Origin of the sequence: Belnapia sp. F-4-1, from assembly GCF_000802185.1 — a bacterium.
Taxonomy (GTDB): domain Bacteria; phylum Pseudomonadota; class Alphaproteobacteria; order Acetobacterales; family Acetobacteraceae; genus Belnapia.
The window spans coordinates 1845769-2292741 of the sequence record NZ_KN676113.1 but is presented as its reverse complement, the minus strand read 5'-3'; the positions used below and the strand labels follow the sequence as shown (position 1 = coordinate 2292741).

Below are 446973 nucleotides of genomic sequence, written 5' to 3'. Positions count from 1 at the left end.
GCCCGGCGTGCATATAAGAGAAATTCGATCCCTGGGCCGGCAGCCCGGCACTGACGACGCTGCCGCCTCGGGCGGTGACCGCATAGGCGAGTTCCATCGCACGGATGTTGCCGGCAGTCTCAATGACCGTTTCGACGCCGCCATCAGTCACTGCCTTGATCCGTTCGACGCAATCCGCATCGGTGGCAAGGAAGGTGTCGGTCGCGCCCCAGTGTCGGGCGAGACCGAGCTTCTCGGCGCTGGTATCGATGGCGATGATACGCTCCGCACCACCGGCGACCGCCGCGAACAACGCATTCATGCCGACGCCGCCGAGGCCCACCACCGCGATCGTATCGCCGGCCTGCATACCCGCCGTGTTTAGCACGGCACCGGCGCCAGTCATCACCGCACAGCCAAAGATCGCCGCGTCGTCCAGCGGAATCGCCGGGTCAACCTTCACCATCGCCCGCCGAGCCACAACCGCGTACTGGGCAAACAGTGACAGCCCGCTGCCATGGTTGATCGCCTCTCCATTGAGGCGCCGGATGCGCTTCGCCCCGGACATCAGCGTGCCGGCCGCCCGCGCTGCCGAACCGCTTGGGCAGATATTCGGACGGCCGCGGATGCAGAACCGGCATGCCCCACATGACGAGACGAAAACGGTGACGACATGATCTCCCGGCTTGAGATCGGTGATGCCCTCGCCGCATTCACGCACAATTCCCGCACCTTCATGCCCGATTACGACCGGCAGCGGCCTGGGGCGGATGCCTTCGATCGCTGATAGGTCGGAATGGCAGAGGCCGGCAGCGGCGATCTCGATCAGCACCTCGCCCGGACCTGGACCCTCCAATTCCACATCCTCGATCACCAGCGGCGTGCTGCTTGCATAGGGACGCGGCAACCCCTGCTGATACATGATGGCGGCCTGCATGCGCATGTCGAAGCGTCCTGTTCGATAGGGCTGTTGGCAGTATTGCGAGGCTATTGGCCTCGCTCACGAATGAAGCGGCTGGGCCAGCCTCGTGACAATGACATCAGAGGCTAACACCTCTTCAAGATACCGCTCTACGCCTGTGCGCTCCAGCGTAGCCGGCACCTGCCACAGAAGCAGCGGCTTCAGCCAGGAAGCCCGGTCGCGACGTGGCAGCACCAGCAGCCGCAGGCAGAGAGCATGTAAGCCTTTGGGAGATGATCTCCGCGCAGAGCGAATTCTGCTCTAGCACTTCCGCACAGACCTGAACCCTGCCTCGGCAAGGTCCATTGCCCAGAACTTTCATGCTCACGGTCAGCATAGGATTTCCTCCCGCGAGCCCGGATGCAACCGGGCCGGGCCAAACCCCACAGGGTTGCATGCTCCCTTGCCGGTCGGGATGGTGCAGCTTGTTGCCATGGGCACCCTTGGGCGTCCTCACCCTTTAGCCGCTCGCCACGGGCCGTGGTGGCCATCCGGCTGACGAAGGTGGGCACGATGATCAACAGCCGGCTGGTAGCCCTGAACTCGCGGCGGATGGGGGCGCGGTGCTTGTCATCTCGATCGAACGGTCGAGATTGGCATTGGCATGCCCAGGCAAAGCGATGGTGCACGGAGGTTAGGGGCGCCGGCAGCATGACCCCAGTAGCCACTTGAGCCAGGTCGGCGGCACGAGTGGAAACCGGCGTCGCCAGCCGGTTATGCGGTTGAGCACCTCGACAGCCACGGCGGCTTCGCTTTGCTGGGTAGGCAAGAGGCGTGCGCATAGCTTGGGGGCGATGATCGCCTTGTATCTGTCGACCGCGGCCTCGGCAGATTGCGCCGTCTGTATCTCGTCGCCCTCTGCCAGGTCCCCGTCCCCTCTTTGCGATGAGCCGGATGCCGGTGCTGTCGATCGGCAGAGGCATCGGGCCGCATGGGATGACCTTGGACTACCACCCGGCAAACTTGCGGCCGCGACGGCTGAGCCTTGTGCGATCGGGCACCCGCAGTTCCTGCCCAAGCAGCCGGAGCACGCTCGTGGTGAAGCCTTCCACTTGGCGCAAGGCGATCTGCAAGGCGAGCTACAGCATCAGCTCGATCGCCATGTCCGAGTATCGGGCCTAGCCACCGGCGTGATCCGCCGCGGCGCCTGCCACCCGTTCAGGACAGCCGCATCGAACCAGAGCGTCAGGTCGCCACGCCGCGTCAAGCCGGCTCATAGGCTGGCCAGTTATGGACCCGGTATCGGCTTTGCGTATGTGGTGGCGGCGAGCGACGTTGTGCTTTAATAACATGCCGAAGCGCGTAACGGCTCAACCACGGCCGGGATACTATTCGGATCCAGCGGCTCGTCGCACCGACGCTCGCAGGTTGACAATTCTAGATTAGAATGCTATTAGAACATCACTATCAAAAAATGCACATTCTGAAAAGTCAAGGTTGAATAACTTCCGCTCAAAAAAATCATAAGCCAGCAAGCCGATAGCAGGACCAAAAATACAGCAGTAAGTTGTGTTGCTTCCCGTATTCCCAAAAATTTCAGATTCATCATGCTTCAGTTGGTTCTGGTAATCGGATTTGATTTTTTGCAAGAATTCCCTGGCTTTTCGCTAACTCGGTTTTTCTTTAGTTTATATACTTGAAATAAAATTAGTGAACTAACTTTTTTTAAGACGAAAAATCGTAAGATAATATTATGCGGATAGATTATGTTGAGAATGAAAAATATCCTCTGGGAGCGTATCTGAGTACGCTGGTTTTCGAGTTAGTCGCTTTGGAATCTATCAAAGTGCGGGGCAATAATCAGCGCTGCCGGCTGCAGCTTGGCCCCTGCATGTCATGGATCAGGGCAGCACAACCGGCTTCCAGCCGGCTTTTGCCAATCAGCTTCCAAACCAGGACCGATGTCCACCCCGCAACCTTGTCAAGCAAGATGGACTGGTCATGACCAGCATGAGCCGCGATCCGGCCCCGCGATGCCGGACGGGAGAGGCTAAGAACGTGATAAGGAGTTCGCTGTGAGCCTCAGCACGCCCGCCGCCTTCGGCGACACCGCTCGGAGCCCAGGCACCCGTGCTTTTCCATGGACGAAAGCGGGCCTCGTTCTGGTGATGGCGGCGGTCCTGCTCATTGCCGCGGCGTTGAACCGCAGCACGGAGTACGACGAGAACTATTCCGTGTTCATCACGGGCGGAACCGCCAGGCCGGACTGGCCGAGCGTCGTGTTCACGCCGGAGAGCCAGGCGGGCCTCTTCACCCATCGGGCCGACGCCGCCACGGCCAATCAGCTGATGCGCACGACCGATGTCCATCCGCCGCTGTACTTCATCGCCCTCAGCCTTTGGCGGGCGGTGGTGGGCAACGATCTGGTCGCGCTTCGCGCCTTCAGCGTGATCCTGGCGCTCGGTGCCGTGCTGGTCTGGATGCGGGTGGCCTGGCTGGCTGGCCTGCCTCCCATCATCCTCGGGCTGGTGCTAGCCCTGTCCTACGGCTTCGAGATCATGGCGCATGTAGTGAGAGGCTACGTTCTCGCTCAACTGCTCATGGGTTTGACCGTATGGTGCGCGCTGGCAGCCCAGCGCCCTGGTTCGGGTAGGCCGCTGCTGCTGGCTTGCTTAGCCGGGCTGGCGGGTGGCCTTGCCACCTGCACCCACTATTTTTCCGCCTTCCCGGTGGTGGCCACCCTGGGATGGATGGTGCTGGCGACACCCGGTTGGGGGATGCGCCTCCGTCTGGGCGCGACCGCCGCAGTCCCAAGCCTTCTGCTCGTCGGCGTCGCCGCAGAATTCTGGCTGGCCCAGCGGGCCGTCTCGCTCGGGCAGTCGGTCGCCCAATTCCCCGTGCTCCCGTTCCCGGCGGCGTTGTCGCGGCTAGCGCAATACAATGCCGCCGGCCTGCTGGGTGGATTGCCTCTCTATGTGCCAGCCGGCCTCGCGCGGATCCTGGTCGGCGGCACGCTGGTGCTTCTGCTGGCCGGTCTCGCATTGGCCATCCTGTTGCAGTGGCGCCATCTTGGCCGCCCCCGCTGGCTTTGGCTGCTCGGCGCACTTGTTCCCTCGCTGGCCCTGTTGCCGATGGGAGCATTGTTCGGCGCCATGCCGATCGAGCTTCGCTATCTCGTCCTGGCTGCCCCCTTCGTCGCCGCCCTGGTGACCGCAGCCTTCCAGGCATGGTCACGTAAAGCTCCGCAACTCAGTCTCCTTGCGCTGGGCCTGTTGTTGACCATCCAGGCGACGAGCAGCCTCGGCCTGATCCTGCATCCGGCAACGCAGCAGCCCTTCCGCAGCGCCGCCACGGCCCTAGCAGCCGCCATCAGCCCCACGACCTTGGTGGTCCTGCCCTTCGGCCAGGACGGCGTCGGTATCGTTGGCAGCATGCTACGCGAATTACCCTTCAATCAACCCATACTCCTTCTGCGGAGCACGGATGCCAGCGAGGTCGTGCGCCGAATCCCGCCACAGGTCTGTCAGCTCGTGCTGCTCAACTTCGGCGACCGCGATGCCGCCAGCGCGATCCAGTACCAAGCCGCCCGAAAAGCACTGGATGCGGGGTCGGGCTGGACCAGCGGCGCACTCCTTTGGCAGGAGCAGCGAGGCGGCTCCGCCACGCTCTACACCTCACATGCCGCAGGATGCTGATGCGACATGGTTTATTTAGGGGACTCATTCAGATCAACTCGGTGACGGCGGCGATGGGGACAAGCGGCAGAACAGGCGCTCATCCGGTTTCGAAGCCAGTCGACGTGCCGGCCGATCGGATAATGAGGGCGGATTGCGGCGGACGGAATGTAGGTCACAGCTGTAAAGCTTCATCGCCAGTGGCGTCTCAGCATTCTCCGCGCATGACGAAGTATGATCAAACAACCGCCGGCTCAACGGCTTAGACCATCCAACGAGCGATTGCAGCTACCGCCGCGTCGGAATGAGGTTGGCCTAAAGCTGGACGCCCATAGGCATGCCGCCAATAGCCGTCATTGGTGAGGTGACTACGGGCGCGTCTAGCGCAGAGCTCGGCGTGTTGTAGACTGCATCGCCCGTCGGGCCCTTCGCCAGCGGCTGACCCGATTCATCTGGCGTCCAGAACGGCGCCACGCCGGGCGAGGCAGACGCGATGACGGCATCCACGAGCGGCGCGAGCGCCGCATGCCGTGCGCGGATCTCCTCGCGCTGGATTGTCGCGTTTCGGGAAATTGCCTTCATAGGCCTTGCAGCCCATCTGGGTCGGCATGTCCCGCGTCTCGAGCAAGTCCTTGATGCCGAGCGGCATGCCATCGATGAGGGGCAGTTGCCGCCCGGCCTTCCAGCGCGCCGTGCTGGCATCGGCCGCCTCGCGTGCGCCGGTTTCGTTCATTACGACCCAAGCCTGCACCACAGGCTCCCGCTGAGCAATGGTCTCCAGGCAACGCTCCAAATAAGCGCGCGGCGTGTCCGTGCCGCCTGCAAAGGCTGGCGTGGCGTCGTGCCAGGTCAGCGCACGAAAATCCTTCGGCGAGTAGTTCTGCATATCGAAGCATCCTCCCGTTGGCCACAACGAACGGCGCGCTGGCCCCGGCGGGCCCTCTTGCATGTCCTGCCCTGGTGACGGAGCATCCCCGCGAAACCTCGAATGGGAAGCGGCCATGGCGGCGAATCCTGACGCGGAGTTGGATGAGATCGACGCCGCCGCACAGCGGCACCTCGCCCGGCATGAATCCGTCAGCGATCCGAAATGGCCAGGCGAGGCACGAGTAGCGGTGAATTTCACCGCCGATTTCGATGCCATGCTGCTGCGCCGGCTGATGAATGAGCCGTCCATGCAGCTTGCCAAGGGCGAGTTTGGCGGGCGGGTCGGCATCTGGCGGTTGATCGAGTTGTTCGACAGCCATGACGTTCAGGCTACGATATTCACGCCGGGTCGCATCTGTGAGCTCTACCCGCGAGCCGTCGCCGCGGCAGCGAAGAGCGGCCATGAGGTCACCGACCATATGTGGGAGCACCGCGTTCCCAAGGAGCCGGAGCTGGAACGCGACCATCTCACCCGCTCCACCGAAGCCCTGGAAAAGCTGACCGGGAAGCGCGGCGTCGGGACGCGCAGCGGCCATAGCCATGGCTTGCTACGGGAGCTTGGCTATATCTATCGCTCCAACGGATCGGCCAGCCACCGACCGCATTACCTGCGCGACCCCGACGGCAGCAATGTCCTGATCAACTTGCCGTTCCACTATTCCATCGACGACGCGATGTTTTACTCCTTTGCATGGATGGGTACGCCAGTCGCCGCGCAACGCATCAGCGACCCTGAGCGCGTGATGGAGTTTTGGTGGGAGGCCTTCCTACAGCAGCATGCCCAGGGGGGCGGCTACCTCAACATCTGCTTGCATCCCTTCGTCTCGGGCCGGGCGCAGCGCATCCTGATGCTTGATCGGCTGATCCGGCGGATGAAGGAGAAGGGCGAGGTCTGGTTCCCTAGTTGCGAGGCAGTGGCGCGGCACTGCATCGCGGTGCAGCCGCCCGCTGGCGGCTGGAACTGAGGGGAACGCCATGCCCTGGAAAGACCGCTACACAATCTCGAACGAGCGCAGCATCGAGGATGCCGACCTTCGCTGGCCCGAGGAAAGGCGCTGCGCCGTGAGCATCACGGTGGATCTCAGCCTCGCGTCCGGCGGCGACGGCATCCGCGCAGCGGAGCTGTCGACTCCGGTCGCGCGCTTCGCCATCGAGGAAGGGCTCGACAACCTGCTTGGCGTGTTGCGCCGGCATAAACTGCGCGCCACTTTCGCAACGCCTGCGGTCATGGTGAAAGTCTATGGCCAAAAGTTGAAGGACATCCTTGCCGAAGGTCATGAAATTGCCGCCGAGGCCTTACGCCACGAGGATGTTTCCGGACTTTCGCGCGAGGAAGAGAAAGCCCGGCTCGACCGCACCACGACCATCCTCGCCGATGCCATCGGCAGGCCGCCGGCTGGATGGTTCATGCTGTCGCGCCAGATGGACAACTTCGCCGGCGGCACCATCAGCCCAAACACGATCGACCTGCTGATCGAAGCGGGCTACCGCTATTACGGCAACGGCCAAGCCGATGACGTGCCGCATTGGTGGGTAGCGGATTTCGCCAGCCGGCGCGCGCTGCCCGCAATGCCCTACTACTACCATTTCGACGACCAGTATTTCTGCATGTTCCCGACCAAAGGCACTGGCCTCGAAAGTCCCGACATGCTGCTGCGCAACTGGCGCACGGAATTCGAGGCGCAGCACGGGCGAGGTCGCCACTTCCACATGACGCTGCATCCGCAGCATATGGGCTGGCTGCATCGACTGAAGATGCTGGAGGATTTCCTGGACTGGATGGGCGGCCATGCGGCGCTGTGGAACCCGACGGCCGAGGCATGCATCGCGCATTGGACGTCGACCTATCCAGCGGAGACCCATCTCGACCTGGAGCCGAGCATCTGGACGGATTACCCGGGTAGCCTTAGCTAGAAGTCAGACTCAACTCCGGCGATCCCCACAAAAATCTGCCATCGACCGGCAGACCAACGCCGGTGACGTCGGATGCGGCGTCCGAGCAGAAGAAGTCAATCACCGCCGCCACCTCATGCGCCTTCCCAAAACGCCCGGTCGAGACGTCGCGCAGCATGCCTGCCTTGTACTCGGCCAAGAGCGCCATCCCGCACTCCGCAAAACCGGAGAACGCCCAGTTCAAGCCCCAGGCTCAGGCACCAACAGGACCTAAGATCCCCCTCATGTGAATTTCTCTCAGCCATAACTGAAATCTTCTGGTTTGACCGCTTGGCCCATCTGCTCCGACCGTGAGCCCCGGCGTGAGGGCGATGGGCCCCCGCCTCATCGCGGGAGGCCCCCTATGTCCGAGAGCAACGCTCCTGGCACCGACATCCCCGTCGTCGATCTCGGCCCCTACTTCGCCGGCGAAGAGGGCGCGCTCAAGCGGATCGCCGCCCAGCTCCGCGAGAACTGCGAGACAGTCGGCTTTCTCTACATCAGCAATCACGGCGTTCCGCAGGAACTGATCGACCGCACTTTCGCCGCCGCCGCCGCCTTCCACGCCCAGCCGCTTGAGAAGAAGATGGAGCTGAAGGTGGACAACGCGATGCAGGGCTACTTGCCGATGCGCGGCAGCACCACGCGCACCTCCACCATCAACGCCAACAACAAGCCCAACGAGAACGAGGCTTTCTTCGTGAAGGGGGAGGGCCAGCCGGGTGTGACCAACCGCTGGCCGGACGTGCCTGGCTTCAAGGAAACAACGCAGGCCTACTACGCGGCGCTGGAGGCGCTGGCGCAGCGCATGCTGCCGCTCTACGCCTGCGCACTGGACCTGCCGGCGGAATATTTCGACACGAAGTGCGACCATCCCTTCAGCTCCCTCCGCCTCAGCCACTACCCACCGGTAAAGGAGTACGCAGAGAACCAGTTCGGCATCGCGCCGCACACTGACTCCACCTTCATCACCCTGCTCGCCCAGAACAAGGTGCCGGGGCTGCAGATCCGCCGGCGGGACGGCGTATGGATCGACGCGCCGGTGATCGAAGGGACCTTCATCGTCAATACCGGGGACACGCTACACCGCTGGACGAACGGGCGGTTTCTCTCCACGCCGCATCGCGCCTTCAACATCTCCGACCAACCGCGCTACGCGATCCCCTACTTCTTCCATCCTAACGCCGAGACGTTGGTAGAATGCCTGTCCACCTGCCGGGTGGAGGGCGAGGAGCCGCTCTTTCCCCCCATGACGATGGGGGATTACATGGCTTGGTTTCGCCGCAAGAACTATGATCATCTCCGCAAGGCGGAGCCGGCCGCAGCCGCCGAATAGGGTGATCGCTCACACGCGCGAACTGCTCTGCACATACCAGGCCAGGGCATCCATCCTGGCCGGATGAAGCCCTGGACGCGGTCGAGACGAGGTGGGCGCAGCGGTGCGTCTAGGAGCGCTGCACACGGCAGACAAAGGAAGAACGCGTTCAATGGAAAGGCTCGCCATGAATCTGCGCTGGATGGCCCGTGTACTCGCCCTTGCACTGCTTGCCCTGTCAGCCGCGCTCCACAACGCGCAAGCCGAGGAGCGCACCCTGCGTGTCTCCTTGAACACCGAACTGCAGGTGCTAGACCCGATCGTCACCACGATCAACGCGACTCGCGTCTTCTCCTACCTTGTTTATGACATGCTCTTCGCCATAGACGAGCAGGGGAATTACAAGCCCCAGATGGTCGACCGCTACGAGGTGAGCGACGACCGCCTGACCTACACCTTCCATCTGCGCGACGGGCTGGAATGGAGCGACGGCAAGCCTGTGACGGCCGAGGACGCCGTGGCCTCGATCCGCCGTTGGGCCCAGCGTGAGGCGCTGGGCGTGCAGATCATGCGCGTGGCGGAAGGGCTGCGGGTCGTGGACCCGCGGAGCTTTGAGCTGAAGCTGCGCGAACCCTATGCCTATGTGATCGAGGCGTTGGGCAAGCCCGGCAACGTCATCCCAGTAATGATGCCCGCGCGGCTTGCCAACCTGCCTGCGAACGCCGCCGTGCCGGAGGTCGTCGGCTCCGGCCCCTTCCTGTTTGACCGCAACAGCTGGCGGCCAGGCGAGCGCGCCACCTTCCGCCGCAATCCCCGCTACCGCCCGCGCGCCGAGCCGGCTTCTGGTCTTGCTGGCGGCAAGGTCGTGCATTTCGACCGCGTGGACCTTATCAGCATGCCGGACCAGGCGACGCGCGTCGCAGCCCTTCAAGCGGGCGAGGTGGACTATCTTGAGATCATCCCGGCGGACTTCATCGGACCGATGCGGCGGAACCGCAACATCACCATCGCCAACCCACGCGGCGCGGGGCAGATCATGTCGATTATCAGCCTCAACCACGCGCAGCCACCCTTCGACAATCCCAAGGTCCGCCGCGCCGCGCAGCTAGCGGTGAACCAGGCCGACATAATGGCGAGCCTCGGCCTGCCGGAGGATCTCTACCTCCGCGAGTGTCACGCGCTCTACATGTGCAACACGGCGGGCGAGTCGAGTGCGGGGACAGAGATCTTCCGCAACGCCGGCGCTGAGCGGGCCCGCGTCCTGCTGCGCGAGGCCGGCTACAAGAACGAGCCCGTGGTCTTCCTGCACTCCGAGAGCTCGGCCCTGCTTAACTCGATGGGCCTCGTCATGGTCGATCAGATGCGCAAGGCCGGCTTCAACGTGCAGCTGGCGACTTCGGATTATGCGACGGTGGCGCAGCGCCGGCTGAACCGCGGGCCGACGACCAACGGCGGCTGGAGCATGGTCAACATCATCTGGAATGGCATCGACCTGGTGAACCCCCTCGCCAATCCGGGCGTCGCCTATAACTGCGCCGAGCACTACTCGGGCTGGTACTGCGATCCGCGCCAGACGGATCTCCTCCGCCGGGCCGCTACGGCGCGGAGCGAGGAGGAGCGCGCGCGCCTTGCCGGGGAGCTGCAGACTGCCTTCCATGACAACGCGAACTACATCCTTGGCGGGCAGTTCTCGGCACCCGCGGCATACCGCTCCGACCTTCGGGGCGTAATCGAATTCCCGATCCCGGTTTTTTGGAGCATGTCCCGGCGCTGAGGCGCTGCGCTGGGGTTCAGTGCTCGCGCTGCGCCTCGGCAACCAGCCAGTCGCGCAGCAGCGCGCTCGCCCGACTTCGCTCCGGCGCGGGCGTGGCATAGAGGAGCCAGTCCGGCTCATCCGTCAGCGCCAGATCGAACAACATGATCAGGCGCCCAGCGCGGAGATCCTCCGCGATCAGGTTGGCGAAGAACAGCATCACGCCCATACCGGAGATGGTCGCGATATAGGCCAGGTTCATGTCCTCGAACTTGATGCCCTGGCTCGGGTCGATACCCGGCACCTTCGCAAGCCGCAGCCAGCGTCGCCAGTCCCCCTTGCGCTTGCGCGAGTGGATCATGCTGAGCGGATCAAGCTGCGCGGGATGCGTGATCGGGGCGCGGCCGGCGAGGTAGCGGGGACTGCACACCGGCACCAGCCGCCCGTCGAATAGCCGCGTCGGCTCGGTCTTCGCCAAGGGCGCCGGGCCATGGGTGACCGCCACGTCGAAGCGCCGGGGCTCCAGCGAAGGGGGTGGGCCGATCTCGGAGCTGAGCTCCAGGGTGATCGACGGGTGGCGCTCGATGAAGCGCGGCAGGCGCGGCACCAGCCAGCGCATCGCAAGGTTCGTTGAGGCATAGACGCGAACACTCGCCGGATCGTTCGCGGAGAAGAGCACACGCGTGTCGTCCTCGATCCGGCGGAACGCCTCCCCAATCGAGCGCAGATAGGCCTTGCCCTGAGGCGTCAGCACCACCTCGCGGTGCTGACGGTCGAACAGGCGCGCACCGAGGAATTCTTCCAGGTGGCGGATCTGGTGGCTGATCGCGCCGGGGGTCACCCCGAGTTCTTCGGCAGCGGCGGTGAAGCTCTGGCGACGCCCGGCGGCCTCGAAGGCGCGGAGGCTACGGAGTGGGGGCAGGCGTGTGACGATCGGCGCGATCCTGCTGGGACGGGGTGCTGGGAGACTAGCAGAAGCCGCATCGAATTCAGAAGCCGCGCGCCGCCCCACATCCGTAAGAAGGTGCATGATCTCGGCGTCACCGAAGCCGAGAGCTGATGAGGCTCCTATTGTGGTCAAGTGGCCGCTGGAGCTGTGAGGTGACACGGCGAAAATGGGCCGGCTCTGGTGTTAATTTCTCGGCGGATTCCTCATGCTGAATATGGAGATTGGCTATGAAACGGCGATTTCTCGTGGAGAAACTTGTGGCGGTGTTGAAGCAGCCCGACTTGGGCCTGCCGATGGCCGGGTCGTGTCCCGTATGGTGATGTAGGAGCGGCCGGGGCTCCTGGGTGGCGTTGAGCCGCGGTCAGGCCACCACGGCGGACAGACTGGCAGTTGGAGCATCGTTGATGAGGACCAACGTCAAGGCTTATGTAGCGGTGCTGGACGGTTCACCCGCCGTTCTGTTCCAGTAGGCTAACAGCCCGTTCAGCCGATGCTCGGCAAAGCGGCGGCGCCACTCGCCCACCGTGTTCGCGTCCGCGTCGACCCCGGCGCAGATTGCCTTGTTCTCCGGCCCCGCCGCCGCTGCCAGCACGATCCGGGCCCGCCGTACCATTGCCCGGCCCGTCTTGTGAGCCCGCGCCAGCGACTCCAGCTCGCACCGCTCAGCCGCGCTCAACGCAATCGACACCGCAGGCTTGCCCACCGCCGCTTCCTGCGATCAGCTATGTGATCGTAGGAACTTCGCGGTCAGGACACTTGGCGGGGTGCCGGCGCGGCGCGGCATCTCCTCCCTGCCCCGCTCGCCACGCTCCTGGCCGCTGGGGCGGCGGCGCAGGGGGCCACCCGCCCGGCCATCCAGCCCAATCGCTGGCAGGAGGACTGGTCGGCTCTGCCGATTCTGCCTTGCGGACGGAACCTCTCGGCGGGCTGAAATACATTCAGCTCTCGCGCCTCGAGCCGCAGCGCTACTCCTATATCACCACACGAGACGTGACCGCCTGGGCTGGCGCTGGCGGATCCGGTAGACTGAGGCCGGCGGCACATTGGCAAGGGTGCCGCCGACGCGCATCGCCTTCAGGCCAAGACGATCCAGCAGCGTGCGCGGGATGGGGCAGGTCGGTCCGTAAGTGAACTGGTAGAAGGCGCCGCCCGGTCGCATCTTTGCAAAGGAGCCTTCCAGGATGCCCATCACCTTGCGGATCGGCGTCGAAAGGACGGGTAGGCCGCTGACGACAGCGCCGGCCGGACGGCCGCCGAAAAGTTGCACCGCATGGAGGCGGGAAGCGTCCATCCAGATGGTGTGAGCGCGGGGATAGCGGAGCTGCAGCGACGACGCGAACTCCGAGCCGAACTCGATGAGGGCGAGGTCATCCTCCCGGACGCCACGCCGGATGAGTGCACGGGTGAAGGAGCCGGTCCCCGGACCGAGCTCGATAACGGGGCCGGTGTCAGCGGAAATTTCGGCCGTAATGGCCTGAGCCAGAGCCCGACCGGAGGGCACAATGGCGGCGACACGCAAGGGATCGCCAAGCCAGGCGCGGAAGAAATCGTAGGTGTCACTGATGGTGGCAAAGCTCATGATGCTTGGTCTTTCAGGAATGGATGGAGGTTTGGCCCGGTGCCGTGTTGCGTAGGCGCCGCCAAGCGAGGACTGCGAGCGCCTCAACGGCGATCAGGCCTGTCAGGAGCTTGAGAGCGAGGGTGGAGGCGTTGACCTCGGGCGTGGCTTGGGCAGCCAGGAAGCCGAGTCCGATGAAGAGAGTGTTCCAGACAGCGATCCCCGCGGCGCTGGCGAGGAGGAAGATCCGCGGCTTGGTCCGCAGCAGCCCGGCAACAGCGGGTGTCAGCAGCCGAGCCGTCGGCACGAGTTGCAAGCCGAAAGCGATCGGCGCCTGGTGCTGGCGGCAGGCGTCCACCCAACGGGCAAAGCGGTTGGGCGGAAAGCCGAGGAGACGGGCGGACCCGTGGAGGAACCGGTGCGAGCGGGCCTCGCCGAGCGTGGTGACCAGAGCGTAGCAGGCCAGGCAGGCGGCCGTGCTGCCGGACGTGACCGCGAGGATGGCGAGCGGTGCCGGCCAAAGGCTATCCGAGGCGCCGATCCCGATCGCGACGAGCAGCCCGTAGGATGGCAGCACCGGGACGACCCGCTCCATCGCGCCAATTGCAAACAGACCCGCGATGCCGACCGGCGCGGCCCATTCGATGAAGCTTCCGAGTGGATCCATGATCAGGCCGGCCGGAAGCAGTTAGAGGGACAGCCGCCGTCATGACGCGGGACCTTCGCTCCGGTCGCCCGAGCGCCATGCTTACCGGCGGTTGCCTGACAATCGCTGGAGGGAAGACGGGCGAGGCGTGCGGCGCACCACTCCGGCCAGAGCGCGGGCATGTCGCCCCGGATGTGAGGTCCCGGAGCAAGCGGGGTGGACAAGCTAGGTTCGTAAGACCGGATTGGATCAGCGTATGGGGAAGCGTGCGACACGGCAGGGCTCCGGATTTGTTGGAGCGACCCTAGGAGCGTCATGCATCCCGATGATGAGCGTTCTTTTGCCGAGCCGATACCTTGTGTCCAAGCGGAAACAAACGGCTCGAATTACAGTCATAATCCCGCGGGCTCGAGGTGATAGGGAGGGCCATGACGCCGATGCCGCATATCCTGATTGTGGATGACGACGAGGACATCCTGACGCTCCTCACCCAGTTCCTTCAGAACCATGGCTGCAGGGTTTCGGTCGCGCGGGACGGAACGGAGATGTTCACCATTCTGGAGGAGCGAGCCGTGGATGTGGTCGTCCTTGACGTGATGCTGCCGGATGAGAGCGGTTTCGACCTTTGCCGCCGGCTGCGCACGAGCTCTTCCGTGCCGGTGATCATGCTCACGGCGGTAAGCGACCATATGGAACGGGTCATCGGCCTGGAGATCGGAGCTGACGACTACATCACAAAGCCCTTCAATGCCCGCGAGCTTCTGGCCCGGACCAAGGCCGTGCTTCGTCGCGGTGACGGCAGTGCCGTTTCCAGACCCAAGGAGACGCGGCCCATGCTGTCCTTCGGGCGATGGCGTCTCGATATCGCCCGGCGGGAGCTGCGATCGGAAGACAACACCCTCGTGCCGTTATCGAGCGGCGAGTTCGATCTCCTCCTTGCCTTCGCCGAACACCCGCAGCGCGTGCTGACGCGGGACATGCTGATGGACCTCGCGCGTGGCGAGAGCCATGCAGCCTTCGACCGCAGCATCGACGTGCAGGTCAGCCGCCTCCGGCGGAAGCTCGAAGATTCACCCAGGAGCCCGGAGTTGATCCGAACTGTCCGCAACGGCGGCTACATCCTGACGGCTGCGGTGTCCCGGTCATGAGCCCGCGACGCTGGATGCACGACACCATTGCGAACCGGTTCGGCCTCACCATTCTGCTGGCCATTCTTGCAACGCTTTTGATGAACGGGATCTTCGTCGGCGTGTCAGGAGTGTGGGGCCGGCCGTCCTTCGAAAAGAGCGGAATGCTCGATGCAGCGGCAGCGACGGTGCGGATCATCGAGGCACAGCCGCCGGAGATCCGGGAGACCCTTGCAGCCTCGGCGGGTACGCCCGCCTATGATGTCGCCTGGTACGCGGCCTCCCCGGTGGAACCGAGCGAGCGCCTTCAAACGACCTACAAGACTGGCAGCGCAGCTTTCAGAAGGGTACTCGACGATCCGGCCAGGACCGTCCTCTTCTTCCGCGACGACATGCCAGAGGTGAAATCATCACCTCGCGTAGACGAGCTCCTGCGCGATGGGAGCCGGTATTTCATGAGCGTGCGGCTGAGTGACGGCACTTGGCTGACCTTTGCCGCCGCTGAACGAAGTTGGGGCATTTCCATGCCCTACCGCTGGATTCTGATCGGACTCTTCGCCGTGCTGTCGTGCATCGTTCTCGCGACAACTGCAGCCTGCACCATGGCATCGCCAGTCGAGAGGCTCGCGGCGGGCGTGCGGCGGTTCGGTGCGGACCCGCGGGCGCCGGCCATTCCCTTGCAAGGTCCGAAGGAACTGCGCGAGACGATCAGCGCCTTCAACGCCATGCAGGCGCAGATCCGCCGCTTCGTCGAGGACCGCACCACAATGCTGGCTGCCATATCGCACGACCTGCGCACGCCGCTGACCCGGATGCGGCTTCGGGCCGAGCTGATGGGAGATTCCCTGCAGCAGCGGAAGTTGTTCCAGGACGTGGACGAGATGCAGAGCATGGTGGAGTCCGCGCTGGCCTTCTTCCGCGACGACGCAGGACACGAGCATGCGACAAGCTTCGATCTGGCGGAGCTGCTGAAAACCATCGCGGACGACTACGGCGACCAGGGCGTCGAGATTGCTTATGTCGGACCGGATCACGCGAGATGGACCGGGCGTCCTCACGCGCTGCGCCGAGTCTTCGTGAACCTGGTGGAAAATGCCATCAGGCACGCTACGTGTCCGAGCGTTGCTCTTCGCATGACAGAGCAGGGTGCAGAGGTGACAGTCTGCGATCGTGGACCCGGCATCGATGATGACAAGCTGGAGCAGGTTTTCCTGCCCTTCCGTCGCCTCAGCAAGGCCCGTCAGCCAAGCACCGGAGGCATGGGGCTGGGCCTCACCTCGGCACGCAGCATCGTACGCGCCCATGGTGGGGACCTCACGCTGCAGAACCATGCCGACGGCGGGTTGCAGGCTCTGGTCGTGCTTCCTCCAGCAGCGGCATGAACCGGCCTTCCGGGACCACCAGCGAGCGCCGCACGCGTAGCGGTTTGCCCGGTCCTTGAGCCACCCGCGCGCCCCCCTCAACAGGCAAGAATGAGGAAAGATGGACGATGCTCAGAAAGTGGACCAGCCGAGATATTCCGTCTCAGCACAGCCGCACGGCTGTTGTGACCGGCACCGGCGGTCTCGGTTTCGAAACTGCGTTGGCGTTCGCACGCGCTGGGGGCGACGTGATCATCGCCGGGCGTAACCCTGCCCGGGGTGCCGAGGCCGTGGAACGAATCAAGGAGAGTGTGCCAAGCGCCACGGTGGCCTTTGAGGCCCTTGATCTGGGAGACCTCGCCTCGGTCGTCGCCTGCGGCGATCGGCTCAATGCCGGACGGAGGAGTATCGACGTCCTGATCAACAATGCGGGCGTGATGACGCCGCCGCGCCGTGAGGCTACGGCTGATGGCTTCGAGCTGCAGATGGGCACCAACTACCTCGGCCACTTTGCTCTGACAGCCTATCTTCTGCCGCTACTTGGACGCGGCAAGGACCCGCGGGTCGTGACGCTCTCCAGCATCGCTGCCCGCTCAGGTGCCATCGATTTCGATGACCTGCAGTCCGAGCGCGGCTACAGACCCATGCGAGCCTACAGTCAGTCCAAGCTCGCCTGCCTGATGTTCGCCTTCGAACTCCAGCGCCGCAGCGACGCCGCTGGCTGGGGCGTCACAAGCATCGCCACGCATCCCGGCATCTCGCGAACCGCCCTTCTGCACAACGCACCGGGCCGGTTCAGCGTCCAGGGCCTGGCGCGCTCGCTGCTGTGGTTCCTGTTTCAGCCGGCTGCGCAAGGGGCGCTAACCACGTTGTTTGCGGCAACGTCGCCCAACGCGCAGAAGGCCGGTTACTATGGCCCGGATAGGATGAGCGAGACACGCGGCTATCCAGCGGACGCGAAGCCTCCGCCGCGGTCGCTGGATTTGAAAGCCGCAAGCCGGCTCTGGGAGGAGTCCAGCACGCTGACAGGCGTGAACTTCGGCCAATGCGGAATTCCGCCAACCGCCACGCGCCTGTTCTCGACGGGAGCCAATGGCGGGATCTGACGCTGGAACCCGCGTTTTAGTCTCGCATACACAACAGGTTGCTTCGTGGCGCGCACTTTCAACGAACAGGCTGCACGGTTCGATGGTGCAGGCACGCTGAGGACGACCTTGTTCCGGGGTTACGCAATGCCCACGTATTCTGGATACCCCATGTTAAGTATGAACTTCAGCAGGTCCCAGTGATCACCACCTCGCCTGCCTGCCGCTTTATGGTTCGGAAGCGTAGGCCATCACCGACGCTCCGCTTCAATAGTGCAATGCCTAATTCCACCAGAGCGTGCCAATCGTACCCCCGACGCCCGCTGCCAGCCAATGCGGCCGCGCTTGGCGATGAACCGCTGATGGCGGTCTCTCGGTATCGGGCCGGTCTCTGCGGCTGCGCACGGCACCGTGCTTGCGCGCGACGGCACGACTACAGCCCCCTTGAGATGGCGCGCCGCGGCTTCGGCGTAGACGTTCTTCCGATCGTAGGCGCCATCTTCAATGAAAGACGCCACGGGACTAACGACCGGGTTGAGCAGAGGGCCGTCGTCGGGGTCCTTACCGGTGCGCAACTCAACCGTCCTGGCTGCGGCCGCCTCCAGCGTGCACCACAGGGTCAAGCTGCCATGGGCGCGTAGGCTCGCATTGTCCTCGGTCCAGTTCGTCACGCGGCTTCGCTGCTTCGGGATGTGGCGGCGCCGAGCGACGTTTGCCTGGAACGGTGTCCCGGGTGCCTTCGCAGGGTGGATGGGAGGCGCTTCGACCTCACTCCACTCGACGCCAACCAGCGGGCGACAGTCGTAACAAGGTCTCGGAAGCAAGCAGTGCCTTGCGACAATTCTTCAACAAGGCATTGTCAGTCGTTAATTAACCAGATGAGAGGATAGAGATTTGAAGGCCATTATCTTATGTGCCGGCCAAGGTCGACGCTTGCTCCCGCTGACAGAACGGGTTCCGAAATGCCTTCTTCCGGTCGCCGGACGTTCCATCCTGGAGTGGCAGATCCGTGGGCTAGCTGCCGTTGGCATCAAGGACATCACGCTTGTCACGGGATTTGAGGCCGAGGCTGTAGAGCATTTGGTTCACAGCATCACCCCGGCTCACACCACGGTCCGCACGGTCTTCAACCCTTTCTTCGGTGTGGCTGAGAATATCGGCAGCTGCTTTCTCGTTCGTGATCTGCTGCAGACCGCTGAAACCGTTCTGCTGAACGGTGACACGCTGTTCGAGACCTCGGTGCTACGGCATTTGCTCGCAGCACCGGAGCATCCAATCACAGTCACAATCGACCGCAAGCCCACCTACGATGCCGACGATATGAAGGTCTCACTGGATGGAACGCGGCTGACGGCTATCGGTAAGACGCTGCCGGTTGGCAGCATCCATGGCGAATCAATCGGCATGCTGAAGTTTCGCCAGGATGGAGGAGAAATGTTCGCGGCTGGGCTTGAAGCGGCGCTGCGGCAGCCGGACGGGCTCGGCCGTTGGTACCTGTCGGTCATCCACGCCTTGGCACAGACTGGCGTCGTGCAGGCGAGATCGATCGAAGGTCATGCCTGGGGCGAGATCGACTATGCAGAGGATCTTGCTTCCGCCGAACTGCTAGTGCGTGCCTGGAGCGACCCCGCGGTTGCCGCCATCGCGGGGGGAAATTGAATGAGTCTCTCGCTGCTTCCGACCTTGAACGTCTGCCCTCAGCGGCTCGGCAACTTTGCGACCTTGCCAGAGGCTCTGGATTACGCCGCAGGGGGCATCACCGGGTTTAATTTCCACGACGGCCGTGGCGTGGTCACGCAGGTTCTGCCCTATCGGCTGCTGCGCCAGAACGCTCTCGCTATAGCGCGCCGCCTGTTGCACGCTGGACTTCGGCGCGGCGATCGGGTTGCGATCGTTGCCGAAACCCATCCTGATGTGATTACGGCGTTCTTCGGCTGCCAATACGCAGGCTTGGTCCCAGCGCTGGTGCCGTTGCCCGCGGCATTCGGTGGCCGCGAGGTTTATGTCGAGCACATCCGTCGCTTGGTCCTTGCCTGCCATGCATCGGCTCTCTTCGTACCGGAAACCATGAGGGACTGGCTGGCGCCCCTCGCGCAAGAGGCCGGGCTGAAGGCCTTCGGCAGCATCGCCGCGCTGCCGGACGGTCCTGACGACGGCCGGGTCTTGAGGTCCATACAGGCAGACGAGACTGCCTATCTGCAATTCTCCTCCGGCAGCACCCGTTTCCCCGCAGGCATCGCGGTCACTCAGCGGGCGCTGATGGCCAATATCGGGGCGATTCTGCGGCATGGCCTGCGCGTGGTGCCGGAAGACCGCGCGGTCTCCTGGCTGCCGCTCTATCACGACATGGGGCTGGTGGGCTTCATGCTGGCGCCGCTTGCCGGCCAGGTAACGGTCGATTTCCTTTCCTCCCATGAATTCGCGCGACGGCCGCATGTCTGGCTGCGCTTGTTGTCCGCCAATCGCGGCACGCTCTCCTACAGCCCAAGCTTCGGCTACGAACTTTGCGTCCGCCGGGCGCGGCTCGGCATGGCGAAGGGCCCGCCGCTTGACCTCTCCGCCTGGCGCGTCGCTGGTATCGGTGGCGACATGATCCGCGCCCCCGTGCTCGCCCGCTTTGCGGAAAGCTTCGCCGCCGAAGGCTTCCGCGCGAAGGCCTTCGTGCCGAGCTATGGCATGGCGGAGGCGACATTGGCGGTCAGCTTCGCACCGCTCGAGACCGGTGTCGCCACCGATACCGTGGATCTCGACCAGCTCGAGCGCGAGGGCATCGCCAAGCCGGCCACAACCGGCAGCCAGCGCACGCGCGCCTTCGCCCTATGTGGGCTGCCAGTGCCGGGGACGGAGGTGGAGATACGGCAGGCCGGCGGCTTCCCCTGGCCCGAGCGATCGCTGCCTGAGCGCGAGGTGGGGCGGATACTGGTCCGCGGGCCAGGACTGATGAGTGACTATGATCGGCAGCCGGAGGAAAGCGCAGCCGCCCTCACATCCGATGGTTGGCTTGACACGGGCGACCTCGGCTATCTCCTGAACGGCCAGCTGGTAATTACCGGGCGCGCCAAGGATCTGATCATCGTGAACGGCCGAAATGTCTGGCCGCAGGACCTGGAATGGTCGGTCGAGCAAGCCGTGGCCTCTGTCCGCACCGGCGACGCCGCTGCATTCGCCGTTGAAGAAGACGGAATGGAGCAGGTCGTGATGCTGATCGAAGCACGTGGCTTGTCCGACACCGACGCGCGCGCGAAGCTGGTGGCCGATGCCGCAGGCACGCTACGCGCGCGGCATGGGCTGGAGGCTCGCATCGTTCTGGCCCCTCCCGGCAGCCTGCCGCACACCTCCTCAGGCAAGCTCAGTCGCGTGGCGGCGCGCGCACGCTATCTGGCAGGTGCTTTCACCACGCCCGCACCCGTCCTGGAGCCGGCTGCTCAATGACGGAAGCTCCGCTGGTTGCGGTCACCGGCGCGACCGGATTCCTGGGGCGCCATGTGCTCGACACACTGACGGACAAAGGCTGGCGGCTACGCGTCCTGGTCCGGGGCGGTGCCGCGCCACTTCCGCCGGCCCGATCCGTGGAGTTGGTGCGCGGCGACCTTGCGGATGGGGAAGCGCTGCAGCGTCTGGTTCGGGGGGCGACGGCGGTCGTGCATCTTGCCGGCCTCACCAAAGCCAGGCGGCGGGCGGATTTCCTTGAGGTGAACCGCGATGGCAGCGCCCGGCTGGCCGCCGCAACCTCCGCGTCCGCACCTGGGGCGCGCCTGGTACTGATCTCCTCCCTTGCGGCGCGAGAGCCGCATCTGTCGGCCTATGCCGAAAGCAAGCAGGCCGGCGAGGCGGCGGCGATTGCCGCCCTTGGCGAGAAGGCCAGCTGGGTGGTGCTGCGGCCCGGTGTCATCTACGGACCCGGCGACCGCGAAGGCCTTGCGCTCCGTCGACTGGTCTCTGCCCCGATCATACCGGTACCCCGCGCTCCGGAGCCGCACATCAGCTTCGTCCATGCGCAGGACGTCGCCACGGCCATCGCCGGCGTTTGCCTTGCCGGGCCTTCGAGGGCGGTCTTCGAGGTCGCGGACGAGCATGTAGGCGGATACGGCTGGCGCGAGATCCTGTGCCGGCTCTGCGCAATGCTGCAGCGTGAGCCACGTTTCGTGCCGGTGCCCGATGCGATGTTGCTGGCGAGCGGAGCAGCGGCCGATGCCTGGTCGTCGATAACCGGGCGACCCAGCCTGTTCGGGCGCGACAAGGCGCGCGAACTCCTGCACCGGAACTGGGGGTCGAGTGCCGAGCGGCAGTTGCCCAGCCTGGTTTGGGCGCCCCGCATTTCGCTGCAGGCGGGTCTACGCGATATGCTGGGCTGGTGGGCGAGCCTCGGCCTGGTCAAGGCCGCGGCTCCCGCATGAAAGCCGGTGCCAGCTGTTCAGGCGCTACCGGCGAGTTGCCTCATACCGAAACCCGCAGGTCCCACGCGTCCTCCCCAGCACCATCAGGTCCGGCACGTCCGATGCGGTCAGGTGGTCGCCCTGGATCCGCCCGACGGCGGAGCGGGCCGCTCCAACCGAGCGCAGTGCCATCTCTCCATCCGGAGAAACCGTGCCGGCAAGCATCGGCTTCGAGGCCGCCAGGCCTCGGTGCCGTGACGAGCGCATCTCGACCAAGCCGCCCTCGACCCGGAACCAGACCTTTTGCGACCTGCCGGAACAGGTGGAATCCGCGCCGCCCGGCACCCGCTGCCCCTCATACCAGATTACGGAAGGCGCAGACGTGGCGGAAGCAGCCTCGCCGCCCCCTGCCCGGTCCGGCATCCTTTGGTGGGATACCAGCCCCGCCTCTGCGCAACTGGCCAGGAAGCCCAGAACCACCAGGCCGAGCCTGCTGAGCGAGGGCAGCCGCACCAGCTTCCGCCCGCCGCAAACGAGGTCTGGAGTAACATTCGATCGTGCCTGTTGACACGGACGCAACGGGCGCATCGCTTTTCGCAATCCTTGTTTTTGCAAATCTCGCCATGCCGGATGCAGGGAGCACTCATCATCACCGGCTTCCATATGTGTCCGGTCGCGCCGTAACGGGAGGCGAAAGACAGGTACGGGCCTGCCGCGTGGCATTGTTGCCATACCGGTCGTCCCGCCCTGCGCTGGCCGCAAGTCCCTCATGTCCTCCTCCAGAAGACGTTGGGGTTACACCTCAATGACCCATCTAATACATTCGATCGGGAAACCGAGGTGTGCCAGGGAGACCGAGGTATGTCGGATGAGCAACTAGTGCTGCGCGAGATCACGGGCGCGTTGGAGGAGCTGGGCAAGCGGACGGTACCCATAACCTTGGAGACAAGTCTCCTGCATGACTTGAGCCTCGATTCAGTCACTGCCCTCGACTTCATCATGCAGCTTGAGACGCGACTGGACACCATTATCCCGATGGATGGTATGGCGGAGATCGAGACCATCGGCGATCTTGTCGGCGTGCTGACCCGTAGCACCAGCAAGGCCGCCTGACCGATGCTGGCCAGATTCCGCGCCCTGCGCTCCGACCTTGCGACGGTCACCGCCGCTGGGCGGGATCCCTTCGGCGTCGCCTTCGATGCCATCTTGTCGGCGACGGAGGCAATCCTCGACGGGAAGCGCGTCCTGCTGCTGGGCACCAATAACTATCTCGGCCTGACCTTCGATCAGGACTGCATCGACAGCGCGGTCGCGGCGACCATGGCGCAGGGCACCGGCACCACCGGCTCGCGCATCGCCAACGGCACCTATGGCGGCCACGCGGCGCTGGAGCAGCGGCTGGCACGCTTTCTCGGCCGACGGCATGCAATGGTCTTCACCACCGGCTACCAGGCCAATCTCGGCACGCTTTCCGCGCTGGCCGGGCGCGGCGACCACCTGCTGCTGGATGCCGACAGCCATGCGAGCATCTATGATGGCGCGAAGCTCGGCAATGCGCAGGTCACCAGGTTCCGTCACAATGACCCGGACGACCTTCGGCGCCGCCTGCGCCTGCTCGCCGACCAGCCGGGCGAGAAGCTGATCGTCCTCGAAGGTATCTACAGCATGCTCGGCGACACCGCGCCGCTGCGCGAGATGGTCGAGGTGAAGCGCGAGGCCGGTGCGTGGCTGCTGGTGGATGAGGCGCATTCCCTTGGCGTGCTCGGCGCCCATGGCCGCGGCCTCGCCGAGGCGGAAGGCGTGGAGGCAGACATCGATTTCGTCGTCGGCACCTTCAGCAAGAGCCTGGGCGCGATCGGCGGCTTCTGCGCCTTCGACCTCGACGATTTCGGCGCGCTGCGGGTTGCGGCCCGGGCCTACATGTTCACCGCCTCCCTGCCGCCTTCGATCGTCGCCTCGGTATCCCAGGCCATTGAGGCGATGGAAGCCCAGCCGCAGCTGCGCAATATCCTGCGGCGGAACGGCCAGCGTCTGCACGCAGGGCTGGCCGCCGCCGGCTTCGCGCTTGGCGCCATGCCGAGCCCGATCGTGTCCCTGCCGATGCCGGATCGGGAGACGGCGATCCGCTTCTGGAACCAGCTGCTGGACGCGGGCGTCTATACGAACCTGGCGCTCGGGCCGGCAACCCCGGGTGGCAAGCCGCTGTTGCGCATGAGCGTCAGCGCCGCCCTGACCCCGGACCAGATCGACACCGCCATCGCCGCATTCACCCAGACCGGGCAGCGGCTGGGGCTGATCGCTGCTGGGATGGCGGCGGCGGAGTAGCTAGGCGGGAGGCTGTCCGGCATCTGTCAGCGCACCGCCCCGTCCCGCCGTAGCCGCCACAGCAGGATCGGCGCCGCCAGCACGGGATGGCGGCGCTGCCAGCCGGTCAGCTCGATCGTAACCCCTGCATGGCGGGCAATCTTGCTCGTCAAGTAGTCCGGGCCGCCGTCGAAGGTGAATGCGGCCTTGACCAGGCGCATCACGTTCAGCGTCTTGCCGCAAGCACGCCGAACCGCCCAGGAAAATGCGAAATCTCCGACTTGGCCGGGCCGCAGCCGTCCTTCGGCATCCGCGGCGGTGGCCAGGCCGAGCCGCGTCAGGGCCAGGATCAGGGCCGGGCCGTACCAGCCGGGTGAGGCAGCCAGCAGCCGCTCCGATCGGTTGCCGCGCTCGACGCGGAGTTCGGCGCCGTAGGTACGAGCCAGGAGGCCGCGCCAATACTCCACCGGCGTCGCGGCCGGTGGACCGAGCCGCACCGCCCAGAGCCCGGCTGTCGTCAGGGCCTGCGCCACGGCCTGTTCCACCCTGTGCCGCGCAGCGGCATCGCGCGCATGGATCAGGGTTGATGGCTGGCAGAAGCGGGCCCAGATCGTCGTGTCCAGTGATGCCGGCCGCAGCCGCCGCTCGAACTGGCGAAGCGTCAACACCGCCACCTTGGCACGGATCGGGCCGGCGAGGCCGTCGCTGCGCCAATGCAGGACCGTCGGCGGCAGCAGGGCATTGAACAGCGCCGGCAGCCAACGACGATGGAATGCCCGGTGGCCGCTGGTCAGCACGTAAAGGTCGAGCAGCCCGGTCGGATCGTCGTCGAGCCGGCAGGCGCCGTAGAACAGCACCGCCTCCACCCCGACGCGATGCCGGGCCAGGATATCCTCGGCAAGCTGCCGGGCGGCCAGCATGGCGGCACCCGGTTCGGCAGGTGCCGCAAGTTCGGCGGCGACCAGCGCCTCGAGCCTGGCGGGGCCTGCGGGCGTCACGGCGTCACGAAGGCGACCCGGCCCGGGGCGGAGAGCACCAGCCCCTCCGGTCCTGGCTCGAACACCTCCCCATCCAGCACGAAGGGCACGCCGAGCCGGATGGCGAGCCGGCTCGCATTGCCGCTGCGATAGCCGGCCGCCGGCATCCAGGACCGCGGTCGCCCCTGGACGCTGGCCCAGAGTGCTGCCGCAAGCCGCTGCGGCGGCGCCGCGACATCGAGCCACCTCACTGGCCCCGGGCCTTCTCCCCAGAAGGGCCATAGCCCCAGCATCAGCTGGTCGAGCGGCGTCGCCAGAACCAGGAAGCGATGCCCTTCCCGCGGCAACAGATCATCCGGCGCCAGTTCCATGGGGGCGCCGGTCCGCAGCGAAGCGTCGCGCCCCCACACACTCCGCAATGCCACGCCGGCCAGGGCCAAGAGCACCGTCAGCCGGTCATGAATATCGCGCCGGTGCAACGCCCGGTCCGCCAGCAGCTTCGCCTCGGTGAAGGCGCCGGCACCGAACAGCAGGCCGTTCAATGGCGGGGCGTCGTGCAGCCCAGGCCGGGCGACCTCCAGCACCGGCAGCAGCCGGCGGCGCAGCGTGCCGCGCCCGGCCGCCTGCAGCAGCCGCGCCAGCGCCGCCTCCCCCGGGCCGGCGCTGCCCAGCACCTGGGCGGCCAAGTTGGTCTTCCCCGTCGCCAGCAGGGCGACGTCGGGCGGATGGTCGCCGAAAGCAGCCGGCAGCGCGGTGAGGACCTCACGCAACGTGCCGTCCCCGCCCTGCACGGCCAGCAGGTCCACCCCCTGCGCCGCGAAGCCGGCCAGGGCGGTGCGGAGTTCCGCCGGGGTGGTGGGCGCAGCCCGCGGCAGCCCAGTTGCCTGGGCACCGAGCCCGCCCCGCCCCTTGCGCAGCATCCGGCTCAGCGGATTGCTGATGATGCCGATGCGCCGGGCGCTGCCGGCCCCGCTCATTGCTCGAGCCAGGAGCGCAGCGGCGCCCGGCGTCGTGCCAAGCCCGCCTGCACCGTCACCACCACCTGCTCGATGCAGCCGAAGACGGTCCAGGCGGCCACCGCCAGCATGCCGATGTCCGGCCGCCCGATCAGCGTGCCCAGGGTGAGCAGCACCAGGTTCGGGTTGCGACGCGCGATCACCAGCCGGAAGAGGCTGTCGAAACGCCGCCAGACATGGATCTCCATGCCGAACAGGGCGAGGAACAGCCCCTCCTGCAGCCGCTGGAGCACGTAGCCACCGAAGACAATCACCGCCACCGTGACGGGTTGCGCGAGCGGCATGCCCGCCGCCTGCAACCCCAGAATCCAGGCCAGCCACCAGAAGGGTGGATGGATCAGGTCGATCGCATGGTCGAAGACATTGCCGAAGGGCGTCGAGGTCAGCGTCACCCGCGCCAGCTTGCCGTCCACGGTGTCGAGAAAGGTCATCACCCAGGCCGCCAGCAACCCGGCCAGGAAGGCCCCTTCGGCGAAGAGCCAGAGCGCGAGGAAGACCAGCACGAGGCTGACCAGCGTCACTTGGTTCGGGGTGATGCCCAGCGCGGCGCAGGCGCGCACCACGTGGAAGGCCGGGCGGGGCCAGACATGCTTGGTGATGGCATCGGTAACGCCCTTGTAGGAGCCGCCGAACATCTCCCATTCCACGGCCCTGCGGGTCTCGAGGCCGAGGCGCAGCAGGTAGGGATTGCCCCGCTTGCGCAGCGCACGGTTGTAGCTGTCCGTCAGCGCGGCAGGCGCCACGGGACGCAACCCGGCAAAGGCAGCATCCCCGGGCGCGCGTCCGGCCTCCAGCGCCTCGGCGACCGGGCCCGCGGCGGTCCCCGCCGGCAGATGCGCAGCGACCGGGCGGCCATCCTCCGGCCGGCAGAGCAGCACGCCAGGGCTGCGTGCCAGGCCAACGACCAGGGCGGCATCGTAGACATGATCGGCCCGCAGCAGGAGAAGCCCGCCATGCGTCGGCGTCCCGTCCCAGGCGGCGATGTCGCCGACTCCCGCCCGGGCCAGCGCGCGGCCGAGCAGGGCGGAGCCGGGCATGCTCCAGACCGGCACGGGCGATTCGCCCAGCAGCCGGGCCGCTGGCGTCGATGCGCCAGCCGGGCGAGACTTGGGCGATCCATGTCCTTCACCCTTGCGCACCTGTCCGATCTTCACCTGCCTGTTCCCCCTGGGGCCTTGCATCCGCTTGGGCAACTCGCGGGCAAGCGTTTGCTGGCCTATCTCGCCCTTCGGCGCAAGCGCCGGCGGCGCCTGCCCGCCGATGCCCTGCTGGCCGATATCGCAGCCGCCGAACCGGACCACCTGGTGGTCACGGGCGATTTGACCAACCTTGCCCTGCCCGGCGAATTCGCCTCGTCACGAGCCTGGCTGGAGCGGCTGGGCCCGCCTGATCGAGTGACAATCATTCCGGGCAATCATGATGCGACCGTTGCCGTGCCATGGGAGTCCGGGATCGGGAGCTGGCAGCCATGGATGGCGGATGACATGGCTGAACCAAACGCGGCGCCCTTCCCGTTCCTGCATCGGCGCGGGCCCATGGCCCTGATCGGGCTCTCCTCGGCAGTTCCGACCATGCCCGGCTCGGCCGAGGGACGACTGGGCACGGCACAGCTCGCCCGGCTTCCGGCGCTGCTCGACGCGACCGGGCGTGAGAGGCTGTTCCGGGCGGTGCTGGTGCATCATCCGCCCGTGCCCGGGCCGGGCGGATGGCGCAAGGCGCTGCGCGACCGTGCCGCCTTGTGCGTCCTCCTGGCCCGCCATGGCGCGGAGCTGGTGCTGCATGGGCATCATCATGTTCCGTTGCAGGCCACGCTGCCCGGAGCGGTGCGTCCCGTCCCTGTCCTCGGCGCACCGCAGGCGCTGGCGGCGGGACAGCACTGGCCCGGATGGCTGCTGCACCGAATCACGCGCACCGGAAACGGGTGGCGACGCCAGACGACCCTGCGCCTGCAGGACCCGGCGACCGCCGAGTTCCGCAGCCTGGCAATGGATTGAACCCCCGCCCGCCGACTTGTCGAGCTTCAGTAACGCAGCCGGATCGTCATCTGCAATCCGCCTGCCGGCACCGCGAAGCGCACAGCCTCAAAGCTTGGCACGCCGGCCAGTGTCGGAGCGTCGTTGGAGAAGCCATAGCCCTCGGCGGGCATCCCGATCAGCGTGCGGTTGAAGTCGTGGTCGTTGTTCTCGTCATGATAGACGGCGATGGCATAAACGCCGGCTTCGGAAAGGACGAAGCAGGCCTCTGCCGCCGGGCCTTGCAGCAGGATGCGCTGGCGCGCCAAGCGACCGCCGCGCGCCAGGAAATCCTCTGGCCGCGGGCCATAGACCGTGATGGTGATGTTGCCCGCCACCTTGCGTGCCCCGGTGACCGTGACCCGCAGCTGCGGCCCGGCCGGCGCCTCCGCTGCGGCACAGGCGGTCGCGCGGGCCCCGGCCGCGAGCGCGGCACCTCCGGGCAGGGCCGCGGCCAGCAGCCAGGCGGCCAGCCATGCGCCCGTCGCCGAACGGTCGGGCCGCCTCCGGAACTGGCGACCCCGCAGACGGGCACCTATAGTCCAGCCGGGACGGTTCAAGGCTGCGTCGCAGCCAGGGACCGCACGGCCTTCCCTTGAACCGCTCGTGCGAGATTTCGGATGCCAGCTGCCACGCTTGCCAAGTTCGGTTATCCCGCAACGTTGATCGGCGAGACCGAGCATTGGCTCGTGTTGCTGCGGCCGCAGCAGGTCACGCTCGGCTCGCTGGTGCTGGTCTGTCGCCAACCGGTCACCCGCTTCGGCGATGCCAGCCCTGCAGCCTTTGCCGGAATGCACGACGCCATCCATCGTATCGAGACTATCCTGCGTGAATTTGTTCGGTACGAGAAGATCAACTATCTCATGTTGATGATGGTCGACCCGGACGTCCATTTCCACGTCATCCCGCGCTACGCCGGCGAGCGCGTGCATCTCGGTCGCAGCTTTCCCGATGCCGGCTGGCCGGGACCGCCGGCGCTCGGCCAGGCTGTGGAACCAGAGGCTGCAGTGCGAGACGACATGCTGGCTCGCCTCCGCTCCGGCTGGGAGGCGGCCGGGGCGTGACTGAGGGGCGCACCACCGCATTCGGGTGGCGGCCGTCAAGGGCAGGCATCGGACGAGGGCCACCGTCGAGGAGCGGGGTGGTGGACCGCTACATGCTGCGCCAGCTGGCCAGGCCGCTGGCCGCCACCCTGCTGCTGGTGCTGCCGGCGCTGCTGATGGAGCGGCTGCTGCGGTTGTTCGACTTCCTGGCCGGTACCGGCGGATCGGCCTCCTCGGTCATCCGCCTGTTGCTCTACCTGGTGCCGCATTATCTCGGCCTGGCCTTTCCGGCAGCCCTGTTCCTGGCGGTCTATGTGGTCCTCGCGCGGTTGAGCCAGGACCACGAGTTCGACGGGCTGCAGGCCGCGGGCTTCTCGCTGACCCGCCTCAGCCGGCCCTTCCTCGCGGTCGGGCTGGGCTGCGGCCTGCTCGCCCTCGGGCTCTACGGCTATGTCCAGCCCCTCAGCCGCTACGCCTATCGCGCAGCCTTCCATGCCCTGACCAATGCGGGCTGGAACGCCACCCTGGTGCCCGGGGAATTCCTGCAGATCGGTCGTCGGCTGACGGTCCATGTCGACCGGCGGGACCCGGAGGACGGGACGCTGCACGGCATTTTCCTGCAGCAGCGGGACGAGGATGGGCGCGAAGTGCTGACCACTGCCGCGACCGGCCGGCTGACGCTCAGCGACGACGGGACAGAGCTGCTGCTCGAAATGAACGAAGGCCAGCAGATCACGCTCCTGCCCGACGGCCAGGCGTCGACGCTGCGCTTCGCCGGGTCGGACCTGTCACGGCCTTTCACGCAGCGCCTGCCTCTCTTCCGCCTGCGCGGCACCGATGAGCGGGAGATGACCATCGCGGAGCTTTGGGCTGGGCGGCAGTCTCCGGACCCGCCGCTGAGCCGCACGCGGCTCGATGGTGAGCTGCACGGAAGGCTGGTGCGCTCGGCTTCGATGCTCGTCCTGCCGCTGCTGGCAATGCCCTTGGGCCTGGCGGCGAAGCGGTCGCGGCGCTCGGTCGGCATCCTGGTCGGGACGGTGATCCTGATGGTCTACCAGCAGGTGCTGCAACTCATCGAATCGCTCGGCGATGTCGGCCGGATCGACCCGCGCCTGGGGCTTTGGGCCGCTCTTCTCCTCCTCGCCAGCTTCGCCATCCTGGTGTTCCGTCACAGCGATCGCCATCCGGAGGAAGGTGCCTTCGACGGCATGATCGCCTGGCTCGACCGGGCGGTGGCGACCATCGCCGGCCGGCTGCGATGGCGCCGGGGACCGGCCTTATGATCCTGCCGCGCTACCTGAGCAGGATCTTCCTGGGCTTGACGGCCGCGGTGCTTCTGGGGCTGGTTGCGCTGCTGCAACTGCTGGACCTGCTCGACAAGGCGAGCGAGCTGCTCCAGCGCGGCGGCCTGACGGATGTCGGCCGCTATGCCTTGCTGCGCCTGCCGACCATGCTTGGGCAGCTCGTCTCGCTGGCGGTGCTGGTCGGGGCGATCCTGACCTTCCGGCGCCTGGCCGGAACGCTGGAGATCACGGCATTGCGGACCCTGGGGCTCGGCGCCTGGCGCATCTTGGGGGCCGTGTTGCCGGCTTGCGTGCTGGCGGTTGCGCTGCAGGCGGCGCTGCTGCTCGCCATCGCGCCGCGGACCGAGCGAACACTGGCCGATTGGTGGGACGGCAGGGGCGCGGCGGAGGGCCAGCCCATGGCGCTGGCGCAGCGGCTTTGGCTGCGCAACGGCACCGAGATCGTGTCGGTGGAGTCGGCTTCTCTGGACGGCCGGTCGCTCGCGGGCATCCTGCTCGTCCGCCGCGATGCGGAAGGGCAGGCGCTCGAGCGCATCGATGCGCGCCGCGCGATCCATGGGCCGGAGGGCTGGCGGCTGCTGCAACTGCGCCTGGTCCGGCCGGGCGAAAGCCGGCCGCAGGTCCTGGCGGAGCTGGCCTGGGCTGAGGGGCCCTCGCCGGAGGCGATACGCGATCTCGCGCGCCCGACCGCGGCGCAACCGCTCGACCGGCTGCTGGCGGGGCAAAGGGGCGAGGGCGCCGTGACGCGCGGGCCTGCCTTCTATGCGACACGACTGCAGGCCGTCGCGGCAACCATGATTGCACCCTTCGTCATGGTGCTGCTTGCCGCGCCCTCGGCCTTCGGCCTGCCGCGGCAGGCGGACGGCTACCGGCGTGGCGGAATTGGACTGGCCCTCGGGCTCGGCTATCTCGTCGTCAATGGCCTGCTCAACGCGATGGGCGAGGCCGGCGGGCTCGAGCCCCATCTGGCCGCCTGGACCGCGCCGCTGGCCTTTGCCCTCGTAGGCCTGCTGCGGCTGTGGCACGAGGAGGTCTGATCGGCGTGGCGATGGAGGGGGAGGGACGATGCATGGTCGCTGGTGAGGCGGGCGGTGCCCCGGTTTCGGGCGGATGAGGTTGCGGAAGCCGCTGCGCGCCCGTGCCACGCATCGGGGCCATGGCGAGGCCGTGGGGTTTTCCTGGGTCGCGTCCCTGAGCACCGGTGCCCCTTACGATCCTTCGCGCGGGTCGGGCGATGCGCCGTGGCATCGGAAAGATCGAGCCTTCTTGGGACTGGCATGAGCGGTTCCACCGTCGAGGTCGTCCCGGTTTCCGGCCGCGCGGATCTGGAGCGCTTCATCCGCCTGCCGCATGCGCTGTCGCGCACCGATCCCGCCTGGGTGCCGCCCCTGCTCATGGAGCGCCGGGCGGCGCTGTCGGCGAAGCACAATCCCTGGTTCCGCCATGGCGAGGCCGCCTTCTGGATCGCCCGGCGCGACGGCCGGGATCTCGGGCGCATCAGCGCGCAGGATGACCGGCTGGTGCGCGATCCCGACGGCACCCGTCCCGCGCATTTCGGCCTGCTGGCGGCGGCGGATGACCACGAGGTCTTCGCGGCGCTGCTGGCCACGGCGGAGAGCTGGGGCAAATCACGTGGGCTCAACCGCCTGCGGGGACCCTTCAGCCTGTCCATCAACGACCAGACCGGCCTGCTGGTCTCGGGCTTCGAGACGCCGCCGATGCTGATGATGCCGCACGACCCGCCCTATGCCGGGCCGCGGCTGGAGGCGCTCGGCTATCGCAAGGCCCGCGACATGTTGGCCTATCTTTCCGACCTTTCGCTGCCGATGCCGGACGCGGCGGCCCGGATCGTGGCACGGCCGCTGCCGGATGGCGTCGTGCTGCGGCCGTTGCGCCGGCGTGCCCTGCGGGAGGAGATCGCCACGATGCTGGGCATCTTCAACGATGCTTGGTCCGGCAACTGGGGCTTCGTGCCCTTCACCGCCGAGGAAGTGGCGCACCTGGCCGCGGAGTTGCGTCCGCTGCTGAACGAGCGGCTGGTCTGGTTCGCCGAGCTGGCCGGCAGGCCGGTCGCCTTCGCCGTCTGCCTGCCCAACCTGAACGAGGCGATCCGCGACCTGTCCGGTCGGCTGCTGCCCTTCGGCTGGGCGCGCCTGCTCTGGCGGCTGAAGGTGGCAGGCGTGGCGACGGCCCGGGTGCCGCTTATGGGTGTCAGGCGCGATATCGGCGCGGGGCTTCTCGGCCGCGTGCTGCCGCTCTTCCTGGTGGAGGCGCTGCGGCGGGAGGCGCTGGCCTTGGGTATCCGCCAGATCGAGATGTCCTGGGTGCTGGAGGACAACCTGCCGATGCGGCATCTGGCGGAGACGCTCGGCGCCAAGTCCTACAAGACGTACCGCGTCTATGAGAAAGACCTGGCGAAGTGAATCCACCCGGTGTCAGGGCTGGCGTGACCGCGTTGGTGCTGGCGGGCCAGCGCGGCGGGACGGATCCGCTGGCAGCCGCCAGGGGCGTGTCGCACAAGGCGCTGTTGCCAGTGGCAGGCGTGCCGATGCTGCTGCGGGTCGTCGCGGCGCTACGGGCGGCCCCGGCCATCGGCCGCATCGTGGTGTCAATCGAGCGGCCGGAGACGACGCTTGCCGCGCTGGACGGTCTCTCGGGTGTCATCCTGCGCCCGGCCGAGGCCAGTCCGGCGCGCAGTGCCGCGGCCATGCTGGAGGAATTCGGCACCCCCCTGCTGGTCACCACCGCCGACCATGCCCTGTTGAGTGCGGCGATGGTGACGCATCTGCTGAACGCCGCGCCGCCGGAGGCCGCCGCCCTTGCCGCCCTTGCCCGGCGCGAAACCGTCCTGCTGGAATTCCCGGAAACGCAGCGCAGCTGGTTGCGGCTCCGCGACGGTGCCTTCAGCGGCTGCAACCTGTTCCTTCTGGCGCGTCCTGAAGCGGCACGGGTGGTTGGCTTCTGGCGGGAGCTGGAACAGCATCGGAAGCGGCCGCTGACCATGGCGTGGACGCTGGGCCTGCTGCCGCTGCTGCGCTATGCGTTTGGAATGATGACGTTGCAGGGCGTGGCCTGGGCGCTCGAACGGCGCTGCGCCGTGCGGCTCGGCTTCGTCGAATTGCCCTTCGGTGCCGCCGCGGTGGATGTGGACAAGCCTTCGGACCTTGTCCTGGTGGAGGCGGCGCTGCGCCCCGTTGGCCGGAGCCCTGGATGAGCCGACGATGGGCGGTGCCACTCGGCGGCCAGAATGCCCAGGCGGACAGCGCGTTCCGCCATGCGCTGGAAAACGCCGTCTGGCTGTTCGGCGGCAAGGGTGCGGGTGCGCTGCTGAGCTTGGTCTATCTGGCGATCGTGGCGCAGACGCTCGGCGTGGCGACCTTCGGCGTTTTCGCCCTGATCCTGGCCTTCGGCCAGGTGATCGGAACCGTCGTCGGCTTCCAGTCCTGGCAGACGGTCATCCGCTATGGTGCCCGCCACCTGGCCGATGGCAAGGTCGGCCCTCTTCGCTTCGTGCTTGGTTTCACGACGGCCCTCGACCTCTGCGCTGGCGCTTTCGCCACGGTCCTGGCTAGCCTGGGCGCCCTGGCGGCCGGACGCACGCTGGGATGGTCAGATCAGGAAACGCAGTTGGCGGCCTGGTTCGGCCTGTCCCTGCTGTTCGGGCAGCGCGGGACGCCGACCGGAATCCTGCGGCTCTTCGCGCGCTTCGACCTGGCCGCCTGGAGCGAGTTCACCCTGCCCGTCACGCGGCTGCTTGGCACCTGCGCGGCCTGGGCAGCCGACGGTAGCCTGGCCGGTTACCTGATCGCCTGGGGCGTGGCGGAGCTGGCGACGACCGTGGTGATGTGGGCGACAGCCGCTTCGCAACTGCGTGCCCAAGGCGTTCCGGCCGGCCTGCCCCGGATACGGGGAGTGGCCGACGAAAACCCGGGGATCCTGCGCTTCGCGGTGCTGACCAACCTCACGTCCTCCATCGGCCCCATCTGGCAGCAGGTTCCGATCCTGGCGGTCGGCTGGATCGTCGGGCCCGCCAGCGCCGGTGGCTATCGCATTGCCATGCAACTCGGGACGGCGCTGACCAAGCCGGTCACCTCCCTCGCTCGGGCGCTCTATCCGGAGATGGCGAAGCTGACCGCGACGAGGGATGCCGCCGCGGTCCGGCTTGTCCTGGTCCGCGCCGCGCTGCTGACGACAGCCATCGGCCTCCTGGCGATCCTCCTTGTCGCCGTGGCGGGCGAGTTGCTCCTGTCGCTGATCGGTGGACCGGACTATGTCTTCGTTTACCCGATTTTCCTGGTGCTCACGATCGCGTCCGCCGTGAACCTGTCCGGTTTCGGGCTTGAGCCGGCGCTGGTCGCTTTGGGACGACCCGACAAGGCCCTGGTCGCCCGCAGCCTGGCAAGCATCTGCTACCTTGTCTTCCTCGGCGTCCTCCTGACCATGATGGGGCCGATCGGCGCGGCGTGGGCGACGCTGGCGGCGAACGCCTGCTCGGTGATGCTGTTGCACACCTCTTTCCGAAGGCTGGAGGCCCGGCTGGCATGAGCGCGCCGGATGCCGGCATGGCACCGCTGAAGGTCTGCTTCTTCCTCAATGCGCAGACCCACATGCTGATGCATACCGTGCCGATCGCAATCAGCCTCTCGCATGACCGGCGGTTCGAGACCCATGTGATGGCGGCGACCGCCGCCCATATCGAGCACGCGCGCGCCATGGCCTTGAAGGGTGGCGCGGGCCCGATCGGGTTCGAGCAGGTAGGCGGCAGATGGCTGGAGCGTGCGGCCCGCTTCACAGGCGCCTCCATTCCCCCGAAGCTGTTGAGCCTGGCCGTGGCCAGCCGGCGCCTGATGAGCTTCGACGCCGTCGTCCTGCCGGAACGGACCTCCTTGCTGCTGCGCCGAATGGGCTGCAGCCATCTTCGCTTCGTGCACACCACGCATGGAGCCGGGGACCGGGCCATCGGCTTCGATCCGCGTATCCGCCAATTCGACTTCGTGCTGCTGGCCGGCGAGAAGCAGCGCCGGCGCATGCTGGCCAAGGGGCTCATCCGCGAGGGCCGCTATGCGGTGGTCGGCTATCCCAAATTCGATGCTGTCGCGCTGTGCCGTCCGAAGGTGCCGACGCTGTTTCGCGACGAACGGCCCGTGGTACTCTACAACCCGCATTCCAGCCGGGCGCTCTCCTCCTGGGAAAGGATGGGCGAGGCGATCTTGCGGCAGGCCGCTGCCGAGCCGCGCTACAACCTCATCGTCGCGCCCCATATCAAGCTGTTCGACCGGCACGTCGACCGCCTTCGCGCCGAGCGACTGCTCGCCCCCTATAGATCCTGCGCCAACATCCATATCGATCTCGGCAGCAGCCGCTGCATCGACATGACCTACACCACCATGGCCGACATCTACCTGGGAGATGTCAGCAGCCAGGTCTACGAGTTCATCGCCAGGCCACGGCCCTGCCTCTTCCTCAATGCGCATGGCGTGGCCTGGCAGAGCGACGAGAACTACGCCCATTGGCGCTACGGCAGGGTTCACGACAGCGCGGACCGGATCCTGGATGCCCTGGATTCCGCGCGCGATGACCACGGCACCTATCTGGCGGCGCAGCAAAAGGGTCTTCAGGATACGTTCGACATGGGCCAGGAGCCACCTTCGGCACGGGCGGCACAGGCCATGGCGAAGTTCCTGCTGCGCCCGGCCGCCAAGGCGTCGGGTGGGTTCCATGCCTGACGCGCCCGGCCGTCTCTGGCTGGTCACCAGGGTTTACGCACCCGACGAAGGCGGGGTGCAGACCTATGCCGAAGAGGTGGCGCGCGCCTATGTCGCGCTTGGTTGGCAGGTAACGCTGTTTGCGAAATCCTCGGTCGGTCCCCGGCGTGAGACGAACGGTAAGCTCAGGCTGATCGACGTGGGGCCGGGTTCCAAGCTGCAGGTTCTTGTACGCCTTCACCGCGCCATGGCGGCAGCCTGGCGGGATGGCGAGCGTCCGGAAGCGATCCATGCCTGCACCTGGCGCGCGGCCATTCCGGCGCTGTTCTTCCGCCGGCGGCTGATTGTCACCGTCCATGGCCGGGAGATCGGCCGTCCGCGCGGCTTGGCCTTCCGGCTCATGCGCCTAGTGCTCGCCAGATCGGAACGCGTTGTCGCTGTCAGCGAGACGACACGCGACTTGCTCCTCCGGCGCCTCCCGCAGTTTGGGGCCCGTTGCATCGTTGCATGGAACGGTGTTTCCACCACGGCGATCCCTGCGTCGGGCGCTTCGCCCACCGGCCAAGGCGAGCCGCGCATCCTGACCCTTTGCCGGCTGGTGCCGCGCAAGAACGTCGCCACGGCGGTCAGGGCCGCTGCAGCATGCCACGATCGGGGCCTTCGCTACCACTATCGCATTGCCGGTCGCGGTCCCCAGTCGGCCGAGATCCAGCACGCCATCGATGCAAGCGCTGCCGGTAGCCGGATCGCGCTCCTGGGCTATGTCGACGACAGGCAGCGCGAGGTTGAGTTCCGGCAGGCGGATATCTTCCTTCATCCGCAGCTCGCGCTGGAAGCCGGGGATGAGATCGAGGGTTTCGGCATCAGCGTCGCCGATGCCATGGCGCATGGCCTTGTCTGCATCGTCGGAGCCGAAGGTGGGCCCGCCGAGCTGATTCAGCACGGCGTGACAGGCTTCGTCGTCGATGCAAGGTCCGAGGCTGCGATCACGGCGCTGCTCGAGCGGCTGATACTTGATCCCAAGCTACGCAGTCGCATAGGGGAAGCCGCGCGCCGCTGGGTTAAGGAGCACCTTTCCTGGCACCACCATTGTCGCCTTTGCCTTGATTGTCGGTCGGTATCGCGGGCTGGACACAGGTTATAGGAACGGCACGCATGGTCTTATAGTGGTCAAGTGGCGTTTGGCAGACGGCATTGGGGCGACGGCAGAGGCATCCGCAAATCTCGCGTGCCACGAAGCGCTTGAGGCAGCGGATGATCTCCTGCTTGCTCTTCCCCACGGCGTGGCGCTGGACGTGGGGACAGCGCTGACGGGCCACATCGCTGACGAGCGGCTGGAAAATGACAACGCCCGGTCGAGCGAGCGATGTCCGCAGCCTGGCCGCGCATGTAGTCCACGAGTTCGAGACGCCCCTGGCCGCGACCCACGGCGCCACCGAACTTCTAGCCGAGCACGGCAACATCATGTCGGAAGAGGAGCACACCGGCTTCGCCGAGGCGATCGAGGATGGGGCCATGCGGCTGGACCGCTTGGTTCGTGGCGTGCTCGACCTGGCGCGGGCAGATGTAACCATGGCCGGTGAGCGGACATCGCTACATCCGGCAGACGAGGCGGCGAGATCCGTGCAGGTTGCGGCAACGGTGTTCGACAACTTAATAAGCAATGAGCTGGCCCAGGCAGCCTCGTCACGGTCGGCGGTTGGCAAGGAATGCCAAGAGACCGTAGCCGATGAAAGGCTCGGCTTCTTGCCGGTGAATGCGGCGCGGGCCTTCGATCCATTCCTGACGACGGCACGGAGCGTGGCGGGAGCGGGCTTGGCCTCGTCCGCATTGACAACCGCTAATCCGGCGCGGTGTCTAGGCCCTCACCATCAGCTAAGATCTGCTGTTCCTCGACCTGCAACGCCGCCTCTTCGGCTGCCGCCAACCCGAAGCGCTGCGCCACGTCCGGTGCGTAGCGGAGCAGATCCAGGCGCAGGCGAATCAGCGCCAGGTCCTTGACCTTGGCTTCCAGCATCACATCAAAGTCGAGCCCTTCCGCGACGCGCATGAAGGTGGCAAATTCGAATGGGTTACAGAAGTCCGCATGTCCCGTGTTCACCGGTGGTACCAAAACTGTCTTGACCTTCCGCGTCCCCTTCTCCTTCCGCTTCAGCTCCCGCATCTCGGTGCGCGGCGACGAGAAGTGAACCTTGGGACGCTGACCGTCAGGCCAGGTTCGGAGTACTCGTTCGAGGGCATCGCGCATATCGAGCCGGTCCGGATTGAGGCACCAAAAGTGTTGATGGTCGAAGATCAGACGGACACCGGTCTGCTCGTGAATCCACAATATGTCCGATGCGGAGAACCGCAGGTCATCGTGCTCCAACACAAGCCGACGCTTCACATGCGCCGATAATTTGTTGTTCCATGTTTCCGCCCAACGGGCATTGGCCGTGGCGCGATCTCCGTAAGTTCCACCCACATGGATGACCATGACGGCTTCAGGCCCAAGCTCCATGCGGTCGAGCATCTCCGCCTGGGAGTTCAAGTCCGAGATGCTCTTGTCCACCAACGTCGGGTCGGGACTGTTCAGCACCACAAACTGCGAGGGATGGAAGCTCAGCCGAATGCCGAGCGATTTGGCCTTAGCGCCAAAGGCCCGCAGCTCGGCATCGCTATCGCGCACCATGGAATGGAACTGAGGCATGTCGGGATGCGTGGCATAGGGTGCCAAGTCGGAGGACAGCCGGTACATGCGGATGTCATGGCGGTCGAGGTAGTCCAAGGCTTTGTCCATGTACTCCAGAGACACCTTCAGGTGCGGGCTCTGTTGCCAGCGCCGGGTGTCGTTGCTCTTGATGTCCGGCGCCCCCATCAGCTTTACCGGAACACCCAGGCGGAGAGGTGCGGAGTTTGACCCAGCGGCATTCTGTAGTGAATTCCGATGGCGCGGGCTCATTCGGGCACCTGCTCATCCGCACCAAAGCCAAGACTGGCTACGAACTGGTTCCAAGCCGCGGGTTGCAATGCTCCGCCTGAAGCTTGGGCATGGCCATTTCCGTAGTTGATGGGATCGGCTCCTTCCGGCTTATGATCGCGAAAAAACTCGATAAGATCAGTGCCCTGACCAGTACGTGCAGCGAAATGCACCCAACCCGGGCGATACCCAGTGTTGGCTGCAATGACGATTTTGTCTTTGAGACGCCCCTTCCACTGCTGCGCGATGAGCGGATGAATCTGGCAGGCGGTGTGCAAGCGAATCAAAGCTATGTTGTTGCGGATGTGCGGAGCCGCACGGCGGCCTTCGGCCAGAGCGTCCTGCACCTCGGCCTTGGCCGCTTGCAGCAGCGCGGTTTCCGGGAAGTGGCCGGACAGCACGGCTTTGGGTCCATCTGCCTTGAGCAATAGAGCCAGCGCCGGGCCAGCGTCCCCACCGCTGGCCCGCCGTGGGGCATTCAGGAGGGAAACAGCGTTGCGGAGCGCAGTGATGCCCCAGCGCTCGCGCGCGGCAGCAAGCTCAGGAAAGCCGGACGCTTCTTCCATGTCGCCAATGATGCCGATAGCAGCGAGCCAAAGGAGATCGTCAACCTTCGTCATGGCGCCAGCACACCACCAAGCCAAGAGGGAGGTGGTAGGCGTTGGATGCAAGCCGTGACCGCTGACGAGAAGCGCCTCTTCCGGAGCTCCAGTGGGCACGTGGTGGTCGATGAGCACCGTAGCCATGCCAGGAAGCGGTGGCTCGGCACGGGTGCCCAAGTCAGCAACGATCAAGCCACCGATGTCCTGCGCGCGCAACTCAGACGCCATCTCTGGCGACCAAGCATTCTCCCCTCGACCAAGCAGCCTGACCTGGACTTGCCGGTCGCTACGCTGGAATGCGCGAGCCAAGATGGCTGCCGACGAAAGCCCATCCGCATCGTGATGACTGAGAACCAAAATCGGCTTTGCAGGGACGAAGGCCTCGAGGGCCTTACGAAATTCTCCGCGGCGTGCGGCTACCCAAGCTTCGGTAGGTTGATCATTCTCGAAGCTCTCATTGGACATAGTCCAACCACTCCCAACAATGCACGGTCGCAATATGCTGCTACGCCGTAGACAAGAATGGCTTCGGCCTTCGTGAGTTTCAGACGAGGGCGCCAGCAAGGATTACGAGGCGCGGCCGCCTATCCGCAACATGTGTCATATGAGAGGCTTGGCAGGATGCGGGCGTCTGGGCAGCTGTAAGCAGTGGCTGACGGCACCGTTACCGCACGCCACATGGTACAATATGTTCAGGTTCGGGTGGCTCCGCTGGAAATTCGAATACGGCCAGATAGATCGACCTCCCCTCGACCCAGTGCCAAGCCACTTCCCGGTAGCCTACAGCCGCGAGTTCACAGGACAGCAGGGCGCGGGGGGTGCCATGCGACAGCACAGGACCGTCCACATCCAGTATCGCCACCCGCCCGCCGGGCCGCATCGCCGGGACTAGGTTGGCAAGGAGGCCATAGGGCTGCGCGACCTCATGATACATATGGACCAGCAGGGCGAGGTCGACCGAACGCGGCGCCAGGCGCGGGTCATGCGGCGCGCCGAGAACGAGGGACACATTGCCGAGCCGCTCCCGCGAGACGCGTCGCCCGAGGCGATCGAGGGTACGACGCTCGATGTCCTCCGCGATCACCCGGCCCTCGGGACCAACCTGGTGCGCCAGCCGACTGACATAGTAGCCGGCACCGGCACCGATATCGGCCACCGTCACGCCAGGACGGATGCCGAGCAGATCGATAACCCGGCTAGCCTCCCCAGCCCGCTCACGGCTGTCCTCGCTCGCCCATTGGTCGGAGACAATACCGGCCACCGGACGTTGCGGCTTCGGAAACCGCTCGGCGGCGAAGCCGGACGGTCCCGAAGCCGACATCATCGCCTCGGGTGCGGCGGCGGAGCAAGCCGAGATGGCGAGCGCCATTGCGATGCACGCCAGCGCAGCCAAGACCGGCATCCAGATGACGCGCCCAACGCAACTAGCTCTCATTACCTTCACCCTTGCGCCCGATCACGGCCCAGAGGGGATCCCTGCCCCATTGTTCCGGTGGCACCAACTCGAGCGCCTCTACGCTCGGGAAGCCGGCACGCTGCAGATAGAGCGACACCAACCCGCACTGGTCCTCACCATCAAGGCCCTGCCAAATGGCCACCGCCTTGGTAGGAAAACAGCGATTGGAGAAGGTGATCGCCACGACGCCTCCTGGCCGCAGCACGCGCGCCACTTCGCGCAACACCTCGACTGGCCGTTGGAGGTACTGGATCGAGACGCAAATGCCGACCGCGTTCACGCTCGCGTCTCCGAGCGGCAGCCTGACATCCTTGTTCAAGTCCTGAACGAACCAACGGTCAAGCCGCTGGTTTGCGGCCAGCTCTGCCGCATTCATGCCGTGCCCGATGACTTCGGCGTAGGCAACCTTCTCCGGCAGGTGACTGACCCAACTTGACATCAAATCGAGCACCGTGCCGCCGGCCGGGAAGAGCGCGCGGTACAGTTCGGTCACGGCTGCGATGGCACTGTCGTCGATATGAGTGACGAAGCGAGGTTCGGCGTAGAAAATCGTGTCCGCCGAGGAATCAGCTTTGGCAAAGGCGCGTGGCGGCAGCTCGGGCAAACCGTCCTCGGTCATGACGGCCGAACTCCTCTGAGTGGCACCTCCCGGAAATAGGATAGCTCCTGGTGTTGCCAACCCGACAAGGAACAACTCGCTTAAGCAAATCGACCTCGCCAACCCGGGCATTCACCACTGCGGCAGAAGGCTTGGTCCAGCGCTGCCTAGCAACGAAGCCGAGCGTATTGCTGCGCGATCCGCCGCTGTACCCGCGCGGTCAGTCTCACCCTATCGAGCCTTGTTCAACGTCTGATGCCGGCTACGATGTTCGGATCAGGCTCACCACCTTGCTTCGCGCCGATGCGGTGCAGGCGGCTAAGGACGGCAGCCGGAACATTCATCCCGCTGGTTCCAGCAACATCCGAGCTCGGCAAACCATGTGCATTCGCAAACCCTGAAGCATACGCCTCCGGCGTCAGCGGCCCGGCCAGTCCTGTTCGCCCAAGTCCCAGAACAGGCCGGCCGCGATCGCCAGCCCTTCCCGCATCAGCGGCAGCAGCGCGTGCTCGTTCGGCGCGTGCTGGGAGCATCCGCTGTAGGAATGCGGGATGTAGATGGTCGGCAGGCCGAGGGTGACGGCGAAGCTGTCATTCGGTAGGGAGCCACCGGCATTGGGGATGACCATCGGGTCCTTCGCCGTACTGCGGCGGACCGACTCCGCGACCAGCAACGGCCAGGGCCCTTCCGGGTCCATCCGCGTCGCCGCCCATTCGGCGCCGCCCTTAACCTCCTCGACGCTCACATCGTCGAAACCCTGCTCCGCCAGGTGGCGGCGGATGGCGGGGATGAAGCTCTCCACCGGCCGGTCCACGGTGTAGCGGATCTGGCAGCGGGCGAAGGCCTCGGGCGGCACGGCGTTGACCGGCGCGGCGGGGTGGCCGGTGCTGAAGGCCAGGACCTCGAAGGTGTTCCAGCTGAAGACCTTCTCGGCGGAGGACAGGCCCGGCTCACCCCACCACTCGTCGATCCTCGGGCCGGTCGGTCCGCCGTCCACCCGGCACTTGGCCAGCGCTCGGCGGATGCTGTCCGGGATGCGCTCCGGCACGAGGTCGCGCACCAGCACGCGGCCGTTGCGGTCGATGATGCTGGCCAGGGCATGGGCCAGCCGCACGCCGGGATTGGCCAGCAGCCCGCCCCAATTGCCGGAATGGTGCCCGCCCTCGCGGTAGCGCACGCGGAGATCCAGGCTGATGGCGCCGCGGGTGCCGAGCGTCAGGGTCGGCACCTCCGGCACCAGGCGCGGCCCGTCGGAGGCGATCAGCACATCGGCTGCCAGCTCCTCCCGATGGGCGCGGCAGAAGGCGTCGATGCCGGGCGAGCCGACCTCCTCGCTCATCTCCAGCAGCACCGCGACGTTGAAGCCGAGGCGGCCACGGATGCGGCGCACGGCGTCCAGCGCGGCGAGGTTGGCGGTGAACTGGCCCTTGTTGTCCACGATGCCGCGGCCGTAGAGCCGCTCGCCGCGCTGGGTCAGCACCCAGGGGGAGAGGCCCGCCTCCCAGCCAGCATCCAGCCCCAGCACGGTGTCGCCATGCCCGTAGGTCAGCAGCGTCGGCAGGGCCGGGTCCTCGATCCGCCGGCCGATCAGGAAGGGGCCGCCGCGCGGGTCGGGGTTGGGGTGGATGGAGCAGGTGAAGCCCATGCGCTCCAGGTCGGGGGCGATCTCGCGCTCCAGATAGGCGTGGAGATGCGGGCCGCTCTCCGGGTCCTGGCTGGCGGTGGGGAAGGCCACGCGGCGGGCCAGGCAATCCAGCAGCGTGCCGTCGTCCAGCAGGCCCGTGGCGGCGGCGATGGCGGCGTCTCGCGTCATGCGTCTTCCTCCTCGCGGCGCAGCACCAGCGCGCCGTTCGCCTCCATCTCCACCGACCAGCCGGGCGGCACAAGGGTGGTGGCGTCGAGCTGGGTGACGATGGCGGGGCCGGCGAGGCGGTCGCCGGCGCCCATCGTCCCGCGGTCGTAGAGCGCTGCGTCCCGGCTGCCGCCGGCGAAATGCACGCGGTGGTGGCCGATGGGCGCGGCACCCACCCCGGGCGGGCAGGGGGCGGTGATGGTGCCGGCCAGGGCGCCGGTCGCCTCGAGCCGCAGGGTGACCATTTCCACCGCGGTGCCGGGCAGCTCGAAGCCGTAGAGGGCGCGGTGGGCGGCGCCGAACGCGGCCGGGGCGTTCGCGGCGCCGGACCAGGGCACCGCCAGCTCGGAGCCCTGCCCGGCATAACGCATCAGCACCACGCGGCGGGTGCGGCGCGCGGCGGGGGGCACCGCCTCCTCGGCGAACCAGGCTGTCGCCTCGGCCTCGAGCGCGGCGAAGGCGGCCTCCACGGCGGCGTCGCCCGCCTCCCCGGCATGGAGGCTGCGGCTGAACTCGGCCTTCAGGTCGGCGGCCAGCAGTCCCTGGGCGCAGAGCACGCCCGGCGAAGGCGGCACCAGCACGGTGCGGATGCCGAGCAGGTCGGCCAGGGCGCAGCCATGCAGCGGCCCGGCCCCGCCGAAGGGCACCAGGGCGAAGTCGCGCGGATCGTGCCCGCGCTCGACCGAGACCACGCGCACGGCGCCCACCATGTTGCTGTCGGCGATGGCGAGGATGCCGCGCGCGGCCTCGTGCAGGCCCATGCCCAGCGGCTCCGCCACGCAGCGGCGCACGGCCGCCTCCGCCGCCTCGACGTCGAGCGCCATGCGGCCACCGAGCAGGCGGGGCGGCAGGTGGCCGAGCACGACATGGGCGTCCGTCACTGTCGCCTGGGTGCCGCCGCGGCCGTAGCAGGCGGGGCCGGGCATGGCGCCCGCGCTCTCCGGCCCGACCGCGAGCGCCCCCGCGGCCGTCACGCGGGCGAGCGAGCCGCCGCCGGCGCCGATCGTCACCATGTCCACCATGGGCAGGGGCAGCGGCCAGTCGCCCACGCGGCCGCGCTGGGTGAGGGCGACTTCGCCGCCCTTCATCAGGCAGATATCCGCGGAGGTGCCGCCAATATCGACGGTGATGATGTCGGGGAAGCCTGCCGCCTCCGCCATGGCGCGCGCGCCGACCACGCCGGCGGCCGGGCCGGAGAGTGCGGTGACGGCCGGCGCCCGGCGGATGGCCGCGGCGCCGGCGACGCCGCCGTTGGACTTCATCAGCAGCAAGGGGGCGTCGATGGCGGCTGCGGCCAGCCGCCGCTCCAGCCGGCCGACATAGGTGGAGACGGCGGGCATCACCTGGGCGTTCAGGATGGTGGCGAGGCTGCGCTCGTACTCCCGGACCACCGGTAGCACCTCGGAGGAGGCGGTGACGGCCAGATCCGGCAGGGCCTCGCGCAGTGCCGCGGCCACCCGGCGCTCATGCGCGGGGTTGGTGAAGGCGTGCAGCAGGCAGACGGCGACGGCCTGCACACCCATCGCGCGGCAGGCCGCCACGGCATCTGCGAGGCTCGCCTCATCGAGCGGGGTGAGGACGGAGCCGTCGGCGGCGATGCGCTCCACCACCTCCACCACGCGCTCCGGCGGCACGGGGCGGGCGGGCTTGACCCAGGTGTAGAGGTTGGCGGCGCGCGGGATGTCCTGCCGTCCGATCTCCAGCACATGGCGGAAGCCGGCGGTGGTGACGAGGGCGGTGCAGGCCCCCTTCCCTTCCAGGATCAGGTTGGTCGCCACCGTGGTGCCGTGCAGCACCCGCCCAATGCCCTCGGCCGGGCGCCCGGCCGCCTCCAGCGCCAGGGCCACGCCGGTGAGGAAGGCCTCCGACGGGTCGGCGGGCGTGCTCGGGGTCTTCGCCGTCCAGGCCCGGCCGGTGTCGGCGTCTTGCAGGGTGATGTCGGTGAAGGTGCCGCCGATATCGACGGCGACCAACAGGTCGCGGGCGGGCATCTCAATCGAGGACATCGGCGTAGCTCCCGCGGTGGAAGGCCATGGCGGCGGGGCGGTCGGCGCGCAGCGCGGCAGTGGCGGGCGCATCGATCGCGCCGTCGTGGATGACGACGCCGTAGTGAAGGCGCGCCGCCTCCGGGCTGACCATTCCGCCCAGCACGTCGGCGAGGACGGCGGCCTCGGGCCGGTCATGCGGATGGCCGCGCCCTCCCCCACCGCCGGTCTCGATGCGCAGCACGTCGCCGCGCCGGAAGCGGTTGCCGTCGGAGAGCGGGCGGAGGGTGCGCTCGCCGGGCGCGCCGGGGTTCAGCACGACCCGGCCCGGGCCGCCGGAAAGGCCGCCATCGGCGCCCCAGGGCGGGTTCTCCACACCGTCGATGCGGACGGAGAGCACCGCCTCCTCCGCCATCACCTCGTATTCGCGCACCACGCCGCAGCCGCCGCGCCAGCGCCCCGGCCCGCCGCTGTCGCGGTTCAGGCCGTAATGGCGCATCCGAACGGGGTATTCGAGTTCGAGGAATTCGAGGGGGAAATTCTCCTGCGCGACGAAGTAGACGGCGTCGATCCCATCCGCGTCGTGGCGCGCGCCGTAGCCGACGCCGATGCCGTCGCTCAGCAGGAAGGGCGCGCCCGCCGCCATGCCGCGCAGCAGGATGATGACATAGGCCGCATGCGCCGCCGGTGCCCGGCCGCCCGCTACCGAGACCAGCCCGTTCAGCGCCGCCAGCACGCGCATCATCGTCAGCCCACGCATGCCGAGCGGCGCGGGGAAGCGCGGCTGCAGCAGCGAGCCCTCCCGCAGCCGCACCTCGTCGATGGCGCGCGGGCAGCCGGCATTCACCACCTGGGTCGGGTCGCCGCCGAGGAAGAGGAGGCCGAGCGCCATGCCCGGCACGTCGCGGTTCATCAGGAAGTTCACCGGCCCCGGCGACTGGTCGTCGGTCGCCGTGGCGTCGATGATGAAGCGGTCCTCCGGCGTGCGGGTCAGGGAGAGGCGGATGCGGAAGGGGCCGTTGCCGTGGCCGTCGCTGTCGATGCGGTCGGTGAAGCTGTGGGTGCCAACGGCGAAGGTCTCGCGCAGCCGGGCGCGCACCGTCGCCTCGGTGCGGGCGAGGAGCTGGGCCAGCGCATCGGCCAGCCGGTCGGGGCCGAAGCGCGCGGCCACCTCCCGCATCCGGGCCACGCCGAGCTCGACGCTGGCCATCAGCGCCCGCGCATCGCCCTGGACGAGGCCCGGGTAGCGGGAGTTGCGGTAGAAGATCTGCAAGGCGGCCTCGTTCACCTCGCCGTCGCGGATCAGCCGCATCGGCGGGATGATGATGCCCTCCTGGAAGATGTCGGTGGCGTCGGGGCTGATGGAGCCGGCGCGCAGCCCGCCGATATCGGCGAAATGCGCCCAGCCCATCACGAAGGCGACGCGCCGGCCCTCGAGGAAGACCGGCGCCAAGAAGACCTGGTCGTTGGAGTGGCTGACCGCGCCGCCGCTCTCGTAGCAGTCGTTGTACCAGTAGAGGTCGCCCTCGCGCATCGTCCCGACGGGAAAGCGCCGGAAGACGGGGCCGGTGATGTCGCCGAAGACCGGCACGTTGGAGCCGACGGCCATGACGCCCTCCGCGTCGAAGAGCGCGGTGTAGAAGTCCTTCTTCTCGCGGATGAAGGCGGACATGGCGGTGCGCTCCACCAGCGCCTCCATCTCCGCCTGGGCGGCGCGGATGGCGCCGCGCACGATCTCGAGGGTCACGGCGTCGCAGCGCGCGGGCGGGGCGTAGTCCATGGTGTGTCCTCGCTGATTGGTCAGGCGGGCTGCATCGCGGGGTCGTCGGCGCCGGCGATCTCGCGCCAGCGCAGGCAGGCATTCTCGCCGCGGCCGTCCTGTTCCAGCGCCGGGTCCACCTCGCGGCAGCGCGGCTGGGCATGGGGGCAGCGGGGCGAGAAGGCGCAGCCCGGCGGCAGGCGTGCGGCGCTGGGCGGCTCGCCCGGCGGCACGGGCGCGCGTGGCCGGGTCTCCGACGCGAGGCTCGGCGAGGCCGCGAGCAGCGCGCGGGTATAGGGATGGCGCGGCTGGGCGAAGACCTCGGTCGCCGAGGCCAGCTCCACCACCCGGCCGAGATACATGATCGCCACCCGGTCGCAGAAGCGCCGCACGACGGAGAGGTCGTGGGAGATGAAGACGTAGGTCAGGCCGTAGCGCCGCCGCAGCTCCGCGAGCAGGTTCAGCACCATGGCCTGGACGGACATGTCGAGGCCGGAGGTGGGCTCGTCGAGGATCACCACACGCGGCCGCAGCGCCAGGATGCGGGCCAAGGCCACGCGCCTGAGTTGGCCGCCGGAGAATTCATGCGGGTAGCGGGGCCGCGCGCTGGCATCCAGGCCGACCGCGGCCAGCACCTCGTCGATCCGGGCGCGGCGCTCGGCCGCGTCGCGCAGGCCCTGCACGACGAGCGCCTCCTCCAGCGTGCGGCCGATGCTCCACCAGGGGTCGAGCGATGCGGCGGCATCCTGGTGGACATAGTGGACGGCGTTGCGCGCGCGCCGGGCGGCGCGCGGGTCGAGCCCGCTCACCACCGTGCCGTCCAGGCGGATCTCGCCGCGGCTCTCGCGTTGCAGGCCGAGGATGGTCCGGCCTAGCGTCGTCTTGCCGCAGCCGGACTCGCCGACCACGCCGAGGATCTCGCCCTCCGCCAGGTCGAGGCTGACGCCGCGCACGGCCTGCACCGGCGGGACGGAGGGACGCAGCCAGCGCCTGCGGCCGCCGAGGCTCACCGCCACGTCGCGCAGCGCGAGGATCGGCGTCACGGCACGGCCTCCACGGGCACGGGATCGTAGAGGATGCAGTCCACCGCCCGCCCCGGCGCGGCGGCGCGCGGATGCGACGTGCGGGCGGGGCAAGCCTGCCGTGCCTCCGGGCAGCGCGGCGCGAATCGGCAGCCGGGCGGGGCGCGCAGCGGCAAGGGCACCGCGCCCGGGATGCCGGTGAAGCCCTCGGAGCGGTCGGGATGGCAGGCCAGCAGCGCGCGGGTGTAGGGATGCATCGGACTGTTCAGCACCGCGCGCGCCGGGCCCGTCTCCACGGATTGCCCGGCATAGATGACGCAGAGATCGTCGCAGAGCTCGGCCACCACGCCGAGATCGTGGGTGACGAAGAGCATGGAGACGCCCGTCTCCTCGACCAGCTCGCGCAGCAGCAGCAGGATCTGCTGCTGCGTCGTGACATCGAGCGCCGTGGTTGGCTCGTCCGCCACCACCAGGCGCGGCGCGCAGGCCAGGGCGGCGGCGATCAGCAGGCGCTGCCGCTGGCCGCCGGAGAATTGGTGGGGATAACGATCGAGCGCCGCTTCGGCATCCGGCAGTTGCACGCGGCGCAGCAGGCGCACCAGCTCCGCGCGGTGGTCCTGCCGCGTGCCGGGGCGATGCCGGCGCATCGTCTCCAGCAGCTGCGCGCCGACGGTGAAGACCGGGTTGAGCGCGAGATAGGGGTCCTGCGGGATGAAGCTGATGCGGCTGCCGCGGACCTGCCGGTTCAGCTCGGCCTCGGAGAAGGCGAGCAGGTCCTCGCCCTCGAACATCACCCGCCCGCCGCCGATCTGCGCGCCGCGCGGCAGGATGCCGAGGATGGCGCGGATCAGCGTAGACTTGCCGCAGCCGGATTCGCCGACGACGCCAAGGATGCGCCCTGTCTCCAGCCGGAAGGCGACGTGGTCGAGGATGCGCGCCAGCCCCTCGTCGCCACGGATGGCGACGCGCAAGGCCTGCACCTCCAGCACCGGAGCCGCCATCAGCGGGACCGCCGCAGGCGCGGGTCGACGAGGTCGCGCAGCCCGTCGCCCAGCAGGTTGAAGCCGAGCACGGCGACCAGGATGGCGAGGCCGGGGAAGGTGGCGAACCACCAGGCATTGGGCAGGTAGCCGCGGCTCTGCGCCACGGCCAGGCCCCAGTCCGGGTCGGGCGGCGTGGCGCCCATGCCGAGGAAGCCGAGCACGGCGGCGACGAGGATGGTGAAGCCGAGGCCGATGGTGGCGCGCACGATGATGGGCGAGAGGATGTTGGGCAGGATGTGCAGGAAGAGGATGCGCGGCGTCGAGGCGCCGATGCCCTGCAAGGCGTCGACGAAGAGCGCGTTGCGCAGCCGCTGCGTCTCGGTATGGACGATGCGGGTGAAGAAGGGCCAGTAGGTCAGCGCCAGCGCCAGCATCGCGCTCTCGACCGAGGGGCCCATCAGCTGCGCCAGGGCCAGGGCGAGGATCAGCTGCGGCAGGGCGAGGAAGACATCCGTCACCCGCATGATCGCCTCGGAGAGGATGCCCCGCCCGTAGCCCGCGACCAGGCCGAGCGGCACGCCGATCGCCATGGCCGCGCCGACCACCGCCAGCGACACCTTCAATGCCCCGCGCGCGCCGAGGATGACGCGCGAGAAGATGTCGCGCCCGAGATTGTCGGTGCCGAAGGGGAAGGCGGCGCTGGGCGGCCGCAGCCGGCGCAGCAGGTGGGAGGCCGAGGCATCCTCCGGATAGGGCGCGATCCAGGGGCCGAAGATCGCCAGCAGAACGACGCCGAGCACGATCACGGCGCCGAGGACGGCGGGGATGTCGCGCAGGAACTTGCGGAGGACGAGCATCAGGCGCGGTCCCGCAGCCGCGGGTCGATCAGGGCGTGCGCCACATCGGTCAGGATGTTGACCACCGCATAAATCAGGCCGACCAGCAGCGTGACGGCTAGCATCACCTTGGAGTCGGCCGTCAGGATGGCCTGCACGGTGTAGCTGCCGATGCCGGGCCAGTCGTAGATCGACTCGACCACCACCGCCCCCGCGATCAGCCCGCCGAAGAGCAGCCCGATCTGCGTGACGGTGGCCGCCACGGAATTGCGCAGCACGTAGATCCAGACCAGCCGCCGCGGCGCATAGCCCGAGGCGCGCTCGTAGAAGACGAAGTCCTTCTGCAAGGTGTCGAGAACGCCGGCACGGGTGAAACGCGTGATCGTCGCCAGCCCGCCGAGGGAGAGGGTGACGGCCGGCAGCACCAGATGCCGCAACGCGTCCGCGAGAAGGTCGAAGCGGCCGGCGAGGAGGCTGTCGAGCAGCAGGAAGCCGGTCGGGCCCGGGGGTGGCGTCAGCCCGGCGCTGAGCTGCCCGCGGAGCGGCAGCCAGCCGAGCTGCATGGCGAAGACGATCTGCAGCATGATCGCCAGCCAGAAGGCTGCGACGGCGACCCCGGCCACAGAGACCACGCGCAGCACGAAATCCGGCCAGCGATTGTGGTTCACCGCGGCCAGCACGCCGAGCGGCACGCCGAGGCCGACCGAGATCAGCAGCGCCGCCATGGTCAGCTCCAGCGTCGCTGGCAGGCGCTGCGCGATATCCTCCGCCACCGGCCGGCTGGAGAACTGGCTCTGCCCGAAATCCAGCCGCGCCACGCCTTCGAGGTAGCGCAGGAACTGCACATGGATGGGCTGGTCCAGCCCGTAGCTGCGGCGGATCGCCTCGATCTGCGCCGGGGTCGCGTTGTCGCCGGCGAGCGCCACGGCTGGGTCGGCCGGGACCATGCGGATCAGCAGGAAGCAGACCACGAGCAGGCCGAGCAGCGAGGGCAGCACCAGCAGCGCCCGCCGCAGGATGAAACCCGCCATGTCAGCCCTTCAGCTGGAGCCAGCGCAGCTCCGATCCGCCGCCGGCGGGGCAGAAGCGATAGCCGGAAAGGCGGTTGGAGACGCCGCGCAGCTCCACCGTGTTGTAGACCCAGATGTCGGCGCAATCCGCCATGACGCGGCGCGTCGCCTCCTCGTAGAGCGGCGCCCGCTCCTCCTGCTTCACCAACCCGCGGGCGCGGCCGAGCAACGCGTCCACCTCCGGGTTCTTGTACCAGGATGAGGCTTTCCACGTGCCGTGGAACTGGCTGTCATACATCTGGCCAACCCAGTTCTCGGGATCGACGAAATAGGTGCTGACCCAGTGGATCCACATGTCCGGCGAGGTCTCGGCCGAGCCGGTGGAGGTGACGATGTTGGCCCAGGTATCGGCCACGATGCGCAGGTTCACGCCGATCGACTGCAAGTCGCTCTGGAAGAGCTGCGCCGCCTGGTTGGTCTGCTCGAGCTGCGACTGGATGTGGATGCGGACCGGCTGGCGGATGTTGACGCCCTCGGCCTGCGCGGCGCGGAGGAAATTGCGCGCCTTGCCCAGGTCGTAATCAAAGCCCGCCGCATCCTTCGGCACACCCCAGAGCGGGTTGGGCATGGGGCCGGCATTGCGGTCGGCATAGCCCTTGAGGATTTCCTTGATGAAACCGTCATAGTTGAAGGCATGCGCCATCGCCTTGCGGAAGTTCAGGTTGTTGAACGGCGCCCGCGCATTGTTCATGCGGATCACGAAGGTCCGCAACGAGGAGTGGCGTTCCACCCGCGCCACGCGGCTCGACTGGATCTGCTCCACCTGGTCCGTCGGCAGGTAGCTGTCGGTCCAGTCGATCGATCCGTTCATCAGGCCGAGCACGCCGGTGGATGTTTCCCGCGCCGTACGCATCGCCACGCGGGCGACGGGCGAGGGGTTGTCGGACCAGCCTTTGAAGTGGCCCTCGAAACGCTGCATGTCGAGCCGCTCGTTCGGCGTCAGCGTGCCCGGCACGAAGGAATAGGCACCGGAGCCCGCCTCGTTGCCGGCCAGCCACGCGGCGCCGTTGTCCCCGCCCTTCTCGTTGGCCTGCACCAGCTTGGCGTTGACGATGGCGACGATCGGGATGGCCGCGAGGAAAGGGCCATAGGGCCGGTCCAGCCGGAAGCGCACGGTGAGCGGGTCTGGCGCCGTGATGTTGTCGCGCTTCAGGATGGGCAGGAAGGCGCTGGCCGGTGCCTTGCCGAGCGCCAGCACGCGGCGGAAGCTGTAGACCACGTCGGCCGAGGTCAGCGGGCTGCCGTCATGGAAGGTGACGCCGGAGCGCAGCTTGAACTCCCAGTCCAGCCCGTCCTCCGAGGCGGTGTGGCCCGTCGCCAGCCAAGGCTCCAAAATGGGCGGGTTGTTTTGGTAGCGGTAGAGCCCGTCATAGGTATTGAGGGCGTAGCCCATCATCGGCACGTCGAAGACCTGATGCGGGTCGAGGTTCTGGGGCTGCCCGTCCGAGCGCACCATCAACCCCGGGGTCGCCGCTTGGACGGGGAGCGAGGCGCCGGCCAGAGTGGCCAGAGGCAGCACCATGCAGCCCCGTCTGGTCAGATTCAGCACCATTCGCCTCCCACCATGTCGCGGTCGGATCGAGCCCGTCGCTCCCACCGGAGCTTGCCCTCGTCCCGCGGCGTCCGGCAAATTCCAAGCAAAGCCCGGGCCAGCCGGACCGCGCATTGGCCCGGGCGGTGGCATGCGTTTCGCTAACCTTCCGGCTGGCGCATCATGCGCAGGGTCGCAGCGCATGTCGGAAGGGGGGCCATATGGGCCAGCAGCGCCAGATGCATCTCGGGGTATTCGTCCTAGGCACCGGCAACCATGTGGCTGGCTGGCGCAGGCCCGGTGCTGCGGACAGCTTCCAAAGCCTATCCGTCATCCAGCAGATCGCCCGCACCGCAGAGCGCGGGTTGTTCGATCTGCTGTTCCTGGGCGACGGCCTGAGCGCCGACCCCAATGCCCATCCATCCTTCACGGCACGGTTCGAGCCGATCACCATGCTCGCGGCCCTGGCCGCGACCACCACCCATATCGGGCTCGGCGCGACCGCCTCCACGACCTATGCCGATCCCTACACCGTGGCGCGGTGGTTCGCCTCCCTCGATCATCTCAGCGGCGGGCGCGCCGCCTGGAATGCGGTCACCACCTCCGGCGACAAGGCCGCGACGAATTTCGGGCGCCAGCACCCGCCGCATGCCCAGCGCTACGAAGTTGCCGAGGAGTTCATCGATGTCGTCCGCGGGTTGTGGGATTGCTGGGAGGACGACGCCATCCTCGCCGACCGCGCCACCGGCCAGTACATCGACCCGGCGAAGGTCCATAAACTGCACCACAAGGGCCGGTTCTTCGAGGTCGAGGGGCCGCTCAACATCGGCCGCTGCCCGCAGGGGCAACCGGTGATCCTGCAGGCCGGCGCCTCGGAGCCGGGGCAGGAGATGGCGGCGCGCAGCGCCGATGTCGTCTTCTCCGTCGTGCAGGACCTGCAGGAGGCGCGCGCCGCCTATGCTGCCCTGAAGGAGAGGCTTCCGCGCCATGGCCGCCGGCCAGAGGAGGTGGCGGTGCTGCCCGGCGTCATGCCCGTGCTCGGCCGAACGCAGGATGAAGCCTTGGAGACACTGGATCACCTGCAGAGCTTCGTGACCTCCACCAACTCGATGGCCATGCTCTCCAATCGTCTTGGCCAGGACATGTCGGCTTATCCGATGGACGGTCCAGTGCCAGACTTGCCTCTGCCCGACACCTCCCACGGCTTTGCACGCACCATGCTGGCCAAGGCGCGACGGGAAGGCATGACCCTTCGGGACCTGTACAACCTCACCGCCGCGGCGCGCGGCCATTGGGTAATTTGCGGAACCGCAGCCAGCATCGCTGACACGCTGGAGGAATGGTTCCTGAGCGGCGCCGCAGACGGCTTCAACATCCTGCCTCCCTTCTTTCCTGCCGGCTTTGACGATTTCGTCGACGGTGTCGTGCCCGAGCTACAGCGCCGTGGGGTATACCGCCGAGCCTATCGTGGGCGCACGCTGCGGGATCATCTGGGATTATCCCGCCCTCCACGGCGGTTCTGGACGACGTCCTGAACTCAGGAAGCTCCGAAGCGGAAGATGCTTGCCGGCTCATCGGTGAAGAGCCGCGGCCGGCGCAACCGACCGGCCATCTGTTCCACATAGGGAGCGGCGGCGCACAGCAGTTCGAACTGCCGTTCATTCAGGCGGAGGCCGGCACGGCGGGCGACAACCGCTATCCGATCGCGCTCGGCCGGGCCGATCTCGGCCGGGGTCGGGTCCGGCACCGTAGGCAGGGGCGGCGGCATGGCGCCGGGGGTGAGGGCAGGACGGCGCGCGCGCCAGGACGTCGCCTGCTCATAGGCATGGCCGATGCGCAGCACGGTGGCGTCGTCGAAGGGCCGGCCGACCACCTGCATGGACAGCGGCAGCCCCTCCGGCATGAAGCCGATGCACTGCGCCAGGGCCGGGCCGCCGCTGACGTTGAACGGGGTGGTCAGCGAGCCCTTCTGCCAGAAATGGATGGTGCGCCAGCTCTCGAATCGTGGGGCGGGCCCGGGGCCGGCCGTCACCAGCGCATCGTAGCGACGGTAGAGCGGCGCAAACTCCGCCAGCATGACGCGGCGCTCGCGCTGCGCCTGGATGGTGTCCTCGGCGCGGATCAGGATGGCGGCAAGCGAGCGGCCGAGGAAGTCCTCGCCGAACTTGCCCGGCCGCTCGCGCAAGCCCTGCTCATGCACGGCGTAGAGTTCGGCCTCGGCCGTCAGCACCTTCACGGCATAGTAGTCGGCGGCAGGGCGGATGGTGACATCCTCCAGCATGGCGCCGAGGCCGCGCAGCACCTGGAGCGCCGCTTCCATCGCCTCCCGGACGACGGCGGGGACGGGCACGTCGCACTCGTAAAGGTCGCGGAGGACGCCGATGCGGAGGCCGCGGATATCGCCGGCCAACGCCGCCTGGTAGTCGGGCACGGGGCGATCGGCGCTGGCGGGGTCGAGCGGGTCATGGCCAGCGAGCACGCCGAGCATCAGCGCGCAATCCTCGACGGTCCAGGCCATGGGGCCGGCATGGTCGTAGCTGAAGGAGTTGGTCCAGACGCCGCGGCGGCTGAGCAGCCCATAGGTCGGCTTGAGGCCGGCGATGCCGCAGAGCGCCGCCGGGTTGCGGATGGAGCCGCCGGTATCCGAGCCCATCGCCCCGAGGGCGAGCCCGGCCGCGACGGCGGCTCCGGAGCCGGAGGAGGAGCCGCCGGTGACATGTGCCGTATTCCAAGGATTGCGCGCAGGCGGCCAAGGCAGGTCGAAGCTCGGCCCGCCATGAGCGAATTCATGCGTCGCCAGCTTGCCGAGCAGCACGCTGCCGGCGTCCTGGAGCCGGGCGACGGTATGCGCGTCCTCGGCCGGGACATGGTCGATCGCAGTGCGGGAATGGCCGGTTGTCGGGATGCCGGCGGTCGAGAAGATGTCCTTCAGCGCGATGGGAATGCCGTGCATGGGGCCGCGACGGCGGCCGGCGGCGATCTCCGCCTCCGCCGCGCGGGCCTGGCGCAGGGCGAGGTCGGGGGTTGTGCGGATATAGGCGTGGAGTTGCGAGTCAAGGGCCTCGATCCGGGCCAGCATCGCCCGGGTCAGCTCGACCGGGGAGAGGTCGCGCGCGGCGATGCGGCGCGCGGCCTCGGCAATGGTCAGCGGGAGCATCGCGCTCACTCCAGGACGGTGCTGTTGGCCGGCTCGGCGCCGAAGGGCAGGTCGCGCGGCAGGGTGGCGATCATGGCATCGAGATGCGGCATGGCCTCGGCGAGCTGGGCAGCCTGCGCCGCATCGGGGGCGATGCTGGCCCGCGCGGCGAGCGCCGCGATGACGGCGGCCCAGTCGGGCTCGGGACGGGGGGCGGCCTGGCTCACCGGATGCTCCGGCGGCGCCTCGGCCGGGATGGCGGGGCGGCGGGCCCGCCAAGGCGTCGCTGCCTCGTAGGCCTGGCCGATCCGCAGCAGCAGCGCCTCGGCGAAGGGCCGCGTGGCGAATTGCAGCGAGAGTGGCAGCCCGCCCGGCCCGAAGCCGCAGCAGAGGGCGAGGCAGGGCAGCTGCGCCACGTTCCAGGGGTTGGTGAGCGGCGGGGCGGCGAAATTGGCCTCGGCCCGCATCTCCGCCATGACCGGCGCCTCGCCCCAGGTGGTGGCGGTGAGCAGGGCATCGACCTCGCCGAGCACAGCCCGCATCTCCGCGGCAAGGATACGCTGGAAGCGCTGGGCCTGGACGTAGTCCGGGCCGGTGACGAGGGCGCCGGGCAGGATGCGGTAGCGGAAGACCTCGCCGTAATCCCCCGGGCGGCTGCGCAGCCAGTCGGCATGGATGGCGAAGCTCTCGGCGGCGCCGATGACGCGCATGGTGGCCTGGTAGGCGGCGAGGGGGTGAAGCGTCACCTCCCGCACCTCGGCGCCGAGCCCATGCAGCACTTCCACCGCCGCATCCATGGCGGCGATGGTGGGGTCGCTGGCGCGACGGTCGGCCTCGTACCAGTGGCGAACGAGGCCGATCCGCATTCCCTTGATGCCGGCATGGAGTTCGGCGCGGTAATCCGACACCGGGACATTGGCGCTGGCCGGGTCGCGCGGGTCATGCCCGGCGATGGCTTGCAGCAGGATGGCGCAGTCCTCCACCGTCCAGGCCAGCGGCCCGGCATTGTCGAGGGTGTAGGAGAGCGGCAGCACGCCGCGCTTGCTGACGCGGCCAAAGCTCGGCTTGCGTCCGGCGGTGCCGCAGAAGGCGGCGGGCAGGCGGATGGAGCCGCCGGTATCGGAGCCCATGGCGCCGGGAACGAGGCCGGCAGCGACGGCCACGCCGGAGCCGGAGGAGGAGCCGCCAGGGAAGCGCGTCAGGTCCCAGGGGTTGCGGGCGGGCGGAAAAGGCAGGTCCCAGGATGGGCCGCCCGTGGCGAATTCATGCGTCGCCAGCTTGCCGAGCGGGACGGCGCCGGCCGCCTTCAGCCGTGCCGTCGCCTCCGCATCCTCGGCGGCGACGTTGTCGAGGCAGCGGGCCGAATGCCCGGTGGTCGGCAGGCCGGCGCTGTCAAAGATGTCCTTCAGCGCGAAGGGAATGCCGTGCAGCGGGCCGCGCGGGCCGCCCACCATGATTTCCGCCTCGGCTTGGCGCGCGGCGGCGAGCGCCGCCTCCGGCGTGACGCGGACAAAGCTCCGCAGCACGCCGTCCTGCGCGGCGATGCGCGCCAGATAGGCCTCGGTCAGCTCCACGGGCGAGAGGTCGCGCGCGGCGATGCCCCGGGCGGCCTCGGCAATGGTGAGGAAGCAGAGGTCCTCGCTCACGCATAAGCCTCCGGCGGTCGGCGCGTGTGCCATTCCGTCGCCTGCTCGAAAGCATGGCCGATGCGCAGCACCTCGGCCTCGGCGAAGGCGCGGCCGGCGATCTGCAGGGAGAGCGGCAGCCCGTTCGCCGCGATGCCGGCCGGCAGGCAGAGCGCCGGGTGGCCGGTGACGTTGAAAGCCGCGGTGATCGGCTGGGCGCGGCGCCAGGGGCCGTCATCCGATTCAGCGGCAAGAGGCGCGGCGCCATGGGCCGGGGCTGAAAGGATTGCATCCACCTCGCCGAACAGCGCGTCCACCTCCCGCGTCAGGGCGTGGCGCAAGCGCTGGGCCTGGACGTAGTGCGGGCCGGTGACGAAGGCGCCGAGCATGATGCGCTCCCGCGTGGTGCGGCCATAGGCCTCGGGGCGGGTGCGGAGATCCTGCTGGTGGATGGCGAAGCTTTCGGCATGGATGATGGTCCAGGCCGCGGCCTCGAAGCGGCGGAGCGGCGGCAGCGCCACCTCGACCACCTCGGCGCCGAGGCCGCGCAGCACCTCGACCGCCGCATCGGTCGCCGCCTGCATCTCGGCGTCGATGCCGCCCTCGATGCCATAGGCCCGGGCATAGCCGAGGCGCAGGCCGCGCACGCCGTCGCGGAGATGGGTGAGGTAGTCGCCGACCGGGACATCGGCGGAACCCGGATCGGCCGGGTCGTGGCCCGCGAGCACCTGCAGGGCGAGCGCGCAATCCTCGACGGTGCGGGTCAGCGGCCCGGTATGGTCCATGCCGAAGGAAAGCGGCACGACGCCGCGGCGGCTGAGCCGGCCATAGGTCGGCTTCAGCCCGACGCAGCCGGAGAAGGCGGCCGGCAGGCGGATGGAGCCGCCGGTATCGGACCCCATGGCCAGCGCCATCATCCCCGAGGCGACGCCGGCGCCGGAGCCGGAGGAGGAGCCGCCAGCGAAATGGGCGGGGTTCCACGGGTTCTTGGCGCGCGGGAAAGGCAGGTCATCGTCACGCACGCCGCCGCGGGCGAATTCATGCGTCGCCACCTTGCCGAGCAGCACCATGCCGGCGGCTTCCAGCCTTGCTGCGGCATCGCTGTCCTCGACCGGCGCGTTGCGGCCGACCAGCACGCGGGAATGCGCCGTCGTCGGCAGCCCGGCGACGTCGTAGATGTCCTTCAGCGCATAGGGGATGCCGTGCAGCGGGCCGCGGCGGCGGCCGGCCTTGATCTCAGCCTCCGCCTGCGCCGCGGCGGCGCGGGCGCGGTCGGCCGTCAGGGTGATGAAGACGTCGAGCGCCGGGTCGATCGCGGCGATGCGGGCCAGGGCCTGCTCGCAGAGCGCGACCGGCGAGAGGGTGCCGGCGGCGATGGCGGTGGAGGCCTCGGCGAGGCTCGGGACGGGCGGCGGCGTCATCGGCGCGGGCTCGCGGCCAGGCGCGGCGCGGCGGCGGGCTCCTCGGCATAGGGCATCGGCTCGTCGAGGATGGCGACGAGGGCGCGGTAGGAGCGATAGGCGTCGAGCATGATGGCGGTGCGGTCCTCCGGCACCGTGATGCCGGCGACGCGCAGCGCCGACTGGAAGTCGAGCTCCAGATCCTCGGGCATGATGGCTCTCCCTTACTGCAGGCTGATGGAGGTAAGGTCCTGCGACCAGTTGCGCGCCTGGACGAAGTTCTTCACCCGGCGGCTCATGGCACGCGGATTGAGGTCATGCGCGACGAAGAGGAACAGCGCCTCGTCCACCACCCGGGTGTGGATTCGGGCGACGATCCTGTCCTGCTCCGCCGGATCCATGGTGGCGAAGGCGGCCTGGAACAGCGGCTCCAGCACCGGGTTGTTGAGGTTGCCCCAGTTGCCGCCCAGGGGCGCCGCCATGTCGGCCTTCATCACGCGCATGAAGCCAGTGAAGGGATCGCCCGCGCCGTAGGAGACGTTGATCGCGGTGATGCCGCGCTGCGCCGCCTTCGCCGCGCCCTCGCGCCGGATGACGAGGAGGGCGTTCCACTCCAGCACCTTGTAATCGACCTCGATGCCGACATCCTTGAGGTTCTGTTGCAGCACCTCGTTCATTGCCAGCGGCTGCATCTGGCCCGAGCCGCCGGCCGAGATGGCGACCTTGGTCCGCAGCGGGTTGCGCGGCCCGTAGCCGGCCTCGGCAAGCAGGGCGCGCGCCTTGTCGGGCGCGTATTCGAGCCGGAAGGCGGGCGTGCCGTACCAGGGGCTGTCCGGCGTGACGATGCCGGCGCCTTCCAGCATGGTGCCGCCGAGCATCGCCTTCATCCCCGCCCGGTCGATGGCGAGGTTGGCCGCGCGGCGGATGCGCAGGTCGCGCCAGGGCGAGCCCTCCAGCATGGAGAAGTGCCAGGTCCAGTTGTGTGGATACTCGTTCACCACCGTCTGGAAGCCGGCGGCGCGGAGCGAGGCCATGGCATCCGGCGGCGGCGCCTCGATGAAGTCCACCTGCCCGCTGCGCAGCGCCGCGACGCGGGTGTTGGCGTCCGGCAGCGGCAACAGCACCAGGCGTTCGCAGCGCGGGATGCGCGACGCCTCCCAATGATCCGCATTGCGGACCAGCACGGCGCGCTCGCGAATGGCGAAGCTCTCGAGCTTCCAGGGGCCCGTGCCGACGGCGCGGTTCAGGAAGGCGTCCCAGGACTTCCCCGCCGCCTCCCAGGCACCCTTGTGGGTGACGCCGATATAGCCGACGCCATAGGGCACGGTGCTGTCGGGGTAGATGGTCTCGAGCCAGAAGCGGTCCGGCCCTTCCACGCCCCAATCGGCGATGGTCGGCAGCCGGAGCTGCACCTGCGCATTGGCGCGCGGGTCGAACCAGGGCGCGTCGCGGCGGAAGGCGCGATCGAAGCTGAAGGCGACGTCCTCCGCCGTCAGGATCTTGCCGTCATGGAAGCGCACGCCCGGGCGGATCTCGAACCACCAGCGCTTCGGGTTCGCCGGATCGGCCTGCCATGCTGTGGCCAGGCCGGGCTTCAGCGGTGTCGGCCGATCGCCGCGCGAAAGATCCCACTCGACCAGGAAATTGTAGAGCGTGATGCCCATGAAGCGCTGGCCTTCGCCGCCCTGATCGGGACAACCGTTCGACAGCGGGATCGCGGCCAGCGTCATGCCGACGCGAAGCGTGCCGCCAGGGGACTGGGCAAGTGCCGGATCCCAGGTGGGCAGGGTGAGCGCAGCCCCAAGCAGGGTGCGGCGCGTGAGCGTGGTGTTGCGCATGCCGAGGCCTCCATCAGGCCGTGCGGCGTGTTTTCTCCCGAGTGCGGGGATCGTGACAGCGGCCTTGCCGTGGCGTCAACCCGAGGAGGGATGATGTTGCAGCCAGGCAAGAGTCGCCGGATTCATTCCGCGGTAGCCGCAGAAACCACGTTTGGCATTGCCAACTTGTTGGACGGGAGCGCAGCGCCTCAGCTTAGCGTCTGACCGAAAACATGTTGAGCGACGTCGATGGTATCTCCTTCTTGGCAAGGCTTTCAAACTGGCCCGGGTAAAAGCGGCGGCTGGCACCTCGAAATAAGCCTTCAGGTTCGACGATACGATCCCGGATGAACATCTAAGGAGATAGGCAATTGCACTCCGTAGCGCCTCTCATCCAGCAACCGCTGTCTGCCAGCCGTAGATCATGCCAGTTCAGCGGCCGTGCTGAGTGAGTGACCAAATGCAGGGCACGTTTCACCAGGAGATCTGTGCGCGGGTAGCGCTCGAGGCACTGTATGGCTGGGTACATGAGTCTCGAAGCTGTGGATCGCCTTGCCATGTCCTGGCCAATCCGGCGACGCATAAGGTTCTCCTCGGCGAGCGCTTTGGGCACCCTACCCTGACCATCAGGGCCAATTTCAGCAGTTGGCAAGCGATTTAACTACTGCTGCAGCGTTTCCTTTACGCGTTAAAGATTGACACAAACTTGCCTTATGGTTGAGTAAGCTGATGCTTACCAGAAGAAGCAGTAGTGTGTTGCTCAAGCCCGGCATCGATGCGTTGATTGACAGCCAGGTCGCGTCAGGTCGGTTCCGCAGCGCTAGCGAGGTGGCCCGCGTCGCCCTTCGGCTCTCAGAGGACGAGCGCAAACGGCAGGAAGGCATGCGGAACCGTAAGCGGGACTGCCGCACCTATGCTGGTGAGTGATAAGAGCGTGCCGGTTACCGACGCACCAGACTTCCTCCTTGGCGGCGGCGATATGGGCGCACGCATGCGCGCCCACGACTGGTCGGCCTCGCCGCTCGGGCCGTTGGAGAAATGGCCGCAGCCACTCAAGACGTTGGTGGCCGTGATGCTTACGTCGAACCAGCCGATGTTCATCGCCTGGGGCAGCAGGCGCACCATGCTCTACAACGACGGCTATGCAGAGATCCTGGCGCTGAAGCATCCCGAGGCACTCGGGCAGCCCTTCGACCAGGTGTGGTCCGAGATCTGGCACAGCCTCGAGCCGATCATGACCCGCTGCTACCTCGGCGAGCCGATCCAGATGGACGACATCGCCCTGGTCATGGACCGGCACGGCTACCCGGAGGAGACGCACTTCGCCTTTTCCTACACACCGGTCCGAGACGAGGCAGGCCGGGTCGCCGGCGTGTTCTGCCCCTGCATGGAAATCACGGCCAGGGTCATGGCGGACCGCCGGCAAATCTTCCGGCTCAAGCTTGAGGAAGGCCTGCGCGACTTATCCGAACCAAAGGCGGTCATGGCGGCTGCGGCCAAGGCCCTCGGACGCTACCTGGACGTCGCGCAGGTCGGTTACGCGGAAATCGACGCCGACGGATATGCCATCACCGGGGGGGAGTTCCACGACGGGCGCATTCCGGGCTTCCCTGCCGGGCGGTATCACCTGGAGAACTACGGTCCGACCATGGCGGCCGACATGGCGGCTGGTCAGGCCGTTATCGTGTGTGATGTTCGGGAAGACGCACGGACCTCGTCCTGGGATGTGCTTGCCGCCTACGCCGCAATCTCCCTCCGCGCTTTTGTTGTGATCCCGCTCGCGAAGGATGGACGGCTTACGGCCTACCTTTACCTGGCCCACCCGGAGCCCAGGCGATGGTCTGCTGACGACCTGGCAGTGACGCGCGAGGTAGCCGAACGAACCTGGGCCGCCGTCGGGCGTGCACGCGCTGAAGCCGCGCTGCGGGAGAGCGAGGCGCGGTTCCGGCTGATGGCCAACGCTGTGCCGCAGATCCTCTGGATTATCGATGACAAGGGACGCAATGAGTTCTTCAACGAACAGTGGTTCAACTACACTGGTGGTGCCCGCCAGCCAACGACCGCGTCCGAAGTTGCAGAGGGCTTCGTCCACCCGGACGACCGGGACAGCACGATGGCTGCGTTCGACGAGGCACAGCAGACTGGTCAGACCTTCCTCGTCGAGCACCGCATTCGCTCGAAGGACGGCACCTATCGCTGGTTCCTGGTTCGCGGTGAACCCGTCCGCGATCCGTGCACCGGCGCAATCACCCAGTGGTTCGGGGCCTCCGTCGACATCCACGACCGCAAGCAGGCCGAGGAGGCCAATGCCCGCCTCGCTACCATCGTCGCCTCGACCACGGACGCGATCATCGCATTTGCCGCCGAGGACGGGCACATCCTGGCCTGGAACAGGGGCGCCGAGGAGCTGTTCGGCTACGCGGAAGCAGAGGCGCTCGGCGGGCCAGTGGGCCTGCTGGTCCCACCGGACCTGTCCAAGGGGGACGCAACCGGAGTGTTCCGCCGCGCCATGGACGGGGTGCGCGTCCACGAGCACGAGACCGTGCGCGTGACAAAGTCGGGCGAGCGCATTCCGGTCGCCGTCACTGCGTCACGGATGCTCGCACCAGACGGACGCGTCATCGGCGTTGCGGGGATCTTCCGCGACCTGCGGGAGCGGAAGGCGATCGAGGAGCGCCAGGCTTTGCTGGCGCGGGAAGTGGACCACCGCTCCAAAAACGCACTCGCTGTGGTGCAAGCGATGCTGCGGCTGACGCGGGCTAACGACGTGCCCACCTTCGCGCGGGCGGTGGAGGGCCGCGTTGCGGCGCTGGCCCGGACGCAGACATTGCTGGCCGAGGCGCGTTGGGATGGCGCCGCCTTGTATGCAATGCTGCGGGGCGAACTCGCACCCTTCCTGGCGGGCCAATGTGCGGACCTGGACGGCCCGCCGGTGGTGCTGCCGCCCGGCACGGCGCAGCCCCTGGCGATGGCGGTGCACGAGCTGGCGACAAACGCAGCCAAGCACGGCGCCTTGTCCATTCCCGATGGACGTGTCTCGGTATCCTGGCGCGTCGAGGACGGCACGCTGCGACTGTGCTGGGCAGAGGCGGGCGGGCCGCCGCTCGCTGGACCGCCGTCGCGGCGCGGCTTCGGCTCTCGGGTGCTGGAAAGCACGGTACGCGGGCAACTCGGCGGCGCCCTGTCGCTCACCTGGGCACGGACTGGGCTCGTTTGCCAGATTGAGGTGCCGTTCCAGCGCAGTCCGGCTGGGATGGCAGCGGCGGGCACTGACGCGGTGGGCGGGGACCAGCAAGACGCATAGACCTGGTCCGCGGCAAAGGGCCTCCGCGCCATTCAAAGTCGGCCAGCCCTTTGCTGCGCGTCGCTTTCGGCATGCCGAAGATCGGACGAATTGACGACCAAGGGCACAGCCTGGAGGTGTCCTTTCCTGCGGACGCCCCCGGACCGGCCGAGGCGATCCGCCGGGGGCTTCGTTGACCTGCACCGCGCCACACACGGCCACGCGCGGGAGGCGCCGGTGCGCCTCGTCTCGCTGCGCGCCGTGCTGCGGCTGTGGAGCAAGCCGCTGGCCCTCCAGCCCGTCGCGGCCCCGGGCGCCCGCCCGCACGGCGCGCGAGGCGGTGCTGGAGGCCGTGGCGCAGGCCGTCTCGGTGGTGCCGCGCGGCGCGCTCGCGCCATGATCGCTCCGGATTCGAACTAATTTGTTTCCTCGAACGCAACCCGCGCCGCCTCCCTGCCGTTCCTTCGCACAGGAGGACACGGCATGCGCATCCACCACCTCGATTGCGGCCCGGCCCGCCCCCTGGGCGGCGCCCTCATGGACGGGATCAGCCCGGGCGCCATCGGCCGGCTGAGCTGCCATTGCCTCGCCATCGAGACCGACCGGCACGGGCTGGTGCTGGTCGATACCGGCCTCGGCCTGCGTGACATGGCGCGGCCCTGGCTGCGGCTGCCCGCCGTGAACGCCGCGCTGCTGCGCTTCCGCCTCGACCCGGACCGCACCATGCTGCGCCACCTGCGCCGCCTCGGCCATTCGCCGCATGACGTGCGCCATATCGTCATGACGCATCTCGACTTCGACCATGCCGGCGGGCTGATCGACTTCCCCAATGCCGCCGTGCATGTCATGGCGCCGGAAGCCAAGGCCGCCCGCGCCCGCCGCAGCTGGCTCGACCGGATCCGCTACCGCCCGGCGCAATGGGGCGACACCGCCCGCTGGCGCCTCTACTCCGACCGTACAACGGAGCGCTGGTTCGGCTTCGATGCGGTGGCCGAGCTGGAGGGCCTGCCGCCCGAGATCCTGATGGTGCCGTTGCCCGGCCACAGCGCGGGCCATGCCGGCGTGGCCATCGAGGGCCCGCGCGGCTGGATGCTGCATGCGGGCGATGCCTATTTCAGCCGCCGCGAGGTGCATGAGCGCCTGCCCGGCTGCCCCGCCGGCACCGCCGCCTATGAACGCTTCATGGCCTGGGACTCGCGCCTCGCCCGCGCCAACCAAGCCCGGCTGCGTGGTCTTCTCGTCGAACCGGACGCCTCGCTTGCGGTGTTCTGCACGCATGATCCGGTGGAGTACGTCGCCATGGCCGTCTGGCAGGGCAATGCCCCCGCCGAGCCGCGGCGGGTGGCGAGCGCGGCCTGACCGGGTTAGCCTCCCGAGACAACAACGAGGGAGGACGCGCATGGCCCGCCATGTCGTCGCCGCGGTGGGCGAGATTCCGCCGGGCGGCCGCAAGCTGGTGGAGGTGCGCGGGCGGCGCATCGCGCTCTTCCATGTGGCGGGCGAGTATTTCGCCCTCACCGACCGCTGCCCGCATGAGGGGGGCAGCCTCTGTGCCGGACGGCTGACGGGGCTCGTGCGCTCGTCCGAGCCGGGGCGGTACGAGTATTCGCGGCCGCAGGAGATGCTCGCCTGCTCCTGGCATGGCTGGGAGTTCGACATCCGCACCGGCCAGAGCTATTGCGACCCGGAGAGCATCCGCGCCCGCACCTATGCCGTCAGCGTCGAGCCGGGCGAGGCGCTGGCGAAAGGTCCCTTCGTCGCCGAGACCTTCCCCGTCTCGGTCGACGGACAATACATCCTGGTGGAGGTCTGAACGCCCATGGCCGAATGGCACCGCGTCGCCGAGGAAGGCGACCTGGCCGAGAACATGCCGCTGCCGGTGCGCATCGGCGATACCTGCATCGCCGTGGTGCGGCTGGAGGACGGCATCTTCGCGGTCAACGACATCTGCACGCATGAATATGCGCTGTTGTCGGACGGCTATTGCGAGGACGGCAAGCTGGAATGCCCGCTGCACCAGGCCTGCTTCGACATCCGCACCGGCGCCGCGCTGAACGAGCCGGCGGAGGTGCCGGTCGCCACCTACAAGGTGAAGCTCGAGGGCGGCGGCGTCTTCGTGGAATTGTGAAGCCGGGCCCGAACTGATGCCGTGGAGCCGCGCAGAACCGCACGGCCGCTGAGCATCACCTTGCGGATCGGTGCCGCCGGGGTCCGCAGCCGCTCGAAGAGCAGCGCCATCGCCTGGCGGCCGATCGCCTCGAGCGGCTGCTCGATCACCGTGACGCCGGGTTCGACCAGCCCGGTCCAGGGCTCGTTGTCGAAGCCGGCGAGCGCCAGGTCCGTGGGGATTCGAAGGCCGGCGCCACGGGCCGCGCGCAGCAGGCCCATCAGCAGGAGCGAATTGCTGGCGATCATCGCCTCCGGCTGCCCCTCCTGGCAAAGCGCGGCGAAGCCGGTCTCCGCCGCCTCCGCCTGCGGCAGGACGAAGCGCAGCGCCGGTGCCAGCCCGTGCCGGGCCATGGCCGCGCGGTAGCCCTCGGCCCGCTCCACCCCGGTGCCGCTGGTCTGGCCGAACAGCCCGGCGATGCGGCGGTAGCCCTGCGCCACCAGGTGGTCGACCAGCGCGGCGCTCGCCCCCGCATTGTCCAGCAGGACGGAATCGAAGAGGCCGGGCGGGCCGGGGCGGTCGATCAGCACCACCGGCATGGCGGGCGGCGCTTCCGCCAGCCCCTCGGCGGTGATGCGGGTGGGGGCGAGGATCAGGCCGGCCACCCGCTCCTCCTGCATCAGGGCAAGGTAGGCGGCCTCGCGCGCCGGGTCCTCGTCGGTGTTGCAGAGCAGGACGCGGAGGCCGGCCTCATAGGCGGCAGCCTCCACGGCGCGGGCGACGCCGGTGAAGAAGGGGTTGCCGATATCGGCGAGGACCAGCCCGATCGTCCCGCTCTCCTGCGAGCGGAGGCGGCGGGCGGCGAGGTTGGGGCGGTAGCCTGTGGCGCGCACCGCCTCCAGCACCTGGGCTCGGAGCGCCTCGCTCACCGGCCCCTTGCCCAGGGCGCGCGAAACCGTGGCGGGCGAGACGCCGGCGGCGCGGGCGACATCCTTGATGCTGGTGGTCATGCGCTGCAATCGGTTTCAACAAAGTCGCTGCAGCTTGCCCTCCAGACATCGGAGCCGCAACCTGGAACCGCGTAAAAGCCGCCGATTTTCTTTGACAAGCCGACTGAGAACGATTTCATTCATGTCCAACGACGCAAGGCAGGAACGTCCCCCATGGCCACAGCCGCGCCTCCCATGTCGATCAGCCGTGACCTGGTGCGCCTCGACGCACGGCCGGCGGGCAAGGCCGCTGCCATCGCCGAGGCCGCCCAGCTTCTCGCCGGCGCCGGTTGCGTCGAGCCCAGCTATGCCGAAAGCATGGCGCAGCGCGAGGGGACGGCGAACACCTTTCTCGGCCATGGCGTTGCCATCCCGCACGGCATGGGGGCGGACCGCGGCCTGGTGCGGCGGAACGGCCTGGCCATCCTGCAGGTGCGGGAGGGCGTCGAGTGGAATCCCGGCCAGGTGGCGTACCTCGTCATCGGCATCGCCGCCGCCTCGGACGAGCACATCGCCATCCTCCGGCGTCTGACGCGGCTGCTGAACGAGCCGGCGCGGCTCCAGGCCCTGTTCGCCACGGATGACGCGGAGGCGATCATCGCCGCCCTTTCCGCCGAGCCGGGTGCCGCCGCGCCGGGAGCGCCGGCCGCCGACCTCGCCGAGCGCTGGGACTGGGTGGTGGACTACCCGGCCGGCCTGCATGCCCGCCCGGCGACGCGCTGGGTCGAGGCGGCCCGTGGCGCGGGCGGCCGCGTGCAGGTGAGGCATGGCGAGCAGGCAGCCGATGCCACGGCGCTGGTCGGGCTGCTGCAACTGGGGCTGAAGGCTGGGGACAGCGTCACCGTCTCGGCCGGGACGCCGGCGGCGCTGGCGCGGATGCGGGCGGCCATCACCGGGCTCAGCGCGCAGGAGAAGGCCGATGCGGCGCAGGCGGCGCGGCGCGCCGCGGCGCCGGCGCGTGGCTGGGAACCGGCCGGGTCGCCCATCTCGCTCGCCGGCATCGGCGCCAGCCCGGGGCTTGCCATCGGCCGCATCCATGTCCTCGCCGACGCCGAGGCCGCCATCCCGGATACGCCGCTGCCGCTCGCCGAGGGCGGGGCACGGCTGGAGGAGGCGATCTGCGCGACGCGCGCCCGGCTCAAGGCGCTGGAGGACGACACGGCCCGCCGCCTCGGCCCCGGCGAGGCCGCCATCTTCCGCGCCCATGCCGGGCTGCTGGAGGACCCGGACCTCATCACCACCACCTGCCAGCTGATGGTGGAGGGTCATGGCCTTGCCTGGTCCTGGCACCAGGCGGTGGAGCGGGTGGCGGCTGGCCTCGCCGCCCTCGGCAACCCGGTGCTGCCCGGGCGGGCGGCCGACCTGCGCGATGTCGGGCGGCGGGTGCTCGGGCAGATCGACCCGGCACTCGCCGGTGGCTCGCTGCACGACCTGCCGGAAGGGCCGGTGATCCTGGTCGCCGAGGACCTTGCCCCCTCCGATACGGCGGGGCTCGACCCCAGCCGCGTGATCGGGCTGGCGACGGCAACCGGCGGGCCGACCTCGCATACCGCGATCCTCGCCCGCACCCTCGGCCTGCCGGCGCTGGTCGCGGGCGGGCCCGGCCTGCTGGAGCTTGAGCCGGGGACGGAGGCGGTGCTGGACGGCGCCACCGGCCGGCTGCACCTCTCGCCCGGCGAAGCCGACCTCGCCTCCGCCCGCGCCTTCCTCGCCGCCCAGCAGGAGCAGCGGGTGCGCGAGGCCGCGCAACGGGCGGAGCCGGCGGCGACGCGGGACGGCCACCGCATCGAGGTCGCGGCCAACATCAACCTGCCCGACCAGGCCGCCTTCGCCCTCGCCCAGGGAGCCGAGGGGGTGGGGCTGATGCGCACCGAATTCCTCTTTCTCGAACGCGGCGACACGCCGGGGGAGGAGGACCAGTACGCCACCTACCGTGCCATGCTGGAGGCCTTGGGCGGCCGGCGCCTCATCGTCCGTGCCCTCGATATCGGCGGCGACAAGCAGGTGCCGCATCTCCGCCTGCCGGTGGAGGCCAACCCCTTCCTCGGCGTCCGCGGCGCGCGGCTGCTGCTGCGCCGGCCGGACCTGATGGAGCCGCAGCTCCGTGCCCTCTACCGTGCCGCCGCCGCGGGCGGGCCGCTTTCCATCATGTTCCCGATGGTGACCTCGGTGCCGGAGGTGGTGGCGCTGCGCGCGGCCTGCGAGCGCATCCGGGCCGAGGTCGAGGCGCCGGAGGTACCTGTCGGCATCATGGTCGAGGTGCCGGCGGCCGCGGTGCAGGCCGATGCGCTGGCCCGGCATGTCGACTTCTTCTCGGTCGGGACGAATGACCTCACCCAGTACGTGCTGGCGATCGACCGGCAGAACCCGGAACTGGCGGCGGAGGCGGACAGTCTCCACCCGGCGGTGCTGCGGTTGATCGCGCAGACGGTGGAGGCGGCGGCACGGCATGGGCGCTGGGTCGGCGTCTGCGGCGGGCTGGCGGGCGAGGCTTTCGGCGCGGCGCTGCTCACGGGGCTTGGCGTCGCGGAACTCTCGATGACGCCGCGCGACATCCCAGGGGTGAAGGCGGTGCTGCGCGGCGCCACCCTGCCGGCGCTGCGGGCGCTGGCCGCGCGCGCCATCGCCTGCGGCACGGCAGCGGAGGTGCGGGAATTGGAAGCGGAACTCGATGCGATGGCGCGGCCGGCGCCGCAGGCGGCCGCCTGATGGCCGTACCCTTCGTCACCCTCGCGCTGAACCCGGCGATCGACCAGACGGTCGAGCTGGAGGCGCTCCGGCCCGGCGCGGTCAACCTGGCGCGCGGCGCCACGCGGCACCCGGCGGGCAAGGGGGTTAATGTCGCGGCCTGCCTCGCCGACTGGGGCGTGCCCGTCACGGCGACGGGGCTGCTGGGGGCGGCGAATGACGCGCCCTACCGCGCCCTCTTCGCCGAGCGGGGCATCAAGGATTGCTGCGTGCGCATCCCGGGCGAGACGCGGACCAACGTCAAGCTGCTGGACCGGGCGACGGGGGCGACGACCGACATCAACCTCCCCGGCACGGAGCCCGAGCCGGCGGCGCTGGAGGAGGCGCTGGCGGCGCTGCATGTGGCGGTCGGCAAGGGGACGGTCGCGGTGCTGGCGGGCAGCCTGCCGCCGGGGCTGGTGCCCGAGACCTATGCCGACCTCGTCGGGCTGCTGACCGAGCAGGGGGCGCGGGTGGTGGTCGATGCCAGCGGGCCGGCGCTCGCCGCCGTGCTGGATGCGCCGGTGCTGCCGCATGCCATCAAGCCGAACCGGCATGAGCTGGAAGGCTGGGCCGGGCGCAAGCTGGCGGACCGGACGGCGCTGCTGGAGGCGGCGCGCGGGCTGGTGGCGCGCGGGGTGCGGCTGGCGGTGGTCTCGCTCGGGGCGGAGGGCGCGCTCTTCGTCACCGCGGGCGAGGCGCTGATGGTCCGGGCGCCGGCCCTTCGCATCGCTGCAAGCAGCGTCGGCGCGGGCGATGCGATGGTGGCCGGCATCGCCACCGGCCTTGCCGATGGGCTGGGGCTGGCAGCGCTGGCCTGCCGGGCCACCGGCTTCGCCGCGGCGAAATTGCAGCAGCCGGGGGCGCAATTGCCCGGAAGGGCGGCGGTGGAGGCGATCACCGCCACGCTCGCCGCCGAGCCGGTGGCGTAGGGGACGGAGAGGAAGCCATGTCCGGGACGATCGCGGTGGTGGAGGCGGGGGACAGCCCCGTCCAGGCCATGCTGGCCGCCGAGGCGCTGCGCCAAGTGGCGCGCAAGGTCGGGCGGAACCTCACCGTCGAGGTGCGGACGGAGCGCGGCATTATCTCCCCCCTTCCCGCCTTTCCCGAGGCCGACGGGCTGCTGCTGGTCGGCGAAGCGGCGGCGCCTGAAGGTTTGTCCGGCCTGCAGGCCATCCGCGCCGGCATCACCGAGGTGCTGGCCGACCCGGCCGCGGTGCTGGCGCGGCTCGAGGGCGGCACGGCGCCGGCCGGGGCGAAGGGCCAGAAGATCGCCGCCATCACCTCCTGCCCGACCGGCATCGCCCATACCTTCATGGCGGCCGAGGGGCTGGAAGGGGCGGCCAAGGCCCTCGGCCATGCGATCCGCGTCGAAACCCAGGGCTCGGTGGGTGCGCAGAACGCGCTGACGCCGGCTGAGATCGCGGAGGCCGACCTGGTTCTGATCGCGGCCGACACGCAGGTGGACCTTTCCCGCTTCGGCGGCAAGCGGGTCTTCCTCAGCGGGACCAAGGCAGCGATCAATGATGGGCCGGCGCTGGTCCGCCGCGCCTTCGCCGAGGCCGAGGTCCGGGGAGAGGCCAATGCGCAACAGGCGTCGGCGGCAAGCAGGACGTCGCTCAGCGGGCCCTACAAGCACCTGATGACGGGCGTTTCCTTCATGCTGCCCTTCACCGTGGCGGGCGGCCTGCTGATCGCGCTCGCCTTCGCGCTGGGCGGCATCTATGCCTTCGACGAGGCGCACCGGGATACGCTGGCGGGCGCGCTGTTCCAGATCGGCGGCAAGGCGGCCCTTGCCCTGATGGTGCCGGCGCTCGGGGGCTACATCGCCTATTCCATCGCCGACCGGCCGGGGATCGCGCCCGGGATGATCGGCGGGATGATCGCGGGGCAGCTCAACGCCGGTTTCCTCGGCGGGATCGTGGCAGGGTTCGTCGCAGGTTATTCGGTCGCCTGGCTCAACCGGGCGCTGTGGCTGCCGCGGACGCTGGAGGGGCTGAAGCCGGTGCTCATCCTTCCGGTGCTTGGGGCGCTGATCACGGGCCTGGCGCTGATCTATGTGGCCGGCGGGCCGGTGGCGGCGGCGCTCGCCTGGCTGACCGAGTTCCTCCGCGGGATGCAGGGGAGTCAGGCGGTCGTGCTCGGCCTCGTCATCGGCGGGATGATGGCTTTCGACATGGGCGGTCCCGTGAACAAGGCAGCCTATGCCTTCTCGACCGGGCTGCTGGCGAGCCAGGTCTACAGCCCGATGGCGGCCGCCATGGTCGCCGGGATGGTGCCGCCGCTCGGGCTGGCGCTGGCAGCCCTGCTGTTCCGCAACCGCTTCACCCCGGAAGAGCGGGAGGCGGCGCCGGCGGCCGGGGTGCTGGGCCTCGCCTTCATCTCCGAGGGTGCCATCCCCTTCGCAGCGAAGGACCCGCTCAGGGTGATCCCGGCGCTGGTCGCGGGCTCGGCGGTGGCAGGGGCGATCTCCATGGCCGTTGGGGCGGAGCTCAAGGTGCCGCATGGCGGCGTCTTCGTGCTGCCGATCCCGAATGCGGTCTCGCATCTCGGCGGCTATGTGGCCGCGCTGCTGGCCGGAACGGTGGTGACGGCGCTGGCGCTGCGGCTGGTCAAGCGGCCGGCCGTGGTGGCCGCCTAGCGCGAGGGAGTGGTACCTGAGGCCGGACTTGAACCGGCGACCCCGGCATTATGAGTGCCGTGCTCTAACCAGCTGAGCTACCCAGGCGCGGCGGGGGATATGACGAGTTTCGGGCCGGGATGCAAGCCCGATGGCGCCCCGATCAAGAGGAGTCTATAGCCCCATCATGCTGGACCGAGCGGCCATTGCCGAAACCACCTATCTTTTTGATGCCCGTGTTCCGCGTCGTCGTGCGACGGCGCTGGGGGACATTGCGACGGGGGTTCGGCGGTGGCGTTTGTCGATGGCGCTGGCCTCGCTCGACATCCGCAACCGCTACCGCGGCTCGGTGCTGGGGCCGTTCTGGCTGACGCTGTCGAACGCCTTCATGGTGGTGGGGCTCGGGCTGCTCTACTCCTCGCTGTTCAAGATGAGCCTGGCGGACTACCTGCCCTTCATTGCCGTCAGCCTGATCACCTGGAACACCATCAGCACCATCGTCACCGATGCCTGCACCAGCCTGACCAGCGCCGAGGGCATCATCCGGCAGCTGCCGCTGCCCTATACCGTCCACATCCTCCGCTGCGTCTGGCGCAACGCCGTCATCGCCGCCCACAGCCTGCCCATCATCCTCGCCGTCTTCCTCTTCACTGGCGTTTGGCCGGGCTGGGAGGCGCTCTGGGCGCTGCCGGGGCTCGTGCTGCTCGGCGTCAACGCCTGCGCGCTCGCCCTCTTCCTCGGCATGCTGTGTGCCCGCTTCCGCGACATCCCCCCGATCGTCGGCAGCGTCATGCAGCTCGCCTTCTTCCTGTCGCCGGTGCTGTGGAAGCCCGAGCTGCTCGGGCCCGGCAAGGCGGACTGGCTGGTGCTCAACCCCTTCTACGTCGTGATGGAGACGGTGCGCGGGCCGCTGGTCGAGGGCGGCGCCTCGCCCGGCGTCTGGGCCGCGGCCTGCCTCTTCACCGCCGCCATGGCCGCGCTCGCGCTCGGCTTCTTTATCCGCTTCCGCGGCCGCATCGCCTTCTGGGTCTGAGCATGCCCCACATCCATGCCGAGGCGGTGACCATCGAGTTCCCGCTCTACCACCTGGGTGCGCGCTCGCTGAAGAAGCGCATCCTCGCCAACTCGCCGCTCCGGCTGCGCCAGGACGAGGCCAGCCGCGTCGTGGTCTCGGCGCTGCGCGAGCTGAGCTTCCGCATCGGCCCCGGCGAGCGGGTGGCGCTCATCGGCCACAACGGCGCCGGCAAGACCACCCTGCTCAGGACGCTGGCCGGGGTCTACGAGCCGGTCGGCGGCCGGCTCGAGGTGGCGGGCAGCATCGGCGCGCTGATCGACCCGGCGGCGGGGATGGACCCGCATGCGACGGGGCGGGAGAACATCGTGCTCCGCGGCCTGTTCCGCGGCCTGGGCGAGGCGGAAAGCACGGCCCTGGCCGAGGAGGTCGGCGCCTTCTCGGGCCTCGCCGAGTTTCTCGACGTGCCGGTGCGCACCTACTCGGCCGGGATGTCGGTCCGGCTGTCCTTCGCCATGGCCACCGTGATGGACCCCGAGGTGCTGCTGATGGACGAGTGGTTCCTCGCCGGCGACGCCGACTTCATGCAGCGCGCGCGGGCCAAGCTCGAGGACCTCATCACCAAGGCCGAGATCCTGGTCCTCGCCTCCCACGACATGAACATCGTCCGCGAGTGGTGCACCCGCGTCATCCGCCTCGACGCAGGACGCATCGCCCAGGACGGAACCGTCACCGACCTCCTCGGACCAACGTAACGCGTGCGGCGGGCGCTCTTCCTCGACCGGGACGGCATCGTCAACATCGACCATGGCTATGTGCACCGGCCGGACCAGGTGGCGTTCGTCCCCGGCATCTTCGTGCTCTGCCGGCAGGCGGCGGCGCGGGGGCTGCTGCTGGTGGTTGTCACCAACCAGTCGGGCATCGGGCGGGGGCTCTACACCGAGGACGACTTCCACGCGCTGATGCGCTGGATGGGCGAGCGCTTCGCCCATGAGGGCGTGCCGCTCCACGCCGTGGAATACTGCCCCGACCATCCGCAGCACGGCATCGGTCGCTACAGGCGCGAGACGCCTCGGCGGAAGCCGGGGCCGGGCATGCTGCTGGACGCGGCGACGGCGCATGGCATCGCGCTCGGCGCCTCGCTCATGCTGGGCGACAAGGCGAGCGACATGCAGGCGGCGCTCGCCGCCGGCATCGGGACGCGCATCCTGGCGAGCGAGGATGCCGCCGAGGTGGCGAAGGTGCCGGCCGGCACGCTGGTGCTGCCCTCGGTTGCCGCCGTCGCCGCCTGGTTCGCCGGCACGGCCTGACCGGCGATGCCGGCGCCCCCGGAACCCGGGGCGGCCGTCGCCCCTTTCGTGCCACGGCCGTAGCGGCCGCACGAACGAGGGTTCCCGATGACGGATCAAGGAGACGAGACATTGTTCCCCGCCCGGCACCAGGCGGACCACCGGCAATTGCAGCAGCTCGTCACCGCACTGACCGAAGGCGTCATCCTCATCGAACCGGACCAGACCATCGCCTGGGCCAACCCGCGCAGCCTCGAGATGCACGGCATCAACCGCATCGAGGATCTCGGCCGCACGGTCTCGGAGTACCGGACGCGCTTCGAGCTGCGCTACCGGAACCAGCACCGCCTGCCTGAAGGGGCCTATCCGATGGAGCGCATCCTGTCCGGCGAGGCCTTCGACGAGGTGGTCGTGCAGGTCGCGCCGGCGGGCAGCGCGGAGCCGCTCCGGACGCACCGCATCCGCAGCCTGGCCCTTACCGATGCCGATGGCCGTCCCGACTGCCTCGCGCTCATCCTCAGCGACGAGACGGAGCGGTACGATGCCGAGGAACGCTTCGAGCGTACCTTTGGCGCGAACCCCGCGCCGGCAACGATCCTGCGCCTCGCCGACCTCCGCTATGTGAAGGTGAATGCCGGCTTCCTCGAACTCACCGGCTACACCCGCGAGGACGTCATCGGCCGCCCGCTCTACGAGCTCGACGTGCTCGACGGCGCGGACCGGCGCGAACTCGCGGTCGAGCGGCTGCGCGAGGGCCGGACGGTCCCGCAGATGGAGGCCTCGCTGCGCCTCGCCGATGGCAGCGCCAAGCTCGTCATCGTCGCTGGCCAGCCGATCGACGTGGGCGATGCGGCCTGCATGCTCTTCACCTTCGCCGATCTCGAGCCGCGGCGACGGGCGGAGACGCTGCTGCGCCAGAGCGAGGAGCGCTTCGCCAAGGCGTTCCGCCTCGCGCCTGTGCCCATGGCGATCACCGAGGCCGAGGATGACGGGTTGCGTTTCGTGCTGGTCAACGACGCCTTCCGGCAGGCCTTCGGCCATGCCGAGGCCGAGATGCTCGGCCGCGTCGCGGCGGAGCTGCGCCTATGGGAAGACCAGTCGGCACAGCAGGAATTCGAGCGCCTGCTCGCCGAAACCGGCACGGTCCAGGCCTTCGCCGCACGGCTCCGTCCGCGGGAGGGCGAGGCGATGGATTGCCTGGTCTCGGCCGAAACCGTCGGCATCCAGGACCGGCCGCATGCCCTGCTGGCCTTCCTCGACATCACCGAGCAGCGGCGCACCGAGGCGGATGTCGTCGCCGCCCTCGAAGCGGTCATGCAGGACACGTCTTGGTTCCACTACACCATGCTGCAGGCCCTTGCGCGCCTGCGCCAGTCGGGCCGTCCCGGCACGAAGTCCGGTGGCGACATCGCCGACATCTCTGGGCGCCGCCGCGAGGTGCTCGGGCTGGTCTGCGAAGGGCTCGACAACCACGCCATCGCCCGGCGCCTTGGCCTGTCCCTGGCCACCGTGCGCAACCACGTCAATGCGCTCTATGCCCGAACCGATGTGCATAGCCGGGCCGCCCTCGTCGTCTGGGCGCGGGAGCAGGGGGTTACCGGAGCCACGCCCCAACCCGGCCGCGGAAAACAGCCGAAATAGTGCAGATGCCCTAATCGATTGATGCATCTGCTTCCGTTGTCGCTGCGCTTCGGCACCCAAAATCGTGCGGTGCCAAACGGAACCTCGCCGGTTCGATCAGGTTATGGACCGGCCCCGGGCAGAATAGCCGCCTCGGGTCAAGGTGCCGTCTGGGCACGAACAACAGGGAGGGTTCACATGGACAAGGATCGTATTGCCGGCACCGCGAAGCAGGTGAAGGGCTCGGTGAAGGAAGCGATCGGCAAGGTCACCGGCGACGCTGCCACCCAGGCCGAGGGTGTCGCCGAGAAGGTCGAGGGCAAGGTGCAGAGCGGCGCCGGCAAGGCGAAGGACACCGTCCGCGACGTCACGCGGTAGGGCCCGCGGGGCGGCGCTGGAGCCCGCGGCGCGGTTGCCGCCGCCTCCCCGCCGCCCGACCGCTCGGGCAGGCGCAGTTTCGATCGGAGTTCCCTGCATGTCATTCAGCAGTTCCGGCCAGGCGGCCGGACCGCGTGGTCTTGCGCGCCCCGTTGCCGCGGAGGGAGGGACGCTCCTCCCTCGCCGCGTTTCCTGGGGTGCCGTGCTCGCCGGCGTCGTCGTCGCGCTCGCCATCGGGTTGACGCTCAACCTCCTCGGCCTCGGGATCGGCGCCACGACCATCGACGCTACTGCGCGCTCGACGCCCGATGCATCCAGCCTCGGCATCGGCGCGGCGGTCTGGATCCTGGTCGCCAACCTGATGGCGCTCGGCATCGGCGGCTATGTCGCGGCACGCCTCTCCGGCACCGCCGACGTCACGGACGGAACCTTGCACGGAATGGCGGTGTGGGGCGCCTGCGCGCTGCTCTCCGTCGCCCTGCTGGGCAATGCCGCTGTCGGCCTGGCCTCCTCCGCGGCGCGCGGGGCTTCCGGCCTCGCCGGCGGGCTGGCCAGCGGCGTCGGCTCGGCGGCCTCGGCCGCAGGGCGCGAGGTGTCTGACCGGACCGATACCGGCGTCCTGCAATCGGCGGCTCAGTCTGTCCTGCGGCGGGCCCAGGATGCGCTGAACACCGGCGGCGACCCGGCGCAGCTGACCTCCGACCAGCGCAAGGCCGAGATGGGCCGGCTCGTCACCCGCCGCGTCACCGGGGGCCAGCTTGCCCCGGCGGACCGCGAGCGACTGACCCGGCTCGCCGCGGCGGAGTTCGGCATCAGCCAGCAGGAGGCTGAGACGCGCGTCCAGCAGGTCGAGCAGCAGGCGACCGAGGCGCTGAAGGAAGCCGAGGAAGATGCCCGGAAGGCCGCCGATGCCTCGGCCCGCGGGGCATCGCTCGCTGCCTTCACCGGCTTCCTCGCCCTGCTGCTGGGGGCGGCGGCGGCCGTGGCCGGCGCACGGCGGGGCACGCGGCCGGCGCTGGCCGCCTGATCCATCCATCATTCCATCCCAACACGAAGGATTCGAACCATGAACAGCGACAATCTCGAAGGCGCCGCCCGCGGCGTGGTCGGCAAGGCCCAGGAAGCGTTCGGTGAGGTCACCGGCAGCGGCAGCCAGCGCGCCGAGGGCATCGCCCGCCAGGTGGCCGGGCAGGCGCAGGAGGTCTACGGCGATATGCGCAAGGGCGCCGAAGCCGCGGCGAGTCAGGTCGGGCATGTGGTGAAGGAGCAGCCGGCGATCGCGCTGCTCGTCGCCGGCGTCATCGGCTACGCGCTCGGCGTGCTGACCGCCGGCTCCCTCGGCGGCCATGGTCGGCGGCACTGGTGGTGAGGCAATGGGGGAGGCGAGGCTTCGCCTCCCCCGACTTCGAGGGCGCCATCCTGATCTGTCGTCGGCGGAGTAGCGGAAGGGCCCGCGCGCGGCGAGGATGGGCACCCGCAGTCCCGCCGCAGCCGGTCGAACGGGACAAAGGTCTCCGGCGCCGCTGCTGAGGCCTGCGGCGGGCCGTTTCCTGCCGGACGAGCCAAGGGCGGCCCATCATCGGGTCGTTCGGCTTCTGCAATTCATCGTGAGCGACCCACGGTGCTGGATGCAACGTCCGGCATGCCAAGCCGCCGAGACGCAGCCGAAACGGCAGTGCGGGGGCCGACGGGAACTCCCAGAGGCCGGCCGGAGGCGCCGCGGGGTCCGGCAGGGCATCGCTTGGCCCTCGGCTGCGATTCGTGCGAGACGGCGCCGTCCTGGCATCCGGACCGAGTCCGACCAGGACCCACCCTTCCCTCCCGCCGGACCAGCCCTTCTGCCATGTCCTTCGAGCCCTATCGGCTGACCGCGCTCACCGAGCAGCCGCCCGGACTGCGCCGCGCCATCCATGGCTACAGCACCGCCGGCACCTGGAGTCGCCTGGCGCGGCGGGTGCTCGAGGTAGGGCTGGAGGTGGGCCGCAGCCTGCCTCGGGATGCCTGGCGCCGGATGAACCCCGGCCCGTCGCCCCTGCTGCGGCTGGAGCCGGGCGAGGATGCCCGGCCCGGGGCACGTAGCGTCGCACTCTATGTTCATTACGCCGCCTCCGGCCGCATCTCGGAGATGGTGCGGCGGCAGGTGGCGGCTCTGGCGGCTGAGGGCTTCGCCGTCGTGTTCATCACCATGGCGGCGGCGGTGCCGGAGGAAGACTGGCAGGCGATGCGCGTCCATGCGGCGCTGCTGGCGCAGCGGCGGAATTTCGGCCTCGACTTCGGCGCCTGGCGGGACCTGGCGCCGGAGGCGGCGCGGCGCTGGCCGGAGGCTGCGGAACTCATGCTCGCCAATGACAGCGTACTCGGCCCCATCCGCCCGATGCGGCCGGTGATTGAGGCGCTGCGCGGTGGCGGGGAGGGGCTCTTCGGCATGACGGAGAGCATCCAGGGCGGGCCGCATCTGCAAAGCTACCTGCTGCTCGCGCGCGGCGCGGCGGCGGTGGGCGACCTGCATCGCTTCCTGGCCGCGATGCGGATCAGCCATTCCAAATGGCTCGTCGTGCAGCGGGGCGAGCTGCGCTTCGCCCGCTGGATGCGCGGGCGCGGGCACCGGGTCGCGGCGCTGTTCGGCTATGGACGACTGGCCGGGGCGGTGCTGGCGGACCCCGTGGAGCGGGCGCTGCTCGCCGCCTCGCACCCTCTGCTGCGGGGGCTCGAGGCGATGGCGCCGGAGGCGCGGGCGGCCCTGCTGGCGGAGCAGCCGCTCAACCCGACGCATCACCTCTGGGCGGCGCTGGTCCGCCGCCTCGGCTTCCCCTTCCTGAAGACGGAGTTGGTGCGGCGCAACCCGGGCCGGCTGCCGGGGGTGGAGGAATGGGCGGACCTGGTACCGGCGGAGGCGCCTTGCACACCCGTGGTGATCCGCGACCATCTGCGCGGGCTGGTATCCTGAGAGGCGAGAACCGGTTTCGTTACTTACCTGTTGCGATTTACTGGACATTGCTCGGTAATCAGAGCAAGTTGAAGGCACGCCACACGCGAAGGTTGTGGACCCCCTGGCCCACGAGCCGCCTTCCCGTCATGCTTCCGGAGCCCCATGCTCGATTGCCTCGCCGCGCCCGATGAGAATGCTTTGCCGTTGCACTGCACCGGCCCGGCCGGTCTCGGCCTGCTGCTGGAACGGCTGCCGGCAACGGCAGGCGACTTCCTCCGGGCCATCGGCTTCGCCGGGCGGCCGCAGGAATTGGCACTGCTGCCGGGCGAGGGAGGGCTGGCCGGCGCGGTCCTGGGCCTCGGCGAGGGCGCGGTAACACCCTGGTCCTTCGCCGCCCTGGCGCAGGCCCTGCCCGCCGGCAGCGCTTGGCGGCTCGCCGAGCCGGCGCCGCATGGCGAGGCGGCGGCGCTTGGCTGGTGCCTCGGGGCCTATCGCTTCACCCGGTTCAAGGCGCCGAAGCAGGCTCCGGCACGGCTGGTGCCGCCACCGGGCAGCGAGATGGCCATCGCCACGGCCGAGGCGACCTACCGGGTCCGGAACCTCATCAACATGCCCGCCAACCTGCTCGGCCCGGCCGAGCTGGCGGCGGAGGTGCAGTCTCTGGCCGAGGCGCATGGCGCCACCTGCCGCGTCATCGAAGGCGAGGCGCTGGCGGATGGCTTTCCGGCCCTGGCCACGGTGGGCCTTGGCAGCCCGCGGACGCCGCGGGTCGCCATGCTGGAATGGGGCGAGCCCGGAGCGCCGCTGGTCGCGCTCTGCGGCAAGGGCGTCTGCTTCGACACCGGCGGGCTCGACCTCAAGCCGCCCTCCGGCATGCTGCGGATGAAGAAGGACATGGGCGGCGCCGCGACCGTGCTCGGCCTCGCCGAATTGGTGATGCGGCAGCGCCTGCCGGTGCGGCTGCTGGTGCTGGTCGGCGCCGTCGAGAATGCCGTCTCCGGCCAGGCCTTCCGTCCGATGGACGTGCTCCGCACCCGGGCCGGCCTCAACGTCGAGATCGGCAATACCGATGCCGAGGGGCGACTCGTGCTCTGCGACCTGCTGGCCTATGCGGCGGAGCGGGAGCCGGCGCTGGTGATCGACTGCGCGACGCTGACCGGCGCCGCGCGGGTTGCATTGGGGCCGGATTTACCCGCGCTTTTCACCCCCGACGATGCGCTCGCGGAAACGCTACTGGCCGCGGGGCGGGCGACCCATGATCCAGTATGGCGCTTGCCTTTGCATGACGTTTACGATTCCTGGCTGGATAGTACGGTAGCGGACATGAACAACGTCTCGTCTCGACCGATGGCTGGGGCGATCGTTGCTGCATTGTTTCTGCGGCGTTTCGTGCCCAAAGGCGTCCGCTGGGCGCATCTCGACCTTTACGCCTGGAACGACGCCAACCGTCCTGGACGGCCAGAGGGCGGGGAAGCGCAGGCTTTGCGAGCCCTGGCGCAGGGTTTCGCCGATCTGTTCGGGGCGGCAAGAGGGCCGGCCCGGTAACGAAAACGAGATGGTGCGGAAACTTTTCAGGTCTAGCCGCTCTGATACATGAGCGGGAAAGCGTTATCCAAGACTGCAGTGACTGCGTTGTCGATGCCGGCCGGCAGGCCAGAGCCTGGGCGCCGGATTGTTCAAAGGCCCATAATGGGCGAGGGGATTGGAGCTATGGCGGTACAGAGCAACCCCGACCAGCTGGTCGGCATTCTGCGTGACACGGTAGTCGCCCTCGTCCGGCGCGATGGACCCGACCTTTCGGCGCGCCAGCTCGGCGTGTTTCTCACGGTCTACTTGACCGATGGCCCGCATACGGTGCGCGGGCTGGCAGCCGAGCTGAACGTTTCCAAGCCGGCGATTACCCGGGCGCTCGACCGGCTCGGCGAGCTCGATCTCGCGCGCCGCAAGGTGGACCCAATGGACCGCCGCAGCGTCATCGTGCAGCGCACGCTGAAGGGTACCGCCTTCCTGCGCGACATGCGCCAGATCATGTCCGAGGCCGAGACCACGACGCATGAGATGCCGGCGGTCGCCAACGAGCCCGCCAATGCCGACACGGCCCGCGAGAACCGCAAGGCCGGCTGAGCCGCGCCCATTCGGGGCACCCGCAAAACTGCACGGCGGTTTTGCGGGGAGGTGTCAGTAGCCGGCGGCGAGGTCGACCAGGTTCAGGGGTGCGAGTCCCGCCCGCGCCCGGTGGATGTTCTCCACGACCTGAGGCGCCGCGCTGCGAGGGATGGTGATGCTGGCGGCGTGGGGCGTCAGCACGACCTTGGGATGCGTCCAGAAGGGATGCTCCGGTGGCAGCGGCTCCGGCTCGAAAACATCGAGCGCGGCTCCGGCGAGGCGGCCGCTATCGAGCGCGGCCAGCACATCTGCCGCGACCATATGGCCGCCGCGGGCGGAGTTCAGCAGATAGGCGCCTGCGGGCAGCAGGGCGAGCCGCGCCGCGTCGAGCAGGCCGCGCGTCTCCGGCGTCAGCGGCAACAGGCAGACCAGGATGTCGCTGCGGCCGAGGATGGCGGCGAGGCCGTCATCGCCATGGAAGCTTTCCACGCCCGGCAGGGATTTCGGCCGGCGCGACCAGCCCATCACCGGGAAGCCAAGCGCCAGCAGCGCCCGGGCCGCGTCGCCGCCAAGCGCGCCGAGGCCGAGGATGCCGATGCGTCGCCGCGCGGTGTCCGGCGCCGGCAACTCATGCCAGAGCCTGGCGGATTGCTGGGCACGATACTCCGGGTCCTGGCGGTGGAAGCGCAGCACGTTGAGCAGCACCCATTCGGTCATGCCCTGGGTCAGCCGCTCATCGACGAGGCGCGCCACCGGAACGCCGGGCGGCGGGCCCGGCGGGCGTAGCAGGTGGTCCACCCCGGCGCCCATGGAGACCAGCAGCCGGAGGTTCGGGTAGCGACGCAGCTCTCCCAGGTCATGCGCCGTCCAGCAGACCGCGGCCTCAATGTCCGAGGGATCGCCGGCCTCAGGGAAAAGACGGATCTCGAGGCTTGGGTCCACCTCCAGCAGGGCATCGCGCCAGTCCTCCATGGTGGAGGCCTTGGTCGAGAGCAGCACGGCCATCCTATTTCCCCTTCGGCTCGAGTATCTGCAGCCCCTCGGGCAAGGCGCGCACCCAGTCCCGCCAGTTCTGCCGGGAGGTCGCCGCTCGCTCGTCGCCATCCGCCAGGCGGGCGTAGAGGCTGAGGACGCCTTGCGACCACCAGAAATCGAATTGCTTCTCGTCGGAGAGGACGAGGGCGGCGGTGCGGTCGAAAACGCCGTCCTTCACCCTCGGCAGCTGCTTCGCCAGCCACCACCAGCAGCCGGCCGCCAGCACCACCGCGCCGAGATAGAAATGCACCAGCACGGTGCTGCCAAAGGACAGCGCGAGGATAGCGGCCGCCGGCGCCACGTTCTCCATGGTGCGGTAGACCGGGCTGCCCGGCGAATTCATCCGGCGGATATGCACGCCGAGCTTCACCTGCCCCGCCGCCATCAGGGTGCGCAGCCGCTCCAATTCCGTCATGCCCCTGCCTCGGTCCGCAACCCGGTCGTGCCGGAGGCGCGCAAATCGGTCGTGCCGGAGGCGCGCGGGTCGGCCGTGCCGGAGGCGCGCAGATCGAATGCCGCCGCCATCAGCGCGCGGGTATAGGGCTCGCGTGGCGCGGTGGCGAGTTGTTCCGCTTCACCCTCCTCCACCACGCGTCCGTCCTTCAGCACAAGGATGCGGTGGGCCAGCGCGCGGACCACGCGAAGGTCGTGGCTGATGAAGAGATAGGCCAGCCGGTGCCGGGCCTGGAGCGCCCGCAGGAGCTCCACTACCTGGGCCTGGACGGTGACGTCGAGCGCGCTGGTCGGCTCGTCCAGCACCAGCAGGCGCGGCTTCAGGACAAGCGCGCGGGCGATGGCGATGCGCTGGCGCTGGCCGCCGCTGAACTCGTGCGGGTAGCGGCCCGCCATGGCGGGATCGAGGCCGACCTCCTCCAGCGCGACGGCGACGGCTGCGTCGCGCGCGGCGCGGGGCAGGCCGGGCTCATGCACCTCCAGCCCCTCGCCGATGATCTCGCCGGCGGAGAGGCGGGGCGAGAGCGAGCCGTAGGGGTCCTGAAAGACGATCTGCATCCGCCGGCGCAGCGGGCGGAGGGCGCGGCGGGAGAGCGGCTGGACGTCCTGGCCCTCGAAGCGGATGGCGCCCTCGCTGCCCTCCAGCCGCAGCAGGGCGAGGCCGAGTGTGGTCTTGCCGCTGCCGCTCTCGCCGACGAGGCCGAGGGTTTCGCCTTCCCGCACCGCCAGCGAGACGCCATCGACGGCCTTCACCGCGCCGACCTGGCGGCGGAGCAACCCGCGGCGGATGGGGAAGTGGACGCGCACGGCCTCCGCCTCCATCACCAGCGGGGCAGCGCCGGCGATCGGGGCCGGGCGGCCGTGGGGCTGGGTGGCGAGCAGCATCCGCGTGTAGGGATGTTGCGGGGCGTCGAAGAGGGCGGCGGCGGTGTTCTGCTCCACGGCCTCGCCGTCGCGCATGACGACGACGCGGTCGGCGTGGCGGCGAACGATGGCGAGGTCATGGGTGATGAGCAGCATCGCCATGCCGAGCCGGGACTTGAGGTCGGCCAGGAGTTCGAGGATCTGGGCCTGGATGGTGACGTCGAGGGCGGTGGTGGGCTCGTCGGCGATCAGCAGCTTCGGGTCGTTGGCCAGCGCGGCGGCGATCATCACCCGCTGGCGCTGGCCGCCGGAGAGCTGGTGGGGATAGGCGCCCATCCGCTCCTCGGCGCGGGGCAGGCCGGCCCGGCGCAGCAGCTCCAGCACGCGGGCGCGGAGCGCGGCGCCGGTGAGCGGCCGGTGGAGCGTCACCGCCTCGCCCACCTGGCGGCCGATGCCGTGTAGCGGGTTGAGCGAGGTCATCGGCTCCTGGAAGACCATGCCCGCGACGCCGCCGCGCAGGCGCTGCAGGGCGCGGTCGTCGGCGGCGAGGACATCGGTGCCGTCGAGGATGACGCGGCCGGAGAGGATGCGGGCAGCGGGCGGCAGCAGGCGGAGCGTGGAGAGGGCGGAGAGCGACTTGCCGCTGCCGCTCTCGCCGACCAGCGCCAGGGTCTCGCCGGGATGGAGGGCGAAGGAGAGGTTGCGCACCACCGGGCGCGGGCCGAAGGCGATGGTCAGGTCCTCGACCTGGAGCAGCGGCGCCGTCATCGGCCGCCGCCCGGAAGCTTGCGCGGGTCGAGCGCGTCGCGCACCGCCTCGCCGACGAAGATCAGCAGGGTCAGCACGCCGCCGAGGACGATGAAGCCGGTGAAGGCGAGCCAGGGCGCCTGGAGGTTGTTCTTGCCCTGGCTCAGCAACTCGCCGAGCGAGGGCGACCCGGGCGGCAGGCCGAAGCCGAGGAAGTCGAGCGAGGCGAGGATGGTGACGCTGCCCGAAAGGGTGAAGGGCAGGAAGGTGAGCGTCGCCACCATCGCGTTCGGCAGGATGTGGCGGGCCATGAGGCGGGTGTCGGAGACGCCGAGGGCGCGGGCGGCGCGGACATAGTCGAGGTTGCGGCCGCGGAGGAATTCGGCGCGTACCACGCCGGTCAGCGCCATCCAGGAGAAGGCGAGGAGGAAGGCAAGCAGGATCCAGAAGCTCGGCTGGATGATGCTGGCGAGGATGATCAGCAGGAAGAGCTGCGGCATGCCCGACCAGATCTCGATGAAGCGCTGGAAGAGCAGGTCGGTGAGGCCGCCGTAGAAGCCCTGCACCGCGCCGGCGGCGATGCCGATGGCCGAGCCGAGGATGGTCAGCGTGAAGCCGAACAGCACCGAGATGCGGAAGCCGTAGATGACGCGCGCCAGAACGTCGCGCGCCTGGTCGTCGGTGCCGAGCCAGTTGCGGGCGGAGGGCGGCGAGGGCGCCGGGCGGCCGAGGTCGCGCACCACCGTCGCGTAGGAATAGGGGATGGCGGGCCAGAGCATCCAGCCGCCGCGGCGGGCGATGTCCTCGACCAGGGCCGAGTCGTGCCAATCGGCCTCGGTGGGGAGCCCGTCGGGGAGGATGTCGCTCTCGGCATAGTCGGCGAGGACGGGGACGAACCAGCGGCCATCAACCTGCGCGACCAGCGGCCGGTCGTTGGCGATGAATTCGGCGAAGAGGGTGACGAGGAAGAGCGCGGCGAAGATCCAGAGGGACCACCAGCCGCGCCGGTTCGCGCGGAAATTCGCCAGCCGTCGCGCATTCAGCGGGCTCATCGGCTGGTCGGGCGCCTGTCCAGGATCATCCCCCCTGCTTAAGCATGGGGGGACGCCCTGGGACAAGCGGGGCGGAGGCTACTTGCCCCGGCCTGTCTTGGCCTGCAGCTCGTCGATGCGGCGCGAGGCGTCGGCCTTGGTCAGCTCCGGATCGAATTCCTCGCCGGCTTCCTCGCTGAGGGTCTTGAGGTAGCTGGCCTGGGCGCCGGTCATCTTCTCGTCGCCGGTGGTCCAGTCATCCGGGTCCTTGATGGTGTTCGAGCCGGGCTCGGCGTCGGTCTTCGGGTTCTCGGTCATGGAAAGCTCCTTGATCGTGTTCCCTTAACGTTCATGACCGCTTGGCGTTGCAGCCTGGAATGCGAGGATACGAAAGCCCATGTTGCAGTGCAGCGAAACCCGGGCCGTACCGATACGCTAGGGTCGCATGAGACGCGGGCCATTCCGCACCACCGCCCGAAAGGATCAGCCTTTGAACCAGATGCGCAGCCGCCTGTCCGACTTGGTTCGCCAGTCGCAGGCCAGGATGAGCGCCGCGGCCGGCGCCGCGACGGATGAAGGCGACCTCGTCGAACTGGCCGGCTTCGGGCCCGATCCGGGGTCGGTCCGCATGCTGGCCTATCTGCCGGAGGGCCTGCCGCAGGGCGCGCCGCTGGTGGTCGCGCTGCATGGCTGCACCCAGACGGCGGCGGGCTATGCCGTAGGCACCGGCTGGACGGCGCTCGCCGAGGCCGGGGGCTTCGCCCTGCTGCTGCCGGAGCAGCGGCAGGCGAACAACGCCAATCGCTGCTTCAACTGGTTCGAGGCGGGCGATGCCACGCGCGGCCAGGGCGAGGTCGCCTCCATCCATTCCGCCATCCAGCACATGGTGGCGACGCGGGGGATCGACCCGAAACGGGTCTTCGTCACCGGGCTCTCGGCCGGCGGGGCGATGGCGGCCAACCTGCTCGCCACCTATCCGGAGGATTTCGCCGCCGGCGCCATCATCGCCGGCCTGCCTTACGGCGCGGCGACCAGCATGCCGGAGGCCTTCGAGGCGATGGCCAGCGGCAGGCCGCGCGCGGCGGCGGACTGGGCGGCCCTGGTGCGGGCGGCCTCGCCGCATCGGGGGCCCTGGCCGCGCGTCTCCATCTGGCAGGGCGATGCAGATACGACTGTGCGGCCGGTGAATGGCGAGCAGCTGGCGCGGCAATGGGCGGCGCTGCATGGCACCACCGGGGCGCCGGTCGAGTCCGGCAACGGGGCGCACCGGGCGCTGGCTTGGCAGGATGCCGGGGGGCGGGTGGTGCTGGAGCACCATATCATTGCCGGCATGGCGCATGGCGTGCCACTGGATAGCAGCGGCATCGGCCAGGCGGGGCCCTTCTTCCTCCAGGCCGGGATCGGCTCCACCGCCGCCATCGCCGAGTTCTTTGGCTTGCCGGTGACGCAGCCGGTGGAGCGGCCGAAGGGCCAGGCGCGTTCGGCCAATGGGTCCACGCCCCGCACGGTCATCGACCAAGAGGGGAACCGGGCGGAGCAGCCGGCGGCGGAGGAGGATTTCAGCCTGGGCGGGATCAAGCTTACCTCGATCGACCCGAATGGGGTGATCCGCAAGGCGCTGACGGCGGCCGGGTTGATGAAGGGCTGACATCGCCGGGGGGCGACCCCATGCTCCTCCTCGCATAAGGGGAGACAGGGCATGGAAGAGCGCAGCCTGGGGCGGTCCGGCATCAAGGTGCCGCCGCTGATGTTCGGCGGCAATGTCTTCGGCTGGACCATCGACACGGCCCAGTCGCACCGCATCCTCGACCGGCTGGTGGATGCCGGGCTTTATGCCATCGACACGGCGGACGTGTACTCCGCCTGGGCGCCGGGCCATCAGGGCGGCGAGAGCGAGACCATCATCGGCGAGTGGCTGAAGGCGAGCGGCAAGCGCAGCCAGGTCGTCATCGCCACCAAGGTCGGGATGAAGATGGGCTCTGGCGACCAGGGCCTGTCGCGCGACTGGATCGTGAAGGAGGTAGAGGCGAGCCTCCGCCGGCTGCAGACCGATGTCATCGATCTCTACCAGGCGCACAAGGATGACGAGACGGTGCCGCTGGAGGAGACGCTCGGCGCCTTCGCCGACCTCATCAAGGCGGGCAAGGTGCGGGCGATCGGCGCCTCCAACTACAGCGCGCCGCGGCTGAAGGAGGCGCTGGAGGTGAGCGCCAAGAACGGCCTGCCGCGCTACGAGACCTTGCAGCCGCTCTACAACCTGATGGACCGCAAGGTCTTCGAAGAGGCGCTGGAGCCGCTCTGCCGGGCGGAGGGCATCGGCGTCATCAACTATTATGCGCTGGCCTCGGGCTTCCTCAGCGGCAAGTACCGGTCGGAGGCGGATTTCGGCAAGAGCAAGCGCGGCGGCAACATGGGCAAGTACCTGACGCCGCGCGGGCTGAAGGTGCTGGCGGCGCTCGATGCCGTGGCCGGCGAGGTGGCGGCGACGCCGGCGCAGGTGGCCATCGCCTGGCTGCTGGCGAAGCCCACGGTGACGGCGCCGATCGCCAGCGCCACCAGCTTCGACCAGCTGGAGGATCTGCTGGGGGCGACGGCGCTCGGGCTCAGCCCGGCGCAGGTGGCGGCGCTGGACGAGGCAAGCGCGGAGTAGAACTCAGCCCTTCCCCGTCATCTTCGCAAAGACGGCACGGTCCCGGTTCTCCTGCATCAGCATGCGGAAGCCGGGGATCGTGTCGAGGCCGAGGCCGAGCGGAATGCCGGTCTCCTCGTCCGCAGTGACCTTCGCGTAGCTCTCCCCGGTGAATTTCTCCCATTTTCCGGCGGGCTTCTTCACCTCGATATGCACGACGGTCGCCTTCATCACCATCCGCACGATGGCTTCCTTCGGCGAGGAGGGCTTGGTGAGGCTGGGATTGCCGGCGATCATCACCCAGCCATTGGACATGGCCCAGGCGATCAACTCATCCTTCGTCATGGCGAGACTCCTTTTGCGCCTGCTGCGATAGGCCGAATTCGTACATTGCGCGTTGGGACTTCACGGAACACGGAAGATCGAGGCTCGTTGCCCGCTTCGGCACGAACCCCTGCCGGTGCCACCGGTTCGGTCAGGACAACCCGGCCTGGAGGTCCACATGTTCTATACCGACGGCAAGCTGCAATACCCGGTTCGCGTCGAGCGCCCCAACCCGGTCTTTGCCCGCGCCCTGCAACAGGCGATCGGCGGCGTCGAGGGCGAGATCCGCGTGATGATGCAGTATCTTTTCCAGGGCTGGGGCAGCCGCGGCCCGCAGAAGTACCGCGACATGCTGATCAACACCGGCACCGAGGAGATCGGCCACATCGAGATGCTCTCGACCGCCGTGGCGCTGAACCTCGAGGGCGCGCCACTCTCCTTCCAGGAGGAGGTCGCGGCCGATCCGGTGGCGGGCGCGGTGCTGTCGGGCATCAACATGCGCCACATCCTCTCGACCGGCCTCGCGGCGACGCCCGAAAACAGCAACGGCGTGCCGTTCAACGCGAGCCATGTCTATGCCAGCGGCAACATCGCCGCCGACATGTACGCCAACGTTGCCGCCGAGGCGACCGGGCGCGTGCTGGCCACGCGGCTCTACAACATGACCGAGGACGCGGGGATGAAGGACATGCTCTCCTTCCTCATCGCCCGCGACACCATGCACCAGCAGCAATGGCTGGCGGTGATCGAGGAGCTGGGCGGATCGACGGCGAACCTCCCGGTGCCGAACAGCTTCCCGCAGGAGCAGGAGGCGACGCAGTTCTCCTACGCCTATTTCGGCCATCGCATCGACGGGCAGGTGCCGGCCGGGCGCTGGACCGAGGGCACCTCGATCGACGGCAAGGGGCAGTTCAGCCCGATGAAGTCGGAGCCGCTCGGCGGGGTACCGAGCCTGGCGCCGCCGCGCCCCGACAGCGGCGCGCAGTCCGACCAGATCAGCGCCTCGCCGCTCGCGGCCAACGACCCGCTGGCCGGCGGCACGCCGAGCGTCGCCTGACTGTCACGGATCCGGGGTGGGCAGAGCCTTCCCCGGATCTTTTCTGTCCTGCTACAGCGGGACATGACCTTCCCCTCCTTCTCCGATGCGCTCCGCGTCTGGCTGCGCATCGGCTTCCTTTCCTTCGGCGGACCCGCCGGCCAGATCGCCCTGATGCACCGCGAGGTGGTCGAGCAGCGGCGCTGGGTGTCCGACGCACGCTTCCTGCATGCGCTGAATTTCTGCACGCTGCTGCCGGGGCCGGAGGCGCAGCAGCTCGCCACCTATCTCGGCTGGCTGATGCATGGCGTGCGTGGCGGCGTCGCGGCGGGGCTGCTCTTCATCCTGCCCGGCGCGGCGGTGATGCTGGTGCTCTCGGCCATCTACGCCGCCTTCGGCGAGGTGCCGCTGGTGGCGGCGCTGTTCTTCGGCCTGAAATGCGCCGTGCTGGTGCTGGTGGTGGAGGCGCTGCTGCGCGTCGCCCGGCGGGCGCTGAAGGGTACGGTGCCCTGGCTGCTGGCCGGGGCGGCCTTCCTTGCGCTCTTCCTCTTCGGCCTGCCGTTTCCGGTGGTGGTGCTGGCCGCGGCCCTGGCGGGGCTGGCGATGCCGGATGCCTTCGCCGGTGGCGGGCACGGCCGGGCGCAGGACGGTCCCCCTGCCCTGCTCGACGCGCTGATCGCGGCGGAGCCAGGGCGCATCCCGCGCATGGCGGGCGCGGCGCGGCGGGCGGGGCTGGTGGCGCTGGCGCTCTGGCTCTGGCCGGTCGTGCTGCTGATGCAGTCGGGCGGCCTCCTTGGCGACCTTGCCTGGTTCTTTTCGAAGATGGCCGTCGTCACCTTTGGCGGCGCTTATGCGGTGCTCGCCTATGTCGCGCAGGAAGCGGTGGAGGGCTATCGCTGGCTCTCGGCCGACCAGATGCTGGCCGGGCTGGGGCTTGCCGAGACGACGCCGGGGCCGCTGATCCTCGTGCTGCAATTCGTCGGCTACATGGCGGGCGGAACGCTCGGGTCGCTGGTGGTGCTGTGGGTGACGTTCCTGCCATGCTTCGCCTGGATCTTCCTCGGCGCCCCCTATGTGGAGCGGCTGCACGACATGCCGCGGCTGCGCGGGGCACTGGCCGGGGTGACGGCGGCGGCGGTCGGCGTCATCGCCAACCTGGCGCTGTGGTTCGGGCTGCGGGTGCTGTTCCGCGTCATCCGCGAGGTCCCGCTCGGGCCGATGCGGCTGGAGGTGCCGGTCGTCAGCAGCCTCGACTCGCTGGCGCTGCTGCTGGCGGCGCTGGCGGGGGTGGCGCTGTTCCGGATGAAGCTCGGCGTGGTGCGGACGCTGGGGCTGACGGCGCTCGCGGGGCTGGTGCTGAAGCCGGCGGCGGACTGGCTGCTGGCGGGGTTTGGTTGACCGGATCGCCCTTCGGCAACCCGATCACACCGCCTCGCCGGCGACCCAGCCGCTGCTCCAGGCCCATTGGAAATTATAGCCGCCGAGCCAGCCGGTGACGTCCACCGCCTCGCCGATGACGAAGAGGCCGGGGACGGACTTGGCCTCCATCGTGCGGGAGGACAGCGCGGCGGTATCGACGCCGCCGAGCGTCACCTCGGCCTTGGCATAGCCCTCCGTACCGGCGGGCCGCAGCTCCCACCGCTTCAGCATTCCGGCAAGCGCATCGAGCGTCCGATCCGGCAGCTCCGCCATGGGCTTCGCCGGCAGATGCGTCTCGGCCATGGCGGCGGCGAGGCGCGCGGGCAGCAGCTCGCCAAGCACCGTCTTCGGCTCGGCCCTGGGCCGGGCGCGCTTGCGCTCGCGCAGCAGGGTCGCGGCGTCGAGCTGCGGCAGCAGGTCGAGGGCGATGGCTTCGCCCTCCCGCCAGAAGGAGGAGATCTGCAGGATCGCCGGGCCCGAGAGGCCGCGATGCGTGAACAGCATCGCCTCCGGGAAGGCGCGCTTGCCGCAGCGGGCGATGGAAGGCAGGGCGAGGCCGGAGAGCGGGCGCATCAGCGCCAGCGCCTCGCCCTCGAAGGTCAGCGGCACCAGGCCGGGCCGCGGCGCAACAAGGGGCAAGCCGAAGCGGCGGGCGATGTCATGGGCAAGGCCGGTCGCGCCCATCTTCGGGATGGAAAGGCCGCCCGCCGCCAGCACCAGGGCCGGCGCCGAAACATCGCCACGCTCGGTGGCGACGCGGAAGCCGTCTGCCTTCTCCACGCCGGTGACGCGCTGGCCGAGCCGCAGCTCCACGCCGGCCGCGGCGCATTCCGCCAGCAGCATCGCTACCACCGCCCGCGCCGAGCCGTCGCAGAAGAGCTGCCCGAGCGTCTTCTCGTGGAAGGCGATGCCGTGCCGCCGCACCAGCGCGATGAAGTCGTGCTGGGTGTAGCGCGCGAGCGCCGAGCGGGCGAAATGCGGGTTGGTGGAGAGGAAGCGGTCCGGCGCGCAATGGAGGTTGGTGAAGTTGCAGCGCCCGCCGCCGGAAATGAGGATCTTCCGCCCGGCCTCCGGCGCGTGGTCGAGCACCAGGACCCGCCGGCCGCGCCGCCCGGCGCTGACGGCCGCCATCAGCCCGGCGGCGCCGGCGCCGAGGATGATGGCGTCGTAGGGCATCAGGCGAGGATGAAGGCTTGGTGGACCGCGAACCGCACCGCACCGCCGCCGGCGACGTGGCTCCGGTCGCCGAGCGCCGTCCGGCGGCCGGGCAGGCCGGCGACGGCGGCCCGCAGGTGGCGGTAATGCATGGTGAGCCCTCCTGCGGCAGAACGGCCACCAGCATAGCCGCGCCGCGTCACGTCCGAAATCGCCCTCCGTACCGTCGGACCCGGAGCGGCCTCCGGCTTTGTCCTAGTCGCGTCCGGCAAGTGCCAGCGCCACCCGGCGGAAGCCCACCCATTGCTGGCGAAGCCAGCCGCCGGTCGCCATCGCCTCGTCCATGCCGGGCGCTCCGGTGCGGGGAAAGGCACCCCGGTTCCAGTCGGCGGTGCCGAAGATCCAGTCCCAAACCGGCAGCAGCACGGCGAAATTCTTGCCTGTCGCCCCGGCCGATAGCTCGCCATGGTGCAGCCGGTGGAAGCGGGGCGAGACGATCAGCCGCTCCCCCAGCCGGCCATAGCTGAGGCGGACATTGGCGTGGCTCATGCTCTCGGCAAGGCGCAGCACCAGCAGGATGAGGGGGAACTGCCCCGGCGGCACGCCGATCAGCAACGCGATGCCGCCGAACCAGAGCGCCGCCAGCACATCGTCGAGGATGTGGTTGCGGTCGTCGGTCCAGAAGGTCATCTGCCGCTGGGCGTGGTGGATGGCGTGCAGCGCCCACCACCAGCGGAAGCCGTGCTGCGCGCGGTGGCGCCAGTACTCGCCGAAATCCAGCACCACGACATAGACGAGGAAGGCGAGCAGCGGCGAGGCGCGGAGCGGGGGGAACAGCTCCTCCAGCGTCGGCGGCAGCAGCCCCGCCTCGGTCAGCCAGCCCTCCCAGCGGGATTGCAGCGAGGCCAGCAGCACGAAGGCGACCAGCGGCAGCACGCCGAGCCGGGCGAGAAAGGTATAGACCATGTCGGTGCGGACGGCGCGGCGGTCGGCCACCGGCTCGACCGGCCGCCAGGCCTCGAGCGGCCGGCAGACCAGATAGACCACGGCGATGGTCAGCAGCCCGTAGAGGCCGAAATCCAGCCAGTCATAGGCATCCTCCGCCCAGTCCATCAGGCCGAGGGCGTAGAAGGCGGGCTGCACGAGCGTCTCGAAGAGCCAGCCGGTGACGGCGGCCCAGGCGGTGTTGAAAGCATCCATGGTTTCAGGCCTTGCCTTGCGGCGGCAGGGTGGCGAAGCACAGGCCGCGCGCCTGGAGGCCGGCGATCACCTCCTCCAGCACATGGGCGAAGGGGTCCTGGCGGCTGCGGATGCCCCAGTGCAGCACCACCACCTCGCCGTCGCGGGTGGACTCGATGGCGCGGCGGGCCAGCGTCGCATTGGGATGGGCGGCGCTGTCCAGGTCGTCGCCCCAGAAGCCACGCGCGGTCCAGCCCTGGTGGCGGAGGCCGCAGGCGGCGGCAAGCGCAACGGCATTCGGCGTCGTCCGCCCGCCGGGCGCGCGCCAGAGCGGCAGGATGCGGGCCTCGGGCGCCATCTGGCGCAGGCGGGCGATGGGGCGTTCCAGCTCGGCGCAAAGGGCGCGCTGATCGAGCACCTCGCTCCCCGGGCCGGTGCGGTTGGCGTAGCGGACCTGGCCCGGCGCCGGGTCGCCGCGGAAGTACCAGTGGCGCCAGGTGTGGCTGGCGAAGGCGTGGCCCTCGGCCGCGCGGGCGCGCCAGAAGGGTGCCCAGCTATCGTCCAGGGTGCGGTCGCCACGGAAGGTCGGCTCGTCGGCGAGGAAGAGCGTGGCGCGGACGTCGCGGCGGCGGAGGATGGCGGCGATCTCCTCCGCCTCGCGGCTCCAGCCGGTGTCGATGGTGAGGTAGACGGTGCCGCGGCAGGCCGGTTGCTGGGCGGCCGCGGCAAATGGCAGCCCGCCGAGGCCGCCGAGCAGCGCGCGCCGCCTCACCGGCGCAGCCATTGCCGCCACCAGGATGCGGCCTCGGCAGGCGCGGCGGGCGGCGGCGTGACGGCGGCGGGGACGGGGGACGGCGCGACCGGCGTCGCGCTCACCGGCTGGACCGCGCCTTCGGCCTGGAGATCCTCCGGCTCGCTCGCGGCGGTGGCGGGGCGGGGGGCGGGCAGGCCGGCGCTCGGCACGGGGGCCATCGGCTCGCGCCGCGGCTGGACGAAGATGCCGTGCGGCGAGCGGCCGACGGGGATGGTCTCGGCTTGGCCCGTCGCCGTGTCCACCACCGCGACCTTGGCGATCCAGCGCAGCGTCACCCACATCCTGCCCTCGGGGTCGAAGGCAATGCAGTCCGGCCCGCCGGGGATGTCCCAGCGCGCCTTCGGCTCCAGCGTCTGCGGGTCGAGCACGGTGATGCGGCTGTCGACGCGGCTGGTGACGTAGAGCGCACGGCCATCGGGCGCGGGGAAGATGGTATGGGCGCCGCGGCCGATGAAGACGGTGCGCTCAAGCTTCGCCTCGACCGGATTGACGACGGCCACGTAGTCGGAACCCATGATGCCGACCAGCAGCCGACCGTTGTTCCAGATGACGCCCGCCGGCTGCGAGCCGACCTCGACGGACCAGGCGGGCTTCCGCTCGGCGAGGTCGATGGCCATCAGCCGCCGCGCGCCCTGGAGGGTGACATAGGCGAATTTGCTGTCGGGCGAGAAGGCGAGGTGGCTCGGCTTGTCCGGCACCTTGAGCCGGGCGAGCAGGGTGCGGCTGCCGGCCTCGTAGATGTCGACCTGGTCGCGGCGCAGGCTGGTGACCACCAGGTACCGCCCGTCCGGGCTGTGCTCCATGTGGTAGGGGTTGCTGAAACGCTCGCGCCGGGTCACCTCGGCCGTGGCGGGATCGAGGAAGAGCAGCTCGTTGCCGCCCGAATCGCCGATCATCAGTTCACGCCGGTCGGGGGTGAGGATGAGGTGATGCACCTCCCGCAGCACGGGGATGCGCCGCACCTCTTCCCGGCTGATGCTGTCCACCACGCTGATGGAGGCATCGGCCGAGTTGAGGACATAGATCAGGTTGGCCTGGGCGAGGCCCGGCAGGGCAAGGGCCAGGGCGAGAGCCATGGGCCAGAGCGGCCGCGGCCGGGGCCCGCACGGCCGGGCCCGCTCTGGCCTGTTGTCTGGTCGCATTTTCCGGGTTGTCCGGCGCTTCGCGCCGGACTTGAAAATGCTCGGGAGCCGCATTCTGGGTGCCTTAGGACTGGGTCGCCCAGGAATTCAGCGCGGCTCGGTAAATGGCAAGTTGATAGTCGTTCAACCCCCGGCCGAAACGGGTTCGAAGCGCAGCGAGACGCCGTTCATGCAGTAGCGGAGGCCGGTCGGCGCCGGCCCGTCCGGGAAGACATGGCCGAGATGGCCGCCGCACTTCGCGCAATGCACCTCCGTCCGGGTCATGAAGAAGCTGCGGTCGGTGGTGGTGCCGACATTGCCCTCGATCGGGGCGAAGAAGCTCGGCCAGCCGGTGCCGCTCTCGAATTTGGTGCCGGATTCGAAGAGCGGCGTGCCGCAGCCGGCGCAGGCGAAGGTGCCGGGGCGCTTCTCCGCATTCAGCGGGCTGGTGCCGGGGCGCTCCGTGCCGTGCTCGCGCAGCACGCGATAGGCCTCGGGCGAGAGGCTGGCGCGCCATTCGGCGGCGCTTTTCTGCACCGGGTAGTCGGCCTCGGGGGCGGGTTCCTTGCGGAAGAGGGACATGGCTCGTTCTCCTTACGCCGCCGGGCGCTTCAGCCGGTCGGCATAGACCTTGCGGAATTTGGCGACCTTCGGCGCGATGACGACGCGGCAGTAGCCGCTCCAGGGGGTGCGAGCGAAATAGTCCTGATGCTCCGCTTCGCCGGGCCAGAACCGGTCGAGCGGCTGCACCTCGGTCACCAGCGGGGCGTCCCAGATGTTGCTCGCGCCGATTTCCGCCATCACCTCGGCGGCGACCTTCGCCTGCTCCGGCGAATGGGTCAGGATGACGGAGCGGTATTGCGGCCCCACATCGGCGCCCTGCCGGTCCTTGGTGGTCGGGTCATGGATGGTGAAGAAGACCCGCAGCAGATCGGCATAGGAGACCTGGGCTGGGTCGAAAGTGACCTGCACCACCTCGGCATGGCCGGTCTTCTTGCCGCAGACCTCCTCATAGGACGGGTTCTCGGTGTGGCCACCGGCATAACCGGAGACGACCCGCGAGACGCCGCGCAGGTCGCGGTAGACCGCGTCGAGGCACCAGAAGCATCCGCCGCCCAGGGTCGCAGTTTCGGTTGCCAGTTCCGTGCCGCTCATCGCGCGCCTCCTTATCTCAGCTTGCGCCCGATATAGGGAGCCGGGGGCCGGGATGCAGCGGGGCGCCGGCCTGCCCTGGCTTGGTCGCAATTCGCCAATATGTCCCCGGCAGACTGCGTGCCTTCCAACCGGGGTAGACCATGACCGCCGCCACCGATGCCTGCGACTGGAGCATCGTCCTGTTCACCCGGGGCGAGGCCGCGCGCCTGGCCCGCTGCCTCGCCGCCATCCGCCGGGCCGCCGAGGGCCGCGACGCGCGGGTGACCGTGCTGCTGCGCGGCAGCGAGCGGGAGGCGGCGGCGCTGGCCGGACGGCTGGGCGGCGCGGCGCCGGGCCTCCGCCTCTATGCCCTGCCGCAGGGCGACCGGGCGAATGCCTGGAACCAGTATGTCCATGCGCTGCGGCCGCAGGCGTCGATGCATGTCTTCCTCGAGGACCATGCCGAAATCGGGCCGGAGGCGCTGCAATCCCTGGCTGCCGCGCTCGCGGTGGAGCCGAGGGCCGAGGCGGCGACCGCCCTCCCCTCGGAAGGCCGGGATGCGGCGGCGCGGCGGACCCGACTGCGACGCGGCGGCCAATTGCATGGCACGCTGCACGCACTGCGCGGCCGCTGGGTCGAGGCGCTGGCGGCCGAGGGGATGCGGCTGCCGGTCGGGCTGGAGCGCATCCACCCTGTCCTCGCCCGCCGGCTCGGCGACCGCATCACCGTGGCCGAGGAGGCGAGCTGGCAGCCCCTGCCGCAGCGCCTCGGCGAAGGCTGGCGCCGCCGGCTGCGCGCCGCGCGGGCGCGGATCGAGGAGGCCGCCCTGGCCGGGCGGGAAACCTTGCCTGAATTCGCGCAGCCCCTGCTGCGCGACTGGCTGGCGCGGCAGGCAGGACCGGGCGAAGGGTTCTTCGACTGGCTCGCCCGGCGACGGCTGGCGCTGGAGGCCATCCCCTCGCCCGAGGCGCTGCGGCCGCGCCCGGTCCTGGTATGAGCGCCGTCACCATGCGGGCCCGATGACGGCCGCGGATAATTTCGAGATCTTTCTCGCCACCGCGCCGGGGCTGGAGCCGGTGCTCTGTGCCGAGGTGCAGGGCAAGGGGTTCCGCCAGCCGAGGCCGGTGCCGGGCGGCGTCGTCCTCCGCGGCGGCTGGCCGGAGGTCTGGCGGGCCAATCTCTGGATCCGCGGCGCCGGGCGGGTGCTAGCGCGGCTCGACGCCTTCCCCGTGACGCATCTCGCCCAGCTCGATGCCCGCGCCCGCCGCGTCGCCTGGGGCAGCGTGCTGCGGCCGGACGTGCCCTTCCGGGTGGAGGCCTCCTGCGCCGGGTCGCGCATCTACCACAGCGGCGCCGCGGCCGAGCGGATCGCCACCGCCATCCGCGAGACGCTCGGCGCCCCGGAGGCAGCGGAGGGCGGGGTGCTGGTGCGGGCGCGGATCGAGCGCGACATCTGCACCCTGAGCGTCGACACCTCCGGCGAGCCGCTGCACAAGCGTGGCTACAAGGAGGCGGTCAACCCGGCGCCGATGCGGGAAACGATGGCCTCGCTCTTCCTCCGGCAATGCGGCTTCGACGGCACCGAGCCGTTGCTCGACCCGATGTGTGGCTCCGGCACCTTCGTCATCGAGGGGGCGGAGATCGCGGCAAGGCTCAACCCTGGCCGCGCCCGGCACTTCGCCTTCGAGCAACTCGCCACCTTCGATGCGGAGGCCTGGGCGCGCATGCGGGCGGTGCGGAGCGAGCGGGCGCCCGCCGCCCATTGCCACGGCAGCGACCGCGATGCCGGCGCCGTCGCCATGAGCCAGGCGAATGCCGCCCGCGCCGGCGTCACCGGCATCGCCGATTTCCGTCAGGCGACGATCAGCGAGATCGCTCCGCCCGAGGGCAAACCGGGGCTCGTGGTGATCAACCCCCCCTATGGCAGCCGCATCGGCGAGCGGCAGGCGCTGCTCCCGCTCTACCGCGCGATGGGGCAGGTGCTGCGGAGCCGCTTCGCCGGCTGGCGCGTCGGGCTGGTTGCCAGCGAGCCGAGGCTCGCCCATGCCACCGGCCTGCCCTTCCTTCCGCCCGGCTCGCCGGTGCCGCATGGCGGGCTGCGGGTCACGCTCTACCGCACCGCGCCGCTGCCCTGAGCGCGCGCGCCGTGCTTTCATGCGCGCGCAACGGGCAGGGCCAGGGCATGGCAGCAGGGGAGATCATCGCCGCGGCGCGGGCGCTGGACGCGCTCGGCTTCATGCCGAGCAAGTCGGGCAACCTCTCGGTCCGCACGGCGCGCGGCTGCCTCATCACCCCGGCGGGCCTGCCCTATGCGGAGACGGCACCGGTGGACCTGGTCGAAGTCGCCCTCGACGGCCGCATCCTCGCCGGCCATCGCCGTCCCTCCTCCGAATGGCGGCTGCATGCGGCGATCTATGCGGCGCGGCCGGAGGCGGGGGCGGTGGTGCATACCCACAGCCCCTTCGCCACCGCCCTCTCCTGCGCGCGGCAACCCATCCCGCCCTTCCACTACATGATCGCCCTCGGCGGCGGCGCCGATATCCGCTGCTCGGCCTATGCCACCTTCGGCACGGCGGCACTGGCCGAGGCCTGCGTCGCGGCGCTGGAGGGCAGGCGGGCCGCGCTGCTGGCCAATCACGGCGCCGTCGCGCTCGGGCGGACGCTCGCCGGCGCACGGACGCTGGCGATGGAGGTGGAGAACCTGGCGCGGCAATACCTCGCCCTCCGCGCCGCCGGCCTGCCGCCCGCGCTGCTGACCGAGGCCGAGTTGGGCGAGGTCTTCGCGCAGTTCGGCGACTACGGGCGGCTCACCTGACGTTCAGCCCGCGCACTGGGCAGTCTCGACGCCGCGCCGCTCCAGTGCCCGGCCACCGGCATGGACCACGCGGATATCGGGCGTGCGGCCTCGCCGGAGGGCGGGCTGACCGGTATGCACCCCCGGCGACGGCAGGCGGTCGCCGAGCCCATCCGCAGTACGACGGACAGGTTCTGGTGCAATTTCGCAACAAGCGCCGGCTGCGGCGCCCGTGCCACGGGGCGATACCGCCGCGCGGCAATCTGTTCTAGCCTCGGCGCCGATGCAGTTCCCCGGTCCCCCGTCCCGGCTCGCCCTCCTGGCCGCCGCGCTTCTCTCCGCCTGTGCCGCCAGCGGCCCGCGCAGCGGCTCCGGCCCGTCCGGCCAGCCCGATTTCGGCGCCTACCTCACCGGCCGCTTCGCCGCCGCCGAGACCGATACCAAGACCGCCGCCGACCGCCTGCTCGAGGCGCTGAAGGCCGACCCGGACCAACCGGAGGTGCTGAACCGCGCCTTCCTCGCCGCCCTGCTCGACGGCCGCTCGGACGCCAACCGCCTCGCCCGCCGCCTGCCGGACAATCCGGCCGCCAACCTGCTGCTTGCCGGCGGCGATGTGCAGGGCGGCCGCTGGGACCGGGCGGAGCAGCGCCTGCGCACCCTCAACCGCAGCGGGCCCGTACAGGTGCTCCAGCCGGTGATGCTGGCCTGGGTGCAGTTCGGCCGTGGCCAGGTGGAGCAGGCGCAGGCGACCCTCCGCCCGCTGGTCGAGTCCAACCGGCTGCGCGCGCTGAACGCGCTGCACGCCGCCCTCATCGCCGATCTCGCCGGCAAGCCGCGCGAGGCGGAACGGCTGGCCCGCCTCGCCGTCGCCGACCAGCCGCAGCCGCCCTGGCGCCTCGCCGTGCTCGCCGCCGGGGTGCTGAGCCGCGCCGGCCGCGCCGACGAGGCGAACCGGCTGATGGACGAGGTGATGGCGAGCGGCGAGGATGCGGCCCTCGCCGCTGCCCCGGCCAACCGGCGGCTGGCGCTGGCCGCCCGCGGCGTCGCCTCGCCGGCGGATGGCATTGCCGAGGCCTATACCGCACTTGCCAGCGCCCTGCGCGGCCAGGGCTCCAACGACTTCGCGCTGATCCTGGCGCAGCTCGCCCTCCGGCTGCGGCCCGGCTTCGCCCCGGCGCTGGTGCTGGTTTCCGACACGCTGGCCGACCAGAACCACCCGGAGGCAGCGCTCGCGGCGCTTGGCCAGGTCGCCGGCGACGATCCGCTGGCGCCGGTGATCGCGCTTCGCCGCGCCTCCCTGCTCGACAAGATGACCCGGACGGAGGAGGCGGTGGCGCTGCTCCGCGGCCTCGCCGGGGCCAATCCGGCCCTGCCGCAGCCCCCGGCCCGGCTTGGTGACCTGCTGCGGCGGCACGAGCGCTTCGCCGAGGCAGCCGAGGCCTATGACCAGGCGTTGCGCCGCAGCGGGCCGGTCGATGCGGCGGACTGGCCGCTCTTCTACGCCCGCGGCATCGCCCGCGAGCGTTCCGGCCAGGCGGCGGCGGCCGAGGCCGATCTGCTCCGCGCGCTCGAGCTCTCGCCCAATCAGCCCTATGTGCTGAATTATCTCGGCTACAGCTGGGCCGAGCAGGGGAAGAATCTCGACCGCGCCAAGGCCATGCTGCTGCAGGCGACGGAGCTGCGCCCGCAGGACGGCAACATCGCCGACAGCCTCGGCTGGGTGCTGTTCCGTCTCGGCAACCTGCCGGAGGCGGTGACTTGGCTGGAGAAGTCGGTCGAGCTGGAGCCGCGCAGCAGCGTCATCAACGACCATCTGGGCGATGCCTACTGGGCCTCGGGCCGGCAGCGGGAGGCGCAGTTCCAGTGGCGCCGGGCGCTCGCCCTCGACCCCGAGACGGCCGAGGTGCCGAAGATCCAGCAGAAGCTGCGCGAGGGCCTGCCCGGCTACCCCGCCTCCACCGCGCAGCGTTGATGCCCGCCGAATCCGCGCCCGCGAAGGTCAACCTCCACCTGCACGTCACCGGCCGGCGGGCGGATGGCTACCACCTGCTCGACAGCCTCGCCGTCTTCGGCCCGGCGGCGGATGAGGTGGCGGCCGCGCCGGCCGAGGGGCTGTCGCTCGCCCTCGATGGCCCCTTCGGCGCGGGGCTGGCAGCGGAGGCGGACAACCTCGTGCTGCGCGCGGCCCGGGCGCTGGCGGAGACCGCCGGCCTCTCCCCCGGCGCGGCGCTGCGGCTCACGAAGCGGCTGCCCATCGCCTCCGGCATCGGTGGCGGCTCGGCCGATGCGGCGGCGGCGCTGCGGCTGCTCGACCGGCTCTGGGGTCTCGGCCTCGGCGAAGCGCGGCTGGCGGAGATCGGCGCGCGGCTCGGGGCGGATGTGCCGGTCTGCCTCGCCTCCCGCCCGATGCGGATGCAGGGCGTGGGGGAGCTGCTCTCCCCGGCCCCTGCCCTGCCGCCCTGCGGGCTGCTGCTGGTCAATCCCGGCCTCGCCCTGGCAACGCCGGCGGTGTTCCGGGCGCGGGAAGGCGGCTTCACCCCGCCCGCCACCCTGCCTGCCGCCTGGGACGATGCGGCGGCCATGGCGCGCGACCTGGCGGCGCTGCGCAACGACCTGGAGGCGCCGGCGATTCGTCTCTGCCCGCCCATCGCGGAGGTCCTGGCCGCGCTCCGCGCCCTGCCCGGCTGCTTGCTGGCACGGATGAGCGGCAGCGGCGCGACCTGCTTCGGCCTTTTCGCCACGCCGGCCGCGGCGGAGGCGGCGGCGCCCACCCTGCCGGGCGGCTGGTGGCGCGCGGCGGGGCCGTTGCATCGCGCCGCATAAGGCACGCTTGGGGCTTTACGCGACGAAGCCCCGGCCCTATCCAGTGCGCCGCCGCTGGGGCGTAGCCAAGCGGTAAGGCAGCGGTTTTTGGTACCGCCATTCCCAGGTTCGAATCCTGGCGCCCCAACCATCCCTCGCCGGTCGAGCCCTGCAGGCCGGCGCGCAGCGGATCGGCCCGGTCAGCTTTCCGCCCCGCTCGGTGCCGCCTGCCGCCGCACCTCCTCGACCACGCTCGCGGTGTCCCAGCCATCGTCGGTGGCGAGGCGGCCGCGGGCTTGGTCGCGCTCCAGCACGCCGACCAGTTGCTCGGAGGCTTCGCGCACCGCCACGCGGTAGCGCCCGTCGTCGTCGCGCAGCGCCCCCAGCCGGTGCAGCGTGCGCAGGTCGTGCCGGCGGAACAGCCGTCCGGCCCGCTCCGCCTCATAGGCCGGCAGGCCGAGCCGGCGCAGCGCCTCGATGCCCAGCTCGAGCGCGGAGCTGAAGGTTTCGCGCACCATTGCATGGGCGCCGGCCTCGATCACCGCATAGGCATGGCTGCGGTCGGCGGCGCGGGCAAGGATCTGCGCCTGGGGAAAGTGCCGCCGCACCGTGCCGATGATGGAGAGCGTCGTCTCCGGCGCATCGGTCGCCACCACCACCAGCGCCGCCTCCGCCGCGCCCGCCGCCTGCAACAGGTCGAGCCGCGAGGCATCGCCGTAGAAGACGCGGAAGCCAAAGCGCCGCAGCGCCTCGATCGTCTCCATGTCGTGGTCGAGCACGGTGACGGGATGGCCCTGCGCCATCAGCAACCGCCCGACGATTTGCCCGAAGCGCCCGAAGCCGGCGATGACGACGCTGCCCTGCGGCTCGATCGCATCCGGCTCCGGCGCAAGGTCGGTATCGGCCAGCCGGTCGGCGAGGCGGCCATAGGCCATCATCAGCAGCGGCGTCACCGTCATGGAGAGCGCGACGACCGAAACCAGCAGGCTCGCCTCCGCCGCCGGAAGCACGCCGTTCTGCGTGGCGAAGGCGAGCAGCACGAAGGCGAACTCGCCGCCCTGGGAGAGCACCAGCGCGGTCAGCAGCACCTCCGTCCGCGGCCGCCGCGAGGCCAGCCCCAGCCCGGCCAGCACCGCCGCCTTCACCAGCACCAGCAGCACGACCAGCCCGGCGACCGTCAGCGGCGCCGCCGCGACCTGAGCGAAGTCGATCCCCGCTCCGACCGACAGGAAGAAGAGGCCGAGCAGCAGTCCTTTGAAGGGCTCGATATCGCCCTCCAGCTCGTGCCGGAACTCGCTGTCGGCCAGCACCACGCCGCCGAGGAAGGCGCCGAGCGCGGGCGAGAGGCCGACGGATTCCATCAGCAGCGCGATGCCGACGACGAGCAGCAGCGCCGAGGCGGTGAAGATCTCGCGCAGCCGCGTCTCGGCGATGAGGCGGAAGACCGGCCGCGTCAGCAGCCGCCCGCCCAGCACCACCGCGGCGACGGCACCGAGCACGGCCAACGCCTGGCTCCAGGGCGGCAGCGTCGCAATCCAGCCATCATCGTGATGCGCCGCCCCGCCGGTCGCCGCCGTGAAGGCGAGCAGCGGCAGCACGGTGAGGATCGGGATGACCGAGACATCCTGGAAGAGCAGCACGGCGAAGGTCGTCTCGCCGCCGCCGGTCTTCAGCAAGCCGCGCTCAGCGAGGATCTGCAGGGCGATGGCGGTCGAGGACATGGCCAGGATGAGGCCCGCCGCCAGCGCCATCCGCCAGTCGTAGCCGAAGGCGAGGCCGATGGCGCCTACCGCCAGCGCGGTCAGCCCGACCTGCAGCCCGCCCGCCCCGAGCACCGGCCCGCGCATCGCCCACAGCCGCGCCGGGCGCAGTTCCAGCCCGACGAGGAAGAGCATCATTACCACGCCGAATTCGGCGAAATGCATCACCTCGCCCGCATCGCCCGCGAGGTGCAGGCCGAAGGGCCCGATCGCCACCCCCGCCAGCAGGTAGCCGAGCACCGAGCCGAGGCCGAGCCGCTTGGCGATCGGCACCGTGGCCACCGCGGCGAGCAGGTAGACGAAGGCCTGCCCCAGGAAACTCTCGCCCATCGTTCAGGCCTCCACCGCGTCGCGCAGGTTCCGTAGCAGCGCGGCATACTCCGCCGCGTGCCGCTCCAGCGCCGGTTGTTCCAGCAGATACGTGCCATGCAGGATGAAGGGCGGCAGCCAGCGCATCCGGCAGAGCCGCGCCGTCGCCTCAAAGGGGCGGAGGAATTCCTCGAGGGAATGACGGTTCATCCCCTCCGGCCCATAGGCCGTCTCGGCACCGCCCGCGGTGACGGCCGAGAGCATCGCCTTGCCGGCCAGCGCCGTGCCCTCACGCCCGAAGGCGAAGCCGTGTTCCAGCACCAGGTCCTGCCATTCCTTCAGGATGGCGGGCGAGGAGTACCAGTAGACCGGATGCTGGAAGACGATGACGTCGTGCTCGAGCAGCAGCGCCTGCTCCGCCTCCACGTCGATCAGGAAGTCGGGATAGGCCTCGTAGAGATCATGCAGCCGGACGCCCTCCACCTGCCGGGCGGCGGCGGTGAGCGCGGCATTGGCGCGGGACCGCCGGCGCACGGGATGGGCAAGCAGCACGAGGATGCGCTGGGGCATGAGGGGTCCTGTCCTGGGGAGGGACAAACTCGGTTCTGTCCCTCCCCCCGGTCAAGCCACCCGTTCGGCGAGGAAGCCCCTCAACGCACCGTGGTCACGGCGCGGCGGTTCTGCGCCCAGGCCTGCTGGTCGGAGCCGAGGGCTGCCGGCCGGTCCTTGCCGAAGCTGATCGTCGTGATCCGCGTCCCGGCGACGCCCTGCGAGACCAGCACGTCACGCGCCGCATTCGCCCGCCGCTGGCCGAGGGCGAGGTTGTACTCGCGGGTGCCGCGCTCATCCGCATGGCCTTCAACCATGACGGTCACCTGGCGGTACTGCTGCAGCCAGGCCGCCTGGCGCTCCAGCACCGGGCGCTGGTCGGCGCCCACGGTCGAGCTGTCGGTCACGAAGTAGACGCGGTCGCCGACATTCGCGGCCAGATCCTCCTGGCTGCCGGGCCGCGCATTCGCGCCGCCGCGCCCGCCCCCTGGCCCGCCGAGCCCGCCCTGATTGGCCGCGCCGAGGCTAGAGCCTCCGCCCTGCCCGGTCGCCGCGGCGTTCTGGTCCGAATCGGAGGAGCAGCCAGCGAGCAGCGCCATGGCGGCCAAGGCAGCGAAAGTCCTGATGAGCATGCGATCCTGATCCCTGAAACCGGCCGGATATGGCAGCAGGTCCTGACTGGTTTATGAGTGTCGCCCCGGCCGGGTCCCCGCGACACCGGGCCGGTCATAGGGCCATGGAGGGATGATGGCGACCACCGGCCTGATGGTGCTTCACGTTATGCTCGCGGCGCTGGTGACCATGCACGTCCTGCTCCGCAAGCGCGACGTCGGCACCTCGATCGGCTGGATCGGCCTGACCTGGCTTTCGCCCTTCCTCGGCGCCGGGCTCTACTGGCTCCTCGGCATCAACCGCGTCGCCAACCGCGCCCGGGCGCTGCGGCGCCCCCCCGGCCGGCACCTCGCCGATGCGGACGAGCCCTTCCCGTGCCGGCTGCCGCCGGGTTTCATCGCCCTCGACCGCACTGCGCGCCGCCTCTCCGGGCACGCCGCCCTGCCGGGCAACCGGATCACGCCCTTGCAGAATGGCGATGCCGCCTATCCGCGCATGCTGGAGGCCATCGAGGCGGCCGGGCACTCCGTCCTGCTCTCCAGCTACATCCTGCGCGACGACGCGGCCGGCCGACCGATCCTCGACGCGCTGATCCGCGCGCATGGGCGCGGCGTCGCGGTCCGCGTGCTGGTGGATGGCATCGGCGGCGGCTATTTCCTTTCGCCCGCCTGGCGCCGGCTGCGGCGGCATGGCGTGCCCGCGGCGCGCTTCATGCACACCTCCCTGCCCTGGCGCATGCCCTTCCTCAACCTGCGATCGCACAAAAAGGTCCTCATCCTCGACGGGCGCTTCGCCTTCACGGGCGGGCTGAACATCGGCCGCGAGAACCTGCTCGCCAGCCATCCCGCCCACCCGGTGCGCGACATCCATTTCGCCATCGAGGGGCCGGTGACGGCGCAGCTCGTCGAGGCCTTCGCCCGCGACTGGCACTGGGCGGCTGGCGACGGCGACCCGTTGCCGCCGCCCGCCGCCGCGCCGCCGCCTGCGGGCGAGGTGACAGCCCGAATCGTCACCTCCGGCCCGGACCAGGACCTCGAGAAGATCGAGACGCTCACCCTCCAGGCCATCGCCTGCGCGCAGCACTCGATTCTGGTGCTGACGCCCTACTTCCTGCCCGACAGCCGGGTGATCACCGCTCTCGGCCTGGCCGCCCTGCGCGGCGTCGCGGTCGACATCGTCGTGCCGCAGCGGAGCGATCACCCCTTCGTCGACTGGGGCATGCGGGCGCATATCGAACCGATCCTCAGGGCCGGTTGCCACATCTGGTACAACCCGCCGCCCTTCGACCATTCGAAGCTGATGGTGGTCGACGAGGGCTGGAGCTTGATCGGCAGCTCCAACTGGGACACGCGCAGCTTCCGCCTGAATTTCGAGCTGGATGTCGAGATCTACGACACCGCCATGGCCGCCGCCCTGGCCGATGTGGTCCGGCACCGGCGCGGCCGGCGGCTGCTGGCCGCGGAACTGGCCCAGCGGTCCCTGCCCGTGCGGCTGCGCGACGCGGCGATGCGCCTGGCGCTGCCCTATATCTGATCGGCCTATCTGATCAGCGGCGCTCGGGCCCGACCCGGCAGGGTGAGGAAGCCGGCGCCCTGGCATAGCTGCACACGACATAGCCCGGCAGGTCGAGGCCGTCCTCGATGCGGGCGAAGCCGGTATCCTCGCCGGGCCGCAGAAGCCCGGTTTCCTGCGAGAGCAACTTCGACCGGTCGGTGGCGAAAAGCACCTTCACCGGGAAGTCGCAGCGGTTGGTGAAGCGCACCGCCCGCTGCTTCGGCTCGCCCTCGCCGCCGCGCCGCAGGTCGCGGGCCGCGCAGGCCGGCGTGACCAGCGGCGCCACTGGCTCCGGCGCGGGGGCAGCCTCGGGAACGGGGTCCGCCACGAGCGGCTCCGTGGCCGCCTGCGGCGCCTCCGGCTCCGGCTGCCGGACCGCGGCCAGCGCCTCGGCCAGGATGGGCCGTCGCTCGTCGCACTCCTCGCCGCGCCGCGCCAGCTCCCGCCGCATCTGGCCGCCGCTGACCGGGTTGTCGCGCCAGGTGCAGAGCTGCGCCGTCGGCACCTGCTGCATGCGTTCGCCGCCGATCCGGTCGAGGGCTGCGCAGGCGCCGAGCGGCAGGGCGAGCCCCAGCAGGACAGCGGCATGGGACCGGCGCAAAGGCATGGGAGGCGGGTTTCCTGAACGGGATGGGGGCGTGCCATCCAAGCGCCGCAGCGGCGCAACGGTTCAGCCAGGCAGGAGGTCGATGCGGCGGCGCACCGCGCGGCCAAAGGAGGTTTGGGGGGTTGCCGCGCAACGCGGCTTTCGGCACAGCCTTCTCCTGCCCAAAACAACAGTTCCCCGAATGCCCGAGACTCCCGAATCCCTGCTGGCGCGCCTTGCCGCGCTCGGCATCGAGACCACCACCACCGCGCATGCCCCGGTTTTCACCGTGGCGGAAAGCCAGGCCCTGCGCCGCAGCCTGCCGCAGGGCGAGGCAGGCGGCCACAGCAAGAACCTGTTCCTACGCCCCGCGAAGTTCGGCCCCGGCCCGCATCTGCTGGCGGTGCTGGAGGAGGATCGCAAGGTCTCGGTCAATGCCCTCGCCCGCGCCGTCGGCGCCGGCCGGGTGGAAATGGCGCCCGCCGAGGATCTCCGCCGCCTGCTCGGCGTCGAGCCCGGCTCCGTCACCCCCTTCGGCATGGTGAACGCGCCGCCCGGCACCGTGCGGGTCCTGCTCGACGCAGGGTTGCTGCGGGATCACGAGGTCGTCCACTTCCACCCGCTGGTGAACGGCATGACCACCGCCATCCGTCCGGCCGACCTGCTGCGCTTCCTTGAGCATCTCGGCCACCGGCCGGAGCTGGTGGAGCTGCCGTCCGCCGGATGAAATATTGAAACGGCCCCCGGACGCCCACCATCTGCGCCCTGCCCATTGCCCTTACGCCATACCGGCGCATCTATGACCGCATATGAGGAACCCTGACATGGACGTCATCTTCGACCCGAACCGCCAGGCCCCCCCCGCCGGGGCCCCGGCCGGCGGCGCCGACCTGATCGTGGAGGGCGACCAGAAGACCTTCATGCAGGATGTGGTCGAGGCCAGCCGCCAAGTCCCCGTCCTCGTCGATTTCTGGGCGACCTGGTGCGGCCCGTGCAAGACGCTGACGCCGGCGATCGAGAAGGTGGTGCGCGCCGCCGGCGGACGGGTGAAGCTGGTCAAGATCGACATCGACAAGAACCGGGCGCTCGTCCAGCAGCTGACGCAGCTCGGCCTGCCGCTGCAAAGCGTGCCGACCGTCGCCGCCTTCTGGCAGGGCCAGATCGCCGACCTGTTCCAGGGCGCGCTGCCCGAGGGCGAGATCAAGCGCTTCGTCGAGGGGCTGCTGAAGCTCGCCGGCGGGCAGATGCCCTCCGCCGACCTGCTCGCCGAGGCCAAGGCCGCCGCCGAGGAGGGTGATCACCAGACCGCCCTCCAGATCTACGGCGCCCTGGTGCAGGAGGAGCCGGAGAACCCGGAGGCCTTCGCCGGCGTCGCCCGCAGCCTGATGGAACTCGGCCAGGAAGAGCAGGCGCTCCAGGTCCTCGACAACCTCCCGCCCAAGATCGCCGACCACGCTGCCATCGCCTCGGTCCGCAGCACGCTGGAACTGGCCGCCGAGGGCCGCCTCGCCCGCGAGAAGACCTCCGAGTTCGAGGCGCGCCTCGCCGCCGACCCGAACGACCATGAGGCGCGGATCGAGCTCGCCGTCGCCCTCAACGCCGCCGGGGACCGGGCCGGCGCCGCCGAGGCGCTGCTCGAGGCCTTCCGCCGCGATCCCGCCTGGAACGAGGAGGCGGCACGCAAGCAGCTGCTGAAATTCTTCGAGGCCTGGGGCTTCTCCGACCCGGCGACGGTGGCAGGGCGGCGCAAGCTGTCCTCGCTGCTGTTCCGCTAGCGCCGCCACGGTGGCAGCCCCCCGCGCCGAGCCACTTGCGCTGCCGGCCGAGATCGCGGTCTTCCCGCTGTCCGGGGCCTTGCTGCTGCCCGAGGGGCGGCTGCCGCTGAACATCTTCGAGCCGCGCTACCTGGCGATGACGGAGGACAGCCTGGCTGCCGGCCGGATGTTCGGCATGGTCCAGCCGGACCCGGCCGCGCCGCGGGGCGAGACAGGCCCCGGGCTCTACCGCATCGGCTGCCTCGGGCGGCTGACCTCCTTCGCCGAGACGGAAGACGGGCGCTTCCTCATCACCCTGACCGGCGTGACCCGCTTCCGCATCGCCGAGGAGCTGGCGTTGCGCCGCGGCTACCGCCGGGTGCGGGCCGATTACGCCGCCTTCCACGCCGACCTCGCCCCCGCCGCGCCGACCGCGCTCGACCGTGCGGCGCTGCTCGCGGCGCTGCGCCCCTTTTTCAAGGTGCGCGGGATCGACGCGAATTGGGAGGCGGTGGAGCAGACCGCCGATGGCGAGCTGGTGACGACGCTCGCCATGATCTGCCCCTTCGAGGTGCCGGAAAAGCAGGCCCTGCTGGAGGCGGCGACGCCGGCCGAGCGCGCCGCCATGCTGATCGCCTTGCTCCAGATGGGCGCCCATGGCACCCCATCCGGCGACGCGCCGCCCCGCGGGCGGCTGAGCTAGAGGACCACGCCATGAGCCACGCCACCACCGACGCCCCGCCCCCCGAGGTGGACCCCGCCCTGCTGGAGATCCTGGTCTGTCCGCTGACCAAGGGCCCGCTGCGCTACGACCGCGCCGCCGGCGAACTGATCAGCGACCAGGCCCGGCTCGCCTATCCGATCCGCGACGGCATCCCGATCATGCTGCCGGACGAGGCCCGCCGCCTCGACGATTGAGCGGCCCATGCCGACCCCGACCGAGATCCGCCTGATCCGGGCCGAGCGCCTGCTGGAGGTTGCCTTCGACGATGGCAGCCGCTTCCGCCTGCCAGCCGAGTACCTGCGCGTCGAGAGCCCCTCGGCCGAGGTGCAGGGGCATGGGCCGGGGCAGAAGGTGCTGGTCGCCGGGCGGCGCGAGGTCGGCATGCTGCGGCTGGAGCCGGTCGGCCACTACGCCATCCGCATCGCCTTCGACGACCTGCATGACAGCGGGATCTACAGCTGGGACTACCTGCACCGGCTGGGGGTGGAGCAGGCGGAGCGCTGGGCCGCCTATGAGGCGGCGCTGGCGGAGAAGGGGCTGAGCCGCGACCCGCCGCCGCGGCGGAAAGGCTAGCCTACCCCGCCTTCATCAAGCCCTGTCCCGCCAGAAGCCCCGTCACCCCCGGGCCGAGCCCCATCGCCTGCCGGGCGAAGGCCCGCTTCAGCCCCGGCATCCGATCGACCGCCGCGATGCCAAGGCGCCGCGCGATCCGGACCGGCGCGAAGTCGTTGCCGAAGAGCCGCTCCAGCGCGTGCATGCCCGTGAGCATCAGCAGCGTGTCAGGCCGCCGCCGCGCCTGATAACGCGCCAGAACCTGCGCTGCGCCGGGATCGGCCCCGGCATTCCAGGCGGCGATCACCTCCTCGGCCAGTGCCGCCACGTCGCGGAAGCCGAGGTTGAGCCCCTGCCCCGCGATCGGATGCACCCCATGCGCCGCATCGCCGATGAGGGCGAGGCGCGTATCCGTCCAGCGATCCACCAAGAGGGCCGAGAGCGGGTAGGACCAGCGCCGCCCGATCGGCTTCACCGCACCCAGATGCGGCCCGAGCCGGCGCCCCAGCTCCCGCCCGAAACCCGCGTCGTCGAGCGCCAGCATCCGCCGGGCAATCGGCGTCCGGTCGGCCCAGACAAAGGCGGAGGCATGGGGGTAGGCGGCCGTGCCGAAGCGGTCCGGCCCCGCCAGCGGCAGCTGCGCGAAGGGCCCGTTCGGCAGGAATTGCTCGAGCGCCACACCCTCATGCGGCAGCTCATGGGCGAAGGCGCCGACCATGCCGATCTGGTGGTAGTCGAGTGTCGTCGCGCGGATGCCGGCCTGGCGGCGGAGCGGACTGTTGCGCCCCTCGGCGGCGACCACCAGCCGCGCCTGCAGCACCTCCCCGGTCGAGAGGCGCACTGTCGCACCATCGGCCCGCCGCTCCACCTCGGCCGTCGCCGGGGCGAAGACACGGAGACTGGGCATCTCCGGCATCGCCGCGTTCAGCGCCATCCGCAGGCTTCGCGCCTCGACCATGTAGCCGAAGGGCTCCTCCGAGACCTCGGCCGCCTCGAACATCAGCGAGAGCGGCGAGGCCGGCTCGCCCGGACGCCCGTCGGCGACGCGGATGCGGCGGATGCCGCAGGGCTCGGCCGGCAGCCGCTCCCATACCCCCGAGGCCGCCAGCAGCCGCTTCGAGGTAAGGGCGATGGCATAGGCCCGCCCGTCGAAATCCGGCAGCGCCATGGGCGGCAGCGGCGCGCTGTCCACCACGGCTACGGGCAAGCCGGCGGCGGCCAGCGTCGCGGCGAGGGTGGCGCCGACCGGCCCGGCGCCGATCACGCAGACGGCCAACTCGGTGTTCGATGTCATGACTGGCTCATCCCATGGCTGCGACCTGGGGTCCACCTGCCCAAGCCCTGCCCGCTCCGCCCAAAAAATAGGCAGGCTTGCAAACAATCGCGACGCTTTCCCCGGCCGGTCCTGGCCCCGGCCCATGGCACGGATTTTGTAATCGAAGCCCAGCCGGGACCATCAGGAGGATACTGGGCAGATGAAGCTGGTGATGGCGTTCATCAAGCCCTTCAAGCTGGACGAGGTGCGCGAAGCGCTCACCCCGCTCGGAGTGCAGGGGCTGACGGTGACCGAAGTGAAGGGCTTCGGCCGCCAGAAGGGGCAGACGGAAATCTACCGCGGTGCCGAGTACCAGGTCAGTTTCCTGCCGAAGATCAAGATCGAGGTCGTCGTGCCGGACGAGCTGGTGGAGGCGGTGATGGAAGCCGTCGCCAAGGCCGCCCGCACCGACAAGATCGGCGACGGCAAGATCTTCGTGCTCGACGTAGAGCGGGCGCTGCGCATCCGCACCGGCGAGACCGACACCTCGGCGCTCTGACGCTGCGTGAAGCTCAATAGGGATACAGGGGAACACATGATGAGGATGCCCGCACGCGCGCTGGCGCCGCTGGCTGCCGCGCTGCTCGCCGCGACGCCGGCCCTGGCGCAGGACGGCCCGAAGATCGACACCGGCGACACCGCCTGGATGCTCACCAGCACCGCCCTCGTGCTGATGATGACCATCCCCGGCCTCGCCCTCTTCTATGCCGGCATGGTCCGCAAGAAGAACGTGCTTGCCACCATGATGCAGAGCTTCACCATCGCCGCGCTGACGACGGTGGTCTGGATGGTCGCCGGCTACAGCCTGGCCTTCGGCGAGGGTGGCCCCTGGATCGGCGACCTTTCCAAGCTGTTCCTCTCCGGCCTCGCCGAGAACTGGGACAAGCCCTTCACCCTCGGCAGCGGCGACGGCGCGGTGGCCTTCACCATCCCCGAGACGGTCTTCCTGATGTTCCAGATGACCTTCGCCATCATCACGCCCGCGCTCATCACCGGCGCCTTCGCCGACCGGATGAAGTTCAGCGCCATGGTGCTGTTCACCATCCTCTGGTCGCTGCTGGTCTATGCGCCGGTCGCCCACTGGGTCTGGCATCCGAATGGCTGGATCTTCGCCCTCGGCGCGCTCGACTTCGCCGGCGGCACGGTGGTCCACATCAATGCGGGCGTGGCCGGCCTGGTCGCCGCCCTCGTGCTCGGCAAGCGCCTCGGCCTCGGGCATGACAACATGGCGCCCTACAACCTGGCGCTCGCCGTCATCGGCGCCGGCATGCTCTGGGTGGGCTGGTTCGGCTTCAACGCGGGCTCGGCCGCTGGTGCAGGCGCGCGCGCGGGCATGGCGATGCTGGTGACGCAGATCGCGGCCGGCGTCGCGGCGCTCGCCTGGGTCTTCGCCGAATGGGCGACCAAGGGCAAGCCGAGCGTTCTCGGCGCCATCTCCGGCGCAGTCGCGGGCCTCGTCGCCATCACGCCGGCCAGCGGCTTCGTGCTGCCGGTGCCGGCGCTGATCATCGGCGTGGTCGCCGGCCTCGGCGGCTTCTGGGGTGCGACCGGCCTCAAGCATCTCTGCGGCTATGACGACAGCCTCGATGCCTTCGGCGTGCATGGCGTCTGCGGCATCATCGGCAGCCTGCTGACCGGCGTCTTCGCCTATGGCGCCCTCTCGGCGACCACGGCGGTGCCGGCCGGCTTCGGCGGCTCCTTCGAGCAGTTCATCATCCAGGCCGAGGCGACCGGCGCGGTCATCGCCTACACCGCGATCGCCAGCTTCATCCTGCTGAAGGTCACCGACGTGATCGTCGGCCTCCGCGTCGCGGAGGAGGAGGAGCGCGAGGGCCTCGACGTCACCCAGCACGGCGAGCGCATCGCCTGAGACAGCGGCCGGCGGGGGCTTGGTCGCCCCCTCCGGCCCTTTTTTTGCCCGCTCACGTTACGACATCAAAACCTGGGGGTTACCGAAGCATGAGAACCAAGTCCGGCCTCCTCGCCGCGCTCCGCCACGCCTGGGTCGCCGCCGCCGCCCTGCTGCTGCCGGCCATGCCCGCCGCGGCGCAGACCGCCATCCCGTCCCTCGGCCTCACCGTCACGCTGACGCCGGTGATCGCGAACGACTACCTGTTCCGCGGCATCAGCCAGACGCGCAACAACTGGGCCTTCCAGGGCACGGTCGATGTCCAGCACGACAGCGGCTTCTATATCGGCGCCTTCCTCACCAACGCGAAATTCGTCGCCAGCCCCTGGAACGACACGCGGCAGGAACTCGACCTGCTGGCCGGCTACCGCTTCGAGCTGGGAGGCGTCGCACTCGATGTCGGCTACATCGCCTATCTCTATCCGGGCCAGGACAAGGCGCCGGGCACGCAGCTGAACGAGTACCACGAGGTCGCCCTCAAGGCCTCCTACACCATCGACATCGTCAAGCTGATGGGCGCCTTCAACTACTCGCCGAACTTCTTCGGCCGCTCGGGCGACGGCTTCTACGTCGAGGGCGGCGCGGACGTGACGCTGCCTTACGGCTTCACCGCTTCGGGCCGCCTCGGCCACCAGTGGATCCAGCGCAACCCGCTCTTCGGCACGCCGGACTACCTCTGGTACTCGATTGGCGTGTCGCGCGAGATCTATGCCGGCGTGACCGCCTCGGTCGCCTGGTACGGCACGGATATCAGCAAGCGCGACTGCATCCCCGTCGCCGACCGGGCGAGCGGCGGCCAGCGCGCCTGCGACGGCCGCGTGCTCTTCACCTTGAGCAAGGTCTTCTGATCCGAGCCCTCTCGCGGAGCTGACAAGGGCGCCGGCCGCAAGGTCGGCGCCCCTTTTCATGGATTCCGTGGCCGGGCAAGGATTTGCGCGCTATCCTTGGGGCCTGTTCTGAAAACCGGACCCCGCGACCTATGCCCGCGCCCCGCATCTCCGCCGCCGACCGCCCCGCCCCTTCCGCCCGCCTCCGCCGCTTCGCCTCGCCGGCGGTGAAGGCGGCGATGCGCCGACGCCTCTTCGAGCTGCTGGCCCTAGTCGCCGCCCTGACGGGGCTCGGCCTGTTGGTGGCGCTGGCCAGCTACGACCCGGCCGACCCCTCGCTCTCGACCGCCACCGCGCGGGCTCCGACCAACCTCGCCGGCCCGGCGGGCGCCACGCTGTCGGACCTGCTGATGCAGGGCTTCGGCTGGGCCGGGGCGCTGCCGGGCCTCGCCCTGCTCGGCTGGGCCTGGCGGCTCGGCAGCCATCGCGGCCTCGGCCTTTTCCCGGCGCGGCTTGCGGCCCTGCTCGCCGCCATGCCGCTGCTCGCGGCGCTGCTGACCCTGGCGCCCCTCCCCGCCGGCATCCCGGTCGAGGCCGGGGCCGGCGGCGCAGCCGGCCTCGTGGTCCATGGCGCCGTTGCCCACCAGGCAGCAGCCCTGTTCGGGCCCTTCGGCACGGTGATCGGCGATGTCGCGCTTGTCGCCCTGGCGCTCGCCCTCTCCGCCGCCGCCCTTGGCCTTTCGCCGAGCGAATGGGTCGGCCTCGGGCGGGCCGCGCGGACGGGCGCGGGTGGCGTTGCCCGATTCGGCGCGGCCGGCCTCTCGCGCGCAGGCGGCGCCGGGGCGCGGCAGGCGTGGGGCTTGCTCGGCCGCATCGGCGGCGGCATCGCCAGCCTCTTTCGCTTTCGCCGACGCCGCCCGGCCGGCCCGCCGCCGGATGATTTGGCGAGCGTGCTCCGAGCCGCCGATGCCGCGGCCGAGGCGCCGCGCGTCCCTCGCGCGCCCCGCCGCGAGCCGCGCCTGGCCGAGGACCGCGCCGAGCCCATGGCCGGCCCGCCTCCCGTCGTCAGCAAGCCGCCCAAGGTTGCCGCCCCGCCCATGCCGCAGAAGCGCAGCGAGACGGTGCGCCAGCCCCAGCTCGACCTGCAGGACAGCCCCTGGCAGCTGCCGCCGCTCTCCCTGCTGCAGGAGCCGCCCGCCAAGCGCACCGGCCGCCCCTCGGAGGAAGCCCTGCAGGCCAATGCCCGGCTGCTGGAGCAGGTGCTGGAGGATTACGGCGTGCGCGGACGCATCGCCGCCATCAATCCCGGCCCGGTCGTGACCCTCTACGAGCTGGAGCCAGCGCCAGGCACCAAGTCCGCCCGCGTCATCGGCCTCGCCGACGACATCGCCCGCAACATGCATGTCACGGCCGTGCGCATCGCCACCGTCCCCGGCCGCAACGTCATCGGCATCGAGCTGCCGAACGCCAAGCGCGAGACGGTCTATTTCAGCGAGTCGATGGCCGCCGAGGAATGGGTGCGCCACCCTGGCCGCCTGCCGCTGGCCCTCGGCAAGGATATCGGCGGCAACCCGGTGATCGCCGACCTCGCCCGCATGCCGCACCTGCTGATCGCCGGCACCACCGGCTCGGGCAAGTCGGTCGCGATCAACACGATGATCCTGTCGCTGCTCTGGCGCTTCAGCCCGGAGGAGTGCCGCTTCATCATGATCGACCCGAAGATGCTGGAATTGTCGGTCTATGACCGCATCCCGCACCTGCTGGCGCCGGTGGTGACGGAGCCGCCCAAGGCGATCGGCGCGCTGAAGTGGACGGTGCGCGAGATGGAGAAGCGCTACCGCGCCATGTCCCAGCTCGGCGTCCGCAATATCGGCGGCTACAACGAGAAGGTCGTCGAGGCCCGCCGGCGCGGCGAGGTGCTGACCCGCAAGGTGCAGACCGGCTTCGACCCGGAAACCGGCAAGCCCGTCTTCGAGGAACAGCCGCTCGCCCTCTCGCCCCTGCCGATGATCGTCGTCGTCATCGACGAGATGGCCGACCTGATGATCGTCGCCGGCAAGGAGATCGAGGCTGCGGTGCAGCGCCTCGCGCAGATGGCCCGCGCCGCCGGCATCCATGTCATCATGGCGACGCAGCGGCCCTCGGTGGATGTCATCACCGGCACCATCAAGGCGAACTTCCCGACCCGCATCTCCTTCCAAGTGACCAGCAAGATCGACAGCCGCACCATCCTCGGCGAGCAGGGCGCGGAGCAGCTGCTCGGCCAGGGCGACATGCTCCACATGGCGGGCGGCGGCCGCGTCGCCCGCGTCCACGGCCCCTTCGTTTCCGATACCGAGGTCGAGAAGGTGGTGGAATTCCTGCGCGAGCAGGGCGAGCCTGCCTATGTCGAGGAAGTGACCGAGAGCGACGAGGAGCTCGACGGCGGCGAGGGCCTGTCGTTATCCGGCATCGCCGCAGGCAGCGACAGCGAGAAGGGCCTGTTCGACCAGGCTGTCGCACTCGTGAGCCGCGAGGGGAAGGCCAGCACGTCGTTCATTCAGCGGCACCTCAACATCGGCTACAACCGCGCCGCCAAGCTCATCGAACAGATGGAAAAAGAGGGCGTCGTCGGTCCCGCCAATCACGTTGGCAAGCGGGAGGTGCTGACACGCCGTACCGAGGAGGATTGATGCGTAGCTTCCCGATTGCGGCGGTGGTCGCCACTCTCGCCGTGGCTCCGGCCATGGCGCAGGAGCGCCCGCCGCTGATGCCGACCCGCGATGTCAGCGTCACCTACCGAGTCGCCGGCGGCCAGGCCGGGCAGGAGATGCGCATGGCCTGGCGCGTCGCCGACCAGAAGCTCCGCGTCGACATGCCGGGCGGCATGGGCTGGTCGGTGATGGACCAGCGCGCGAAGACCATGTTCGTCGTCATGGAGCAGCAGCGCATGATCATGCAGATGCCGCTCAACAACGGCCCGGGCGGCGTCAGCATCCCGACCCAGCCGCCGGAGACGGCGAAATTCACCCGCGGCGGCACGGCGACCGTCGCCGGGCAGAGCTGCACCCTCTGGCGCTACGAGAACCAGGGCGCCACCGGCGAGTCCTGCATGACCACCGACGGCGTCATGCTCCGCAGCACCGGCACGGTCAACGGCCAGACGGCGTCCATGGAAGCCACCGAGGTCAACTACGGCCCGCAGGATGCCGCCCGCTTCACCGCGCCCTCCGGCTATCAGCAGATGCAGATGCCGACTGGCGCCCCCGGCGGCCAGCCCACCCGCTGACCCGGCGGGCCCGCGTCAGGGAAAGGACGCGGGCCCCTCCCCCAGCCCGGGCGCGGCGAGGCGCAGCACCCGACAGGCCGACCACGCCGCGCCCGCGAAGCCCTCCGCCGCCTCCAGGCTGGAGAAGCGCAGCCCGGCGACGCCGCCCCCGCCCGCCGCCTCGGCACCGAGAAAGAGCAGCTCCGCCCGCCCCCGCAGCAGCAGGGGCCGCACCCGGTCGAGCCAGGCGGCCTGGCCGCCCGGCGCCCACTCGCAGAGCACCAGGGCCGCCATGGCGGCTCAGCCGTTGCGGTAGGTGTAGCTGTAGCCGTTGAGCGCCGGCGCGCCGCCAAGATGCGCGTAGAGCACCTTCGATCCGGCCGGGAAGAAGCCCCGCTTCACCAGGTCCATCATCCCCTGCATCGACTTCCCCTCATAGACCGGGTCGGTGATCATCGCCTCGGTCCGGGCGGCGAAGCGGATCGCCTCGTTGGTCTCGGCGCTGGGGACGCCATAGGCCGGATAAGCGTAATCGTTGAGGATGACGATCTCCTCCTCGCGCACCGGCCGGCCGAGCTCCACCAGCTCCGCGGTGCTGTCGACGATCTGGCGCACCTGCGCCCGCGTCGCCTCCGGCGTGCCCGAGGCATCGATGCCAATGACCCTCTCCCCCCGCCCATCCGCCGCGAAGCCGACGATCATGCCCGCCTGGGTGGAGCCGGTGACGACGCAGACGATGATGTAGTCGAAGCGGAAGCCGAGCTCCGCCTCCTGCGCCCGGACCTCCTCGGCGAAGCCGACATAGCCGAGCCCGCCATACTTGTGGACCGAGGCGCCGGCCGGGATGCCGTAGGGCTTGCCGCCGGCATCCTTCACCGATTGGATCGCCTCCTCCCAGCTGCGGCGGATGCCGATGTCGAAGCCGTCCTCCACGATGCGGCTGTCGGCGCCCATCAGCCGGGTCAGCAGGATGTTGCCGACGCGGTCATAGACCGCATCCTCGTGCGGCACCCAGCTCTCCTGCACGACGACGCATTTCATGCCGAGCTTGGCCGCCGTCGCCGCCACCATGCGCGTGTGGTTGGACTGCACGCCGCCGATCGAGACCAGCGTGTCGGCATTGGAGGCGATGGCGTCGGGGACGATGTATTCCAGCTTGCGCAGCTTGTTGCCGCCCATGGCGAGGCCGGAATTGCAGTCGTCGCGCTTGGCCCAGATTTCGACCCCGCCGCCCAGCGCCTGCGTCATGCGCGGCAGGAACTCGATCGGGGTAGGACCGAAGGTCAGCTTGTACTTCTCGAACTTGTCCAGGCGCAGCATCGCACTTTCCTCGTCCTTGCCGGAGCGGGATGCTTAGCAGGGCCGGCATGAACGGGGTGTTCTAACTCGGCCTGCGAATGGCATGCTTCCGCCGCACACAGCCCTCCTGTTGAACGGATCGGACAGCAATGGCCAACAGGATGAAAGCTTCTTCCAGCAGCCCCGAGCTCGACCGGATCGACCGCCGCATCCTCCAGCAGCTCCAGCGCGACGGAAGGATGACCAATGCCGACCTCGCGCAATCCGTCCATGTCAGCGCCGCGACCTGCTACCGCCGCACCCAGCGCCTGTTCGAGGAGGGCTACATCCGCGGCGTTCGCGCCGAGATCGCGCCGGCCCGCGTCGGCCGCGGGGCGCTGGTGATGGTCGGCGTGGTGCTCGACCGCTCCACGCCCGACAGCTTCGCCGCCTTCGAGGCCGCGATCCGCAAGCTGCCCGTGGTGCTCGACTGCCACCTGGTCGCCGGCGACTTCGACTACTTCCTGAAGATCCGGGTGCGCGACATGGCCGATTTCAACAAGCTGCATGGCGAGCAGCTGATCGCCCTGCCCGGCGTCCGGCAAACGCGGACCTTCTTCGTCATGAAGGAAGTGGTGGACAACGGCCCCCTGTCCTTCTGACCAGCCGCAGCCAGCCGAGCAGCAGCCGGGCGCGGCGATGCTCGGCGGCCAGCGCCCCGGGCCGCAGCGGGGCGTGGGCGAGGCGCGGGCTCGCCGCCTCCACCGCCGCCCAGGCCGCGCCGAAATGCCGCGGCCGCAGGCAGGCCGCGAGCGTCCCGGCGGGCAGGCCGAGCCGCGCGGCGAGGCGCCGCAGCGCCGCATCCTCCGGCCGCACCGTGCCGATCCCATCCTCCCAGAGCTGCCGCAGCGCGGCGCGCGCCTGCACCCGCCGGCGGAAGGCTCCCAGCCGCTCCAGCCGCGGCGGCGGCGGCGCGCCGGCGACCATGGCGCCGGGCATCAGCCGGACCTTTGCATCCCGCCGCCGCAGCCCGGCCAGCAGGGCGAGCGGCCCATCCGCCTCAACCCCGTCCAGCAGCCTCGCCCGCAGCGAAAGGTTGCCGGTGACCTCGGCGTCGAGTCCCAACCAGCCCGGCCCCTCCCCGGGGTCGAGCCGTGCCGCGATCTCGGCCAGCAGCATGGCGTGGTTTCGCTCCGCCGGCCCAGGCCCGATGGGCCGAAGCCGTCCCGCCACCGCTTCCGCCCCGGCCGAAAGACCGGCGGCATGGGCCGCGAGCCAGCCCGGCTGCGGCAGCGCCGCCGCGTCGGCCAGCAGGACCGCGCCCTCCGGCCCAACCCACGCTGCCGCATGGCCCAGCCCTTGGCGCCACAGGCCGCCCTCCGCCTGGCGCAGCGCGAAGGCGGGCGCGTCCGGCACCTCCCCTCGCGTCAGGGGCCGGTCGCACGGCAGCAGCATGACGCCGACGCCGCCGTCCGCCGGCCGCATCCCTTCCGCCAGCCGCTGCGCGTCGAGCAGCCGCAGCCAGGCCGGCATGGCAGCGGCCGTACCGGTCAGCAGGATGGCAAGCCGCGGCCGGGCAAGGCATGGGCGGGCCGGGGCATGCAGGGTGTCGAACATAGTGGGGACCGAAGCGCCAGAACCCCGGCATTGTGGCCTGCCGGCGCTCGACCCGGACATCACGCTATCGATACGGACTGTCACGGTCCGGTGGGGCTTTTCCCGCCGGCGTATCCGGTCCACATGCCGGGGATGGATCGCCGCACCCTGCTCGCCCTGCCCCTGGCCTTGTCGTCCGCTTGGGCCGCCGCCCCGGCCTGGGCCCAGTCCCCGGGCCTCACCGACCGCGACCGCGCGGATGTCGCCCGCGTCGAGGCCTGGCTCGGCGCGCTGCGGACGATGAAGGCGCGCTTCCTGCAGATCGCGCAGAACGGCGCCGCCGCCGAGGGCACCGCCTGGATCCAGCGTCCCGGTCGCATGCGCTTCGAGTACGACCCGCCCGAGCCGCTGCTGCTGGTCGCCAGCTATGGTCAGTTCTTCTACTTCGATCGCCAGCTCAAGCAGGCGACGACGCTGCCGCTCTCCTCGACGCCGCTCGGCATCCTGCTGCGCGACGAGGTGCGCCTCTCGGGCGATGTCACGGTCGGGCGCGTCGAACGCGGTGGCGGGCTGCTGCGCGTCACCGTCTTCCGCACCGGCCGCGCCGCCGAGGGCCGCATCACGCTCGTCTTCAACGACAACCCGGTGGAGCTGCGGCAATGGGCCGTGGTGGATGCCCAGGCCCAGGAGACGCGGGTGACGCTCTCCCAGGCGGAGTACGGCGGCCGCTTCCCGGCCATCCTCTTCGACTTCAACGATCCGCGCTTCCGCGATGAACTCGGCATCCCGCAATGACGAATTTGAGTCCATTCGCGCAATCGTCGTCTTGATCCGGACGCATTCGCGCGCGATTTTGCAGGGGTGATGAAACCCCTCATCGGAATCTCCTGTTGCGTGAAGGCGTTCGGCATCTTCGCCACGCCCAACCACGCCGCCTCCGACAGCTATGTCCGCGTGACGCTCGGCCCCGTCGGTGGCATCCCTGTCCTGCTCCCCGCCGCCGGCGAGGCCCTGGTGCCGGAGATCCTGCCTCGGCTCGACGGGCTGATCCTCACGGGCAGCCGCTCCAATGTTTGCCCCGACTTCTACGAGGGTCCGCCCCATGCCGAGGGCACGCCGGAAGACATCGCCCGCGACTCGACGACCCTGCCGCTGATCCGCGCCGCCATCGCCGCCGGCCTGCCGGTGCTCGCCATCTGCCGCGGCTTCCAGGAGCTGAACGTCGCGCTCGGCGGCAGCCTCGACCAGCGCATCCAGGACCTGCCCGGCCGCATCGACCATTCGACGCCGTCGGACCAGAAATACGGCCGCATCCGCACGGCCAAGGCCCATAACGTCCGCCTTACGCCGGGCAGCCTGCTCGCCGAGGTGTGCGGCGGCACCGAGATTCCGGTGAACTCCCTGCACAACCAGGGCATCGACCGCCTCGCCCCGCGCCTGGTCGCCGAGGGCTGGGCGCCGGATGGCACTGTCGAGGCCGTCCGCGTCCGCGATGCCATCGGCTTCGCTTATGGCGTCCAATGGCACCCTGAATACGATTGGGAGACGGATGCGGTCAGCTACGGTCTTCTCGAAAAGTTTGGCATGGCGGCGGAAGCCTGGGCGGCCCGGCGGCGTTGGCCTCAGGCTGCGGAGTAGAGCGCTATCACGCCTGCGTGATACCAGCCCCGCGGGACAGTCGCATGGCTGGCTCGCGTAAACGCCTTTTGCGTATGGCTCCGTCTTTCGCTAATCTCTCCAGGCTGGCTGCCTAAAAAGGCCAGCGGTGAAGTCCGGTTTTCCCCTACCGGCTCGCCCGACCATTCCGATCGGAACTAGCGTACCGGCGCCCGGACACCCCCCTGTCCGGGCGCCATTTTTATTGCCTTTATCAACTTACAGGCGATTTCTTTCCGGGTCCATGAGGATCGTCACGCAAGCGGCGGCTTCCTGGGCCCGGCCTGCGCTGCTATGCCGCCGGGGAAGGATTGTCGATCCGAGGAGGCTTCCAGGGCATGTCCGACTACGTCATCACGCCGCCGGTGGTGGCCGCCGTCCCGATCCGGGGCAGCAGCCAGATGTTCCCGGTCCGCCGCATCTTTTGCGTCGGCCGCAATTACGCCGAGCACGCCATCGAGATGGGCAGCGACCCGACCCGCGAGCCGCCCTTCTACTTCGCCAAGCCGGCCGATGCCCTGGTGGTGAACGAGGCCGACATGCCCTACCCGCCGATGACGAAGCAGCTGCACCACGAGATGGAGCTGGTGGTCGCCATCGGCTCCGCCGGCGCCGATATCGGCGTCGAGGACGCGCTGAAGCATGTCTGGGGCTATTGCGCGGGCCTCGACATGACCCGCCGCGACCTCCAGAACGAGGCGAAGAAGACCGGCCGCCCCTGGGACATGGGCAAGGGCTTCGACAACTCCGCCCCAATGGGCGCGCTGGTGCCGGCCAAGGGCGTCGATGTCTCCCGCGGCAAGATCGAGCTGAAGGTGAACGGCAAGGTTACCCAGACCTCCGACCTGTCGAAGCTGATCTGGTCGGTGCCGGAGGTGATCTCGAACCTCTCCCACCTCGTGCGCCTCGCCCCTGGCGACCTCATCATGACCGGCACGCCGGAAGGCGTAGCCGCCGTGCAGCGGGGCGACCTGCTGGAGGGCTTCGTCGAGGGCGTCGGCGAGGTGCGGACGCGCATCGTCTAGTATTCCCCACGAAGCCGCTGGGCGGCTCCATGGGGGCCCCGGCCGGCGTTTCCTCCAGGGCGTTCCGGCACGCCTTCCGCAGTAAAGCTGCGGAAGGTCACCAGGCAGGGGCCGCGCTATTGTGGCCCCCGCCCCGCCCGTCTATCCCTCGGCGATGCCGAACGCAGCATCGGGCCGGACCCTCCGCATCGCCACCTGGAACATCAATTCCGTCCGACTGCGGCGCCCGTTGCTGGCCGGGCTGATTGCGGCGCTCGACCCGGATGTGCTCTGCCTCCAGGAGACCAAGTGCCCGGACGAGTTCTTCCCGCTGGAGGAGTTGCGGGCGGTCGGCTTCCCGCACATCGCCCATCGCGGAATGAAGGGCTACAACGGCGTCGCCGTGCTGTCCCGCATCCCCTTCGAGGTCCGTGCCGACGACCCGGACTGGTGCGCGAAGGGCGATTGCCGGCATCTCGGCGTCGCCCTCGATGTCCCGGGCGGCCCGGTCGAGCTGCATGATTTCTACGTCCCCGCCGGCGGCGACACGCCCGACCGCGGGGCCAACCCGAAATTCGCCCACAAGCTCGACTTCGTCGCCGAGGCCACGGCCTGGACCCGGGCACGCGGCCCCGCCAGCCGCAGCGTCCTCGTCGGCGACCTCAACATCGCCCCGCTCGAGCATGACGTCTGGAGCCACAAGCAGATGCTCGGCGTCGTCTCCCACACGCCCGTCGAGGTCGAGGCGCTGACCGGCTGGCAGCAGGCCGGCGATTGGCATGATGCCCTCCGCCACTTCGTCCCGCCGGAGCAGAAGCTCTACACGTGGTGGTCCTACAGGGCGCGCGACTGGGAGGCGTCCGACCGCGGCCGCCGGCTCGACCATGTCTGGGTCAGCCAGGACCTGGCCGGCTCGCTCACCCGCCATCAGGTGCTGAAGCCCGCCCGCGGCTGGACCCAGGCGAGCGACCATGTGCCGGTGATGGTCGAACTCGCGCTCTGACATGGCGCTGATCCTCGCCCTCGACGCCGCGCTGGCCGGCTGCTCCGCCGCCCTGGTCGAAGGCGACCAGGTGCTCGCGGCCCGCGCCGCCCAGGGCGACCGCGGCCATGCCGCCCTGCTTCCGCCCATGGTCGAGGCGGTGCTGCGCGAGGCGGGGGTTGCCGCGACGGCGCTCGATGCCGTCGCGGCCGTGGTCGGGCCGGGGGGGTTCACCGGCATCCGGGCCGCCCTCGCGCTGGCCGAGGGGCTGGCGCTCGGGGCCGGGCGGCCGGCCATCGGCGTCACCACGGGCGAGGCGCTGGCGGCGGCCCTGCCGCTTGGGCCTCGTGCCATCTGGGCGGTGATCGACAACCGGCGCGGCCGGGTGATGCTGGAGCGCTTCCCGCCCGGTAGCCTGCGGACCGAGGGGGTACCTGAGGTGGTCGCCGAGGCGGAGTTGCCCCGCCCTGGCGGGCCGGTGGCGGTGGTGGGCGATGCCGCGCCAACCGTTGCTGCCCGCCTCGCCGCGCGCGGCGCCGATGCGTTGCTGGGCGAGGCGCGTTTGCCCTCCGCCGTTGCGGCGGCGCGGGTCGCGGCCCTTCGCCTGGATGGCGCCTTGCCGCCGCTTGCCGCCCGGCCGCTCTATGTCGAGCCCCCCGCCGTGCGGCGGCCGGGGTGAGCCCGGCCCGGCCGGAGGATGCGCCGGCGCTGGCCGCGCTGCATGCCCTGGCCTTCCCCCCCGCCGAGGCCTGGGGGCCGGATGCGATGCGGCTGATGCTGGAGATGCCCGGCGCCTTCGGCCTTTGGTACCCGGCGGAGGGGCTGGTGCTCGCCCGCGCCGCCGCTGGCGAAGCGGAGATCCTGACCCTCGCCGTCGCCCCCGCTGCCCGCTGCCGCGGCCTCGGCGCCGCCCTGCTCGGCGCTGCCCTGCAGGGGGCGGTCCTCCGCGGTGCCGCCGAGATGTTCCTCGAAGTCGCTGCGGGCAATGAAGCGGCGCTTGCCCTCTATGCCGCCGCTGGCTTCGCCGGGGTCGGCCGCCGCCGCCGTTACTATGCGAATGGCGAGGATGCGCTGGTGCTGCGCCGCAGCCTCAGCCCTTCCTGAGCAGCAGCAGCACCGTCCCGTCGCCGGTTTCTGCCTCGGCCAGCACCGCATGGCCCTGCTCCGAGGCGGTTTTCGGGATGTTGCGGCGCGGTTCCTCGCCACGCAGCCGCACCAGCAGGGTTTCGCCCGATGCCATCCTGTCCAGCGCCAACCGCGTGCGAACGAAGGTCATCGGGCAAGTCTCCGCTGTGATGTCGATCTGACGGTCACCAGTCAGTTCTTTCGCGCTTACAAAACTCAAGGTTTCTTGCCCTTCAATCATCCGAAACGGATTGCGAAACGGCCTCGACAGGTACTATAGGGCGGAGACTTCAAACAGGAAGACGTGCCAGATGGCTGAAGATTCCCCCTCGACCGAACTGCTTGGACTGACCGCCGAAATCGTTGCGGCGCATGTATCCAACAATCCGGTCGCCTTGGCTGATCTGCCGAACCTGATTCAGGAAGTATACAAGACGCTGGCTTCGGTCGGTCAGCCGATGGTGAAGCCGCAACCCGATCGTCCGCAGCCGGCCGTTCCCGTGAAGAAGTCGATCACCCCCGAATACCTGATCTGCCTCGAGGACGGTAAGAAGCTCAAGATGCTGAAGCGGCATCTGCAGACCTCCTACAATCTCACGCCGGAGCAATACCGGGAGCGTTGGGGGCTCGGTTCGGATTATCCGATGGTGGCGCCGAATTACGCCAAGCATCGCTCCTCACTCGCCAAGAAGATCGGCCTCGGCACCAAGCCGCGCGGCCGTCCGCCACGGGCCGGCCGACGCGAGGCCACCCCCGCCACAGCCGCCAAGACGGCCTAAGGCCCCGGGAGAAGGAGTGGCCTGGAAGTAGCCTGGACGTAGCCTCCGGGGCTCGCGGGCCAGGGGGAGCACCAAGGGCTGCCTCCGCCATGGTCGCGGACGCGGCATCGGTCTATGGTCGCCCTTCCGATCCCAGCGACCCCAGAGGAAGGGCAACTCGCCAGCCGCATGGATACGCCCGCTTCCGCCGACCGTGAGGGCATCTCCCGCATCGAGAGGATGTGCATCGAGCGCGGCCTCAAGATGACCGGGCAGCGCCGGCTCATCGCCCGCGTGCTCTCGGAGAGCGAGGACCACCCCGATGTCGAGGAGCTGTACCGCCGCGCCGTGGCGCAGGACAGCCGCATCTCCATCGCCACCGTCTACCGCACCGTCCGCCTGCTGGAGGAGAAGGGCATCCTCGAGCGGCGCGATTTCGGCGGCGGCCGCGCCCGCTACGACCAGGCGGATCGCGGCCAGCACTACCACCTGATCGATGTCGATACCGGCAAGGTGATCGAATTCGCCGACCCCCGGCACCTCGAGATCGTCCAGGAGATCGCCGCGCGGCTAGGCTTCGCGTTGGTGGACCACCGGCTGGAGCTGTTCGGCCGGCGCTTCCCCGAGGATCAGGCGCCTGCCGGCCGCCCGGCCAAGCCGCGGGACGAGGTATGAGGGCCGAACCCCTCGCGGCGGCGCCCGCGCCGCCCGCCGGTACCGGCTTCGGCGAGCTGCGCGCCGGCAACCTCGGCGTCCGCATCGCCGAGACGGCGGAGGAGGTGGATGCCGCCCAGGCGCTGCGCTTCCGCGTCTTCTACGAGGAGATGGGCGCCCATCCCGATGCCGAGACGCTGGCCACCGCCCGTGACCGCGACGCATTCGACGCCGTCGCCGACCATCTGCTGGTTATCGACCACGACCTCGGCGAGGGCCCGGCCTCGGTCGTCGGCACCTACCGGCTGATCCGGCGCGAGGCGGCGCGGGCCGTGGGCGGTTTCTACTCGGCGGCGGAGTACGACATCGCCCCGCTGGTCGCCCTGCCCGGTCCGATCCTCGAACTCGGCCGGTCCTGCGTCGGTGCCAACCATCGCACGCGGGGTACGCTGCAACTGCTGTGGCGCGGCATCGCGGCCTATGTCTTCCGCCACCGGATCGACGTGATGTTCGGCTGCGCCAGCCTGCCGGGGACGGATCTCGATGCCCTGGCCCCGGCGCTGACCTATCTCCATTCCCATCATCTGGCGCCGCCGGCGCTCCGCCCCCGGGCGCTTCCCGAGCGCTACGTGCCGATGGACCGGCTGCCCCCGTCCGGGCTCGATACCCGCGCGGTGCAGAACGACCTGCCGCCGCTCATCAAGGGCTATCTCCGCCTCGGCGGCTTCGTCGGCGACGGCGCGGTGCTCGACCCGCAGTTCAACACCACCGATGTCTGCATCGTAGTGAAGACCGAGCTCATCACCGACAAGTACTCGAAGCATTACGAGCGGAAGCTCGGCCCCGGCGTGTTCGAGTAAGGGGACGGGCGCAACCCCGCCCCACCCGCTCAGCCGCTCCGGTAGTGCCGCTTCGCCCGGCGCTCCGCCTCGCGCGCCGCGGCCTCGGGCGTCGCCTGTCCGGAAGCGACGGAGGCGCACATCTGGATCAGCACGTAATCCGCCGCGACGGCGCCGGAAGCGAGGCTGATCGGGCCGCGATAGCCGCTCCAGAAAGGCATGTTCATCGTGTCGGCGAAGACGGCGAGCTTCGGGTCGGAGGTCCAGACCGCGCTCTGCTTGTAGGCGTTCAGCGGATGCGCCCAGTAGCCGAGGCAGCCGAGCAGCCACGGGTCGTACTGCTCAGCCTCCATCATGAAGGCGAGGAAGGTCTTGGCGGCGTTCGGGTAGCGCGTGTGCCGGAAGATCATCGCGTTCATCACCGTCGCCGAGTGCGGCGGCGCGCTGGCGAGGCCGCGCGGCATCAGCGCATGGTTCATGTCCTCGGCGATGGGGCGCGTGTTCGGGTCGTTCTTGACGGCGAAGTAGAGCGAGACGCCGTTGGCCGTCAGCCAGATTTCCTGCGCCGAGAAGGCCCGGTTGTTGGAGGTGTCGGACCAGGAGAGCGTGCCGTTGACGAAGGTCGGGTAGAGCTCCTTCAGGTAGGTCAGCGCATTGACGGTCTCGCGGCTGTTGATGGCGATCTTGCCGTCCTCATCGACCAGCATGGCGCCATGCGACCAGAGCAGCCAGTTGGCGAAGCCGTTGCCGTCGCCGACCGCGTTGCCGAGGGCGAAGCCCGCCGGCTTGCCGGCCTGGCGCAGCGCCTGGCAGAGCTTGAGGAAGCCCGCATGGTCCTGCGGGACGGCGTCGAACCCGGCCTGCTTCAGCGCGGAGATGCGGTAATTGGCCGGGCCGATATTCCCGCCGATCGGCAGGCCGAGCCACGTCTGGGAGCGGTCCTTCTTGCCGTATTTCTCGGCGAGGAACATCCAGCCGCCATAGCGCTGGCCGAGATACTCGGCGATGTCGGAGACCTCGATGACCTTGTCCTGGTAGATATGCGGGTCGTCGGCCCAGCCGATGACGATGTCCGGCCCGCTGCCGGTATTGGCGACGACCGCGGTCTGCGGGCGGATATCCTCCCAGCCGACGAAGTCGATGCGGACGGGGATATTGTAGCGGTCCTGGAAGGCCTGGGCGTTGCGGCGGAAGATCACCTCGTCCGGCTCGACGAAGCGCGAGGGGCGGATGATGCGGAGGCTCGCCCCCTGCTCCGGCGGCAGGCGCGGCGGCGTGACGTCGCGGCGAGGGATGGCGGATTGACCGAGTGCCGGGCCGGCGAGCGCGGCGGCGCCGAGGGCAAGCGTCGCCCTGCGGGTCAGGTTGTGCATGCTTTGTTCCTCCCAAGCGAAGCCTTGGCCGCGGCGACGCCCGGGGCGCCGCCCGGCACGGGGAGGATGCGTCATGCCGGGAGCGGAAAGCGAGGAAAAGCGGCGGCGATGCTCAGGCGGGGTTGTCGACGAAGCCGCGATAGACGGCGAGCACGGTGTCGTCGACCAGCAGGCCGCGGTCGAGGAAGCGGTGCAGGATCTTGGCATCGACCTTGCGGCCGCTCGACTTCATCTGCGCGGCGAGGTCGTGGATGCTGAGGCCGTGCCGGGCGACATAGGCCTGCAGGTCGGATTTCACCTGCTCGCGCTCGGTGGGGGTCATGGCTTGGTTCCTCCCGTGTGGGAGGAGTGAACGCCTGCGGCTGAGGCCGTGTCCAGGGCGCTTACCGGCGCAGCTCCATCTGGATCGGGCCCTCGCGCTCGCCATTGGCGAACTGGTCGACCATCGCATTGCCGCTATGACCGAGATTGCCGGCCGGGCCGGTCCAGACGATGCGGCCCTTGTGGATCATCGCGGCCGTCTCGCCGATGCGCCGCGCGCTGGCCATGTCGTGGGTGATGGAGACCGCCGTCGCGCCGAGGCGCTTCACGCAGTCGACGATCAGCCCGTCGATGACGGCGCCCATGATCGGGTCGAGCCCCGTGGTCGGCTCGTCGAAGAAGATGATGTCCGGCTGCGCGGCGATGGCCCGCGCCAGCGCCACGCGCTTCTGCATGCCGCCCGAGAGCTCCGCCGGCGAGAGGTCGCCGACCGTCTCGGCCAGCCCCACCTGGGCCAGAACCTCCACCGCCCGGTCGCGCGCCTTGGCGCGGGTGATGCGGTTCTGCGCCAGCAGCTTGAAGCAGACGTTTTCCCAGACCGGCAGGCTGTCGAAGAGCGCGCCGTTCTGGAACAGCATGCCGATGCGGTCGCCAAGCGCCTCGCGCTCCCGCCGCGGCAGCCGCAGCACGTCGACGCCGTCGATCTCGATCACGCCCTCGTCCGGCGTGATCAGCCCGAGGATGCATTTGATGGTCACCGACTTGCCGGAGCCGGAGCCGCCGAGGATGACGACCCCCTGCCCCGCCGCCACGTCGAGATCGACGCCGTCCAGCACGCGCTTCGGCCCGAAGGCCTTCCTCACGCCGCGCATGCGGATTTTCGGAGTGCTGGTCAGGGCGGACCGGTTCAGGCCCGCGGTGCCCGGCCCCGCCTGCGCCATGCGGTCATCGGATCCGTTGCTCATTGCGCGAAGAAGATCTCGGTCAGCACGTAGTCCAGCGCCAGAATGAGGATGGAGGAGGCAACCACCGCCGCCGTCGTCGCCCCGCCCACGCCCTGCGCGCCGCCCTTGCTGCGGTAGCCGCACCAGGTCCCCATCAGCGCGATGATGAAGCCGAAGGCGGCCGCCTTGACGAGCCCCGAGATCACGTCCCCGGTCTGGAGGAAGTCGAAGGTCGATTTCAGGTAGGCGGCCGAGACGAAGCCGAGCTTCAGCGTGCCGATCAGCCAGCCGCCCATCACCCCAAGCACGTCGGCGACGAGCACCAGCAACGGCAGTGCCAGCGTCGCCGCCAGCAGCCGCGGCGCCACCAGGTATTTCATCGGATTGGTCGAGAGCGTGGTCAGCGCGTCGATCTGGTCGGTGACGCGCATGGTGCCGATCTCGGCGGCGAAGCTGGCGCCGATGCGCCCGGCGACCATCAGCGCCGCCAGCACCGGCCCGAGTTCGCGCACCAGCGAGATGACGACGACGCTGGCGATGGCGCTCTGCGCGTTGAAGCGGGCGAAGCCGGTATAGCTTTGCAGGGCGAGGACCATGCCGGTGAAGACCGCGGTCAGCGCCACGACCGGCAGCGAGAACCAGGCAACCTCGAGGAAGGCCCGCCAGAACAACCGCCCGTAGAAGGGCGGCCGCACCAGATGGCTCACCCCTTCGAGTGCGAAGAGGGCGACATCGCCGACCGCCCGGCAAGCGCCGAGCGTCGCGCGGCCAATGGCCGCCAGCGGATCGAGCAGGATAGCCGCCATCAGGCGCCGGTATAGTCACGGCGGTAGCGGGCGCCGAGCGAGGTCAGGATCTCGTAGCCGATGGTGCCGGCCGCCGCCGCCAGGTCATCTGGCGTCTGGCCAGGGCCGATCAGCCCGATCCGGTCGCCCGGCGCAGGCAGCGGCACATCCGTCACATCGAAGGTAATCAGATCCATGGACACCCGGCCAACCAGGGGCACGGACCGGCCGGCAAGGATGCCGGTGGCCCGCCCTGAGAGGGCGCGAAGGTAGCCATCCGCATAGCCGGCGGCAACCGTGGCAATCCGCGAGGGGCGCGACGCCACCCAGCTCGCCCCATAACCCACCGCCGCCCCGGCCGGAATCTCCCGCACCTGCAGGATCGGCGCCTCCAGCCTGGCGGCCTGCCGCATCGGGTTGGGCCGCCCCGGGGTCGGGTTGATGCCGTAGAGGGCGCAGCCCGGCCGGCCGAGGTCGCTGGCGAAATCCGGCCCGAGGAAGAGCCCGGAGGAGTTGGCGAAGCTCCGCGGCACCGCCGGCAGCCGCGCGCAGGCTGCCCCGAAGCGCCGGGCCTGCTCCGCGTTCAGCCGATGCGCCGGCGCATCGGCGCAGGCCAGATGCGTCATCACATACAGGAGGTCGAGGCCGGCCAGCAGCCCGTGATCCTCCGCCACCCGCTCCAGCTCCCCGGCATCGAGGCCGAGCCGCGCCATCCCCGTATCGACATGCAGAAGGGCGGGCAGCGCCCGCCCGGCCTGCCGCGCGGCCGCCGTCCAGGCCGCGACATCCGGCAGCCCGTTCAGCACCGGCACCAGCCCCTCGGCGCCCGCGATCCCGGGCGGGAAGCCGTTCAGCACGGCGACCATCGGCCCCGGCCCGACCGCCTCCCGCACCGCCACGCCCTCGGACAGGTGGGCGACGAAGAAATGCCGGCACCCGGCGGCGAGCAGCGCGCGGGCCACCGGCACGGCGCCGAGGCCGTAGCCATCCGCCTTCACCGCCGCGCCGACAGCCCCTGGCGCCGCCGCGGCAAGCTGCCGCCAATTCGCCGCCACTGCGCCGAGGTCGATGACGAGGACGCCCTCAGTGCCCGTCATGGCCGATATGCGCCTGGTCCAGGTCGCCGAAGCGGGTGAACTCCGCCTCGAAGAAGAGCGGAATGGTACCGGTCGGGCCGTGGCGCTGCTTGGCGATGATGAGGTCGGCGCGGTTGTGGACGCGCTCCATCTCCTGCTGCCACTTCGCGGTGGCCTCGCCGAAGTCGTCCGCCTTCTCGAAGCCGACATCCTTCGGCTGGCGCTGCTGCAGGTAGTATTCGTCGCGGTAGACGAACATGACCATGTCGGCGTCCTGCTCGATCGAGCCGGATTCGCGGAGGTCGGAGAGCTGCGGCCGCTTGTCCTCGCGCTGCTCGACGGCGCGGGAAAGCTGGGACAGCGCCATCACCGGGACGGACAACTCCTTGGCGATGGCCTTGAGCCCTTGAGTGATCATGGAGATCTCCAGCACCCGGCTCTCGGGCCGCGTGCCCGCCGCGGGGCGCATCAGCTGGAGGTAGTCGACGACGATGAACTCGAGCCCCCGCGTCCGCTTCAGCCGGCGGCAGCGGGTGCGGAGCGCCGAGATGGTGATGGCCGGCGTGTCGTCGATGACCAGCGGCAGGGTGGCCAGCTCGCGGCTCACCTCGACGAAGCGGTCGAAGTCGCGCTGGGAGATGTCGCCGCGGCGGATCTTGTCGCCCGAGATGCGCGAGGCCTCCGACAGCAGGCGAGTCGCCAGCTGATCGGCGCTCATTTCCAGCGAGAAGATGGCGACGGTGCCGCGCGGCTGGACGTCGGGGCCCTTCTCCCGTGCTTCCCGCACCAGGGCCTGGGCGGCGCCGAAGGCGACCTTGGTGGCGAGCGCCGTCTTGCCCATGCCCGGCCGCCCGGCGAGGATCAGCAAATCCGAGCCATGCAGACCGCCGGTCTTCGAGTCGAGGTCGCGCAGGCCGGAGGACAGGCCGGAGACGCCGCCGGGCGTCGAGAAGGCCCGCTCGGCGGCCAGCACCGCGTCCGTCAGCGCCCGCTCGAAGGTGACGAATCCGCCCTCGGAGCCGCCATCCTTGGCAAGGTCGAAGAGGCGCTGCTCGGCCGCCTCGAGCTGCGCCTTGGCATCGAGCTCCGCCTCGGCGCCATAGGCGCGGTTCACCACTTCCTCGCCCACATCCACCAGCTGGCGGCGCAGCCAGGCGTCGTGGATCATCCGGCCGTATTCGCCGGCGTTGATGATCCCGATCATGGCCGAAAGGAGCTGGGCGAGGTAGGCCGGGCCGCCGACCTCGTCGAGCAGGCCGGAATGCTCGAATTCCGGCCTGAGGGTCACGACATCGGCGAGCTGGCCCGCCTCGATCCGCCGCTGGATGGCGCGGAAGATGCGGCCATGGACCGCATCGGCGAAATGCTCCGGAGCGAGGAATTCGGAAACCCGTTCATAGGCCTTGTTGTTGGCCAGCAGGGCGCCGAGCAGCGCTTGTTCCGCCTGGAGGTTGGAGGGCGGCAGCCTCTGCGAGAGGCCCAGCATGCCGCCATCGAGGCCGGCGAATGGGGCGGACGGGTCCATGGTGTTCATGACGCCAGTCTAGCCCAGTCAGCCGCCTGTGGATCATGGGGATGGCTGTGGATAACGGGGGCAACCTCGGCGATTGCCCCCAGCGTGGCTTCCCGGTTGCCTGCTCAGCCGATCCAGGTGTCGGTGTAGCTGACCTCGTAGACCGTGAGCGAGGTGTTGGGGTTGTTGTTCAGCATGCCGAAGACGGCATCCACGCCACCATGCTCGAAGTCCTTGCCGACATTCTTGGTGATGGTGCCATAGGTATGGCCATCGACCTTGAAGACGAGCTTGTTCGGCGTCCAGTCGAGCGAGTACTTGTGCGGCTTGCTCTCGTCGAGGCCGTCATAGGTCACGGTGCGGTAGCCGTCGCCGCCGGTGGCGGTCTTGTGGTGCGCGGTGCCGTAGGCCCGGCCGTTGTGGATCTCGGCGAGGTCCATCTCGGTGCCCGGCCACTTGTCGTTGCCCGGCCAGAGCATGACGGCGGAGCCCGCCTGGTTGCCCTTCAGCGCCGCGACGACCTCGTAATGCCCGTAGCCGTTGCCGGCGCTCGCGCCCGTCGGCCACTGCATTATGCCCGCATTGCCGGTGAGCGTGACCTGTCCGGCAACGCTGGTATCGATCTTGCCCCAGGCATGATTGAGCTTGCCGACGCCATTGGAAAAGGTTTCGTAAAAGTTAGCCAAAACTCCGACCCTCCGTCACTTCAATGAGACAATTCAAACGAGTCCGTGAACACGAAAAGGTGTTACGGCGTATTTCACTGGAAGGTCAACCAAAACAATGCTGCTGACACGGCAAGTCATTGTTGATCGGGATCATTGTGCAACCCGTGCTCATTCGCAACGGCAGGACGGGGCTTCCCCGTCTGGTCTTGCCTGGATCAGGCGGAAACCCGCCCTCCGGCCGCTGCGCGCTCGCCATCGACCATGTAGTCCCGCGTCAGCGGTACAGTCCCCCACGCTCGGCGAGAGCTGTAGCTGCCAGTTCATGTAGTCCGAGCGGCGGAAGGCCAGCTCCGCCCCGCCAAGTAGAACTCGAACATCCAGTAGAAGCGCTCGTCATGGGGCGAAAGGATCGCGTCCCGACTCGCCGCGAAGCGCCGCCGCCAATGCCGGATCGTCTCGGCATAGTGCAGCCGCAGGATTTCGATATCCGTCATCCAAAGGCCGGAGCGCTCGACCGCCGGCAGCACGGGGGAATAGCCGCCGGGGAAGATGTACTTCGCCAGCCAGGGGTTGGTCGCCCCGGCCCGCTCGACCGTCCGATGGCATGGACCAGCGCCACCCCGTCCGGCTTCAGCACCTGCTTCACGCTGCGGAAGAATCCGTGGAAATGATCGATCCCCACATGCTCGAACATGCCGACGAAGACCACCCGGTCGACCGGTCGGCCAAGGAATCCCGGCAGCCTCCGGTAGTCCAGAAGCTCGAACCGCACCCGGTCCGCCAACCCAGCCTCTTGGGCCCGCTGCCACGCGACGCCGAGTTGCTCCTCGCTCAGCGTGATGCTGGTGACGCGCGCCCCCAATCCCGCGCCAGCGTCAGCGCCCACGGTGAGGGTGCCGCTCTCGATGACGTGGTCGAGGATGGTGTGCACCAGCATGGAATGCCGCACTCCGTCGTAAGCCGGACCACTGGGCAGTCTGTCCCCCGCCCGCGATCGCCGTCCAACGGCGGCGGCGGTTCAGCCCGGCCGCCGCCGCAGCACGGCGCGCAGCCGCATCGCCACGGGCAGGGCGATGGCGCAGAGGCCGGCCATGGCCCAGAATCCGCCGCCTCCGAAGGTGGCGTAGAGCGGCCCGCACAGGTAGGTGAGCACTCCCATCGCCAGCCCGGTGCCGAGCGAGGCATGCAGCGTCTGCGCCGTCGCCGCCTGCCCGGGCGGCAGGCCGCCCAGCACCCGCATGGCGCCGAGATGCATCGCCCCGAAGGTCAGCGCATGCAGCAGCTGCACCGCAACCAGCGCCGGCAGCCAGCTCGTGTACGCCGTTACGCTCCAGCGCAGCACCCCAGCGGAGGCCGCCAGCAAGGCCATCCCGCCGGGCCCCAGCCGCTCCACCAGCCGCCTCCCCCAGAGGAAGAGCAGCACCTCCACCACCACACCTTCGCCCCAGAGCAGGCCGATGATGCCGGAGGAAAGCCCCGCCGCCTGCCAGTGCAGCGTGGCGAAGCCGTAGTAGAGTGCGTGGCTTCCCTGGATCAGCGCCGAGAGCGGCAGCAGCCAGCGGAAGGCCGGGTCGCGGAAGGGCGCCGCGAAGCCGCTGCGCCCGGCGCCTGCCGCCTCCAGCCGCGGCAGCCCCCGCGCCGCCAGCGTCGTCAGCAGGTAGCAGAGCGAGGCGATCCAGATCACCGCCTCTGCCCCCACCGCCTGCACGGCGAAGCCCGCTAGCACCGCCGCCGCGATGTAGCTGGCCGACCCCGCCGACCTGGCCCGCCCATAGTCGAAGCCCATCCGCCGCGCCGCCCCGAGGCAGAGCGCATCCGAGAGCGGCACCACCGGCGCGCTCACCAGCGCATGCAGCATGGCGACGGCGACGAGGGCCCCGAAGCCCGGCGCCCAGGCGAAGCCCGTGACCATGCAGGCGGCGAGCCCCGCCGCCAGGACGAGGATGCTCTGCGCATCGCCGAGGCCGTCCGCCCCCCGCCCCACCGCCGGTGCCGCCAGCAGCCGCACGGCCGAGGCCAGCGCCAGCACGGCGGCGATCTGCCCGGGCGTCAGCCCATGCCCGGCCAGCACCGCGGGCAGGAAGGGCTGCAACGCACCCACGGTTGCGAATTGCGCGGCATAGAGCAGCGCGAACCGCAGCGGTGCGCTCATGGGAGGCGGTGAATCGGCAGGGAAGACAGCACGGTGCGGAGTAGCCCGGCCTTGCATGAGGTTGCAATCCGCCGCCATCCGGCCCATGCATTGCGCCGCATGTCGGATACCCATCCCCCAATGTTCGAAGCCAGGGTCCGTGCGGTGCTTGGCCCGACCAACACCGGCAAGACGCATCTGGCGATCACCCGCCTGCTGGCGCACAGCAGCGGCATCATCGGCTTCCCGCTGCGCCTGCTGGCGCGCGAGAATTATGACCGCATGGTCGCCGCCAAGGGGGAGCGATACGTCGCGCTCATCACCGGCGAGGAGAAGATCGTCCCGCCCGAGGCGAAATGGTTCGCCTGCACGGTGGAGGCGATGCCGCTCGACCGCCGTGTGGAGTTCCTCGCCGTCGACGAGATCCAGCTCTGCGCCGACCCGGACCGCGGGCATGTCTTCACCGACCGGCTGCTGAACGCCCGCGGCATGGTCGAGACCATGTTCCTCGGCGCCGAAACCATCCGCCCGCTGCTCCAGCGGCTGATTCCGCAGGCCGAGATCGAGACGCGCCCGCGCCTTTCCCAGCTCACCCATGCCGGCCCGCAGAAGCTGACCCGCCTGCCGCCGCGCAGCGCCGTCGTCGCCTTCTCCGCCGGCGAGGTTTATGCAATCGCGGAGGCCATCCGCCGCCGCCGCGGCGGCTGCGCCGTGGTCATGGGCCGGCTCTCGCCCCGCACCCGCAACGCCCAGGTGGCGCTCTACCAGAACCGTGAGGTCGATTTCCTGGTGGCGACGGATGCCATCGGCATGGGCCTCAACATGGATGTGGACCATGTGGCCTTCGCTTCCCTGCAGAAATTCGACGGCCACAAGCCGCGCCAGCTCACCGCGCAGGAGGCCGCGCAGATTGCGGGCCGCGCCGGCCGCGGCATGCGCGACGGCACCTTCGGCGTGACCGGCGACTGCCCGCCCCTGCCGGACGAGATCGTCCACAAGATCGAGACCCATAATTTCGAGCCGCTGCAGACGCTGGCCTGGCGCAACAGCGACCTCGACTTCACCAGCATCGATGCCCTGCTCGACAGCCTCGCCGCCCCGGCGCCGCAGCCCGGCCTCGCCAAGGGCAACGACGCGACGGACCACATCACCCTCTCCATGCTGGCGCGGGAGGACGAGGTGCGGGCGCTGGCCACCAGCCGCGCCCGGGTGCGGCTGCTCTGGGAAGCCTGCCAGATCCCCGACTTCCGCAAGCTTTCCGACGACAGCCACGCGGCGCTGTGCAGCCGCGTCTTCCGCCACCTGGCCGAGGACGGCGTGCTGCCCGACGAGTGGGCGCTCGGCCAGATCGCCCAGTGCAGCAGCATCGAGGGCGACCTCGACACGCTGATGGCCCGCCTCGCCAGCATCCGCGTCTGGTCCTATGTCGCCGCCCGCGCCGACTGGCTGAAGGATGCCGCGACCATCCAGGCCGAGGCGCGCAAGGCGGAGGATGCCGTTTCCGACGCGCTGCACGAGCGCCTCACCGCCCGCTTCGTCGACCGCCGCGCCGCCCATCTGATCCGCCGCCTCGACGACACCGAGGAGGAGCTGCTCTCCGCCGTCACCCGCAGCGGCGAAGTGGTGGTCGAGGGCCATCCGGTCGGCAAGGTCGAGGGCTTCCTCTTCCACCCCGAGGCCGAGGCGGAGACGGAGGAGCAGCGCAAGCTCATCCTCCGCGCCGCCCGCCGCGCCCTGAAGGAGGAGATGCCGCGCCGCGTCGCCGCCCTCGAAGTGGCGAAGGACGACGCCTTCGCCCTCACGCCGGCCCACCGCATCACCTGGAACAACGGCGCCGGCATCGCCGAGGTCGCCCGCCTCCGCCCCGGCTCAGAGCCTTCGAAGCCGCTGGTCGAGCCGCTGCCGAGCGAGTTCCTCGACGGCGCCCAGCGCGAGCGCGTCCGCGCCCGCCTCGCCAAATTCGTGGAAGGCCTGGTCGCCAAGGAGCTCGGCATCCTGGCGACGATCGAGACCAAGGCCGAGGCGGAGGGCGCGCTGCGCGGCCCGGCCTTCCTGCTGCGCGAGCAGCTGGGCCTCGCCCTCGGCGGCACCGAGGGGAACATCAATCCGGACCTGCGGCAGAAGCTGAAGGCGATCGGCGTCCGCGCCGGCCGCTTCGCCCTCTTCGTGCCGGAGGCGCTGAAGCCGCGCGCCATGGCGCTGCGCGCCCAGCTCTGGGCCATGTCGCGCAACATCGACACGCCGGGCCTGCCGGCGCCGGGCCTCGTCGCCTTGCAGAAGCCGGAGCCGGGGATGGCGACGCCACCGCTCTGGGCCGACTGGCCGCAGGGCTTCGCGGCGACCATCGGCTGGATCGAGGCGGGGCCGGTGCTGCTTCGCCTCGACGTGGCCGAGCGCATCGCCGCCGAGCTCGGCTACCTGACGCGCCGCGCCCCTACCCCGCCGCCGCCCGACCTCGCCAGCCGGCTCGGGGTGAAGGCGGATACGCTCGGCGTGACGCTGACCGCGCTCGGCTTCCGCCTGATGGAGCCGCAGGCGCTGGAGGAGGGGCAGTACGGCCCGCCGACGCCGCTCCGCATCGCCCAGCCGCGGCCGCAGCACCATGCCCGCGGCGGCGACCGCCGGCCCCAGCCCCAGGGCCAGCCCCATCATCAGGGCCAACGCGACCGCCGCCCGCCGCAACAGGCCCGGCCGCAGCCGTCCGCCCTGCCGGAGGGGATGTTCGGCCCGCCGGTGCCGGCCGAGCTGCTGCGCGGCCCGCGGCCGCAGCATCACGGCAAGCCGCATCACCACCAGGGTCGGCCGCCGCATCAGGGCAAGGGCCCGCCGCAGCATCGCGGGCCACGGCCCGAGGGCAGGCCCGAGGGGCGACCAGAGGGACGGTCCGAGGGCAGGCCCGAGGGGCGGCCGCAATACCGTCAGGAAGGGCGCGGCGAGGGCCGGCCCGACCAGCAGCGCGACCAGCAGCGGCCGCGTCACGACGGCCCGCCGCGTGGCCCGCGCCCATCGCAGCCGCCGCGCAAGCCCGAGCCGCGGATCAACCCCGACTCGCCCTTCGCCATCCTGGCGCAGCTCAAGCTGCGTTAGGCCGTGGCGGAGGCTGAGGACCAGGACTGGCAGCGGCTCGACAAATGGCTCTGGTGCGCGCGGGTGGCGAAGTCCCGCGCCGCCTGCGCCCGCATCGTCGAGACCGGGGGCGTCCGGGTGAACCGCCAGCCGACTGACAAGCCGCATTACAAGCTCCGCCCGGGCGACGTGCTGACCTTCGCCCTCGGCAGCGCCGAGCGCGGCGTGGTGCGGATCTGGCGCGTGCTGGCGCTGGGCGACCGGCGCGGGCCGGCGAGCGAGGCGCGGCTGCTCTTCGAAGACATGTCAGGCGACTCTTCGGCCTGACGGCTTGCCAGCCGGGCCGTGCCGGTCCATGTCTCCGCCTCGCCGCATGGACTGCGCCAGGGCGTGCTCCGCGATCACTGGATCGCCGAGCAAACCCCGGCTTAATGTTGTGTCGCATGATTCACGCCTCCGGCCGTTCCAGCCTCTGGCGATCATGCTCTTGGGGACCGATCCGCCGTGACTTATGTCGTCATCGAAAATTGCATCAAGTGCAAGTTCATGGACTGCGTGGAGGTTTGCCCGGTCGACTGCTTCTATGTCGGCGAGAACATGCTGGTCATCCATCCTGATGAGTGCATCGACTGCGGCGTCTGCGAGCCGGAGTGCCCGGCCGAGGCCATCGTCCCCGACAGCGACGACCGCGCCGCCCCCTATGCCGAGCTGAACCGCAGCTATGCCGCGGAGTGGCCGAACATCACCCGCAAGGGCGAGCCGCCGGCCGATGCCGACGAGTGGAAGGACAAGCCCGGCAAGCGGGAGCTGTTCAGCGCCAATCCCGGCAAGCCCTGAGGGCTGGCGCGTCTCACGATTGCGACGGCGCTCTCTGGCTGGACACCTGGGTGACATCCCAGGGAAATAATGCTATGCTTTCGGGATGATGGCGAAACCGTCCCGGTTCGTCCGAGCCTCGCAGGTGCCCAGGATGGCCCTGTCCGCAGCGCTTCGGCCCGGCCGATGAATCGGGCGGTCCGTAGCCGATGACAAGTCCTTGCGATAGCCCCATCTGTGCGCCCTTCTCCGGCGCCGCGAGGCGTCGCCGGTGACGCAGGAGAGTTACCCGGAATGAAGCAACCCGCCCGCGCCAAGCCATCGGCCCCGAAGGCCGAGACGGGCCGTCCCTCGGGCTCCGCGGCGCGTCAGGACGAGACGAAGCCCGCCCGCGCGGTCGCCGCCTCGGTGGCCAAGTCGCCCGCCAAGCATGCCTCCGACAAGCCCGCCCCCGGCAAGCCCGAAACCGAGGCCCCGCAGGGCACGGCCGAGGCCCAGGCCGCCGCCCCGTTGCCCCCGCCCCTGCCGACCTATTCGAGCGGGGCGCCGCCCAGCGGCCCGGTGCCGATGCGCCGCGACACCCACCCCTCCATCCCACCCCGGCAGCCCTCGAAGCCCGTGGAATTCAAGGCCGGCGACCATGTCGTCTACCCGACCCACGGGGTCGGCACCGTCCAGGGCATCGAGGCGATGTCGGCCGCCGGGCTGACGCTCCAGGTCATCGTCGTCACCTTCGACGAGAACCGGATGACGCTGCGCGTGCCGGTCAACAAGGCTGCCTCCTCCGGCCTCCGCAAGCTGGCCGCGCCGGACTCGATGCAGGAGGCGCTGGACACGCTCAAGGGCCGCGCGCGCATCAAGCGCACCATGTGGTCCCGCCGCGCCCAGGAATACGAGGCGAAGATCAATAGCGGCGATCCGGTGGCCATCGCCGAGGTGGTGCGCGATCTGCACCGCAACGCCGGCCAGCCGGACCAGTCCTTCTCGGAGCGGCAGATCTACGAGCAGGCGATGGACCGCTTGGCCGCCGAGCTGGCCGCCATCGACCGCACCGACAAGGCGGCGGCGACGACCAAACTGCTGGACCATCTGAAGGCCGGCTGATGCGCATCCTCTGCCTCGGCGCCGGCGCCCTCGGCGGCTATTTCGGTGGCCGCCTGGCCCAGGCCGGGGCGGATGTCACCTTCCTCGTCCGCCCCGCCCGCCAGGCGCGGCTGGCGGCGGAGGGCCTCGTCATCGAGAGCCCCTTCGGCAATGCCCGCCTGCCCGTCCGCACGGTGACATCGGCCGAGCCCGCCTTCGACCTCGTCCTGCTCACCTGCAAGGCCTATGACCTCGATGCCGCCATCGAGGCCATTCGCCCCGCCATGGGCCCGGCGACGGCGGTGCTGCCCGTGCTCAACGGCCTTTCCCACATCGCCCGCCTGCAACGGGAATTCGGCGAAGGCCGGGTCCTCGGCGGCCTCGCCAAGATCCAGGCGACGCTGACCCCGGGCGGCGTGGTGAAGCAGCTCAGCGACTGGCGCTGGCTCACCTTCGGCGAGCTGGACGGCAGCGCCTCCGAGCGGACGCGGGCGCTGGCCGCGCTCGCCGCGCCGGCCGAGGGGATGGTCGCCGAGGCAGTGCCCGACATCATGGCGCGCATGTGGGAAAAGCTGGTCCATCTCGGGACCACCGCGCTCGGCACCGTGCTAATGCGCGCCAATACCGGCGAGATCGCCCGCGCGCCGGGCGGCGCGGCGCTGATGCATCGCGTGCTGGAGCGCAATGCGGCCATCGCTGAGGCCAATGGCTTCCCCGTGCGGCCGGGCTTCATCGACGACTTCCGCCGCCTCTTCGCCGATCCGACCGGGGCCTATGCGGCCTCCATGCTGCGCGACCTCGAAGCCGGCGGGCGGATCGAGGCGGACCACATCCTCGGCTTCCTGCTGGAGGCGGCGCAGGCGGCCGGCATTCCGCACGAGCTGCACGAGGCGGCCTACATCCACGCCAAGGCCTTCGAGCAGCGCCGCGACGCCGGCCGTCTACCGGCGCGCCAGGCGTAGCCCCAGCGCCAGGATCGCCACCGCCGCAACCGCCAGGGCCGGCGCCACGCCGGCCCCTGCCATCGCCAGCCCCATCACCACCGGCCCCAGCGACTGTCCGGCGAAGAAGTGGAAGGCGTGCAGCGCGACCGCCGAGCCCCGCGCCTCCGGCGCCAGCTCCGTCACCCGCGTCTGGATGCTGTTGTGGATCATGTAGAAGCCCGTCCCCAGCGCCAGCCCCGCGGCGATGAAGGCCGCCACCGCCGGCGCCAGGGCGAAGCCGACCAGCGCCAGCGCCGCCAGCCCCGCCCCCAGCATCACCATCCGCCTTTGGCCGAGCCGCACCAGCAGCGGCCTCGCCACCATCGCATAGACGACGCCGCCCAGGCCGAAGGCGGCGACGGTCATCCCTGCTTCGGCCGTCGCCCCGAGCGAGCCGCCGAGCCCCCGCCCCTCCAGCATCGGCGCGAAATAGGGGAAGGTGCCGAAGACCAGCACCCCCTCGATCGCCACCGCGGCGTAGAGTAGCCGCGCCTGCGGCAGCGCCAGGATTCCCCTGTACCGCCGGATCGCCCGCGCCGCGTCGAAGCGCGCCCGCGGCTCCGGCACCCGGCTGAGCGGGATGGTCAGCATCACCAACGCCGCCGCCGCCGCCAGCCCGGCGCAGAGCAGCATCACCCCGCGCCAGCCGATCACCTCGCCCAGCGCGCCGGCCACAGCCCCGCCGGCGATCTGCCCGACGATCGAGAAGACCAGCAGCCGGCTCAGCGCCACCTGCCGCCCCTCGATCGGCACCGCATCGCCGACCGCGGCGAGCGTCAACGGCATGATCCCGCCCGCCGCCGCCCCGGCCAGAGCGCGCAGCGCCAGCAGCACGCCGAGGCTCGGCGCCAGCGGCGCCAGCAGGCAGAACAGGGTCAGGCAGCAGAGCCCCACCTGGATGATCCGCCGCTTCCCCACCGCATCCCCGACCGGGCCCAGGATCGGCTGGATCAGCGCGAAGGGCAGCGCATAGGCCGAGGCGAGCAGCGCCGCCTCCCGCACCGGCGCCCCGAACTCGCTGGCAAGCGTCGTGACGAAGGGGTCGAGCACCCGCCCGCCGAAGGCCCCGGCGAAGCAGGAAATGCCGAGCAGCAGGATCAGCCGCCGCACATCGGTTCTGGGCTCGGCGGCGGGCGGGATCTGATCGAAGGCCATTCGCCCAAGTGTGCGCTGCACCGCAGCATCGGGCAACAGCTTGTCAGGCGGTGAGGCGCGCCGCCACCCGCTGCACCAGCGCCTCGCGCTCCGCCCGCATCCCTGCCCCGCGGGTCCGCGCCGCTTCCAGCACCGAGGCTGGCGCCGTCTCCGGCCGCCCGGCGTTGAACGGCGGTGCCGGCGCATATTCGATCTGCAGCTGGATCGCCTGCGCCGCCTCCGGCCCGGCGATCTCGGCGGCGATGGTCAGCGCGAAGTCCACCCCCGCCGTCACGCCGCCGCCGGTGACGAGGTTGCCGTCCTGCACCACCCGCGCCTCCACCGGCACGGCGCCGAAGGCGGCAAGGAAGTCATGGCTTGCCCAATGCGTCGTCGCCCGGCGGCCGCGCAGCAGCCCCGCCGCCCCCAGCACCAACGCCCCGGTGCAGACCGAGGTGAGGTAGCGGAGTCCCGGCGCCTGTGCCCGCAGGAAGCCGAGCACCGCATCGTCCTCCATCAGCCCCGCCACCCCCGGTCCGCCGGGGACGCAGAGGATGTCGAGCTGCGGGCACTCCGCCATGGCGGTATCCGCCATCATCGTCAGCCCGGTATCGGCGCGGACCGGCCCCGCCTCCTTCCAGATCAGCCGGACCTCGGCGCCCGGCAGCCGGCTCATCACCTCGTAGGGCCCTGTGAAGTCGAGCTGCGTGAGCTTCGGGAACAACAGGAAGCCGATGGAAAGCGATGCGGTCATGGCTGATCCTCCCACCCGCATCCTGCCATGCTCCCGCTTCGGGAAAAGCCCTTCCTGCCGGGGCGCCTCGGGGTCACCGTCCCAGCTCCCGCAGATCGGCCGCATGGTCCACATCGCGCAGCCGGCGCAGCAGGGCCACCCGGTGGCGGGGGAAGTTGGCCAGCGTATCCGCCAGCGCATGCTCGGTGGACCAGCGCACCCGGGCGAAGGGATGCTCCGGCCGCCGCGGCCCGAAGCCGACCAGCCAGTAGCCGCCATCCTCCGAGGGGCCGAAGACGGCATGCGCCCGCCCCAGCGCCCGGAAGGCGGCGGCGATATCGGCCGGGCCGATCGCCGGAATGTCGCTGCCGATCAGCACCGCCCGCCGGTGCCGCCCGAGCGCGCGGGCCATCCGCTCCCCGAGATCGCCGCCGCCCTGGCGTTGCAGCGCCACCCCCGCCCGCCAGCGTGCCCGGTCCGGCGTCGCCGCCAGCAGGAAGCGCCAGCGCCGGTCATGCCCGAGCCGCCGGACCAGCCGCGCCACCTGGCCACGGTGGAAGCGAAGCGCCGCCAGGTCGCCCGCCTCCCGCGCCAGCCGCCGCTTCACGGTGCCGAGCCGCGGCGCGCGGGCGAACAGGATCAGCGCATCGCCCTTCATCCGTAGAGCCTTCGGATCGCCCCCGGCGGCACGCCGAGGAACCAGAGAGAGAGGCAGAGCAGGTTGCGGGCCGAGCGGCGCCGCCACCCCTCCCGCCGCCAGCGCGCCGCCGAGGTCAGCGCCTCGGCCGCCATCGGCGCCAGCCGCCGCCGCCCGAGCCGCCGCACCAGGTCCACATCCTCCATCAGCGGGATCGGCCGGAAGCCGCCGACCTGCCCGTAGAGCGCCCGGTGGATCAGCAGCCCCTGGTCGCCATAGGGCAGGGCGAGCACCCGGCAACGCCAGGCGACCCCCCGCTCCAGCCGCCGCGCCTCGGGCGAGGGATCGTCGAGGGCGAAGCGGAAGTAATGCGCCCGCGCCGGGTCCTGCATCGCCGCCCCCACCGCCTCGCTCCAGCCGGGGCCGGGCCTGGTATCGGCGTGGAGGAAGAGCATCCACGCCCCGGTGGCTGCCGCCGCCCCGGCCGCGAGCTGCCCTCCCCGCCCGCGCGGCGCGGCGATCACCCGAGCTCCGGCCGCCCGTGCAATCGCGGCCGTCCCGTCTGTGCTGCCGCCATCCACCACCACCGCCGGCAGCCCGGCGCAGGCCGACAGCACCGCGCCGAGGCTGGCCGCCGCGTTCAGTGCCGGGATGATGACGGTCAGGCTTTGTTCCAAGAGCACTTTAACCAAGCGTTCCCACGATGTTCTTGACAGTTCCCTTTGGGCTTGGCAGTTTTCTGCAGAACAGAGAAGGAACGGTCGCCATGCCGGACGGATCGTCTGTTTCCGCCCTCCTGCCGGGCGCGCGCAAGGGCCGCGGCGCCCTCTCCAACCCGCCCGTCCGCTTCGAGAGCACGGCGCGGGAGGCCTTCGACGATGGCTGGGACAGCCTGGCCGACCTCGCGGAGCTGCCGCCGCTGCCGACCACGCTGCTGCGCGAGCGGTCGCGGAGTGCGCTGACCTACAACGACAGCCCCGATATCGGCTTCGACCGTTCCATCAACAGCTACCGCGGCTGCGAGCATGGCTGCGTCTACTGCTATGTCCGGCCGAGCCACGCCCATATCGGCTACTCCCCCGGCCTCGACTTCGAAACGCGGCTGCTCTTCAAGCCCGATCTGCCGGCGCTGCTCGAGAAGGAGCTGCGCCGCCCCGGCTATGTCCCGAAGCCGGTCGCGCTCGGCGCCAACACCGACCCCTACCAGCCGGTCGAGCGGACCCTGCTGCTGACCCGCCAGGTGCTGGAGGTGCTGGAGCGCTTTTCCCACCCCGTCACCATCGTCACCAAGTCGGCCGGCGTGCTGCGCGACCTCGACATCCTCGGGCGCATGGCGCAGCGCAACCTCGTCCATGTCTGCCTTTCGGTGACGACGCTCGACCCGGCCCTCGCCCGGCGGATGGAGCCGCGCGCCGCCGCGCCGTTGCGGCGCCTTCAGGCCATCCAGGCCCTGGCCCAGGCGGGCATCCCGGCCGGCGTGCTGGCCGCGCCGATGATCCCCGGCCTCAACGATGCGGAGCTGGAGCGCATTTTGTCCGAAAGCTGCAAGGCCGGCGCCACCCGCGCGGGCTATGTGCTGCTGCGCCTGCCGCTCGAGATCCGGGCGATGTTCGAGGATTGGGTGCGCAGCCACTTCCCCGACCGTGCCGCCCGCATCCTCGCCCTGATCCGCGAGACGCGGGCGGGGGCGATGTACGACAGCCGCTTCGGCACCCGTCAGACCGGCACCGGCCCCTATGCCGACATGCTGGCAAACCGCTTTCACCTGGCAGCGCGCAAGCTCGGCTTCGGCAATAGCCGCGTCGTCTCCCAGGCCCTGGACTGCAGCCAGTTCGCCCCGCCGCCGGAGACCCCCGCTCCGGCGCGGCAGTTGGAGCTGCTGTAGAGGGTGGCCGGGCCAGCTTCCCCCGGCCCGGCCACCCGCCCCCTACTCGTCGGCCGTGAAGAATTTCTGCCCGGCGGCGAAGACATTCGGCCTGAGGAAGATGCCGAGGATCAGCGCCCCCTCCGGCCCCGCCCAGGCGACATGGGTGTTGCCCTGTGGCCGCCAGACGAACTGGCCCGGCAGGCACTCGCCTTCCTCGTCGATGAAGCGGCCTTCGAGCACATAGGTCTGCTCGATCGCCGTGTGCTCGTGCAGCGGCACCTCGGCGCCCGGCTCGAGCTTCAGCAGCAGCGTGCACATGCCCGACGGGTCGCTGTAGAGCGTCTTGGAGCGGATGCCGGGGAAGGCGCTCTCCTCCCAGGGCATGCTGGCCGGGTCGAGGAAAACCGAGGGCGGCGAGGGCTCGGGCGCGAGCAGGCGTTGGCGCATGGGGACGCTCCCTTGTCGGCTGGTGGAAAGCCTATGCTCCCGGGTGGCCCTTCGCTAGCATCCGTGCGTCTGGGGAAGGAACGGACGGATGCGCTCTCGTAGGGGATTCATGGGCTGCGCCCTGTGCGCGGCGGTCGGGCTGGTGGCGACCAGGGCCGAGGCACAGACCGGTGGCGTCAGCCGCAAGATGCTCGGCACCATCGACTATCCGGGCGACGGCAAGGTCTCCATCCTCATGACGATCGAGATCGCGCCGGATGCCGTCATCGCCCGGCATACCCATCCGGGCGTCGAATCCTCGGTCGTCATGGAGGGCGAGGTGATGCTCGAGATCGAGGGCCAGCCGGCCCGCACCTACAAGGTGGGCGAGGGCTTCCAGGTGCCGCCCGGCGTGCCGCATGGCGGCAGGAACGGTCCGGCAGCTTCGAAGATCGCCGCCACCTTCATCGTCGAGAAGGACAAGCCCCTCGCCTTCCCGGCCTGATTTCACGCTGGAGGCGGCGGCGTGCGGCCGCGTCGCCGGCATCGACGAGGCCGGGCGCGGCCCGCTGGCCGGGCCGGTGCTGGCCGCCGCCGTGGTCTTCCCGCGCGGCGTGCCGCCGGCGCTGGCCGCGCTGCTCGACGACAGCAAGCGCCTCACCGCCGCCGCGCGCACGGCCGCCTTCGCGGCGCTGCGTGAGGCCGCGGCGCGCGGCGAGGCGGAGTGCGCCATCGGCGCCGCCTCCGCCGCCGAGATCGGCCGGCTGAACATCCTGCGCGCCACGCATCTGGCCATGGCCCGCGCGGTGGGCCGGCTCGCCGCCGCGCCCGACCTCGCCCTGGTTGACGGCAACCAGGCACCGCCGCTGCCCTGCCCGGTGCGTTGCGTCATCGGTGGCGACGGGCTCAGCGTCTCCATCGCCGCCGCCTCCATCCTCGCCAAGGTGGTGCGCGACCGTGCCATGGCCCGGCTCGACCCGCGCTGGCCGGCCTATGGCTTCGCCCGCCATGCCGGCTACCCGACGGAGCGCCATCGCGCCGCCCTCGCAGAGCATGGGCCCTCGCCGCATCACCGCCGGGGATTCGCGCCCGTCGACCAGGCGGCGCTTCGCTTCGGTTGACCCGGGGAGTCCGCCCGGCGATTGTGGTCGCTCGCCGATTCGGTGCGGGAAGGGTTGTGGGCCCAGTCTTGGGGGAGGCTATCTTGGGGACCGGGCTCGATCTTGCCCTCGACCAGATCCTGGTCGGGGATTGCATCGAACAGATGCAGATGCTGCCGCCAGCTTCAGTGCACGCGATTTTTGCCGATCCGCCCTACAACCTTCAGTTGAGAGGCGACCTGCGCCGGCCCGATGACAGCCTGGTCGATGGCGTCGATGACGAGTGGGACCGCTTCGCCGACCTCGCCACCTACGATGCCTTCACCCGCGCCTGGCTCAAGGAGGCGCGGCGCGTGCTGCGGAAGGATGGCACGATCTGGGTGATCGGCAGCTACCACAACATCTTCCGCCTCGGCGTCGCGCTGCAGGATCTCGGCTTCTGGGTGCTGAACGACGTCATCTGGCGCAAGGCGAACCCGATGCCCAACTTTCGCGGCCGGCGCTTCACCAATGCGCATGAGACGCTGATCTGGGCGGCGCGCGGCGAGGAAAGCCGATACCGCTTCAACTATGCCTCCATGAAGTCGCTCAACGAGGATGTGCAGATGCGGAGCGACTGGTTCATCCCGCTCTGCACCGGGCAGGAGCGGCTGCGGGACGAGAAGGGCGCCAAGCTCCACCCGACGCAGAAGCCGGAGGCGCTGCTGCACCGGGTCATCCTTTCCTGCACCAATCCGGGCGAGGTGATCCTCGACCCATTCCTCGGCACCGGGACAACGGCCGCCGTCGCCCGCCGCCTCGGCCGGCACTATGTCGGCATCGAGCGCGACGCCGGCTATGCCGCCGCCGCCCGCGCCCGGATCGGGGCCGTCGAGCCCCTGTCGGAAACCGCCGCCCTGACCATGGCCGGCAAGCGCGAGCAGCCGCGCATCCCCTTCGGCACGCTGGTGGAGCGCGGCCTGGTGCCGGCCGGCTCGCTGCTGGTGGACAGGACGCGGCGCTGGCAGGCGACGGTGACGGCGGACGGCGCCATCCGCTGCGGCCGGGCGCATGGCTCCATCCATCAGGTGGGGGCGGCGGTGCAGGAGGCGCCGAGCTGCAACGGCTGGGCCTTCTGGCATCTGGAGATGCCGGGCGGGCGGCTCCGGCTGCTCGACGAGATCAGGGCCGAGGTGCTCGGCCGGCAGGGCTGAGCCCCGCCGTCCTTCAGGCCGCCCGTACCGAGGCCAGGAAGCCGTCCACCGTCCGCCGCAGCTCCGCCGCCTGGCGGGTCAGGCCGCCCGAGGCCTGCCGCAGTTCCGCCGTCGCGCTGCCGGCGCGGTCCGCCCCGTCCAGCACGCCAAGCGTCTGGCGGCTGACCTCCTCGGTCCCGGCCGCCGCCTCGGCGACCGCGCGGCCGATCTCCTGCGTGGCCGCCGCCTGCTGCTCGGCCGCCGCCGCCACCTGACCGGCGATGCCGTTCAGCGCGTCGATGGTGCCGGCGATGCCGCGGATCGCCTCGACCGCCCGCGCGGTCTCCGCCTGCATGGCGGCGATCTGCGGGCCGATCGCCTCGGTTGCCTTCGCGGTCTGGGCCGCCAGCGCCTTCACCTCCCCGGCGACGACGGCGAAGCCCTTGCCGGCCTCCCCGGCCCGCGCCGCCTCGATCGTGGCGTTCAGCGCCAGCAGGTTGGTTTGCCCGGCGATGGAGCCGATCAGCCCCACCACCTCGCCGATCCGCTGCGCCGTGTCCGAAAGACCCGTCACCGCGGCATCGGTCGCCGCCGCATCTGCCGCGGCCCGCCCCGCTGCCCGGGCGTTGTCCGCCACCTGGCGCGCCACCTCGGCGATGCTGGCCGACAACTCCTCGGCCGAGGCAGCCACGGTCTGCACATTCGCCGCCGCGCTGCCGGCCGCGCCCGACATCGCCGCGGCCTGGCCGCGGGAGGTATCCGCCGCCGCGGCCAGGGCATCGGCCGTCGCCTCCAGCGGTGCCGCCGCGGCGCTGAAGCGCTCCAGCCCGACCGCCATCTCCGTCTCGAAGCGCCGCAGCGCGGCCTCGAGCTGCTCCGCCCGGGCAGCCTTCGCCGCCTGCTCGGCCGCCATCGCGGCGGCCAGCCGCGCCGCCTCGACCGCGCCGATGCGCAGCACCTCCACGGCCGTCGCCATGGCGCCGATCTCGTCACGCCGCGCCCGGTGGGGCACCGGCGTCTCGCAGGCGCCCGCGGCCAGGTGCTGCACCGTGCCGGTCAGGGCGACAACCGGCGCCACCACCTGCCGGGCCAGCAGCCAGGACAACCCGCCCAGCAGGGCCAGGAAGCCGAACAGCCCGGCCAGCGTCGTCAGGAACCAGGCCGTGGCCCTCTCGGCCGTCGCGGTCGCGCGCGCCACCGCTTCCTCCAGCGCCGCGTCGCGCACCAGCAGCAGGGTTTGCATGGAAGGGGTGGCGAAGGCGGTGAACTCCGCCTGCGTCATCGGATAGGTGCCGCCGGCCCGCCCTGCGGCGATCAGCGCCTGCATCTTCGCCGCCGCCTCCTCGAAATAAAGGCGCTGGACCGAGGCCGCGGCATTGGCCAGGCGCGACGGGCTGCCCGCCACGGCGATCATCTCCCGTATCGAGCGCCAGCTCGCCTCCAGCAGGGCGGAGGCGACCGCGATGGACTCCAGCTCGGCCTGGGTCAGGGCGCGTCCGGCGGTCATGGCGATGCTGATCGGCACCACACGGCGGCTGGCGGCGTCGCGCAGGTCCCAGCTGCTGCGGGCGATGCGCAGCAAGGCATCGAGCTCCGGCGCCGTCGCCGCGACGGCGCGGTGCGCGGCATCCATCGCCGCCCCGGCCCTGGCGATCATCGCGCTCATCTCCCGGCCCGGCCGGGCCTGGATCTCGGCGGAGCGCTGCGCCGCGGGACGCTGGATCTCGACCATCACGTCCCGGCGCAGGGCGGCGAGCTGAGCCGTGATCTCCTCGATCGGCGCCGCCTGCGCGAGCAGCCCGGGGTCCTGGCTGCCGCGCAGGGCCGCCTGAGCCCTGGACAGGGCCGCATCGGTTTCACGCTGGAGGGCTCCCAGCCGGGCGATCATGGCGGCGTCGGCGGCCTCCGCGCCGCTGACGCGGATGACGTAGTTGCCCCGCTCGATCACCAGCCGCTCGATCAGCCGCAGCGACGCCTCGGCCGCGGCAGCCTGGCCGACCGAGGCCCGCGCCGCCCCTCCCTGCTTCCACTCGCCGTAGGCGATGTTGCCGCCGACCGCGATGCCGACCAGGGCAATGACCGCCATGGCGCCGCCGAACAGGGTTCTGATTCGCATCACCGACGTCTCCGGAGTTCCCGCCGCAGCTTGCGCAGTCGACCGTGCAGAAAGCATGAATCCGCCGGGCCGCTTGACCGGCCCGGCCGGCGGCGGGAAGAGACGGGCATGAGCCAGACCGCCGCATCCGCCGCCATCGCCGCCATCCTTGCCGATTCGCGCTTCCAGGCCGCCGTCGCGGTGATGGAGCGGGAGCATGACCGCACCGTCGAGGACATCATCCGCCTGACCGAGATTCCCGCGCCGCCCTTCAAGGAGGAGCGGCGGGCCGCCGCCTATCTCGGGATGCTCCACGAGCATGGGCTGGAGGAGGTGGAGCAGGATGCGGTCGGCAACGTCATGGGCCGCAGGCGGGGCACGGGCAACGGCACCACCGTGGTCGTCGCCGCGCATCTCGACACCGTCTTCCCCGAAGGGACGGATGTGCGGGTGAGGCGCGAGGGGACGAAGCTCTTCGCCCCCGGCGTCGGCGACGACACGCGGAGCCTCGCCGTCAACCTCGCCTTCCTCCGCGCCATGGATGCGGCGGGGATCAGGACCCGGGCGGACATCCTCTTCCTTGGCGACGTCGGGGAGGAAGGGCTCGGCGACCTGCGGGGCGTCCGGCATTTCTTCACCGAAGGGCGGCACCGCGACCGGGTCGGCGCCTTTTTCACCGTCGACAGCCCTGAGGTCGACCGCATCGTGACGGGGGGCATCGGCAGCAAGCGCTACCGCATCGCCTTCCGCGGCCCCGGCGGGCACAGCTTCGCCGCTTTCGGGCTGGTGAACCCGGCCTACGCGATGGCGCGGGCCTCGCTGACGCTGGCGGACCTCACCGCGCCGCATGATCCGCAGACGACGCATTGCGTCAGCGTGCTCGGTGGCGGCACCTCGGTGAACGCCATCCCGAACGAGGTGTGGATGGAGGTCGATCTACGCTCGCAATCCGCTCCCGAGCTGGCGCGGCTGGAGCAGGAGTTCCTCGCCGGAGTCGAAGAGGCCGTCGCGGCGGAGAACGCGGCGCGCTCGACGCGGGAGGGGCCCGTCGTGGCGGAGGTGACGCCGATCGGCGACAGGCCGGCCGGGCATACCGCGCCGGGGGCGGAGATCGTGCAGCTTGCCGTCGCCGCCGTCGCCGCGCATGGCTATGCGCCGCGGCAGGAGTACTCCTCGACGGATGCGAACATCCCGATGAGCCTCGGCATCCCGGCGGTGAAGATCGGCTCCGGGGGGCGCGGCGGGCGGGCGCATTCGCTGGAGGAGTGGATCGACGTGGAGCCGGGCGAAAGCCTGCGCGGCATGTCGGCGAGCCTGGCGGCGATCCTGGCGGTGGCGGGGATGGAGCCGGGCTGAAGGGCCGTCAGCCGGCGAGGGCCAGCAAGCGGCGCATGACCGTCGGCAAGGCGGCTTCCGCGTCTTTCAGGTCGCGGGCCTCCATGCCTTCCGGCGGGTCGAGGCGGGGGATGGTGGCGGCGTAGAGCTGCATCTCCAGCTCGAAATGGGTGAAGCCGTGGCGCGCGATGCCGGGCAGGCGGCGCCAGGCGAGGCCGGGGATGGGGGCATGGGGCAGTGCCTCGGCCTCGGTCCAGGCTTCGTCGCGCCAGGGCGTGCCGGGGAGTTCCAGCATGCCGCCGAGCAGGCCGCGCGGCGGGCGGCGGCGGAGCAGGAGGCGGCCGGCGGCATCGGCCAGGAGGAAATGCACGCCGTGGCGGAGCTGGCGGGCGCGTTTCGGCGCCTTGCGGGGGAGGTCGGCCTGGATGCCGCGCTGCTGGGCCAGGCACTCGCCGCGCCACGGGCACAACGCACAAGCCGGGGCCTTCGGCGTGCAGATGGTGGCGCCGAGGTCGAAGAGGGCCTGGGCGAAGTCGCCAGGACGGGCGCGCGCGGCCTCGTCGGCCATGAAGCCCTGGGCGGCGGCCGAGAGGCGGGGCTTGGCGGCGGGGAGCGGCGTCTCCTCGGCCAGCAGGCGGGCGACCACGCGTTCCACATTGCCATCGGCCGGCACCACAGGCTCGTCGAAGGCGATGGCGGCGACGGCGGCGGCAGTATAGGCGCCGATGCCGGGCAGGTCGCGCAGCGCCTCGGCGGTGCGGGGGAAGCCGCTCATCGCTGAGACGGCCCTGGCGCAGGCATGCAGGTTGCGGGCGCGGGCGTAGTAGCCGAGGCCCGCCCACTCCTCCATTACCGCGGCCTCGGGCGCGGCGGCCAGGGCCTCGATGCTGGGGAAGCGGGCTAGGAATCGTTCGAATCGGGGGCCGACGGCGGCCACCGTCGTCTGTTGCAGCATGACCTCGGAGAGCCAGACGCGGTAGGGATCGGGACGGCCGCCATCGCTGCGGCGGAAGGGCAGGGTCCGGCGGTGGCGGTCGTACCAGGCGAGCAGCGCGGAGGCGGGGGGCAAGGGCATATGGCCAAGGATAGCGAAGATCGGCGATTCGTCTGGGGGCCGCGGCCGCTCGGGACGCTCATTCCGCACCTGACCCGTCCGGTCTTCCGCAAGAAGAGCCCGGCTGGTGCCCTGCTGATGGCGGACTGGGCGGAGATCGTCGGGCCGAGCCTCGCCGCCGTCACCAGCCCGAAGCGGGTGACGGCGGGGACGCTGACCATCGGCTGCGTCGGGCCGGTGGCGATGGAGCTCAGCCACCTGGCGCCGCAGCTCATCGAGCGGATCAATGCCCAGCTCGGCAAGCCCGTCGTGGAGCGGCTGCGCTTCGTCCAGCAGGCGGCCAGCGCGGCGCCGGCGCGGCCCCGGCCTAAGCCGGAGGCGCCGCTGCCGGAGCGGGTGGAGGCGGGGCTCGGTAACCTTCCGGCAGGGGAATTGCGCGAGGCGCTGGCAAAGCTCGCCCGGGGCGTCTATCGGAACCGAGGATGACACTGCCTGGAGGCCGCATGCCCCTCTCCCGCCGCCTGATGCTGGCGATGCCGGCCCTTGCCGCCGCGCCTGCCCTCGCCCAGCCCGCCGATCCGCGGCTGGCCGATCGCGGTGTCGGCCGGACGGATGCGCCGGTGACGGTGACCGAGTTCTACTCGCTTACCTGCTCCCATTGCGCTGCCTTCCACCGCAACACTTTCCCCGAGGTGAAGCGCGACCTGATCGAGACCGGCACGCTGCGGCTGGTCTGGGTGGATTTCCCGCTCGACCAGCTGGCGCTGGCCGGCGCCTGCGTCGCCCGCAGCCTGCCGCCGGAGCGCTACGAGGGCTTCATCGGCGCGTTGCTCGCCAACCAGGACCGCTGGGCCTTCACCCGCGGCGATCCGCGCGAGGAGCTGGCGAAGATGGCCGCGCTCGCCGGGATGAGCCGCGGCAAGTATGACGAGGTGCTGGCGGATGACGGGCTGAAGCGCGCCATCCTGACGCAGCGGCAGCAGGCCGAGCAGCAGTACAACGTCTCGGCGACGCCAAGCTTCTCCTTCCGAGGCCGCAAGACGGTCAACCAGTCGGGTGACATGAGCTTCGACCGGTTCAAGACGCTGGTCGAGGAAGCGAGGCGCGGTTGAGCGAGGCGACGCCCGAGGAGACCCAGGCCCCGGAGGAGCCGCGGCGCGACGCGCCGCGGGCGACGCTTGCGCGGCTGCGCATCGCCGGCTTCAAGAGCTTCGCCGAGGCGACGCTGGTCGAGGTGCTGCCTGGGCTGACGGGCATCGTCGGGCCGAATGGCTGCGGCAAGTCCAACGTCGTGGAAGCCTTGCGGTGGGCCATGGGCGAAACTTCCGCCCGCTCCATGCGCGGCGGCGAGATGGAGGATGTGATCTTCGCCGGCACGGCGACCCGGCCGGGGCGGAACCTGGCCGAGGTGTCGCTGTATCTGGAGGAGGCGGCGGGCCTCGCCCCGCCACCCAATGCCGACGCGCCGGACCTTGAGATCATCCGCCGCATCGCGCGCGGCGACGGCTCCTCCTTCCGCATCAACGGGCGCGAGGTGCGGGCGCGCGACGTGCAGACCATGTTCGCCGATATCGGCTCGGGCGCGCGGGCCTCAGCCATGGTGAGCCAGGGGCGCGTCTCCGCCATGATCGGCGCCAAGCCGGAGGAGCGGCGGCAGGTGCTGGAGGAGGCGGCCGGCATCAGCGGCCTCCGCGCCCGGCGGCACGAGGCGGAGCTGAAGCTGCGCCAGGCGGAGACGAACCTGGGCCGGGCGGAGGACCTGCTCGGCCAGCTGGAGACGCAGCGGCAGTCCTTGCAGCGCCAGGCGCGGCAGGCCAACCGCTACCGCAACATCTCGGGGCTCGTGCGGGGGGCGGAGGCGGAGTGGCTCGCCCTGCTGCGGGCGCGGGCGCAGGCGGCGCTGGCGCTGGCCTCGGCGGAATTCGCCCGCGCCTCGGCGGCGACCAAGGCGGCCGAGGCCGAGGCCGAGGCGGCGGCGATCCGCAGCTTTGCGGCGGAGCGGGGCATCCCGGCGCCGCGCGAGGCGGAAGCCACGGCGCGCACCGCGCTGGAGCGGCGGCGCGTCGAGGCCGAGGGGCTGGATGCCGAGGAACGCCGGGCGCGCGAGGCGCTGGCGGCGGCCGAGGCGCGCTTCGCGCAGATCACCCGCGACCTTGCCCATGCCGAGGCGGTGGAGGGCGATGCGCTGGCGGCCGAGAGGCGGCTGGCGCGCGAGGATGCGGCGCTGGCCGAGGCCGAGGCGAGCCTGCCCGCCCGGCTGGAAGCGGCGGCCGCGGCGCTTGCCGAGGCGACGGAGGCGGCACGGGCCGCCGAGCGCGCGGCCAATGCGGCGACGGAGGATGCCGCCGCCATCGCCGCCCGCGTCAACTCGGCCGGGATGGAACTCGCGGCCAGCACGGAGCGGGCGCGGCGGCTCGGCGTGCAGCGGGATGCGCTGGCGGCGGAGCATCGCGCTGCCCTGGCCGCCTGCATCCCACCGGAGCGGCTGGCGGCGGCTGAGGCGGAGGCTGGCGAGGCTGCCGGCCGGCTGGAGGCGGCGCGCACCACTCTCGCAGAGGCGGAGGCGGCCCGCGCGGCGGCGCAGGATGCCCATGCGGTGGCCCGGCGCGAGACGGTGGCGGCCGAGGCGGAAGCCGCCCGCGCCCGCACGGCGCTTGCCGAGGCGGAGCAGCGGGCGGGGCGCATCGTCGCCCAGCATGCCCGGCTCTCGGCCGATCATGGCGCGGCGCTCGCCCAGCGCATCGCCCCCGGGCGGCTGGCCGAGGGCGAGGCTGCCATCGCCGCCGCCGAGGCCGCGCTGAGCGAGGCCCGGACACGGCTGGATGCGGCCGAGGCGGCCCGCGTCGCCGCGCAGGAGGCCCATGCCACGTCCCGGCGCCGCATGGCGGAGGCGCGCAGCGGCCGCGACCGGGCGCAGGCCGAACAGGCCTCGGCGGCGCAGCGCGCGGCTCAGGCGCGGGCCCAGCATGGCCGGCTGCTGGCCGAGCGGGATGCCGCCCGCGCCGCCGCCGTCCCGCCCGAGACGCTGGCCGCGGCACAATCGGCGGCGGCTGAGGCCGAGGCGGCGCTGGCCGCCGCCTTGGCCGCGGTCGGCGAGGCCGAGGCGGGGCGCGCCGCAGCCGCCGGCCAGCAGGCCGAGGCCCGCAGCGGCGCCGCGGCAGCCGAGGCGGATCGCGCCCGCGCCGCGGCCGAGGTCGAGGCACTGAGCGAGACGCTGGCTGCCGGCGAGACCGGGGGCAGCGGAGCGCCGCCCGTGCTCGATGCCATCACCGTTCCGTCGGGGCTGGAAGCGGCGCTTGGCGCCGCGCTCGGCGAGGCGCTGGACAGCCCGGCCGATCCGCAGGCGGCGCGGCACTGGCGAGCCCTGCCGCCGCTCGGCGCCGCGCCCTCCCTGCCGGCGGGGCTCACCCCGCTCTCGACCCTGGTCGAGGCGCCAGCGGTCCTGGCGCGGGCGCTGTCGCAGATCGGCCTGCTGCCCGAGGGAGCGGATGGCTCCACGGTGCAGGCCGGCCTTGCCCCCGGCCAGGCCATGGTGGCGCGGAATGGCGCGGCCTGGCGCTGGGACGGCCATACGGCGCGGGCCGATGCGCCGAACCCCGGCGCGGTGCGGCTGCAACAGCGGAACCGCCTCGCCGCCGCCAGGGCGCGGCTGGCGGAGGCGACGGAGGCAGCGGCGGCGGCGGCCGGGGCGAGAGCAGAAGCGGAGGCCGCGGAGGCGACCGCCGCCCGGGCCGAGGCCGGGGCGCGCGAGGCCCGGCGGCTGGCCGAGGCGCGTCTTGCGACGGCCAGGGCGGAGGCCAGCCGGCTCGCCGCCGCTGCGGCCGAGGCGGAGAGCCGGCTCGGCGCGCTGGAACCGCAGCTCGCCCGCCTCGCCGAGGCGCTGGCCGAGGCGGAGACGGCGGCGGCAACGGCGGCTGATGCGCTCGCCGCCCTGCCGGCCCCGGAACAGGCGGCGGCGGAAGTCCAGGCTGCGGCGCGGGCCGAGGGCGAGGCCGGCGCCGCCGAGGCTGCGGCACGGCGCCAGCGGGCCGAAGCGGAGACGGGGTTGCAGCGCGCACGCAGTGGCTCGGCGCAGCTGGCCGCCGCAGCGACGCAGGCGGAGAGCCGCATCGGCGCGCTGGCGCCGCAGCTCGAACGCCTCGGGGCGGAGCGGGCGGAGGCCGAGGCGGCGCTGGCCGCACTGCGCGAGGCGCAGGCCGGGCTACCCGATCTCGATGGGCTGCGGCGCGCGGCGGAGGCGGCGCGGCAGGGCGAGGCGGCGGCGGTCGCGGCCGAGGCGGCGGCGCGCGAGGCGCGCGGAAAGGCCGAGGCGGCAGTGCAATCGGCGCGGGATGAGGCGGCCCGCCTGGCCGCCGCCGCTGCCCAGGCCGAGAGCCAGGCCACCGCCCTTGCCCCGCAGCTGGAGCGCATCGCCGCGGATGCCGGCGAGGCGGAGGCGGTGCTGGACCGGGCGCGGGCAGCGCAGGCGGCGCTGCCGGACCTCGCCGGCATCCGCCAGGGCGTGGATACGGCGCGCGGTGCGCTGTCGGCGGCACGCGGCGAGGAAGGCGCGGCGCTCGAGGCCCAGGCCGGGCTGCGGGCGGAGCGAGAGCGGTTGGCGACGCGCCGGGCCGCCATCGCCGCCGAGGCCGCCGACTGGGCCGGGCGGCGGGCCGATGCCGCTGGCCGGCTGGAGGAGTTGCGGCAGCGCACCGCCGAGGCGCGGGCGGCGCGGGACGATCTCGCCGAATTGCCGGAAGCCGCGGCGGCACGGCGGCGCCAAGCCGGCGCCGTGCTGGCAGAGGCCGAGGCGGCGCATGCCACGGCCGCCGCCGCCTTCGCCGCGGCCGAGGCGGAGCGGCAGGCGGCCGGCGAGGCGCGGCGCGGCGCCGACGCCGCCTTCGCCGCCGCCCGCGAGGCCCAGCTCCGCGCCGAGGGCGCCGCCAGCCAGGCCGAGGCCGCGGCGGCGGCGGTCGAGGAGCGCGTCGCCGAACGCTTGGGCGAGGGTGCCGGACTGCCGGTGCCGGAGGAGCTCTCCGATGCTGCCGAGGACCGCGCCCGGCGCAAGCTGGAGCGCCTGGCACGCGAGCGGGAGGAGATGGGCCCGGTCAACCTCCGCGCCGATGTGGAGATGGAGGAGATCGAGGCGCGCATCGCCACCATCACCCGCGAGCGGGAGGAAATCGGCACCGCCATCGCCAAGCTGCGCGGCTCCATCGGCGCGCTGAACCGCGAGGGGCGGGAGCGGCTGCGGACGATCTTCGACCGGGTGAACACCGAGTTCCAGAGCCTGTTCGGCCGCCTCTTCGGCGGCGGGCGGGCGCATCTGGCGCTGGTCGGCTCAGAGGATGCGCTGGAGGCGGGGCTCGAGATCTATGCGGAGCCGCCGGGGAAGAAGCTCTCGGCCCTGTCCCTGCTGAGCGGCGGGGAGCAGGCGCTGACCGCGCTCTCGCTCATCTTCGCCGTCTTCCGCTGCCAGCCCGCGCCCGTCTGCGTACTGGACGAGGTGGATGCGCCGCTCGACGATGCCAATGTCGAGCGGCTCTGCGACCTCCTGGAGGCGATGGCGGCCGAGAGCGGCACGCGCTTCCTCATCGTCACCCACCATCCGCTGACCATGGCGCGGATGCACCGGCTCTATGGTGTGACGATGCAGGAACGCGGGGTGAGCCGGCTGCTCAGCGTCGATCTCGGCCGGGCGGTGGAGATGGTCGAGGGGCAGCAGGCGGCGGAATAGGCCGTCAGCCCCGGCCCCCGGCCGCCGCGGCCGGGAAGCGCAGCTCGACATGGGTGCCGGCGCCGCCAGGTCCCGGGCCGCGGTTGAAGCTGCCGCGAAGCTGCGCCGCCATGCCGCGCAGCAGACGCGTCCCGAGGCCCGTGCCGAGCGGCCGGGCGCGGTTGCCGTTCGTCTGTTCCTCCGGCGAGGTGCCGGTGCCGTCATCCTCGATGGTGAGATGGAATTCGCCGTCGATCCAGCTGAAGCGCACCTGCACGCGGCCGGGGCGGTCGTCGGGGAAGGCGTATTTCAGGGCGTTGGTGACGCATTCGTTCAGCACCAGCCCGACCAGGATCGCGCGCTCCGAATCGAGCGGGTGGGGCTCCGCCTCGGCGGTGAGGACGATGGGGCGCAGGCCTTCGGTCGCATGGGTGCGGGCCAACTCCATCGCCAGCCCCTCGACGAAGGCGCGGCTGTCGACCACGGTCGGGTCGTCCTCGTGAATCGCCTCCTGCGCCAGCAGGGTATGGACGCGGGCGAGCGCCCGGGCATGCTCGGCCGCCTCGCGCAGCCCATCCTGGGCGGCGGAGGAAGGGGCGGCACGGGCGCGCAGCAGCAGCAGGGCGACCAGGGATTGCAGGTCGTTCCGGCTTCGGTGGCGGAATTCCTGCAGCAGCAGCCGGCGCTGGGAGTCGGTGCGGGCCAGCGCTGCGTGGGCGTCCCGCAACCGCAGCAGCGTTGTCTGGAAGCCGCCGATCACCAGGCTGATGAAGCCGCTGATGATGACGAAGAGACTGAGCCCCCAGAACTGGCGAGGGTCGCCCACCTGAAAGCTCTCCAGTGGCGGCAGGTAGGCCCAGCAGAGCCAGAGCGACGAGAGCAGCGTGGCCAGGAGCCCGGCCGCGGCGCCGAACAGCGTGGCGCTGACCACCACGCCGAGGATCGGCATCAGGAAGACATTCGTGGTGGGCAGCAGCGCATCCATTGCCTGCCGGGCGGCGAAGCCCAAGGCGACGGTAACGGCGGTCAGCAGGAAGCGCAGCCAGGCCGGCAGGGATTGCGCCCGGCCGCTGGTACCCATGAAAGCCGAAAAAGAGATCATTGCGTCAGCAACGGTCTCAGGCACTGGGAGACGCCTCACCACGCGGTTTCGTGAAGCCCGAGCGGCGCTGGCCGCTCCGCGGCTTGACCTCGAGCGCCTGCGGGCGCGTTGTGGCCGCATGCCCTTCCGCTTCTTCGAGCGTCTGGTCGACCCGGTCGCGCCCCCCGGCTCACCCGCCGCGCGGATCCTCGGCACCACGGTGCCCGAGGGGCCGCCGCCCCGCAGCCTCACCGGCTTCTACTGGCATTTCATCGGCCAGGCGCGGGCCCTCTTCGCTGCCCTGTTCCTGGCCGGGCTGCTGGTGGCGCTGATGGATGCGGCGATCCCGGCGATCATCGGCCGGCTGGTGGCGCTGCTGACCAGCCATGCGCCGGACCGGCTCTGGGCGGAGGCCTGGCCCACGCTGCTTGGCATGGCGGCGCTGGTGCTCGTCGGGCGGCCCTGTGCGGTGCTGTTGCAGAATCTCATCACCCAGCAGGGCATCAACGGCAATTTCACCTCGCTGGTGCGCTGGCAGAGCCATTGGGGGGTGGTGCGCCAGGGGTTGCCCTTCTTCCAGGAGGATTTCTCGGGCCGCATCTCCAACCGGGTGATGCAGGCGGGGCCGGCGCTGCGCGAGAGCGTGGTGCAGGTGGTGAATGCCGTCTGGTACATCCTGGTCTATGGCACGGCGGCGCTCGGCCTGCTCGGCGATGCGGACTGGCGGCTGGCCCTGCCGATCGCGGTCTGGTTCTGCGCCTATGCCGCGCTGCTGCGCTTTCTGGTGCCCAGGATGCGAGACCGGTCGCGCGAGGCGAGCGCGCAGCGCAGCCAGCTCACCGGCCGGATCGTTGACAGCTATACGAATATCCAGACGGTGAAGCTCTTCGCCCGGGCGGAGCAGGAGGATGCCTTCGTCCGCGAGGGGCTGCTCGGGCTGAACGCGGCCTTCCAGCGGCAGATGCGGCTCGTGACCCTGAACGGCTTCCTGCTCGGGACGCTGAACGCCTGCATGCTGACGGCGACGGCGGCGACGGGCATCTGGCTCTGGAGCCACGGGCAGATCGGCCTCGCCGCGGTGGCGACGGCGCTGCCGATGGCCTGGCAGATCGCCAATATCTCCGGCTGGGTGGCCTTCAACGTCACCGCCATCTTCGAGAACCTGGGCGTGGTGCAGGAGGCGATGAACTCCATCGCGGTCCCCCCCACCGCGCCGGACCCGCCGGGCGCGGTGCCGCTGCGGGTGCCACGCGGCGAGATCCGCTTCGAGGGGGTGCATTTCGCCTATGGACGGGAGGTCGGGGTGATCCAGGGCCTAGACCTCGCCATCAAGCCCGGGGAAAGGGTGGGGCTGGTTGGGCATTCGGGGGCGGGGAAGTCGACCCTCGTGAACCTCATGCTCGGCTTCTTCCGCCCCGAAAGCGGGCGCATCCTGATCGACGGGCAGGACATTGCGGCGGTTACGCAAGAAAGCCTGCGCGCTGCCATCGGCGTCGTCACCCAGGACACCGCCCTGCTGCACCGCTCCATCCGGGAAAACATCCGCTACGGCCGGCCGGAGGCTGGGATGGCGGAGGTCGAGGCCGCCGCCGCCCGAGCCGCGGCGGCCGGCTTCATCGAGGGGCTGCAGGATTGGCGGGGGCGGGCCGGCTACGATGCCCATGTGGGCGAACGGGGGGTGAAGCTTTCCGGCGGGCAGCGGCAGCGCATCGCCATCGCGCGCGTGCTGCTGAAGGATGCGCCGATCCTGGTGCTGGACGAGGCGACGAGCGCCCTCGACTCCGAGGTGGAGGCGGCGATCCAGGACCAGCTGGCCGAGCTGATGGCGGGGAAGACGGTGATCGCCATCGCCCATCGTCTGTCCACCATCGCCCGGATGGACCGGCTGGTGGTGCTGGAGCACGGGCGGATCGCCGAGGAGGGGACGCATGAGGCGCTGCTGCGGCGCGGCGGGGTCTATGCCCGGCTGTGGCGGCAGCAGAGCGGGGCCTTCGAGGCGGTATGATCCGCATGGACGACACATGAATCGGCTGAAAAACGCCCGCCGCTGCCGATAGCGGCGCGCGGTGGATTGACACTCCGCGGGGGGGGCCTTACGAGCCCGGTGCCTTCCGCCGGGGTCCGACGGAGGAGCGAGGGTTGAACGAGCGCGACGACTTCGAGCGGCGACTTCGGGAGGCACGGACCCGCCAGGGTCTCGACAAGCCGACCGAGGATGCCAAGGGGGGTCTTCCGCCCGGTCCGATGGGGATCGGGTTCCGCGTCGGCGTCGAACTGGTCTCGGCCCTGGTGGTCGGGGTCGGGATCGGCCTGCTGCTGGACCGATGGCTCGGGACGAAGCCCTGGCTTTTCCTGCTGTTCTTCGTGGCGGGCGCCGCTGCCGGAATCATGAACATCTACAGGCTGTTCAACCCGCGCAGTGGCCGGAAGATCTGACGCGACGGGAGAGGCAGCAGTGGCCGCTGAAGGCAAAGCTATCGACGCGCTGAGCCAGTTCGAGCTGGTGCCCTTCATGGGCGCCCTCGGCGAGTCCGTGCGCTTCAGCCAGTCCAACGCGCATATGCTGCTGGCCTTCGGCCTCATCACGGCGCTGATGATGTGGGGCACGGCGAAGCGCTCCATCGTCCCCGGCCGGCTCCAGGCGCTGGCCGAGAGCGGCTACGAGTTCGTCCATGGCATCGTGACCGGGCAGGTGGGCGACCAGGGCAAGCGCTACTTTCCCTTTGTCTTCTCGATCTTCATGTTCGTCCTGTTCGGCAACATGATCGGCCTGCTGCCCTACGCCTTCACCTTCACCAGCCATATCGCGGTGACCTTCGCCCTCGCCGCGCTGGTCTTCGTGGTGGTGACGGTGGTGGCGCTGGCCATCCACGGCACGCATTTCTTCAGCTACTTCTTCCCGGAGGGGGCGCCCAAGGCGCTCGCCCCGCTGATCATCCCGATCGAGATCATCTCCTATCTCTCGCGGCCGATCAGCCTCTCCGTCCGTCTCTTCGCCAACATGGTCGCCGGCCACGTCATGCTGAAGGTGTTCGCCACCTTCGTCGTGATGATCGGCTCGGCGGCCGGCGTGCTGGGCCTCATCGGCGCGGTGCTGCCCATGGCGATGAACGTCGCCCTGGTCGGGTTCGAGATCCTGGTCGCATTCCTGCAGGCCTATGTCTTCGCCATCCTGACCAGCATCTACCTGCACGACGCGGTGCACCTGCACTAAGCCCCGCCGTCGTTCGGACCCTCCAACCACACCACCCCTGAAGGGACACTCACATGGAAGTCGCTGCCGCCAAGGCCCTCGGGGCCGGTATCGCCGTTATCGCGCTGTTCGGCGTCGGTCTCGGGATCGGCAACATCTTCTCCTCGCTGATCACCAGCGTGGCCCGCAACCCGGCCGCCCGCGACGCCGTCTTCCCGATCGGCATCCTGGGCTTCGCCCTGACGGAAGCGGTGGCGCTCTTCGCCCTGCTGATCGCCTTCCTCATCCTCTTCACCTGAGCATCGCTGAGAGGGGTGGCCGCCGGCCGCCCTTCTTCCGGCATGCAAGGGAGACGAGCATGAAGAAGACCATCCGGATCGCGACCCTGCTCTCGCTCGCCACCCTGCCCGCCATGGCGCAGGTGGCGTCCGAGCATCCGGGCGCGACCAGCAGCGCCGGCATGCCGCAGCTCGACTTCGGCAATCCCTGGACGATCGCCCAGGTCGTCTGGATGCTGATCATCTTCGGCGCCCTCTACTACGTGATGGCGCGCTATGCGCTGCCGCAGGTGGAGAGCGTGCTGGAGGCGCGGCGGGCGCGGATCGAGGGCGACCTCGAGAGCGCGCAGGCGGCGAAGCAGCGGGCCGATGCGGCAATGGCCGAGCATCAGGCCGCGACCGCCAAGGCACGGGCCGAGGCTCAGGCTGCAGTCGGCGCCGCCACGCAGAAGGCGCAGGCCGAGGCCGCGGCACGGGCCGAGGCGCTCAACGCCAAGCTTGCCTCGCAGATCGAGGCGGCCGAGCGGCAGATCGCTTCGGCGCGGGACAATGCCATGGGCGCGCTGCGCCAGGTGGCGACGGATACCGCGGATGCGCTGGTCACCCGGCTCATCGGCCGGAGCGACAGCGCCGCGGTCGCCGCGGCGGTCGAGCGTGAACTCGCGGCGCGGGGGCGGGCCTGATGGAGCATCACTACGAACACTTCTGGCTCGACCCGAAATTCTGGGTCGCGGTTTCCTTCGTCATCTTCTTCCTGCTCGTCGGGCGGATGGCCTGGGCGCGCATCACCGGGATGCTGGATGCGAAGGCGGACCGCGTGCGGGCCGAACTCGCCGAAGCTTCCCGCCTGCGGGTCGAGGCGGAGGCGCTGCTGAAGCAGGCTGAGGCCGACCGCGCCTCGGCGCTGAAGGAGGCGCAGGACCTGCTGGCCCGCGCCCAGGCCGAGGCGCAACGCGTCGGCGAGGCGTCGGCGGCGGAGGCCGAGGCCTCCGCCAAGCGGCGCGAGCGGATGGCGCTCGACCGCATCGCCGCGGCGGAAGCCGGGGCGGTGGCCGAGGTGCGCGGCGCGGCGACGGATATTGCCGTGGCGGCGGCGCGCAACGTCATCGCCGAGCGGATCGACGCCAAGGCGGATGCGGCGCTGATCGACGACGCGGTCGCGGGGCTGCCGGCGCGGCTGCGCGCCTGACGCTGCGTCACCTCCTGTGATTGTTGCGGACGGAGGCCGAAAGGCCTCCGTTCTGCTTTTCGGGCACCGCGCTCCGGGCTAGGCTCCCGCCGTCGATCTCGCTGGGAGACCAAGCAACAATGCGTCGTTTCGCCCTGGCTGCCGCCCTGCTCTGCGGCACCGCCCTCTGCGCCCAGGCCCAGACCTTCCGCTGGGCCAATGACGGCGACGTCAACTCGATGGACCCCTACACCAGGCAGGAAACCTTCCTGCTGTCCTTCGGCTCCAATTTCTACGAGCCGCTGGTGCGGCGGAACCAGCAGATGCAGCCCGAGCCGGCGCTGGCCGAGCGCTGGGAGCAGCCTTCGCCGACCGTCTGGCGCTTCCACCTCCGCCAGGGCGTGAAGTTCAGCGACGGCACGCCCTTCACCGCCGACGACGTGGTCTTCAGCGCCCAGCGCGCCCGTGCCCCCGGCTCCAACGTCCAGTCCGTGCTGGCCTCGGTGAAGGAGATCCGCAAGGTCGACGACCACACGGTGGAGTTCGAGACGCACCAGCCGAACCCCATTCTGATCCAGGAGATCACCAACTGGGGCATGTTCTCCCGCGCCTGGTCCGAGAAGAACAACGCAACGCGCCCGGCCGACCTCACCTCGCGCGAGGAGAATTTCGCCACCCGCAACGCCATGGGCACCGGCCCCTTCCTGCTGGTGAGCCGCGAGCCCGACCGCCGCACCGTGCTGCAGCCCAACCCGAACTGGTGGGACAAGCCGGTCCACAACCTCCAGCGCGTCGAGCTGAACATCATCGCCAACGACGCGACGCGTGTCGCGGCGCTGCTCTCGAACGAGGTGGACTTCCTCTACACCGTGCCGCCACAGGACGTGACGCGCATCTCCAACACCCAGGGCGTGCGCATCATCCAGGGGCCGGAGCTGCGCACCGTCTTTCTGGGCCTGGACCAGATGCGGCCGCAGCTGCTGAAGTCCGACGTGCAGGGCAAGAACCCCTTCCAGGATGTGCGGGTACGCCGCGCCATGCTGCTGGCGATCGACATGAACGCCATCCAGCGCACCGTCATGCGCGGCCAGTCGCGGCCCTCGAACCTGCTCTACGGGCCGGGCGTGAACGGCTTCGTCGAGGCGGATGACGTGCGACCGGCGGTCAATGTCAACGAGGCGAAGCGGCTGCTGACCGAGGCCGGCTATCCGAACGGCTTCGGCGTGACGCTGGACTGCCCGAACGACCGCTACGTCAATGACGAGGCGATCTGCACCGCCGCCGTCTCCATGCTCGCCCGCATCGGCATCCGGGTGACGTTGAACGCCCAGACCCGCGCCCGCTTCTTCGCCGAGGTGAACGCGCCGCGCTACAACACCAGCTTCTACATGCTGGGCTGGACGCCCACGACCTCGGATGCGCACAACTCGCTCTACAGCTTGGCGGGCTCGCGCAACGGCACGCGCGGCGTGTTCAACAACGGCGGCTACTCCAATGCCCAGTTCGACACGCTGGTCGATCAAATCGCGGTGGAGACGGACCCGGCCAAGCGCCAGGCAATGATCAGCCAGGCGAGCAAGATCCTGCAGGACGACGTCGCCTATATCCCGCTGCACCAGCAGCAGATCGTCTGGGCGGCGCGGCAGGGCGTCGAGGTGCCGCAGACGGCGGACAACTACATCCAGCTCCGCTTCGTGCGGATGCCGGCGCGATAAGGCGAAGCCAGGGCCCGGGGAGCTTTCTCCCCGGGCATCCTCCTTCAGCTGCGCTCGGCGATGGCGAGGAAATTGGCGCTGCTGTCCTCCGCCACGCGGAACCAGCCCTGCACGTCGCGGCGGAAGCGGTCCCAATGCGCGTGCACGCGCTTGAAGCGCGGGTTGCGGTCGCCGATCTCGGCATAAGTGTCCTGCGTCGCCTTGTGGCAGGCGGCCAGCACCTCGCGCGGGTAGGCGCGGAGCTGGGTGCCGCCGGCGATGAGCCGACGCAGCGCCTGCATGTTCAGCATGTCGTAGCGCGACAGGCTCCAGACGGTGGTCTCGCCCGTCACCACCTCGAGCACCTGCTGGTACTGCTTCGGCAGCGCCTCCCAGGCGCGGGTGTTGACCATCAGCTCGCTCTGCGAGCAGGCCTCCCACCAGCCGGGGTAGTAGTAGTAGGGCGCGACGCGGGCTAGGCCGAGTTTCTCGTCGTCATGCGGGCCGACCCATTCGGCGCCATCCACCACGCCGCGCTCGAGGGCCGGATAGATATCCGCCGCGCCGAGCTGCTGCGCGACGACGCCGAGCTTGGTCAGCACCGTCCCGGCGATGCCGGCAATGCGGAATTTCAGGCCGTTGAGGTCCTGCACGGTGCGGATTTCCTTGCGCAGCCAGCCGCCCATCTGAGCGCCGGTGTTGCTGCAGGGAAGGGCCACGACGCCCTGGTCGCGGTAGACCTCCTGCATGATCTCGGCGCCGCCGCCGTGATGGATCCAGGCGAGGTGCTGGCGGGCATTCAGGCCGAAGGGCATCACCGTGCCGAAGCCGAGCGTCGGGTCCTTGCCGATATAGTAGTAGGCGGCGGTGTAGCCGCATTCCACCGTGCCGCCGCCGACGGCATCCATCACCTGCAAGGCCGGCACCAGCTCGCCAGGGGCGAAGGGACGGATCTGGAAGGCGCCGCCGGTCAGCTCGGCGACGCGGCGGGAGATCATCTCCTGCACGCCCCAGAGCACATCCGTCGATTTCGGGAAGCTCCCGGCCGAGCGCCACAGCACCTGCGGCTGGGCGGAGGCAAGGTTCGGGGCTGCGAGCACCGGCGCGGCGGCGCCCGCGGCCAGAAGGCCACGGCGATTCATGGTGGAGGTTTCCCTAGCGGTTCTTGCCGGCCGCTTTCGAAAGGGCGGCCTACGGCAAGTCTAGCCAGGGAAAGCGGGACCGGCGACGGCCAATTTGGCGAAGGCGGCGTCCCGGCCGGGCAGGCTCGCCCGGCCGGAGCCTGCTTCAGCGTTGCGCGGTCGCGGCGGCGAGGAAGTTGCCGAGCGAGTCCTCGGCGACGCGCAGCCACTGGGTCTGCTCCAGCCGGAAGGCATCCCACTTCTCGTGGATGCGCTTGAACCGCGGGTTCGTCGCGCCGATCTCGGCGTAGAGCTCCTGGCTCGCCTTGTAGCAGGCGGTCAGCACCTCGCGCGGGAAGCCGCGGAGCTGCGTACCGGAGGCGATGAGGCGGCGGAGCGCCGCCGGGTTCAGCACGTCGTAGCGCGCCGACATCCAGTGCCAGCCCTCGGTGCAGGCGGCGTTCAGCACGGCCTTGTACTGCGCCGGCAGCTCGTCATAGGCGCGAGCATTGACCATCATGTCGATGGAGGGCGAGTACTCCCACCAGCCGGGGTAATAGTAGTACTGCGCGACGCGGTTGAAGCCGAGCTTCTCGTCGTCATAGGGCGCAACCCATTCGGCGCCGTCGATCACGCCGCGCTCGAGCGCCGGGTAGATGTCCGGCCCGCCGATCTGCTGCGTGACCACGCCGAGCTTGCCAAGCACGTTGCCGCCATAGCCGGCGATGCGGAATTTCAGGCCCTTGAGGTCCTCGACCGACTTGATCTCCTTCCTGAACCAGCCGCCCATCTGCGCCGCGGTGTTGCCGGCCGGGATGCCGACGACGCCCTGGTCGCGATAGACCTCGGCATAAAGCTCGCGCCCGCCGCCATGGGTCAGCCAGGACCAATGCTGGCGCGTGGAGAGGCCGAAGGGGATGCAGGTGACCAGCGCCAGCGACGGGTCCTTGCCGAGGTAGTAGTAGCCGCTCGTGTAGCCGCACTCGACATTGCCGTTGCCGACCGCGTCGAGCACCTGCAGCGCGGGCACCAGCTCGCCGGGGCCGAAGACCTGGATCTGGAAGGCGCCGTCCGTCATCTCCGAGACGCGTCGCGCGATGAATTCCTGCGTACCGTAGAGCGTGTCGAGGGATTTGGGGAAGCTGCCCGGGCAGCGCCAGCGGATGCGCGGCTGGGCGGAGGCGAGGTTCGGCGTGGCCAGCACAGCGGCGCCGGCCGTGCCGGCGGCACCCGTCGCAATGAAGCGGCGGCGATTCATGCAGGAAGACTCCCTTGGTTCGATTTCCTGGCGCCAGATTGCGCGGATTGCGTCCGCAGCGCAACGACCGGGTGGCTTCCGCGCGGCGTGCCGGGATGCCAGTCTGCGCGCCTGACTGGAGGGACGCATGGGCGACAGGATCGGGTTCATCGGGCTTGGTCGGATGGGGCGGGGCATGGCCTCCAGCATCCGCCGCAAGCAGCACCCGCTGACGGTGCACGACATCGCGCCGGGGCCGGTGGCGGCGCTGGAGGAGCTGGGCGCCGCCTCGGCCGGCAGCGCGGCCGCCGTGGCGCAGGCGAGCGACGTGGTGCTGACCATGCTGCCGGGGCCGCGCGAGGTTCAGGCCTCGATCCTCGGGGCGGATGGCATCCTCGCCAACATCAAGCCAGGCGGGCTGGTGATGGACATGTCGACAGTCGATCCGGAGACGACGGATGCACTGGCCGCGGCCTGCGCGGCGCGCGGCATCGGCTTCGTCGACGCGCCGGTCGGGCGCCTGGCCTGGCATGCGGACCGGGGCGAATCGCTCTTCATGGTGGGCGCGAGCGATGCCGACTTTGAGCGCGTCAAGCCGCTGCTGGAGGCGATGGGCAGCACCATCCACCATTGCGGCGGGCCCGGCGCGGGCACGCGGACCAAGCTGGTGAACAACTACCTCGCCATCATCCTTTGCCAGCTGAATGCGGAAGCGCTGTCGCTCTCGGCCGCCTTCGGCCTCGACCTCGAGAAGACGCTCGAGGTGCTGCACGGGACGACGGCGACGAATGGCCAGCTCAAGGTGAACTGGCCGAACAAGGCGCTGGCGGGCGACACGGAGCCGGGCTTCGCCATCGACCTGGCGCACAAGGACCTGTCGCTGATCGTGCAGGCGGCGAATGCGGCGAAGGTGACGCTGCCGGTCGCCGCCATCGCGCGTGAGGCCTTCAGCAGCGCCCGTGGCCGCGGCTGGGGGCAGAAGGACTTCTCGGCGATGCTCGACGCGCAGTGCGAGCTGGCGGGGATCAAGCCGCCAAGGTTGAAGGCCGGCTCGTGAGGTGAGGCCGGAGGTGGAGGACCGGCGAGGAATTCTGCGTCCTGGGCAGGAGGGCGGCGCAGCCTATGCTGGTTGCATTGGCAAGCCGTCCGACGCACCCGGGGCGGAAAAGACCCGTCGGGCCGACCCGACCGGCCCTACCTCACAAGCCTAATCATCCCGCCCGCCCGGTGTGCTGTCGGTGACGCCAGGCGGGTCGGGGTAGAGGTCGGAGGGCACCTTCGCCTTCGGGTTGGTCGTGGTGCCGCCCTGCTGGACCTTCTCGGCCGTCGTCTTGGAGGCCGGGTCGGCGGAGTTCATCGTCTCCGAGGCGCCGGTCGGGGTCTTGTCCGTCATCAGCCGAAATCCTTGCAGGTGAGGCGGTCGCCCGGCGCCAGCAGGCCGGGCATGCCGGCGAGCAGCGCCGTGCGCGCGGCGGCATCGCCGAGCAGCGAGGCGCGGAGGAAGGCGGTGGCGAGGCCGGCGGTGCGGGCATGATAGGTTGGGTCGGCCCAGCGCGGGCCGGCGGCGCGCTCATCGGCGAAGGCGGCGTGGGTGGCACCCGCCAGTACCGCCAGCGCCCCGGGCGGGCCGCTGATGGAATGAAAGGGCAGCTCCCGGTCCTCGGCCGTGGCGCCGTCGATGAAGCCGGAATCGAGCGTGCCCGTGACGTGCAGCATCGGCCGGGCGATGCGGCCGAAGGCGTAGCGGGGCGACAGGCCGCGCGGCGGGATGGGCGAGAGGGCGATGCCGGCCTTCAGCCGCGCATCCGGCAGGGCAAGGCCGTGGTCGCCGCCGGGCAGGCGCTGGCCCAGCAGGTGCTGCACCAGCCAGGCGCCGTAGGAATGGCCGGCGACGGCGAGGCGGGAGGCATCCACCCGCTCCCGCAGGCCGGGGCGGCGGGTCAGCTCGCCCAAGGCGAAGATGCCGTCCTGCAAGCGGGCGAAGGCCTGGCCGGCATCGAGCGCGGCGGCGGCCATGGTGGCGGAGATGTCGGCCCTGCCCTGCCAGATGCCCGCATCGGTGCCGGGGTGCTGGATGTGGAGGACGAGGAAGCCGGCCTCGGCCAGCGCCTGGCCGAGATAGGCGAGACCCTCGCGCGAGCCGCCGAGGCCGTGGGAGACCAACACCGCGGGCGCCGGCGCCTCGGCATCGGGCAGGCGGATCAGCACCGGCAGGCGGCGGTTGCGGGCCGGGTCGGTCCAGTCCTCGCGGATCATGGGCATGGGCGCGGCGGCCAAGGGGCCGGGGATCGTGGCGAGGCCCGCGAGGGCGAGGAGGCGGCGGCGCTGCATCGGGTCCGGATCGGGTTCACCCGGCCGGAACGCCGCGTGCCGCGGGTGGTTCAGGCGCCGGTGCGGCCGGCCTCGCGCAGGGCGAGCAGGAGGCTGCCGACATGGTTGGCGTTGCCGATCAGCCCCTCGGCCAGGCCGGCGAGAACGGTGGCAAGGGGCAGCAATTCCACGGCGATCTCCTCGCCATGGTCGAGTCGCTGGGCGGCGGTGGGGACGGCACCCTCGGCGAGGACGACATGGACGCGGTTGCCGGCATGGGCCGGGTCGTTGCGCAGGCTGGCGACCAGACGGAAGGATGGGGCGTCGTAGCCCGTCTCCTCTGTGAATTCGCGGCGGGCGGCTTCGGCCGGGTCGGCCTCCTCCGCCTCGACCATGCCGCCTGGGAGTTCCAGCGCGATGGCGCCGAGGCCGGGGCGGAACTGGCGCACCAGCACCAGCCGGCTATCCGGCGTCAGCGCCACCACGTTTACCCAGTCCGCCCAGTCGAGCATGTACCAGGGGTCGAGGACCGCGCCGTCCCCGGTCTCCCAGGATTCGGCGCGGAGATGGACCCAGCGGTCGCGGTGGACGGTGCGGTTGCCCGTCCGCCGCCAGGACCGCACCATCACTCGGCGGCCTGGAGGTGCATCCGCTCCGCATAGGCTTCGAGCGGGGCGCAGGTGCAGACCAGGTTGCGGTCGCCATGGACGTTGTCCACGCGCTTCACCGGCGGCCAGTACTTGTGGGCGCGGACGAAGTGCAGCGGGAAGGCCGCCTCCTCCCGGCTGTAGGGATGCGTCCACTCCTCCGCCATGACCTCGGCGGCGGTGTGGGGGGCGTTCTTCAAGGGGTTGTCGGCGCGGTCGCTGCGGCCCTGCTCCACCGCGCGGATCTCGGCGCGGATGGCGATCATGGCGTCGCAGAAGCGGTCCAGCTCCTCCTTCGGCTCGCTCTCGGTGGGCTCCACCATCAGCGTGCCGGAGACGGGCCAGGACATGGTCGGCGCGTGGTAGCCGTAGTCCTGCAGGCGCTTGGCGATGTCCTCGACGAGGACGCCGCCGCCCTGCTGGAAGCCGCGGCAGTCGAGGATGCATTCATGCGCCACCATGCCGCGCAGGCCGCGGTAGAGCACGGGGAAGTGCCCCTCCAGCCGGCGGGCGATGTAGTTGGCGGAGAGGATGGCGACCTGCGTTGCCCGCGTCAGCCCCTCGGCGCCCATCATGCGGATATAGGCGTAGGAGATGGGCAGGATGGCGGCGCTGCCGAAGGGCGCCGAGGAGACGGGGCCGTAGCCCGTCGCCGGGCCGGCGCCGCGATGGAAGGGGTGGTTCGGCAGGTGCGGCGCTAGGTGGGCGGCGACGCCGATCGGGCCGACGCCCGGACCGCCGCCGCCATGCGGGATGCAGAAAGTCTTGTGCAGGTTCAGGTGGCAGACATCGGCGCCGATGGCGGCCGGCGAGGTCAGGCCGACCTGGGCGTTCATGTTGGCGCCGTCCATGTAGACCTGCCCGCCATGGCGGTGGATCAGGGCGCAGATTTCGCGGATCTGCTCCTCGAAGACGCCATGCGTGCTGGGGTAGGTGACCATCAGCGCGGCGAGCCTGTCGGCATGCTGCGCGGCCTTGGCCTCCAGATCCTTCAGGTCCACGTTGCCGTCGCGGTCGCAGCCGACGACGACGACCTTCATCCCTGCCATCACCGCCGAGGCCGGGTTGGTGCCGTGGGCGCTGGAGGGGATCAGGCAGACATCGCGCTGCGCATTGCCCTGGGCCCGGTGCCAGGCACGGATGGCGAGCAGGCCGGCATATTCGCCCTGGCTGCCGGCATTCGGCTGGAGCGAGACGGCAGCGAAGCCGGTGACGGCGCAGAGCCAGGACTCCAGCCGCTTGATCATGGCGAAGTAGCCCTCGGCCTGATCCTCGGGCGCGAAGGGATGGATGTTGGCGAAGCCCGGAAAGGTGACCGGGATCATCTCCGCCGTCGCGTTCAGCTTCATCGTGCAGGAGCCGAGCGGGATCATGCTGCGGTTCAGCGCGACGTCCTTGTCCTCGAGCCGCTTGAGGTAGCGCAGCATCGCATGCTCGGAGTGGTGGCTCCGGAAGACCTCGGCGGTGAGGTAGGGGCTGCGGCGGGCGAGGGCCTCCGGCAGGCTGGCCTCGGGGCTGAGGGCGTCGAGCGCGCCGCCGCCGAGCAGCTCGGCCAGCGCGGCGAGTTCGTCCCGCGTCACCGTCTCGTCCAGGGCGATGGAGACGCAGCCGGCATCGACACGCCAGAGGTTGAAGCCGCGCTCGCGTGCGCCCTGCATCAGTGCGTCAGCGCGGTCGCCCGCCTCGATGGCGATGGTGTCGAAGAAGGCGCCGTGGCGCAGGGTGAGGCCACCGCGGCGGGCGGCATCGGCCAGCAGCCGGGCCTGGAGGTTCACGCGGCGAGCGATGCGGGCCAGCCCCTCCGGCCCGTGCCAGACGGCGTACATGCCGGCAATGACAGCGAGCAGCACCTGGGCGGTGCAGATGTTGGAGGTCGCCTTCTCGCGGCGGATATGCTGCTCGCGGGTCTGCAGGGCGAGGCGCATGGCCGGGTTACCGGCGGCATCGACCGAGACGCCGACGAGGCGGCCGGGCAGCAGGCGCTTCAGCGGATCCTTCACCGCCATGTAGGCGGCATGCGGACCGCCATAGCCGAGCGGGACGCCGAAGCGCTGGGTGCTGCCGATGACAACATCGGCGCCCATCTCGCCGGGCGGCGTCAGCAGGCAGAGCGAGAGCGGATCGGCGGCGACGATGGCGAGGCCGCCCGCCGCCTGGACCGCGGCGATCTCGGGGGCGAGGTCACGCACCTCGCCGGTGGTGCCGGGGTACTGCAGCAGCAGGGCGAAGGGCTTTTCCGCAGCGGCCGCCTCGGCGATGTCGGCGGGCGGCGCGACGACCAGCTTGATGCCGACCGGCTCGGCGCGGGTGCGGATGACGGCCAGCGTCTGCGGATGCAGGTCGGCGGCGACCAGCAGCGTGGCCGACTTGCCCTTGTGCGCGGCATGGGCGAGCGCCACCGCCTCGGCGGCCGCCGTGCCCTCGTCGAGGAGGGAGGCGTTGGCGACGGGCAGGCCGGTGAGGTCGGCGACCATCGTCTGGAAATTGACCAGCGCCTCCAGCCGGCCCTGGGCGATCTCCGCCTGGTAGGGCGTGTAGGCGGTGTACCAGCCGGGGTTCTCCAGCACGTTGCGGAGGATCACCGGCGGGGTGTGGGTGCCGTGGTAGCCGAGGCCGATCAGCGACTTCACCCGGCTATTGCGCTCGGAGAGGGCGCGCAGCTCGGCGATGGCCTCGGCCTCGGTCGCCGGGGGCGGCAGGGCCGAGAGGTCGGCGCCGGCGATGGCGGCGGGGACGGTGCGGGCGGCCATCTCCTCGAGGCTGGCGGCGCCGACGACGCCCAGCATCTCGGTGATGTCGTCCGGCCCCGGGCCGATATGGCGTCGGGCGAATTCGGTGCCTTCCTCGAGGGCCGCCAGCTCGGCGAGAGCGCTCATGCCTGGCTGTCCACGAAGGCGGCGTAGGCCGACTCATCCATCAGCGCGGCGACGGCGCCGGCATCGGCCGGCTCGATCTTGAAGAACCAGCCCTCGCCGGTCGGCTCGCGGTTGATGAGGCCGGGGTCGTCGGTCAGCGCCGAGTTCACTTCGACGATGCGGCCGGCGATCGGGGCATAGACGTCGGAGGCGGCCTTCACGCTCTCGACGACGGCGATCGCCTCGCCGGCCGCGACCTCGCGCCCGACCTCGGGCAGGTCGACGAAGACCACGTCGCCGAGGGCGTTCTGGGCATGGTCGGTGATGCCGATGGTGGCGGCGTCGCCGTCGGCCCGCACCCACTCATGGTCCTGGGTGTATTTCAGCTCTGGCATGGGTCGGTGTCCTCAGCGGGCGTAGCGGTGGGGAACGAAGGGCATGGGCGCGATGCGGGCCGCGAGGGGCTTGCTGCGCACGATCAACTCGATGGGGGTGCCGTCCGTCGCATGGGAGCGGGCGACGTAGCCCATGGCCATCGGCCCGCCGAGCGAGGGGCCGAAGCCGCCGGAGGTGATGCTGCCGATGGTCTCGCCGCCGGGGGCATGGATCATCGTCTCGCCACGGGCGGGCTGGCGGCCCTCAGGACGAAGGCCGACGCGGACACGCGCCGTGCCGTTGGCCAGTTCCTCCCGCACGCGCTCGGCGCCGGGGAAGTCCCAGGCCATGCGGCGGCGCTTGCCGATGGACCAGGTGAGCGCGGCCTCGACCGGGCTGGTCGCCTCGTCGATGTCGGTGCCGTAGAGGCAGAGCCCGGCCTCCAGCCGCAGCGAATCGCGGGCGCCGAGGCCGGCGGGCTGCACGCCGGGCAGGGCGAGCAGGATCCTGGCCAAGCGCTCGGCCTCCCCGGCGGGGGCGCTGATCTCCCAGCCATCCTCGCCGGTATAGCCGCTGCGGCTGGCGATGACGGGGATGCCCTCGATCTCCGTCTCGGCCACGCCCATGAAGGAAAGGGCGATAAGCGCGGGAGCGAGCGGGCCGATGGCCGCGGCGGCGCCCGGCCCCTGGAGGGCGAGCAGGGCGCGGTCCGGCAGGCGGCGGAGGGTGACGCCCGCAGGCAGCACCGATTCGATCAGGGCGAAGTCGTCATGCTTGCGGCTGGCATTGACGACGAGCAGGAGCCGGTCGCCACGATTCGCCACCATGAAGTCGTCGAAGATGCCGCCCTCGGGCGTCATCAGCAGGCCGTAGCGCTGGCGGCCGGGCTTCAACGCCTGGATATCGGCGGGCGTTACCCGCTCCAGCGCCGCAGCCGCGCCCTCGCCGAGCAATTCCGCCTGGCCCATATGAGAGACGTCGAAGAGGCCGGCGGCGCTGCGGACATGCAGGTGCTCCGCCATGATCCCGGCCGGGTATTGCACCGGCATGGCATAGCCGGCGAAGGCAACCATACGCCCCCCCAGGGCGCGGTGCAGGCCGGCGAGCGGCGTCTCGAGCAGCGATTCGGTCTCAGCCACGGGTCCCCCGGCCGCATCTGCGGCGTGAGTTGAAGTCCGTGGCCCCCCTCTGTCCGGGAACCTGAGAGATTCGGCGACGGCCTTGGGCCGGGCCTTACTCCTTCGGTGCCGGTGCCTTGCGGCACCAGGCTTTCCAGAGGTCCCTTCTCCGCGCGGCCCTTCTGCCTGAGCGTTTCCGGGGGCCGGTTGCGCCTTCGGCGGGGGCGCCCGGTTGGCCGGGCCTCCCCTCTCTCCCGCGCGGCATCTGCGGGTGCGCCTGTCTAGCCCGGCCGGGGCCGGCGGCGCAATGCCGCGCTGCCGGTCAGCGTGGCCCGCGACGGCGGTTCAGCGCCAGGTCCTGCTCGGTGAGTTGGAAGGAGACGAGGATGCGGTAGTCCCCCGCCTGCCGACTCGCCCCGACCGGCAAGCTGATGGAAACCGGCGCGCTGTCGACCGTGCTGCGCGTCTCGTTGCGGCCGAAGGCCACCCGGTCGGTGAAATTCTGGCGGCTGAGGATGGTGTCGGTCTGCCGGTCGAGCACCGCGACGAACCAGGGCAGGTCGACGCTTCGTCCCTCGGAGGCCGGCCCGCGCTCCACGCTGAAGCCGGCGGTCATCTGCACCTGGATGCTCCGCTCGCCCCGCCCGGCCTTGCAGGTGCCGTTGATGCTCACCAGCCTGGCATCGAAATCGAGGCCGGTGAGGTCCTGCGCCGCGCCCGGGCGGTAGCGGGTGAGGTCAGCCCCCTCTCCCAGCAGGCCAGGGCTGGGGCAGGCGATCGGCAATTGGGTGCCGGTGCCGGCGCCACACCCGGCCAGAAGCAGCGCCAACAGGACAACTCTCCACCGCATCACCATATCCCCCTTGAGCCCGGACGGCGGGCCGCTAGTGTGCGCCCCGCCCACTGTGCCCGCCGGCCCTTCGGCACGGCAAATAGCGCCAGCGAGCGAGAGGCACCATGGACCTGCACCCCCACGCGCCCGAGCGCAACCTGCCCCGGCTGAATGTCCTTCTTGCCGGCCCCCGCGGCTTCTGCGCCGGCGTGGACCGCGCGATCAAGATCGTGGAGGAGGCGATTCGCCGCTACGGCGCCCCCGTCTATGTCCGGCACGAGATCGTCCACAACCGCTTCGTGGTCGAGAGCCTGGAGCGGCAGGGCGCCATCTTCGTCGAGGAGCTGGACGAGGTGCCGGACGATGCGCCGGTCGTCTTCTCCGCCCATGGCGTACCAAAAGCGGTCCCGGCCGAGGCCAGCCGCCGCAAGCTCTTCTTCCTGGACGCGACCTGCCCGCTGGTCAGCAAGGTCCATCGCGAGGCGGAGCAGCATTTCAGCCGCGGCCGGCACATCCTGCTGATCGGCCATGCCGGGCATCCGGAGGTGGTCGGCACCATGGGCCAGCTGCCCGAGGGCACCGTCACCCTGATCGAGGATGCCGAGCGGGCCCGCACCACCCCAGTGCCGGGGGACCGGCCGCTCGCCTTCATCACCCAGACCACGCTCTCGGTCGACGACACCACCGACATCGTGGCGGCGCTGCGCGAGCGCTTCCCCGGCATCCACGCGCCGGCGAAGGAGGACATCTGCTACGCCACCACCAACCGCCAGGCGGCGGTGAAGGCGATCGCCGACCGGGCGGAGCTGATGGTGGTGGTGGGGGCGCCCAACTCCTCCAACTCGTTGCGCCTCGTCGAGGTCGCGGAACGCGCCGGCTGTCCGAAGGCGGTGATGGTACAGCGCGGGCGGGACCTCGACCTGTCGCTGGCCGGGGGGCTCCGCACCATCGGCATCACCGCCGGCGCCAGCGCGCCGGAGGTGCTGGTGGAGGAGGTGCTGGCCCGGCTGCGCGAGCGGTTCGAGCTTGCCATCGAGGAGGTGGTGGTGGCGGAGGAGACCATCACCTTCAAGCTGCCCAGCGCGCTGCAGACCGAGGGCGCGCGCTGACGCGACCATGGCCGTCTACACCGAAGTCACCGACGAGGCGCTGCGGGCCTTCCTCGCCGCCTACCCGCTCGGCGGGCTGCTCGCCTTCCGCGGCATCGCCGAGGGGGTGGAGAATTCCAACTACGCGCTGAAGACCGAGGCGGGCGACTTCATCCTCACCCTCTACGAGAAGCGCGTCGATCCGGCGGAGCTGCCCTGGTTCCTCGGGCTGATGGAGCACCTCGCGGCGCACGGGCTGCGCTGCCCGCAGCCGGTGCAGGCGCGCGACGGGGTGGCGCTGCGCCAGCTCGCCGGGCGGCCGGCGGCGATCTGCACCTTCCTGCCCGGCGTCTGGCCGCGGCGCGTCCGCCCCGAACATGGGGCGCCGCTCGGCGAGGCGCTGGCGCGGCTGCACGCAGCGGGTGCCGACTTCACCGCCAGACGACCGAACGGGCTCGGCCCGGTGAGCTGGGGACCGCTGCTCGATCGCTGCCGGTCGGGGGGCGATGCGGTGCAGCCGGGCCTGATCGCCGAGCTGGACAGGCGGCTGGCGGCGATCCTCGCTGCTTGGCCGACGCCGGGGCTGTTGCCGGTCGGACAGATCCACGCCGACCTGTTCCCGGACAATGTCTTCTTCCTGCCAGGCGCGGACGGGAAGCCCGAGGTGTCCGGGCTGATCGACTTCTACTTCGCCTGCACCGACCTGCTCGCCTACGACATCGCCGTCTGCCTCAATGCCTGGTGCTTCGATGCCGACGGCGCCTACAACGTGACGCGGGCGCATGCGGTGCTCGCCGCCTACCAGCGCATCCGCCCGCTCGCCGCGGAGGAGCGGGCGGCGCTGCCCGTGCTCTGCCGCGGCGCGGCAATTCGCTTTTTGCTCACGCGCCTCTACGACTGGACGGCGACGCCGGCCGGCGCGCTGGTGACGCGGAAGGACCCGCTGGAATACCTGGCGAAGCTCCGCTTCTTCGCCGCTGCCGAAGGACCAGGCGCCCTTGGCCTCTGACGAGACGCAGCCGCCGGTCGAGATCTGGACCGATGGCGGATGCAAGCCCAATCCCGGCCCTGGCGGCTGGGCGGCCATCCTCCGCTATGGCGAAACGGAGCGGGAATTCTCCGGCGGCGATCCGGCGACAACCAACAACCGCATGGAGCTGATGGCGGCGATCAGCGCGCTCGAGGCGCTGAAGCGCCCCTGCCGCGTGGTGGTGCACACCGACAGCGAGTATGTCCGCAATGGCATCAGCCGTTGGATCAACGGCTGGGTGCGGAACAACTGGCGCAACTCAGCCAAGGAACCGGTCGCCAACATGGCGCTGTGGCAGCGGCTGCTGGCGGCAGCCAAGCCGCACCAGGTGGAATGGCGCTGGGTGCGCGGCCATGCCGGCGACCCGATGAACGAGCGGGCGGACCGGCTGGCGACGGAGGCGCGGTTGCGGCTGGGCTGAGGCGCAACCCCCGGCACCGTCAGGCGGCCTGGGGAATGCGCGCGATGACCTTGATCTCGAAGTCGAAGCCCGCGAGCCAGGTCACCCCGACCGCGGTCCAATTCGGATAGGGCGGCGCGCCGATGGCCTTGTCGCGGACGGCCATCACCGTCTCGAACTGCGCCTCTGGGTCGGTGTGGAAGGTGGTCACGTCCACCACATCGTCGAAGCTGCAGCCCGCCGCCTTCAATACGGCGTCGAGCCGCTGAAAGGCCAGTTCGACCTGCTTTGCAAAGTCCGGCTCGGCCGAGCCGTCCTCGCGGCTGCCGACCTGGCCGGAGACGAAAAGCAGGTCGCCCGACCGGATCGCCGCGGAGTAGCGGTGCTTCTCGTAAAGCGCTTCCCGTCCGGGCGGGAAGATCGCGTCGCGCTTGGCCATGGCTGGACTCCTCTTGTTGGCGCCGGGATTCCTTCCCCAGCGGCGAGGCGAGGTTCATATACGCCTCGTATGCGAAGACTTGGCCGCATACGCCACGTATGTCAACCAACATACGTGGCGTACATGAAAATTCGGAGGGGCCGATGGCGGTGGGACAGCGCACGCGGATGATGGAGGAGACCCGAGCCAAGCTCATCCGGGCCGCGCGGTCGGCCTTCGCGGAACAGGGCTACGCGGCGGCATCGATGGACGAGCTGACCGCTGCGGCCGGGCTGACACGGGGCGCGCTCTACCACAATTTCGGCGACAAGAAGGGCCTGCTGCGCGCCGTGATCGCACAGCTCGACGCGGAGATGGTGGCGAAGGCGCGCGCCGCGCGCGACCGGGCGGAAACCCCCTGGCTTGGCTTCCTGGAAGAGGGAGTGGCCTATATCGAGCTGGCGCTGGAGCCCGAGATCCAGCGGATCATGCTGCTGGACGGCCCGGCGGTGCTCGGTGACCCCTCGCAGTGGCCGGGCCAGAATGCCTGCCTCCAGGAGACCACCATGACGATCGAGGCGCTGATCGCATCCGGCACGGTGCGGCCCATGGATGCCGAGGCCGCGGCCCGGCTGGTCAACGGGGCCGCGCTCAATGCTGCGCTCTGGGTCGCCGCCTCGGACGACCCGCCCGCTGTCCTCGCCAAGGCCGTCGAAGCCTTCCGCTGCCTCGCCTCGGGCTTGCTGAAATCCAGGGAATGAGCGCGTTCGGCCGTCCACTTTCGGGAAGGGCGGCTCGAGCGGCCGGATGAAGCCGCCGGTCGCATCCATTGGTTGAAGGGACGGCGCTTTTTTCGGGATGGCTTGCCGGGAGACTGAGGACGCAACACCGCGAAGGTCAAGCGTCAGCTTATCCCCAAGACCGTGGAGAAGGCTGGGGATAAGCCTCGGGACAGCTTGCATGGCTGGTGGTGCCGACACGCCAGCGAACGGCGTTCTCGGGCCGTTCGACTCGGCCGTCATGCAGGCCGCGAAGCGGGCGCCGTGGCATCTCGGCCACATCGCCGCTGCCGGAGGGCTGCGACTGTTCGGCAAAAGACTGGTAAACCGCACCAACTAGAAGGAGAGGCGGCTTCCGACGGAGCCTGCCGACGAGGAGTGTCCGCCGTTGCAGCTCATGGTCCCGCAAGGCCGGCCCACTGTTCTTCCCCCGGTGCCGCTGGAGGTGCTGCGGCAGCAGGTCGGGTTCGTGCCGGAGCGGCCGGGCTTCAGCCATATGATGCGGCTCACGGCGCTGGGGCTCGGGCTGACGCTGATCCCCTTCCTCGGCTGGGCGACCATGACGAGGATGGAGCAGGCGGTGCCGGCGGCGGGCCAGCTCGTCCCGGAGGGCCGGCGGAAGACGGTGAACCTGATGGAGCCCGGCATCCTGCGCCGGATCATGGTGCAGGAGGGGAGCGTCGTGCAGGCCGGGCAGCCGCTGCTCCAGCTCGACGTCACCCAGGCCGAGGCGGATGCCATTCGCGCCCGCGCCGCCTATTGGAGCGGACGGGCCCGCGCTGCCCGGCTCGCCGCCGAGCAGGCCGGGGAGCGGCGGCTTGCCTTCCCGCCCGAGGTGGCGACGGAGGGCCGGGCGGACCCTGCCATCGCCGTTTTCCTCCAGGCCGAGCAGGCGCTGTTCGCCGCCCGCTGGGCCGCCTTCGACGGCCAGGCGGCGATGCAGGAACGCGCGATCTCCCAGTTGCGCGAACGGGTGGCCGGCGCCCGGGCGCAACGCGAGGGCGCGCAGCGCCAGATGCTCGCCGTGCGGGAGCAGATCGCCGGCTACAACCGGCTGGTGACCGAGGGCTTCGCCTCGCGCTTCCTCATCCTGAACCTGCAGCAGCAGGAGGCGAGCTTCGTCGCCGCCTTCAGCCAGGCGGAGGCGCGGGAGGCGCAGCTGCGCGAGGGCATCCTCCAAGCGCAGCGGCAGCTGGAAGGCATCCGCCTGCAGCGCCTTGCGGAGATCGCCACCGACATCCAGACCACCGAGGCAGCCATCGCCGCCGCACAGCAGCAGCTCCGCGCTGCGGAGGACGTGCTCGCCCGGCGCGAAGTCCTCGCCCCCGAGGCCGGCCGGGTGACCAACATCCAGGCCTTCACCCCCGGCGCCACCATCCTGCCGGGGCAGCCGGTCCTCGACCTCGTCCCCCTCCGCGACCGGCTGGTGATCGAGGGCCGGGTCCAGCAGGAGGGAAACGAGCGGGTCGCCATCGGCCAAGCGGTGAACATCCGGCTCACGCCCTACAAGATGCGCAGCGTGCCGATGGTGCATGGCCATGTCAGCAACGTCGGCGCCGATGCGATGGTCCCGGCCGGCGGCGGCACCCCTTATTTTCCGGTGCGCGTCGAGTTCGACCCCCGCACCATGGAGCTGGCGCCGGAAGTGCAGCTGGTCCCCGGCATGCCGGCGGAGCTCTACATCATCGGCACGCCGCGGACGCCGATCAGCATGGCGCTGGCGCCGCTCCGCAGCTTCCTCCGGCGGTCCTTCCGCGACTGAGCTTACCCTGCCGGCGGCACGCGGAAGTCGGCCATGCGGGTGAAATCGTCCGTATCCGCGATGCGGCCGCGCGCCTCGGCCCAGATCCGGGCGGCAGCGGCGCTGAGCGGCAAGGAACAGCCGGCCTCCTCGGCAAGGGCGATGGCGAGGCCGACATCCTTCCGCATCAGCCCGGCCGAGAAGCCGCTGTCGAAGCTGCCCGGCAGGACCCAGCGCGGGACCATCGCCTCGCTCACCGCGCTGCGGCCGGTCGCGGCATTCACAACGGGCAACACCGCCTCGGCCGGCAGCCCGGCAGCCTCGGCAAGGCGAAGCGCCTCCCCCGTCGTCACCAGATGCGCGGCGACCAGCATGTTGTTGACGAGCTTGGCGATGTTCCCGGCGCCGGAGGGGCCGACATGCACCACCGTGCCGGACATGGCGGCGAGGACGGGGCGGGCGAGGTCCAGATCCGCCTCGCTGCCACCGATCATCATGGTGAGCGTGCCCGCCACCGCGCCGGAGGGGCCGCCGCTCACCGGCGCGTCGAGCAGGCCATGCCCGGCCTCGGCCAGGCGGGCGGCCAGGCGGCGGGAGGTGCCGGGGTCCGAGGTGGAGGTGTCGATCACCACCACCTTGCGGTCGCGCCGCTCCAGCAGCCCGCCGGCGGCGGTGACGACCGCCTCCACGTCACGCGCATAGGGCAGGGAGAAGACCAGCGCATCGGCCGCGCCCAGCAGCCCGGCGAGGCCGGCCCGGAAGCGGATGCCGGCCGCCTCGGCCGCGCCCTGCCGGGCCGGGTTGATGTCATGCCCCTCCACGGCGAATCCGGCGCGGGCGAGGCTGGACGCCATGCCAAGGCCCATATTGCCGAGGCCGACCACGCCGACGGTGCGGATCTCCATGTCGATTATCCTATGGCTGAAGGCGGCCGGCGGGCAGGCCTCGCGCACCGCCCCTCATGCGCGATGCGCTCGGCGACCATGGGCGCATCCTCCCGGCGAAATCTTATGCCGGAGTCTTGGCAACCCTCATGCCGGCTGGCAACCGGGTTTCAGGAGCAGTTCTGCTCCCGCACCCGCTCCACCGGCAGGGTCACCTGCGCCGTGGTCCCCTGCCCCGGCGCACTCTGGAGGGAAAGATTCCCGCCATGCGCCTCCGCCAGCCCCTTGGCGATCGGCAGGCCGAGGCCGATGCCGCCGGCCTTGCGCGCCACGCTGCCATCGAGCTGCTGGAAGGGCTCCAGCGCGCGGGGAATATCCTCGGGCCGCATGCCGATGCCATGGTCCCGCACGGTGAAGACGGCGCTGCCCGCGTCCCCCCGGGTGACCGAAAGCTCCACCGCGCTTCCGGCCGGGGTGAATTTCAGCGCATTGCCGAGCAGGTTCTGCAGCACCTGCCGGAACCGCAGCGGATCGACAAAGACCGCGACGGGCTCCTCCGCGGGCAGGATCTCCACCGCCACGTCCCGCGTCCGCGCCAGCCCGGCGACCAGGCTCGCCGTTTCCGCCAGCACCGCCTGGGCCGGCACCCATTGCGGCGAGAGCCGCGGCAGCGCCTGCTCCAGGCTAGAATAGTCGAGGATGCCGTCGATCAGCGCGAGCAGGTGCTTGCCGCCATCCTGGATGTGGCTCGCGTAACGCTCGACATTCGACTGCGTCAGGCTGTAGCGCGAGCCGGGGAGCATCATCTCGGAGAAGCCGATGATGGCGGTCAGCGGCGTCCGCAGCTCATGGGTAAGGGTGGCGAGGAAGCGGGCGCGCGCCTCGCTCGCCCGTTCGGCCGCGGCCTTGGCGGCCCGTAATTCCGTTTCCGCGCGCTTGCGCAGCAGCACGTCGATATAGACCGAGAGCGCGCCCTCGATCAGCTCCTGGTCGCCCGGCTCGTAGGGCCGGCTGACATTGCTTTCGGAGCGGTTGCCGAGGATCAGCGCATGGCCGGTCGAGCGGTCATAGGCCCAGAGGACATAGGGCAGGCCGAGGATGCTGGTCAGCGCATAGGCCTGCGGCTCCAGCACGCTGCGGGCGGTGGTGAAGAAGAAGCCGGGCGGCATCGCCAGGCGGACGGTCGGCGTGGCGATCGGGCCGATGGCATGGACGACGCGGAAGCTTCCCTCGTCCACCGGGTCCTGCAGCAGCAAGGCGGCGCCGTCGCAGAGCGCGTTCTCGACGATCACCTCGAGCAGCGAGGCGCCGATCTCCTCCGCCGTCATGTGCATGTCGGCCAAGCGGTAGGCCTCGCGGATCAGCTTCGCCACGGTGCGGCTGCGCCGCGCCTCGCGGAAGGCCTGGCTCTGCTCCTCCTGCAGGCGCAGCAGGCGGGCGCCGAGGTCGTTGCATTCGCGCCGGTAGTAGGCCAGCTCGCGTTCAATCTGGCCGAGCGAGGCGAGCGGTGCGCTGGTAGCCATCAGGAACGCCTCCGCAGGACCGCCAGGACGCCGGTCCAGTCGAGCGGGCGGCTCGGGTGGTTGGCGAAGGGGGCGATCTCCACGCCCGAGTAGAAGCCGAGGAACGGCACCCTGGGATCGAGCCCGTGCCGGATGACCTCCGCCTCCTCGATCGACGCGCCGCTGCGGGCGCTGGCCCGGCCGGCGCAGTCGATATAAAGGGCGAGCAGGCTGTCCGGCCCGACCAGGCGCCGGTTGGCATCGGCCACGCCGTGCTCCACGGAATCGAGCATCAGCCGGTTGTCGCGGCTCATGATCTGCACCCGGTCGCCTTCGGCGAAATCCGGCTCGAACAGCGTCACCGAGCCGGTCGCCGGGTTGGCACGAAGGATAAGGCGGTTGACATAGGCATTCTCGTCATGCGGGGCGAAGGGGTCGCCCTGTTTCTGGCCGAGCGTCGCCACCAAGGAGAGCTCCTGCCCGCGCGAGCCGCCGAGCGGCAGGCCGAGCATCGCCTCGATCACCTGGAGCGCCGGCCTGCCGTCGAGCTCATAAACCTCGGCGCCCTGGATGCGGGTGATCTCCATGAAGGCGCTGACCGGGCGGCAGCCATGCATGATGACCGTTTCGGCCGCGATGGCGGGCGGGAAGACCAGGGCGATCGCGGCATGCTTGGCAATGCCGGCGCCGTCGAAGACCCAGCCGTCGGAAAGGTTCATGTCGGTCAGCAGGCCGCCACCGAACAGGCAGACGGGCTTGTTCCGCGCGCCGAGATGGAACCCCTCCACGATGCGGCTGGCATGGTGCAGCCGCGGCGGGGAGCCGCTGGCGACGCTGTCGAACAGCAGCAGCACCGCGGCGCCGTCCGTCGCCAGGGCGGCGACGGCCTGGCCCAGCTCCTCGCCGGCGGCGCGCGCGTCGGCGAGAAGGCTGCGCGTCACCACCGCCTGCGGCACCAGCGCCGGGTCCTCCAGGGCGATCAGGCCGATCTCGAAGCCGCCATAGCCGAAGCCATCGCGCCCGATCACCCCGGCGGCGGAGCCGCCATAGACCGGCACCGGGCCGAATTCGTCGCGCAGAGCCGCTTGCACCGCCTGCGGCTCGTGGCGCCCGCCGCAGAAGGCCAGCATCATGGCCGGCCGCGTGGCCCCCATGGCGGCAACGCATTGGCGGATGGCGATACGCGGGTCGGCATGCCGACCATAGCCCAGGCGAATCGTGCCGGAGGCTTGCGCAGGCGTCGCCGCATGGGCATCAAACATGCGGCGACGCCTCACTCAGTCCGTGATGGATCGGCATCGCGAGACACTCCCAGCCACGATCAGGAGAGCGGTTGTAGCGAGGGACGCTGCCGCCCCGTCAGATTGCATTGCCCCTTAAGGCATACATCATCAGTAGAGATTGTTCACAATTTCGTCGCCGCTTCTCTCGACCACCTCACGACCTCGTCAACGTTACGGCCGGGCGGTCGTCCTGCTGCCGCTGGTCGAGAGCATAAAGGACGGCAGCAACCAAATCGTCTGGATTGAAGGGCTTAAGGAAGACCCGTTCCGTCGGCGGCGGTGGCCGGACGCGAAGACGCTCGGGGCTTCCCGTGACATAGAAGATGGCGAGGCCCGGCACCTGCTGCCGCGCCTCGGCGGCGAGGGTCAGGCCGTCCTCCCCCGGACCGAGGTTGATGTCGGTCACCAGCACCACGATGCCCTCCGCCGGATTCATCAGGATGGTACGGGCCGATGGCGTGCTTTCGGCTTCGCGCAACTCGCATCCGGCAGCCTCAAGGAAATCCGCGAGGGTGGAGCGGACAATCGCATCGTCCTCGACCAGCAACACAGTCATGGGACGTTTCCCGAGTGGTGCGAACGTAGCCATGAGGTGAGCAAAGCGGATCACAGGCCCGGAGGTCGAGAGACAAGGGCGGCTCCCACAGACAGTTTACCCGTATAGGTTGTACCTTCGGCAGGAGCACAACCTGGCCCATCCTTACCTGACGGCAGTATGCGCCGGATTGGATCGTCAGCCGCCCTGGCCCGGCGGCAGCAGCGCCTGACGCAGGGCCAGGTCCAGCGCGTCGAGCTCGAAGGGCTTCCGCAGCGTCGGCCAGGCGGTGCTGTAATGCGTCGCATAGCCCGTGACGAAGATCACCTTCAGCGACGGCCGCAGCACCAGGGCCCGCTCGGCCAGTGCCGGGCCGTCCAGCCCCGGCATCCGCACATCGGTCACCAGCACCTCGATCTCCGGGTGCCGCTCGATCTCGCGCAGGGCCGGCTCGCCATCGGGCGCCTCGTAGACGGTGAGGCCGAGCGAGGCGCAATGCTCGACCAGGATCTCGAGGATCATCGGCTCGTCATCGACGACGAGAACACGGCGGCCGGCGAGGGAGGGCCCGCCGGGCGGCCGGGCGGGCTGGATGTCCGGCCTCTCGCCCGCGCCGGGATGCGACAGGCCGTCCCCGCCCGTCACCGGGCCGGCATTGGAGGTGAAGAGGCGAAGGGCTCTGCGGGCAGCCATGCTCATACCCTAGGGAGAGACGGGGCCAAGGACCAAGGTGGAACGGCGCTCATGCAACGCGCTCACCGGACGGCAGGACTTCGGCACTGGCGAAGGTGGCGCGCGGCAGCCAGAGCGTCACCTGCGTCCCTTCGCCGGGACGGCTGGCGAGCTGCGCCGTGCCCCCCGATTGCCGGGCGAAGCCGTAGACCTGGGACAGGCCGAGGCCGGAGCCCTGGCCGACCGGCTTGGTGGTGAAGAACGGCTCGAAGGCGCGGGCGAGCACCTCCTCGCCCATCCCCGCGCCGCTATCGGTCAGGGTGAGGGCGACATAGTCCCCCGGCAGCAACCCGCTGCGGAGCCGCTCCGGCAGCTCGGCCATCGGCACATTGGCGGCGGCGATGGCAAGCCGGCCGCCCCCCGGCATGGCGTCGCGTGCGTTGATGGCGATGTTCAGCAGCGCCACCCCCAGCTCCGACTGGTCCGCGAGCACGGGCCAGAGCCCCTCCTGCAGCCGCGTCTCGACATGCACCTGCCCACCGAGCGTGCGGGCCAGCATGTTCTCGGCGATATCCGGCAGCAGCTCGGCCAGCGCCACCGGCTCCGGCTTCAGCGCCTGCTCGCGGGCGAAGGCCAGCAGGCGTCCGGTGATGTCGGCGCCGCGCCGCACCGCCCCGGCGGCACCGCGCGCCAGGCGCAGCAGCGTCTCATCCGTCGTGCGCCGCATGAGGAGCTGGAGATTGCCGGAGACGACCATCAACAGGTTGTTGAAGTCATGTGCCACGCCGCCGGTGAGCTGGCCCATCGCCTCCAGCCGCTGCGCCCGGCGCAGGACCTGCTCCGCCTGCACCCGGGCGGTCACGTCCTGCAGGGTGGCGATGGCAAGCCTTTCCTGCCCGGCCCCATCCGGCATCGGGGCGAGGCTCAGTTCGAGATGCAGGGTCGTGCCATCCGGGCAGCGATGGGCGATGGGCATGCGCTCCACCGCCTCGCCACGCCGGAGGGTGGTGGCGAGCGCGTCGCCGGTCCGGCCCAGCGCCTCGAGCATCGCCGCATCCAGCCGGAGGCCGAGGATGCGCTCCGCTTCCGGATTGGCGAGGATGATGCGTCCCGAGCCGATCCCGGTGACCAGGACGCCCACGGGCATGCGGTCGAGCACGCCCCGCAGGCGCTCCTCGCTATGGCGCAGCGCCTCGGCCTCGCGCAGTGCCAGCGCCTCGATGCGGCGATCGACCATGGCGGCGATCAGCGCCAGGGTCAGAAGCAGCAGGGTGCAGGTGGCGATGCCGATGGCGAGCGCCTCGGCCGGAATCTCGGCCGGCCGGGCGGGCGGGCCGGGCTCCGGCAGGAAGCTGACGGCCGCCATGCCGGTGTAGTGCATCCCGGCGATCGCCAGGCCGAGGGCCAGGGCGCCGAGCGCCCGGGCGGGCGTGGAACGCTCGTCGAGGGCCAGCACCAGGGCCAGCGCCGAGGCGCCGATGGCCACCGCCGCGGAGGCCGTCACCAGCAGCGGGTCGTAGGTCGGCATCGCCGCCAGGCGCATCGCCTCCATGCCGACATAATGCATGAGGCAGATGCCGAGCCCCATGGCCAGGGCGGCGGCGGCGATGCGTCCGCGCCCCGGCACCTCGCTCCGCCCGGCCGCCAGCGCGAAGCCGAGCCCGGTCGCACCGATCGCCAGCACCAGCGAGAGGACGGTCAGCCGCACCTCGTAGCGGACCGGGGTGCCGAGGTCGTAGGCCAGCATGGCGACGAAATGCATCGACCAGATGGACCCACCGGTCGCCGCCGCCGCCCCGGCCAGCCACCAGAGCCGGATGGCGCCGGCATTCGCCCGCACGCGGTGGAACAGGTCGAGCGCGGTCCAGGACCCGAGCACGGCGATGAGGACCGAGAGTGCGACGAGGACGGGCTCATGCGCGCTGTGCAGGTGATGCATCGGCAGGGGCCAAGCCTTTCGGTTGAAGCGCCTCTCTGTCCTTTCATCACAAGCCAAGGCATGGACGCAACCCGCCCCCCCTCATTCCTGCGCCAGCAGCCTGGCGCGCAGCCGCCTCACGGCAGCGTCGGCGACGCTCCGCACCCGAACCGCGGACATGGATCGGCAGCCGGCGCTTCCCCGAATTCGGCCGGCGTCCCTTGCGGCCGGCTGATGGACCGCAGGTTGATGCCCTCCTCGAGGGGCTTCGCGCCCGGTGGAGGAAGAGGCTGCGCCTGCGGGCCGGGCGGCAGGGGTGCCGGCGCGGCTGGCGGCGGGCGGGCTAACGCCGGTGCCGGCGGCTGCCGGGGCAGCCTGGCATGACGGGGCCGTTTCACCCCCAGCGCAGCGGCAGCGCGGCCTCGCGGCGGACGATCCGTCGCGGCGTGACCCGCCACAGGCGCTCGGCGCCCTCGAAGGCATCGAGCTCGGGCCCCTCCGGCAGCAGCCCCGCAGCGCCGGTGAGTTGCAGCAGGGTGCCGGTCGCGCCATCGACGAAGAGCAGCCCGGCCCGCCGTGTCATCAGGATGTTGCCGAGGGTGTTGAAGAACATGTTGCCGGCATAGTCGGGGATGGTGAGCGCCCCATCGGCCTCCACCCGGATGAAGCCCCGAGGGCCGCCGCGATGCGAGACATCGACCTGCCGCTCCGGCCCGGCCTCCCCCACATAGCTGGCGACGAAGGCGGTATCGGCGCGCCGGATCATCGCCAGGGCGGCAGAGTCGAGGCCTGGCAGGGCCGTGGCTCCCTCCGGAGCCGGCTCGGCCGGGTCGCGGGCGAAGCCGACGCCGTGGGGGGTGATGTAGCGCGGGCAGTTGCCGAAGCTCTGCTCGACCGTGACGGCGAAGCCCTCCTCACCGGGCGTGCGGCGGATATGCCCGTTCAGCCGGTTGCGCCGCCGCGTCGGCAACTCGATGCCGAGCAGGCCGACGGCATCACCCGCCTCCATGCCCCGCCCGGCCGGATCGGCGGCGTCGCGCCCGGCGGCGACGCGCAGCGTCCCGGCATCCGGCACGGACAGGAAGCCGGGGTGGCCGGCGAGGATGGTGGCCCAGGGGTCGCCCTCGGGGTCGACCGCGCCGAGGATCAGGAAGGGAAGCTGTGGGTAGAACAGCTGGTGCTGCTCGATCAGGTGGTCACGCAGGACATGCTGGCCGACCACGGCCATGCGCTCCGCCATCCCGAGCGAGGATTGCAGGGCGACTTCTCCGGCATGCCACGGTGTAAGCCGGTCGCGGGCTGGCTGGGAGGTCATGGTGAGGGGTTCCGGTGCGGGCGGCGCAGGCATTGCGCCCCGCCTCGTCCCGGAAGTTATTGGCACCCGCCGATGCACTGAAGCCGTTTGCTGAGGAAGGCACTGTTCCACTGCAGGGAATAATGTCTGGCCCCGATGGACCAGCTTGCCCAGCGCCGCCTCGGGGGCGAGGACGGAGACGCTGCAACAGGCAGTGGCATAGCCAGCGGCCCCGCCAAGGCAGCCGGAGGCGCTGGATGCCCATTTGAGAATGCGGGATTGTGGTGCCTTGGGCTGAGGCACAGCCCAGATGGGCGGGTGTGGACGAGGGAGCACCGTGCGCGGCGCCGCCGCTGAGGGCGAAGCTGTTCAGCTTGGCTCCGCGTCCTGAAAAATCCCCAGCATAGATTTCAAACGAAACATCAAATACGAATTTAGAAGCTGATATGTATCACACATCTTTCAGACAGAATTAGCCTGACGCAGCGTCAAGCAATATGAGAGAGAAAAATTCGAATGAATACGTCAGCGAATATGCTGCCAACAATCCCTGGCGCTGGCAGTGAATGGGTGCAGGTCACGCCCGGTGAGCGATTCAGGATCCGTACCTCCGCCATAGAGACAGAAGGCATCTACACAATGCTTGAGGTAATCGCCGATCCTCGCAACGGTGTGCCCATGCATATTCATGCCAACGAGGAGGAACATTTTGTGGTTCTCGAAGGCAGCGTTCATCTCACTACTGGTGACCAGGGGTCAGACCTGGCAGCAGGCGATGCGGCGACAGTCAGAAGGGGAACTCCGCACGCGTGGTGCAATCTGTCGGATGGCATCGTCCGGATGCTGATTATTTTCTCGCCCGGGCACCTTGAGAAGGTATTCAGACTTATCGGCTCATTGAAAGACGACGATTTTGCAGCCATTGCAGAGTCAAACGAAAATGCTGGCTCCATGATTGTTGGCCCTCCACCTTTCGATAACATTTACTCTGTGTTGTCGCCCAGGCCGAAATATTAGAGACTGTTTGAAAACGGCTTTGCCCACGAACTTGGCTCGGTCGCAGCCCGCGTCGGTGAACAGGTGTTCCAGAGCGGGTTCCGTCCGCACCGGCTCGCGGAACCCGCTCTAGCCCGTTGTTTTGGCCAACAAATTACTCCGATCGGATGATTCCGCCTGTTCGGAGTTTGCTCTAACCACGGCCACCCATTCCGAACGGCCGCCAAGATCGTGCGCGCGCCTGCGCTGTCCGGGACGTCGGCCGTGGCTAGATTCAGCAATAGCGGCTGCCCATAGGTGTTCACGACGACGCGGCGCTTGTGCCCGAGGATCCACTCACTCCCGTCACGGCCCCGAACCTCGACGAAGGACCGGCACGCCGCCTGCTGTCCGGCAATAAGGGCGACATCGTGGGCGGTCCCGAAGGAGACGTCGGACGAAGCGTCGGAACCACCAAGGGATCATCTGCCACGGCTCGAGGCGGATCGACAGCGTGCGCCAGCCGCCCCCGGGCGCGCGAGGGTGCAGATGACGTTCTGCACCCCTGGGGGTCACCAAGGGCTTGCGGCCTCGACGGCTCGACCTATGCCCGCTCCGTCCGCGGCGCGCTGGACGGCTTGCCTTGGCCGGAAACATCGGCTCACCCGCGGCAAAAGGCGGAGCCGAAGGTCGGATTGGCTTCCTTCCGCAATGGATCGACGGGGGCGCCGCCGGCCGCGCTTGATCCGGCGCGGGGATGTCGGCAGATGGGTGCCATGCTGTCGCGCCGCCCCCTCATCGCCGCCCTGCTCGTCTCCGGCGGCACCCTCGCGCCAGCGCAGGCATGGGCCACCGCCGCCTGGCGCATCGCCACGGAATATCCGGCGAGCGCCATGCCGGGCGAGGGCATCGCGCATTTCGCCGAGGCCGCCGGCCGGCTCGCCAACGGGGCGCTGACGGTGGAGCCGCGCTTCAATGCGCCGGACGGGTTGCGTTCCGCCGCCATGCCGCGCGCCGTGGCCGAGGGCAGACTGGAGGCGGCGGATGCCTTCACCGGGGCCCTGACCGGCGAGGCACCCATCTTTGAGCTGTCCGCCTTGCCCTTCCTCACCGCCTCGGCGGCGCAGACCGGGCGCCTACTACGCGCCGCCCGGCCGGCCTATGAGCGCGCGCTCGGCGCCAGCGGCTTGGTGCTGCTCTACGCCACGCCCTGGCCGCCGAGTGGCCTCTGGTCGCGCCAGCCGCTTCCGGGACCCGAGGCGCTGCGGGGCCTGCGCATTCGCACCTATGACGCCGCCAGCACCGCCGTCCTGCGCGGCGCCGGGGCCGATGCGGTGCAGATCTCCTTCGCCGATGCGCTGCCACGGCTGCGGGCGGGCGCGCTGGATGCGGTGCTCTCCTCCGGCGATGGCGGCGCCGGAGCCAGGTTGTGGGAGGTCCTGCCGCATTTCACCGTGCTCGACTACGCCTCGCCGCTCAGCCTCGCCTTCTGCCAGGCCGCGGCCCTGGCCGCCCTGCCGGCCCCGGTGCGGGAGGCGGTCGTCGAGGCAGGCCGGCTGACCGAGGCGCGGCAGTTCGAGGCCATGACGACGCGCGGGGCCGAGAACGCGGCGCGGATGCAGGCGAATGGCGTCGCCATTGCCCGGACGTCAGGCCTTCGGGTGGCCCTCGCCGAGGCCGCCGCGCCCGTCATCGCCGGGTGGTCGGCGCGCATGGGGCCGGAGGGCGAGGCCATCCTCGCCGCCTATCGCCGCGGCGAGGATGGCCGGTAACCACTCCGGCAGGTCGGCGCATTGCTGTTTCATTTTTCGTCCTGCTTTGCCATCCTGTGTCCTTGGTCGAATGCCACGGGACGCCGGCTGATGCTTTTGGCAACAGGCCGCCTTGATGCGGGGAGATCCGGATGACAACCCAATGGGACGGGATTCCCTCGCAGCCCGAGCGCAGCAGCTGGCACTGGGTCGAGGACGCCTCCGGCCTCCGGCCACTGCTCTGGCGCGGTGATGACTGGCCCGACGCCTTGGACCGGCGGGAATGGGAGGACGGCGTCGTGGTCTGCGCGCCGGAGGACATGCGGGAGGCGATCTATTTCGGGCCGGTGGCGATGCCTCCCGCCGTGGCCCGCCGCTTTGCCTCCACACGCCTGGCGCTCGCCGCGGCGCAACCACCCCATTTCTGGGAAGCATGGCGCGGCGTGTCCTGACAAGCCTGCCTCGCGCCAGCAATGGCGGCGACGCTGAATGTTGCGGCGCGTCACGTCAAGTGAAGCGTAACAGTTGCTGAAGCATGTGGCTTGAAGCGCGCTATAGCTCTCCGGTGGTTTCGGAGTGCTCGAGATGACCTTTGTCAGGCCTAGTGTTTCTGCGGATCAGCTTCTCGCCTCGAAGACGGATGACATCAATCCAAGGGCTGCCATGGCCGCCCGAATTCACCCCCTGGCGCAACCCTTCCTGACTTGGCTGACGGCGCGGCCAGCCCCGGGCGAAGCCGCGGTGGAGCGGCCGGGCGAAGCCTTCGTCGCCATCGCCCTGCTCTGGACCTTCGGCGGCGTCGCCCTGTCCGCCGCGCCCTTCCTGCTCGCCGCGGCGCCGCTCGCCCTCTGGCTGCTGCTGCCGGCCGGGCTGCTGGCGACGAGTTGCGGCCTCGGCCTGTTCCAGGTGGTGATCTTCCACCATTGCTCGCACGGCACCGTCTTCCGCAGCCGGGCCCGCAACCGCCAGGCCGGCCGCCTCGTCTCGGCGCTCCTGCTGTTCAAGCGCTTCGACGACTACCAGCATGAGCACATGCTGCACCACAGCCCGAAGAAGCTGCTGACCGAGGAGGATGAGTTCGCCGACTTCGTCCTCGGCCTCTGCGGGCTGGAGCCGGGCCTGCCGAAGCGGGAGCTTTGGCGGCGGGTCTGCGTCAGCCTGGTCTCGCCGGCCTTCCATGCGCGCTTCCTGCAGCGGCGGATCGGGGCCAGCCTCTTCACCGGCGATGCGGCGCATGACCGGGTCGGGCGCATCGCCTGGACGGGCGCGTTCCTTGGCGCCGCGGCGGGCGGCGTGCTGCCGGCCTTCCTCGTCGCCTGGGTGCTGCCGGTGACGGTGCTGCTGCAGGCCGCGACCGTGTTGCGCATCCTCTGCGAGCACCGCTTCCCGGAGCCGGAGCTCATCGCCATGCGCAACCGCGAATTCGTCTGCCATGCGACGGCGGGCGTCTTCCCCGGACGGGAGCCGCCGACTGCGAATGCGACTACCCTGCAAGGCCTGGCGCTGTGGGCCGGGTGGTGGCTGGAGATGCTGACCGTGCATCTGTTCGTCCGGCTCTTCGTGCTGGTCGGCGATGCGCCCTGCCACGACTTCCACCATCGCCGCCCGGCGACGCGGCGCTGGACCGACTACATCCATGCGCGCCAGCAGGATCTGGATGCCGGCTCGCCCGGCTTTCCGTCCGGCTATATCGAGAATTGGGGGCTGATCAGCGCCATCGACGCCAACCTGGCCAGCCTGGCGGCGACCCGGCCGGAGACGATCGGCCGGGCGCCCTGACCGCCTGCAGACGATGCGCGGGGGCGGGCCGGCCCGCCCCCCCTGCCGTCAGGCGCGGGCTGGCCCTCGCCCCTGCATCAGCAGGGCGGCCAGCGCCAGCGCGGCACCGAAGGCAGACACCGCGCCCCAGCCGCCGAGCCGCCAAGCCGCCATCGCCCCGCCCGAGCCGGCCGCGCCGCCGAGGAACATCCCCGTCATAAAGACGGTGTTGACGCGGCTGCGCGCCTCCGCCGCCAGCGCATAGATGACGTGCTGGTTGGAGACGAGCGCGCTCTGCACCCCGAAGTCGAGCAGGACGACGCCGACCACCAGCCCGGCGAGGCTCGCCCAGAGGCCGAACACCGCCCAGGCCAGCAGGGCGAGCGCGGCCCCGAGGCCGATCACCAGCTCCGGCCCGCGCCGGTCGGCCAGGCGGCCGGCCAGCGGCGCCGCCGCGATCCCCACCGCGCCGACGATGCCGAAGAGGCCCGCCACCTCGGCCCCGAGCCCGAAGGGCGGCCCCTCCAGCCGCAGGGCGAGGATGGTCCAGAAGGCGGAAAAGGCGCCGAACAGCGCCGCCTGCATCCGCGTCGCCCGCCGCAGCGCCGGCTGGCCGCGCCAGAGATGCAGCAACGAGCGGATCGCCTCGCCATAGCCCATCGCGGCTGCCACGGGCCGGCGCGGCAGCCGCGCCGCCATCACCGCCGCGGCGCCGAGCGCCATCGGCACCGCCAGCCAGAACATCGCCCGCCAGCCGGCATGGGCGGCGACGAAGCCGCCGAGGGTCCGGCTCAGCAGGATGCCGGCCAGCACCCCGCCGGTGACGATGCCGACGGTCGCCCCCCGCTGCTCCGGTCGGGCGAGATGGGCGGCGAAAGGCACGATCTGCTGCGCCACCGTCGCCGCCATGCCGACGAGGAAGGAGGCAGCCACCAGCACCATGGCGCTCGGCGACAGCGCCGCCAGGGCCAGGGCGACGGCGAGCACCACGAATTGCACGACGATCAGCCGCCGCTGGTCCAGCAGGTCGCCGAGCGGCAGCAGCAGGAAGAGGCTCGCCGCATAGCCAAGCTGGGTGGCGGTCGGGATCAGCGCGGTCGCATGGGTGCCGGCGAAATCCTGCTCGATGATCCCGAGCATGGGCTGGTTGTAGTAGATGTTCGCCACTGCGATGCCGGCGGCGGCGGCCATGGCGAAGGTCGGGGCGGCGCCGGGCGGGGCCGGATGGCCGTGCGCATCCTCCCGGCCGGGGGCGGCCTGCAGGGGGGCATCGAGCATGGGGTCGGGTCCTTGGGCGGGCCGGTTCGGGAAGGGAAAGCTGAGGGGGCCCGTCGTCTTCCCTGCGCATATAGGACGGGCGCGGCCGGTTGCGGCAGCCCGGCCCCGCACCCGGAACGGCCCCACCGCTCGCTTCGCGAAACAGATACGCCACATGCCTAGCCGGATGGGCTATCGAGACGACCCGTCCTTGCGCCGAAGCCCGGGACACAGCGTCGTGCGTGGCGCTGTTCCGCCACATTCCACGCTCGGTACCGGCCTATTATTCGCGGCCGAACGAGAAAGATCCCCGTCAATGCCCCTCGCACGCGATCCCTTTGCCGGCCCGGGGGAGATGGCGGAGCGCATGCGGCACACCGACTGGGCCGCCACATCGGTCGGCCCGGTCGAGCGCTGGCCGCAGGGCCTCCGCGCCACCGTCCGCACGCTGCTCGGCTCGCGCTACCCCATGGTGCTGCTCTGGGGCGAGGACGACCTGATCCAGATCTACAACGACGCCTATACCGGCCTCATCGGCGCCAAGCACCCCTACGCCCTCGGCCGCTCCATCAAGGAGACCCAGGCGGAATCCTGGGACATCATCGGCCCCATGATCCGCGAGGTGATGGCGACGGGCACGCCCAACTGGGTCCCGGCCCAATGCCTTGCCGTCAACCGCGCGGGCTATGACGAGGAGGCCTATTTCTCCCTGTCCTACAGCGCGGTCGAGGACGACGAGGGCCGCATCCGCGGCATGCTCTGCGTCTGCAGCGAGGTCACGGCGCAGATTCTGGTCGAGCGGCGGCTGAAGCTCCAGCGCGACATTGCCGCCCGCGTGGGCGAGGCGCGCGACGCCGGGGCGATCTGCCGGGAGATCGGCGAGGCCATCGCCGGCTGCCCCTCCGACATCCCCTTCGCCCTGCTCTACCTGCGCGAGGCGAGGGGCTTCCGCCTCGCCGCCGCGGCGGGGCTGCCGCCGGGGCATTCCGGCACGGCGGAGGCAGCCTGGCCGCTCGGCCGCGCCGCCGCAGGCGAGGCCGTCCTCCTCGAGGATGCCGCCGCCCGCATCGGCCCGTTGATTGGCGGGCCCTTCGGCCAGCCGGTGCGGGCCGCCCTCGCCTTGCCGCTGGCCGGCAGCGGCGGCGCGGAGGCGCTCGGCGTGCTGGTCTGCGGCATCAACCCGGCCCGGGCGCTGGATGAGGGCTATCGCGGCTTCCACGACCTGCTGGCCGGGCAGGTCGCCGCCATCATCCGCAACGCGCAGGCCTATGCGGATGAGCGCCGCCGCGCCCAGGCGCTGGCCGAGCTGGACCGGGCGAAGACGCGCTTCTTCGCCAATGTCTCGCACGAGTTCCGCACGCCGCTGACCCTGATGCTCGGGCCGGTGGAGGACCTGCTCGCCCGTCCCGGCCTCGGGCCGGAGCTGCGGGAGGAACTGGCCATGGTTCGCCGCAATGCGTTGCGGCTGCTGCGCCTGGTCAACTCCCTGCTCGACTTCGCCCGCGTCGAGGCCGGCCGCGCCGAGGCCTGCTTCGTGCCGGTGGAGCTCGGCCAGGCCACCGCCGACCTCGCCGGCGCCTTCCGCTCCGCCATCGAGCGGGCCGGGCTACGGCTCGAGGTCGATTGCCCGCCGCTCGCCCAGCCGGCCCATGTCGACCCCGACCTCTGGGAGAAGGTCGTCCTCAACCTGTTCTCCAACGCTCTCAAGCACACCTTCGAGGGACGGATCGCGGTGCGCCTGCGCCAGGAAGGCACGGCGATCCGCCTCACCGTGGCGGATACCGGCATCGGCATCCCGGCGGACCAGCGCGACCGCGTCTTCGAGCGCTTCCACCGGGTGGAGGGTGCCCGCAGCCGGACGCATGAGGGCTCCGGCATCGGCCTCTCCCTGGTGCGGGAGCTGGTCGGGCTGCATGGCGGCCAGGTTTCGGTGGACAGCGAGCCGGGGCGAGGCGCCACCTTCACCGTCGAGATTCCGGCCGGGCATGCGCATCTGCCGCCGGAGCGCATCGGCGCCGCGCCGCGCCTGCCCTCCACCGCCCTCGGCGCCGAGCCTTTCGTCGCCGAGGCCATGCGCTGGTTCGCGGATGCGCCGCCGGCCGACCCCAAGGTGGTGCCGATGCCGCCGCGGCGGGAGGCGCCGGCCCGTCGCGCGCGCCTGATGCTGGCCGACGACAATGCGGACATGCGCGCCTATGTCGCCCGGCTGCTCGCGCCGGAGCATGAGGTGGTCGCCGTGCCGGATGGCGCGGCGGCGCTGGCCGCGCTGCGCGCCGCCCCGGCCGAGCTGCTGCTGACCGATGTGATGATGCCGGGCATGGACGGCCTCGCCCTGCTGCGGGCGGTGCGGGCGGACCCGGCGCTGCGCACCCTGCCGGTGGTCGTGCTTTCCGCCCGTGCCGGCGAGGAGGCAAGTAGCGAGGGGTTGGAGGCCGGCGCCGACGACTACCTCGCCAAGCCCTTCTCCGCCCGCGAGCTGCGCGCCCGCATCCGCACCCATCTGGACCTCGCCCGGCTGCGGCGCGAGGCGGAGGAGCAGGCGCACCAGGCGCGCAAGATGGAGGCGGTCGGCCAGCTCACCGGCGGCGTGGCGCATGACTTCAACAACCTGCTCGCCGCCATCCTCGGCTCGCTCGACCTGGCGGAGCGGCGTGTGGACGATGAGCGGGTGCTGCGGCTGCTGCGCAACGCCATGCAGGCTGCCCGTCGCGGCGCCGGGCTGACGGCGCAGCTCCTTGCCTTCGCCCGGCGGCAGCGGCTGGAGGCGCGGCCGACCGACCTAAACGGGGTGCTGTCCGGCATGGGCGACCTGCTGCACCGCACGCTCGGCGGCCGCATCGGCGTCTCGCTCCACCTCGCCAAGGAGCTGTGGCCCGCCATGGCGGATGCCGGGCAGCTGGAACTCGCCGTGCTCAACCTCGCCATCAACGCCCGCGACGCCATGCCGGAGGGCGGCGAGCTGTCGATCGAGACGCGCAACGTGCCGGGCGCGGCGGGCCGCGGCGACCGGGTTTCGGTCGAAGTGCGGGATACCGGCACGGGCATGCCGCCCGAGGTGCTGAAGCGGGTCTTCGAGCCCTTCTTCACCACCAAGGGTATCGGCAAGGGCACCGGGCTCGGCCTCGCCCAGGTGCATGGGACGATCGGCCAGCTCGGCGGCGAGGTCGCGGTCGAGAGCCGGGTCGGCGAGGGCACGCTGGTGCGGCTGGTGCTGCCGCGGGCGCACGGCCGCCCCGCGCTGGAGCCGGCGCCCGATCCGGGTGCCGGGGAGGAGGGAACCGGGTCCGGCGGCCGGACGGTGCTGCTGGTGGATGACGACCCGCAGGTGCGCACCTCCATCGCCGCCATGCTGCGCGAACTCGGCCATCACGTCGTCGATGCGGAAAGCGGCCGGGAGGCGCTGCACCTGCTGCGCGGCGATGCGCGCTTCGACCTTCTGCTGAGCGACCATGCCATGCCAGGGATGGCCGGCGGCGAGCTGGCATTGCGGGCGCGCGCCCTGCATCCCGGCCTGCGCGTGCTGATCATGACCGGCTATGCGGGGACGGATGCGCGGCCGGCCGACGAAGGCATACTGCTGCGCAAGCCCTTCGACCTGGCCGAGTTGCGCGCCGCCCTTCGCCTCGCCCTGGAGGGCCAGGCACCGCGCGGCGGCGCCCTGCCCCGGCAGGCGGGCTAAAAACCAGGGAGCGCGGTCACCGGATCGCGGTGCTTGGTCTAGCCTGTTGCCTGGTCGCGTGATTGGCGCCTTCGGTCGTGCCAACCTCCGGCGATCACGCTCTAGCTTTCCTTGTAGCGGTAGCCGATGCCGTAGAGCGTCTCGATCTGGGCAAAGTCGTCGTCGGCCTGGCGGAACTTCTTCCGTACCCGCTTCACATGGCTGTCGATGGTGCGGTCGTCGACATAGATGTTCTCGCCATAGGCGGCGTCGATCAGCTGGTCACGGTTCTTCACCATGCCGGGGCGCAGCGCCAGGGCCTTCACCAGCAGGAATTCGGTGACGGTGAGCTGGATGTCGGTGCCCTTCCAGTGGCAGGTGTGCTTGGTCTCGTCGAGCACCAGGTCGCCGCGGACGATGACGCCGCCGGCCGGCGTGCCGCTGCCCTCCGCCCGGCTCGCCTCGTTGCGGCGGAGCAGGGCGCGGATGCGCTCCAGCAGCAGGCGCTGGCTGAAGGGCTTGGTGATGTAGTCGTCCGCGCCGAGGCGGAGCCCCATCAGCTCGTCCACCTCCTCGTCCTTGGAGGTGAGGAAGACCACCGGCATGGCGCTGCGCTGGCGGAGGCGCTGGAGCAGTTCCATCCCGTCCATGCGCGGCATCTTGATGTCGAGCACCGCGAGGTCCGCCGGACGGGCGAGCAGGCCCTGCAGGGCGCTCTCCCCATCCGTATAGGTGCGCACGGTGAAGCCCTCCTGCTCCAGGGTCATGGAGACGGAGGTGAGGATGTTGCGGTCGTCGTCCACCAGGGCGATCGTGGCTGGCATGGTCGGGTCTCCGCCGGCTCGTCCGTAGGGTCAGACGCTCCATATAGGGTGGCATTGTGGCACAACCCGGACGGGATCGCGTGATGGGGACGGAAAACCTGGGCTTCGAGGCCCGCTGCCTGCTTCGCGCCGCCGCGGCGGCCACCCTGGCGACGGCGGCCGAGGGCCAGCCTTTCGCCAGCCTGGTGACACCGGGGACGGCGCCGGACGGGGCGCCGCTGCTGCTGCTCTCCTCCCTCTCCGAGCATACCCGCCAGCTCCGGGCGGAACCGCGCTGCGCCCTGCTGGTCAGCGGCACGCCGGAGAGCGCGAACCCGCAGACCGCGCCGCGGGTGACGCTGACCGGCCTCGCAGAGCCGGTGCCGGAGCCAGAAGTGCCCGCGCTCAAGGCCCGCTGGCTGGCGAAGCACCCCTATGCGGCGATGTATGCCGATTTCGGCGACTTCGCCCTTTGGCGCATCCGGCCGGGCGGGGCGCTGCTGGTCGGCGGCTTCGCCCGCGCCCATCGCATCCGCCTGGCCGACCTGATGCCTGCGCCCGGGGCGGTGGCGGCGATCGAGGCCGCGGCGGCGGACATCATCGTCCATGTGAATGCCGACCACGCCGATGCCATCGCGGCCATCGCCACTGGCCTGCTTGGAGGCGCGCCCGGCGAGTGGCGCATGGCTGCGGTCGATGTGGACGGCGCCGACCTTGCCGCCGGCGAGGAGGTCCGCCGCCTCGCCTTCGGCGCCCCGGTGGCCGATCCGGGTGGCGTGCGGGCAGAACTGGTGCGCGCGGCGCGCGAGGGCCGCTCGCGCACAGGTTAGGAAAACTGGCGCCAATGTGCGGCGGATCGCGTTGACCGGACCTGTCATCGCGCCTTAATTTAAGCAAAGACACGGCGGATAGAGGCCCCATGGCGGTGCCTCGTCCCGAAGGGGCCCGGCTGCCCCTCGCCAGTAACGAACCGGAGAAGACACTGCATGTCAGCGCCCGAGACCGCCCTTGCCGGGACCGGTGTGGCCAGCGCCGCCACTGTCCATGCCAACCTCACCGCCGCCGGCCTCTACGCGCATGCGCTGCGGCGGGGCGAGGGCCGGCTTTCCGCCGAGGGCGCCTTCATGGCGGTGACCGGCGTGCATACCGGCCGCTCCGTGCAGGACAAGTTCGTCGTCGACGACCCGGAAGTCCATGACCAGATCTGGTGGGGCAAGATCAACCAGCCGATGGCGCCGGAGAAGTTCCAGGGCCTCGCCGCCAAGGTCCGCACCTGGCTCGGCGCCCGGCCGGAGCTCTTCACCGAAGACCTCTATGCCGGCGCCGACCCGGCGCACCGCATCAAGGTGCGGCTGGTGACGACCAATGCCTGGCACGCGCTTTTCGCCCGCAACATGTTCATCCGCCCGGAGCGGGCGGAGCTGGAGGGCTTCACGCCCGACTTCACCATCCTGCACGCGCCAGAATACGAGGCGAATCCGGCTGAGGATGGCTGCCGCACGAGCACTTGCATCGCCCTCTCCTTCGCGGCGAAGACCATCCTGATCGCCGGCACCTCCTATGCCGGCGAGATCAAGAAATCGATCTTCACCGTGATGAACTGGCTGCTGCCCGAGAAGGGCGTGCTGCCGATGCACTGCAGCGCCAATCTCGGCAAGGGCGGTGACACGGCGCTGTTCTTCGGCCTCTCCGGCACTGGCAAGACGACGCTCTCCTCCGATCCGGAGCGCAGCCTGATCGGCGATGACGAGCATGGCTGGTCCGATAGCGGCGTCTTCAACTTCGAGGGCGGCTGCTACGCCAAGGTCATCCGCCTCTCGCGCGAGGCGGAGCCGCAGATTTGGGACGCCTCGCACCGCTTCGGCGCCGTGCTCGAGAACGTGGTCGGCGACGACCGCGGCAACCTCGACCTGAACGACGGCTCGCTCACCGAGAATACCCGCTCCTGCTACCCGCTCGACTTCATCCCGAACACGGTGAAGGGCGGCAAGGCCGGGCTGCCGAAGAACGTCGTCATGCTGACGGCGGATGCCTTCGGCGTGCTGCCGCCGATCTCGAAGCTCTCGGCGGCGCAGGCGATGTACCACTTCCTTTCCGGCTATACGGCGCGCGTTGCCGGCACGGAGAAGGGCCTCGGCAAGGAGCCGCAGGCGACCTTCTCCACCTGCTTCGGCGCGCCCTTCCTGCCGCGGCACCCGGAGGTTTACGGCAAGCTGCTCGAGGACCTCATCAAGCGGCATGGCGCGGATTGCTGGCTGGTCAACACCGGCTGGTCGGGCGGCGCCTACGGCACCGGCAAGCGCATGTCGATCCAGCACACGCGGGCGCTGCTGCGCGCGGCGCTCGACGGCTCGCTGGCGCAGGTCGAATACGTCACCGACCCGTTCTTCGGCCTGCAGATCCCGAAGTCGGTCCCCGGCATCCCCGCCGAGGTGCTGAACCCGCGGGAGGCCTGGGCCGACAAGGCGGCCTATGACCGCACGGCGAAGGAGCTCGTCTCCCGCTTCGAGGCGAATTTCGAGACCTTCTCGGGCGGCGTCAGCGAGGCGGTGCTCGCCGCCGCCATCCGCGCGGCGGCCTGACGCAACGGGCGCCGCAGCAGGGGCTGCGGCGCCCACATTCTCCTGACCAGATCGCGTCTTGCCGCGCCGCCATCGCCGACGGTTAAACCGTCCGGCCGATGAGGAGCGCGAGCCCATTGCCCCAGCCAGGACACGCAACCGCCGCAAGTCGCGCCGACCGGATGCCGGCCTGGCTGCAGGTGATCTTGGCGGCGCTCTTCGGCCTGGCCCATGGCACGGTGCTGCTGCGCCTCGGCCTGGCAACGGCGGGCGACGCCTTCTGGCAGCGGCCGCCCGGCGACCTGGCGATGGCCACGATCGGCGCCGAGGCGTTGCTGCGCGACGTTTGGCGCTTCCCGCTCTCGGCGACCGCGCTGCTCTCGGCCGGCGAACCCTTGCCCATCGTCTACACCGACAGCATGCCCTGGCTGGTGGTGGTGCTGAAGGCACTCGGCCTCTCCGCGGACACGGTCGCGCCGATGGGCCTCTGCATCCTGCTCGGCTTCGTGCTGCAGCCGGTCGCGGCGCTGGCCCTGCTGCGGGCCGCAGGCATCCGGCGCTGGGAAGTGCTGCTGGCGGGCATCGCCTTCGCCTCATTCCTGCCGGCCTGGATCCTGCGCCTGCACATGCACCACCTGGCGCTGGCCTCGCACTGGACCTTGCTGGTGGCCCTGGCGCTGGCCGTGCAGGCGGTGCGGCGTGGGGTCTCCGTGGCGGTCATTGCCGGCTTCGCGGCGCTCGGCTTCCTGGTGATCGGGCTGCATGCCTATCTCTGGGCCATGGTGGCGGCACTCGCGCTCGGCGGCCTCCTCGCCGATGCCGCGCGGCGGCCTGCCCTCGGCTCCCTCCTGCGCGGCGGACTCGGCTTCGGCGCCTTCCTGGCGAGTTCCGTGCTCGCGGCCTGGCTGCTCGGCTACCGGACGGAGAACGGGGCGCCGACCGGCTTCGGCTACTTCTCGATGAACCTGCTGAGCCCGGTCGTGCCGCAGCTCTCCGGCCTGTTCGGCACATGGCCGGCGGGGCCGGTGGCGAATGGCATCCTCGATGCCACGGGCGGCCAGTATGAGGGCTTCAACTATCTTGGCCTCGGCATCCTGCTGCTGCTGGCCGCCGCGGCGCTGCACCTGGCGCGCCATCGGATGCAGGCGCCGCCCGGCCTTGGGCGTGCGGCCCTGCCGCTCGGCCTGGTGCTGCTCGGCTGCCTGCTCTTCGCGCTGAGCACCCGCGTCTTCGTCGGTGGTACCGCGCTGCCCGCCATCCCCCTGCCCCGCGGCCTGGATAATCTGGTGAGCCAGCTCCGGGCCTCCGGGCGCTTCTTCTGGCCGCTGGCCTATCTGCTGCCGGTGCTGGCGCTGGCGGCACTCGCGCGGGCCCGGCACCGGCAGGCGGTGGGCGCGATGCTGGCGGGCCTTGTCGTCCTGCAGGCGGCCGATTTGGCGCAGCTGGACCGGATGCTGCGAACGACCTTCCACGCGCCGATGCCGGCGGCTTTCGACCCGGCGCCGCTGCGGCATCCCGCGCTGAAAGGCCGCACCGCGACGCTGCATCCGCCGCTGGCCTGCACGCGCCCGGGCGCCTGGCCCCTCGACTTCTCGCAATTCGCCATGGCAGCGATGCGGGCCGGGATGCGCGTCGAGGGCGGGCCGATCACGCGGCTGACCGGCGGACGGAGCTGCGAGGCCGCCCGTCGGGACGCGCTGGCGGGGCTGCGGGACCGCGACGGGCTGCATGTCTTCCTTGCCGGCCAATGGCCGGAGGCCCTGCTGCTGCGCGCGGCCGCTGAGGCCTCCTGCCGTGGCTTCGAGATGGGGCTGGCCTGCGGAGACCCTGCCCTCATCGCCGGCTTCATCCAGCCCCCGCCGGCCCCTCCCCCGCCCTTGCAGCCGGGGGTGGAGCGGTCCTTCGCCGCGGGCGAGGACGGCATCCGGCTACTCGGCACGGGCTGGTCGATGCCGGAGCGCTGGGGCGTCCGCTTTACCGCCAACGAGGCCGAGCTGGTCCTGCCCATGCCCGCGGATCGTGAAGAGACGGCGAGCCTGACCCTGCAGCTGCGCGGGCCGGCGGCGCCAGGCCGGACGGTGATCGTCGCGGCGGGCAAACGCGAGCTTGCCCGGAAGGCGGTCACCGCGAGCGAGGGCATCACCGTCGCCGTGCCGCCGGAAGCCGTGGAGGACGGCCTCCTCACCCTGCGCCTCGTGGTGCCGCAGGCAGATGGCGGCGCGATCGATGACCACCAGCGCGGCCTGGGCCTGGAAGCCATCAGGCTGGAGCCGCACTGAGGCGCCCCGGCGTCACGCCCAAGCTTGTGGACGGCGCCCGGCGATCCGGCGCAGAGTCGCCGCCCCGGCGCCAGGGGCCGGGCAATCACAACGCGTTGCAGGGAGAGTCGTCGATGCCGGATGGCGGAATGGGGCCAGGACGCTGGCCACCCAAGGGCCAGCCCTCCTCCACCAATGTGCTGGGCGGGCCGCTGCTGCCCTGCTCGGTCGCGCCGCTGACCGGCTTCTACCGCGACGGCTGCTGCAACACCGGCGTCGAGGATCGCGGCCTGCACACCGTCTGCGTCGAGGTGACGGCGGCCTTCCTCGCCTTCTCCCGGACCTGCGGCAACGACCTCTCGACGCCGGTGCCGCAATACGGCTTCCCCGGGCTGAAGCCGGGCGACCGCTGGTGCCTTTGCGCCGCGCGCTGGGAACAGGCGCGGCAAGCGGGCGTCGCGCCGCGCGTGCTGCTGGAGGCGACGCATGTGGCGACGCTCGAACTCTGCGCGCTGGAGGACCTGAAGGCGCACGCCGTATCGGACTGACCTACAGCCCGAGATAGACCTGCCGCACCAGGTCGTTGTCGTGCAGCGCCGCGGCGCTCTCGCCTTCGAATGCGATATGGCCGTGGACGATGACGTAGCCGCGGTCGGCGATGCGGACGGCCTGATGGAAATTCTGCTCCGCCATCAGCACGGTGAGGCCGAGCCGCGCCTTCATCTCGGAGATCATCTCCATGGTCCGCGCCACCAGGATCGGCGCGAGGCCGACCGAAGGCTCGTCCACCAGCAGGATGCGCGGCGCCGACATCAGCGCCCGCCCGAGCGCCACCATCTGCTGCTCGCCCCCGCTCATGCTGCCGACGAGCTGCGCGCGGCGCTCAGCCAGGCGGGGAAAAAGCTCGTAGCAGAGGGCGAGGTTCTCCCCCATCGCCGCCCGCGCCGTCGCCCGGTAGGCGCCGAGGCGGAGGTTCTGCTCGACGGTGAGCCGGGGGAAGAGCCGCCGCCCCTCCGGCACCAGCACGATGCCGAGTTCCACCACCTGCTCGGGCGAGAGGCCGACGAGCTCCGTTTGCCGCCCCTCGATGCTGGCGCGGATGCGGCCCGCCGTCGCGCGGATCTGGCCCATGATGCTGCGCATCAGGGTCGTCTTGCCGTTGCCGTTGGTGCCGAGCAGCACCACCGTCTGCCCCGCCGGCACGCTGAGCGAGACGCCCTGCAGCACCCGCACCGCGCCGTAGCCGGCATCGAGGCCGGCGATCTCGAGGCTATTGCCGGCCAAGATAGGCGTCCTCCACCTCCTGCAGGGCCAGCACCTCGCGCGGTGTGCCATCGGCGATCTTGCGGCCGGCGACGAAGACGACCAGCCGCTCGGCGAAGGCCGTCACCGCCCGCATGATGTGCTCGATCATGATGATCGCCGTACCCGCCGCGTTCAGCCGGAACAGCAGGGCGAGGATCTGGTCGACCTCGGCATTGGAAAGCCCGGCCATCGCCTCGTCGGCGATCAGCAGCTTGGGCTCGAGCGCGATGGCGCGCGCCAGCTCCAGCCGGCGCAACTCCACCTGGGTCAGCTCGCGCGGCAGGCAATCCGCCTTGCCGGCCATCTCGACCTGCTCCAGGCACTGCATCGCCCGCGCGGTCGCCGAGCCCGCCTGCCCGGCGAAGAGCACCGGCACCCGCACGTTCTCCAGCACGGAGAGGCTGCCGAAGGGCTGCGGCAGCTGGAAGGTGCGCGCCAGGCCGAGCCGCGCCCGGCGATGCGGCTTCAGCCCGTCGAGCGCCTGGCCGCCGAGGCTCACCCGCCCGTCATGGGCAGCGAAGTCGCCCGAGATGCAGTTGACGAAGGTGGACTTGCCGGAGCCGTTCGGCCCGATCAGCCCCAGCCGCTCGCCCGCGCGCAATTCGAGATCAACCGCATGCAACGCGGTGAAGCCGCCGAAGCGCTTGCCGACGCCCTCGGCCCTGAGCAAGGCCTCGCTCATCGCCGCCGCCGGAACCAGCCGAGGATGCCGCGCGGCGCCACCGCGACGAAGATCACCAGCATCCAGCCGACGATGAAGAGGTTGAGCGCCGAGGAGATCGTCACCGTGGCCGCCTGCTGCAGGGAGCCGAGCAGCACCGCTCCGATCACCGGCCCGGCCCAGGTGCCTGCCCCGCCGATCAGCGGCATGGCGATGGCGTTGACCGCATAAGCCAGGCTGAAGGCGCCCTCTGGGTTGAGGTAGCCGCTGTAATAGGGCAGCGGCGCGCCGGCGACCGCCATCAGCGCGCCGCAGAGCGCCGTGGCGATCAGCTTGAGCCGCAGGGTCGGCACGCCCACCGCCTCCGCCGCGCGCTCGTTGTCGCGGATGGCCTGGAGGCCGCGCCCGAGCCGCGTCACCTCCACCGTGCGGGCGATGCCGACCGCCAGCACCGCCAGCACCAGCATGACAAGGAAGAGGTACTCGCCGTAGCTGGTGAAGGGCGCCACCTCCCTCGGCCGGACGATATAGGCGCCGCGCGAGCCGCCGACATAGTCCCAGTTCACCACCAGGGTTTGCAGCACCACAGCGAGGCAGAGCGTGGCGATGGAGAAGTAGACGCCGCGCAGCCGCAGCGTTAGGTAGCCCGTCCCCAACCCGAGCAGCGCCCCAACCGTGGCCGCCGCCGCAATGCCCGGCAGCAGGTCGAGCCCCGTCGCCTTGCGCAGCGCGATCGCCGTATAGGCGCCTGCCGCCATGAAGCCGGCCGCGCCGAAATTCACGTAGCCCGCATAGCCGCCGAGGATGTTCCAGGCCGTCGCCAGCACGACATATTGCAGGATGAAGTAGCCGGCGAAGTAGCCGTAGTCGTTGCCGATCGCCCGAAGCGCGACGAAGAGCAGGACAGCGACGCCGACCGCGCCGAGCCAGAAGGGCAGGTGCCGCCGCCCGCTCGCGGCCATCGCCGGAGCCGGGGCGAGGGGCAGCGAGGCGCCGCTCATGCCAGCTTCCCGAACAGGCCCTGCGGGCGCACCGCCAGCACCAGCAGCAGCCAGCCGAAGGCAACCGCCGGGGACCAAGACGGGCCATAGAAGCTCGCCGTCACGTTCTCGACCACGCCGAAGAGGAAGGCGGCAAGGATGCAGCCCGGCAAGCTCCCCATCCCGCCCATGATGCAGACGGCAAAGACGCGGCCGATGAAGACCTGGCCGGAGGAGGGCTCCACCGGCTGCACGACGACCAGCGCCCCGCCGGCGATGGCCGCCAGCCCGACCGAGAGGCCAAAGGCCAGCCGCTTGATCCGCACCGGGTCCACCGCCATCAGGCGGAGCGCCTCGGCATCCTGGGCGACGGCGGAGATGGCGAGGCCGGTGAAGCTGCGGCGTAGGAACAGCCACAGCGCCCCGATCGCCGCCATCGCCAGCAGCGCCGGCGCCAGCATGCGCAGCGGGATGTCGATCTCGCCGATGCGCCAGGTGATGAAGGCATAGGGCGGGTCGAGGAAGCGCTGCTCCGGCCCGAAACCCATCACCAGCCCGACCTCGATGATGAACATCACGCCGAAGAAGAAGGCGAGACCCTGCAACGCCTCGTCGCCGCGCCGCTCGAAGAAGTGGTGGTAGAAGGTGTAGATGGCGACGCCCAGAAAATAGAAGGGCACCGCCAGCAGCAGGGCGGCCAGCAGCGGGTCGAGCCCGAGCGCGGTGCCGATCAGCACGACGAGGAAGCCGCCCGCCACCATCAGCGCCGGATGCGCGATGTTGACGATGTCGAGCATGCCGAAGGACACGGCGAGCCCCGCCGCTGCCGCGGCATAGAGCCCGCCCAGCAGCAGGCCGGAGACGATGCCGTTCAGCAGCAGGACGAGGTCGCCGTCCATGGCGGCGTCAGGCCGGGACGCCGTAGGGGATGCGGAGCTCGCCGGACTTCAGGTTCTCCGGGAAGAGGATGACCTTGGCGCCGGGCTTCTTGTACTTCTCGAGGTCGCCGTCGCGGATGCCCTGGAACTGCACCAGCAGGTTGCGCGGTTCCGCCCATTCGCCGTGGATGCCGAAGCGGATGTCGCCGACGACGGTGTTGAAGGTGCTGGCGTGCATGTCCTTGGCCAGTGCCGCCTGGTCCAGCTTGCCGACGCGGTTCAGCGCCTGCTCCACCACCTGCATCTGCGCATAGGCATAGGGCTGCAGGTAATTGCCGAGCACGTCCACCTGCTCCTGCACGGCGCGCGCCCGGTATTTCTCCTGGAAGGCTCGGATGCCGGGAAAGTCCATCGTCGGCTCCGGCGAGTAGATGTCCCAGGTCACCAGGTTGTTCAGGATGGGGCCGAGCTGCGCCTGCACCGCCGCGATCTGCGGCCCGATCATGCCGCCGCCGAACATCTGCGCGGTGATCCGCAACTCGCTGGCCGCGCGCAGGATGCCGTTGGAATCCGGCGGGTAGGAGCCGATGAAGATCAGGTCCGGCCGCGCCGACTGGATGGAGCGCAGGGTCGGCGTGAAGTCGACCGTCGTCGGCGGGTAGGAGCGGTCATACACGATGCGCAGCCCGCGCTGCTTCGACAGGTAGCGCGCGCTCTCGGCCGCCTTCTGGGCGAATTCGTTGTCCACGGCGAGGATGGCGATGCTTCGCGGCGGCGTCGGCAGCCTGGCGGCGACGTCGAGGAAGCCCTTGGCGTAATTGGCGCGGATGTCGTCGCCCGTGACGTTCATGTTGAAGTAGCGGTCGTACTTAAACGCCTCGTTCACCCCGGCCCCGAGCAGCGTGACGTAGCACATGTTGCGCTGCATCACGACGGGCATGGAGGGCGCGATCATCACCGTCGCATAGGAGGAGGTGACCATGTCGACCCGGTCGACATCGAGCAGCTTCGTGTAGAGGCCAGGGACATTCGCCGGGCTGCTCTGGTCGTCGTAATAGACCAGCTCGACGGGGCGGCCGAGGATGCCGCCGCGGGCATTCACATCCTCCTGCCAGATCCTGTGCGCGAGGAGGGAGGAGCGGCCGTTCGGCGCCAGCCCGCCCGAGAGCGACATGGAATAGCCGATGCGGAGCGGGTTGGAGCCCTGGGCGAAGGAGAGGCCCGGCGCCGCCGCCAGCACGGTCGCCCCGGCCGCAAGCCGGCCGAGCGCCCGCCTCGTCATCCTGGTCATTGTTGTTGTCCTCCCCGAAACCCCTGCCGCGGCTATTCCGCCGCTGGCATCAGCCTTGATGGATCAGAGCCTACCCTCCCGCCGCCATCCCCGGCGCCGAGGCGCGAGAGGCGGAAATCATATTGCACGGCCGGCAGGTCCGCCCGCGGCGCGCCGGGCAGGCCCATCGCCTCCCGCACCACCAGCGAGCGGGAGACGCCGAAGACGGTGTCGCTGTCGATATTGGGGTCGTCGCCGAAATAGAGCGCCGTCACCAGCTCACGGTGCCCCGGCGCGGCGACGAGGATGTGGATATGCGCCGGCCGCATCCCATGCCGGTTCTGCTGATGGACAAACTTGCCGACCGGCCCGTCCATCGGGATGCTGTAGCCGATCGGCTTGACCGTGCGCATGTGGAAGCGCCCCTCGGCATCGGCGCGGAAGCGGCCGCGCATGTCCATCACCGTGGCGTCGCCCGCCTGCAGGTCGTAGAGCCCCGCGGCATTGGTCTGCCAGATGTCGATCTCGGCGCCCGGCAGCGGCCGGCCCTCGCTATCCGTCACCTGGCCGAAGATGACGATCTCCGTCCCCCCCGTGTCGTGCACGGCGATGCTCTCGCCGAGCGCAAATTCCGGCGCCTGCTCGCGGAAGAAGGGACCGAGCAGGCTAGTTTCCGTCCCCGCCGCCTCGCGTCCCTCGGCATCGTGCATGAGGTTGACGAGGCGGGAGAGGCCAAGCACGTCGGAGAGCAGGATGTACTCCTGCCGGTAGGGCGTGCAGGCTTGGCCGACCGCGGTGAGGAAGGCGATGCCGGCCAGCCATTCGTCGGGCTTGAGGTTCACCTCCTGCGCGAAGGCGTGGAGGTGGCGGGTCGCCGCCGCCATGATCTCCCGCAGCCGAGGGTCGGGCGTCGCCGCCATCTGCGCCAGCGCCTCGCGGGTGACGCTCTCGCTGTCGAGATCGGCCATGGCGCCCTCCTCCCTCCTGACTGGCGGCGAGGATGCTCGTTCCGCCCCGCGGCGGTCAATCCTTGAGGTCAGTCCCTTTGCGGCGGGTCGCAGGCCCGCGTCGCCATGTCGCCGGGGATGGAGAGTTCGAGGATCTCCACGTCGTCGGAGGTGGCGATCTCGTTGTGCTTCATGCCGCCGGGAATGAGGATGGCATCGCCCAGTTCGGCGCGGGTGCGGGTGCCGTCCTCGAATTCCAGTTCCACCCAGCCCTTCAGGATGTAGATGAACTGCGCCTCGCACTCATGGGTGTGCCAGCCGGTCGGCTCGGTCATGCCGGTGATGGCCTCCATCACCTGGGCGCGGAGCTTGCCCCCCGTCGCCGCCTGCACGCCGAGGTCGCGGTAGCGGAAGAATTTGCGCCGCCCTTTCACGAAGGGCTGCTCCTCCTTCTTCGCCACGGTGAGCCTGATCTCTGGGCGTGAGGCGCCCGCGACGGTGCCGTCCATGGACTTTTTCCTCCGGTATTGGAGGAAGGCTACACCCGGCTGGGTCATCGGCAAGCATGATATTCCGCCATAACCGTGTACGGCGCCGTACCATGTGAAGACCTTACCCCACCGACAGGAACTTCGTCTTCCCACACCGCGATTGGGAAGGATCGACCGGGAGCATGGTGGCATGGCGAAATTACGGACGGAACGACGGAGCGGCCGCGCATGACGGTGGCGCTTTGGGGGGGCCTTGAGTGCAGCGTCCTCCGCTCCGCATGCGGCTGGCGCGACCAGATCCGGGAAACCGGGCACCACGACCGCATCGCCGATCTGGAGGCCATCGCCGGCCTTGGCATCCGCCAGCTGCGCTACACCGTCTCCTGGGAGCGGGTGTCGCCGGACAGCCCGCTGGATTGCGACTGGGCCTGGCACGACGAGCGACTGGCCGAGCTGCGCCGGCTCGGCATCGCACCCATCATCGGCATCGTCCATCACGGCAGCGGGCCGGCCCGCACCGGGCTCGACGATCCGCGCTTCCCCGTCCTCCTGGCAGAATTCGCCGGCCGCGTCGCACGCCGCTACCCTTGGGTCGCCGACTGGACGCCGGTCAACGAACCGCTGACCACGGCGCGCTTCTCCGGCCTCTACGGCCACTGGTCCCCCTTCGGCACCGGCGAAGCAAGCTTCCTCCGCATCCTGGCGAATGAATGCCATGGGGTGCTGCTGGCGATGCGGGCGATCCGCGCCGCCATCCCCGGCGCGCGGCTCGTCCAGACCGAGGATATCGGCCACACCTTCTCCACGCCGCTGCTCGCCTACCAGGCGCGCTACGAGAATGCCCGGCGCTGGCTGAGCCTCGACCTGCTCTGTGGCCGCATCGGACGCGACCATTTCTGGCACGGCAGGCTGCTGGCCGCCGGCGTGCCGGAGGCGCTGCTGGAGGACCTCGCGGCCGGCATCCCGGCGCCGATGCTGCTCGGCCTCAACTACTACATCACCAGCGAGCGCTTCCTGGACCAGCGGCTCGGCCTCTACCCGCCCGGGACGCATGGCGGCAACGGCCGCCACCGCTATGCCGATACCGAGGCCGTGCGGGTGCCGATGCCGCCCGGCAGCACCGGTTGGCTGCCGCGGTTGCGCGAGGCCTGGCAGCGCTATCCGGGCCTGCCGCTTGCCGTCACCGAGGTGCATATCGGCTGTACGGAGGATGAGCAGCTCCGCTGGCTCGCCGGATGCTGGGCGGCGGTGGCGACGCTCCGGGCCGAGGGTGCTCCCTTCGAGGCCGTAACGCCCTGGGCGCTGTTCGGTGCCGTCGATTGGTGCAGCCTGCTGGCCCGCCGCGAGGGGCGGTACGAGGCAGGCGCCTTCGACGCCCGCGCGCCCGGCGGCCCGCGCCCGACCCTGCTGGCCGAGGGCATCGCCGCCCTCGCCCGTCATGGCCGCATCGACCATCCCCTGCTGGACGCGCCCGGTTGGTGGGCGCTGGAGGAACGCGTGCATCCCGAACTGCGGCAGGCCGGGTGAAACCCACCCGGGCGCTCGATCTCCTCAACATCCTGCTCTCCGATGTCCGTTACGGGCTCGGCGCCTACCTTGGCGTCTACCTGCTGACCGAGCACCATTGGGATGCGGCGGAGATCGGCCTTGCCCTCTCGATCGGCGGCTTCGCCGGGCTGCTGGCGCAGACGCCGATCGGCCTCCTGGTCGATGCCATGAGGGCGAAGCGCGCCCTGCTCGCCGGCGCCGTGCTGGTGGTGACGGCCTGCTGCCTCGCCATCCCGCTGGCGCCGCACTTCTGGCCCGTCACCCTGGCGGGCCTCGTCGGCGGCCTGGCCGGCGCCTCCATCGCCCCGACGCTGGCCGCCATTTCGCTCGGCATCGTCGGGCCCGGCGCCTTCGCCCGTCGCGCCTGCCGCAACGAGGCGCTGTTCCATGCCGGCAACGGCGCCGTGAACCTGCTGATCCTGGCGATGGCGCCGCTTTTCGGCACGCCCGTGCTGTTCTGGGTGATGGCCGGGACGGGCCTCGCCAGCGCCGCGGCGGCGCTCGCCGTCCCCGCCCGCTCCATCGACCACGCCGTGGCCCGCGGCCTGCTGCCAGGGAGCGCGGGCGCCGCGCCGCGGCAAGGCTGGCGGGTGCTGGCGGGCAGCCGGCCGCTGCTCGCCTTCGCCCTCACCGGCGCGCTCTTTCACCTGGCGAACGGCTCCATGCTGGCGCTGGTGGCGCAGAAGCTCGCCTTGCAGAACATCGGCTGGGGCGTGGCCCTGACCGCCATCTGCGCCATCGCCGCGCAGACGGTGATGGTGCCGACCGCCGCCCTGGCCGGCGCGCGCGCCGAGGCCTGGGGCAGACGGCCGCTGCTCCTCGTCGCCTTCCTGGCACTCGCGTTGCGCGGCGTGCTCTACACCGCCTCGGACCATCCGGCCTGGCTGATCGGCGTGCAGTTGCTGGACGGCGTCGGCGCCGGACTGATCGGCGCGCTCTTCCCCGTCGTCATCGCGGACCTGACGCGCGGCACCGGGCATTTCGCCGCGGCGCAGGGCGCGGTCGGCACCGTCCATGGCCTCGGCGGGGTGGTGAGCGGGGCGCTCTCCGGCCTGGTCGTGGTGCATTACGGCTATGATGCCGCCTTCCTGGCGCTGGCTGCGACCGCGGGGCTCAGCGCGGCGTTGTTCTGGCTCACCATGCCGGAAACCCGGCCGCTGCCCTTCGAGAAGGACCTTGCCCATGACCATTCCGCTGCTTGAGACGGCGCTGACCCGCATGCCGGCGCTCGGCTTCGGGACCTGGCCGATGCGCGGCCCGGAATGTCAGGCAGCCGTGGAATCCGCCCTCGGCCTCGGCTACCGCCATGTCGATACCGCCGAGATGTACGGCAACGAGGAGGCGGTGGGCGCGGCACTGGCCGCTTCCGGCCTGCCGCGCGAGCAGCTCTACCTCACCACCAAGGTCTGGAACGACAAGCCAAAGGGCGCCGAGATCCGCCGTGCCGCGGAGGCCAGCCTGGAGCGTCTGCGCCAGCCCTATGTCGACCTGCTGCTGATCCATTGGCCGAGCCCGCAGCTCGATCTGCCCGATGCGCTCGCCACTCTCGCCCGGATGCGGGAGGAAGGGCTGGCGCGCGCGGTGGGCGTGGCGAACTTCCCCCCCGGTCTGCTGCGCCGGGCGGTGGAGCTGGGCATCGCCCCGCTCGCCTGCCTCCAGGTCGAGCACCACGTCTATCTCGACCAGTCCCGCCTGCTCGCCTATTGCCGCGAGCAGGGGATGGTGCTCACCAGCTACACCCCGGTCGCCAAGGGCGAGGTGCTGAAGGACGAGGCGGTCGCCCGCATCGCCCGCAAGCATGGCGCGACGCCCGGACAGGTGGCTCTGGCCTGGCTGCTCGGGATGGAGGGCGTGGCGGCCATTCCCAAGGCGGCCTCGCCGGAGCGGCAGCGGGAGAACATGGAGGCGGTGATGCTCCGCCTCGATGCCGAGGACCAGGCGGCGCTGGCCGCGCTGCCGAAGGACCGGCGCATGGTTGATCCCGGCATCGCTCCGGACTGGAACTCCTGAGCGGCCACCTCGCGCAAGATGCCGTGCAGTTGATCGACGAAACGGCGCCTGTTCCTTCCAGCCACCAGAAGCGTATAGTCGCCATGCCGAAAAGGGAGGACCGTGAGGAGGCCGCAACCTGGCCCTGCCGCTGAAAGGGCGCCCTCCCGCAACAGTCCGGCCCGACCGGCTTCGCCCCTGACCGGGCTGAGCTTTTCCCGCTCGGCAAGGATCTCTCTATTGTTAGCGACTGCGCCGGAAACGGCTCCCCGCAACCGGCTGCTCGCCGCCCTGCCCGCCGAGGATCTCGCGCGGCTTCGCCCGAAGCTGAAGCTGGTCGAGCTCGAGCTCCGCCAGAACCTGGCGGTGTCCGAACAGCGCATCGAGCATGTGTACTTCTTTGAAACCGGCTGGGCTTCCGTGCTGGCCCCACTCGATGACGGCGACAGCGCCGAGGTCGGCCTTGCCGGAGTCGAGGGCATGGCCAGCTGGCCGGTGTCGCTCGGCGACGACATCGCTGAATTCGAGGTGATGGTGCAATGCGCCGGCACCGCCTGGCGCCTCACCACTGCCGATTTCCGCGATGCGTTGGAGGCCAGCGCGGCGCTGCGCGACCTGATGTTGCGCTTCCTGCTGACGCAGCACAGCCAGATCGCCTGGACCGCGGCCTGCAACGGGCGGCACAATATCGAGCAGCGTCTCGCCCGCTGGCTGCTGATGGCGCACGATCGCAGCGAGGGCGAGACCTTCCCGATCACCCACGAATTCCTGTCGATGATGCTCGGCGTCCGCCGCGCTGGCGTCACCGTCGCCGCCGGCAGCCTGCAGCGGGCCGGGATGATCCGCTATGGCGGCGGGCGGATGACCATCACCGACCGCCCCGGCCTCGAGGCGTCCTGCTGCGAGTGCTACAGCTCGGCCCGGCGCGCGCAGGAGCGGCTTTTCCGCCCGCAGGCAGGCGCGACTGGCGCTGACCGGCAAGGCTCGTCCAGCCCGCCGTGAAACGCCCGGCGACCCCGACGATGCGGCCGGACATCAAGCCGGACCATGATCCGTGATCCTGGGTCAGGGACGGGAGCGGTTTCCGTTCGCACTGGCTCACGGACGCCGCTCCGGCCTGTTTGTCTGATCGAGCCAGGTTGCCCCGCTCAGGTAGCTGCACCCGACCAGAGCTTGCTAGCGGGCGGGGCGCGCCTCCACCTCATGCAGCAGCAGGCCGGGGGCGAGCACCGCCGCCGCCGCCGGCTGGCGCAGGCGCTCAAGCACCTCCTGCATGCCGCGCTCCCCTGCCGCCCAGCGGTCGGCAAGGGTGGCGCGGGAGAAGTCGAAAGCCTTGCCCGCCCCCGCCTCGTCCTCGGCCGCATGGTAGTTGAGCAGGACCACCGTCGCCTCGGCATGGGCCAGCAACGCGGCCAGTTCGGCCTCGCGCTCCCGCTCCGGCGGCAACTCGGCGGCGAGGCGTCCGATCAGCGCCCGCATGCGGTACTCGCGGATGCGACTCTCCAACGCCTGCCGCGTCTGGTTGCCGAAGGCGAGGTCCCCCGCCCGCGCCACCGCCGCGCTGAGCGAGGCAGGCCGCCGCCCCGACCGGGCGAAGAGCTCCACGACCAGGCACTGCAGCGGTCCCGTCCCCGGCGCGTCCAGCACGATGTCGATCGGCGCGTTGGTTGAGATGCCGCCATCCGCCAGCAGCCGCCCCTCGACCTCGACAGGGGTGAAGAGCGGCAGCAGGGCGGAGGAGGCGGCCAGATGCTCCGGCCCGATCCGCGCGCCCGCAGCGGTGTCGAAGGCCACGCGCTCGCCCGTCTCCACATCCGTCGCGGTGATGGTGAGGCGCATCTCGCCGCGGTTCAGGCGATCGAAGTCGATGAATTCCGGCAGGAGCCGCATCAGCGGCCCAAGCTCGTAGAGCGAGGCGGCCGGACCGAGTTCCGGCAGCAGCCGCGGGCGGAACAGCGCCGGATTGCCGAGCAGCAGCGTCTGCATCGCGCTCAGCTGGTTGTAGCCGCGGCGCCAGGGCCCGGCCTCCGGCGGCGGGCCGAAGATCGCGGCGGCAAGCGGCATCGGCTCCGTCGCCGCCCGCTCCCAAAAGCGGCGCAACGCGGCAACGCGCTGCCCCGGCGCGTTGCCGGCGATGATCGCCGCATTCAGCGCCCCGGCCGAGGCACCGAGCACCCAGGGCGGCGCCCCGCCCTCCGCCGCCTCGTAGGCGGCATAGGCCCCGGCCTCGAATGCGCCGAGGGCGACGCCCCCCGAGAGGACCAGGGCGCGCCGCGGGTCCGCAGGCGCCGGGGCGGCCTCGGCCGACAGGTTCGGATGGTGCATGTCCATGGCGGCTTACCGCGAGGGGGCGAAAGCAGGGGCGGTCGCACGGCCTGTGCCGCTGGAGGCGCCGGTGATGACGATCATACGAGGCTCGGGCATGGGAAATCCTGCGCCAGTCATGTTGCAGTGCAATATGATCGTGGAAACGAGTCGCCTCGGGCGGAGTTCCTTGCGCCCTCACCCCATGCTGGGCCGCAACCGCATGCTGTGGACCATGTAGGGAAGCAGCAGCGGCGGCGGGTCGCCACAGGCCTCCAGCAGGCGCAGATAGGTTTCGTCCGGCAGGTGCTCGAGCGTGACCACCAGTGCCTCCGCCTCGATGTCGCCCAGCTCGCCGGCGGCTTGGATCAACGGGTTCCGCTCCAGGGCCTGCATGCAATGGCCGAGCATCGTCTGCTCCGCCGCGCTGTCATGGCCGCGCACCGCCAGCAGGTAGCGCAGCCGCATCCCGGCGCCCTCGGGCGGATCGGCCTTGGAGGCGGTGCGCAGCGGCGAGGTGTCGCCCGGCGTCTCCTCCGGCTGGATGCGCCAGAGGATGAGGGCGATGCCATGGCCCGGATTGGTCCGCGCCTGGGTGAGGGTCATCGCCTCGACCGCCATCCCGTGCAGAGCGCCGTCGCGTTCCAGGCTGGAGCGGAGATGGCTGGTGAGGGCGGCGCTGGCGGCTGCGATGGGCATGGCGGACTCCGACGCTGTGCCGTCGCCAACGGCCGGGACGAAGCCGGGGTTTCCGGCGCCGCCAGCGGCGTGCAGCGGACCTTCGCCTTTCCGGCCGGCAACCGGCAAGCCGCAGCGGCGTGGGACCTTGTCCGCCTGACCGGCCTCGCCCGGGGCCGCGACCAGCATCCACGAAAGTGGTATGGAGCCGGCTCATGCTGCAGCCCCTGACCGGGTTGCGGTAACCCGAGGCAGAGCGGAGCCCCATGATGGGTGGACAGGATACACAAGGCGCCATCCCGGCGACGCTGATCCCCGGCGACGGCATCGGGCCGGAGATCACCAGGGCCGTGGTCGCCATCCTGGAGGCACTCGGCGCGCCCTTCGCCTGGGACGTGCAGCAGGGCGGCCTCGCCGGCATCGAGGCGCATGGCGACCCGCTGCCCGGCGTCACGCTCGATTCCATCCGCCGTACCCGCCTTGCCCTGAAGGGCCCGCTGACCACGCCGGTGGGGGGAGGCTTCCGCTCGGTCAATGTCCGCCTGCGCGAGGAATTCGGCCTCTACGCCAACCTCCGCCCGGCTAAGAGCATGGTGCCCGGCGGCCGCTACGAGGATATCGACCTCGTCATCGTCCGCGAGAACATCGAGGGGCTCTACGTCGCCTTCGAGCACTACATCCCGATCGAGGGCGACCCGCATGCGGTCGCCATCTCCTCCGGCGTGAACACCCGTGCCGGCTCGCGCCGCATCCTGGAATACGCCTTCGACTACGCGGTGAAGCACGGGCGGAAGAAGGTGACGGTCGTCCACAAGGCGAATGTGCTGAAAGCGCTGACCGGCATCTTCCTCGAAACCGCGAAGGAGGTGGCGCCGCGCTACGCCGGGAAGGTCGAGTGGGACGACCGCATCGTCGATGCCTGCGCCATGCAGCTGGTGCTCGACCCCTGGCGCTTCGACGTCATCGTCACCACCAACCTTTTCGGCGACATCCTCTCCGATCAGGCGGCGGGGCTGATCGGCGGGCTCGGCATGGCGCCGGGGGCCAATATCGGCGCCGATGCGGCGATCTTCGAGGCGGTACACGGCTCGGCCCCCGATATCGCCGGCAAGGGCATCGCCAACCCGCTGGCGATGCTGCTCGCCGCCGGGCTCATGCTGGAGCATGTCGGCCGCCAGCCCCTCGCCGCCCGGCTGCGCGCGGCGGTGGACCGCACCCTCAACGGCGACGGCATCCGTACCCGCGACCTCGGCGGCAGCGCCTCCACCATGGACTTCGCCGAGGCGGTCATCCGCCGCCTGCCGGAGGCCTGACCGGCACCGGCGCGCCGTACTCGGCATTCGCCTCGCCGAGCGCCGGCGCGCCGCGCTCCACCGGCGGCCTCACCCGGTCGAAGGAGACCGGCAGGCCGATCCCCCGCGGGGCCTCCGGCGCCGCCACCACCATGCCCAGCGCCTCGGTCTGCGGATGCGCCGCGACCGCCGCGAGGTCGTGGATCGGCGAGCAGGGCACGCCCGCCGCCTCCAGCGCCGCCGCCCAGTCCTCGCTTCCGCGCGCCAGCATCGCCGCCTCCAGCAGCGGCAGCAGGATCTCGCGGTGCGCGATGCGGTCCTTGTTGGTGCGGAAGCGCGGGTCGGCGCCCCATTCCGGGTGACCGAGCACGGCGGCGAATTTGGCGAAGAGGCGGTCATTCGCCGCGGCGACGACGATCTCGCCATCGGCCGTGTCGAAGGCCTGGAAGACGATCAGCTTCGGGTTGCCGCTGCGGTGCCGCGGCGGCTGCCGCCCGGTCTCGAAGAAGCCGGCGAAATGCTGCCCCATCCAGCCGAGCCCGGTCTCGAAGAGCGAGGTATCGACCGTCGCCCCCTCCCCCGTCAGGTGCCGCCGCTGCAGGGCGGCGAGGCAGCCGAGCGCCGCCCAGACCCCGGTGCCGAGGTCGAGCACCTGCATCCCGACCCGCGCCGGCTGTGCCTCCGCGCTGCCGTTCACGCTGAACATGCCGGCGAAGGCCTGCACGATCGGTTCGTAGCCAGGCTTCAGCGCCAGCGGCCCGGCGGCGCCGAAGGCATGGAGCGAGCAGTAGATCAGGCGGGGATTCAGCGCCCGCACCGCCTCCGCCCCGAGTCCCATCGCTTCCAGCGAGCCGGGACGCATGTTCTGGATGAAGATGTCGGCCCCTTTGAGGAAGCCGCGCAGCCATTCAACGGCCGCCCTGTCCTTCAGGTCGAGCGCGATGCTGCGCTTGTTGCGGTTGACCGCATGGAAGGTGGTCGCCGTCCCGGCATGGAAGGGCGGCCCCCAGCCGCGTGCATCGTCGCCCTCCGGCCGCTCGATCTTCACCACCCGGGCGCCGAGCAGGCCGAGGATCTCGCTCGCATAGGGGCCGGCCAGGTTCTGCCCGAGCTCGACCACCGTCACCCCTTGCAAGGGCAGCATGACAGCGCATTCCTTCCGCCGACGTTTCGCGCGAAAGTCTGGGCGCCGCCGCCGCCCAGGGTCAAGCGGGGAGGGTTCAGGCCGGCTGGAAGTCGAATTCCCCGTTCTGCGACTGCCACTGTTGCACGGTCAGCACCTGCGCGCCGCTCTCGCTCTCGTGCGGCCCATGGATCTGCCCGGCCGGATGGGTGAGGAAGCCCCCCGGCCCCAGCCGCTGCCCGCCGTCGATCAGCTCGCCGCTGAGCACGTAGTGCATCTCCGAGCCCTTGGTATGCGAATGCGCCGGGATGAAGCCGCCCGGCGGGATGTGGACGATGCTCGTCACCACGCCCCGCTCCGCATCCTCGTTCAGCACCTGGATGCGGAACTCGCCCCGTGCCCCTGGAATGACGAAGGGCGCCGCTGCCACCTTCTCCGCCGCCTGCCTGATCCCGTCCGCCATGCCTGTCGCTCCCGGCTTGTCGGCGGGCCAACGCCTGCCCGCCATGCCGGGTTGCCGCCCTGCTCCCGATCTGTTGACCCGCCGATCGTCGCCTAGCAGGTCCCCTGACTGACGCGATGCAGCATTGTGCATGCGGTTTCCTTCAACCCTGGCGCGTCAAACGGCATTGGTGACACGCGGATCAATCGGCCTGCGCGCGTTGCCGCCCCTGTTGCTGGCCCTGGCGGCGCTTGCCCTGTGGCTGGCGGATGGGAGGGACCGCGCCCGGATCGCCCTGCCCGTCCTGCTGCTGCTCGCCTTGGGCCTCGTCCTCGCCGCCATCCTGGCCCGCTGCCTGGCCGAGCGCGACCGCGCCCGCGCCGGAGAGGCGGCGAGCGAGCGCCGCTTCCGCGCCCTCTCACGGGCCGGCGCCCTGGTGCTCTGGCACGGCGATGCAGAGGGCGCGATCATCGAGGCCGAGGGCTGGACCGAGCTCACCGGCCAGGAGTCCGCGGCCCTGCGCGGTGCCGGCTGGCTGGAGATGGTGCACCCCGCCGACCGCGAGCCGACCATCGCCGCCTGGGCCGCGGCCCGCGCCGCCCAGGCGCCGGTTGACATCGAATACCGCGTCCGAACCATGATGGGCGCCTGGCACTGGGTCCGCGCCCGCGCCGTGCCAACCGGGCGGGAATGGGTCGGGCTGCTCGAGGATGTGCACGAGCACCGGCAGGCCAGCCTCGACCTCGCCGAGCGGCAGGAGAAGCTCCGCCTCGCCCTCGAGGCCGCCCGGCTGGTGAGCTGGGAATACGATGTCCACGCCGATCGCGGCCGCCGCATCAGCCGCCTCGACGACTCGGTGGACGCCCCCGCCCAGCAGGGCTTCACCCTCGCCGACTGGGCCGCCGCGGCGCATCCCGAGGACCGCCCCACGGTCCTCGCCCGGCTGCAGGCCACCATTGCCGGCGAGGCGGCGGATTTCGCCGCCGAATTCCGCGTCCGCCGCCGCCCGCCGGCCGAGGGCTGGGCCTGGATGGCCTCCCAGGGCGCGGTGACCGAGCGGGACCCGGCGACCGGCCGGGCGCTGCGCCTTTCCGGCATCTCGCGCGACGTCAGCGAGCGGCGCGAGGCGGAGCAGCGCCGCCTGCTGCTGATGCGGGAGGTGGACCACCGCGCCAAGAACGTCCTTGCCGTGGTGCAGTCCGTCCTGCGCCTGACCCGGCGCGACCGGCCGGAATCCTACATGGCGACGGTGGAGGCCCGCGTCGCCGCCCTCGCCCGCGCCCATACGCTGCTGGCCGAGAAGGGCTGGGTCGGCGCCGACCTCCGCCTCATCGCCGAGCGCGAGCTCAGCGGCTGCCCGCCAGGGGCGGTGCGGATGGAGGGGCCGCCGCTCGCCATCGGGGCCGGCGCGGTGCAGCCGCTCGCCATGGTGCTGCACGAGCTGGCGACCAATGCGGTGAAGCATGGCGCCGCGTCGGTTCCGGCGGGGCGGATCACCCTCGCCTGGCGGCTGGAGGAGGACGAGCTTCGCCTCGACTGGACCGAGCGCGGCGGCCCGCAGGTGGAGGCTCCCTCCGGCCGCGGCTTCGGCACGCGCATGCTGGACGCGGTGCTGCGCGGCCAGCTCGGCGGGACGCTGGCGCTGGATTGGGCGCCGGCGGGGCTCGAATGCCACATCGCCCTGCCCGCCGCCCGCGTGGTGGCACTGGCCGACCCGAACCAGCCCCAGTCGGCCGCCTAGCCGCCCCTCTGCCAAGCCTGCCTTGCGACCGCCGGCTTCCGCCTATGCCGTGAGCTGGTCGAGCGGCCAGCGTGGCCGCGGCGCATGGCCGAGCGGGTCGGCCAGGCCGCGCCGCAGCCGCTCGACCCCGGCCCAGGCGACCATCACCGCATTGTCGGTGCAGAGCCGGATGGGCGGCGCCACCAGCGCCAGCCCCCGCTCCCCCGCCACCCGGCCGAGCGCCGTGCGGATCGCCGCATTGGCCGCGACGCCGCCGGCGACCACCAGCGCCGTCGCCGCGGGCAGCATGTCGAGCGCATGCCGCGCCCGGTCGGCCAGCACCGCCGCCACCGCCGCCTGGAAGCCGGCGGCGAGGTCGGCGCGGTCCCGCTCCGGCAGCGCGCCCGGCGGGTGCTTCGCCACGGCATGCGCCACCGCCGTCTTCAGCCCGCTGAAGGAGAAGTCGCAGCCCGCCCGCCCCAGCAGCGGCCGCGGCAGGGCGAAGCGGGCCGGATCGCCGCCCGCCGCCAGGCGCTCCAGCGCCGGCCCGCCCGGCCAGGGCAGGCCGAGCAGCTTGGCCGACTTGTCGAAGGCCTCGCCCACCGCATCGTCGAGGGTGGTGCCGAGCCGCCGGTACCGCCCCACCCCTTCCACGGCGACGCATTGGCAATGCCCGCCCGAAAGCAGCAGCAGCAGGTAGGGGAAGCGCGCCCCGCCCTCGACCAACCCCGGCAGGGTCGCGGTCAGCGCATGCGCCTCCAGGTGGTTCACCGCGACGAAGGGCAGGCCATGGGCGATCGCCAGCCCCTTGCCGAGGCTCGCCCCCACGATCAGCCCACCGATCAGCCCCGGCCCGGAGGTCGCGGCGATGCCGGCGAGGTCGCCGAAGCCGAGCCCCGCCTCCGCCACCACCCGGGCGGCGAGGCCCGGCAGGTGCTCCAGATGGGCCCGCGCCGCGATCTCCGGCACCACGCCGCCAAAGGCCGCATGCTCCTCCAACTGGCTCAGCACCGCCTCGGCGAGGATCGTCCCATCCGCCCGCAGCACCGCCGCCGCCGTCTCGTCGCAGCTCGATTCCAGGCCCAGCACCGTGGCCGAGGCATCCATCCGCACTTTCCCCTTCTCCGCGGCCGCTCTATGACGCCGCGATGCCGCTCGACGATACCCTCGCCCAGGTTCCGCGCCACGGCCGCGCCCTGCCGCTCCGCGTCGGCACGCGCGGCTCGCCGCTGGCGCTGTGGCAGACCCGGCACTTCCTGTCGATCATCACCCGCGTCTGCCCGGTGCTGCGCGCGGCCGGGGCCTTCGAGGAGCGGATCATCGCCACCTCCGGCGACCGCATCCAGGACCGCCCGCTGGCGGATATCGGCGGCAAGGGCCTCTTCGCCAAGGAGATCCACGAGGCACTGCTCGACCGGCGCGTCGATTTCGCCGTCCACAGCCTGAAGGACCTGGAAACGCAGCTGCCCACCGGCATCAGCCTGGCCTGCACCCTGGCGCGGGAGGATGCGCGGGATGCCATCGTGCTCGGCCCCGGCTGCACCCCGCCGGACCCGGCCGACCCCTATGGCTGCCTGCCGGCCGGGGCGGTCATCGGCACTGCCTCCGTCCGCCGCCAGTCGCAGATCCTGCATGCCCGGCCCGACCTTCGCTGCGAGACCATCCGCGGCAACATCCAGACCCGGCTCGGCCGGGTGCGGGCGGGCGACTTCACCGCTTCCTTCCTGGCGCTCGCAGGGCTGAAGCGCATGGGTCTCGAGCGCGAGGCCGGCGTCGTCCTCGATGCCGAGGCGATGGTCCCGGCCGCTGGCCAGGGCATCGTCGGCATCACCTGCCGCAGCGCGGATGCCGAGTTGCTGGAGCTGCTCTCCGCCATCGAGGACCGTGCCGCGGCGGCGGTCAGCCGGGCCGAGCGGGCGCTGCTCGGGGCGCTGGATGGCTCCTGCCGCACCCCGATCGGCGGCCATGCCCGACTGCTGCCGACCGGGGCGCTGCATCTCACCGGCCTCGTGGCGCGGCCGGATGGCAGCTTCCTGCTGAAGCGCTCCGTCACCGGCCCGGCGTCGGATGCAGCCCGGCTCGGCGCCGCGCTCGGGGCGGAGCTGAGGGCCGACAGTCCGGCCGACCTCTTTGCCTGAGGCCGTCCTCGTCACCCGGCCGGAGCCGGGGGCGGAGGAGACGGGCCGCCACCTGGCCGCCCTGGGCTGGGAGCCGGTGCTGGCGCCCGCCCTGCACCTCGCCCCACGGCCGCTGGCGCCCCCTGCCGGCGTGCAGGCCCTGCTGCTGACCAGCCGCGCCGCAGCGCGGGCGGTGCGGCCCGGCGCGCTGCCGCCCAGCCTGCCGGTGCTGGCCGTCGGCGAGGCGACGGCGGCCGAGGCGCGGCATAGCGGCTTCGTGAAAGCCGAGGCCGCGGCCGGCGATGCGGCGGCGCTGGCGCAACTGGCGGCTGCACGGCTGAACCCCGAGGCGGGGCCGCTGCTGCTCGCGGTCGGCGAGGGCTATGGGCTGGAGGTGGCGCTGGCGCTCAGGCAGCGCGGCTTCCGGGTGCAACGCCGGGTTGCCTATGCCGCTGCCCCGGCGCCGACCCTGCCCGACCGGGCCAGGAAAGCCCTGACCGATGGACGGGTCGTTGCTGCGCTGTTCTTCTCGCCGCGTTCGGCTCATTGTGCCATCTCCCTGTTCCATGAGGCCGGGCTGGCCGAAACCGCCGCGTCGGTCATGGCGTTGGCGTTGAGCCCCAGGGTCGCGGCGGCGCTGCAAGCAGCACCCACCCCCCTGGCGTGGCGCGCCGTGCAGGTCGCCGACCGGCCCGACCAGGACTCGCTTCTGCAACTGCTCGGACCCAGGTTAGCGAAACGATGAGCAAAGCCCCCGACCCGAAGCCGAAGGCCTCGCGCGCCGCCACGCCCAACCGGCCGCCGAGCGAAGCCCCCACCACCCCGCTGGGCGCCGCCCCGATGGCGCGGGCGGAGGCGGTTCCGGCCGCCGGCATCACGCCACCCGCTGCCGCGCCTGCCTCCGCTGCGGCACCTGCCGCTGCTCCGGCACCCGCGGCCCCGACGGCGCGTCCGGAGCCGGTTCCGGCCGCTGCCGGCATCACGCCGCCGCCGCAGCAGGCTCCGGCTTCCCCGCCGGCACCAGCTCCGAAGCCAGCGATGGCTTCGCCGCCGCCACCTCCCCCCCCTCTCCCGCCGCGGAATTCACCATTGAACCAGCCTGGACCGCAGCCCTTCCTCGGCAAGCGCATCGACCCGGCCGCGATCGTCATCGGCATCGGCGGCGTGGTGCTGGTGATGGCCCTCTGGTGGCTGCTGACGACGCCGCGCTCCTCGCAGGAGGCGAGCGTCGATCCCGCCCGCGTGGCGCAGATCGAGCAGCGGGTGACCGCGCTCGACGGGCTGCGTGGCGAGGTCGGCGCGCTGAACGGGCGCATCCAGCAGGTCCAGCCGCTCGAGGCACGCATCAAGAGCCTCGAGGAACGGCCGGTGGCGACCGACACCCGGCCGATCGAGACCCGCCTTGCCGCGCTCGGTGAACAGGTGGCGGCGAATGAGCGCAACGCCGGCCAAGCCAATGAGCGCGACACCGCGGTGGAGCGCCGGGTGCAGGCGCTGGAGGCGCGGCCCGCCGTCGATCCCGCCGGCCTCGCCCAGCGCGACACGGTGGAGCAGCTGTCGGGACGCGTCGAGCGGCTGACCGAGCGTGTCGAGCAGCAGGCCGGCAGCCTCGATGACCGGCTGCAGGACCAGGCCCGCGCCGCCGAGGGGCGCCTCGCCGCGCAGGACAAGGCGGTGCAGGACCGGCTCGGCGCGCTGGAAGGCACTCTCAACCAGCGCATCGCGGCGCTGGAGGGCACGCTCGGCCAGCGCATGGCCGCGCTGGAGCAGGCGCAGCAGCGGCTGGCGGCGATCGAGGGGCGCACCGCCCGCCTCGCCGCCATCGACGGGCTGCGCGGCGCGCTGACGGCCGGGCAACCGCTCGGCGCGGCACTCGGCCGCATCGACCAGCCGCCGCAGGCGCTCGCCCGCTTCGCCCAGTCGGCGCCGCCAACCGAGGCCTCGCTGCGCCTTTCCTTCGAGGATGCGGCCAAGGCGGCGCGCGCCGCCTCCGACGCCGCGCAGGGGCCGGACGGCAGCCGCGGCGGCGTGGTGGACAGCGCCCTTTCCCGCCTCGGCGGGCTGGTGACGGTCCGCCGCGGCGACCAGGTGGTCTGGGGCGATGCGGCGGAAGCCGAGATCGAGCGCGCCCGGCGCGCGCTGGAGGCCGGGGATATCGAGATGAGCCTGCAGCATATCGACAAGCTGCCGCCGCAGGCGCGGCAGGCCATGCAGGGCTGGGCCGACCAGGCCCGGGCGCTGATCGCGGCCCGCGCCGCGCTCCGCCAGCTGGCGGCGGGCTGAGCCGATGGCGCGCGCGATTTGGGTGCTGCTGCTCCTCGGCATCGGCACCGCCGCCGCCATGTGGCTCGCGGAACTCGGCGGCACCGTCGAGATCAAGGTGGGGGATTCCTGGATCGGCACCAGCTTCCCCATTGCCCTGCTGATTCTCTGCCTCGCCTTCCTCGTGCTGCACGGCATCCTCAGCCTGATCGGCGCCATTCGCCGCTGGCCGGGGCGGGCGCGCAACAAGCGTGCCTGGCGCCACCGCCATGACGGCGACGCGGCGCTGACGCGGGCGCTGGTCGCGCTTTCGGCCGGCACCGCCGAGGCGGCGCGGCTCGAGGTGCGGAAGGCCCGCAAGCTCCTCGGCGACACGCCGCAAACCCTGCTGCTGGCCGCCGAGGCGGAGCGCCTCTCGGGCCATGACGAGGCGGCCGCCGCTGTGTTCCGCCAGCTTGCGGAGCGGGACGATGCGCGCTTCATCGGCCTGCGCGGGTTGCTGCGGCAGGCGATGGCGCGGGGCGACTGGAGTGCTGCCCTCGCCCTGGCCAAGGAGGCCGAGGCGGTGCAGCCGGGCGCCTCCTGGCTGCGGGAGGAGCGGGCGCAGCTCGCCCTGCAGACGCGCAACTGGCGCGAGGCGCTGAGCCTGGCGCCGGCGGATGCGCCGCGCGCGCCGCTCGCCCTGGCCGCGGCCGGGCAGGAGCCGGATGGGGCCAAGGCGGCGGAGTTGGAGCGGCAGGCCTTCCAGGCCGATGCCGCCTTCGCCCCGGCGGCCATCGCCCATGCCAGGCGGCTGCGCGGCGAGGGCAGCCCGCGCCGCGCCAAGGGCGTGCTGGAGGAGGCCTGGGCGGCGACGCCGCACCCGGACCTCGCCGAACCCTACTTGGCCGACGACACCGACCCGCTGGCGCGGGTGAAGGCGGTGGAGATGCTCATCCGCCGCAACCCGACCGTGGCCGAAAGCCGGCTGCTGCTGGCGCGCGTCTCGCTGGCGGCCGGGCTCACCGGCCGGGCGCGGGGTGCGCTGGAGGCGGTGGTGAAGTCGGGTGAGGCCGACCGGCGGGCCTATCTGCTGCTGGCGGAGCTGGAGGAGGCGGAGCATGGCGAGACCGCCGAATCCCGCGCTGCCCAGGCCCGCTGGCTGCGCGAGGCCGCTGGCGCCCGTCCGGAGCCGCGCTGGCGCTGCGGGCATTGCGGCACGGAGCATCGCCGCTGGGCGCCGGTCTGCGAGGCGTGCGACACCGCCGGGCGTATCGCCTGGACGGCGGAGCCGGCGGTGGAGCGGCATGCGGCGCCGGCCGGTGCGCGGGCCATCAGCGGGCCTTTGCAAGCCGTGACCGGCTGACCTGCGCGAAGGGTGTTGCCGTGACGGGCGGGCGCGGGTATTGAGCGCCCGTCTGCGTTGCCGACATAGCTCAGCGGTAGAGCAACTGATTCGTAATCAGTAGGTCCCCAGTTCAATCCTGGGTGTCGGCACCAGACTTTTCAAACACTTAGGCATTTGCGTTTACCTGCAGCGAAACTCTCGCTTTTTTCTGCGGACCCATAGCGGACCCGCTGCGTGGTATTTCGCGCCGCTTGGTCCAATGGCCTGGAAAGTGACCTGATGATCCGTGTGAAAAGTCGGAGAGCAGTGAAACACCACGGGGGCTAAATCACTCCTTGTGCTTATGCCGAGATAGCAAGGCCGCCGCCCGCTGGAGCCACCGCAACGGGATCATTGCATCGGGGATGAGATCAGCTGCGACCCTCGGATAGCTTTCCGGATTTCGCCAGGACGGTCAGCGGCAACTCGATCCTGCTGCGCAAGCCAGCCTCATGAAAGTCTGCCTTGAAGGTTCCGCCGAGATCATGGCGCAACTGCCGCTCGATGAGTTCGGAACCGAAACCTCGCCGTTCTGGCGGCATATGCACTTTGGGCCCGCCCGTTTCCAGCCAGCGCACCACCAGGCGTGCCGCGGTGCCAAAGCCTTCCGTCGACCACTCGATGGTCACCTGGCCAGTCTCGGTCGACAGAGCGCCATACTTGGCGGCGTTGGTCGCCATCTCGTGCAGGATCATGCCCACCGATAAGGCCGCCTTAGGCGTCAGCCACGCCGGAGGACCCTGCATCACTAGGCGGCCGGGGCCGACCGCATAGGGCAGTAACTCCTTCTCGATCAGGTCCTGCAGCGGTACGTCGGTCCAGCCCCCCAGCGAAACCAACTCATGCGCCCGAGCCAGCGCCCGGATCCGGCCAGTGAAGGCTACCCCGAAGTCCTTCAGGTTGGTGGCCCGCCGCAAGGTATGCGTGGCGACAGCAGAGACCACCTGCAGCATGTTGCGCACCCGGTGGTTCAGCTCGTCCACCAGCGTCCCCAGCAGTTCTCCCTCGACCACCTGGGTGATGTCAAAGAAGGTCACCACCACGCCGTCCACTGTACTATCCGCAGTCGTGTAGGGCAGCATCCGCATCAAGTAGTGCGCGGCGCCGCCCCGCGCCGTAACGCGCCGTTCCACGGGCACGCGCTCATTGAGCACGCGGCGTGTCTCACGTCCAAAATCCACGCCGTCGATATAGCTGGTAAAGCTGCTGAGGGGGCGGCCGCGGTCGGAGTGGACCAGGTCGAAGATCCCGGTGACCGCCGGCGTGAAGTTGCGAATCACCAGATGCCGGTCGAGGAACACGGTCGCCACCTGCGTGCTGTCGAACAGGTTCCGCAGGTCGGTATTGGCCAGGTCGAGCTGCTCGATCTTGTTGGACAGTTCAAGATTGGTGGTACGCAGCTCCTCGTTGACCGATTGCAGCTCCTCCTTTGAGGTTTCCAGCTCCTCGTTGATGGATTGCAGCTCCTCGTTGACCGAGACCATTTCCTCGTTGGCGGATTTCAGCTCCTCGGTCGCTGTTTCGTATTCCTCGGCCATCGACTGCAGGCGGTCGCGCGCGTCACGCAGGTCGTGCTCCAGCAGCTCGATGATCTGGTCCCGCGGCGTATCCGTGGTGGCGGCAGGGGCGATGTCCGGCCGCGGCACCGGTGGCTGCACGTCGGCGAACACAACCATGAACAAAGGGTCGTGCCCGTCACGCGTCGGCAGCGGCGCCACGGTGAGCGCGACCATCTGCCGTTGGCCGCTGAACTCCACCTCCACGCTTGACCGGGTCGCCGGGCGCCGCTGGTCGATCGCCTGCCGCAATGCCGAGCGCAGGTCCAGGCGCAAACCGCGCCGGGCCATTGCCAGCAGCTGCCGGCTCGGGATCCCCGCCGACGGCTCCAGGTACTTCCCAAGGTTGGCCGTCTGGTAGACGATGTCGCCTGTGGCATTCACCAGCAGATGCGGCGGCGCGAAGTGCTCGGCCGCAAAGGCGTGCGCCATCTGGTGCAGTTCGGTGGCACCGCCTATCTGCGGCCGGCTCAGCGTTGGCATGGAAGGCCAACTCCGCCGGGTGCCTTGAGCCAGCGATTGGGCACGAACGGGCAGGCCCGGCGCCAAGCTATCGCGGCGCTGAAAGATCCGGTGCGCCTTGTCGTCCGGCTTGAACAAGTCGTCATGGCGGGTTGTGGTCTCCGACACGCCGAGGAACAGGTAGCCGTTGGGCCGCAGCGCATAGTGGAACAGTGGGATCACCTGCTCCTGCAACTGGCCGCCCATGTAGATCAGCAGATTGCGGCAGGACACCATGTCGATACGCGAGAACGGCGCGTCGCGGATGACGCTGTGCGAGGAGAACACGCAAAGGTCCCGGGTTTCCCGCGAAACCGCGTAGGTGGCGCCATCTGTGACGAAGAAGCGGGCCAGCCGCTCCGGCGAGACGTTGTCCATCATCGAGGCCGGGTAGCGGCCGCCGCGCGCCACAGACAGCGCGGCCTCATCGATATCGGTGGCGAAGATCTGGATGCGCGGGCTATCCGGCCGGCCAGCGATCTGCTCATGGGCCAGGATGGCGAGCGAATAGGCTTCCTCGCCGGTGGCGCAGCCCGGCACCCAGATGCGCACGGTGTCGTCCGCTCCGCGGCCTTTGAAGATGGCAGGAAAGACCCGCTGCGCCAGGGCAGCAAACGCGTCCGTATCGCGGAAGAAGCCGGTGACGCTGATGAGGAGGTCGCGGAACAGGTTTGCCGCCTCGTCCTCGTCCTGCCGCAGCAGGGCGACATAGGCGTCCATATCTGGCATCGAGCGGACTTGCATGCGGCGCTGCACGCGGCGGAAGAAGGTCTTGGCCTTGTAGCCCGCGAAGTCGTGGCCGACCCGGGTCCGCAGGATGCCGCTGATCTCGTCCTGCCTGGCCGCGGCCTGGTTGGCGCCGCCGGCCCTTCGGTCGTCCTCGGCTGCCACGTCCAGCCCGTCCGGGTGCCGGGCCAGCTCCGCCAATCGACCAGGGATCTGGCCGGAGGGCAGCACCAGGTCGACGACACCCACCGCGACAGCACTGTTCGGCATGCTGGGATAGCGGGGTACCGTCCCGTCGCTGCCCTGGGCGATGGTGAGCCCCCCGGCTTCCTTGATGGCCTTGAGCCCCAGCGTGCCGTCGCTGCCGCTGCCGGACAGCACGACGCCGATGGCGGCTTCGCCTTGGTCCTCGGCCAGGGAGGCAAAGAACAGGTCGATCGGCTGGCGCTCGCGCTGATTCTCCGGCAGCTGGCGCCTCAATACGAGCCGGCCGCCGCAAAGGGTGATCAGAGCGTCGTTCGGCAGCACATAGGCATGGCCAGGCTGAACCACCTCACCATCCCTCGCCGGCACCACAGGCATGCTAGTGCAGTCCCGCAGGATCTCGGGAAGCGCGCTGTCGTGGCTGGCGCCGACATGGGTAACGACAACAAAGGCCATCTCAGGGGCTGGGTCTGGCATGGCGCGGAACAGCACCTGCAAGGCTTCGACCCCGCCGGCCGAGGCGCCGATACCCACGACCGGGAAGCCACGTCTCTGGTCGTTCATAACGCCAGCTGGGAACGATGCCCTCGTACCTGGAACTGGCGATCAGCCAGACCACGGATCCTGCCGCTGCAGGTGGTGGCGCGGCACAGCGTCAGCATTGCCGGCGCTTGGGAAACTGTACCCCTCCAAATGAGCAACGAAATGTCCGGCATGTGGCAAGCCTCCGTCGGTGCGCCCGGTATGCCTCTGGTTGGTCGAACAGTGGCAGACGGAACGGAAGAACGTTAGCGCCAAACCCATCGTTCCACGTTGGCCGGAGTGAATGCCAGCCGCCCGAATGATGCGATCAGCTTTCGCAATATCGCATACGGCCTTTTCTGACGGAGTGCGTAGCGGGCGCGGCAAGATCTAAAAGATTAAAGATGCAGATTTCATTGCAGCCAGTGGTTCGCGAAACAGTGCCTCTACCGACAAAACGGGAACGGCAGCGCGAGCCGACTGGCCTCACTGCCGAAGCCGATCAACGCCATCGTGATAGTCATCCCCATCAGCCGAGCGAGCAGCGCAGTGTCTCACGTGTCCAGCTGCACCGCCCGTCCTGCATTCCGCTCATAGTCGCGGGGCAGGCTGGGACCCTGGGGCAGGATGCCTGCCATTAGCTGATGGCGGTGAAAGACTTGCCTGAAATTTATCCAACCGCAGTGGGAAATGGCGGCTGCCGCAACGTTTCTATCGCGGATGCAATCAATTCAGCCGAGCGTTGCGCCTCCTCCGAGGCGGATTGCCAACGGGACGCCACACCAGCTTGATCGTGCTGTATTGCAGCGCGCTCCAGCGACTGGAATAAAGTCTGGCGATCCCGCTGCGTTCGAAAGGCAACTCCCAACGCCAATTCCAGAGCTTCGGTTTGGTGTGCAATCAGAGTCTTGAGGCCATAGGCATGGCCAATCTGGCAGCGAAACCGGGGCGAGCTTTCACCGCCGACTGTGTTCAGCACTCCGCCACATTCAGGACATCCCAGCACGCTCGGTTTTCCAACCGTTGCCATCTCCTTGCCCATGGCGGCAATCTCCTGACAGGATATCTGGACCTCAAGCACGAGTTCGGCTGGAATGGGAACCGTTGGCCCGGCGGTACTCCATGCTAGTTGCTGCAGCAGCGCCGGTAGGTCGGCCGCCGGAGAACAGTATTCCGCATCAGCCCGCTCCTGCGCGTTGCGGGGCATGTCGGGCCATTCAGCATCCGCCGGATCCTGAACCACAGTGATGCCGCCACAGCGGCGTATTGCGACAAGCCCCTCCGCCCCGTCATCCAGCATGCCGCTCAACACAATGCCGACGACTTGAGAGCCGCAGGCAACAGCTGCCGAGCGAAACAACGAATCTACCGCAGGCCGGGTCCGGTTCTCCCGTGGACCGCGGCGCAACATGACCCGCGTCCCGCCGTCGGCAAGGATGAGGTGTTGATCAGGGGGCGCGACATAGATCCGGCCGGGATGAACTTGCTCGCCATCAACCGCATGATGTGCCTTCAGCGGGCCAGCGCGGCTTAATATGTCCGGAAGATTGCTATGCCCAGCTGGGGCGACATGCAAGACGACGAAAAGAGCGGCAGGCAAGTCACGAGGTAGACCACCACATACCGTCTTCAACGCGGCCACACCGCCTGCCGAGGCACCCATGACGATAATGTTGTGGTTCACCGGGAAAGCCTTTCGTTACGGATGCCCAAGCCGATGTGGATCATGTTCCATTGTGATCGCCTTGGAACCCATCTCCGATAAAGCTTCTGCCGGTAGACGGTTCATGCTGCTGTTTCGACGGTCTGGCCGACGTTTCGATCCTCGAACTGCACGGAGCTGCAATAGTCCAAGGCGAAATGTAAGCTACAACGCCTGCCAGGAAGCTCCTGCGGCGTGGCGAATGGTCAGATTTAGAGGGGGGCAGCAGGAACTGGCCCCGGCACCCCCACTCCCACTAGCAGTCGCATCGCTTTTGGGTCGAGGCGGTGCCACTGGTCAGCCCGGAGCGGGCGAGGCCTACACCGGTAACCCGGCAAAGCGTCGAGCTGCACCAGTACCCAGCGGGCCACCTTCAGCGTCACCGCTGTCTCCGCCCGCCGCAGCTCCGCCCGGCTGGACCGCCGGCCATGCTTCAGGGCGTTCACGTTCCCGGGCTGGCCACCCCGCCGCCGGAGCGTTCGTCCGTCGAGTTGTGCCAGGCCACCCCCGCTTTGCTCTAGCGCACGCGCTGCAGAGCCTCCGACCTGGTCGCCGGTGGGTGACAGCCCTTCGTCCTCCCTACCCGCCTGCATGACAGTCTTCGGGAGGCTTTTCGGCATCCAGGGCAGCCACCAGACGGCCCGTCCAGGCAAGCGCTTCGGCGGCCTCGAGGAGGCGTTCCCGGTCTGCGCCCTCGAAGTGACCAGCGCGGGCGCGACAGACCTCTGCGAGGCGGGGGAGGTCGCCACCCATCCCAGCAACTGCGAGCGCATCCGCGATGGCCGCTGGTGTTGGTGCCTGTGTTGGTGTCGCCATGGCATTACCTCGTGCTGCGGCGCCTAGAGAACACCTGCGCGCTAGCGTCGCCATAGTTCCCGCGCCCGGCTTCACCAAGCGCGCAGCATCTGGCGAGCCGTGGCGACGACGCTTTTGCTGCGCTCGGCCGCCCAAACCAGAGTGGTCGGGGAGCGCCCCTGAAGACTTGCGCCAGCGATGGATCAACACGCCAACCAGCGCCCTCCCAAACGATGCCGTTCGGCACCTCGTCGATCGCCGCGTCGTCGTTGACCGAACGTTCTGCTCACCACAGCGCTAATCCCTGCCTTGCTGTTGCCTGTGGCGGATCAGGTCCGCACCTCCACAACGGCCGTCGCGGGCACCCCATCCGGCGGATGGCAGGTCCAGCAGCACCAACCCAGCCTCTCAACGTCGCGCCACCACCGCCCGCCCCTCTGGGTGAACCTGCCGCAGGCCGTACACCAAGCCCCTGGTGGCGGCCCGGATGGCTCGGACCAGGAGGGCGGGCAGCCCAGGATGGAGGTGTCCATCTCCTGCTCCGGCGGCAGCGGGGGCAGCAGCCCGGCTTCAGCCAGCGAAGCGACGATATGCGGTGCCACTTTGGTCCAGCGGCCATCTGGGCGGCCCAGCACGAGCCAGCCGTCAGGGTCGCGCTCGCGGTGCGCGCCCTCCGCCAGTGCCTGGGCAACAGACCCAGCGATTGAGCGGAGCAACTGGCCCGGGCGGGGCAGGACGGAGGTGTCGGGCGGGCCACCGCTCCCCGGCGCAGCCCATAGCTCGATGGTGCCTCCCGCCGAGCCCTCTGACACAGCGGACACAACGGACAGAACTCCTCCCCGGGCAGTCGCAGCCTGGGTTTTGGCCGTTGTGTCGATTGTGTCTGGGGAGGCGGCTCGGAATAGGTCGCCCCATCGGCTCATGAGAGCATGGTCCAGAGCACTGGATTGACCGGGTAGCTGACGCGTGGCCGCCCTGGCGCACCGCTCCCGCCAGGCAACAGCAGCCACCCGGCATCCACCAGCGCGCGGGCAGCGTCATGGATGGCCTTTGCCTCGTTAAGTCCAGGCAGCCGCACATCGCGTTGCAGTGCGCGGACATGAACCTCCTTCGAGCGGGTCTTGGCAATCCACCGGGCGAGGGTGGCGGCGCCCCGATCACCGGGCGAAGCCGCAGCATCGCCATAGACCCGCTCCGCCATAGGCAGGATGTACTCGGCGACCAGCGTCGCTGCGGCGAGGAAGGCGCGGCGTGTGATCACCGTGGGTGGCGCCCGCACCCCCGTCTCCCCGGCCCACCACAAATATTCAAGAACCAGAGACAGGCGCAGCGCCAGCCCGCGAGCCTTACCGAAGGCGCTGTTCAGCAGCCCGCCCGCATCCTGCTGCCTCTCGAACATCTCGCGGCCGAAGTCACGCAGCGCGGGGAGCGCGTCATCCGCCAACTGCACCACAACCGGTTCCGGGTGCCCGTCGCTGGTCAGCCCCATCTCCAGCGGCCGAAGTCGCTCGAACGCGTCGATGGCCCACTGCATGTTCGGCGCTTTGCTCGGCAGGTCGAACGGCACTGGGTCGGGCCAGAACCACACATGCCGCGCGAGCAACCCGTCGTCGGCCTCCCCCATGATCTCGGCAAGGCGCGATGGCTGTGTTCCGCCCCACCACGCCACCGCCAGGTGACGGACGTTGATCGGGACCGGTAGCTTCACGCGGTCGACCCGGTACGAGCGCCCGCCGTAGCTCTCCAGCCAGAAGGCCCGGGCCGCCTCAGAGTACCGGTTCATCCCCTTCAGGTGCCCGGCCAACTCGTCGCGGACCATGAGCAGGCCTTTGGGCGATCCGTTGCTCAGGCGCAGGGCAACCTGCTCATGCGTCACGTCATGCATGACGAGCTGTGGCGCCATTGGCTCTACGAGATCACTGTCTGGGGCTGGCGGCAGTGGTGGTGCGGCCCCCTTGCTCTTGTCATTCAGGGCATCTCGCACAGCCTGTGCCCATTGCTCCTTGCGGGCCTTCTCAATCTCGGACGCGGCCTGCCACTCCCGCAGGCGATTAGGGAAGTCGCCGGCCATCCTCTCCTCGATGGCCGGCAAGACACCAGAAATCACGGCGTCGGCCCCGGGCGACTTGCTCCCGCCGCTGTCGCCGACAGACACGCACCATAGGTGCGGCGGCTCCTCCCATCCGGAATAAGCCTGTGCCCACCGGGCGTTGCCGATGACCGCGGATACGGCGGCAAGCAGCGGCGCCGCAACATAATCGACCGGTGCTGCAGCGGCCTCGGCAGCATCAACCATCCAGCCCTGCCATGGCCCGAAGACATCGAGCGGGAGAGCCGGCGGCGGACGCCGATGCAGGCGCAGCACCCGGAGGTCGGGCGTTTCCGGCGGAGCCTCCTCCCCGGGTTCGTCTGCAAGGCTACGCTGCGGCAGCGGCTCGCCCCGTGGCGGCGCCTGCCGTGGTTGGCGCTGGCCATCGGCGAAGCCGCGGCGGACCTTGACCTCCAACTCGCGCTGCGACCATGGCTCCCGGCCGGGCGCGGATGGCACGCTGCGCGCTGCGGCGAGGAGTTCAGCCAGCGCCGGTTCTTCCTCCAGCTCACCACCGGCCACCAGGCTGCCGATCTTCAGCCCGGCGGAGTTGATGGTGTGCTCTTGCTCCCCGAACGGGGCTCGGCGGATAGCCTCGCATTCGCCAGCCAGTGCCTGCACGCCGTAGGGCGTGCCATGGGTGGAGTCGGTTTTGCTCCTCTCCCGCCGTGGCGCAGGCTCCACCGCCTGCGACTTAGGCCGCAGGCACGCCTCGACCAGCCATCCCGGCATTTCCGCCGGCTCAGCATCATCCTCCACCGTGTAGCCTGGCGTCGGCGGATAGATGACGTATCCGCCCTCGCCCCGCACATCGACGCCCGGCGCAACACGGGCTTTTTGGTCGTTTCGGATTTCTACACCCGGCGGCAGCCGGAAGAGGAGATGCAGGCCGCCGTTCTGCGTCCGGTGCGTCCGGGTCCGCGGCAGGCGGTGCCGGTGCGCGGCATACCACTCCATCCCGGGCTTCCCGTGTTTTACGTCCACGTCGATGACGTTGAAGCCGGAAGCCCGTCCGGTCGGGACACCGATGGCGGCGGCGCCCGACCTGCTAAACAGGTGGCGGATGGTGTCCGGGTCGCGGGTCGCGTCCTTGAAGCCGTTGGCGGTGACAGGCACCCGATCCAGGCGGCAGGGGAAGCAGGGCAGGCCCAGCGCGGTGGCCTCATCCGCCAGAGACAGGCCCGGCAGGGGCAAGGGGCGCGGATGGTGACCCGCCTCCATACCGGCACTCATGCCACACCGCCCGGGGCAGAGGTCTGGTTGTCTCGGTCGATGCGCGCCTTGCAGGCCAGAGCATCCGCGAGGGTGACGAAACCCAAGGCGATGGCGCCGCCCTGGGCGAGCACTCCTCGTGCAATCACCTGGCCGTCTCGGTGCGGCCAAGTCGCCCCGCGGTCGTGGGGGAGGATGGCCGCTAGCTCACCGCGGCGGACCAGGCTCGCCGGTACAGCCTCGACCGGCGGCTTGGCGAGGATCAGCATAAATTTGTATTCGGCCGGCTCAGGCCGGATGTGCAGCTGCGCCGCAGCGCCGGCGTGGAAGGAAGACGCAGACATAGCAAGGTCCTTGCAAATGGAGACCGCGCCTGCGAACACTCAGTTTGTCGGCTTGGTGTTCGTTGGGGCAGCGGCGTTGAGAGACGAAGCGGCCCCGCCAACCCGCGGAGCCAGACCGAGCGGGTCGGCAGCTGTTCACCCGCTGTCCGCTGTTTCCTTCGCCATCTCAGCAGCTCGATGCGCGTGGCTGCGCGCCGCCGTCCAGGCGGCGAGCGCGGCGTCTGTGTAGGCGATGCGCCGCCGCCCGAGGCGGACGTATTCTGGACCGCCACCTTCTTCGCGCCAGCGCTTCAGCGTACGTGCGCTGATTCCGTAGTGCTCGGCGACTTCTTTCTCTGAATAGATTGGGCTCATAGAATCCTCGACAGCGGCTTGTCCGCGACGGGGATTCAATTGGACTACAAAGGCACCTCGTGCAGCGAAAAAGGTACTTCGCTTAGTGAATATGTGTTCCGTGTTTAGGCGTTCACTGTGCGCCGGACTTGGGATTCATGAGCTGGACGAGAGCCGTTAGCGGGTCGGGAACATCAGCTGCCTTCCGATGTCCATCAGCAGATTTTTTGTAGCGGTCGACCGCACGCAGGACGGCCGCCGTCGTGGCACGGAGCCGATCAGGGTGCACATCTTCGGGCTCCAGGACCTTCGCCGCTCGCCGCGCCAATGTGTGAGGCGTTGCCTGCTCACCATCCGCTTTCGCCTTCTCCTCCTCATTCAGATAGTGGACGACGGCCCTGTCATCGGCATCGGATGGCGCTTTGATGCTGCGATCACGTGTTCGGCGCAGAATGTCCTCAAGAGCATCCCGCGCCAGAGCCGTTCCGTGATTTGCTTCCGTGAAGCGGTAGACGCTTTCCTGGTGAGCGGCCAATTGCTCTGGAGACCAGATCAACGAGCCCGGCCCGTACTCTCCTGGAAGGTCGGCGGTACGATCAGTCTTTGGTTTTCTCATGCGACGCAGAGTGCCATGAGGGACAACACTTCGTCCCGTGATTACGGCACCTTGGGTAAAGGTCGCCATCCGGCTAACCGTCTGTAGGACTTGAAAATTTGCCTTATGGATTCTGAAAATTTACTGGCGGCACCTTCCTCAGACGGAAGCGGAGTGAGTTTCGGGGGGGGCAATAGGATCGACTGAGCAAAGCTCGATGTTCTCGGTCTAGGGTCCCATTTGCTCCAAAGGGGGGTGCCGGAGGGGTGGGCTATGTTGGGGCGCTGTTCCACTTTGCCCTTGCAGCGCCGGCAGCCGTTCCTTTGGCGGTGCTACCCTGCTCGCGCAGCGCCCTTACGAGTTTGCCTCGAACCACATCTCATCTCGACTTCCGTTCTGCCCGACTTGGCACCTCACCGCGAGCGGCCGAAATCCGGCATTTTCCTCCCTGCGAAGCTCCCTCTCACCACGTTGCTTGCCGCCGACTGGTCGTGCTCGCCGCACACCGCCACATGCTGCGCCCAAGCCTCCAGCGCCGCCTTGCGCTCGGCCAAAAACTCACCCCGCTGGTAGATCGCGGCCACGCCCTGAATGCTGCCGCCAACGTGATTCAGCAACCGGTCAGCCACATGTGGCGGGAACCCGGCGCCGGCCAGCCAGGTGACGGCTGTCCGTCGGAAGTCATGAAAGCGCCAGCCCGGCACCGGTCCAGTCGCCTGCTCGGCCAGGTCCTTCGCCATAGCAGCCTCCAGCGCCAGCTTCGCCTTGCTGAACCCGGTGGGAGCCGTCGTACCGGTGGTGCTGAACACCAAGTCCTGGCCGGCGATGCGGGGCAGGCCCGCTAGGATCGCGCGCGCCGGCTCGGCCAGGTGCACCACATGCGCCTTGCCGTTCTTTGCCCGGGCCCCAGGCAGGGTCCATGTCGATCGGTCGACGGAGAGTTCGGACCACCGGAGCGCGGCCACCTCTTCTCGGCGCTGCGCCGTCAGAAACAGCACCTTCACTAGCGGACCGAACGGATGGCCCAACGTCCCGGCCGCGCGCCATACGGCACCGATCTCGGCATCGGTCAACACCCGATCCCGCGTGGGATTGCCGCCTTGGATCACCGGCAGTCCGGCAAAGGGGTTGAGCGACAGGCGCCGCCGCTTCACCGCCCAACCGTAGCAGGCTCGGCCATAGGCCATGGTACGGCTTGCCATGGATGCCCTACCGGCGCCCGCCAGCGCATCCAGCACAGCGATCACTGCCACGTGGGTGAGGGCAGCCGCCGGCCGGTCCAGATGTGTGCGGAAGGCCACCCGGAGCGCCCGCTCGGCCTCGGCGCTATAGCGTGCCCGCTTGCCGGCCAGGTGTAGCCGCGCCCAGTCCGTAATGAGCGCGTCCAAGGTGAAGCGGGCTTCCTCCTTCGCTGCTGCTAATGCGGCCCGGCGGGCCTCATCAGCCGCTCTTGCCGCAGCTCGTTCAATTGCCGGATTGATCCCCTGCGCCACCCGCCCCAGCCGAGCACGTGCTGCCGCGCGGGCTTGCTCAACCGTGATGCTGCCCCAAGCGCCTAGGCGCTCCCGCACCTTTCGGCCGGTGGGGGTGTCGGTCCACTGGACGATGAAGCTCTTGCTACCGGCGGCCGTGGCGCGGACCCCTAAGCCTCGACACTCGGTATCGAAGGCCAGCCGGTCTTTCGCTGTGCCCTCAGGCTGGAGGCCGGCAATGAATCTATCCGTCAGCTTCGGCATGAACCCGCTCACCCCGCTCTTGCGGACCCCGTGCGGACCCAGCGGAAGGTCCGCAGTAGGTCCGCATGGCATCTTGTGGTGATATCGTATTCACCCAACGCGTTGTAATGCAACCCTTTAGGGTTCCTATGGCACCTTAATGCTTGATAGTAGCGAGATGATTTCGCTGATTCGTAATCAGTAGGTCCCCAGTTCAATCCTGGGTGTCGGCACCAGATTTTACCACGCTCGGTTATGCAGCGATGGGCGTGGCGGCTTCGCCAGCCTCCAGGGCGTGCAAGGCGGATTGGCCGGCTTTCCAGGCATCTTCCGCATAGGCGAAGCCGGTGTTGGCGCGCAGCACGAGGGTTTCCGAGTCCGAGCGGTAGATGGCCCAGCCCCAGCGGCGCGGAGCGCGGCCCTGGACCTCGACCTTCACGTAGCCATGGAAACGTTTGTGGCGCTCGGCCTGCATAGCGATCTCCTGCGGTGTTCCGAATGAGGCGCTGTTGGCGTTCGTCGCACTCGCAACCTCAGGGTGATTACGCTGCAGCGCGGCATAAGGCTATGCGCGAGCTGGTCACTTCGGTGTCAGATCGATGCATGTTGGTCACGCGTAACGGCGTGTTTCGTTAAGAACCGAGTGACGGAGACAGTGAATATCATCAACCTGAGATTGTAACCCTCCGGAATGAGCACGCCATGCCGTTGTTCGGCCTGATCCCCCTCCCAGTCGCGGCAGAAGCCGCGGAATGGTCGGCGAGCACCTATCGCGGTCCCTGCTATGTCATGGCGTCGGATGAACGCAGGGCGCGGCTTTATGCCGCGAGCTATTTCGCCCGGCCGGACGCGGCGCGGCTGGACTCCGGGCTGCGGATGGAGTCGCCCTGGGTGCGGCCACGGATGGTCGCGTTGCAGCTCGCCTTCCGGCAGGTCAACCGCTCCGCGCCGGAAGGCACGGTCGTCGTGCCGCAGGCACGCGACGCGATCGTCCTCCGGCAGGCACGCAAGGCAATCGTCCTGCCGCAGGCACGCGGAACGACGGTCCTGCCGCAGGCAAGCAGGCCAGCTGTCCCGCCACAGCATTGCGAGGCGAAAGTGGTGTCGTTGGCCGAATGGCGGGCGCTGCGGGATTAGCTCCCGGCCGCCAGGGCGGCGTGGGCGCGCAGCAGGGCGCCGCACATCGCCAGCGGCAGGGTGCGGGCCCATTGGCGGTGCAGCAGGCCATCATCGGCCCGACGGCAGGCCATGTAGACCCGCTCGCCGGAGCGGATGGGCGGGAGCCAGGCGTAGCGCGCGGGCAGCAGCTCCCAGGCAAGCTCGGCGCAGCGCGTGTAGGGCATCACGTCGCCCTCGAGCACGAGGGCCAGGTGCAGGCTGAGATCGGCGCCGGCGCCGCCGCGCTCAACTTGGCCGAGGCGGTCCGCGAGATGCAGCAATTCCTCGCCGCGTGTCACGTCCTGCCTGGCATGGGCTCAGCCCTGCGTCTTGCGGCCGGGACGGTTGTGCGTCGTCTCGTCGCCGCTGCCGGCGATGGCGCACTGCTCGCCGTCCTTGCCCACGCTGGCTGAAGAGTCGCAGGGGCCGGGGGCGGTGCCACCGGCATTGCTTGTGCCGCCCTCGCCGGATTGCTTCCCGGCCGCATGGCGGTTGTCCTGCTTGGCGGTGGTCGCAGCGTCATCCCCGTAATGGGGCAAGATGAACCGGGATCGACAGGGGAAGGTTCCTGCCGGCGGCTTAGCGGCCTGCCGGCGAAGTCCCTGGTGGAGCCAGGCGGAATCGAACCGCCGACCTCTTGAATGCCATTCAAGCGCTCTCCCAACTGAGCTATGGCCCCCCAGGAAGGAGGCGCCGTATAGCGGTGCCCGGCGGGGTACGCAAGCCCCTCCGCGCCTCTTTCCTGCGATCATCGACACGACTAGGTTGCGCCTCGATATCCGCCGCAGGCAGGGAGCTGGCGCCCATGGGGAAGGTCTATAGCGACGCGAAGGAGGCCCTGGCCGGGACGCTGCGCGACGGCATGATGATCATGTCGGGCGGGTTCGGGCTGTGCGGCATTCCCTCGCTGCTGATCGAGGCGATCCGCGAGAGCGGCGTGAAGGATCTGACCATCGTCTCGAACAATGCCGGCATCGACGATGCGGGGCTCGGCCTGCTGCTCCAGACGCGGCAGGTGCGGAAGATGATCAGCAGCTATGTCGGCGAGAACAAGACCTTCGCCGAGCAGTACCTGGCCGGGCAGCTCGAGATCGAGTTCAACCCGCAGGGCACGCTGGCCGAGCGCATCCGGGCCGGCGGCGCGGGCATCCCCGCCTTCTACACCAAGACGGGCGTGGGCACGAAAGTCGCCGAGGGCAAGCCGACGGCGGAGTTCGACGGCGAGACCTATGTGATGGAGCGCGGGCTCGTCGCCGACCTCTCTATCATCCATGCCTGGAAGGGCGATACCGAGGGCAACCTCGTCTATCGGAAGACGGCGCGGAACTTCAATCCGATGATGGCGACTGCGGCGCGGATGACGGTCGCGCAGGTGGAGCGCATCGTGGAGGCGGGCGACATCGACCCGGACCACATCGTGACGCCGGGCATCTTCGTGAAGCGGATGATCGAGTGCCCGGCCGGTTTCGAGAAGCGGATCGAGCAGCGCACCACGCGCAAGCGCGTATTGGCCTGAGGGAGAGCGACGATGCCCTGGACGCGTGACCAGATGGCCGCCCGCGCGGCGGCGGAGCTCGAGGACGGGTTCTACGTCAATCTCGGCATCGGCATCCCGACGCTGGTGGCGAACCACGTGCCGTCCGGCATGAGCGTGCAGCTGCAGAGCGAGAACGGGATGCTGGGGCTCGGACCCTTCCCTTATGAGGGGGACGAGGACGCCGACCTCATCAATGCCGGCAAGCAGACCATCACCGAGCTGCGGACGAGCAGCTATTTCTCCTCGGCCGACAGCTTCGCCATGATCCGCGGCGGGCACATCGACCTGTCGATCCTCGGCGCCTTGCAGGTGGCGGCGAATGGCGACCTCGCCAACTGGATGATCCCCGGCAAGATGGTGAAGGGGATGGGCGGGGCGATGGACCTGGTCGCCGGGGTGAAGAAGGTGGTGGTGCTGATGGAGCACACCGCGGGCGGCAAGCCGAAGCTGCTCCGCGAATGCTCCCTGCCGCTGACGGGCGCGCGGGTGGTCGATATGGTCATCACCGAGCTTGGGGTGTTCGAGATCGCCCGGAAGGGCGAGACCGAGGTGAAGCTGGTCGAGCTGGCGCCGGAGGTGACGCTCGAGGAGATCACGGCGAAGACCGAGGCGGCATTCACCGTGGCGCTGCGCAACGGCTGAGGCGGGTCTTCAATTCCGGGGACGCCGGTGGCGGGCCAAGTTCTTGAAGGAGCTTGGTTCGCTGGCAGCGATTTTAGAATTGAGGAATTGAGGGCGTTCCAGCATTCGCGGCCGGTGCGGAATGAAGTTCCTGACCGCAACCCAGGATAACGACTCCTTGTTCAGGGAATTCGTGACTGGGCATGGATCAAGGTGTCCAATCCTCGACCGGAGGGTGAAGCCCCCCGGCGAGAGGAAACACCAGAATGTCGTTCATTCCCGGCTCGCGCGCCGATGACACCTTGCGCGGCACAGACGGCACCGACCTGATCCTCGGCCGTCACGGCGATGATTTCCTCCTGGGTCGGGAGGGGAGCGATATCCTGTTCGGCGGGGCCGGGCATGACTTCATTGCCGGCGACAACTATCCGCCGCCGATGGAGCCCTATGATCCGTCGAATTACGGCCCGTCGCAGGGCAGCACGCCGGGGCCGGGCAACAACCTCATCTTCGGCGGCGCAGGGAATGACACGGTCGTGGCCGGCTATGGGGCCGACACGGTCTTCGGCGGGGCGGGCGACGACTCGATCCTCGGCTTTGGCAGCATTCCGGTCCATGATTTCGAGCTGGTGGATGATGGCCGGAACCTGCTGTCCGGTGGCGCGGGCAACGACTTCATCCGAGGCGGCGCTAACGACGATACCCTGGAGGGCGGCGCCGGACGGGACACGCTGCAAGGGAGCACCGGGGTCGATACGCTGGTCGGCGGCGCGGGGCACGACATCTTCCTGTTCGGCTACCTAGCCAATTATGGCGGCCTCCGGGATACCGCGGTCGGGCCGGGGGAGCGGGACGTCATTAGCGACTTCCGGCACGGGCAGGATCTGATCGACATCTCGGGGTACCACAATCATCACCCGCCGCCTTCGGGCCAGCCGGCGGGGCTGTTCCTCGGCATGGGCGACTTCGTGGCGAGCCATGCCATGCAGGCGCGCTACGAGTTCCAGGACGGAAATACAGTGATCCAGATCTCGGCGCCGAATGGCTTCCGCACGGACAATGATCCGCCGGAGAAGCCGACGGAGCATTACGTGGAGATCGAGCTGACCGGCATCCACCATCTGACGGCCAGCGACTTCATCCTGCCCGACAGCATCGGACCGTTCTAAGGAAAGGATATATTCCTATATCCCCGACCGGGACGTTTCGCAAGCAAAAACTCAGGCCGGGGTCCGGGGGGACGCCTGTCCCCCCGTGGGGGTTCCAGGGGCCTAGGCCCCCAGCCTTACGCCGCCTTCCGGGTGAGCGCCGGATAGTCGATGTAGCCATGCTCGTCGCCGCCGTAGAAGGTTTCCTTCTGCGGCTGGTTGAGCGGCGCGCCGGTGCGGAGGCGCTCGACGAGGTCCGGGTTGGCGATGAAGGGGCGGCCGAAGGCGATGGCATCCGCCCTTCCCTCGGCGAGCGCCGCCTGGGCCAGCGGCAGGTCGTAGCCGTTGTTGGCCATGTAAGCGCCGCGGAAGGCACGGCGGAGGGCGCTGAAGTCGAAGCCCTGAGCGTCGCGGGAGCCGCCGGTCGCGCCCTCGACCACATGGAGGTAGGCGAGGTTGAAGGGCGCGAGGGCCGCGACGGCATGGTCGAACAGCGCCTGCGGGTTGCTGTCGCGGATGTCGTTGGCCGGCGAGATCGGGGAGAGGCGCAAGCCGACGCGCTCGCCGCCCCAGACGGAGGTGACGGCCTCGGTCACTTCGAGCAGGAGGCGGGTGCGGTTCTCGATGCTGCCGCCGTAGCGGTCGGTGCGCTGGTTGGTGCCGTCGCGGAGGAACTGGTCGATCAGGTAGCCATTGGCGCCGTGGATCTCGACGCCGTCGAAGCCGGCCTCCTGCGCGTTGCGGGCGGCGCGGCGGTAGTCCTCGACGATGCCGGGGATCTCGTCGGTCTCCAGCGCGCGGGGGGTGACGAAGGGGGCGAAGCCGCTCTCGGTGAAGGCCTGGCCTTCCGCCTTGATCGCCGAGGGGGCGACGGGAAGGGCGCCATCCGGCTGCAGGCTCGGGTGGGAGATGCGGCCGACATGCCAGAGCTGGAGAACGATGCGGCCGCCTTCGCGGTGGACGGCGTCCGTCACCTGGCGCCAGCCGGCGATCTGCTGCTCGGTGATGATGCCGGGGGTGAAAGCGTAGCCCTGGCCCTGCTGCGAGATCTGCGTCGCCTCGGCGATGATGAGGCCGGCGGTGGCGCGCTGGGCGTAGTAGGTGGCGTTCATCGGGCCGGGGATGCCGGCGCTGCCGGTGCGGCTGCGGGTGAGCGGCGCCATGACGACGCGGTTGGGCAGGTCGATGGCGCCGAGGCGCACGGGCTGGAAGAGGTCGGTCATCGGGCGGGCACACTCATGTTGCGTTGCAGCGAGAGTTGGGCCGGCCCGGTGAATGATCCAATGCGTCGTGTCGATACCGTCCATTCACGGGTTGGATAGGGCGGCTTCCGCTGGCGGCGGGGCTTCGCGCGGCGGCAGGCGGCGGAGCAGCCAGAGCATGATGCTCATGGCCGGCAAGGCGGCCAGCGTCGTCATCAGGAAGAAGCCGGGCCAGGCGAGCCAGGCGGCGAGGAAGCCGGAGGCGCCGCCGAGGGTGCGGGTGGCGAAGGCCGCCAGCGAGGAGAGCAGCGCGTATTGCGTGGCGCTGAAGGCCCGGTTGGTGAGGCTCGAGAGATAGGCGAGGAAGGCGGCGTCGGCCATGCCGTCGGTGAAGTTCTCGATGCCGACCTGGGCCCAGAGCAGCGGCAGGTCGTGGCCCGACAACGCGAGCGCGACATACATCAGGTTGGAGAGCATCTGGCCGAAGCCGGTCAGCACCAGGGCGCGGGCGATGCCGAGCCGGCGGATCAGCCAGCCACCGGCCAGCGCGCCGGCGAGGATGGCCAGCAGGCCGAAGACGTTGTTGATTGCCGCCAGCTCCAGCCGGGTGAAGCCGAGCTGGGCGTAGAAGGGCTGGGTCATCACGCCGGCCAGCGCCTCGCCGAGCTTGAAGAGCACGACGAAGAGCAGGATCGCCAGCCAGTGCCGGCGCTGCATGAAGTCGATGAAGGGGTCGATGATGGCGGCGCGGAGGCGCCCGCCGGGGGAGGACGCCGCCGGGCGGGGCGGGGCGGCGGGCTCGGGGCCAGCGAGGACGGCAAGCAGGCCGATGCCGATGAGCGCGGCGCAGAGGCCGTAGCCGAGGGCCCAGCCGCCCAGCTCCGTCACGGCCAGCGCCCCGGCGCCGCTCGCCAGCAGCGCGCCGCGATAGCCCCAGACATAGAGGGCGAGGCCGTAGCCCTGCTCGTTCTCCTCCAGCAGGTCGATGCGGTAGGCATCGACCACGACATCCTGGCTGGCGGAGAGGAAGGCGACGAGGGCGGCGAGGGCGAAGGTGGCGGCGTAGCCGGTGGGGCCCGGCGTCGTCAGGCCGAGAGCGACGATGGAGAGGATCAGCGCCGGCTGGATGCAGGCGAGCCAGCCGCGGCGGCGGCCGAGGGCGCGGAAGAAGGGAGGCGCGATCTGGTCCAGCGCGGGGGCCCAGAGGAATTTCAGCGTGTAGGCCAGGCCCAGCGAGGCGGTGAGGCCGATCAGCTCGACCGAGAGGCCCTGCTCCGACAGCCAGCGGCGGAGCGTGGCGGCGGTCAGCGGCAGGGGGATGCCGGAGGCGAAGCCGAGGGCGAGCAGCACGAGGTATCGGCGGTCGCGCCACCAGGCGGAGGGAGCGGGATGCGGCATGCATCCCGGCTAGCAGAAGCGCGGGCGGCTCGCCATGGCGGCGCAAGGCCGTGTCAAGGGACCGGAAAGGAAGCGTGCCGGCCGCCCGGTGGCTGGCGGCCAGCAGGCTTCCGAACACTTCTCAAGGCCGGCTGCCCCCTCCCGTGGCGAAGCCGCGAAGCGGTTCAGCGAGGCGTTCTCAGGAGCGGCCGCCGCCGCTACCGCCGCCACCGCCGCCCTGGCCACGAGGCGAGCCGAGGCGGTCCTGGCGGTCCAGCTCCTGCGCGGCGAAGGCGGTGGCAGCGGCGACGCGCGGCAGGCGGGGGAGGTTCGACAGGCGCTGGAGGGTGGCGGCGCCGCCGGCGGGGAAGGCGGGGTTGGAGAGGATGCGCTCGGCGCCTGCCTGGTCGCCGGCATTGATGGCGCGGGAGGCGGCGTAGAGCGACTGCACGACCGGCTGGGCCTGAGCATTTGGCGCGATGCCGATGGCGGGGCGAAGCTCCTGCAGACCGTCGTTGAAGAGCGGGCCGATGGGGCCGTTGAAGCCGCGCCAGCGCGGGCCATAGGGCAGCTCGGTCGCCAGGTATTCATAGTTGGCGACGGCGCGGGCCGCGGCGGCGGGGTTGCCGGCGAGGCTCGACGGATTGCCGAAGGCATAGGCGCTGCCGATGATCGCCGCGCGGGCCGGGTCGCCGGCGCCCTGGACGGAATCGGGGGGCAGGGTGGCATAGCCCTGGGGCGGCTGGTCGGGGGTCACGCAGCCGGCGAGGAGGGCGAGCGTCGCCAGGAGGGGGAGGGTCGGGCGGGGCATTGGCGGATCCTCTTTTGGTCCTTGAGCGCGGGGCGGGCTGGCGGGTTGCCTTCCGTGGCATTGGCGTGAAGATGTGGCGCAAACAACGAGATGGGAGGGGCGGCATGAGCAGCACAGTGGCGGAGACGCCGGCCGCGCGGCTGCGTCGGCGCTTCCCAAGCTTCAGCGACTTGCAGCGGCGGGCGCGCTCGCGGATCGCGCGCTTCGCCTATGATTTCGTTGCGGGAGGCGTGGGCGACGGGGCGCCGAATGTCGCGCATAACCGGGCGGGGATGGATGCGGTGCGGATCGTGCCGCGCTATGCGCTGGATGTTTCGGCGGTGTCGGTGCGGACGGAGCTGTTCGGGCGGGTCTACAACGCGCCGGTGGGCGTCGCGCCGATGGGCAATGTCGGCATGGTGTGGCCGCGGGCGGATGCGATCCTCGCGGCAGCGGCGCAGCGGGCGGGCATCCCGTACGTGTCCTCGACCGTCGCCAATGTGGCGATGGAGGAGCTGGCGCGGATCGCGCCCGATGTGTTCTGGTTCCAGCTCTACGGCTTGCCGGGGGAGAAGCATGCGCTGTCCTTCGACCTGATCCGGCGGGCGGAGGCGGTGGGGGCGCATGCGCTGGTCATCACCCTCGACGTGCCGGCGCGGCAGAAGCGGGTGCATGACGTGCGCAACGGGCTGGTGATGCCGTTCCGCTACCGGCCGCGGACGGTGTTCGACATCGCGCGGGCGCCGGCCTGGGCGGTGGCCTCGCTCAGGGCGGGGCTGCCGAGCTTCCCCAACATGCGGCCCTATGCCGGCGAGGGGGCGGGGCTCGCGGAGATGGCGGGCTTCGTGCAGCGGAACATGGTGACGGGCGTGACCTGGGAGGACATCGCGCGCTTCCGCGATGCCTGGCCGCGGGCGCTGGTGCTGAAGGGGTTGCAGCATCCGGAGGACGCGGAGCGGGCGGTGCAGCTCGGCGTCGACGGGATCTGGGTGTCGAACCATGGGGGGCGGCAATTCGACGCGGCGCCGGCCTCGATCGACACGGTGCCGGCGATCGCGGCGCAGGTGGCCGGACGGGCGAAGGTGCTGTTCGACGGGTCGATCCGCTCGGGGCTCGACGTGCTGCGGGCGGTGGCCGTCGGGGCGGATATGTGCTTCGCGGGACGGGCCTTCCTTTATGCCGTCGCGGCGCTCGGCGAGGCGGGGGGCGACCATGCGGCGGCAGGTTTCGCCGAGGAGATCCGGGGGACCTTCGCGCAGGCGGGGGTGCTGAGCGTCGCCGATGCGCCGCGGGCGACGGTGCTGCATCCGGGCGCGGTGCGGTTCGAGCCGCCGAGGAATGCACCGGGCTAGGAACTCCCCGGATTGGCGCTCGACGCCTGTCGGGCAAGGCCGATCGGGTCGGTCCAACGGCTCCGGGGGGCGTTCAATCCTGGCGGAGGATGCGCAGCGGGGGCCGGGATTGCGGCATGATCCTCCGGTGAGGAGGCCGCCCGCATGGATGCCGACCGGGAATTCCGGGGCTCCGTCCCCGCGCTGTATGACCGCTACCTTGGGCCGATGATCTTCGCGCCTTATGCGGAGGACATGGCGGTCAGGCTGGCGGGGGTGGCAGAGGGGCAGGTGCTGGAGACGGCGGCGGGGACCGGCGTCGCCACGCGAGCGCTGGATGCGGCGCTGCCGCCGGGCGTCGGCATCGTGGCGACGGATCTCAATCAGCCGATGCTGGATCATGCGGCGGGGCGGCTGGCCTCGGCGCGGGTGCAGTGGCGGCAGGCGGATGCGCAGGCGCTGCCCTTCCCCGACGGGATGTTCGATGCGGTGGTCTGCCAGTTCGGGGTGATGTTCTTCCCGGACAAGGCGCGGGCCTTCGCCGAGGCGCATCGGGTACTAAAGCCGGGCGGGCGCCTGCTGTTCAGCGTCTGGGACCGGATCGAAGCGAATGACTTCGCCGATGCGGTGGTGAAGGCCGTGGCGGGGCTGTTCCCGGATGATCCGCCGATGTTCCTGGTGCGGACGCCGCATGGGCATCACGAACTGGCGCCGCTCTGCGCGCTGCTGCGGGAGGTTGGGTTCGGGGCGGTCGAAGAGGAGGCCGTCGAGCGGGAGAGCCGGGCGGCAGAGGCGCGGGCTGTTGCCATCGGCTTCTGCCAGGGGACGCCGATGCGGGGCGAGATCGAGGCGCGGGGCGACGGGGCGCTGACGGCGGCGACGGAGGCTGCGGCCAAGGCCGTCGCGGCAAGGTTCGGCGAGGGGGTGGTCGTCGGGCGGATCAGGGCGAAGGTGGTGACGGCGGTGCGGTAGGGCGGCTTCCGTGCCTCAGGGCCTGGCCGCGGGTGCCGGCCAGCCATGCGAGTTCTCGGAACCCGGGCGGTTCTTCAGCCACCAGGACCAGTCTTGCGGCAGTAGCGAGAACGGGTCCGCATGCGTCAGCTCGCGCGCGGCCCAGACCGGCCAGTGGGGGTTGGCGAGCGCCGGGCGGCCGAGGAAGACGAGGTCGATCAGCTCCTCGCGGATCACGCGGTCGGCGATGGCGGGCGTGCCGAGGTTCCAGCTGACCGCGACCGGGATGCCGCATTCGCGGCGGACGCGGTTGCCCCGCTCCACCATGAAGGCAGCCTGCGAGAAAGGCGGCTCGCGCAGGTCGTCGGTGTTCATCCCGAGGCTGAGGTCGGCGAGGTCGAGGCCGTGCCGCTTCAGCTCGCCGACCGCCCAGACCGCGTCGTCGAACTGCACGCCATCGGGATGGAAGTCGTCGGAGCCGAGGCGCATGGTCAGCGGCAGGCGCTCCGGCCAGACGGCGCGCACGGCATCGAGCGCCTCGCGGTGGAAGCGCAGGCGGTTCTCCAGGCTGCCGCCATAGGCGTCGGTCCGCTGGTTGGCGAGCGGGGAGAAGAAGCTGGCGCCGAGATAGCCATGGGCGAAATGCATCTCCAGCCACTCGAAGCCGGCGGCGAGCGCCCGCCGCGCGGCATCGGCATAGGCGCGGTGCAGGGCGTGGATCTCGGGGATGCTCAGCGCCTGCACCGGGTAGGTGTAGCGGCCGCCATAGGTGATGGCGGAGGGTCCGCGCACCTGCCAGCCATCCGGGTGGTCGGGGGCGATCTGCCGCTTGCCCTCCCAGGGCTTCTGCTCGCTGCCCTTACGCCCGGTATGGCCGAGCTGGATGGCGGGGACGGCGCCCATCTCCTTCACCAGGGCGCAGACGCGGGCCAGGCCCTCGACCTGGGCATCGTCCCAGATGCCGGCGCAGCAGGTGCCGGTGCGGCCGTCGGGGGTGATGGCGATCTGCTCGGGGAAGACCAGGCCGAAGCCGCCGGCGGCGCGCGAGCCGAGCAGCATCAGGTGGTAGTCGCCCATTCTGCTGTCCACCGACCGGTACATCGTCATGGGCGACATGGCGATGCGGTTGCGGAGGGTGACGCCCTTGAGGGTGTAGGGGCTGAACAGGTCGGGCATGGGACCTTGCTGAGGATGGACCGGGACGGCCGGGATAGTGGCGGATCGGGCCGCCGCTGGCGAGCGGCCTGACGGCGCCCGGAACGGGAGCCGCCCGGGCGGTGCGCCTCAGGCGGCGGTGCCGATGCGGTTCAGCTCGGCCATCGTCTCGTCCGGGAGGTGAAGCTCGGCCGCGGCGAGGTTCTCCCGCAGATGGGCGACCGAGGAGGTGCCGGGGATCAGCAGGATGTTGGGCGAGCGGCGCAGCAGCCAGGCGAGCGCCACCTGCATCGGCGTGGCTCCCAGCCGCTCCGCCACGCCGGAGAGCGTCGAGGACTGCAGCGGGCTGAAGCCGCCAAGCGGGAAGAAGGGCACGTAGGGGATGCCGTCGCGGGCGAGGGCGTCGATCAGGGCGTCGTCGCCGCGATAGGCCAGGTTGTACTGGTTCTGCACGCAGGCGATGGCGCAGAGGCGGCGGCCTTCAGCGACCTGGGCCGCGGTGACGTTGCTGAGGCCGATATGGCGGACGAGGCCGCGGCGCTGCAGCTCGGTGAGCGCAGTGAGCGGGGCCTCGATGGAGCCTTCGGCGGGGCCGTGGACGTCGAACATGATGCGGAGGTTGACGACCTCCAGCGCGTCGAGGCCGAGGTTGCGGAGGTTGTCGTGGACGGCCTGGGTCAGCGCCTCGGCGGAGAAGGCGGGGAGCCAGGCGCCTTTCTCGTCGCGCCTGGCGCCGATCTTGGTGACGAGGGTGAGGTTGGCGGGATAGGGCGAGAGGGCCTCGCGGATCAACTGGTTGGTGACGTGGGGGCCGTAGAAGTCGCTGGTGTCGATGTGGTCCACGCCGGCGGTGACGGCGGCGCGGAGCACGGCGAGCGCCGCGTCCCGGTCGCGGGGCGGGCCGAAGACGCCGGGGCCGGCGAGCTGCATGGCGCCGTAGCCGAGGCGCTTCACCGGGCGGCTGCCGAGCTGGAAGGTGCCGGCTTGGTCGATGTTGGTCATGGGGGTTCTCCTGGGTGCCGGCCAGAGTTAGGGCCTGCCGCACTGCGCGAGAACGGGCCACGATCCGCACGACCTGTGCGGAATATCGGACAATGGCGGCGGATCTCGGTGAGCTTCAGGCTTTCCTTGCGGTGGCGCGGGCGGGGGGATTCCGCGAGGCGGGGCGGGTGGCGGGGGCCAGCGCCTCCGGCCTCAGCGAGGCGGTGCGGCGGTTGGAGACGCGGCTCGGTGTGCGGTTGCTGCACCGGACGACGCGGAGCGTGCGGCCGACCGAGGCGGGCGAGCGGCTGCTGGAGCGGCTGGGGCCGGCGCTCGGCGAGGTGGAGGCCGCGATGGACGTGGTCAACGGCTTCCGCGACCGGCCGGCGGGGACGCTCAGGCTCAACGTGCCGGTCAGTGCGGCGCGGCTGGTGCTGCCGGCGATCGTGCCGGGATTCCTCGCGGCCTATCCCGAGATCCGGCTGGAAGTCACGGCCGAGGAAAGCTTCGTCGATGTGCTGGCCGCCGGCTGCGATGCGGGCATCCGCTACGACGAGCGGCTGGAGGCGGACATGATCGCGGTGCCGATCGGGCCGCGGGTGCAGCGCTTCGCAACGGCGGCGGCACCGGACTATCTCGACCGGCGTGGACGGCCGGAGCATCCGCGCGAGTTGCTGGGGCATGCCTGCCTGCGCGGGCGCTTCCCGAGCGGGAACATGCCGCCCTGGGAGTTCGAGCGGGAGGGCGAGACGGTGCGGGTCGATCCCACGGGGCCGCTGGTCGTCAATGTCGGCGGGGCGGTGGATCTGTCGGTAGAGGCGGCGGTCGGCGGCGCGGGGATCGTCGCGCTGTTCGAGGACTGGCTGCGGCCGTATCTCGACAGCGGGGCGCTGGAGGCGGTGCTGGAGCCGTGGTGGCCGTCCTTCCCGGGGCCCTTCCTCTACTATTCGGGGCGGCGGCTGGTGCCGGCGCCGCTGCGGGCCTTCATCGACTTCATCAGGCGCCATCCCGCAGCAGGCCGGCGATGATGCGGTCGAGCGCGTCGAGGGTGTTGCAGACGGCGGCGACGCGGCAATGCGGGGCGTAGCGGGGCATGTCGGAATCGCCGGTGCCCCAGATCGGGCGGGGCTCCGGGTTCAGCCAGACGATCTGCTTCGCCCGGTTGGCCATGGCGGCGAGGAGGTCCGCGCGCGGGTCGGTGCGGTTGCCGCGACCGTCGCCGAGGATGATGACCGTGGTGCGGCTGTCGAGCAGGGCCATATGCCCTTCGGCGAAGTCGGCGAGGGCTTGGCCGTAATTGGATGAGCCGAAGCCGGCGCGGTCGAGCACGGCGGGGATGGCGCGCTCGATGGGTTGGCTTTCCAGCAGGTCGGAGACGGGGACGAGCGTGCCGGAGAAGGCGAAGGCGTGCAGGCCGGCGAGGGCCTCGTTCAGCGAGTAGAGGAAGAGCAGCAGGAATTGCGCCATGGCGGCGACGGAACCGCTGACGTCGCAGAGGACGACGAGCTTCGGCTTGTCGATCACTTCCTCCTTCCAGACGGGGAGAAAGGGCAGGCCGTCCCAGCCCATGTTGCGGCGGATGGTGCGGCGGGCATCGAGGAGACCACGGCGCCGGCGCTTGCGGCGGCGGCCGTATTGCGTGGCGAGGCGGCGGGCCATGGCGCGGACGAGCTTGCGCATGCGGTCATGGTCGCGCCGGTCGATGGCGGCGAGGCGGGTACGGGTGAGCGTCCGGTTGCGGTACTCCTCGGCCTGGCCGCGGGCGTAGAGGGCGAGGTTCTGCTGGACCAATTCACGAACCTGCTCGCGCAGGCGGTCACGGCCCTCGCGCAGGCGGCCGGCCATCGCGGGCGGGGCAGAGGCGATCTCGCGGTCGAGGGCGGCGAGGCCCATGCGCTCCAGGATGCGGCGGGTGTAGAGGTTCACCTGGGTGAAGATGGTGATGTTGGCGACCTCGATCTCCGACGCGGCGCCCTCGGCGGCAGCGGCGAGGCCGGACTGGTCGCCGGCGAGCAGCATCTGCGCCAGCGGGCTGTCGGCCGTGGCGGGCGCAGTTTCCTCCGGTTGCTCGGGGGTGAAGGCCGGGCGGGAGAAGAAGAGGTCGAAGCAGTCGGCGAAAAGGCGCTTCTCTTCCGCAGACTTCGCCAGGACGAGGGAGAGCGTGTCGCGCAGCGTGGCGCGGTCGGCATAGCCGACCTGCTCCACGGCGCGGGCGGCATCGATGCTCTCGGCCGGCGAGATGCGGAGGCCGGCGCTGCGGGCGGCGCGCAGGAAGTCGAGCAGCGGGCCCTGCATCAGCGGATCGGGACGGCGTCGCGCCGGGCGGAGGCCAGCAGCTCGGCGAGGCGCGGTTCGGCGGCCTCGATATCGGCCTCGAATTTCAGCAGGACATTCAGCGTGTCCCGCACCAGCGCCACGTCCAGCTCACGGACATGCAGCAGGAGCAAGGTGCGGGCCCAGTCGATGGTCTCGCTGACCGAGGGGAGCTTGCGCAGGTCGAGCGTGCGGAGCTGCTGGACGAAGGCGACGAGTTGGCGGCGCAGCTCGTCCTCGAGGCCGGGGAGGCGGGCGGCGAGGATGCGCGCCTCCAGCCGGGCATCGGGCAGGCCGATATGGAGGTGGAGGCAGCGGCGCTTCAGCGCGTCGCCGAGGTCGCGCTGGCTGTTGGAGGTGAGCAGTACCAGCGGCGGCACATCGGCGCGGACGGTGCCGATCTCGGGGATGGAGACCTGGTAGTCGGAGAGGAGTTCGAGCAGGAAGGCCTCGAATTCCTGATCGGCCTTGTCGACCTCGTCGATGAGGAGAACGGCACCGCCGGGCTCGCGGAGGGCGCGCAGCAGGGGGCGGGGCTCGAGGAACTGCTCGGAAAAGAAGAGGTCGCCGAAGCCGTGCAGGCGGGCGAGCGCGGCGTCGAGGCCGGGCTCCTCACCGAGGGCGGCGCCGAGGCGGTCCTTCAGGATCTGGGTGTAGAGCAGCTGCTTGCCGTATTTCCACTCGTAGAGGGCCTTCGATTCGTCGAGGCCCTCGTAGCACTGCATGCGGATCAGCCCGATGCCGAGCCAGCGCGACAGCGCCTTCGCCAGCTCCGTCTTGCCGACGCCGGCGGGGCCTTCGACGAGGATCGGCTTCTGCAGGTGATGCGCCAGCCAGGCCGCGGTCGCGATGGGGCGGCTGGCGATGTAGCCGGCCGAGGCGAGGCCGGCCTCGGTCGCCTCGATGGAGTGGAGCCGGTCGTACCAATCGGGTGTCATGGTTGGGGCGTTTCTCCGTTCGGCTTGATGATGCCTTGCCGCGACGTGAGCGCCAAATCGGCGGGCGCGGTCTGGACCTCGGGGATGGGCCGGGTAGAGTGGTTGCGGAGTCTGAGCGTCCAAGGGGGGAAAGAACCCGTGCAATTATCCGACCGGGTGACCGGGGGGGTCCTGGTGGTCCTCGGGGGCCTCGCGGCCTGGAGCGGCTCGCGCCTGCCGGCGGTGCCGGGACAGGATGTCGGGCCGGCCGCCTTCCCGCTGCTGATCGGCTCCGGCCTCGTGATCTGCGGAGCGCTGATCGCCCTCGGCATTGGCCGCAGCTTCGAGGCTCCGGAAGAAGAGGTGTCGGCGACGGGCTCGCGCCTCAGCGGGCTGCGCGTGCTGATCCCCCCTGCCCTGCTGCTGTTCTACATGCTGGCCTCGGAGCCGCTCGGCTTCCTGCTGACGGGGGCGATCATCGTCTTCGCCGTTGCGGTGGCGCTCGGGGCGCGGATGCGGCTGGCCGTGCCGCTGGCGGTGGTGGCGCCGGCGCTCGTGCATCTCGCCTTCTACAAGCTGTTGCGGGTGCCCCTGCCCGACGGCGTGCTGCCGGCACCGTGGTAGGCGTATCATGAACGAAGTCATCGAAGCCTTCCGCCTGGTCGCGGCGCCGGATGTCATCATCGCCATCGTCGCCTCGGCGATCTATGGGCTGGTGGTCGGGTCGCTGCCGGGGCTGTCGGCCACCATGGCGACGGCGCTGCTGGTGCCCGTCACCTTCTGGCTGAGCCCGATCGCGGCCATCGCCACGATCATCACGGCGTCTGCCATGGCGATCTTCTCGGGCGACATCCCGGGCTGCCTGCTGCGCATCCCGGGCACGCCGGCCTCGGCCGCCTATACCGATGAAGCCTATGCGATGACGCGCAAAGGCCAGCCGGAGGTGGCGCTCGGCGCCGGGCTCTGGTTCTCGGCCATCGGCGGCATTGTCGGCACCCTCTCGCTGGTGCTGATGGCGCCGCTGCTGGCCGAGATGGCGCTGTCCTTCTCGACCTTCGAGTATTTCTGGCTCGCCTTCCTCGGCTTGATGTGCGCGACGCTGGTGGCGCGCTCCTCGCCGATCAAGGCGATCGCCTCCATGCTGCTCGGGCTGTTGATCGCCTGCATCGGGATGGAGAATCCGGCCGGCACGCCGCGCTTCACCTTCGGGCTGACGGACCTGCTGGGGGGGATCGAGCCGATCCCGGCGCTGGTCGGCGTCTTCGCCGTCAGCGAGGTGATGCGGGCGATGGCGACGCCTGAGCCGCCGAAGATGCCGGACCGGAAATTCGGCTCCATCCTCGCTGGGCAGTGGAAGCTGACCAAGAAGTACCAATGGCCGATGTGGCGGGGGAATATCGTCGGCGTCATCATCGGCGTGCTGCCGGGGGCCGGGGCCGACATGGCCGCCTGGGTCAGCTATGCGATGTCGAAGAAGTTCTCGAAGGAGCCCGAGAAGTTCGGGACGGGGCACCCGGAGGGGCTGGTCGAGGCGGGGGCCTCGAACAACGCCTCGCTCGCCTCGGGCTGGGTGCCGTCGCTGCTCTTCGGCATCCCGGGCGACACCATCACGGCCATCGCCATCGGCGTGCTCTACATGAAGGGGCTGAACCCGGGGCCGACGCTCTTCACCGAGAATGCGCGCAGCATGTATGCGCTCTACCTCATCTTCATCATCGCCAACATCATCATGATCCCCTTGGGCATCGTCATGATCCGCATCGCCTCCAAGGTGCTGCGGGCGCCGCGGGCCTCGATCATGCCGGTGATCCTGCTGCTTTGCGCCGTCGGCGCCTATGCGACGGGGAACAACCTGTTCTCGGTGCTGCTGGTCGGCGTCTTCGGCATCCTCGGCTTCGTCATGGAGCGGAACGGCTATCCGGTCGCGGCGCTGGTGCTGGGCATCGTCATGGGGACAATGGTGGAGCAGAATTTCATCACCTCGCTCATCAAGTCGGATGGCGACGTGATGCCCTTTTTCGAGCGGCCGGTTTCCGCCGTGCTGGCGGCGATGACCATCGGCGCGCTGCTTTGGCCGCTCGGGGTGTGGATCTGGAACCGGACCGGCGGGCGGCGCTTGCCGGCATAGGGTGCGATATAGTAACGATAATCAACAAGTCAGCCGGAGGACATGTCATGGTTTCGATCGATCGCCGTGGGTTGCTGGGGGCGGGCGCCGCCCTCATCGCCGCCCCCCTCGCCTCCCCTGCCCTCGCCCAGCCGCGCTGGCCGGCGCGGCCGGTGCAGATGCTCTGCCCTTGGGCCGCGGGCGGCGGGACGGACGCGGTGCTGCGCATCGCCGCCACCCTGCTGGAGCGGGAGCTGGGCCAGCCCTTCAACGTGGTGAACCGCACCGGCGGCTCCGGCGTGGTGGGGCATACCGCCATCGCCCAGGCCTCGCCGGACGGCTACACGCTCGGCATCATCACCTCCGAGATCTGCATGCTGCACTGGCAGGGGCTGACGGAGGTTACCTACAAGAACTTCACCCCGCTCGGGCAGCTGAACAACGACCCGCCGGGCATCCAGGTGAATGCCAGCTCGGCCTATCAGAACGTCCAGCAGCTGGCGGATGCGATCAAGGCAAGCCCGGCGGGCAAGTTCAAGGCGAGCGGCACGGGCCAGGGCGGCATCTGGCACCTGGCGCTGGCGAGCTGGCTCGGCGCGATGGGGCTGAAGGCGGATCATGTACGCTGGGTGCCCTCCAACGGCGCGGCGCCGGCGATGCAGGACCTGGCGGCGGGCGGGCTCGACTTCACCACCTGCTCCGTCCCCGAGGCGCGGGCGATGCTGGATGCCGGGCGGGCGCGGAGTCTCGCGGTGATGGCGCCGGAGCGGCTCTCGGCCTTCGCCAATATCCCGACGCTGAAGGAGACGATGAACATCGACATCACCGCCGGCGCGATGCGCATCATCGCCGGGCCGGCGAACCTGCCGGCCGAGGTGAAGGCGGCGATCGAGCCGGCGCTGAAGAAGGTGTTCGACTCCAAGGAGTACCAGGAGTTCATGAACGCGCGCGGCTTCGGCCTGGTCTATGCCGACGGCGCGGGCGCGGGGCAGGCGCTGGCGGCGGCGGACAAGGCGCTCGGCGATGCGATGAAGGCGGCGGGGCTGGCGAAGGTCTGAAGTCCCGCAGGACCGGCCACGATCCGCGTTCCTGAGAGCGCGGGGCGCGGTCCAGGTCGTGTTCGGTCGGGCAGATACTCCGATCAGGTGATTCCACCTGGTCGGAGCTTGCTTTGGTCCTTCCTCACCCAGCAGCCGCGCCAGCAGGTCGATCCGCTCCTGCTGGCGGGCGAGCAGCACCTCGATCTCGCGGGTGCAGAGCGGGTCCAGCTTCTCGTGCGGAGCCACCGTCTCGATCCAGGCCTTCAGGTTCGCCTCGCAGTCATTGGCGGTTCTGGCTCATCATGATGATCGGGGCTGGAGGGCGGCGATCATCGGGAGCAGCAGGTTCCGGAAGATGTAGCGACAGGCGCCGAAGGGCAGCGCCCAGGCCAGCAGGAACAGGCCGAAGCCGAGGATGAAGGCCCAGGAGCCGCCGAGTTCGGCGACCTTGTCGGCCAGGCGCTCGGCGGGGCTGAGGTCCTGGGGCCTGCGGCCGAACCGGTAATGGGCTGCGGTCCGGTGGCTCGGTCATGAGGCACCCCGCGGATACGCCGAAGATGGCTTGCCCGATGCCGGGGGAGAGGCCACCTTGCCCCGAAAGGGAATGGCGAGGGGGCAGGCGTGGCCGGGTTCAGGAGCACCGAGAATTACATCGCCTCGCGCGACCTGGAGGTGGCGGTCAACGCCGCCGTCGCCTTGCAGCGGCCGCTGCTGGTGAAGGGCGAGCCGGGCACCGGCAAGACGGTGCTGGCGCATGAGGTGGCGAAGGCGCTCGGCCTGCCGCTGATCGAGTGGCACATCAAGTCCACCACCAAGGCGCAGCAGGGGCTCTACGAGTACGACGCCGTCTCGCGGCTGCGCGACGGGCAGCTCGGCGACGAGCGGGTGCACGACATCTCGAACTACATCGTGCGGGGCAAGCTGTGGGAGGCCTTCGCCGCCGACCGGCAGCACGTCCTGCTGATCGACGAGATCGACAAGGCCGACATCGAATTCCCAAACGACCTGCTGCTCGAGCTCGATCGGATGCAGTTCTTCGTCTACGAGACGAAGGAGACGGTGGTGGCGCGCCACCGCCCGGTCGTCATCATCACCTCGAACAACGAGAAGGAGCTGCCGGATGCCTTCCTCCGGCGCTGCTTCTTCCACTACATCCGCTTCCCCGACCGGGAGACGATGGACCGCATCGTCCAGGCGCATTTTCCCGACATCAAGCAGGAGCTGGCGCGTGAGGCGCTGAACGTCTTCTTCCAGATCCGCGGCGTCAACGAGCTGAAGAAGAAGCCGGCGACCTCCGAGCTGCTCGACTGGCTGAAGCTGCTGATGATCGAGGACCTGCCGCCGGAGGTGCTGCGCTCCTCCGACCCGAAGGTGGCGATCCCGCCGCTGCACGGGGCGCTGCTGAAGAACGAGCAGGACGTGCATCTGTTCGAGCGGCTGGCCTTCCTCTCGCGGCAGCGGCAGAGGTAGCGGGCGGTGCTCGCGCATTTCATCCTGGCGCTGCGCAATGCCGGCATCCCGGCGAGCATCACCGAGTATCTCGCCCTGCTGCGCGGGATGAAGGAAGGGGTCGCCGACTACAATGTCGACGACTTCTACCATCTCAGCCGTGCGGCGCTGGTCAAGGACGAGCGGCATCTCGATCGCTTCGACCGGGTCTTCGGCGAGGTGTTCAAGGGGCTGGAGGCGCCGGAGGGCGAGGGGTTCGACACGCTGGTGCGGCAGCTGCCGGAGGAATGGCTCCGCAAGATGGCGGAGAAGCTGCTGACCGAGGAGGAGAAGGCGGCGATCCAGGCCGCGGGCGGGTTCGACAAGCTGATGGAGATGCTGCGGCAGCGCCTCGCCGAGCAGAAGGGCCGGCACCAGGGCGGCAGCAAATGGATCGGCACGGGCGGGACCTCGCCCTTCGGCGCGCATGGGTACAACCCGGAGGGCGTGCGCATCGGGCAGGAGGAGAGCCGGCACCGGCGGGCGGTGAAGGTGTGGGACAAGCGGGAATTCCGCGACCTCGACGATTCGGTCGAGATCGGCACGCGGAACATCAAGCTGGCGCTGCGGCGGCTGCGGCGCTTCGCCCGGCAGGGGGCGGCGACGGAGCTCGACCTGCCGGACACCATCCGCTCCACCGCGAACAATGCCGGGTCGCTCGACCTGAAGTTGGTGCCGGAGCGGCACAATACGGTGAAGGTGCTGCTCTTCCTCGACATCGGCGGGTCGATGGATGACTGGGTCAAGCTGTCGGAGGAGCTGTTCTCAGCCGCACGGGCGGAGTTCAAGCATCTCGAGCATTTCTACTTCCACAACTGCCCCTATGAGCGGCTATGGACCAACAACCGGCGGCGGCGGGAAAGCGAGGTCTCGACCCTCGAGGTGCTGCGGAAATACGGGCCGGACTACAATGCCGTCTTCGTCGGGGATGCGAGCATGAGCCCCTATGAAATCGTCCAGCCCGGGGGCAGCGTCGAGCACTGGAACGAGGAGCCGGGGAGCGCCTGGATGGCGCGGCTGACCAGGCATTTCCGCCGCAGCGCCTGGCTGAACCCGATGCCGCAGGCGGGCTGGGGACGGACGCATTCCATCGGCTTGGTGCGGCAGCTGATGGAAGATCGGATGTTCCCGCTGACCCTCGGCGGGATCGAGGCGATGACGCGGGAACTCAGCCGCTAGGCTGAGTTCCCGGCCCGGTTACGGCAGCGGCTGCGGGTTGGCCGACAGGCTGCGGAGATAGGCGATGATGTCCGCCCGGTCTTCCGGCTTCGAGACGCCGGCGAAGGCCATGCGGGTGCCGGGGGCGTAAGTCGTCGGCTTGAAGAGCCAGCGGTTCAGCTCCTCGTAATTCCATGGGCCCTGATGGGCCTTCAGCGCGGCCGAGTAGTTGAAGCTCTGGAGATGGCCGTGCGGCTTGCCGACCACGTCATAAAGGTTGGGGCCGACGCCGTTGCGGCCACCCTCGGTGAAGGTGTGGCAGACGGCGCAGAGGCGGCGGCTGATGGCTGCGCCGTTGTCCGCGTTGGCGTTGGCCAGCAGCGGGGCGATCGGCGGCAGTTCGGCCGAGGCGGCGGCCGGAGCAGCGGCGGGGGCGCCGCCCGGAGCCGGGGCCGCGGCGGGCGCCGCAGCAGCCGCAGCGGCGGGCGCGGCCGCCGGGGCAGCGGCCTCACCGGCGGGCGGCAGCGGCTTCGGGCTCGGCGAGAGGCTGCGCAGATAGGCGACCACATTGGCGCGCTGCTGGGTGTTGCTCAGGCCGGCGAAGGCCATGCGGGTGCCCGGCGCATAGGAGGCCGGCTTGTAGAGCCAGTGGTTCAGCTCCTCGTAGTCCCAGGGGCCCTGCTTGCCCTTGAGCGCCGCCGAGTAATTGAAGCCTTCGACATGCCCATGCGGCGCGCCGACGACGTTGTAGAGGTTCGGGCCGATGCCGCTCCGGCCGCCCTGGTCGAAGCTGTGGCAGGCGCCGCAATTGCGCTGGGCGATCTGCTGGCCGGCGGCGACGTCGGCGCTGGCGAGGAGGCCGGAGATCGGCTCGGCCTGCGGGGCGGCGGCCGGAGCGGCGCTCGGGGCGCCGCCGGTCGGGTCGCCGATGCGAATGGCGCTTTCATGCGGCTTTTCGCCATGCACCAGCAGCTTGCCCACCTGGCCGGCCACCATGAAGGTGATCCCGGCCGTCAGCACGGCGGCAAAGGCCTTGTTCAGCTCGAGCGAATTCATAGGCGGTGACGTCCTCGGAGCGGCGGCGGCCGGTGGGCCGCGCGAAACAGGCGCGGGGCGCAAGGGCCAGGATGCATATAGCCGAAGCGGTGGTGCCCGCAACCCGTCCCGGCCTCCAAACATGCCAAAGGCCGGCCTCCCCCGCGCAGGGAAGGGCCGGCCCCTGGCTGGCGGGCGCGCTACTGCCGGACTGGCGGTGGCGCGTCGATATTGGTGATGCGGGTCAGTTCCGGGTAGTCCCGCAGCATCGAGACGCCGTTCAGGGGCTTGTTCACGCCTTGGTGGCAGGTGGTGCAGTTGACCTTCAGCGGGTCCTCATGCGCACCGAGGCGGGCGCGCTGCGGGCCGCCGGGCGGGCCGTTCGGGTTGGCCGCCCAGAGCGGCTGCAGGGGATCGATGAAGTTGTGGTTGATGTCCCGCACCATGCGGATGCCGTGCCAGGCATTGGTCCGCTGGGGGGCGCTCTGGTCCCAGGCGGAGAAGGCGCGGCTGTTGTGGCAGGTGGTGCAGTTCACCCCGAGCGCCTGGGAGAAGTGCATCATCAGCCCGTAGGTGAACTCGGCATCCTTGATGCCCTGGCTGTTGCCGGCGGGCAGCGGGTCCGGCGTCTGGACGCGGATGTTGACCGCCTGATCGAGGTAGCGGCTGAAGGGGTCGTAGGGGAGCGAGCTGTCGCCCACCACCGGCGAGGCCAAGTTCTGCCCGTTGGAGGAGGCGGAGAAGCCCTCGCCGCGCATCGGGCCGGTATTCTCGGACCAGACGTTCAGCGGAACCGGGTTGCCGCGGTGGCAGGTGTAGCAGGTGACGCCGGTCTCCAGCACATGCGGCTTCCACTCCGCGTTGATGCGGGCGACCATCTGCAACATGCGGCGGGCGACGACCTTCGTGTAGACTTCGTCGGAGGCCATGTTCGCCGGGTTGTGGCAGTAGTTGCAGCCCTGCTGCGGGGAAACCCAGGCCGTCATCGCCGCCATGGTGCGGGCGAATTCGGCGACGCCCAGCTCGCCCAGCACCTGCACATTCCGGTAGGCCTGACCGGCGCGGGGACCGACCGAGGGCACGCGCGGGATCATCGGCGGAAGCTGGTTGGCCGCGGCCAGCGCCGGTTGCAGCCGCGGATTGGCGATGTTGCCAAGGGCGACGCCGCGGAAGCCGGTCTGCACCGTCTCCACCGGCGGGCGCTCGAAGGTGAGGAGGATGACCGCGAGGCCGAGCAGCCCCGCGAGCACCGCGCCGAGTTTGAGGGAGAAGCTCATTGTGCGGCTCCCGGAGCGAGGAGTGGGTCGGGCATGGCGCGGAAGACCTCGGGATAGGCCGGCGCGATGCCGTGCTTGACGCCCCAGAGGTACCAGTTGTCGACCACCGTGCCGGTCAGCAGGATGCCGATGCCGCCCGTCAGCGGGCAGAGCACGGCGAACCACCAGAGCCAGCGGTGGACGCTCTCGAAGGTGGCGTTGAAGCCCATGGTCCAGCGCCAGAAGATGGCGCAGCGCTCATGCGCCGTGCCGCGGTCGATCACCTGCTCCACCTCGCGCTCCGCGCCGAAGCGGCCGGCCGCCAGGATGGTCGCCCCGTGCATGGCGAAGAGCAGGGTCGAGCCGTAGAGGAAGACGATCGAGAGCATGTGGAAGGGGTTGTAGAAGAGGTTGCCGTAGCGGAGCGAGAAGGCCGCCGTCCAGTCCAGGTGCGGGAAGATGCCGAAGGGCACCGCCTCGGACCAGGAGCCCATCAGCAGCGGCCGGAAGAAGCCGAGCACCAGGTAGAGCCAGATGGCGGCGGCGAAGGCCCAGGGAACGTGGGTGCCGAGGCCGAGCTGCCGGGCGCGGCGATAGGTGCGGGCCCACCAGAGCAGGATGGAGACGGTGAGGAACAGGCCGGCGAGCAGCCACCAGCCACCCTCCGCCAGCGGCGGAATCTGCAGTCCATAGGCAGGCGAGGGCGGCTCCAGCGCCAGCCAGGGGAGCTGGCGGATGAACTGGACGGGATCCCAGTTCACCGAGGCCAGCATGTTGAGGCCGATGATCTCGAAGGCGGCGAAGCCGAAAATGAGCGAGATGATGCCGAGCCAGCCGAGATAGACCGGGCCGATCTGCGCATCGCCGAGCCAGCCGAGGATATAGGCGAAATTCGGTTTGCCGTCGCGCGGGCTGCTGCCGCGGGCGAGCGGCACGCCGACATAGGCGGGGCCCCTCACCTGCACGCGGGTGAAGATGTTCTGGTATTCCGCCATGGGGATGGTCCTCCTCCTTGCTCGTGCATCAGCTCCAGATCGGCAGGTTGAGCCACCAGCCCCACCATTGCGGCCAGCCATGGGTCCAGAAGGGACCGGAGATGACGATGCAGACCGCGCTCCAGAACCCGGCGGACAGCGCGAGGAAGAGACCGACGCGGTGGATGCCGAGCGTGCCGATGGAGTAGCCGATGGTGTCGCGGAAGAAGGTGTTCTCGTGCTCGGCGGTCTTCACGTCCTCGCCCGGGGCGGGGTTGATGGCCGAGAGCACCAGCGCGCCGTGCAGCGACAGGGCGAGCGTCGTGGTGAAGAAGAAGGTCACCGCGAGCATGTGCGCCGGGTTGTAGTGGAAGTGCAGGTACTGGTAGCCGGTGTTCGACACCCAATCGAGATGGCTGAGGATGCCGTAGGGGAAGCCATGCCCCCAGGCGCCCATCAACACCGGGCGGATCACCACCAGGGTGAAGTAGGCGAAGACGGCCATGCCGTAGGCGACGGGAATGTGGTAGCCCATGCCGAGCTTGCGCGCGATCTCCGCCTGGCGCAGCGCCCAGGAGACGAAGGCGCCGAGGGCGCAGACGGTGACGATCTGCCAGATCCCGCCATCCTTCAGCGGCGCGAGGCCGAGGCCGTATTTCAGATCGGGCGGGGCGATGTTGATCGTCCACGGGTTCCAGGTGCCACCGATGGCGGCGCCGTAGAAGATCATTAGCGTGCCGACGAGGGTGCAGAAGATCGTCGTGACGCCGAAGAAGCCGACATAGAAGGGCCCGACCCAGAAGTCGAAGAGGTCGCCCCCGATCAAGGTGCCCCCGCGGACGCGGTATTTCCTTTCAAAGCTGAGCATCGCCATGGTGGATACCCCGGATGGGGAGGCGGTCCCTGCGGGCAGCCTCGTTGCGGCAAGGGCGGCGGGCGAGGGCGTGCCCCGTCCGTCGCCTGAGCGGCCGTGCTATACGACCGAACTGATGGTGTCGGTGATCATCGCCTGCGGGCGCGGACCCTCGATCCAGTTGAAGCGGTTCGTGCTGAGCAGGATGAAGTGGATCACCAGCGCGAGCACGAGCAGGAAGGTGAAGAGCCCGACCAGCGCGCGACGCGGATCGAACAGCAGCCAGATACGCCACATGAGTTCTGCCCTCCCCTCAGGTGACGTAGCTGGCGAGCGACGCCGCGCCGTCGATCATCGACTGCGTGTAGCCGCGTGGCCCAGGAAGCCAGGGGCGCCATTGCCAAACCAGGAAATGCGCGACGATGGCGATGACGGTGAAGATGATGAAGGACGTGACGAAGATTCCGTGGAATTCCTTCGCCTCGCTCTCCGTCAGCCCCGTCAGCGAGCCATCTCGCAGATCGGTACCGGCCATCTCGATGTCCTCTTCGATGGCGGCCTTGCGGCCGTTACCGCGCAACTCCCGCGCGGCAGGGATCGACGCGGCCGGATGAGCCACGCGCGACGGGGCGCGGCGCGGTGGGGCCGCGCGGCGAAGGAAGGGGGACCGGTCATGCGGCCTGGCCCTCGGCGAGGGCGCGCAGCAGCGCGGCGACGCGGCTGGCGGTGACGGAGGATTCGGCGGCCTCGCGGGCTTCGCGCTCGGCGCGGTCGCGGAGCCGCTTGGCGGCCGAGATGCGGAGCAGGAAGGGCTCGGTCTCGAGATGCGCCTCGAGCAGCGACTGCGCCTCGGGCTCCCAGCGCTCGGCGGGGCGGGCGGGGGTGGCGGCGACGCGGTCGAGATCCGTCCCCAACGGGAGGATGTGGAAGAGCGCGTCGAACAGCGCGTTGCAGTATTCCTGGATGAGGTAGGTGGCGCCGGCATAGCCCATGAAGGGCGTGCCGGTGGCGCGGCGGATGATCGCGCCAGGGAAGCTCGCCGGGATGTAGGTGCTGCGGGCCTTCGCTTCCGCCGCATACATCCGCTCGTTATAGGAGCCGAAGAGGACGAGGTGCGGCGTCTTGTGGACCGCCGCGCGGATGGCGGCGTTGTCGGTCTTCAGCCCCGGCTGGCGGGCGAAGGAGAAGGCGCAGGGCACGCCCAGCTCCTCCTCGAAGAAGCGGCGGAGACCGCGCACATAGGTCTCGGTCGCCACCACGGCGAAGCTGGCGGTGGCGAAGAAGTCCTGGGTGACGCTGCGCCAGAGGTCCCAGATCGGCTTGATCGTCGTGTGCTTCTCGCGCTCGATGAAGGGCTCCGGGTCGAGGCCGGTCAGCTCGCCGAGCTTGCGGAGGAAGTTCGTCGTGGCGAAGAGGCCGATGGGGGCCATCAGGTAGGGCCGCTCCAGCGTCTCGCAGAGCTTGCGGCCGAACTCGCGGTAGAGGCAGATGTTGATGTCGGCATCCGGCAGGCGGGCGATGTCGTCCACATGGCTGCCGAGCGGGAAGACGAGGTTGATCTCGCAGCCGATGCCTTCGACCAGGCGCCGGATCTCGGCGAGGTCGGAGGGCATGTTAAAGGTGCCGTAGATCGGGCCGATGAGGTTGACACGGGGCGGGCTGCCCTCGGCGCGTTTGCGGGGGCGGACCTTCTTGGCGCCGAACTCCGTCCAGAGCCAGTTGATGGCGCGGTCGGCGGCCTGCCACTGATCCTCGTCGATGGTGCGCGGGATGAAGCGGCGGAGGTTGCTGCCCTCGGGCGTGACGCCGCCGCCGATCATCTCGGCGATGCTGCCGGTGACGACGACGGCGGGAAGCTCGACATCGCCTGATTCGGCGGCGCGCTTCATCGGGCCCTCGGTGCCGGTCTGGGAGAGGGCTTCCTCGTCGAGGCCGGTGACCACCACGGGCAGCTCGTGCGGCGGCAGCGCATCTGTGTAGTGGAGGACGGCGGTGACGGGCAGGTTCTCGCAGCCGACCGGGCCGTCGATCACCGTGCGCAGCCCGCGCACAGCGCTGAAGGCATAGACGGCGCCCCAGTAGCCGCCGGCGCGGTCGTGGTCGAGGACGAGCATCGCGCTAGCTCCCCACCGCTTCGTCGGCCTTGAGCTTGGCGGCGCGCAGCTTGCGCTGGCGGTCGCGGAAGCCGGCGGGCTCCTCCGGCCGGCCGCGGAAGCCGTAGCCGGCGCGGTCGGGCGTGCCGACGCCCTCGAAGAAGGAAACCATGCGGGAGAAGCGCTCGCGGCCCCGCGTCTGCGCGGCGACGATGGCGGCCATGGAGGCGGCGCCGGCGGGGCCGAACAAGGGCCGGGCGGAGACCATGTTGGTGAAGTAGAGGGCGGGGATCGCCATCTCCTTCGCCTTCTGCACGAGCGGCGTGGTGCCGAGGGCGAGGTCGGGCTTCACCTCGGTCATCGCGGCCATGTCCTGCTCGAGGCTGGCGCGGTACTGGACGTGGCTGCCGCGGGCGGCGAGCCAGGCGCGGTCGGCCTCGGACCATTCGGTGCGCGGGCAGGCGGTGCCGACATAGGGCACCTCGGCGCCGGCCTCGGCCAGCAGGCGGGCGACGAGGAGTTCGGAGCCTTCGTAGCCGGAGACGGTGATGCGGGCGCGGATGGGCGCGGCGGCCAGCGCCGCCTGGATGGCCGGCAGGGCGCGGGACTTAGCCAGGTCGATGCGGGACTGCGGCAGGCCAGCGGCGCGGCCGATGCCCTGCAGCCAGGCCTCGGTGCCCTCGACGCCGACGGGGCCGGAGCCGACGACGGGGCGGCCGGCGGCGGCGAATTCGCGGATGCTCGCGGTGTAGAAGGGGTGGGTGGCGGCGGCGACCTCGCAGTCGAGGGCGGCGTAGAGGTCGCGCCATTCTCGGGCGGGCGTCTGCGGGGCGACGGCGAGGCCCATCGGGGCCAGGAGCGCGGCGACGCCCATGGGGTCGGCGGGGAAGAGCTCGCCGATCAGCGCGACGGTCGGCTCGCCCTCGACCAGGGCGGCGGGGCGGGCGACGGGGCCGGCCTCCGCCTCGTGGCGAGCGTAGCGGAGCATGGCGCCGGCGAGCACGTCCTTCGCCTCGGCATGGGTCGGGACGCCGAAGCCGGGCACGTCGATGCCGATGACGCGGACGCCGTCGATCTGCTTCGGCAGCAGGTCGAGCGGAACGCCCGAGGCGGTCGGGACGCAGAGGTTGATGACGATGATGGCGTCCAGCTCGTCGGGCTTCGCGGTGGCGTGGACGGCCTCGCGGATGTCCTCGAAGAGCTTGCCGGTGACCAGCGTCTCGGAATTGAAGGGCACGTAGCCGACGCTGCGGCGGGCGCCGTAGAAATGGCTGGTGAAGGTGAGGCCGTAGACGCAGCAGGCCGAGCCCGAAAGGATGGTCGCCACGCGGCGCATGCGGAGCCCGACGCGGAGCGAGCCGAAGGCGGGGCACATGCTCTGCGGCTGGTCATGCGGGCCGCGCGGGTAGTCGGCCATCAGCCGGTCGAGCGCCTCCGACTTGCCGGCGGCGCGGGCGGCGGCCTGCATCGTCTCGCGGCCGCCATGGCAGGATGCGCCCTCGGCCATGCTCAGCTGCCCTCGTAGACGACTTCGAGGGAAGGCTTCTCGACCAGGGCCGAGCCGCACATGTCCTCCATCGTCGCCGGGTCGAGCACCACGCCGCGGCCGACCGCATCGCCCTTGAAGAGGCCGAGCAGGTTCTCGTGCGAGAGCGGGCTGGGACGGACCGGCGGCGCCGTCGCCACCTGTTCGGCCAGCGTCTCGAAAACCGAGGCCCAGGGGCTGCCGGGCATGCCGACGATCTCGTAATTCGCCGACTTGCGGCGGATGTCGTCATCGGCGGGGATGGCCGAGAGGACGGGGATGCCGACGGCCTCGGCGAAGGCCTGCGCCTCGCCGGTGCCGTCATCCTTGTTGATGACCAGGCCCGCGACGCCGACATTGCCGCCGAGGCGGCGGAAGTAGTCCACCGCCGAGCAGACGTTGTTGGCGACGTAAAGGCTCTGCAGGTCGTTGGAGCCGACGACGATGACCTTCTGGCACATGTCGCGGGCGATCGGCAGGCCGAAGCCGCCGCAGACCACGTCGCCGAGGAAGTCGAGCAGGACGTAGTCGAAATCCCACTGGTGGAAGCCGAGCTTCTCCAGGAGCTCGAAGCCGTGGATGATGCCGCGCCCGCCGCAGCCGCGGCCGACCTCGGGGCCGCCGAGCTCCATCGCATAGACGCCGTCGCGCTTGAAGCAGACATCGCCGATCTGCACGGCCTCGCCGGCGAGCTTCTTCTTCGAAGAGGTCTCGATGATGGTGGGGCAGGCGCGGCCGCCGAAGAGCAGGCTGGTGGTGTCGCTCTTCGGGTCGCAGCCGATGAGCAGGACGCGCTTGCCCTGCTGCGCCATCATGTAGCTGAGATTGGCGAGGGTAAAGGACTTGCCGATGCCACCCTTGCCGTAGATGGCGATGATCTGCGTTTCGCGCTTCACCGGGCCGGTGTGCGGGGCATCCGGTTCCTGCGCGGCCTCGGCGCGGAGGGCGTCCTGCATGCTGGCCTGCGGCGTGGCGGAGCTGGGATTGCCGACGGATGCGTTCATGAACACTCGCTCCAATCCAGGACCATCTTGAGGCAGGACGCATCGGTGAAGGCAGTGCGGTAGGCGGAGGCGGCGTGCGGCGCGGGCTCGCGGTGGGTGATGAGGCCGTCGAGGGAAAGACGGCCCTCGGCGATCAGCGACGTCACCGCGGCGAGGTCGGGGGCGCGCCATTCGGCGGCGATGCGGAGGCGGGCCTCGCGCATGAAGGCGGGCGGGAAGGCGAAGGAGAGCGGCGCGGCGTAGAAGCCGGCCAGCACGATCTCGCCGCCCGGGGCGAGGCGGGCGATCAGCGTGTCGAGCAGGGCGCTGTCGCCGCTGGCATCGACGATGCTGCGGTAGTCGCGGCGCGGGTCCTCGGCGGGGTCGCGGACGGGGTAGCCCTCGGCGCCGGCGTGGCGGGCAGGGTTGCTCTCCCAGACGGTGGGAGGCGGTGCGCCGGCGGCGAGGCAGAGGCGGGCCAGCAGGCGTCCGAGGACGCCGTGGCCGATGATCAGCTCGGGCTGCGTGCCGCCCGCCGTCGCGTGGTGGGCGGTGGCGGCGAGGGCCAGCAGCACCGCATTCTCACGAAGGGCCTCGGCGACGGGGACGGTCTTCTCGCCGGCTACGACGAGGCGGCGGGCGGCGCCGCCGAAGAGGCCGCGCACCGGGCCGAAGCAGCGGGCGCCGGGGACGAAGACGCGCTGGCCGGGGGTGCGGCCCGACAAGGAACCGGTCTCCGCGATGCGGCCAACGGATTCGTAGCCGGGGACCAGCGGGTAGCCCATGCCGGGGAAGCTTGGCATCCGCCCGCTCCAGAGCAGGCGCTCCGTGCCGGTGCTGATGCCGCTCCATTCGACATCGACGACGACATCCTCCGCGCCGGGCGGGGTGAGGTCGAGGCGGCGGAGCATCAGCTGCTCCGGCTCCTGCAGCAGGACTGCCATGGTGTCCATCGTCAGCCCTCCCTCTTCTGATTGATGTCAGCTTAAACTGACACCGGTGACTGTCAAGTATTAACGACAGCTTCGGCTGTCATCACCCGAACGAGCAGCGGCGTGCGGGTCGGGCGCAAGCGGGGCGTAGTGAAGCCGGCCTGCTGCAGAAGCCTGGCCAGCTCGACTGGCGTGCGGGCGCGGCCGGTGCCCATGGCGAGGAGGTAGAAGCCGAAATAGGCCTCGCCGATCGGCTCGGCGCCGGGGGTCGCGGCCATGGGCTCGGCGAGCAGCAGCGTGCCGCCGGGGGGCAGGACGGCGTGGGCGGCTCGGAGGATGGCCAAGGCGCGGGCGTCGTCATGGTCGTGGATGACGCGGACGAGGCTGATGATATCGGCGCCCTGCGGCAGCGCGTCGGTGGTGACGTCGCCGCCGTGCAGGCTCGCGCGGTCGGACATGCCGGCGGTGGCAAAGCGGGGGCCGGCGCGCTCGGCGACGGCAGGAAGGTCGAAGAGCATCAGGCGCAGATGCGGGTGGCGCGTGCCGGCGGCGCGGAGGAAGGAGCCGTCGCCTCCCCCCACATCCAGCAGGCAGCGGTGGCGGCGGAGCGGATAGGCCGCCAGCACCTCCCCCGCGATGATGGGCTGGGAGGCGGCCATCAGGTCGGTATAGGCGGCGACCTGCTCGGGGCGGAGGGCGGCGGGCGTCGCCGTCCCGGCATAGGGCCAGTAGCCGGAGAGGTGGTTGCCGCCGCGCGGGCGACGCAGCAGGGCGACTGGGTCGGCGAGGTCGCCATAGACGAGGGCGTGGTGCTCGACCATCGCAGTGACGCCCGGGTTGTCGACCATGGCGGCGCCGAGCGGGCCGAGGCCCCAGCGGCCTTCGCTGCGCCGTGCCAACAGGCCGAGCGAGGCGGCGGCGGCGAAGAGCCGGGCGGCGGATTCGGGCGGCAGGGCGAGGCGGGCGGCGAGGCGGGATTCCTCCTCGGGGCCGTCGCATAGGATGTCGAACAGGCGGAGGCGGACGCAGGCGAGCAGCACCTGCGAATAGACGAAGCCGGCGCAGAGATCGAAGAGCGCGCGGACGCGGCGGCGGGCGACGGGGCGCGTCAGCGGGAAGCGTGTCGCCAGGCTGCGGAAGCGGGGGCTGGCGAGGATGCGGTCATAAGTGTCGCGCGCGCGGTCCAGCAGGCCGGCGGGGCGGGCCATGGCGCTGGACATGCGGGCTATGCGGCCCGCACCGCGAGGCTGCGCGGCAGCAGGCGCTGCGTCTCTAGCAGGATGACGGCGCGAAGGCCCTCGGCGCCCGGGCAGGGCGGGATGGCGGCGGCGGCATCGGCGGCGAGGGATTCGAGGCGGGCGATGGCGTCGGGGAGGCCGAGTTGCAGGACGGCGCTCGGGCGGTGGTGGGCGGCGTCCTGGCCGGTGGGCTTGCCGAGTTCCTCTTCGTCGGAGACGGCATCGCGGATGTCGTCGGCGACCTGGTAGGCCTCGCCGAGGCGGTCGCCGAGAAGGCGCCATGCGTCCGGGTCGGCGCCCGCGGCGGCGGCGCCCGCGGCGGTGGCGGCGGCGAAGAGGGAGCCGGTCTTCTGCCGCTGGTATTCGGTGAGGTCGCAGCGGGGCTCGCTTTCCCAGCCCTGGCCGGCGACGATGCCCGTCGGCATGCCGACGGAATCGCCGATGGTGAGCATGAGGGGGCCGAGGCGTTGCGGCGCGGCGGCAGCGGCGCGGGCCATCAGCTGGAAGGCGAGGACGATGAGGGCGTCGCCGGCCAGCACCGCCAGAGGTTCGTCGAAGGCGCGGTGCAGGCTCGGCTTGCCGCGGCGGGTGGCGGCGTCGTCGAAGCAGGGCAGGTCGTCATGCACGAGGGAGGCGCAGTGCAGGAGCTCGATGGCGGCGCCGGCGGATTCCGCGAGGCCGGGCTGGTCGTCGCCGACCGCGCCGGCGACGGCGAGGACGAGGCGCGGGCGGAGGCGGGCGCCGCGGGGGAAGACGGCGTAGCGCATGGCTTCGGCAAGGCGCGGCGGGCTGCCGGGGCCTTCGGCGAGGGCGATGGCGGCATTAAGGGCTCGTTCGATCCGCGTCACGGCGTCCATGGCGACCTCCCCTGCCTTGACTGTAAGGCTTGATTGTCAGTCGAAAGTGTCATCTTTAATGGACAATGGCGTCAACGACTAATCCAGCTGATGCGCGAGTGGTGGTGATCGGAGCCGGGATCGCCGGGCTGGCGGCGGCCGTCGTGCTGGCGGCGCGGGGGCTCGACGTCACCGTGCTCGAGCGGGGGGCGGCACCAGGCGGGAAGATGCGGGAGGTCGCCGTGGGCGATGCGCGCATCGATGGCGGGCCGACGGTCTTCACCATGCGTTGGGTCTTCGAGGAGCTCTTCGCCGAGGCGGGGGTCTCGCTCGATGAGCATGTGGGGCTGCGGCCGGTCTCGGTGCTGGCGCGGCATGCCTGGGGCGAGCGGGAGAGGCTCGACCTGTTCGCCGATATCGGGGCATCGGCCGATGCGATCGGGCGGTTCGCGGGGGCGGCGGAGGCGCGCGGGTACCGCGACTTCTGCGAGCGGGCGCGGAAGATCTACCGGACGCTGGAGGGGCCGTTCATCCGCGCGGCGCGGCCGACGCCCCTGTCGCTGGCGGCGGGGGCGGGGCTGCGCGGGCTCACCGACATGTGGGGCGTCTCGCCCTTCGCCACGCTCTGGAAGGAGCTGGGGAAGCATTTCCGCGATGCGCGGCTGCGGCAGCTCTTCGGGCGGTATGCGACCTATTGCGGCTCATCGCCCTTCCAGGCGCCGGCCACATTGATGCTCGTCGCGCATGTGGAGCAGGCGGGAGTATGGCTGGTCGATGGCGGGATGCATCGGCTGGCGCTGGCGCTCGCGGGGCTGGCGGAGGCCAAGGGGGCGCGGTTCCGCTACGGCGCCGAGGTGCGGGAAATCGAGGCGCAGGGCGGGCGGGTGTCGGGCGTCGTGCTGCGGAGCGGCGAGCGGATCGGGGCGGAGGCGGTCATCGCCAATGCCGATCTGGGGGCGCTGGCGGGCGGGTTGTTCGGGGCGGCGGCGCAGGGCGCGGTCGAGAGGCCGGCGGCGGAGCGGAGCCTGTCAGCAATGACCTGGTGCATGGAGGCCAGAGCTTCGGGTTTTCCGCTGGCGCGGCACACGGTGTTCTTCTCGCGCGACTACGAGGCGGAGTTCCGCGACATCTTCGGGCGCGGGCAGCTGCCTTCGGCGCCCACCGTCTATGTCTGCGCGCAGGACCGCGACGATGCGGGGGCCGGGCCCGACGGGCCGGAGCGGCTGCTCGTGCTGACCAACGCGCCGGCGCTCGGCGACCGGCGCGCCTTCACCGCCGAGGAGACCGCATCATGCGAGAGGAACAGCTTCGACCTGCTGCGGCGCTGCGGGTTGCAGGTGGACAGAGGCGCGACGGTACTGACCACGCCGCTGGGCTTCGAGCGGCTCTTCCCGGCGACGGGCGGGGCGCTGTACGGCCGGGCGCTGCATGGCTGGGCGAGCAGCTTCGGCCGGCCGGGGGCGGTGACGAAGCTGCCGGGCCTCTACCTGGCGGGGGGGAGCGTGCATCCGGGGCCGGGCGTGCCGATGGCGGCGATGTCGGGGCGGCTGGCGGCGGCGCAGCTGCTTGGGCACCTGGATTCGACCGCGCGGTCGCGCCGGACGGCTATGCCTGGTGGTATGTCGATGCGCTGAGCGATGACGGCCGGCATGGGCTGACGATCATCGCCTTCCTCGGCAGCGTCTTCTCGCCCTACTACGCCATGGCGCGGCGGCAGGGGGTGGCGGACCCGCTGCATCATTCGGGGCTGAACGTGGCGCTCTACGGCCAGCCGCGGCGCTGGGCGATGACGGAGCGCGGGCGGGATTCCGTGCAACGCAGTGCGACGACGCTGCGGCTCGGCCCAAGCGCGCTCGATTGGGACGGCGAGGTGCTGACCATCCGCATCGAGGAGGTGACGGCGCCGATCCCCTCGCGGCTGCGGGGCGTGGTGCGCATCCGGCCGGCGGGGATCAACCGGCGGCGCTTCCTGCTGGATGCGGCGGGGCGGCATCGCTGGCAGCCGATCGCGGCGGTGGGGCGGGCGGAGGTGGAGTTCGAGAAGCCGGGGCTCGCCTGGTCGGGGGCGGCGTATTTCGACACCAATGACGGAGATGCGCCGCTGGAGCGCGACTTCGTCGAGTGGGACTGGTGCCGGGCGCCGCTCAGCGAGGGGGCGGCAATCCTCTACAATGCCGAGCGGCGGGACGGGACGCGGCAGTCGCTGGCCCTGCGGGTGGATGCGGCGGCGCAGGTGCGCGAGATGGCGGTGCCCTCCCCTGCCCTGCTGCCGCGCACGCGCTGGGGAATAAGGCGGCCGACGGGCGTGGATGCGGGGCATCAGCCGCGCGTCGTGCAGGTGCTGGAGGATGCGCCCTTCTACGCGCGCTCCGTCGTCGAGACGCATCTCTGCGGGGAGCGGGCGACGGCGGTGCATGAGAGCCTGATGCTCGACCGGTTCGCGGCGGTGCCGATCCAGATGATGCTGCCCTTCAAGATCCCGCGCCGCTGGATCTAGTCCTTCCGCTTGTCGCGCCGCAGGCGGATCAGCTCCCAGACCGCGAGGCCGAGGACGAGAAAGAGGATCAGCGCCCATTCGAACTGGGCCAGGGCTTCCATCATCGGCCAGATGCCTCACAGCGGTGTGAAGCGTCGATCAGCGGCATGGTAGTCATATATCACCCGTCGCTTGACGTTCGGCCCCGGTCCGGGGTCGGGCCCTTGAGATAGGGAGGATATTCCATGGCCAAAGCCTGGACGACCGACGCCTCTGCGACCCGTACCGGGCCCGCCATCCGCACGATCGGCACCGCCGACCTGCGCGAGGCGCTGCGGGAAGGGCTCGACGATTTTCTGGCGACGCCAACGCAGCTCGCCTTCCTCTGCGTGCTCTATCCCGTGGTCGGGCTGGTGGCGGCGCGGGCGATGGCGGGCGGTGAGCTGCTGCCGCTGCTCTTCCCGCTGATCGCGGGGCTCTCGCTGGTGGGGCCGGTGGCGGCCGTCGGACTTTACGAGATCAGCCGACGGCGGGAGGCAGGGCAGCCGGCGAGTTGGCTCAATGCCTTCGACGTGCTGCGCAGCCCCTCCTTCTTCTCCATCGCGGCGATGGGGGTGCTGGTGATGGCGATCTTCGTCGCCTGGCTCTTCGCGGCGCGGATGATCTTCGAGGCGACGGTGGGGCCGGTGCCGGGCTCCATCGGCGAGCTGGCGCGGATCGCCTTCAACACGCCGGAGGGGCATCGGCTGATCCTCATCGGCAACCTGGTCGGCTTCGTGCTGGCGGTCGCGGTGCTGATGCTGACGGTGGTGTCGGTGCCGATGCTGCTCGACCGGAATGTGAGCGTTGGGACGGCGATCCAGACCTCGATCCGCGCCTGCCTCGCCAACCCGGTGACGATGGCGATCTGGGGCCTGCTCGTCGTCGCGCTGCTGCTGCTGGGGAGCCTGCCGGCCTTCATCGGCCTCGCGGTGGTGATGCCGCTGCTCGGGCATGCGACCTGGCATCTCTACCGGCGCGTCGTCGCCTGAGCTGCGCTAGCCTTCCCCCGTAGGTGGGGGAAGGCGATGGGCTGGCTGTTCGAGGATGGGTTGGTGGCGCCGCTGCTGCTCGGCTTCGTGCTGGCGGAGGCGGCGTTGCTGCTTCTGCTGCACAGGCGGAGCAGGCGGGGCTTGCCGCCGGGCGATATCCTCGCGCTGCTGGCGCCGGGGGCCTGCCTGATGCTGGCGCTCTGGGCGGCGATGGCGGGCGCCTGGTGGGGGTGGATCGGGCTCGCGCTCAGCGCCGCGCTGGTGGCGCATCTGGTCGATCTGCGGCGGCGGTGGTCAGGCCGGTAGGCGGTGGCGGGCCTTGGTGCCGAGCCAGTGGCCGTAGGCGGCGAGCAGGGCGAGGAAGCCGATGAGGTCGAGCGGGCCGAAGATCCCGGCGCCGCTCGTCAGCCAGAAGGCGAAGGCGACCTGGCTGCCGGCGATGACGAGGCCGAGATTGACCAGCGGCGGCATGATGCCGCCCATCATCTCCAGGGATGGATGCAGGGCGGGCGGGGCCTCGCCGCGGGCGGCTGCGTCCTGCGCACGGCGGCGGCGGCCGAGGGCGGACCAGACGAGCCAGGCGGCGCCGGCGAGCATGAGGATGCCGGGCAGGTTGCGCATGGGAGCCTCCTATCCGTTGCGGCGCAGCTCCTGCTGCTGCAGCCGGGTGAAGAGACCGACGAGCCAGGCCACGCGCTCGTCGAAGGAGCGGGCGGGCGAGCGGTAGCGCGGGCGCGGCGGCGGGGCGGCGGCGACGGCCTCGACGAGATACCGCGTCGCCTCCAGCGGCGGGGCGCCGACGGCCGGGCGCGGCATCAGCAGGGCGCCGAGGCTGCGGGCGAGCAGCACGGCCTTGCGCCGGCCGGGGACGGTGGCGCGGCGCGTCACGCTGTCGAGGCCGGCGCGCTCCACCGCGCGGCCGATCTCGGCATAGATGAAGCGGGCGGCGCCGATGCCGGGGCGGCAGGTGAGCGGCAGGCTGGCGATGCCGCCCTCGGAGCGGCGATAGAGCGCGTCGGCGGCGGCGAGCAGGCGCCCCACCACCGCGCCGAGGCGCGCATCGAAGGCGGGGGCGGCGAGCCAGGCCTCCGGGTCGAGGCCGGCCTCGCGCATCCAGGCGCGCGGCAAATAGAGGCGGCCGTTGCGGGCATCCTCGCCGACATCGCGGGCGATGTTGGTGAGCTGCATGGCGACGCCGAGGTCGCAGGCGCGGGCTACCACCTCGGGCCGGCGCTCCTCCATCAGCAGGGCCATCATGGCGCCGACCGAGCCGGCGACGCGGGCCGCATAGGCTTCGAGCTCGGCCAACGTCTCGTAGTGCCGGCCGGACTGGTCCCAGGCGAAGCCGTCGAGCAGGGCGGCGGGCAGGGCGCGGGGGATGGCGTAGCGGGCGGCGACGGCGGCGAGCGCGCGGTCGGCGGGGTGCGGGTGCGGGCGGCCGGCATAGGCGGCGTCGAGGCGGGCGTGGAGGGATGCGAGGGCGGCGGGGCCGCCGCCCTCGTCGATCGCGTCGTCGGCGATGCGGCAGAAGGCGTAGAGTGCGGCGGCGGGTTCGTGGATGCGGGCGGGAAGGAGCTTCGAGGCCGCATGGAAGCTCTTCGACCCGCCACGCAGCAAGGCGCGGCAGGCGGCGAGGTCGGTCGCCGAAAGGACAGGCTTACGCCAGGGCAGAGGCATGCGGCACCACGCTGTCGAGGACCTTGGCGGAGGAGATGACGCCGGGGATGCCGGCGCCGGGATGCGTCCCCGCACCGACGAGGTAGAGGCGCTCCACCTCCTCCGAGCGGTTGTGCGGGCGGAACCAGGCGCTCTGCGTCAGCACCGGCTCCAGGCCGAAGGCGGCGCCGTGGACGGCCAGCAGGTCGTCGCGGAAGTGCTGCGGCGTGGCGAGGCGGGAGGTGACGACCTCCTGCTCGAAGCCGGGCAGCAGCGTCTCGTGCAGGCGGCGGGCGATCATCTGCCGATAGGGCTCGGCCTGCTGCGCCCAGTCCAGGCCACTGCCGAGATGCGGGACCGGCGACAGGACGTAGAAGGCGTCGCAGCCGGGCGGCGCCATCGACGGGTCGGTCGCGGTCGGGCGGTGGAGGTAGAGACTGCAATCTTCCGCCAGGTGCTTGCGGGTGAAGATGTCCCGCAGCAGGCCGCGGTAGCGCGGGCCGAGCAGGATCGTGTGGTGGCCGACGGAGTCGTAGCGGCGGCGGGTGCCGAAATACCAGACGAAAAGGCTCATCGAGTAGCGCGCGCGGGCGAGCTTCGCATCGGTCCAGCGGCGGCGCGGCAGGTTGGGCAGCAGCTTGCCATAGGTCCAGGCGGCGTCGGCGTTGGAGACGACCACGTCCGCTGTGATGGTCTCGCCATCGGCGAGCTGCACGCCCGTCGCGCGGCGGCCGGCGAGGGTGATGCGGGCGACCTCGGCCTCGCAGCGGAGGCGGCCCCCCTGCCCTTCGATCAGTCGCACGAGGCCCTGGATCAGGCTGCCGGTGCCGCCCATCGCCCAGTGCACGCCCCAGCGCTGCTCGAGATGCGAGATCAGGGCGTAGATGCCGCTGGCGGCGAAGGGATTCCCGCCGATCAGCAGCGGGTGAAAGCTGAAGACGGTGCGCAGGCGCTCGTCGCGGAAATGCGCCGCCGCCGTGCGGTAGACGCTGCGCCAGGCCTGGAGGCGGGCGAGGCCGGGGGCGACCTTCGCCATGTCGGTCCAGTGGCCGAAGGGCGTGTGGCCGAGCTGCTCGAAGCCGATGCGGCAGGTCTCGGCGCTGAGCGCCATGAAGCGCTCGTAGCCGGCGAGGTCGCCGGGGTTGAAGGCGGCGATCTGGGCGCGCATCGCGGCTTGGTCGCCGGAATAGGTGAAGGTGGCGCCGTCGTCGAAGCGGATGCGGTAGAAGGGATCGAGCGCGCGGAGGTCGATGTCGTCGGCCATGCGGCGACCGCAGAGCGCCCATAACTCTTCCAGCAGGAAGGGCGCGGTGACGATGGTCGGGCCGGCATCGAAGGTGAAGCCGCACTCTCGGTGGACGCGCGCGCGGCCACCCGGCTCGGCCAGGCGTTCAAGCACCGTGACGCGGTAGCCGCGGGCGCCGAGGCGGATGGCGGCGGCGAGGCCGCCGAAGCCGGAGCCGATCACCACCGCATGCGGGCGCGCGGCCTGCGGGAGCAGGGCCGGAAGGGCAGGCGGCGCGGCGGGTGTAAAGTCGGGCATTGCATGCGAGTGTAAACCTAGCTTGACGGAAACCACCAGCGCGGAGAGCAGGGCTTGCGACGAATTGCGGGGGTGGTCGTGGCGCTGCTGGCGCTGGCGGCGATCGGGCTCGGCGGCTGGCCGCTGCATGCGGCGCGCGAGGGGGTGGCGGAGACGCCGCTGGCGGTGGGGGAGATTCCGGCGCGGGTGTTCCGGCCGGCTTCCGGTGCGCTGGGGCCGGTTGTCGTGCTGGCGCATGGCTTTGCCGGGTCGCAGCAGATGATGCAGGCCTTCGCCGTGACGCTGGCGAGGGGCGGGTATGTGGCGGTGACTTTCGACTTCCCCGGGCATGGGCGGAACCCGGTGCCGCTGGCGGGCGGGCTGAGCGACGACCGGGCGGCGGCGGGGGCGCTGCTGGCGACGCTCGGGCGGGTGGTGGAGGCGGCACGGGGGCTGGGCGATGGCAGGCTGGCGCTGCTCGGGCATTCGATGGCGGCGGATATCGTGGTGCGCTTCGCCTTCGAGCGGGATGACGTGGCGGCGACCGTCGCGGTCTCGGGCTTCGGGCCGGAGGTGACGGCGGAGCGGCCGCGCAACCTGCTGCTGTTGGTCGGGGCTTGGGAGCCGGAATTCCTGCGGGATGCGGCGCGGCGGCTGGCCGGGGCGGGGGCGGAGCGCGTCACCACCGGTCGCTTCGAGGATGGGACGGCGCGGCGCTACGCCTTCGCCGCGGGGGTGGAGCATATCGGCATCCTCTACGGGCGGGATGCGCTGGCGGAAGCGCGCGCCTGGTTCGATGGCGTGTTCGGGCAAGCGGGGAGCGGGTTCCTCGATATCCGCGGAGGGGCGCTGGCCTTGCTGTTCGGCGGGCTGCTGGCGCTGGGCTGGCCGCTGTCGATGCTGCTGCCGCGGGCGGTGGCCAGGGCTGAGGGCGGGGGGATGGGGTGGCGGCGCTTCTGGCCGGTCGTGCTGGTGCCGGCGGTGCTGACGCCGCTGCTGCTGCGTCTGGTGCCGGGGCGGTTCCTACCGCTGCTGCTCGGCGACTATATCGCGCTGCATTGCGCGGTCTATGGGCTGCTGACGGGGCTGCTGCTGTGGTGGCGGGGCGTGGGGTGGAGCGGGGCGCGGCCGGGGCGGGTCGCGCTCGGGGCCGTGGGCGTCGCGGCCTATGCGATGCTCGGCTTCGGGGTGGCGATCGACCTGCTGCTGGCGAGCTTCCTGCCGGTGGGGATGCGGGCCTGGCTGGTGCCGGTGATGCTGTGTGGGACGCTGCCCTGGTTCCTCGCCGATGAATGGGCGGTGCGGGGGCCGCATGCGGCGCGGTTCGCGGCGCCGGCGACGAAGCTCGCCTTCCTCGTCTCGCTGCTCCTCGCCGTGGCGCTGGACCCGCGGCGGCTGTTCTTCCTCGTCATCATCGTGCCCGTGATGCTGCTCTTCCTCGCCGTCTATGGGCTGGTGGGGCGGTGGAGCTGGCGGGCGACGGGGACGCCGCTGCCGGCGGCGATCGGGCATGCGCTGGCCCTGGCCTGGGCGCTGGCGGCTACCTTCCCGCTGGTGGAGTGAGGAAGGTCGTGCGCTTCGTCATCACATGGCGGAACTGCCGGATGGCCAGGGCGACGGCCACCGCCACGACGGGGATGGCGATGCCGGTGACGAGGTCCACGTCGAGAGGCAGGCCGCTGGCCTTCAGCCCCTTCGCCACATAGGCCACCAGGCCGACGATGTAGTAGGTGATGGCGGCGACGGAGAGGCCCTCGACCGTCTCCTGCAATCGCAACTGGAGCTGGGCGCGGCGGTCCATGTTGGCGAGGACCACCTGGTTCTGCTGCTCGCGCGTCAGGTCCACGCGCGTGGAGAGAAGCTGGGTGGCGCGGGCGACGCGGCGGGAGAGCGCGTCCTGCCGGGCGGCCATGGCGCGGCAGGTGTTCATCGCGGGGGCGAGGCGGCGCTCCATGAATTCCTGGAGGGTCTGCATCCCCTCCATCCGGCCCTCGCGGAGCTCGGCGATGCGGCGCTGGACGAGGTCGTCATAGGCCTCCGCCGCGCTGAAGCGATAGAGGGTGCGGGCCTCGCGGCTCTCGGTCTCGGCGGCGAGGCGCGTCAGGCTCTCCAGCAGCTCCGGCTCGTCGGCGCTGCGGGCGGTGACAAGGGCTTCGGTGATCTCGGCCAGCTTGCGTTCGCTGGCGGTGATGGGGGCGCCGAGGTCGCGGGCCAGCGGCAGGGCGAGGAGCGCCAGCATGCGGTAGGTGTCGATCTCCAGCAGGCGCTGGATGAGGCGGCCGGCCTGGCGTGGGGTGGTGCGGATATCCTCGACCAGGATGCGGCTGAAGCCGCCATGGATGCGGAAATCGGTGAAGACGCGGGCGGCGCCGCCGCTCATCGTGCCGCCGATCAGGCTGTTGCCGGCGAAGAGGCGGGCGGCGAGCGTGTCGGGATCCGCCTCGCCGGCGGGGAGCAGGGCGAGGTGGGTCGCGACGAGCAGCTCGCCGGGCAGCGCCTGCACCCAGTCGGGCGGGAGGGCGGCGAGGGCGGGGCTGGCGAAGGGGTCGGCCGCATCGGCGCCGGGGGCGATCACCATGATGCGGCTGAACTCGGTGTGGCGCTCCCATTTCAGCCGGAAGGGGCCGAAATCGGCGCTGAAATGACTGGCGCCGGGCAGCGGCGGCGGGATGGCGGAGCGGCGGGCGAGGTCGCAGACCGCCTCCCAGGAGGCGTCGCGGCGGGCCGGGTCGGTCAGCAGGGCGAGGTAGGAGAGGCGAAGCGGCGGGGCCAGGGCCTCGGGCGGGCGGGCATGGACCTCGTCGTTCAGCTCGAGGCGCTGGGGGTGCGAGGGCGGGAGGATCATGCCTCGGCGAGGGAGGCGAGGCCCAGTTCCTCGGCCAGGCTGGTGATGAGGGCTGCGATGCGCTCCGGCTGCTCCTCATGCGCAAGGTGGCCGAGGGTGGGGAGCGGGATGACGCGGAGGCCGGGGAGCATCGCCTTGAGGCGGCGGGCATCGGCTGGGGGGATGGTGCGGTCGGCGCCGCCGACCAGCAGGACCAGCGGCGGCTTCAGGCGGCGGAGGTCGCGCAGCAGGGGGTGCAGGTCCCAATTCGCCATCATGCCGAGGGCGGCGGCCACATGGGCGGGGCGGCGGACCAGCCGGGCGTAGAGCTCGACGCCGCGCGCGTCGAGCGTGGAGCCGGTGTCGCGCAGCAGGCGCTCGACGACGCTGCGCTCGGCGGCGCGACGGGCGAAGAACCAGGGCACGGCGGGCACCCCGGCCAGCAGCCGGGCGATGGGGGAGAAGACTTGGCCGGCGAAGCCCTCGAAGGGCAGCAGCGCGGCGTTGAGGCCGATGACGGCGCGCGGGGCGATGCCGGCGTCGAGCGTCATGCGGGCGAGGATGGCGGCGCCGGCGGAATGGCCGATGGCGAGGCCGGGGGAGAGGCCGAGGGTGCGGGTCAGCTCGGTCAGGGCGCGGGCCATCAGCGGCAGGGAGAGGCGGGCGCCGGCGGGCGTGTCGGTGAAGCCGTGGCCGGGGAGGTCGGGGGCGACGACGGTGAAGCGGCGGGCCAGCAGGGGCAGCAGGCCGCGCCAGGAATGGGTCGCGGCGCCGGTGCCATGGGCGAGGAGCAGCACGGGCCCCTCCCCCGCCATCTGGACATGCCAGCGGAGGCCGGCGGCCTTGACGAAGCGGCTGGCGGCGCGGTTCGGCCAGTCGCGACCGTCGGTTGCCCAGTCCGGGCGATTGGCGGTCATCCTTGCCTAACCGCCCGGGAGATGGCGGCGGCGTCGGCATAGGGGAGCGGGATGTAGCGACCGCCCAGGGCGGCGGCGAGGCTGCGGCCGGCCTCCTGCGGGCGGGGCGAGGTGTCGACCAGCAGGGCGGCGATGCGGGCGGCGCGGAGGGCGCGGGCGGCCTCCAGTGCCTCGGCCATGGCGCGCTCGCGGCCGGGCCGGCCGTCGCGGGCGATGTTGGCGCGGCCATCGGTCAGCAGGACCAGCAGCGGAGTCTGGCCGCGGCGCTGGATGGCATCCGCGAGGGCCAGGGCCTGGTCCAAGGCAGACGCGATGGGGGTGCCGCCGCCGCCGGGCAGGGCGGCGAGGCTGCGGCGGGCGCGGACCAGGGAGTGGGTCGGCGGCAGGAGGAGTTCGGCGCCGGTGCCGCGGAAGGCGAGGAGCGCGACGCGGTCGCGGCGGATGTAGCATTCGGCGAGCAGGAGTTCGACGGCGCCCTTCGCCTCGGCCAGGCGGTGCAGGGCGGCGGAGCCGGAGGCATCGACGAGGAAGAGCGTCGCCGTCTCCGAGCGCTGCTGGAAGCGGCGGATGCGGATGTCCTCGCGGGCGATGCGGAGGCGGGGACTGCCGCCGCCCCGGAGGCGCTGCCAGGGGGCGGCGGCGCGGAGGGTATCGACCAGAGCGAGGCGGGCGCCGCCGCGCAGCTCGCCGGGGCGGCTGCCGATGGGGCGGCCGCGCAGGGGCGAGGCGCGGCGCGTGCCGGAGGTGCCGGGGGTGCGGGTGCGGGCGGGGGCGAGGCGGAGCCCATCCAGCAGGCCGGCGGGGATGGCGGCCTCGGCGGCGGCGAGGAGGATCTCGCCCATCTGCTCGGGGCTGGGTTGGGGCGGCTGGTCCTCGGCCGTCTCGGGCGGCGGGGGTGGCGCCTCCTGCTCGGGGGCGGCGGGGGCCTGGGTGGCACGGGGGCCGAGGACGAGGCGGGCGGCCAGCGCCGCGTCCTCCTCGGCCACCGCCTCGCGGCCGGCCAGGGCGGCAGCGGCGCGGGCGAGGCGCAGCGCCAGCAGGGGCGGGCGGAGGCTGTCGATGCCGAGGGCGGCGGCGGTGGCACAGAGGGCCTCCAGCACGTCCGGGCCGGCGGCGATCCGGGGGAGCAGGGCGCGGGCGGCGATGATCTGGCCGGCGGTGGGGGCGAGCGCCGTGGTGGCGGAGGGCGGGATCGGGGCGAGGTCGAGGCGGAGGGCCAGGCGATCCAGCAGCGAGGCGGGCGGGGATTCATCGGGCCCGATCCCCTCGTCGAGGGCGATGAGGGCGAGGCGGGCGGGGGCGCGGAGGGTGAGCCCATCGCGCTCGGCGGCGACCTCGCCGGTGTCCAGCGCGGCGACGAGGCGGGCGGCGGTGCCGGGGGCGAGTCGCTCGGCCATCGCCAGGAGAAGGAGGCCGCCATCGGCCTCGGCGAGGAGGCCGCGCTCGGCGACGAGGCGGCCGGATTGCAGGGTGGCGGCGAGGTCGAGGCCGCCGAGCAGGCGGGAATCGGCGATGCCGAGGGGTAGGCGGCGCCAGGGCGTCGCCGGCGGCAGGAGGCCGCGCAGCAGGGCGAGCCAGGCCTCGCGCACCGGGCCGGGCGGGGCGCGAAGGGTGGCGCCGCCGAGCCCGGCCGGGTCGATGGCCAGGAGGGCGGCGGCCCGCGCGGCATCGACCCAGGGCTCGGCGGTTGGGGTCACGGGACGAAGACCTCGGCGATGGCGCGTTCGACCCTCGTCGTGGAGACGGCCTCGTCCAGCGGGTTGCGGCGGAGGCGGTGGCGGAGCGCGGGCGGGGCGACGCGGCGGAGGGCGGCGTCGTCCACCTCGGCCTCGCCCTCGAAAGCGGCGAGCGCCCGGGCGGCGCGGATGAGGGTCAATTCGCCGCGGAGGCCGTCGGTGCCGAGGGCGAGGCAGAGGCGGGCGGCGCGTTCCAGCGCAGCATCGGGGAGCGCGATGTCGGGCAAGCGGGTGCGGGCGGCGAGGATGCGGCGGCGCAGCTCGGCTTCGGCGCCGGACCAGTGGGCGGTGAAGCCGGACGGGTCGCGCTCGAAGGCGTCGCGGCGGCGGATGACCTCGATGCGGCTGGGGAGGTCGCGCGGGGTCGTCACCTCCACCGAAAGGCCGAAGCGGTCGAGGAGCTGGGGGCGAAGCTCGCCTTCCTCCGGGTTGCCGCTGCCGACCAGGACGAAGCGGGCGGGGTGGCGAATGGACAGGCCCTCGCGCTCCACGACGTTCTCGCCGGAGGCGGCGACGTCGAGCAGGAGGTCGACCAGGTGGTCCTCAAGCAGGTTCACCTCGTCGATGTAGAGGAAGCCGCGATGCGCGCGGGCGAGGAGGCCGGGCTCGAAGCTCTTCACCCCCTCGGCCAGGGCGCGCTGGATGTCGAGGGCGCCGAGCACGCGGTCTTCCGTCGCGCCGAGCGGCAGGTCCACGACCGGGACGGGCGCCATGGCGGTGCGCAGCGGGCGGCGGGTGCGGCACTCGGCGCAGAGCGCGGCCTCGTCGGCCGGGTCGCAGCGATAGGGGCAGCCCTCGATGACGGGGATCTCGGGCAGCAGGGCGGCGAGCGCGCGGATGGCGGTGGACTTGCCGGTGCCGCGGTCGCCGAAGACGAGCACGCCGCCGATGCCGGGGTCGATGGCGGCGATGAGGATCGCCAGCTTCATCTCCTCCTGCCCGACGATGGCGGAGAAGGGGAAGGCGCGCCGCCCGGTCACGGCCGCCGCTCTCCGGCCGGCGCGGCGAGCGGGCCGCGCCGGAACTGCTTCAGCCCTTCGCGGCCCAGACGGCGCACCAGCCCTCGGGCTTGATCTCGCCGTTGACGATGGCGCAGGCGTTCGGCGGCTGGAAATGCAGGCAGCCGTCGCACCGTTGGCCGTCCTTTGGCTGGACCTGGTACATCACCATCTCGGGTGCGAGCTTGTCCTGCGCCCGCGCGGTGGCGATGGCGACCGGCGCCAGGGCCGCGAGGCCGGCGACCTGAAGGCCGGTCTTCTGCAGGAATTCGCGGCGCGCCTGCGGCTTTCTCGTCCTGTCCATGTCTCGCTTGTCCTCCTCCTGTGGGCCGGCAACCGAAGCTTGGGTCCGGATTCAGGTTTGCCAAGCGCAGCAATGAGGGAATTCGTTCCATGAGAATGATTCTCAAGCAGCACGCTGCAGGCTGAACTGCGACCAGATCTCGGACAATGCTGTAACGAGGCGGTCGATATCCGCCGCGCTGTGCAACGGACCGGGGGTGAATCGCAGCCGTTCCGTGCCGCGCGGAACCGTCGGGTAGTTGATCGGCTGGACGTAGATTCCGTAGTGGTCCAGCAGGAGGTCGCTGATCTGCTTGCAGACCACCGGGTCGCGCACCATCACTGGGACGATGTGGCTCGGGTTCTCCATGTGCGGCACGCCGGCGGCGTCGAGCTTGGCGCGGAGTTGCGAGGCGTTCGCATGCAGCAGGTCGCGCTCGACGCTGCTCTCCTTGAGATGGCGGATGCTGGCGATGACGCCGGCCGCGACCGCGGGCGGCACGGAGGTGGTGAAGATGAAGCCCGAGGCATAGGAGCGGACGAAGTCGCACATGGCCGCTGAGCCCGCGATGTAGCCGCCGACGACGCCGAAGGCCTTGGCGAGCGTGCCCTCGATCACCGTCAGGCGATGGGCGACGCCGTCGCGCTCGGTGATGCCGCCGCCGCGGCGGCCGTAGAGGCCAACGGCATGGACCTCGTCGATATAGGTCATGGCGCCGTACTCTTCGGCGATGTCGCAGAGCTCGGCGATGGGGGCGATGTCGCCGTCCATTGAATAAACACTCTCGAAGGCAACGAGCTTCGGCGTCTCCGGGTCGAGTTCGGCCAGGATGCGGCGGAGGTCGGCCGGGTCGTTATGGGCGAAGACGCGGCGCTCGGCGCGGCTGTGGCGGATGCCCTCGATCATCGAGGCGTGGTTCAGCTCGTCGGAAACGATGACGCAGCCGGGCATGCGCGAGGCGAGCGTCGAGAGCGTCGCCCAGTTCGACATGTAGCCGCTGTTGAAGAGCAGCGCCGCCTCCGTGCCGTGGAGGTCGGCGAGTTCCTGCTCGAGCATGACATGGTAGTGGTTGGTGCCGGCGATGTTGCGCGTGCCGCCGGCGCCGGCGCCGCACTTGTCGAGCGCCTCGTGCATGGCGGCGAGCACCTTCGGGTGCTGGCCCATGCCGAGATAGTCGTTGGAGCACCAGACGGTGACCTGCTGGTTGCCGCGCGCGCGGTGATGCGTCGCATAGGGGAAGGCGCCGGCCTGGCGCTCAAGATCGGCGAAGACGCGGTAGCGGCCCTCGCGGTGGAGGGCGCCGATCTGCTTCCTGAAGAACGCCTCGTAGTTCATCGTCCCCTCCTTTTGTGCATCAGGCGGCGGGCCGCAGCGCGCGGAGATGCTGCGGCACCGCCGGCGCCTCGGCCGGTGCGGTCGAGCGGCGTGACTTCATGCTCCAGTTCCACAGCGCCTCGGCCGGGATCGGCAGCACCAGGAACCAGTGTTCGAGGATGGCAAGTGCGGTCAGCACGCCGAGGAAGGTGAAGCCGGCGGCCTGGAAGTCGCTGGCCGTGCCGGCGAGGGCGTGGTGGAAGAACCAGGCGCAGAGCAGCGTGCCGGCCGTCACCGAGAGCGGGAAGAGCAGGTTCATCGGCTTGCGCGCGAAGAAGCTGCCGAGATAGGCGAGGTGCGGCGGCAGGAATTGCTCGTTGAGGTTCCGGACGCCGAGGAAGACGTTCAGCTTGGCGCTCTGCCGCATGCCCCAGAGCAGCAGAAAGGTCCAGGCGCCGATCTGGTTCGGCCCGCCCCAGGTCAGCGCGAGGACGGCGACGGCGCCGAGCAGGATCGCCAGCTCATGGTGGAGGATGGTCAGCACGGCGAGGCGGAAGCGCGGCCAGCCGGTGCAGCCTTCCGGGCAGGGCGCGCGGCGCGGGCCGGTGGCGAAGCCCATCAGGAAGGCCATCTCCTGCCAGGCCCAGGCGAGCAGGCCGCAGGAGAAGGCGCAATAAGCGCCGATGGGCGAGGCGTCCGCGCTGCTGGCAGCGAGGCCCCAGAGGGCGGCGCCGAGCATCGCCGTCGCGCCCAGCATGCTGCGCCGATAGGTCCGCGCCGGCAGCCCGTCCAGCCAGATGATCGCCCCGGTGCTGAACCACCAGACGAACAGCGCATAGAGGGCGGGCAGACCGTAATCGGCCATGGCGCGCTACCAGGCAGGCGCCATGCGGATCTGCGCCGGCAGCGCCGCATGCTTGCCCGGGAGGAGGTAGAGGCGGGCGAAGGTGGCGGCCGCCGCGGCGCCGAGGCCGGCGCGCTGCAGCCTGCCGACGATGCCGCCGCGCGCCTTGGCCGCCGTCATCTTCTGCGTGATGCGGAAGAGGCGGTCGAAGCCGCGGCGCATGGCCGGGTTGTCGGTATCGAGCGTCACCGGGAAGACCTGCTTGCAGATTTCGGTGCAGGTGTCGAAGACCCGATAGTCGTAGTCGGAGGGGGTCATGCCGAGGGCCTTGTGGAACTCCGGCCGGGCATGGTCGCGCACATACATCGTCGCATAGACGGCGAGCTGGAAGAACTTCACCCAGAGCTTGTTGCGGCCTTCGAGCAGCTTGGGGTTGGCGCGCATCAGCAGGGCGAAGGCCTCGCCGTGGCGGAACTCGTCGTTGCACCACTTCTCGAACCACAGGAAGATCGGGTGGAAGCGCAGCTCCGGGTGCCGCTCGAACTGGCGGAAGATGGTGATGTAGCGGGCGTAGCCGATCTTCTCCGACAGGTAGGTGGCGTAGAAGATGAACTTGGGCTGGAAGTAGTGGTACTTCTTCGCCTTGGTGAGGAAGCCGAGATCGACGCCGATGCCGATGTCCTTCAGCGCGTCGTTGATGAAGCCGGCATGGCGCGCCTCGTCGCGGCTCATCACGCCGAAGAGGTCGCGCATGTCGGGGTTCTTCACCCGCTTGCGGATCTCGGCATAGAGGACGCAGCCGGAGAATTCGGCGGTGACGGAGCTGACCAGGAATTCGACCAGCTCCTTCTGCAAGGGCTCCGGCAGGGCGTCGAGCCTGAACTCGTCGAAGGCCTCGGTGCGGACGAAATGGCCCTTGTTGGGGTCGGCGTGGAACTCGGCCATCAGCGCGTCCCACTCGGCGCGCAGGCTGCCGACATCGATGCGGTCCATGGCGTCGAAATCGGTGGTGTAGAAGCGCGGGCTGAGCACGGTGTCGGTCGTCGCCTCGCGGGTGACGGCGTTGACCGGCCGGCGGGCGGCGGGGGTTACGGCGTTCATGGCGCTTCCTTGGGCTCGAAGCCGCAATGGTAGAGTTCCGTCAACTCCAGGATGGCGGAGGCCTCGGTCCAGGCGCGCTCCAGCCAGCCGGCGCGGATGACGGTCGCGCGCGCCTCGAAGCGCATCGTCTCGCCATGCGCGATGTGGCCGGGCAGGTCGTGCACGAGGACGCGGTCGCCGGGACGGAGCCGCACGCCTTCCGGGATGGCATGGGCGTGCAGGCTGTCGAAGCTTCGTTCGATGTCGACGGTGCAGGGCACCTCGAAGCGGCGGCCGCCGGTGAGGCGGGAGATGAGGCCGAGGCTCATGGCGCAGCCCTCCCCGCGGTCAGCAGGCGGGCAAAGGCGTCCATGTTCGTCGGGCCGAAGGCTTCGAGGCCGATGCTGGCGCCGGTCGCCGGGTCCTCCAGCGTCAGCCTGCCATCGGGCCAGGCAGCGAGGCGGAAGGGCGCGCGGCCGGCAACCTCCTCGCGGCGGCGGTCGCGCACCAGGGCGCGCAGCGCGCCGCGGACGAAGCCGTTGGTGCCGGGCTCCAGCACGGCGATGTCGTGGGCGGCTTCCGCGTCGCGGACGAGGATGGCGCCGTCGGCGCGGTCCTCGAAGCCGAGGCTGCGGGCGAGCACCGGCGTCTCGTTCCGCGGCGCGGTGGTGCCGGCGCCGGCCATGCGTCCGAGGCCGGTGGCGGCGAGGACCGTGAGGATGAGCACGCCGGCGCCGATCAGCGGCCCGCGCGGCACCGGCATGTCGTGGGAATGGCTGCGCATCTTCCCTCTCCTCAGGCCGCGGCCGTCTGCGGGCCGGTTGTGGCCCCGGCGGGGGCGGCGGAGGCGACCGGACGGACCGGCATCGCCGCCGCTGCGGCCAGGGCCCGCGACAGGATCTGCGCCACCGCTTCCGCATCCGGGATCGCGCGCAGCGCAGGCTCGGGGCGAGCGTAGCGCCACGGACGGACATGCGGCCAGAAGAAGATGTAGGAAATGCGTTGGCGCGGCGCGATCGTCAGCGTCAGGTCGCCGCTGCCGTCGGCATGGCGGCGCAGCGCCGCGGCCTCGATGGCGGCGAAGGGAATGTTCACCGTCATCGACAGCGCGATGCCGATCCGGAAGACGATGCGCTTGCTGGTGATGGTGTAGGCGCTGGTGCGCGCCACCAGCACGGCGAGCAGCAGGACCAGCGCCAGCGCCACCAGGGCGAAGGGCAGGAACCAGGCGGCATCGCGCAGCGCGACCGGCAGGCTCGCGCCATCCATCAGCGAGGCGGTGCAGCGGGCACCGAGCAGCAGCGCGAAATAGAGGGCGAGGCCGCGGCAATGCAGACCGCGCCGGGCGTAGGCGCGCCAGTCGGGCGCACCCTGCCAGAGGATCGCCTCATCGGCCGGGGGGCGCTCGGGCAGGCCCCAGACCGGCTCCAGCTCATGTTCCTGCATGGCGGCCTCCTTCAGATGAGCGGACCGAGGCGTTGCGGCGTGGCATACATGTGGCCGCCGGCGAAGTAGCCGCTGATGCGATCCTCCTCGCGCAGCGTGATCGTGTCGGCATCCTTCAGCATCGGCGCCTCGATGAACTGGTTCGCCAGGACGGAGACGACCTTGACGATGCGGCGCTTCGCATCCACGCGGGCGAGCGCCATGGGGAAGACGACGCGGCGGGCGCCGGAGGATCCCTCGGCATCGGCCTCCAGATAGCGCACCACGGTCTCGGAGCGGTCCACCCAGCAATCCATCACCGTGCCGGCGATGCGGCCATCGGCGGTGACGACCTGGTAGCCGCGCGGGTCCGGGTCCTGCGCGGCGAGGTAATAGCCCGAGGCGGCCCGCAGCGGGACGATCTTCGGCAGCTGCTCGTCGAAGGTCACGTCCGGCACTTCGGCACGGAGGGCATAGGACGCGGGGCCGACGCCGTCCTGCATCGGGTCGCCGAGGGGCTGCATCGGCGCGCCGGGCCAGGGAGCGGTCGGGATCAGAATCCCATCGAGGTTCCGCTCCTGCGGGCGCGGGATCCGGTGGCCCTCATGCGCGAGCTTCAGGGCTTTCGGGGCCGGGATCGGCGGGAAGCCCTGCACCCGGACATGGGGCGACCGCTCGTTCTCCAGCGGGTAGCCTTCGCGCTTGTCCTCCCGACGGAGGTAGAAGATGAGGCCGGCGAAGAAGAGCCAGAAGGCGTAGAGCGCGACCTGCGCGACATCGATATAGCTGGTGATGGCACCGGTTTGCATGACGGCGTTCCTCCGCTAGCTCGGGGACCCGGCGAGGCCGAGCCTGGATGTGGGCCGCGGCCGGACGACGCTGACGAGCGGGCCGATCGCCGCGATGGTGGCGAAGAGCAGGACGATCTCGAGCAAATAGACCGCGCCGTAGCCGGTGGCGGCGACGGTGAGCGTCGTGCCGAGGCCGCCGCGCATGGCGAAGTCGGAGACGATGTCGCGCAGCACGCCGCCGATGGCGACGGCGCCGCCGGCGCAGCTCGCCTGCACCGCACCCCAGGCGCCGAGGGCGAGGCCGGCCTGGCCGCTGCGGGCGAGGTCCATGCAGGCCGTCAGCGTGCCGACGGTGAAGAGGCCGCTGCCGAGGCCGATGACGACGGTGCCGAGGCCGAAGGCCACCGGGCTGTCGAGCGGGGCGGCGAAGATGACTGCGGCGAATCCCATGGCGCCGACGAGCGCGCCGAAGCCGGCGATGCGGTGCGGGTCGACGCCCCGGCCGAGGCCGCGGGCGGCGATGGCGAAGCCGGCGATGCCGCCGCCGGCGAAGAGCGCGGTCAGCGTCGTCGTCGCGGCGACGGAGAGGCCGAGGATCTGGCCTCCATACGGCTCCAGCAAGATGTCCTGCATGCTGAAGGCGGCGGAGCCGAGGCCGATGGCGGCGAGGCGGCGCGTCCAGCGGCCCTCGCCGCGTAGGCGGCGCCAGGAGTCTAGGAAGCCGGGCTGGGGGCGGCTCGCGCGGGTGCGTCCCGGGTCGCGCGGCTCCTGCTTCCAGAGGGCGATGCAGTTCAGCACCATGGTGAGCAGCGCCGCGCCCTGGATCACCTGGATCAGCCGGATCTGGCTGAAATGCTGCAGCAGCGCACCGAAGCCGAGGGCGCTCACCATCATGCCGAGAAGCAGCATCAGCGAGAGCAGCGCGACGACGCGCGGCTGGGATTCGGGTGGGGCGAGGTCGGTGGCGAGCGCGAGGCCGACTGTCTGCGTGGTGTGCAGACCGGCGCCGACGAGGAGGAAGGCCATCGCCGCGCCGACATGGGCGACGATGGGCGGGGCATTGCTGTCGCCCGACAGCAGGATCAGCGCGAAGGGCATGATGGCGAGGCCGCCGAATTGCAGCAACGTGCCCATCCAGATGTAGGGAACGCGGCGCCAGCCCAGGGCCGAGCGGTGGTTGTCGGAGCGGTGGCCGACGAGGGCGCGGAAGGGGGCGAAGAGCAGCGGCAGCGACACCATCGTCGCCACCAGCCAGGCGGAGACGCCGAGCTCGACGATCATCACCCGGTTCAGCGTGCCAATCAGCAGCACGGAGCCCATGCCGACCGAGACCTGGAAGAGCGAGAGGCGCAGCAGGCGGCCGAGGGGCAGTTCGGCTGAAGCGGCATCGGCGAAGGGGAGGAATTCGGGGCCGATCCTGGTCCAGGCCCGGGCGATGCGGCTCATCTGCGGCACACCTCCAGGGCCTGGGAGATGTAGAAGCCGGCGGCGATGCGCCGGCTGCGGCCGGGCTGCCAGCCGGGGAGGCCGGCGGCGACGAGGCGCGCGAGGCGGCGCTCCGCGACCGGCTCGATGGCGGGCGAACGGTCGCCGCGTGGGAAGAACTGGCCGACGGCGTGCATCGCCGCCAGCAGCGGGGTGCGCGGGGCGAAGGTGATGAGCATGGAGTGACGCGTGCGGGCGGCGAGGCCGGCGAGCACCGCCACGACATCCGGCGCCTTGTAGTGGATCAGGCTGTCCATGGCGACGACGTGGTCGAACTTGCCGAGAGCCGGATCCTGCATGTCGCCGGTGAGGAAATCGACATGGCCGGGGCCGGTACGGCCCGAGGCGCGCTCGGCGGCGAGCGCGACCAGGGTGGGCGAAAGGTCGATGGCGGTGACATGGGCGCCGCGGCGGGCGGCTTCCACCGCCAGCGCGCCGGTGCCGCAGCCGGCATCCAGCAGGCGGCGGCCGGTGAGGTCATCCGGCAAGTAGGAGAGCAGCGTGTTGCGCATCGCCTCGCGGCCGGCGCGGACCGTTGCACGGACGCGGCCGACCGGGGCGGTCGAAGTGAGGCGCGTCCAGGCCTCGACGGCGGTGCGGTCGAAATAGGTCTCAAGCTCGCTGCGGCGGGCGGTGTAAGTGCTGCTCGGCATCAGTCGAATCCCAGCAGGTCGAAGATGTCACGGTCCTTCATGGGCGAAGCGCTGAGCGCCTCCGTCCCCGCCCAAAGACTGGCGGCGAGGCGGAGGTACTCCTCCTGCACCGCGACCAGCTCCGGCGTCGGGTCCATCTCGAAGAGCGTGGACTTCTTCAGGCGGGAGCGGCGGATGACGTCGAGGTCCGGCAGGTGGGCGAGCGTCCGCATGCCGGTCGCGGCGTTGAACTTGTCCACTTGGTCGGTGGCGGCGCTGCGGTTGACGATGACGCCGCCGAGCCGGACGTCGTAATTCTTCGACTTGGCCTTGATGGCGGCGACGATGCGGTTCATCGCGAAGATACTGTCGAAGTCGTTGGCGGCGACGATGATGCCGCGGTCCGCGTGCTGGAGGGGCGCCGCGAAGCCGCCGCAGACCACGTCGCCGAGCACGTCGAAGATCACCACGTCCGTATCTTCCAGCAGGCGGTGCTCCTTCAGCAGCTTCACCGTCTGGCCGACGACATAGCCGCCGCAGCCGGTGCCGGCGGGCGGGCCGCCGGCCTCGACGCACATGACGCCGTTGTAGCCCTCGAAGACGAAATCCTCGGGGCGCAGCTCCTCGGAGTGGAAGTCGACGGTCTCGAGCACGTCGATCACCGTCGGGATCAGGCTCTTGGTCAGGGTGAAGGTGCTGTCGTGCTTCGGGTCGCAGCCGATCTGGAGGACGCGCTTGCCGAGCTTCGAGAAGGCGACGGAGAGGTTGGAGCTGGTGGTGCTCTTGCCGATGCCGCCCTTGCCGTAGACGGAGAAGACCTTGGCGCTGCCGATGGTCATGTTCGGGTCCAGGTGGACCTGCAGGCTGCCCTCACCGTCCATGCGCGGGGGCTCGGGGCGTCGGTGGAGGGCGGCATGCGGCGTCTCGATTCTCATGCGGCCATCTCCACGGTGATGCCTTCGAGCCGGTCCTCCAGCTCCTCGCCGGCATGGCGCAGCGCGTCGAGTACGCCCTGGTCGGGCGACCAGTAGCGGCGCTCATGCGCTTCCAGCAGGCGGTTGGCGATCTTGGCCGAGGCGGTCGGGTTCAGCGCGGCCAGGCGTTCGCGCATGGCGGCGTCAAGCACGAAGGTCTCGGTAAGCTGCTGGTAGACCCAGGGGTCGACCTCGCCGGTCGTCGCCGACCAACCAAGGGTATTCGTCACCTGCGCCTCGATCTGGCGGACGCCCTCATAGCCATGGGAGAGCAGCGCCTCGTACCATTTCGGGTTGAGGGCGCGGGTGCGGGTCTCGAGCGCGACCTGCTCGGAGAGGGTGCGGACGGCGCCGTCGCCGCGCGTCTGGTCGCCGATATAGATCGAGGCGCTGGTGCCGCGGGCGCGCTTCACCGCGCGGCTGATGCCGCCGAGCGTGTCGAAGTAGTGGTCCACGGTGGTGACGCCGAGCTCGACGGAATCGAGGTTCTGGTAGGTGACCTCGACGCTCGCCAGGACATGGGCGAGGACGGCGGCGTGGCGGACGGGCTTGCCGTTGACGCCATAGGCGAAGCCCTTGCGGCGCTCATAGGCGTCTGCGAGCTCGTCCTCCTCGGTCCAGGCGCCGTTGCCGATGAGGTGGTTGACGTTCGCGCCATAGGCACCGTCGGCATTGCCGAAGACGCGGAGCGCGGCTTCTGCCATCGATCCGCCATGCGCGGCCTGGAAGGCCAGGGCGTGCTTGCGGATGAAGTTGCGTGCGGGGGCTTCGTCGGCCTCAGCGGCGAGGAGGGCGGCCTCGGCGAGCAGGCGGGTTTGCAAGGGCAGCAGGTCGCGGAAGATGCCGGAGAGGGTGACGACGACATCGATGCGCGGGCGGCCGAGCGTCTCTAATGACAGGAGCTGGGCGCCGCAGAGGCGGCCGTAGCTGTCGAAGCGTGGGGCGGCGCCCATCAGCCAGAGGGCCTGGGCGATGGGGCCGCCTTCGGTCTTCAGGTTGTCGGTGCCCCAGAGGACGAGGGCGACGGTCTCGGGCAGCGCGTTGCCATCCGCCGCGTGGCGGGCGAGCAGGCGGTCGGCCTGGCGGGCGCCGTCCTGCACAGCGAAGGCGCTCGGGATGCGGAAGGGGTCGAAGCCGTGCAGGTTGCGGCCGGTGGGCAGGACTTCCGTCGTACGGAGCAGGTCGCCGCCGGGGGCGGGGTGGAGGTAGCCGGCATCGAGCGCGTGCAGGAGGGCGGGGATCTCGTGGTCCTCGGCGAGCAGGGCGTCGAGATGGGCGCGGCGCTCGGGCTCCGTCACCCCGGCGGCGTCGAGCATGGCGGCGCGGTCCTCGGGTTTCGGTGGCTCGCCGATGATGTGCAGGCCGTAGGGGATCAGCGTCTCTTCCAGCGCCTGAAGCTCGCGGGCCAGAGCGAGGATGGTGGTGTCGGCATCCTCCCAGGCGGAGTCGGCGGCGGCGAGATCGACGGCGACGGCCTGGGCCTGGATCAGCTTCGCCAGCGCGGCCTGCTGGTCGGGGTCGCTGCCGGGCTCGAGGGCGCGCCAGCGGTCGATGGAGGATTTGAGGTCCAGCAGGCCGCGATAAAGGCCAGCATGGGCGACGGGCGGGCTGAGATAGCTGATCAGCGCGGCGCCGGCGCGGCGCTTGGCGATGGTGCCCTCGGAGGGGTTGTTGCTGGCGTAGAAGTAGAAGTTCGGCAGGTCGCCGATCAGCCGGTCGGGCCAGCATTCGCCCGACATGCCGGCCTGCTTGCCCGGCATGAATTCCAGCGCGCCGTGGGTGCCGAAATGCAGCACGGCATGGGCGGCGAAATCCTCGCGGATCCAGCGGTAGAAGGCGCAGAAGGCATGGGTCGGGGCGAAGCCGTGCTCGAAGAGCAGGCGCATCGGGTCGCCCTCGTAGCCGAAGGCGGGCTGGATGCCGATGAAGACATTGCCGAGCCGGAGGCCGAGCACGTAGATGCCGGCGCCGTCGGTCTGCAGCCTGCCCGGGGCGGGGCCCCATTGCGCCTCGATCTCGGGGAGGAAGGTCTCGCGGCGGAGGATGTCGTCGGTTGGGATGCGCAGCGCGACATTGGCATCCGTGCCGTGGCGGACGCGGTTGCCGTCGAGGATCATGCGGCGGAGATCGTCGGCCGTCGCCGGGACGTCGAGGGTGTAGCCGGCGTCGCGCAGGCCGCACAGCGTGTGGTGGAGCGAGGTGAAGACGCCAAGATAGGCCGCCGTGCCGGTCGCGCCACTGTTCGGCGGGAAGTTGAACAAGATGATGGCGAGCTTGCGGGCCGCGCGCTCGGCCCGGCGCAACTCGACGAGCCTGGCGATGCGGGCGGCGAGCATGACGGCGCGCTCGGGATGGGCGGCCATCTCATGCGCGGTGTCGCCATCCGTCGTGCCGGTGCGGCCGCCGAAGGTCATCGGCCAGATGCCGCCGTCCAGCTCGGGCAGGGCGACCATCATCGTCGCCTCGACCGGCAGCAGGCCGCGGGCATCGGCCTGCCATTGCTCCATCGTCTGGAATTCGAGCGGGTGCGCGGCTATGTAGGGGAGGTCGAGCTGCGCGAGGATGGCTTCGGCGGCGCGGGCATCGTTGTAGGCGGGGCCACCGACCAACGAGAATCCGGTGAGGGAGACGAGCGCGTCGATGCAGGCGGCGCCGTCCCTTAGGAAGTAGCGCTCGATGGCCGGGCGGGAGTCGAGGCCGCTGGCGAAGGCGGGGATGACGCGGAGGCCGCGCGCCTCCAGTGCCGCGATGACGCCGTCGTAGTGGGCGGCGTTGTTGGCGAGGACGTAGGAACGGAGGATCAGCAGGCCGACGGTGCCGGCGGTGCCGGCGGCGGGCAGGTCCTCGGCGCGCTCGGTGATGCGGGCGGCGGCGCGGGGGTGGTAGAGGCCGACCTCCGGGTATTCGATCGGCGGGGCGGCGGGTTGCAGGCTGCCGGGGGCCTGCTGGCGCGGGCCGGCGGCGTAGCGGCCGACCAGCAGGCGGATCATGTTCGCCAGGTTCTCCTCGGACCCGGCGAGCCAGTATTGCAGGGCGAGGAAATAGGCCCGCACGTCCTGCGCCGTGCCGGGGACGAAGCGCAGCAGCCGCGGCAGCTGGCGCAGCATCTTCATCTGATCCTTGCCGCTGCTCGGCGCACCGGGCTTGCGGTTGCCGCGGAGGCGCTTCAGCAGGCCCATCACGCCCGTCGCCTCGGCATCCATGCGGAAGCGGCCGATGCGGGTGAGGCGCATCACCTCGCCGGCGGAGAGCAGGCCGAGCATGGCGTCGCAATGCTCGCGCCGGGCAGCCAGCGCGGGGAGGACGGCGCGGATATGGTCCTCGAGGAAGAGCATCGAGGCGATGACGATGTCGCCGCGGGCAATGTCGGCATGGCAGGCAGCGAGCGCCACCTCGTCAGAGCCCCATTGGTCGGCGGCGTGGACCGCCAGCGTCAGGCCCGGCAGCTCGCGCCGCAGCGCCGTCACCGCATGCATCACCGCGCCGGACAGGTGGCTGTCCATCGTGACGATGATCACCCGCAGGGGGATGGCGCTAACGGCTGAAATGGGCTTTGGCATCGTAGAGCGCCTCGAGGGTGATGGTGCCGATGCTGCGTTCGGTGGCGTAGCGCTCCGTGTTCCTGCGGGCCTTGCCGCGGACGAAGAAGGGGATCTTGCCGAGTTCGCGCTCGGCCTCGGCGGTCCAGGTCAGGGTCGCCGGGAGGGTGGGAGTGGCGGCGGCAGTGGCGCCGAGATGCGATGGGGCGGCCTCCGCCTGGAACTCGAAATCCTCGCGGAACATGCCGAGCAAGTGTTCCTCGAGGCCCATCATCAGCGGGTGGACCCAGGTGTCGAACAGGACGTTGGCGCCCTCGAAGCCCATCTGCGGCGAATAGCGCGCCGGGTAGTCCTGCACATGGACGGGGGCGGAGATGACGGCGCAGGGAATGCCGAGGCGCTTCGCGGTGTGGCGCTCCATCTGGGTGCCGAGGATGAGCTCGGGCTGGGCGGCCTGGATGGCGGCCTCGACGGCGAGGTAGTCTTCGGAGATCGTCGCCTCGATGCCGTGGGCCTTGGCGGCATCGCGCAGCTCGCGGGCCTGCTCGCGGGCGTAGCTGCCGAGGCCGACCAGGGTGAAGCCGAGTTCCTCGGTCGCCACGCGGGCGGCGGCCAGCGCATGGGTCGCGTCGCCGAAGACGAAGACGCGCTTGCCGGTGAGGTAGTTCGAATCGACGGAGCGCGAGTACCAAGCGGAGCGCGAGGATTCGGCGGCAAGGACCGGGGCGGGGTCGATGCCCGCCAGCGCCGCGACTTCGGCGATGAATTCGCGCGTGGCATTGAGCCCGATGGGGATGGTCTTCGTCGCCGGCTGCGCATGGGCGCGGGCGAGCCAGGCGGCGGCGGGGGCGGCGGTCTCGGGGTAGAGGACGACGTTGAAATCGGCCTCGCCGAGGCGGGTGAGGTCGGCCGGCGTCGCGCCGAGCGGGGCGGTGACGTTGACCGCGATGCCCATGCGCTCCAGCAGGCCGGTGATCTCGCGCAGGTCGTCGCGGTGGCGGAAGCCGAGGGCGGTGGGGCCGAGGATGTTGCAGCTCGGCGCGCGGCCCGCCGGGCGCGGCGCGGGCGGGGCGCAGAGGCCGCGGACCAGGCGGTAGAAGGTCTCGGCGGCGCCCCAGTTCTCCTTCTTCTGGTAGCTCGGCAGTTCCAGCGGGATGACGGGGATCGGCAGGTCCAGCGCGCGGGCGAGGCCGCCCGGGTCGTCCTGGATCAGCTCCGCGGTGCAGGAGGCGCCGACGATCATCGCCTGGGGCTGGAAGCGGCGGAAGGCGTCGCGGGCGGCGGACTTGAACAGCTCGGCCGTGTCGCCGCCGAGGTCGCGCGCCTGGAAGGTGGTGTAGGTGACGGGCGGGCGGGCACCGCGCCGCTCGATCATGGTGAAGAGCAGGTCGGCATAGGTATCGCCCTGCGGCGCGTGCAGCACGTAGTGCAGGCCCTGCATCGCCGTGGCGACGCGCATCGCGCCGATATGCGGGGGGCCTTCATAGGTCCAGATGGCGAGCTGCATGGCGCTACACCATCAACCGCGTGCGGCGGTCGAGCGGGCGGGCGAAGAGCCCGGCGAGGTCGCCCGCCTGGTCGTAGCCCTGGATCGGGGTGAAGACCAGCTCGATCGACCATTTGGTCGTGAAGCCCTCCGCCTCCAGCGGATTGGCGAGGCCGAGGCCGCAGACGACGAGGTCGGGCCGCGCGGCGCGGCAGCGGTCGAGCTGGCAGTCGACATCGCGGCCTTCGCTCAGCATGGCGCCGGCGGGGAGCAGGGCGAGTTCCTCGGCGAGATGCGCGCGGTGGAGGTAGGGCGTGCCGATCTCGACCGGCCGCATGTCCAGCTCGCGGGCGAGGAAGCGGGCGAGCGGGATCTCGAGCTGGCTGTCGGGGAAGAAGCTGATGCGGCGGCCGGCGAGCAGGGCGCGGTGGCGGGCGATGGCGGTGCGGGCACGCTGCTCGCCGGCCGCCGTCACCTCGCGGAAGCGGGCGGCGGGGACGCCCCAGGCCTCGGCGGCGGCGCGGAGCCAAGCGGTGGTGCCCTCGGCGCCGAGCGGAAAGGGCGCGGCGAGGCGGCGGGCGCCGCGGTCTTCCAGCAGCCGCGCCGTCTCGGCGAGGAAGGGCTGGGCGAGGAGGAAGCGCGTGCCGCGGCCGATGCCGGGCAGGTCGGCGGCGCGGCGGGGCGGCAGGAAGGCGACGGGGCCGATGTCGAGCGCCTCGAACTGGCGGCGCATCTGGTCCTCGACGACCTCGGCCAGAGCGCCGACGACGAGGAGGCCGGGCGCCGGGTCGGCGCGCATCTCGGGGACGAGGGCGGCGAGGCAGGCATCCTCGCCCTGGGTGAAGGTCGTCTCGATGCCGCTGCCGGAGTAGTTCAGCACGCGGACGCCAGGGGCATGGGTGGCGTTGAGCCGCTGCGCGGCGCGCGAGAGGTCGAGCTTGATGACCTCCGACGGGCAGGAGCCGACGAGGAAGAGCAGGCGGATGTCGGGGCGCCGGGCGAGGAGCTGGGCGACGACGCGGTCGAGCTCCTCATTCGCATCCGTCATGCCGGCGAGGTCGCGCTCCTCCATGATGGCGGTGGCGAAGCGCGGCTCGGCGAAGATCATGACGCCAGCGGCGGACTGCATGAGATGGGCGCAGGTGCGGGAGCCGACGACGAGGAAGAAGGCGTCCTGGATCTTGCGATGCAGCCAGATGATGCCGGTGAGGCCGCAGAAGACCTCGCGCTGGCCGCGCTCCCGCAGCACCGGCGCATCCGTGCAACCTGGCGCCGGGGCGCGGGCGAGCGCGGCGGCGCTCACTTGGAATAGCCCAGTGCGGCGGTCCAGGCGGCTTCGTCGCGGCGGGCGGTGCGCAGCTTCAGCAGGAATTGCGCGGCGTTGATGACGTAGGAGGCATAGGCCGCGAGCGCCAGCAACATCAGGTCGTGCGTGTCGCCGATGCCGGCGGCGAGCGCCACGAGATAGGCCGTGTGCAGCGCCAGGACGAGCATGCTGAACACGTCCTCCCAGAAGAAGGCGCGGGCGAAGAGGTAGCGGCCGAAGACGACCTTCTCCCAGATCGAGCCGGTGACCATGATGGCGTAGAGCACCGCGGTCTTCGCCAGGATGGAGAGGGTTGCGGCCTGGTATCCTTCGCCCGTCGCCAGGTAGTTCAGCACGAGGCCGAGGCTGACAAGGAAGACCCCGAACTGCACGGGGGCGAGGACGCCCTGCACCATGGTCCAACCGGTGGCGTCGCGGCGGCGGCGCTCCTCGGGGGTGTAGAGGGGCGGGCGGCGGGTGCGGGCGGCTTGGCGGCCGGACACCGTGCCCCAAGGGCAGGCATCGATGGAATCGATCACGCGAGTCACGACGCCGATTGTAAACATTGCTTGACAACCCCCTACGCGAGAAGGTCCGCTGAAGAACCGGTTCCCAGTGATGCCGAAGCTGCGTTGGATTTGATGTCAGCCAGCGCCGCCCATCTGCATCGCTATCGACCGATTGTCCTCCCGTTGCGTGACGCTCAGTACGGGAAGGCTAGGGCTGGCGGCTTCCGAGTGTCAAGCTTGATTGACGTAAAGACAGATTGACATTCGGTTGGGGCGAGGCCGATAACTTCCGGCGGGAGACAAGCAGATGGCCGCCATGGGACAAACCGTTGGCTCGACGTCTTGCCGGAACCTGGCCAAGGCTCTGGCGGACGCCGGCGCGACGCCGGATCCGCTTTCCCCTCTCGCCGAACCGCCGCGTCCGGGCCATTCTCCCCGCTTCGGCGACGCGCTGGCGGCTGAGGTGATCCCGCGCCTCCGCCTTGCCCACGCCGTCCCGTCGAGGAGTCTCGCCTTGACCGACCCGGCTCGGATCGATGCGCTCGGTGCCATGCTGCTGCGGCATGACGGCACCTCCGCCACGGCCTATGTCATGGCGCTGCACCGCACGGGCATGGCGGTCGAGGACATCTATCTCGGCCTGCTGGCGCCAACCGCCCAGCTGCTCGGCCAGTTCTGGGCCGACGACGTCTGCGATTTCGCCACTGTGACCCTCGGCCTCGGGCAGCTGCGCCGCATCCGGGAAAGCCTCGCCCCGCATCTGGTGGAGGGTGCGCCACCGCCGCGCCCAGGCGGACCGAGCGTGCTGCTGTCCTCGGTGCCCGGCGAGCAGCATGCCTTCGGCCTCGAGATGGTGGCGGATTTCTTCCGCCGCGCCGGGTGGCAGACGCACTGCATGCCGGTCCGCTCGATCGGCGACCTCACCGGCCTGCTGCGGCGCACGCATATCGAGGTGCTCGGCCTGACGCTCGGCGCGAGGCAGCGGATGGACCTGCTGGCGGCGACCATCCGTCGCGCGCGGCAGGCCTCGCGCTACCGCGGCCTGGCGGTGATGGTGGGTGGCCCGGCCTTCATCGACCACCCCGGCCACGCGGCGCTGGTCGGGGCGGATGCCACGGCGGCGGATGCTAGGGAAGCGCCGGTCCAGGCAGCACGGCTGCTGCGCTTGTTGGCAGAGCGTGCCTGAGGCAAGGTCCGGCGAAAAATTCCAGGGAGGAATCGTCCCCATATCCAATGCAAGGAATCCGTCGCCCGTGAAGGCGTTCAAGGCTCCGAAGACATCGCTGGGCAATCTCGATGCGGAAGCCGCCGCAATCCTGATTACCGCAGCAGCGGATATCGCCCTCATCATCGATGAGCGCGGCGTCATCCGTGACGTGGCTTTCAACAGTGAGGACCTCGCCGCCGAGATGGAGAGCGAGGCGGGCTGGCTCGACCGGCCCTGGCTCGACACCGTGGCCGAGGACAGCCGGCCGAAGGTGGAGGCCATGCTGCGCGACGTGGCCGACCGGACCCTGCCGCGCTGGCGGCACATCAACCAGGGGGCGGGCGGGGGTGGTTCCGTGCCGATCCTCTTCTCCACGGTGCGGGTCGGCGAGGGTGGCCGCGTCGTCGCCTTCGGGCGGGACCTCAGGCCGCTTTCGCTGCTGCAGCAGAGGCTGGTGGAGGCACAGCAGTCGATCGACCGCGACTATGCCCGGCTGCGCCATGCCGAGACGCGGTACCGGATGCTGTTCCAGCTCTGGACCGAGCCGGTGCTGATCCTCGATGCGGCGACGCTCACCGTGCTGGAGGCCAACCGCGCGGCGGACCAGCTGCTCGGGCGCGGCGGCAAGCGTGGCGCGGCGCTGGTCTTCCTCGACCTCTTCGGCGAGGCGGCGCGGGACCGGATCCAGATGACGCTGGGCGGGATGCGGGCGACCGGACGCGCGGAGGACGTGCAGGCGGTGCTGCAGCAGGATGGGCGGGAGGTTCTGGTTTCCGCCACCCCCTTCCGGCAGGAGAATGCCAGCCTGGTCCTGGTGCGGCTGACCTATCCGCAGGGTGAGTCGGGGGCGGTGGTGCTGCCGCGCGCCAAGTCGAAGATGCTGCGGCTGGTGGAGAGCGTGCCGGACGCCTTCGTCGTCACCGAACAGGACGGGCGCATCGTCACCGCCAATGCCGCCTTCGTCGAGATGGCGCAGCTCGGGGCGGAGGAGCAGGCGGTGGGGCAGCCGCTGGAGCGATGGCTCGGCCAGCCCGGCGTCGAGATCGAGGTGCTGACGGCCAATCTTCGCCAGCGCGGGCCCGTGCGGCTCTTCGCCACCACGCTGCGGGGCGAGTATGGCGCGACCTTCGATGTAGAGATCTCCGCCGTCTCGGTGACGAACGGCACCGGGCCCTGCTTCGGCTTCGCCATCCGCGACATCGGCACGCGCGTCATCACGCCGGCGCGGGCGGCGGCGCGGACGCCGAGATCCGTCGAACAGCTGACAGAGCTGATCGGGCAGGTGCCGCTGAAGGACCTGGTGCGCGAGGCGACCGACGTGATCGAGCGGCTCTGCATCGAGGCGGCGCTGGAGCTGACGGGCGACAATCGCGCCTCGGCCGCCGAGATGCTGGGGCTCAGCCGGCAGAGCCTTTATGTGAAGCTCCGGCGCTACGGGCTTGGTGACCTGCCCGCCGAGAATGACGGAATGGGATGACCGCATGAGCGACCGCGCCCTCCGCCTCGACCCCGCCGCCTGCCTTGAGCTGCTGAAGCCGATCACTTGGTTCGCGCCGATGTGGGCCTTCTCCTGCGGGGTGGTGTCCTCGGGCGCGGGGGGCGCGGGGCGGTGGCATGTGATCGCGGCGGGGCTGCTGCTGACCGGGCCGTTGGTCTGCGGCACGAGCCAGGCGGTCAACGACTGGTTCGACCGGCATGTGGATGCGATCAACGAGCCGGGGCGGCCGATCCCCTCCGGGCGCATCCCGGGGCGGTGGGGACTCTGTATCGCCATCCTTTGGACGCTGGTCTCGCTCGCCGTGGCGACGGTGCTCGGCCCCTGGGGCTTCGCGGCGACGGTGCTCGGCCTGGTGCTGGCCTGGGCCTACAGCGCGCCGCCGCTGCGGCTGAAGGCGAATGGCTGGTGGGGCAATGCCGCCTGCGGCGCCTGCTACGAGGGCCTGCCCTGGATCACCGGGGCAGCGGTGCTGGGGGCGGCGGCGCCGGATGGGCGGGTGCTCGCCATCGCCGCGCTCTACAGCATCGGCGCGCATGGGATCATGACGCTGAACGACTTCAAGTCGGTCGAGGGCGATGCGCGCATGGGCATCGGCTCCCTCCCCGTGAAGCTCGGCGTGGAGCGGGCGGCGCAGCTGGCCTGCGTGGTGATGGCGGCGCCGCAGGTCGTCGTCGTGGCGCTGCTGGTAAGCTGGGGCAGTGCCTGGCAGGCGGGCGCCATCGGCCTGCTGCTGGCGGCGCAGCTCTGGCTGATGCAGCGGCTGCTGGCCGACCCGCGCGGCCGGGCGCCCTGGTACAACGGCACGGGTACGACGCTCTATGTGCTCGGGATGCTTTTCGCCGCCTTTGCCTTGCGGCCCGTGCTGCCATGATCGGCTGGCTCGGCATCCTGCGCCTCGGGCTGGTCCAGACGGCGCTGGGGGCGATCGTCGTGTTGACGACCTCGGCCATCAACCGGGTGATGGTGGTGGAGCTGGGGCTGCCGGCGACCATCCCCGGCCTGCTGGTGGCGCTGCATTACGCGATGCAGCTGATGCGGCCGGCGATGGGCTACGGCTCGGACACCGGCGGGCGGCGGACGCCCTGGATCATCGGCGGGGTCGGCGTGCTGGGGCTGGGCGGCATCGGCGCGGCGCTGGCGACGGGGCTGATGGCGGAGTGGCGGGTGGCGGGGCTGGCGCTGGCGGCGCTGTCCTTCGTGACGATCGGGCTCGGCGTGGGCGCGGCGGGGACTTCGCTGCTGGCGCTGCTGGCCACACGGGTGGCGCCGGCCCGGCGGGCGCCGGCGGCGACCATCGTCTGGCTGATGATGATCTTCGGCTTCATCGTGACAACCGCGTTGGCCGGGCGGTTCCTCGACCCCTTCTCGCCGGCGCGGCTGCTGGCGGTGGCGGCGGCAGTCTCGGGCATGGCCATGCTGGTGACGGTGCTGGCGGTCTGGGGAATGGAGCCGGCGGGGCTGCGCGCGGCGCCGGAGCGCGCGCCGCGGGGCGGGTTCCGGACGGCCCTTGCAGAAATCTGGGGGGAGCGGCAGGCGCGGCAATTCACCGTCTTCGTCTTCATCTCGATGCTGGCCTATAGCGCGCAGGACCTAATCCTCGAGCCGTTCGGGGGTGTCGTGTTCGGCCTCTCGCTCGGGCAGACGACGCAGCTGGCCTCGCTGCAGCATGGCGGGGTTTTCGGTGGGATGGTGCTGGTGGCGCTGTTCGGCGGGCGCCTCGGCTCGCTGAAGGGATGGACGGTGGCCGGATGCGCCGCCTCGGCGGTGGCGCTGTTCGGGCTTACCGGAGCTGCCGCGGTCGGTCCGGGCTGGCCGCTTGGCCTGTCCTACGTGGCGCTCGGGGCGGCGAACGGCGCCTTCGCGGCGGCGGCGATCGCCACGATGATGCAGCTGGCCGGCCAGGGCCGCGGCGGGCGCGAGGGAACGCGCATGGGCCTCTGGGGCGCGGCGCAGGCCATCGCCTTCGGGCTCGGCGGGTTGGCGGGGGCCGGGGCGAGCGACCTAGCGCGCAGCCTCATCGGCTCGGCATCGATGGCCTATGGCACCGTGTTCTGCGCCGAAGGGGCGCTGTTCCTCGTATCGGGCGTGCTGGCGGCAAGGATCGGCCGGGCCACGGCCCCAGGGCTTCGCCTGGACGGCATCGCCGCCTCGCGCAACGGGTAAGGGAGGACCCAACCATGGCCAACGAGCCGGGATGCTTCGATGTCGTCGTGGTCGGCGGCGGACCCTCCGGGGCGACGGCGGCGGATGACCTGGCGCGGGCCGGGCGGCGCGTGCTGCTGCTCGACAAGGCCGGGCGGATCAAGCCCTGCGGCGGCGCCATCCCACCCCGGCTGGTACGCGACTTCGACATCCCGGAGCGCATCATCGTGGCACGGGTCAACGCGGCACGGATGATCGCACCCTCCGCGCGCGAAGTGGACATGCCGATCGATGGCGGCTTCGTCGGCATGGTGGACCGGGAGCATTTCGACGAGTTCTTACGGGTGCGCGCGGCGGAGAACGGGGCGGAGCGGGCGACGGGCAGCTTCGAGCGGATCGAGCGTGAGGCGGACGGCATGGCGGCCGTCGTCTACGCCGCGAAGGACGGCGCCGAGACGCGCGTCAGGACGCGGCTGGTGATCGGCGCCGACGGGGCGAAGAGCAAGGTGGCGAAGCAGGAGGTGCCGGCGGCGGCGAAGCTGCCCTGCGTCTTCGCCTATCATGAGATCGTCGCCTCGCCAGCCGATGGCACGGGGAAGTTCGACGCGAAGCGCTGCGACGTCTTCTACCAGGGGCGGCATTCGCCGGATTTCTATTCCTGGATCTTCCCGCATGGGGAGACGACGAGCATCGGCACCGGCTCCGCCCATAAGGGCTTCTCGCTGCGCGGCTCGGTCGGCGCGCTGCGCGAGGCGACGGGGCTGGCGGGGCAGCCGACGATCCGCCGCGAGGGGGCGCCGATCCCGATGAAGCCTGCGCGGCGCTGGGACAATGGACGCGACGTGGTATTGGCCGGCGATGCGGCGGGCGTCGTGGCGCCGGCCTCGGGCGAGGGCATCTACTATGCCATGCTCGGTGGGCGGCTGGCGGCGGAGGCGGCGGGGGCCTGCCTCGCCACGGGCGATGCGCGGGCTCTGCGCCTCGCACGCAAGCGCTTCATGAAGGCGCATGGCCGCGTCTTCTGGATCCTCGGGATCATGCAGTACTTCTGGTATTCCTCCGACAAGCGGCGGGAGAAATTCGTCGCCATCTGCGAGGACAAGGACGTCCAGCGGCTGACCTGGGAATCCTACATGAACAAGGAGCTGGTGCGGCGCGATCCGATGGCGCATGTGCGCATCTTCTTCAAGGATCTCGCGCATCTCTTCGGCTTCGCCCGCGCCTGAGCAGGAGTGCCCACGATGACCCGTCTGCGCTCCCTCGACATCCCGACCGCGCCGCGCCACGGTGCGGGGCAGAGCCTGCCGCTGAAGGTCGGCACGCGGGGCTCGCCGCTCGCCTTATGGCAAACGCGGCATTTCCTCTCGATCGTCAGCGGCTTCTGCCCGGTGCTGCGCAATGCGAAGGCTTTCGAGGAACATGTCATCAGCACCGAGGGCGACCGGGTGCAGGACCGCCGGCTCGCCGATATCGGCGGCAAGGGGCTCTTCGCCAAGGAAATCCATGAGGCGCTGCTGGATGGGCAGGTGGATTTCGCCGTCCACAGCCTGAAGGATTTGGAGACGGAGCTGCCGCCGGGCATCGTGCTCGCCTGCCTGCTACAGCGGGAAGATCCGCGGGATGCGATCATCCTCGGGCCCGTCTGCGGGGCGCCGGACCAGCGCGATCCGCTGGCCTGCATCCCGCACGGGGCACTGATCGGCACGGCCTCGGTGCGGCGGCAGTCGCAGATCCTGGCGCTGCGGCCGGACCTGCGCTGCGCCATCATCCGCGGCAACGTGCAGACGCGGCTGGGGCGGGTACGGAACGGGGACTTCGCCGCCTCCTTCCTGGCGCTAGCCGGGCTGAAGCGGATGGGGCTGGAGCGGGAGGCGGGCGTGGTGCTGGAGGCCGATGCGGTGGTGCCGGCCGCCGGGCAGGGCATCGTCGGCGTCACCGTCAGGGCGCGGGATGTGGAACTGCATGAGCTGCTCGCCGCTATCGAGGACCGGGAGGCGCGGATCGTCGCCACCGCCGAGCGGGCGCTGCTCGGCGCGCTCGACGGCTCCTGCCGGACGCCGATCGGGGCCTATGCGCAGCTTGGGGCGGATGGGGTGGTGCGGCTGACGGGGCTCATCGCCCGGCCGGATGGCAGCTACCTGCTGCGCGACCGCATCGAGGGGCCGGCGATGGAGGCGGAGCGGCTCGGACGCACGCTCGGCGAGCGGCTGCGGCGGGAGGCGCCGGCAGATATTCTTGCCTGACAACGGGTTGACGGATCGGCTCCGCATCAGGAGGCTGCGCTCCCCGAATGAAGGAGCCCACGCGTGCTGAGACGCTTCCTGCTGGCCGCCCCGTTGTTGGTCCTCGCCCTCGCTGCCCCGGCGCAGGAGGCGGACCATCCGCAGAGCCGGCCGCTGGTCGTCGGCTCGGATTTCGGCGTGGCGCCCTGGATGGTGCGCGGGGCGAACGGGCCGGAGGGCTTCGGCGTCGACCTGATGACCGAGATCGCCAAGCGGCTCGGGCGGCCGGGGGTCGAGATCGTCGATGTGAACTTCTCGGGGCTGTTCGCGGCGCTCTTCGCCAAGCGGTTCGAGTTCACGGCCAACCCGCTGAACATCACCGAGGAGCGGGCGCAGCGGATGCTCTACACCGAGCCCTTCTTCGCCACAGGCAACGGCTTCATCACCCGGCGCAGCGAGACGCTGGCGGGGCTGGAGGCGCTGAAGGGCAAGGCGATCGCGGTCAACCGCGGGACGATCAGCGATACCTGGGCGACGGCGAATGCCGAGAAATACGGCTTCGAGGTGCAGCGCTACGACACCTTCCCCGACAGCGTGCAGGCGGTGCTGACGCGCCGCGCCTTCGCCGCTATCAACGAGATCCCGACGACGGTCTATGCCGCCAGCCAGAACCGGCAGATCACCGTCGCCTTCAAGGACTACACGGGGCGGAATTTCGGCATCGCCTTCCGGCCGGAAAGCCGCGAGTACCGCAACCGGGTGGAGGAAGTGCTGGAATGCATGAAGCAGGACGGCTTCCTCGCGCGGCTGCATGAGAAGTGGTACGGCGCGCCGCCGGATGCGGGCTCCTCGATGACGCAGGTCTTCCCGGGCTATGGGCCGCCGGGGCTGCCGGGCTTCGAGGATACGGCGCACACGCCGCGCTGCCAGTAATCGCCGCATGGAGCGGCTGGCGGAGTACTACCTCAATCTCGATATCCTGCGCAGCTACGGACCGGAGATCGCCGCCGGCCTTTGGGTGACGCTGTCGGCGGCCATCGCCACGGTGGTGCTCGGCATCGGGCTGGGTCTCGCCATGGCCGTCGTGCTGGCGGCGCGGGTGCCGGTGCTGCGGCAGCTCCTCGTGATGTGGATCGAGTTGTTCCGCACGCTGCCGCAGCTGGCCGTCATCATCGTGCTGTATTTCGGACTGCCCTATGCGGGCATCACGCTCTCGCCCTTCTGGGCGACGGTCGGGGCGCTGGGGGCGGTGCTCTCGGCCTTCGCCGCCGAGATCTTCCGCAGTGCGATCCAGGCCCTACCGCGCGGGCAATGGGATGCGGCCTATGCGATGGGGTTCCGGTTCCGCGGGACCTTCTTCCTCGTCATCCTGCCGCAGGCGGTCAGGCTGGCGATCCCGCTGCTGACCAACCGGGCGATTGCCATCACCAAGGGGACGGCGCTTGGCACCGCCGTGTCGCTCTCCGAGGTGCTGGGGAGGGCGCAGAGCGCGATGGCGATTGCGGCCAATCCTTCGCCGCTGACCCTCGCCGCGGCGCTCTACCTGGTGCTGTTCCTGCCGCTGGTGGTGGCGACACGCTGGCTCGAGGCACGGCGGGTGGTGCCGCGATGATGCTGCAGGACCTGATCGACAATTTCGCCGACTGGGACAGCCTTGTCCGCGTCTGGCCGCTGCTGGCGCAGGGGCTGTGGGTGACGGCGAAGCTGGCGCTCGTCGCCCTGCCGCTCGGCATGCTGGCGGGGCTGCTGGTCGGGCTCGGCTGCGCGTTGGGCGGCCGCGCGGTGCGGGTCGGGCTGCTCTGCTGGATCGACCTGTTCCGCGCCTTCCCGGTGCTGGTGCTGCTGGTGCTGATCTATTACGGCCTGCCCTTTCTTGGCCTGACGCTGCCGGCCTTCGCCGCGGTGGTGCTGGCGCTGGTGTTGAACAATTCCGGCTATTACGGCGAGATCTTCCGGGCCGGCCTCGCCAGCATCCCGCATGGCCAGCGGGAAGCGGCGGCGGCGCTCGGCCTCTCGCCGTTGCGCGCGATGCTGCTGGTCGTGCTGCCGCAGGCGCTGCGGGCGGTGATCGCGCCGCTCGCCTCGAACAGCCTGGAGCTGGTGAAGGCGACCTCCATCGCCGCCATGGTCGCGCTGCCGGAGCTGCTGCGGAGCGCGCGGGTGGCGCAGGAGCAGACCTACAATCCGACGCCGCTGATGGCGGCTGCGGTGCTGTACTTCGTGCTGCTCTGGCCCTTCGCCCATGCGGTGGCGCGGCTGGAGCGGCGGATGCTCGTGGCAAGCGGAGGCGGGCGATGAGGCTCAAGGATCGCGTGGTGCTCGTCACCGGCGGGGCGTCGGGGATCGGGCGGGCGATCGCGGCACGCTTCGTCGCGGAGGGCGCCATCGTCGTCATCGCCGATGTGACGACCGTGGTGCGGGAGGGCGGGCAGCCGACGCATGAATGGCTCGGCATCGAGCACATCGCCACCGATGTCTCGGTGGAAGCAGCCTGCGAGGCGGCGGTGGCGCAGGTCGTGGCGCGGCACGGGCGGCTCGACGTGCTGGTGAACGATGCGGCCATCACCCTCGGCAAGCCGCTGCTGGACTGCACGCAGGAGGAGTGGGACCGGGTGCTGGCGGTGAACCTCACCGGCTGCTTCCTGATGAGCCGCGCGGCGGTGCGGGCGATGCTGGCGCAGCCGCCGCGCGGCGAGGTGCGCGGGCGGATCGTCAACATCTCTTCGCAGCATGGGATGGTCGCCTCGCCGGGCGACATCGCCTACGGGACCTCGAAGGCGGGGGTTGCCTATCTCACGCGGCAGGTGGCGGTGGATTATGCGGCGCAGGGCATCGTCTGCAATGCGGTGGCGCCGGGGAAGATCCTCACCGGCAAGACGGGGCGGGCCGTCGACCCGGCGATGATCGCCTATTCCCATGCGCGCACGCCCTGGCCGCGGCTCGGCCGGCCGGAGGATGTGGCGGGGGCGGCGCTGTTCCTCGCCTCGGACGACGCGATGTATGTCACCGGGGAGAACCTGATGGTCGATGGCGGGTGGATGGCCTACTGAGCCGCCCCTGGCTCCGATGGCGGCCGCGGCATGATCCGTATACGCATTAAATACGCTTAATCGCAAACTTGTAGGTTGTGTCAGGCGCCTGGTGTTTCAAAAATGGGTCTCGGAACGGAGATCAAGATGGCAGCCCTGCTTCACCTCTTTACTTTCGGTATCGCTACCTATTTCGCCCTCATTCTCGTCTTCCTGGTCTACTGCCTTGTCAGGGACAAGAACCGGCAGCACGGGCGGGATGCCTATGCGGGCAGGGGCCGGGCCAGCGCCGGCAGGGCAAGGGTCGTCCGCCGCCGGCCGGTCAGCAATGGGGAATGGGCGGCGGGTTTCTGAGGAAGGCCGGCAGCGACCTCAGGCCAGGGCCTGAGACCGGTACCAGTCCAGCAGCTGCACCCCGTTCCAGTGCAGCACGCCGCTGTGCTTCGCCACATGGTCGTAGAAGCGTTCGAGGTATTTGATCCGGTGCGGCTGGCCGGAGATGTAAGGGTGGATGGCGATGGACATGATCTTCGCCCGCTCTGCCCCCTCCTCGTAGAGCCGGTCGAACTGGTCGATGGCGCGCTTCAGCAGGTAGTCGCTCTCATGGTGCTGGACGAGCATCATCGGAATGTCGTTCAGCTCCACCGTGTAGGGCAAGGTGACAAGCGGGCCGCGCTCCGTGCGGATGGTGGTGGGCTCGTCGTCATAGACCCAGTCGCCGATGTACTGCACGCCAGCCTCGGCCAGCAGCTCCGGCGTTTCCAGCGTCTGGGTGAGGCCTGGGCCTAGCCAGCCGACGGGGCGGGTGCCGGTGAAGTGCTCCAGCGCATCCATCGAGCGATGGATCATGGCGCGCTGATCGGGCTCCTTGTGGATCGGCCCCTGTTCCCAGGAATGGCCCATGAACTCCCACCCGGCCTCCAACGCCTGGCGGGCGACGCGCTCGTAATCCTCGCAGACGCGGGCGTTGATCGAGAGCGTGGGCGCGATGCCGAGGCGCTCATAAAGCTTGAAGAAGCGCCAGACGCCGACGCGCATGCCGTATTCGTGCCAGGACCAGTTCGGCACGTCCGGCAGCAGCACCTGGCCGGTCGGGGCCGGCAGCACCTGGCGGGCCATGGGCTTGCCGATGTCCCAGGCCTCGAGGTTGACGATGGTCCAGACGGCGACGCGCGCCTCGCCGGGCAGGCGGAGCGGAGGCCGGTCGACGATGGCGGAGTAGGCGGCTCGGTCGCGTGGCTGCATGGGCATCCTGGATCCTCCGCACGCCCCAGGAGACGCGATGGCCGGTGGGGCAGCTCCCGGATCGCGGCAGCTTGGCAGCCCCGGGCGGGCGCGCCAAGCTCACCACCTCGGGAGTGACGACCATGGCCCTGCGCTGCGACCTCATCATCCGCGACGCCATGCTGATCGACGGCACCGGCGGGCCGGCGCGGCGGGGTGATCTCGGCGTCAGCGGCGACCGGATCGCGGCCATCGGCGACCTTTCCGCGGCCGTTGCCGACCGCGAGGTGATGGCGGCAGGCCGGGCGGTGGCGCCGGGCTTCATCGACGCGCACACGCATGACGACCAGGCGGTGCTGTGCGGGCCGCGCTGCATGGCCTGCAAGACCTCGCAGGGGGTGACCACGGTGGTGGTCGGCAATTGCGGCATCAGCCTCTCGCCGGTGCCGATGGCGGAGCGGCCGCCGGCGCCGCTCGACCAGGTCTGCGCGCCGGAGTGGTGGATCTTTGATAGTTTCGGCGCCTATGCGGAGCGGCTGCGGCGGGAGCCGGCCGCGGTCAACACGCTCGCGCTGATCGGGCACATGTCGCTCCGCCTCGGGGCGATGGGGCGGGACCTCGACCGGCCGGCGACGGACCGCGAGGCGGAGGCGATGCGCCGCAAGCTTGCCGAGGCGCTGGCGGAGGGAGCGGCGGGGCTCTCGACCGGGCTGTTCTATGCCCCCAGCCGGCACGCCCCGACCGCTGAGGTCATCGCCGTCGCCGAGGCATTGCGGGTGCATGGCGGACTCTATGTCACCCATATGCGGAACGAGGCGGAGGGGGTGCTGGACAGCATCGAGGAGACGCTCTCAATCGGCGCCGCGGCCGGGGTGCCGGTGGTCATCAGCCACCACAAATGCGCCATGCCGGAAAATCACGGCCGGTCGCGGGAGACGCTGGCCGCGATCGAGGCTGGGGCGCGGCGGCAGGCGGTGGCCTTCGATGTCTACCCATATGCCGCTTCCTCCACCTCGCTCGCCGCGCGCAAGCCGCGGGCGGACGTGCCGGTGCGGATCGCCGCCTCCCTGCCCCATCCGGAGATGGCGGGGCGGATGCTGGACGAGGTGGCGGCCGAATGGGGCGTCCCGCTGGAGGCGGCCGCGGCACGCCTCTTGCCGGCCAGCGGCATCTTCCACACCATGGCGGAGGAGGACGTGCAGCGGATCATGGCCCACCCGATGGCGATGATCGGCAGCGATGGCGGGCCGCTGGCGAAGCACCCGCACCCCCGGCTCTGGGGCACCTTCCCCCGGGTGCTCGGGCATTACGGGCGCGATCTCGGCCTCTTCCCGGTGGAGGCGGCCATCCACAAGATGACCGGCCGGCCGGCCGCGGTCTTCGGCCTCGAGGGGCGCGGGGTGCTGGCGCCGGGGCCTTCGCCGACCTGGTGCTGTTCGACCCGGCGACCATCGCCGACCGCGCGACCTTCGCCGAGCCGCGGCAGCCGGCGGCGGGCATCGCCGAGGTCTGGGTCAACGGGCAGACGGCCCATACGGAGGCGGGCGGGGCGACGGAGGCCCGGTCCGGGCGCCTCCTGCGGCGAGTCGCGGCGTGATCCCTGCCGGGTGCGACAGACGCGACAATTCTTCCGCGACGATGGGACCGCCATGAGACGCATAAGGCGTCCAATGACGTCCATGCCCGACCATGCCCCGACGCAGGATCTGATGGACCCCGCCGAGGCCTCGCTGCTGCTGCCTGCCCTGCTGCGCCGGATGAAGGCCGGCATCGGCGTGTTCGAGCCGGACCTGACGCTGCGCATTGCCAACCCGGCCCTCGCCACGGTGCTGGGGCTGACCCTGCGGCCCTTCCGCGGCCAGGCGCTGGCCTCGTTGCTCGGCGCCTCGATCGGACCGGCGCGGGCCCCCTTCGAGGCCCCGGCCGGCGGTTCCGCCCGTTGGGCCACGCCGGATGAGCGGCATCTCGAGGTCGAGGTGGAGGTGCTGGCCGACGGCAGCCGGTTCGCCCTGTTCCGCGACGTGACCCGGCAGCACGAGGCGGAGGAAAGCCTCGCCACGGCGCGCAGCCGCAGCGAGCTGCTGCTGCGCTACGTCACCGACTGCGTCGTGCTGCTGGACCCTGACGGGGTGATCCTCGAGAATACCGACCGCTCCGGCCGGCTGCTCGACCTGCCGCCGGAGCTGGTGCAGCCGGGCTGCACCCATCAGGACGTGCTGCGCTACATGTACCAGCGCGGCGACTACAGCTTCGAGGAAGCGGAGGACGCCTTCGTCGCGCGGCGGCGGGCCGAGATCCTGGCCGCCGGCGACCTCACCTTCACCGCGCTGATGCCGAACGGGGTCTGGGCGGAATACAATTTCTGGCCGCGGCGGGACGGCCATCTGCTCATCATCATCCGCGACGTGACCGCGCTGAAGGAGGCGCAGGCGACGCTGGAGGCGGAGCGGGCGCAGGCACGGCGGCTGCTGGCCAGCCTCGGCGATGCGGTGATGCTGTTCGATGCGGACGGTACCCTGCTCGAAACCAACGGGCATGAGGATGCGGTGCTCGGCCTGCCGCCGGAATTCGGCCGGCCCGGGGCGCGCTTCCAGGATGCGCTGCGCTACATGGTCCGGCGCGGCGATTTCGGCCGGGACCGGCCGGAGGACGCCGAGGTCGCCATGCATTGGCTGGCCCTCACCTCGCCCGGCCACAAGCGGCTGGCGCAGCGCTTCGCCAATGGCCGCTGGATCGAGCTGCACTACCATCCGCAGCCGGACGGCAAGCTCTGCATCGTCGCCCGCGACATCACCGAGATGCGCGAGAGCGCCCTGGCGCTGGAGGCCGAGCGGGCGACGCTGCGCACCGTCATCGACAATCTGGCCGATGGCGTGATGCTGTATGACAAGGACTACCGCTGGCGCATCGCCAACCGGCAGCTCATGGATTTCCTCCGCCTGCCGCCTGAGATCGCGCATCCGGGCGCGAGCGGGCGGGACATCCTCCGCTTCCAGGCCCTGCGCGGCGATTTCGGGCCGCCGCCCGAGGACCCGGCGGAGCTCGAGGCGCTGGTGGAGGAGCGCGCCCAGACCATGCTGCAGCCGGGCGGCAACCGCTATGTCCGCAAGACCGCCGGCGGCTACTGGATCGAGTTCAACATGCTGCCCCTGCCGGATGGCGGGCTGCTCACCTGCTTCCGCGACATCACCCGCCTCAAAGACCAGGAGGAGGCGCTGGAGGCGGAGCGCGCCCTGCTCCGCCGCGTGCTGGACGGGCTGCAGGACGCGGTGATCCTGCTCGACCCCGATGGCGCCATCGTCGAGACCAATGGCAAGGCCCCTTCCCTGTTCGGCCTGCCGGAGGAGCTGATGCAGCGCGGCTCCTCGCATCAGGCAGTGCAGCGCTGGCGCTACCGCCACGGCGAATTCGGCTTCGACCGGCCGGAGGACGAGGTGGTGGAGGAGCGCTGGGCGACGGTGAAGGCCAGCATCGGGCCGATGCCGCTGCGCCTGATGCCGAACGGCAAATGGGTGGAGAACCAGTTCCGCACCCTCCCCAACGGCCAGATCCTCGCCACCTGCCGGGACATGACGGCCTTGAAGCTCAACGAACAGGCGGCGTTGGCCGCCAAGGGCGAAGCCGAGGCGGCGCGCGACGCGGCCGAAACGGCGGCGCGGGCCAAGGCGACCTTCCTCGCCGCCATGAGCCACGAGATCCGCACGCCGATGAACGGCGTGCTCGGGATGATGGAGATCCTGGAACGCTCCGGCCTCTCGGCCGACCAGGGCCGGGCGCTGGCGGTGATGCGGGAGAGCGCGCAGTCGCTGCTGCGCATCATCGACGACATCCTGGATTTCTCGAAGATCGATGCCGGGCGGCTGGAGGTGGAGGCGCTGCCCTTCAGCCTGCGCAGCCTGGTGGACGGCATGGTGGAGACGCTGGTGCCGCAGGCCCGCGCCAAGGGCCTTGCCATCTTCACCGACCCGGCGGGGCCGGGGCCGGACTGGGTGACGGGTGACCCGACGCGGGTGCGGCAGATCCTCTTCAACCTGCTCGGCAACGCGCTGAAATTCACCGAGCGCGGCTTTGTCCGGGTGATGGCGGATACGCGGCCGGAGCCGGACGGGCGGGTGCAGGTGGTGCTGGCGGTGGAGGACAGCGGCATCGGCATGGATGCGGCGGCGCAGCTCCGCCTGTTCCAGCCCTTCGCCCAGGCCGACAGCTCCACCACGCGGCGCTTCGGCGGGACGGGGCTCGGCCTTTCCATCGTCCGCCGGCTGGCGCAGCTGATGGGCGGGGACGTGACGGTGGAGAGCACGCCGGGCCGCGGCAGCCGCTTCACGGTGACGCTGCTGCTCGCCCCGGCGGCGGCGGGGGAGACGGCGGAGGCGGCGGTGGCGGCCGGTCCCGTGGCAGCACCGCAGACGCTCGAGGGGCTGCCGCGGCTGCTGCTGGCGGACGACCATCCGGTGAACCGGGAGGTGCTGCTGCGCCAGCTGGAGGTGCTCGGCCTCACCGCCGACGTGGCGGAGGACGGGGCGGCGGCGTTGAAGCTCTGGCAGGCGCGGCGGCACGGCATCCTGCTGCTCGACCTGCACATGCCGGAGCTCGACGGCTTCGGCCTCGCCCGGCGCATCCGCGAGGAGGAGGCGGCGGGAGGGCTGCCGCGCACCGGCCTCGTCGCGGTGACGGCGGATGCGCTGAAGGGCGAGGATGCGCGCTGCTATGCGGCGGGGATGGACGGCTTCCTTTCCAAGCCCGTCTCGCTCGATGCGCTGGCCCGCACCCTCGGCCGCTGGCTGCCGGAGCTGGCCCCCGAGGCGGCGACGGCGGCGGATACGGTGAGCGGCGCGCTGTTCGACCCGGAGGCGCTGCGCGGGCTGTTCGGGGCGGATGCGGCGCGGCTGTCGGGCATCCTCGACAGCTTCGCCGCCAATGCGCAGCAGGAGGTGGCGACGCTGGCCGCGGCGGCGCCGGACCGGCTGGCGGGCACGGCGCACCGATTGAAGGGCGCCTCGCACATGGTCGGGGCGCGGCTGCTGGCGGAGCAGGCGGCGCGCGTCGAGAGCCTGGCACGCGAGGGCGAGCTGACGGCGGCGCGGCAGGCGGCGGCAGGGATGGAGGCGCTGCTGGCGCAGACTCTGAAGGCGGCGCGGGCCGGATTGTAGCGCCGGCGGCGCGGCATGGTATGCAGGGCGATGCTCCCTGCCCTTCCCTTGGCCGCCGCCTGACATGCCCGATTTCGGCAATGGGGTGCAGAGCTTCGTCCTCGCCTTCTCGGCGCTCTTCTCCATCGTGAACCCGATCGGCGCGGCGCTGGTCTTCAGCGAGGTGACGGCCGACCGCACCCATGCGGAGCGGGTGCTGCTGGCCAAGCGCATCGGCCTCTATGCCGCGATGACGATGCTGGGGGCGCTCTGGCTCGGCGCCTATGTGCTGGAATTCTTCGGCGTCTCGCTGGCGGCGCTGCGCATCGCCGGCGGGCTGGTGGTGGCGGTGCGGGCCTGGAGCCTGCTGATGGCGCCCGAGGCGATCGAGGCGCGCAAGCAGGAGCAGGCAGGCGAGGCGACCGGCGCGGCGGACGATGCCTTCTTCCCGCTGACCATGCCCTTCACCACGGGGCCAGGCACCATCTCGGTGGCCGTGGCACTTGGCGCCAACCGGCCGCCGGGCGGGGTGGGGGCGATCCTGCCCTTCTTCGCCGGGGTCTCGGCGGCGGCCGTCGCCGTCGCGGTGACGGTGTGGCTGGCCTACTCCTCGGCGGACCGGCTGACCGGGCTGCTCGGCGAGGCGCGGGCGCGGGTGGTCTCGCGGCTCGCGGCCTTCCTGATGCTCTGCGTCGGCACGCAGATCACCCTCGGCGGCGTCACCGACGTGCTGCGGCCGCTGCTGGCGGGACGCTGAAGCTTAGTCCCGCGGCGGGACGAACATGTAGCCGACGCCGCGGACGCTGCGGATCGCCTCCGGCTTGGCCGGGTCGGCCTCCAGCTTGCGGCGGAGGCGGAGGATGCGGTTGTCGATCGCCCGGTCGAAGGCGTCCGCCTCGCGGTGGGAGCTGGATTCGAGCAGCCAGTCTCGTGTGAGCGGCCGGTTGGGATGGCTGACGAAGAGCTTCAGCAGGTCGAACTCGCTGGCGGTCAGCGCATCCTCGCTGCCGTCGGGGCGGACCAGCAGGCGGCGTTCCAGGTCCAGCATGCAGGTGCCGACGCGGACCTCCGACACCTTGGCCGGCGGCGGGGCGGCGGCACCGGCGGTGCGGCGCAGCAGGGCGCGGACGCGGGCGAGCAGCTCGCGCGGCTCGAAGGGCTTGGTGACATAGTCGTCGGCGCCGGATTCGAGGCCGACGACGCGGTCGACCATGTCGCCCGCCGAGGTCAGCATCAGGATGCCGATGCGCGCCGAGCGGCCGCGCAGCCAGCGGGCCAGGGCGAAGCCATCCTCCGCCTCGCCGAGCTGGACGTCGAGGATGGCGAGGTCGGGCATGGATTGCTCGGCCATGCGCTTCAGCTCGGCGCCGGAGGAGACGGGCACCGGGCGCAGGGCATGCTGGGCCAAGTAGTCGGTGACCAGCTGGCGCTGGAAACCGTCATCCTCCACCAGCACGATGCGGGGTGCCGCCATGCGTTTCCCTCTTGGAAATCGGCGGCGGAGTGTAACCGAGGCAGGCTGCTCGGCAAGGGCCATGGGAATGACGCAAAATTTTCATCCAGGCGTCATTCTGCTTTTTCGAGGTGCGCTTAGCTCATCGGCCATGACCAGAAGGGACAGGGACATCATGCCGCCGCTCGACGAGCCCGACTTCATCGAGATCGAGGATATCGGCAGCAACCCGGAACTGCGCGAGACCCTGGCCGAGATCGCCGGGCGGCGGCTCTCGCGCCGTGGGGTGCTGGCCGGGGCGACGGCCGCCGCGGCGCTGGCCGCCGCTGGGCCGGCCCTGGCCGAGGCGGCGGGGCCGTCGAGCCTCGGCTTCGGCGAGTTGTCCCACCGGATGAGCCAGCGCGACGCGGTGGCCGCAGGCTATGAGACCCAGACCGTGATCCGCTGGGGCGACCCGGTGCTGGCCGATGCGCCCCCCTTCGACCCGGCGGCGCAGACCGCGGCGGCGCAGGCGCAGCAATTCGGCTACAACAACGACTATCTCGACTTCTTCCCGCTGCCGCGTGGCTCGGCGGCGAGCGACCACGGGCTGCTGGTGGTCAACCACGAATACACCAACACCAACCTGATGTTCGCCGGGCTCGGCGCCGGGCGGGCCGCGGCGCAGAAGGCGAGCGCCGAGCAGGCAGCGGTGGAGCGGGCGGCGCATGGCCTCTCCGTCGTCGAGATCCGCCGGCAGGACGGGCGCTGGGCGCCGGTGCGCGACGGGCGGCTGAACCGGCGCATCACGGCGGAAACGCCGATGCGGATCAGCGGCCCGGCCGCGGGACATGAGCGGTTGAAGACGGGCGCCGACCCGACCGGCACGCGGGTGCTGGGCACGCTCAACAACTGCTCGGGCGGCAACACGCCTTGGGGGACAGTCCTGACGGCGGAGGAGAATTTCAACGTCTATTTCGGCGGCGCGGCGGCGACGACGGGGGCGCAGCGGGACCATTACAAGCGCTACGGCATCATTGCCGAGGCCAACTATGCGTGGCCGCGCTACGAGCCGCGCTTCGACCTCGATCGTGAGCCGAACGAGCCGAACCGCTTCGGCTGGGTGGTGGAGTTCGATCCCTACGACCCGAACTCGGTGCCGGTGAAGCGGACGGCGCTCGGGCATTTCAAGCACGAGGCCTGCAACCACGCGATCAGCGCGGACGGGCGCGTCGTGGTCTACATGGGCGATGACGAGCGCTACGAGTACATCTACAAATTCGTCACCGCCCGGCCCTTCGTCGCGGGCGACGCGGCGGCCAACCGCGACCTGCTGGACGAGGGGACGCTCCATGTCGCCCGCTTCCAGGATGACGGCACGCTGGCCTGGCTGCCGCTGGTGCATGGCGAGGGGCCGCTGACGGCGGCGAACGGCTTCCACTCCCAGGCCGATGTGCTGATCGAGACGCGGCGCGCGGCCGATCTGCTGGGTGCGACGCCCATGGACCGGCCGGAGGACGTCGAGGCGAACCCGGCGACGGGCCGGGTCTATGCCATGCTGACCAACAACGGCTCCCGCACGGCGCAGCGGCTGAACGCGGCCAATCCACGGCCAGCCAACGATCATGGGCATGTGGTGGAGATCATCCCGCCCGGTGCCGGGACGGGGCGCGTCGACCATGCCGCGACGACCGGCCGGTGGGAGATCTTCCTGCTTGCCGGCAAGCCGGGCCTCGATGCGGGGGCGCGCTACCACCGGGCGACGAGCGACCAGGGCTGGCTCTCCTGCCCCGACAATTGCGCCTTCGACAAGCATGGGCGGATGTGGATCGCAACCGATGGCGCGCCGGCAGCGGCGGGCATCGCGGACGGGCTCTATGCCGCGGATACGGGCGGCTACGGGCGGGCGCTGCCGCGGCTCTTCTACCAGGCGCCGACCGGGGCGGAGGTCTGTGGGCCGTGCTTCACGCCGGACGGGGAGACGATCTTCCTCGCCATCCAGCATCCTGGCGAGGACCCGGGCAGCAACTACGACCGGCCGAGCACGCGCTGGCCGGACTTCCAGGAGGGCATGCCGCCGCGGCCTTCGGTGATCGCCATCACCCGGCGGGGCGGGGGCGAGATCGGGAGCTAGCAGCTTGTCGGATTCCCATCTGGCCTGAAATGGGCGAATCTGGCGGGCATGACAGGGTTCATTCCGTTCAGCCGCGAGCAGGCCTTTCTGCTGCCGCCGGATGCCAAGGACTGGTTGCCGGCGGACGACGTGGCGCACTTCGTAGTGGCGGCGGTGGACCGGGTGCCGCTCGGCGCCTTTGCGGTGCGGCCGATCCCGGGCGGCAAGGCGCAGTATCACCCGCGCCTGCTGCTGGCGCTGCTGATCTACTGCTATGCGAACGGCATCTTCTCCTCGCGGCGGATCGAGCGGGCGACCCACCGCGACATTGGGGTGCGCTACGTGGCGGCGAACCTGCACCCCGACCACGACACCATTGCCGCCTTCCGCCGGGCCAACCGCGCTGCCTTCGAGGCGGCCTTCCTGCAGGTGCTGCTGCTGGCGCGCGAGAGCGGCCTGCTGCGGCTCGGGACGGTTTCGATCGACGGCACCAAGCTCGACGCCAACGCCTCCAAGATCCGCTCGGTGCGGTATGACCGCGCCAAGGCGCTGCGCGTCAGGCTCGCTGCCGACATCACCGACCTGACCAACCGCGCCGAGGCGGCCGACGCTGAGGCCCAGCCCGACCCGCAGGCGCTGCCCGCTGAGATCGCCAGGCGCGAGGCGCTCAAGGCCAAGCTCGATGCCGCCTGCGCCCGGCTGGAGGCCGAGGCCCGTGCCGAAGCCGAGGCCGCCCGACCCGAGTATGACGCCAAGCGCGCCGCCTACGAGGCCAAGACGGGCCGGCGGGGCCGCCCGCCCAAGCCGCCCAAGGACGATCCGCCGCCCGAGCGGCAGTCCAACCTCACCGACCCCGACAGCGCGCTGATGCGCCGCTCCGACGCCCATGAGTACCGCCAGGCCTACAACGCCCAGGCTGTGGTCTGCGCCGAGGGCTCGCAGCTGATCCTCGCCACCGGCGTCGTCGCCACCTCGGCCGATGCGCCGAGCTTTGCCGCAACCATCCTCGGCATGGAGGGCGGCATCGGCCTGCCACAGACCGTCCTCGCCGACACCGGCTTCGCCTCAGGCGAGGCAGTTGCCGCCCTCGAGGCGCACGGGATCGAGCCGCTGGTCGCCATCGGCCGGACCCAGCCGCACCGCGCCTACGACTTCCGGCCGCCACCCCAGCCCAGGACGCCACGCCGCATCACCGAGCCCTGGCGCCTCGCCATGGTGGCCAAGCTCGAAACCCCTAATGCCAAAGCCCGCTACGCCCGTCGCAAGCAGACCGTCGAGCCCGTCTTCGGCACCATCAAGTCAGCCCTCGGCTTCACCCGCTTCCACCTCCGCGGCCTCGCCAAGGTCACCAGCGAGTGGACCCTCGTCGCCCTCGCCTACAACTGCCGCAGGCTCCACAACCTGCGGCTCGCAGCCTGATCGCGCCTCAACCCTCGGCCTGACACCAAGTGCAAATCCGACAGGCTGCTAGAGCGTTTCCGTTCGCGCCGGCTCACGGGCCCCGCTCTAGCTTGTTGTTTTTACGAGCAAATTACTCCGATCAGATGATTCCATCTGATCGGAGTCTGCTTTAGGGCTCCCGCTGCCATTCCGGGCCGTCGAGGCGGCGGTCGACCTGGTGCTTCGCCTCCTCGATGAGGATGGCGAGGCCGGCGGGCACCGTGTTGCGCAACACCGCGCGCGGCTGGCCGCCGGGCGGGTGAATGGAGACGATCCAGCCCTGTGGCGCGGCGCCGCGGGCCACCAGGCGATGGGCGCGGTAGAGGCTGGAGCGGGGCGAGGTGCGGCGGTCCATGCGGCATCCGTGATCCGACCTTGCCCAGGCTCATCCGTTCGGCAGGGCCGGTCAAGCGGGCTGACACATATTTTTCATCGAAACGGAACACCACTGTCACCAGGCGCGACTAGAGCCGGCCCCGCAATCAAGGCGAAGGGGCAGGCGTGGCAGGCATCACCATCAGCGGCGTGGTCAGGCAATTCGGCGCCACGCCGGTGCTGCGGGGCGTGTCGCTCACGGTGGAGCCTGGGGAGTTCGTGGCGCTGGTCGGGCCATCGGGCTGCGGCAAGACGACGCTGATGCGCATCATCGCCGGGATCGAGACGGCGGATGCTGGCGAGATCGTGATCGGTGACAGGCCGGTGACGCGGCTCCGGCCGGCCGAGCGCGACATCGCCATGGTGTTCCAGTCCTATGCGCTCTACCCGCATCTCACGGTGCGGGAGAACATCGCCGTGCCGCTGGCGATGCGGCGGCTCTCGGCGCCGGAGCGGATGCCGCTGCTCGGGCGGCTGCTGCCGGGGGCGCGGGCGAAGCGGGCGGCGATCGACGAGGAGGTGGTGCGGGCGGCAGCGCCGCTCGGGCTGGAGGCCCTGCTGGACCGGCGGCCGGGGCAGCTCTCCGGCGGGCAGCGGCAGCGGGTGGCGCTGGCGCGGGCGGTGGTCCGCCGGCCCGCGGCCTTTCTGATGGACGAGCCGCTCTCCAATCTCGACGCGGCGCTGCGCGTGCAGACGCGGCGCGAGATCGTCGACATCCATCGCGCGGCGGGCGTGGCCACGCTCTACGTCACGCACGACCAGGCCGAGGCGCTCACCATGGCCGACAAGGTCGCCGTCATGATGGGGGGCGAGCTGTTGCAGGTGGCTTCGCCCGAGGCGATCTATGCCGACCCGGCCGATCTGCGCGTCGCGGGCTTCATCGGCTCGCCGCGCATCAACACGCTGGCGGCGGAGGCGGATGCGGCGGGGCGCGTCACCGTCGCCGGCCTGCCGGCCGGCCTCCGGACCGAGGCGCGAGGGGCGCTGACGCTGGCGCTGCGGCCGGAGGCGCTGCGGCCGGCGCCAGCGGGCCTGCCGGCGGTACCCGAGCATCTGGAATTCCTCGGCGACGGGCTGCTGCTGCATGCGCGCCACGCACCGGACGGGACACCGCTGATCGCGCGGCTGGCGCCGGAGGCGCGGGAGGGCTTGCAACCGGGGGCGGCGCTCAAGCTTGGCTTCGCACCGGGCCGAGCCCTGCTGTTCGGGGCAGATGGCCGGCGGGTGGCGTCGCGGGCGGATGCCGCGCTGGTGCCGGCATGAGGCGCCTCGCCGGGGAGGCGGTGGCCGGGGCGCTGATGACGCTACCGGCAGGCATCGCCTATCTGCTGCTGCTCCTGTTGCCGACGCTGGCGACGGTGCTGCTGGCCTTCACCGATTACGAGTTGGGGGCGACGGCGCTGGGCTGGATCGGGCTCGATAATTTCCGCGAGATGCTGGCGGACCGGGGCTTCGGTGTCTCGGTGCGGAATACGCTGGTCTATGTCGGGCTGGTGACGCCAATCTCTATCCTCGGCGGGCTGGGGCTCGCGCTGCTGGTGGAAGCAGGAGCGAAGGGACGGGCTTTCTTCCGGGCGGTGTTCTTTCTGCCTGTCGTTTCGCTCACCGTGGCCATGGCGGCGGCCTGGCAGTACTTGCTGCACCCGACCATCGGGCCGGTGAATGCGGCGCTCAGGGCGATGGGGCTCGGGACACCCTTCTGGCTGTCGTCCTCCGATACCGTGCTGTTGAGCCTCGCCGCCATCGGCGTCTGGGAGAGCATCGGCTTCAACATGGTGCTGTTCATGGCGGGGCTCACTGCCATTCCGCGCGAGCTCTATGCCGCGGCGGAGGTGGATGGGGCGCGGGGCGGGTTTGACCGCTTCCGGCTGGTGACATGGCCGCTGCTCGGGCCGACGACTCTCTTCGTGCTGACAATCAGCATGATCCGCTCGCTGCGCGTCTTCGACACGGTGGCGGTGCTGACGCAGGGCGGGCCGAACAAGGCTTCCGAGGTATTGCTGTTCACCATGTACCAGCAGGGCTTCACCTACCTGCGGCTCGGCTACTCGGCCGCCATCACCCTCGTCTTCCTCGCCGTGGTGCTGGCGCTGATGTGGGTGCAGACGCAGGTGCTGGACAAGCGGGTGCATTACGCATGAGGGCGCGGATCGCGGTGCTGGCGCTGCTCGGCGTGCTGGTGCTGATGCCCTATCTCTGGATGGTGGCGGCGAGCGTGAAGCCGGTGAGCGAGATCTTCCGCGCCTCGCTCTCGATCTGGCCGGAGCAGTTCGCGGCCGCCGAGAATTACGGCAAGGTGCTGGCCCGGGTGCCGGTGCTGCACTACCTCTGGAACGGCGTCGTCGTCTGCGGCGGCATCCTCCTCTTCCAGCTGCTCTTCGCGGTGCCGGCGGGCTATGCGCTGGCCAAGCTCCGTTTCCCCGGACGGGGAATCGCCTTCGGCGCGGTGATGCTGGGGCTGCTGGTGCCGCCGCATGTGCCGGCGCTGCCGCTTTATGTCGCGGCGAGCGGGATGGGGCTGCTCGACAGCTATACGGCGCTGATCGCGCCCTTCACCATCTCGGCCTTCGCCATTTTCCTGTTCCGCCAGTTCTTCAGCGCGCTGCCGGATGACCTGCTGCATGCGGCGCGGTTGGATGGCATGGGGGAGTGGTCGATCGTCTGGCGCGTGGTGCTGCCCAATGCCTGGCCGGCGGCGACGGCCTTCGCCATCTTCTCCGTCGTCAGCCACTGGAACGACCTGTTCTGGCCGCTGATCGTCGTGCAGGGGCACGAGCATGCGACGCCGGCGCTCGGCGTCCTCTACTTCCGCTCCGAGGAGGCGGGAGACGATTTCGGCGCGATGATGGCGGCGGCGGTGCTGATGACGCTGCCGCTCGTGCTCGCCTTCCTGCTGGCGCAACGCCGCTTCGTGGAAGGCATCGCCACCACCGGACTCAAAGGCTGACGAGGAGAGACAATCATGGCCACCCTCACCCGCCGCGCGGCGCTCGCGCTCGGCACCGCAGCGCTCGCCGCGCCGCGCCTCGGCCGCGCCCAGGCGCCGGTCTCCATCACCGTGCATTACGCGCAGCCCTTCATCTACAAGGAAAGCTACGACGCGATCGCGGCGGCCTTCGCCAAGCGCGAGCCGAACATCCAGGTCGAGTTCGTCACCACGCCGAACTACGAGGAGGGCATGCAGCTCATCCTGCGGCAGCAGGCGGCGGGGCGGATGCCGGATCTCACCTACCAGGGCTTCAACCGGCTGCGGCTCTTCGCCGAGCGCGGCATCGCCCAGGACCTGATGCCGCTGTTGCAAGCCGAGGGCGACCCGGCCTCGCTCGGTTATGCGCCGAACCTGCTGGCGCTCGGGCATTTCGGTGGGTTTCAGGCGGGGCTGGCCTTCGCCGCCTCCAACCCCGTCTGCTTCTACAATGCGGATCTGGTGCGGCGCGCCGGCGGCGACCCGGACCGGATGCCGACGGACTGGGACGGACATATCGCCCTCGCCCGCCGCATCGAGGCGCTCGGCGACGGGACGGAGGGGATGTTCTATCGCTGGATGGGCGATGACTGGATGTTCTCCGCCCTGCTCTTCGGCCATGGCGGGCGGATGCTGACGGAGGATGAGCGCGATATCGGCTTCGCCGGGCGCGAGGGGCTGGAGAGCCTCAGGCTGATCGATCGCATGGTGAAGGAGGGCGGCATGCCCAACCTCACCACCGATGCGGCGCAGCAGGCCTTCGCCGCCGGCAAGCTCGGCATGATGTACTGGACAACGGCGGTGCTGCGCGGGGCGATCCAGCAGGTCGGTCGCAATTTCGAGCTGCGCACCGGGCCGATGCCGGTCATCGATGCGGAGAAGGGGCGGCTGCCGACCGGCGGCGCGGCGGGGATGCTGACGGCGAAGGACCCGGCGAAGCGCGAGGCGGCGTGGAAATTTCTCCGCTTCTCCACGAGCCCCGAGGGGACGGCGCTGATGGCGCGGAACACAGGCTACATCCCGATGAACCAGATCGCCATCGACGACCCGCGCTGGCTCGGCGAGTTCTACCGCGACAACCCGCTCTACACGACGGCGGTGAAGCAGGTGCCGATCTCGATCCCGTGGTATGCCTTCCCCGGTGCCAACAGCGTGCGGGTGACGCAGGTGATCGTCGACAACACGGCGCGCATCGTGGAACAACGGGCGACGCCGGAGCAGGTGCTGCCCGAGATGGCGGCCGAGGTGCGCCGGCTGCTGCCACGGCGGGGAACCTGATGTTCACCATCCTGCAGATCTCGGACGCGCATCTCTCGCCGCGGAACGGGCTGTTCCGCACGAACCTGGCGCGGCTGCGGGACTGGGCGGAGGCAGAGAGGCCCGACCTGCTGATCGCCAGCGGCGACCTGTCGCTGGATGGGGCGGACCGGGACGAGGACCTGGCGCTCGCGGTGGAAACGCTGCGAGGCTTCGGGGTGCCGCTGCTCGCCATCCCGGGCAACCATGATGTCGGCAGCCATGCCCGCACCATGCCGGCGCAGCCGGTGGATGCGGCGCGGCTCGACCGGTTCCGGCGCGTGGTGGGGCCGGACTGGTGGATGCGGGACGTGCCGGGCTGGCGGATCATCGGCCTCGATACCGAGATCATGGGCACCGGCCTCGAGGCGGAGGCGGCGCAGGCCGGCTTCATTGCCGAGGCGGCGGCGACGGAGCGGCGGGTCGCCCTCTTCCTGCACAAGCCGGTCTTTATCACCGAGCCCGAGGACCCGACCTTCGACTACTGGTCGGTGCCGCCGCATGCGCGGGCGGCGCTGGCGCCGGTGCTGGAGCATCCCGGGCTGCGGCTGGTGGCCTCTGGGCATCTGCACCTGCACCACGGCTTCCAGCGCGGGGCGGTGCGCTATGCCTGGGCGCCGCCGGCCTCCTTCGTCGTCGACCTGCCGCAGGACGGTTTGCCGGGCGAGCGGTGCACCGGGGCGCTGCTGCACCGGCTGCTGGAGGACGAGGTGGAGACCAACCTCGTCTTGCCCGAAGGGATGGAGCTGCCCTGGCTCTCGGCGATCCGGGCGGAAACCTATCCGGGCTGACGGATGCAGGCGGCGACGAAGGGCATGAAGTGGGTGACGGGGGGCGTCTCCAGCCCCTTGACCTTGGCCTGCTCGTCGAAGCGGCGGAGCTGGACGGCCGCCTCGGCTTCCGGGATGGCGCGGAAGGCGGCCACCTCCTCGGCCGACATCGGGCCGCCCTGCAGCTCCAGGCTGCGAATGGAGTCCGGGGCGAGCTTGCCGAAATAGTCGCTCTCCGTCGCACAGAGGTAGCGCTTGGCGGCGACGTGGAGGCGGACGGGCTCCGTCACCTCCGGCCCGAACCAGCGGGTGAGGAAGGCGTGGCCCACCGCCTCATGCTCGTCGTCGACGCCCGCCTCGGCGGGATTCTCGCCGAGGTCGTGGACCAGGTGGCCGATGTCGTGCATCAGCGCGGCGGCGATCAGCGCGGGCGGGCAGCCCTGCCGCTCCGCCAGCCAAGCCGATTGCAGCGCGTGCTGGCGCTGGTTGATCTCGGCGAGGCCGTACTGACCGTCGGCCTTGAGCGTGAGCAGGTCCTCGATCCGGGCGAGGCGGGGGTCGGTCATGCGGGTACCCTGCGGTCTGCGGTCGGGGCCGGAGATTATGGCCGACCCGCCCATGCCGTACACGGGCGGAGCGGCTTCCAGGCTGATGTTTCATCGCATCGTCGCAATCGCCCGGCCGGGACCGGCACGGTTGACACCATCGGCGCGGGGATTACCGTCCGTCGGTCCATCACACGCAAGGAGGCCAGGCCATGGCCCTGACGCTCGAGCAATTCGCCGCCGATTGCCACGACGCCCTGAAGTCCCATCCCGGCACCGAGGGACGGGTCGCGGTCTGCGAGCTGGTGCAGAAGGCCTTGCAGGACCGCGAATTCGTTGCCTCGATCCTGCCCGAGGGCACGCCGGAGCGGAAGGTGATCTACGAGGACCCGGAGCTCGGCTTTGCCATCCTCGCCCATGCCTATGTCGGGGCGAAGAACAGCACGCCGCATGACCATGGCCCCGCCTGGGCGATCTATGGCCAGGCCGAGGGCGAGACGATCATGACCGACTACGAGTGCCTCGCCCGCCCGACCGAGACCACGCCCGGCAAGGCGAAGCCGGTACGCGACTACCGGCTGCAGCCGGGCGATGCCTATCTCTACGAGCCGGGCGAGCTGCATTCCCCCCGCCGCGACGGCCCGACCCGCCTGCTGCGGATCGAGGGCGTCAACATGGACCGGGTGAAGCGCCTGCCCTATGTGGCGGTGACCGAAGAGGCGGCCTGACCGCCCCGTTGCAACATCCTGGCCCCGCGCCACCTCCCCCGCTAGGCTGATCGGCGAAAGCGGGAGAGGGCGGAATGGCCAGGCTCAATATCAACGGGCGCGTCGTCGAGATCGCGGTCGAGGACGACACGCCCCTCCTCTGGGCGATCCGCGAGCAGGTCGGGCTGACCGGCACCAAATACGGCTGCGGCGTCGCGCAATGCGGCGCCTGCACCGTGCATGTGGACGGTGTCGCCACCCGCTCCTGCTCCATGCCCGTCTCGGCCTTCGACGAGAACCAGAAGATCGTCACCATCGAAGGGCTCTCGCCCGATGGCAGCCACCCGCTGCAGAAGGCCTGGGTGGCGCTCGACGTGCCGCAATGCGGCTACTGCCAGTCGGGGATGATCATGGCCGCCGCCGCGCTGCTGGCCGCCAACCCGAAGCCGAGCGATGCCGATATCCGTGGCGAGATTACCAATATCTGCCGCTGCGGCACCTATAACCGCGTCCAGGCCGCCATCAAGCAGGCAGCCGGCGGCAACCAGGCCAATGGCTGAGGAGGCGGGGATGAACCGGATCGCATCGCTGCCGCGCCGCGGCTTCCTCCAGGTCTCGGCCGCGCTCGGCGCCTTCACCCTCGGCATCCGCGTGCCCGAGGCCGCGGCCCAGGGGGCTGCGCCCGCCGCCACGCCCGAGGTCAATGCCTGGGTGGTGGTGAAGCCGGACGACAGCATCATCATCCGCATCGCCCGCTCGGAGATGGGCCAAGGCACGCTCACCGGCCTCGCCCAGCTCGTCGCCGAGGAGCTGAATGCCGACTGGTCGAAGGTCAGCACTGAATACCCGACCCCGGGGCAGAACCTGGCGCGCAACCGCGCCTGGGGGAACATGTCCACGGGCGGCAGCCGCGGCATCCGTGAGAGCCACGAGTATGTACGGAAGGGCGGTGCCGCGGCACGGATGATGCTGGTCGAGGCCGCGGCCCAGGGCTGGGGCGTGCCCGCCGGCGAATGCCGCGCGGCGAACAGCACCATCACCCACCAGCCCTCCGGCCGGACCACCACCTATGGCAAGGTGGCCGAGGCGGCGGCGAAGCTGACGCCGCCGACCGATGTGCCGCTGCGCGACCCGAAGGACTGGACCATCGCCGGCCGGTCGCTGCCGCGGCTGGACACGGTCGAGAAGACCAATGGCAAGCAGGTCTATGGCGCCGACCTGACGCTGCCGGGGATGCTGAACGCCGCCATCCGCGACTGCCCGGTCTTCGGTGGCAAGGTGGCGAGCTTCGATGCGGCCAAGGTTGCCAGCATGCCGGGGGTGAAGAAGGTTGTCCCGGTGGGCGAGACCGCCGTCGCGGTCGTCGCCGATACCTGGTGGCGGGCGAAGACGGCGCTCGACGCCCTGCCCATCACCTGGGACAACGGGCCGAATGCGCAGGTGTCTTCCGCCAGCATCGCCGAGGTGCTGAAGGCGGGGCTGGAGGCGCCGGAGGCCGCCATCGGCAACCGCGCGGGTGATGCCAAGGCGGCCATCGCCGGGGCGGCGAAGCGGGTGGAGGCCACCTACGGCTACCCCTTCCAGAACCATGCGACGATGGAGCCGATGAACGCCACGGCGCTCTGGACGCCGGAGCGCTGCGAGGTCTGGACGCCGACGCAGAATGGCGAGGCGGCGCTGGCCGCGGCCTCGGAAGCGGCAGGCCTGCCGCCGGCGAAGTGCGAGGTGTACAAGATCCATCTCGGCGGCGGCTTCGGCCGGCGTGGCGCGGTGCATGACTGGGTGCGCCAGGCGGTCGACATCGCGAAGCAGATGCCGGGCACGCCGGTGAAGCTGCTCTGGTCGCGCGAGGAGGACATGCTCCACGGGCGCTACCACCCGATCACCCAGTGCAAGCTGACCGGGGCGCTGGATGCGCAGGGCAACTTGACGGGCCTCGCCATGCGCATCTCCGGCCAGTCGATCGTTGCCGGCATCTTCCCGCAGAATATCCGTGACGGGCGGGACCCGGTGGTGTTCCAGGGGCTCAGCCCAGGCGGCGAGGAAGGGGCCTTCGGCTACGCCATCCCCAACATCCTGATCGACCATGCGATGCGCAACCCGCATGTGCCGCCGGGTTTCTGGCGCGGGGTGAACCTCAACCAGAATGCCGTCTATGTGGAATGCTTCATGGACGAGCTGGCGCATGCGGCGGGCAAGGACCCGCTGGAGTTCCGCCGGGCGCTGCTCCGGGGGAGCCCGAAGCACCTCGCCGTGCTGAACGCGGTGGCGGAGCGCGGCGGCTGGGGCCAGCCAGCGCCGGAGGGACGGGCCCGCGGCCTCGCCCAGATCATGGGCTTCGGCAGCTATGTCGCGGCCTGCGCCGAGGTCTCGGTCAGCCCGGCCGGCGAGCTGACGATCCACAAGATCACCGCCGCCACCGATCCCGGCCACGCGGTGAACCCGCAGCAGATCGCGGCGCAGGTGGAGGGCTCCTTCGTCTATGGGTTGAGCGCGGCGCTCCATGGCGAATGCACCGTCGCCGAAGGGCGGATCGAGCAGGAGAATTTCGACACCTACCCGGTCATGCGCATGATGGAGATGCCGGCGGTAGAGGCGATCCTGATGCCCTCCGGCGGCTTCTGGGGCGGTGTCGGGGAGCCGACCATCGCCGTCGCGGCGCCGGCGGTGCTGAATGCGATCTTCGCCGCCACCGGCAAGCGGGTGCGGCAGCTGCCGCTGAAGCATGCGGATCTGCGTCGCGCTTAGCGTGATGGTGGCGCTGCCGGCCGTGGCGGCGCCGCCGCCTGGCGCCTCCTCCTGCGCCGGCTGCCATGGCGGGGGCGGGATGCCCGTGCTGGCCGGGCAGCCGGCGGAGGCGATCGCCGGGGCGATGCTGGCCTACAAGGCGGGCCAGGGATCGCCCACGGTGATGGACCGCATCGCCCGCGGCTTCACCGAGGCGGAGATCCGGGCCATCGCCGCCTGGGTCGCGGTGTCGCGGTGAGGCGACGGGCGCTGCTCGGCGCTGCGCTGCTGGCCGCACCCGCCCTGGCGCAGGCGGCGCCGCAGGTGGTCGTCATCGGCGGCGGCTTCGGCGGCGCGGCGGCGGCGCGGGCGCTGCACCGGCTGGGCGTCGCGGTGACGCTGGTGGAGCGGGACGCCACCTACCTCGCCTGCCCCTTCAGCAACGCGGTCATCGCCGGGCTCCGGGAGATGGAGGCGCAGCGCTTCGGCTATGACGGGCTGCGGCGGGAGGGGGTCGCCGTGGTGCATCAGGCGGCGCGGACGGTCGAGGACCGCCGGGTGGTGCTGGCGGATGGCGGCGCCCTCCCCTTCGACCGGCTGGTGATGGCGCCGGGGATCGCGCTGCACCCGGATGCCATCCCCGGCCTCGACACCGAGGCGATGCCGCATGCCTGGCGGGCCGGGCCGCAGACCCTGCTGCTGCGGCGGCAACTCGAGGCAATGGAGGATGGCGGGCTGGTGGTGCTCTCCGTCCCGGCTAACCCCTACCGATGCCCGCCCGGCCCCTATGAGCGGGCGAGCCTCATCGCGCATTACCTGAAAACGCGAAAGCCGCGATCGAAGCTCATCCTGCTCGACGCCAAGGATGCCTTCTCCAAGCAGCGGCTGTTCGAGGAGGCCTGGGCAGCGCTCTATCCCGACCTGCTGGAATGGGTGCCGCTCTCCTCGGGCGGCAAGGTGGTGGAGGTGGATGCGGCGGCGCGGGTGGTGCGGACCGAGTTCGGCGAGCACCAGGCGGCAGTGGCCAATATCATCCCGCCGCAATCGGCCGGGCGGATCGCCCAGGCGGCGGGGCTCACCGACCGCAGCGGCTGGTGCCCGGTCGATCCCGTCAGCTTCGAGTCCCGGCAGCGGCCGGGCATCCACCTGATCGGCGATGCGATCATCGCCGGGGCCATGCCGAAATCCGCCTTTGCCGCCCATGCCCAGGCGCGGGTCTGCGCCGAGGCGGTGGCAGCGCTGCTGCGGGGCGAGGCCCCTGCCCCACCGAAGCTCATCAACACCTGCTACAGCCTGGTGGAGCCGGGCTACGGCATCTCCATCGCGGGCGTCTACCAGCCGAAGGACGGGCTGCTGGCGGATGTGCCGGGAGCGGGCGGCGTGAGCCCGCTTGGGGCGCCGGCCAAGGTGCGGGCGGCGGAGGCGGGGTATGCGGAGGACTGGTTCCGCACCGTCACGGCGGATGCCTTCGGCTAGGGCGGCACTCCTGGTCCTGCTGCTGGCGGGCGGGGCGCGGGCGGAGGAAGGGCTGCCCTCCCTCACGGGCGAGCCGGGCGATGCGGCGCGGGGGCGGGCCATCGTTACCAGCCGGCAGCGGGGGCTGTGCCTGCTCTGCCATGCCGGCCCTTTCCCCGAGGAGCGGTTCCAGGGCGACCTGGCGCCGAGCCTGGCCGGGGTCGGCGCCCGGCTGACGGAGGGGCAGTTGCGGCTGCGGCTCGTCGATGGGCGAAGGTTGAACCCGGAGACCATCATGCCCTCCTACTACCGCACCGAGGGGCTGGTCCGGGTCGGGCCGGCCTGGCAGGGGCGGCCGATCCTGGCCGCCGGGGAGATCGAGGATGTCGTCGCCTTCCTTGTCACGCTCAGGGATTGAACGCCGCGCGCTGGGCGCCGGGCTGCTCGCCGTCGTGCTGGCCCGGCCGGCGCGGGCGGATCGGCCGGGGTTGCGCGAGGCGGTGCTCGGCTTCACCGGTGGGGCAGAGCCGGCGGAGGCCGGCGTCACGCTCGACATCCCGCCACTGGTGGAGAACGGCAATACCGTGCCGGTCACCATCGCCGTCGAGAGCCCGATGACGGACGCCGAGCATGTCCTCCGCATCGCCCTCTTCAACGAGCGCAACCCGCAGCCGCATGTCGTCACCGCCCGGCTCGGGCCGCGGGCCGGGCGGGCACGGCTTTCGACGCGGATGCGGCTCGCCACCTCGCAGCGGCTGGTGGCGGTGGCGGAGATGAGCGATGGCAGCTTCCGCGCGGCGAATGCGGACGTGATCGTGACGCTCGCCGCCTGCGTGGAGGGCTGAGGCGATGGCCCGCGTCCTCATCAACCTGCCCCGCACCGCCCGGCGCGGCGAGGTGATCGAGATCCGCACGTTGATCCAGCACGTGATGGAGACCGGCTACCGGCCCCGTGCGGATGGCAGCGTCGCGCCGCGCGACATCATCACCCACTTCGCCTGCCTCTATAACAACGAGGAGGTTTTCGCGGCGGAGCTGGCACCGGCCATCGCGGCCAACCCCTTCCTCAGCTTCAGCCTAGTGGCGGCCGAGAGCGGCATCCTCGCCTTCACCTGGACGGGCGACAACGGCTTCGAGCAGACCGAGACGCGCAGCCTGACGGTGACATGAGGCGGCTCGCGCTCGCCCTGCTGCTGCTCGGCGCCACGGCGGAGGCGCGCGAGTCCAGCTTCGCGCTGATGTCGCCGGAGACGCAGGCGATGCAGCGGGAGGACAGCGCCAACCCTGGCATGCTCTGGGTGGAGGAGGGCCGGGCGCTCTGGGACAGCGCGGGCTGCGCCGGCTGCCATGGCGATGTGGCCGGGATGCGGGGCGTTGCCGCGCGCTATCCGGCCTTCGATGCGGCGCCGATCGACCTCGCGGGGCGGATCGCGCAATGCCAGGAGGCACGGCAGCATCGCACGCCCTTCCCTCGCGAATCCGAGGAGGCGCTGGCGCTCGCGGCGGTCATCGGCCTGCAATCGCGCGGGATCCCGGTCAACCCGCCGGACGATCCGCGCCTGGCACCGGCGCTGGCCCGCGGCGAGGCGCTGTACCGCGAGCGGCGCGGGCAGCTCGACCTCTCCTGCGCGCAATGCCATGACGCCAATGCCGGGCGGCACCTGGCCGGCAGCCCGATCCCGGAGGCGCATCCGACCGGCTATCCGCTCTACCGGCTGGAATGGCAGGGCATGGGCTCGCTGCAACGGCGGCTGCGGAACTGCATGACAGGGGTGCGGTCAGAGCCCTATGCCTATGGCGCGCCGGAATACGTCGCCATCGAGTTGTTCCTGATGCGCCGCGCGGCCGGCATGGCTGTGGAGACGCCGGCCGTGCGGCCTTGAGCCGGGGCGCCCCCCCCTGCAACCGCCATGCGCCGCGAGGCTCAGCGCTTCTCGACGTTCCAGAACACCATGACGGGCGAGGGCAGCATGCCCACGATATTGGCCCGGCGGGCATAAGGCATGTCGGCCTGGCCGAGCGGGCGGTAGGGCTGCACCTCGGCGAGGCGCGTCTGGAGCGCCTCGGCCAGGCGCTTGCGCTCCGCCTCGTCGGCCGCCTCGATGAAGGCCAGACGCAGCCGCTCTGCCTCCTCGTCGCAGGGCCAGCCGGCCCAGTTGCGGCCGTCGCAGGCCATGCCGGTGCCGATATTCGTCAGCGGATGGAACATCGTCGCGCCCGAGGCGCCGGTGGCGAAGATGTTCCAGCCGCCCTGGGCGGGCGGGTCCTTGCGCGGCTGGCGGGTGATGACCGTGCCCCAGTCGTTGTACTGCAGGTCGATGTTCATCCCCGCCTGGCGCATGCCGGCGGCGGCGACCTCCGCCATGCGGCCGATCCAGGGGATGTCGTTGGTGGTGATGAAGACCAGCCGCTCGCCGCGGTAGCCGGCCTCGGCGAGGAGCGAGCGGGCGCGCTCCAGGTTCGGCCGAGCGTAGGGCGCCGACCCGGCCTCCGACCCATAGGCGGTGCCGCAGACGAAGAAGGCCTCGCAACGCCGCCACCAGCGCTGGTCGCCGAAGCCGGCGGCCATGGCTTCCGCCTGGTCGACGATATAGGCCAGGGCCAGCCGTGCGCGCGGGTCGTTGAAGGGCGGGAAGAGGCTGTTCGGCCGCAGCATGCCCTGGGTGCCGAGGGCATTCAGCCGGTCCACCACCGTGCCCCGCTGGCGGGAAACGACGGGGACGAGATCGGTCGCCACCTGCTCCCAGATGTCGATCTCGCCCGATTGCAGCGCGGCGGCGACGGTCGAGGCGTCGGGGATGTTGCGCCACTCCACCCGGTCCACCTTCACCACGCGGCCGCCGGCGAGGCCATCGGCCGGCTCGCTGCGCGGGCGGTAGTCGGGGTTGCGCGCATAGACGACGCGCTGCCCGGCCATCCAGTCCTCGCGGACGAAGCGGAAGGGGCCGGAGCCGATAGTGGTCGCGATCGGGCGGCCGGGATCGGTCGCGGCATCCTCCTCGCGCATGATGGCCGGGATGGCACCGACGGCGGAGCCGAGCGCATAGGTCATCAGCCCGAAAGGACGCTTGAGGACGAGGGCGAAGCTGCGCTCGTCGGTGATGTCGAGGCTGGCCAGCGCGTCGCCGAGGCGGGAGCCGACGATGTCGCGCGCCATCCAGCGGCGGAGCGAGGCAGCGACGTCGCGCGTCGTCACCGCCCTGCCGTCATGGAAGCGGAGGCCTTCGCGCAGGGTGAAGCGCCAGGTGAGCCCATCCCCGCTGACCGACCAGCGCTCCACCATCTGCGGCCGGGGCTGCAGGCCGGAATCCCAGGCGAAGAGGGTCTCGTAGATCATCAGCCCGTGCAGCCGGGTGATGCTGACGGAGACAGCGACGGGGTCGAGCGTCTTCAGGTCGGCATGCGGCACGACGCGCAGCACGGATTGCGCGGTGGCGGGCAGCGCCAGCCCGGCGCCGAGCAGCGCGGCCAGGATGGTGGAGCGGAGCGTCATCGGTGGCCTTCCTTCATGCCCGCCGGTAATCGAGCACCCGGCAGCGGTTGGTGACGAGGCGGGCGCGGTCGCCCTGGACATGCAGGCAGGGGCGCTGCGCCCAGGGCCCGTCGGCTCGGCGGAACAATGCGCGCCCGCCGCCGAGCGGCAGCAGCGGCATGGCGGCGCGCAACGGGCCGGCGCCCATGGTGAGCGTCCTGCCGCCGGTGCCGATGGCGAAAGCGCTGCCGTGCTCCTCGTTGCGCCACTCGCCCTGCCAGGCAGGGTCGCAGACGGCGTCCTGCACGGGAAGGAAGCGGCGGGCGACGTGGTTCACCTCGCCGGCGATCGCCGCGCCTTCCTGGCGGAGGCGCATCCACATATAGGGGCTGCACGAGACGGCCCAGCCATCCTCGCCTGCGACGAGGTTCTCCCGCGCACCGAGGTAGGTGACGGCGCTGCCCTCCACCTCGATCCAGAAGGGACCGCCATCCGCGGCGGCGTAGAGGCCCGGACGGAGGGTGCCGGGCGGGACCGGTGGCGCCAACCCGAGGCGGAGGCCGGCCGCCATCACCGCCAGCGCTAGGGCGAGGCTGTCCACGTCCTCCCGGTTGGTCAGGACGATGACGCCGGCCCCCAGCTCGCGGCTGAACAGGACCTGGTTCTTGAAGCCGGGCAGCGAGCCGCCATGGCCGAGCAAGACATGCGGGCCGAGCGGCGTGCGGCCAAGGCCGAGGCCATAGGCGGTCTCGCGCCCGTCGACGAGGCGGCGCGGCGCGGCGAGCGCATCGAGCACGCCGGCGAGCGGGCCGCGCCCCGCCATGAGGGCCGCGAGCCAGGCGGCGAGGTCGGGGGCCGGGCCGGCGAGGCCGCCCGAGGCGGAGAGATGCGGGCCGTAGCGCCCCTCATGCCAGCGCCCGGCGCCGTCGCGCCAGTAGCCGCGGGCGAGGCCGGGCACCGGGTCGGTCCAGTCCTCGGGGAACTGCGTCGCCGCCATGCCGAGCGGCGCGAAGAACGCCTCGCGCCAGGCCGTGCCGACATCGCCGGCCCTGCCCTCGAGCAGGTGCTGCATGAGGCGGTAGCCGGTGTTGGTGTAGCTGATCTCCGTCCCCTGCGGGTAGTTCAGCGCCGGCAGCCTTGCCGCCAGGCCGAAGAGCATGTCCCGCGACATGGCGGCCGAGGGCGGCACATGGCATTGCCAGGCGGCCTCCATGGCATCCGGCAGGCCGGAGGTCATGCCGAGCGCATGGCCGACCGTCACCGCGCCCACGGCCGGCGAGAGGCCGGGCAGGTGGTCGCCGAGCTTGGCCCCCAGCCCCGGCCCGGCGCGCAGGGCCAGGGCGGCGAGCACCTGCTTGGTGATGGAGGCCCAGCGGAAGGCGGTGTCCGGCGCGATCCTGAGGCCCTGGCCCAGGTCGGCGAGGCCGCCACAGGCGGCATGGGTCGGACCATCGCGGCCGAAGAGGTGGATCGCCCCGCCCGGCCCTGCCTCGGCCGTCCAGGCGGCGGCCTGGGCTTCGGCATGGGCGGCGGCGGCGCTGCGGTCGAAGCGGGGCATGCGGCACGGTGGCGCAACGGCGGCGAAAAGGAAAGCCGCCGGCCAAGCCCTTGTCCTCGCGCGGCAAACGGGGCATCTGGCCCGCTCCGGCCACCTCCAGCCCCGTCAGGACCAGGACCATGCGTGTGAAGGATGTCAAGAAGGTCGTTCTGGCCTATTCCGGCGGCCTCGATACCAGCGTCATCCTGAAGTGGCTCCAGACCACCTATCGCTGCGAGGTGGTGACCTTCACCGCCGATCTCGGCCAGGGGGAGGAGCTGGGCCCGGCGCGGGACAAGGCCCTGCTGCTCGGGATCAAGCCGGAGAACATCTTCATCCGCGACCTGCGCGAGGAATTCGTGCGGGACTTCGTCTTCCCGATGTTCCGCATGAACGCTCTCTATGAAGGCCAGTACCTGCTCGGCACCTCGATCGCCCGGCCGCTGATTGCGCAGGAGCAGATCCGCATCGCCGAGGAGGTCGGCGCCGATGCCGTCGCGCATGGCGCCACCGGCAAGGGCAACGACCAGGTGCGCTTCGAGATCGGCTACTACGCGCTGAAGCCCGACGTGAAGGTCATCGCCCCCTGGCGCGAGTGGGAGCTGACGAGCCGGACGAAGCTGCTGGAATTCGCCGAGGCCAACCAGATCCCCATCGCCAAGGACAAGCGCGGCGAGGCGCCCTTCTCGGTCGATGCCAACCTGCTGCACAGCTCCTCCGAAGGAAAGATCCTCGAGGAGCCCTGGGATGCGCCGGACGAAATGGTCTGGCAGCGCACCATCAGCCCTATGGAGGCGCCCGACAGCCCGACCGAGATCGTGGTCGAGTTCGAGCGCGGCGACGCGGTCGGCATCAACGGGAAGCGTATGTCGCCCGCGACGCTGCTGACCGAGCTGAACGCGCTCGGCCGCGCGAACGGCATCGGCCGGCTCGACCTGGTCGAGAACCGCTTCGTTGGGATGAAGTCGCGCGGCTGCTACGAGACGCCGGGCGGCACCATCCTGTGGCAGGCCCACCGGGCGATGGAGAGCATCACCCTCGACCGCGAGGCGACGCACCTCAAGGATAGCCTGATGCCCCGCTATGCCGAGATCATCTATAACGGCTTCTGGTTCAGCCCGGAGCGGCGGATGATCCAGGCCATGGCGGATGAGAGCCAGCACAGCGTCACCGGCGAGGTGCGGATGAAGCTCTACAAGGGCAACGTCATCGTCACCGGCCGGCGCTCGCCGCATAGCCTCTACTCGATGAAACACGTCACCTTCGAGGAGGACCAGGGCGCCTACGACCAGTTCGACGCGCAGGGCTTCATCAAGCTGAACGCGCTGCGGCTCCGCCTCGGCGCCATGGCCGGGCGCCGCGGCGGCGCGCTGTAGCCATGCGGTGGCCGCGGCGCGATCGGCTCCGGGTCGTGCTGCGGAGGCTCTACCGGGCGGAGGTGCCGGAGGCCCGGCGCTTCCGCTATGCCCTGCTCGGCCTCGACCTGCTCAGCATCGGCTGGATCGTCACGGCTTCCTTTCTGCCGCTCAGCACGCCGGTGCTGGCGGTGGATGTCGGGCTTGGCCTCGTTCTGCTGGCCGAGTTCGCTGCGCGGATCGGCGCCAGCGCCCGGCCCTGGCGAGCCATGGTGCAACCGCTGGAACTGGCCGACCTGCTCGGCATCCTTTCCCTGCTGCTCGCGCCGTTGCTGCACGGCGCGCTGGGGTTCCTTCGGGTGCTGCGGACGCTGCGGCTGCTGCATTCGGTCCGGCTGATCGCCTCGCTCCGCAGCGACCTGCCCTTCTTCCGCCAGAACGAGGAAGCGGCGCTGGCGGCGGCGCAGCTCGGCGTCTTCATCTTCGTCATGACCGGCGTGGTCTTCGAGACGCAGCACCGCGGCAACCCGCACATCACCAACTATTCGGATGCGCTCTACTTCACCGTCACCGCCCTGACGACGACGGGCTTCGGCGACATCACCCTGCAGGGGCCGGTCGGGCGGCTGCTCTCGGTGGTGATCATGCTGGCGGGCGTCACCCTGTTCCTCCGGCTGGCGCAGACGCTGTTCCGGCCGAACAAGGTGCGCTTCTCCTGCCCGGATTGCGGCCTGCAGCGGCATGAGCCGGATGCGGTCCACTGCAAGGCCTGCGGCATCCTGCTCAACATTCCGGACGAGGGCGGGGGCTGACCACTCGGCCCGTCCGCACCGGAGCGGGCGGTGGTGAAGCAGATCGTCGCGCAGGCTGGCATCCGGGTGGAGTAGCGGCTCAGGCCGCCTTCACCGCGGCGAGGAAGCGCCCGAGCTCCTCCCGCATCGCCGCCGCCTGCCGCGAGAGGTCGCCCGAGGCGCTCAGCACGCTTCCCGCCACCTCGCGATTCTCCCCGGCGAGACCGGCGATCGCGCCCATACCCTCCGTCACCTATCCGCCATGGCCTGGATCATCCGCCGCTCCGGGCTGAACCAGAAGCCGTTATAGACGATCTCGGCATAGCGGGGCATCAGGCTATCCTTGAGGTGCGTCGCCTCGCGGTCGAGGGTGATGCTCTCCATCGCCCGGTGGGCCTGCCACAGGATGGTGCCGCCCGGCGTCTCGTAGCAGCCGCGCGACTTCATCCCAACGAAGCGGTTCTCGACCAGGTCGAGCCGGCCGATGCCGACCGCGTCGCCGCATGCGGGCGACGGTCAGGCAGCCTGCAGGCCGGAGACGGAAAGCCGCGCCTGGGGCAGCGCACGCGGATACTTCTCGGCGAGGAAGGCGATGAGCTGCTCGCGCATCAAGCAGCGCAGGTCGAACATTGCGCCGGAATTGGCGGCGCTCATCAGCACGCGGATCTCGATGCTGCGCTCCTTCAGGTCGGTCACCTGCACGGCGAAGACGCGCCGGTCCCAGAGCGGGCTCGCCTCGACGATGCGCTGCGCCTCGGCGCGCAGCGCGGCGACGGGCACGGTGTAGTCCACATGGACGAAGACGGTGTCGAGCAGCTGCGCGCTGGTCTTGGTCCAGTTGCGGATCGGCCGCTCGGTGAAGTAGCCGATGGGGACGACGAGGGAACGTTGGTCCCAGGTGGCGATGGTCACGTAGGTGGCGGTGATCTCCGCCACATGGCCCCATTCGCCCTCGACCAGCACGGCATCGCCGAGGCGGATCGGCTGGGTCAGCGCGATCTGGATGCCGGCGATGAGGTTGGAGACGGCCGGCCGCGCCGCGAGGCCCGCAACGATGCCGGCGACGCCGGCCGAGGCGAAGAGGCTGAGGCCGACGGCGCGGACGGCAGGGATCGCGGTCAGCACCAGGCCGGCGGTCAGGGTGATGCCGGCCGAGACGGCAAGGCGGCGGAAGACGATCAGCTGGGTGCGGCGGCGGCGCTGCAGCCAGTCGGCATTCTCGCCCAACTCGCCCTCGAGATAGGCGTCGAAGGCGGCGGCGACCTTGCGGGTCAACGCCCAGCCGATCGCCACCACCAGGCCGAGGGTGGCGGCGCGGCTGGCGGCCTGCTCGGCGGCGGTCGGCAGGTCGACGGCGGGGAGCGCCGCCAAGACCGCCAGCAGGGCGATGGCGGCCCGCACGGCGCCGCGGCCATCGGCCAGAATGCGACGCAGGAGGCGGGCATGACTGCCGGCCAGCACGCGGTCCAGCAGCGCATGGACGAGGCGGAGCGCCGCCAGCGCCAGCGCGGGGGCCAGGACGAAAGGGACCAGGAGGGAGAGCCAGAGCGGCAGTTCCCGCCCTCCAGCCAGGAGATTGCTCAGCATGGGCGCGTCTTCCATCGGGCAGCCGGCGCCCCAACGCGGCAGCGGCGGAACCGTGGCGCCCGGGCCGCGCTGGATACTCGATACGGAGGAGATGCGAGATGCCGGAAGAGAAGAAGGGAACGGGCGAGAAGCCGTGGAGCGAGGAGGAGATGTCCCGCGGGGCGGCGAAGCCGGAGGAGATCGAGGAGGCGGGCGGCTCGCCCGGGGGCCGGCCGAACGACGATCGGGCCAGGACCGAGAGCGCCGCCGCCGAGACGGCGGACGACAAGCAGCGCTGATCCGCGCCTCCTGCATTGGACGCGGTGGGGTGGGTGCGGGCATGCTCGCCTCATGTACAACCCCGCCGCCTTCCGGGAGGACCGCCCGGAGATCCTGCATGGCCTGATCCGCGAGGCGCGGCTGGCGCTGCTCGTCTCGAACGGCGAGGAGGGCGTGCCTGACATCACGCATCTGCCGCTGACGCTGGATGCCGAGCGAGGCGAGCTGATCGGCCACTTGGCGCGGGCCAACCCGCATGTGGCGGCGCTGCGCGCGGCGGGGCGGGCCATCGCCGTCTTCCGTGGGGCGGAGGCCTATGTCTCGCCCAATTGGTATCCGTCCAAGGCCGAGCATCACCGGGTGGTGCCGACCTGGAATTACGAGGCGGTCCATGCCGAGGGGACGGCCGAGATCATCGAGGATGCGGCGCGGCTGCACGGCATCGTCAGCCGGCTGACCGAGGAGAAGGAGGCGGCCCAGCCACGCCCGTGGTCGGTCGGCGAGGCGCCGGAGGCCTTCGTCGCCGGCCAGCTGAAGGGGATCGTCGGCTTCGTGCTGCGGATCGAGCGGCTGACCGGCAAGCGGAAGCTCAGCCAGAACCGCGCCGCTCCCGACCGGGACGGCGCGATGGCGGGCCTGGCCGCCAGCGCTGACCCGCGCGACCGCGCCACCGCCGCGGCGATGCGGCGCATGGCCGAAGGGGGCTGACCCTCGCCGCCTCCGGCCCTAGCCTTGCACTCGATGCATCGGGGGAGGCAGGCCATGCCGCGCGGTATCCTGGCCATGATCGGGATGGTGATGATGATGGCTGGCCTGGCGCCGCCGCTGGCCGCGCAACCGGCGCCGCGGCGCGACGAATTCTTCTGGCTCGGCGCGATCAACAAGGCCAGCACCGTCATCAATTCGGAGGAAGGGCTGCTGGACCCGGCGCTCGCGCCGCGGATCGCCGCCGGGCTCGATGCCGTGCTCCAGGCCGGCAACCGGCCGGGCGGGCAGCGCCCCAACCTCGTCATCACCTTCGAGCCGTTGCTGATCGAGGCCGCGGGCGTCGAGGCCACGCTGCTGCATGCCGGACGGTCGAGCCAGGACATGCTGGCGACGGTCCGCGCCGCCATGTTGCGCGACGGGCTGCTGCGCCTGGCCGGGCAGCTTCGCCGCACCACGGATTCGATGCTGCGCGTCGCGGAGCGGCACGCCGCCACCGTGGTGCCCAACTACACCAACGGCGTCGCCGCCCAGCCCAACAGCTATGGCCATTACCTGCTCGGCCATGTCGCCGGACTCGACCGCGACGCGCAGCGGCTGCGCGAGGCCTATGCCCGGCTCGACCTCTCCCCCATGGGCACGACGGTGCTGAACGGCACGAGCTGGCCGCTGAACCGCGACCGGATGGCACGCTACCTCGGCTTCCCGGACAAGGTGGACAACGCCTATGACGCGGCGCAGATCGCCGCCACCGACCTGCCGGTCGAGATCGGCGCCATCGCCACCGGCATCGCGCTCCATGCCGGCGCCTACATCGCCGATGTGATGACGCAGTATGCCCAGCCGCGCCCCTGGATCCTGCTCGAGGAAGGCGGCGGCAACACCTATGTCTCGAGCGCCATGCCGCAGAAGCGCAATCCGGGCCTGCTGAACGATGCGCGGCGGCAGGCCTCGACGGTGGTGACGCTCGGCATGGGCCGCGCCTTGCAGGCGCACAACATCCCGCCCGGGATGAACGACCCCAAGGTCACCGCCGACAACATGGCGCTGATCGCCGCCACGGTGAGCCTGCTGGAGCGCTGGGACCGCATCCTGCATGCCCTGGTCCTCAACCCGGAGCGGGCGCTGGAGGAGCTGAACAGCGACTGGACCGCCTCGCAGGAGGTGGCGGATGTGCTGATGCGGCGATACCGCCTGCCCTTCCGCGTCGGCCACCACTTCGCCTCCGAGGTGGTGGACCATGCCAAGGCGCATGACATCCGCCCGGCCGACTTCCCCTATGCGGAGGCGCGGCGGATCTATGCGGAAACGCTGCGCGGGATGCGCCTGCCGGAGGGCGAGCTACCGATGAGCGAGGCCGAATTCCACGCCGCACTCGACCCGGCGGCCATCATCCGCAACCGGGCGACGAGCGGCGGGCCGCAGCCGGCGGAGATGGCGCGGATGCTGCGCGCCGCCGGCGACAGGCTGACGGCGCAGGAGGGCTGGATCGCCGAGCGCCAGGCCCGGGTCGATGCCGCCCTCGCCGCGCTGGACGGCGATTTCGGCAGGATCCTCGCCCGGGGCCGGTAGCGCCGCTCAGGCCAGCGTCGCGCCCTGCTTCTTCCAGAAGGCCTCGGCCGCCGGGTGCCAGGGCACGCCGGCCGCCGCCGTCTTCTGCCGCTCGAGCGTGAAGCCCCGCCCCTCGGCATGGACCTGGGCGAGTTCCGCCCGGCCGTTCCAGGTGCTCTCCAGGATCTTCGTCACCTGCTCGTCCGGCATGGTGTCGAGCACGGCGAGGATGTTCGCCACCGACATCTGCTGGTTGTCCGCGGTCTGGCCGGGATAGGTGCCGGACGGGATCACCTCCGGGAAGTAGACCGGGCCGTGCTTGGCGGTGACCTTCGGCACCAGGTCGGCATGGTCGATCAGCCGCAGGGTGACGCCGGGCGAGGCGGCGAGGTCGGTCACCGCGCTGGTCGGCACGCCGGAGACGAAGAAATAGGCGTCGATCTTGCCGTCCTTCACCGCATTGGTGCTCTCGGCCGGCGACAGGCGCTCGCGGGCGCGGAAGTCCTTGTCGCGGTCGAGGCCGGCGGCCTCGATGAGGCGGAAGGCCATCACCTCGGTCGCCGAGCCGGGGGCGCCGGTGGAGATGCGCTTGCCCTTCATGTCGGCGAGGCTCTGGATGCCGGTGGCGGTTGTCGTCACCACCTGCATGCGGTTGGTGTAGATCACGGCGATGGCGCGGACCTTGACCGGGCGGCCGCGGAAGCGGTCCTGCCCGTTCACCGCATCCACGCTGGCATCGACCTGGGAGAAGATGAGGCCGACGCGGCCGGCGCCAAGCAGCTGGTTGTTGGCGACGGAGCCGCCGGTGACCTCGACGGTCGCGCTCATCCCCGGGATGGTGCGGGAGAGGATGTTCGCCAGCCCGCCGCCGAGCGGGTAGTAGACGCCGCCCGTGGTGCCGGTGGCGATGGCGAGCTGGGTGTCGGCGGCGCGGGCCAGGTGCGGGGCGGCGAGCAGGGCGGCGGCGCCGAAAGCGGCGCGGCGGGTGAGCAGGGTCATGACGTTGCTCCCGGAATGGATGATTGATTGCAGGATCAATAAGGCCGGGCGCCGTTCCGGGGAAGCCCCCACCGGTGGCAGGCTGGCTGCCCCGGCACCGGTGCGGCGTTGCGGATTACCGCCGCAGCCGCCGGACCATCGCCTCCGGCAGCACCCGCTTGATGCGCCGCCTGATGCCGGCGCGGGTCCGGTGCAGCAGGCGGACCGCCCGGTCGCCGAGGCTCACCGGATTGACGGGAAAGCGCAGCAGCCCCGGCTCTAGCAGGCGGATGACGTCGTGCTGCAACCGGCCATCCGACCGGTCCGCCTCGGGCGGCGTGATCAGGGCCGACAGGATGCGGCTGCAATTCGCCGCGGGGAGCGAGCGGCCAGGCAGCATGTCCAGCCCGTGCTCGACCGCGGAGAGCCAGCCGCCGGCGCGCTGGTCGAGGTAGAAGGAGTCGACCAGGTCGAGGCCATCGTCATGGCGGCGGCGCCAGTCCAGCCAGGCATCGAGCGCCGCCACGGTCGGCGGATGCGGCGCCACGGCCTCGAACCGGGACCAGAGCGACATGCCGGTCGCATTGCCGAAATCGAGGCCGGTGAAGCGCGAGGCGTAGAAGCGGCGACCGAATTCGAAGCATCCGCCACGGACCAGCAGGTCGTCGGCGCCGAGGAAGCGGTACTGGTTCTGCGGGATCAGATGCGCATCGTCGGCGTCGCTGTAGCTTTCGAGCCCATGCTCGCGCCAGAGGCGCAGCGGCGCCTCGTCGAAGGCCTCGGGGCCGATGACATGGTGCCGGACGCCGAGGTGGCGGCTGATGCGGCCGGCGATCTCGATATCCGCCGGCTTCACGCCGTCGAAGCTCTGCGTCACGCATTCGAAGCGCGTGCCGGCGGCGAGCAGGCTGGCGAGGAGGGTGCGGGAATCGAGCCCCGCGGTCAGGGCCAGGTAGGTGGTGCCGGTGCCGTCCTTGAGCGTGCCGGCGAGCGTCGTCAGATCCGCGGCCATGCCGTCCCGGGCGGCCGTGACCGAGGCGGCTGGACGGATCGGGCGGTCCACGCGCTCCGCCGTCGCGGTGGGGATGGCGAGGCGCTGGTCCCGCATCAGCCGGGCGATGCCCGCGACCGCAGTGGCAGGAGGCGGGGTCCAGTTCAGCCCCGCCCAGGCGATCTCGCGGGGGGTGACGCCGCCGCCGCCGAGCTGGGCGGCAAGGCTCGGGCTCGAGGTGACGAGCGGCCCGTCAGACGTCTCGCCGTAATGGATGGGCAGTAGCGCGCTCGGATCCGGATAAAGATAGGGCCATTCGATCCGGGCGAAGCGCCCTGCCAGGTCGTCCGGTCCCGCCTCGAGCGCCAGGGCGACCGCAGAGCCGAGCAGCATCAAGCCCCGGCCACCCTGCTCCAGGACCTGCACGGGCAGGTCCCGCTGGTAGGACAGGTGGAATTCATTGGAGATGGCCGTCGAGGTCCAATCCTCGTCCGGCAGGAAGGGCTGCCTGGAGATGACGAATTGGCGGCGATGGGCGCGCGGCCCCGCATCCGAGATCAGCACCCGGCCTGTTCCCCCCTGCTTTTCGGCCGGGGAACCCTGGAGCCCGCGGCTGCCGCCGTTCCAATCCGGCGGGCTGCGCAGGCTTTAGATGAAAAATAACTTAACTAAATTACACGAATTGCGGCGCCATCGCCGCTCCCGCAGGCCAACCAGCATCGCCAGGCAGGGGTGCGGACGACGACGGAGGCCAGGCTTGTTGCGCGGGATCAATGCGGCACGGCGCTCGGCGGCGCAGGCTATGGGCATCGGCGAAGGAGAACCCCGATGACCACCCTGACCGCCCGCGACCTGATGAGCGTCGATGTCGTCACCGTGCCGCCGGAGACGCCGGTGGCCGCCATCGCCCGGCTGCTGGGCGAGCGGGGCATCTCGGCCGTGCCGGTGCTGGACGGCGCCGGCACCCTGCGCGGCATCGTGACCGAGGCCGACCTGATCCGCCGCCTGGCCGGCACCGAGGACCGCCCGGCCGGCTGGCTGCGTCAGCTCTTGGCCAATCCGATCCATGAGGCGGAGCGCTATGCCCGCACCCATGGGCTGACCGCCGCGGATGTGATGACGGAGCGCCTGGTGACCGTCACGCCCGGCACGACCGCCGCGCATGTGGCGCATCTGCTGGAGGAGCTCGGCATCCGCCGCGTGCTGGTGGTGGAGGACGGGCGGCTGCGTGGCATCGTCAGCCGGGCGGACCTGCTGCGGGCGCTGGTGGCGCCGCCGGAGCCGGCGCACGGGCTCTCGGACGGGCGCATCCGCACGGCGGTACTGGCGGCGATGCGCAAGCAGCCCTGGGCGGACAGCTTCGGCACCATGGTCGAGGTGGAGGGCGGCACCGTCACCTTCCACGGCTTCGTCCGCAACGAGGCGGTGCGGCGGGCGCTACGGGTGCTGGCGGAGAACGTGCACGGCGTCATCCGGGTGGTGGACAACATGCAGACGATGCCGGCCTATCTCTCTGTCGCCGCATAGGGCCTGACGCCGGCGAGGATGACGGCGCCGAGGGCGAGGAACGCCACCACGGTCGCCATCCCCGCCCGCTGGCTGCCGGTCGCCGCGGTGACGGCCGCGAGCGCCGCGGGGCCGAGGAAGCCGGTGACGCGCCCGCTGAGGGCGAAGAGGCCGAAATGCGCCGCCACCTCCTCCGGCGGCGCGAGGCGGGCCATCAGCGTCCGGCTGGCTGCCTGGGCCGGGCCGATGAAGAGGCCGAGGGTGAGCGCCAGCGCCCAGAATGCCGGCTTGCCCTCCACCACCAGCAGCCCGGCCGAGAGCAGCACCAGCGCGCCGAGCGCCACCATCACCGTGCGCTTCGAGCCCATGCGGTCCTCGATGAGGCCGAAGCCGGCGGCGCCGAGCCCGGCCGTCAGGTTCAGCGCGATGCCGAAGACCAGGATCTCCTCGAAGCCCATGCCGAAGACGCCGGCGGCGTAGATGGCACCGAAGGCGAAGAGGGTGTTCAGCCCATCGGTGTAGAACAGCCGGGCGACGAGGAAGCGGGCCATCACCGGATTGCGCGGCAGGCCGCGCAGCAGGCGTGCGATCTCCGCCATGCCGCCGCGGGCTGCCGCCCGCCATCCGGGCTTCGGCCCATGGTGGCCGGGCAGCAGGGCGAGGACGGGCCAGGCGAAGGCGGCAACCCAGGCGGCGGTCAGCAGCGCCGTCGCCCGCACCGGCTCGGCGCTGGCCGCATCGAGGCCGAGGAGGGGCGGCTTCGGCTGCACCAGCACGAAAAGCGCGATGACGAGGCAGGCAAGGCCGCCGGCATAGCCAAGGCCCCAGGCGAGGCCGGAGAGGCGGCCGATCTGCGCCGGCGCCGCCACCTCCGGCAGGAGGGAGTTGTAGAAGACGTTGCCGAGTTCGAAGGCCACGGTGGCGAGGCCGACGCAGACGAGCGCCCAGAGCGCATCCTCCGGCCGCGGCTCGGCGAACCAGATGCCGGCCGTCGCCACCACCATCACCCCGGTGCAAAGGCCGAGCATCAGCCGCCGCCTGCCGCCCGCATCGGCGACGGCGCCGAGGGCGGGCGAGAGCAGGGCGATGGCGAGGCCCGCCACGGTTTGCATCCAGCCCCATTGCGCCTGGCCGGTCGCCGGGTCCGGGGCGATGCCCTTGGTAAAGTAGGCGGCGATGACGAAGGTGGAGACGACGGTGGGGAAGGCGCTGTTCGCCCAGTCGTAGAGGGCCCAGGCCCAGGCCTGCCGCGTCATGCCGCGCGCCGGGCGAGGTCGAGCCAGGGCGCCTCCTGCCAGCTCCGGCAGGCGAGGCCGGAGGTGGAGGGCAGCACCATCACCGGCGGCCCCCCCTCCCACCAGCCGAAGCGCGGGGCGCGGAGGCCGAGCCAGCAGGCGGCCGCCGCCTTGCCGTTGAAGGCGAGCAGGCGCGGCGCTGCGGCAGCGAGGCGGGCGCGGAGGCCGGGCAGGTCGTAGCCGTCGCGCGGCAGTGAGGCATCGGGGCCGAAAGCGGTCTTGCAGAGATCGGTGAGGCCGATGCCGAGATCGAGCAGCAGGGGGTATTCCTCCGGCCGGAAGCGCCGCGGCGTCAGGCCGGAGCGGTGCAGGATGTCCCAGAATTTGTTGCCAGGCCCGGCGTAGTAAGCGCCGCGCGCGGCGGAGACGGTGCCCGCCGCGCTGCCGCAGATCACCAGGCGGAGGCCGGGGCGGAGCAGGTCCGGCAGAATGGGACTCACGCCACCGCCGCCAGCACCCGCACCGCGACGCCGATCGCCGCCAGGTCGCCGGCCATCGCCGCCTCGCGGGCGAGCGCGAGCGGCGGCTCGGCCCGCGGCGCGGCGCCGCCGAGGCGCGCGGCGGCAAGCCTCGCCTGGACGGCGCCGAGATCGGCCAGCAGCGCCGCCCGGGCACGCGGACCGAAGGCGCCGGGCGCAGGCGCGGCCTGGGCCGCTTGGCGCAGCGCCTCGATCCCGTAATCGGCGCCGATGGCGGACCAGGCGGCGGCGGCCTCCTCGGGCGCGGCACCGGTGGCGCCGGCCAGTTGCAGGATGACCGGCGCGGCGGCCAGCCGCCCGGCGGCGGAGGCCAGCGCCACGGCGGCCTCCGGCAGCCCGGCCTCGCGCCAGGCGGCGGCCTCGGGGCCGGGCTCGGCGCCGGCGACCAGGGCCTCGACGCCGGGGCGCAGCGCGGCCAGCGCCAGCTCCAGCGGCCGGGGCGCATCGAGCAGGGCGAGCGCGGCCTCCTCCTGCAAGCGGCGCAGCGCCAGCAGCAGGTCGAGCCGGGCGGGGGCCGGGGCGGCGCAGGCATCGGCCGCATCGGCAGCGCCGGGCAGGGCGAAGACCTCGCCGGCCAGCCAGGCGGCGCGGGCGACCGTCACCGGGTCGGCCGCCGCCGCCAGCCGGCCGAGGGCGGCGCAGCCGAGGCGGTTCGCCACCTCATTGGCGATGGCGGTCGCCACCAGTTCCCGCCGCAGCCGGTGGCGGGCGATCATCCCCGGGAAGCGCGCCTGCAAGGGATGCGGGAAATAGGCGAGCAGCAACGGGGCGAAGACCGGGTCGTCCGGCAGGTCGCTCTCCTCGATCGCCTCGGTGAGCCACAGCTTGGCGAGCGGCAGCAGTGCGGCGATGGCGGGGCGGGTGAGCGCTTCGCCGGCAGCGATGCGGCTCGTCATGGTGGCGGCATCGGGCAGGCCGGCGACGCTGCGGTCAAGCACGCCCGCCGCCTCCAGCCGCTGCATCAGCGCGGCCTGGGCCGGCAGCGCGTCCACCCCGGCGCGCTCCTCGAGCGAGACGGCGAGGGCCTGCTGCGCATTGTCGCGCAGCACCAGCTCCGCCACCTCGTCCGTCATCCCGGCGAGCAGCGCGTCGCGCTGGGTGCGGGTCAGCGCGCCGGAGGATTCCGCATCGGCGAGCAGGATCTTGATGTTCACCTCGTGGTCGCTGGTAGAGACGCCGGCGGAGTTGTCGAGCGCGTCGGTATTGATGCGTCCGCCCGCGCGGGCGATCTCGACGCGTCCGGCCTGCGTTACGGCGAGGTTGGCGCCCTCGCCCACCACGCGGGCGCGGACCTCGTGGCCGTTGACGCGCAGCGCGTCATTGGCGCGGTCGCCGGCCTCGGCCTGGCTCTCGCTGCCCGCCTTCACATAGGTCCCGATGCCGCCGAAATAGAGCAGGTCCACCGGCGCGCGGAGGATGGCCTGCATCAGCGCCGCCGGCTCGATCCGCTCGACATCGAGGCCAAGCAGCGCGCGCACCTGCGGCGAGAGCGGGATGGTCTTCAGGTTGCGCGGGAAGACGCCGCCACCTGCGGAAATCTTCGTCGTGTCGTAATCCGTCCAGGAGGAGCGCGGTAGGGCGAAGAGGCGCTGGCGCTCGGCGAGGGAGGCGGCCGGGTCGGGCTCCGGGTCGAGGAAGATGTGGCGGTGGTCGAAGGCCGCCACCAGCTTCGTGTGGGGCGAGATCAGCAGCCCGTTGCCGAAGACGTCGCCCGACATGTCGCCGACGCCGGCGCAGGTGAAGTCCTCCGAGAAGATGTCGTGGCCGAGCTCGGCGAAATGCCGCGCCACCATCACCCAGGCGCCGCGCGCGGTGATGCCCATGCCCTTGTGGTCGTAGCCGGCCGAGCCGCCGCTGGCGAAGGCATCGCCCAGCCAGAAGCCGTATTCGGCGGAAAGGCCGTTGGCGATGTCGGAGAAGCTCGCCGTGCCCTTGTCGGCGGCGACGACCATGTAGGGGTCGTCGCCGTCGCGCCGGACGACGCGTGGGGGCGGCACCACGCCATCCGGCGAAAGGTTGTCGGTGATGTCGAGCAACCCGCGGACCAGCAGCCGGTAGCAGGCGACGCCCTCGGCCTGAAAGGCCTCGCGCTCCGTGGGGATGTTCTTGAGGACGAAGCCGCCCTTTGCCCCGGTCGGCACGATGACGACGTTCTTCACGCGCTGCGCCTTCATCAGCCCGAGGATCTCGGTGCGGAAATCCTCCCGCCGGTCGGACCAGCGGATGCCGCCCCGCGCCACCGGCCCGGCGCGGAGATGCACGCCTTCCATCCGCGGCGAATGGACGAAGACCTCGCGCCAGGGCCGCGGCGCCGGCATCTCGCCTGCCGCGGCGCTGTCGATCTTCAGCGAGAGGTAGTCCTTGCTCTGGAAGTAATTGGTCCGGAGCACCGCGCCGAGCACTTGGTGCAGGCGGGAGAGGATGCGGTCCTCGTCCGGATTCTCCACGGTGTCGAGCAGGGCGCGCCAAGCGGCATCCAGCGCCGGCTCCGCGCCGCGCGGCCGGTCCGGATCGAATCGGGCGTGGAAGAGGTCGAGCAGCAGCCGCGCGGCGGCGGGATGGGCGGCGAGCGTCGCCTCCACGCTGCCCTGGGCGAAGGCAAAGCCGACCTGCTTCAGCCAGCGATAGAGCGCGCGCAGCAGCCAGCACTCGCGCCAGCCGAGCCCGGCGCGCAGCACGAGGCGGTTGAAGCCATCCGCCTCCGCGCGGCCGTCGAGCAGGGCGGCCAGCGCCTCCAGCAGGGCGGGGAAGCGCGCCGGCTCGGCGGCGGCGCCGGGCTCCAGGGTGAAGACGTGCAGCACCACCTCGCCGCCGCCCGTAGGGCTGAGGCGGTGCGGCACTTCCTCGATGGCGCGGAGGTCGAGGCTCTCGAAGAGCGGCAGCGCATCGGCCAGCGGCAGCGCGCGGCCCGGATTGGCAAGGCGCAGCACGAGGCCGGCGGCGCCGGGCGGCCGGGCCAGCGCGGCAGCGGGGCGGCCCTCGGCGAGCGCCCGCTCGGCGAGCGCGAGGTCGGCCGCGCCCTCGGCGCCGGTCGCCGTTTCGCGGTAGCCGGGCGGGAAGGCCTCCTGCCAGCGGGCCAGCAGCGCCGCGGCGGCGGCCTCGCCCCGTTCGGCGGCAAGCGCCTCGGTGAGCCGGTCGGCGAAGCCGCGCGCCGCCTGGGCGACGGCCGCTTCCAGCGCCGCCTCGTCGAGCTCGGCCGGATGCGCCGGGTCGGTGCCGATGATGTAGTGGATGCGCGCCAGCGGCGAATCGCCGAGCGCGATGTACCAGGCGCTCAGCCGGCCGCCGCAGGCCCGCGCCAGCATGGCGCCCACGCGCTCGCGCAGCCGGGTGTCGAAGGTGTCGCGCGGCAGCCAGGCGATGGCCGAGACGAAGCGGCCGAAGGGGTCGCGCCGCAGCACCAGCGCCGGGCGCGGGCGGATCTGCAGGTCGAGCGCGCGGCGGGCGGCGGCGAGGATCTGCGCCTCCGGCGCCTGGAACAGCTCGTCGCGCGGCCAGGTGTCGAGGATGTTGCGCAGCGCGCGGCCGTCATGCGCCTCCGGGTCGTAGCCGGCGGCGGCGAGGATGCGGTCCACCTTCTCCGCCAGCAGCGGGATGCTGCGCGGGTTGCGGTTGTAGGCCGAGGCGGCGAAGAGGCCGAGGAAGAGGCGGAGGCCAATCACCTGCCCGTCGGTGCCGAGCGTGTCGGTGACGATGACATCGGCATGCTGCGGGCGGTGGACGGTGCTCCGCATGTTAGCCTTGGCGATGGTGACGGCGGCGCTGTCGGTCAGCGCGGCGCGGAGCGCGGGCGGCAGGGCGCCCTCGCCGCGCAGCACGTCGAAGACGGGCAGCGCCGGGTCGCGCAGCAGGCCGAGATTCTCGGCCTCCACCGGGCGCAGCGCGCCCTCGGGCGTCAGGTCGAGGCGGCGATGGCCGAGCAGGACGTAATTGTCCTCGCCCAGCCAGCGGAGGAAGCCGATGGCGCCCGGCTCGGCGCGGGGCGCCACCTCCGCCGCCGCCTGGCGCAGCAGGGCGACCATGGCGGGGAAATCCTCCACGGCGCGGCGGGTGTCGGCCATCGCCCCGGTCAGCGCGGCCTCGAGCCCGCCCCAGTCGTCGGGCGCTACGGCGGGCTGGCCCGGCAGCAGCGCGGTGGGCGCGGCGCCGAGGGTGATGCGCATCATGCTCTCGGGGGCACCCTCGCCGCCGAGGGAGAGCAGACACCCGGCCGCGTCGCGCCGCACCGGCACCACGGGGTGGAGGAGCTGGCGCACCACGCGCCCCTGCCGGGCGAGCGCACCGAGGGCGCTGTCCACCAGGAAGGGCATGTCGTCGGTGACAATCTCCGCCACCGCATGCGGCCCCTGCCCGGCGGCGGGCGGGATGAGGCGGATGCGGGCGGCCCCCGGCGGCCGGTCCTGCGCCAGGGCGAAGAGGCTGGCGGCGGCGGCGGCCACGGCCTCCGGCGCGGCCAGCTCGGCCGTTGGCACCTCGGCATGGAGGGCGCGGAGCAGGTGGGCCGCCTCCGCGGGCAGGGCGGGGGCCTGGCGCCGCAGCGCCTCCTCCGCCAGGCGGAACAGTTCAAGCCGGGCCGGCTCGGTCATCCGTCGTATCCCCCCGTGGTTCGGCCGCCCTTCTCTTCGCGGCTTCCGCCGCCTGCGGCAAGCCTCACGGAACGGTCCCGCTTCGGCACGCTATCTGCTACACCGCAGGCATCATGACCATGACCCTTGCCGAGCTGCTCGCCCCGGTCACGCCCGAGCGGTTCTTCGCCGAATATTACGACCGCAAGCCGCTGCATGTGCAGGGCGGGGCGGCGAAATTTGCCCATGTCCTGTCCTGGCGGCAGATCAACCGGCTGCTGGACATGACCCATGTCTGGTCGGGCCATTCGCTCCAGCTCGTCATGGACGGCACGCCGGTGCCGCCCGAGCAGTATTGCGGCCGCGCCACCAGCCGGGACAATGCCCAGGTGATGCAGCCCGAGGCGCCCAAGGTGCGGGACTGGGTGCAGCGCGGTGCCAGCATCGTCATGAACGACGTGGACAGCCTGACCCCCGGCCTCGCCGCCGTCTCCGCCGCGCTGGAGGGTGCCGGGCTCGGCAAGGCGCAGGCGAATGTCTACATCTCCTGGCAGAGCCACAAGGCTTTCCCCGCGCATTTCGACACGCATGAGGTCTGGGCGGTGCAGGTCGAGGGCGAGAAGACCTGGAACCTGTGGGAGGGCCGCGCCGAATGGCCGATCGCCCACCCGGTCTTCCGTGCCATGCCCCAGGCGCAGCACGAGCAGCAGAAGGGCCGGCTGCGGGAGAAGGTTCTGCTCCGTCCGGGTGACCTGCTCTACCTGCCGCGCGGCTGGTACCACGACGCGCTGGCCGAGGCGCCGGCCTCCGTCCATATCGCCTATGGCGTGCATGCGCCGCTCGGGATGGACCTGCTCAACATCCTGGTCGAGCGGGCGCTCTACGACCCCGAATTCCGCAAGCCCCTGCCACGGCAGGACGGTTCTGCCGCGGCCAAATTCGCCCTCACCAGCCGGGCCGGCGCGCTCGGACAGCGCCTGGCCGAGCTTTGCCGGGAGCCGAAGGTGATGGAGGTGCTCGAGCGCTTCGTCGCGGACTACCGCTTCCATCGCGGCGGGAACGACCTGCTGGCTGCCCGCGGCATCGCCCCGGCCAGCGAGCCTCCGGGCATCGAGGCGGAGGCGCCCGCCTTCCGCGTGCTGGCCCCGGGGGCGAAGCCGGTGCGGCGCGGGGCGGACTGGGTGCTGAAGACCGCCGGCGGCGTGCTGCCGCTCGCCGGTGCCGAGGTGGAGGCGGCCGGCTGGCTGCTCGCCCGGCCGGACGTGGCGGAGGCCGAGCTGCGCGCCGCCCATCCCGGCGTCGATGCGGCGGCGTTGCTGGCGCGGCTGCGGGATGCGGGGCTGCTGGCGGCCGCATGATGCTTCCGCTGATCGCCGCTGCCCTGCTGCTGCCCGGCCTCGTCCTGTCCAAGGCGGCCTTGGCGCAGCCCCGCCCCTTCTCCTGCATCGGCGCCGAGCAGCTGGAGGACGACGCCTTCGCCATCCCCTTCGCCCGTGGCGCCGCCCAGCCGCGGGAGGATGCGCGCACCAACCTGGCCGCCGCCGCCGAACGGGCAAAGCGCGAGCCGGAGCGGATGCTTTGCGTGCTCGGCCATGCCGCGCCGCAGGAAGGCGGCGCACAGGCCGGAGTGCAGCTCGCCGCCAAGCGCGCCGGGGCGGTGGCCGAGGCGCTGGCGAAGCTCGGGGTGGAGCGCGACCGCATCCGTGCCGAAGCGCGCCGGGCCGCCTTCGCCCGCGGCGCCGTGCCGGAGGAGCGAAGCGTGACGGTGGTGCTGCTGCCCGCCGCGCCCTAACCCCGCTCCTGCCAGAGCGCCCAGGGCTCCGCCGCCTCCCATTCCCGCGCCAGGGCGCAGAGCAGCCCGTCTGCGCCGGGCGGCCCGACGAGCTGGAAGCCGATCGGCAGGCCGGTGGCGGAGGGGCGGCCCGGCAGGGCGAGGCCCGGCAGCCCGGCCAGGTTGGCGAAATTGGTGAAGACCGCATGGCCGCGCGGCCCGACCGCCTGGCCGTCGATGACGGGCGGCGCGACCTCCTCGGCCGGCCAGGGCAGGGCGGCGGCGGCCGGCGTCAGGATCAGGTCATAGGCGGTGAAGAATCCCGCCATCCGGCGGCGGAGAGCCGCGATGCCGTCGAGCGCAGCGAAGAGCGCGGTGGCGGGCAGCGCCCGGCCGGCCGCGGCCATCTCCCGCAGCATGGGCGCGCTCGCCTCGCCGCCGCGCGAAGCCAGCAGCCAGGCGAGGCCGGCCTGGCCGATGGGGTTGAACAGCGCGGCCAGCAGCTCCGTCTCGAAGGGCGGCGTGCCCTCCTCGACATGGTGGCCGAGCGCCGCCAGCCGGGCCGCCGCGGCCGCCGTGCTGGCAGCGATCTCGGGATCGACCGGGTTGGCGCCGAAGCGCGGGACGAAAAGGATGCGCTGCCGCCCCGGCGTCGCGGGCACGGCGAAGGGCGGCGCAGCACGGCTCAGCGGGTCCCGCGCATCGGGCGGGGCGAGCAGCGCGAGCAGAGCGATCAGGTCCGCGCTGGTGCGGGCGATGGGGCCGACCTGCTCGAGGTCGAGCAGGATGGCGGGCAGGCCGTCGCAGCGCGGCACCCGCCCCGGCGTCGGCTTCAGCCCGACCAGCCCGGCATGCGAGGCCGGGCGGCGGATCGAGCCGCCGCCATCCGTGCCGAGCGCCAGCGGGCCGAGCCCGGCCGCGACCGCCGCCGCCGCCCCGCCGGAGGAGCCGCCCGGCGTCAGCGCCGTGTTCCAGGGGTTGCGGGTCGGGCCGAAGACCGGGTTGCTGGTGTAGCCCTGGAGGGTGAATTCCGGGACGTTGGTCTTGCCGAGCGGCACCAGCCCGGCGGCACGCAGCCGGGCGACCGGCAGTTCGTCCCGCTCCGGCACCTGGCCGGCGAAGAGCGGGCTGCCCCAGGCGCAGGGCAGGCCGGCCATGGCGATGTTGTCCTTCACCGTGAAGGGCACGCCATCGAGCGGCGAGAGCGGCAGGCCGGCACGCCAGCGGGCGGTGCTCGCCGCGGCGGCGGCGCGGGCGCCGGCCTCGTCGAGGGCGATGATGGCGTTGAGGCGCGGGTTCAGCCGCTCGATGCGCGCCAGCACCACCTCCAGCGCCTCGGCAGGCGACAACCGCCCTTGCGCGAAGCGGCCGGCCAGCGCGGTGGCGGAGAGCCGCGCGGGGTCGTCGCTCATCCCATCATCCCGCGCAGGCGCGCGAGGCCGGCCGATGCCTCCTCGGCCATGCGGGCGATGATGGCGCCGGCCGGCTCCACCCCCTCGATCAGCCCGACGCATTGCCCGGCCCAAACATAGCTGTCCGCCAGGTCGCCGCCATCGGTGCCGCGGGCATTGGCGGCGCCGGCAATCATGGCGATCAACTCCTCCTTCGGGGCGCCGGCAGCCTCGGCGGCGACGATCGCCTCGGCATGCGGGCTGCGCAGCACGCGGCCGGGCATGCCGAGCGTCCGCTTGATGAGCATGGTGTCGCCCGGCGCCGCAGCCGCCAGGGCATTCTTGTAATTGTCATGGGCGATGGCCTCGGCGCTGGCGACGAAGCGGGTGCCCATCTCCACCCCCTCCGCGCCGAGGGCGAGCGCGGCCAGCAGCCCGGCGCCGGTGGCGATGCCGCCCGAGGCGAGCACCGGGATCTTCACCGCCGCCACGGTGCGCGGGACCATCACCATGGTCGTCTCGTCGGAGCGGCCGATATGGCCGCCGCCCTCATAGCCCACGGTCGCCACCATGTCGGCGCCGGCGGCCTCGGCCTTTCGCGCCAGCTCGGGCCCCGCGGTCAGCACCAGGGTCTTCGCCCCCACCTGCTCGCAGCGGCGGATGAAGGGGGCCGGGTTTCCGGCGGTCAGCGCGATGATCCGCACCCCCTCCTCCAGCGCCGCCTCGAGGCCCGGGGTGATGTCGTTGCGGCCGATCGGAAAGTTCACCGCGAAGGGCTTGTCCGTCAGGCTGCGGCAGCGGCGGATCTCGGCCCTGAGCGCCTCCGGCCCGTCGAGCCCGGCGGTGCTGATCTGCCCGAGCCCGCCTGCGTTGGAGACGGCGGCGGCGAGGTCCGCGAAGGCCACGCGCGCCAGCCCGCCCTGGACGACCGGGTAGCGGATGCCGAGCAGGCGGGTGACGCGGGTTTCGATGGCGTGCGACATGGCATCCTTGGGGCTGAGGAAATTGGGATCATGCTGACGCATCTGGGCGGGATCGACCATGCCGTGGTGCTGGTGCGGAACCTGGACGCCGCGGCGGCCGGCTTCGCCCGGCTCGGCTTCACCCTGGCGCCGCGGGGGACGCATTCGCCGGAGATGGGCACCGGCAACCACTGCATCATGCTGCGGACCGACTATGTGGAGCTGCTCGGCGTACTGGCGCCGACCGAGCGCAACACCCGCTGGCGCGAGGTGCTGGCGGAGCGCGAGGGCATCTCCGCCATCGCGCTGCGCGCCCAGGATGCCGAAGCGGGCGCCGCCGAGCTGGCAGCGCGCGGCACTACCACCCTGCCGGTGCAGCGCTTCGGCCGGCCTGTCACCATGACGGATGGCGGGGCGGCGCAGGCGCGCTTCCGCACCTTCCATGTGGCCGAGGCCCCGGCGCCCGGCCTCAACCTCTTCGCCTGCGAGCACCTGACGCCGGAGGCCACCTGGATCCCCGGGCTGATGGAGCACCCGAACACCGCCGAGGCGCTGGCCGGGATCGAGGTGCTGGCGGCCGACCCCCTCGCTGCGGCCGAGGCGATGGGCCGGGTGCTGGACCGCGCGCCGGAGACGGAGGCGGACGGGGCAATGCGGGTGGAAACCGGGGCGGCGCCACTGGTCTTCCTCACCGGGCTGCATCTCGCCGGGCGCTATCCCGGCCTCGACCTCAGCGGCCTGCCGGCGGAAGGGCCGGTGACGCTGGCGGTGCGGGTCGCCAACCCCTCCGCCGCCGTGCGCTGCGCCGCCGGAACGGGGGCGATGGAGGGGCGGTTCGGCCTGGCCGTGCCGCCCAGCGCGGCACATGGGCTGATCCTCGCCTTCCGGTGAGGCAGGCACGGGCGATCCTGCTTGCTCAACCGGTAGGCGGCTATCATTATCGGTATATCAGGCGCCCGCCAGACGGCGCCCCAGCCAAGGATCACAGGGACGATGTCCGAAGCCGCGACCCTCGAAAGGCCCTCCCCCCAGCAGGCGGAGCATGTCGATGTGCTGATCGTCGGCGCCGGCATCTCAGGCGTCGGCGGCGCCTATCACCTGAAGACGCAATGCCCGGGCACCAGCTTCGCCGTGCTGGAAGCGGCCGAGACCTTCGGCGGCACCTGGTGGACGCACAAGTATCCCGGCATCCGCTCCGACAGCGACCTCCATACCTTCGGCTACCGCTTCAAGCCCTGGACCGGCACGCCCATCGCCACCGCGGACGAGATCCGCAAGTACATGGGCGAGGTGATCGAGGAGAACGGCCTCGACCGCCACATCCGCTACAACCACCGCATCCATTCCGCCCGCTGGTCGAGCGCCGATAACCTCTGGACCATCGAGGCGACGCGGGGCGACACCGGCGAGGCGGTCCGGATCACCGCCGGCTTCCTCTGGATGTGCCAGGGCTACTACCGACACAACGACGGCTACATGCCGGACTGGGCAGGCAAGGAGCGCTTCCGCGGCCAGCTCGTCCATTCCGAGAACTGGCCGGAAGACCTCGACTATGCCGGCAAGCGCGTCGTCGTCATCGGCTCCGGCGCCTCGGCGGCGACCATCGTGCCGGCCATGGCGGGCAAAGCCGCCCATGTGACGATGCTGCAGCGCACGCCCACCTATTTCCGCACCGGGCGCAACGCCATCGAGCTGGCGGAGGAGCTGCGCAAGCTGCAGGTGGACGAGACCTGGATCCACGAGATCGTCCGCCGCAAGATCCTCTTGGAGCAGACGGTCTTCACCGAGCGCTGCTTCAACGAGCCGGAGAAGGTGAAGGCGGAGATGCTGGCCAATCTGCGCTCCATCCTCGGGCCGGACTATGACCTGGATACGCATTTCACCCCGAACTACCGGCCCTGGCGGCAGCGCATCGCCTTCGTGCCCGATGCCGACCTGTTCCAGGCGGTGGCGCGCGGCGATGCCTCGGTCGTCACCGACGAGATCGAGCATTTCGACGAGGCGGGCATCCAGCTGAAGTCCGGCCAACACCTGGAGGCGGACATCATCGTCGCCGCCACCGGCTTCCACCTGAACGTGCTGGGCGACATCGCCTTCGAGATCGACGGCAAGCCGCTCGCCTTCCACGAGACTGTCACCTATCGCGGGATGATGTTCACCGGCGTCCCCAACATGGCCTGGGTCTTCGGCTATTTCCGCGCGAGCTGGACGCTGCGGGCCGACCTCGTCGGCGACTTCGTGTGCCGGCTGCTGAAATACATGGAGGCGAAGGGGGCAAAGCGCGTCGAGGTGGCGCTGCGGCCCGAGGACCGCGACATGCCCATCCTCCCCTGGATCGACCCGGAGAACTTCAACCCGGGCTACCTGATGCGCGGGATGCACCTGCTGCCGAAGCGGGGCGACAAGCCGGAATGGCAGCACACCCAGGACTACTGGTCGGAGAAGGACGCCTTCGCCGCCATCGACCTGAACGACGCCGCCTTCGTCTACCGCTAAGACCATGGCGCTTCTCGACCGGGCGAAGGCCTTGCTTCAGCGGCCCGAGCAGGAATGGCGGGCGATCGCGGCCGAGCCTGCGGATACGCGGAGCCTCTTCACCGGCTATGCCGTGCCGCTCTCGGCCTTGCCGGCGGTGGCGGGCTTCATCGGCTCGGCGATCTTCGCCGGCTACCTGGGCAGCGTGCTCGGGGCGCCGGTGGGCGTGTTCCAGCTGCTGATCAATGCCGTGCTCGGCTATCTGCTGGGGCTGTTCGGCCTGTGGCTGTGGGGCAAGGTGGTGCAGGCGCTCTCGCCGCGCTTCGGCGGAACGGGGGACGAGACTTCCGCGATGAAGCTCGCCGTGCATACCCCGACGGCGGCCTGGATCGCCGGCATCTTCGCCATCATCCCGCCGCTGGCGATCCTTGCCATCCTCGGCCTCTACAGCCTCTACACCTTTTACAAGGGCGCACCGATCGTGCTGCGGGTGCCGCAGGACCGGGTGATGGGCTTCACCCTGGCCGCGGTGGTGGTCGGGATAGCGGTGAATATCCTGGTGGTAATGGTGGCCGGGCTGGCGATCAGCCTGTAACGGGGCCACCGACAGACCAGAGCGAGCCACTGGTCAGCCAGGCATAGAAATCGGCGGGCGGGGTCATGCGCGGCTGGACCAGCGGGGCCGGCTCGGCGGCCCGCCCGCGCTCCTCGGTGCGGATGGCCTCGAGCCGGGCGCGGATGGCGGCGAAATCCTCGGCAATGGGCGTGGTCACGTCGCAGGCGTCCTCGGTCCGAATCAGGAAGGTTCCGGCATCATGCCACCGGAGCCTTCCCGAATCATGGACGAAGACGAGGTTTACGCCGCCTCGCTATCGGCCCGGCGGGCGTGCTTCTTGCGCTCATGCGGGTCGAGGTAGCGCTTGCGGAGGCGGATGGCGCCCGGCGTCACTTCCACCAGCTCATCGTCCTCGATATAGGCAATGGCCTGCTCGAGGCTCATCCGCCGTGGCGGGATCAGCAGCAGCGCCTCATCCTTGCCGGCGGCGCGGATGTTGGTGAGCTTCTTCTCCTTGATCGGGTTCACGTCCAGGTCGTTGTCCCGGCTGTGCTCGCCGAGGATCATGCCGACATAGACCTTGACGCCCGGATCGACGAAGAGCGTGCCGCGCTCCTGCAGGTAGAACAGCGCGTACTGGATCGCCTCGCCGTCGGAGTTGGAGATCAGCGAGCCGTTGCGCCGGCCCTCGATCGGCCCCGCCCAGGGGAAGTAGCCGAGGAACAGGCGGTTCATCATGCCCGTGCCGCGCGTGTCGGTCATGAACTCGCCGTGGTAGCCGATGAGGCCGCGCGAGGGGATGTGGAAGGTCAGCCGGACCTTGCCGCCGCCCGAGGGCCGCATGTCCTGCATCTGGCCCTTGCGCTGCGACATCTTCTCGACGACGACGCCGGAATAGGCCTCGTCCACGTCGATCAGCGCCTCCTCGAAGGGCTCCTCGCGCTCGCCCGTCTCCGGGTTGTCGCGGGTGAGGACGCGGGGGCGGCCGATGGTCAGCTCGAAGCCCTCGCGGCGCATCTGCTCGATCAGCACGCCGAGCTGGAGTTCGCCGCGGCCGGCCACCTCGAAAGCGTCCACCTCCTCGCTGACCTTCACGCGGATGGCGACGTTGCCCTCGGTCTCCTTGAAGAGCCGGTCGCGGATCTGCCGCGACGTCACCTTCTTGCCCTCGCGGCCGCCGAGCGGGCCGTCATTGATGCGGAAGGTCATGGCCAGCGTCGGCGGATCGACCGGGATGGCGGGCAACGGCTCCGTCACCTCGGGGGAGGCGATGGTGTCGGGGATCGTCGCATCCGAGAGGCCGGCGATGGCGATGATGTCGCCCGCCTGGACCTCCTCGACCGGCACGCGGTCGAGGCCGGAGAAGGTCATCAGCTTGGTCAGCCGGCCGCTCTCGACCACGGTGCCGTCCTGGCGCAGCACGCGGACGGGCATGTTGACCCGCGCCGTGCCCTGCTCGACGCGGCCGGTCAGGATGCGGCCGAGGAAATTGTCGCTCTCGAGGATCGAGGCGTTCATGGCGAAAGGCTTCTCGAGATCGACCTTCGGCGCCGGGACATGGCTCAGGATCAGGTCGAACATCGGCGAGAGGTCCTTGCGGGCCCCTTCCAGCTCGAGATCGGCCCAGCCCTGGCGGCCGGAGGCGAACAGCGTGTGGAAGTCGAGCTGCTCGTCGGTCGCGCCGAGGGCGGCGAAGAGGTCGAAAACCTCGTTGTGCACCTCGTCCGGGCGGGCGTCCTGGCGGTCGACCTTGTTGATGACGACGATCGGACGGAGGCCGCGGGCCAGCGCCTTGGTCAGCACGAACTTGGTCTGCGGCAGCGGCCCTTCGGCGGCGTCGCAGAGGACGATCGCGCCATCGACCATGGAGAGGATGCGCTCCACCTCGCCGCCGAAATCGGCGTGGCCGGGGGTGTCGACGATGTTGATCTTCACGCCTTTCCACTCGACGGCGGTGGACTTGGCGAGGATGGTGATGCCGCGCTCGCGCTCCAGGTCGTTGCGGTCGAGCGCGCGCTCGGCGACGGCCTGGTTGGCACGGAAGGCGCCGGCCTGCTTCAGCAGGTTGTCCACCAGGGTCGTCTTGCCATGGTCGACATGCGCGATGATCGCGACGTTACGGATTTCCATTGCGGGGCCTTAATTCCGGTGCCGTCGCAACGCAAAGCGAAGCCCGGCCTCGGCAGCCGGGTACGGCTGGGGGTCGGGCAGAGCAGGCTGGCGGCTTGTTGCAGCGCACACATAGGGCTTTGCCGCGCAAAAAGCGAGGGCTGAGTGTGGAAAAGGCGGGCGGAAGGGGAATCAGGCCCCTTCCGCCCGCGCTTCGTTCCTAGCGGCCGCTGCCCTGGGTGGGGGCGGACTGATTTGTCGCGCCGCTGGCATTGCCACTGCTCGGGGTGCCCGTCGTCACGGCGCCGCCACTGCTGCTCCGGCCGCTGCCCGTCACCTGCGGCGTCGGCGTGGTGCCGGGCGTCGGCGCGGCGCCGACACCGCCGGCGCCATGGTTGGTCGTGCCATGGCTGGTGGCCGGGTTGCCGTCACGCCGGTTCTGCATGTCCCGCGGGGCGTTCATTCCGGTGCCCTGCACGCGGATGATGCCGTCGGCCCGGCTCATCGAGTTGCCGGCCGCGCCGCCACCCTGCATCATCCCGCGGCCATAGGTGCCCTGCCCGGACATGCCGCGGGCCGTCATGTTCTCGTCCTGCATGGGCTGGCCGGGCATGCCTTGGCCCGACATGCCCTGGCCCGACATGCCCTGGCTTCCCATCGGCCTCATGGAGGCGTCGGCACCGCTGCCCATGCTGCTGCCATCGCGGCGGAGGATGGCGATGGCCTGCTGCATCTGGGCCTGCGCGCCGGCGCGGTCACGGCTCTGGATGGAGCTGCGGGCGGAGGCCAGGCTGTCGAGCGCCGGGCTGCGCATCGGCTGGCCGGCTCGGTCGGCCGGGATGCTGCGGGTCAGCAACCGGGTCTCGCTCTGCTCCAGCAGGTCCATGGCCTGGGCGGTGCGGCCGCGGCGGAGCGCCTCGCTCGCCTCCTCGACCAGGCCGGCGGCATCCTGCCGGTTTTCCTCGCGCATCGCCCGGCGCTCGGCGCGGCGCTCCGACTGCATGCCGTGGTGGCGGTGGTGCGGCATGCCGGCCTCGGACGAGGAATGGGCGCCATGTGGCGCCATGGTCGCCGGGCCGGTCTGCGCCAGGGCCGGCATCGCAAGCAGCGCCAGGCCGAAGGTCGTCGTGAGCAGCTTGGTTTTCAGGTGCATTGGGGGGCGTCTCCGTTGGCCACCGGCCGGGTCGGGGACGCGGCTGGGGCGAGAGGGCCCGCGGCGCTGGCCCCGCCGAGGCGGGGCCGCCACCGGGCCGTGCTCAGCCCAACACTGTGGAGACCGGGCGGTTCCCCGGAACGGTCGCAACCAGGGCTTTCAAGTCGGCCTGCGGCCTTGCACCGAAATGCGAAACCACCTCCGCCGCAGCGACGGAGCCCCAGCGGCCGCATTCCGGCAGCGGCAGCCCGCGCGTGAAGGCGGCGAGGAAGCCGGCGGCATAGGCATCGCCGGCGCCGGTGGTATCGACGACGCTGGCCGGCGCGGCGGCAACCTCATGCCGCTCGCCCCCGGCGAGGATCAGGCTGCCGCGCTCGCTTCGGGTCAGCGCGGCCAGCGCCACCTCTCCTGCCGCCTGCGCCGCGGCGGCTTCGAAATCGGCCTGATAGAGGGCGGTGATTTCCGCCTCGTTGGCGAAGAGGATGTCGACCTCCTCGCGCACCAGCTTGCGGAAGGCCTCGCGGTGCCGCTCGACGCAGAAGGCGTCCGAAAGGCTGAGCGCCACCTGCCGGCCCGCAGCATGGGCGGCGCGGGCGGCAGCACGGAAGGCTTCCTGCGCCGCCGGCGGGTCGAAGAGATAGCCTTCGAGATAGGTGACCTTGGCCCGCGCGACCTCGGCCGGGTCGACATCGGCCGGCGAGAAGGCGACGCAGGCGCCGAGGAAGGTGTTCATCGTCCGCTGCGCATCCGGCGTGACGAGGATGAGGCAGCGCGCCGTCGGCGCCCCGCCCCGCAGCGGCGCGGTCGGGAAATGCACGCCGGCCGCGCGGATGTCATGGGCGAAGACCTGGCCCAGCGCATCCTCGGCCACCTTGCCGAGATAACCGACCCGCGCCCCGAGCGCCGCGGCGACGGCGCAGGTATTGCCGGCCGAGCCGCCGGAACTCTCCACCCCCGGCCCCATCCGGCCATAGAGCCCCTCGGCCTCCTCCGCCCCGATCAGCCGCATCGCACCCTTGTCGAGCCCCTCGGCGGCGAGGAAGGCGTCATCCGCGCGGGCGAGCACATCGACGATCGCGTTGCCGATGCCGAGAATGTCGAGGGTGGGCTCGCTCATGGGACCTCATCGGGGGCGTTGGGGCCGGGGCATTGTGCCAGGGGCCGGGCCGGGATAGCCCCCGCCCATAGCCCCCGCCCCTGGCCGCCGCAACCGTGGAGAGGATTCCAGCCGCATGATCGCCGCCTGCCTGCTTGCCCTTCGCCAGCTTGGCGACCCGGCCTTCCTGGGCCCGCTCGCCAAGAGCTTCGGCGCGGCGCTGCTCGCCTTCCTCGGCCTCGCCGCGCTGTCCGCCTGGGCAGTTGCAGGGGTCGCGGGCGGCAGCGGGTGGCTGGCCGGCATCGCCGGGGCGCTGGGCGGGCTGCTGGTGCTGGTGCTGGCCGTTTGGCTCTTCGTGCCGGTGATGCTGGCGCTCTCCGGCCTCTTCCTCGACCCGGTGGCGGCGGCGGTGGAGCGGCGCTTCTACCCGCAGCTGCCGCCCGCGCAGGGCGCCGGGCTGATGGCGCAGATTCGGTTCAACCTCGTCTTCGCCCTGAAGACGGGGGTGGTGACGCTCGCCGCCCTGCCGCTGCTCGCCTTCGCCCCGCCCTTCGGCGCGGTGGCGCTCTGGCTGGTCTCGACCGTCGCGCTTGGCCACGGGCTGTTCGAGGGCGTGGCACAGCGGCACATGCCGGTGGAGGCGGCGCGGGCCGAGCGGCGCCGGCGCGAGATGCCGGTGCTGCTGATCGGCGCGCTGCTGGCGGGGCTCTCGTTGCTCCCGGGGCTCAACCTGCTGGTTCCGGTTCTCGGCACGGCGGCGATGACGCACCTGCTGCACCGCGAACGAAATCGAACCGCATAAGTAACGTGCCACAAATTCCACCGACGCCCTGCAACACGCCGTTGTGTTGGCACAATGCCCCATGTTAGCCGGTGACTGTCGGGCCGGCCGTATGGGGAATACGCGCGGCCCGTCGATGCGCCGTCGTGGCGCAGCGCCGTGGATCTTTGGGGGACAGCATGGCCATCTTCGGCCGCAAACGCGAAGACGGGCCGGCGACGCCGGCCATCGACCCTGGAACGGGCCAAGGGTCGGCCGAGGCTCCGAACCCGGCATCTGGGACCGAAGGGACCGGCACGACCTCCGCCGCACGCGACGCCGACTTCGCTGTGCCGCCCTTCCGCTCAACACTTAAGGACACGCCCATGATGTCGATGGCCCCGAAGCCGAATGCCGCCCCCGCCACGCCGTCCCTGGCGCCCCGTCCGGCGGCGCCGGGTGCGGCCGCGCCCCTCGGCGTGCCCGCCCGCCCGCCGGCCCGGCCCGAGACGGCGGAGCGCCGCACCCTCGTGGTCGGCCGCGGGATCAGCCTGCAGGGCACGGTCAGCGATGCCGAGCGGCTGGTGGTCGAGGGCACCGTCGAGTCCGAGATGATCCAGGCCGCCGAGCTCTTCGTCGCGCCGACCGGCGTGTTCCGCGGCGAGGTGCAGGTCGAGGATGCCGAGATCGCCGGCCTGTTCGACGGCACCATCTCCGCCCGCGGCTCGCTCACCATCCGCGGCACCGGCAAGGTCACCGGCACCGCCCGCTACCGCAAGCTCTCGGTGGAGGAAGGCGGCCAGGTTTCCGGCCGCATGGAGATGATCACGGAGGGCAGCGCCGCTCCGGCGCCCCGCGTGATGGCCACCCCCGTCGAGGCCTGATGCCACCCGCGCCGCCGGGGCCCTTCCCCGGCGGCGTGCCGCCCGCTTCGGAGCCCGCGCCGCCATGGCGCCCCGCCCCCCTTTCCTGCTGCCGGTCCTCGGCCTGCTCGGCGCCTGCGCCGCGCCGGAGGAGCGGGCCGATGCGCTCCGCCGGGCCTTCGAGACCAGCCGGGCCAGCCTCGCCCCATCTTCCCCTGCCTTGGCCGCCTCCTCGACCGCGATTCCGGTTGCCATGGCGGCCATGCCGATGACGGCGGAGCCCGCCGCGGCGCGGCCGGTCGTCGCCACGCAATTCCTCGGCCTCGGGCCGGAGGTGCTGCGGCGCTGGCTCGGCGAACCCAGCTTCCGCCGCCACGAGGGTACGGCCGAGATCTGGCTCTATGCCGGCCCGGCCTGCGCGCTCGACCTCATCCTCTACCCCGAGGGCGGGAGGCTGCGCGTCTCCCATGCCGCGGCGCGGGCCAGCGGGGCGGAGCCGCGCACCGAGGCCCATTGCCTGCGCGAGCTGGCAGGCAGCCCGCGCCCCGCCGATCGCGGCGCCTGACGCTTGCTGCTTTATCTCGACGTCTTCGTGCCGCCCTTCGGGCTGCTGCTGCTCGGCGCGGTGCTGAAGCGCCGGCTGCTGCCGCAGGACGCCATCTGGGCCGGGATCGAGCGGCTGGTCTTCTGGGCGCTGATGCCGGCGCTGCTGGTCTCGGCCATCGCCTCGGTCGATATCCTCGCCCTGCCGCTCGGGCGGATGGGGCTCGCCATCTGGCTCAGCCTGCTCACGGGCGGTGCGCTCAGCCTGGCGCTCGCTGCCGCCTTCCGGGCCGACCACCCGGCCACCACCTCGGTCTTCCAGGGCGGCATCCGCTTCAACAACTTGATGGGCTTCGCCGTCATCGGCGGCATCTTCGGCGCGGGCGGCACGGCGCTCGGCGCGGTGGCGACGGGGCTGATCGTGCCCTTCGTGCAGACGCTGACGACCATCGTCTTCGCCCTCGGCCCGGGCACGGGCGGCAGGCTCTCGCCGCGGCGCGTGCTGCGGCAGCTGCTGCTCAACCCGCTGCTGCTCGCCTGCCTCGCCGGCTTCGCCGTCGCGCTGGCGGGCGGGCTGCCGCCCGGGGTGAAGCCGCTGCTGCAATCCCTCGGCCAGGCCTCGGTGGCGCTCGGCCTGCTCTGCGTCGGCGCGGCGCTCTCGCCCGGCGCGCTCGGCGGGCGGCTGCCGCTGCAATTGGCGACCAGCGCGATCAAGCTGCTGCTGATGCCAGCCCTGACCTTCGCCCTCGGCCGCTGGTTCGGGCTGGAGCCGCTGCCGCTCGCCGCCGCCGTCACCTTCATGGCGCTGCCGACGGCGACGACCAGCTACGTCATGGCTCGCGCCATGGGCGGCGACGCCCCGCTGATGGCGGCCATCACCAGCCTCGAGCACATGCTCGCCGTGGCGACGCTGCCCTGCTGGATCCTGCTGCTGCAATCCCTGCTGGCCGCTGCGGCACCGTGACGAAGCCGGCCGAATTCCGCTACATGCGATGGGGCAATTGAGGGTTCGGGTGATGCTGGGACGACGCACTCTAATGGCTGGGCTGGGCGCCGCGGGCCTCGCCGCCACGGCGCGGGCGCAGGGCTTTCCCGAGCGTCCGCTGCGCTGGATCGTCGGCTACCCGCCGGGCGGGGCGAGCGACGTCTTCGCGCGGCTGATCGGCGCGCATATCGGCACCCGGCTCGGGCAGAACCTCGTGGTCGAGAACCGCCCGGGCGGCGGCGCCGTGGTCGCCAGCGAGGCCGCGTCGCGCAGCGCACCGGACGGCTACACGCTGCTGCATGTCGACAACGGCATCTTGGTCTACAACCCGGCGCTCTATTCGCGCCTGCCCTACGACCCGGACAGGGATCTCCAGGGCGTCGGCTTCATCGGCCGCTTCCCGCTCTTCCTCGTCGTGCGGCCGGACAACCCGGTGAGGGACTTCGCCGATTTCGTCGCGCAGTCGAAGGTGCGGGCGCCGAATTACGGCACGCCCGCCGTTGCCTCGCCGCATCACCTGGCGATGGAGATGGTGAAGCGCCGCACCGGCATCGAGGCGACGCACGTCCCCTATCGCGGCGGGCCGGCGGCGATGCAGGACCTGCTCGCCGGCAATGTCGAGAGTGTCGTCATCGATTGCGCGAGCGGCATCCCCTTCATCGCCACAGGCAGGGTGAAGACCCTCTGTGTCTTCTCCGAGGCGCGGTCGCCGCGGGCGCCGGACGTGCCGACGCTGCGCGAGCTCGGCCATGCGAATGCCATCGCCTATGGCTGGCAGGGCATGAGCGTGCCGGCGGCGACGCCGGCGCCGGTCGTGGCGAAGCTCGCCGATGCGTTGAAGGCCGGCGTCGGCGCCGATGACGTGCAGGCGCGCTACCGCGACCTCGGCATCGAGAGCGCACCCTGGTCGCCGCAGGAATTCACCGATTTCGTCCGGCGCGAAAATGCGGAGTGGCGGCCGCTCATCCGCGAGCTCGGCATCCGGCTCGACGGCTGAGGCGGCGCCTCGCTTGAACCCCCTGCGCGCCCTAGCCCGCTGGCGGCGGCGGCACCGCACCCTGCCGTTGCTCGGCGACACCAGGCTGCGCGGGGAGCGGGAGGCGGGGCTGCTGCGCTGGAGCGTGAAGGTGCTCGGCGCCGAGATGGCGCAGCGCCACTATGCCGCCGGCCTCGCCGGGCCGGCGGCGCCGGTGCCGGCCGGGCCGGTGCATCTCGGCCTCGCCAGCCGCACCTGCCGGCAGGCCGATATCGAGCATGACTGGCTGCGGCACTGGGCGCGCATCCTCGGCACGCCACCGGTCTATCACCGCAAGCTCTGGGAGGATGCCTTTGTCCTCCAGGCCGCCTGGGAGGCGGGGATGCTCTCGCCCGGCCGCCGCGCCCTCGGCTTCGCGGTGGGGCGGGAGGCGCTGCCGGCGATCCTCGCCGCGCATGGGGTGGAGGTGGTGGCGACCGACCTCGATGCCGGCGACGCCCGCGCGCGCGACTGGATCGAGACCGGGCAGCATGGCCAGGCGGTGGAGGCGCTCTACCGGCCGAAGGTGCTGGCGCGGGCGGAATTCGACCGGCTGGTCAGCTTCCGCCCGGCCGACATGGCGCGGCTGCCGGAGAGCCTGCAGCAGCGCGGCTTCGACCTGGTCTGGTCGGTCTGCGCCATGGAGCATCTGGGCAGCCTGGAGCGCGGGCTCGACTTCGTCATGGCGGCAATGCGCTGCCTGAAGCCGGGCGGCCTCGCCCTGCACACCACGGAATTCAACCTGGACGGCGCCGGCGGGACGGTGGGGCGGGGCAGCACCGTGCTCTACCAGCGACGGCACCTGGAGTGGCTGGCGGCGCGGCTGGCGGCGGAAGGCCACCGCATGCTGCCGCTCGACGACAATCAGGGCCCGGGGATGCTCGACCGCTTCATCGACCTCGCACCGCTGCTGGAGTCGGAGGGGCCGCCGCTCGGCCCGCTCTTCCCGCCGCATCTGCGGCTGTCGGTGCAGGGCTATCCGGTGACCTCGGCGGGCATCCTTGTCGTCTCAGGCGGGGCGTAGCCAGACCGCCGTATCGTGGAAGGCGACGCCGCCGGCGGGCGCCACCGGCTCCGCCCCCACCAGCGCGTTGATGCCGATGCCCTCGGGAAAGTCGGTGCTTGGCGAGATGCCCTCCACCGCCAGCACGCCGGGCAGCACGCCGTCGAAGCGCATCGCGCTCAGTGTCAGCGCGCCGCGCGCATTGCCGATCCGCACCCGGGCGCCGTTGGCGATCCCGAGCCGGTCCGCATCCTCCGGGTGCAGGCGGAGCCGGGGCGCACCTTCCCGCGCGCGGGAGCCGGGCGTCTCGGTGAAGCTGGTGTTGAGGAAGCTCCGCGCCGGCGGGGTGATGAGGCGAAAGGGCGTCGCCGCGCTTGCATGATCGAGCCGGTCCCAATGGCTCGGCAGCGCCGGCATCCCCTCGGCATGGGGGCCGAGCGCCGCCCAGTCGGGGCGGAAGCGGAAGCGCCCGTCCGGCTGGGGGAAGCCGGCGAAGGCCTCGCCGGCCGGGATGGCATTGGCGATGGGCAGGAAGCCCACCGCCTTCGCCGTCTCCCAGCCCGGCAGGCCGGAGGCGCGGAGCGTCGCATCCAGCATCGCCTCTTCCGCCATGCCGAAGCCGGGATGCTCGGCGCCGAGCCGCGCCGCGAGGCCGCAGACCACGTCATGGTTGCTGCGCGCCTCGCCGACCGGGTCGATCACCCGCGGCCCGATGGTCAGCGCGTCATGGCCGAGGCCGAGATAAAGGTCGCTATGCTCAAGGAAGGTCGTCGCCGGCAGCACCACATCGGCATGGGCGGCGGTCGGCGTCAGGAACTGCTCGTGCACGGCAAGGAACAGATCCTCCCGCGCCAGGCCGCGGCGCACGGCATGGCTGTCAGGGGCCACCTCGGCGCTGTTGGCGTTCTGGATCAGCATGGCTGCAACCGGCGGGCCGCCCGCCAGCGCCTCGCCGTTCAGCACCGCGCCGATGCGCGACTGGTCGAGCACGCGCACCTTGGGGTCGACCCGGTCGCTCGCCCAGGCGAGGCGCGTATCCAGCCCCCAGCCTTCCAGCGCGTAGAAGAAGGCGCCGCCGCCCTCCGCGGCCCAGGCGCCGGTGAGTGCAGCGAGGCAGGAAACGGCATGCATCGTCGCCGCGCCGTTGCGGTGGCGCGTGAAGCCGACGCCGGCGCGAAGGAACATCCGCCGCGTGCCGGCATAGAGCGCGCCTAACGCGCGGATCGTGGCCGCCGGCACGCCGGTCACGCCCTCGGCCCAGTCGGGCGTGTGGCCGCGGAGATGCGCCTCGACCCCCGCATCCCAATCCGTATGGGCGGCGAGGAAGCCACGATCCGCCGCGCCGCCTTCGAGCGCGATCGCCATCAGCGCGAGGGCCAGCGCCGCATCCGTCCCCGGCCGCAGGACGACGCCGATATCGGCCGCCTCCACGCTCGGCGAGCGGTAGGCATCGACCACGACGAGCTTCGCCCCGCGCCGCTTCCGCGCCCGCTGGATATGGGTCATCAGATTGACCTGGGTGGAGACGGGGTTGCCGCCCCACATCAGGATGAGATCTGCCTCCGCCACCCGGCGCGGATCGGCGCCGCGGGCCGCGCCATGGCCGGCGCGCCAGCCCATCTCGGCCGGGGTGACGCAGATGGTGGATTTCTGTCGGGAATAGCCCATCACATGCCGCAGCCGGTCGAGCCCCCAGCGGCCGAGCACGCCCATCGTCCCGCCGCTATGGTAGGGCCAGACCGCCTCCGGCCCGTGCCGCGCCGCCGCCGCGCGGAAGGCCTCGGCGATGCGGTCCAGCGCCTCGTCCCAGCCGATCGGGGCGAAGCGGCCCTCGCCCTTGGCACCCATCCGCAGCAAGGGGCGGGTCAGCCGATCGGGGTGATGGACCCGCTCGGCATAGCGGGCGACCTTGGCGCAGCAGGTGCACGCCGTGTAGTCATAGGCTGCGGAGCCTCGCACCCGGCCGATGCGCTCCGGCGAGATGCGCTCCACCTCCAGCACGCAGGCGCTCGGGCAGTCATGCGGGCAGGCGGTGCGGATCACGGAGAGGCTGCCATCCATCCTTGCGGTCCTTCGTCGCGCGGCAATCCTGCCGGCCCGGCGAACCCGGCGCCAGCACGGAGGTTGTTGCCGGCATGAGCACGACCGAATCCACCCTCCCCGTCCCCGCTGGCCTCCGCAACGACGAGCAGGCGGCGCTCGCCGAGGCGGTTGCGATCCTCGAAGGCACCTCCCTGCCCGTCCGCCTGGCCTCGCTGGTCGGTGGCTCGGTGGACGCCCTGAAGCGCCGCCTGCCGGCGGCCGCGCAGCGCATGCTGGACGGCGCCGTCCGCCGCGCGCTCGAAGGCGCCTTGCAGGCCGCCATGCGCAGCGACCCGGCGCGCAACCCGACGCCGCTCTCCGGCGCCTGGCTGCATCGCGGGCTGCTGGCCGCCTCCGGCGCGGCGGGCGGAGCCTTCGGCCTCGGCGGGACGCTGATGGAGTTGCCGGTCTCCACCACCCTGCTACTTCGCCGCATCGCCGCCATCGCCGCCGAGCAGGGCGAGGACCTGTCGGACCCGATGGTGCAGGCGGAATGCTTGAAGGTCTTCGCCCTCGGCGGGCGCGACCCACAGGCGGAGGAAGCGGAGAGCGGCTACTTCGCCCTGCGGATCGCCTTGGCCGAGACTCTGAAGGGTGCCGTCGGCCGCGGCTTCGGCGCGTTGCTGCCGGGCTTCCTCGGCGCCGTCGCGGCGCGCTTCGGCGCACCGGTCGCGGTGAAGCTTTCCGCCCAGGCGGCGCCGGTGATCGGCGCGGCCGGCGGGGCGGCGGTGAACATCGCCTTCCTCGAGCATTTCTCCGGCATCGCCATGGCACATTTCACCATCCGCCGGCTCGAGCGCGAGCATGGGCCGGCGCTGGTGCGGGCGGGGTACGAGGCGATCCGAAGGGAGGCTTAGCCCTTATCGGCGAACTCAGCTTCCTCGAAGACCTCGCGGGCGACGCGGAAGGCCTCGCCTGCCGCCGGGACGCCGGCATAGATGCAGAGCTGGAGGAAGACCTCCTGGATCTCCGCCCGCGTCACGCCATTGGTCAGCGCGCCGCGGAGATGGATCTTCAGCTCGTTCGGCTTGCCGAGGGCGGCCAGCATGGCGAGGTTGACGAGGCTGCGGTCGCGCCGCGGCAGGCCCGGCCGGCCCCAGACCTCGCCCCAGCAATAGCGCAGCGCCAGCTCCTGGAAGGGCCGGTCGAACTCCGTCGCCCCCGCCAGCGCCGCCGCCGAGCGGGCCTCACCGATCACCTCGCCCCTGATGCGCTTGCCCGTCTCGAGCAGATCATCCGCCATCGTCATCCCTCCATGCCTTCGCCGGGCCTCGGCCCATGCTAATCGCCTCCGCACGGAACGAGGAGGACGGGATGCAGCAGGCGGAGCCGAGGGTGGTGTCGGGGCAGGTGGTCGCGCTCAGGCTCTTCGACCTGGCCTATGAGATCGACCTCCGGCGGGCCGAGGCGCTCTGGGCCAGCCGCGCGCAGAGCAGCGGCGTGCGCAGCCGCCTGGTCGGCACCTCGCCCAAGGCGGTGTCCTTCGGCGTGCCGCCGCTGGCGCTCGATCTCGGGCCGGTGGAGGTGGTCATCGACGGCCGGCCGGTCACCGCGGCGGCGGGCGTCCGGCTCTATGATTTCGGCATCGCCGCGCTGGCGCTGCGGCTGCCGGCCGCCGATCTCGGCTGGGCCGCCTTCACCGCCTTGGTGAACGGGACGGACCGCGCCGTCGGCCCCGCCGTGGAGGCACCGGTCTGGGAGGGGCTGCTCGGCCGGTTGCGCGGCTTGCTGGCCGAGGCGCTCGACCGCCCGACCGCGGCGCCGCTGCAGGAGGACTACCTGCTCGCCATCGTCGATGCCTTCGACCGGCCGATGACGGCCGAGACGCTGGTGCAGACGCTCGACCTCGTCCCGCTGCTCTCCGGCGAGGAGCGCCCGCTCTCCGAAGGCGCGCGGCGGGACCTGCTGCGCCAGCGCTTCTCCTACCACCCGGACGACCTGGGTGGTGCTGACCTGGGACCGGGCGTTCATCCACGAGCCGCAGCGCGAAACCGACGTCGCCGACGTGCTGGAGATGGCGAATGCCCAGCTGCTCGAGCTGCGCGGCTATGACGAGATGCTGGATGACGAGCTGCCGCGCATGCGCGGGATGGTGGAGGCGGCACGGCGCAGGGCGAACTTGCTCGCCTCCCGCCGCTATGCGCGCCTCGCCCGCGGGCTGCACGCGCTGGTCGCCGAGGTGACGGAGCTGACCGAGCGCGTCGACAATGCCTTGCAGGTGACGGAGGACGTCTATCTCGCCCGCGTCTATGCCGCGGCGATGGAGCAGTTCCGCGTGCCCAATGTCGGCGCCGCGGTGGACCGCAAGCTGGCGATCATCCGCGACACCTACACCGCGCTCCATGGCGAGGCGGCGAGCGGCCGGGCGGAACTGCTGGAAACCGCGATCCTGCTGCTGATCGCGGTGGAGATCGTGCTGTCGCTGGTGCGGTACTGAATGCTATGGGTGCGCCAGCATGTGCTTTAAATAGGTGCCATAGCCGCTCTTCGAGAGCGGCTCGGCGATCTTCAGCAGCTGCGCATCGTCGATGAAGGCCTTGCGCCAGGCGATCTCCTCCGGCGAGGCGACCTTCTGGCCGGTCCGCTTCTCGATGGCGCGGACGAACTCGCCGGCCTCCAGCATGCTGTCATGCGTGCCGGTATCGAGCCACGCATAGCCCCGCCCGAGCCGGGCGACGCGGAGGCTGCCCTCCTCGAGATAGACGCGGTTGAGGTCGGTGATCTCCAGCTCGCCCCGCGCCGACGGCGTCAGCGCGCGCGCGATCGCCGGCGCCCGCCCGTCGTAGAAATAGAGCCCCGTCACCGCCCAGTCCGACTTCGGCGCCGCCGGCTTCTCCTCGATCGACAGCGCCCGGCCCTCGGCATCGAACTCCACGACGCCGTAGCGCTCCGGATCCGCCACGCGGTAGGCGAAGACCGCCGCGCCATGCGCCGCCTGGGCCTCGGCCATCCGCAGGTCGAGCTCATGCCCGTGGAAGATGTTGTCGCCGAGCACCAGCGCCGAAGGCTCGCCGGCGAGGAATTCCTCCGCCAGCACCAGCGCCATGGCGATGCCGTTCGGCTTCTCCTGCACTTGGTAGGTCAGGCGGATGCCCCACTGGCTGCCATCGCCCAGCAGCCGCTCGAACAGCGGCATGTCGTGCGGCGTCGAGATCACCATGATCTCCCGGATCCCGGCCAGCATCAGCACCGAGAGCGGGTAGTAGACCATCGGCTTGTCATAGACCGGCAGCAGCTGCTTCGAGACCGCCAGCGTCGCCGGATAGAGCCGGGTGCCGCTGCCGCCGGCCAGCACGATGCCCTTCATGGGGTGTTCTCCTTCAGCAGCGCATCCAGGCAGCGCGCCAAGCCTTGCCGCCAATCGGCGGCCTGGACGCCGAGGCGCTCGGCTGCCCGGCTGCAGTCGAGGCGCGAATTGGCCGGGCGCACCGCCCGGGTCGGGTAGTCGGCCGTGGTGATGGCGGTGAGCGTTGGTGCCTTCTGCCCACGCTCGGCGGCGCCGGCGAAGATCGCCTCGGCGAAGCCGTGCCAGGTGGTGTAGGGCTGCCCGGTCAGGTGGAAGACGCCGAAGCATGGCTCGCCCGCCGGCGCCGTCGCCAGCCGCGGCAGCAGCGCGATGGCGGCATCGGCGAGATCGTCGGCGAAGGTCGGCGCGCCGTGCTGGTCGGCGACGACGCGCAGCTCCGGCCGCTCCCGCCCGAAGCGCAGCATCGTCTTGACGAAGTTGTTGCCATGCGCCGAGCAGACCCAGGCGGTGCGGAAGGTCACGCTGCGCGGCTGTGCGAGGTGCAGCAGCAGCTCCCCGGCCAGCTTCGAGGCGCCGTAGGCCCCGACGGGGGCCGGCGCATCCGCCTCGGTGTAGGGGCTGTCCTTCACGCCGTCGAAGACATAATCGGTCGAGAAGTGGATCACCGGCACGCCGGCCCGCGCCGCCGCCTCGCCGAGCAGCCGTGGTCCCGTCGCATTCACCGCGAAGGCGAGCGCCCGGTCGTCCTCGGCGCGATCCACTGCGGTATAAGCCGCGGCGTTGATCACCGCCTCCGGCCGGTGCTGCGCGAAGGCGGCCGCGATCTGCGCCGCGTCCGTCATGTCGAATTCCGGCGGCTCCAGGCCGACCGCCTCATGGCCGGCGGCCGGCAGCCGCGCCAGCAGTTCGGTCGAGACCTGGCCGGTACGGCCGATGACGAGGACGCGCATCAGCCCACCTTCTCGGCCATGAGGCCGAGCCGCTCGCCGCTGTACTTCTTGTCGCGCAGCGGCCGCCACCACCACTCATTGGCGAGGTACCAGTCGATGGTCGCCGCGATGCCCGTCTCGAAGCTCTGCTGCTGCCGCCAGCCGAGCTCGCGCTCGATCTTGCCGCAGTCGATGGCGTAGCGCTGGTCATGCCCGGGCCGGTCGGTGACGAAGCGGATCAGCCCGCGCCGCGGCGCCGCGCCGGGCCGGCGCTGGTCGAGCAGGTCGCAGATGGTCTGCACCACCTCGAGGTTGCGCCGCTCCGCCCGCCCGCCGATGCAGTAGGTTTCGCCGATCCGGCCCTGCTCGACGACGGCGACCAGGGCGCGGGCATGATCCTCGACATGCAGCCAGTCGCGGATGTTGCTGCCGTCGCCATAGACCGGCAGCGGCTTGCCATCGAGCGCGTTGAGGATGATGAGCGGGATCAGCTTCTCGGGGAAATGGTAGGGGCCGTAGTTGTTCGAGCAGTTCGTCACCAGCACCGGCAGCCCATAGGTCTCGTGCCAGGCGCGGACGAGGTGGTCGGACGCCGCCTTGCTTGCCGAGTAGGGCGAGCGCGGATCATAGGCCGTGGTCTCGCTGAAGGCCCCGCTCGGCCCGAGCGAGCCGAAGACCTCGTCGGTCGAGATGTGGTGGAAGCGGAAGCGTGCCCGCGCCTCGCCTTCCAGCCCGGCATGGTAGCCGCGCGCCGCCTCCAGCATGGAGAAGGTGCCGTTGATGTTGGTCCCGATGAAGTCCGCCGCGCCGGTGATCGAGCGGTCGACATGGCTCTCGGCCGCCAGATGCATCACCGCATCGGGCCGGAACGCCGCCATCGCCACGCGCATCCGCGCCGTATCGCAGATGTCGGCCTCGAGGAACTCGAAGCCATTGCGCCCTTCGCAGTCGCGGATGGAGCGCCGGTCGCCGGCATAGGTCAGCTTGTCGACGACGAGCACGGTCGCGCCGCGCTCCATCACCAGGAGCCGGGTGACGGCCGAGCCGATGAAGCCGGCCCCGCCGGTGACCAGGATGCGCATGCTCAAATCCCCTATGCGAAGGCCGCCGGGATGTCGCGCAGCCGCGGCGCGCGGCGGTCCTTGTCGGAGAGCTGCACCGCCTCCGGCCCGAAGGGCCATGGCAGGGCGAGGTCCGGGTCGTTCCAGGCGATGCCGCGATCGCAATCCGGGGCGTAGTAGTCGGTGACCTTGTAGGCGACCTCCGTCTCCGGCACGAGCGTGCAGAAGCCATGCGCGAAGCCGACCGGGACGTAGAGCTGATGGCCGTTCTCGGCCGTCAGTTCGGCCGCGACATGCTGCCCGTAGGTCGGCGAGCCGCGCCGGATGTCGACGGCGATGTCGAGGATCGCGCCGCGCAGCACCCGCACCAGCTTGGCCTGGCCATGGGGCGCCAGCTGGAAATGCAGCCCGCGCACCGTCCCTGCCTGCTCCGAGCGGGAATGGTTGTCCTGCACGAAGACATCTGCAATGCCGATCGCCGCGAAGTCCCGCGCGCTGTAGCTTTCGACGAAGAAGCCACGATGGTCGCCGAAGCGGCGGGAGGCGACCAACACTGGTCCCTCGACCGCAAACCGCGTCGCCACCTGGTTGCCGCTGCTCCGCGGGCCATCGGACGAGGAAGATACTGACACGGCCGTCGCCTCCACGGAGTATTACGCTTCAAGGCCGCCCGTTTATCATGGTGCTAGGGGATTGCAATTTTTAGTGCTCACCCGAGACCCAGCGCCCGTGCCCCCTGATAGGTCGCCAGGGCCGCCAGATAGGCCAGCGCCAGCATGTATCCAAAGCTGAACCACATCCAGCGCTGACCGCCCGTCTCGCGCCGGATCACGCTCAGCGTCGCCACGCATTGCGGCGCGAAGACATACCAGGCGAAGAAGGCGAGCGCCGTCGCCAGGCTCCATCGCCCGGCCAGCGCCTGGCCGAGCTGGGCCGTATCCTCCTCCGCGTCCTGCACGGCATAGACGGTGCCGAGCGACGCCACCGCCACCTCCCGCGCCGCCATGCCGGGGATGAGCGCCACGCCGATCTGCCAGTTGAAGCCGATCGGCCGCAGCAGCGGCTCCACCGCCTGGCCGATCGAGTAGGCGAAGCTGTACTCGATGGCCGGCTGAGTTGCCCCCTCCGGCGGGCGGGGGACGGAGGAAAGGAACCAGATGACCACCATCATCGACAGGATGATGGTGCCCGCCCGGCGTAGGAAGGCCTTCGCCCGCTGCCAGAGGCCAAGCCCAAGGTTGCGCAGGCGCGGCAGCTTGTAGTCGGGCAGTTCCAGCATGAAGGGCTCGGTCGGCTGGCCGCGCCAGAGCAGCCGCTTGAAGACGAAGGACATCCCGAGCGCGCTCAGGATGCCCGCCGCATAGAGGCCGAACATCACCAGCCCCTGCAGCCCGACCCAGGACCAGGCGCCCTCCCCCACCGGCCGGTCGGGGACGAAGGCGCCGATGATGAGCGTATAGACCGGGATGCGCGCCGAGCAGGTCATCAGCGGTGCAACGAGGATGGTCGCCAGCCGGTCCCGCCGGCTGTCGATCACCCGTGTCGACATGATACCCGGGATGGCGCAGGCGAAGGAGGACAGCAGCGGGATGAAGGCCCGGCCATGCAGCCCGGCGCCGCCCATGATGCGGTCCATCAGGAAGGCGGCGCGGGCCATGTAGCCGAAATCCTCCAGCAGGAGGATGAAGAGGAAGAGCACCAGGATCTGCGGCAGGAAGACCAGCACGCTGCCGACGCCGGCGATCAGCCCGTCCTGCAGGAAGCTGCGCAGCAGCCCGGCCGCGCCCTCTTCCGGCAGCAGCGCACCGACCGCCGCGCCGAGCGCCTGGAAGCCGCCATCGATCAGGTCCATCGCCGGCTGTGCCCAGGCGAAGACGGCCTGGAACATCAGGAACAGCACCGCGAGCAGGATGACGAGGCCGGCGACGGGATGCAGCAGCACCGCATCCAGCCGCCGCGTCACCGCATCGCGCCGGTCCGGTACCCGGACCACGGCGGCGAGGATGCGGTCCGCCTCGCGCTGCAAGGCGCGGAGCCCGGCGGCGTCGGGCGCCGACCAGGCGGCCTCGGCCTCGGCCGCCGGCGCCTGCGCGTCGATTGCCGCCAGCAGCGCTTCCGTCCCGCCCCGCCGCACCGCGACGGTGGTGACGACCGGCAGGCCGAGCAGCGCCGAGAGCCGCTCGACATCCACCTCGATGCCGCGGTGGCGGGCGATGTCGAACATGTTGAGCGCCACCAGCAGCGGCCGCCCGGCCTGCTTCAGTTCCAGGATCAGGCGCAGGCCGAGGCGCAGGTTCGTCGCATCCGCGACGCAGACCAGCAGGTCCGGCGGCGCCACCCCCGCCTGCTGGCCGAGCACCACGTCGCGCGTCACCACCTCGTCCGGGCTGCGGGCGCGGAGGGAATAGGTGCCGGGCAGGTCGAGCAACCGCACCCGCCGCCCGCCGGGGCTGAGAAAGCTACCCTCCTTCCGCTCGACGGTGACGCCGGGGTAGTTCGCCACCCGCTGGCGGCTGCCGGTGAGCGTGTTGAACAGCGCGGTCTTGCCGCAATTCGGGTTGCCGACCAGGGCGATCCGCAGATCGCGCAGGCCGGTCGACATCTCGTTCATGGGGGCTTTGTCCTGCTAGATCGGCTCCACCAGCACCGCCGCAGCCTCTCGCCGGCGCAGCGCGATGGTGGCGGAATCGACCCGGATGGCGATGGGGTCCCGCCCGAACAGGCCCTGATGCAGAAGCTCCACCTCCGCCCCCTCGACGAAGCCGAGTTCCAGCAGCCGGCGCTCCAGCTCCTCGGCCGGCAATCCGCCGGAGGCGAAGGCGCGCAGGCCCCGGATCCGCCCGCGGAAGCCCTGCGGGGCGGCGCCTAGATCGAGCACGGCGAATGGCTCAGCCAGGACGGTATCGGCGATGAAGGACATGGGGGACCCGTGACTGAGGCCCCCTTGTAGATGCGAACGCGTAGCGCTTGCAACTCGTGGCCAGGCGATGGGCGGTCACCCGATCTGCACCAGCCGCCCGCCATCCACCGGCAGGGCGACGCCGGTGATGAAGCCTGCCTCGTCGCTGGCAAGGAAGAGCGCGGCATTGGCCACGTCCCAGGCTGTGCCCATGCGGCGGCGCAGCGGCACCTTGGCGTCACGCTCCGCTGCCACCTCGGCCCGGGTCTTGCCGGTATGGCGGACGCGGGTATCGACCGCCATCGGCGTGTCCATCAGCCCGGGCAGGATGGTGTTGCAGCGGATGCCATGGCCGGCATTCTGGATCGCCACCTGCTCAGTGAAGGCGAGCATCGCCGCCTTGGTCGCCTTGTAGGCGACATAGGGGTAGCTCTCGACCGCGGCGGCCGAGGAGATGGAGAGGATCACCCCGCCCCCCTGCGCCCGCATGATCGGCAGGGCGTGCTTCACCGCCATGACGAAGCCGCGCAGGTTGATCGCCGTGACGCGGTCGAAGGCCTCCTCGGTGATCTCAGTCGGCGGCGCATCGCCTCCGGCGAGCGAGACACCGACATTGTAGTGCAAGATGTCGAGCCGCCCGAAGCGCCGCACCGCCTCCTCCAGCGCGGCGGCGAGCGTCGCCTCCTGCGTCACCTCCACGGGGAGGGCGAAGGCGCCGTTGCCGGCCAGCCGCGCCGTCTCCTCGGCCGAGGCGAGGTCGCGGTCGGCGCAGGCCACCCGGGCACCCTCCTGGGCGAAGCGGATGGCGGTCGCGCGGCCATTGCCGGTGCCCTCGCCGGGCCCCTGCCCCGCGCCGATGATGATGGCGGTCTTGTCCTCGAGGCGCATGGTGTTCCTTCCCCCTTGGCCGTCCGCGCATGCTGCGCCGATGCGGGCCGAGGGGGTAGGGGGTGCCGCCAGGCCTCAGCCGCGGATCGCGGCGCGGAAGCCGGGCTTGTCCAGCAGGGTGTCCACCGCCTCGCTCATGCTGCGCAGCGCCACCCGCCTCAGGTCGTCCACGGAAGCGAAGACGCCGGTGCTCAGCGACAGGATGCTGCCATCGACATTGTAGGCTTTGGTCCGGTCGGACCAGAGCTCCCGCCCGGTCGCCCGCTCCGTGACCCGTATGCCGAAATCGGCCGTGGCTTCGCGGCGGGCATACTGGTTGGCATCAAATTGGTAGATCGTGATGGCCAGCGCATAGCGCCCTGTCCCCGTGCCCGCCTGCAGGCCGCGCGCCGCCAAGGCATCGGAGAAGGCGCCGGCCACCACCTGGTCGACAGGCCGGTCGGCCTCCAGCGTCTTCACCGGATTGCCGTAGCCACCGCGGATGGTGCCGATCCAGCGCGGATCGTCGCTGCCGGCGCGGCGCTGGTTCGTCACCGGCTGGATCACCGTCACCAGCGGGCGGGCGGGCGCAGTGCTGACCGGCACCGTCGGCGCATAGGCCATCGGCGATTGGGTCGTGCCGCAGGCAGCGAGAAGCCCGAGCAGCAGCAGGCTCGCGAGCCGCACCCTAGATCTCCCGCGGCGGCCGCGGCCGGCGGGGCGGGCGGGGCCCAGTGCCGAACTGCTCCTGCTGCGGCGGCCCGCGGCGCTCGCGCGGCGGCGGCGGTGGGGCGGCCAGCTCGGCCTGCAGCTCGCGGATCTTGCCGGCGATGGAGGTCTTCAACTCAGGCGAGGTGTGCGGCTTCAGCGTCCTGTAGGTCTCCTTCAGCTCGGCCAGCAGCCGCACCTTCTCCTCGCGCGTCCGCTTCAGCGGGCGGTTGTCGGAGAATTGGCCTTCGAAGGAACGCATGTGACTCTCCCGTTAGGGGGTTGGGCGCAAGGGACGCGCCAGGGGGTTCCGGCTTTCGCCGGCCCCGATCCTAGCAGATTGTATCGAAGCGAAGCGTGGGAATCAGGGGGCCGGTTGCGCCGGCCCCCAGGCTGTTCCCGTCAGAGGTCCAGCATCAGCCGGCGCGGATCCTCGACGCCTTCCTTCACGCGGACGAGGAAGCTCACCGCCTCCTTCCCGTCGACGATCCGGTGGTCGTAGGACAGGGCCAGGTACATCATCGGCCGCACCTCGACCTTGCCGCCGACGACCATCGGCCGCTCCTGGATCTTGTGCATGCCGAGGATGCCGGACTGCGGCGGGTTGAGGATCGGCGTCGACATCAAGCTGCCATAGATGCCGCCATTGGTGATGGTGAAGCTGCCGCCCGCCATCTCCTCCAGCTTGAGCTGCCCGTCGCGGACGCGCTTGCCGAAATCGCCGATGCTCTTCTCGATCCCGGCGAAGCTCATCTGGTCGGCATTGCGCAGCACCGGCACGACCAGCCCGTTCGGGCCGCCGACCGCGATGCCCATATGGACGAAGTTCTTGTAGACGACGGTGTCGCCCTCGATCTCGGCGTTGACCGCCGGGTATTCCTTCAGCGCCGCGACGCAGGCCTTCACGAAGAAGGACATGAAGCCAAGCTTCACCCCGTGCCGCTTCTCGAAGGCGTCGCGGTACTCGGCGCGCAGCGCCATGGCCGCGCCCATATCCACCTCGTTGAAGGTGGTGAGCATGGCGGCGGCGTTCTGCGCCTCCTTCAGCCGGCGCGCGATGGTGATGCGCAGCCGGGTCATCTTCACCCGCTCCTCGCCCTCCTCCAGCGGCCGGGCGGCCTTGGCGGCGGCTGGGGCCGCGGCCGGCGCGGCGGCGGGGCGGGAGAGGAAGTCGAGCACGTCACCCTTGCTGATGCGGCCGTCCTTCGCCGTGCCGGTGCCGATCTGCTCGGCGCTGACCCGGTTCTCGGTCATCAGCTTGGCGGCGGCGGGCAGCGGCGCATGGGCGTTCGGGTTGCCCGGCACCGCGACGGGGCCCTGCGGCACCCGGGGCTCCTCCACCTTCGGCTGCGCCGCCGCCGCCGGGGCGGGCGCGGGCTGGGCCGGGGCCGGGCTCGGCGCAGCGGCGGGCTTCGGCGCCGCCGCGGCGCCGGCCGCACCGATCACGCCGAGCACCGCGCCGGGCTCGACCTCGGCCCCCTCGTCGGCGGCGATGGATTCGATGACGCCGGCGGAGGGCGCATTCACCTCCACCGTTACCTTGTCGGTTTCCAGCTCCACCAGCGGCTCGTCCACCGCAACCTGCTCGCCGGCCTTCTTCAGCCAGCGCGCCACGGTGGCGGTGCTCACGCTCTCGCCGAGGGTGGGTACCAGGATATCCGTCGCCATCTGTCTCTCGCCTTCCGTCTAGAGCGTGATCGTTGATCGCGCTCTATTTGTTCCCCGGTCGCGTGATTCTCGCCTTGTGCCGTCCCGGCCTCCGGCGATCACGCTCCGGCCGCCGACCTCAGAGCCCGAGCGCGGCCCGCACCAGGGCTTCCTGCTGCTGCTGATGCACCTTGGCGAGGCCGGTGGCCGGGCTCGCCGCTTCGTCGCGGCCCACGTATTCGGGCCGCTTCGCCTTGATGTCGAGTTCCTTCAGCACGCGCTCGAGCCGCCGGTCGATATAGGTCCAGGCGCCCATGTTCTCGGGCTCCTCCTGGCACCACACCACCTCGGCATTCTTGTAGGGCGCCAGCGCCTGGCTGAGGCTCGCCTTCGGGAAGGGATGCAGCTGCTCCACGCGGATGATCGCCACATCCTGCACGCCCTTGTCGCGCCGCTCCTGCAGCAGGTCGTAATAGACCTTGCCGGAGCAGAGCACGACCCGCTTCACCGCCTCCTCCGGCGCGATCGCGTCGATCTCGGGGATGACATACTTGAAGGTGCTGCCCGGGCCGAACTCAGCCAGGCTGCTGACCGCCAGCTTGTGCCGCAGCAGCGACTTCGGCGTCATCAGCACCAGCGGCTTGCGGTAGTTGGCCTTCAACTGGCGGCGGAGCGCGTGGAAGTAGTTGGCCGGCGTCGTCAGGTTGCAGACCCGCATGTTCCGCTCGGCGCAGAGCTGCAGGTAGCGCTCCAGCCGGGCGGAGCTGTGCTCGGGCCCCTGCCCCTCATAAGCATGCGGCAGCAGCATCACGAGGCCCGACATGCGCAGCCACTTGGTCTCCGCCGAGGCGATGAACTGGTCGATGATGACCTGCGCGCCATTGGCGAAGTCGCCAAACTGCGCCTCCCACAGCACCAGGGTATGCGGATCCGCCAGCGAGTAGCCGTAGTCGTAGCCAAGCACGCCGAACTCGCTCAGCAGGCTGTTGAAGGCCTCGAAGCGCGGCTGGCCGCTGCGGATGTTGTTCAGCGGCACGTATTCGGCCTGGGTCTTCTGGTCGACCAACACCGCGTGGCGATGGCTGAAGGTGCCGCGCTGCACATCCTCGCCCGAGAGGCGGACGCGATGCCCATCCAGCAGCAGGGTGCCGAAGCCCAGCGCCTCGCCGGTCGCCCAGTCGATGCCCTCGCCGCTCTCGATCGCCTGCTTCTTGGCCTCGAGCTGGCGGGCGATCTTCGGGTTGACGGCGAAGTCCTCCGGCACCCGGCCGAGCGCCGCGCCGACTTCGCGCAGCGTCTCCAGCGGCACCGCCGTCGGGTGGAGCTGCTCCACCGCATCCTCGGTGCCGGCCGCCTTCAGCCCGGACCAGTGGCCTTCCAGCCAGTCGGCCTTGTTCGGCTTGAAGCTTTGCGCCGCCTCATGCGCCTCCTCCAGCCGTTGGTTGAAGGCGTCCCACATCGCCTTCGATTCGCCGGCCGGGACGCTGCCCTCGGCCGCGAGCCGCTCGGCATAGAGGGTGCGGGTGGTCCGCATCTCCTTGATGCGGCCGTACATGATCGGCTGGGTGAAGGCCGGCTCGTCGCTCTCGTTGTGGCCGTGGCGGCGGTAGCAGACGATGTCCACCACGACGTCCGTCGAGAATTCCTGGCGGAACTCGGCCGCGAGGCGGGAGACGAAGACCACCGCCTCCGGGTTGTCGCCGTTGACGTGCCAGATCGGCGCCTGCACCGCCTTGGCGATGTCGGTGCAGTAGAGGCCGGAATAGGCATGCACCGGCACGGTGGTGAAGCCGATCTGGTTGTTGGTCACCAGATGGATGGTGCCGCCGGTGCGGTAGCCGATGAGCTGGCTCATCGCCATGGTCTCATAGACCAGGCCCTGGCCGGCGAAGGCGGCATCGCCATGCAGCAGGATGCCCATGACCGAATGCCGGCCCTTGACGTCGCCCGCCATGTCCTGCCGCGCCCGCACCTTGCCGACCACGACCGGATCGACCGCCTCGAGATGCGAGGGGTTGGGCTGCAGGGACAGATGGACCTTGCGCCCGCCGACCTCGATATCCGTGCTGGTGCCGAGATGGTACTTCACGTCGCCCGAGCCCTGGACGTCGTCCGGGTTGGCTCCGACGCCCTTGAACTCGGAGAAGACCTGGGTGAAGGGCTTCTTCACCACGTTGACCAGCACGTTCAGCCGGCCGCGATGCGCCATGCCGATGGCGATCTCGCCCACGCCGGCCGCCGCCGCCGTCTCGATCACCGCCTGGATCGCCGGGATGGTGCTCTCGCCGCCTTCCAGGCCGAAGCGCTTGGTCGAGACGTACTTACGGGCGCAGAAGGCCTCGAAGCCCTCGGCCTCGGTCAGGTCCTCGAGGATGGCCTGCTTTGCCTTGCCGTCGAAGGCGGTGGTCCAGGGGGCGCCTTCCATGCGCTGCTGGATCCAGGCCTTCTGGCCGGGGTCCTGGATATGCATGAACTCGACGCCGATCGGCCCGCAATAGGTGGCCTGGCAGACCGCCATGATCTGCCGCGGCGTCGCCGTATCCAGGCCGAGCACGCCGTTGATGAAGACCGGCCGGTCCATATCGGCTTCGGTGAAGCCCCAGAAGGTCGGGTCCAGCTCCTGGTGCGGCCGCGGCTTGGCGAGGCCGAGCGGGTCGAGCTGGGCATGCAGATGGCCGCGCACCCGGTAGCTGCGGATCAGCATCAGCGCGCGGATGGAGTCGAGCTGGGCGCGGCGAATGGTCTCGGCATCCGGGGCGGCGGCCGGCGCGGCACCCTTGCCGCCCTTGGCACCGCCCTTGGCGGCGGGCGCGGGCTCCGGCTCCGGCGCGAAGCCGCCACGGCCGCGCGGCGCCCAGGAGGCACCGACCGCATCGGTCAGCACCGCCTTGGCATCGTCGTCGAGAACGGCGAAGAGCTCAGCGAAGGAAGGATCGACGCTGTCGGGCTTCTCCACCCAGCGGGCGTAGAGATCGGCGAGGAAGGCGGCGTTGGCGCCCGTCATCGCTGTCGCGAGGATATCCACTCCGGCCATATGTCTCTCCGTGCCGGCCAAGAGGGGCCAGCGGTCTCTATCGGCACATGCAATGATCGCCGCGCCCCGGAAGGAGCCACGGCGATGGGTAACATAGGGGCTCGGCGCCCGATTTGGCAGCCCCGCAAGGCTGCCCCGTGTGGAACGCCTAGCCTTTCAGGGCCTTCACCATGGTTGAGCCGAGTGCCGCCGGGCTGTCCGCCACATGGATGCCGGCCGCGCGCATCGCCTCGATCTTGGCCTCGGCGGTGTCCTTGCCGCCCGAGATCACGGCGCCGGCATGGCCCATGCGGCGGCCGGGCGGGGCCGTGGCGCCGGCGATGAAGCCGACCACCGGCTTGCCGCCCCGGTTCTCCCGCGCCAGGAACTCCGCCGCCTCGATCTCCGACTGGCCACCGATCTCGCCGATCATGACGATCGACTTGGTCTCGTCATCGGCCAGGAACATCTCCAGCACCTCGACGAAATCGGTGCCCTTCACCGGGTCGCCGCCGATGCCGACGCAGGTGGACTGGCCGAGCCCGGCGGCCGAGGTCTGCGCCACCGCCTCATAGGTCAGCGTCCCCGAACGGGAGACGATGCCGACCGAGCCGCGCCGGTGGATGTGCCCCGGCATGATGCCGATCTTGCAGGCATCCGGGGTGATGACGCCCGGGCAGTTCGGCCCGATCAGCCGCGACTTCGAGCCGGAAAGCGCCCGCTTCACCCGCACCATGTCGAGGACGGGGATGCCCTCGGTGATGCAGATGACCAGCGGCAGCTCGGCATCGATCGCCTCGAGGATCGCGTCCGCCGCGAAGGGCGGCGGCACGTAGATGACGCTGGCAGTCGCCCCGGTGGCCGCCACGCAATCCGCCACCGTGTCGAAGACCGGCAGGCCGATATGGGTGGTGCCACCCTTGCCCGGCGTCACGCCGCCGACATACTTGCTGCCGTAGGCGATGCCCTGCTCGGCATGGAAGGTGCCCTGGGCTCCGGTGAAGCCCTGGGTCATGACCTTGGTGTTCTCGTCGATCAGGATCGCCATGGCTCAGGCTCCCTTGACCGCGGCGACAACCTTCTGCGCCGCGTCCGCCAGGTTGTCGGCGGGGATGATGGCGAGGCCGCTCTCAGCCAGGATCTTCTTGCCGAGCTCGACATTCGTGCCCTCGAGCCGCACCACCAGCGGCACGGAGAGCGACAGGTTCTTCGAGGCCTCGACGATGCCGGTTGCGATCATGTCGCACTTGGCGATGCCGCCGAAGATATTGACCAGGATCGCCTTCACGTTGGAATCCGAGGTGATGATCCGGAACGCCTCGGTCACCCGCGCCGCATTCGCCGTGCCGCCGACATCGAGGAAGTTCGCCGGCGAGGAGCCGTAGAGCTTGATGATGTCCATGGTCGCCATGGCGAGGCCGGCGCCGTTCACCATGCAGCCGATCTCACCGTCGAGCGCGACATAGTTCAGGTCGTTCTTGACCGCGTCCAGCTCCTTCGGGTCCATCTCCGAGTCGTCGCGGAGGGCCTCGAGGTCCTTGTGGCGGAACAGGGCGTTGTCGTCGAAGGAGACCTTGGCATCGAGCGCCACGATCTCGCCCGCGCCGGTGACGACCAGCGGGTTGATCTCGACGATGGCGCAGTCGAGCTCCTGCACGGCGCCGTAGAGCGCGGTGACGAATTTGGTGAAGCTCGCCACCTGCTTGCCGGTCAGGCCGAGGCCGAAGGCGAGCTTGCGGCAATGGAAGCCGGAAAGGCCGGAGGCCGGGTCGATCGCCGCCTTCAGGATCTTCTCGGGGTGGTGCTCGGCCACCTCCTCGATCTCCATCCCGCCCTCGGTCGAGGCCATGACGGTGAGGCGGGAGGTGGCGCGGTCCACCAGCAGGCCGAGATAGAGCTCGCGCTTGATGTCGCAGCCGTCCTCGACATAGACGCGGGAGACGGTCTTGCCCGCCTCGCCGGTCTGCTTGGTGACCAGCGTCTTGCCGATCATCGCCTCGGCCGCCGCGCGGACATCCTCGACCGACTTGACGACGCGGACGCCGCCCTTGCCGTTCGGGTCTTCCTTGAAGCGCCCGGCGCCGCGGCCGCCGGCATGGATCTGCGACTTCACCACATAGACGGGGCCGGGCAGCTTCTTCGCTGCCTCGGCCGCTTCCTCCGGCGTCCAGGCCACATGGCCCTGGAGCACCGTGACGCCATAGCGCCCCAGCAGCTCCTTCGCCTGGTATTCATGGATGTTCATGCGGTCATCCCCTGCAAGCGAATGGACGCCAGAGTGGCGATCAGACGCCGAGCTTCTTGAAGTCCTCGATCAGCTTCTTCACCGCGTCGCAGGACTTGTCGAAGGCGGCCTTCTCCTCCGGCGTGAACTGCACCTCAACGATGCGCTCCGCGCCGCCGGCGCCGATGACCACCGGCACGCCGACATAGAAGTCGCTGAGGCCGTACTCGCCGTTCAGCATCACCGCGCAGGGCAGCACCCGCTTCTTGTCGAGCAGGTAGGCCTCGGCCATGGCGATGGCGGAGGCGGCCGGGGCGTAGAAGGCCGAGCCCTTCTCCAGCAGCTTCACGATCTCGCCGCCGCCATTGGCGGTGCGGTTGACGATGGCGTCGATCTTCTCCTGCGTCGTCCAGCCCATCTTGATGAGGTCGGGGACGGGGATGCCGGCAACGGTGGAGTAGCGGGTCAGCGGCACCATGGTGTCGCCATGGCCGCCCAGCACGAAGGCCGTCACGTCCTCGACCGAGACGTTGAACTCCTGGGCGAGGAACAGGCGGAAGCGGCTGCTGTCCAGCACGCCGGCCATGCCGACCACCTTGTTCGCCGGCAGGCCCGACTTCTGCTGCAGCGCCCAGACCATGACGTCGAGCGGGTTGGTGATGCAGATGACGAAGGCGTCGGGCGCGTAGGTCTTGATGCCCTCGGCCACCTGGCCCATGACGCCGGCATTCTTGGTCAGCAGGTCGTCGCGGCTCATGCCCGGCATGCGCGGGAAGCCGGCGGTGACGATCACCACGTCGGCCCCGGCGATGGCGGCGTAGTCGCCCGTCCCGGCCATGTTGCTGTCGAACCCGTCCACCGGGCCGGACTGCATGATGTCGAGCGCCTTGCCGGCCGCGACCCCCGGGAAGACGTCGAACAGCACGACGTCGCCCAGTTCCTTCAGGCCGATCAGGTGGGCGAGGGTGCCGCCGATATTGCCGGCGCCGATCAGCGCGATCTTCTTGCGGGCCATGACGTGTCCTTGAGGAACGGGGGGCGGAAGGCGCCCGGACGGCCGGGACCGTTCAGGCGAAAACAGCGCGCTTCCTACTCCCGACCGCATCGACCGGCAAGGCAGGGGTCCGGCCGCCCCCGCTCAGATCGGCATGCAGCGGACGATATCGTCATGCCCGGTGGCGAGCACCGCCATGGTGCCGTCCGGGCAGGCATTGGCCTGGATGCCGGCAGCCGGCGGCAGGCCCTGGGCCCAGCTCATCCGCGGGGCCCGGCAGCCGCCATGCTTGGCGCTGCAGGCCGCGGCCGAGGCCGCCCGCTGGTCCCGCCCGGCGCTGCCCCGGCCCCGCATCGGCACCGAGCGATGCACCGCCGACTGAGGCCGCCCCAACTGGGACCGTCCCGCCTGCTGCGGCTTCGTCACCGTCGCCTGCGCCTGCTGCCGTCCCCCTCCACTCTTCTGCGCCGCCTCCGCCGGAACCGCGATGAGGCCGAGGCCGAGGAGAAGCAGGGAGAACAGGCGCATTTAGAATCCTCTCAAATCCGTGAATATTACCTCATATTACGTCAGGTGCGGCAGGGCGAGATAGTCCTGGCTTTGCATTTCCGTGAGCCGGCTCGCCGTCCGCTCGAACATGGCTGCGTTCTCGCCCTGTTCGTAAAGCGAATCGGGCGGCGCCTCGGCCGAGGCCACCAGCTTGCAGCGATGCTCGTAGAGCGCATCCACCAATGTGATGAAGCGCCGCGCCCGGTCGAAATTCTCCGGCCCGAGGCGCGGAATGCCGTCCAGCACCAGCGTGTGGAAATGGGTGGCGACGGCGAGGTAGTCGGCCGGTCCCAACGGCTTGCCGCACAACTCGTCGAAATCCGCCCGGGCCACGCCACGCGCCGCTTCCGGCAGTTCCACTACCCGGCCGAGCACGGTCAGGCGGGCCGGCGCCCCCTGCGCCTCCCCGGTCAGCTCGAGGAACGCCCGGTCCAGCGCCCGCTCCGCCCTTCCATCCACCGGGCTGTGCCAGCTCGGCAGGCCGCGGATGCGCTCCCGCCGGTAATCCTGCTGCGCCTCGAGATGCAGCACGTTCAACCGCTTCTTGATGAGGGCGATGAAGGGCAGGAAGGCGTCGCGGCCGGGCCGGCCCTTGAACAGGTCGTCCGGCGCCGTGTTGCTGGTCGCCACCACCACCACGCCGCGGGCGAAGAGCGCCTCGAACAGCCGGCCGAGGATCATCGCATCGGCGATGTCGTGCACCTGGAACTCGTCGAAGCAGAGCAGGGCCGCGTCGACGCTGATGGCGTTGGCCAGCGGCGGGATCGGGTCCGCCTCGCCCGGATTGCGCCGCTTCCAGGCATGGATCGTCTGGTGGCAGTCCTGCATGAACTGGTGGAAGTGGATGCGCCGCTTGCGGATAACATCGGCGCAGTCGAAGAACAGGTCCATCAGCATGGACTTGCCCCGTCCCACCTCGCCGACGAGGTAGAGGCCCTGCGGCGTTCCTTCCGGCGCCTCGGGCACCGGCTTGCGCCGCATGAAGCGGGCGAGGAAGCCGGCCTCCGGCGGTGCCTCCGGGTGCGGGTCATAGCCGCGCAGGCGATGCCAGAGTTCCTGCAGGGTCTCGGCGGCGAGGGCCTGGGCGGTATCCGGCTTCAGCAGCCCGGCCGTGACGCGGGCACGGTAGGCCGGCAGCGGGCCTTCATCGGTGCGGGGGGTAACGGGCGCATGCATCGCGCCCCGGCGGATAGCCCGGACGGGGCGCCGCGGCAACTGGCCGGCCCCGAAGCTTCCTCGCGGCACGCCGCGGCCAGCGCTTGCCTTGCCTGTCGATGAGTCCGTCGGGCCGGCGGGCGCGACGCCGGCCCGGTTGCGAGCGAGCCGGCCGGTGCCTTGGTCTGAAAAGAAAAAGGGGGAAGGAGAAAGCCAGTTCGGTAAAGGTTGGGTAGGACGAGGCGGAGGCGCCTTGGCGATGGTCGCTCCGAAAGTCCTGGCCGCAGGATCGGGCTGCTGCTCCCCGACGGCTCCTTAGGTGACGGGGGGCGGCCTCGGACAGGGCGAGGTCTTGGACAGCAGAAGCCGGAGCGGTATGGCCCTTGGCGTGCCGGATTCAGGCGATCAAGCGTGCCAAGCCCCCTTCTCCGGCGCCCAAAAGCCCAGCCCCTATCTTCACGAATTCGTGATTGACTGGACTGGAAGTCGTCGCGCCGAGGCCCTGCGGATCAAAGGAGGCAGCCACCTCCCCGAAGAACCCGGCATCGCGCCGCGGCGGACAGACTGGCCGCGCAGCCTGCCCTGCCCGGCGGCAAGATCCGCGACCGGAGGGTCGCGGAAGGCCTGGACGGCCGCCATGGTGCTGGCGACCATGCGCGCGCAACTCAGGGGGAAAGGCCAGCATGACAGCCAGCAAGGACGACATCTTCGCCGGACTGCGCCGGATCGACACGCCGACCATCACCAACGTGGTGGCGACCTATCCGAAGAACCCGCTTTGTCTCGGGCTGTACAACCCATGGACCGAGAACTGGTACACCGATAGCTCGATCCGCTGCATCTATCCGGACATGGGGCCGGTCATCGGCCACGCCGTCACCTGCGTCTACGGCCTGCCCGACCCCAATTACGGCGGCCGGCTCAGCTTCATGGACGTGATCGACGCGCTCGATGCCATGCCGAAGCCGACCATCCTGGTCATCCAGCAGAAATGGCCGCCGGAGCTGATGAGCAAGGCGGGGCTCGCGGGAGAGATCATGGTGACCTCCATGATGTCGGTCGGCTGCATCGGCCTGCTCTCAAACGGGCCGTCGCGCGATGTCGACGCTATCCGCAAGCTCGACTTCCAGTTGCTGCTCGGCGGCGTCACGGCCGGGCATGGCGAGATGGCGGTGCAGGCGGTGAACGTGCCGGTCTCGGTCGGCGGCATGGATGTGGCGCCGGGCGAGCTGATCCACATGGACGAGAACGGCGCGGTGAAATTCCCCGTCGAGCGCGCCGCCCAGGTGCTGCAGAACGCCGAAACGATGTTGGCCGGCGAGGCCGAGCATCTGGCACGGCTGCGCGCCGCGAAGACCGCGGCCGAGGTGCGGGCGGCCGGCGGCGCCTATTCTGCCAAGCCGAAGGCCTGACGCGATGCGACGGGGCGGGCCCATCATGCTCCGCCCCGGATCGGCCGGAAGGTCGGTGCCCGGAATTCGGCGGGGTGCCGTCATTGGGCAGGCCATGCACTAGGAAGCTGCGGATCGCGGCAGGCGCCGACCGCCGCCGATGCGCTAGGCCGGCCTCAGGCGCTCAGGCCGCATCCGAGGCAGGGGCGGAAAGGCAAGGGCGATCGCCACGGCCCCGAAGCCTATCGCCAGGGAGCTGAGGTGCATCCCCGCATAGCTGCCGAAACGGTCGAAGATCCACCCACCGACCGCGGGTCCCGCTGCCATGCCAAGGCAGGACACCATGGTGGCCGCGCCGAACACCGTGCCGAGGACACGGGGGCCGAAGTAGTCACGCGCGAGCACCGCGTAGAGCGGCATCACCCCGCCATAGGCGAGGCCGAACACCGCGGCGACGGCGTAGAACTCGCCGAGGCTGCTGGTTGGGAGAAAGGCGCCGATCGCCAGCGCCTGCAGCAGCAAGCCCCCGATCAGCACAGGCTTGGCCCCATGCCGATCGGCGAGCACGCCCAGAAGTAGACGCCCGCCAAGCCCGGCCAAACCCTGCAGGCCGTAGACGCTGACGGCGGCTGCGGCGGACAAGCCGCAGACCATCGCATAGCTTACGACGTGGAAGATCGGCCCGGCATGTGCCAGGCAGCAGGCAAAGAAGGTCGCCGCGAGCACCACGAACTGCCGGGAGCCCAGCGCCTGCCGGGCGGTGAAGTCCTGGCCTGTCGCGGCGGCGTCCGCGCCTGGGTGCAGGGCCGTGACCGGCGGGCGGCGCAGCAGCAGCGCGGCCGGCAGCAGGACCGTCCAGGCGATGATCCCCATCAGGAGTTGCGAGCTGCGCCAATGATGGTTGGAAAGCAGCCATTGGGCGAAGGGCGCGACCGTCACGGGTGCCGTCCCGAGGCCGGCGGACACGAGGGAGACCGCGAGCGCCCGCTGGCGGTCGAACCACGCGCTGGCCGTCGCCATCATGGGCGCGAAGAAGGCGCCGACCGCCGTGCCGAGGAACAGGCCATAGGCGAGTTGGAACGTCAGCAGGCTCGTCGCGCGGCTTGCCAGCACCAGCCCCGCGCCCAGCAGCAGCCCGCCCGCGATGCCGACAATCCGCGGCCCATAGCGGTCGCTGACCCAGCCCCAGCCAAAGCCGCCGAAGCCCATGGCCAGGAAGGCGATCGTCATCGATGCGGAAATGCCGGCGCGCGACCAGCCAGTGTCGGTGGCAACGGGACCGAGGAAGACGGCGAGGGAGAACAGCGACCCCATGCCGACGCAGCCCATCAAGGCCCCGACGGCGACGATGACCCAGCCATAGTGTCGTTCCATTGGCGTTTCTCCCCGCGCGGTCCCTGCCGGCCCGGGTCCCGCTGCGGTTCGCATCGTCCCAGATTGGCGCCGCGAAGCAAACTCCCGTCCCGCAAGCGAACCGTCGCCGACGAAGAACTGGGTGATGTGCAGACGGCGCCGTGGTTCCCGGGCTCGCATGCCTGACCGCCTCATGCGGCGCCACCACAGCTGGTTGGTTGGCCGAGGCCGCCCGCCTCGTCGAACGTCACGTTGCGAGGACGACCGCGCTTCCCACATCATGCTATGGCGAGTTGCCAAAGGAGGAAGGCTCATGCCCATGTCCCCTCGTACCGCTCAAGTCGTAGTTCTCCTCCTCGGCCTCGGAGTTGCCGTTCCGGCCGATGCCCAGGCGCCGACCCCGACGCAGGTGATCGAAGCCTTCGAAGGTGTGCAGGGCCCGATCCGGACGCATCGCCCGAGCCACCCCAAGGGTACCTGCGCCTCAGGTTTCTTCGAGGGTACCGCCGAGGGGGCGCGGCTGTCGGTTTCGCCGACCTTCGGCGGGCAACGCATTCCGACGATCATCCGCTTCGCCGTCGGCGGTGGTCCCGCCGCCGCCGATACCAGCCGCAGCACCCGCGGCCTCTCGATCCGCTTCCAGGTGCCCGGCGGCACCTCCTGGGACATGGCGAACATCTCCGTCCCCATCTTCGGAGCGCCCACGCCCGAGGCACTGGTCGAGGGGCTTCGCGTGCGCAGGCCGGACCCGGCAACCGGGCGGCCGGACCAGGCTGCGGTCGACGCCTTCATCGCCGCGAACCCGAAGACCACGCTGCAGGGAAGGTGGCTCGCCGCCAATGCTCCGCCGGCGAGCTGGGCGACGACGCCCTATTGGGGGGTCAACACCTTCCGCTTCCGCGGCGCCGATGGCGAGGTCCGCCCGGCACGCTGGGTGTTCGAGCCCGTGGCCGGGACGCAGCGCCTCAGCGAGGAGCAGATGCGCAGCCTGCCGGCCGACTTCCTGGCCGATGAGCTGCGGGGCCGGGTCGCGCAGGCGCCTGCCACCTTCGACATGGTGCTGATCTTCCCGCAGGCTGGCGACGACCTGAACGACCCGACCACCGCATGGCCCGACGACCGGCCACGCGCGACCGTGGGCCGGCTGACAGTCACCGAGGTCGCAGCCGGGCCGGGCGGCGCCTGCGACCGGATCAGCTTCCTGGCGCTGGCCAATCCACCCGGCGTCGAGTTCAGCGACGACCCGACGCTGCGTGCCCGGCCGGCGCCTTACGCGGTGTCGCTGTCGAAGCGGACACGGCCGCAGTAACGCCAGGCCGGGAATCGGCAGCCTCGATTCGCCTTGTCAGGGCGGCGGCCCCGCCGGAACAGTCCCCGTCGGCGTCCACGCCTGGGCTTCGGCAAGGGATCCGGACGCCGGCTCGCCGAGCCTCCGGTTCCCGGGCCCCTCAGTCGATCGACAGGTTCAGCCGGGTGACCATCCGCTGCTCGTACCCGGCGCGTTCGCGGGCGAATGCGGTGTAGTCGGCGGGGCCGAGATACTCATTCGGCATGTCGTTGCTCGCCATGAACTCCTGAACCCGCGGATGAGACTGCGTTTTCCGGAAGGCCTGGTGCAGCGCCTCGGTCACCTCAGGGTCCATGCCCTTCGGCCCGGCGACGCCGTAGGGCGAGGTCACCACCATGCCGTAGCCAAGCTCCAGCAGCGTCGGCGCCTGGAGGAAGCTGCGCAGCCTCTCCTTCGTCCAGACAGCCAGCAGCCGCAACTGCCCCGTCTCGACGACCGGGGCCCAGGAGTTGGAGTTGGCGATGCAGTCCAGTTGCCGGGCCAGCACGGCGGTGATGTTCTCCGAGGTGCCGCGGTAGGGCACATGCGTCATCTGCACGCCTTCCTTCTCGCACAGCTCCTCCATGGCCAGGTGGTTGGAGGTTGCGATGCCGGAGGTGCCGTAGGTGAGCTCGCCCGGGCGCCGGCGTGCTTCGGCGAACATGTCGGCCAGCGTGTTCCAGCCCGACGCCGGATGCACCACATGGCCGAAGACGAACCCCGTTTGCTGCATGATATAGGTGAAGTCGTTCACCGGGTCCCAGGTCGGCCGCTTCGTCAGGAAGGGATGCCGGATGACCGAGAGATGGTGGTGGGCGATGGTGTAGCCGTCGGGCCGTGCCTGGGTGAGCAGGAACTGAGCGGCCAGCGTGCCCCGGGCGCCCGGCCGGTTCTCGATGATCAGCGTCTGGCCGGTATCCTGCTGGAACAGCTCGGCCTGCAGGCGGATGAAGGCGTCGAGCGTGCCTCCGGGTGCCCAGGGGATCAGGAACCGCACCGGCCGATTGGGGAAGCGCCCTTGGCCGATGGCCGGACAGGCGAGCACCGTCGTGGCCAGCGCGGCACCCAGCGCCGAGCGACGGCCGATGGAGACCGTGTTCATTGATGTTATCCTCCCAGCATGGCCGCCTTCCGGTTGCCCGGACTTTGGCGGGCGCCATGTTTGCGCAAGATGGGTCCCGGAACCATACCCCAGCCGCTTTGCGACCCTGCGGTCCCCGGCGTCCGGAAGGCGCCGTCAGGTACCGGCACGCGGTCCCGCTGCCCTCGGCATTCTCCGGTTGGCGGAGCATCGGACTATCGGGGCCCGTCGCCGTCCAGCGCCTGTCATTGGGGGTGGTCCCGATGTCCCGGGCCCATCCTACCGCCGCAGCATGGACGCGCCCCCCTGCTTGAAGGCGTCGCTGCCACTTTCGACGAGTAATCGCAGCACACGGCCGCCGCTCACGCGCCCGGCCGAAGCTCCGAGGGAGGCGCCGGCGGCACCGTCCGCCGTACCAAGCTGCGCACCGGCTCCCAGAAGTATCCGAGCGGAGTCCGGCTTTCTCCGATCAGGAAGCCCTCAACCGGCATGCCGGCCATGAGCGAACGCTGCGGCACGAGGTCGAGCGCGCCAGGATCGAGCGCGACCCGGACAAGATAGTAAGTCCGGTCGGCAGCGTCGTTTTGCAGATCGGGCGAGACGGTCATCACTTGGCCCGGCAGCATCGGCGGGTTCTGCTGCCGGAGCGCGGTCAGCCGCAGCCTTGCCCGCTGCCCGACCGTCACTTGGTCGATATCCGTCGGCAGGAGCCGCAACTCGGCCACCAGCCTGTCCTCAGCCGGCACGAGATCGAGGACAGGCTCGCCCGCGCTGATGCTCGCTCCGGGCGTTAAGGCCCGGATATGGGTGACCCGCCCGGCCTCCGGCGCCAGCACCTCGCGCCGCGCCAGCACGTCCTCCGCCGTGCGGAGCTGCTGCCGAGCCGTGGCGATGTCCGCCTCGGTCGCCCGGATGTCGGTGGCGATGTCGGAGAGCCGTTGCAGCCGGATGCTGGTCAGCTGTCGCTCCCCCTGGGCGATGCCCTCGCGGAGTTGCGCCTCCTGTGCCTCCGCCTAGCCGATGATGGCGACGAACCCCGCCTCCTGTTGTTGCAGATTCAGCACCAGGAAGCGCGAGGCATAGCCCTGGCTCAGCAGGCGGTTGTAGCCTTCGATCTGCTCCTTGACCGAGGCCGCCTGCCGCGCACTTCCTGATTAGGCGCAACGGTCGACTCGATTGCCGGCACCATGAAATGTAGACGCAGTTCACGCAAAAGTTTATTTATCGACTTGCGGGGACGGCAGTTCGGCTCACGTACAACTCGCCCGGTTTCCCGCGGGCGTTCAATCCAGAACGGTTTCTCTCAGTCCCGGCCACCCAGGACGCGCTCCGCCTCGGCCAGGACGAGGAAGACGTGGTAGAGGGCGCTCGCTGGAACCAATCCTGGCATCGGCCGGCCGCCTTCATCGACACGGTCCAGCCAACCCGCCTCGACAGGCCGGCGCAGGAAGTAACGGTCCAACGCCGCCAGTGCCCGGCGCGCCTGTTCTGCCGCTCCGGCGGAGCCGAATTCCGCCTCCGACAGCCAGGCCTTGGCGAGTTCCGTCTGCAGCCAGGTTCGCCGCGTGCCGCGATGCACATCGCCGCCGCGCAGGACCTCGTCGACCAGCAGCCCCGTCTCCGGCTCCACCCAGCGCATCGCAGTGGCCAGCAAGTCGCCCGCGACCGGACTGTGCGGCAGGCCGGCCAGCGCCTGGTGCCGGCGTAGCAGCCAGGCCCATTCGGCATGGTGGCCCGGCTCCAGGATGCGCCCGTCGAGGCCCGGCGCCGGCGCCCAGTCATCGGTGAAATACTCGCCGAGGCTTCCCGTCGCCGCATCGTAGAACCGCGTTTCGAACAGCGCCCGGTGCCGCGCCGCCCGCTCCGCCGCACCTGGGAAGCCGGCTTCCATCAGTGCCAGCATCGCCTCGTACCAATGCATCTGCGGGTTCTGCCGCCGCGGCAGGCTGGGTGGGACACCCTCCAGAAGGCTGCCATCCGCCGCCGTCATCCGTGCATCGACGAAGCCGAGCACAGCCTCCAGCACGTCCCGGATCCTGGTCTCCCCCGTTGCCCGCAGCAGCCAGGCGCAGGCGAGCACGAGGAAGGCATGGTCATAGGCGTCGCGCAGCGGACTGACGACCTGCCCCTCCGGCGTGACGCTGTGGGCGAAGCCGCCCTGCCCATCGGGTGCGTGAGCGATCCCGACCAGGCGGTCGAAGGTCCGGAGCGCCAGCCCTGCCCCGGCGGGATACCAGCCGATGACGGCCGCATGCGCATAGACATAGATTTGCCGTGCCTGCACCCGCACCCGCCGGACGGCGCCGGCATCGGGCCGGCCATCGGGAAACAGCCGCTCCTGGAACAGCCCGGCCGCCGCGTCGTATCCCTCGGTGGCCCAGTAGGGCAGCACGGTGCCCTTCATCCACCGGGCCAGATCCCGCTCCACGCTCACGCTGGGCTATCCGGCATCGGGGGTGGCCGCTCCTGCATCCGGGTCGAAGCACCATGGCCAAAGCCGCCGGCATCGGCAACGTTTCTGCGGCTTGCCCTCGCCCTGGACTCGTCCGACACAGCTCCGTCACGCAGCGAAAGAGATGAGGCCGCCATGAAATTCCTGGTCACCGGCACCGCCGGCTTCATCGGCTTCCACCTCGCCCACCGCCTGCTGGCCGAAGGCCATGCCGTCACCGGCATCGACGCCATGGTCCCCTATTACGACCTGCGGCTGAAGGAGGCCCGCCATGCCCGGCTCGCCCAATCCGCCGGCTTCAGGCCGCTGATCCTCGACCTCGCCGACGCCGCCCGCCTCGCCACGGTGATGCGGGAGGAGGCGCCCGAGGTCGTCATCCACCTCGCCGCCCAGGCCGGCGTGCGCTACGCGATGGAGCACCCGGAAAGCTACATCCACAACAACGTCGTCGCCTCCTATGCCCTGGCCGAGGCCTGCCGCCACCACCCGGTGCAGCACCTGCTGGTCGCCTCCACCAGCTCCGCCTACGGCGCCAATACGTCCATGCCCTTCCGCGAGACGGATGCGGTGGCGACCCCGCTCAACATCTACGCCGCCACCAAGCTGGCCACCGAGAACATTGCCCACAGCTATGCCCATCTCTGGCAGCAGCCGACGACGGCTTTCCGCTTCTTCACCGTCTACGGTCCCTGGGGCCGGCCGGACATGGCGCTGTTCAAATTCACCGACGCCATCCTCCGCGGCCGCCCGATCGACGTCTACAACCACGGCCTGATGGAGCGGGACTTCACCTATGTGGACGACCTGGTCGAGGCCATCATCCGCCTCGTCCCTTGCCGGCCGGAAATCGGCAAGCCGGCCGGCCCCGGCGACTCGCTGAGCCCCGTCGCCCCCTACCGCCTGGTGAACATCGGCAACGCCAACCCGGTGCGGCTGCTGGAATTCATCGCCGCCATCGAGCAGGCGACCGGCCGCGCCGCCGAGCGCAACATGATGGACATGCAGCCCGGCGAGGTGCTGAAGACCTGGGCCGATTCCAGCCTGCTCCAGGCGCTGACCGGCTACCACCCGACCACCGACGTTCCCACCGGCGTCACCCGCTTCGTCGCGTGGTTCCGCGAGTATTACGGGGTCTGACCCCCGCCACGAGCCGTTACAATCTGCCCCGGCGTCGCGCCAATCCGGCCCCGATCCCGCCTTGACCGGAGCCCCATCATGCCTTCGTGGACCCATCCACAGGAGGACATGATGCGTCGCTTTTTCGCTGCAGCCGCTCTCGGCCTCGGGCTGCTGTCCGCCGGCGCCGCGCTGGACGGCGCGAGTGCGGCCCCCTTCCATCGTGAAGGCCCGGGCGTCACCACAGTGCATGGCGACCACTGGCGGCACTATGCGCCCCCGCCACGCCACCACCACTGGCACCGCTATGGCCCGCCGCCGCGCCATTATGGCTGGCAGCACCATGGCTGGCACCACGGTCGCCACCACCACGACCGGACCTACGGCTGGCGCTGACCTCCCCGGCGGAGCACTCTCCGCCGAATGGAAGCGCTTTTCATCCTGTTCGGCGCCGGCCTGCTCGCCGGCGCCATGAATGCCGCGGCCGGCGGCGGCTCCTTCGTCAGCATTCCGGCGATGGTCTTCGTCGGCCTGCCCTCGGTCGCCGCCAATGCCTCCAGCACCGTCGCCCTGCTGCCGGGGACGATCGCCAGCGCCTGGGCCTGGCGGCGCGACTTCCGCCCCTTCGACGGCATCCCGCTCCGCACCATGATTCTCATCAGCCTGATCGGCGGGCTGGTCGGCGCCCTGCTGCTGCTGGTCACGCCGCAGCATGCCTTCGACGTGCTGCTGCCCTGGCTGCTGCTGATCGGCACGCTCGCCTTCGCCTTCGGCCGCCCGCTCGGCGCCGCGCTGCGGAGGCGGGTGCGCATCGGCCCCGGCGCGGTGACCGGTGCGCAGGTGCCGCTCTCTGTCTATGCCGGCTATTTCGGCGGCGGCGTCGGCATCATGATGATGGCGGTCTGGAGCCTGCTCGACGATGCCGACATCCGCTCGATGAGCGCGGCGCGGACCATGCTGGTCAGCGCCGCCAATGCCGTCGCCGTGCTCTGCTTCGCCCTCGCCGGCCCGGTCCACTGGCCGGAGACGGCGGTGATGCTGGTCGCCGCCGTCATCGGCGGGTATCTCGGCGCGGGCCTCGCCCGCCGCGTGCCCGCCCCCTGGCTGCGTGGCTTCGTCATCGCCTTCAGCCTGGCGATGACGGCCGTCTTCTTCCGCCGCGCCTATGGCTGACCAAGCAGTTCCTCGATGGCGATCGGGAAGCGCCGCACCCGCACCCCCGTCGCATGCCAGACGGCATTGGCCACCGCCCCCGCCGAGCCGGTGACGCCGATCTCGCCGACGCCCTTGATGCCGAGCGCATTCACATGCGGATCGACCTCATCGACCAGGATGGCCTCGAGCGAGGGCACGTCGGCATTCACCGGCACATGGTACTCGCCGAGATTGGCATTCATCACCCGCCCGGTGCGCCGGTCCACCGCCGCCGCCTCGTGCAGGGCGAAGGAGACGCCCCAGATCATCCCGCCGTAATACTGGCTCCGCACCAGGCGCGGATTGATGATCCGCCCGGCGGCGAAGGCGCCGACCAGCCGCGTCGCGCGGATCTGCCCGAGCTCCGGGTCGACCTTCACCTCGGCGAAGACCGCGCCATGCGCGTGCATCGCGTAGTGCTCCTGCGCCGCCTGATCCGCCGCCCCGGTGCCGCGCCCCTCGATCTCGTCGAGGCCGGCGTGGGCGAGGATCTCGGCATAGGTCTCGCCCCGGCTCTCGTCGTCGCGCCGCACCAGCCGCCCCTCGCGCGCCACCACCCCGGCATTCCCTGCGCCGTAGAGCGGTGAGCGCTGGTCCGCCATCGCCAGCTCCGCCAGCCGGGCGACCACATCGGCGCCCGCGCCATGGATCGCCATGCCCGCCGTCGCGGTATGGGAGGAGCCGCCCGCGATGCCCGCATCCGGCAAACCCGAATGACCGGCGCGGAACTCCACCCGGTCGATCGGCAGCCCGAGGCTGTCGGCCGCGATCTGGGCGAAGGCTGTCCAGGCCCCCTGCCCCATGTCATGGGCGCCAGTCTCGACCAGCCCGCTGCCGTCCCGCCGCAGCACTGCCCGCGCCTGGCCATGGAACATCAGCGCCGGGAAGGTCGCGGTGCCGACACCCCAGCCGACCAGCAGCCCGTCCGCGTCGTGCATCTGCCGCGGCGCCAGCGGCCGGCCGGCCCAGCCGAAGCGCTCGGCGCCCTGCGCATAGCATTCGCGCAGCGCCTTGGAGGAGAAGGGCTTGCCGCTCGCCGGCTCCACCTCGGCATAGTTCCTGAGGCGGAATTCCAGCGGGTCCATGCCGCAGGCCGCCGCCATCTCGTCGATCGCGCCCTCCAGGGCGATGCTGCCGCTCGCCTCGCCCGGCGCCCGCATGAACATCGGCGTGCCGGTATCCAGCCGCACCGCATCGCTGGTCGTGGCGATGGCCGGGCTGGCATAGAGCGTGTGCGAGACAGTGCCCGCGGGCTCGAAGAAGTCGTCGAACCGGCTGCTCGTCGTGCGGACATGGTGATGCAGCGCGGTCAGCGCTCCCTCGCCATCCACGCCGAGCCGCAGCGTCTGCCGCGTCGGCGCGCGATGCCCGACCGGGCCGTACATCTGGTCGCGCTTCAGCACCAGCTTCACCGGCCGCCCGACCATCCGCGCGGCGAGGATGCCAAGCACCTGCGGCCCCGAGACCGCCCCCTTGGAGCCGAAGCCGCCGCCGAGGAAGGGGCTGCGGATCTCGATATTCTCCGGTGGGATGCCGAACAGCCCGGCGACCCGGTCCACCGCCAGGGCGAGGCCCTGGCTCGGCGTGTCGATGGAAAGCCGGTCGCCCTCCCAGGCCGCGACCACGGCATGCGGCTCCATCGCATTGTGGTACTGCGCCGGCGTCTCGTAGACCGCCTCGAGCCGCCGTGCCGCCGCGGCGAGCCCCGCCTCCACATCGCCATGCCGCATCTCGGCCGGATAGCCGACGCCGACCGCCGGCGGGACGAAGACCTCGCCATCATCGAGCCCGGTGCTCGCCGGCTCCGCCGCATAACGCGGGGCAAGCAGCGCCGCGCCCTCGGTCGCCGCCTCCAGCGTCTCGGCGATCACCACCGCGACCGGCTGGCCGACATAGCGCACCTGGTCGTTCTGCAGCAGATCGAGCCGGAAGGCGAAGGGCCCTGCCTTGTCGTCCGGGTCCTGCGCCAGCGCCGGGCGGTTCTCCGGCGTCATCACCGCGACCACGCCGGGATGCGCCCGCGCCGCCTCGAGATCGAGGCCAGTGACGCGGCCGCGCGCGATGCTGCTCACCGCCAGCGCCGCATGCAGCATCCCCGGCGGATGGTGGTCGGCGGCATAGCGCGCCCCGCCGGTGACCTTCAGCAGCCCGTCCCGCCGGGTGAGCGGCTGGCCGATGCTGGAACCGTGGCGGCCATGCGCCGCGGAGGATGCGAGCTCAGCCATAGAGGGAAACTCCCGGATGGGGGGCATGGGGGGAGGCCGGCAGAGCCGGCAGCCGCTCCGGCGTGCCGGCCGCGGCGAGGGTGAGCGCGCGCACCAGGATGCGCCGCGCCAGCTCGATCTTGAAGGCGTTGTCGCCGGAGGGCCGCGCCTCCGCCAGCGCCGCCTCCGCCGCCCGGCGGAAGGCCTCGGCACCCGGCCGCGCGCCGCGCAGCGCCGCCTCGGCCTCCGGCACCCGCCAGGGCTTCGCCGCGACGCCGCCGAGCGCCAGCCGCGCCTCGGCAATGGCGCCATCCTCCAGCCGCAGCCCCGCCGCGGCCGAGACGACGGCGAAGGCATAGGAGGTGCGCTCGCGCAGCTTCACATAGCGCGCATGTCCGGCGAAGCCCGCCGCCTCGCCCGGCAGCCGCACCGCGACGATCAGCTCGCCCGGCGCCAGCACGCTCTCCCGCTCCGGCGTGGTGCCGGGCAGGCGATGGAATTCCTCGAGCAGCACCTCGCGCTGCCCCGCCTGCCCCTCGATCTCCACCACCGCGCCCAAGGCGACGAGCGGCACGCAGAAATCCGACGGGTGCGTGGCGATGCACTGCTCGCTCCAGCCGAGCACCGCATGCAGCCGGTTCTCGCCCTCGCGCGCATCGCAGCCAGCGCCGGGCTCGCGCTTGTTGCAGGCGCTGGCGGGGTCGTAGAAATAGGCGCAGCGCGTCCGCTGCAGCAGGTTGCCGCCGACCGTCGCCGCATTGCGCAGCTGCGCCGAAGCACCCGACAGCAGCGCCTCCGCCACCGCCGGGAAGCGCCGGGCGAAGCCGGGGTCATAGGCGAGGTCCGAATTGCGCACCCGCGCGCCGATCCGCACGCCGCCATGCGGCAGCGCCTCGATGGCGTCGAGCCCCGGCACCCGCGCCAGGTCGACCAGCCGCGCCGGGCGCATCACGCCGCCCTTCATCAGGTCGAGCAGATTGGTCCCGGCGGCGAGATAGGCGCTGCCCGGCACCGCCGCGGCCGCCACCGCCTCCGCCACCGTCGCGGGGCGGACATAGTCGAAGCGGTTCATGCCGCCTTCTCCTCTGCATCGGCGGCAAGGCGCCGCTGCGCCTCCAGCACTGCCTCAGTGATGCCCTTGTAGGCGCCGCAGCGGCAGAGATTGCCGCTCATCGCCTCGCGTACCCGCTCGGGGTCGTCGCCTGCCTGCGCCTCGCGGATCAGCCCGACCGCGCTCATGATCTGCCCCGGCGTGCAGTAGCCGCACTGGAAGGCGTCATGCTCGATGAAGGCGGCCTGCACCGGATGTGGCACCTCGCCCTCGGCCAGCCCCTCGATGGTCAGCACCTCAGCCCCGTCGAGGCTCACGGCCAGCGCCAGGCAGGAATTCACCCGCCGCCCATCGACGAGCACGGTGCAGGCGCCGCACTGGCCACGGTCGCAGCCCTTCTTGGTCCCGGTGAGGTCGAGCCGCTCGCGCAGCAGGTCGAGCAGCGTGACCCGTGGGTCGTCCAATGCGATGGTCCGGGGTACCGCATTGACGGTAAGGGTGATGGACAGGCTCATGCGGATCTCCGATGAGGGCCACGGCGTTCCCACTCCGCCGGCACGGCGGGGGGGGTCCTGCGGCCAGGAGAGATCAGCCGCTCCCTGGCCTCATGCGGAGCGATATACGGAGGCACCCTCCGCTTACAAGAGGCAGGATATCAACCAAGCGCGATGACCGAGGAGCGGAGCCAGACACCACGGAAGCCCCGCGCGGACGCCACCCGCAACCGCGACCGCCTGCTGGCCGCGGCCCGCACCGTCTTCAACCAGGGCGGCCCGGCGGCGAGCCTCGAAGCCGTCGCCCGCGAGGCCGGCCTCGGCATCGGCACGCTCTACCGCCACTTCCCGACGCGGGAGGCGCTCTACGAGGCGGTCTACCGCCGCGAGGTGGACCAGCTGGTGGAAGTCGCCGCCCGGCTCTCGGCCGAGCTGCCCCCCACCGAGGCGCTGCGCCGCTGGCTGGCCGCCAATGTCGAGTTCATCGCCACCAAGAAGGGCATGGCCGCCGCCCTCGCCATGGTGTCGCACAAATCCTCGGAGCCGATCGCCTCCGCGCTCGACCGCCTCCGCGCGGCGCTCGGCGGCCTGCTGCGCCGCGCGACGGAGGCCGGCGAGCTGCGCGGCGACCTCGACCCGGAGGAGCTGCTGCTGGCCCTGGTCGGCATCTGCTACGCGCAGGAAGGCCCGGACTGGCGCGCCAAGGTGCTGCGCGTGCTCGACGTGCTCATCGCCGGCCTCAGGCGCTGACCGCCATCCGCGCCGCCAGCAGCACCGCATTCCGCATCGCCCCCGGATGGGCGATGCCGCGCCCGGCGATGTCATAGGCCGTGCCATGCGCCGCCGTGCAGATCGGGAAGGGGAAGCCGCCCAGCAGCGTCACCCCCGCCTCGAAGCCGATCAGCTTCATCGCGATCTGCCCCTGGTCGTGGTACATCGTCAGCACCGCGTCGAAATCGCCCCGCCGCGCCCGGACGAAGACGGTATCCGCCGGGTAGGGCCCGTCGCAGCCGATCTGCTCTGCCTTGCCCGCCTCGACGGCCGGCCCGATCACGTCGATCTCCTCCCGCCCGAAATTGCCGCCATCCCCCGCATGCGGATTGAGCGCCGCGACGGCGATCCGCGGCCGCGTCACGCCGGAGGCGCGGAGCGCCGCATCCGTCAGCCGAAGGTTCTCGAGGATCGCCTCGCGGCTCAGCAGCCCCGCCACCTCCTTCAGCGGCACATGCGAGGTGACGCGCGCATTCCACAACCCTTCGAGGATGTTGAACTCCTTCGCCACCCCCCGGAAGCCGATCGCCTCCGCGGTGAAGCCGATCTCGTCCTCGTAGTCCGGCGTCACCAGCCGCATCGCCGCCTTGTTGAAGGGGGTGAAGCAGACCGCATCCGCCTCCCCCGCCGCCGCCATGGCCAGCGCCCGGCGAAAATTCGCCGTCGCAAACCGCCCACCCGCCTCCGAGACCTGGGCGAGCGGCACCGAAGCCGGATCGCAATGCCCGAGATCGAGCAGCAGCGGCCGCTCGCCCGGCCGCCCGTCGCCCGTGTCGATGTCGAGTCCGACGCCCGCTACCTGCGCCCCCTCGGCCAGCACCCGCGCATCGCCGATCACGGTGATCGCCGCCGCCGCGCGCAGCTCCGCATCGGCCAGGATCCGGGCGGTGAGCTCGGGCGAGATGCCGGCCGCATCCCCCATGGCGAGCGCGACATGCGGCCTCGTCTGGCTCATTCCCCATCCCTTCCCTACCCGATGCGGTAGACCCGCCGCGCATTGTCGCAGAACATCGCCCGCTGCTCGGGCTCCGGCCGGTCCGCGACGGCGGATTTGAAGCCGGAGTAGATCTCATCGAAGCTGGCGCAGAGGCTGTCCACCGGGAAATTGCTGGCGAACATCACTCGCTCCGGCCCGAACAGCGCCACCGTCTCGCGGATGATCCACTCCGTCCGCCCCGCCGCCCAGGCCTGCCCCCGCACCCCGAGCCCCGAGACCTTGACGACGACATTGGCGCACTCGGCCAGCCGCACCATCGCCTCCCGCCACCCCGCCAGCCCCCCGGCGCTGCGGTCCGCCGGCAGCCCGGTGTGGTTGAGGATGATGAGCGTCTCCGGGAAATCGCCGGCCAGCCGCACCGCCTCGTGCAGCGTCCACCACGGCGTCTGCAGGTCGAAATGCAGCCCATGCCGCGCCAGCAGCGCATAGCCCCGCCGCCAGCCTGCATCCGACATCAGCGTCTGCCCAGGCTCGCCCGGCGCCTTCGGCCCGCCCGGCTTGTGCCGCACGCTCCGCACCAGCGCGGAGGCCGCATGCCCCGCCAGCACCTCCGCCACGTCGCCCCGGTCGAGCCAGGCCTGCCCGACCACCGCATCCGGCAGCCCGTGCCGCTCGCGCAGCAGCGCCGCATACCGCACCTCGCCGAGCGGGTCCGCCGGGTCCCACTCCGTCTCGACATAGACGCTGCCGACCAGCTTGTGCCCGGCCGCATCCGTCCGGTACTCGTCGGGCAGGTAGGGCCGGCGGATCGCCCGGTAGTCGCCATAGCGGAAGGGGATCACCCCTGCCTCGGTCAGCCAGGGATGGTGGTTGATCCGCGGGTTCCAGAAGTGGTGGTGCGCATCCACCACCGGCCCGGCATAGATCGCGCCGCTCATGCCGCCTCCGACCGTATTCCCCCCGGCGCCCAGCCCAGCGCCGGCGCCACCTGCCCCGCCACCAGCTCCAGCGAGCGCAGGATGTGGGGATGCGGCGGGTCGACCGAATGCACCTGCACCGCCAGCTCCGTCGCCCGATCGATCACGCCATCGGCCTGCAAGGAGGCGACCACCTCCGCCACCGTGCCGAGATGCACGTCGAAGGTGGCGACCATCTCCTCCACCGTTTCCCGCCCCGTCGCGCGGCCCTGCGCCGCCGCACGGTCGCGGAACCGCCCGAGCCCCTGCTCCGCCAGCCGCCACGCCTCCTCCCGCCGGTCGGCAGCGAAGACCGAGCGCGAGGCGAGGATGCGCGGCGCGCAGCCCGCCGGCAGCGCCGCCAGATAGGCATCGACCATCGGATTCTGGATGTCGGCGAGGGTCATCCCCTCCGCCCCCTCCGGCCGCGGCTGGGTGCGCGAAAGCATCAGCCCATCCCCCGCCGCCCCGGCCCGCCTTGCCCCCTCGACGGTGAAGGTCGCCTGCCAGATCCGCCCGGCGAGCCCCGGCGCCGGCGGATAGAGCCGGTCCCCGCCCGGCAGCGCCCCGCCCTCCCAGGCCGTTCGCAGCAGCGCCGCATTGTTGTTGAAGATCGCCCCGCGCTCCGCCGGATCGAGCCCGAAGGCCCGGAAGGCCGCCGGGTTGCCCCCCGGCCCGATGCCCATTTCCAGCCGCCCGCCCGAAACCAGGTCGAGCACCGCCGCATCCTCTGCCACTCGGATCGGCAGCTCCAGCGGCAGCGTCACGATCCCCGTCCCCAGCCGGATGCGCTGCGTCCGCGCCGCCACCTGCGCCAGGAAGACGAAGGGCGCCGGCAACCCGCCCTCATGCTCATGGAAATGATGCTGCGCCACCCAGGCGGAATCGAAGCCGCAGCGCTCGGCATGGAGGATCTGCTCGGTCGCCAGCCGGTAGCGCTCCGCCGGCCCGACCTCGTCGAGCACCCGGGTGAAGAAGCCGAGGCGCTTCCGTACCGTCATCCCTCACCCTCCCCATCGCGCGCCGCGCCGCCGAGATAGGCATCGCGGATGCGCGGATCGCGCAGCAACTCCCCGGCCGGCCCCTGCAGGGCGATCCGCCCGGTCTGCAACACATACCCGTAATGGGCGATGCCGAGCGCCAGGCTCGCATTCTGCTCTACCATGAACACCGTCACGCCCTCGCGGTTGATCGCCTGGATCAGCTCCAGCACCCGGTCGACGAAGAGCGGCGAGAGCCCCATGGTCGGCTCGTCCATGCAGATCAGCTTCGGCCGGCCCATCAGGGCGCGGGCCATGGCGAGCATCTGCTGCTCGCCGCCCGACATCGTCCCCGCCCGCTGCCCCAGCCTTTCCCTGAGCCGGGGGAAAAGCCCCAGCACCCGCTCCTCATCGGTGGCGATGGCAGCCCGGTCGCTGCGGGCATAAGCACCCATCAGCAGGTTCTCCCGCACCGTCATCGCCGGGAAGAGCCGCCGCGCCTCCGGCACCGAGCCGATCCCCCGCCGGATCACCTGCGGCGTCGGCAGGCCGGTGATATCAGCCCCGTCGAACCAGACCCGGCCCGAGCCCGGCCGCTGCAGGCCGAGGATGGTCTTCATCGTCGTCGACTTGCCGCTGGCATTGCCGCCGAGCAGGCAGACGATCTGCCCCGCCTCGACATCGAGATTCAGGTCGAAATGCACCTGCACCGGCCCGTAGAAGGAGTTGACGCCCTCCAGCCGCAGCAGCGCGCTCATGGCACGGGCTCCCGCGCCGCGCCGGCTTCGCGGTGGCCGAGATAGGCCTCGATCACCGCCGGGTCGTGCCGCACCGCCTGCGGCAGCCCCTCGGCGATGCGCCGTCCGTTGTCCATGACGATCACCCGGTCGGAGAGCCGCATCACCATCTCGAGCTTGTGCTCGATCAGCAGGATGGTGAGGCCGCTGCGCTTCAGCCCGGCGACGACCTCCTGCATCTCCGCCGTCTCCGTCTCGTTCATCCCCGCCGTCGGCTCGTCGAGCAGCAGCAGCCGCGGATGCAGCGCCAGCGCTCGCCCGATCTCGACGCGGCGCCGGTTGGCATAGGAGAGGCTGAAGGCCGGATGATCGAGCCGCGGGGTCAGCCGCTCGCCGAAGAGCGAGATGATGCGGATGGCATCCTCCCGCAAGGCCGCTTCTTCGGCCCGCACCCCGCCCGGCCGGATGGCAGCCAGCGCCAGCTCCAGCAGCGGCCCCAGCACCGGCACCGCAGGCCGCACCGCCCGCAGCCGCGCATGCGCGCCGACCAGGACGTTGTCGAGCACGCTGAGATTGCCGAAGACCCGCCCATGCTGGAAGGTTCGCGCCAGGCCGAGCCCGGCCAGCCGCTCCGGCGCCGCCCCCGTCACATCCTGGCCGAACAGCCGCACGCTCCCCGTATCCGGCCGGTCGAGCCCGCTGACGAGGTTGAACAGCGTCGTCTTCCCCGCGCCGTTCGGCCCGATGATGCTGAGCAGCTCGCCCTCCCGCAGGTCGAGCGCCGCATCCTCCACCGCCGTGACGCCGCCGAAGCGCTTCCGCAACCCGCGGACCTCGAGCACCGGCGCCATCACACCGTCCCCATCAGGCCCTGCGGGCGGAAGCGGATCAGCAGCAGCAGCACGATGCCGTAGATGAGGATCCGGTACTCGGCGAGGAAGCGGAAGGCCTCCGGCAGCGCGATCAGCAGCGTCGCCCCCAGCACCGCCCCCGCCACATTCCCGAGCCCGCCCAGGATCACCATGGTCAGCGCCAGGATGGAGATGCTCGCGCCGAAGGTCTCGTGGTTGATGTAGGAATAGACATGCGCGGTGATGGCGCCGCTGATCCCCGCCGCGAAGCCGCCGAAGCCGAAGGCCAGCGCCTTGTAGCGGTCGCCGCTGACGCCATAGGAGCGCGCCGCCACCGGGTCGTCGCGGATCGCCCGCCAGGTCCGCCCGAGATGCGAGCGCAGCAGCCGCAGCTGCAGCAGCGCCAGCAGCACCAGCACCGCGAGGCAGAGCCAGTACGTCCCCTCCACCGAGCCGAGGTCGAACCCGAAGACCTCGAGCGGCGGAATCCCCCCCAGCCCGATCGCTCCCCGCGTCAGCCCCGTCCAGTTGAGGATGACGAGTGACACGATCTCGCCGATGCCAAGCGTCGCGATGGAGACGTAGTGTCCGGTCAGCCGGAAGGCCGGAAAGACCAGCAGCGTGCCGAGCGCAGCCGTCACCAGCCCAGCCGCCGGAATCGAGAGCGCCACTGGCCAGCCCGCATCCATCGCCAGCAGGCCGGAGGCATAGCCGCCGATCGCCAGCAGCGCCGCATGGCCGAGCGAGACCTGCCCCACGGTGCCCGCCACCAAGGTCAGGCTCAGTGCCAGCATCGCATACATCAGCGAATTGGCGCCGATCTGCAGCAGGTAGGGCTGCCCGAGCAGCGGCAGCAGCGCCGCCGCCACGACCAGCGCGGCCACCGCCCAGCGCGGCACCACCACCGGCCGCGACCGCGCGATGAAGGTGCCCGTCATCGGCTCCGGCGGCAGCGCCCGCCGCGCGGCGAAGAGCCCGTTCGGCCGCCAGACCAGCATGGCGATCAGCAGCACGAAGGCGAAGAGGTTGCGGTAGGAGGTGCCGAAAAGCGCGATGCCGTAACTTTCCGTCAGCCCGAGGATCAGCGAGCCGGCGATCGCCCCCGGCACGTTGCCCAGGCCCCCGATGATGAGGGCGACAATGCCCTTCAACGTCGCCTCAAAGCTCATCGCCGTGCTGATCTGGTTGTAGTACATGCCGACCAGCACGCCGCTGACGCCACTCAGCGCCGAGGCGATGGCGAAGACCGCCATGTTCACCCGGTTGACGTCGACGCCCATCTGCTGCGCCGCATCCGAATCCTGCGCCGTCGCCCGGACGGCCCAGCCGAGCTTGGTGAAGCGCAGGAAGCCATAGAGCACTACGGCGGAGGTCAGCCCGATGCCGGCGATCAGCAGGTCGAGCGCCCCTATGGTGCCGCCACCAACCGCCACCCGCCATTCCGGCACCTGCATCGGCACCGCCCGCGGATCGGGCGTGAAGACCAGCTGCACCACCTGGTCGAGCACCAGCGCGATGCCGATGGTCGCCAGCAGCGGCGCGATGCGCGAGCTGCCATGCAGCGGCCGCAGCCCGATCCGCTCGATCCCCACCCCCACCAGCGCCGAGACCGCGACCACGCAGAGCAAGGTCACCGGCAGCGGCGTATCCAGGTAGGTGATCGCTGCCCAGCCCACATAAGCCCCGACCACATAGACCGAGCCATGGGCGAAATTGACAAGGTTGGCGACGCCGTAGATCAGCGCCAGCCCGACGGCGAGCAGCGCGTAGATGTTGCCGATGACGAAGCCGTTGACCGTGTAGTCGAACCAGGCGCCGCCCATCACGACCACAGCGTGAAGCGGCCATCCTTCACCACCAGCCGCTTGTAGCGCGCACCTTCCACCCGGCGGGTATTGGGGTCGAACTGCATGCTGCCGAAGACCACGCTCGGCACGCCCCGCACCTTGGCCAGCCCCTCGCGCACCGCTGCCCGCGTCGCGCCGAACTGGTTCACCAGCGTGGAGGCGAGGATCATCGTGTCATAGGCGGTGGCGTTGAAGGTGTCCGGCTCGCGGTTGTACTTCGCGCGGAAGGCGGCGACGAAGCGCTGCACCTCTGCCCGCGGCTCATCGGGAAAGAAGGTGGTGATGACATGCACGCCGTTCACCGCATCGCCACCCAGCTCCAGCAGCTTCGGCGAATAGACCGAGCTGACGGCGACGATCGCCTGCGGCAGGCCGAGCGTCCGGATCTGACGCACGATCGTCGCCGCATCGGCATAGTAGGCCAGCAGCACGATGCAGTCCGGGTTGCTGTCGCGGATGCGCACCAGCGTCGAACGGAAGTCGCGCTCGCCCGGCAGGAAGCCCTCGGCGGCCGCCACCTCCGCCCCCTTCTCCTTCGCCGCCGCGGCGAAGAGGTTCTTGCTGGTCACGCCCCAGTCGGTGTTGAGGTGGATCACCCCCAGCCGCCGCTTGCCGAGGCCCGCGATGGCGAAATCCGCCAGCTGCGGCTGCTCCTCCGCCTGGCTGATGGAATTGCTCCACATGTAGTCGCCGCCCTTGGTGAAGTCCGGGTGCGAGTTGGTGAAGCCGAACTGCACCAGCTTGGCGCGCTGGTAGATCGGCGAGGCGGCCATCGAGGCCGGCGAGGAGAAGTCGCCGAGCTCCATGACGATACGCTGGTCGTTGACGAATTTCTGCGCGATGGCCACCGACTGCCGCGGATCGCTCTGGCTGTCCTCGAACACGTACTGGATCTGCCGCTGCGCGGCCGGGTTGACCTCGGCCAGCGCCAGATCGAAGGCATCCTTCCACTGCGCGCCATACTGCGCATTCGGCCCGGTCAACGGCCCACTGACGCCGACATGGATGGTCTCGGCCGCGGCGGCCCGCCGCGTGGCGGCAGCCCCGGCCACCAGCCCGGCCAGAAGGGAACGACGGCGCAGCGGGGTCATGGGGCTCTCCTGCCAGATTATGCCTTGCCGGCATCCGAGCATGAATTACCGCACTGCACCATAGGCTTGCGCGGCCCGGCCTCGCCCCGCAGCGGCACCCGCAACGCCATCGCGCCGGCCGCCAGCAAGGCCGCCGCCGCCAGCAGCGAGGGCAGGCCGAAGCTTCCCGTCCGGTCGTGCAGCAGCCCAGCCAGCACCGGCCCGACGATCTGGCCGATGCCGAAGGCTGCCGTCAGCGCCGCGAAGGTCCGCCGCGGGTCGCCCGCCGACAGCGCCCGCCCGCCGGCCAGCCCCAGCGCGGTCAGTCCCATGAAGGTCCCGCCCAGCAGTGCTGCCGCGACCAGCGCCCCCGCCGCCCCCGGCCAAAGCACGCTCGCCGCCACCCCGGCCGCTTCGACCACGCAGGCCGCGGCGAAGCTGCGCGCCAGGCCGAAGCGCCGCCCGCCCCATCCCCACAGCGCCACCGAAGGCACCGCCGCCAGTCCCACGACCAGCCAGACGAAGGGCTCCACCGCCCGCAGCGCCGCCTCAGCCCGAACAATGGCGACAAGGAAGGTCGCGGTGACGACATAGCCGAAGCCGAACAGCCCGTAGGCCACGGCCCACCAGGCCAGCCACCTGCCATCGCCGGCTGGCTGCGCGGCAACCGGCCTCGCTGCCCGCTCCTGCCCCGGCACCAGCCAGGCCACGGCGCCTGCCGCCGCCAGCGAGACGAGCCCGGAGGCGCTCCACAACTCGCGCCAACCCAGGCCCGGCAGGGCGACCAGCCCGGCCGAGACGGCGATTCCCGCCCCCACACCCGCGAAATGCAGCGCGGCCAAGCCTCCGCGTCCTGCCGCCGCCAGCCGGTCCAGCACCAGGGCCGAGGCGAAGACCAGCACGAAGGCGCTCGCCGCGCCGCCGATCCCCCGGAGCAACAGGAAGGCCGGCAGGCCCGAGGCCACCCCCATCGTCCCCGTCGTCGCCGCCCCGAGCGCCAGCGCCCCGAGCAGCCAAGCTCGGCGGGACCCCGGCAGCCGTGCCGCAGCCAGCAGCGCCCCGGCGAGATAGCCGCAGAAATTGGCCGAGGCGATCAGTCCCGCTTGGCCGCCCGTCAGCCCCAACCCCTCGGCCATGGCCGGCAGGAGGGGCGTATAAACGAAGCGGCCGATGCCGATCGCCGAAGCCAGCGCCAGCATCCCGCCGAGCGCCAGCGGCCGCCCCGCCACCCGATCCCGCATTGCAAGCATGCCACTCTCCGGAACCGACCGATCCGCGTCAGGCTGCGCCGGTTGCGGCATCCGGGAAAACGATTTGTCCTGATCCTTGCTATCGTTGCCGGAGATGGCTCAGGCTCGGAAGTTCAGCAAGGACGGGCCAAGCCCATCCTCGCTCGCCCATAGCTCAGGCGAGCACCGCCGCCCCCAGCGCCACCGCGCCCACAACCGTCGCTGCCGCCCCGGCCCAGCGCCGCTGCAGCGACGCCTCGCCCAGGCTCCGCGCCACCCGCATCGCCAGCAGCCCGATCGCGGCCTGCACCGCCAGCAGCGTCAGCAGATAGGCGATGACCGGCGCCGGCCCGGAGCCGGCAACGGCCTCGGCATAGGCATGGCCATGGAACAGCCCCGCCGCTCCGAAGCCGAGCGCCAGCCAGCCCGGTGCCGCCTGCGGCAGCCGCGCCGGCGCCGCCAGCAGCGCCACCCCCGCGCCGATCACCGAGAGCGCCACCGCCGCCTCCACCGGCCCAAGCCCGAAGCCGCCCAGATGCAGCACCGTCCCCACCAGTCCGGCGCCGAGGAAGGCGGCCAGTGCCGCAATCCCGGCCCGCCGCCCGACCGCCGCGGCCAGCACCCCCGCCGCCAGCAGGAAGGCAAGGTGGTCGAGCCCGATCACCGGATGCGCCACGCCGGAGACGAAGCCCTGCCAGGCCGTCGTCGCCGCGGCGCCGCCCATCGAATGGTGCGCCAGCGCCGGCACGGGCATGGCCGCCGCGAGGACGACGAGGGCGATGGGGCTGAGCTTCGGCATGGTCACTCCCGGAAAGGTCAATTCGTCCCGCAGCTTCATCCGCCCTGGCCCGCACCGCAACCGTCGAGCGCCCGCCCCAGCCTCTCCCACCCCGCCTCATCCCCGGGCAGGCCGAAGCGCAGCAGCCCTGGCCGCTCCGTGAAGCGCCGCACCAGCACTCCCTGCCGCCCCAGCCTTTCGAACGCCCCCTCCAGGCCCCGCACCAGCCGGAACAGCGCCGTCCCCCCCACCGCCTCCAACCCATGCCGCTCAAGCAGCGCATCCAGCCGTGCTGCCTCCGCTGCCAGCCGGGCCCGCATCGCCTCCGCCCAGGCCGCATCGCCGAGCGCCGCCATCCCCGCCGCGATCGCCGGGCCGGACACCGCCCAAGGTCCGAGCCTTGCCCGCAGCCGCTTCACGACCTTCGGCTCGGCTAGGGCGAAGCCCAGCCTCACCCCCGCCAGCCCATGGAATTTCCCGAAGGACCGCAGCACGACGAGACCCTCTCGCCCAACCTCCGCGGCCAGCGAAGCCCCTGGCGGCATCACCTCCATGAACGCCTCGTCCACCACCAGCAGCCCCGCCCGCAGCCCGAGCAGCGCCCGCCGCTCCACCAGCCGCCCATCGGGATTGTTCGGGTTGACGAGCACCGCGAGCCCCGTCCCCTCCAACGCCTCCGCGGCCCCGACCTCGCCGACCGCATGCCCCGCCAGCTCGGCCGCCCGCCGGTGCTCCGCATAGGTCGGCCCCAGGATCCGCGCCTCGCACGGCGGCACCAGCCCGGCGACCAGCGGCAGCAGGATCTGCGTCCCCGGCGCCGCCACCACATGCTCTGCCGAGGCCGCGCCATACCGCTCAGCCGCCAGCGCCTCGAGCCGGGCGAGCGCCGCCGGCTCCGGCAGCCGCGCGAAGACCTCGGCCCCGAGCGGCGGCACCGGGTAGCCATGGGGGTTGATCCCGGTCGACAGGTCGAGGAAAGGGGCGGGCGCCTCCGGGAACAGCCGGCGCGCCGCCTCCAGATCGCCGCCATGGGCCACGCCCGGGATACCGTCCATCATGGCCCTCGCCACCGCCGCCTGCGCCCTGCTGATCGAGGCCGCCTTCGGATACCCGGAGCGCCTGCTGCGGTCCATCGGCCACCCCGTCATCTGGCTCGGCCGCCTGATCACAGCACTCGACCGCCGCCTGAACCGCGAGGCCTGGTCCCCCGCCCGCCGCCGCGCCGCCGGCCTCGCCGCGCTGCTGATCCTGCTCGCTGCCAGCCTTGCCCCCGCCTGGCTGATCGAGGCCGCGCTGCACCGCCTCCCCCTCGGTTGGCTCGCCGTGGCCCTCCTCGCCAGCAGCCTTCTCGCCCAGCGCAGCCTGCACGAGCACGTCGCCCGCGTCGCCACCGCCCTGGAGCAGAAAGGCTTGGCCGCCGGCCGCATCGCCGTCTCCCATATCGTCGGCCGCGACCCGGAGTCGCTGGACGAAGCCGGCATCTGCCGCGCCGCCATCGAGAGCCTCGCCGAGAATTTCTCCGATGGCATCGTCGCCCCGGCCCTCTGGCTCGCCCTCGCCGGCCTGCCCGGCGCCGCCGCCTACAAGGCGGTCAACACCGCCGACAGCATGATCGGCCACCGCACCCCGCGGCACGAGGCCTTCGGCTGGGCCGCCGCCCGGTTCGACGACCTGGTGAACCTCCCCGCCTCCCGCCTTTCCGCCCTGCTGCTGGTTCTCGCCGCCTGCCTGCTGCCCGGCGCCAGCCCCGCCGCCGCCCTCCGCGCCCTCCGCCGCGACGCCCACCGCCACCGCTCGCCCAATGCCGGCTGGCCGGAGGCGGCGATGGCCGGCGCCCTCGGCCTCGCCCTCGCCGGCCCACGCCGCTACAGCGGCGTCCTGGTCGAGGACGCGCTGATGGGCGACGGCCGTCGCGACGCCACCGCCGCCGATATCCGCCGGGCGCTCCGCCTCTACCGCCTCGCCGATGCCCTGCTCATCGCCCTCGCCGCCATCCTCGCCCTCACCGGGCCAGGCTGAGCAGCCGGTCGATGTCGAGATGCGCCTCGAGATGCCGCGCCAGCGTATCCAGCGCCGCCTCCACCCCCGCCTCATAGGCAATCGCCGGCGCCCCGGCCGCGAAGCGCGCCATCCAGGCCGCCCGCTGCGCCTCCGCGGTGAAGAGCCCATGCACATAGGTCCCGGTCACCTGCCCATCCGCCGAGACCGCCCCCTCCGCCGCGCCATCCGCCAGATGCGCGAAGGGCCGTGCCCGCCCCGGTCCCTCGGTGCTGCCGAGATGCATCTCATAGCCGGCGAGCGCCGCGCCATCCGCACTCACCCCCTCCACCGGCACCAGCCGCTTGTCGCCCCCGAGCACCGTCTCGACCTCCAGCAGCCCGAGCCCCGCGACACGCCCCGCCGCCCCCTCCACCCCCGCCGGGTCGGCCAGGCTCCGCCCCAGCATCTGATACCCACCGCACAGCCCGAGCACCTGCCCGCCCCGCCGCAGATGCGCCGCGATGTCGATGTCGAACCCCGCCGCCCGCAGCGCCGCCAGGTCGGCGATGGTGGCCTTCGACCCCGGCAGGATGACGAGCTGCGCATCCCCCGGCAGCGCCTCGCCGGGCCGGACGCGCACCACCTCCACCGCCGGCTCGCCGACGAGCGGGTCGAGATCGTCGAAGTTGGCGATATGCGGCAGCACCGGCACGGCGATGCGCAACCGCGCCCCCGGCCGCCGTGGCAGCGCATGGTCGAGCGCCAGCGCATCCTCCGCCGGCAGCCGCGCCGCCTCCGGCAGGAAGGGCACCAGGCCGAGCGGCGCCCACCCCGTCCGCGCCGCGATCAGCGCCATGCCATCCGCGAAGAGCGACGGATCGCCGCGGAATCGATTGACGACGAAGCCCACGACCATCGCCGCATCCGCCGGATCGATCACTACCTTGGTCCCGACCAGGCTGGCGATCACCCCACCCCGGTCGATATCCCCGACGACCACGACCGGCACATCCGCCGCCCGCGCGAAGCCCATATTGGCGATGTCATTGGCCCGCAGGTTGACCTCGGAGGCGCTGCCCGCCCCCTCCACCAGCACGATGTCGGCCTCGCCCCTGAGCCGCGCAAAACTCTCCAGCACCGCCGGCAGCAGCGCCGCCTTCCGCCGCTGATACTCGGCCGCCCCCGCCGCACCGGCCACCCGCCCCTGCAGCACGATCTGCGCGCCCACCTGGCTCTGCGGCTTCAGCAGCACCGGGTTCATATGCACGCTCGGCGCCACGCGCGCCGCCCGCGCCTGCAAGGCCTGCGCCCGCCCGATCTCGCCGCCATCGAGCGTGACGGCGGCATTGTTCGACATGTTCTGCGGCTTGAACGGCCGCACGCGCATCCCGCGCTCCGTCAGCGCCCGCGCCAGCCCAGCGACGAGCAGCGACTTGCCGACATCCGAGCCCGTGCCCTGCAGCATGATCGCGCGCATCGCGGCTAGAACTCGATGCCCCGCTGCGCCTTCACCCCCGCCGCGAAGTGGTGCTTCACCGCCCCCATCTCGGTGACGAGGTCTGCCGCCGCGGTCAGCTCCGGCTTCGCATTCCGCCCGGTGACGACGACATGCAGCGATGGCCGCCGCCCGACCAATTCCGCCACCACCCCATCCAGCGGCAGGTAGCCGTAGCGCAACGCGATGTTCAGCTCATCCAGCACCAGCAGGTCGAAGCCCGGCTCCGCCAGCATCGCCCGCGCCATCCCCCAGGCCCGCTCCGCCGCGGCGATGTCGCGCGCCAGGTCCTGCGTCTCCCAGGTGAAGCCCTCGCCCATGCTGTGCCAGGCGACGCGCTCGCCGAAGCTCTCCAGCGCCGCCCGCTCCCCGCTGTCCCAGGCGCCTTTGATGAACTGCACCACGCCGACCCGCCCGCCGCGCCCTAGCATCCGCAGCGCGAGCCCAAATGCCGCCGTCGACTTGCCCTTGCCCGGCCCGGTATGGACGATCAGCAGCCCCTTCTCGGCGATCGGCTTGCTCGCCACCTCGGCATCCTGCACCGCCTTCCGCCGCGCCATCTTCGCGCGATGCCGCACCGCCTCCTCCGGGTCGATCCCGCTCACGCTGCACCTCCCTTGATCGCCACCGGAATGCCCGCCACCACCAGCACCACCCGGTCCGCCAGCGTCGCCATGCGTTGGTTCAGCCGCCCCTGCGCATCGCGGAAGCGCCGCCCGAGCGGCGTCTCCGGCACGATGCCCCAGCCCACCTCGTTCGAGACCAGCACCACCGGCCCGGCCCTCCGCGCCAGCGCCGCCGCCAGAAGCTCCCCCTCCGCCTCCAGGTCGCGCTCCGCCAGCAGCAGGTTGCTGAGCCAGAGCGTCAGGCAATCGACCAGCACCGGCCGCCCCGCCGGCACCCCGCCCAGCACCTCCGGCAGGTCGTGGGGCGCGTCCCGCGTCTCCCCCCCCGCCGGCCGCCGCGCCCGGTGCTCGGCGATGCGCGCCGCCATCTCGTCATCGAAGGCCTCGGCGGTGGCGACATAGGTCCAGGGCGACGGCCAGGACTCGACCAGCGCCTCGGCCTGCCGGCTCTTGCCGGAGCGCGCGCCGCCGAGCACCAGCACCAGCGGGAAGGGGGCATCGGACATGCCCGTCGGTGTGGCAGCACCCGCCCATCCGCACAACAACCGACGCCGATGGTTGACAGCCGCCCCGCCGCCCGGGCCTAGTCCCCTTCGATCGAAGGTTCCAGCCGAGAGGCGGGATGAAAAGGGAATACGGAAGGGCCCCGCCCAGGCCGTAGCTGCCCCCGCAACTGTGAGCGGCGAGTCCGCGCCACCATGTCACTGGCCGCCAGTCCTTCGGGACCCGGCCGGGAAGACGGCGCCGGACAGCGACCCGCGAGCCAGGAGACCTGCCTTCGCTCGAGACGACGTGCCGGGCGGGGTGCCCTGGCGCGGCTGCCGCACCGGCGAACGGACACGCCCCCCTTGGCGCGCCCGCTGCTGCACCCCGCATGCCCGGCACCCGCCGGGTGGGGACGCCTGCCCAATGCCGCCCGTCACCGTCTTCGTCTGCACCACCTGCCGCCGCAGCGGCGACGCCGAGGACGCCCCCCGCGCCGGCGCCACCCTCGCCGCCAAAGCTGAACCCCTGGCCGGCCCCGACCTCGCGGTGCGCCCCGTCGAATGCCTCGGCAACTGCTCCCGCGGCCCAACCGCCGCCATCGCCGTGCCCGGCGGCTGGACCTATGTCTTCGGCAACCTCGACCCCGCCGAGGCCGCCCCCGCCTTGCAGGAGGGCGCCCGCCTCCTCGCCGCCGCCGAGGGCCAGGTGATGCCCTGGCGCGGCCGCCCCGAGCCCCTGAAGCGCGGCCTCATTGCCCGCATCCCGCCCCTGGAGTTCCCGGCATGACCGCCCGCATCCCCTGCACCATCGTCACCGGCTTCCTCGGCGCCGGGAAGACGACGCTGATCCGCCACCTGCTGGAGAATGCCGGCGGTCGCCGCCTCGCCGTCATCGTCAACGAGTTCGGCGATGTCGGCATCGATGCCGAGATCCTGCGCGGCTGCGGCATCCCCGCCTGCGACGAGGCCGACATCGTCGAGCTGGCCAATGGCTGTCTCTGCTGCACCGTCGCCGACGACTTCGTCCCCGCCGTCGACGCGCTGCTCGCCCGCACCCCGCCGCCCGACCACATCCTGATCGAGACCAGCGGTCTCGCCTTGCCGAAGCCGCTGGTCCAGGCCTTCCACTGGCCCGCCATCCGCAACCGGGTGACGGTCGATGGCGTCGTCGCCGTGGTCGATGGCGCGGCGCTCGCCGAAGGCCGCGTCGCCGCCGACCTCGCCGCGCTCGCCGCCCAGCGCGCCGCCGACCAGGCGCTCGACCATGACGACCCGGTGGAGGAGGTCTTCGACGACCAGCTCGCCTGCGCCGACCTCGTCGTGGTGACGAAATCCGACCTGCTCGACGAGCCCGGCCTCGCCCGCGCCCGCGCCGCCGTGGAGCGCGCCCTCCCCCGCGCCGTCGGCATCGTGACGAGCGCCGCCGGCCGCATCGACCCGGCGGTGCTGCTCGGCCTCGGCCTCGCCACGGAGGACGACATCGCCAACCGTCCGACCCGGCACGATGCCGAGGAAGGCCACGACCACGACGATTTCGACAGCATCGTCCTCGACCTGCCCGAACTCGCCGCCCCCGCCGACCTCGCCGCCCGCATCGCCACGGTCTGCGCCCGCCCAGACGTGCTGCGCGCCAAGGGCTTCGCCGCCATCGCCGGCAAGCCGATGCGCCTGCTGGTCCAGGCCGTCGGCCCCCGCGTCAGCCACCATTTCGACCGCGCCTGGGGCGAGGCCGAATCGCGTCAGGGCCGCCTCGTCGTCATCGGGCTTAAGGGTTTCGACCATTCCGCCGCCGCCGAGGCCCTGGCCGGCTGAGCCGATGCACATCCTCAACACCACCACCGCCGGGCTGGAGGAGCTGGCGGAGCCGGTCGATCTCCGCCAGCCCCCGGCGCCGATGGCGGTGCTGAGCTTCAGCGACAGCGACCTCGCCGGCCTCGCCGCCGCCTGGGAGGCGGAACGCGCCGTCCTCCCCGCCCTCCGCCTCGCCCCGCTCCGCCAGCTGCGCCACCCGATGTCGGTCGATCTCTGGCTCGACCGCACCGCCTCCGGCGCGCGGGTGATCCTGCTCCGCCTGCTCGGCGGCCTCGACTGGTGGCGCTACGGCGCCGAGCAACTGGCGGAACTCTGCCGCGCCCGCCGCATCGCCCTCGCCGTCCTCCCCGGCGAGGACCGCGACGACCCGCGCCTCCCCGCCCTCTCCACCCTGCCCGCCGCCGAATGCGACGCCCTTCTCGGCTATTTCCGCGAGGGCGGGCCGGACAACATGCGCGCCCTGCTGCGCCGCCTCGCCTCCCATGCCGGCACGCCGCTCCCCGCCCCGCCGCCGCAGCCGATGCCCCGCGCCGCCGGCTGGCTCCCCGCCGAGGGCACGGTCTCCATCACCCGCCTCGCCGCCAGCCTGCCGCCCGGCCGCCCGGTGGTGCCGATCCTCTTCTATCGCTCCGTCCTGCTCGCCGCCGACGCCGCCCCCATCGCCGCCCTCGCCGAAGCCCTCTCCGCCCGCGGCCTCGCCCCAGCCCCGATTTTCCTCGCCAGCCTGAAGGAGCCCGCCTCCCGCGAGGTGCTCCGCGCCGCCCTCGCCACCCTCAGGCCCGACCTCATCCTCACCACCACCGCCTTCGCCGAGGCGGAGGACCCGATCCTCCCCACCCCCGGCGTCCCCGTGCTGCAAGCGGTGATGGCGACGACCGCGCGCGCAGCCTGGCAGGCGAGCCCGCGCGGCCTCGGCGCCGCCGACCTCGCCATGCATGTCGTCCTGCCCGAACTCGACGGCCGCATCCTCGCCGGCGCCATCGCCTTCAAGGCACCGGCCGAGGACCCGAGCTTCCCCCGCCAGGCCAACCGCCCCGAGCCCGACCGCATCGCGGCGCTGGCCGACCGCGCCGCCGCCCTCATCCGCCTCCGCCGCACCCCGCCCGCCGACCGCCGCCTTGCCCTTCTCCTGCCCGACTACCCTGGCGCCGGCGGCCGCACCGGCTATGCGGTCGGCCTCGACGTGCCCGCCAGCCTGCTCGCTCTCTGCGAGAACCTGCGCACCGCCGGCTACACCCTCGCCCCGCCCCCCGCCGATGCCCGCAGCCTCCTCGCCGCCCTCGACGCGACAGTCCCCGGCCTCACCCTCGCCGCCTACCGCGCCCTCCTGCCGCCCGCGCTGACGGCCGCCATCGACGCCGCCTGGGGCCCGCCCGAGGCCGATCCCGATTGCCGCGACGGCGCCTTCCACCACCGCGCTCTCCGCCTCGGTGCCGTCACCATCGCCGTCGCCCCCGACCGCGGCCGCACCGCCGAGCGCCGCGCCGAGTACCACGACCCGGCCCTGCCGCCCCGCCACGCCCTGCTCGCCTTCGGCCTTTGGCTGCGCCACGCGCTCGACATCCACGCCCTCGTCCACATGGGCGCCCACGGCACGCTCGAATGGCTGCCCGGCAAGGCCGTCGCCCTCTCGCAAAACTGCTTCCCGGAGGCAGTGCTCGGCCCGCTCCCCGTCCTCTACCCCTTCCTCGTCTCCAACCCCGGCGAGGCCGCCCAGGCGAAGCGCCGCATCGCCGCCGTCACCCTCGGCCACCTGCCGCCCCGCCTCGCCGGCCCCGGCCTCACCGGCCCCGCCCGCGCGCTCGAGGCCCTGCTCGACGAATTCGCCGCCGCCGACGGCCTCGACCGCCGCCGCCGCGACCGCCTCGCTCGCCTCATCCACCAAGCCGCGGCGGAGGCCGCCCCCGGCGCCCTCCCACCCCTCGGCGACCAGCCCGATGAAGCCCTCCGCCGCCTCGACGCCTGGCTCTGCGACCTGAAGGAGCTGGCGATCAAGGACGGCCTCCACGTCTTCGGCCGCGCCGACCCTGCCGACCCGCCCGAGCGCGCCGCCAGCGCCGCCGCCGAGCGCGCGGCCCTGCTCGCCGCCCTCGACGGCCGCCACATCCCGGCCGGCCCCGGCGGCGCCCCCGCCCGCGGCCGCACCGATGTCCTGCCCACCGGCCGCAACCTCCACGCCGCCGACCCCCGCACCCTGCCGACGCCGACCGCCATGGAACTCGGCCGCCTCGCCGCCGCCGAGGTGCTGAGCCTCTACCAGCAGGAGCAGGGCGAGATGCCCCGCAGCCTGGTCCTCGACCTCTGGGGCAGCGCGACCCTCCGCACCGGCGGCGAGGAGATCGCCCAGGGCCTCGCCCTGATGGGCTGCCGCCCGAGCTGGGACGCCGCCACCGGCCGCGTCACCGGCATCGAGGTCCTGCCCCCCGCCAGCATGGGCCGGCCGCGCGTCGACGTGACCTGGCGCGTCTCCGGCCTGTTCCGCGACCTCTTCCCCGCCCAGATCGCGCTCATCGACGCCGCCACCCGCGCCGTCGCCGCCCGTGACGAAAGCCCGGCCGAGAACCCCTTGGCCGCCGCCCACCGCGCCGAGGCACCGCTCGCCCGCATCTTCGGCAGCGCCCCCGGCGCCTATGGCGCAGGCCCCGAGGACGCCCTCGCCTCCGGCGCCTGGACCGCCCGCGAGGAACTCGGCCGCGCCTATCTCGCCGCCGCCTCCCACGCCTATGGCGGCCCCGGCGGCGAAGCAACGCCCGCCCCCGGAGCCTTCGCCACCCGCCTGGCCGAGGCCGCCGCCCTGGTCCATACCGGCGACGACCCCGGCCGCGACCTGCTGGAGGGTGGCGCCGACGCCGCGCATATCGGCGGCTTCGCCTCCGCCGCCGCCCTGCTCGGCACCAGCCCCGCCCTCATCACCCTCGACACCACCGACCCCGCCCGCCCCCGCGCCCGCCCGCTCGCCACGGCTCTCGCCCGCCTCGTCCAGGGCCGCGCCATCGACCCGCGCTTCATCGCCGGCCAGATGCGCCACGGCCCGCGCGGCGCCGCCGAACTGGCCGAAACGGTGGACCGCCTCGTCGCCTTCGCCGAGACCACCGACGCCGTCCCCGGCACCCTGCTCGACCTCGTCCACGACGCCTATCTCGGCGACCCGGTCGTCCGCGCCTTCCTCCTCCACGAGAACCCCGCCGCCGCCCGCGCCATCGCGCTGCGCTTCAGCGATGCCCGCCGCCGCGGCCTCTGGCACCCCCGCCGCAACGACGTGGAGCTTGGCCTATGACGCCCCGCGGCGCCTGCCCCAGCCTCGCCACGCCGATGCCGACCGGCGACGGGTTGCTCGCCCGCATCCCCGCCGGCCCCATGCCCCCCGCCCGCTGGATTGCCCTCGCTGAAACCGCCGCCACCTTCGGCAACGGCCACATCGAGATCACCGCCCGCGGCAATCTCCAGGTCCGCGGCCTGACGCCCGCGACGGTCGCCCCTTTCACAATGGCGATCGGCGAGGGCTGGCCCACCGACCCGCTCATCACCCGCTCCCCACTCGCCGGCCTCGACCCGACCGAGCAGGCCGACCCCCGCCCCTTGGCCGCAGCCATCCGCGCCGCCGCACCGCCCCTGCCGCCGAAATTCGCCATCGCCGTCGATGGCGGCGGCGCCCTGCATCTCGACGCCCTCCCCGCTGACCTCCGCCTGACCGCGACCACCACCGGCTGGGTCCTGCAGGACGGCGACGCCCTCCTCCCCCCGCTGCCCGAGGCCGAAGCCCTCGCCACCCTCGTCGCCCGCCTCGCCGACCCGACCCGTCGCAGCCGCCTGCCCCCGAGGCCGCGCCCGCCCGCCGAGCCGCTCGGCCTCCACCATCTCCGCCACGGCCTCGCCCTCGGCATCGCCGGCGCCTTCGAGGCCCCCCGCCTCGCCGCCTATGCCGAAGCCGCCGCCACTGCCGGCGCCACCGCCCTGACCGGCGCCCCCGGCCGCGCCCTGCTCGCCCTCGGCCCGCTGGACCCGGCCCCCCTGCGCGCCGCCGCCCACCGCCTCGGCCTCATCACCGCGCCGGACGACCCCCGCCGCCGCATCGCCGCCTGCGCCGGCCGCCCCGCCTGCGCCTCGGCCACCATCGCCACCCGCCCCCTCGCCGAAGCCCTCGCCCCGCACCTCCCGCCCGGCCTCACGCTGCACCTCTCCGGCTGCCCCAAGGGCTGCGCCCATCCCGGCCGCGCCGCGCTCACCCTGGTCGGCATCGAGGGCCGCATCGGCCTCGTGCCCGGCGGCACGGCGCGTGATAGGCCAGCCCGCATGCTCGATGCCGAGGCCATCCCCGACCTGATTGCCAGCCTGCAGGATGCCACCGCGCCATGATCGACTACCTCCGCGACGGCGCAGCCATCTACCGCCGCTCCTTCGCCATCATCCGCGAGGAGGCAGACCTCGCTGGCTTCTCCCCCGACGAGGCGGAGGTCGCCATCCGCATGATCCACGCCTGCGGCATGGTCGAGGCCGCCCGCCACATCGCCTTCGCCCCCGGCCTCGTCGAATCGGCTCGCACCGCGCTCGCCGCCGGCGCCCCCATCCTCTGCGACGCGCAGATGGTCGCCCATGGCATCACCCGCGCCCGCCTCCCCGCCGCGAACGAGGTGATCTGCACCCTCCAGGACCCCCGCACCCCCGCCCTTGCCACGGCACAGGCCACCACCCGCTCGGCGGCGGCGATGTCGCTCTGGGGCGAGCGCCTGGGCGGCGCGCTGGTCGCCATCGGCAACGCGCCCACCGCCCTCTTCCACCTGCTCGAGATGCTGGACGCCGGCGCCCCCCGCCCCGCCGCGATCATCGGCATGCCCGTCGGCTTCGTCGGCGCGGCGGAATCGAAGCAGGCGCTGGAGGAAAGCCGCCTCGGCATCCCCTGGGCCGTCGTCCGCGGACGCCTGGGCGGCAGCGCGATGACGGCCGCCGCGGTCAACGCCCTCGCCAGGCCCGGGCTATGACCATGCCTATGAGCGGCCGCCTCTACGGCCTCGGCACCGGCCCCGGCGACCCGGAGCTGCTGACGCTGAAGGCCGCGCGCATCCTCGAGTCCGTCGACGTCGTCGCGCATTTCGCCAAGCGCGGCGCCCCCGGCAATGCCCGCCGCACCGTCGCCGCCCGCCTGCGCGCGGAGGCGGTCGAGCTGCCCCTGCTCTACCCCGTCACCACCGAGCTGCCGCGCCACTCCGCCGGCTACCGTGCGCAGATCGAGGAATTCTACGCAGCCTCCGCCGCCGCCGTCGCCGCGCATCTCGAGGCCGGCCGCAGCGTCGCCGTGCTGAGCGAGGGCGACCCGCTCTTCTACGGCTCCTACATGCACCTGCATGTCCGCCTCGCCCCGCACTACCCGACCGAGGTGGTACCCGGCGTCACCGGCATGTCCGCCTGCTGGTCCATGGCCGGCACGCCCGTGGCGCAGGGTGACGACGTGCTGATGGTCCTGCCCGGCATGCTGGACGATGCCGAGCTGCGCCGCCGCCTCGCCACCGCCGAGGCCGTCGTCATAATGAAGGTCGGCCGCAACCTCCCCCGCATCCGCGCGGCGCTGGCCGCGACGGGTCGCCTCGACGGCGCCATCTATGTCGAGCGCGGCAGCATGGACGCCGCCGCCGTCCTCCCGCTCGCCGCCCGCGACAACGCCCCCGCCCCCTATTTCTCTATCATCCTCGTCCCCGGCTGGGCGGGCGCGTGAGCCGGCTCGACGTCATCGGCCTCGGCCCCGGCGGCGCCGGCCTGCGCACGCCCGAAGCCGAGGCCGCCCTCGCCTCGGCCGCGATGCTCTTCGGCTACGGTCCTTATCTCGACCGCGTCCCGCATCGCCCCGGCCAGTCCCGCCACCCCTCCGACAACCGCGTCGAACTCGCCCGCGCGCAGGCCGCGCTAACGGTCGCCGCGGAGGGTGCCACCGTCGCCATGGTCACCGGCGGCGATCCCGGAGTCTTCGCCATGGCCGCCGCCGTCTGCGAGGCGATCGAATCCGGCCCGCCCGCCTGGCGCGGCATCGACCTCGCCATCCACCCTGGCATCACCGCCATGCTGGCGCTGGCCGCCCGCACCGGCGCCCCGCTTGGCGGCGATTTCTGTGCACTTTCCCTCTCCGACAACCTGAAGCCCTGGCCGCTGATCGAGCGCCGCCTCGCCGCCGCCGCCGGCGCCGGCTTCGCCCTCGCCCTCTACAACCCGGTCAGCCGCGCCCGTCCCTGGCAACTCGGCGCGGCGCTGGCCCTGCTGCGCGAGCAGCTGCCAGTTGCGACGCCCGTCATTTTCGGCCGCGCCGTCGCCCGGCCCGACGAGGCCATCCGCATCACGACGCTGGCCGAGGCCGACCCGCTCTGGGCCGACATGGCGACCTGCCTCCTGGTCGGCACCGCCGAAACCCGCCTCGTCCCGCGCGACAGCCGCCCACCCCTCGTCTACACCCCGCGCCGCGCCGCCCAATGACCGATCCACGCGCACGCCTCCGCCACCGAGCCGACGGAAGGCACTTCCGGCAGCACCGGCCGCGCCAGCATCACCACGCGGATCCCAAGCTCCCGCGCCGCCGCGATCTTCCCGTAGGTCGCCGCGCCGCCGCTGTTCTTGCAGACGATGCGCTCAATGCGGTGCGTCTCCAGCATCGCCCGCTCCTCGGCTACGTCGAACGGCCCGCGCCCCAGCAGATAGGCCGCGCGCGGCACCCCAAGCTTCGGCTCGATCGGATCGACGCTGCGGATCAGGTAGTCGTGCTGCGGCGCTGCGACGAAGCCCGCCACCTCCTGCCGCCCGAGCGCGAGGAAGACGCGCCGCGACGCCTTGCCCAGCGCCGCGACGGCGGCCGTCCCATCGGGCACCTCCATCCAATCATCCCTTTCGACGCGCCGCCAGGCCGGCCGCCGCAGCGCAAGCAGCGCAACGCCCGCGATCGCCGCAGCCTCCGCCGCATGCGCCGAGATGGTCGCCGCGTAAGGATGCGTCGCATCGACCAGCAACCCGACCCCCTCGCTGCGCAGATGCTCGACGAGCCCCGCCACCCCGCCGAAGCCCCCCACCCGCACCGGCACCGGCTGCCGCACGGGCACCGCCGTCCGCCCGGCCAGCGACAAGGTCACGTCGAACCCCGCCAGCGCCCCGGCCAGCTCCCGCGCCTCGGTCGTCCCGCCCAGGATGAGGATGCGTCGCGTCATGGCTGAGCCATCCCGCGGATCGCCCTGGCTGTCCATCATCGGCCTCGGCGAGGAGGGCATCGCCGGCCTCTCCCCCGCCGCCGCCGAGCGTCTTTCGGCAGCGAGGCTCGTCTTCGGCGGCACCCGCCACCTCGCCCTCGCCCGCCCCCTGCTCCGCGGCAAGGCCCATCCCTGGCCGAGCCCCTTCAGCATCGCGCCCGTATTGGCCGCCCGCGGCCAGCCGGTCGCCGTCCTCGCCTCCGGCGACCCGATGCTGCACGGCGTCGGCGCCACCCTGCTCCGCGCCGTCCCGCCGGCGGAGGCGCTGGTCCTCCCCGCCCCCTCCGCCTTCAGCCTCGCCGCCGCCCACCTCGGCTGGCCTCTGGCCGAGGCGACCACCCTCTCCCTCCACGCCCGCCCGCAGGAGGCACTGCGCCCCCACCTCCACCCCGGCGCCCGCCTCCTGGTGCTGACCTCCGACGCCACCTCCCCCGCCGCCATCGCCGCGCTGCTGACGGCTGACGGCTTCGGCGAGAGCCTGGTGACGGTCCTTGAAGCCCTCGGCGGCCCGCAGGAGCGCATCCGCCGGACGACCGCAGAGGGCTTCGCCCTCCCCGACATTCACCCCCTCAACTTGCTCGCCCTGGAGATCGCCGCCGGCCCATCGTCGCGCCCGATCTCCCGTACCCCCGGCCTGCCCGACGCCGCCTTCGAGCATGACGGCCAGATCACCAAGCGCGAGATCCGCGCCGTTACCCTCTCGGCGCTGGCTCCGCTGCGCGGCGAACTGCTCTGGGACATCGGTGCCGGTGCCGGCTCCATCGCCATCGAGTGGATGCTGGCCGACCCCTCGCTCTGCGCCATCGCCCTCGAGCCGCGCCCCGACCGCGCCGCCCGCATCCGCCGCAACGCCCTCGCCCTCGGCGTCCCCGCCCTGCGGATCGTCGAAGGCACAGCGCCCACCGCCCTCGCCGATCTGCCCCCACCGGATGCCATCTTCCTCGGCGGCGGCGCCACCGATCCCGGCGTGATGGAGGCGGTCCTCGCCGCCCTCCCTTCGGGCGGCCGCCTCGTCGCCAATGCCATCACCCTGGAGACCGAGGCCCTGCTCCTAACCCGCCATGCCGCACTCGGCGGCGAGCTGCTGCGCCTTGCCGTCAGCCGCGCCGCGCCGGTCGGCGGGATGACCGGCTGGCGCCCCGCCATGCCCGTCACCCAATGGTCCTGGCGGAAGCCATGAGCCTCATCGCCGGCTTCGGCTGCCGCCGCGGCGCCCCCGCCGATTCCGTCGCCGCCGCCCTCGCCGCCGCGCTGGACGCCGCCGGCCGCACCCCCGCCGCACTGACCGCGCTTGCCACCAGCACCGCCAAATCCGCCGAACCCGGCCTCCAGACGATCGCGGCCCGGCTCGCCCTCCCCCTCACCCCGCTGCCGGATGCGGCGCTGATGGCCGCCGCCCCCGCCTGCCTCACTGCCTCTTCCCGCGTCCAAGCCCTGACCGGCCTCCCCTGCCTCGCCGAAGCCGCCGCCCTCGCCGCCGCCGGCCCCGGCGCCCGCCTGCTCGGCCCGCGCCAGTCGGCCGGGGGCCTCGCCACCTGCGCCCTGGCCACCACGGAGCCCGCCCCATGACCGTGCATTTCATCGGCGCCGGCCCCGGCGCCGCCGACCTCATCACCCTCCGCGCGCGGGACCTCATCGCCGCCTGCCCGGTCTGCCTCTATGCCGGCTCCGTCGTCGCCCCCGCCGTGCTCGCGCACTGCCCGCCCGGCGCCCGGCTGGTCGACACCGCCCCGCTCTCCCTCGACGCCATCGAGGCCGAATGCCTCGCCGCCCACGCAGCCGGCCAGGACGTCGCCCGCCTGCATTCCGGCGACCTCTCGATCTACTCCGCGCTCGCCGAGCAGAAGCGCCGCCTGGAGCACCACGGCATCCCCGTGACGATGACGCCCGGCGTCCCCGCCTTCGCCGCCGCCGCCGCCGCCCTCGGCTGCGAACTCACGGTGCCGGAAATCGCGCAAAGTCTGGTGCTGACCCGCATGCCCGGCCGCGCCTCCGCCATGCCCTCGGGCGAGACGCTCGCCGCCTTCGGCGCCACCGGCGCGACGCTCGCCATCCACCTCGCCGTGACCCAGCTCCCCCGCATCGTCAAGGAACTGACGCCCCTCTACGGCGCCACCTGCCCCGCCGCCGTTGTGGTCCGCGCCACCTGGCCGGATGAGCGGATCATCCGCGGCACCCTCGCCGACATCGCCCCCCGCACGGCGGAGGCGGGCATCGACCGCATGGCCCTCATCCTCATCGGCCCGGCGCTGGCCACCCACGCCACCGAAAGCGCCCTCTACTCCGAGGGCTATCAGCGCCGCTTCCGCGGGCTGGAGGGTGCATGACCGCTCGGGGCGAAATCCGCGCGGCCCATCAGCCGCCCCTCCCGGTCGAAGACCACAACCTCCAGCGCAATGCCAGGATCATCGAGCACCCCCGCCGCCACCCGCCAGGCTCCGGCCGCGATCGCCTCGCCAAGCCCCGGCACGAGGGAAAAAGCCTCCGCTACCGTATTCGCCCCCCGCACCCGCTCGCCGAGCGCTGCATCGCCGACCAGCGCCGCCAGCGCCTCCATATCCGCCGCTCCGCGCTTCGAGTGCAGGTCGAGCATCCCCTGCGCCAGCTTGGTCATCTTGGCGACGCCGCCCGCGACGGTGACCCGCTCCACCGGATGCCGCCGCAGGTACTTCAGCATCCCACCGACGAAATCCCCCATCTCGATCAGCGCGACATCGGGCAGCCCATGCAGCCCCCGCACCGCCGCCTCCGAGGCCGCCCCCGTCGCCCCCGCCACATGGCCGAGGCCGCTCGCCCTTGCGACATCGATGCCGCGATGGATGCTGTCGATCCAGGCCGCGCAGGAATAGGGCACCACAATCCCCGTCGTGCCGAGGATCGAGAGCCCGCCGACGATCCCAAGCCGCCCGTTCAGCGTCCGCTCCGCCAGCACCTCCCCACCGGGGATGGAAATCTCCACCTCCGCATCCGCCCCCGCCGGCGCCACCTCCTCGAGCGCCTCCCGCATCATCCGCCGCGGCACCGGGTTGATGGCCGGCTCCCCCGGCGGGAGCGGCAGCCCCGGCCTTGTCACGGTGCCCACCCCTGGGCCCGCCCGGAAGCGCAGCCCGCTCCCCGCGGGCAACGGCCGCACCGTCGCCAGCACCAGCGCGCCATGCGTCACGTCGGGGTCGTCCCCCGCATCCTTGACGACCCCCGCCACCGCCCCGCCCGCGACGAATTCCCCCCGCGCCAGGGCGAAGGCCGGCCGTTGCCCGCCCGGCAGGGTGATCGTCACCGGATCAGGGAAGCTGCCGGTGCGCAGCGCGACGAAAGCCGCCTTCGCCGCCGCCGTCGCGCAGGCGCCGGTCGTCCAGCCACGGCGAAGGGGGGCGGGCGCATCCATTCCCCCCGACCTAGGGCCGATCCCGCCCCCTGTCACCGGCCCCACCCATGACCGCCCCCGGCCTGCTCATCGCCGCCCCCCGCTCCGGTGCCGGCAAGACCACGGTGACGCTCGCCCTGCTGGCCGCGCTGCGCGCCCGCGGCCTCGCCATCCGCGCCGCGAAGGCCGGGCCGGACTATATCGACACGGCCTTCCACGCCGCCGCCACCGGCCGCCCCGGCCTCAACCTCGACAGCTGGGCCATGCCGCCCCCGCTGCTCGCCGCGCTGGCCGCCGAGGCCGCCACCGGCGCCGACCTGCTCCTGGTCGAAGGCGCCATGGGCCTGTTCGACGGCATCGCCGGCCCGCCCGGCCGCACAGGCGCCGCCGCCGACCTCTGCGCCCGCCTCGGCCTCCCCGTGCTGCTGGTGCTCGACGTCACCGGCCAGGCCCAATCCGCCGCCGCCCTCCTCCGCGGCTTCGCCTCGCATGACCCCGCCACCCGCATCGCCGGCGTGGTGCTGAACCGCACCGGCAGCGACCGCCACCGCCGCATGGTGGAAGCCGCAATTGCTCCCCTCGGCATCCCCGTCCTCGGCGCCATCCCCCGCGCCGCGCCGCCTGCCCTGCCGGAGCGCCATCTCGGCCTCGTCCAGGCCGAGGAACACCCGGCCCTCGCCGAGACCCTCGCCGCACTCGCCGCACTCGCCGAACGCCACCTCGACCTCGACGCCCTCCAGGCCCTCGCCCGCCCTATCCCCCCTGCTTCGGCCACCACGCCGCGCCTCGCCCCACCCGGCCAGCGCATCGCCCTCGCCCGTGACGAAGCCTTCTCCTTCCTCTACGCCCATATCCTCGCCGCCTGGCGCGCCGCCGGGGCCGAGCTGCACCCCTTCTCCCCCCTCGCCGACGAGCCCCCGCCCGACCACTGCGACACCTGCTGGCTCCCCGGCGGCTACCCCGAGCTGCACGCCCCCCGCCTCGCCGCCGCCGGGCGCTTCCTCGCCGGCCTCCGCCGCTTCGCCGCCACCCGCCCGGTCCATGGCGAGTGCGGCGGCTACATGGTCCTCGGCCAGGGCATCGAGGATGCCGAGGGTACCCGCCAGGCCATGGCCGGCCTGCTCGGCCATGCCAGCAGCTTCGCCCGCCGCCGCCTGCATCTCGGCTACCGCGAGGCCCGCCTCCTCGCCGACGGCAGCCTCTGGCGCGGCCATGAATTCCACTACGCCACCGTCCTCGACCCCACCGCCGACCCGCCCTTCGCGGAACTCCGCAACGCCGAGGGCGACCCGCTCGGCCCCGCGGGCGGCCGCCGCGGCCGGGTGAGCGGCAGCTTCTTCCACCTCATCGCCCCCGCGGAGCCCACCGCATGACCGCCGACGCCGCCCAGCAGCGCCTCGATTCCCTCGCCAAGCCCCAGGGCAGCCTCGGCCGCCTGGAACGTCTTGCCCGCCGCCTCGCCGAAACCCAGGGCACCATCACGCCCGCAACCCGCCCCCGCCGCCTCGTCGTCTTCGCCGGCGACCACGGCGTGGTGGCCGAAGGCGTCGGCCTCTGGCCCGCCGAGGTGACGGCCGCGATGATGCGGCTGATGCTTGACGGCCGCTCCACCTGCGCCGCCCTCGCCCGCGCCTCCGGCACCGAATTCCTGCTGATCGACGCCGGCTCCAAGGCCCCCGCCTTCCCGCCCCAGCCCGGCTACCAGGACCGGCGCATCGCGGAGGGCACCGCCAACCTCGCCCGCGAACCCGCCATGACCCTCGCCGGGTTCGACGCCGCCTGGACCCTCGGCACCCACGCCGCCGAGGAGGCCGCTGCCGAGGGCATCCGCGTCCTCGCCATCGGCGAGATGGGCATCGGCAACACCACCGCCGCCGCCTGCCTCGCCGCCCTGCTGACCGGCGCCGAACCCGCCACGATGGTCGGCCCCGGCGCCGGCGCCACGCCGGAGAGCCTCGCCCGCAAGCACGCCGCCGTCGCCGCCGCCCTCGCCCGCGCCCATGCGGAACCAGACCCACGCCGCGCCATCGCCGGCCTCGCCGGCTACGAGATCGCCGCCATGGCCGGCTGCATCGCCGCCGCCTCGCACCTCGGCATGACCCTGGTCCTCGACGGCTTCATCACCGCCGCCGCCGCCCTCGTCGCCCGCGCCCTGGAGCCCGATGCGCTCCGCACCGCCATCGCCGCCCATCGCGGCGAGGAGCCCGGCCACGCCCCGGCGCTGGCCGCCCTCGGCCTCGAGCCCTTCCTCGACTGGCAGCTCCGCCTCGGCGAGGGCAGCGGCGCCCTCCTGCTGCTCCCCCTGCTCGACGCCGCCGCCGCCCTGCTGCGCGATGTGGCGACGCTCGCCGAGGTCACCGGCGGATGACCTCCGGCTGGCCGCGCGCCGCCGCCACCGCCCTGCAATTCCTGACGCGCCTGCCCATCCCCGGCGGCGCCAGCGCCGACCCCGCGCATTTCGAGGCCGATCTCGCCCGCGCCCTCACGCTCTTTCCGCTGATGGGCGCGCTGATCGGCGCCCTTGCCGCCGCTGCACTCTGGCTCGCGTCCCAGCTCTGGCCCCTGCCGCTGGCCATCCTCCTCGCCCTGGCGTTGGAAGCCCGCCTCACCGGCGCCCTGCATGAGGACGCCGTCGCCGATTTCTGTGACGGCTTCGGCGGCGGCCGCACGCCGGAGGACGTGCTCCGCATCATGAAGGACAGCCGCATCGGCGCCTTCGGCCTGCTCGGCCTCGCCTTCGCCCTGGCGCTCCGTACCGGCGGCCTGATCGCCCTCCCCGACGCCCCTACTGCCGTTGTCGCGCTGATCGTCTCCGGCTGGGCCGCTCGGCTGCTGATGTTGGCGGCGATGCTCGCCATCCCGCCCATGCCCGGCCGCGCCGGCCTCGGCGGCAGCGTCGCCCCGCAGGCGAAGCCACGCAGCCTCGCCCTCGCCCTGCTGCTCAGCCTGCCCGTGCCCCTGCTCGGCCTTTGGTGGGATGCCCGGGCGACGCTGCTCGCCCTGTTCGCCGCCGCCCTGTTCCTCGCCTGGTTCCGCCGCTTGGTGTTGCGGCATCTCGGCGGCAGCACCGGCGACTGCTTCGGCTTCGCCGGCTATGCCGGGCTGGTGCTGACCGGCCTCGCCTTCGCCGCCGGCCGCTGAGCCGATGCGCCTGCTCCTCCTTCGCCACACGAAGGTCGCCGCCTCCTGGCGCGCCCGCTGCTACGGCCAGAGCGAAGCCCCGCTCGGCGCCGAGGGCCGCGCCACTGCCCACCGCCTCGCTGCCCTCATCCCCGCCGCCGACGCCCTCCACGCCTCCCCATCCCGGCGCGCTGGCCTGCTCGCCGGCCTCATCGCCTGCCGCCACGCCCTCCCCATCCAGTGGGACCGCCGCCTGCTGGAACGCGACTTCGGCACCTGGGAAGGCCAGCCCTGGGACGCCATCTGGCAAGCCGAAGGCAGCGCCATGGACGGCATGATCGACGCGCCGGACCATTTCCGCCCCGGCGGCGGCGAGACGACGGATGAATTGGCCGCCCGCGCCTTCGCCTGGCTCGCCACCCTGCCGAGCGGCGCCTCGGTCATCGCCATCTCGCATGGCGGCCCCATTGCCGCCCTCGCCGGCCGCCTGCTCGGCCTCCCGGTGCGCGACTGGTTCGCCTGGCTACCCAAAGAAGGCAGCGGCCTCCTGATCGAGCGCCCCGCCGCCGGCCCGGCCCGCGTCACCCGCTGGCGAGCAAGCCCAGCTCCCGCCCCTTGATCTGCAAGGCCAGCACCTTCGAGAAGATGCGGCACTGCGCCAGCCCGCCCGCATGGAACCAAAGCCCCGGCTGCCCGGTCGGCCGCCACATGCCGTGCAGCTCGCCCTCCTCGTCATAGCCCCAGACGCGCCCGATCCGCGCGCCCACCGCCTCGCCGAGGATGCGCCGCGCCGATTCCGCCTGCCCCTCGTAGCCCGTCGCCAGCACGATCAGGTCGGCCGGCTTCACGCTGCCGTCGCGCAGCACCGCGCCCTCGGGCCCGAAGCGCTCGATATCGTCGAACTGCATCAGCCCGACGCGCCCCTCGACGATCATCTGCGAGCAGCCTGCATCGAAGTAATACCCGCCGCCGCGGCTCTGATACATGATCTGCCAGCCGCTCCCGTCCTCGCCCCATTGCAGGCGGAAGCCGCGCCGCTCCAGCCCTTCCAACATCTCGCGGTCGGCTTCCCGGTTGCGCTCCGTCATCAGCTGGTGCGCCCGCTTGTAGACGGGGAAGGGGAAGGATGTCGCCAGCAGGTCGCGGTCCTCGAAGGAGATGTCCTCGTCGTAGAGCGCATAGGGCGCCTGCGCCTCCTTCAGGCTGACGACGAGGGTCGGCCGCCGCTGCACCAGCGTCACCTCCGCCGCGCCCGAGACGGCGAGGTCCTGCGCCACGTCATGCCCCGAGGTCCCGGTGCCCAGCACCAGCGCCCGCTTGCCGCGCCAGTCGAGCCCGCTGCCATGCCGCCCGGAATGCGTCACCGTGCCGCGGAAGTCGCTGAGCCCCGGCAGGTCCGGCATCTTGGGCGTCGTGCTCGTGCCATTGGCGAAGACGATGTGCCGCGGCCGCATCCGCCGCTCCGTCCCGTCCGCCTTGCGCAGCAGCACGTCCCAGCACTGCGCCGCCTCGTCCCAATCACCCGAGACCAGCTCCGTCCCGGTCCAGACGTTGAGCTCCATCGCCTCGGCATAGAGCTCGAACCAGTTGGCCAGCATGTCCTTCGGGATGAAGACCGGCCAGCTCTTGGGGAAGGGCATGTAGGGCAGGTGATTGACCCGCGTCTCATTGTGCAGCGTCAGCGCGTGGTAGCGCCGCCGCCAACTGTCGCCGATGCGTCCCTCCCGCTCCACCACCAGCGTATCGACGCCGAGCAGCGTGAGCCGCGCGGCGACGGAAAGCCCCGCCTGCGCCGCCCCCACCACCAGCACCGCCGGGTCGCGGTCGGCATAGGCCCGCGCGCGATTGCGCCGGTCGAGCCAGTTCTCCCCGCCGAAATTCCGCCGCCAGTCGACATCCTGCCAGCGCTTGCCATCGGCCGGGTCCTCATGCCCGCGGATCTCGTCGAGCGCCGTCATCAGCGTCCAGGCCCGCGGCCCGCCCGCCTCCTGCACCAGCCGGACGACGCCGTTGCACGGCCCCACCACGGTCTCGAAGCTGAAGATCGCCTCGACCGCCTCGGTGCCGGCCCGCCGCACCACCCGCGGCGGCGTCCGCCCTTCGGCCAGCCTCACATCGCGCGGCGCCATGGCCGCGAGGCAGGGTTGCAGCCGCCCGGCAATCGCCTCCGCCCCCGAGACGGTATGCAGCTCCCAGGTGAAGGCGAGTAGGTCCCGCCAATGGCATTCCGTGGCGAAGAGCGCCGCGATCCGCGCCGCCTCGCCCGCCTCCAGTGCCGCGGCAAACTCATCGAGCCAGGTTGCGGCCGTCGCCTCGGCCGACCGGCCGGTCAGGATGCCATCCATGGGCTGCGCTCCTCCAGCCAGCCTTCGTCCCAGGCCGGCATCGCTTTCCAGGCGATGCTAGACCGGAGACAAGCCCGGCCGGAAGCCGCGATCAGCCCGCGCGCTGCGCCTCGCCCGCCGGGGCCTGGTGACGCACCCGGTTCGTCACCATCCGCTCATGCAGCTCGCGGATGGCGGTGGAGCCGGTCTTCTCGAAGGCGAAGGGTACCAGCGCATGGGCGAAGCAGGCGAGCGAGGCCGTCAGCATCCGCCAGCCGAAGCTCCCTGCCGTTGCCATATGCTCGAGATAGGTCTCGTTGACCGAAGCCGGGTGTTGGGTAAAGGACCAGCGGGCCATGGCAGCCTCCTCTCGAAACCGGGAGATCATCCCCCACGAAACCCGGAAGCAGGTTGCAAATTCCCTCTTTGCAGCGGAGGTTTCGACAACACCATTCCAAGTCCCGCGGATATCGAGGCATGGCATTCCAGTTGGACCGGATCGACCGCAGCATCCTTGCCGTCTTGCAGGAGGATGCCACCCTCCCCGTTGCCGAACTCGCCGAGCGCGCCGGCCTCTCCCCTTCGCCCTGCTGGCGCCGCATCCGCCGCCTGGAGGAGGCAGGGATCATCCGCCGCCGCGTCGCCCTGCTGGATGCCGAGAAGCTCCGCGTTGGCGTCACCGTCTTCGTCAGCATCCGCACCAGCCAGCACAACGCCGCCTGGGCCGAGCGCTTCTGCCGCCTGGTCTCGGCCATCCCGGAGGTGGTGGAATTCCACCGCATGAGCGGCACGGTGGACTACCTGCTGCGCGTCGTCGTTCCCGACATCGCCGCCTACGATGCCATCTACAAGCAGCTCATCGGGATCGGTGACCTGCTCGACGTCAGCTCCGGCTTCTCCATGGAGCGGATCAAGTACACCACAGCCCTGCCGACCCACTACGCGCCGTAGGCACGGTCACCATACCGCCTGGACGCCGGTGGCTGGCCCCGCCACGGCGTTCCAGCTCTCGGCGCAGGTGGAGCCGCAGCGCCGCGCCCAGCCCGGCAGCACGGCGGTGCCGAAGAGCGGCCGGATGCCCGCGGGGTCCTCCCGCACCGGCACCAGCCGCGCCCGCTCGCCATGGCGGCAGGGCGCCTGCCCGGTGTTGCAGGCCTCGCCCTGCTCCCGATCCTCCTCCGCCGCGCTCCACATCGTCGCCTCCAGCCCGGCGATGCCCTCGCGCACCGCCTCCCGCAGCCCGGCCGGCAGCGCCTGCCAGCCCGGCCGGTGCGCGGTGAGGAAGGACATCGCCCAACCCAGGGGCAGGGTGGAGACATGGGTGGTGACGCGGTGCAGCCCGATCGCATGGCCCGGCAGCCCGCCGGTGATGGCGCAATCCACCAACCCCTCGCGCACCGCCCCGACGATGCGGTCGAAGGCCATCACCACCGGCTGCGCCCCGACCGCCAGCACCAGGTCCGCCTGGTTGACCGAGGCCACGCGCACCCGTAGCCCCGCCAGCCCCCGCAGCCCGGCGAAAGGCTTGTTGCAGAAGACGACCTGCGGCGGCCGGATGAAGACCGCGAGCAGCTCGGTCGCATAGTGCTCGGCGAGAATTGCCTGGAAGCGTGGCCGCCAGATCTCGACCATCCGCCGCAGCGCCGCCGTGTCCTCGGCCAGCAGCGGCAAGTCCGCCACCGCCAGCTCCGGTTCGTCGAAGGCGACCGCATTCGCCTCCACCGTGCCGAACAGCACCGCGCCACTCCGCATGACGTTCAGCATCTGGTCCAAAGACACCCCGGCCTGGGTCGAGGCCTGCAGCGTCGCCACCATCCGACCACCGGTCAGGGCGGGCAGCCGGCGCGTCCAAAATGGCTGCTCGATGCGGTCGAACTGGCTGGTCCCGGCGAAGCCGCCGATCACCCGGACACGAAGCGGCGAGGCCTGCTCGGTGGCGAAGCCGGGGGCGATGCCCAACCAGAAGACCAGGGCCAGCGCGAGGATACGACGGAAGACCGGACTCATGCCGCACCCGCCTTCCTGCGACAGCGGAGCCGGATCATAAACCCGGCTGAACCCGCTGCGTCCACGCAATTGATTCGGAAGGGAAAAGTGGCGCGCCCGAAGAGATTCGAACTCCTGACCCCCAGATTCGTAGTCTGGTGCTCTATCCAGCTGAGCTACGGGCGCGCAGCCGCCGAAGCGGCGAGGCAGGCGAAATAGCGGAGGCCGCGCCGCGGCGCAACCCCCTATCCGCCCTTTACAGGGACAGCTTCTCCAACTCCCGCACCACCGCCTCGCCCATGACGCTGGTGCCGACCCGCGCCATGCCAGGCTGCATGATGTCGGCGGTGCGCAGGCCGCCGGCCAGCACCTTCTCGACGGCGGATTCGACCAGCGCCGCATCCTCCTCCATGCCGAAGGACCAGCGCAGCAGCATGGCGAAGGAGAGGATCTGCGCGCATGGATTGGCCACGCCCCGCCCCGCGATATCCGGCGCCGAGCCATGGATCGGCTCGTAGAGCGCGTAGCGCTTGCCGCTGGTCGGATCGACGGCGCCCAACGTGGCGGAAGGCAGCATCCCGAGCGAGCCCGTCAGCGCCGCCGCCAGGTCGCTGAGGATGTCGCCGAACAGGTTGTCGCCGAGGATGACGTCGAACTGCTTCGGGCGCGAGCAGAGCTGCATCGCGCAGTTGTCGGCATACATGTTCTCGAGCTGCACGTCCGGGTACTCGGCCTTGTGCACCTCGCCGACCACGGCCCGCCAGAGCCGGCCGGACTGCATGACATTCGCCTTCTCGACGCTTGTCACCTTGTTGCGGCGCTTCCGCGCCAGGTCGAAGGCGACGCGCGCCACGCGGGCGATCTCGTCCTCGAAATAGACCTGCGTGTCGAAGCCCCGGCGGCGGCCGTCCGGCGCCTTCTCCACGCCGCGCGGCTCGCCGAAATAGACGCCGCCCACCGTCTCGCGCACCACCATGATGTCGACGCCGCGCACCACATCGGCCTTCAGCGAGGAGGCCTCGGCCAGCGGGTCCATCACCAGCGCCGGGCGCAGGTTGGCGAACAGCCCCAGATCCTTGCGGAGCCGCAGGATGCCAAGCTCCGGCCGCTGGTCGAAGGGCAGGCTGTCCCATTTCGGCCCGCCAACGCTGCCGAACAGCACCGCATCCGCCGACCGTGCCTTGGCCACCGTCTCGTCCGGGCAGGGCGTGCCGAGCGCGTCGATCGCGGCGCCGCCGACCAGCCCCTCCTCGATGCGGAAGGTCACGCTCCGCCGCCGCTCCAGCCAGTCGATGACGCGGGTGACCTCGTGCATCACCTCGGGGCCGATGCCGTCACCCGGCAGCACCAGCAGCGTCTTGTTCGCAGCCATCGACCTATCCTTGCGTTATGCGCCGTAGAGCCAGGGCTGCGCTGCCCGCTGCTTCGCCTCGAAGCCGTCGATCGCCGGGGCGTGTTGCATGGTCTGGCCGATATCGTCGAGCCCGTTCAGCAGCAGGTGCCGCCGCAGCGGGTCGATCTGGAAGGGGATTTCCTCGCCGCTCGGCCGCACCACCACCTGCCGCTCGAGATCGACGGTGATGCGGGCGTTCTCGCCCATCTTCGCGTCTTCCATCAGCTGCGCGCAGACTTCGCGCGGCAGCTTCACCGGCAGCACGCCGTTCTTGAAGCTGTTGTTGTGGAAGATGTCGGCGAAGTCGGGCGCGATGACGCAGCGGATGCCGAAGTCGAGCAGCGCCCAGGGCGCATGCTCGCGCGACGAGCCGCAGCCGAAATTCTCGAAGGCGATGAGGATCTCGGCCTTCCGATACGGCTCCTGGTTGAGGACGAAATCCGGGTTCTCCGACCCGTCCTCCCTGAAGCGGAAGTTCGCAAACAGGTTCTTGCCGAAGCCCGTGCGGCTGATCGACTTGAGGAACCGCGCCGGGATGATCTGGTCGGTATCCACATTGGCCTTCGGCATCGGCGCCGCGATGCCGGTCAGGGTCGTGAAGGCTTCCATCAATGGGCGTCCTTCGGCTGATAATCCCGCACATCCGCCAGATGCCCGGCAATCGCGCTCGCCGCCGCCGTCGCCGGCGAGACGAGGTGCGTCCGCCCACCCGGCCCCTGCCGCCCCTCGAAATTCCGGTTCGAGGTGGAGGCCGAGCGCTGGCCTGGCGTCAGCTTGTCCGGGTTCATGCCGAGGCACATCGAGCACCCCGCCTCACGCCACTCGAAGCCGGCCTCCTGGAGGATGCGATCCAGCCCCTCCGCCTCCGCCTGCTTCTTCACCAGGCCCGAGCCCGGCACCACCAGCGCCCGCACCCCGTCGGCGACCTTGCGGCCACGCGCGATGCTGGCGGCGACGCGGATGTCCTCGATCCGGCTGTTGGTGCAGGAGCCGATGAAGACGACGTCGAGCGGCAGGTCCTGCAGCTTCTGCCCCGGCGTCAGCCCCATATACTGCATCTTGCGGCGGAACTGCTCGCGCCGCGCCTCGTCCTCGACGGCCTCCGGGTCAGGCACGATGGCCGTGATCGGCAGCACATCCTCCGGGCTCGTCCCCCAGGTGACCTGCGGCGCGATCTCATGCGCGGCGAGCGTCACGACGCGGTCGAAATGCGCCCCTGCATCGGTCGGCAACGTCTTCCACCACTCGATCGCCCGCGCCAGCGCCTCGCCCTTCGGCCCGTTCGGCGTGCGGGCGATGTAGTCGAAGGTGGTCTGGTCCGGCGCCACCATGCCGGCCCGCGCCCCGCCCTCGATCGACATGTTGCAGAGCGTCATCCGCCCCGCCATGTCGAGCCCGCGGATCGCATCGCCTGCATATTCGATCACATGGCCCGTGCCGCCCGCCGTGCCGATCTTGCCGATGATGGCCAGCGTCACGTCCTTCGCCGAGCAGCCGACCGCGAGGTTGCCCTCGACGAGGACCTGCATGTTCTTCGCCGGCTTCTGCAACAAGGTCTGCGTCGCCAGCACATGCTCCACCTCGGAGGTGCCGATGCCGAAGGCCAGCGCCCCCATCGCGCCATGCGTCGAGGTGTGGCTGTCGCCGCAGACGATGGTCATGCCCGGCAGCGAGCGGCCCAGCTCCGGCCCGATCACATGCACGATGCCCTGGCGCGTATCGAGCAGCGGGATGAAGGGGACGCCGAATTCCGCGACGTTCTTCTCCAGCGTCTCGACCTGCAGCCGGCTCTCGGGATCGACGATCCCGGTGTAGCGGCTGGCATCGGTGGCGATGTTGTGGTCGATGACGGCGAGCGTCGCATCGGGCCGGCGCACCTTGCGGCCGGCGGCGCGAAGCCCGTCGAAAGCCTGGGGCGTCGTCACCTCATGGGTGAGGTGGAGGTCGATGTAGAGAAGCGCGGTGCCGTCGGGCAGGGTCTCGACGACATGGGCGTCCCAGATCTTGTCGAACAGCGTGCGCGGTTTCTGCGCTGACATGACGTTCCCCAAACTCTCTGATGGGCGCCCCGGGCCGCCTGGGCCCGGGGACGCCGCTGGTTCAGCCTTGCGCCTCGGCCGTCGTGCGGACCTCGCGCTTCTCCTCGATGCGGGCGGCCTTGCCGGTCCGGCCACGCAGGTAATAGAGCTTCGCCCGGCGCACCTTGCCGCGGCGCACCACCGCGATCTCCGTCACGGAGGGGGAGTAGAGCGGGAAGACGCGCTCCAC

General features: G+C 70.9%; 421 protein-coding genes, 5 tRNA genes, 3 pseudogenes and 3 riboswitches (2 of these 432 cut by a window edge). Of the genes and pseudogenes, 208 read left to right on the top strand and 221 right to left on the bottom strand.

The window, feature by feature from the left end:
- Positions 1–922, bottom strand: the 5' portion of a protein-coding gene (locus LH62_RS11065) for a zinc-dependent alcohol dehydrogenase family protein (protein WP_043361289.1). The gene continues 212 nt to the left of window position 1, outside the view; 922 of the gene's 1134 nt are visible here — the first part of the coding sequence; its start codon is at positions 920–922; its stop codon lies beyond the left edge, outside the window.
- Positions 923–2955: 2033 nt separating this feature from the next.
- Here LH62_RS11065 and LH62_RS11055 point away from each other — a divergent pair.
- Positions 2956–4575 carry a hypothetical protein gene (locus LH62_RS11055; RefSeq protein ID WP_144404443.1) on the top strand — a complete coding sequence of 540 codons (1620 nt, stop codon included), beginning with the start codon at positions 2956–2958 and terminating at the stop codon, positions 4573–4575.
- A gap of 427 nt (positions 4576–5002) precedes the next feature.
- Here LH62_RS11055 and LH62_RS11050 read toward each other — a convergent pair whose 3' ends face one another.
- Entirely contained in the window at positions 5003–5440 is a 438-nt protein-coding gene (locus tag LH62_RS11050) for an amidase family protein (protein ID WP_043361282.1), read from the bottom strand.
- Positions 5441–5555: 115 nt separating this feature from the next.
- Here LH62_RS11050 and LH62_RS11045 point away from each other — a divergent pair, with 115 nt between their 5' ends.
- Together LH62_RS11045 and LH62_RS11040 are read left to right on the top strand one after the other, a co-directional pair.
- Positions 5556–6446, top strand: coding sequence for a polysaccharide deacetylase family protein (locus LH62_RS11045; protein WP_043361280.1), 891 nt, complete (start codon positions 5556–5558; stop codon positions 6444–6446).
- A gap of 97 nt (positions 6447–6543) precedes the next feature.
- Positions 6544–7395, top strand: coding sequence for a polysaccharide deacetylase family protein (locus LH62_RS11040; protein WP_160299816.1), 852 nt, complete (start codon positions 6544–6546; stop codon positions 7393–7395).
- On the opposite strand, the gene LH62_RS11035 is transcribed toward LH62_RS11040, so the two are convergent.
- Complete coding sequence (locus LH62_RS11035; RefSeq protein ID WP_043361278.1) at positions 7388–7582, bottom strand: hypothetical protein; 195 nt, start codon at positions 7580–7582, stop codon at positions 7388–7390. The two genes, LH62_RS11040 and LH62_RS11035, sit on opposite strands and share 8 nt — an antisense overlap.
- 195 nt (positions 7583–7777) lie before the next feature.
- Between LH62_RS11035 and LH62_RS11030 the strand changes: the two genes are divergently transcribed.
- A complete protein-coding gene (locus tag LH62_RS11030) occupies positions 7778–8749 on the top strand; it encodes an isopenicillin N synthase family oxygenase (protein WP_043361273.1) in 972 nt (323 codons plus the stop codon).
- A gap of 166 nt (positions 8750–8915) precedes the next feature.
- Positions 8916–10502, top strand: a complete 1587-nt coding sequence (locus LH62_RS11025; RefSeq protein WP_043365575.1) for an ABC transporter substrate-binding protein — start codon at positions 8916–8918, stop codon at positions 10500–10502.
- A gap of 16 nt (positions 10503–10518) precedes the next feature.
- Here LH62_RS11025 and LH62_RS11020 read toward each other — a convergent pair whose 3' ends face one another.
- The 4 genes from LH62_RS11020 to LH62_RS11005 all read right to left on the bottom strand — a co-directional run bounded on the left by LH62_RS11020 (position 10519) and on the right by LH62_RS11005 (position 13655).
- Complete coding sequence (locus tag LH62_RS11020) at positions 10519–11589, bottom strand: LysR substrate-binding domain-containing protein (RefSeq protein ID WP_144404441.1); 1071 nt, start codon at positions 11587–11589, stop codon at positions 10519–10521.
- A 265-nt stretch (positions 11590–11854) separates the two neighbouring features.
- The gene (locus tag LH62_RS11015; RefSeq protein ID WP_052214172.1) at positions 11855–12133 is read right to left on the bottom strand and encodes a hypothetical protein; all 279 of its coding nucleotides are present in this window, start codon (positions 12131–12133) and stop codon (positions 11855–11857) included.
- Between the two features lie 273 nt (positions 12134–12406).
- Positions 12407–13009, bottom strand: coding sequence for a class I SAM-dependent methyltransferase (locus LH62_RS11010; protein ID WP_201445467.1), 603 nt, complete (start codon positions 13007–13009; stop codon positions 12407–12409).
- Between the two features lie 13 nt (positions 13010–13022).
- Positions 13023–13655 carry a DedA family protein gene (locus LH62_RS11005; RefSeq protein ID WP_043361272.1) on the bottom strand — a complete coding sequence of 211 codons (633 nt, stop codon included), beginning with the start codon at positions 13653–13655 and terminating at the stop codon, positions 13023–13025.
- A gap of 407 nt (positions 13656–14062) precedes the next feature.
- Here LH62_RS11005 and LH62_RS11000 point away from each other — a divergent pair, with 407 nt between their 5' ends.
- The 3 genes from LH62_RS11000 to LH62_RS10990 all read left to right on the top strand — a co-directional run bounded on the left by LH62_RS11000 (position 14063) and on the right by LH62_RS10990 (position 17228).
- The gene (locus LH62_RS11000; RefSeq protein WP_043361271.1) at positions 14063–14782 is read left to right on the top strand and encodes a response regulator; all 720 of its coding nucleotides are present in this window, start codon (positions 14063–14065) and stop codon (positions 14780–14782) included.
- A gap of 14 nt (positions 14783–14796) precedes the next feature.
- Positions 14797–16143 (top strand): HAMP domain-containing sensor histidine kinase, encoded by a 1347-nt coding sequence (locus LH62_RS10995; protein ID WP_052214170.1) that lies wholly within the window; start codon positions 14797–14799, stop codon positions 16141–16143.
- A gap of 107 nt (positions 16144–16250) precedes the next feature.
- Complete coding sequence (locus LH62_RS10990) at positions 16251–17228, top strand: SDR family oxidoreductase (RefSeq protein WP_043361268.1); 978 nt, start codon at positions 16251–16253, stop codon at positions 17226–17228.
- Positions 17229–17458: 230 nt separating this feature from the next.
- Here the strand turns inward: LH62_RS10990 and LH62_RS29205 are convergent, their stop codons facing one another.
- Positions 17459–17878, bottom strand: coding sequence for a hypothetical protein (locus tag LH62_RS29205; protein WP_144404440.1), 420 nt, complete (start codon positions 17876–17878; stop codon positions 17459–17461).
- A gap of 223 nt (positions 17879–18101) precedes the next feature.
- Between LH62_RS29205 and LH62_RS10985 the strand changes: the two genes are divergently transcribed.
- The 5 genes from LH62_RS10985 to spt all read left to right on the top strand — a co-directional run bounded on the left by LH62_RS10985 (position 18102) and on the right by spt (position 23908).
- A complete protein-coding gene (locus LH62_RS10985; protein WP_144404439.1) occupies positions 18102–18866 on the top strand; it encodes an NTP transferase domain-containing protein in 765 nt (254 codons plus the stop codon).
- Positions 18867–20639: a fatty acyl-AMP ligase gene (locus tag LH62_RS10980; RefSeq protein WP_043361267.1), complete on the top strand. Its 1773-nt coding sequence runs from the start codon at positions 18867–18869 to the stop codon at positions 20637–20639.
- A complete protein-coding gene (locus tag LH62_RS10975) occupies positions 20636–21604 on the top strand; it encodes an NAD(P)-dependent oxidoreductase (RefSeq protein WP_043361263.1) in 969 nt (322 codons plus the stop codon). Before LH62_RS10980 ends, LH62_RS10975 begins: the two co-directional genes overlap by 4 nt.
- Positions 21605–22444: 840 nt before the next feature.
- Entirely contained in the window at positions 22445–22696 is a 252-nt protein-coding gene (locus LH62_RS10965) for an acyl carrier protein (protein ID WP_052214159.1), read from the top strand.
- Between the two features lie 3 nt (positions 22697–22699).
- Entirely contained in the window at positions 22700–23908 is a 1209-nt protein-coding gene (gene spt, locus LH62_RS10960; protein WP_052214158.1) for a serine palmitoyltransferase, read from the top strand.
- Positions 23909–23934: 26 nt separating this feature from the next.
- Here the strand turns inward: spt and LH62_RS10955 are convergent, their stop codons facing one another.
- From LH62_RS10955 to LH62_RS10945, 3 genes are read right to left on the bottom strand one after another with little or no spacing between them, the layout of a single operon-like run.
- Positions 23935–24885 carry a hypothetical protein gene (locus tag LH62_RS10955; RefSeq protein WP_043361259.1) on the bottom strand — a complete coding sequence of 317 codons (951 nt, stop codon included), beginning with the start codon at positions 24883–24885 and terminating at the stop codon, positions 23935–23937.
- Positions 24882–25841 (bottom strand): diacylglycerol kinase family protein, encoded by a 960-nt coding sequence (locus LH62_RS10950; protein WP_043361256.1) that lies wholly within the window; start codon positions 25839–25841, stop codon positions 24882–24884. Before LH62_RS10950 ends, LH62_RS10955 begins: the two co-directional genes overlap by 4 nt.
- Positions 25838–26932, bottom strand: coding sequence for a CDP-alcohol phosphatidyltransferase family protein (locus LH62_RS10945; RefSeq protein WP_043361253.1), 1095 nt, complete (start codon positions 26930–26932; stop codon positions 25838–25840). Before LH62_RS10945 ends, LH62_RS10950 begins: the two co-directional genes overlap by 4 nt.
- A gap of 66 nt (positions 26933–26998) precedes the next feature.
- Between LH62_RS10945 and LH62_RS10940 the strand changes: the two genes are divergently transcribed.
- Positions 26999–27874: a metallophosphoesterase gene (locus LH62_RS10940; protein WP_043361250.1), complete on the top strand. Its 876-nt coding sequence runs from the start codon at positions 26999–27001 to the stop codon at positions 27872–27874.
- Positions 27875–27900: 26 nt separating this feature from the next.
- On the opposite strand, the gene LH62_RS10935 is transcribed toward LH62_RS10940, so the two are convergent.
- Positions 27901–28452, bottom strand: coding sequence for a DUF2141 domain-containing protein (locus tag LH62_RS10935; RefSeq protein ID WP_052214155.1), 552 nt, complete (start codon positions 28450–28452; stop codon positions 27901–27903).
- Positions 28453–28512: 60 nt separating this feature from the next.
- On the opposite strand from LH62_RS10935, the gene LH62_RS10930 reads away from it, so the two are divergent.
- The 9 genes and pseudogenes from LH62_RS10930 to LH62_RS32680 all read left to right on the top strand — a co-directional run.
- Positions 28513–28956 (top strand): HIT family protein, encoded by a 444-nt coding sequence (locus LH62_RS10930; protein WP_043361247.1) that lies wholly within the window; start codon positions 28513–28515, stop codon positions 28954–28956.
- Between the two features lie 80 nt (positions 28957–29036).
- Complete coding sequence (locus tag LH62_RS10925; RefSeq protein WP_052214153.1) at positions 29037–30218, top strand: LptF/LptG family permease; 1182 nt, start codon at positions 29037–29039, stop codon at positions 30216–30218.
- The gene (locus LH62_RS10920) at positions 30194–31276 is read left to right on the top strand and encodes an LptF/LptG family permease (protein ID WP_043361245.1); all 1083 of its coding nucleotides are present in this window, start codon (positions 30194–30196) and stop codon (positions 31274–31276) included. The genes LH62_RS10925 and LH62_RS10920 overlap by 25 nt, the downstream gene beginning before the upstream one ends.
- 240 nt (positions 31277–31516) lie before the next feature.
- On the top strand, positions 31517–32662 hold the full coding sequence (locus LH62_RS10915; RefSeq protein ID WP_043361243.1) for a hypothetical protein: 1146 nt from the start codon (positions 31517–31519) through the stop codon (positions 32660–32662).
- A gap of 23 nt (positions 32663–32685) precedes the next feature.
- Positions 32686–33453 (top strand): NTP transferase domain-containing protein, encoded by a 768-nt coding sequence (locus tag LH62_RS10910; RefSeq protein ID WP_236552529.1) that lies wholly within the window; start codon positions 32686–32688, stop codon positions 33451–33453.
- Positions 33450–34784, top strand: coding sequence for a lipopolysaccharide biosynthesis protein (locus LH62_RS10905; protein WP_082012477.1), 1335 nt, complete (start codon positions 33450–33452; stop codon positions 34782–34784). Before LH62_RS10910 ends, LH62_RS10905 begins: the two co-directional genes overlap by 4 nt.
- Before the next feature lie 17 nt (positions 34785–34801).
- The gene (locus LH62_RS10900; RefSeq protein ID WP_201445466.1) at positions 34802–35965 is read left to right on the top strand and encodes a sensor domain-containing protein; all 1164 of its coding nucleotides are present in this window, start codon (positions 34802–34804) and stop codon (positions 35963–35965) included.
- Positions 35958–37088, top strand: a complete 1131-nt coding sequence (locus LH62_RS10895) for a glycosyltransferase family 4 protein (protein ID WP_052214146.1) — start codon at positions 35958–35960, stop codon at positions 37086–37088. Before LH62_RS10900 ends, LH62_RS10895 begins: the two co-directional genes overlap by 8 nt.
- A gap of 197 nt (positions 37089–37285) precedes the next feature.
- Positions 37286–37498 (top strand): annotated as a pseudogene (locus LH62_RS32680) (histidine kinase dimerization/phospho-acceptor domain-containing protein); the annotation flags it as partial.
- 286 nt (positions 37499–37784) lie between these two features.
- Here the strand turns inward: LH62_RS32680 and uvsE are convergent.
- The 12 genes from uvsE to LH62_RS10835 form a co-directional block, all read right to left on the bottom strand.
- Positions 37785–38885: a UV DNA damage repair endonuclease UvsE gene (gene uvsE / locus LH62_RS10890; protein ID WP_052214144.1), complete on the bottom strand. Its 1101-nt coding sequence runs from the start codon at positions 38883–38885 to the stop codon at positions 37785–37787.
- Positions 38882–39970: a DHH family phosphoesterase gene (locus LH62_RS29195; RefSeq protein ID WP_201445465.1), complete on the bottom strand. Its 1089-nt coding sequence runs from the start codon at positions 39968–39970 to the stop codon at positions 38882–38884. Before LH62_RS29195 ends, uvsE begins: the two co-directional genes overlap by 4 nt.
- 199 nt (positions 39971–40169) lie before the next feature.
- A complete protein-coding gene (locus LH62_RS10880; protein ID WP_201445464.1) occupies positions 40170–40898 on the bottom strand; it encodes a class I SAM-dependent methyltransferase in 729 nt (242 codons plus the stop codon).
- 31 nt (positions 40899–40929) lie between these two features.
- Complete coding sequence (locus LH62_RS10875) at positions 40930–41580, bottom strand: class I SAM-dependent methyltransferase (RefSeq protein ID WP_043361236.1); 651 nt, start codon at positions 41578–41580, stop codon at positions 40930–40932.
- 397 nt (positions 41581–41977) lie between these two features.
- Complete coding sequence (locus LH62_RS10870) at positions 41978–43372, bottom strand: M20 family metallopeptidase (protein ID WP_043361234.1); 1395 nt, start codon at positions 43370–43372, stop codon at positions 41978–41980.
- Positions 43369–45417 carry a hydantoinase/oxoprolinase family protein gene (locus LH62_RS10865; protein WP_043361232.1) on the bottom strand — a complete coding sequence of 683 codons (2049 nt, stop codon included), beginning with the start codon at positions 45415–45417 and terminating at the stop codon, positions 43369–43371. The genes LH62_RS10870 and LH62_RS10865 overlap by 4 nt, the downstream gene beginning before the upstream one ends.
- Positions 45404–47176, bottom strand: coding sequence for a hydantoinase B/oxoprolinase family protein (locus LH62_RS10860; protein WP_201445463.1), 1773 nt, complete (start codon positions 47174–47176; stop codon positions 45404–45406). Before LH62_RS10860 ends, LH62_RS10865 begins: the two co-directional genes overlap by 14 nt.
- 20 nt (positions 47177–47196) lie before the next feature.
- On the bottom strand, positions 47197–48198 hold the full coding sequence (locus LH62_RS31105; RefSeq protein WP_052214140.1) for an ABC transporter ATP-binding protein: 1002 nt from the start codon (positions 48196–48198) through the stop codon (positions 47197–47199).
- Positions 48195–49178, bottom strand: coding sequence for an ABC transporter ATP-binding protein (locus tag LH62_RS10850; RefSeq protein ID WP_043361229.1), 984 nt, complete (start codon positions 49176–49178; stop codon positions 48195–48197). Before LH62_RS10850 ends, LH62_RS31105 begins: the two co-directional genes overlap by 4 nt.
- Positions 49178–50017, bottom strand: coding sequence for an ABC transporter permease (locus tag LH62_RS10845; protein ID WP_043361227.1), 840 nt, complete (start codon positions 50015–50017; stop codon positions 49178–49180). The genes LH62_RS10850 and LH62_RS10845 overlap by 1 nt, the downstream gene beginning before the upstream one ends.
- Positions 50017–51027 (bottom strand): ABC transporter permease, encoded by a 1011-nt coding sequence (locus LH62_RS10840; RefSeq protein ID WP_043361224.1) that lies wholly within the window; start codon positions 51025–51027, stop codon positions 50017–50019. Before LH62_RS10840 ends, LH62_RS10845 begins: the two co-directional genes overlap by 1 nt.
- Position 51028: 1 nt before the next feature.
- A complete protein-coding gene (locus LH62_RS10835) occupies positions 51029–52588 on the bottom strand; it encodes an ABC transporter substrate-binding protein (protein WP_160299814.1) in 1560 nt (519 codons plus the stop codon).
- Positions 52589–52818: 230 nt separating this feature from the next.
- On the opposite strand from LH62_RS10835, the gene LH62_RS10830 reads away from it, so the two are divergent.
- The gene (locus LH62_RS10830) at positions 52819–54132 is read left to right on the top strand and encodes an LLM class flavin-dependent oxidoreductase (RefSeq protein ID WP_043361221.1); all 1314 of its coding nucleotides are present in this window, start codon (positions 52819–52821) and stop codon (positions 54130–54132) included.
- A 2-nt stretch (positions 54133–54134) separates the two neighbouring features.
- On the opposite strand, the gene LH62_RS10825 is transcribed toward LH62_RS10830, so the two are convergent.
- The 5 genes from LH62_RS10825 to LH62_RS10805 are packed head-to-tail and all read right to left on the bottom strand — an operon-like array spanning position 54135 to position 60596.
- A complete protein-coding gene (locus LH62_RS10825) occupies positions 54135–55754 on the bottom strand; it encodes an amidase (RefSeq protein ID WP_082012473.1) in 1620 nt (539 codons plus the stop codon).
- A 5-nt stretch (positions 55755–55759) separates the two neighbouring features.
- Positions 55760–57379 (bottom strand): amidase, encoded by a 1620-nt coding sequence (locus tag LH62_RS10820; RefSeq protein ID WP_160299813.1) that lies wholly within the window; start codon positions 57377–57379, stop codon positions 55760–55762.
- Positions 57376–58779, bottom strand: coding sequence for an amidase (locus tag LH62_RS10815; RefSeq protein ID WP_043361220.1), 1404 nt, complete (start codon positions 58777–58779; stop codon positions 57376–57378). Before LH62_RS10815 ends, LH62_RS10820 begins: the two co-directional genes overlap by 4 nt.
- Positions 58776–58970: a hypothetical protein gene (locus tag LH62_RS10810; RefSeq protein WP_043361218.1), complete on the bottom strand. Its 195-nt coding sequence runs from the start codon at positions 58968–58970 to the stop codon at positions 58776–58778. The genes LH62_RS10815 and LH62_RS10810 overlap by 4 nt, the downstream gene beginning before the upstream one ends.
- Before the next feature lie 12 nt (positions 58971–58982).
- Entirely contained in the window at positions 58983–60596 is a 1614-nt protein-coding gene (locus LH62_RS10805; RefSeq protein WP_043361216.1) for an ABC transporter substrate-binding protein, read from the bottom strand.
- Positions 60597–61304: 708 nt separating this feature from the next.
- Between LH62_RS10805 and LH62_RS32675 the strand changes: the two genes are divergently transcribed.
- The 5 genes from LH62_RS32675 to LH62_RS10785 all read left to right on the top strand — a co-directional run bounded on the left by LH62_RS32675 (position 61305) and on the right by LH62_RS10785 (position 65986).
- Complete coding sequence (locus LH62_RS32675) at positions 61305–61502, top strand: type II toxin-antitoxin system ParD family antitoxin (RefSeq protein WP_082012471.1); 198 nt, start codon at positions 61305–61307, stop codon at positions 61500–61502.
- Positions 61489–63879, top strand: a complete 2391-nt coding sequence (locus LH62_RS28240; protein ID WP_052214136.1) for a PAS domain S-box protein — start codon at positions 61489–61491, stop codon at positions 63877–63879. The genes LH62_RS32675 and LH62_RS28240 overlap by 14 nt, the downstream gene beginning before the upstream one ends.
- Positions 63880–64341: 462 nt before the next feature.
- Positions 64342–65217 (top strand): MBL fold metallo-hydrolase, encoded by an 876-nt coding sequence (locus LH62_RS10795; RefSeq protein ID WP_052214133.1) that lies wholly within the window; start codon positions 64342–64344, stop codon positions 65215–65217.
- A gap of 40 nt (positions 65218–65257) precedes the next feature.
- Positions 65258–65671 (top strand): Rieske 2Fe-2S domain-containing protein, encoded by a 414-nt coding sequence (locus tag LH62_RS10790; RefSeq protein WP_043361213.1) that lies wholly within the window; start codon positions 65258–65260, stop codon positions 65669–65671.
- Between the two features lie 6 nt (positions 65672–65677).
- Positions 65678–65986, top strand: a complete 309-nt coding sequence (locus LH62_RS10785; RefSeq protein ID WP_043361210.1) for a non-heme iron oxygenase ferredoxin subunit — start codon at positions 65678–65680, stop codon at positions 65984–65986.
- On the opposite strand, the gene LH62_RS10780 is transcribed toward LH62_RS10785, so the two are convergent.
- The gene (locus tag LH62_RS10780) at positions 65941–66975 is read right to left on the bottom strand and encodes a LacI family DNA-binding transcriptional regulator (protein ID WP_052214131.1); all 1035 of its coding nucleotides are present in this window, start codon (positions 66973–66975) and stop codon (positions 65941–65943) included. The two genes, LH62_RS10785 and LH62_RS10780, sit on opposite strands and share 46 nt — an antisense overlap.
- Positions 66976–67128: 153 nt before the next feature.
- Here LH62_RS10780 and ptsP point away from each other — a divergent pair, with 153 nt between their 5' ends.
- The 3 genes from ptsP to LH62_RS10765 are packed head-to-tail and all read left to right on the top strand — an operon-like array spanning position 67129 to position 72322.
- A complete protein-coding gene (ptsP, locus tag LH62_RS10775; RefSeq protein ID WP_043361209.1) occupies positions 67129–69663 on the top strand; it encodes a phosphoenolpyruvate--protein phosphotransferase in 2535 nt (844 codons plus the stop codon).
- A complete protein-coding gene (locus LH62_RS10770; protein ID WP_043361207.1) occupies positions 69663–70613 on the top strand; it encodes a 1-phosphofructokinase family hexose kinase in 951 nt (316 codons plus the stop codon). Before ptsP ends, LH62_RS10770 begins: the two co-directional genes overlap by 1 nt.
- Before the next feature lie 17 nt (positions 70614–70630).
- The gene (locus LH62_RS10765; RefSeq protein ID WP_043361204.1) at positions 70631–72322 is read left to right on the top strand and encodes a PTS fructose transporter subunit IIC; all 1692 of its coding nucleotides are present in this window, start codon (positions 70631–70633) and stop codon (positions 72320–72322) included.
- A 10-nt stretch (positions 72323–72332) separates the two neighbouring features.
- Here LH62_RS10765 and LH62_RS10760 read toward each other — a convergent pair.
- Positions 72333–72409: transfer RNA gene (locus LH62_RS10760), tRNA-Met, on the bottom strand.
- 79 nt (positions 72410–72488) lie between these two features.
- Here LH62_RS10760 and LH62_RS10755 point away from each other — a divergent pair.
- From LH62_RS10755 to LH62_RS10710, 10 genes are all read left to right on the top strand, one after another.
- Positions 72489–73334, top strand: a complete 846-nt coding sequence (locus LH62_RS10755; RefSeq protein ID WP_043361202.1) for an ABC transporter permease — start codon at positions 72489–72491, stop codon at positions 73332–73334.
- 2 nt (positions 73335–73336) lie between these two features.
- Entirely contained in the window at positions 73337–74068 is a 732-nt protein-coding gene (locus LH62_RS10750) for an ABC transporter ATP-binding protein (protein WP_043358395.1), read from the top strand.
- A gap of 3 nt (positions 74069–74071) precedes the next feature.
- Positions 74072–74623, top strand: coding sequence for a D-glycero-beta-D-manno-heptose 1,7-bisphosphate 7-phosphatase (locus tag LH62_RS10745; protein ID WP_043361199.1), 552 nt, complete (start codon positions 74072–74074; stop codon positions 74621–74623).
- Between the two features lie 87 nt (positions 74624–74710).
- On the top strand, positions 74711–76243 hold the full coding sequence (locus LH62_RS10740) for a helix-turn-helix transcriptional regulator (RefSeq protein WP_052214129.1): 1533 nt from the start codon (positions 74711–74713) through the stop codon (positions 76241–76243).
- A 177-nt stretch (positions 76244–76420) separates the two neighbouring features.
- Positions 76421–76600, top strand: coding sequence for a CsbD family protein (locus tag LH62_RS10735; protein ID WP_043361196.1), 180 nt, complete (start codon positions 76421–76423; stop codon positions 76598–76600).
- Between the two features lie 97 nt (positions 76601–76697).
- Positions 76698–77627 (top strand): hypothetical protein, encoded by a 930-nt coding sequence (locus LH62_RS10730; RefSeq protein WP_236552528.1) that lies wholly within the window; start codon positions 76698–76700, stop codon positions 77625–77627.
- 39 nt (positions 77628–77666) lie between these two features.
- Positions 77667–77969 (top strand): CsbD family protein, encoded by a 303-nt coding sequence (locus LH62_RS10725; protein WP_043361191.1) that lies wholly within the window; start codon positions 77667–77669, stop codon positions 77967–77969.
- A gap of 474 nt (positions 77970–78443) precedes the next feature.
- Complete coding sequence (locus LH62_RS10720; RefSeq protein WP_043361189.1) at positions 78444–79547, top strand: hypothetical protein; 1104 nt, start codon at positions 78444–78446, stop codon at positions 79545–79547.
- Positions 79548–79691: 144 nt separating this feature from the next.
- A complete protein-coding gene (locus LH62_RS10715; RefSeq protein WP_043361186.1) occupies positions 79692–81074 on the top strand; it encodes a M17 family metallopeptidase in 1383 nt (460 codons plus the stop codon).
- A 165-nt stretch (positions 81075–81239) separates the two neighbouring features.
- Entirely contained in the window at positions 81240–81653 is a 414-nt protein-coding gene (locus LH62_RS10710) for a MarR family transcriptional regulator (RefSeq protein ID WP_043361185.1), read from the top strand.
- Between the two features lie 54 nt (positions 81654–81707).
- Here LH62_RS10710 and LH62_RS10705 read toward each other — a convergent pair whose 3' ends face one another.
- From LH62_RS10705 to LH62_RS10685, 5 genes are all read right to left on the bottom strand, one after another.
- Positions 81708–82640 (bottom strand): glyoxylate/hydroxypyruvate reductase A, encoded by a 933-nt coding sequence (locus tag LH62_RS10705; RefSeq protein WP_043361183.1) that lies wholly within the window; start codon positions 82638–82640, stop codon positions 81708–81710.
- A gap of 1 nt (position 82641) precedes the next feature.
- Positions 82642–83085, bottom strand: coding sequence for a hypothetical protein (locus LH62_RS10700; RefSeq protein WP_043361180.1), 444 nt, complete (start codon positions 83083–83085; stop codon positions 82642–82644).
- The gene (locus tag LH62_RS10695) at positions 83082–84755 is read right to left on the bottom strand and encodes an ABC transporter ATP-binding protein (RefSeq protein WP_082012470.1); all 1674 of its coding nucleotides are present in this window, start codon (positions 84753–84755) and stop codon (positions 83082–83084) included. The genes LH62_RS10700 and LH62_RS10695 overlap by 4 nt, the downstream gene beginning before the upstream one ends.
- Entirely contained in the window at positions 84752–85786 is a 1035-nt protein-coding gene (locus tag LH62_RS10690) for an ABC transporter permease (RefSeq protein ID WP_043361177.1), read from the bottom strand. The genes LH62_RS10695 and LH62_RS10690 overlap by 4 nt, the downstream gene beginning before the upstream one ends.
- Positions 85787–85864: 78 nt before the next feature.
- Entirely contained in the window at positions 85865–86083 is a 219-nt protein-coding gene (locus LH62_RS10685) for a DUF3072 domain-containing protein (RefSeq protein ID WP_043361174.1), read from the bottom strand.
- Positions 86084–86264: 181 nt separating this feature from the next.
- Between LH62_RS10685 and LH62_RS10680 the strand changes: the two genes are divergently transcribed.
- Positions 86265–87413: a PHB depolymerase family esterase gene (locus LH62_RS10680; protein ID WP_043365541.1), complete on the top strand. Its 1149-nt coding sequence runs from the start codon at positions 86265–86267 to the stop codon at positions 87411–87413.
- Between the two features lie 51 nt (positions 87414–87464).
- Positions 87465–88415, top strand: coding sequence for an aldo/keto reductase (locus LH62_RS10675; RefSeq protein WP_043361173.1), 951 nt, complete (start codon positions 87465–87467; stop codon positions 88413–88415).
- A gap of 3 nt (positions 88416–88418) precedes the next feature.
- Here LH62_RS10675 and LH62_RS10670 read toward each other — a convergent pair whose 3' ends face one another.
- Complete coding sequence (locus LH62_RS10670) at positions 88419–88739, bottom strand: hypothetical protein (protein ID WP_043361171.1); 321 nt, start codon at positions 88737–88739, stop codon at positions 88419–88421.
- Between the two features lie 157 nt (positions 88740–88896).
- Here LH62_RS10670 and LH62_RS10665 point away from each other — a divergent pair, with 157 nt between their 5' ends.
- Positions 88897–89775 (top strand): manganese catalase family protein, encoded by an 879-nt coding sequence (locus LH62_RS10665; protein ID WP_052214123.1) that lies wholly within the window; start codon positions 88897–88899, stop codon positions 89773–89775.
- A 63-nt stretch (positions 89776–89838) separates the two neighbouring features.
- Complete coding sequence (gene chrA / locus LH62_RS10660) at positions 89839–91152, top strand: chromate efflux transporter (RefSeq protein WP_052214120.1); 1314 nt, start codon at positions 89839–89841, stop codon at positions 91150–91152.
- Between the two features lie 24 nt (positions 91153–91176).
- Here the strand turns inward: chrA and LH62_RS10655 are convergent, their stop codons facing one another.
- The 7 genes from LH62_RS10655 to msrA all read right to left on the bottom strand — a co-directional run bounded on the left by LH62_RS10655 (position 91177) and on the right by msrA (position 96597).
- Entirely contained in the window at positions 91177–92349 is a 1173-nt protein-coding gene (locus LH62_RS10655) for an NAD(P)/FAD-dependent oxidoreductase (RefSeq protein WP_043361169.1), read from the bottom strand.
- The gene (locus LH62_RS32330; RefSeq protein ID WP_255359988.1) at positions 92349–92480 is read right to left on the bottom strand and encodes a hypothetical protein; all 132 of its coding nucleotides are present in this window, start codon (positions 92478–92480) and stop codon (positions 92349–92351) included. The genes LH62_RS10655 and LH62_RS32330 overlap by 1 nt, the downstream gene beginning before the upstream one ends.
- A 103-nt stretch (positions 92481–92583) precedes the next feature.
- Entirely contained in the window at positions 92584–93528 is a 945-nt protein-coding gene (locus tag LH62_RS10650; protein WP_043361167.1) for a sterol desaturase family protein, read from the bottom strand.
- Between the two features lie 4 nt (positions 93529–93532).
- Complete coding sequence (locus tag LH62_RS10645; RefSeq protein WP_236552527.1) at positions 93533–94279, bottom strand: polysaccharide deacetylase family protein; 747 nt, start codon at positions 94277–94279, stop codon at positions 93533–93535.
- Positions 94276–95397 (bottom strand): beta-propeller fold lactonase family protein, encoded by a 1122-nt coding sequence (locus tag LH62_RS10640; protein ID WP_082012469.1) that lies wholly within the window; start codon positions 95395–95397, stop codon positions 94276–94278. Before LH62_RS10640 ends, LH62_RS10645 begins: the two co-directional genes overlap by 4 nt.
- A gap of 189 nt (positions 95398–95586) precedes the next feature.
- Positions 95587–96024 carry a peptide-methionine (R)-S-oxide reductase MsrB gene (gene msrB, locus LH62_RS10635; protein WP_052214118.1) on the bottom strand — a complete coding sequence of 146 codons (438 nt, stop codon included), beginning with the start codon at positions 96022–96024 and terminating at the stop codon, positions 95587–95589.
- 12 nt (positions 96025–96036) lie between these two features.
- Complete coding sequence (gene msrA / locus LH62_RS10630; RefSeq protein WP_043361165.1) at positions 96037–96597, bottom strand: peptide-methionine (S)-S-oxide reductase MsrA; 561 nt, start codon at positions 96595–96597, stop codon at positions 96037–96039.
- A 140-nt stretch (positions 96598–96737) separates the two neighbouring features.
- Here msrA and LH62_RS10625 point away from each other — a divergent pair, with 140 nt between their 5' ends.
- The 6 genes from LH62_RS10625 (at position 96738) to LH62_RS10600 (ending at position 102324) form a co-directional block, all read left to right on the top strand.
- Entirely contained in the window at positions 96738–97574 is an 837-nt protein-coding gene (locus LH62_RS10625) for a glycosyltransferase (protein WP_043361163.1), read from the top strand.
- A gap of 22 nt (positions 97575–97596) precedes the next feature.
- A complete protein-coding gene (locus LH62_RS10620) occupies positions 97597–98712 on the top strand; it encodes a class I SAM-dependent RNA methyltransferase (protein ID WP_043361161.1) in 1116 nt (371 codons plus the stop codon).
- A gap of 47 nt (positions 98713–98759) precedes the next feature.
- Entirely contained in the window at positions 98760–99392 is a 633-nt protein-coding gene (locus LH62_RS10615) for a class II aldolase/adducin family protein (RefSeq protein ID WP_043361158.1), read from the top strand.
- A 262-nt stretch (positions 99393–99654) separates the two neighbouring features.
- The gene (locus LH62_RS10610; RefSeq protein WP_043361157.1) at positions 99655–101343 is read left to right on the top strand and encodes a tetratricopeptide repeat protein; all 1689 of its coding nucleotides are present in this window, start codon (positions 99655–99657) and stop codon (positions 101341–101343) included.
- Positions 101343–102194, top strand: coding sequence for a 4-(cytidine 5'-diphospho)-2-C-methyl-D-erythritol kinase (locus tag LH62_RS10605; protein WP_043361155.1), 852 nt, complete (start codon positions 101343–101345; stop codon positions 102192–102194). Before LH62_RS10610 ends, LH62_RS10605 begins: the two co-directional genes overlap by 1 nt.
- A 55-nt stretch (positions 102195–102249) precedes the next feature.
- A tRNA-Gln gene (locus LH62_RS10600) sits at positions 102250–102324 on the top strand.
- 49 nt (positions 102325–102373) lie between these two features.
- Here the strand turns inward: LH62_RS10600 and LH62_RS10595 are convergent.
- From LH62_RS10595 to pal, 3 genes are all read right to left on the bottom strand, one after another.
- Entirely contained in the window at positions 102374–104263 is a 1890-nt protein-coding gene (locus LH62_RS10595; RefSeq protein ID WP_043361152.1) for a monovalent cation:proton antiporter-2 (CPA2) family protein, read from the bottom strand.
- A 3-nt stretch (positions 104264–104266) separates the two neighbouring features.
- Entirely contained in the window at positions 104267–104812 is a 546-nt protein-coding gene (locus tag LH62_RS10590; protein ID WP_043361150.1) for an NAD(P)H-dependent oxidoreductase, read from the bottom strand.
- 80 nt (positions 104813–104892) lie between these two features.
- Positions 104893–105423 carry a peptidoglycan-associated lipoprotein Pal gene (gene pal / locus LH62_RS10585; protein WP_043361148.1) on the bottom strand — a complete coding sequence of 177 codons (531 nt, stop codon included), beginning with the start codon at positions 105421–105423 and terminating at the stop codon, positions 104893–104895.
- A gap of 112 nt (positions 105424–105535) precedes the next feature.
- Between pal and LH62_RS10580 the strand changes: the two genes are divergently transcribed.
- Positions 105536–106936, top strand: coding sequence for a phospholipase D-like domain-containing protein (locus tag LH62_RS10580; protein WP_043361147.1), 1401 nt, complete (start codon positions 105536–105538; stop codon positions 106934–106936).
- A 13-nt stretch (positions 106937–106949) separates the two neighbouring features.
- Here the strand turns inward: LH62_RS10580 and LH62_RS10575 are convergent, their stop codons facing one another.
- On the bottom strand, positions 106950–107564 hold the full coding sequence (locus LH62_RS10575; protein ID WP_043361145.1) for a hypothetical protein: 615 nt from the start codon (positions 107562–107564) through the stop codon (positions 106950–106952).
- Between the two features lie 181 nt (positions 107565–107745).
- On the opposite strand from LH62_RS10575, the gene LH62_RS10570 reads away from it, so the two are divergent.
- The 5 genes from LH62_RS10570 to LH62_RS10550 all read left to right on the top strand — a co-directional run bounded on the left by LH62_RS10570 (position 107746) and on the right by LH62_RS10550 (position 110594).
- Positions 107746–108270 (top strand): prolyl-tRNA synthetase associated domain-containing protein, encoded by a 525-nt coding sequence (locus LH62_RS10570; RefSeq protein ID WP_043361142.1) that lies wholly within the window; start codon positions 107746–107748, stop codon positions 108268–108270.
- A 97-nt stretch (positions 108271–108367) separates the two neighbouring features.
- A complete protein-coding gene (locus LH62_RS10565; protein ID WP_043361139.1) occupies positions 108368–109318 on the top strand; it encodes a tetratricopeptide repeat protein in 951 nt (316 codons plus the stop codon).
- A 10-nt stretch (positions 109319–109328) separates the two neighbouring features.
- Positions 109329–110000 carry an LON peptidase substrate-binding domain-containing protein gene (locus tag LH62_RS10560; RefSeq protein WP_052214116.1) on the top strand — a complete coding sequence of 224 codons (672 nt, stop codon included), beginning with the start codon at positions 109329–109331 and terminating at the stop codon, positions 109998–110000.
- Positions 110001–110011: 11 nt separating this feature from the next.
- Positions 110012–110215 (top strand): Trm112 family protein, encoded by a 204-nt coding sequence (locus LH62_RS10555; RefSeq protein WP_043338233.1) that lies wholly within the window; start codon positions 110012–110014, stop codon positions 110213–110215.
- A 7-nt stretch (positions 110216–110222) separates the two neighbouring features.
- Positions 110223–110594, top strand: coding sequence for a gamma-butyrobetaine hydroxylase-like domain-containing protein (locus tag LH62_RS10550; protein WP_043361137.1), 372 nt, complete (start codon positions 110223–110225; stop codon positions 110592–110594).
- Position 110595: 1 nt separating this feature from the next.
- Here the strand turns inward: LH62_RS10550 and LH62_RS10545 are convergent, their stop codons facing one another.
- Positions 110596–111867: a UbiH/UbiF/VisC/COQ6 family ubiquinone biosynthesis hydroxylase gene (locus tag LH62_RS10545; protein WP_043361136.1), complete on the bottom strand. Its 1272-nt coding sequence runs from the start codon at positions 111865–111867 to the stop codon at positions 110596–110598.
- Positions 111868–112048: 181 nt separating this feature from the next.
- Between LH62_RS10545 and LH62_RS10540 the strand changes: the two genes are divergently transcribed.
- The 5 genes from LH62_RS10540 (at position 112049) to LH62_RS10520 (ending at position 117892) form a co-directional block, all read left to right on the top strand.
- Positions 112049–112387: a P-II family nitrogen regulator gene (locus LH62_RS10540; protein ID WP_043338236.1), complete on the top strand. Its 339-nt coding sequence runs from the start codon at positions 112049–112051 to the stop codon at positions 112385–112387.
- 45 nt (positions 112388–112432) lie between these two features.
- A complete protein-coding gene (locus LH62_RS10535) occupies positions 112433–113758 on the top strand; it encodes an ammonium transporter (protein WP_043365530.1) in 1326 nt (441 codons plus the stop codon).
- Positions 113759–113847: 89 nt separating this feature from the next.
- A complete protein-coding gene (locus LH62_RS10530) occupies positions 113848–114645 on the top strand; it encodes a TorF family putative porin (RefSeq protein WP_043361133.1) in 798 nt (265 codons plus the stop codon).
- 131 nt (positions 114646–114776) lie between these two features.
- Positions 114777–117296 (top strand): DNA translocase FtsK, encoded by a 2520-nt coding sequence (locus tag LH62_RS10525; RefSeq protein WP_043361130.1) that lies wholly within the window; start codon positions 114777–114779, stop codon positions 117294–117296.
- A complete protein-coding gene (locus LH62_RS10520) occupies positions 117296–117892 on the top strand; it encodes a DUF4412 domain-containing protein (RefSeq protein WP_043361127.1) in 597 nt (198 codons plus the stop codon). Before LH62_RS10525 ends, LH62_RS10520 begins: the two co-directional genes overlap by 1 nt.
- 15 nt (positions 117893–117907) lie before the next feature.
- On the opposite strand, the gene LH62_RS10515 is transcribed toward LH62_RS10520, so the two are convergent.
- Together LH62_RS10515 and LH62_RS10510 are read right to left on the bottom strand one after the other, a co-directional pair.
- Complete coding sequence (locus tag LH62_RS10515; protein WP_043361126.1) at positions 117908–118165, bottom strand: hypothetical protein; 258 nt, start codon at positions 118163–118165, stop codon at positions 117908–117910.
- A gap of 6 nt (positions 118166–118171) precedes the next feature.
- Positions 118172–119191: a 1-aminocyclopropane-1-carboxylate deaminase gene (locus tag LH62_RS10510; protein ID WP_043361124.1), complete on the bottom strand. Its 1020-nt coding sequence runs from the start codon at positions 119189–119191 to the stop codon at positions 118172–118174.
- Positions 119192–119331: 140 nt separating this feature from the next.
- Here LH62_RS10510 and LH62_RS10505 point away from each other — a divergent pair, with 140 nt between their 5' ends.
- Positions 119332–119811, top strand: a complete 480-nt coding sequence (locus tag LH62_RS10505) for an Lrp/AsnC family transcriptional regulator (RefSeq protein ID WP_043365529.1) — start codon at positions 119332–119334, stop codon at positions 119809–119811.
- On the opposite strand, the gene LH62_RS10500 is transcribed toward LH62_RS10505, so the two are convergent.
- Entirely contained in the window at positions 119771–120766 is a 996-nt protein-coding gene (locus LH62_RS10500) for a hypothetical protein (protein WP_043361121.1), read from the bottom strand. The two genes, LH62_RS10505 and LH62_RS10500, sit on opposite strands and share 41 nt — an antisense overlap.
- A gap of 123 nt (positions 120767–120889) precedes the next feature.
- On the opposite strand from LH62_RS10500, the gene LH62_RS10495 reads away from it, so the two are divergent.
- The 6 genes from LH62_RS10495 (at position 120890) to LH62_RS10470 (ending at position 125491) form a co-directional block, all read left to right on the top strand.
- Positions 120890–121540, top strand: coding sequence for an outer membrane lipoprotein carrier protein LolA (locus LH62_RS10495; RefSeq protein ID WP_236552526.1), 651 nt, complete (start codon positions 120890–120892; stop codon positions 121538–121540).
- Positions 121541–121609: 69 nt separating this feature from the next.
- On the top strand, positions 121610–122383 hold the full coding sequence (locus LH62_RS10490; RefSeq protein WP_043361118.1) for a gamma-glutamyl-gamma-aminobutyrate hydrolase family protein: 774 nt from the start codon (positions 121610–121612) through the stop codon (positions 122381–122383).
- 356 nt (positions 122384–122739) lie between these two features.
- Complete coding sequence (locus LH62_RS10485; RefSeq protein ID WP_043361116.1) at positions 122740–123426, top strand: fumarylacetoacetate hydrolase family protein; 687 nt, start codon at positions 122740–122742, stop codon at positions 123424–123426.
- Positions 123427–123580: 154 nt separating this feature from the next.
- Positions 123581–124408 carry an exodeoxyribonuclease III gene (locus tag LH62_RS10480; protein ID WP_043365527.1) on the top strand — a complete coding sequence of 276 codons (828 nt, stop codon included), beginning with the start codon at positions 123581–123583 and terminating at the stop codon, positions 124406–124408.
- A 1-nt stretch (position 124409) separates the two neighbouring features.
- Entirely contained in the window at positions 124410–125066 is a 657-nt protein-coding gene (gene tsaB, locus LH62_RS10475) for a tRNA (adenosine(37)-N6)-threonylcarbamoyltransferase complex dimerization subunit type 1 TsaB (RefSeq protein ID WP_052214114.1), read from the top strand.
- Positions 125063–125491 carry a GNAT family N-acetyltransferase gene (locus LH62_RS10470; protein WP_043361115.1) on the top strand — a complete coding sequence of 143 codons (429 nt, stop codon included), beginning with the start codon at positions 125063–125065 and terminating at the stop codon, positions 125489–125491. The genes tsaB and LH62_RS10470 overlap by 4 nt, the downstream gene beginning before the upstream one ends.
- Here the strand turns inward: LH62_RS10470 and LH62_RS10465 are convergent.
- Positions 125478–125663 (bottom strand): sulfurtransferase TusA family protein, encoded by a 186-nt coding sequence (locus tag LH62_RS10465; protein WP_236552525.1) that lies wholly within the window; start codon positions 125661–125663, stop codon positions 125478–125480. The two genes, LH62_RS10470 and LH62_RS10465, sit on opposite strands and share 14 nt — an antisense overlap.
- A gap of 160 nt (positions 125664–125823) precedes the next feature.
- On the opposite strand from LH62_RS10465, the gene LH62_RS10460 reads away from it, so the two are divergent.
- The 3 genes from LH62_RS10460 (at position 125824) to LH62_RS10450 (ending at position 127784) form a co-directional block, all read left to right on the top strand.
- Positions 125824–126291, top strand: coding sequence for a MucR family transcriptional regulator (locus LH62_RS10460; protein WP_052214111.1), 468 nt, complete (start codon positions 125824–125826; stop codon positions 126289–126291).
- A gap of 168 nt (positions 126292–126459) precedes the next feature.
- Complete coding sequence (locus LH62_RS10455; protein WP_043361112.1) at positions 126460–126945, top strand: Fur family transcriptional regulator; 486 nt, start codon at positions 126460–126462, stop codon at positions 126943–126945.
- Complete coding sequence (locus tag LH62_RS10450) at positions 126942–127784, top strand: GNAT family N-acetyltransferase (RefSeq protein ID WP_052214108.1); 843 nt, start codon at positions 126942–126944, stop codon at positions 127782–127784. The genes LH62_RS10455 and LH62_RS10450 overlap by 4 nt, the downstream gene beginning before the upstream one ends.
- A gap of 29 nt (positions 127785–127813) precedes the next feature.
- On the opposite strand, the gene LH62_RS10445 is transcribed toward LH62_RS10450, so the two are convergent.
- From LH62_RS10445 to LH62_RS10405, 9 genes and pseudogenes are all read right to left on the bottom strand, one after another.
- Positions 127814–129136, bottom strand: coding sequence for an ABC transporter substrate-binding protein (locus LH62_RS10445; protein WP_043361110.1), 1323 nt, complete (start codon positions 129134–129136; stop codon positions 127814–127816).
- A 112-nt stretch (positions 129137–129248) separates the two neighbouring features.
- Positions 129249–129458 (bottom strand): hypothetical protein, encoded by a 210-nt coding sequence (locus LH62_RS10440; protein WP_043361108.1) that lies wholly within the window; start codon positions 129456–129458, stop codon positions 129249–129251.
- A gap of 61 nt (positions 129459–129519) precedes the next feature.
- On the bottom strand, positions 129520–130338 hold the full coding sequence (locus tag LH62_RS10435) for an ABC transporter ATP-binding protein (protein WP_052214106.1): 819 nt from the start codon (positions 130336–130338) through the stop codon (positions 129520–129522).
- Between the two features lie 20 nt (positions 130339–130358).
- Entirely contained in the window at positions 130359–131147 is a 789-nt protein-coding gene (locus tag LH62_RS10430) for an ABC transporter permease (protein WP_043361107.1), read from the bottom strand.
- Entirely contained in the window at positions 131147–132223 is a 1077-nt protein-coding gene (gene alr / locus LH62_RS10425; protein WP_043361106.1) for an alanine racemase, read from the bottom strand. The genes LH62_RS10430 and alr overlap by 1 nt, the downstream gene beginning before the upstream one ends.
- On the bottom strand, positions 132210–133736 hold the full coding sequence (locus LH62_RS10420) for a replicative DNA helicase (RefSeq protein WP_043361104.1): 1527 nt from the start codon (positions 133734–133736) through the stop codon (positions 132210–132212). Before LH62_RS10420 ends, alr begins: the two co-directional genes overlap by 14 nt.
- A 104-nt stretch (positions 133737–133840) precedes the next feature.
- A complete protein-coding gene (locus tag LH62_RS10415) occupies positions 133841–134401 on the bottom strand; it encodes a family 16 glycosylhydrolase (RefSeq protein ID WP_043361103.1) in 561 nt (186 codons plus the stop codon).
- A 197-nt stretch (positions 134402–134598) separates the two neighbouring features.
- A pseudogene (locus tag LH62_RS10410) lies at positions 134599–135265 on the bottom strand (class I SAM-dependent methyltransferase); the annotation flags it as partial.
- A gap of 136 nt (positions 135266–135401) precedes the next feature.
- The gene (locus tag LH62_RS10405) at positions 135402–136535 is read right to left on the bottom strand and encodes an MFS transporter (RefSeq protein ID WP_043361101.1); all 1134 of its coding nucleotides are present in this window, start codon (positions 136533–136535) and stop codon (positions 135402–135404) included.
- A 120-nt stretch (positions 136536–136655) separates the two neighbouring features.
- Here LH62_RS10405 and LH62_RS10400 point away from each other — a divergent pair, with 120 nt between their 5' ends.
- The 5 genes from LH62_RS10400 (at position 136656) to LH62_RS10380 (ending at position 142441) form a co-directional block, all read left to right on the top strand.
- Positions 136656–139601, top strand: a complete 2946-nt coding sequence (locus tag LH62_RS10400) for a helicase-related protein (protein WP_144404436.1) — start codon at positions 136656–136658, stop codon at positions 139599–139601.
- Between the two features lie 3 nt (positions 139602–139604).
- Positions 139605–139907 carry an RNA-binding S4 domain-containing protein gene (locus LH62_RS10395; protein ID WP_043361097.1) on the top strand — a complete coding sequence of 101 codons (303 nt, stop codon included), beginning with the start codon at positions 139605–139607 and terminating at the stop codon, positions 139905–139907.
- A 177-nt stretch (positions 139908–140084) separates the two neighbouring features.
- Entirely contained in the window at positions 140085–140417 is a 333-nt protein-coding gene (gene fdxA / locus LH62_RS10390) for a ferredoxin FdxA (RefSeq protein ID WP_043361096.1), read from the top strand.
- Positions 140418–140690: 273 nt separating this feature from the next.
- Positions 140691–141500, top strand: a complete 810-nt coding sequence (locus LH62_RS10385; RefSeq protein ID WP_082012468.1) for a CarD family transcriptional regulator — start codon at positions 140691–140693, stop codon at positions 141498–141500.
- Entirely contained in the window at positions 141500–142441 is a 942-nt protein-coding gene (locus LH62_RS10380) for a ketopantoate reductase family protein (protein ID WP_043361094.1), read from the top strand. The genes LH62_RS10385 and LH62_RS10380 overlap by 1 nt, the downstream gene beginning before the upstream one ends.
- On the opposite strand, the gene LH62_RS10375 is transcribed toward LH62_RS10380, so the two are convergent.
- From LH62_RS10375 to LH62_RS10360, 4 genes are all read right to left on the bottom strand, one after another.
- Positions 142421–143617, bottom strand: a complete 1197-nt coding sequence (locus tag LH62_RS10375) for an MFS transporter (RefSeq protein ID WP_052214103.1) — start codon at positions 143615–143617, stop codon at positions 142421–142423. The two genes, LH62_RS10380 and LH62_RS10375, sit on opposite strands and share 21 nt — an antisense overlap.
- 43 nt (positions 143618–143660) lie before the next feature.
- Positions 143661–144350: a DJ-1/PfpI family protein gene (locus LH62_RS10370; protein WP_043361092.1), complete on the bottom strand. Its 690-nt coding sequence runs from the start codon at positions 144348–144350 to the stop codon at positions 143661–143663.
- A gap of 73 nt (positions 144351–144423) precedes the next feature.
- The gene (locus tag LH62_RS10365) at positions 144424–144987 is read right to left on the bottom strand and encodes a TIGR04282 family arsenosugar biosynthesis glycosyltransferase (RefSeq protein WP_043361090.1); all 564 of its coding nucleotides are present in this window, start codon (positions 144985–144987) and stop codon (positions 144424–144426) included.
- Positions 144984–145649 (bottom strand): TIGR04283 family arsenosugar biosynthesis glycosyltransferase, encoded by a 666-nt coding sequence (locus tag LH62_RS10360; RefSeq protein ID WP_236552524.1) that lies wholly within the window; start codon positions 145647–145649, stop codon positions 144984–144986. The genes LH62_RS10365 and LH62_RS10360 overlap by 4 nt, the downstream gene beginning before the upstream one ends.
- Positions 145650–145732: 83 nt before the next feature.
- On the opposite strand from LH62_RS10360, the gene LH62_RS10355 reads away from it, so the two are divergent.
- Positions 145733–146851: a PA0069 family radical SAM protein gene (locus LH62_RS10355; protein WP_043361088.1), complete on the top strand. Its 1119-nt coding sequence runs from the start codon at positions 145733–145735 to the stop codon at positions 146849–146851.
- Between the two features lie 42 nt (positions 146852–146893).
- Here the strand turns inward: LH62_RS10355 and LH62_RS10350 are convergent, their stop codons facing one another.
- The gene (locus LH62_RS10350) at positions 146894–147280 is read right to left on the bottom strand and encodes a cupin domain-containing protein (protein WP_043361085.1); all 387 of its coding nucleotides are present in this window, start codon (positions 147278–147280) and stop codon (positions 146894–146896) included.
- Between the two features lie 88 nt (positions 147281–147368).
- Between LH62_RS10350 and LH62_RS10345 the strand changes: the two genes are divergently transcribed.
- The 3 genes from LH62_RS10345 to LH62_RS10335 all read left to right on the top strand — a co-directional run bounded on the left by LH62_RS10345 (position 147369) and on the right by LH62_RS10335 (position 149552).
- On the top strand, positions 147369–147764 hold the full coding sequence (locus LH62_RS10345; protein ID WP_043361081.1) for a cupin domain-containing protein: 396 nt from the start codon (positions 147369–147371) through the stop codon (positions 147762–147764).
- A 7-nt stretch (positions 147765–147771) separates the two neighbouring features.
- Entirely contained in the window at positions 147772–148380 is a 609-nt protein-coding gene (locus LH62_RS10340; RefSeq protein ID WP_043365512.1) for a ribonuclease HII, read from the top strand.
- A gap of 143 nt (positions 148381–148523) precedes the next feature.
- A complete protein-coding gene (locus LH62_RS10335; RefSeq protein ID WP_082012829.1) occupies positions 148524–149552 on the top strand; it encodes a site-specific DNA-methyltransferase in 1029 nt (342 codons plus the stop codon).
- Between the two features lie 13 nt (positions 149553–149565).
- Here LH62_RS10335 and LH62_RS10330 read toward each other — a convergent pair whose 3' ends face one another.
- A complete protein-coding gene (locus LH62_RS10330) occupies positions 149566–151647 on the bottom strand; it encodes a methyl-accepting chemotaxis protein (protein WP_052214100.1) in 2082 nt (693 codons plus the stop codon).
- Between the two features lie 108 nt (positions 151648–151755).
- Here LH62_RS10330 and LH62_RS10325 point away from each other — a divergent pair, with 108 nt between their 5' ends.
- Positions 151756–152982 (top strand): M20/M25/M40 family metallo-hydrolase, encoded by a 1227-nt coding sequence (locus LH62_RS10325; RefSeq protein WP_043361072.1) that lies wholly within the window; start codon positions 151756–151758, stop codon positions 152980–152982.
- A 7-nt stretch (positions 152983–152989) separates the two neighbouring features.
- Here LH62_RS10325 and LH62_RS10320 read toward each other — a convergent pair whose 3' ends face one another.
- Positions 152990–154036 (bottom strand): A/G-specific adenine glycosylase, encoded by a 1047-nt coding sequence (locus LH62_RS10320; RefSeq protein WP_043361071.1) that lies wholly within the window; start codon positions 154034–154036, stop codon positions 152990–152992.
- Here LH62_RS10320 and LH62_RS10315 point away from each other — a divergent pair, their 5' ends adjacent.
- Genes LH62_RS10315 through LH62_RS10305 form a run of 3 tightly spaced genes read left to right on the top strand, consistent with a single transcriptional unit; the run spans position 154037 to position 159731 of the window.
- Positions 154037–154501 (top strand): DUF721 domain-containing protein, encoded by a 465-nt coding sequence (locus LH62_RS10315; protein WP_052214098.1) that lies wholly within the window; start codon positions 154037–154039, stop codon positions 154499–154501. It begins immediately after the preceding gene.
- Between the two features lie 17 nt (positions 154502–154518).
- Positions 154519–155127 carry a thioredoxin domain-containing protein gene (locus LH62_RS10310; RefSeq protein WP_043361070.1) on the top strand — a complete coding sequence of 203 codons (609 nt, stop codon included), beginning with the start codon at positions 154519–154521 and terminating at the stop codon, positions 155125–155127.
- Positions 155124–159731: an AAA family ATPase gene (locus tag LH62_RS10305; RefSeq protein ID WP_082012465.1), complete on the top strand. Its 4608-nt coding sequence runs from the start codon at positions 155124–155126 to the stop codon at positions 159729–159731. The genes LH62_RS10310 and LH62_RS10305 overlap by 4 nt, the downstream gene beginning before the upstream one ends.
- Before the next feature lie 4 nt (positions 159732–159735).
- Here the strand turns inward: LH62_RS10305 and LH62_RS10300 are convergent, their stop codons facing one another.
- Positions 159736–160812: a sensor histidine kinase gene (locus LH62_RS10300; protein WP_043361067.1), complete on the bottom strand. Its 1077-nt coding sequence runs from the start codon at positions 160810–160812 to the stop codon at positions 159736–159738.
- A 118-nt stretch (positions 160813–160930) separates the two neighbouring features.
- Between LH62_RS10300 and LH62_RS10295 the strand changes: the two genes are divergently transcribed.
- The 7 genes from LH62_RS10295 (at position 160931) to LH62_RS10265 (ending at position 167145) form a co-directional block, all read left to right on the top strand.
- Positions 160931–162796, top strand: a complete 1866-nt coding sequence (locus LH62_RS10295; RefSeq protein ID WP_043361066.1) for an ABC transporter ATP-binding protein — start codon at positions 160931–160933, stop codon at positions 162794–162796.
- A 134-nt stretch (positions 162797–162930) separates the two neighbouring features.
- Positions 162931–163227: an AtpZ/AtpI family protein gene (locus LH62_RS10290; protein ID WP_043361065.1), complete on the top strand. Its 297-nt coding sequence runs from the start codon at positions 162931–162933 to the stop codon at positions 163225–163227.
- 19 nt (positions 163228–163246) lie between these two features.
- Positions 163247–164005 carry a F0F1 ATP synthase subunit A gene (locus LH62_RS10285; RefSeq protein WP_043361064.1) on the top strand — a complete coding sequence of 253 codons (759 nt, stop codon included), beginning with the start codon at positions 163247–163249 and terminating at the stop codon, positions 164003–164005.
- A gap of 53 nt (positions 164006–164058) precedes the next feature.
- On the top strand, positions 164059–164283 hold the full coding sequence (locus LH62_RS10280; protein ID WP_043338292.1) for an ATP synthase subunit C family protein: 225 nt from the start codon (positions 164059–164061) through the stop codon (positions 164281–164283).
- Between the two features lie 59 nt (positions 164284–164342).
- A complete protein-coding gene (locus tag LH62_RS10275) occupies positions 164343–164945 on the top strand; it encodes an ATP synthase F0 (RefSeq protein ID WP_052214096.1) in 603 nt (200 codons plus the stop codon).
- Positions 164945–165451: an ATP synthase subunit B gene (locus tag LH62_RS10270; protein WP_043361063.1), complete on the top strand. Its 507-nt coding sequence runs from the start codon at positions 164945–164947 to the stop codon at positions 165449–165451. Before LH62_RS10275 ends, LH62_RS10270 begins: the two co-directional genes overlap by 1 nt.
- Before the next feature lie 119 nt (positions 165452–165570).
- Positions 165571–167145: an ABC transporter substrate-binding protein gene (locus LH62_RS10265; protein ID WP_052214095.1), complete on the top strand. Its 1575-nt coding sequence runs from the start codon at positions 165571–165573 to the stop codon at positions 167143–167145.
- Between the two features lie 44 nt (positions 167146–167189).
- Here the strand turns inward: LH62_RS10265 and LH62_RS10260 are convergent, their stop codons facing one another.
- Together LH62_RS10260 and LH62_RS10255 are read right to left on the bottom strand one after the other, a co-directional pair.
- Positions 167190–168266, bottom strand: coding sequence for a TRAP transporter substrate-binding protein (locus tag LH62_RS10260; protein ID WP_043361062.1), 1077 nt, complete (start codon positions 168264–168266; stop codon positions 167190–167192).
- 145 nt (positions 168267–168411) lie between these two features.
- The gene (locus LH62_RS10255) at positions 168412–169503 is read right to left on the bottom strand and encodes a TRAP transporter substrate-binding protein (RefSeq protein ID WP_043361061.1); all 1092 of its coding nucleotides are present in this window, start codon (positions 169501–169503) and stop codon (positions 168412–168414) included.
- A gap of 127 nt (positions 169504–169630) precedes the next feature.
- Here LH62_RS10255 and LH62_RS10250 point away from each other — a divergent pair, with 127 nt between their 5' ends.
- Complete coding sequence (locus LH62_RS10250) at positions 169631–170539, top strand: NAD(P)-dependent oxidoreductase (protein WP_043361060.1); 909 nt, start codon at positions 169631–169633, stop codon at positions 170537–170539.
- A 150-nt stretch (positions 170540–170689) separates the two neighbouring features.
- Here LH62_RS10250 and LH62_RS10245 read toward each other — a convergent pair whose 3' ends face one another.
- The 7 genes from LH62_RS10245 to LH62_RS10215 all read right to left on the bottom strand — a co-directional run bounded on the left by LH62_RS10245 (position 170690) and on the right by LH62_RS10215 (position 177616).
- Positions 170690–170875: a hypothetical protein gene (locus LH62_RS10245; RefSeq protein ID WP_043361058.1), complete on the bottom strand. Its 186-nt coding sequence runs from the start codon at positions 170873–170875 to the stop codon at positions 170690–170692.
- Complete coding sequence (locus LH62_RS10240) at positions 170875–171813, bottom strand: acetylhydrolase (RefSeq protein ID WP_043361056.1); 939 nt, start codon at positions 171811–171813, stop codon at positions 170875–170877. Before LH62_RS10240 ends, LH62_RS10245 begins: the two co-directional genes overlap by 1 nt.
- A gap of 50 nt (positions 171814–171863) precedes the next feature.
- Complete coding sequence (locus LH62_RS10235) at positions 171864–172418, bottom strand: NUDIX hydrolase (RefSeq protein WP_043361053.1); 555 nt, start codon at positions 172416–172418, stop codon at positions 171864–171866.
- Positions 172418–175315, bottom strand: a complete 2898-nt coding sequence (gene gcvP, locus LH62_RS10230; RefSeq protein ID WP_052214093.1) for an aminomethyl-transferring glycine dehydrogenase — start codon at positions 175313–175315, stop codon at positions 172418–172420. Before gcvP ends, LH62_RS10235 begins: the two co-directional genes overlap by 1 nt.
- Complete coding sequence (gcvH, locus tag LH62_RS10225) at positions 175312–175689, bottom strand: glycine cleavage system protein GcvH (protein ID WP_043361052.1); 378 nt, start codon at positions 175687–175689, stop codon at positions 175312–175314. Before gcvH ends, gcvP begins: the two co-directional genes overlap by 4 nt.
- A 12-nt stretch (positions 175690–175701) precedes the next feature.
- Positions 175702–176808, bottom strand: coding sequence for a glycine cleavage system aminomethyltransferase GcvT (gcvT, locus tag LH62_RS10220; RefSeq protein ID WP_043361050.1), 1107 nt, complete (start codon positions 176806–176808; stop codon positions 175702–175704).
- Between the two features lie 46 nt (positions 176809–176854).
- Positions 176855–176948: riboswitch (glycine riboswitch) on the bottom strand.
- Between the two features lie 3 nt (positions 176949–176951).
- A riboswitch (glycine riboswitch) is annotated at positions 176952–177054 on the bottom strand.
- 55 nt (positions 177055–177109) lie between these two features.
- Positions 177110–177616: a hypothetical protein gene (locus LH62_RS10215; RefSeq protein ID WP_043361049.1), complete on the bottom strand. Its 507-nt coding sequence runs from the start codon at positions 177614–177616 to the stop codon at positions 177110–177112.
- A gap of 128 nt (positions 177617–177744) precedes the next feature.
- Here LH62_RS10215 and ispH point away from each other — a divergent pair, with 128 nt between their 5' ends.
- From ispH to rnhA, 3 genes are read left to right on the top strand one after another with little or no spacing between them, the layout of a single operon-like run.
- Positions 177745–178728 (top strand): 4-hydroxy-3-methylbut-2-enyl diphosphate reductase, encoded by a 984-nt coding sequence (gene ispH / locus LH62_RS10210; protein ID WP_043361046.1) that lies wholly within the window; start codon positions 177745–177747, stop codon positions 178726–178728.
- Between the two features lie 7 nt (positions 178729–178735).
- Positions 178736–179716: a homoserine kinase gene (locus tag LH62_RS10205; RefSeq protein ID WP_043361044.1), complete on the top strand. Its 981-nt coding sequence runs from the start codon at positions 178736–178738 to the stop codon at positions 179714–179716.
- Positions 179706–180158, top strand: coding sequence for a ribonuclease HI (gene rnhA / locus LH62_RS10200; protein WP_043361042.1), 453 nt, complete (start codon positions 179706–179708; stop codon positions 180156–180158). Before LH62_RS10205 ends, rnhA begins: the two co-directional genes overlap by 11 nt.
- A 19-nt stretch (positions 180159–180177) precedes the next feature.
- Here rnhA and LH62_RS10195 read toward each other — a convergent pair whose 3' ends face one another.
- Complete coding sequence (locus LH62_RS10195) at positions 180178–180576, bottom strand: RidA family protein (RefSeq protein WP_043361040.1); 399 nt, start codon at positions 180574–180576, stop codon at positions 180178–180180.
- 143 nt (positions 180577–180719) lie between these two features.
- On the opposite strand from LH62_RS10195, the gene LH62_RS10190 reads away from it, so the two are divergent.
- From LH62_RS10190 to LH62_RS10185, 3 genes are all read left to right on the top strand, one after another.
- On the top strand, positions 180720–181316 hold the full coding sequence (locus tag LH62_RS10190; RefSeq protein ID WP_043361038.1) for a TetR/AcrR family transcriptional regulator: 597 nt from the start codon (positions 180720–180722) through the stop codon (positions 181314–181316).
- A 199-nt stretch (positions 181317–181515) separates the two neighbouring features.
- Positions 181516–181674: a hypothetical protein gene (locus LH62_RS31100; protein ID WP_160299811.1), complete on the top strand. Its 159-nt coding sequence runs from the start codon at positions 181516–181518 to the stop codon at positions 181672–181674.
- A gap of 57 nt (positions 181675–181731) precedes the next feature.
- A complete protein-coding gene (locus tag LH62_RS10185; protein WP_236552646.1) occupies positions 181732–183096 on the top strand; it encodes an HlyD family type I secretion periplasmic adaptor subunit in 1365 nt (454 codons plus the stop codon).
- Between the two features lie 2 nt (positions 183097–183098).
- Here the strand turns inward: LH62_RS10185 and LH62_RS10180 are convergent, their stop codons facing one another.
- The 7 genes from LH62_RS10180 to LH62_RS10150 form a co-directional block, all read right to left on the bottom strand.
- Positions 183099–183980 (bottom strand): NAD(P)-dependent oxidoreductase, encoded by an 882-nt coding sequence (locus LH62_RS10180; protein WP_043361033.1) that lies wholly within the window; start codon positions 183978–183980, stop codon positions 183099–183101.
- 149 nt (positions 183981–184129) lie between these two features.
- Positions 184130–185482 carry a sensor histidine kinase KdpD gene (locus LH62_RS28235; RefSeq protein WP_052214088.1) on the bottom strand — a complete coding sequence of 451 codons (1353 nt, stop codon included), beginning with the start codon at positions 185480–185482 and terminating at the stop codon, positions 184130–184132.
- Positions 185482–186723, bottom strand: coding sequence for an FIST signal transduction protein (locus LH62_RS10170; protein WP_043361031.1), 1242 nt, complete (start codon positions 186721–186723; stop codon positions 185482–185484). The genes LH62_RS28235 and LH62_RS10170 overlap by 1 nt, the downstream gene beginning before the upstream one ends.
- 175 nt (positions 186724–186898) lie before the next feature.
- On the bottom strand, positions 186899–187300 hold the full coding sequence (locus LH62_RS10165; RefSeq protein ID WP_052214084.1) for a response regulator: 402 nt from the start codon (positions 187298–187300) through the stop codon (positions 186899–186901).
- 177 nt (positions 187301–187477) lie between these two features.
- The gene (locus tag LH62_RS10160) at positions 187478–187972 is read right to left on the bottom strand and encodes a response regulator (RefSeq protein WP_052214081.1); all 495 of its coding nucleotides are present in this window, start codon (positions 187970–187972) and stop codon (positions 187478–187480) included.
- A 49-nt stretch (positions 187973–188021) separates the two neighbouring features.
- Positions 188022–189890, bottom strand: a complete 1869-nt coding sequence (locus LH62_RS10155; protein WP_052214078.1) for an MHYT domain-containing protein — start codon at positions 189888–189890, stop codon at positions 188022–188024.
- 373 nt (positions 189891–190263) lie between these two features.
- Complete coding sequence (locus tag LH62_RS10150; protein WP_043361028.1) at positions 190264–191184, bottom strand: pyridoxamine 5'-phosphate oxidase family protein; 921 nt, start codon at positions 191182–191184, stop codon at positions 190264–190266.
- A 495-nt stretch (positions 191185–191679) separates the two neighbouring features.
- On the opposite strand from LH62_RS10150, the gene LH62_RS29175 reads away from it, so the two are divergent.
- The 4 genes from LH62_RS29175 (at position 191680) to LH62_RS10135 (ending at position 195668) form a co-directional block, all read left to right on the top strand.
- Positions 191680–192180, top strand: a complete 501-nt coding sequence (locus LH62_RS29175) for a cupin domain-containing protein (protein ID WP_082012461.1) — start codon at positions 191680–191682, stop codon at positions 192178–192180.
- A gap of 725 nt (positions 192181–192905) precedes the next feature.
- Positions 192906–193910, top strand: a complete 1005-nt coding sequence (locus LH62_RS10145) for a TRAP transporter substrate-binding protein (protein ID WP_043361026.1) — start codon at positions 192906–192908, stop codon at positions 193908–193910.
- Between the two features lie 131 nt (positions 193911–194041).
- Positions 194042–194341 (top strand): hypothetical protein, encoded by a 300-nt coding sequence (locus LH62_RS10140; RefSeq protein WP_043361025.1) that lies wholly within the window; start codon positions 194042–194044, stop codon positions 194339–194341.
- Positions 194342–194552: 211 nt separating this feature from the next.
- The gene (locus LH62_RS10135) at positions 194553–195668 is read left to right on the top strand and encodes a fatty acid desaturase (protein WP_043361022.1); all 1116 of its coding nucleotides are present in this window, start codon (positions 194553–194555) and stop codon (positions 195666–195668) included.
- A gap of 48 nt (positions 195669–195716) precedes the next feature.
- Here LH62_RS10135 and LH62_RS10130 read toward each other — a convergent pair whose 3' ends face one another.
- Positions 195717–196925, bottom strand: a complete 1209-nt coding sequence (locus LH62_RS10130) for an MFS transporter (RefSeq protein WP_236552523.1) — start codon at positions 196923–196925, stop codon at positions 195717–195719.
- Between the two features lie 295 nt (positions 196926–197220).
- On the opposite strand from LH62_RS10130, the gene LH62_RS10125 reads away from it, so the two are divergent.
- The gene (locus LH62_RS10125; protein ID WP_052214075.1) at positions 197221–200583 is read left to right on the top strand and encodes an ATP-binding protein; all 3363 of its coding nucleotides are present in this window, start codon (positions 197221–197223) and stop codon (positions 200581–200583) included.
- Between the two features lie 101 nt (positions 200584–200684).
- On the opposite strand, the gene LH62_RS10120 is transcribed toward LH62_RS10125, so the two are convergent.
- Positions 200685–201386: a response regulator transcription factor gene (locus tag LH62_RS10120; RefSeq protein WP_043338340.1), complete on the bottom strand. Its 702-nt coding sequence runs from the start codon at positions 201384–201386 to the stop codon at positions 200685–200687.
- A gap of 83 nt (positions 201387–201469) precedes the next feature.
- Between LH62_RS10120 and LH62_RS10115 the strand changes: the two genes are divergently transcribed.
- From LH62_RS10115 to LH62_RS10100, 4 genes are all read left to right on the top strand, one after another.
- Positions 201470–202195, top strand: coding sequence for a HugZ family protein (locus LH62_RS10115; protein ID WP_043361021.1), 726 nt, complete (start codon positions 201470–201472; stop codon positions 202193–202195).
- 156 nt (positions 202196–202351) lie between these two features.
- Positions 202352–203947, top strand: a complete 1596-nt coding sequence (locus LH62_RS10110; RefSeq protein WP_043361014.1) for a phosphoenolpyruvate carboxykinase — start codon at positions 202352–202354, stop codon at positions 203945–203947.
- A gap of 116 nt (positions 203948–204063) precedes the next feature.
- A complete protein-coding gene (locus LH62_RS10105; protein WP_201445461.1) occupies positions 204064–206205 on the top strand; it encodes a hypothetical protein in 2142 nt (713 codons plus the stop codon).
- A 113-nt stretch (positions 206206–206318) separates the two neighbouring features.
- Complete coding sequence (locus LH62_RS10100) at positions 206319–206732, top strand: DUF2237 family protein (protein ID WP_043361001.1); 414 nt, start codon at positions 206319–206321, stop codon at positions 206730–206732.
- 1 nt (position 206733) lies between these two features.
- Here LH62_RS10100 and LH62_RS10095 read toward each other — a convergent pair whose 3' ends face one another.
- From LH62_RS10095 to LH62_RS10065, 7 genes are all read right to left on the bottom strand, one after another.
- Positions 206734–207468 (bottom strand): ABC transporter ATP-binding protein, encoded by a 735-nt coding sequence (locus LH62_RS10095; protein WP_043360999.1) that lies wholly within the window; start codon positions 207466–207468, stop codon positions 206734–206736.
- Complete coding sequence (locus LH62_RS10090; protein ID WP_043360998.1) at positions 207455–208171, bottom strand: ABC transporter ATP-binding protein; 717 nt, start codon at positions 208169–208171, stop codon at positions 207455–207457. The genes LH62_RS10095 and LH62_RS10090 overlap by 14 nt, the downstream gene beginning before the upstream one ends.
- Positions 208168–209151, bottom strand: coding sequence for a branched-chain amino acid ABC transporter permease (locus LH62_RS10085; protein ID WP_052214073.1), 984 nt, complete (start codon positions 209149–209151; stop codon positions 208168–208170). Before LH62_RS10085 ends, LH62_RS10090 begins: the two co-directional genes overlap by 4 nt.
- Positions 209148–210029, bottom strand: a complete 882-nt coding sequence (locus LH62_RS10080; RefSeq protein WP_043360996.1) for a branched-chain amino acid ABC transporter permease — start codon at positions 210027–210029, stop codon at positions 209148–209150. Before LH62_RS10080 ends, LH62_RS10085 begins: the two co-directional genes overlap by 4 nt.
- 7 nt (positions 210030–210036) lie before the next feature.
- On the bottom strand, positions 210037–211299 hold the full coding sequence (locus LH62_RS10075; RefSeq protein ID WP_043360993.1) for an amino acid ABC transporter substrate-binding protein: 1263 nt from the start codon (positions 211297–211299) through the stop codon (positions 210037–210039).
- A 32-nt stretch (positions 211300–211331) separates the two neighbouring features.
- A complete protein-coding gene (locus LH62_RS10070) occupies positions 211332–212246 on the bottom strand; it encodes a dioxygenase (RefSeq protein WP_043360991.1) in 915 nt (304 codons plus the stop codon).
- A 68-nt stretch (positions 212247–212314) separates the two neighbouring features.
- Positions 212315–212734 carry a cupin domain-containing protein gene (locus tag LH62_RS10065; RefSeq protein WP_052214071.1) on the bottom strand — a complete coding sequence of 140 codons (420 nt, stop codon included), beginning with the start codon at positions 212732–212734 and terminating at the stop codon, positions 212315–212317.
- 210 nt (positions 212735–212944) lie between these two features.
- Between LH62_RS10065 and LH62_RS31950 the strand changes: the two genes are divergently transcribed.
- The 4 genes from LH62_RS31950 to LH62_RS10045 all read left to right on the top strand — a co-directional run bounded on the left by LH62_RS31950 (position 212945) and on the right by LH62_RS10045 (position 217255).
- Entirely contained in the window at positions 212945–214243 is a 1299-nt protein-coding gene (locus LH62_RS31950) for a family 1 glycosylhydrolase (protein ID WP_052214070.1), read from the top strand.
- On the top strand, positions 214240–215466 hold the full coding sequence (locus LH62_RS10055) for an MFS transporter (RefSeq protein WP_043360988.1): 1227 nt from the start codon (positions 214240–214242) through the stop codon (positions 215464–215466). Before LH62_RS31950 ends, LH62_RS10055 begins: the two co-directional genes overlap by 4 nt.
- The gene (locus LH62_RS10050) at positions 215447–216274 is read left to right on the top strand and encodes an aldo/keto reductase (RefSeq protein WP_043360986.1); all 828 of its coding nucleotides are present in this window, start codon (positions 215447–215449) and stop codon (positions 216272–216274) included. Before LH62_RS10055 ends, LH62_RS10050 begins: the two co-directional genes overlap by 20 nt.
- 219 nt (positions 216275–216493) lie before the next feature.
- Entirely contained in the window at positions 216494–217255 is a 762-nt protein-coding gene (locus tag LH62_RS10045; RefSeq protein WP_082012457.1) for a Crp/Fnr family transcriptional regulator, read from the top strand.
- 174 nt (positions 217256–217429) lie between these two features.
- Here LH62_RS10045 and LH62_RS10040 read toward each other — a convergent pair whose 3' ends face one another.
- The gene (locus tag LH62_RS10040) at positions 217430–218584 is read right to left on the bottom strand and encodes a patatin-like phospholipase family protein (protein ID WP_052214069.1); all 1155 of its coding nucleotides are present in this window, start codon (positions 218582–218584) and stop codon (positions 217430–217432) included.
- Positions 218585–218755: 171 nt separating this feature from the next.
- Complete coding sequence (locus tag LH62_RS10035; protein ID WP_160299810.1) at positions 218756–219256, bottom strand: Pvc16 family protein; 501 nt, start codon at positions 219254–219256, stop codon at positions 218756–218758.
- A gap of 245 nt (positions 219257–219501) precedes the next feature.
- On the opposite strand from LH62_RS10035, the gene LH62_RS10030 reads away from it, so the two are divergent.
- Positions 219502–220548: an isocitrate/isopropylmalate dehydrogenase family protein gene (locus LH62_RS10030; protein WP_052214068.1), complete on the top strand. Its 1047-nt coding sequence runs from the start codon at positions 219502–219504 to the stop codon at positions 220546–220548.
- Here LH62_RS10030 and LH62_RS10025 read toward each other — a convergent pair.
- Positions 220523–221671, bottom strand: coding sequence for a CaiB/BaiF CoA-transferase family protein (locus tag LH62_RS10025; protein WP_043360979.1), 1149 nt, complete (start codon positions 221669–221671; stop codon positions 220523–220525). The genes LH62_RS10030 and LH62_RS10025 overlap by 26 nt on opposite strands.
- 76 nt (positions 221672–221747) lie before the next feature.
- Complete coding sequence (locus LH62_RS10020; RefSeq protein WP_043360975.1) at positions 221748–222113, bottom strand: cupin domain-containing protein; 366 nt, start codon at positions 222111–222113, stop codon at positions 221748–221750.
- 169 nt (positions 222114–222282) lie between these two features.
- On the opposite strand from LH62_RS10020, the gene LH62_RS10015 reads away from it, so the two are divergent.
- The gene (locus LH62_RS10015; protein WP_160299809.1) at positions 222283–223833 is read left to right on the top strand and encodes a PAS domain-containing protein; all 1551 of its coding nucleotides are present in this window, start codon (positions 222283–222285) and stop codon (positions 223831–223833) included.
- A 42-nt stretch (positions 223834–223875) separates the two neighbouring features.
- Here the strand turns inward: LH62_RS10015 and tsaD are convergent, their stop codons facing one another.
- Positions 223876–224919 (bottom strand): tRNA (adenosine(37)-N6)-threonylcarbamoyltransferase complex transferase subunit TsaD, encoded by a 1044-nt coding sequence (tsaD, locus tag LH62_RS10010; RefSeq protein WP_043360974.1) that lies wholly within the window; start codon positions 224917–224919, stop codon positions 223876–223878.
- A gap of 41 nt (positions 224920–224960) precedes the next feature.
- On the opposite strand from tsaD, the gene hemC (LH62_RS10005) reads away from it, so the two are divergent.
- From hemC (LH62_RS10005) to LH62_RS09985, 5 genes are all read left to right on the top strand, one after another.
- Positions 224961–225950: a hydroxymethylbilane synthase gene (hemC, locus tag LH62_RS10005; RefSeq protein ID WP_043360973.1), complete on the top strand. Its 990-nt coding sequence runs from the start codon at positions 224961–224963 to the stop codon at positions 225948–225950.
- Positions 225943–226674: a uroporphyrinogen-III synthase gene (locus LH62_RS10000; protein WP_043360972.1), complete on the top strand. Its 732-nt coding sequence runs from the start codon at positions 225943–225945 to the stop codon at positions 226672–226674. Before hemC (LH62_RS10005) ends, LH62_RS10000 begins: the two co-directional genes overlap by 8 nt.
- Before the next feature lie 344 nt (positions 226675–227018).
- Entirely contained in the window at positions 227019–228212 is a 1194-nt protein-coding gene (locus tag LH62_RS31095) for a COG4223 family protein (protein ID WP_043360971.1), read from the top strand.
- Between the two features lie 4 nt (positions 228213–228216).
- Positions 228217–229536, top strand: a complete 1320-nt coding sequence (locus tag LH62_RS09990; protein WP_082012454.1) for a heme biosynthesis HemY N-terminal domain-containing protein — start codon at positions 228217–228219, stop codon at positions 229534–229536.
- 59 nt (positions 229537–229595) lie between these two features.
- Positions 229596–229670 (top strand) — tRNA-Thr (locus tag LH62_RS09985).
- A gap of 258 nt (positions 229671–229928) precedes the next feature.
- Here the strand turns inward: LH62_RS09985 and LH62_RS09980 are convergent.
- The 8 genes from LH62_RS09980 to LH62_RS09955 form a co-directional block, all read right to left on the bottom strand.
- On the bottom strand, positions 229929–233108 hold the full coding sequence (locus LH62_RS09980) for a chemotaxis protein CheB (RefSeq protein WP_043360969.1): 3180 nt from the start codon (positions 233106–233108) through the stop codon (positions 229929–229931).
- 628 nt (positions 233109–233736) lie between these two features.
- The gene (locus LH62_RS29170; protein WP_082012453.1) at positions 233737–234750 is read right to left on the bottom strand and encodes a chemotaxis protein CheB; all 1014 of its coding nucleotides are present in this window, start codon (positions 234748–234750) and stop codon (positions 233737–233739) included.
- Positions 234751–236482: 1732 nt separating this feature from the next.
- The gene (locus LH62_RS28230) at positions 236483–238885 is read right to left on the bottom strand and encodes a DUF3987 domain-containing protein (RefSeq protein WP_082012452.1); all 2403 of its coding nucleotides are present in this window, start codon (positions 238883–238885) and stop codon (positions 236483–236485) included.
- Positions 238882–239208: a hypothetical protein gene (locus LH62_RS09965; protein ID WP_043360967.1), complete on the bottom strand. Its 327-nt coding sequence runs from the start codon at positions 239206–239208 to the stop codon at positions 238882–238884. The genes LH62_RS28230 and LH62_RS09965 overlap by 4 nt, the downstream gene beginning before the upstream one ends.
- Positions 239209–239343: 135 nt before the next feature.
- Positions 239344–239562 (bottom strand): AlpA family transcriptional regulator, encoded by a 219-nt coding sequence (locus tag LH62_RS30230; RefSeq protein ID WP_144404434.1) that lies wholly within the window; start codon positions 239560–239562, stop codon positions 239344–239346.
- Positions 239563–239674: 112 nt separating this feature from the next.
- Positions 239675–240226, bottom strand: coding sequence for a hypothetical protein (locus LH62_RS30225; protein ID WP_144404433.1), 552 nt, complete (start codon positions 240224–240226; stop codon positions 239675–239677).
- A gap of 323 nt (positions 240227–240549) precedes the next feature.
- Complete coding sequence (locus LH62_RS09960; protein WP_082012827.1) at positions 240550–241872, bottom strand: site-specific integrase; 1323 nt, start codon at positions 241870–241872, stop codon at positions 240550–240552.
- 232 nt (positions 241873–242104) lie between these two features.
- Complete coding sequence (locus LH62_RS09955; protein ID WP_043360964.1) at positions 242105–242326, bottom strand: hypothetical protein; 222 nt, start codon at positions 242324–242326, stop codon at positions 242105–242107.
- A gap of 227 nt (positions 242327–242553) precedes the next feature.
- Between LH62_RS09955 and LH62_RS09950 the strand changes: the two genes are divergently transcribed.
- Positions 242554–242988 (top strand): hypothetical protein, encoded by a 435-nt coding sequence (locus LH62_RS09950; RefSeq protein WP_043360962.1) that lies wholly within the window; start codon positions 242554–242556, stop codon positions 242986–242988.
- On the opposite strand, the gene LH62_RS09945 is transcribed toward LH62_RS09950, so the two are convergent.
- The 3 genes from LH62_RS09945 to LH62_RS09935 all read right to left on the bottom strand — a co-directional run bounded on the left by LH62_RS09945 (position 242985) and on the right by LH62_RS09935 (position 243688).
- On the bottom strand, positions 242985–243308 hold the full coding sequence (locus tag LH62_RS09945; protein ID WP_043360961.1) for a hypothetical protein: 324 nt from the start codon (positions 243306–243308) through the stop codon (positions 242985–242987). The genes LH62_RS09950 and LH62_RS09945 overlap by 4 nt on opposite strands.
- A gap of 18 nt (positions 243309–243326) precedes the next feature.
- On the bottom strand, positions 243327–243548 hold the full coding sequence (locus tag LH62_RS09940) for a hypothetical protein (protein WP_043360960.1): 222 nt from the start codon (positions 243546–243548) through the stop codon (positions 243327–243329).
- A 64-nt stretch (positions 243549–243612) separates the two neighbouring features.
- Positions 243613–243688: transfer RNA gene (locus LH62_RS09935), tRNA-Ala, on the bottom strand.
- Between the two features lie 126 nt (positions 243689–243814).
- Between LH62_RS09935 and LH62_RS09930 the strand changes: the two genes are divergently transcribed.
- From LH62_RS09930 to LH62_RS28225, 3 genes are all read left to right on the top strand, one after another.
- The gene (locus LH62_RS09930; RefSeq protein WP_043360957.1) at positions 243815–244525 is read left to right on the top strand and encodes a CoA transferase subunit A; all 711 of its coding nucleotides are present in this window, start codon (positions 243815–243817) and stop codon (positions 244523–244525) included.
- A gap of 12 nt (positions 244526–244537) precedes the next feature.
- Positions 244538–245188, top strand: a complete 651-nt coding sequence (locus tag LH62_RS09925; RefSeq protein WP_043360954.1) for a CoA transferase subunit B — start codon at positions 244538–244540, stop codon at positions 245186–245188.
- Positions 245189–245433: 245 nt separating this feature from the next.
- Positions 245434–246336, top strand: a complete 903-nt coding sequence (locus LH62_RS28225) for a calcium-binding protein (protein WP_052214063.1) — start codon at positions 245434–245436, stop codon at positions 246334–246336.
- Positions 246337–246452: 116 nt separating this feature from the next.
- On the opposite strand, the gene LH62_RS09915 is transcribed toward LH62_RS28225, so the two are convergent.
- The 3 genes from LH62_RS09915 to LH62_RS09905 all read right to left on the bottom strand — a co-directional run bounded on the left by LH62_RS09915 (position 246453) and on the right by LH62_RS09905 (position 249705).
- A complete protein-coding gene (locus tag LH62_RS09915) occupies positions 246453–247538 on the bottom strand; it encodes an alkene reductase (protein WP_043360952.1) in 1086 nt (361 codons plus the stop codon).
- Positions 247539–247622: 84 nt separating this feature from the next.
- Positions 247623–248915: an AmpG family muropeptide MFS transporter gene (locus LH62_RS09910; RefSeq protein WP_043360950.1), complete on the bottom strand. Its 1293-nt coding sequence runs from the start codon at positions 248913–248915 to the stop codon at positions 247623–247625.
- Between the two features lie 178 nt (positions 248916–249093).
- The gene (locus LH62_RS09905; RefSeq protein ID WP_043360947.1) at positions 249094–249705 is read right to left on the bottom strand and encodes a hypothetical protein; all 612 of its coding nucleotides are present in this window, start codon (positions 249703–249705) and stop codon (positions 249094–249096) included.
- A 104-nt stretch (positions 249706–249809) separates the two neighbouring features.
- Between LH62_RS09905 and LH62_RS09900 the strand changes: the two genes are divergently transcribed.
- Together LH62_RS09900 and LH62_RS09895 are read left to right on the top strand one after the other, a co-directional pair.
- Positions 249810–251036, top strand: coding sequence for an alpha-hydroxy acid oxidase (locus tag LH62_RS09900; protein WP_236552522.1), 1227 nt, complete (start codon positions 249810–249812; stop codon positions 251034–251036).
- Between the two features lie 144 nt (positions 251037–251180).
- Positions 251181–251987 (top strand): class I SAM-dependent methyltransferase, encoded by an 807-nt coding sequence (locus tag LH62_RS09895; protein WP_043360946.1) that lies wholly within the window; start codon positions 251181–251183, stop codon positions 251985–251987.
- Between the two features lie 15 nt (positions 251988–252002).
- Here the strand turns inward: LH62_RS09895 and LH62_RS09890 are convergent, their stop codons facing one another.
- Together LH62_RS09890 and LH62_RS09885 are read right to left on the bottom strand one after the other, a co-directional pair.
- Positions 252003–253142: an NADH:flavin oxidoreductase gene (locus LH62_RS09890; protein ID WP_043360942.1), complete on the bottom strand. Its 1140-nt coding sequence runs from the start codon at positions 253140–253142 to the stop codon at positions 252003–252005.
- Positions 253143–253250: 108 nt separating this feature from the next.
- Positions 253251–254123 (bottom strand): aldo/keto reductase family oxidoreductase, encoded by an 873-nt coding sequence (locus LH62_RS09885; protein WP_043360941.1) that lies wholly within the window; start codon positions 254121–254123, stop codon positions 253251–253253.
- A gap of 92 nt (positions 254124–254215) precedes the next feature.
- On the opposite strand from LH62_RS09885, the gene LH62_RS09880 reads away from it, so the two are divergent.
- Positions 254216–255130, top strand: coding sequence for a LysR family transcriptional regulator (locus LH62_RS09880; protein ID WP_043360940.1), 915 nt, complete (start codon positions 254216–254218; stop codon positions 255128–255130).
- Here the strand turns inward: LH62_RS09880 and LH62_RS09875 are convergent.
- Together LH62_RS09875 and LH62_RS09870 are read right to left on the bottom strand one after the other, a co-directional pair.
- Positions 255099–256397: a VWA domain-containing protein gene (locus tag LH62_RS09875; RefSeq protein WP_043360939.1), complete on the bottom strand. Its 1299-nt coding sequence runs from the start codon at positions 256395–256397 to the stop codon at positions 255099–255101. The two genes, LH62_RS09880 and LH62_RS09875, sit on opposite strands and share 32 nt — an antisense overlap.
- On the bottom strand, positions 256397–257353 hold the full coding sequence (locus tag LH62_RS09870; protein WP_043360937.1) for a MoxR family ATPase: 957 nt from the start codon (positions 257351–257353) through the stop codon (positions 256397–256399). The genes LH62_RS09875 and LH62_RS09870 overlap by 1 nt, the downstream gene beginning before the upstream one ends.
- A 138-nt stretch (positions 257354–257491) precedes the next feature.
- Here LH62_RS09870 and LH62_RS09865 point away from each other — a divergent pair, with 138 nt between their 5' ends.
- From LH62_RS09865 to LH62_RS09845, 5 genes are all read left to right on the top strand, one after another.
- Positions 257492–257956, top strand: a complete 465-nt coding sequence (locus tag LH62_RS09865) for a tripartite tricarboxylate transporter TctB family protein (protein ID WP_043360934.1) — start codon at positions 257492–257494, stop codon at positions 257954–257956.
- Between the two features lie 7 nt (positions 257957–257963).
- On the top strand, positions 257964–259460 hold the full coding sequence (locus LH62_RS09860; protein ID WP_201445459.1) for a tripartite tricarboxylate transporter permease: 1497 nt from the start codon (positions 257964–257966) through the stop codon (positions 259458–259460).
- Positions 259461–259507: 47 nt separating this feature from the next.
- The gene (locus tag LH62_RS09855; protein WP_043360933.1) at positions 259508–260497 is read left to right on the top strand and encodes a tripartite tricarboxylate transporter substrate binding protein; all 990 of its coding nucleotides are present in this window, start codon (positions 259508–259510) and stop codon (positions 260495–260497) included.
- Between the two features lie 603 nt (positions 260498–261100).
- Positions 261101–261949: a MoxR family ATPase gene (locus LH62_RS09850; RefSeq protein ID WP_043360931.1), complete on the top strand. Its 849-nt coding sequence runs from the start codon at positions 261101–261103 to the stop codon at positions 261947–261949.
- Between the two features lie 6 nt (positions 261950–261955).
- Positions 261956–263146, top strand: a complete 1191-nt coding sequence (locus tag LH62_RS09845) for a VWA domain-containing protein (protein WP_043360929.1) — start codon at positions 261956–261958, stop codon at positions 263144–263146.
- An 18-nt stretch (positions 263147–263164) separates the two neighbouring features.
- Here the strand turns inward: LH62_RS09845 and LH62_RS31945 are convergent, their stop codons facing one another.
- From LH62_RS31945 to LH62_RS09790, 12 genes are all read right to left on the bottom strand, one after another.
- Positions 263165–264181, bottom strand: a complete 1017-nt coding sequence (locus tag LH62_RS31945) for a cytochrome c family protein (protein WP_082012451.1) — start codon at positions 264179–264181, stop codon at positions 263165–263167.
- Positions 264182–264360: 179 nt separating this feature from the next.
- Positions 264361–265437 (bottom strand): photosynthetic reaction center cytochrome PufC, encoded by a 1077-nt coding sequence (gene pufC / locus LH62_RS09835; RefSeq protein ID WP_043360925.1) that lies wholly within the window; start codon positions 265435–265437, stop codon positions 264361–264363.
- Positions 265434–266411 (bottom strand): photosynthetic reaction center subunit M, encoded by a 978-nt coding sequence (pufM, locus tag LH62_RS09830; protein ID WP_043360922.1) that lies wholly within the window; start codon positions 266409–266411, stop codon positions 265434–265436. The genes pufC and pufM overlap by 4 nt, the downstream gene beginning before the upstream one ends.
- Before the next feature lie 28 nt (positions 266412–266439).
- Complete coding sequence (gene pufL / locus LH62_RS09825) at positions 266440–267264, bottom strand: photosynthetic reaction center subunit L (RefSeq protein ID WP_043360920.1); 825 nt, start codon at positions 267262–267264, stop codon at positions 266440–266442.
- A 99-nt stretch (positions 267265–267363) separates the two neighbouring features.
- Entirely contained in the window at positions 267364–267540 is a 177-nt protein-coding gene (gene pufA / locus LH62_RS29160; RefSeq protein WP_082012450.1) for a light-harvesting antenna LH1, alpha subunit, read from the bottom strand.
- Positions 267541–267556: 16 nt separating this feature from the next.
- Complete coding sequence (gene pufB, locus LH62_RS09820; protein ID WP_043365479.1) at positions 267557–267778, bottom strand: light-harvesting antenna LH1, beta subunit; 222 nt, start codon at positions 267776–267778, stop codon at positions 267557–267559.
- A gap of 136 nt (positions 267779–267914) precedes the next feature.
- Positions 267915–269357 carry a chlorophyllide a reductase subunit Z gene (gene bchZ / locus LH62_RS09815; protein ID WP_043360919.1) on the bottom strand — a complete coding sequence of 481 codons (1443 nt, stop codon included), beginning with the start codon at positions 269355–269357 and terminating at the stop codon, positions 267915–267917.
- A gap of 4 nt (positions 269358–269361) precedes the next feature.
- Positions 269362–270843 (bottom strand): chlorophyllide a reductase subunit Y, encoded by a 1482-nt coding sequence (bchY, locus tag LH62_RS09810; protein WP_043360917.1) that lies wholly within the window; start codon positions 270841–270843, stop codon positions 269362–269364.
- Between the two features lie 2 nt (positions 270844–270845).
- Positions 270846–271865 carry a chlorophyllide a reductase iron protein subunit X gene (locus tag LH62_RS09805; protein ID WP_052214061.1) on the bottom strand — a complete coding sequence of 340 codons (1020 nt, stop codon included), beginning with the start codon at positions 271863–271865 and terminating at the stop codon, positions 270846–270848.
- On the bottom strand, positions 271862–272797 hold the full coding sequence (gene bchC, locus LH62_RS09800; RefSeq protein ID WP_043360916.1) for a chlorophyll synthesis pathway protein BchC: 936 nt from the start codon (positions 272795–272797) through the stop codon (positions 271862–271864). The genes LH62_RS09805 and bchC overlap by 4 nt, the downstream gene beginning before the upstream one ends.
- A 53-nt stretch (positions 272798–272850) precedes the next feature.
- Entirely contained in the window at positions 272851–273996 is a 1146-nt protein-coding gene (locus LH62_RS09795; RefSeq protein WP_043360913.1) for a methyltransferase, read from the bottom strand.
- Positions 273997–274001: 5 nt separating this feature from the next.
- On the bottom strand, positions 274002–274871 hold the full coding sequence (locus LH62_RS09790; RefSeq protein ID WP_043360910.1) for a polyprenyl synthetase family protein: 870 nt from the start codon (positions 274869–274871) through the stop codon (positions 274002–274004).
- A 65-nt stretch (positions 274872–274936) separates the two neighbouring features.
- On the opposite strand from LH62_RS09790, the gene crtD reads away from it, so the two are divergent.
- The 4 genes from crtD to LH62_RS09770 all read left to right on the top strand — a co-directional run bounded on the left by crtD (position 274937) and on the right by LH62_RS09770 (position 278663).
- Positions 274937–276484 carry a 1-hydroxycarotenoid 3,4-desaturase CrtD gene (gene crtD / locus LH62_RS09785; protein ID WP_043360907.1) on the top strand — a complete coding sequence of 516 codons (1548 nt, stop codon included), beginning with the start codon at positions 274937–274939 and terminating at the stop codon, positions 276482–276484.
- Positions 276485–276570: 86 nt separating this feature from the next.
- A complete protein-coding gene (locus LH62_RS09780) occupies positions 276571–277347 on the top strand; it encodes a carotenoid 1,2-hydratase (protein WP_236552521.1) in 777 nt (258 codons plus the stop codon).
- Positions 277348–277571: 224 nt separating this feature from the next.
- A complete protein-coding gene (locus LH62_RS09775; RefSeq protein WP_043360905.1) occupies positions 277572–278357 on the top strand; it encodes a DUF2189 domain-containing protein in 786 nt (261 codons plus the stop codon).
- Positions 278358–278393: 36 nt separating this feature from the next.
- Positions 278394–278663 carry a hypothetical protein gene (locus LH62_RS09770; protein WP_043360903.1) on the top strand — a complete coding sequence of 90 codons (270 nt, stop codon included), beginning with the start codon at positions 278394–278396 and terminating at the stop codon, positions 278661–278663.
- On the opposite strand, the gene LH62_RS09765 is transcribed toward LH62_RS09770, so the two are convergent.
- The 3 genes from LH62_RS09765 to LH62_RS09755 are packed head-to-tail and all read right to left on the bottom strand — an operon-like array spanning position 278652 to position 281556.
- A complete protein-coding gene (locus LH62_RS09765; RefSeq protein ID WP_043360902.1) occupies positions 278652–278978 on the bottom strand; it encodes a hypothetical protein in 327 nt (108 codons plus the stop codon). The two genes, LH62_RS09770 and LH62_RS09765, sit on opposite strands and share 12 nt — an antisense overlap.
- Positions 278979–278987: 9 nt before the next feature.
- Positions 278988–280034 (bottom strand): phytoene/squalene synthase family protein, encoded by a 1047-nt coding sequence (locus tag LH62_RS09760; RefSeq protein ID WP_043360900.1) that lies wholly within the window; start codon positions 280032–280034, stop codon positions 278988–278990.
- A complete protein-coding gene (locus tag LH62_RS09755) occupies positions 280015–281556 on the bottom strand; it encodes a phytoene desaturase (protein WP_043360899.1) in 1542 nt (513 codons plus the stop codon). Before LH62_RS09755 ends, LH62_RS09760 begins: the two co-directional genes overlap by 20 nt.
- Before the next feature lie 54 nt (positions 281557–281610).
- On the opposite strand from LH62_RS09755, the gene LH62_RS09750 reads away from it, so the two are divergent.
- Positions 281611–283098, top strand: coding sequence for an alpha/beta hydrolase (locus LH62_RS09750; protein ID WP_043360898.1), 1488 nt, complete (start codon positions 281611–281613; stop codon positions 283096–283098).
- On the opposite strand, the gene LH62_RS09745 is transcribed toward LH62_RS09750, so the two are convergent.
- The 19 genes from LH62_RS09745 to bchF form a co-directional block, all read right to left on the bottom strand.
- Positions 283076–284380 carry a DUF3422 family protein gene (locus LH62_RS09745; RefSeq protein ID WP_043360895.1) on the bottom strand — a complete coding sequence of 435 codons (1305 nt, stop codon included), beginning with the start codon at positions 284378–284380 and terminating at the stop codon, positions 283076–283078. The genes LH62_RS09750 and LH62_RS09745 overlap by 23 nt on opposite strands.
- The gene (bchO, locus tag LH62_RS09740; RefSeq protein ID WP_043360893.1) at positions 284377–285276 is read right to left on the bottom strand and encodes an alpha/beta fold hydrolase BchO; all 900 of its coding nucleotides are present in this window, start codon (positions 285274–285276) and stop codon (positions 284377–284379) included. The genes LH62_RS09745 and bchO overlap by 4 nt, the downstream gene beginning before the upstream one ends.
- Positions 285273–286973: a magnesium chelatase subunit D gene (locus LH62_RS09735; protein WP_043360892.1), complete on the bottom strand. Its 1701-nt coding sequence runs from the start codon at positions 286971–286973 to the stop codon at positions 285273–285275. Before LH62_RS09735 ends, bchO begins: the two co-directional genes overlap by 4 nt.
- Entirely contained in the window at positions 286970–287941 is a 972-nt protein-coding gene (gene bchI / locus LH62_RS09730) for a magnesium chelatase ATPase subunit I (RefSeq protein ID WP_052214962.1), read from the bottom strand. Before bchI ends, LH62_RS09735 begins: the two co-directional genes overlap by 4 nt.
- 100 nt (positions 287942–288041) lie before the next feature.
- Positions 288042–288314, bottom strand: a complete 273-nt coding sequence (locus LH62_RS31475; protein WP_043360886.1) for a high-potential iron-sulfur protein — start codon at positions 288312–288314, stop codon at positions 288042–288044.
- A gap of 102 nt (positions 288315–288416) precedes the next feature.
- On the bottom strand, positions 288417–289628 hold the full coding sequence (gene hemA / locus LH62_RS09720; protein ID WP_043360885.1) for a 5-aminolevulinate synthase: 1212 nt from the start codon (positions 289626–289628) through the stop codon (positions 288417–288419).
- Between the two features lie 19 nt (positions 289629–289647).
- Positions 289648–290472 carry a putative photosynthetic complex assembly protein PuhE gene (puhE, locus tag LH62_RS09715; RefSeq protein WP_052214059.1) on the bottom strand — a complete coding sequence of 275 codons (825 nt, stop codon included), beginning with the start codon at positions 290470–290472 and terminating at the stop codon, positions 289648–289650.
- Between the two features lie 6 nt (positions 290473–290478).
- Positions 290479–291552 carry a magnesium-protoporphyrin IX monomethyl ester (oxidative) cyclase gene (gene acsF / locus LH62_RS09710; RefSeq protein WP_043360883.1) on the bottom strand — a complete coding sequence of 358 codons (1074 nt, stop codon included), beginning with the start codon at positions 291550–291552 and terminating at the stop codon, positions 290479–290481.
- A complete protein-coding gene (locus LH62_RS09705) occupies positions 291549–291860 on the bottom strand; it encodes a hypothetical protein (RefSeq protein WP_052214057.1) in 312 nt (103 codons plus the stop codon). The genes acsF and LH62_RS09705 overlap by 4 nt, the downstream gene beginning before the upstream one ends.
- On the bottom strand, positions 291857–292315 hold the full coding sequence (gene puhC / locus LH62_RS09700) for a photosynthetic complex assembly protein PuhC (protein WP_043360880.1): 459 nt from the start codon (positions 292313–292315) through the stop codon (positions 291857–291859). Before puhC ends, LH62_RS09705 begins: the two co-directional genes overlap by 4 nt.
- Before the next feature lie 11 nt (positions 292316–292326).
- Positions 292327–292977 (bottom strand): photosynthetic complex putative assembly protein PuhB, encoded by a 651-nt coding sequence (puhB, locus tag LH62_RS09695; protein WP_043360877.1) that lies wholly within the window; start codon positions 292975–292977, stop codon positions 292327–292329.
- Positions 292978–292988: 11 nt separating this feature from the next.
- Positions 292989–293765: a photosynthetic reaction center subunit H gene (puhA, locus tag LH62_RS09690; protein ID WP_043360875.1), complete on the bottom strand. Its 777-nt coding sequence runs from the start codon at positions 293763–293765 to the stop codon at positions 292989–292991.
- 15 nt (positions 293766–293780) lie between these two features.
- The gene (locus tag LH62_RS09685; RefSeq protein ID WP_043360872.1) at positions 293781–295193 is read right to left on the bottom strand and encodes a BCD family MFS transporter; all 1413 of its coding nucleotides are present in this window, start codon (positions 295191–295193) and stop codon (positions 293781–293783) included.
- Positions 295190–295885: a magnesium protoporphyrin IX methyltransferase gene (gene bchM, locus LH62_RS09680; protein WP_043360869.1), complete on the bottom strand. Its 696-nt coding sequence runs from the start codon at positions 295883–295885 to the stop codon at positions 295190–295192. Before bchM ends, LH62_RS09685 begins: the two co-directional genes overlap by 4 nt.
- A complete protein-coding gene (gene bchL, locus LH62_RS09675) occupies positions 295885–296799 on the bottom strand; it encodes a ferredoxin:protochlorophyllide reductase (ATP-dependent) iron-sulfur ATP-binding protein (protein ID WP_043360866.1) in 915 nt (304 codons plus the stop codon). The genes bchM and bchL overlap by 1 nt, the downstream gene beginning before the upstream one ends.
- Positions 296796–300398, bottom strand: a complete 3603-nt coding sequence (locus LH62_RS09670; RefSeq protein ID WP_043360863.1) for a magnesium chelatase subunit H — start codon at positions 300396–300398, stop codon at positions 296796–296798. The genes bchL and LH62_RS09670 overlap by 4 nt, the downstream gene beginning before the upstream one ends.
- Complete coding sequence (gene bchB, locus LH62_RS09665) at positions 300373–301884, bottom strand: ferredoxin:protochlorophyllide reductase (ATP-dependent) subunit B (protein WP_043360861.1); 1512 nt, start codon at positions 301882–301884, stop codon at positions 300373–300375. Before bchB ends, LH62_RS09670 begins: the two co-directional genes overlap by 26 nt.
- Positions 301885–301888: 4 nt before the next feature.
- Positions 301889–303166, bottom strand: a complete 1278-nt coding sequence (locus LH62_RS09660) for a ferredoxin:protochlorophyllide reductase (ATP-dependent) subunit N (RefSeq protein ID WP_043360858.1) — start codon at positions 303164–303166, stop codon at positions 301889–301891.
- Positions 303163–303735, bottom strand: coding sequence for a 2-vinyl bacteriochlorophyllide hydratase (bchF, locus tag LH62_RS09655; RefSeq protein WP_082012448.1), 573 nt, complete (start codon positions 303733–303735; stop codon positions 303163–303165). Before bchF ends, LH62_RS09660 begins: the two co-directional genes overlap by 4 nt.
- 457 nt (positions 303736–304192) lie before the next feature.
- Here bchF and LH62_RS09650 point away from each other — a divergent pair, with 457 nt between their 5' ends.
- The 11 genes from LH62_RS09650 (at position 304193) to LH62_RS09600 (ending at position 314130) form a co-directional block, all read left to right on the top strand.
- Complete coding sequence (locus LH62_RS09650; protein ID WP_052214056.1) at positions 304193–304864, top strand: B12-binding domain-containing protein; 672 nt, start codon at positions 304193–304195, stop codon at positions 304862–304864.
- A gap of 67 nt (positions 304865–304931) precedes the next feature.
- Positions 304932–306362 (top strand): transcriptional regulator PpsR, encoded by a 1431-nt coding sequence (gene ppsR, locus LH62_RS09645; protein ID WP_043360855.1) that lies wholly within the window; start codon positions 304932–304934, stop codon positions 306360–306362.
- 4 nt (positions 306363–306366) lie between these two features.
- Entirely contained in the window at positions 306367–307254 is an 888-nt protein-coding gene (gene chlG, locus LH62_RS09640; protein ID WP_043360852.1) for a chlorophyll synthase ChlG, read from the top strand.
- Entirely contained in the window at positions 307251–308546 is a 1296-nt protein-coding gene (locus LH62_RS09635; RefSeq protein ID WP_043360851.1) for a BCD family MFS transporter, read from the top strand. Before chlG ends, LH62_RS09635 begins: the two co-directional genes overlap by 4 nt.
- A gap of 14 nt (positions 308547–308560) precedes the next feature.
- Positions 308561–309751: a geranylgeranyl diphosphate reductase gene (locus LH62_RS09630; RefSeq protein WP_043360849.1), complete on the top strand. Its 1191-nt coding sequence runs from the start codon at positions 308561–308563 to the stop codon at positions 309749–309751.
- 15 nt (positions 309752–309766) lie between these two features.
- Positions 309767–310768, top strand: a complete 1002-nt coding sequence (hemC, locus tag LH62_RS09625; protein ID WP_052214055.1) for a hydroxymethylbilane synthase — start codon at positions 309767–309769, stop codon at positions 310766–310768.
- Between the two features lie 63 nt (positions 310769–310831).
- The gene (locus LH62_RS09620; protein ID WP_201445458.1) at positions 310832–311680 is read left to right on the top strand and encodes an ABC transporter substrate-binding protein; all 849 of its coding nucleotides are present in this window, start codon (positions 310832–310834) and stop codon (positions 311678–311680) included.
- Positions 311681–311687: 7 nt separating this feature from the next.
- The gene (locus tag LH62_RS09615; protein ID WP_043360848.1) at positions 311688–312359 is read left to right on the top strand and encodes an amino acid ABC transporter permease; all 672 of its coding nucleotides are present in this window, start codon (positions 311688–311690) and stop codon (positions 312357–312359) included.
- Positions 312356–313045, top strand: a complete 690-nt coding sequence (locus LH62_RS09610) for an amino acid ABC transporter permease (protein WP_236552519.1) — start codon at positions 312356–312358, stop codon at positions 313043–313045. The genes LH62_RS09615 and LH62_RS09610 overlap by 4 nt, the downstream gene beginning before the upstream one ends.
- Complete coding sequence (locus tag LH62_RS09605) at positions 313042–313797, top strand: SDR family NAD(P)-dependent oxidoreductase (RefSeq protein ID WP_043360845.1); 756 nt, start codon at positions 313042–313044, stop codon at positions 313795–313797. Before LH62_RS09610 ends, LH62_RS09605 begins: the two co-directional genes overlap by 4 nt.
- A gap of 126 nt (positions 313798–313923) precedes the next feature.
- Positions 313924–314130 carry a hypothetical protein gene (locus LH62_RS09600; protein WP_043360841.1) on the top strand — a complete coding sequence of 69 codons (207 nt, stop codon included), beginning with the start codon at positions 313924–313926 and terminating at the stop codon, positions 314128–314130.
- Positions 314131–314148: 18 nt separating this feature from the next.
- Here LH62_RS09600 and LH62_RS09595 read toward each other — a convergent pair whose 3' ends face one another.
- Positions 314149–315021, bottom strand: coding sequence for a polysaccharide deacetylase family protein (locus LH62_RS09595; RefSeq protein ID WP_082012446.1), 873 nt, complete (start codon positions 315019–315021; stop codon positions 314149–314151).
- Between the two features lie 44 nt (positions 315022–315065).
- On the opposite strand from LH62_RS09595, the gene LH62_RS09585 reads away from it, so the two are divergent.
- Positions 315066–320150 carry a PAS-domain containing protein gene (locus tag LH62_RS09585; RefSeq protein WP_236552518.1) on the top strand — a complete coding sequence of 1695 codons (5085 nt, stop codon included), beginning with the start codon at positions 315066–315068 and terminating at the stop codon, positions 320148–320150.
- A 64-nt stretch (positions 320151–320214) separates the two neighbouring features.
- Positions 320215–320886: a MarC family protein gene (locus tag LH62_RS09580; RefSeq protein WP_043360834.1), complete on the top strand. Its 672-nt coding sequence runs from the start codon at positions 320215–320217 to the stop codon at positions 320884–320886.
- Between the two features lie 3 nt (positions 320887–320889).
- Here LH62_RS09580 and LH62_RS09575 read toward each other — a convergent pair whose 3' ends face one another.
- On the bottom strand, positions 320890–321603 hold the full coding sequence (locus tag LH62_RS09575; protein WP_043360831.1) for a response regulator: 714 nt from the start codon (positions 321601–321603) through the stop codon (positions 320890–320892).
- Between the two features lie 154 nt (positions 321604–321757).
- Between LH62_RS09575 and LH62_RS09570 the strand changes: the two genes are divergently transcribed.
- On the top strand, positions 321758–323695 hold the full coding sequence (locus tag LH62_RS09570) for a PhoX family phosphatase (RefSeq protein WP_043360828.1): 1938 nt from the start codon (positions 321758–321760) through the stop codon (positions 323693–323695).
- A gap of 48 nt (positions 323696–323743) precedes the next feature.
- Positions 323744–325093, top strand: a complete 1350-nt coding sequence (locus LH62_RS09565) for an IS1182 family transposase (RefSeq protein ID WP_043359747.1) — start codon at positions 323744–323746, stop codon at positions 325091–325093.
- A 151-nt stretch (positions 325094–325244) separates the two neighbouring features.
- Here LH62_RS09565 and LH62_RS09560 read toward each other — a convergent pair whose 3' ends face one another.
- The gene (locus LH62_RS09560; protein ID WP_043360826.1) at positions 325245–325469 is read right to left on the bottom strand and encodes a hypothetical protein; all 225 of its coding nucleotides are present in this window, start codon (positions 325467–325469) and stop codon (positions 325245–325247) included.
- Positions 325470–325615: 146 nt separating this feature from the next.
- On the opposite strand from LH62_RS09560, the gene LH62_RS09555 reads away from it, so the two are divergent.
- From LH62_RS09555 to LH62_RS09535, 5 genes are read left to right on the top strand one after another with little or no spacing between them, the layout of a single operon-like run.
- Entirely contained in the window at positions 325616–326752 is a 1137-nt protein-coding gene (locus tag LH62_RS09555; RefSeq protein ID WP_043360825.1) for an ABC transporter ATP-binding protein, read from the top strand.
- Positions 326749–327630 (top strand): carbohydrate ABC transporter permease, encoded by an 882-nt coding sequence (locus tag LH62_RS09550; RefSeq protein ID WP_043360823.1) that lies wholly within the window; start codon positions 326749–326751, stop codon positions 327628–327630. The genes LH62_RS09555 and LH62_RS09550 overlap by 4 nt, the downstream gene beginning before the upstream one ends.
- Positions 327627–328436, top strand: a complete 810-nt coding sequence (locus LH62_RS09545) for a carbohydrate ABC transporter permease (RefSeq protein ID WP_043360821.1) — start codon at positions 327627–327629, stop codon at positions 328434–328436. The genes LH62_RS09550 and LH62_RS09545 overlap by 4 nt, the downstream gene beginning before the upstream one ends.
- Positions 328437–328451: 15 nt before the next feature.
- The gene (locus tag LH62_RS09540) at positions 328452–329732 is read left to right on the top strand and encodes an ABC transporter substrate-binding protein (protein ID WP_043360820.1); all 1281 of its coding nucleotides are present in this window, start codon (positions 328452–328454) and stop codon (positions 329730–329732) included.
- Positions 329732–330541 (top strand): metallophosphoesterase, encoded by an 810-nt coding sequence (locus tag LH62_RS09535; protein WP_043360818.1) that lies wholly within the window; start codon positions 329732–329734, stop codon positions 330539–330541. Before LH62_RS09540 ends, LH62_RS09535 begins: the two co-directional genes overlap by 1 nt.
- On the opposite strand, the gene LH62_RS09530 is transcribed toward LH62_RS09535, so the two are convergent.
- Entirely contained in the window at positions 330529–331086 is a 558-nt protein-coding gene (locus LH62_RS09530) for a phosphonate degradation HD-domain oxygenase (RefSeq protein ID WP_043360816.1), read from the bottom strand. The genes LH62_RS09535 and LH62_RS09530 overlap by 13 nt on opposite strands.
- Positions 331087–331277: 191 nt before the next feature.
- On the opposite strand from LH62_RS09530, the gene LH62_RS09525 reads away from it, so the two are divergent.
- The 9 genes from LH62_RS09525 (at position 331278) to soxA (ending at position 337837) form a co-directional block, all read left to right on the top strand.
- Complete coding sequence (locus LH62_RS09525) at positions 331278–331793, top strand: hypothetical protein (protein WP_052214053.1); 516 nt, start codon at positions 331278–331280, stop codon at positions 331791–331793.
- A 74-nt stretch (positions 331794–331867) separates the two neighbouring features.
- On the top strand, positions 331868–332332 hold the full coding sequence (locus LH62_RS09520) for a (2Fe-2S)-binding protein (RefSeq protein WP_043360815.1): 465 nt from the start codon (positions 331868–331870) through the stop codon (positions 332330–332332).
- Positions 332333–332342: 10 nt separating this feature from the next.
- The gene (locus LH62_RS09515; RefSeq protein WP_236552517.1) at positions 332343–334520 is read left to right on the top strand and encodes a molybdopterin cofactor-binding domain-containing protein; all 2178 of its coding nucleotides are present in this window, start codon (positions 332343–332345) and stop codon (positions 334518–334520) included.
- Positions 334498–334758, top strand: coding sequence for a c-type cytochrome (locus LH62_RS09510; RefSeq protein WP_043360811.1), 261 nt, complete (start codon positions 334498–334500; stop codon positions 334756–334758). Before LH62_RS09515 ends, LH62_RS09510 begins: the two co-directional genes overlap by 23 nt.
- Positions 334755–335975, top strand: a complete 1221-nt coding sequence (locus LH62_RS09505) for an NAD(P)/FAD-dependent oxidoreductase (RefSeq protein WP_144404431.1) — start codon at positions 334755–334757, stop codon at positions 335973–335975. The genes LH62_RS09510 and LH62_RS09505 overlap by 4 nt, the downstream gene beginning before the upstream one ends.
- Positions 335962–336372, top strand: coding sequence for a sulfur oxidation c-type cytochrome SoxX (gene soxX / locus LH62_RS09500; protein ID WP_043360808.1), 411 nt, complete (start codon positions 335962–335964; stop codon positions 336370–336372). The genes LH62_RS09505 and soxX overlap by 14 nt, the downstream gene beginning before the upstream one ends.
- Entirely contained in the window at positions 336353–336799 is a 447-nt protein-coding gene (locus LH62_RS09495; RefSeq protein WP_236552516.1) for a SoxY-related AACIE arm protein, read from the top strand. Before soxX ends, LH62_RS09495 begins: the two co-directional genes overlap by 20 nt.
- A 4-nt stretch (positions 336800–336803) precedes the next feature.
- A complete protein-coding gene (gene soxZ, locus LH62_RS09490; protein WP_043360804.1) occupies positions 336804–337124 on the top strand; it encodes a thiosulfate oxidation carrier complex protein SoxZ in 321 nt (106 codons plus the stop codon).
- Entirely contained in the window at positions 337121–337837 is a 717-nt protein-coding gene (gene soxA, locus LH62_RS09485) for a sulfur oxidation c-type cytochrome SoxA (RefSeq protein ID WP_043360802.1), read from the top strand. Before soxZ ends, soxA begins: the two co-directional genes overlap by 4 nt.
- A 41-nt stretch (positions 337838–337878) precedes the next feature.
- Here the strand turns inward: soxA and LH62_RS09480 are convergent, their stop codons facing one another.
- Both LH62_RS09480 and LH62_RS09475 read right to left on the bottom strand, forming a co-directional pair.
- On the bottom strand, positions 337879–339447 hold the full coding sequence (locus LH62_RS09480) for an ABC transporter substrate-binding protein (protein ID WP_043360800.1): 1569 nt from the start codon (positions 339445–339447) through the stop codon (positions 337879–337881).
- A gap of 13 nt (positions 339448–339460) precedes the next feature.
- The gene (locus LH62_RS09475) at positions 339461–340984 is read right to left on the bottom strand and encodes a serine hydrolase (protein ID WP_043360798.1); all 1524 of its coding nucleotides are present in this window, start codon (positions 340982–340984) and stop codon (positions 339461–339463) included.
- A 119-nt stretch (positions 340985–341103) separates the two neighbouring features.
- Between LH62_RS09475 and LH62_RS09470 the strand changes: the two genes are divergently transcribed.
- Both LH62_RS09470 and LH62_RS09465 read left to right on the top strand, forming a co-directional pair.
- Positions 341104–342339, top strand: a complete 1236-nt coding sequence (locus tag LH62_RS09470; RefSeq protein ID WP_043360797.1) for an argininosuccinate synthase — start codon at positions 341104–341106, stop codon at positions 342337–342339.
- Between the two features lie 35 nt (positions 342340–342374).
- Entirely contained in the window at positions 342375–343130 is a 756-nt protein-coding gene (locus LH62_RS09465) for a potassium channel family protein (RefSeq protein WP_201445457.1), read from the top strand.
- A 79-nt stretch (positions 343131–343209) separates the two neighbouring features.
- Here LH62_RS09465 and LH62_RS31090 read toward each other — a convergent pair whose 3' ends face one another.
- The 3 genes and pseudogenes from LH62_RS31090 to LH62_RS09455 form a co-directional block, all read right to left on the bottom strand.
- On the bottom strand, positions 343210–343362 hold the full coding sequence (locus LH62_RS31090) for a hypothetical protein (protein WP_160299808.1): 153 nt from the start codon (positions 343360–343362) through the stop codon (positions 343210–343212).
- A gap of 2 nt (positions 343363–343364) precedes the next feature.
- Positions 343365–343598 (bottom strand): annotated as a pseudogene (locus LH62_RS09460) (argininosuccinate synthase); the annotation flags it as partial.
- Positions 343599–343625: 27 nt separating this feature from the next.
- Positions 343626–344696, bottom strand: coding sequence for a mechanosensitive ion channel family protein (locus LH62_RS09455; protein WP_082012441.1), 1071 nt, complete (start codon positions 344694–344696; stop codon positions 343626–343628).
- A 98-nt stretch (positions 344697–344794) separates the two neighbouring features.
- Here LH62_RS09455 and LH62_RS09450 point away from each other — a divergent pair, with 98 nt between their 5' ends.
- From LH62_RS09450 to LH62_RS09440, 3 genes are read left to right on the top strand one after another with little or no spacing between them, the layout of a single operon-like run.
- On the top strand, positions 344795–344974 hold the full coding sequence (locus LH62_RS09450) for a hypothetical protein (protein WP_043341041.1): 180 nt from the start codon (positions 344795–344797) through the stop codon (positions 344972–344974).
- Positions 344975–345026: 52 nt separating this feature from the next.
- Entirely contained in the window at positions 345027–345662 is a 636-nt protein-coding gene (locus LH62_RS09445) for an FMN-binding negative transcriptional regulator (RefSeq protein WP_043360794.1), read from the top strand.
- 54 nt (positions 345663–345716) lie between these two features.
- Positions 345717–347231, top strand: coding sequence for a lyase family protein (locus LH62_RS09440; RefSeq protein WP_043360792.1), 1515 nt, complete (start codon positions 345717–345719; stop codon positions 347229–347231).
- 6 nt (positions 347232–347237) lie between these two features.
- Here LH62_RS09440 and LH62_RS09435 read toward each other — a convergent pair whose 3' ends face one another.
- Both LH62_RS09435 and LH62_RS28220 read right to left on the bottom strand, forming a co-directional pair.
- Positions 347238–348209 (bottom strand): TAXI family TRAP transporter solute-binding subunit, encoded by a 972-nt coding sequence (locus tag LH62_RS09435; RefSeq protein WP_043360790.1) that lies wholly within the window; start codon positions 348207–348209, stop codon positions 347238–347240.
- 115 nt (positions 348210–348324) lie between these two features.
- Positions 348325–349743 carry a hypothetical protein gene (locus LH62_RS28220; protein WP_052214052.1) on the bottom strand — a complete coding sequence of 473 codons (1419 nt, stop codon included), beginning with the start codon at positions 349741–349743 and terminating at the stop codon, positions 348325–348327.
- A 264-nt stretch (positions 349744–350007) separates the two neighbouring features.
- Between LH62_RS28220 and LH62_RS09425 the strand changes: the two genes are divergently transcribed.
- Positions 350008–350706 (top strand): CBS domain-containing protein, encoded by a 699-nt coding sequence (locus LH62_RS09425; RefSeq protein WP_236552515.1) that lies wholly within the window; start codon positions 350008–350010, stop codon positions 350704–350706.
- Here LH62_RS09425 and LH62_RS09420 read toward each other — a convergent pair.
- The 3 genes from LH62_RS09420 to LH62_RS09410 are packed head-to-tail and all read right to left on the bottom strand — an operon-like array spanning position 350685 to position 357045.
- Positions 350685–351941 (bottom strand): MFS transporter, encoded by a 1257-nt coding sequence (locus tag LH62_RS09420; protein WP_144404428.1) that lies wholly within the window; start codon positions 351939–351941, stop codon positions 350685–350687. The genes LH62_RS09425 and LH62_RS09420 overlap by 22 nt on opposite strands.
- On the bottom strand, positions 351938–352420 hold the full coding sequence (locus LH62_RS09415; RefSeq protein WP_043365457.1) for a mismatch-specific DNA-glycosylase: 483 nt from the start codon (positions 352418–352420) through the stop codon (positions 351938–351940). The genes LH62_RS09420 and LH62_RS09415 overlap by 4 nt, the downstream gene beginning before the upstream one ends.
- Positions 352417–357045 carry an NAD-glutamate dehydrogenase domain-containing protein gene (locus tag LH62_RS09410; protein ID WP_043360789.1) on the bottom strand — a complete coding sequence of 1543 codons (4629 nt, stop codon included), beginning with the start codon at positions 357043–357045 and terminating at the stop codon, positions 352417–352419. Before LH62_RS09410 ends, LH62_RS09415 begins: the two co-directional genes overlap by 4 nt.
- A 113-nt stretch (positions 357046–357158) precedes the next feature.
- Between LH62_RS09410 and LH62_RS09405 the strand changes: the two genes are divergently transcribed.
- Positions 357159–358382 carry a cupin domain-containing protein gene (locus LH62_RS09405; protein WP_043360788.1) on the top strand — a complete coding sequence of 408 codons (1224 nt, stop codon included), beginning with the start codon at positions 357159–357161 and terminating at the stop codon, positions 358380–358382.
- Positions 358379–358816, top strand: coding sequence for an OmpA family protein (locus LH62_RS09400; RefSeq protein WP_043360787.1), 438 nt, complete (start codon positions 358379–358381; stop codon positions 358814–358816). Before LH62_RS09405 ends, LH62_RS09400 begins: the two co-directional genes overlap by 4 nt.
- Here the strand turns inward: LH62_RS09400 and LH62_RS09395 are convergent.
- Both LH62_RS09395 and LH62_RS09390 read right to left on the bottom strand, forming a co-directional pair.
- The gene (locus tag LH62_RS09395) at positions 358813–360207 is read right to left on the bottom strand and encodes an amidase (protein ID WP_043360785.1); all 1395 of its coding nucleotides are present in this window, start codon (positions 360205–360207) and stop codon (positions 358813–358815) included. The genes LH62_RS09400 and LH62_RS09395 overlap by 4 nt on opposite strands.
- A complete protein-coding gene (locus LH62_RS09390) occupies positions 360204–361169 on the bottom strand; it encodes a nitronate monooxygenase family protein (protein ID WP_201445456.1) in 966 nt (321 codons plus the stop codon). The genes LH62_RS09395 and LH62_RS09390 overlap by 4 nt, the downstream gene beginning before the upstream one ends.
- Positions 361170–361199: 30 nt before the next feature.
- Here LH62_RS09390 and LH62_RS09385 point away from each other — a divergent pair, with 30 nt between their 5' ends.
- From LH62_RS09385 to LH62_RS09375, 3 genes are all read left to right on the top strand, one after another.
- Positions 361200–362039 (top strand): VOC family protein, encoded by an 840-nt coding sequence (locus tag LH62_RS09385; RefSeq protein WP_052214049.1) that lies wholly within the window; start codon positions 361200–361202, stop codon positions 362037–362039.
- Positions 362040–362141: 102 nt separating this feature from the next.
- A complete protein-coding gene (locus tag LH62_RS09380; protein WP_043360784.1) occupies positions 362142–363644 on the top strand; it encodes an NAD(P)/FAD-dependent oxidoreductase in 1503 nt (500 codons plus the stop codon).
- 4 nt (positions 363645–363648) lie between these two features.
- Entirely contained in the window at positions 363649–364218 is a 570-nt protein-coding gene (locus LH62_RS09375; RefSeq protein WP_043360782.1) for a YIP1 family protein, read from the top strand.
- Here LH62_RS09375 and LH62_RS09370 read toward each other — a convergent pair.
- From LH62_RS09370 to LH62_RS09355, 4 genes are all read right to left on the bottom strand, one after another.
- Positions 364208–364396, bottom strand: a complete 189-nt coding sequence (locus LH62_RS09370) for a hypothetical protein (RefSeq protein ID WP_043360781.1) — start codon at positions 364394–364396, stop codon at positions 364208–364210. The two genes, LH62_RS09375 and LH62_RS09370, sit on opposite strands and share 11 nt — an antisense overlap.
- Positions 364397–364479: 83 nt before the next feature.
- Positions 364480–366309: a translational GTPase TypA gene (gene typA, locus LH62_RS09365; RefSeq protein ID WP_043360779.1), complete on the bottom strand. Its 1830-nt coding sequence runs from the start codon at positions 366307–366309 to the stop codon at positions 364480–364482.
- Positions 366310–366508: 199 nt separating this feature from the next.
- A complete protein-coding gene (locus tag LH62_RS09360; protein ID WP_043360778.1) occupies positions 366509–367441 on the bottom strand; it encodes a hypothetical protein in 933 nt (310 codons plus the stop codon).
- A gap of 103 nt (positions 367442–367544) precedes the next feature.
- Positions 367545–368558: an adenosine kinase gene (locus LH62_RS09355; RefSeq protein WP_043360776.1), complete on the bottom strand. Its 1014-nt coding sequence runs from the start codon at positions 368556–368558 to the stop codon at positions 367545–367547.
- A gap of 115 nt (positions 368559–368673) precedes the next feature.
- Between LH62_RS09355 and LH62_RS09350 the strand changes: the two genes are divergently transcribed.
- From LH62_RS09350 to LH62_RS09325, 6 genes are all read left to right on the top strand, one after another.
- On the top strand, positions 368674–369339 hold the full coding sequence (locus LH62_RS09350; RefSeq protein ID WP_043360775.1) for an EI24 domain-containing protein: 666 nt from the start codon (positions 368674–368676) through the stop codon (positions 369337–369339).
- Positions 369340–369683: 344 nt separating this feature from the next.
- The gene (locus tag LH62_RS09345; protein WP_236552514.1) at positions 369684–370181 is read left to right on the top strand and encodes a polymer-forming cytoskeletal protein; all 498 of its coding nucleotides are present in this window, start codon (positions 369684–369686) and stop codon (positions 370179–370181) included.
- 64 nt (positions 370182–370245) lie between these two features.
- The gene (locus LH62_RS09340) at positions 370246–370725 is read left to right on the top strand and encodes a hypothetical protein (protein ID WP_043360773.1); all 480 of its coding nucleotides are present in this window, start codon (positions 370246–370248) and stop codon (positions 370723–370725) included.
- Between the two features lie 3 nt (positions 370726–370728).
- Positions 370729–371667, top strand: coding sequence for an AEC family transporter (locus tag LH62_RS09335; RefSeq protein WP_043360771.1), 939 nt, complete (start codon positions 370729–370731; stop codon positions 371665–371667).
- Positions 371668–371740: 73 nt separating this feature from the next.
- Positions 371741–372685: a tripartite tricarboxylate transporter substrate binding protein gene (locus LH62_RS09330; RefSeq protein ID WP_236552513.1), complete on the top strand. Its 945-nt coding sequence runs from the start codon at positions 371741–371743 to the stop codon at positions 372683–372685.
- A 13-nt stretch (positions 372686–372698) separates the two neighbouring features.
- Positions 372699–373727 (top strand): cyclopropane-fatty-acyl-phospholipid synthase family protein, encoded by a 1029-nt coding sequence (locus LH62_RS09325; protein WP_236552512.1) that lies wholly within the window; start codon positions 372699–372701, stop codon positions 373725–373727.
- Here LH62_RS09325 and LH62_RS09320 read toward each other — a convergent pair.
- On the bottom strand, positions 373713–375767 hold the full coding sequence (locus LH62_RS09320; protein WP_043360769.1) for a molybdopterin-dependent oxidoreductase: 2055 nt from the start codon (positions 375765–375767) through the stop codon (positions 373713–373715). The genes LH62_RS09325 and LH62_RS09320 overlap by 15 nt on opposite strands.
- 74 nt (positions 375768–375841) lie before the next feature.
- Between LH62_RS09320 and LH62_RS09315 the strand changes: the two genes are divergently transcribed.
- Positions 375842–376645: an EcsC family protein gene (locus LH62_RS09315; protein WP_043365451.1), complete on the top strand. Its 804-nt coding sequence runs from the start codon at positions 375842–375844 to the stop codon at positions 376643–376645.
- Here LH62_RS09315 and LH62_RS09310 read toward each other — a convergent pair.
- Positions 376642–377031 (bottom strand): carboxymuconolactone decarboxylase family protein, encoded by a 390-nt coding sequence (locus LH62_RS09310; RefSeq protein WP_043365449.1) that lies wholly within the window; start codon positions 377029–377031, stop codon positions 376642–376644. The two genes, LH62_RS09315 and LH62_RS09310, sit on opposite strands and share 4 nt — an antisense overlap.
- 35 nt (positions 377032–377066) lie before the next feature.
- Between LH62_RS09310 and LH62_RS31470 the strand changes: the two genes are divergently transcribed.
- Positions 377067–377840 carry a hypothetical protein gene (locus LH62_RS31470; protein WP_201445455.1) on the top strand — a complete coding sequence of 258 codons (774 nt, stop codon included), beginning with the start codon at positions 377067–377069 and terminating at the stop codon, positions 377838–377840.
- Positions 377803–378225, top strand: coding sequence for a hypothetical protein (locus LH62_RS31465; protein ID WP_201445454.1), 423 nt, complete (start codon positions 377803–377805; stop codon positions 378223–378225). Before LH62_RS31470 ends, LH62_RS31465 begins: the two co-directional genes overlap by 38 nt.
- A gap of 3 nt (positions 378226–378228) precedes the next feature.
- On the opposite strand, the gene rfbA is transcribed toward LH62_RS31465, so the two are convergent.
- From rfbA to zapE, 16 genes are all read right to left on the bottom strand, one after another.
- On the bottom strand, positions 378229–379095 hold the full coding sequence (gene rfbA / locus LH62_RS09300; RefSeq protein WP_043360768.1) for a glucose-1-phosphate thymidylyltransferase RfbA: 867 nt from the start codon (positions 379093–379095) through the stop codon (positions 378229–378231).
- Positions 379092–379985 (bottom strand): dTDP-4-dehydrorhamnose reductase, encoded by an 894-nt coding sequence (gene rfbD, locus LH62_RS09295; RefSeq protein ID WP_043360767.1) that lies wholly within the window; start codon positions 379983–379985, stop codon positions 379092–379094. Before rfbD ends, rfbA begins: the two co-directional genes overlap by 4 nt.
- A complete protein-coding gene (rfbB, locus tag LH62_RS09290) occupies positions 379985–381046 on the bottom strand; it encodes a dTDP-glucose 4,6-dehydratase (RefSeq protein WP_043360765.1) in 1062 nt (353 codons plus the stop codon). Before rfbB ends, rfbD begins: the two co-directional genes overlap by 1 nt.
- Positions 381047–381057: 11 nt before the next feature.
- Positions 381058–381609 carry a dTDP-4-dehydrorhamnose 3,5-epimerase gene (rfbC, locus tag LH62_RS09285; RefSeq protein ID WP_043360763.1) on the bottom strand — a complete coding sequence of 184 codons (552 nt, stop codon included), beginning with the start codon at positions 381607–381609 and terminating at the stop codon, positions 381058–381060.
- 125 nt (positions 381610–381734) lie between these two features.
- The gene (gene feoB / locus LH62_RS09280; RefSeq protein WP_043360761.1) at positions 381735–383636 is read right to left on the bottom strand and encodes a ferrous iron transport protein B; all 1902 of its coding nucleotides are present in this window, start codon (positions 383634–383636) and stop codon (positions 381735–381737) included.
- Between the two features lie 15 nt (positions 383637–383651).
- Positions 383652–383945, bottom strand: coding sequence for a FeoA family protein (locus tag LH62_RS09275; protein ID WP_043360760.1), 294 nt, complete (start codon positions 383943–383945; stop codon positions 383652–383654).
- A 75-nt stretch (positions 383946–384020) separates the two neighbouring features.
- On the bottom strand, positions 384021–384812 hold the full coding sequence (locus tag LH62_RS09270; RefSeq protein ID WP_043360759.1) for an SDR family NAD(P)-dependent oxidoreductase: 792 nt from the start codon (positions 384810–384812) through the stop codon (positions 384021–384023).
- 75 nt (positions 384813–384887) lie between these two features.
- Positions 384888–385478: a hypothetical protein gene (locus tag LH62_RS09265; RefSeq protein WP_043360757.1), complete on the bottom strand. Its 591-nt coding sequence runs from the start codon at positions 385476–385478 to the stop codon at positions 384888–384890.
- Between the two features lies 1 nt (position 385479).
- Positions 385480–385761: a hypothetical protein gene (locus LH62_RS09260; protein ID WP_043360756.1), complete on the bottom strand. Its 282-nt coding sequence runs from the start codon at positions 385759–385761 to the stop codon at positions 385480–385482.
- Positions 385762–385901: 140 nt separating this feature from the next.
- The gene (gene odhB, locus LH62_RS09255) at positions 385902–387167 is read right to left on the bottom strand and encodes a 2-oxoglutarate dehydrogenase complex dihydrolipoyllysine-residue succinyltransferase (protein WP_043360755.1); all 1266 of its coding nucleotides are present in this window, start codon (positions 387165–387167) and stop codon (positions 385902–385904) included.
- Positions 387168–387285: 118 nt separating this feature from the next.
- On the bottom strand, positions 387286–390180 hold the full coding sequence (locus LH62_RS09250; RefSeq protein WP_043360753.1) for a 2-oxoglutarate dehydrogenase E1 component: 2895 nt from the start codon (positions 390178–390180) through the stop codon (positions 387286–387288).
- A gap of 148 nt (positions 390181–390328) precedes the next feature.
- Positions 390329–391207 (bottom strand): succinate--CoA ligase subunit alpha, encoded by an 879-nt coding sequence (gene sucD / locus LH62_RS09245; protein WP_043360752.1) that lies wholly within the window; start codon positions 391205–391207, stop codon positions 390329–390331.
- A 3-nt stretch (positions 391208–391210) separates the two neighbouring features.
- Positions 391211–392404 (bottom strand): ADP-forming succinate--CoA ligase subunit beta, encoded by a 1194-nt coding sequence (gene sucC, locus LH62_RS09240; RefSeq protein ID WP_043360750.1) that lies wholly within the window; start codon positions 392402–392404, stop codon positions 391211–391213.
- A gap of 40 nt (positions 392405–392444) precedes the next feature.
- Complete coding sequence (gene mdh / locus LH62_RS09235; protein ID WP_043360748.1) at positions 392445–393398, bottom strand: malate dehydrogenase; 954 nt, start codon at positions 393396–393398, stop codon at positions 392445–392447.
- A gap of 123 nt (positions 393399–393521) precedes the next feature.
- A complete protein-coding gene (locus LH62_RS09230; protein ID WP_043360747.1) occupies positions 393522–393905 on the bottom strand; it encodes a hypothetical protein in 384 nt (127 codons plus the stop codon).
- A gap of 36 nt (positions 393906–393941) precedes the next feature.
- Entirely contained in the window at positions 393942–395102 is a 1161-nt protein-coding gene (gene zapE, locus LH62_RS09225; RefSeq protein ID WP_043360746.1) for a cell division protein ZapE, read from the bottom strand.
- 662 nt (positions 395103–395764) lie between these two features.
- Between zapE and LH62_RS09220 the strand changes: the two genes are divergently transcribed.
- Positions 395765–396493 (top strand): RraA family protein, encoded by a 729-nt coding sequence (locus LH62_RS09220; protein WP_052214045.1) that lies wholly within the window; start codon positions 395765–395767, stop codon positions 396491–396493.
- Between the two features lie 144 nt (positions 396494–396637).
- On the opposite strand, the gene LH62_RS09215 is transcribed toward LH62_RS09220, so the two are convergent.
- Complete coding sequence (locus LH62_RS09215) at positions 396638–397846, bottom strand: MFS transporter (protein WP_043360745.1); 1209 nt, start codon at positions 397844–397846, stop codon at positions 396638–396640.
- 298 nt (positions 397847–398144) lie between these two features.
- Between LH62_RS09215 and LH62_RS09210 the strand changes: the two genes are divergently transcribed.
- Positions 398145–399134, top strand: coding sequence for a catalase family peroxidase (locus LH62_RS09210; protein WP_043360743.1), 990 nt, complete (start codon positions 398145–398147; stop codon positions 399132–399134).
- 139 nt (positions 399135–399273) lie between these two features.
- Here LH62_RS09210 and LH62_RS09205 read toward each other — a convergent pair whose 3' ends face one another.
- The 3 genes from LH62_RS09205 to LH62_RS09190 all read right to left on the bottom strand — a co-directional run bounded on the left by LH62_RS09205 (position 399274) and on the right by LH62_RS09190 (position 402667).
- Positions 399274–400254 (bottom strand): tripartite tricarboxylate transporter substrate binding protein, encoded by a 981-nt coding sequence (locus LH62_RS09205; protein ID WP_052214041.1) that lies wholly within the window; start codon positions 400252–400254, stop codon positions 399274–399276.
- A gap of 341 nt (positions 400255–400595) precedes the next feature.
- Positions 400596–401087 carry an HlyD family efflux transporter periplasmic adaptor subunit gene (locus tag LH62_RS09200; RefSeq protein WP_052214038.1) on the bottom strand — a complete coding sequence of 164 codons (492 nt, stop codon included), beginning with the start codon at positions 401085–401087 and terminating at the stop codon, positions 400596–400598.
- 449 nt (positions 401088–401536) lie between these two features.
- Positions 401537–402667: an AGE family epimerase/isomerase gene (locus LH62_RS09190; RefSeq protein WP_052214036.1), complete on the bottom strand. Its 1131-nt coding sequence runs from the start codon at positions 402665–402667 to the stop codon at positions 401537–401539.
- Positions 402668–402820: 153 nt separating this feature from the next.
- Between LH62_RS09190 and LH62_RS09185 the strand changes: the two genes are divergently transcribed.
- The 3 genes from LH62_RS09185 (at position 402821) to LH62_RS09175 (ending at position 404974) form a co-directional block, all read left to right on the top strand.
- On the top strand, positions 402821–403822 hold the full coding sequence (locus LH62_RS09185) for an NAD-dependent epimerase/dehydratase family protein (protein ID WP_043360741.1): 1002 nt from the start codon (positions 402821–402823) through the stop codon (positions 403820–403822).
- 108 nt (positions 403823–403930) lie between these two features.
- On the top strand, positions 403931–404197 hold the full coding sequence (locus LH62_RS09180) for a hypothetical protein (protein ID WP_043360738.1): 267 nt from the start codon (positions 403931–403933) through the stop codon (positions 404195–404197).
- A 27-nt stretch (positions 404198–404224) separates the two neighbouring features.
- A complete protein-coding gene (locus tag LH62_RS09175; RefSeq protein WP_043360736.1) occupies positions 404225–404974 on the top strand; it encodes a sulfite exporter TauE/SafE family protein in 750 nt (249 codons plus the stop codon).
- Here the strand turns inward: LH62_RS09175 and LH62_RS09170 are convergent.
- Genes LH62_RS09170 through LH62_RS09160 form a run of 3 tightly spaced genes read right to left on the bottom strand, consistent with a single transcriptional unit; the run spans position 404965 to position 408765 of the window.
- On the bottom strand, positions 404965–407220 hold the full coding sequence (locus tag LH62_RS09170; RefSeq protein WP_043360734.1) for a xanthine dehydrogenase family protein molybdopterin-binding subunit: 2256 nt from the start codon (positions 407218–407220) through the stop codon (positions 404965–404967). The genes LH62_RS09175 and LH62_RS09170 overlap by 10 nt on opposite strands.
- Entirely contained in the window at positions 407213–408271 is a 1059-nt protein-coding gene (locus LH62_RS09165) for a xanthine dehydrogenase family protein subunit M (protein ID WP_043360732.1), read from the bottom strand. Before LH62_RS09165 ends, LH62_RS09170 begins: the two co-directional genes overlap by 8 nt.
- Complete coding sequence (locus LH62_RS09160; RefSeq protein ID WP_043360731.1) at positions 408268–408765, bottom strand: (2Fe-2S)-binding protein; 498 nt, start codon at positions 408763–408765, stop codon at positions 408268–408270. Before LH62_RS09160 ends, LH62_RS09165 begins: the two co-directional genes overlap by 4 nt.
- A 153-nt stretch (positions 408766–408918) precedes the next feature.
- On the opposite strand from LH62_RS09160, the gene LH62_RS09155 reads away from it, so the two are divergent.
- A complete protein-coding gene (locus LH62_RS09155) occupies positions 408919–409494 on the top strand; it encodes a TetR/AcrR family transcriptional regulator (protein ID WP_043360729.1) in 576 nt (191 codons plus the stop codon).
- Here the strand turns inward: LH62_RS09155 and LH62_RS09150 are convergent.
- The 10 genes from LH62_RS09150 to cobD form a co-directional block, all read right to left on the bottom strand.
- A complete protein-coding gene (locus tag LH62_RS09150) occupies positions 409484–410470 on the bottom strand; it encodes a 4-hydroxythreonine-4-phosphate dehydrogenase PdxA (RefSeq protein ID WP_043360728.1) in 987 nt (328 codons plus the stop codon). The two genes, LH62_RS09155 and LH62_RS09150, sit on opposite strands and share 11 nt — an antisense overlap.
- A gap of 14 nt (positions 410471–410484) precedes the next feature.
- Complete coding sequence (locus LH62_RS09145; RefSeq protein WP_043360727.1) at positions 410485–411390, bottom strand: amidohydrolase; 906 nt, start codon at positions 411388–411390, stop codon at positions 410485–410487.
- Positions 411387–412409, bottom strand: a complete 1023-nt coding sequence (locus LH62_RS09140) for a putative FMN-dependent luciferase-like monooxygenase (protein ID WP_043360725.1) — start codon at positions 412407–412409, stop codon at positions 411387–411389. Before LH62_RS09140 ends, LH62_RS09145 begins: the two co-directional genes overlap by 4 nt.
- Complete coding sequence (locus LH62_RS09135; protein WP_043360723.1) at positions 412406–413146, bottom strand: ABC transporter ATP-binding protein; 741 nt, start codon at positions 413144–413146, stop codon at positions 412406–412408. Before LH62_RS09135 ends, LH62_RS09140 begins: the two co-directional genes overlap by 4 nt.
- Positions 413143–413976 carry an ABC transporter ATP-binding protein gene (locus LH62_RS09130; protein ID WP_043360721.1) on the bottom strand — a complete coding sequence of 278 codons (834 nt, stop codon included), beginning with the start codon at positions 413974–413976 and terminating at the stop codon, positions 413143–413145. Before LH62_RS09130 ends, LH62_RS09135 begins: the two co-directional genes overlap by 4 nt.
- Positions 413976–415799, bottom strand: coding sequence for an ABC transporter permease (locus LH62_RS09125; RefSeq protein ID WP_043360720.1), 1824 nt, complete (start codon positions 415797–415799; stop codon positions 413976–413978). The genes LH62_RS09130 and LH62_RS09125 overlap by 1 nt, the downstream gene beginning before the upstream one ends.
- The gene (locus LH62_RS09120; protein ID WP_043360719.1) at positions 415799–416914 is read right to left on the bottom strand and encodes an ABC transporter substrate-binding protein; all 1116 of its coding nucleotides are present in this window, start codon (positions 416912–416914) and stop codon (positions 415799–415801) included. The genes LH62_RS09125 and LH62_RS09120 overlap by 1 nt, the downstream gene beginning before the upstream one ends.
- A gap of 17 nt (positions 416915–416931) precedes the next feature.
- Positions 416932–418143, bottom strand: coding sequence for a YbfB/YjiJ family MFS transporter (locus tag LH62_RS09115; RefSeq protein WP_201445452.1), 1212 nt, complete (start codon positions 418141–418143; stop codon positions 416932–416934).
- A 154-nt stretch (positions 418144–418297) separates the two neighbouring features.
- Complete coding sequence (locus LH62_RS28215) at positions 418298–418921, bottom strand: HupE/UreJ family protein (RefSeq protein ID WP_160299807.1); 624 nt, start codon at positions 418919–418921, stop codon at positions 418298–418300.
- A gap of 35 nt (positions 418922–418956) precedes the next feature.
- Positions 418957–419958 (bottom strand): threonine-phosphate decarboxylase CobD, encoded by a 1002-nt coding sequence (gene cobD, locus LH62_RS09105; protein WP_144404427.1) that lies wholly within the window; start codon positions 419956–419958, stop codon positions 418957–418959.
- Here cobD and cbiB point away from each other — a divergent pair.
- Complete coding sequence (cbiB, locus tag LH62_RS09100; protein ID WP_043360718.1) at positions 419957–420919, top strand: adenosylcobinamide-phosphate synthase CbiB; 963 nt, start codon at positions 419957–419959, stop codon at positions 420917–420919. The genes cobD and cbiB overlap by 2 nt on opposite strands.
- Here cbiB and LH62_RS09095 read toward each other — a convergent pair.
- From LH62_RS09095 to cobU, 3 genes are read right to left on the bottom strand one after another with little or no spacing between them, the layout of a single operon-like run.
- Complete coding sequence (locus LH62_RS09095) at positions 420903–422345, bottom strand: cobyric acid synthase (RefSeq protein WP_043365440.1); 1443 nt, start codon at positions 422343–422345, stop codon at positions 420903–420905. The genes cbiB and LH62_RS09095 overlap by 17 nt on opposite strands.
- A 17-nt stretch (positions 422346–422362) precedes the next feature.
- Positions 422363–422980 (bottom strand): cob(I)yrinic acid a,c-diamide adenosyltransferase, encoded by a 618-nt coding sequence (gene cobO / locus LH62_RS09090; RefSeq protein WP_043360717.1) that lies wholly within the window; start codon positions 422978–422980, stop codon positions 422363–422365.
- Positions 422977–423507, bottom strand: a complete 531-nt coding sequence (gene cobU, locus LH62_RS09085; protein WP_043360715.1) for a bifunctional adenosylcobinamide kinase/adenosylcobinamide-phosphate guanylyltransferase — start codon at positions 423505–423507, stop codon at positions 422977–422979. Before cobU ends, cobO begins: the two co-directional genes overlap by 4 nt.
- 78 nt (positions 423508–423585) lie before the next feature.
- A riboswitch (cobalamin riboswitch) is annotated at positions 423586–423796 on the top strand.
- Positions 423797–423910: 114 nt separating this feature from the next.
- On the opposite strand from cobU, the gene LH62_RS09080 reads away from it, so the two are divergent.
- Genes LH62_RS09080 through LH62_RS09050 form a run of 7 tightly spaced genes read left to right on the top strand, consistent with a single transcriptional unit; the run spans position 423911 to position 431757 of the window.
- A complete protein-coding gene (locus LH62_RS09080) occupies positions 423911–424273 on the top strand; it encodes a DUF1636 domain-containing protein (protein WP_043360714.1) in 363 nt (120 codons plus the stop codon).
- Positions 424270–425298 (top strand): cobalamin biosynthesis protein CobW, encoded by a 1029-nt coding sequence (gene cobW / locus LH62_RS09075; protein WP_043360713.1) that lies wholly within the window; start codon positions 424270–424272, stop codon positions 425296–425298. Before LH62_RS09080 ends, cobW begins: the two co-directional genes overlap by 4 nt.
- A gap of 4 nt (positions 425299–425302) precedes the next feature.
- Positions 425303–428575, top strand: coding sequence for a cobaltochelatase subunit CobN (gene cobN, locus LH62_RS09070; RefSeq protein ID WP_043360712.1), 3273 nt, complete (start codon positions 425303–425305; stop codon positions 428573–428575).
- The gene (locus LH62_RS32325) at positions 428572–429654 is read left to right on the top strand and encodes a hypothetical protein (protein ID WP_052214031.1); all 1083 of its coding nucleotides are present in this window, start codon (positions 428572–428574) and stop codon (positions 429652–429654) included. Before cobN ends, LH62_RS32325 begins: the two co-directional genes overlap by 4 nt.
- Positions 429651–430277 (top strand): precorrin-8X methylmutase, encoded by a 627-nt coding sequence (locus tag LH62_RS09060; RefSeq protein ID WP_043360710.1) that lies wholly within the window; start codon positions 429651–429653, stop codon positions 430275–430277. The genes LH62_RS32325 and LH62_RS09060 overlap by 4 nt, the downstream gene beginning before the upstream one ends.
- A gap of 8 nt (positions 430278–430285) precedes the next feature.
- The gene (locus LH62_RS09055; RefSeq protein WP_236552511.1) at positions 430286–431008 is read left to right on the top strand and encodes a precorrin-2 C(20)-methyltransferase; all 723 of its coding nucleotides are present in this window, start codon (positions 430286–430288) and stop codon (positions 431006–431008) included.
- Positions 431005–431757, top strand: a complete 753-nt coding sequence (locus LH62_RS09050) for a precorrin-3B C(17)-methyltransferase (RefSeq protein ID WP_043360706.1) — start codon at positions 431005–431007, stop codon at positions 431755–431757. The genes LH62_RS09055 and LH62_RS09050 overlap by 4 nt, the downstream gene beginning before the upstream one ends.
- Here the strand turns inward: LH62_RS09050 and LH62_RS09045 are convergent.
- Positions 431730–432479 carry a cobalt-precorrin-6A reductase gene (locus LH62_RS09045; protein ID WP_043360705.1) on the bottom strand — a complete coding sequence of 250 codons (750 nt, stop codon included), beginning with the start codon at positions 432477–432479 and terminating at the stop codon, positions 431730–431732. The two genes, LH62_RS09050 and LH62_RS09045, sit on opposite strands and share 28 nt — an antisense overlap.
- Here LH62_RS09045 and LH62_RS09040 point away from each other — a divergent pair.
- The 3 genes from LH62_RS09040 to cobM are packed head-to-tail and all read left to right on the top strand — an operon-like array spanning position 432478 to position 434845.
- On the top strand, positions 432478–433698 hold the full coding sequence (locus LH62_RS09040) for a bifunctional cobalt-precorrin-7 (C(5))-methyltransferase/cobalt-precorrin-6B (C(15))-methyltransferase (RefSeq protein ID WP_043360703.1): 1221 nt from the start codon (positions 432478–432480) through the stop codon (positions 433696–433698). The two genes, LH62_RS09045 and LH62_RS09040, sit on opposite strands and share 2 nt — an antisense overlap.
- Entirely contained in the window at positions 433695–434087 is a 393-nt protein-coding gene (locus LH62_RS09035; RefSeq protein WP_043365437.1) for a cobalamin biosynthesis protein, read from the top strand. The genes LH62_RS09040 and LH62_RS09035 overlap by 4 nt, the downstream gene beginning before the upstream one ends.
- Positions 434084–434845 carry a precorrin-4 C(11)-methyltransferase gene (gene cobM, locus LH62_RS09030; RefSeq protein WP_043360701.1) on the top strand — a complete coding sequence of 254 codons (762 nt, stop codon included), beginning with the start codon at positions 434084–434086 and terminating at the stop codon, positions 434843–434845. The genes LH62_RS09035 and cobM overlap by 4 nt, the downstream gene beginning before the upstream one ends.
- Here the strand turns inward: cobM and LH62_RS09025 are convergent.
- Positions 434812–435903, bottom strand: a complete 1092-nt coding sequence (locus LH62_RS09025; RefSeq protein ID WP_043360700.1) for a cobalt-precorrin-5B (C(1))-methyltransferase — start codon at positions 435901–435903, stop codon at positions 434812–434814. The two genes, cobM and LH62_RS09025, sit on opposite strands and share 34 nt — an antisense overlap.
- 47 nt (positions 435904–435950) lie before the next feature.
- Here LH62_RS09025 and LH62_RS09020 point away from each other — a divergent pair, with 47 nt between their 5' ends.
- The 4 genes from LH62_RS09020 to LH62_RS09005 are packed head-to-tail and all read left to right on the top strand — an operon-like array spanning position 435951 to position 439621.
- A complete protein-coding gene (locus LH62_RS09020; RefSeq protein ID WP_043360699.1) occupies positions 435951–437255 on the top strand; it encodes a cobyrinate a,c-diamide synthase in 1305 nt (434 codons plus the stop codon).
- Positions 437252–438250 (top strand): nicotinate-nucleotide--dimethylbenzimidazole phosphoribosyltransferase, encoded by a 999-nt coding sequence (gene cobT, locus LH62_RS09015; RefSeq protein ID WP_043360698.1) that lies wholly within the window; start codon positions 437252–437254, stop codon positions 438248–438250. The genes LH62_RS09020 and cobT overlap by 4 nt, the downstream gene beginning before the upstream one ends.
- On the top strand, positions 438247–439023 hold the full coding sequence (cobS, locus tag LH62_RS09010) for an adenosylcobinamide-GDP ribazoletransferase (protein ID WP_052214027.1): 777 nt from the start codon (positions 438247–438249) through the stop codon (positions 439021–439023). Before cobT ends, cobS begins: the two co-directional genes overlap by 4 nt.
- 4 nt (positions 439024–439027) lie before the next feature.
- Positions 439028–439621, top strand: coding sequence for a histidine phosphatase family protein (locus tag LH62_RS09005; protein ID WP_052214025.1), 594 nt, complete (start codon positions 439028–439030; stop codon positions 439619–439621).
- Here LH62_RS09005 and LH62_RS09000 read toward each other — a convergent pair.
- Together LH62_RS09000 and LH62_RS08995 are read right to left on the bottom strand one after the other, a co-directional pair.
- Positions 439584–441347 (bottom strand): NAD(P)/FAD-dependent oxidoreductase, encoded by a 1764-nt coding sequence (locus LH62_RS09000; protein ID WP_043360697.1) that lies wholly within the window; start codon positions 441345–441347, stop codon positions 439584–439586. The genes LH62_RS09005 and LH62_RS09000 overlap by 38 nt on opposite strands.
- Before the next feature lie 91 nt (positions 441348–441438).
- Positions 441439–441684 (bottom strand): DUF6356 family protein, encoded by a 246-nt coding sequence (locus LH62_RS08995; RefSeq protein ID WP_043360695.1) that lies wholly within the window; start codon positions 441682–441684, stop codon positions 441439–441441.
- 119 nt (positions 441685–441803) lie between these two features.
- On the opposite strand from LH62_RS08995, the gene LH62_RS08990 reads away from it, so the two are divergent.
- Positions 441804–442277 (top strand): Lrp/AsnC family transcriptional regulator, encoded by a 474-nt coding sequence (locus LH62_RS08990; RefSeq protein ID WP_201445450.1) that lies wholly within the window; start codon positions 441804–441806, stop codon positions 442275–442277.
- Between the two features lie 6 nt (positions 442278–442283).
- Here the strand turns inward: LH62_RS08990 and dctP are convergent, their stop codons facing one another.
- The 6 genes from dctP to rplS form a co-directional block, all read right to left on the bottom strand.
- A complete protein-coding gene (dctP, locus tag LH62_RS08985; protein ID WP_043360694.1) occupies positions 442284–443333 on the bottom strand; it encodes a TRAP transporter substrate-binding protein DctP in 1050 nt (349 codons plus the stop codon).
- A gap of 88 nt (positions 443334–443421) precedes the next feature.
- Positions 443422–443498, bottom strand: a tRNA-Arg gene (locus LH62_RS08980).
- Positions 443499–443568: 70 nt separating this feature from the next.
- Positions 443569–444684 (bottom strand): 3-isopropylmalate dehydrogenase, encoded by a 1116-nt coding sequence (gene leuB / locus LH62_RS08975; protein ID WP_043360693.1) that lies wholly within the window; start codon positions 444682–444684, stop codon positions 443569–443571.
- Positions 444685–444699: 15 nt separating this feature from the next.
- Positions 444700–445314 carry a 3-isopropylmalate dehydratase small subunit gene (gene leuD / locus LH62_RS08970; protein ID WP_043360691.1) on the bottom strand — a complete coding sequence of 205 codons (615 nt, stop codon included), beginning with the start codon at positions 445312–445314 and terminating at the stop codon, positions 444700–444702.
- Positions 445314–446744 (bottom strand): 3-isopropylmalate dehydratase large subunit, encoded by a 1431-nt coding sequence (leuC, locus tag LH62_RS08965; RefSeq protein WP_043360690.1) that lies wholly within the window; start codon positions 446742–446744, stop codon positions 445314–445316. Before leuC ends, leuD begins: the two co-directional genes overlap by 1 nt.
- 61 nt (positions 446745–446805) lie before the next feature.
- A protein-coding gene (gene rplS, locus LH62_RS08960) for a 50S ribosomal protein L19 (RefSeq protein ID WP_043360689.1) crosses the window boundary here: on the bottom strand, positions 446806–446973 show its 3' end. The gene runs 219 nt beyond the window's last position; only the last 168 of its 387 coding nucleotides appear in the window; the start codon falls outside the window, past its right edge — the gene reads right to left on this strand; it ends in the stop codon at positions 446806–446808.

Coding starts and splice junctions, on each gene's coding strand:
- LH62_RS11050 (WP_043361282.1), bottom strand. CDS start 5,440: ATGCAGAACTACTCGCCGAAGGATTTTCGTGCGCTGACCTGGCACGAC.
- LH62_RS11045 (WP_043361280.1), top strand. CDS start 5,556: ATGGCGGCGAATCCTGACGCGGAGTTGGATGAGATCGACGCCGCCGCA.
- LH62_RS11035 (WP_043361278.1), bottom strand. CDS start 7,582: ATGGCGCTCTTGGCCGAGTACAAGGCAGGCATGCTGCGCGACGTCTCG.
- LH62_RS11030 (WP_043361273.1), top strand. CDS start 7,778: ATGTCCGAGAGCAACGCTCCTGGCACCGACATCCCCGTCGTCGATCTC.
- LH62_RS11025 (WP_043365575.1), top strand. CDS start 8,916: ATGAATCTGCGCTGGATGGCCCGTGTACTCGCCCTTGCACTGCTTGCC.
- LH62_RS11010 (WP_201445467.1), bottom strand. CDS start 13,009: ATGAGCTTTGCCACCATCAGTGACACCTACGATTTCTTCCGCGCCTGG.
- LH62_RS11005 (WP_043361272.1), bottom strand. CDS start 13,655: ATGGATCCACTCGGAAGCTTCATCGAATGGGCCGCGCCGGTCGGCATC.
- LH62_RS11000 (WP_043361271.1), top strand. CDS start 14,063: ATGACGCCGATGCCGCATATCCTGATTGTGGATGACGACGAGGACATC.
- LH62_RS10995 (WP_052214170.1), top strand. CDS start 14,797: ATGCACGACACCATTGCGAACCGGTTCGGCCTCACCATTCTGCTGGCC.
- LH62_RS10990 (WP_043361268.1), top strand. CDS start 16,251: ATGCTCAGAAAGTGGACCAGCCGAGATATTCCGTCTCAGCACAGCCGC.
- LH62_RS10980 (WP_043361267.1), top strand. CDS start 18,867: ATGAGTCTCTCGCTGCTTCCGACCTTGAACGTCTGCCCTCAGCGGCTC.
- LH62_RS10975 (WP_043361263.1), top strand. CDS start 20,636: ATGACGGAAGCTCCGCTGGTTGCGGTCACCGGCGCGACCGGATTCCTG.
- LH62_RS10965 (WP_052214159.1), top strand. CDS start 22,445: ATGTCGGATGAGCAACTAGTGCTGCGCGAGATCACGGGCGCGTTGGAG.
- spt (WP_052214158.1), top strand. CDS start 22,700: ATGCTGGCCAGATTCCGCGCCCTGCGCTCCGACCTTGCGACGGTCACC.
- LH62_RS10950 (WP_043361256.1), bottom strand. CDS start 25,841: ATGAGCGGGGCCGGCAGCGCCCGGCGCATCGGCATCATCAGCAATCCG.
- LH62_RS10940 (WP_043361250.1), top strand. CDS start 26,999: ATGTCCTTCACCCTTGCGCACCTGTCCGATCTTCACCTGCCTGTTCCC.
- LH62_RS10930 (WP_043361247.1), top strand. CDS start 28,513: ATGCCAGCTGCCACGCTTGCCAAGTTCGGTTATCCCGCAACGTTGATC.
- LH62_RS10920 (WP_043361245.1), top strand. CDS start 30,194: ATGGCGCCGGGGACCGGCCTTATGATCCTGCCGCGCTACCTGAGCAGG.
- LH62_RS10915 (WP_043361243.1), top strand. CDS start 31,517: ATGAGCGGTTCCACCGTCGAGGTCGTCCCGGTTTCCGGCCGCGCGGAT.
- LH62_RS10905 (WP_082012477.1), top strand. CDS start 33,450: ATGAGCCGACGATGGGCGGTGCCACTCGGCGGCCAGAATGCCCAGGCG.
- LH62_RS10900 (WP_201445466.1), top strand. CDS start 34,802: ATGGCACCGCTGAAGGTCTGCTTCTTCCTCAATGCGCAGACCCACATG.
- LH62_RS10895 (WP_052214146.1), top strand. CDS start 35,958: ATGCCTGACGCGCCCGGCCGTCTCTGGCTGGTCACCAGGGTTTACGCA.
- uvsE (WP_052214144.1), bottom strand. CDS start 38,885: ATGAGCCCGCGCCATCGGAATTCACTACAGAATGCCGCTGGGTCAAAC.
- LH62_RS29195 (WP_201445465.1), bottom strand. CDS start 39,970: ATGTCCAATGAGAGCTTCGAGAATGATCAACCTACCGAAGCTTGGGTA.
- LH62_RS10875 (WP_043361236.1), bottom strand. CDS start 41,580: ATGACCGAGGACGGTTTGCCCGAGCTGCCGCCACGCGCCTTTGCCAAA.
- LH62_RS10870 (WP_043361234.1), bottom strand. CDS start 43,372: ATGACGCGAGACGCCGCCATCGCCGCCGCCACGGGCCTGCTGGACGAC.
- LH62_RS10865 (WP_043361232.1), bottom strand. CDS start 45,417: ATGTCCTCGATTGAGATGCCCGCCCGCGACCTGTTGGTCGCCGTCGAT.
- LH62_RS10860 (WP_201445463.1), bottom strand. CDS start 47,176: ATGGACTACGCCCCGCCCGCGCGCTGCGACGCCGTGACCCTCGAGATC.
- LH62_RS10850 (WP_043361229.1), bottom strand. CDS start 49,178: ATGGCGGCTCCGGTGCTGGAGGTGCAGGCCTTGCGCGTCGCCATCCGT.
- LH62_RS10845 (WP_043361227.1), bottom strand. CDS start 50,017: ATGCTCGTCCTCCGCAAGTTCCTGCGCGACATCCCCGCCGTCCTCGGC.
- LH62_RS10840 (WP_043361224.1), bottom strand. CDS start 51,027: ATGGCGGGTTTCATCCTGCGGCGGGCGCTGCTGGTGCTGCCCTCGCTG.
- LH62_RS10835 (WP_160299814.1), bottom strand. CDS start 52,588: ATGGTGCTGCCTCTGGCCACTCTGGCCGGCGCCTCGCTCCCCGTCCAA.
- LH62_RS10830 (WP_043361221.1), top strand. CDS start 52,819: ATGGGCCAGCAGCGCCAGATGCATCTCGGGGTATTCGTCCTAGGCACC.
- LH62_RS10825 (WP_082012473.1), bottom strand. CDS start 55,754: ATGCTCCCGCTGACCATTGCCGAGGCCGCGCGCCGCATCGCCGCGCGC.
- LH62_RS10815 (WP_043361220.1), bottom strand. CDS start 58,779: ATGACGCCGCCGCCCGTCCCGAGCCTCGCCGAGGCCTCCACCGCCATC.
- LH62_RS10810 (WP_043361218.1), bottom strand. CDS start 58,970: ATGCCCGAGGATCTGGAGCTCGACTTCCAGTCGGCGCTGCGCGTCGCC.
- LH62_RS10805 (WP_043361216.1), bottom strand. CDS start 60,596: ATGCGCAACACCACGCTCACGCGCCGCACCCTGCTTGGGGCTGCGCTC.
- LH62_RS32675 (WP_082012471.1), top strand. CDS start 61,305: ATGCTTACCAGAAGAAGCAGTAGTGTGTTGCTCAAGCCCGGCATCGAT.
- LH62_RS28240 (WP_052214136.1), top strand. CDS start 61,489: ATGCTGGTGAGTGATAAGAGCGTGCCGGTTACCGACGCACCAGACTTC.
- LH62_RS10795 (WP_052214133.1), top strand. CDS start 64,342: ATGCGCATCCACCACCTCGATTGCGGCCCGGCCCGCCCCCTGGGCGGC.
- LH62_RS10790 (WP_043361213.1), top strand. CDS start 65,258: ATGGCCCGCCATGTCGTCGCCGCGGTGGGCGAGATTCCGCCGGGCGGC.
- LH62_RS10785 (WP_043361210.1), top strand. CDS start 65,678: ATGGCCGAATGGCACCGCGTCGCCGAGGAAGGCGACCTGGCCGAGAAC.
- LH62_RS10780 (WP_052214131.1), bottom strand. CDS start 66,975: ATGACCACCAGCATCAAGGATGTCGCCCGCGCCGCCGGCGTCTCGCCC.
- ptsP (WP_043361209.1), top strand. CDS start 67,129: ATGGCCACAGCCGCGCCTCCCATGTCGATCAGCCGTGACCTGGTGCGC.
- LH62_RS10770 (WP_043361207.1), top strand. CDS start 69,663: ATGGCCGTACCCTTCGTCACCCTCGCGCTGAACCCGGCGATCGACCAG.
- LH62_RS10765 (WP_043361204.1), top strand. CDS start 70,631: ATGTCCGGGACGATCGCGGTGGTGGAGGCGGGGGACAGCCCCGTCCAG.
- LH62_RS10755 (WP_043361202.1), top strand. CDS start 72,489: ATGCTGGACCGAGCGGCCATTGCCGAAACCACCTATCTTTTTGATGCC.
- LH62_RS10750 (WP_043358395.1), top strand. CDS start 73,337: ATGCCCCACATCCATGCCGAGGCGGTGACCATCGAGTTCCCGCTCTAC.
- LH62_RS10740 (WP_052214129.1), top strand. CDS start 74,711: ATGACGGATCAAGGAGACGAGACATTGTTCCCCGCCCGGCACCAGGCG.
- LH62_RS10735 (WP_043361196.1), top strand. CDS start 76,421: ATGGACAAGGATCGTATTGCCGGCACCGCGAAGCAGGTGAAGGGCTCG.
- LH62_RS10730 (WP_236552528.1), top strand. CDS start 76,698: ATGTCATTCAGCAGTTCCGGCCAGGCGGCCGGACCGCGTGGTCTTGCG.
- LH62_RS10725 (WP_043361191.1), top strand. CDS start 77,667: ATGAACAGCGACAATCTCGAAGGCGCCGCCCGCGGCGTGGTCGGCAAG.
- LH62_RS10720 (WP_043361189.1), top strand. CDS start 78,444: ATGTCCTTCGAGCCCTATCGGCTGACCGCGCTCACCGAGCAGCCGCCC.
- LH62_RS10715 (WP_043361186.1), top strand. CDS start 79,692: ATGCTCGATTGCCTCGCCGCGCCCGATGAGAATGCTTTGCCGTTGCAC.
- LH62_RS10710 (WP_043361185.1), top strand. CDS start 81,240: ATGGCGGTACAGAGCAACCCCGACCAGCTGGTCGGCATTCTGCGTGAC.
- LH62_RS10705 (WP_043361183.1), bottom strand. CDS start 82,640: ATGGCCGTGCTGCTCTCGACCAAGGCCTCCACCATGGAGGACTGGCGC.
- LH62_RS10700 (WP_043361180.1), bottom strand. CDS start 83,085: ATGACGGAATTGGAGCGGCTGCGCACCCTGATGGCGGCGGGGCAGGTG.
- LH62_RS10695 (WP_082012470.1), bottom strand. CDS start 84,755: ATGACGGCGCCGCTGCTCCAGGTCGAGGACCTGACCATCGCCTTCGGC.
- LH62_RS10690 (WP_043361177.1), bottom strand. CDS start 85,786: ATGAGCCCGCTGAATGCGCGACGGCTGGCGAATTTCCGCGCGAACCGG.
- LH62_RS10685 (WP_043361174.1), bottom strand. CDS start 86,083: ATGACCGAGAACCCGAAGACCGACGCCGAGCCCGGCTCGAACACCATC.
- LH62_RS10680 (WP_043365541.1), top strand. CDS start 86,265: ATGCGCAGCCGCCTGTCCGACTTGGTTCGCCAGTCGCAGGCCAGGATG.
- LH62_RS10675 (WP_043361173.1), top strand. CDS start 87,465: ATGGAAGAGCGCAGCCTGGGGCGGTCCGGCATCAAGGTGCCGCCGCTG.
- LH62_RS10670 (WP_043361171.1), bottom strand. CDS start 88,739: ATGACGAAGGATGAGTTGATCGCCTGGGCCATGTCCAATGGCTGGGTG.
- LH62_RS10665 (WP_052214123.1), top strand. CDS start 88,897: ATGTTCTATACCGACGGCAAGCTGCAATACCCGGTTCGCGTCGAGCGC.
- chrA (WP_052214120.1), top strand. CDS start 89,839: ATGACCTTCCCCTCCTTCTCCGATGCGCTCCGCGTCTGGCTGCGCATC.
- LH62_RS10655 (WP_043361169.1), bottom strand. CDS start 92,349: ATGCCCTACGACGCCATCATCCTCGGCGCCGGCGCCGCCGGGCTGATG.
- LH62_RS32330 (WP_255359988.1), bottom strand. CDS start 92,480: ATGCATTACCGCCACCTGCGGGCCGCCGTCGCCGGCCTGCCCGGCCGC.
- LH62_RS10650 (WP_043361167.1), bottom strand. CDS start 93,528: ATGGATGCTTTCAACACCGCCTGGGCCGCCGTCACCGGCTGGCTCTTC.
- LH62_RS10640 (WP_082012469.1), bottom strand. CDS start 95,397: ATGGCTCTCGCCCTGGCCCTTGCCCTGCCGGGCCTCGCCCAGGCCAAC.
- msrB (WP_052214118.1), bottom strand. CDS start 96,024: ATGTCCCTCTTCCGCAAGGAACCCGCCCCCGAGGCCGACTACCCGGTG.
- msrA (WP_043361165.1), bottom strand. CDS start 96,597: ATGAGCGGCACGGAACTGGCAACCGAAACTGCGACCCTGGGCGGCGGA.
- LH62_RS10625 (WP_043361163.1), top strand. CDS start 96,738: ATGACCGCCGCCACCGATGCCTGCGACTGGAGCATCGTCCTGTTCACC.
- LH62_RS10620 (WP_043361161.1), top strand. CDS start 97,597: ATGACGGCCGCGGATAATTTCGAGATCTTTCTCGCCACCGCGCCGGGG.
- LH62_RS10615 (WP_043361158.1), top strand. CDS start 98,760: ATGGCAGCAGGGGAGATCATCGCCGCGGCGCGGGCGCTGGACGCGCTC.
- LH62_RS10610 (WP_043361157.1), top strand. CDS start 99,655: ATGCAGTTCCCCGGTCCCCCGTCCCGGCTCGCCCTCCTGGCCGCCGCG.
- LH62_RS10605 (WP_043361155.1), top strand. CDS start 101,343: ATGCCCGCCGAATCCGCGCCCGCGAAGGTCAACCTCCACCTGCACGTC.
- LH62_RS10595 (WP_043361152.1), bottom strand. CDS start 104,263: ATGGGCGAGAGTTTCCTGGGGCAGGCCTTCGTCTACCTGCTCGCCGCG.
- LH62_RS10590 (WP_043361150.1), bottom strand. CDS start 104,812: ATGCCCCAGCGCATCCTCGTGCTGCTTGCCCATCCCGTGCGCCGGCGG.
- pal (WP_043361148.1), bottom strand. CDS start 105,423: ATGCTCATCAGGACTTTCGCTGCCTTGGCCGCCATGGCGCTGCTCGCT.
- LH62_RS10580 (WP_043361147.1), top strand. CDS start 105,536: ATGATGGCGACCACCGGCCTGATGGTGCTTCACGTTATGCTCGCGGCG.
- LH62_RS10575 (WP_043361145.1), bottom strand. CDS start 107,564: ATGCCTTTGCGCCGGTCCCATGCCGCTGTCCTGCTGGGGCTCGCCCTG.
- LH62_RS10570 (WP_043361142.1), top strand. CDS start 107,746: ATGCCCGAGACTCCCGAATCCCTGCTGGCGCGCCTTGCCGCGCTCGGC.
- LH62_RS10565 (WP_043361139.1), top strand. CDS start 108,368: ATGGACGTCATCTTCGACCCGAACCGCCAGGCCCCCCCCGCCGGGGCC.
- LH62_RS10555 (WP_043338233.1), top strand. CDS start 110,012: ATGAGCCACGCCACCACCGACGCCCCGCCCCCCGAGGTGGACCCCGCC.
- LH62_RS10550 (WP_043361137.1), top strand. CDS start 110,223: ATGCCGACCCCGACCGAGATCCGCCTGATCCGGGCCGAGCGCCTGCTG.
- LH62_RS10545 (WP_043361136.1), bottom strand. CDS start 111,867: ATGACATCGAACACCGAGTTGGCCGTCTGCGTGATCGGCGCCGGGCCG.
- LH62_RS10540 (WP_043338236.1), top strand. CDS start 112,049: ATGAAGCTGGTGATGGCGTTCATCAAGCCCTTCAAGCTGGACGAGGTG.
- LH62_RS10535 (WP_043365530.1), top strand. CDS start 112,433: ATGCCCGCACGCGCGCTGGCGCCGCTGGCTGCCGCGCTGCTCGCCGCG.
- LH62_RS10530 (WP_043361133.1), top strand. CDS start 113,848: ATGAGAACCAAGTCCGGCCTCCTCGCCGCGCTCCGCCACGCCTGGGTC.
- LH62_RS10525 (WP_043361130.1), top strand. CDS start 114,777: ATGCCCGCGCCCCGCATCTCCGCCGCCGACCGCCCCGCCCCTTCCGCC.
- LH62_RS10520 (WP_043361127.1), top strand. CDS start 117,296: ATGCGTAGCTTCCCGATTGCGGCGGTGGTCGCCACTCTCGCCGTGGCT.
- LH62_RS10515 (WP_043361126.1), bottom strand. CDS start 118,165: ATGGCGGCCCTGGTGCTCTGCGAGTGGGCGCCGGGCGGCCAGGCCGCC.
- LH62_RS10510 (WP_043361124.1), bottom strand. CDS start 119,191: ATGCTGCGCCTGGACAAGTTCGAGAAGTACAAGCTGACCTTCGGTCCT.
- LH62_RS10505 (WP_043365529.1), top strand. CDS start 119,332: ATGAAAGCTTCTTCCAGCAGCCCCGAGCTCGACCGGATCGACCGCCGC.
- LH62_RS10500 (WP_043361121.1), bottom strand. CDS start 120,766: ATGTTCGACACCCTGCATGCCCCGGCCCGCCCATGCCTTGCCCGGCCG.
- LH62_RS10495 (WP_236552526.1), top strand. CDS start 120,890: ATGCCGGGGATGGATCGCCGCACCCTGCTCGCCCTGCCCCTGGCCTTG.
- LH62_RS10490 (WP_043361118.1), top strand. CDS start 121,610: ATGAAACCCCTCATCGGAATCTCCTGTTGCGTGAAGGCGTTCGGCATC.
- LH62_RS10485 (WP_043361116.1), top strand. CDS start 122,740: ATGTCCGACTACGTCATCACGCCGCCGGTGGTGGCCGCCGTCCCGATC.
- LH62_RS10480 (WP_043365527.1), top strand. CDS start 123,581: ATGCCGAACGCAGCATCGGGCCGGACCCTCCGCATCGCCACCTGGAAC.
- tsaB (WP_052214114.1), top strand. CDS start 124,410: ATGGCGCTGATCCTCGCCCTCGACGCCGCGCTGGCCGGCTGCTCCGCC.
- LH62_RS10465 (WP_236552525.1), bottom strand. CDS start 125,663: ATGACCTTCGTTCGCACGCGGTTGGCGCTGGACAGGATGGCATCGGGC.
- LH62_RS10460 (WP_052214111.1), top strand. CDS start 125,824: ATGGCTGAAGATTCCCCCTCGACCGAACTGCTTGGACTGACCGCCGAA.
- LH62_RS10455 (WP_043361112.1), top strand. CDS start 126,460: ATGGATACGCCCGCTTCCGCCGACCGTGAGGGCATCTCCCGCATCGAG.
- LH62_RS10450 (WP_052214108.1), top strand. CDS start 126,942: ATGAGGGCCGAACCCCTCGCGGCGGCGCCCGCGCCGCCCGCCGGTACC.
- LH62_RS10445 (WP_043361110.1), bottom strand. CDS start 129,136: ATGCACAACCTGACCCGCAGGGCGACGCTTGCCCTCGGCGCCGCCGCG.
- LH62_RS10440 (WP_043361108.1), bottom strand. CDS start 129,458: ATGACCCCCACCGAGCGCGAGCAGGTGAAATCCGACCTGCAGGCCTAT.
- LH62_RS10435 (WP_052214106.1), bottom strand. CDS start 130,338: ATGGCGCAGGCGGGGCCGGGCACCGCGGGCCTGAACCGGTCCGCCCTG.
- LH62_RS10430 (WP_043361107.1), bottom strand. CDS start 131,147: ATGGCGGCTATCCTGCTCGATCCGCTGGCGGCCATTGGCCGCGCGACG.
- alr (WP_043361106.1), bottom strand. CDS start 132,223: ATGACGGGCACTGAGGGCGTCCTCGTCATCGACCTCGGCGCAGTGGCG.
- LH62_RS10420 (WP_043361104.1), bottom strand. CDS start 133,736: ATGAACACCATGGACCCGTCCGCCCCATTCGCCGGCCTCGATGGCGGC.
- LH62_RS10405 (WP_043361101.1), bottom strand. CDS start 136,535: ATGAGCGCACCGCTGCGGTTCGCGCTGCTCTATGCCGCGCAATTCGCA.
- LH62_RS10400 (WP_144404436.1), top strand. CDS start 136,656: ATGTTCGAAGCCAGGGTCCGTGCGGTGCTTGGCCCGACCAACACCGGC.
- LH62_RS10385 (WP_082012468.1), top strand. CDS start 140,691: ATGAAGCAACCCGCCCGCGCCAAGCCATCGGCCCCGAAGGCCGAGACG.
- LH62_RS10380 (WP_043361094.1), top strand. CDS start 141,500: ATGCGCATCCTCTGCCTCGGCGCCGGCGCCCTCGGCGGCTATTTCGGT.
- LH62_RS10375 (WP_052214103.1), bottom strand. CDS start 143,617: ATGGCCTTCGATCAGATCCCGCCCGCCGCCGAGCCCAGAACCGATGTG.
- LH62_RS10370 (WP_043361092.1), bottom strand. CDS start 144,350: ATGACCGCATCGCTTTCCATCGGCTTCCTGTTGTTCCCGAAGCTCACG.
- LH62_RS10365 (WP_043361090.1), bottom strand. CDS start 144,987: ATGAAGGGCGATGCGCTGATCCTGTTCGCCCGCGCGCCGCGGCTCGGC.
- LH62_RS10355 (WP_043361088.1), top strand. CDS start 145,733: ATGCCGGACGGATCGTCTGTTTCCGCCCTCCTGCCGGGCGCGCGCAAG.
- LH62_RS10350 (WP_043361085.1), bottom strand. CDS start 147,280: ATGCGCCAACGCCTGCTCGCGCCCGAGCCCTCGCCGCCCTCGGTTTTC.
- LH62_RS10345 (WP_043361081.1), top strand. CDS start 147,369: ATGCGCTCTCGTAGGGGATTCATGGGCTGCGCCCTGTGCGCGGCGGTC.
- LH62_RS10335 (WP_082012829.1), top strand. CDS start 148,524: ATGCAGATGCTGCCGCCAGCTTCAGTGCACGCGATTTTTGCCGATCCG.
- LH62_RS10330 (WP_052214100.1), bottom strand. CDS start 151,647: ATGCGAATCAGAACCCTGTTCGGCGGCGCCATGGCGGTCATTGCCCTG.
- LH62_RS10325 (WP_043361072.1), top strand. CDS start 151,756: ATGAGCCAGACCGCCGCATCCGCCGCCATCGCCGCCATCCTTGCCGAT.
- LH62_RS10320 (WP_043361071.1), bottom strand. CDS start 154,036: ATGCCCTTGCCCCCCGCCTCCGCGCTGCTCGCCTGGTACGACCGCCAC.
- LH62_RS10315 (WP_052214098.1), top strand. CDS start 154,037: ATGGCCAAGGATAGCGAAGATCGGCGATTCGTCTGGGGGCCGCGGCCG.
- LH62_RS10310 (WP_043361070.1), top strand. CDS start 154,519: ATGCCCCTCTCCCGCCGCCTGATGCTGGCGATGCCGGCCCTTGCCGCC.
- LH62_RS10300 (WP_043361067.1), bottom strand. CDS start 160,812: ATGATCTCTTTTTCGGCTTTCATGGGTACCAGCGGCCGGGCGCAATCC.
- LH62_RS10295 (WP_043361066.1), top strand. CDS start 160,931: ATGCCCTTCCGCTTCTTCGAGCGTCTGGTCGACCCGGTCGCGCCCCCC.
- LH62_RS10280 (WP_043338292.1), top strand. CDS start 164,059: ATGGAAGTCGCTGCCGCCAAGGCCCTCGGGGCCGGTATCGCCGTTATC.
- LH62_RS10275 (WP_052214096.1), top strand. CDS start 164,343: ATGAAGAAGACCATCCGGATCGCGACCCTGCTCTCGCTCGCCACCCTG.
- LH62_RS10270 (WP_043361063.1), top strand. CDS start 164,945: ATGGAGCATCACTACGAACACTTCTGGCTCGACCCGAAATTCTGGGTC.
- LH62_RS10265 (WP_052214095.1), top strand. CDS start 165,571: ATGCGTCGTTTCGCCCTGGCTGCCGCCCTGCTCTGCGGCACCGCCCTC.
- LH62_RS10260 (WP_043361062.1), bottom strand. CDS start 168,266: ATGAATCGCCGTGGCCTTCTGGCCGCGGGCGCCGCCGCGCCGGTGCTC.
- LH62_RS10255 (WP_043361061.1), bottom strand. CDS start 169,503: ATGAATCGCCGCCGCTTCATTGCGACGGGTGCCGCCGGCACGGCCGGC.
- LH62_RS10250 (WP_043361060.1), top strand. CDS start 169,631: ATGGGCGACAGGATCGGGTTCATCGGGCTTGGTCGGATGGGGCGGGGC.
- LH62_RS10245 (WP_043361058.1), bottom strand. CDS start 170,875: ATGACGGACAAGACCCCGACCGGCGCCTCGGAGACGATGAACTCCGCC.
- LH62_RS10240 (WP_043361056.1), bottom strand. CDS start 171,813: ATGCAGCGCCGCCGCCTCCTCGCCCTCGCGGGCCTCGCCACGATCCCC.
- LH62_RS10235 (WP_043361053.1), bottom strand. CDS start 172,418: ATGGTGCGGTCCTGGCGGCGGACGGGCAACCGCACCGTCCACCGCGAC.
- gcvP (WP_052214093.1), bottom strand. CDS start 175,315: ATGAGCGCTCTCGCCGAGCTGGCGGCCCTCGAGGAAGGCACCGAATTC.
- gcvH (WP_043361052.1), bottom strand. CDS start 175,689: ATGCCAGAGCTGAAATACACCCAGGACCATGAGTGGGTGCGGGCCGAC.
- ispH (WP_043361046.1), top strand. CDS start 177,745: ATGGACCTGCACCCCCACGCGCCCGAGCGCAACCTGCCCCGGCTGAAT.
- LH62_RS10205 (WP_043361044.1), top strand. CDS start 178,736: ATGGCCGTCTACACCGAAGTCACCGACGAGGCGCTGCGGGCCTTCCTC.
- LH62_RS10195 (WP_043361040.1), bottom strand. CDS start 180,576: ATGGCCAAGCGCGACGCGATCTTCCCGCCCGGACGGGAAGCGCTTTAC.
- LH62_RS10190 (WP_043361038.1), top strand. CDS start 180,720: ATGGCGGTGGGACAGCGCACGCGGATGATGGAGGAGACCCGAGCCAAG.
- LH62_RS31100 (WP_160299811.1), top strand. CDS start 181,516: ATGGCTGGTGGTGCCGACACGCCAGCGAACGGCGTTCTCGGGCCGTTC.
- LH62_RS10185 (WP_236552646.1), top strand. CDS start 181,732: ATGGTCCCGCAAGGCCGGCCCACTGTTCTTCCCCCGGTGCCGCTGGAG.
- LH62_RS10180 (WP_043361033.1), bottom strand. CDS start 183,980: ATGGAGATCCGCACCGTCGGCGTGGTCGGCCTCGGCAATATGGGCCTT.
- LH62_RS28235 (WP_052214088.1), bottom strand. CDS start 185,482: ATGGCTACCAGCGCACCGCTCGCCTCGCTCGGCCAGATTGAACGCGAG.
- LH62_RS10170 (WP_043361031.1), bottom strand. CDS start 186,723: ATGTTTGATGCCCATGCGGCGACGCCTGCGCAAGCCTCCGGCACGATT.
- LH62_RS10165 (WP_052214084.1), bottom strand. CDS start 187,300: ATGACTGTGTTGCTGGTCGAGGACGATGCGATTGTCCGCTCCACCCTC.
- LH62_RS10160 (WP_052214081.1), bottom strand. CDS start 187,972: ATGGCTGCCCGCAGAGCCCTTCGCCTCTTCACCTCCAATGCCGGCCCG.
- LH62_RS10155 (WP_052214078.1), bottom strand. CDS start 189,890: ATGCATCACCTGCACAGCGCGCATGAGCCCGTCCTCGTCGCACTCTCG.
- LH62_RS10150 (WP_043361028.1), bottom strand. CDS start 191,184: ATGACCTCCCAGCCAGCCCGCGACCGGCTTACACCGTGGCATGCCGGA.
- LH62_RS29175 (WP_082012461.1), top strand. CDS start 191,680: ATGAATACGTCAGCGAATATGCTGCCAACAATCCCTGGCGCTGGCAGT.
- LH62_RS10145 (WP_043361026.1), top strand. CDS start 192,906: ATGGGTGCCATGCTGTCGCGCCGCCCCCTCATCGCCGCCCTGCTCGTC.
- LH62_RS10140 (WP_043361025.1), top strand. CDS start 194,042: ATGACAACCCAATGGGACGGGATTCCCTCGCAGCCCGAGCGCAGCAGC.
- LH62_RS10135 (WP_043361022.1), top strand. CDS start 194,553: ATGGCCGCCCGAATTCACCCCCTGGCGCAACCCTTCCTGACTTGGCTG.
- LH62_RS10130 (WP_236552523.1), bottom strand. CDS start 196,925: ATGCTCGATGCCCCCCTGCAGGCCGCCCCCGGCCGGGAGGATGCGCAC.
- LH62_RS10125 (WP_052214075.1), top strand. CDS start 197,221: ATGCCCCTCGCACGCGATCCCTTTGCCGGCCCGGGGGAGATGGCGGAG.
- LH62_RS10120 (WP_043338340.1), bottom strand. CDS start 201,386: ATGCCAGCCACGATCGCCCTGGTGGACGACGACCGCAACATCCTCACC.
- LH62_RS10115 (WP_043361021.1), top strand. CDS start 201,470: ATGGGGACGGAAAACCTGGGCTTCGAGGCCCGCTGCCTGCTTCGCGCC.
- LH62_RS10110 (WP_043361014.1), top strand. CDS start 202,352: ATGTCAGCGCCCGAGACCGCCCTTGCCGGGACCGGTGTGGCCAGCGCC.
- LH62_RS10100 (WP_043361001.1), top strand. CDS start 206,319: ATGCCGGATGGCGGAATGGGGCCAGGACGCTGGCCACCCAAGGGCCAG.
- LH62_RS10090 (WP_043360998.1), bottom strand. CDS start 208,171: ATGAGCGAGGCCTTGCTCAGGGCCGAGGGCGTCGGCAAGCGCTTCGGC.
- LH62_RS10085 (WP_052214073.1), bottom strand. CDS start 209,151: ATGAGCGGCGCCTCGCTGCCCCTCGCCCCGGCTCCGGCGATGGCCGCG.
- LH62_RS10080 (WP_043360996.1), bottom strand. CDS start 210,029: ATGGACGGCGACCTCGTCCTGCTGCTGAACGGCATCGTCTCCGGCCTG.
- LH62_RS10075 (WP_043360993.1), bottom strand. CDS start 211,299: ATGACCAGGATGACGAGGCGGGCGCTCGGCCGGCTTGCGGCCGGGGCG.
- LH62_RS10070 (WP_043360991.1), bottom strand. CDS start 212,246: ATGGCCGATCTCGACAGCGAGAGCGTCACCCGCGAGGCGCTGGCGCAG.
- LH62_RS10065 (WP_052214071.1), bottom strand. CDS start 212,734: ATGGACGGCACCGTCGCGGGCGCCTCACGCCCAGAGATCAGGCTCACC.
- LH62_RS31950 (WP_052214070.1), top strand. CDS start 212,945: ATGACGGTGGCGCTTTGGGGGGGCCTTGAGTGCAGCGTCCTCCGCTCC.
- LH62_RS10050 (WP_043360986.1), top strand. CDS start 215,447: ATGACCATTCCGCTGCTTGAGACGGCGCTGACCCGCATGCCGGCGCTC.
- LH62_RS10040 (WP_052214069.1), bottom strand. CDS start 218,584: ATGGACATGCACCATCCGAACCTGTCGGCCGAGGCCGCCCCGGCGCCT.
- LH62_RS10035 (WP_160299810.1), bottom strand. CDS start 219,256: ATGCCCATCGCAGCCGCCAGCGCCGCCCTCACCAGCCATCTCCGCTCC.
- LH62_RS10030 (WP_052214068.1), top strand. CDS start 219,502: ATGATGGGTGGACAGGATACACAAGGCGCCATCCCGGCGACGCTGATC.
- LH62_RS10025 (WP_043360979.1), bottom strand. CDS start 221,671: ATGCTGCCCTTGCAAGGGGTGACGGTGGTCGAGCTCGGGCAGAACCTG.
- LH62_RS10020 (WP_043360975.1), bottom strand. CDS start 222,113: ATGGCGGACGGGATCAGGCAGGCGGCGGAGAAGGTGGCAGCGGCGCCC.
- tsaD (WP_043360974.1), bottom strand. CDS start 224,919: ATGGATGCCTCGGCCACGGTGCTGGGCCTGGAATCGAGCTGCGACGAG.
- hemC (WP_043360973.1), top strand. CDS start 224,961: ATGCCGCTCGACGATACCCTCGCCCAGGTTCCGCGCCACGGCCGCGCC.
- LH62_RS09990 (WP_082012454.1), top strand. CDS start 228,217: ATGGCGCGCGCGATTTGGGTGCTGCTGCTCCTCGGCATCGGCACCGCC.
- LH62_RS09980 (WP_043360969.1), bottom strand. CDS start 233,108: ATGAACGACCAGAGACGTGGCTTCCCGGTCGTGGGTATCGGCGCCTCG.
- LH62_RS28230 (WP_082012452.1), bottom strand. CDS start 238,885: ATGAGTGCCGGTATGGAGGCGGGTCACCATCCGCGCCCCTTGCCCCTG.
- LH62_RS09965 (WP_043360967.1), bottom strand. CDS start 239,208: ATGTCTGCGTCTTCCTTCCACGCCGGCGCTGCGGCGCAGCTGCACATC.
- LH62_RS30230 (WP_144404434.1), bottom strand. CDS start 239,562: ATGAGCCCAATCTATTCAGAGAAAGAAGTCGCCGAGCACTACGGAATC.
- LH62_RS30225 (WP_144404433.1), bottom strand. CDS start 240,226: ATGGCGACCTTTACCCAAGGTGCCGTAATCACGGGACGAAGTGTTGTC.
- LH62_RS09960 (WP_082012827.1), bottom strand. CDS start 241,872: ATGCCGAAGCTGACGGATAGATTCATTGCCGGCCTCCAGCCTGAGGGC.
- LH62_RS09955 (WP_043360964.1), bottom strand. CDS start 242,326: ATGCAGGCCGAGCGCCACAAACGTTTCCATGGCTACGTGAAGGTCGAG.
- LH62_RS09950 (WP_043360962.1), top strand. CDS start 242,554: ATGCCGTTGTTCGGCCTGATCCCCCTCCCAGTCGCGGCAGAAGCCGCG.
- LH62_RS09930 (WP_043360957.1), top strand. CDS start 243,815: ATGGGGAAGGTCTATAGCGACGCGAAGGAGGCCCTGGCCGGGACGCTG.
- LH62_RS09925 (WP_043360954.1), top strand. CDS start 244,538: ATGCCCTGGACGCGTGACCAGATGGCCGCCCGCGCGGCGGCGGAGCTC.
- LH62_RS28225 (WP_052214063.1), top strand. CDS start 245,434: ATGTCGTTCATTCCCGGCTCGCGCGCCGATGACACCTTGCGCGGCACA.
- LH62_RS09915 (WP_043360952.1), bottom strand. CDS start 247,538: ATGACCGACCTCTTCCAGCCCGTGCGCCTCGGCGCCATCGACCTGCCC.
- LH62_RS09910 (WP_043360950.1), bottom strand. CDS start 248,915: ATGCCGCATCCCGCTCCCTCCGCCTGGTGGCGCGACCGCCGATACCTC.
- LH62_RS09905 (WP_043360947.1), bottom strand. CDS start 249,705: ATGCCCCGCCCGACCCTCCCCCTCCTGGCGACGCTCGCCCTCCTCGCC.
- LH62_RS09900 (WP_236552522.1), top strand. CDS start 249,810: ATGAGCAGCACAGTGGCGGAGACGCCGGCCGCGCGGCTGCGTCGGCGC.
- LH62_RS09895 (WP_043360946.1), top strand. CDS start 251,181: ATGGATGCCGACCGGGAATTCCGGGGCTCCGTCCCCGCGCTGTATGAC.
- LH62_RS09890 (WP_043360942.1), bottom strand. CDS start 253,142: ATGCCCGACCTGTTCAGCCCCTACACCCTCAAGGGCGTCACCCTCCGC.
- LH62_RS09885 (WP_043360941.1), bottom strand. CDS start 254,123: ATGACCAACATCGACCAAGCCGGCACCTTCCAGCTCGGCAGCCGCCCG.
- LH62_RS09880 (WP_043360940.1), top strand. CDS start 254,216: ATGGCGGCGGATCTCGGTGAGCTTCAGGCTTTCCTTGCGGTGGCGCGG.
- LH62_RS09875 (WP_043360939.1), bottom strand. CDS start 256,397: ATGCAGGGCCCGCTGCTCGACTTCCTGCGCGCCGCCCGCAGCGCCGGC.
- LH62_RS09870 (WP_043360937.1), bottom strand. CDS start 257,353: ATGACACCCGATTGGTACGACCGGCTCCACTCCATCGAGGCGACCGAG.
- LH62_RS09860 (WP_201445459.1), top strand. CDS start 257,964: ATGAACGAAGTCATCGAAGCCTTCCGCCTGGTCGCGGCGCCGGATGTC.
- LH62_RS09855 (WP_043360933.1), top strand. CDS start 259,508: ATGGTTTCGATCGATCGCCGTGGGTTGCTGGGGGCGGGCGCCGCCCTC.
- LH62_RS31945 (WP_082012451.1), bottom strand. CDS start 264,181: ATGAATTCGCTCGAGCTGAACAAGGCCTTTGCCGCCGTGCTGACGGCC.
- pufC (WP_043360925.1), bottom strand. CDS start 265,437: ATGAGCTTCTCCCTCAAACTCGGCGCGGTGCTCGCGGGGCTGCTCGGC.
- pufM (WP_043360922.1), bottom strand. CDS start 266,411: ATGGCGGAATACCAGAACATCTTCACCCGCGTGCAGGTGAGGGGCCCC.
- pufL (WP_043360920.1), bottom strand. CDS start 267,264: ATGGCGATGCTCAGCTTTGAAAGGAAATACCGCGTCCGCGGGGGCACC.
- pufA (WP_082012450.1), bottom strand. CDS start 267,540: ATGTGGCGTATCTGGCTGCTGTTCGATCCGCGTCGCGCGCTGGTCGGG.
- pufB (WP_043365479.1), bottom strand. CDS start 267,778: ATGGCCGGTACCGATCTGCGAGATGGCTCGCTGACGGGGCTGACGGAG.
- bchZ (WP_043360919.1), bottom strand. CDS start 269,357: ATGCTCGTCCTCGACCACGACCGCGCCGGCGGCTACTGGGGCGCCGTC.
- bchY (WP_043360917.1), bottom strand. CDS start 270,843: ATGGCCGAGGGCGCATCCTGCCATGGCGGCCGCGAGACGATGCAGGCC.
- LH62_RS09805 (WP_052214061.1), bottom strand. CDS start 271,865: ATGAACGCATCCGTCGGCAATCCCAGCTCCGCCACGCCGCAGGCCAGC.
- bchC (WP_043360916.1), bottom strand. CDS start 272,797: ATGGACACCATGGCAGTCCTGCTGCAGGAGCCGGAGCAGCTGATGCTC.
- LH62_RS09795 (WP_043360913.1), bottom strand. CDS start 273,996: ATGTCCAGCGCCATGGCCCGCCCCGCCGGCCTGCTGGACCGCGCGCGC.
- LH62_RS09790 (WP_043360910.1), bottom strand. CDS start 274,871: ATGGACGCCGTGACGCGGATCGAACGAGCCCTTAATGCCGCCATCGCC.
- crtD (WP_043360907.1), top strand. CDS start 274,937: ATGGCGTCAACGACTAATCCAGCTGATGCGCGAGTGGTGGTGATCGGA.
- LH62_RS09775 (WP_043360905.1), top strand. CDS start 277,572: ATGGCCAAAGCCTGGACGACCGACGCCTCTGCGACCCGTACCGGGCCC.
- LH62_RS09770 (WP_043360903.1), top strand. CDS start 278,394: ATGGGCTGGCTGTTCGAGGATGGGTTGGTGGCGCCGCTGCTGCTCGGC.
- LH62_RS09765 (WP_043360902.1), bottom strand. CDS start 278,978: ATGCGCAACCTGCCCGGCATCCTCATGCTCGCCGGCGCCGCCTGGCTC.
- LH62_RS09760 (WP_043360900.1), bottom strand. CDS start 280,034: ATGCCTCTGCCCTGGCGTAAGCCTGTCCTTTCGGCGACCGACCTCGCC.
- LH62_RS09755 (WP_043360899.1), bottom strand. CDS start 281,556: ATGCCCGACTTTACACCCGCCGCGCCGCCTGCCCTTCCGGCCCTGCTC.
- LH62_RS09745 (WP_043360895.1), bottom strand. CDS start 284,380: ATGATCCTCCCGCCCTCGCACCCCCAGCGCCTCGAGCTGAACGACGAG.
- bchO (WP_043360893.1), bottom strand. CDS start 285,276: ATGACCGCCAATCGCCCGGACTGGGCAACCGACGGTCGCGACTGGCCG.
- bchI (WP_052214962.1), bottom strand. CDS start 287,941: ATGAAGCTGGCGATCCTCATCGCCGCCATCGACCCCGGCATCGGCGGC.
- LH62_RS31475 (WP_043360886.1), bottom strand. CDS start 288,314: ATGGACAGGACGAGAAAGCCGCAGGCGCGCCGCGAATTCCTGCAGAAG.
- hemA (WP_043360885.1), bottom strand. CDS start 289,628: ATGAACTACGAGGCGTTCTTCAGGAAGCAGATCGGCGCCCTCCACCGC.
- puhE (WP_052214059.1), bottom strand. CDS start 290,472: ATGGCCGATTACGGTCTGCCCGCCCTCTATGCGCTGTTCGTCTGGTGG.
- acsF (WP_043360883.1), bottom strand. CDS start 291,552: ATGAACGCCGTAACCCCCGCCGCCCGCCGGCCGGTCAACGCCGTCACC.
- LH62_RS09705 (WP_052214057.1), bottom strand. CDS start 291,860: ATGAGCCTCGGCCTCATCTCCCGCCTCACCGGCGGCCGCCGCTTCGAG.
- puhC (WP_043360880.1), bottom strand. CDS start 292,315: ATGCGCAGCCATTCCCACGACATGCCGGTGCCGCGCGGGCCGCTGATC.
- puhB (WP_043360877.1), bottom strand. CDS start 292,977: ATGCAGGAACATGAGCTGGAGCCGGTCTGGGGCCTGCCCGAGCGCCCC.
- puhA (WP_043360875.1), bottom strand. CDS start 293,765: ATGCAAACCGGTGCCATCACCAGCTATATCGATGTCGCGCAGGTCGCG.
- LH62_RS09685 (WP_043360872.1), bottom strand. CDS start 295,193: ATGAGCCGCATCGCCCGGGCCTGGACCAGGATCGGCCCCGAATTCCTC.
- bchM (WP_043360869.1), bottom strand. CDS start 295,885: ATGCCGAGCAGCACTTACACCGCCCGCCGCAGCGAGCTTGAGACCTAT.
- bchL (WP_043360866.1), bottom strand. CDS start 296,799: ATGAGAATCGAGACGCCGCATGCCGCCCTCCACCGACGCCCCGAGCCC.
- LH62_RS09670 (WP_043360863.1), bottom strand. CDS start 300,398: ATGCCAAAGCCCATTTCAGCCGTTAGCGCCATCCCCCTGCGGGTGATC.
- bchB (WP_043360861.1), bottom strand. CDS start 301,884: ATGCAGCTCGCCATCTGGACCTATGAAGGCCCCCCGCATATCGGCGCG.
- bchF (WP_082012448.1), bottom strand. CDS start 303,735: ATGTTTACAATCGGCGTCGTGACTCGCGTGATCGATTCCATCGATGCC.
- chlG (WP_043360852.1), top strand. CDS start 306,367: ATGAGCGACCGCGCCCTCCGCCTCGACCCCGCCGCCTGCCTTGAGCTG.
- LH62_RS09635 (WP_043360851.1), top strand. CDS start 307,251: ATGATCGGCTGGCTCGGCATCCTGCGCCTCGGGCTGGTCCAGACGGCG.
- LH62_RS09630 (WP_043360849.1), top strand. CDS start 308,561: ATGGCCAACGAGCCGGGATGCTTCGATGTCGTCGTGGTCGGCGGCGGA.
- hemC (WP_052214055.1), top strand. CDS start 309,767: ATGACCCGTCTGCGCTCCCTCGACATCCCGACCGCGCCGCGCCACGGT.
- LH62_RS09615 (WP_043360848.1), top strand. CDS start 311,688: ATGGAGCGGCTGGCGGAGTACTACCTCAATCTCGATATCCTGCGCAGC.
- LH62_RS09610 (WP_236552519.1), top strand. CDS start 312,356: ATGATGCTGCAGGACCTGATCGACAATTTCGCCGACTGGGACAGCCTT.
- LH62_RS09605 (WP_043360845.1), top strand. CDS start 313,042: ATGAGGCTCAAGGATCGCGTGGTGCTCGTCACCGGCGGGGCGTCGGGG.
- LH62_RS09600 (WP_043360841.1), top strand. CDS start 313,924: ATGGCAGCCCTGCTTCACCTCTTTACTTTCGGTATCGCTACCTATTTC.
- LH62_RS09595 (WP_082012446.1), bottom strand. CDS start 315,021: ATGCAGCCACGCGACCGAGCCGCCTACTCCGCCATCGTCGACCGGCCT.
- LH62_RS09580 (WP_043360834.1), top strand. CDS start 320,215: ATGCCCGATTTCGGCAATGGGGTGCAGAGCTTCGTCCTCGCCTTCTCG.
- LH62_RS09575 (WP_043360831.1), bottom strand. CDS start 321,603: ATGGCGGCACCCCGCATCGTGCTGGTGGAGGATGACGGTTTCCAGCGC.
- LH62_RS09570 (WP_043360828.1), top strand. CDS start 321,758: ATGCCGCCGCTCGACGAGCCCGACTTCATCGAGATCGAGGATATCGGC.
- LH62_RS09565 (WP_043359747.1), top strand. CDS start 323,744: ATGACAGGGTTCATTCCGTTCAGCCGCGAGCAGGCCTTTCTGCTGCCG.
- LH62_RS09560 (WP_043360826.1), bottom strand. CDS start 325,469: ATGGACCGCCGCACCTCGCCCCGCTCCAGCCTCTACCGCGCCCATCGC.
- LH62_RS09550 (WP_043360823.1), top strand. CDS start 326,749: ATGAGGCGCCTCGCCGGGGAGGCGGTGGCCGGGGCGCTGATGACGCTA.
- LH62_RS09545 (WP_043360821.1), top strand. CDS start 327,627: ATGAGGGCGCGGATCGCGGTGCTGGCGCTGCTCGGCGTGCTGGTGCTG.
- LH62_RS09540 (WP_043360820.1), top strand. CDS start 328,452: ATGGCCACCCTCACCCGCCGCGCGGCGCTCGCGCTCGGCACCGCAGCG.
- LH62_RS09535 (WP_043360818.1), top strand. CDS start 329,732: ATGTTCACCATCCTGCAGATCTCGGACGCGCATCTCTCGCCGCGGAAC.
- LH62_RS09530 (WP_043360816.1), bottom strand. CDS start 331,086: ATGACCGACCCCCGCCTCGCCCGGATCGAGGACCTGCTCACGCTCAAG.
- LH62_RS09525 (WP_052214053.1), top strand. CDS start 331,278: ATGGCCCTGACGCTCGAGCAATTCGCCGCCGATTGCCACGACGCCCTG.
- LH62_RS09520 (WP_043360815.1), top strand. CDS start 331,868: ATGGCCAGGCTCAATATCAACGGGCGCGTCGTCGAGATCGCGGTCGAG.
- LH62_RS09515 (WP_236552517.1), top strand. CDS start 332,343: ATGAACCGGATCGCATCGCTGCCGCGCCGCGGCTTCCTCCAGGTCTCG.
- LH62_RS09510 (WP_043360811.1), top strand. CDS start 334,498: ATGCGGATCTGCGTCGCGCTTAGCGTGATGGTGGCGCTGCCGGCCGTG.
- soxX (WP_043360808.1), top strand. CDS start 335,962: ATGCCTTCGGCTAGGGCGGCACTCCTGGTCCTGCTGCTGGCGGGCGGG.
- soxZ (WP_043360804.1), top strand. CDS start 336,804: ATGGCCCGCGTCCTCATCAACCTGCCCCGCACCGCCCGGCGCGGCGAG.
- soxA (WP_043360802.1), top strand. CDS start 337,121: ATGAGGCGGCTCGCGCTCGCCCTGCTGCTGCTCGGCGCCACGGCGGAG.
- LH62_RS09480 (WP_043360800.1), bottom strand. CDS start 339,447: ATGACGCTCCGCTCCACCATCCTGGCCGCGCTGCTCGGCGCCGGGCTG.
- LH62_RS09475 (WP_043360798.1), bottom strand. CDS start 340,984: ATGCCCCGCTTCGACCGCAGCGCCGCCGCCGCCCATGCCGAAGCCCAG.
- LH62_RS09470 (WP_043360797.1), top strand. CDS start 341,104: ATGCGTGTGAAGGATGTCAAGAAGGTCGTTCTGGCCTATTCCGGCGGC.
- LH62_RS09455 (WP_082012441.1), bottom strand. CDS start 344,696: ATGCTGAGCAATCTCCTGGCTGGAGGGCGGGAACTGCCGCTCTGGCTC.
- LH62_RS09450 (WP_043341041.1), top strand. CDS start 344,795: ATGCCGGAAGAGAAGAAGGGAACGGGCGAGAAGCCGTGGAGCGAGGAG.
- LH62_RS09445 (WP_043360794.1), top strand. CDS start 345,027: ATGTACAACCCCGCCGCCTTCCGGGAGGACCGCCCGGAGATCCTGCAT.
- LH62_RS09440 (WP_043360792.1), top strand. CDS start 345,717: ATGCCGCGCGGTATCCTGGCCATGATCGGGATGGTGATGATGATGGCT.
- LH62_RS09435 (WP_043360790.1), bottom strand. CDS start 348,209: ATGACCCTGCTCACCCGCCGCGCCGCTTTCGGCGCCGCCGCCCTGCTC.
- LH62_RS09425 (WP_236552515.1), top strand. CDS start 350,008: ATGACCACCCTGACCGCCCGCGACCTGATGAGCGTCGATGTCGTCACC.
- LH62_RS09420 (WP_144404428.1), bottom strand. CDS start 351,941: ATGACGCGGCAGGCCTGGGCCTGGGCCCTCTACGACTGGGCGAACAGC.
- LH62_RS09410 (WP_043360789.1), bottom strand. CDS start 357,045: ATGACCGAGCCGGCCCGGCTTGAACTGTTCCGCCTGGCGGAGGAGGCG.
- LH62_RS09405 (WP_043360788.1), top strand. CDS start 357,159: ATGACCATGACCCTTGCCGAGCTGCTCGCCCCGGTCACGCCCGAGCGG.
- LH62_RS09400 (WP_043360787.1), top strand. CDS start 358,379: ATGATGCTTCCGCTGATCGCCGCTGCCCTGCTGCTGCCCGGCCTCGTC.
- LH62_RS09395 (WP_043360785.1), bottom strand. CDS start 360,207: ATGAGCGACGACCCCGCGCGGCTCTCCGCCACCGCGCTGGCCGGCCGC.
- LH62_RS09390 (WP_201445456.1), bottom strand. CDS start 361,169: ATGTCGCACGCCATCGAAACCCGCGTCACCCGCCTGCTCGGCATCCGC.
- LH62_RS09385 (WP_052214049.1), top strand. CDS start 361,200: ATGCTGACGCATCTGGGCGGGATCGACCATGCCGTGGTGCTGGTGCGG.
- LH62_RS09380 (WP_043360784.1), top strand. CDS start 362,142: ATGTCCGAAGCCGCGACCCTCGAAAGGCCCTCCCCCCAGCAGGCGGAG.
- LH62_RS09375 (WP_043360782.1), top strand. CDS start 363,649: ATGGCGCTTCTCGACCGGGCGAAGGCCTTGCTTCAGCGGCCCGAGCAG.
- typA (WP_043360779.1), bottom strand. CDS start 366,309: ATGGAAATCCGTAACGTCGCGATCATCGCGCATGTCGACCATGGCAAG.
- LH62_RS09360 (WP_043360778.1), bottom strand. CDS start 367,441: ATGCACCTGAAAACCAAGCTGCTCACGACGACCTTCGGCCTGGCGCTG.
- LH62_RS09355 (WP_043360776.1), bottom strand. CDS start 368,558: ATGAGCGAGCCCACCCTCGACATTCTCGGCATCGGCAACGCGATCGTC.
- LH62_RS09350 (WP_043360775.1), top strand. CDS start 368,674: ATGATCGCCGCCTGCCTGCTTGCCCTTCGCCAGCTTGGCGACCCGGCC.
- LH62_RS09345 (WP_236552514.1), top strand. CDS start 369,684: ATGATGTCGATGGCCCCGAAGCCGAATGCCGCCCCCGCCACGCCGTCC.
- LH62_RS09340 (WP_043360773.1), top strand. CDS start 370,246: ATGGCGCCCCGCCCCCCTTTCCTGCTGCCGGTCCTCGGCCTGCTCGGC.
- LH62_RS09330 (WP_236552513.1), top strand. CDS start 371,741: ATGGCTGGGCTGGGCGCCGCGGGCCTCGCCGCCACGGCGCGGGCGCAG.
- LH62_RS09320 (WP_043360769.1), bottom strand. CDS start 375,767: ATGGATGGCAGCCTCTCCGTGATCCGCACCGCCTGCCCGCATGACTGC.
- LH62_RS09315 (WP_043365451.1), top strand. CDS start 375,842: ATGAGCACGACCGAATCCACCCTCCCCGTCCCCGCTGGCCTCCGCAAC.
- LH62_RS09310 (WP_043365449.1), bottom strand. CDS start 377,031: ATGGCGGATGATCTGCTCGAGACGGGCAAGCGCATCAGGGGCGAGGTG.
- LH62_RS31470 (WP_201445455.1), top strand. CDS start 377,067: ATGCTAATCGCCTCCGCACGGAACGAGGAGGACGGGATGCAGCAGGCG.
- LH62_RS31465 (WP_201445454.1), top strand. CDS start 377,803: ATGGCGAATGCCCAGCTGCTCGAGCTGCGCGGCTATGACGAGATGCTG.
- rfbA (WP_043360768.1), bottom strand. CDS start 379,095: ATGAAGGGCATCGTGCTGGCCGGCGGCAGCGGCACCCGGCTCTATCCG.
- rfbD (WP_043360767.1), bottom strand. CDS start 379,985: ATGCGCGTCCTCGTCATCGGCCGTACCGGCCAGGTCTCGACCGAACTG.
- rfbB (WP_043360765.1), bottom strand. CDS start 381,046: ATGCGCATCCTGGTCACCGGCGGGGCCGGCTTCATCGGCTCGGCCGTC.
- feoB (WP_043360761.1), bottom strand. CDS start 383,636: ATGAACGAGATGTCGACCGGCCTGCGCGATCTGCGGATCGCCCTGGTC.
- LH62_RS09275 (WP_043360760.1), bottom strand. CDS start 383,945: ATGTCCTTCATCGCCGATACCGTCCTGGCTGAGCCATTCGCCGTGCTC.
- LH62_RS09270 (WP_043360759.1), bottom strand. CDS start 384,812: ATGCGCCTCGAGGACAAGACCGCCATCATCATCGGCGCGGGGCAGGGG.
- LH62_RS09260 (WP_043360756.1), bottom strand. CDS start 385,761: ATGCGTTCCTTCGAAGGCCAATTCTCCGACAACCGCCCGCTGAAGCGG.
- odhB (WP_043360755.1), bottom strand. CDS start 387,167: ATGGCGACGGATATCCTGGTACCCACCCTCGGCGAGAGCGTGAGCACC.
- LH62_RS09250 (WP_043360753.1), bottom strand. CDS start 390,180: ATGGCCGGAGTGGATATCCTCGCGACAGCGATGACGGGCGCCAACGCC.
- sucD (WP_043360752.1), bottom strand. CDS start 391,207: ATGGCGATCCTGATCGACGAGAACACCAAGGTCATGACCCAGGGCTTC.
- sucC (WP_043360750.1), bottom strand. CDS start 392,404: ATGAACATCCATGAATACCAGGCGAAGGAGCTGCTGGGGCGCTATGGC.
- mdh (WP_043360748.1), bottom strand. CDS start 393,398: ATGGCCCGCAAGAAGATCGCGCTGATCGGCGCCGGCAATATCGGCGGC.
- LH62_RS09230 (WP_043360747.1), bottom strand. CDS start 393,905: ATGCGCCTGTTCTCCCTGCTTCTCCTCGGCCTCGGCCTCATCGCGGTT.
- zapE (WP_043360746.1), bottom strand. CDS start 395,102: ATGCATGCGCCCGTTACCCCCCGCACCGATGAAGGCCCGCTGCCGGCC.
- LH62_RS09220 (WP_052214045.1), top strand. CDS start 395,765: ATGACAGCCAGCAAGGACGACATCTTCGCCGGACTGCGCCGGATCGAC.
- LH62_RS09215 (WP_043360745.1), bottom strand. CDS start 397,846: ATGGAACGACACTATGGCTGGGTCATCGTCGCCGTCGGGGCCTTGATG.
- LH62_RS09210 (WP_043360743.1), top strand. CDS start 398,145: ATGTCCCCTCGTACCGCTCAAGTCGTAGTTCTCCTCCTCGGCCTCGGA.
- LH62_RS09205 (WP_052214041.1), bottom strand. CDS start 400,254: ATGAACACGGTCTCCATCGGCCGTCGCTCGGCGCTGGGTGCCGCGCTG.
- LH62_RS09185 (WP_043360741.1), top strand. CDS start 402,821: ATGAAATTCCTGGTCACCGGCACCGCCGGCTTCATCGGCTTCCACCTC.
- LH62_RS09180 (WP_043360738.1), top strand. CDS start 403,931: ATGATGCGTCGCTTTTTCGCTGCAGCCGCTCTCGGCCTCGGGCTGCTG.
- LH62_RS09175 (WP_043360736.1), top strand. CDS start 404,225: ATGGAAGCGCTTTTCATCCTGTTCGGCGCCGGCCTGCTCGCCGGCGCC.
- LH62_RS09170 (WP_043360734.1), bottom strand. CDS start 407,220: ATGGCTGAGCTCGCATCCTCCGCGGCGCATGGCCGCCACGGTTCCAGC.
- LH62_RS09165 (WP_043360732.1), bottom strand. CDS start 408,271: ATGAACCGCTTCGACTATGTCCGCCCCGCGACGGTGGCGGAGGCGGTG.
- LH62_RS09160 (WP_043360731.1), bottom strand. CDS start 408,765: ATGAGCCTGTCCATCACCCTTACCGTCAATGCGGTACCCCGGACCATC.
- LH62_RS09155 (WP_043360729.1), top strand. CDS start 408,919: ATGACCGAGGAGCGGAGCCAGACACCACGGAAGCCCCGCGCGGACGCC.
- LH62_RS09150 (WP_043360728.1), bottom strand. CDS start 410,470: ATGAGCCAGACGAGGCCGCATGTCGCGCTCGCCATGGGGGATGCGGCC.
- LH62_RS09145 (WP_043360727.1), bottom strand. CDS start 411,390: ATGAGCGGCGCGATCTATGCCGGGCCGGTGGTGGATGCGCACCACCAC.
- LH62_RS09140 (WP_043360725.1), bottom strand. CDS start 412,409: ATGACGGTACGGAAGCGCCTCGGCTTCTTCACCCGGGTGCTCGACGAG.
- LH62_RS09135 (WP_043360723.1), bottom strand. CDS start 413,146: ATGAGCGCGCTGCTGCGGCTGGAGGGCGTCAACTCCTTCTACGGGCCG.
- LH62_RS09130 (WP_043360721.1), bottom strand. CDS start 413,976: ATGGCGCCGGTGCTCGAGGTCCGCGGGTTGCGGAAGCGCTTCGGCGGC.
- LH62_RS09125 (WP_043360720.1), bottom strand. CDS start 415,799: ATGGGCGGCGCCTGGTTCGACTACACGGTCAACGGCTTCGTCATCGGC.
- LH62_RS09120 (WP_043360719.1), bottom strand. CDS start 416,914: ATGACCCCGCTGCGCCGTCGTTCCCTTCTGGCCGGGCTGGTGGCCGGG.
- LH62_RS09115 (WP_201445452.1), bottom strand. CDS start 418,143: ATGCTTGCAATGCGGGATCGGGTGGCGGGGCGGCCGCTGGCGCTCGGC.
- LH62_RS28215 (WP_160299807.1), bottom strand. CDS start 418,921: ATGCCGAAGCTCAGCCCCATCGCCCTCGTCGTCCTCGCGGCGGCCATG.
- cbiB (WP_043360718.1), top strand. CDS start 419,957: ATGGCCCTCGCCACCGCCGCCTGCGCCCTGCTGATCGAGGCCGCCTTC.
- cobD (WP_144404427.1), bottom strand. CDS start 419,958: ATGATGGACGGTATCCCGGGCGTGGCCCATGGCGGCGATCTGGAGGCG.
- LH62_RS09095 (WP_043365440.1), bottom strand. CDS start 422,345: ATGCTGCAGGGCACGGGCTCGGATGTCGGCAAGTCGCTGCTCGTCGCT.
- cobU (WP_043360715.1), bottom strand. CDS start 423,507: ATGTCCGATGCCCCCTTCCCGCTGGTGCTGGTGCTCGGCGGCGCGCGC.
- LH62_RS09080 (WP_043360714.1), top strand. CDS start 423,911: ATGCCGCCCGTCACCGTCTTCGTCTGCACCACCTGCCGCCGCAGCGGC.
- cobW (WP_043360713.1), top strand. CDS start 424,270: ATGACCGCCCGCATCCCCTGCACCATCGTCACCGGCTTCCTCGGCGCC.
- cobN (WP_043360712.1), top strand. CDS start 425,303: ATGCACATCCTCAACACCACCACCGCCGGGCTGGAGGAGCTGGCGGAG.
- LH62_RS32325 (WP_052214031.1), top strand. CDS start 428,572: ATGACGCCCCGCGGCGCCTGCCCCAGCCTCGCCACGCCGATGCCGACC.
- LH62_RS09060 (WP_043360710.1), top strand. CDS start 429,651: ATGATCGACTACCTCCGCGACGGCGCAGCCATCTACCGCCGCTCCTTC.
- LH62_RS09055 (WP_236552511.1), top strand. CDS start 430,286: ATGAGCGGCCGCCTCTACGGCCTCGGCACCGGCCCCGGCGACCCGGAG.
- LH62_RS09040 (WP_043360703.1), top strand. CDS start 432,478: ATGGCTGAGCCATCCCGCGGATCGCCCTGGCTGTCCATCATCGGCCTC.
- LH62_RS09045 (WP_043360705.1), bottom strand. CDS start 432,479: ATGACGCGACGCATCCTCATCCTGGGCGGGACGACCGAGGCGCGGGAG.
- LH62_RS09035 (WP_043365437.1), top strand. CDS start 433,695: ATGAGCCTCATCGCCGGCTTCGGCTGCCGCCGCGGCGCCCCCGCCGAT.
- cobM (WP_043360701.1), top strand. CDS start 434,084: ATGACCGTGCATTTCATCGGCGCCGGCCCCGGCGCCGCCGACCTCATC.
- LH62_RS09025 (WP_043360700.1), bottom strand. CDS start 435,903: ATGGATGCGCCCGCCCCCCTTCGCCGTGGCTGGACGACCGGCGCCTGC.
- LH62_RS09020 (WP_043360699.1), top strand. CDS start 435,951: ATGACCGCCCCCGGCCTGCTCATCGCCGCCCCCCGCTCCGGTGCCGGC.
- cobT (WP_043360698.1), top strand. CDS start 437,252: ATGACCGCCGACGCCGCCCAGCAGCGCCTCGATTCCCTCGCCAAGCCC.
- cobS (WP_052214027.1), top strand. CDS start 438,247: ATGACCTCCGGCTGGCCGCGCGCCGCCGCCACCGCCCTGCAATTCCTG.
- LH62_RS09005 (WP_052214025.1), top strand. CDS start 439,028: ATGCGCCTGCTCCTCCTTCGCCACACGAAGGTCGCCGCCTCCTGGCGC.
- LH62_RS09000 (WP_043360697.1), bottom strand. CDS start 441,347: ATGGATGGCATCCTGACCGGCCGGTCGGCCGAGGCGACGGCCGCAACC.
- LH62_RS08995 (WP_043360695.1), bottom strand. CDS start 441,684: ATGGCCCGCTGGTCCTTTACCCAACACCCGGCTTCGGTCAACGAGACC.
- LH62_RS08990 (WP_201445450.1), top strand. CDS start 441,804: ATGGCATTCCAGTTGGACCGGATCGACCGCAGCATCCTTGCCGTCTTG.
- dctP (WP_043360694.1), bottom strand. CDS start 443,333: ATGAGTCCGGTCTTCCGTCGTATCCTCGCGCTGGCCCTGGTCTTCTGG.
- leuB (WP_043360693.1), bottom strand. CDS start 444,684: ATGGCTGCGAACAAGACGCTGCTGGTGCTGCCGGGTGACGGCATCGGC.
- leuD (WP_043360691.1), bottom strand. CDS start 445,314: ATGGAAGCCTTCACGACCCTGACCGGCATCGCGGCGCCGATGCCGAAG.
- leuC (WP_043360690.1), bottom strand. CDS start 446,744: ATGTCAGCGCAGAAACCGCGCACGCTGTTCGACAAGATCTGGGACGCC.